We start from the raw sequence: 331,849 nt of genomic DNA on the forward strand, positions 1-331,849 counted from the left end.
CCGCCAACGAGCAGTTGCTGGCCGCCCAGCGCGAGGCCGCGCAACAGCTGCTGGCCGACAGCGGCGAGCGCGCCCAGAACGCGCTGACCGCGCTGACCACCGGCTTCGCCGCGCAGACCAGGGACCTGCTGGACCGCATCGCCGACACGCAGACCCGCCACACGGCGCTGCAGGCCGAGCTGGACAGCCAACGCCGCGCCGAGGCCCGCGCCGACGCCGAGGCCCTGGCCCGGCAACGCACCGCCAACGAACAGCTGCTGGTCGCCCAGCGCGAAGCCGCGCAGCAACTGCTGGCCGCCAGCGGCGAACGTGCCCAGAGCGCCTTGACCGAGCTGACCGCCGGCTTTGCTGCGCAGACACAGGCCGCCGTCACCACGCTGGCCGAGGCACACACGCAGCTGCAATCGGCCCATGCCGCGCACGATGCTGAGCGCCTGACCGCATGGCGCACCGAACTGCAGTCGGCCGGCGCCACGCAGTTGGCCCAGCAGCAGCAACTGGCCGATGGCCTGCTGCGGCACACCCGCGAACTGGTCGCGCAGACCGAAGCCCAGGCCAAGACCACGCTGAGCGAAGCCGGCGCGTTGCTGCAGGCCGCCGGCGAAGCCCCACGCGCAGCCGTCGAAGTGGTGGCCGCCCTGCGCGAGCAATTGGCACAGAGCCAGGCCCAGGACCGCACAGCCCTGGCCGAACGCGCCGAACTGATGCAGACCGTCTCGACGCTGCTGGCCTCGCTGCAGCAGGCCGCTGGTGAACAGCGCGCGGCCATCGACGCCCTGGTAGGCAGCTCCGCCACCCAGCTCGAAGCCCTGGGTCAGCGCTTCACCGCGCAGGCCGACGCCACCGGCGAAAAGCTGGCCGAAGCCGCGACGACCTTGGCCGCGAGCGCCGCCGAGATGGGTAGCCTGGGCGAAGGCTTTGGTGCGGCGGTGGAGCAGTTCCAGGGCGCCAATGCCCAGCTCGTGCAGCACCTGGCCGCGCTGGAAGAGCGCCTGGCCGGCGCGATGACGCGCAGCGACGAGCAGCTGAGCTATTACGTGGCCCAGGCGCGCGAGGTCATCGACCTTTGCCTCGGCTCACAGAAGCAGGTGCTGGACGCGCTGCAGGGAGCCGCCGCGAATGGATGAGCCGCTGGAGATCGAGCAGGAAGGTGTCGGCACGCCCGCCTGGGCAGCTTTCGGCGACCTGATGGCCGGCGTGCTGGGTGCCTTCGTGCTGGTGCTGGCGGCGGCGCTGGTGGGCCAGCTGGACCTGGCCAACCAGCTCAAGGCCGAGGTGGAGCAGCGCCAGGCCGAGCAGGCGCGCCGCGAAGCGCTCGAGCGCGCGCTGGCCGGGCCGCTGGCCGACGGCCGCATCACGCTGGTCGAAGGCCGCATCGGCATCAGCGGCGCGGTGCTGTTCGCCATCGGCTCGGACCAGCTGCACGCCGACGGCCGCGCGCTGATCAAGAGCCTGGCTGTGCCCCTGCGCACCTATCTTGCCCAGCGCGACGAGATCCTGATGGTCAGCGGCTTCACCGATGACCGCGGCATGCTCACCGGCAAGGGCGCGCCGAAGTTCAGTGACAACTGGGAGCTGTCGGCCCAGCGCGCATTGACCGTGACGCGCACGCTGATGGCCGAGGGGCTGCCGCCGGACGCGGTGTTTGCCGCTGCCTTCGGGCCCCAGCAGCCGGTGGCGTCCAACGACGACGCGTCGGGCCGCGCGCTGAACCGCCGCGTCGAGATCGCACCCACGCCGCGGCCCAAGCGCGCGGCGGCATCGGCCCCGTGATGGACGACCCCGTCGCCTGGGTGCAAGCCCGGGCCGAAGCCGATCCGGTGCGCCGGCGCGTGCTGGAAGCGCTGGCGCGGCGAGCCTCTGCGCTGGCGCCGGGCGCGCTGCGCGAACGGCTGGTTGCGCGGCTGGTGCAGCGCGCCGAGGCTGAGCCGGTCGCGCTGCCGACTCGGCGGACTGCGAACGCCGCAAGCCCACTGACCGAACTTGTCGCCCAGTTGCAGGCCGGCCCTGAGCTGCGCAATGTTCAGGCCCACCGCCGCACCTGGAGCGCGCTGCGCCTGACGCGCCGCATGGCCGAGGTCAGCGCACCGGTGCCCGAACACCTGGGGCCGCTGAACAGCCAGGTGCTGGTCTCCCGTGCGCTGCAGCAGTTGCAGGCCCTGTCGCCCGACTACCTGCAGCGCCTGCTGACCCAGATCGATGCACTGGCCGCACTGGCGCCGCTGCAGGTTGCCGCCGAAAGCGATGCCAGGCCGGCCCGCAAGCCCGCCGCTCGGCGGCGTTGACGCGCACAGCAGTTCGCTGCTGACAGGATCTGACAGGGCTCGGGCGCGAAGATGACAACGCTGCCAACCCTCCAGCCTGCCGCATGACGCCCATCCTCTACTTCTCCCGCAACCCCAACCCACGCCTGGCCGTCGCGGCGGCGAAGTATTTGGCCGCGCCGGTCACCTACGAGTTCGCCGCGCCGTTGGCCCCCGGCCAGGCAGACAACTACCGCCATTTCAACCCCTCGCTGCGCCTGCCCATCCTTGTCGAGGCCGACGGCAGCTCGCTGTTCGAGGCGGATGCCATCGCCTGCCGGCTGTCGCAGATGGTGGGCTCGGAGTTCTGGCGCACCGGGCCTGAGCTGCCAGACATGATCCGCTGGGTCAGCTGGAGCCGCGACAACTTCATGCACGCCTGCGACATGGTTCACTTCGAGCGCGGCACCAAGCAGCGCTACAAGCTGGGCGCGCTGGACGAAGACGTGGTGGCGCGCGGCACCGAGCGCTTCCACGCGACCGCGTCCATCCTCAACGCCCACTTGAGCCGGCAGGACTGGCTGCTGGCCAGCGGCCTGTCCTACGCCGACTTCCGCATGGGCGTCTTCCTGCCCTACAACGACGTGGCCCAACTCCCGCTGAGCGACTACCCGGCCGTGGCGGCATGGCATGCGCGGCTGATGGCGCTGCCGGCCTGGGCCGATCCGTTCGAGGGCTTGAGCGCGCCCGAGTTGCCGCCCGTGGCTTAGGCTCGATGCGGTTCAGCCAGGTAGTTGTCGACCGTGAGCCGACATCAAGGAGCCTGTGTTGGACGCCCCGGAGAGTCGTCCGCATGCTTCTTGGTTGATCATCTGCGATTGGCTTGCCGTGGAATGTGGGCATAAGCCCCAACGTCCACCCAGAAGGCTAGCCTCCGGCGAACATCAGCCGGGCGAAGGGGTCACCGAAGTAGGCGTACGACTGTGCCGTTGGATCGTCGGGCCGCTCGGCGCGCAGTTCCTGCAACGCCTCTCCAATCGTGCAGCCCGTCAGTAGCCTGGCGTAGAAGGCGACGCTGAAGGCTGCTGCGTCGGCATCGAACACTGGCCAGTACGGCGCGATTACACCGCTCCAGCCAGCTTCGATGCAGTTACCCGCGAAGCCGCCCGCCCTCGCCAACACGCGACCGGCCCGGCCCACGCTGCAGGCGTTGAGGTACAGCACCGGCTGCGCGCGGTCGCCTAGCCCGGTGGCGGCGAAGGCCATCGCGGGAATCGACTCGCCTCCCTCGATCTGCAGCGAACTCAGGTCAGCATTGGGCCCCGTATCACCGTGGCCAGAGAAGTGCACCAGTTGCACGTCGTCCTGGCTCAGCAGGCGGTCGAGGTTGGCACGCGTGGCTGGCTGCCAGGACGCGGCCTGCGGCAGCAGCCCGCGCAGTTCCTCAAGTTCGGCCAGCGCCCAGGGCAGGCCGGCGGCTTGTGCATCGGGAATAACCAACGCCGCGTGCCGCACGAGCAGCGCCTGCGGCTGCGGCCGCGCGCCGATGCCAGGGCGCCAGCGGCCCATTACGTGGGCCGTGCCCAACGGCGGAAGCCGCGTCCACTGGCCGTCGACGCGGCCGCTGGGCCGCACGATCTCCCACGGGAAGGACAGCTCGTCGGAGAACACGAACAGCGAGCGCGGCGGTACCGGCAGCGCCGCCAGGCGCATGTACTCGGTGCGGAAGGCCTGAGGCAGATGCAGCCAGAGCTGGTCGCCGAGGTCGCCCAGCGTGGTTATGAAGCGCCGGTTCCACGCGGCCAGCTCGCGCTCGAAGGCGGCGTCGTCGAGCGCTTCGCCGGGGAAGTCCGCGAAGCGCCTGTCCACCGCATCCGACAGGTATTGCGACAGCTCGCGTCCGTCGAGGTCGAAGCTGCCAAAGGGGCGCGACTCGTACTCGTCGCCTTCCACCACGGAGCGCACTTCGAGATCGAAGCGGCTGCGGCCGGCCTCGGGCTGGCGCACGCACAGCACAAGGTCGGCCTGTTCGCGCCGACGCGACGCCAACAGCCGCAAGGGGTTGGAGCGCGTCGGCGGCGTGGCCCCGCCGCTCGCATGGCCGCGCGGCACCACCCGCGTGGACTGGCGCACGCCGCCGACGCACTCATTGCCGCGCCAGAACGACACGTCCACCTGGCGCTCTACCGGCGCGGCGCCGGCGTCCAGTGCCGTCAGGGCAAAGGTGGTGAACTCCGTATTCGGGTCCCGCTCGCGTTTGACGATCAGGCGACGGCAGCGCTCGCCGTCGATGCGAAATCCGGGTGCGCTCACTTCCGCCGTCAGCTCGACCTCGGCGCTGCCGGGCTCGAAGCTAAGGCTGAGGCGGCCGGAGGACGCCTGGCGGGCTGGCGGATTGAGTGCGACGTACAGAGCTACGGTCCTGCCAGCCTCGACGCTTTGCGGGAAGCTGATCTCGGGATCACGCTCCACGTGGTTGGAATCGGAGGACGGGGCAGAGGCTGGAGTCTCCAGCCTCTCCTGGCCGGGCGCGCGTGGCCCGCGCAGGCCGCCTCTGCGTGGCTGAACGGAATCTCCCATCGCGACCGGCGCGGATTGGCACGGGAGCAGCCGCAACCGGTCGAAGAAGTCGTCGATGTGGTCCAGCGTGCGCGGCTGGGAGAAGAAGGCCGTGTGCCACACGCCGTCAGCGGCGCCGTACACCAGGGGGTCGGGAATCGGAAACGAAGGGTGCCCGTTGGCGGCGAACACGCCCTGCTGGGGCACCACCAGGTCGTTGGCCACCGGCCGGCCGTTGCGTTCGAACACGCGGTCCATCACCCCGTTGCCCAACCGGTCGATCAACCAGCCGTTGTCGCGCCCAAGCTGGGGCTCGTAGTCAGCCGCGGCGGCGGCGTAGAACGCCGGGGCCTTGTCGGTGGCGCGGTTGAGTGTATCGACGATGTAGGACTGGCGCGTGCCCAGACTCGCGATGCCTGGGAGACCCTTGGCAGCCGAGTGCCCGGCCAGCGCCACCAGTCCCAGCAGCACCTCGATGGAGTACGCCACCGTGCCGTCGGGCAGGCTGGTCAGGCAGTTGGTGAACAGGTCCAGCATATCGATCATGTGATCGGCGTCGCCCAGCGGCGAGCCCGCGTTGGGTGTGCCGGCGAAGTACACGCCGCTGATGTGGCAGACGTCGTGGTCGATGAGAGCACCCGCGCGCTCGGTCAGCGAGCGCGCGACGATGCCGCCGCGGCTATGGCACACGATGTGGAGCTCCAACGGCGCAACCGGCTTGGCATCAAACAGCATGCGCAGGAAATGCGCGGCGTTGTCCTGCGGTGAGACGCTCACCGTCGGGTGGTCGTAGGCGATCACGCGACCCTGGTAGCGCTCGTGCCAGCGCTGCATCGCCTCGCGCGGCAGGCCGTTGAGCATGCCCGAGACGGAGCTGAAGATGCCGTGGATCAGCAGCAGCACCGGTCCGCCGCGCAATGCGTCCCAGTCGGCGAACGGCTCGGCAGACGAGTTGCGGTAGTTGTCGGGCGTCACGCGCCACACGCGTGCAGGCCGGGCGCGGTTCTCGATGTTTTCGGCCAACCAGCGCACGGGGTCCTGCAGCAGAGCCGAGGCGACCGGCAGCACCAGCACTTTGAACAGCTTGCGGCCCAGCTTGGTGATGGGACCGCGCAGGTTGCGCCGGGGCATGCCGGCGCCGAGGGCCTGGCGTGCCGCTGCGGTGCGCAGCGGCACGCGGATGCCGGGGGCCGCGGCGGCCCGTAGGCCGGGGCGTGGCGCCGTGGCGAAGTGCCAGCTCAGGCCGCCCGACTCGTCCTGATAGAGCACGACGCGAGGGGCGAGGTCGCCCGGTGCTCTCGCGGGCGCGATCTCGATCTCGTCGGCGGCGCCGGCCTGCAGGCGCGTCGCCTGCAATTGCAGCGTCTCCTGCACGGCGATGCCGGCCAGACGCAGCGCGCGGTCGAACTCCGGGCTGGTGTCGATATCCGCCGGCAGGCTGCGCAGCCCCGGCGTGCTGCGTTGCTGGCGCAACTCACCGTGGCCGGCCAGCCCATGCACCGTGGTGCCGTTGGCGAAGTGCAGCGCCTGCGGCTGCGCCGGCAGGGCGATGGCTTCCTGCGCCACTTCAGTCCTGCCCCTCGATGCCGAGCACTTCCCGGGCCATCTTCTTGGCCTGGGCAATGCCCTCAGGCGTGACCAACGATGTGCTGCGGATGCCGTGCACGCGGCCCAGCGTGTACTGCGCCATCAGGCAGGCGAGCGCCGTGTCGTTGTCCGGGAACTCGGCGATGGCCATGCCGTCGTAGTCTCCCAGGCAGAAAAAGAAGTGGTGCAGCGTGCCCCCGAAGGCTTCGGTGGCATTGCGGACGTCGTCGGCGCGCTCGGTCTCTTCGGCCAGCATCCGCTTGACCTGATCGTCCTTGTAACGCCATTGGTGCAGGTACATCGGCATGGCCAGCTCTCTGGTGGGGTGTTCGGTTCAGTCCTGCAGGACAGGGCGCAGGCGCGCCGATGTGGGCGCGGCCATCGTTTCGGGTGGGACCACGGGCTGCTCACCGCGAGCCAAGTGGGGCACGACCGCGCCAATGATGGCGCCGAAGCCAAGCGAGAACAGCACGTTGAAGAGCACGTCGATCAGGTCGGGAGTGCCCCGCTGGATGACGCCAGTGAAGATCAGCGCCTGCAGCAGGGCCGAGACGGCCATCCATGCGCAGCCCATGGCCAGTGCGTCGCACAGCCTGCGCCGCAGGGGCGAGAGGCGCCGCCAGCGGTGGTCCTGGATGAGCCAGGCCAGCATGGCCGCCGTCGTGAATGGGGACAGCGTGAAGAAGCGGGCTTCCTTCAGGCGCGCGACAACACCTTCCCAACCATTGGTCAGCGAGCCGGCGACAAGGTTGATCAGCAGCATCGCGACAACGGAGGCCAGCCCCGCCGCAACGACGAATGTCACCGGGGTGCGCCGCGTGAGGCCGGCATTGGCGAATCCGAAGTGCAGCTTGGGCATGATGGCGCTGGCCAGCGCGCCGACCTGGGTGGTCAAGATGACGATGAACAGTTGGGGTTGGCTCAGCACGTTGCTGGGCAGGCGCGGCGCCAGCCAGAAGTACACCCCCAGCCCGAAGAACAGCACAAGGACGCCTTGCAGCAGCCCGCCGTAGACCCGGGGCGTGGGCTCAGGTGTCAACTCGAAACCCATGCACTGCAAGGCCTCGTCGCGTCGGCCCGCGCTGCGGTGGACGGTGAAGGCCGCGCGCGCGCACAGCAGGCTGGCATCGAGCAGGAAGGCGTTGGCGTCTTCGCAGAGGCCGGCCAGCGAGTCGTGCACCATCGCGCGCAGCAGTTTGTCGGTTTCCTCGTCCTGGGCCGCGCTGGGCGACGCCTCGCTGAACTGCAACCGCAGTTCGCCCACCCGCTCGATGGACTTCAGCGCCCGCGCCGAACGCAATGTCAAGCGGTGGAAGCACTGGCGCAGCTCGTCGAACTCGTTGCGGGCCTCCAGCAGGAAGGCGCCGTACCGGCTGTTCTCCTCCCATTCGCGGATCTGCAGGAACAGCTCCGTGGCGCGCATCAGCAGTCGGTATGCCGGCTGAGTGATGGGCAGCGGGTCAGACTGCGGATCAATGCCGCTGCGCAGCAGCATGACCAGCGCCCGCTCCGCCCGCTCGGGTGGACTGCGGAAGTTGGCATCCACCAGCCTCTGCGCTTGGCGGTGCGCCTCGGCGGGCACATTGGCGATGCGCAGCAGCAACAGGTTGCGTATCGGCCGCGACAGCTGCGGGGCGAGGATGGTACAGACGGTCAGGCCCATGGCGCACCAGGTCGATGTGCCCCCGGGCGGTGCGGGCTTGAAAGCACTGAACAGGCGGTGCAGCACGGCGGCAAGCAGCAGGAACAAGAACAGGAAGCCCAGCACGTTCAGCGCCGCGGCCGAATCGCTGCGCCAGCGCGTGGTGTAGCTGCTCACCCAACTCGGCCGGTACCAGGCCGTCAACGCGATCACGACGACGAGCAGGGAACCCCCGATCGCCCGCCTCCATATGTAGAACTCTTCCATGGCGTCCCACCTCTCAGGCGTTCGGAAGCAGCCGCCGCAACGCGGCCTGCGCGTTGCGGCGGCGGGCGTCGTGGTCTTCCTTGGGGGGAGCCGGCTGGGGCGTCACCGCCAGCAGCGGGACGGGCCGCGAAGGCGTGGGCTCCACCGGCACCGGGTGCGGCGGGCGCTTGACGTCGAAGAACAGATCGGCGCCCATGCGCGTGAACAGCACGGGGATGCCCCATTCGACAGGGTTCTCCACCTGCATCGCGACGCGGCCGATGGTGAGCGCCTTCTCCACCGTCTGGCCGGTCACCAGCGCGTTGTAGAAGCGACTGGCGAAAGACACGGCCGCTTCGTTGGACACCGGGAACTGCATCGCCACCGAGGCGGCGATGCCCGAGCGCACCAGGGCTTCGCCGGGGCTTGCGCCACAGCCGCTGTCGCAGCAGTTGAGCACCGCCAGGCGCAGATGACCCGCAGTTCGCAGAATCCTCGCCAGTTGCGTGGGCGTGATCTTCTTCGCGCCGCCCTTGCCGTCGCCGAACACCAAATAGCCCTCGGTGTGACGCGTGCCATCGTCGTCAATGACCGGATCCGTGCCGCCGTGCCCGATAAAGTGGAACACATGCCAGTCGCCTTGCGTCAGCATGTCGAGCAGGTCGTCAACCGTGTGGCCGTTGACCCAACGCAGGTTCACCAGTTGTTTGCTGTTCTCGATCTTGTCGATGGCGGTCTCGATGCCGTGCTTCTCCTTGTCGAAGTCCAGCTTTTCCCACTCACCACCAGGGTCGGCGATCATGCCCAGCACGTTCAGCGGCGCCGTGATTGCCTGGAAAGCGCGCGCCGTCGCTTCATGGAAGCGCACCAGCGGCGAACGGCTGGACAGCGAGATATAAGTGCGGGCCGGGTCGCGGGAGGTCTCGTCAAAGACGTATTCCCACGGCAGTACCGCAAGTTCCGGAGGCTCCACCATCAGCTTCACCCGAAGGCCTTCGAACTGCCCCGGCTGGTTGTCGACGAACTCCAGGCTACCGTTGAAGCGGCGCGCTATGGGCTCGGCGTCCGTGAACACCGACTTGAACATGTCACCGCCGAAGTCGCGTAGCTTTTTCTCGTGCGGCGAGACTGCACCGCGTGAATTGCGCAGACGGCCCCGCAGGATCGCGTTCTCAAGCTCCAGTCGCAGCTCGCGATGGCTTTGTTCGAACGGCCACTTCCACACGGCAGGATCCGACGCGCCGATCGGTGAGCGCATCACCTGCGCCATGTACTGGTCGCCTTCGGCCCAGATGCGCAGGTCGAAGTCTTCAAATGAGGCCATGTCGTCCCCCTGCGCGGCCCGAAGGCCACGTTTCGTCGTGTTACAGATGCATCACTCTGAGCGCATTGGCGACGGTGCGCATCCGCCTTTTTGGGGATGTCTCCATATAGAAAGTCCCAACGCTCGCTGCAGTGAACAAATGAACCTGAAGCAGCTGGTGGCAACTGACGCCTCCTGGCCGACAGCTGCTCTGACTGAACCGTAGTGCGCTAAGCCCAAGGGCCTTCGATCAGCGCTAGCGTCTCTTCGACCGCGATGCGCCACATCTCCAGCACCTCGGCATCGGGCCGCTCGTAGGCGCCACCGAAGTTGCCGTCGCCGGCCAGTGCGCGCGCCGCATCCGGCGGCAACACGGCATAGCGCTGGTAGTCCACCGGCGGCTTGCGGCACTCGGGCTGGATGACGCCGGCCAGGCGCGTCCACGGCAGGTTCTCCATCCACGACGCGTGGGCGGACTGCGGGTCGATGCCTTTCACATAGGCCAGCGTCTTCGGTGAATTCCACCAGTTGTGGAAGCGCACCCGCGTGCGCGGGTGTGCGGCCATCCACTCAGCCACCGCGGCTGCCACGGGCTGGTTGCCCCCGTGGCCGTTGACGATGAGGATACGCCGAAAGCCTTGGTGGTCGAGGCTGTCGAGCAGGTCGTGGACGACGCGCACCATCGTCTCGACCTTCAACGTGACGGTGCCGGGATAGCTCATGAAGCTCGGCGTGATGCCGAAGGGCAGCACCGGGAAGACCGGCACGCCCAGCGGCTCGGCCGCTTCCACGGCGACACGCTCGGCCAGGATGGCGTCGACCGCGAGGCTGAGATAGGCATGCTGCTCGGTGCAGCCGATGGGCAGCAGGCAGCGGTCGTCGGCCTTGAGGTAGGCCTCGACCTGCATCCAGTTCATGTCCGAAATTTTCATTTCACGTCCACAGCCGAATAGTTGTTGAGGCCGAAGGGGCTGACCTTCATATTCACGACGCGTTTGCTCGTCGCAACGGCCGTCGTCGGGTAGGTCAGCGGCACCCAGGGCGCGTCATCGCGGTAGAGGGCTTGCGCGCGCCGATAGAGCGCGTCGCGCTTGCCCTGATCGGCCGTCTCGCGCGCTTCGGCCAGCAGCGCGTCGAAGTCCTTGCGGCACCAGCGCGCCACATTGCTACCGCCGGCCACGGCCGCGCAGGCGAAGTTGGGCGTCAGGAAGTTGTCGGGGTCGCCGTTGTCCGAGGCCCAGGCCAGCAGGGTCGCGTCATGCTCGCCGGCGCGGGTGCGCTTGAGCAGCTCGCCAAACTCCAGCGTGACGATCTCCACCTTGACACCGATGCGCGCCCAGTCGGCCTGCAGCAATTCGGCCGTCGCCCTGGGATTCGGATTCGTCGCACCGGCGCCGGCGCGTATCCACAGCTTCAGCGCAAAGCCGTTGGCCAGGCCGGCGGCCTTCAACAGTTCACGCGCCTTGGCGAGGTCCTGGAGCGCGGGGCCGGCCTTGTCGTCATAGCTCCATTGCGAGGGCGGATAGGGGTTGCCGGCCGGGCTGGCCGCGCCGCCGTAAACGGCTCGAGCGATCGATGCGCGGTCGGTCGCCAGCCCCAGGGCCTGGCGCACGCGGCGGTCGTCCAGTGGCTTGTGCTCCACATTCAGCCCGACAAAGGTCGTGACGAGGCCGGGGCCGGTCAGCAGCCGCAGCTTGCCGTCACTGCGGATCTCGTCCCAGGCCTGCGGCATGGGGTAGAGGCCAATGTCGCATTCGCCGGCCTTCAGGCGCTGCAGCCGGGTGGCGGGGTCGGGCGAGATCGAGAAGATCAGCTTGTCCAGCGCCACCTTGCCGCGGAAGTAGCCGGGGTGGGCGTCGTAGCGCACCACGGCGTCCTTCACATGGCTGCGAAAGACGAAAGGGCCCGTGCCGACCGGCTTGAGGTTCATGTCCTCCATGTGGCCAGCGGCCTGCAGCTGCTGTGCGTACTCGGCCGACAGCACGCTGAGAAAACCCATGGCGACATCGGCCAGAAAGGGCGCCTCGGGCCGCGCCAGCTCGATGCGCACCGTGCGCGCGTCCACGGCGGTGACGCTCTTCACCAACTGGCCGAACTGCATGGCCGCCGCGTAATACCAGCCCTGGCGCGGCTGGCCATGCCAGGGGTGTTTGGCGTCGATCTGGCGCGCGAAGCTGTAGACCACATCGTCGGCCGTCAGCGGCCGCGTCGGCTTGAACCAGGGCGTGGTGTGGAAGGCGACACCGGCACGCAGGTGAAAGGTGTAGGTCTTGCCGTCGGCGCTGAGCTCCCAGCGCTCTGCCAGGGCGGGCACCAGCTTGGTCGTGCCGGGCTCGAACTCGACGAGGCGGTTGTAGAGGGCCTCCGACGACGCATCGGCCGTGGAGTTGGCGTGGAACAGTGAGTAGTCGAAGCCGTCGGGGCTGGCCTCGGTGCAGACGGTGAGGGTCCTGGCAGAGGCCGAAGCGGCCACCAGTGCGAGTGCCGCGAGCAACAGCCTCATGCGGGGCGCCTCCAGGCCATGCCCAGCGTGCGCGGCGCCGTGTGCACAAAGCCGAACTGGGCATAAAGGGCGTCGGCCGGCACGTCGGCCAAGAGGCTGACATAGCCGGTCTCGGGCACGTGCTCGCGCAGCCAGGCGGCGATCTCGGCCATGATGAGCTTGCCCAGGCCCTTGCCCTGGTGCTCGGGCAGCACGGCGATGTCGACGACCTGGAAGGCCGTGCCGCCGTCGCCAATGACGCGGCCCATGCCGACGGGCTCGCCATCGTGCAGGATCTGCACGCCGAACAAGGTGCCGGGCAAGCCACGCGCGGCCGCCTCGGCCGACTTGGGGCTGAGGCCGCAGGCGACGCGCAGATGGCGGTAGGTGTCGGCCGAGGGCGTGGCGTGCAGCGTCGTGTAACTCATGTCACCCATTCAACCATCACCTGCACTCATACCTGCAGCGCCCTCCGACATGGCCCCTGCGGGCTGGCCCCGGGGCCACCGTGTCGGGTGCGCTGCAACAATCCAGGTCTGGCCACGCCCTCCCACGCATGAAGTCCACCTCCCTTGTTGCCGCCGTCCTGGCCCTGCTGCTCAGCGCCTGCGCCAGCGTGCCCTCGCCGGTCCCCACGCCCGCCCCCGTCATGGCCGCAGGCCCTGCCGCCGCAGTGCGCGCGCCCAACATCGACCGCAGCTACACCTCACAGAACCAGGACAGCCGCGCCCTCTACATCGTGCTGCACTACACCGTGCTGGACTGGGAGAAGTCGCTGAAGGTGCTGACGACCGGCGGCCAGGTGTCGGCCCATTACCTGGTGCGCGACAACCCCGTGGCCAGCTACGCGCTGGTGGACGAGAACCGCCGCTCCTGGCATGCGGGCGCGAGCTTCTGGGCCGGCAACACCAACCTGAACTCGGCCTCCATCGGCATCGAGATCGTCAACGCCGGCTATGTGGACGGCCCCGGCGGCCGCGTCTACGCGCCCTTCCCGCAGGCCCAGGTGGACGAAGTCATCGCCCTGGTGCGCGACATCCAGAAGCGCCATAACGTCAAGCCCGAGCGCATCATCGGCCATGCCGACATCGCGCCCGGCCGCAAGCAGGACCCCGGCCCGCAGTTCCCCTGGAAGCAGCTGGCCGACGCCGGGCTGATCCCTTGGCCCGATGGCCCGCTGGTGATGGTGAAGACGCTGGAGCATGAGGTTGCGCCGCGCGACGTGGCCTGGCTGCAGGAGCGGCTGGCGCGCATCGGCTACAACGTGTCGCGCTCGGGCCAGCTGGACGTGATGACCAAGGAGGTCGTCGCCACCTTCCAGATGAAATACCGGCCGCGCGACATTTCCGGCACGCCCGACGCCGAGACGGCCGCGCTGATCGAGGTGGCGTCCACGCCCAGCGCGATGCGCGTGGCCGGCGCGACCGACACTGAGACGCGGCCGTACACGTCGCGTTGGTGATCTCGATGACCAACTCAATACAGCCACAGAGACACAGAGACACGGAGAACAGCCACTTGGAAATCCTCTGTGCCTCTGTGCCTCTGTGGCTGTGTTTGTGCGCGAGGATCTATCCGTGCTGAGCTTCCTGCTCAAACGCCTGGCCACGCTGGTGCCGACGCTGATCGGCATCACGATCGTCGCCTTCGGCCTGATCCGCCTCGTGCCCGGCGACCCCATCGAGGTCATGATGGGCGAGCGCCGCCTGGACCCGGAGACGCACGCGGCCCTGGTCAAGCGCATGGGCCTGGACCAGCCGCTGCCGGTGCAGTACGCGGACTATGTCGGCAAGCTGCTGCACGGCGACCTGGGCCAGAGCCTGGTCAGCCGCGAGCCGGTCAGCAAGGAGTTCGCAGCGCTGTTCCCGGCCACCGTCGAGCTGGCCACGGCGGCGCTGATCTTTGCCGTGGGCTTCGGGCTGCTGCTGGGCGTCAGCGCGGGGCTCAAGCGGGGCTCGCTGCTGGACCAGGGCGTCATGGGCACGGCCACCATCGGCTATTCGATGCCAGTGTTCTGGTGGGGGCTGATCCTCATCATGTTCTTCTCGGTCAACCTCGGCTGGACGCCGGTGTCGGGCCGCATCGGCATCGAGTTCGACCCGGAGCGTGTGACCGGCTTCATGCTGATCGATTCGTGGCTGAGCAGCGAAGAGGGTGCCTTCAAGTCGGCGCTGATGCACCTGATCCTGCCGGCCCTGGTGCTGGGCACCAGCACGCTGGCGGTGGTGGCGCGCATGACGCGCTCGTCGATGCTGGAAGTGCTGCGCGAGGACTATGTGCGCACGGCCCGCGCCAAGGGCCTGTCGCCGACGCGCGTGGTCGTCGTGCATGCGCTGCGCAATGCGCTGATCCCGGTGCTGACGGTCGTCGGCCTGCAGACCGGCAGCCTGCTCGCCGGCGCGGTGCTGACGGAGACCATCTTCTCGTGGCCGGGCATCGGCAAATGGCTGATCGACTCCATCGGCCGGCGCGACTATCCGGTCGTGCAGGCCGGCATCCTGATCTCGGCGCTGACCTTCATAGCCGTGAACCTGATCGTGGATGTGCTGTATGGGGTGGTAAATCCGCGGATTCGGGGAGGCGGTCACTGATGAGCGCTGTCCTCGACAAACCCATCGAGCCGCCCGGCCCCCTGCGCGAGTTCTGGCAAGGCTTTGCCGCCAACCGCGGTGCCCTGGTCGCGCTGATCGTCTTCGCGCTGATCGCCGTTGCCTCCCTGCTCGCGCCGCTGATCGCGCCGCACGACCCCATCGAGCAATACCGCGATTTCATGCTGACGCCGCCCATCTGGGCCGAAGGCGGCAACACGCGCTTCCTGCTCGGCACCGACGAGCTGGGCCGTGACATGCTGAGCCGGCTGCTGCATGGCGGCCGGGTGTCGCTGGGCATCGGTCTGGCAGCCGTCGTCATGTCACTCATGCCGGGCGTGCTGCTGGGGTTGCTGGCGGCCTTCTTCCAGCGCTGGCTGTCTCCCGCCATCATGCGCGTGATGGACATCGTGCTGGCTCTGCCGGCCCTGCTGCTGGCCATCTGCGTCATCACCATCCTCGGCCCGGGCCTGGTCAACACCGTCATCGCCATCGCCATCGGCGCACTGCCCGGCTATGTGCGGCTGACGCGCGCCGCGGCCCTTGGCGAGATCGGGCGCGACTATGTGACGGCCAGCCGCGTGGCGGGCGCCCATGTGTGGCGGCTGATGTTCATCACCGTGCTGCCCAACTGCATGGCGCCGCTGATCGTCAATGCGACGCTGAGCTTCTCGTCGGCCATCCTCGAAACCGCCGGCCTGGGCTTCCTGGGGCTGGGCGTGCAGGCGCCAACGCCGGAGTGGGGCACGATGCTGTCGTCCGCGCGGGACTACATCACCCGCGCGCCTTGGGTCGTCACGCTGCCGGGGCTGACGATTTTGGTGAGCGTGTTGGCGATCAACCTGATGGGCGACGGGTTGCGCGATGCGCTGGATCCGAAGTTGAAGAAGGTGGCGTGATGGGCTGGCGGGGAAACGATGTGTTGATGCCTACGCCCAGCCGGGATTTCGCCCCGGCGGGCGACCTACTTTTTGCGCCGCCAAAAAGTAGGCAAAAAGCTCTCCCCTGCAAAACCGCCCCTGTCGGGGTGCCCTGCGATGCTCGAAGCCCGGGGCCGCGCCCAACTCACTTCGCTACGCTCCGTTCAGACAAAGGGGCGCGAAGTCAGAGCTTGAGGCTCGCTGCGCTCGCGCCCCGGGCTTCTGCGCTTCTCGGCGGTTTAGAAGGGGAGGCTCCAGGAACAGCCGGACAGCCAACAGCCAAGCCCCAAAGCCGTTCGCAACGAGGTATTCCTCTTCCCCCCTCTGAGCCTGCCGAGGAACGGAAGGCCTTGAGGCCGTGCGCGCAGCGCACTTCGTGGACTGACTCCGCGCAACTGTTTGACCGTAGCGTAGCGAAGGGAGTTTTGCGCGGGGCCTCAAGGCCTGAGTACCGCAGGGAACCCGAAGCGCAGCGCAGGGCGGGCGGATCGGGGGCGGTTTCTTTGGTTACTTTCTTGGGCGCCCAAGAAAGTGACTCGCCCGCGGGGGCGAAATCCCCGCTGGGCCTGGCCATCAACCCAAACCACCGATGAGCCTCCTCCAAATCAAGAACCTCCGCGTCCAGTTCGGCAACTTCCCCGCCGTCGACGGCGTGGACCTGACGCTGGACGCGGGCGAACTGCTGGGCATCGTCGGCGAATCGGGCTCGGGCAAGTCGGTCACGATGCTCGCGCTGATGGGGCTCATCGACGCACCGGGCAAAGTCACGGCGGACGCGCTGGAATTCCAGGGCCGCGACCTGCTGAAGCTCAACGCCTCCGAGCGCCGCGCGCTGATCGGCCGCGACGTAGCCATGGTGTTCCAGGACGCGCTGAGCAGCCTCAACCCGAGCTACACGGTCGGCGCGCAGATCGCCGAGGTGCTGAAGGCGCATCTGGGCCTGCGCGGAGCCGCAGCCAAGCAGCGGGTCATCGAGCTGCTGGAGCTGGTCGAGATTCCCGACGCGGCCAGCCGCGCCAGGGCCTACCCGCACCAGCTCTCCGGCGGCATGAACCAGCGCGTGATGATTGCAATGGCGATCGCCTGCGGCCCCAAGCTCTTGATCGCCGACGAGCCGACCACCGCGCTGGACGTGACCATCCAGGCCCAGATCATGGCCCTGCTGCTGAAGCTGCAGCGCGAGCAGGGCATGGGCCTGATCATGATCACGCACGACCTCGCCATCGTGGCCGAGATGGCGCAGCGCATTGCCGTCATGTACGCCGGCCAGATCGTCGAGACCGGGCCGGTGCCAGAACTGTTCGACGCACCGCGCCACCCTTATACGAATGCGCTGCTCGCCGCCATTCCCGAGCACAACAAGGGCGCCACGCGCCTGTCCGCCCTGCCCGGCATCGTGCCCGGCGCGCTGGACAGGCCCAAGGGCTGCCTGCTGTCGCCGCGCTGCCCGCGTGTGCAGCCTCGCTGCGTGGCTGAGCGGCCGGCCCTGGAGAACGGCGTGCGCTGCTTCTTCCCCGTCGAGGAGGCCGCCCATGTCTGAGCTCCTTCTCGAAGCCAACGACCTGGCCAAGCACTACACGGTCAGCCGCGGCCTCTTTAGCCCCAAGGCCACGGTGAAGGCGCTCAACGGCGTCAGCTTCACCCTCGCGCCGAAGAAGACCCTGGCCGTCGTCGGCGAATCGGGCTGCGGCAAGAGCACGCTGGCGCGCCAGCTGACGCTGATCGAGCACCCGACGCGCGGCGCCTTGAAGATCAGCGGCACCGATGCCGCGACGGCCGACAAGGCCACGCTGAAGTCGTTGCGCCGCCAGGTGCAGATGGTGTTCCAGAACCCCTTTGCCTCGCTGAACCCGCGCAAGACCGTCGAGACCACGCTGGCCGAACCGCTGCTGATCAACACGCCGATGACGGCACTGGAGCGGCGCGAGCGCGTGGCGGCGCTGGCGGCCAAGGTGGGCCTGCGGCCCGAGCACCTGCGCCGCTACCCACACATGTTCTCGGGCGGCCAGCGCCAGCGCATCGCGATTGCGCGGGCCATGATCCTGAACCCCGGCATCGTCGTCGCCGACGAGCCGGTCAGCGCGCTGGACGTGTCCATCCAGGCCCAGATCCTGAACCTCTTCATGGACCTGCAGGACGAGTTCGGCACGGGCTATGTGTTCATCTCGCACAACCTCAGCGTCGTCGAGCATGTGGCCGACGAGGTCATGGTGATGTACCTCGGCACAGCCGTGGAGATCGGCGAGAAGAAACGGCTGTTCGCCGCGCCACTGCACCCCTACACGCGGGCGCTGATGAGCGCGACACCGGCGCTGCGCAAGGCCGACCGGCGCGAGCGCATCGTCATCCATGGCGAGCTGCCCAGCCCGTTGAATCCGCCCAGCGGCTGCAGCTTCCACAAGCGTTGCCCGCTGGCCATTGCGCGCTGCAGCGAAGAGGTGCCGCTGCTACGCGAGGTGGCAGGCCGGCGCGTCGCCTGCCACGTCGTTTGACGTGACTCGCAGGTGAGGCGCGGCGGGCATAACCGCCGTACATGCCCCGCCGTCATTCCGTGATGCGCGGAGTGTTGCTCCGGTGCCGACTTCGCGGGCTTGGCCCCTGATGGGGTGTGACTTGCGTCGCAAGAATCTTTGCATTCGGCAACGCAAGGACAACACCATGAGATTCCAGCCCACTCCCATCACCTGTGGCTTCGCCGCCCTGCTGATGAGCCTGCAGGGCGCAGCCCTGGCCCAGCAGGCCAACGCCCCGGACAGCGCCAAGGCCAAGGCCGACGCGCAGGCGCTGGAGAAGGTCGTCATCACCGGCATCCGCGCCTCGCTGGAAAGCTCGCTGGACGCCAAGCGCAACGCCTCGGCCAACGTGGACGTCATCACGGCCGTGGACGTGGGCAAGATGCCCGACAAGAACCTGGCCGACTCGCTGCAGCGCGTCGTCGGCGTGGCGGTGCGCACGGACTACGACGAGGCCGAGAAGGTCGCCATGCGCGGCACCAACCCCGACATGTCGCTGATCCTGTTCAACGGCCACACCGTCTCTGGCGGTGACTGGTACCTGTCCGACCAGGCCTCCAGCAGCCGCTCCACCAGCCTGTCGCTGATGCCCTCGTCGGTGCTGAACTCGGCCACCGTCTACAAGACCTCGCAGGCCAATATCCTGGACGGCGGCTTGGCCGGCACCATCAATGTGACGACCCGCAAACCCCTGGACAATCCGAAGGGCTTCAGCGGCGTGGTCAGCGCCGGCGCCGTGTACGCCGACCTGCCCGGCAAGACCAGCCCGCAGCTCAACGCCAGCCTGAACTGGAAGAACGAAGACAGCACGCTGGGCTTCATCGGCCAGGTCTTCGCCGAGAAGCGCTACATCCGCCGCGACACCGCCTCGCGCTTCGCCTACGGCGCCAACTCCGGCTGGGACCAGATCAACACGGCCACCATGCTGGGCATCACCGACGCCTCGCTGGCAGGCACACCCTACAAGGCAGCGGACTTGAACGGCGTGCGCCTGCCCGGCTCGATGTCCACCGAATTCGTGGAAGGTGTGCGCGACCGCAAGGGCGGCATGTTCTCCGGCCAGCTCAAGCCCGCCAGCAATACCGAAGTCGGCCTGACCGGCTTCTACTCCAAGATGAACGCAGCCAACTTCGGCCGCGCGACCATGGGCGCCATTTACCAGATGCTGGCCGGCCAGTCCGGCCCGCTGGGCGGCACCACGGCCACCAACGTCAACGGCCAGCGTGTCTATGCCTCCATAAAAAACCCGGTAATCGTCGAAGAGGAGACCATCTACGGCCACAAGCTGCGCGTGCTGAAGTCCGCGGAAATCTCTTACGCGAACGGCCTGCCGGCCCAGTACGCCGGCGACTCCGAAGGCTTCTACCGCAGCGGCGCGTACGCCAGCTCCGGCTTCCTGGACCTGGATGGCAAGTGGGTCGTCAATGACAAGCTGACCCTCAAGGGCCTGCTGAGCACAACCAAGGGCGTCGGCCACACCGACATGGACCGCGGCCTGACCTACTCGCGCTACGGCCAGGGCATCAAGTACGACATCACCGACCTGGAGAAGGCGCCGGACTTCAGCTGGATCAACGCCGGCAGCGGCACCACGCCCCTGGCCAGCAGCGCGGCCGCCGGCACGCCCGGCTACCGCCTGACCGGCCGCAGCGGCCTGAACCGCTACCACACCATCGACAGCGAGAAGAGCTTCGCCATCGACGGCGAGTACACGCAGGACAGCGGCATCTTCAGCTCGATGAACTTCGGCTTTCGCAACGCCGATCACCGCCGCCAATACGGCCTGTCGACCGTGGCCTTGAAGTCCGCTTTCGTGGCAGCCAACGCGCCTGACCCGGCCCTGGCCGTGCCCTACCCCGGCGACTTCGGCCAGTACCTCGGCGGCAACTTCGACAACTCCGGCTTCTATTTCTCGCGGGACACGCTGACCAGCCTCTTCGGCGACCTGGCCAAGCAAACCAACTCTCAATGGGAGCGCCGCATCTCCGGCTCCATCGACCTGCGCGAAGTGCAGAGCGCGGCCTACCTGATGCAGAACTTGGAAGGCGAGAAGTGGTCCGGCAATGTCGGCCTGCGCCTGGTGCGCACGACCGTCACCTCCCGCACCCCCGTGCCGATTCCGGCAGGCGCCTGCCTGCGCATCGAGCCGGGCAAGCCCTATGTGCCCTGCGCCGCCTACCCGGACGCCATCCTCGACGTCAGCGAAGGCCAGCCCTACTACGACAACGTGCCCTTCAACGGTGCCACGGGCGTGATCTACCGAAAGGAGAGCACCCGGCGCACATTCGACGACATCCTGCCGAGCCTGAACCTGCGCTATGAGTTCGCCACGGGCCTGGTCGGCCGCCTGGGCCTGTCCAAGACCATCGGCCGCCAGAACTACAACCTCTACGGCGCTACCTATTCAGCCCAAGCCTGCAACTCGCAGGGCTGCACGGTGACCGGCCCGAACCCGAACCTGACGCCGATGAGCTCACGCAACCTGGACATCTCGGTGGCCTGGTATTACGACAAGCGCGCCATGCTGGCGCTCTCCGGCTTCAGTTCGCTGATCGACGGCTACGCCAAGACCGGAGGCACGTCGTCGGGCCAGACCGTCGAGCTGTACGACGGCACGACCAACCAGTACCGCACCTACCTGATCAACAGCTCAACGCAGCAGAAGGCCCGCATCCGCGGCCTCGAGCTGTCATGGGAACAGCCGATCGCCTGGGGCTTCGGCTTTCAGTCCAACGCCAGCTACACCGAGACGCGCGTCGAAGACGGCCGCCCGATGACCGGCGCTTCCAAGATTGCCGGCAATGTGGGCGGGTACTGGGAAAACGACGTGTTCAGCGCTCGCCTGGTCTACAACTACCGCGGCAAGTACGTGTCGAGCACCACGGCACCGTCCCCGACGGCCAACAGCCAGGGCAATTCGACCATCGGTGGTGTGCTGATGCCTTCCGCGCCGACGATCGCGGCACCGGTGTCCAACGTGGCCTTCTCGGCCAACTACAACGTCACACCGGAATTGCAGATCTCGTTCAGCGCCACCAACCTGACCAACCCGGTCCGCGCCACCTATCGCTATAGCGAGGCGGAGCAGCAGAAGGTCGACGCGTCAGGCCGCCAGTACTACCTGGAGGCGCGCTACAAGTTCTGAGACTTGCCTTGGCGCATCCTCGGCGCATCCAGGAAAGGCCGGCCTTGCGCCGGCCTTCTTCATTCCTCAGCGGTTTCTCTTCTTCGACACTTCATTGCCGACGACGCCGCCGGCCGCAGCGCCGATGGCGGCACCGGTGGTTGTGCCGGTCACCGCGCCGCCGACGACAGCGCCAGCCGTGGCGCCGACGATGGTGCTGGTCTCACGGGACGACATGCCCGCACAGGCCGTCAGGGCCAGCGTCGCGGCTGCGGCGAGGGACAGGACCGTCACGCGCCAATAGGCGCCATTCGGGCTGGAAAACGTTGCAAAGCTGTTCATGGTCTGCTCCTTGAGGGAGGTGATCAGGTGAGTCAACTTTCGTCGCCAGCCGCCGGCGCCGGAACCAGCCCAGGGGCCGATGAGGCGTGGGACTTGTCCTAGCGTACAAAGCAAAGAGCCACCCGAAGGTGGCTCTCGTCCTACAGGGCTTGTCAGCCAGTCACTTGGGCGCCGAGGCGGCGTCGGCCATGCACTTCTTGATGTGGCTCTTGGCTGCGGCGCCATGCAGCTTCTTGTCGGCGGCAGACTTGTCGCAGGCGGCGCTGGAAGGAGCAGCTGCGGGCGCAGATGCTGCAGCGGCGCCACCGGACAGGCATTCCTTCATGAAGGCCTTGCGCTCGTCACCCTTCTTGCCGCCGGTCTTGGCCTCGGCATTGCAGGCCTTCATCTTGTCCTGCTGCGGCGTGGCCTGGGCCCCAAAGGCAACGGCGGCACAGGCGAGCAGGATGGCAATTCGTTTCATCGGGAACTCCTTCTTCGGGAGGTGGATAGGCGAGTCAATTCAAGCATGCGCCCATGACACTGCCAAGCCGTGTTTCATCGGCGTCACAGAATTCTTCGCGGATGGTGCAGAGCCTCGTGGGCCGCGTGAAGGCGGCGCACCAGCACGCGGATGAAACCGCGGTCGAAGCGGTGCTGGCATTCGGGGCTCAGCTGGCCGACGGACTCGGGCGTGAAGCAGATCGTCGTGCACTCCTGGCTGACACGGATGTCGGCGCTGTGCCGGCGCAGGTCGGGGTTGGGCGCCAGATAGGCCATCTCGCCCACCGAGGTGCCCTGGCCCAGCGAGGCCACCAGCCGGCCGTCGCGGAAGACCTGGACCTCGCCCTGGGCAATGATGTGAAAGCTGTTGCCCTCCTGGCCGCGCCTGAATAGGGCATGGCCAACGGGGTAGCGCTTCCAGCGCGCGCGCCTCACCACCTCCCACAGCTGCACGTCGCCAAAGTCGGCAAAGAACTCCAGCGAGCGCAACAGGTTGAAACGTTCGGAGTCACGCACCTCGCCGAGGCGGTTCAGCGGCACCTGCTGGCTGGCCACCAGCGCCGACAAGGCCTGCGCAAAGCTCTCCCAGTCGGCGAAGCGCTCATGCGGGTTCTTGGCCAGCGCGCACAGCACGACGGCATCCAGCCCCTCGGTGACGCCCTGGCGCTGGCCCATCAGCGGCAGCGGCGGCTGGTGGTAGATCTGGTGCATCAGCGCCATCTGGTGCGGCGCATCGAAGGGCGGGCGGCCGCTGATCAGGTGGTAGAGCACGGCGCCCAGGGCGTAGATGTCGGCACGGCAGTCGACATCGCCGCCCTCGATCTGCTCGGGCGGCATGTAGGCGAGCGAGCCGACGCGGTGGATCTGGGTGGAATCGGCCAGCAGGTTCAGCGCCGAGCCGAAATCGCTGACCTTGACGTCGACGACCTGGCCGCCTTGGTCCAGCACGGCCAGCAGATTGGCCGGCTTGACGTCGCGGTGGATGACGCCCTGGCGGTAGACATAGCTCAGGGCCATCGCGCACTTGAAACCCAGCTCGACGATCTGGTCCAGCGGCAGCAGGCGGTCGCTGCGGCAGAAGTGCTTCAGCGTGACACCGGGCACGTACTCCATGACGAGATAAGGCGCGGCCTCCTCGGACACGGCGTCGACGATGGCCACGACATTGGGGTGGTGCAGCCGCCCGGCCAGGGCCGCCTCGGCGCTGAAGAAGCGGTTGCTGAAATCGCTGGCCGGTGCATTGGGCGGCGGCGCCCAGGCGCGCATGCGCTTGATGGCCACCTCCTTGTCCTGGAAGGGATCGCGGGCCAGGAAGACATCACTGGTTGCCCCCTCGCCCAGGCGCTTGAGCACCTGGTAGCGGCCGATATGGGCGGGCAGATCGTCAGCAGAGGCGGTCATCGCGAGGCATGATACGGGCCGCTCCTGGAGGTGCCGGCCCTTGTTCTCCCACGTATTTCTCGGTACTCGTGACTTCGAGCGCGCCTTGGCGTTCTACCGTCCGTTGATGGCACTGCTGGGCGTGGCCGAGCGCTTCTGCGAACCCGAAAAACCTTGGGCCGGATGGCAAAGCAGCCCCGGGCCACGGCCATTGTTTCTGCTCGGCAAACCTTTCGACGGCGAGGAGCACGTGCCCGGCAATGGCCAGATGGTGGCGCTGCTGGCTGCCGATCGCGCGCAGGTGGACCAGGCCCATGCGCTGGCCCTGGCCCACGGCGGCCGCTGCGAGGGCGCCCCGGGGCTGAGGCCCCAGTACCACGCGAACTACTACGGCGCCTATTTCCGCGACCCGGACGGCAACAAACTCTGCGTCGCCTGTCACGAGTCGACGGCCGGCTGAGTCGGCGCCGCCGGCGGCTCATGCGTTCAGGGGCTGCCTCCTAGAATCCCGCCCATGATCCAAGCCAAGCAGGCGCTGCTCGCCGCACTCGCCGACTCCCTCCAGGAAATTGCCCCCGGATCGAACGCCGCCGTGGCCTTCGAATCCCCCAAGCAGGCCGCCCATGGCGACTTCGCCTGCACCGCCGCCATGCAGCTGGCCAAGCCGCTCAAGGCCAACCCGCGCGAGCTGGCCACCCGACTGATCGCCGCGCTCGAAGCCAAACCGGCCTTCCAGACCTGGGTGCAGGCGCTGGAGATTGCCGGCCCGGGCTTCATCAACATCCGCCTCAAGCCCGAAGCCAAGCAGGCTGTCGTCGGCGAAGTGCTGGCCGCCGGAGCGAAGTTCGGTCACCGCGCGCCCACGGCCAAGCACGTCATGATCGAGTTCGTGTCGGCCAACCCGACCGGCCCGCTGCACGTGGGCCATGCCCGTCAGGCGGCGCTGGGTGATTCGCTGTGCTCGGTGTTCCAGAGCCAGGGCCACGACGTGACCCGCGAGTTCTATTACAACGACGCCGGCGTGCAGATCGCCACGCTGGCCAACTCCACGCAGATGCGCCTGAAGGGCTTCAAGCCCGGTGACGCCGAATGGCCCGAGGCGGCCTACAACGGCGACTACATCCAGGACATCGCCGACGCCTTCCTCGCCAAGGAAACGGTCAAGGCCGACGACCGCGAGTTCACCGCCTCGGGCGACGTGAACGACCTGGACAGCATCCGCCAGTTCGCCGTCGCCTACCTGCGCCACGAGCAGGACCTGGACCTGCAGGCTTTCGGCCTGAAGTTCGACAGCTATTTCCTGGAGACCAGCGTCTACGCCGGCGGCCAGTTGGAGAAGACGGTCGAGCGCATCGTCGCCAATGGCAAGACGTATGAAGAAGGCGGCGCGCTGTGGTTCCGCTCGACCGACTACGGTGACGACAAGGACCGCGTGATGCGCAAGTCCGAGGGTGGCTTCACCTATTTCGTGCCGGACATCGCGTACCACATCAACAAGTTCGAGCGCGGCTACACGCAGTGCATCAACATCCAGGGCACCGACCACCACGGCACCATCGCCCGCGTGCGCGGCGGCCTGCAGGCGGTCGACATGGGCATCCCGCAGGGCTTCCCGGACTACGTGCTGCACAAGATGGTCACGGTCATGAAGGGCGGCGAGGAGGTCAAGATCTCCAAGCGCGCCGGCAGCTATGTGACGCTGCGCGACCTGATCGACTGGACCAGCCGCGACGCGGTGCGCTTCTTCCTGATCAGCCGCAAGGCCGACACCGAGTTCGTCTTCGACATCGACCTGGCACTGAAGGCCAACGACGAGAACCCGGTGTTCTACGTGCAGTACGCCCATGCGCGCATCTGCTCGGTGATCCGCAAATGGGGCGGCGACGTGTCCACCATCGCCGACGCCGACATGAGCCTGCTGACCGCGCCGACCGAGGAGGCGCTGATGCTCAAGCTCGCCGCCTATCCCGACATGCTCGCGGGTGCCGCCGCCGGCATCGCGCCGCATGACGTGGCCTTCTATGCCCGCGATCTGGCGGGTGCGTACCACTCCTACTACGGCGCCGAACGGGTGCTGGACCAGGCACCCGAGCTGAGCCGCGCCCGCGTCGCGCTGCTGGCCGCGACGCGCCAGGTGCTGGCCAATGCACTGGGCATGCTGGGCGTCAGCGCGCCCGAGCAGATGAACCGCGATATTCCTGAATCTGCCGAATCCCTCACGGAGAACGAATGACTGCTGTCTCGAAACCCGCCGGCCAAAAGAACCAGAAAGGCGGCTTCGTCCTCGGGCTGATCGTCGGCCTGCTGGTGGGCCTGGCCGTTGCGCTGGGCGTGGCCCTGTACATCACCAAGGTGCCCATCCCCTTCGTGAACAAGGTGCCCCAGCGCACGGCCGAGCAGGACGCCGCCGAAACCGAGCGCAACCGCAACTGGGATCCGAACGCGCCGCTGGCCGGCAAGGCCGCCCGCAGCGCCAGCGGTGTCGTCAACGCGCCGGTGGCGACTGCGCCGCCGCCGCCGCCCAGCACGAACGCCAGTGCGGCCGCCGCGACGGCCAGCGCCGCCGCCACGGCAGCCCTGCCCCCGCCTGCCAAGCCAGCCGCCAAGGCCGAAGCACCCGCCTCCGCGCCCACCGCGACAGCTGCCGCCGGTGCCGACGCCTATGTCTACTTCGTGCAAGCCGGCGCTTTCACCCGCCCCGAAGAGGCCGAGTCCCAGAAGGCCAAGCTGGCCATCCAGGGCTTCACCGCCAAGGTCATGGAGCGCGAGCAGAACGGCCGCACCGTCTTCCGCGTGCGCCTAGGCCCCTCGGACACGCGCGAGGCCGCCGAAGACTTGCAGCGCAAGATTGAAGGGGCTGGCTTCGAGGCCAATCTCGTTCGTGTACAACGCTGACCCAACCACAGCCTGAAGGATGACTGCCGCCATGAAGCGCCGCGATTTCTCCGCCCTGCTCGCCTCCGCGCCCCTCGCTGGTGCTGCCGGCAACGCCCTCGCCCAGGGCGGCCCCATTGAAGGCCGCCAGTACCTGGTGCTGAACCCGCCACTGCCCACGACGCCGGGCAAGATCGAGGTGATCGAGTTCTTCTGGTATGGCTGCCCGCACTGCAAAGTCTTCGAGCCGGCCATCGAGGCCTGGGCCAAGCAGTTGCCGGCCGACGTGGCCTTCCGCAAGGTGCACGTGGCCTTCCGCGCCAACGTCAAGATCCACCAGCGCATGTTCTTTGCGCTGGAGTCCATGGGCAAGGAAGCGGCCGCGCGCCCGGCCATCTTCAATGCCATTCACCAGCAGGGCCTGGCCCTGGACGACGCCAAGAGCCAGGCCAAGTTCCTGGCCCCCATGGGCATCGACCCGGCCAAGTACCAGGACGCCTACAACTCCTTCGGCGTCGTCACTAAATGCGCCCAGGCGGAGAAGCTGTCCGAGGCCTATCACATCGACGGCGTGCCCAGCATCGGCGTCGGTGGCCGCTTCCTGACGTCGCCCAGCCAGGCCGCCGCCGGCCAGCGCCTGCCCGAGGAGGAGCTCGGCCAGAAAGCGCTGCAGATCACCGAATTTCTGATCCAGCGCGTGAGGAACAAGGCATGAGCGCCGCGCCGGGCCGCCCCAAGCAAGCTCGCTTCCGCTCAGGCGGTCAGGCCGCAGGCCGAAGGGTGCCAACATGAAGCGCCGGGAAGCCACCGCGATCCTGATCGCAGGCGGCTTCGCGCCAGCCGTGTTCGCCCAGGGCGGCCCGGTCGAGGGCAAGCACTACGCGCGCCTGGGCCAGACCCTGCCGGGCACGCCCGGCAAGATCGAGGTCATCGAGTTCTTCTTCTACAAGTGCCCGCACTGCAATACCTTTGACCCGCTGCTGGAGGCCTGGGTGCACCAGCTGCCGGCCGACGTGAGCTTTCGCCGCGTGCCGGTGGGCGCGCAGCTCGTGCTCAAGCTGCACCAGCGCATGTACTACGCCCTCGAGGCGATGGGCGCGCTGACGCCGGCAGTGCACGGCGGCATCTTCAGCGCCTTCCACCGTGGCGGCGTCGAAGCCAATGACGAGGCTGCCGTCGTCGCCCTGGTCGGCCGGTTGGGCGTGGACACGGCCAAGTTCAAGCAGGCCTTCGGCTCCTTCGGCGTGCAGGCCAAGGTGCAGCAAGGCATGAAGCTGGCCGAACTGAGCGGCGCCGACAGCACGCCGACGCTCGTCATCGGCGGACGCTGGCGCACCGACCCTGGCATGGCGGGTACGCCCGGCCAGAGCGAGGTGGCCCAGGGCCAACAAGCGCTGGCCGTGGCGGACTTCCTCGTCAAGATGGCACGCGCTGGCAAGGTTTCCTGACGGACTTGCCGCCTGGGAAAGGCTGGGGACGGCAACCGGCCCCTAGAATGGCCTGCAACTTCCGTGCCGCCATGCCCCGCCAACTGATCCCGCTCGCCGCTGCGCTCACTCTGGCGCTCGCCTTCTCCGCCGCCCAGGCGGAGAAAGCCGATCGGCTCAAGCCCATGGTTTTCACGGCCGACAAGGAAGGCCGGATCGACAGCGTCAACCAGCGCACCGAGCTGTTCGGCAACGTCATCATCACCAAGGGCACGCTGATGCTGCGCGCCGAGAAGGTGGACGTGCGCGAGACCCGGGACGGCTACCACCAGGCCTATGCCAGCGGTGCAACCGGCCAGCCGGTCAGCTTCCGCCAGGCGCGCGACACGCCCGGCGAAGCCATCGAAGGCCATGCCGATCAGCTCGAATACGACACCAAGTCCGAGACCGTGCGCTTCATCGGCAATGCCAATGTGCGCCGCATGAACGGGGCGACGGTGGCCCAGGAAGTCACGGGCGCCGTCATCATCTATGACAGCCGCACCGAGGTCTTCGCGCTGGAAGGCGGCAGCGCCTCGCCCAACCCGAATGGCCGCGTGCGCATGGTGCTGATGCCGCGCGCCCAGCCCGACACCCCGGCCTCGGCGCCCCCGGCAGGGCTGCCGCTGCAGCCATCCACGACGATCACACCGCCGAAATCTCCATGACCACGGCCGAACCCGTCACCAGCCGCCCCGCGGCGGAATGCGGAAGCCGCCTTGAGGCCGAGGCGCTGGCCAAGACCTATGGCGTGCGCAAGGTCGTCAAGAATGTCCATGTGCGCGTGGACTGCGGCGAGGTCGTCGGCCTGCTCGGCCCCAATGGCGCGGGCAAGACGACCAGCTTCTACATGATCGTCGGGCTGGTGCGTTCGGACGCCGGCGTCATCCGCATCGACGGCGCCGAGGTGCAGCGCCTGCCCATCCATGCCCGCGCCCGTCTGGGCCTGAGCTACTTGCCGCAGGAAGCGTCGATCTTCCGCAAGCTGACCGTCGAGCAGAACATCCGTGCGGTGCTGGAGCTGCAGCAGGACGAACGCGGCAAGGCCCTGTCCAAGGCACGCATCGACGAGCTGCTGAACAGCCTGCTGCACGACCTCTCCATCGAAGGCCTGCGCGACAGCCCGGCGCCGGCGCTGTCGGGCGGTGAGCGCCGTCGCGTCGAGATCGCCCGGGCGCTGGCAACACAGCCGCGCTTCATCCTGCTGGACGAGCCCTTCGCCGGCGTCGACCCCATCGCGGTGCTGGAGATCCAGCGCATCATCGGCTTCCTGAAGGCGCGCGGAATCGGCGTGCTGATCACGGACCACAACGTCCGCGAGACGCTGGGCATCTGCGACCGCGCCTACATCATCAGCGAGGGCGCCGTGCTCGCCGAAGGCACGCCCGACGAGATCGTGGCCAACGCCGACGTGCGCAAGGTCTATCTCGGCGAAAACTTCAGAATGTGATGAGCCCCTCGTCCAGTCTTGCCCTGCTGAACGCGGGCCAGCCTAGCCGGTCTTGCAGACCGCGCTGCGGCTTGCGCCGCATCCCTTCGGCAGGCACATCGCGCCCACTGGGCGCAATGTGTCCGGCCTCAGCCCCCGAGGGGGCGGCGATGCTTGCGGCATCGAGCCGCAAGCACATCGCCATGGCGGGCCGGCTTGGTGAACTGGAGTCGGACACAAGCAGTCCCTGCGGACTGCTTGTGCCTACGACAGGCCATGGGCCTCTGGCCCATGGCAGCCCAGCGCTCGGCCCGAAAGACGTCGCGCCATGAAGCAGACGCTCCAGGTCAGGCTCAGTCAGCATCTCGCGCTGACGCCCCAGCTGCAGCAATCCATCCGGTTGTTGCAACTGTCCACGCTGGAGCTGCACCAGGAAGTCGAGCAGATGCTGGCCAGCAACCCGCTGCTGGAGACCGAAGAGGAATTCACCGTCAGCACGCCCGAGCTGGCCAGCAATGCGCCGGCCGAAACGTCGGCTGCGGAAACCAGCAGTGACACCGGCGCCGAAGCAGAGACCGCCGAGGCGCCCGAGCTGAGCGGCGAGGACTTCGGCGGCACCGAGCGCGAGGACTGGGAGAACGGCACCGAGAAGGACGACTTCGACGGCATCCGCGAGCTGCCCTCCAGCAGCGGCAGTGGCAGCGGCGACGACGACGGCGAGCGCGAGAGCCAGGAATTCGCCGAACTGACGCTGGCCGAGCACCTGGCCGAGCAGCTCGCCGGCCACCACCTGTCGCCGGAGGACCGCGCCGCCCTGCAGGTGCTGATCGAATCGCTGAACGAGGACGGCTACCTCGAAGACCCGCTCGAGGAGATCGCCGCGGCCCTCATCGAGGACGAAGAGACTCGCGAGGACCTGCTGGACCGCCTGCGCATCGCGCTGCGCCTGCTGCAGAGCCTGGAGCCCGCGGGCATCGCCGCACGCGACCTGTCCGAATGCCTGGTGCTGCAGCTGCGCGCCTGCCCGAAGTGCCCTGCCCAGGTCATCGCCATCCTGATCTGCAAGGGTCATCTGGAATTGCTGGCCCGCCGCGACATGCGCCGCCTGATGGCCGAGACTGGTGCCGACGAAACCATGCTGCGCGAAGCCCAGGGGCTGATCACCCAGCTCGAGCCCAAGCCCGGCCGGCGCTTCACTCAGGGCGCCGCGGCGGCCATCGTGCCGGACGTCATCGTGCGCAAGAGCGGCCGCGAATTCCGCGTCATGCTCAACCCCGAGGTGGCGCCCAAGCTGCGCATCAACGACCTCTATGCCAACGCATTGCGCGCCACGCGCGGCGGCATCAGCAACTCGCCGCTCGGCGGCCAATTGCAGGAGGCGCGCTGGTTCATCAAGAACATCCAGCAGCGCTTCGACACCATCCTGCGCGTCAGCCAGGCCATCGTCGAGCGCCAGCGCGGCTTCTTCACGCATGGTGCGCTGGCCATGAAGCCGCTGGTGCTGCGCGAGATTGCCGACGAGCTCGGCCTGCACGAGTCCACCATCTCGCGCGTGACGACGGCCAAGTACATGGCCACCAGCTGGGGCACTTTCGAGCTGAAGTATTTCTTCGGCTCAGGGCTCAGCACCGAGGCCGGCGGCGAGGCGTCCAGCACCGCGGTGCGCGCACTGATCAAGCAGTTCGTCGCCGCCGAGGACATCAAGAAACCGCTGTCCGACAGCGCGCTCGCGGCCATGCTGGAAGAGCAAGGCATCCAGTGCGCGCGGCGCACGGTGGCCAAGTACCGCGAGGCGATGAAGATCGCGCCAGCGAATCTGCGCAAGGCGCTTTAGGCGCCGCTTCGCCTTCAGCCCTGCGGCAACGCGCCCTTGCGCCACTCCCTCGGCGACTGCCCCGTGTGCGCCCGGAAGGCGCGTGACAGCGCCGCCTCGCCGCCGTAGCCCACGTCCGCCGCGATGTGCTTGAGAGCCCGCCCTTCGCGCAGCCCCTTCTGCGCCAGGCCGATGCGCCAGCGCTGCAGGTAGACGCCCGGCGTGCAGCCGACGACGTCGCGGAAGGTGTTGGCGAATACGGTGCGCGACATGCCGGCCTGCGCCGCCAGCTCCTCCAGCGGCCACTCGAGCTGGGGTGAGTCATGCAGGGCCACCAGTGCCCCGCGCAGCCGTGGGTGTGACAGGCCGGCCAGCATGCCCGACTCCACCTGGCCCTGCGACATCAGCTCGCGCAGCACCCAGATCATCAGCACCTCGAACAGCCGGTTCAGCATCAGCTGGCGGCCGCAGTGAGTGGCTTCGGCCTCGGCGAACAGCTGGCCCAGCACCGGCGCGCAGCTCGGCACCGCCGCCAGCGGCAGGCAGACCCAGGGCGGCAGCGCCGCGGCGATGGGGTGGCTGGCGCCGCCTTCGAAGGCCATGTGGGCACAGACGAACTGGGCGCCGCAACTCGGGTCCGTGACGAAGCGATGCGCCAGCGGGCGCGGGTAGAGCAGCAGGCTGGGCTTGTCGATGCGCAGCAGCTCCGGCGCGCCGTGGTGCACCTCGACGCCGCCCTCGCGGATCAGGTGCAGCTGGCCGCGCCCGGCCTGGGGCTCCAGGCTGTTGACGCCGCACAGCGGGCCGGTCTGGAAGGTCTCGGCCCGCACGGCGAAGTGCGTGAAGAGGGCGGCAAGTCGGTCGGCCATGGTCAGTACGAATTGCAAACTAAGACGTACCAAATGGTATTTCAAGTACGAGCTTCATCGGCAAAGTTCGTTCTGTCGCAAGACAAACAAACCCCACCCCAAGACACCGACTTCCAGGAGCCCGCCATGACCCGCCAACCCAGCTTCAACCGCGCCGTTTTCCAGCTGCTGTTTGCCAGCGCCGCCCTTGTCGGCACCGCAGCCGACGCGCAGTCCTATGTGACGGACCCTGAGTCGGGCACCAACGTCAGCGTGGCGTCCACCGTCTCGCGGGCCGAGGTACTGGCCGACCTGAAGGTCTACCAGGAGTCGGGCCTCGCCGCTGCCGAGCGCGCCGCAGCTGAGACCGGCCAGGACACGCCCGCCCTGCTGGCCGCACGCCAACGCTACGCCACCCTGCGCCAGGGCGACCGCTACGCCGCCCTGGTGGCCGAGTACGCCGCGCGCCGCGGCGAAGCCCACCGCCCCGCCTGATCGCCACGCCCCAACCCCATCACTTTCGAAAGCCCCCCATGAACGCCTTCACCCGCCTCGCTCTCGCCGCCACCATCGCCATCGGTGGATTCGCCGTCCAGACCCAGGCCCTGGCCGCCCCGACCAAGGCGGCCATCGCCAGCCCCTACGTGGCCGCCAACGACGGCACGCCCCTCTACGTCAAGGACTGGGGCCCGAAGACCGGCCCGGTCGTCGTCTTCAGCCATGGCTGGCCGCTGAACGCGGACAGCTGGGAGTCGCAGATGCAGTTCCTGGCCGACAAGGGCTACCGCGTCATCGCCCATGACCGCCGCGGCCATGGTCGCTCGGGCCAGCCCTGGGCGGGCAACAACATGGACCAGTACGCCGACGACCTCGACGCCGTGCTGCGCGCGCTGGACGTCAAGCGCGCCACGCTGGTGGGCTTCTCCACCGGCGGCGGCGAAGTGGCCCGCTACATCGGCCGCCATGGCACTGCACGCGTCGCCAAGGCCGTGCTGGTGAGCGCCGTCACGCCCATCATGGGCCAGAGCCCGACCCACCCCGAAGGCGTGCCCACCGCTGTATTCGACAGCCTGCGCAAGGCCTCGCTCGACAACCGCGCCCAGCTCTACAAGGACATCGCCGGCGGCCCCTTCTTCGGCTTCAACCGCCCCGGTGCCAAGCCTTCGGCCGGCCTGGTCGACAGCTTCTACGTGCAGGGCATGCAGGCCGGAGCCAAGGCCACCTACGACAGCATCGAGGCCTTCTTCCATTCCGACTTCCGCGCCGACCTGAAGAAGTTCGACATCCCGACGCTTGTCATCCACGGTGCCGACGACCAGATCGTGCCCATCGAGACCACCGGCCGCGCCACGGCCAAGCTGGTCAAGGGCGCCCGCCTCATCGAGTACGCCGACGGCCCGCACGGCATCACCGACACGCACAAGGACCGCCTCAACCAGGACCTGCTGGACTTCATCCGCCAATAAGCCTCAGGGGAGCCGGGCAGTGCCCGGCTCGTCCTAGTCTTTGGACGGCCCGGTCTCCGGCGCCAGCGGCTCGAACACAAAGCGCATGCCGCGCGTGTAGCTCTCGGCCTTGGTGCCGGCATGACGCTCGCCGTCGATGGTGCGGTTCTGGAACACCAGGCCCGGGTGCTTCAGCTCCGGCAGCAGCGCCTGGTAGCGCTTGATGCCTGCCAGGAAGCCGGGCCACTCGTACTCCGCGCCGGTCACGTAGAGCCGCGCCTTGATGGCCTTGCCCGTCGCGGCATAGGCCTTGGCCTGGCCGATGATCCAGTCGTTGCCCATGACGACGGCCGGGCTGGCGGCGATATAGCCCTTGAAGAGATCGGGCTTGGCATACATCGCGTGCAGCGTGAACAGGCCGCCGAGCGAGCTGCCCGCCAGGTAGCGCTGGGCCGGGTCGGCGCGGTAGTCGCGCTCCATCAGCGGGAAGATGTCCTTTTCCAGTGCCGCGATGAACTTGTCGGCATTGCCGGTGCTGGAAGACAGCGGGTTCATGCGCACGGGCGACAGCTCCCAGCCGCGCAGCTCGCCGTAGTCGAGGTTGTCGCCGGCATAGCCCAGGCCCACCGTGATGAACTCCGGCACGACCTTGTCGTAGTTCAGGTTGTTGTACGAGGCGACGACGGTGGCGAAGTCCCAGTAGCCGTCGGTCACGTAGAGCACCGGATAACGGCGCTTCGGGTCCTTCGCAAACGACCCAGGCAGGTGGATGTGCAGCTGGTAGGTGCGGCCATCCGCGTTCTTGGGCAGGGCGCGCAGTTGCGTGTTGCCGACGGTGTGCGGCGGATAGGCAGGCGCCTGGGCGCTTGCCTGAAACGCGGTGAACAGGAAGGCGAGGGTCAGGACGATTCGCTTCATGGCAGGCGGCACACACGGATGATGGCAACGTTGTCAGTTTAGAGGGCGGCGACAATGCACCCCGTGAGCCTGCCCAACAAACTTTCCCTGTTCGTGTCCTGTGCCGGCGGCGTCGAGCCGCTGCTGGAGGAGGAGCTCAAGCGCTTCCTGCCGCCCGGTGTGCGCAGCAAGGTGGAGCCGCTGCGCGGCGGCTGCGGCCTGGTCGGCAGCCTCGAAGACGCGATGCGCATCAACCTGGAGAGCCGGCTCGCCCAGCGCGTGCTGATCGAGCTGATCGAGGGCCCCTACCGCCACGAGGAAGATCTCTATGCGCTGGCGCGCCGCGTCGACTGGCGCGACTGGATCACGCCGCGCGAAACGATCCGCGTCGACACCATCGCGCAGCGCTCGCCGCTGAAGAGCCTGAATTTCACGACGCTGCGCATCAAGGACGCGATCTGCGACCAGCTGCGCGAGCACACCGGCGAGCGACCCAGCGTGGACACGCACTCGCCCGACCTGCCGGTGCTGCTGCACGTCGGCCCCGAACGCGCGGCGATCTATGTCGACACCTCGGGCGAGCCGCTGTTCAAGCGCGGCTGGCGTGTCGACAAGGGCGATGCACCGCTGAAGGAGACCCTCGCCGCCGCGATGCTGGCCGCTGCCGGCTGGCGCGGTGAGAGCGCCCTGCACGACCCCTGCTGCGGCTCCGGCACCATCCCCATCGAGGCCGCGCTGATCGCCTGTGATTCAGCCCCCGGCCTGCTGCGCCGCTTTGCTTTCGAACGCCAGATCCCGTTCTCCACGCCCGCGCTGAAGGCCGCCTGGGGCGAGATGGCCCAGGCCGCCCGTGCCCGTGTCCATGCCCCCGCCGTGCCCATCTACGCCAGCGACGTGGCCTTCCGCATGGTCGACTTCGCGCGCCGCAATGCCGAGCGCGCCGGTGTGGCCCAGTACATCCAGTTCAACGGCGGCGACGCGCTGGAGCGGCCCGCGCCCCAGCTGCCCGAAGGCATGGCCGGCAGCATCATGATGAACCCGCCCTACGGCGAGCGCATCGAGGTGCGCGGCAAGGCGGCGATGACGCGTGACGCCGGCGGCAGCGAGGAGCGCGATGCCGGCGACGATTTCTTCCCGCGCCTGGCCGCGCATTGGAAGCGCCAGTACACCGAGAACCCCGCCGGCTGGACGGCCTGGATGCTGAGCCCCGACATGAAGCTGCCGAGCAAGATGCGGCTCAAGGAGTCTCGCCGCGTGCCGATGTGGAACGGCCCCATCGAATGCCGGCTGTTCCGCTTCGACCTGGTCAAGGGCTCGGCGCGCAAGGTCACCGAAGGCGATGCGCCCGCGTGAGCTGATCGCTGCCGTGGCGCTGGCGCTGGCTGCGGCCGCCGCCCAGGCCGAGCCCTGCACCCTGGTGTTCGGCCAGGGGCGCAACCCGCCGTTGAAGGACGGGCCGGACTGGGATGATCTGAACCAGCGCTTCAACGCCGCCGTCACCAATACCCTGGACGTCGAGGGTCGGCGCGTCATCCCGATGACGGCGTCCGCCGTGCAGGCCGATCCCGCGGCCGCCGGTGTCGCGCTGCTCGAACAGGCCGACAACCTTCACTGCAACACGCTGATCGAAACCGCCCTCTTTGTGGATCAGAACGACACGCTGGTGCTGCGCTTGCGCGTCTACCCGCTGCTGCCTACGCTGGGCGACGGCGGCGTCATCAACGGCCTGCGCATTGGCGCGCCGCTGTTCGTGACCCAGCGCGACCTCGCCTTGGCAGCGCTGGTGCGCCTCAAGCCCGATCTCGTCGGCCAGCAGATGGCGGCCGAATACCTTCAGCACGACCGCCGCTGACATTGCCCCCTCGCCCAGTCTTGCGGCGCTGAGCGCGCGCAAACCTGGTCGGTCCCCCGAGGGGACGGCGATGCTCGCGGCATTGAGCCGCAAGCACATCGCCAGTCGGGCCGGCTCGGTGAACTGGAGTCGGACACAAGCAGTCCCTGCGGACTGCTTGTGCCTACGGAAGGCCATGGGCCTCTGGCCCATGGCAGGCCCAGCGCAAGGCCGGCAAGCGCCGCGGCGCATAACGCGATCGGCACCAGGCTGGCCCAGTTCATCCACTGCCAGCCGCCCGTCGTGACGAGGGCGCCGGAAGAGAACGAGGTCAGCGTCATCGTCGCGTAGACGCCGGTATCCAGCAGCCCCTGCGCGCGCGTCTTCTCCTCGGGGCGGTAGGCCTGGGTGAACAGTGTCGTGCCGCCGATGTAGAGGAAGTTCCAGCCGATGCCGAGCAGCAGCAATGCGCCGAGGAAGTGGTCGCGGTCCTGGCCCGACAGCGCGAAGGCAACGCAGCCCAGGTTGAGCAGCACGCCCACCGACATGACGGGCAGCACCCCCACGCGCTTGATCAGGGGGCCGGTGAAGAAGCTCGGCACGAACATGCCCAGCACATGCCATTGCAGCACCATGCCGGCGTCAGCGAAGGGCAGGCCGCACTGGCCCATGGCGATGGGCGTGGCGGCCATCAGCAGGTTCATGACGCCGTAACCGAGCGCACTCGCGGCCAGCGCCACCATGAAGACCGGCTGGCGCAGCAACTCGGCGCTGCTGCGGCCGCCGGCACCGGGCGCGGGCTGGACGAGCGCGGGGAATTCGATCAGCGAGATCAGCACCAGCCCCGCCAGCGCAACGCCCATCAACAGCAGGTAGGCGCCGGCAAAGGGCGCCACCAGCAGATCCTTGCTCGCAGTGGCCAGCCAGGGCCCGAGGATGGCGCCCAGGCAGCCACCGCCCAACACCCAGGAGATCGCGGCCTCGCGCTTGGCCGGTGCGACGAGTTCGGTCGCCGCAAAGCGGTAGAGCGCCGCGTTGGCCGTGTAGTAGCCAGCGATCAGCGTCGCAATGACGACGCCCCAGAAGCTCTGGTGCAGCACGCTCCACAGCGACATCGCGCAGCTGGCGAGGGCGACGAGCAGGCCGATCTGGAAACCGCGTCGGCGCCCGAAGCGCAGCTGGTGGCGCCCCACCATGCGCGCCATCAACGCGCCGCCGGTCACATAGGCGCAGATCGGCAGCGTCGCCATCCATGGCCGCGGCGCCAGCGCCAGCCCCACGAGGCCGTTGATGGCCATGAAGCAGATGTTGTTGGTGAGGAAGAGGCCCTGGGCGAGGACCAGCAGCGCCAGTTTCCTGTTCACGTCAAGGCGAGCCAGGACAGCACCGCCAGCGGGGCGGTGTCCGCGCGCAACACGCGCGGGCCCAGCGTGACGGCCGCAAAGCCACGGGCGCGAGCGGCGTCCTCTTCGGCGTCGCTCAAGCCGCCCTCGGGGCCGCTGAGGAAAAGGGCCCGCTTCTGCGGGAAGGCCGCGACCGGCTCGGCTGCGCGCGGGCTCAGCAAGCCTCGCCATTCGTCGTCGCGATCCGGCAGAGCCGCGAGCCAGGTGGCCAGCGTCTGCACGGGCTCGATGCGAGTCGGCACCGTGCGCCCGCTCTGCTCGGCGGCCGCAACGGCCACGCCCTGCCAGTGGGCGCGTTTCTTGTCGGCCCGCTCGCCATTCAGGCGCAGCACCGAACGCTCGCTCATCAGCGGCTGAATGGCCGCGGCGCCGAGCTCGGTGGCTTTCTCGACCAGGAAGTCCATGCGGTCATTGGCCGGCATGACGACGGCCAGCGTCACCGCACGGGCCAGCTCGCGCTGCGGCCGCTCGGCCGTGAGGAGGCGAACCCGTACCTCGCTGCGGCCCATGGCGGTCACTTCGGCCTGCCATTCAGGGCCGCTGCCGTCGAAGAGGGTCAACGCGTCACCGGGTTGCAGGCGCAGCACCTGCACATGGCGGGCGGCACCGGGAGGCAGGGCGATGTCGCCGTCGGTCACGGCAAGCGGGGTATCGACGAAGAAGCGGGGCAAGGCGGATGGCGGGGCGTGACGAGCCCGCCAGTATCAGCGCAGGCCGAGGGCGTCGCGCACGGCCGCCGCAGCGGCCTCGCCCTTGGCTTTCTGCACGCGCTCGACGAGCTGCAGGGCGAGGGCTTGCAGCGCAGACAGGCTGTCGGCACGCTCGACCTCGAGCGCGAAGGCATAGCCCTTGAAGGGGCCGAGCAGCTTGGTCGCCTCACCGCTCAGATAGGTGTACAGGGCCGCGCGGTCGAGCAGCGGCGAGCCGCCGGCCGGCATCGAGGGCGCAGGGGCGGCCGCAGATGCAGCGGGTGCGGGGCTGGCCGCCACTGGCGCCGCTGGTGTCGGGGCGGCAGCGCGTGGCTGGCCGCCTGCACCTTGGGGTGCAATCAAGCCATGCTGGCTCAGCATCTCGAGGTCGGCCTCGCTCGCGCCAGCGACGAGGCGCAGCCAATCACTGGCCGCTTTGCTCGCGTCCAGTACGAGCAGCAGGTTGCGCGCGGTGCGCGACAGCGGCAAAGTCCGCGCGCGGATCTCGGCACGGCCAGCATCGGTTTTGGAATACAACAGGTCGAGCACGTTATCGGGCCTCGCCCACGATCGGCGTCACCGCTCGCAAGCCATGGGAAAGCATCAGCTCTTGTCCCGCAATTCCCTGCGCAGGATCTTGCCCACGGGCGTCTTGGGCAGTTCGGTGCGGAACTCAACAATCTTCGGGCGTTTGTAGCCGGTCAGGTTGGCTTCGCAATACGCACGAACGTCAGCTTCGGTGACATTCGGGTCTTTCTTCACGATGACGACCTTCACCGCCTCGCCGGCCTTGGCGTCCGGCACGCCGACAGCGGCGCATTCAAGCACGCCGGGCATCTGCGTGATGACGTCCTCCACCTCGTTCGGATACACATTGAAGCCGCTGACCAGGATCATGTCCTTCTTGCGGTCCACGATCTTGAAATAACCCCGTTCATCGACGGTGCCGATGTCGCCGGTGCGGAAATAGCCGTCGGCCGTCATGACCTTGGCGGTTTCATCCGGGCGCTGCCAGTAGCCGGCCATGACCTGCGGGCCGCGGATGGCGATCTCGCCGGGCTGGCCCATCGGCACCTCGTTGCCGTCGTCGTCCAGCAGTTGCAGCTCGGTCAGCGGCATTGGCAGGCCGATGGTGCCGCTGTAGGCGGTGCTGTCGGTCGGGTTGCAGGTGGCCGACGGCGAGGTTTCGGACAGGCCATAGCCCTCGACGATGGGGCAGCCGGTCTTGTCCAGCCACAGCTTGGCGGTGGCCTGCTGCACGGCCATGCCGCCGCCCACCGAGATGACGAGACGGCTCCAGTCCACCGTGCTGAACTCGGGGTGGTTGGCCATGGCCATGAAGAGGGTGTTGACGGCCGGGAAGCTGTGGAAGCGGTGTTGGGACAGCTCCTTGAACACGGCCGGCAAGTCACGCGGATTCGGGATCAACACGTTGGCGCCGCCCATGTGCATGGACAGCATCATGTTCGTGTTGAAACCGAAGATGTGATAAATCGGCAACGCGCAGATGGTGACGACCTGCTCGCCCTTGGGCACCTTCTTCAGCGCCGGCTGGTACCAGGCTTCGCTTTGCAGGATGTTGGCGACCAGGTTGCGGTGCAGCAGCACGGCGCCCTTGGACACGCCGGTGGTGCCGCCGGTGTACTGCAGCACGGCGATGTCGTCCGCGCCCAGCTTGGGCGCCTTGTAGGTCAGGCTGCGGCCCTTGGCGACGGCGTCGTTGAAGCGCACGGCACCGGGCAGGTCGAAGGCCGGCACCATCTTCTTCACCTTGCGCACGACGTAGTTGACGATCATGCCCTTGGCAAAGCCCAGCATGTCGCCCATGGCCGCCAGGATGACGTGCTTGGTCGGCACGTTCTTGATGACCTGCTGCAGCACCGAGGCGAAGTTCTCGATGATGACGATGGCCTTGGCGCCCGAGTCCTTGAGCTGGTGCTCCAGCTCGCGCGGCGTGTACAGCGGGTTGACGTTGACGACCACATAACCCGCCCGTAGCACGGCAGCCACGGCCACCGGGTACTGGAACAGGTTGGGCATCATCAGCGCGACGCGGTCGCCTTTCTCCAGGCCCAGGCTCTGCAGATAGGCGGCCAGCGCGCGCGAGGCCTCGTCCACCTGCGCGAAGCTCAGGCTCTTGCCCATCATCAGATAGGCGGGCTGGGCGGCATTCTTCTTGAACGAGGTGTCCAGCAGGTCGACCAGGCTGGGATAGAGCGACACATTGACGTCGCGCGGCACGGCGGCCGGGTATTGCTTCAGCCAGATCGGCTCCATGCCTTGTCTCCTTCTTTTGTTGCGGCGATTCTGACCGATAGCTGACAGCGGACGGCTCAGGGGATTCGATAGCGCCCTCTAGGGGGAAACGCGTTGATGACTGATTGATCAGGCAGACGGTGGCGCCTGGAAAGCGCTACCGGTTACCTGCGGAGCGGCGGCCTCAGCCAGAGAGGCGTCAACAGCTTCGCGGTGGAAGAGGTCCAGATAGGGCTGGTAGCGCCATTGGCGGTTGCGCCCATACCCGGTGACTTCGCGCAGCCAGCCGCGCGACTCGAAGTCGGTAAGCAACTTGAGGGCGGTCGGGAAGCTGCATTGCAGCCACTGCGCGGCGCGCGGTGCCGACACGCTGGGCTGCACGAGCAGGCGGTCCAGCAAGGCCAACGCGCGGGCATTGCGCGCCACGGTGCTGCGATGGGCGTCGCGCATTTGCATGATGTCGCGAGCGGTCTGCGTGGCTGCGCGTGCCGTCTGGCTCACGCCACGCAGGAAGAATGCAACCCAAGGCTCCCAATGCCCCTGGCTGCGGATGGCTGTGAGGCGGTCGTAATACTCCGCGCGGTGGGTTTTCAGGAAGAGGGACAGATAGAGCAGAGGCCGCGCCAGCGCCCCCTCGGCGCACAGCAGCAGCGTGATGAGCAGGCGGCCGACACGGCCGTTGCCGTCCAGAAAAGGGTGGATGGTTTCGAACTGGGCATGCGCCAGGGCGCAACGCACCAGCAGGGGCAAATCGGCGCGGCTCTCGTGCATGAAGCGCTCCAACTGGCCCAGCGCCGGTATCACCTCGTGCGGCGGCGGCGGGATGAAGGCGGCTGTGCGCAGGCTGCTGCCAGAGCCGCCGATCCAGTTCTGGCTGGTGCGGAATTCGCCGGGCGACTTGTCGCCGCCGCGCACGCCTTGCATCAGCTCGGCGTGGATTTCACGCAGCAGTCGCAGAGACAGCGGCAGTTCGGCCAGTCGCCCCAGGCCATGGTTCATGGCGCGGACGTAGTTGACGACCTCTTCGACGTCCTTGGGCGTGTCGGCTTCCATCGCGTCGGTCTCGAAGGCCAGCACGTCTTCGAGCGTGCTCTGGGTGCCCTCGATCTGAGACGAAAGCACCGCCTCATGCCGCACATACATCGCGACGAAGAGGTCAGGATTGGGCAGCAGCGTGGCGAGCGCGTCGAGCCGGCCCAAGTCGCGATCAGCCTGCGACAGCAGGGTCTGCAGCGATCCGTCGATCTGCAGCGGCGGGTCAGGCGGCAAGGGCGCCGGGATAAAGGCCCGATAGCCCGTGGGCTGCTGCATCCAGCGGCCGGCGCGCAGGGGTTGGTCGGCCATGCATCAGCTCCAGAACTTTGAACAAGCGGGCCGGATTGGACATCATGTTTAATATATCGGCCAGATCGTTTAATAAGCAGTCTTCTGCGGCCGCCTTATCAAAGATCCGGCTACTCCACCGCCTTCAGCATGTCCTCGACCACCTTCTTCGCGTCGCCGAAGACCATCATGGTCTTGTCCATGTAGAAGAGCTCGTTGTCCAGGCCCGCATAGCCCGCCGCCATCGAGCGCTTGTTGACGATGATGGTCTTGGCCTTGTAGGCCTCGAGGATGGGCATGCCGTAGATGGCGCTGCCCTTCACATGGGCGGCGGGGTTCACGACGTCGTTGGCGCCCAGGATGATGGCCACGTCGACCTGGCCGAACTCGCCGTTGATGTCTTCCATCTCGAAGACCTGGTCGTAGGGCACCTCGGCCTCGGCCAGCAGCACGTTCATATGGCCCGGCATGCGGCCCGCCACCGGGTGGATGGCGTACTTGACGGTGATGCCCTTCTCGGTGAGCTTGGCGGCCAGTTCCTTCACTGCATGCTGGGCGCGCGCCACGGCCAGGCCGTAGCCCGGCACGATGACGACGCTCTCGGCATTGCCGAGCACGAAGGCCGCGTCGTCGGCGCTGCCGCTCTTGACCGGGCGTGCCTTGCCATCACCCACCGCGGCCGTGCCGGCCTCGCCGCCGAAGCCGCCCAGGATCACGTTGAAGAACGAGCGGTTCATCGCCTTGCACATGATGTAGCTCAGGATCGCGCCCGAACTGCCCACCAGCGAACCGGCAATGATCAGCATCGCGTTGTTCAGGCTGAAGCCGATGCCCGCCGCCGCCCAGCCGGAGTAGCTGTTCAGCATGGACACGACGACCGGCATGTCCGCCCCGCCGATCGGGATGATCAGCAGCACGCCCAGCAGGAAGCCCAGCGCCACGATCAGACCGAAGTCGATGGGCGACTGCGAATGCCAGAAGCCAAACACGAAGAAGACCGACGCCAGGCCCAGCACGGCGTTCAGCGCATGTTGGCCCTTGAACGTGACCGGGGCGCCCTGGAACAGGCGGAACTTTGATCCGCCCGACAGCTTGCCCCAGGCGATGACCGACCCAGTGAAGGTGATGGCGCCGATGAAGGCGCCCAGGGCCAGTTCGATGCGGTTGCCGCCCGGGATGGGCGCCAGCGTGCGCGGGGCCACGCCATCCTCCGGCGGGATGGCGGCCAGGGCCGCATCCATGGCCGGCGTGATGCCGAAGGCCGCGGGCTCTGCGACCGCCGCCACCGCGATGGCCACGGCCGCCAAGCCGATCATGCTGTGAAAGAAGGCGACCAGCTCGGGCATCTTGGTCATTTCGACCGTCTTGGCCCGCCAGGCGCCGTAGCCGCCACCGACGACCAGGCCCAGCAGCACCCACGCCAGGCCCAGGCCCGAGCCGGCCAGCTTGACGATGAGGGCCGCCGTCGTGAGCACGGCGATGGCCATGCCGACCATGCCGAAGAGATTGCCGCGGATGGACGTCGTCGGGTGCGACAGGCCCTTGAGCGCCTGGATGAAGCAGACGCTGGCGATCAGGTAGAGCAACGTGACGAGATTGAGGCTCATTGCTTGGCCTCCACGTTGGTCTTCTTTTCCTTCTTCTTGAACATCTCCAGCATCCGCCGCGTGACGAGGAAGCCGCCAAAGATGTTGACCGCGGCCAGCGCCACGGCCAGCACGCCCATGCCCTTGGCAAACGGCGTCTCGGTCAGCGCCGCGGCCATCATGGCGCCGACGATGACGATGGCCGAGATCGCGTTGGTGACGGCCATCAGCGGCGTATGCAGCGCGGGCGTCACCGTCCAGACGACGTGGTAGCCCACGTAGATGGCCAGCACGAAGATGATCAGGTTGATGATGGTGTGGTCAACGATTTCCATGGTCATGCCCTCGTGACTTGGCCGTCTTGCGTGACGCGGCAGGCCGCGACGATGTCGTCATCCAAAGGCACGTTGAAGGTGCCTTCCTTGGTGATGACGAGCTTCAGGAAGTCCAGCACGTTGCGCGCGTACAGCGCCGACGCGTCGGCCGCCACAAGGGCCGGCAGATTGGTCTCGCCGACGATGACGACGCCGTACTTGGTGACCGTCTTGCCAGCTTCCGTCAGCGGGCAGTTGCCGCCCGCGGGTGCGGCGATGTCAACGATGACCGAGCCGGGCTTCATGGCCTTGACCATGTCCTCGGTGACCAGCACCGGCGCGGCGCGGCCGGGGATCAACGCCGTCGTGACGACGATGTCGGCCGCTGCCACGCGCTTGGCGACCTCGGCTTTCTGCCGGTCCAGCCAGCTCTGCGGCATGGGCCGTGCGTAGCCGCCCACACCCTCGGCCGCTTCCTTCTCCTCGGCCGTCTCGTAGGGCACGTCGATGAACTTGCCACCGAGGGACTCGACCTGCTCCTTCACCGAGGGCCGCACATCGCTGGCCTCGATGACGGCGCCCAGCCGCTTGGCCGTCGCAATCGCCTGCAGGCCCGCGACACCGACGCCGAGGATGACGACGCGCGCCGCCTTCACGGTGCCGGCCGCCGTCATCAGCATCGGGAAGAAGCGCTGGTAGCGGTCCGCCGCGATCATGACGGCCTTGTAGCCGGCGATGTTGGCCTGGGACGAGAGCACGTCCATGCTCTGAGCGCGCGTCGTGCGCGGTGCGGCTTCCAGCGCAAAGCTGGTCAGGCCCGCACCGGCCATGGCCGTGAGGCCGTCGCGGTCGAAGGGGTTGAGCATGCCGACCAGGGCCGTGCCGGGTTTCATCAGCGGCAGTTCGTCGGCGCCGGGAGCGCGCACCTTCAGCACCAGTTCGCTGCCAAGGGCCGCGGCCTGGTCGACGATCTCGCAGCCCAGGGCTTCGTAGGCTGCATCTGTGACGCTGGCCGCGACGCCAGCGCCTGATTCGATGCGCAGTGTGTGGCCGGCGGCCTTCAGCTTCTTGGCCGTCTCTGGCGTCACAGCCACACGGGTCTCTCCGGCCGCGCGTTCGCGCGGTACGCCGATCTGCATGGGTTCTCCTCCGGGGAACGGGGTCGCGGCAGCTTACACAATGCTTGCGCCACCCCAGTGCGGGATTTCGATTGGAGGTTTCATGACTGCCACAGACCGGTTTCGTCCCAGCGTCACTGTCGCCGCGGTGATTGCCCGCGCCGGGCGCTATCTGCTGGTTGAGGAAGAGACGCCCGAGGGTTTGATGCTGAACAACCCGGCAGGCCATCTGGAGCTGGGCGAAAGCGCCATCGAGGCCGTCGTGCGCGAGGCGCTGGAGGAAACGATGCGCGCCTTCGTGCCCGAGTCATTTCTGGGCGTCTACATGGCGCGATTCGTGCGGCCGGCGCGATTAGAGGATGTCACCTATGTGCGGCTGGCCTTCAGCGGCTCGGTCGGCGAGGAGATCGCCGGGCGCGCGCTGGACGAGGGCATACGCCGCACGCTGTGGATGAGCGAGGCCGAGCTGGCCGCCTGCGAGGACCGGCACCGCAGCCCGCTGGTGCTGCAGTGCGTGCGCGACCACGCGGCCGGGCGGCGGCTGCCGCTGGAGACGGTGTTCAATCATGTGTCGCTGCAAGCGCCGCTGCTGAAGGGCTGAGAATCCCGCGCCATGACGACCCCTGACTTCATCGAGCTCTACGACCAGGCGCTCAGTCCCGACGCCTGCCGCGCGCTCGTCGAGCGCTTCAAGGCCAGCACCCGCGTCCAGCGGGGCGAGACCGGCAGCGGCGTCGATGTCAGCATGAAGGACAGCTGGGACATCGCCATCAGCCGCCACCCCGAGTGGGCCGATGCCTGCGCCCAGCTCAACGACGCCGTCATCCAGGGCTTCAAGCACTATCTGCGCCGCTATGCCCATCTGGCGCTGGCACCGTTGAAGCTGCAGATGCAACGGCCCGATGGCAGCCAGGCCCTGCTGGATGCCGACGGCGCCGCTGCGCTGAGCGACGAGCTGCTGATGGGCCTGATCGCCAAGGTCTTCCGCCCCGGCGCCATCAATCTGCAGCGCTACCAGGCCGACCAGGGCGGCTACCCCTACTGGCACTGCGAGCAATACCCCAGGCTTGACCAGGGCGAGGCCCTGCACCGCGCGGTGCTGTGGACGATCTACCTGAACGACGACTTCGCCGAGGGCGAGACGGAATTCCTCTACCAGGGCCGCAAGATCGTGCCGCGCACCGGCAGCCTGCTGATCGCGCCGGGCGGCTTCACGCACACCCATCGTGGCAACCGGCCCAAGGGCGGGGACAAGTACATCGCCACAAGCTGGGTGCTCTACCAGCGCGCTGAAAGCCTGTTTGCCCAAGGCTGAAGGAGCCTTTGGGACAATCGCCCCATGAGTTCCGCAGAAAAGAAACACCGAGCTAAACATCGAGTGGTGGTCGGCCTGTCCGGCGGCGTGGACTCGGCCGTGACCGCCCACCTGCTGAAACAGCAAGGCCATGAGGTCATCGGCATCTTCATGAAGAACTGGGAAGACGATGACGATGACGAGTACTGCTCGACACGCCAGGACTTCCTGGACGCCGCCTCGGTGGCCGATGTGCTGGGCATCGAGATCGAGCACGTCAACTTCGCCGCCGAGTACAAGGACCGCGTTTTCGAGAGCTTTCTGCGCGAGTACCAGGCCGGCCGCACGCCCAACCCCGATGTACTGTGCAATGCCGAGATCAAGTTCAAGGCGTTTCTGGACCACGCGATGCGGCTTGGTGCCGAAAAGATCGCGACCGGGCATTACGCCCGCGTTCGAGAAGTGGATGGCGAGTTCCAGCTCCTCAAGGGCCTGGATCCGCTGAAGGACCAGAGCTACTTCCTGCACCGCCTGTCGCAGGCGCAGCTCAGCAAGACGATGTTCCCGGTCGGCGACTTGCCCAAGACCGAGGTGCGGCGCATTGCCGCCGAGATCGCGCTGCCCAACGCGAAGAAGAAGGACTCGACCGGCATCTGCTTCATCGGCGAGCGGCCCTTCCGCGAGTTCCTGAACAAATACCTGTCGCACCAGCCCGGGCCCATCAAGGACGAGCGCGGCCGCAAGCTGGGCGAGCACGTGGGCTTGAGTTTCTACACGCTGGGCCAGCGCCAGGGCCTGGGCATTGGCGGCGTGAAGGAGAAGGGTTCCCAGCGCGGTGGCGGCGAGCATGAGCCCTGGTTCGTGGCGGCCAAGGACATTCCGAGCAACACGCTTGTCGTCGTGCAAGGCCACGGCCACCCGCTGCTGCAAAGCCCGGCCCTGGTCGCTGATGACCTGAGCTGGGTCGCAGGGCGCGCGCCGTCCACCGGCGAAGCGGCGGCCAAGACGCGTTATCGCCAGGCCGATGCACCCTGCAGCGTGGGCTTCGACGCGAGCGGCCACCTGACGCTGCGCTTCCCCGACCCGCAATGGGCCGTCACGCCCGGGCAGAGCGCCGTGGTTTACGACGGCGACGTGTGCCTGGGCGGCGGCGTCATCTCGGCCGCCCTCCCGGAATGACGAAGTTCGACCGCCTGCTCGCCCGCCTGGCCGAGCCGGGCGTCGTGCTGCGCCTGGCGGCGCTGGTGGTCTGCGCGATGGAGCTGGTCAGCGCCGGCTCGGCGCTGCTGGGCGCGCGCACCGAGCCCTACGACGGCCTGGTCGCCTGGCTCTGGCGCCAGCTCGGTGGTGATGTCAACGACCGCAGCCTCGTCGTCATCTGCGTGCTGCTGCTGGTGGCCTTCGTCGCCCTGATCTTCCGGCTCGCACGCCAGGGCCAGACCGCGCTGCCGGTGAACCAGCGCCTGGCTTGGCTGCTGCTTGTCGACCTGCTGGCCTTCGGCGTGACGCCGGGCCTGCCCTTCCTCGTCACGGCGCTGGGCGCCGTCGTGCTGCCGGCACGGCTGGCCCTGGGTTTTGCGACCGCCCAGGTGTTGCTGAACACCGGCATCTATGTCTACGCGTCGACGACGGCCTGGCTGGACCAGTTCGGCATGCTGTTCGCCATGCTGGCCCTGCACGGCCTGGCCTTTGGTCTCGGGCGCATGGCTGCCGCCGAAGGCGAGAAGCGCCGTTGGTTGCAGGCCGTGCTGGCAGAGCAGATGTCGGGCGAGCACCTGCTGGCCGAACAGATGCGCTACAACGAGCGCATGCAGATCGCCCGCGAGCTGCACGACCTGATGGGCCACCACCTGACGGCACTCAACCTGCAGTTGCAGCTCGGTGGCGCCTTGCTGGCGCGCGAAGACACCTCGGGCGCGGGCCAGGCGATGGGGCGCGCCGAGGGCGTGGCCGCGCAGTTGCTGGCGGACGTGCGCGAGGCCGTGTCGCAGCAGCGCAGCTCGCAGCGCATCGACCTGTCCGCCGCGCTGCAGGCCCTGGCCGAGGGCATTGCCAGCATGCGCATCGAGCTGACGCTGGACGACGCCGCCCGCGATCTCGGTCCGCGGGCAGCCCACGCGCTGCTGCGCTGCGTGCAGGAAGGCGTGACCAACAGCGTGCGCCACGCCGGCGCGCGTCGCGTGCAGGTGGAGCTGCGCGGGCTAGGGGAAGGACGGGATGAGGTCACCGTCAGCATCGACGATGATGGGCGAGGCGCGCCGAACTGGCAGACCGGCCGTGCCGAGGGCTTTGGCAATGGCCTCTCGGGCATGGCCGAGCGCATGACCGAGCTGGGTGGGCAGATGTGCGTGACGCGCACCAGCCCGGGATTTCGAATCGAGTTGAGATGTCCACGATGGGTGTGATCAAGATCCTGCTGGTCGAGGACCAGCAACTGGTGCGTGAAGGCCTCAAGGGGTTGCTCGCGCTGCACGACGAGCTCAAGGTCGTCGGCGAGGCCAGCGATGGCGCCGAAGCGCTGGAGTGGCTGTCCGCGGCCCCCGCCGACGACATGCCCGATGTCATCCTGTCCGACATGCGCATGCCGCGCCTGGACGGCATTGGCCTGATCCGCGCGCTGGCCGCGCGGGCCCTGCGGCTGCCGACCGTGCTGCTGACCACCTTCGACGACACCGCCGCCTTCGACGAGGCCGTGCGCGCCGGCGCCCGCGGCTTCCTGCTCAAGGCCATCAGCCCCGAGACGCTGGCCCAGGCCCTGCGCGACGTGCACGGCGGCGGCACCGCGCTGCGGCCGTCTCTCACCACACGCATGGAAGCCAAGGGTGGCGAGCGCGCCTTCACGGCGGCCGACCATCCGGACCCGTTGAGCCCGAAGGAGCTGCAGGTGCTGCGCCTGGTGGCCAGCGGCCGCAGCAACACCGAGATCGCCGGCCTGCTGGGTAACAGCGAAGGCGTCATCAAGAACCACTGCTCGGCCATCTTCTCCAAGATGGGCGTGAGGGACCGCACACAGGCGGTGCTGCGCGCTATCGATCTGGGCTGGATTTAGGTCGCGTGGCGGGTGCTGCGAGATGCAGCACCCAGTAGCGCTGCAGCCGCCCCGGCCCTGTCACGCAGGCCAGGCCGAACTCCTGGAAGTCAACCGCCATCAGGTTCTCGCAATGCGCCGGGCTGGCCAGCCATTGCGCCATGGCCTCGTCCAGGGTTTCCGGCCCGCCAGCCAGGTTCTCGCCGGCCGAGCGCATCAGATAGCCTGCCTCGCGCAGCCGCGTGCGCAGCGAGGTGCCTGCGGCGCCGACATGGTCGATGCGGTCGCGGGCGGCCAGTTCCTCGGCGTAGCGGCGGGCTGAGTCCGCCAGCACGGTGCTGGCGCGCAGGGCTGCCACGGCGGGCCAGACGCGCTCACCACAGGCCTGGGGCTGGGTGCGCAAGGCATTCAGCATGGCCTGGACTGCAGCGGCGTCGGGCTGGCAGCTCTGCTGGGCCACGGCGGGCGCCAGGGCAGTCAGGCCCAGCAACAGAGGCAACAAGGCTCGCATGGCCGAATCCTAGTTGTTGCCAAGCGCCGACGCGAAGCCCACCATGGGGGCATGAAACCCCACCGACTGCTCGCCCCCCTGCTCGCCTGGGCCGCCCTCGCCAGCTGCGCCCAGACGCCGCCCCCAGCCCCGACCACGCCGGCCGCTTCAGCCGCGGCCGAAACCGAGTCCGTCCGGCTCGGCCGCGAGCTGCGCGCGTTGATCGGCCCTGCGGCCTGCAAGGCAGACGCGCAGTGCCGCACCATCGCCGTCGGCGCCAAGGCCTGCGGAGGTCCGGCCGGCTATCTGGCCTGGTCCAGCGAAAGCACGGACGCTCAACGTCTCGCCGAAATCGCCACTCGTCAGGCCCAGGCCCACAAGCGCGAGATTGAGGCCAGCGGCATGCTCTCCAACTGCGCGATGGTGGCCGACCCCGGTGCGGCCTGCGTGGCCGGGCGCTGCCAGCTGGCCACGCCCGCCAGCGCACGCTGAAAGTCGCACCTGCATAGAAAAAGCCGCAGGCCTTGCGGCCTGCGGCTTCGGGAGTGGCTGTAAAGCCTGCTGCTTACTGAGCGACGCCGTCGGCCAGCTTGGCCGCCACGGTGTTGGGCTCGTTGAGCACCGGCACAACGCCGTCGGTCGACACACGCACCACGGTCGTCGTCTGGGCCACACCACCTGCATCGAGCAGCTGGAAGGCGCCGACATAGCGCTTGCCCGTTGCCAGGCCCGACCAGGTCAGGCCGACGGTGGCCGTGCTGCCGGCATAGACCTGCGAAGGCATGGCCATCCTCAGGCCAGCGCCGTCACCGGCCTTGACGATCCAGCTCGACAGCGTATGGGTCATGGCAGCACTGCCGCCGTAAGCCACCACGCAGACCTTGTAGGTGCCTGCGGCAGGTGCGAGCACCTGCACCGTCTCGTTGGAACCGTCATTGCCCGAGTACGCCGAGGTGGTGTTGTTCGGGTAGAGCAGCATCATGTCGTTGTCGTCGCCGGCGGCACCGACATCAACATCGCGCAGACCGAAGCGCGCCACCAGGGTGTTGGCCGGAACGCTGAAGCTGTAGACCTTGACGTTGGCGGTGTCGGCACCGGCCTGGCAGATGGCCTTGAGCTGGGCGCTGCTGGTGGCCTTCTGAGCCAGGGTGGCCGGCGCGGACAGCGTCACTTCCTTCATACCGCCTGCCGACGAGCCCATGCGGCCAGCGAAGCCGGTGCGGACCGTGAACAGCTTGGTGCCGGAAACCGTGGTGCCGGTGAACTCAGCCGGGGCCGAGATCGCCTTGCCCACCTTGGCCTGGATGGGCGAACGCACGGTGTGCGTGCCGTCGTTCCACACCAGCTGGCCATAGTTCCAAACACCTTCGGTGGCGGTCGTCGTGGTCAGCTTGACCGTGAAGGCGGCCGAAGCGCCCGGGGCCAGGGTCAGCGAGGACGGCGTCACGACGGTCGTGAAGCCCGGCACGCTGGCGGTGGCGTTGTAGGTGGCACTGCTGCTACCCACATTGGTAACCGTGCGCGGGAAGGTGACGGAGCCGATGACGGTACCGGCCGTCATCGTCGCCAGGTTCAGGTCGGACGTCTCGGAGAGCGTGCCGATGTTCGTGCAGTCGCTGGCCGGCACCACCGCAGCCTTGTTCACCTTGCACTGGTACTTGACCCAGTCGTTCTTGCCCGAGTTGTAGACCAGGCCGGGGTCGGTGGCGCTATTTGCCTGCACGTGGCCCGAGCCTTGCGACCAGGGCAGCAGGCCGTTGGACAGGCCGGCCAGACCGTCGTTGAGCGTCGAGTAGGCCGTGGTCATCAGCGCCGACTTGATGGCGCCGGGGCCCCAGGTCGGGTGAGCCTGCTTGAGCAGCAGGGCCAAGCCAGCCACGTGCGGGCTGGACATGGACGTGCCCTGGTAGGACGCCCATGCCGGTCCGGGCACCAGCGTGCCGGCGGCGACGGCGTCACGGTCACCCTGGCTCAGGGCCGGGGTGACCTGGGCGATGACGTCCACGCCCGGTGCCGTCACATCGGGCTTGAGGACGTTGCTGTCACCGGCGTTCGGGCCACGCGACGAGAAGTTGGCCATGATCGGCGCCGGGGCGGTGCCGATGTAGAACTTGCTGATGCTGGCGGTCGCGCCGGCCGTCTGGGCATAGGTCTTGATCGCAGCGCCGTCGGCGGTCGTGACGTGCACGGTCGGCACCGAATGGGCCTCGGCCACCAGGCCAGCGCCGTTGTCCTGCATGATCATGCCGACGCCACCGGCGTTCAGCACGGCCAGGCTCTTGTCGACACGGGCATTGGTGCCGCGCGTGCAGACCACGATCTTGCCGGCCACCTTGGCGGGGTCCAGTTCGAGCGGGTTGCTGAAGCACAGGTTCAGGTTGGCACTGGCACCGGCAACGCCCGCATCCTCGGCGCGGATGATGAGCTGGTTGTTCACTTCTGCCAGGCTGTTCAGCGAGGCGCCGGTGTACTTGGCGGCATTGCCCAGCGTGGCGTCGCCGTTGAAGGCGCGGTCATGCGTGGATGCGGCCACCGTCGTCAGCCACGGGCTGATGTGGGCGACAGCCTGGCCGGGGCCGCTGTTGCCTGCCGAAGCAGCGACGAAGACGCCGGCGATCGAGGCGCGGTAGAAGGCTTGCTCGACGGGGTCGTTGACCGAGGTCTGCGAGCCGCTGATGGAGAAGTTGATGACGTTGACGCCATCCGCCACGGCCTTGTCGATGGCGGCCACCGAGTCGGTGGTGAAGCAGCTGTTGGTGCTGCCGGTGCCGTCGGTGGCGGCCACGTCCACATAGGTGTAGCAGACCTTGTAGGAAGCCACGCGAGCGCGCGGCGCCATGCCCGAGGCCTGACCCAGGGCGATGCCGTTGACGATGGCCGTGACATTGGAGTTGCCCGCCGCCGTGGAGGCGGTGTGGTCACCGTGGCCACCGTGGCCGGTCGCACCGCCCAGGTCATCGCGGCCCGAGGCGAACGACGTCCAGTGCGGGGTCCGGCCGGAGGCGACGAAGCCCGCGTTGAAGTGCTGGAGGCCGATCAGCTTGTTGTTGCAATGCTTGGCGGGGTCGATGCCCTCGCCAGCCACGCAGCCACCGGTATAGGTGGCGGGCTTGGGGCCATAGACCAGGGTGTCGGCCGGGTTGTTGCTCGGCACGCCGTTGGCATCGACACGGTCGAAGAAGGCGGGGTTCTCGGGCCAGATGCCCAGGTCGACGACGCCGATCACCAGGTTCTCGCCCTTGATGGCAGAGCCGCCGGCGGTCTGCGACCACAGGCCGCCCGGGGCGGTCAGGCCCAGGAACTTGCTGGTGGAGATGGTGTCGAGCTTGCGGGCTTCGTCCTGCCACAGGCCGACGACCTGGCTGTTGGTGCTCAGCGAGCGGGCTTCGTCATCCGTCAGGCTGGCGGCAAAACCGTTGAACACGGTCTTGTAGGTCGCCAGGACGGGCGCATTGCCGACCAAGGAGATCACATTGCTTTGCTGCTGGCTCAGATAGCTGATGTAGGCCTGCACGGCAGCGCTGCCGTACTTGAAGGTTTCACCGGCTGCCGGTTGGGTGGCGGCCAGGCCTGACACCGTGCCCTGGTAGGAGGCAGCGGGTTCGTCCTTGAGCTGGACGATGTAGGTCTTGCGATCCTGCGCAAAGGAGCTTGTGGCCAAACCTGAGAGCAGAACCAGCGTCGCCAGTGCGGCGGGCTTGAGTTTCATCTTCATCAAAGAGTCCTTTCGATGCAAACGGCGGATCAGACAGCGCGACGGCGGCTGGCCCGGAAGGCGGCAAGGCCGGCGACGCTCAGCAGAGCGAGGCTGGCGGGCTCGGGCACGTGCTCGATGACGACGTCATCCAGCGCGAACTGAGCTCGGTCGGTGCCAAAGGCCGTGCAGCTGCCGGTGGTGCCCGGCGTGGGGCAGGCGAAGCCGAAGGCGTAGACATAGTCCCACTCGGTGTTGCCGAAGGCGCCGGTGCTGTAGGTTCCGAAGTTCAGGTTGCCCGCCGCGTCCAGGCCGGTCAGCGCGAAGGTGGCGGTGGTCGACACGCCATTGCGCACACCTTGCAGGCGTACGAAGCCGGGGGTCGCGGCGATGGGGTCGCCATTGCCGATGAAGCTTGCCTTGAAGCTCTTGATCGAGAAGCGGAAGCCGTCGTTGGCGCCGAACAGCAGCACGGCGTCATCCAGCAGACCGATGTAGGTGCTGGCGTTGTTCACGGGGCACTGCGCACCAAAGCAATCCGCACCTGCGGCCATCACGCCAACGAGATCTGCCGGCTGCGCAAGGGCGCTGTTGGAGAACGGGTCGAAGAACATCGTGTGGCCGGCGATACCCGGCTGATAGAACTCGTCGCCATTGCCCAGCAGCGGCAAACCCGGGTACGACAGGAAGGGCGAGCCGTCGATCGGCGTCTCGAAATCGATGGTCGAGCGCAGCACGCCCGCCTGGGCGCCCATCGACGCCGTGAATGCGGCCGCGGCCAGCGCGACCAAGGTCAATACCTTCTTCATTTAACTACCCACTTTCTTTGATCAGTTGAATCTACCGAGCAGGCGGGGCAGCGCCGAAGGCACCGCGGCATCGTCGACGGCGTGGGCCGTGTTGATGTCCTGCCAATGGACAAAGCGTCCATTTAGGCGGCCGATTCTGTGCGAGCAGGATTTCACGGCCATCCCCAGTTGCCCGGCATCCAAGCAAGGGGGGAACGGGTATTCACCGAGTCAGCAGACTTGACTAACCCGTATGAAATTTCATAGGACAAATCACCTTGACGCGCCACTGGCCGCTGAGGCAGCCGAAGCGGGGTCGGCGGGCAGTTGCAGGTTGGCCACGGTGCGTGGCGAGAAGAGCAGGTCGCGCGCAATCCGGACCGGCAAGCCGTCCGGGCCAACCTCGCGCAGCAACGCATGCTCAGAGCGGCTGCGCACGGCACTGAACGCGCCGGGCTGGCCGGGTTCGGCCACCAGCTCCCAGTCCGCCTTGCCGGTGAAGGGGTCCTCATAGGCGCGGCGCAGATGGCGCCGCGGCTTCGGTACGCGGTTGTCGATGAGCAGGTCGTCCAGGCTGCGCGGGTATTGCTGCGGCGGGTTGGGCGTGGCCGCCGCATAGGCCACGATGGCGCGCGCGATCTCGCCGCCGCGGAACAGCAACTCCCGCTCGCGCTCGCGCTGGGCCGCCGTGCTCCAGGCCTGGCCCAGGGCTGCCAGGCCCGCCGCGGTCAACGCGACGAGGAAGAGCACCGCGAGGTAGGAATAGCCCCGCGCGCGGCTGCTACCAGTCCGCATAGAGCCTGCCGTCCGCCGAGCGCCCGGCGGCGCCGCTGCGCACATCCCAGACCCGGCCGCTGGCCTGCATCTCAGTCGGTGGCGGCAGCTCGATCCAGGTCTCGCGGCTGGCGGTCAGCGGGTCCTCGGGAATGCCGCGGATATAGCGCGCCGCGGCCAGCTCCTGCAGGGACTCGGGATACCGGCCCTTGTCGGCGGCGTACTGGTCGATGGCATCGCGCATCGTCGTCAACGACTGCAGCAGGGCCGTCTCCTTGCTCTTGTGCAGCGACGTGAAGTAGCGCGGCGCGGCAATGGACGCCAGCAGTGCCACGATGGCCATGACGACGATCAGTTCGATGAGGGTGAAGCCGCGTTGCCTGGCCATTACCAGTCCTTCAGCTTGCTGCCATCGAGCGCCTTGCGCTCCGAGCGCGAGTAGACGTCGAAGACGTCCTTGCCCGCACGCGGGTCGTCGGGCGGGCTGTCGTAAGCGCGCAGGCCCCAGGTCTCGGCCGCGCTCAGCTCTGCAGGCGCGAAGGGGTCGCGCGGCAGGCGGCGCAGGAAATAGATCTTGCGGCCGTTGGGCGACTTGGCATCGGCCACGCCGTCGACCAGCAGCTGCAGCTTCTGTGGGTAGCCGCTGTCCTCGGGGCTTTGCACGATGCTGCCGGTCTCGGTGGCGCGCTTGTAGGCGTCCAGCGCCTCGCGCAGCGTGCGCAGCGACTGGCGCAGCTCGTGCTCGCGGCTGCGCTGCACCGACATCTCGAGCAAGGGCCGCGCGGCAGACGCGAGCACGCCCAGCATGGCCAGCACGACCAGCATCTCGATCAGCGTAAAGCCACGAACAAAACCCGCGTGACGCCCGCGGGCCGAGCGCCGGGCCGCTCCCAAGCCGGCCAGTTCTGGCGATGCTGGCCGGTCAAGCCGGCAAGCATCGCCGTCCCCTCGGGGGACCGACCGGATTCGCCCGCGTTCAGCGGCGCGAAGCAGGGCGAGGGGCAGTTTCACCTTACCGCCTCGACGGTCAGCAGGCCCGAGCCTTCAAGTCGCACCGATGCCGATTCGCCATTCAGTCCGCTGGCCGACAGCGAACTGACACCGATGTTGAGCACCTGGCCTGCCGCCGGCGGCAGGGCGCGGAAAGCGACTACGCGCTCGCCGCGTGGCGCCAGCTCGACGGGATAGCGCCCGGGCGTGACGCCCTGCAGGGGCTGGGCCGGCGTGAGTTTGGCCGCGTCGTATTCCAGCTCGCCCTTGATCTGCAGGCCGCTGTCGTTCTTCAACGCGACGGAGACGGTACCGCCGGCCGGGATCTGCGGCGTCACGTCCAGCTTCAGCAGGGCCTCGGCAGAGGCCGCGCTGGGCTGCGCTTGCGCGGCCGGCGCGGCGGCGCCGCCACTGCTGGGCGCCACGCCGACCCGGGCATCGCGCCGCAGCAGGCTGCTGAAGGCGCCGGGGCTGGCATCGGTGCCGCTGGCCAGGCGCGTGAGGGACGCATCGGGCACGGCCAGGTTGCGCACCACGCGCGGCGTGATCAGCAACACCACCTCGGTCTTGTTGCGCGTGTCGGTCTGGGTGCCGAACAGGCGGCCCAGCACGGGGATGCGCGACAGGCCCGGGATGCCGGTGCCGCTCTTGCGGTCCTCGTCGTTGATGAGGCCGGCCAGCACCTGCGTCTCGCCGTCAGCCAGGCGCAGCACGGTGGAGGTGTTGCGGGTGCCGATTTCGTAGGCCGTCGTGCCGCCGGGGCCGGTGACCTGGCGGATCAGGTTGCTGACCTCCAGGCCGATCTTGATGACGACGTCGTTGTCGAGCTGGATGGTGGGCTCGACGTCGAGCTTCAAGCCGACGTCCAGGTAGCTGACCGAGGCCGCGACGGACGTAGAGCCGGTGAAGTTGGTCGTCGTCGTGAACACCGGCAGCTTCTGGCCGATGTGGACCTTGGCCTTGTCGCGGTTGCGCACGCGGATCTTGGGATTGGCCAGGATGTTGGAGTTGCCGGCCGTGCCACGCAGCGTGGCGATCACGGTCGGGTTGGCAATGCTGGCGCGGAAGTTGATGGGGTTCCTGCCGCCGATGAAGACGCGCGACGGGATCGCGCCGGTGGCATCGCTGATGCCCAGCTGCATCTCCTCCGGCCACTGCAGGCCCAGCGAGTCGACCTGGTCGGTGGCCAGCTCCATGACCTCGACCTCGAGCATGACTTCGGGCTCGGGCAGGTCGACCGAGGCGATGAGCTTTTCCACCAGGCGCAGCACCTCGGGCGTGTCGCGCACGATGAGCAGGTTCAGGCGCTCGTCGATGTGGATGTCACGCACCTTGGCAATCGTGCGCACCATGGCCTGCACCTGCTTCACGTCGGCGTTGGTCAGGTAGAGGGTGCGGGTGATCAGCTCCTGGTGCTCGCGCTGCTTGGCGGCCGTGTTGGGGAAGATCAGCACCGAAGTTTCGTTGAGCAGCTTGCGGTCCAGCTGCTGGGTGCCGAGGATGACGCGCATGGCCTCGTCCATCGTCACGTTGCGCAGGAAGACGGTCACGCGGGCATCGGCGCGCACGTCCTTGTCGAAGACGAAGTTGACGCCGCTGGAGCGGGCCAGCGCCTCGAAGACCTGGCGCAGCGGCGCCTCGCGGAACTCCAGCGTGACCGGCTTCTGGAAGGCCGGGCCCAGCTCGCCGACCGCCGCTTCCAGCGGCCGCGCCTGGGCGACCTGGCTGGCCAGCAGGCGGGCGCCGGGATGCTGGGGCGACTCGGCCAGGATCTCGCGGGCCACGCCTTCAGCGCGCTCAAGGCGGCCCTCCTTCAGCGCCGCGCGGCCGGTGGCCAGCTGGGCATCCTGGCGGCGGCTGCGTTCCACCTCGGTGGTCAAGGCGACCAGGCGCGGGTGCTTGGCGTCGGCCAGTGCCAGCTGGCTCAGCAGGGCTGAGGCCTCGTCCCAGCGGCCGGCGCCGCGCAGGGCCTCGATCTGCAGGATGAGGCGGGCCGTCGCCTGTTCGCGGGCGCGCACCTGGGCGGCGCGCAATTGCGGGTCGTTCGGGTCCTTGGCACGGGCATCGTCCAGCACACGCAGGGCGGCCGGCCACTGGTTGCTGCGGCCGAGGTCTTCGGCCTGGCGCAACGCCGGGTTGGCGCAAGCCACGAGCAGCACAGTCACAAATGCCCCAAGGACGACGTGGAACGTCGTCCGCCCCCCGAGGGGAGCGAGAAAACTTGGGGCGGCCCGGCGTTTTCCCGGGAAGAGAAGGAAGAGCTGCTTCATGGGATGGGCCTGAAGACGATGTTCTGGGGGAGCTGGCCGGGCAGCCAGGTCAGGCGCACGCCGCTGTCGGAGACCTGCTCGACGCGCCACTGGCCGTCGATGACGTCGCCGCGCTTGGCACTCAGCGCCTTGTTTGGGCCGGTCAGCAAGGCAACCTCGACCGCCTTGGCGCCCTCGCCTTCGATGACCCGGCCGATCATCTGGTAGGGCGCTGGCGGCGCGACTGGGGGCGGCGGTGGTGCAGCAGCGACCGGGGCTGGCGCCGGTGGAGGCGGCGGTGGCGGCGGGGGTTGCCAGGCAGCCAGTTGGGACGCGGGGGCCTCGGCCCAGGGTTGGCGGGCGCCGTCCACCGGCGCAGGCGCGGCAGAGGTTGGCGAAGCGGTGGCAACCGGGCGACGGGCTGGCGCTGCGACCGGCGTCACGGCCTCGTCATCGGGGCGCGTCGCCACCCAGGCCGTCGCGGCCAGCGTCGCGACGAGCGCGCCGCCGAGGGCAAGTTGACGGGGCGACGTCGGCTTCATGGCGCAGCCCTTCCGTGCAGCGACCACTGCAGTTCGGCATCGACATCGGCCGCCATCGGGCTGACACGGCGCAGCTTGACCGAGTCCAGGCTCAGCGCCGGATCATGTTCGAGTGCCGCGGCAATGAAGCGCCGCACCTGGCCGTAGCTGCCGGTGACCGGCATGGTCACGCGCAGCCGCTCCAGGCCCTCCGACGTGGACAGCCGGTGCTCGGTGCGCGCGCCAACGAGGTCCAGGCGGATGCTGAGCTCCAGCAGGTCGGCAAGGCGCTGCTGGCGGCTGCTCGATGGTGGCAGCGTGGCCTGCCATTGCTGCACGCTGACCGGCGCGGACGCTGCCGCCACGGCGGGACGGGCCTTGGCACGCAGCTCGCGGGCCTCGGTCTGCAACTTGACGGCCTGAGCGTCCCAACGCTGGCTGAGCACGACGGCGACCACGGCAAGAACCAATGCCGCCAGGCCGGCCAGACCGGGCCAGCCGAGCGCTTTGACCGGAGCCTTGATGAAGGCGGGCCGCTTCACGAACCGCCTCCGGTCGCCACGCGGGCATTGATCTCGAAGCGCTGGCCAACCAGGCCCGTCTCGGCGGCCGAGAAGCGCGACAGCACGACCTGGCGCCAGCCCGGCGTCGTGCCAAGCTGCTCGGCCAGCTGCAGGGCCAATAACTTGTCGGGCGTCAGGCCTTCCAGGCGCAACTCGCCGCGGCCGGCGCTGGCGTCCATGCCCAGCCAAGCGATGGTCTTGGCCTCAGCGCCCGCGGTCTCGACACGGGTCAGCAGTGGCTCCCAGGGCATGGCCAGCAAGGCGCGGGCTTCATTGGCCGAGCGGTTCTCGGCCGGTTCGGCGCGGCCGCGCGCGGCGGGCTTGGGTACCGATGCCGGCCGCAGCGTGGCGACGCGGTCGCGCGCGGCCTGGGCGACGTCGAGGCCTCGATGGCTGTCCACCGCGCTCCATGCGGCCGTGGCCAGCACCAGAGCGCCGGTTGCGGCCAGCGGCCAGGCCAAGGGCGAGCGGCCGCTGCGCGGCAGGAAATCAGGCTGCGGCGTGACGGGGCCGGGCTGGGGAATGAGTTCGTCGGCGGGCGTGCCGACGGCGAGAGGCGCGTCGCCACCGAGATCGGTGATCTGCTGTACGCGGCGCGACTGCAGGCCGGTGACACGGCCGCGGTCGAGCTGGATGACGACCGAAACATCGCCCTCATGCCAGACAGCACGGCCCGAGCCGGCGCGCGTCGCGGCCGGTAGCGAGGCCAGCCAAGCAGCCCAGGCCGGCCGCACGGCGGCGAGGCGCACATTCGCAGTCTCGGCCTGGGTGCGCAGTGCGGCCAGGTCCAGCCCATGCAGAGCGGACGCGCCAGCCGTCTCGCCCAGCTTCCAAGGCGCAATCGCAAAGCGTTGCGCAGCGCTGCCGAAGTAATGGGCGAACTGCTGCTGGGCATAGGCCTGCACGGCGTCCAGATCGGCCAGCGGCAAGCACGGCTCGGTAACCAGCTCGTGCAGGGCCCGCGCGCTGACGACCACCTCCACGGCCGTGCCCGGCAGATCGCGGCACCAGGCCGCGAACTCGTCCCCGCCGGGCGTGACGAAGAGCCGCCGCGGCTTGGCCAGGCGTGCGGCGATTTGCCGGCGCAGGCGCTCACTCATCGAGGGTGACACGTTCCAGCTCCTCGAAAGTGGTGTCGCCGCGGCAGACCGCCGCCAGCGCCATCTCGCGCAGCGACTTCATGCCGCGGGCCTTGGCGGCCGCCTTGATCTCGGACATCGGCGCGCGCGCGGCAATCAGGTCGCGCAGGCCGTCGTCGAGCTTGAGCAACTCAGCCACCGCGCGCCGGCCTTTGTAGCCGGTGCCGCGGCAGTGGCCGCAGCCCTCGCCCTTCAGGAAGTTGCCGTTGATGACGCCATGTCTTGTCAGGGTCGCGGCATCGGGCGTGAACGGCCGGGCGCAGTGCTTGCACGTCAGGCGTACGAGCCGCTGGGCCAGCACGGCGTTCAGCGCCGAGACCACGTTGTAGAGATCCAGCCCCATGTGCATGAAGCGGCCGATGACATCAAACGCGTTGTTCGCATGCACGGTGCTGAACACCAGATGGCCTGTCAGCGCGGCCTGCACGGCGATCTGCGCCGTCTCGGCATCGCGGATCTCGCCGACCATGACGCGATCCGGATCGTGGCGCAGGATGGAGCGCAGGCCGCGCGAGAAGGTCAAGCCCTTCTTCTCGTTGACCGGGATCTGCACCACACCGCTGAGCTGGTACTCGACCGGGTCTTCAATCGTGATGATCTTGTCGGCGCCGGTGTGGATCTCGGCCAGCGTCGCATACAGCGTCGTCGTCTTGCCGGAGCCCGTGGGGCCGGTGACCAGCAGCATGCCGTGGGGCTGGCGGGCCTGGTGGCGGATGGCGGCGCGCTCGTCGTCGCCAAAGCCCAGCGAATCGAGCGTCAACGCGCCGGCGCGGGCGATGGCTGCACGGTCCAGGATGCGGATGACGGCGTCCTCGCCGAACACGCTGGGCATGATGCTCAGGCGGAAGTCGATCTCGCGGCCCTGCACGCGCAGCTTGAAGCGGCCGTCCTGTGGCAGGCGGCGCTCGCCGATGTCGAGCTCGGCCATGACTTTCAGGCGTGACACCAGCTGCTCGGCCACCTGCGGGCTCTCGACCTGCCGCACCACGGCCATGACCCCGTCGACGCGGAAACGGATCATGGCGCCACGGGCCGTGCATTCGATGTGGATGTCCGACGCCGTGTCCTGAAGCGCGTCGTAGATGGTGGCGTTGAGCAGGCGCACGACGGGGCTGGCCTGCTCGCTCAGCGCCAGCGCCGACAGCTCCTCGGTGTGGTCTTCAATGGTGGTCAGCGCATCCTCGACGTCAGACAGCGCGCGGAAGTCGGCCTCGCCGGCGCCCAGGAAATGGGTCACCGCTTCGGTCGACGCACGCTGCCAACCCACCGGCGCGTTGAGACGCGACTCGACGCTCTGCAGCAGCATCGCGTCCTCATCGCGCTCGGCAAGCAGCACGCGCCTGTCGTCGGCGCCCACGGCCAGCACGGCACGCCAGCGCTGGGCCTGGGCTTGCGGCCACTGCTCGAAGTCCAGGTGCCAGGGGCCTTGCTCGGCCGGCAGCCAATCCGCCAGTGAAGTCGTCATTGGACCTGCTCCACCAGCTGGAAGATCGGCAAGTACATCAGCACGATGATCCCGCCGATCAGCACGCCCATGATCAGCATCAGCGCCGGGTTGACGAGGCGGGACAGCAGGTCGGTCAGCCGCGCTGCCTCTTCGTCGTGGAAGGCGGCGGCGCGCTCCAGCATGGCCGCCACCTCGCCGCTGCGCTCACCCACGCGCAGCATGCGTCGGGCCACCGGCGTGGCCAGGTCCTGCGAGTCAAAGGCGGCCGACAGCCGCTCGCCGCGCTCGATCTGCGCCGCTGCAGCCTGCACGGCAGCGCGCCAGGGTGCCGCGACCACGTCGACCACGATGCGCAGCGCCGCCAGCGCCGGCACGCCCGAGGCCAGCAGCATGGCCAGCGACCGATACAGCCGTGCCAGCGCCAGCACGCGCAGCCGCGGGCCCAGGCCGGGCAGCGTCCACAGCGCGGCCTGGGCGCGCTGGCGCACGATGGGCTGGCGCAGCAGCGTGAAGATCGCAAAGCCCACGGCTGCGATCCCGCCGATGACGAGGCCGGGATGCGCGCCGGCCGTCTGGCCGAACTCGATCAACACACGCGAAGCCCACGGCAGGTCGGCGCTGGTCTGCTCCAGGATGCCGGCAAAGCGCGGCAGCACGTAGAGCAGCAGGAAAAGAATGACGAGGGAGCCGACACCGAGCAGCATCAGCGGATAGACCAGGGCCGCGACGAGGCGCGAGCGCAGCGCATCGACCCAGGCCAGGTAGCGTGCATGCTGGGCCAGCGCGGTCGACAGCTGGCCGGTCTTCTCGTTGGCCGCGACGATGGCGCAGATCAGCTCATCAAAGGCCTGCGGCTGCTGGCGCAGCGCGACCGACAGCGGCTGGCCCTGCTCGATCTGGGTGGTGACGGCGTCCAGCGCCGCGCGCACGCCGGGCTGGCCTTCCTTCTCGCGCAGCGTGCTCAGCGCTTCCAGCAGGGCGATGCCGGCGTCCAGCAGCACGGCCAGTTCCTGGCTGAAGAGCTGCAGGGGGAATTTGCTGTTGCGGCGCCAGGGCTTGGCGCTCTCGGTCGCGGCAGCGATCTCGCGCACCTCCAGCACATGCTGGGGCGACACGCCCAGCACGGCAGCGACGGCGGCGCGGTCGGGCGCCTCCACGCGCTCGGTGCTGACGGCACCCGCGCGCAGTACGCGAGTCTGGAAAACTGCCATCACCAGGAGGTGAGGTCGGCGTCCTCACCCTCGCCGCCGGGGCGGCCGTCCTTGCCGAAGCTCAGCAGGTCGTATTCGCCATGCTCGCCGGGGCTGCGGTATTGGTATTCGTTGCCCCAGGGGTCCTTGGGCACGGCCTTGGACAGGTAGGGGCCGGCCCACTTGGGCTCGTCGGCCGGCTTGGTCACCAGCACGGCCAGGCCCTGATCGGTGCTGGGGTAGCGGCCGACATCCAGGCGGTACTGGTCCAGCGATTTGGTCAGCGCGTCGATCTGGGCGCGGGTCGCCTTGACCTCGCTCTTGCCGATCTGGCCGAAGAACTTCGGGCCGACATAACCGGCCAGCAGGCCGATGATGACCATGACAACCAGCAGTTCAAGCAGGGTGAAGCCGCGCGGGCGGGCAGAAAAGGGGCGGGACATGGTCGGGCAGGGTACAGCGGGAGGGCGACTGTTCAACGGCGGGCGCCGCAGGGCAATCGGGATTTGACCGACCCGCATTCTCAGGGGCCGCTCACGAGGACTGGGCCAGCGTACAGGTATTGCCGGCGTTGTCCGTGCAGGGGCCTTGCCAGCGGATGCGTGTCGCCGCGGTCGGCGGCAGCGGTGCGCGGCCGTCCAGGGTCTGGCCCCGTACGCCGGTGAAGCTGGCCAGCGTCGTCCAGGTTGAGCCCTGCAGGTATTGCAGGCTGTAGCGACTGCCCGGCCGCAGGCTTCGTGTCTTGATCTGGTATTCGCCGGCGACGATGGCAAAACTGGGCGTATCGCGGAAGGGCTGGGCCAGCGGCTCGCCGACAAACAGCCCCTGCCCCGGCCACTGCACCGCCTTCCAGTAGGCCTCGACGGCCGTCGCGCCGCGCCAGTACTGGTCGATGAGGACCGAGGCGCGCGAGAACTTCTGCTGCAGGTTGCAGGGCTCCTCCACCGTGCCGTAGCTGGCGGTTGCACCCGCGTCCAGCCAGGCCGTGATGGGCATCTGGCCGCCGCCCGAGGGCAGCACGCCGCCCGTTGAGGTCAGCGTGTCGGCCAGGGCACCGGCGCGGAATTGCAGCGACGACAGATTGGCGACGCTGCTCAACCCCGTCAGGTAGAACAGCATGCCGCTCTTGCCGGACAGCGCATTGGCGCTGGCCGGGCCGGCGCTGTTGTCGACATAGTTCAGCGCCAGGGCGCCGCTCCAGGCCGCCGGCAGGCCGGCGAAATCGTTCCAGCGCGCGCTGCGGTCGTCGTCCGTCGTGCGCACCAGCCAGCCCTCGCCGGCTGGCCGGCTGCCATCGGCCGCAACGCCGCGGTTGATCAGCGCCTGGGCGGCCGCCAGCGTGCGTGCACCCAGCAGCATGGAGGGGCGCATCTGCAATTCGGCTTGCGGCCGGCGCGCCTCGCTGTCGTAGAGCGGCGAGGCGGCCGTGTTCGCGCAGGCCTCGGTCAATGGGCTGGGGTTGCAGTAGCGCGTGTCAAAACCGAAAGCCATCGCGCTGGTGACGCCCATGCTGCAGGCGCCAGTGACCCGGCTGGGGGCAGCCCAGGTCAGCAGCGTGGCCTGGATACCGGCCGGCAATCTGGCATCGATGTCGGATTTCAACAACGCAAAGTCGGCCGCGGAAATCGCGTCCTGGGCTGTATTAACCCTTACGCGGATCAGATTCGCCGCCGGCACGCCACGCGCTGCCAGATAGGCGGCGCCGACGGCCTCGCTGAGGACATCACCCTCGGCCACGATGACGGCCACGTCGGCCGGCGTCAGGCCGTTGGCGGGCAGGGCCAGCGTCAAGGTCTGCCCCATGCCACCACCCCCGCCGCCGTCCCCTCCCGTGCCGCCGCCTCCGCCGCCGCAGGCACTCAGCAAAGTCATCAACAACGGCGGCAGCAAGCGGTTCAAAGGGCTCATGGGGGCCATTCTTGCAGCGCAGGTCGACCGTTAGTTGCGCACAATTTTGGTGCCTGCCCGCACCTTTCGCGGCCAGAGAACCCGGGCTTACCCCAGTGTCGTGCACCGTGGCGGGGCAATACATTTTCAGCACTCGACGCGGTTCCGGGCTCTGGTTCAGGACCGCCGGGCGGGTTGTGAGGAGACAAGACAAGCGCCAAGCGCACATGGTTGCTTCGTAACCCCGAAGACAATCCACCGGCCACCAAGGCACCCCTTGGTGGCCGTTTTCTTTGTGGGGCCGAAGGCCCCTCGCCTGGTCTCGCACGCTGAACGCGGCGTGCCCAGTCGGTCTTGCAGACCGCGCTGCGGCAGTGCCGCAGCTCTTCGGCAGGCACATCACGCCCACTGGGCGTAATGTGTCCGGCCTCAGCCCCCGAGGGGACAGCGATGCTTGCGGCATCGAGCCGCAAGCACATCGCCAGACGGGCCGGCTTGGGAGCGGCCCGGCGCTCAGCCCGAGGAGTACACGACGGCCGCGTCGATGATGAAATTCATACATGCTTGAACTTGCTACCGTTGCACTCGCCTCCCTGCTCGCAGGCTTCATCGACGCGGTGGCCGGCGGCGGCGGCCTGGTGCTGGTGCCGGCGCTGTTCAGCACCTTCCCCAATGCCGCGCCCGCCACGCTGCTGGGCACGAACAAGGGCGCGTCGGTCTGGGGAACGGGCTGGGCGACGCTGCAATACGTGAAGCGGGTCGACCTGCCCTGGAAGCGCCTGATGCCGGCGGCGGTGCTTGCCGGCGTGGGCAGCTTCGCCGGTGCCTGGGTCCTGACCCTCGTCAGCGCCGACGGCCTGCGCAAGGCCCTGCCGCTGGTGCTGGCGGCGGTGCTGATCTACACCCTGGCCAAGAAGGACCTCGGCCGCGAGCACACACCGCGTTTCACGGGCCGTGCCGAGGCGCTGGTGGCCGGCGGCATCGCGCTGGCCGTGGGCTTCTACGACGGTTTCTTCGGGCCCGGCACGGGCAGCTTCTTCGTCTTCCTGTTCGTGCGGCTGCTGGGTTACGACTTCCTGCACGCCTCGGCGACGGCCAAGCTGATGAACCTGCTGACGAATGCGTTCGCGATCGCCCTGTTCGTCAGCAAGGGCCACATCTGGTGGCAGGTCGCGGCGGTGATGGCGGTAACCAACGTGGCGGGCAGCCTGCTCGGCACCCGGCTGGCCCTGAAACATGGCGCCGGCTTCGTGCGCGGCGTCTTTGTCATCGTCGTCGGCGCTCTCATCCTCAAAACAGCCTGGGACGCCTTCTTCCGCTGATCTACCATCAAGCATTCCCTAGCGCCCTTATTCACCATGCCCGTCGATCCTCAACTGCGCAATCTGGACATCGAGATCCCGACCCAGCCCGAGGTCCTGGTCAAGCTCTCGCTGCTGATGGCAGCCGAGGACATCGACCTGCAGGCCATGTCCTCCCTGGTCGAGACCGACATGGCCCTGGCGGCCGCCGTCATGAAGGCGGTCAACTCCTCGCTGTACGGCCTGCGCGGCCGGGTGCAGACCGTGCACCAGGCGCTGACCTACCTGGGTATGCGCGAGGTCGCGGCCATCACCTTCGAGATGGGTCTGCGCGCCGCCTTCCCAGCCGCAGCCGAGCTGGAGCAAGTCTGGTCGCGCGCCTCGCAGCGTGGCCTTCTGATGGGCCGCATGGGCCAGATGCTGGGCGTCGACCCCTGGGCCGCCCACTCGGCCGGCCTGTTCGAGGAATGCGGCAAGGCGGTGCTCTATCGTCATGCGCCGACGCACTACCCGGCCATGCTGCGCGCCGCCCCCCGCGATGCCGAACTGGTGGAGCTGGAGAGGACGGCTTTTGGCGTCAGCCATGACGCCCTGGGTGCGGCCCTTTGCGAGAGCTGGGGCCTGGCCCCGGCGGCTGTGGCCAGCGTGCGCTATCACGTCGAGATCCAGGCCTCGCTGACCATGCCGGAAAGCCTGGCCCGGCGCAGCGTCGCCGCCATCTCGACAGTCGCCTGGGCCCTGCTCGGCCATCCGGACCAGCTCGATGAGATTGCCAGTCAGATCGCACCCCAGGCGCAGCTGGACGAGACCCTCGTGTTGCGCGCGGCCCGCCGCGTCAACGAGCAACTGCTGGCTGCTCAAGAACACGGTCGCTGAAGCGTCCAGGCCGAGCGCCGGGCCGCTCCCAAGCCGGCCCGTTTGGCGATGTGCTTGCGGCTCGAAGCCGCAAGCATCGCCGTCCCCTAGGGGGACCGACCAGGTTCGCGCGCGTTCAGCGCCGCCAGACTGGGCGAGGGGCCAGCGGTTTCAGGCCGCGAGGCTGAGCCGGTCTCGCCCGGCGTGCTTGGCGATATAGAGCGCCTCGTCAGCCGCCTGCAGCAGCGCTTGTGCGCTCAGATACGGATGGGCCGGGCTGGCCGCCGCCAGGCCGACGCTCAGCGTCAAACTGCCCTGGCCATCCGGCAGGCGCAGCGCCCGCAGTTCATCCCGCAATGACTCCAGCACGCCCTGGGCCTCGGCCATGCCGAAGCCGGGCAGCAGGGCGACGAACTCCTCGCCGCCCAGGCGGGCGACGACATCGGTGTCGCGCTTGAAGCGCTCGCTCAGCAGGCTCGCGACGCGCTGCAAGGCCGTATCGCCGACGGCCGTGCCATGGATGAGGTTGAACTGCTTGAACTGGTCCAGGTCCAGCACCGCCAGCGCCAACAGGCCTCGCAGCCGCTGGGCCCGCTTGAATTCACGGCGCAGGGCCTCGTCGAAGGCGCGTTGGTTGGCGATGCCGGTCAGCGCATCGATGCGTGCGAGGCTGGCGAGCTCGCGTTGGTTGGCCTCCAGGGCGCTGTGGGCCTCCTGCAGCAGATGACGCTGCTGGGCCAGCTCGCGCCGGAGCTCGCGGGCGGCCTGGTCCTGCTGCCACAGCGAGCCGCGGGCGCGCAGCATGGCGTGGCCGATACGGTCCAGCTCGGCGGCGAGGCCGGGCGTTGGCACAGCGGCTTCGGGCGTCAGCGGCACCGGGGCAGATTCCATCGCCTCGCAGCCGGCCGCCAACCGGCGCAACGGCCGCAGCAACAGGGCCTCGATGAGGATGAGCTGGGCGGCGCTGAGCAGCAGCACCAGCCAGGCCGTGCGGGCCAGCCCCTCGGCCGGAGACTCGTAATTCCCCAGGCTCCACTCGAAGACAGCGACGATGGCAGCGGTCAGCAGGGGCACCGCGAGCGTCAACCGCAGCCGCAGCGAACCCAGCCGGCGCGTGCTGACGTGGTTCAGGGGTTCGGCAAGGGAATCGGTGCTCATCGGTGAGGCGGACTGCGGAACAAATTGTCACGGCCGCAGCGCGCCCTGTGCGGGCTGTTGTCTCGGGGTTTGTCAGGGGTCGCGACGCCTCGAGAAACCCAGGTGGCTTCGCTCCCTCAGTAGGGCACCTGATCCGACGGGTACTTCCAGAAGTCCTTGAGCAGGTAATTCATCGGCAGGTTCAGCGCCTTGTTCTTGGGCGGAATCGGCTTCATGAACCAGCGCTCGTAGATGGCGTGCGCCTCATGGCTGGTGATGAGGCGCTTCATCTCGTCGTCAACGATGGCCTTGAGCTCCGGGTCGTTCTTGGGCAGCACGATGGCCAGAGGCTCGATGGTCAGGAACTTGCCGACGACGCTGAACTTGGCCGCATCGGGCCGCGCCGAGACGATGCCGTAGAGCAGCACGTCGTCCATGACGAAGCCATCCGCCTGGCCGGCGGCCAGCATCTCCATGGCCTTGGCGTGATCGGGGGCTTCGATGATGTTGATGTGCAGGGCGCGCTCGTTGTTGGCCTGGGTGATGGACTTCAGCGGCGTCGTGCCTTTGGTGGAGACCAGCGTCTTGCCGTCGAACTGGGCCAGCTCGGCAATGCCACTGTCAGCCCTGACGAGGTAGCGCGCACCGGTGATGTAGTGCGGCACCGTGAAGGCGACCTTCTCGCGGCGCTCGGCGTTGTTGGTCGTCGAGCCGCATTCCATGTCGGCCTTGCCCTCGGCCACCATCTGGATGCGGTTGGCTGGCGTCACCAGCAGGAACTGCGGGTTCAGCGTGCTCATCTTCAGCTTCTTGCGCACGCCTTCGGCAAGCTTGAGGCAGAGATCCACCGCATAGCCGACCGGCCGGCCATCGGGCAGCAGGTAGCTGAAAGGCACGGACGACTCGCGATGCGCCAGCACGATGCGGCCGCTGGCCTGGATGCGCTCCAGCGCCGGGCCGGCTTCGGCCGTGGCAGCAGTGCCGAGGCCGGCGGCGAAGGCGAGGAGGAGCGGCGACAGGGTTTTCATGGCCGAGCCATTGTGATCCAGACCCCTGGAGCTGAGTCATGCGAAGTTGGTGTCGGTTGATGCTTGCGGCCCCCGGCCCAACAAGCCGCGGCGGCATCGTTCACGATGCGGCGGCAGTGGCGGCGCCAATATCCTCTGTCACCGTGCGGTTGCGCCCCGCCCGCTTCGCTTCGTAGAGCGCCTTGTCCGCCGCGGCCAGCAGGTCGGTGAAGCTCGTGGCGCTGGCCGGCAGCATGGCCAGGCCGACCGACAGCGTCGCGCTGACGGTGCCACCATCGGGCGTCACGAAAGGCGCCTCCTGCACCATCAGGCGGATGCGCTCCGCCACCTCGCAGGCACCCGTCAGGTCGGTGCGTGGCAGCAACACGATGAACTCCTCGCCGCCGTAGCGCGCCGCCAGATCGCCGGTGCGCAGCGAACGCAGGATCAGCCCGCCAACCTGGCGCAGCACCTCATCGCCGACCGGATGGCCGTGGCCGTCGTTGATGGCCTTGAAGTGGTCGATGTCCAGGAACAGGCAGGCCAGCGGGTATCGATGGCGCACGGCCTGGCTGAACTCGATGAGGCTGCGGTGGTCGAAGTAGCGGCGGTTGTGCACGCCGGTGAGGCCGTCCGTCATGCCGGCGCGGCGCAGGCGCTCGCGGTTGAGCATGCTCTCGATGGCTATTGCCGCGATGGCCGACAGGCGGTCGAGGAACTTGGTGCCCGAGGCGGCGTCGTAGCGTTCGGGGTCGCGCGAGCCCAGGTGCAGGCTGCCGATCAAGAGGCCCTGGCGGATCAGCGGCAGCAGGGCCGCGGAACGCACGCCGGCTTGCATGTCGAAGGCCTTGGCGAGCAGCGCCTCGTCCGGGCCCGGGCCGATGAGGCGGGCCGTGCGCGCGGCGCCGAACAGGTCCTTCAGCGGGCCATGGCTGTCCAGCAGCCGCGGCGCCTTGATCATGGGCAGGGCCGGCAGGGCGCGGCGCAGCTCTTCCTCGGGGTCCAGCAGCCAAAGCTCGGCGGCGTCCAGGCCGAAATCGTCGCGGCAGTCGACCAGCAGCAGGTTGACCAACTCCTCCATCGAACTCACCGCGATGAGGCGGCGCTCCAGCGCGTCGAAGCGATCCAGCTTGCGCTCATTGGCCTTGGCGGCGTCCAGCAGGGACTGCAGCTGGCGGCGCAGTTCCTGGACCTGGGCTTGAGGGTTGGGCGCGTTCATGTCGGCGCGATTGTCGGGGCGGCGCGCTCGAAGCTGCGTTGCAGACCTGTGACGGGGTCTGTGAACGAGATCGCCCGCGCCACGAGTTGCAGCGGTGCGTCCAAGCGCGGCGGATTCTCGTGGGGCTGCAGCACGGGGTAGATGCGATCACCCACCAGCGGCAGCCCGAGGGCATTCATCTGCACGCGCAGCTGGTGACGCAGCCCCGTGTGGGGACGCAGCTCGTAACGCGCCAACCCATCGGGCAAGAGCTCGACGAGATCGACCCAGGTCTCGGCGTTGGGTTCGCCGTTGACGACCTGCATCTGCATGAAGTTGTCGCCCGTCGGCTCCTCCAGGCGGTGCCGCACCACGCGCGGCCAGGGGCCGGCACCCAGCGGCGCGATGGCGTCGTAGACCTTGGTGACGACACGCTCGCGGAACAGGCGGTGGTAGGCGTCGCGCTCGTCACGGCGGAGGTTGAAGACGACGAGGCCGGCCGTCTCGCGGTCCAGCCGGTGCACGGGGTTGAGGTCCGCCAGGCCGGTGGCGTGGCGCAGACGTGCCATCAGCGTCTGCCGAGCGTAGATGCCGCTGGGCGTCACCGGCAGGAAATGCGGCTTGTCGGCGACAAGGAGGTGCTCGTCCTGGAAGACGATGCGCTCGCCGGCCGGGATGTCGGGCTCGACGTCCAGGTGGCGCCAGTAGTAGACGCGCCGATCGCCGCGGTAGGGCGAGTCGACGACCGCGTGGCCGGCGTCGTCCACCACGTCGCCGCGCGCGAGGCGTTCCGGCCAGTCGACCACGCGCGGCAGGCGCTCGGCGAGGAAGGCGGCCATGGAGCCCCAGGGCCCGGCCGGACAGAACACGGCACTTGCCGCGACGCCTTCGCGCAGCGGCAGGACCGGCTTGGGCGGTCTCGCCACGGCCTATTCGATGCGCGGCCCGCCGCGGGCGCGTTCGTCCATGTAGGCGTTCAGCCGCTTCATGTCCTGGGGCTCGGCACGGTTGCCGCGCCATTGACGCACCCAGGCCTCGCGGTTGGGCTCCCGGGCGAGCTTGCGCACCGCGGCGTCGATGGCCTCGATATACCGCCTGCCCTGCGGCGTGCGGCTGCAGGAGACCGTGGCCAGCAACGTGCTCAGGCCCTCGGCCACCGGCAGCGCCACCAGGGCGCCGGGGTCGCCGACGCGGGCCAGGTATTCCTTGACGACGCTGGGGTACTCCAGCGTGTAGTCCATGCGGCCGGCGCGCAGCATGTCCAGCAGCTGGGTGCTGAGCTGGGCGCCGACAGCCAGCCGTGGCACGACCTGGTGTGACAGCAGGCTGTCGATCTGCGCGCCGAAGGCGCGGTCCCGTGCCAGCAGCAGGCGCAGGTCCTGTCGCTTGAGCAGGTCGGCCAGCACGAGGCGGCCGTCCCCGGGCCGGGCCTGGGACAGCTCGGCCAGCCGCTGGCGCGGCACGATGACATGGATCTCGCGCGAGATCAGCGGCGGGTAGAGGTGCGAGAAATAGAGCCACTGCAGGCGCTCGGGCGTGCGCACATGCAGGGTCGAGCACAGGGTCTCGCCGCGGCGGCTCTCGGCCTCATAGCGGGCGGTGCTGGCCTCGACGAACTCATGCCGGAACTCGGGCATGCGCGCCAGCAGCACGCGCATGAAGCCGTCCACCTCGCCGTGGCCCAGCTCGGCCACGCTGCGCGGCGGCTGGCCCTGCACGAAGCTGAAGTGCGGCGGCACATCCTGCGCCACCCAGCGGATGGTGTCGGCGGGCGACGCAACAGAGGACGCTGCCGCGGCCGTGAAAACCAGTGCGGCTACCGCCAACGCCCCACGCACTTCAGCGACCCCGTTTTTCGGGCCGAGCGCTGGGCCGCTCCCGAGCCGGCCCGCCATGGCGATGTGCTTGCGGCTCAATGCCGCAAGCATCGCCGTCCCCCAGGGGGCTGAGGCTGGACACATGGCGCCCAGTGGGCGGCATGTGCCTGCCGAAGGGCTGCGGGCTTGCCCGCTGCGCGGTCGGCAAGACCGACCGGGCGCGCCCGCGTACAGCGCGGCGCGACTGGGCGAGGGGCTCCATTTCAATCTCCCTCGACCCACTCCATGCGCGCCCCGAGTTCGCCGATGTGCTCGACGAAATTGGGGTGGGCGCGGCGGATCGGCGTCGCGTTCTTGATCACGCTCTTGCCGGGAATGCTGGCCGCCACCATCAGCAGCGCGATGGCGACGCGGATGATGTAGGGGCTCTCGACCTCGGCCGGGCTCAGCGGCTTGCCGCCGAAGGTGATCATGCGGTGCGGATCGCTCAGGAAGGCATGGGCGCCGAACTTGGCCAGCTCGCTGGTCCAGCCCATGGCGCCGTCATAGACCTTGTTCCAGAACATCACGCTGCCTTCGGCCTTGACACCCAGGGCCACGAAGATGGGCAGCAGGTCCACCGGCACATAGGGCCAGGGCGCGGCTTCCACCTTCTGCAGGATGTTGCGCGTGAAGGGCTCCTTCACCTTCAGCGGCCCGTTCGTGACGCAGCGGCTCCAGCCGTCCTCGTGGACGATCTGCACGCCGAACTTGGCGAAGGTGCGGTCCAGTAGCGGGAACATCTCCGGCGCGCCGTTTTTGACCTGCACGTTGCCGCCGGTGATGGCGCCCAGGGCCAGGAAGGTGACGATCTCGTGGAAGTCTTCGGTGAAGGTGTAGTCGGCGCCGCCAAGCTCCTGCACGCCGGTGATCTTCAGCTTGGACGTGCCATGGCCCTCGATCTTGGCGCCCAGCAGCGACATGAAGTTGCAGAACTCCTGCACATGCGGCTCGCTGGCGGCGTTGGTCAGCGTGGACACGCCGTCGGCCAGTGCCGCGCACAGCACGAAGTTCTCGGTCGTCGTGACGGAGGCGTAGTCGGTCCAGTGATGGTTGGCCGTCAGCGGGCGGTGCACGCGCAGCACCAGGCCGTCGGGCAGGCGCTGGACCTGGGCGCCGAAGCGCTCGAACACCTCGACGTGCGGGTCGATCTCGCGCGCACCCAGTGTGCAGCCCTTGACGTCGTCCTCGATACGGGCGGCGCCGAAGCGGGCCATCAGGCCGGGCACCAGCATGATCGAGGAGCGCATCTCCTCGGGCAGGCGGTCGGTGGCCGGGTCGAAATGGGTGTCGCGGTGGTGGACGTCGAGGATGCCGGTCTTGAAGTCCAGTTCGACCTGCGAGCCGAGCTTGCGGAAGACCTCGACGATCTTCTTGACGTCGGTGATCTCGGGCACACCGCGCAGGCGCACCGGCTGCTTGGTCAACAGCGTGGCGCAGAGGATGGGCAGGACGGCGTTTTTGTTCGCCGAGGGAATGATGCGGCCCGAGAGGGGCGTGCCGCCGTGGACGATCAGATGAGACATCGAATGAGGGGATTTCGGTGCGCGCAAGCGGCGCGCGGTGGCATTGTCGGCGTTTGCGGCGCGACGCACCCGCCGCCGCCCGGAAGCTTTGTTCCGAACTGGGGGAATCAATCTTCCGCCGCGGGGTCCGGCCGCGGGTCTATCCAGCGGCGCCGGCGACGCCGCATCCAGCGGACAGCGTTGTTATGCTGGCGCGACCAGTCCGGGTCATTTCAGACCTCCGACGACAGGGAGGTGATCCGTGCGCCAGCCAACTGACGAGGACAAGCCTCGCCCCACCCGCCGCCGAGCCGGCGGCAGCGCCGTGCTGCTGGCGCTGCTGGCCTCCCCCGCAACGGCGCAGGACCTGAGCGATCTGTCGCTGGAGCAGCTGTCCAACATCGAAATCAGCTCGGTGTCGCGGCGTATCGAGAAGCTGGCGCAGGTGCCGGCTTCGCTGTACGTGATCAGCGCCGAGGCGATACGCCGCTCAGGCGCGCGCAGCCTGCCCGAGGCGCTGCTGCTGGCGCCCAACCTGCAGGTCGCGCGGCTCAACGCCAACCAGTACGCCATCAGCGCCCGGGGCTTCAACGACTCGGTGGGCAACAAGCTGCTGGTGCTGATCGACGGCCGCACGGTCTACGCGCCCTATTTCTCGGGTGTGCAATGGGACCAGCAGGACGTGCTGCTGGACGACGTCGCCCGCATCGAGGTCATCAGCGGCCCGGGCGGCAGCGTCTGGGGCACGAACGCGGTCAATGGGGTGATCAACATCATCCGCCGGCCGGCCGCGGACACGGGGCTGCTGCTGCGCGCCGACGCCGGCACCGACGAGCGCTCGGCCGCGCTGCGCCTCGGCGGCAAACTGCCGCTGCAAGGCGACTGGCGCGCCTACGCCAAGCTGCTGCAGCGCGATGCCACCGAGACCGAAGCCGGCGTGGCCGTGACGGACAAGTCGCGACGCTGGCAACTGGGCTGGCGCGCCGACTGGCTGAGCGGCGAGGACGGGCTGACCGTGCAGGGCGACGTCTACCGCGGCGATACGGCAGACCGCCTGAGTGGCACACGCAACCTCGGCGGCGTCAGCACGTCGGGGCAGAACCTGCTGGCGCGCTGGACTGGCCGGCTGGACGGCGGCTCGCGGCTGCGCCTGCAGGCCTACTACGACCATGTGCGGCGCGAGGACACGATCCTGTACAGCCCGCGCTTCACGGTGCTGGACCTTGAGGCGCAGCACAGCTTGGCCTGGGGCGCGCACCAGATCGACTGGGGCGGCGGCTGGCGGAGCTCGCGCGACCACATCGCGCCGGGGCTGGTGTTCGGCTTCGTGCCCGAAAGCGCGCGGCAGCAATGGCACAACCTGTTCGTGCAGGACGAGCTGACCCTGGCGGACGGCTGGCGGCTGACGGCGGGCACGAAGTTCGAGCACAACGACTACACCGGCTGGGAGACGCTGCCGTCGCTGCGCCTGGCCTGGTCGCCGTCGCCGCGCTGGCAGTGGTGGGCCTCGCTGTCGCGCGCGGTGCGCGCGCCGGCCCGGCTGGACCGCGACCTGCGCCTGCCGCCCAAGCCGCCCTTCATCATCGCGGGCGGGGCCGACTTCGTGTCGGAGGTCGCGCGCGTGGTCGAGCTGGGCCACCGCGGCCAGCCGAGCAGCACGCTGAGCTATGCGCTGACGCTGTACCAGCATGACTGGCAGAAGCTGCGCAGCGGCCAGCCGCCGCCCAACGCCGTGGTGCAGAACATGATCGCCGGCAACAGCTGGGGCCTGGAAGCCTGGGCGCACTGGCAGCCGCTGCCCTGGCTGCGCTGGAGTGCCGGCTTCAATGCCCTGCAACAAGATCTGGCCGTGCAGCCGGGCAGCCGCGACCCGGTGGGGCCGTCCGCGCTGGGCAACGACCCGCCGCGGCAATGGCAGCTGCGCGCCACGCTGCAGCCGGCGGATCGCCATGAGCTGGACGTGGCGCTGCGCCATGTCGCCGCGCTGCCGAAGCCGGCCGTGCCCGCCTACACGGTGCTGGACTTCAACTACGGCTGGCGCGCCACCCCCACGCTGGCGCTGACGCTGGGCGGCCGCAACCTGCTGCATGGCCGCCATGCCGAGGCCAATGCTGCGCCGGGCCGCAGCGTCTTCGGGCCCGAGGCCTACGCGCAACTGCGGTGGACCCCGTGACACCGGCGCGGCGCAGGCCGCTGCTGGCCTTCGCGCTGGGCTTGCTGACGGCCGGCATGAGCCATGCACAGACCGACGATGCCGGCGGCGAGGTGCGCATCAAGGCCGAGTTCCTCTACAAGTTCACGGCCTATGTGGATTGGCCCGACGGCGCGCTGGGTGCTATCGATGCGCCCTTTGTCATCGGCGTGCAGGGCTCGGAAGCCATGCTCGGCGAGCTGAGCCAGACCCTGCAGGGGCGCACGGTGCAGGCGCGGCCGGTGCAGGTGCGGCGCGTGCGCGCGGCCGATGCCGACCCGGCCGTGCACCTGCTGTTCCTGGCTCAGGGCGAAACGGCCAGCGCACGGCGCGGGCTGCTGCTGGTCAGCGAGGGCGCTTCCGGCGAGGCCTCGCCGCGCGCCGGCGCCATTCAGTTTCTGGTCGTTGGCGGGCGCGTGCGTTTCGATGTGCTGCTTGACGGCGCGGAACGCGCTGGCCTTCGCATGAGCTCACGGTTGCTGTCCGTCGCTCACAAGGTGCATGCGGCGGCGCGCTGAAGCTGCGGACGTCAGTCCTCGGGATCCAGCCGCCGCGCCCGCGCCAGCCGCCAGGCGTCGGCCGGGTCGCTGAAGACTTGCTCGGCCGTCGTGCCCGTCTCGCGGCCGGCGGCATCGATGGCGATGCGCTTGTCGAAGACGTAGCACTCGCCCTGCCAATCGGCTGCGGCGTCGGGAAAGGCTTCGAGGAAGCCCAGGATGCCGCCGTCGAGCTGCGCGACCTTCAGGCCCTGGGCCTGCATCCACGCTGCTGTCTTCTCGCAGCGGATGCCACCGGTGCAGTACATCGCGACCGTCTTGCCCTGCCATTCGTCGCGGTGTGCCTCGACATAGGCCGGGAAGTCGCGGAAGTGGGCCACGCCGGGGTCGATGGCGCCGCGGAAGCGCCCCAGCTTGAACTCGAAGGTGTTGCGGTTGTCGAGGACGACGGTGTCGGGGTCGGCCAGCAGTTCGCGAAAGCGCTGTGGGCTGACATGGGTGCCGGTGTCCTCGCCGCTGACACCGGGAATGCCGAAGGCGACGATCTCGCGCTTGACGGAGACCTTGAGCAGACTGAAGGGCGAGCGCTCGCAGGCGTTGTGCTTGCAATGCAGGCCGGCGAAACCAGGCTGCTGCTGGAGCAGCGCTTCAAAAGCTGCCACCACCTCGGCCGGGCCAGCCACCGCGGCGCTCAGGCCTTCCCCGGCCACCAGGATGACGCCGCCCAGACCGGCGGCGGCCTCGCGCAGCCAGGCGGCGAAGGCGGTGGGGTCGGCGACCGGCGTGAAACGGTAGAAGGAGCTGTGGACCAGGGGCATCGGCGCGGATTGTCGCGCCCGGCTGCCGGGGCCTCAGCTGGAGGACAGCACGAAGACGTTGCCTTCGGAGTCCTTGAACTTGGCGAACGTCCCCCAGGGCTGGGCCGTCGGCGGCGCGACGAACTCGACGCCGCGCTGCTGCAGCTGCCGGCAGGTCGCCTCGACGTCGTCGCAGGCGATGGCGCCGTTGAAGAAGGTGCCGATGCGATCCTCGTGGCCTTCGGGCGTGAACAGCACGACGCGCGTGGCCGAGTGGCCGATGCGCAGCTCGATCCAGCGCTTGCCCGGGCCCATGGGCTGGTCGGTAGCAACGGCGAAGCCGAGCTGGTCGCGGTAGAAGGCCAGCGCGCGGGCCGGGTCGGCGACGGGAACGCCGATGAATTTGACGTGGGTGATCATGGTGGCGGCTCGAAGCTGTTGGACGTGGCGCCCATTCTGGAAGCGCCCGGGCGGATCGCGTCCGATGGCTGCTATAGCATTGATCGCTATGCACAAACCGATCGCCCACCAGATCGACGCCTATGTCGTCGACACGCTGATGGCCGACCTCTGCGGCCATGACCGGCGGCCCTCGGCCTTTCTCGTCTACCTCTGCCTGGCCTGCGAGGCCCAGCGACGCCGCGCGGAAGCCGTGCCGCTGAGCCTGCAGGAGATCGCCACGCGCACCGGCCTGGCCAAGTCGACCGTGCAGACCGCCATCCGCCACCTGAAGCGCCGCGGCCTGCTGGACGCCGATCAGGTCGCGACGACGGCGGCCCCGCTGCGCCGGGTCGTCATGCCGTGGCGCGACTCCTAGAATCCTCGACCGCAATTCGGCCCCTTCCCATGTCCGACCGCCTCAAAGTCCTGCCCCAATACCTGATGCCCAAGCAGGCGATGACACGCCTGGCCGGGCATTACGCGTCCAAGCCGCTGGGTGGCGTGACGACCTCGGTCATCCGCCGCTTTGTCGGGCGCTACGGCGTCAACATGGCCGAGGCGGCCGAGCCCGACATCACGGCCTACAAGACCTTCAACGACTTCTTCACCCGGGCGCTGAAGCCCGGCGCGCGGCCGCCGGCCGATGCTCCGCTGATCTGCCCGGTGGACGGCTCGATCAGCCAGGTGGGCCGCATCCAGGGCGACCAGATCTTCCAGGCCAAGGGACAGGCCTTCACGACGACGGCCCTGGTCGGCGGCGACGCGCAGCTCGCGGCGCGGTTCAAGGACGGCCTGTTCGCCAACCTCTACCTCAGCCCCAAGGACTACCACCGCATCCACATGCCGGCCGCCGGGCGGCTGGTGCGCATGGTGCATGTGCCGGGCGAGCTGTTCTCGGTGAACCCGACGACGGCGCGCGGCGTGCCGGGGCTGTTTGCGCGCAACGAGCGCGTCGTCTGCGTGTTCGATGACGACACCTTGGGTCGCTGGGTGCTGGTGCTGGTCGGCGCCACCATCGTCGGCAGCATGGCCACGGTCTGGCATGGCGTCATCAACCGCGCCGGCCCGGTACGCGAGTGGGACTACACACCTGGACAAGCGACGCTGGCCCAGGGCGACGAGATGGGCCGTTTCCTGCTCGGCTCCACGGTCGTCATGCTGTTCGAGAACAGCGGCCTGCAGTTCAACCCGGCGTGGCAACCGGGAGGCTCGGTCCGGATGGGTGAGCTGATGGCGAGCTGAGAAGCGCCGCAGCTGCAGCGGGCGCCAGGGGCTTGGCCAACAGCCAGCCCTGCAGATGTGTGCAGCCCAAGGCCTCGACCTCGGCGGCCTGCGCCTCGGTCTCGACGCCTTCCGCCACGATGGCCAGGCCCAGCGCCTGGGCCAGCACGCAGGCCGCGCGCACGACGGCGCCGGCGGACGGCTCGGGCAGCGGGTCGATCATGCTGCGATCAAGCTTGAGTGTGGTGATGGGCAGGCGGCGCAGCAGGGTCAGCGAGCTCTGACCGGTGCCGAAGTCGTCGAACGCCACGCCCACGCCGGCGTCGCGCAGCCGGGCAAGCTGGGGCAGCACACGGTCCATGTGCGTCATCGCGGCGGTCTCGGTGATCTCGACCTCGATCAGCGTCGGCGCCAAGCCATGCGCGCGCACCAGGTCCAGCACCCAATCGGCAAAGCCGGTGTCCTCGAACTGCAGCGGCGACACATTCACGGCCACCGGCATCACGGCCAGGCCCTGCTGCTGCCAGGCACGCAGTTGCTGGGCCGCCTGGCGCAGGATCAGCGCGCCGAGCGGCACGATCTGGCCGGTGCGCTCGGCGGCGGGAATGAAGTCCGCCGGGCTGACGCGGCCGCGCCCGGGGCGCTGCCAGCGCACCAGGGCCTCGAAGCCCGCCAGGCGGCGCGTGCCGGCCTCGAACTTCGGCTGGTAGTCGAGCTGGAACTCCTCGCGCTCGATGGCCGCGGCCAGGGCCTGTTCGATCTCCAGCAGGCCGCCCGCCGCTGCCGACATGCCGGGCCGAAAGGCAACGACGGCCGCGCCGGCCTGCTGCTTGGCCTGGTGCATGGCCACATCGGCCGCACGCAGCAGGGCCGCGCCGTCCCGGCCATGGGCGGGGAAAAGCGCGATGCCGACCGACAGGTGCACATACAAGGCCCGGTGGGCAACGGCAAAGGGCGCGTTCATCAGCGCCAGCAGGCGCTGGCCAACCAGCAGGGCGCCCGCGTCGTCATCGACGCCGAGCTGCAGCAGCAGGAACTGGTCTTCGCCCAGTCGTGCCAGCAGGGCCTCGGGCGGCAGGGCCTCGCGCAGGCGTGTCGCGATGGCCTGCAGCAGCGCGTCGCCGGTCTCGTGGCCCAGGCTTTCGTTGACGAGCTGGAAGCGGTCCAGGTCCGCCGACAGCAGCGCGAATCCCGGGCTGCCGGGCACCGTCAGCTCGGCCAGGCGGGCCAGGGCGGCGTGGCGGTTGGGCAGGTCGGTCAGCTCGTCATGCAGGGCCTGGCGGCGCAGCGCCTCGATGGCGCGCTGGCGCGCGGTGTCGTCCAGCATCAGCACCAGCAGGGCCGGCCCACCCTCCCATTCGATATAGCTGGAGCTGCCACGCAGATAGACGGCCTGGCCATCGCTGCGGTAGCGCTCGCCCTCCCAGGCGATCTGGCCGCTGCGCTCCTGCAGCAGGCGTTGGTAGCGGGCGCGCGCGGCCTCGATGTCGGAAGTGGCGATCAGCGGGCCGATGGGGCCGATGTCCTCCACGCGGTCGAAACCGAACATGGCCAGCGCCGCCGGGTTGGCATAGACGGCCCGCGACTCGCGCACGACAAGCAGACCCTGCATGGACTGCTCGTAGAGCTGGCGCAGCTGCGAATTGACTCGCTGCGTCTCGTGATGGGCGCGGCGCACCGACAGCAGGATCAGCGCCATGGCCAGCACGGCCTGCACATAGGTACCGAGGATGTGGGTGATGGGAGAGCGGGCCAGCGGGTCCAGCAGCGGGCCGCTGAGGTGCACCAGGCCGGAGGCCGCAAAGCAGCCGGCGACGAAGCGCTCGCCGGTCGCCCCATCCCGCCACAGCCAGGCGGCGGCCAGCCAGGCGCCGGCGGTCAGGATCAGGGCAGCGGCAACGACGGCATGGCGCTGCTGCACCAGCGCCAGCGCCAGGATGAAGCCGAGCAGGGACGCGAACAGCGGCGCGTTGCGCCGCCAGCGCCAGAGCCGGCCGCGGTAGCGCGCCGCGCCAGCCAGTTGCAGAGCCAGCGAGGCGATGACGGCCGCCGTCGCCACGGTGGCCTGGAGCTTGTAGTGCACGGACTCCGGGTCCGGCGGCACGAGGGCGATGCCCAGCGTGAGGCCCACGGCGAGCAGGACATGGCTCCAGCCCCAGTCGCTGATGTGGGGATGACCAGGCTCCAGCCGCGCCAGCACCAGCAGCGCCACGCCAAGCAGGGCGATCAAGCTGGTGCTGATCAGCAGGGATCCCGTCATCGGCCCATCCTAGCCAGGATGGGCCGCGCCACGTGACATCAGTCACGCGCCGAGTCGTTAGAACTCAGGACGGATGTCACGCGCGGCCAGCGCCCAACGGTCACCAGGTGAAGGTCACGACGCCGCTGGCCGGCAGCTCGTAGCTGAAGCGCTGGCCCGGCGCCTGCACCGTGAAGCGGCGGGGCGCGCCGGCGGAGTTGCTGACGATCAGCGCCGTGCTGCCATCCGGGTTCGTGAACGCGACGTGGTCCAGGCCCGTCTTCCTGCCCTCGCCGCCTTCCGAGTCGATGCGCCGTGCGCCCTGCTGCACGAAACGGCTGGCGTGGCCGAAGGCGTAGTACTCGATGTTGCGCGTGACCTTGCCGCTCTTGGGGTCGATGGTGACGACGCCACGGCAGTCCTTGCAACCGCCCAGGTGCGGGCCGTATTGCGGGTCCAGCGCCAGGTTCCACATCAGCACGCCACGCGCGCCGTGGCGGGTGCTGCCGATGATGAGGTTGCGCGTGATCCAGGGCAGTGTCTCGGCCCACTGCGGCTTCCATTCGCCGCCGGAACACTCGGTGAACCAGACGTCCAGCTCCGGGAAGTGCTGGGCCACCTGCGACTGCGCGGACACGTCCCCCGCATAGCAATGCCAGGCCACGCCCGACACATATTGGCGCGCCGTGGCATCGGACAGCATGGACAGCGGGCTCCACGGCTCGTCCCAGTTGTGATCCCACTCCAGGATCTGCGTCTTCAGGCCTTGGGCTTTGAGCAACGGGCCGAGGTGCTGGCCGACGACGGTCGCGCGCGTGGCCGGCGTCATGCGCATGCCGGGGTAGTCGGGCGGCTCGAAGTGCGGCTCGTTCTGCAGCGTCAGCGCAAAGATGGGCACGCCCTCGGCGCGCATGCTCTCGACGTAGCGCACCATGTAGCGGGCAAAGGCGCCGTAGAACTCGGGCTTGAGCTGCCCCTGCACGAGGCTGTCGGTCGTCTTCATCCAGCCCGGCGCGCTCCATGGCGAGGCCATCACCTGCAGTTTGGGGTTGAGCGCCAGGGCCCGCTTGACGGCGGGGATGACGTCGGCGCGTTCGGTGTTGAGAGAGAAGTTCTTCAGCTCGGGGTCGGTCTGGCCCGGCGGCATGTCGTCGAGGCTGTAGTGGCGGCGCGAGAAGTCCGATGCGCCGATGGTCAGCCGCGTCAGCTCGAAGCCCAGGCCCTTACCGTCATTCCCCTCGCGCGTGAACAGCTCGCGCATCAGCGCGTCGCGCTGGGGCTCGCTCATGCCGTGGCGGATCAGCCAGGCCGAGCCCTCGGTGATGGCCGCTCCGAAGCCAGCGATGCGCTGGTGCTGGCGCTTCGGGTCGATGCGGATCACGGCATCGGCCTTGTTGGCGGACTTGCTCACTTCGCTTGGCGCCAGCAACTGCTGCTGGTCGGCGGTCGTCAGAAAAGCCCGCACAGGTTCGTCGTTAGCAACGCTGGCGAGCGCGGCTGTCAGGGCGAGCAGAAGGATCTTCATGGCGGTTTCAGCTCAGGCGTTGTTCACTGGCGGCGTCGAAAACACTGAGCGCCGACTCGTCGATGTCGAAGGCCAGCTCGTCGCCGGCCAAGATGCGGCGGCCGTCGTGCACCAGGACCGAGAACCCCTGCTCGCCCAGCTTCATCCAGACGACCTGGTGGTTGCCCATGGGCTCGACCAGCTGCACCGTTGCGCGCCAGCGGCCGTCCGACTGCAGGCGCACATGCTCCGGCCGCACGCCGAGCACCAGGCCCTGGCCCGCCTTCACGCGGCCCTCGGCCAGTTGCAGGGGCAGCGCGCCTTCGAGCGAGCGGCCGTCGGCACCGACCTTCGCAGGCACGAAGTTGATGGCCGGCGCGCCGAGGAAGCCGGCGACGAAGAGATTGGCCGGGCGCTCGTAGACCTCGCTGGGCGTACCGATCTGCTGGATGACGCCGCTCTTCATGACGACGATGCGCGAGGCCAGCGTCATGGCCTCGACCTGGTCGTGGGTCACGTAGATCATCGTGTTGCCCAACGTCTGGTGCAGCAGCTTCAATTCGCGGCGCAGCTCGGCGCGCAGCTTGGCGTCGAGGTTGGACAGCGGCTCGTCGAACAGGAAGACGCCGGCCTCGCGCACCAGCGCCCGGCCGATGGCGACGCGCTGGCGCTGGCCACCGGACAGCTGAGCCGGCTTGCGGCTAAGAAGCGGCGTCAGCTGCAGCATGTCGGCCGCGCGCTTCACGCGTCGCTCGATCTCGGCCTTGGGAATGCCGGCCACGCGCGGGCCGAAGGACATGTTGCGCTCCACCGTCATCGTCGGGTACAGCGCATAGCTCTGGAAGACCATGCCGATGCCGCGCTCGGAGGGCTCGGCATCGGTCATGTCCTGGCCGCCGATGTGGATGCTGCCTGCGCTCACGTCGATGAGGCCGGCGATGCTGTGCAGCAGCGTCGACTTGCCGCAACCCGAAGGGCCGAGCAGCACGAGGAATTCGCCCTCGACGACCTGGAGGTCCAGGTTCTTGATGACCTCGTTGTGGCCGAACTTGATGCTCAGACCTTGGATGTTCACGCCACTCATTTGACTGCGCCCGCTGCAATGCCGCGCACGAACCAGCGGCCGGAAATCAGATAGACCAACAGGGGCACGGCGGACGTCAGGATCGTCGCGGCCATGTTGAGGTTGTAGAGACGCTCACCCGTCGTCGTGTTGATGACGTTGTTGAGCTGCACCGTCATCGGCTGGTTCTCGCGGCCGGCGAAGGTCAGGCCGAGGATGTAGTCGTTCCACACGCCGGTGATCTGCATGATGGCCGCGACGATCAGCATCGGCGTGGACATCGGCAGCACCAGCTGCACGAAGATGCGCCAGAAGCCGCCGCCGTCCACGCGCGCCGCCTTGAACAGCTCGGTCGGCAGGCTGGCGTAGTAGTTGCGGAACAGCAGCGTCATGATGGGCATGGCGAACACCAGGTGCACGGCGACGATGCCGGGCAGGCTGCTGTAGATGCCGATGGCCGCCTCCAGCTTGACGAGCGGATAGATCATCACCTGGATGGGAATGAAGGCGCCCATCATCAGGATGCCGAACAGCCACTGGCCGCCCTTGGGCTTCCACCACGACAGCGCATAGCCGTTGATGGCGCCCAGCAGGATGGGCAGGATGACCGACGGCACCGTGATGGCCACCGAGCTCCAGAAGCCGCCGCGAATGCCTTCGCAGCTGACGCCCGTGCAGGCTTCGCTCCAGGCGGCACGCCAGGCGCCCAGAGACGGCGCCGACGGCAGCGCGAAGATCTGGCCGAGGCGGATCTCCTCCATGCTCTTGAACGAGGTCGTCAGCATCATGTACAGCGGCAGCAGGAAGAAGGCCGCGGCGAAGAGCAGGAAGGCGTAGACGCCGATGCGGGCCCACAGCGCCGTTGCTTTGCGCTTGCTCATCAGTGGCCTCCCTTCGCTGCCTGCCGGCTGCGCACGTAGGCGAGCGGGGCGACCAAGGCGAGCACCGTGAGCAGCAGCACCACGGCACCCGCCGAAGCCAGTGCCAGGTTGGCGCGGCCGAACAGGTGGTCCATGATGAACTTGGCCGGCACGTCGCTGGCCGTGCCGGGGCCGCCCTGGGTCATCGCGACGACGGTGTCGAAGACCTTGACGACGCCGGTGGCCAGCAGCGTGAAGACGGTCGCCAGCGTCGGGCCCATCATGGGCAACACGACGGACAGATACACGCGCCAGGTCGGAATGCCGTCCAGCCGCGCCGCCTTCCAGATCTCCTCGTCGATGCCGCGCAGGCCGGCGAGCATCAACGCCATCACCAGCCCCGCACCCTGCCAGGTGCCGGCGATGACGACGGTGTAGATGACCATGTCCTGGTCAACGATCCAGTCGAAGCTGAAATCCTTCCAGCCCATCTGCTGCATCGCGTTCTGCAGGCCGCTGTCGGGGTTGAGCACCCATTGCCAGACCAGGCCGGTCGCGACGAAGGACATCGCATACGGGTACAGGAAGGCGGTGCGCAGCACGCCCTCGCCGCGCACCTTCTGGTCGATGAAGACGGCCAGCAGAAAGCCCAGCAGCATGGCCGCGACGATGTAGAGCACACCGTAGACGGCGAGGTTGTGGATGGCGAGCTGCCAGCGATCGTTGTCGAGCAGGCGTTCGAACTGCTGCAGGCCGACGAAGTCGTCCTTGGGGAAGGTGCGCGAGCTGGACACGGAGGTGCGCAGCGTCCACAGCACCGTGCCGACATAGCCGACGAGAACGATGACGGCCAGGGGCAGCAGCGCGCCCCAGGCCGCGAGGGAACGGCGTTTCATCGTCAGGACTTCAGCGCGTTGACGATGTCCTTCTGGACCTTCTCGACCGGAATGTTGCGGTTCCAGTAGCTCGTCAGCACGTCCTGCAGGGCGCCGTTCTGGTCGGGCGTGATGTAGATCTCGCCGTTGCCGAGCTGGCGCGACTTGTCCTTCATCGCGGCCACGCCCATCTGGGCGCACATGTCCATCTGGCTGACGTCGACGTCGGTGCGGATGGGGATGGAGCCCTTCTTCATGCTGAAGGCGACTTGCGTGGCGGGCTGGGTGATGACGCTGGCCAGCAGCTGCTGGGCCTTGACCTGGTCGGGCTTGTCGGTCTTGGGGAAGACCATCACGTCGCCCTGGATGATGTAGGGCGCCTTGGGGCCGAAGCCCGGGGCGCAGCCGTAGTCCTTGCCGGCCTCCTGCTTGGCCTGGGCGAACTCGCCCTTGGCCCAGTCGCCCATGATCTGCACGCCGCCGCGGCCGCTGATGAGCATGGCGGTGGCGTCGTTCCAGTTGCGGCCGGGCGAGCCCTTGTCGGTGTAGCCCTGCAGCTTCTTGTAGGCCAGCAGCACCTTCTTGAAGTCCTCGCCCAAGATGGCCTTGGGGTCGCGGTCGCGGAAGATCTTGAGATACAGGTCGCGGCCGCCGTAGTGGGCCAGCACGGCCGTGAAGACGATGCCGTCCTGCCAGGGCTGGCCGCCATGGGCCAGCGGCACAAGGCCGGCGGCCTTGAGCTTGTCCAGCGCCCCAAACAGCTCATCGAAGTTCTTGGGCTCTTCCGCGATGCCGGCCTTCTTGAAGGCGGCCTTGGAGAACCAGAACCAGGTCATGTTGTGGATGTTGACCGGCGCGGCGTAGTAGTGGCCGTTGACGCGGATGGCGCTCAGCACGGTCTCGGGCAGGAACTTGTCCCAGCCGTCGCGCTGGGCCACCGCGTCGACGTTGTTCAGCAGGCCCTGGTCGACGATGTCGCGGAACTGCTGGGTGGTGTTGAACTGGGCGGCCGTGGGCGGGTTGCCGCCGGCGATGCGGTTGATGGCGACCGAGCGAGCCTGCTCGCCCAGGGCGACAGCCGTGTCGACCCAGATGCCGCCCTGGGCCTTGTAGGCCTCGGCCAGGGTCTTGGCGGCGGCGGACTCGCCCCCCGAGGTCCACCAGTGGATGACTTCGGCCTTGAGGGGTTCGGCGGCGTTGGAAGCGGTTGCAACGAGCAGCGCAACAGCGGCCAGGGCATGGCGGGGGAACTTCATCTTGTCTCCGGATCTTGTGGGGCAGCGTGCGCAGTTTGCCCTGGCGCGGCTGAACGCGCCTGAGGGAGGACCCTGTAATATTTCATTTAGAAACCGCCTGTACCCTTTAAATAAAGGGCGCCATGCCGTTAATTATTCGTTCAGGAACTGGCCGTACCAGAGGCCGCTGTCCTTCAGCGTGCGCTGCTGGGTGGCGTAGTCGACATAGGCGATGCCGAAGCGGCGCAGATAGCCCTCGGCCCATTCGAAGTTGTCCAGCAGGCTCCAGGCGAAGTAGCCCTTGACCGGCACGCCGGCGTCCAGCGCCTGCTTGACCGCACTCAGATGGCGCTGCAGATAGGACAGGCGTTCGGCATCGTGCACATGGCCGTCGGGCGTCAGCACATCTTCGAAAGTGGACCCGTTCTCGGTCAGCTGGATGACGGCCGGGTTGTAGTCGCGCTGGATGCGGGTCAACAGGTCCACCAGCCCCTGTGGCGAGATCTCCCAGCCGAAGCCGGTGCGTTCGACGCCCTCGCGCTCCACCAGGCTGGCACGCATCGGGCCACCGGCCGGATCGGCCTTGACCATCTCGGGGAAGTAGTAGTTGACGCCGAGGAAGTCGGTCGCGGTGGCTATTGCCGCCAGGTCGCCGGCCTCCACCTTGGGCGCGGCATTTCCGGATGACGCGAGCAGCGCCAGCGTGTCTTCGGGATAGCCGCGGCCGAACAGCGGGTCGAGGAACCAGCGGTTGCGCAGGCCATCGTGGCGTTTCAGCGCGGCGGCGTCCTCGGCGCTATCGGATGCGGCGGTGATGGGGTGCAGGCTGAGCGTGATGCCGACTTGGGCGCCGGCCGAGTTCTTGCGGATCAGCGGGATGGCCTGGCCATGCGACAACAGCACGTGGTGGCAGGCCTGCATCGCATCGGCCAGGCTCTTGCCGCCGGGCGCATGCACGCCCTCCCAGTAGCCCATCATGCAGGAGCACCAGGGTTCGTTGTGCGTGATCCAGTGCTTGACACGGTCGCCCAGGCGGCGCGTGACGATGTCGGTGTATTCGAGGAAGGCGCCGACCGTGTCGCGCGAGAGCCAGCCGCCTTGCTCCTGCAGCGGCTGCGGCAGGTCCCAGTGGTAGAGCGTGGCCCAGGGGTCCAGGCCGCGCTCCAGCATGCCGTCCACCAGCCGGTCGTAGAAGGCCAGGCCCGCTTCGTTCACGGCGCCCCGCCCTGCAGTTCCGTTTGGAAGAATGCGCGGCCAGGCGATGGAGAAGCGGTAGGCGTTGACGCCCAGAGCCTTCGCCATGTCCAGGTCCTGCGGGAACAGGTGGTAATGGTCGCAGGCCACCAGCGCGTTGGAGCCGTCGCGGATGCGGCCGGGCTCGCTGCAGAAGCGGTCCCAGATGGACTCGCCCTTGCCGTCCTCGCGGCCGGCGCCCTCGATCTGGAAGGATGAGGTGGACACGCCCCAGCGGAAGTCGGCGGGGAAGTCTTGGCGTTTCGGGGCGGTGTTGGAGCTCATGCTTCGAATGGGAGGCGCCGGCAGCGCGGCCGGCGCGGGTTCAGGGAACTGGGAAATCGATCAGAACTTGTACGTGCCGCCGATCAGGAACTGGCGGCCATAGGACGTGTATCGCTCAGGCAAGGTAGCGTTGGGATCGACGGAACCGGTGGAGACACCGACGCGGGTGCGATAGGGCTCGTCACGCAGATTGTTGACCTGCAGCGTCAGCGACAGACCCTTGAAGAGGCCCGATTCGAACGCGTAGCCGATCTGCGCGTCGATGATGGTTTCACTGGAGATCATGCTCGGCACGTTCTCGCCAAAGGTGCCGCGCACCGTCGTCACGAAGGGCGAGCGATGGCGGCTGCCGATGCGCGCCGAGATACCGTCGCGTTCGTAATAGACGGTGAAGTTGGTCGCCTTGCCCGACAGACCATCCAAAGGTTTGCTGACGTCATTGCCCTCGTGCAGCGAGCTGCGCGTGTCCGAGTAGCTCAGGCTCACACCGATGCCATCCAGCGCGGGGCTGATCAGGCCGCCGTCCAGCGAGCCACTCAGCTCGGTGCCGGCGATCATCCCGCCGCCGCCGTTGGACTGGGTAGTCAACGTGCCGATGTTGCTGTAGGGCGTGAAGGCCGTCGGGTTGGGAAAGCCGGTGAAGTCGAAGTCGATGGACTGCGAGTAGACGAAGTTCTTGATGTTCTTGTGGAAGACCGCGGCCGCCACATAGCTGCGCTTGCTGAAGTAGTGCTCCACGGACAGGTCCACCGCGTCGGCGCGCCAGGGCTCCAGCTTGGGGTTGCCGCCATTGGCCGACCACAGATGCGGCTCGGTCGTGCTGACGCTGATGCCCGCGAAGCCGGCGCGCATGTCCTCCATGTTCGGCCGCGCCAGCACCTTGGCCAGGCCGAAGCGCACGATGGTGTTGGCAGTCACGTCGGCAGCGATGTTGAGGCTGGGCAGCGTGTCGGTGTAGCTGGTGCCGCCGGTGGCAGGTTCGGTCGCGTTGGTCTTGCCGTTCCAGAACAGGCCGTCGCTCCACTGCTTGGCATGCACGACGCGCAGGCCCAAGCTGCCGTGGATGGGCACGCCCCAGTCGAACTCGAAGCCGAGCTTGGCGTGGGCGGCCGTGACCTTCTCGTGCACCTGCCAGATACGGCCCGGTGCCTGGTCGGCCGAGGTGGGCACCACGTCGTACAAGCTCAGCGCGCTCGGCAGGTCGAAATTGACCATGCGGATATTGCTGCCGGCAAAGCCCAGGTCGGTCGGCGAGCGCAGCAGCGCGGACGGAATCAGCATCGGCGCGCGGCCGTTCTTGAGGTTGTAGTTCACCTCGGTGCGGTTCATGTCCTTGTCGCGCTCGGAGTAGTCCAGCCCGCCCTCGATGTTGCTGAGCCAGCTGTCGAAGTTGCGGCCCGCCGTCAGCTTGAGCGCCTTGATCTGGTCGCGCACCTTGGGAAACTGGCTGCGGCCGTCGCGGCCCCAGTTGGCGGGGTCGGTCAGGTAGACGCTCTTGCCGTCGCCGAAGTCGAAGGTCGGCGCGAAGGTGGAGCGACCGTCGCCGGTGACGATGTTGGCCTGCCCCAGGCTGACACGGCTCAGCGAGCCCGCCTGCACTTCCGCGTTCTGCTCGTCGCGCTTGGCCTTGGACCAGCTCAGGTCCCCCACCAGCTTCCAGTCAGCCAGCTTCAGCTCGTTGTTCCAGCCGATGGCGCGGATGTCGTCCTGGCGCTTGTTGAAGGTCGTCAGCGCCACCGGCGTGGTGTTGTTGACGATGCCACTGGTGACGATCTTGTCGCCGTTGACCACCGTCGTCTGCGCATTGCTCCAGGTCGCACCCGACCAGGTCGACATGTCGGACATCACCGTGCGGCGCGCCTCGGTCTGGTCGAACTTGGAGTAGTAGAGGTCCAGCGTGCTGTGGAAATCGGCATTGGGCTTGTACTCGAGCACGCCCATCAGGCCGTCACGCTTCTGGCGCGACGAGGCGGCACCCAACTCGAAGCCCTGCAGCGCGACGGCGTCCGTGGGCACGCCGGGCAGTGGTGCGCCCCAGTTGTTGGTGTTGGCCCACCACCAGCTCTTGTAGTGCTTTTCCTGGTTGGGCGAGTCCAGGTGCGCAAAGCCGACGGCCGCGCCCCAGGTGCGGTCGGCCGACTGCGTCACATACGAGGCGCTCAGGCGGTTGCCGGTGCCGGAGATCTCGGGGTTCAGCGAGCCGTTGGAGTTGCGTTCCACGCGAGCGCCGACGACACCGCGCGAGGTCGCGAAGTCCAGCGGGCGCAGCGTCTTCATGTTGACCGTGCCCGACAGGCCTTGCGCCGACAGGCTGGCGTCCGGCGTCTTGTAGACCGTGGCGGCGTTGATCAGCTCCGACGGGAACTGGTCGTACTCCACCGAGCGGTTGTCGCCCGTGGAGACGATCTCGCGGCCGTTCAGCAGCGTCACGCCATAGCGCGGCGCCATGCCGCGGATGCTGATGACGGACGAGCGCCCGGCCACGCGCTGAGCCGTCAGGCCGGGCAGGCGCGAGATCGCGTCGGCGATGGACACGTCGGGCAGCTTGCCAATGTCCTCGGCCGAGACGGATTCGACGATGGCATCGGCGTTGCGCTTGGTGCTGATCGAGGATTCCAGGCTGGCGCGAAAGCCGGTGACCGTCACGGTGTCGAGCTTCTGCTCGCCCGCCGGCGCGGTCTGGGCCAGTGCCAGCGCCGATGCGCCCAGCAGGCCGACGCAGACGGCAATGGGCGTGAGGCGATTGCGCCGCTGGGGCGAAGTTGGGGCGATGGTGCGCACTGCCGCACGCTGAGCTTGCTTGAGCATTTCTTTCGTCTCCTGGTTCGTCTTGTTCGCTGCTCGGCCGGCTTTTTGGGTGGCGATGCCTCCGCGCTCCTTGGCGGTGTCGGCATCAAAATTGGAACCGGTTCCAAACACGGCGCAAATCTAATGCGCCACAGTCGGGGCTGTCAATCTCGTCGGCCCGGGGGTTGACGTTTTTTTGCTTCACCCACTACCGTCGCGCTCCCAACGGACACTCCACGATGACTCGCTCAACCGCACTTCTCGCTGCCCTGCTTGCCCTGGCGACCATGGCCGGCGCGGCCGAAACCGATGCCGTCGTGCAGGCCTGGCCGGCCCGCAAGCCCGTGCGGGATGCGGCACTCGAGGCCAAGGTCGAGGCCGCGCTGAAGAACTTGACCCTGCGCCAGAAGATCGGCCAGATGACCCAGCCCGAGATCCGCGCGATCACGCCGGAGCAGGTGCGCGAGTACGCCATCGGCACTATCCTGAACGGCGGTGGGGGCTGGCCGGGCCAGGACCGCGCGGCCACGCCGGCGCAGTGGCGCGAGCTGTCCGAAAAGTTCCAGGCCGCGGCCCTGCAGGCCACGCCGGGCATCCCGCTGATCTGGGGCACCGACGCCGTGCACGGCCACAACAACGTGCGCGGCGCCACTCTCTTCCCGCACAACATCGCGCTGGGTGCGACGCGTGACGCCGACCTGGTGCGCGACATCGGCCGCGCCACGGCGCGCGCCATCCGCGCCTCGGGCCTGCACTGGGCCTTCTCGCCTACGCTGGCTGTCGTGCAGGACGTGCGCTGGGGCCGCACCTACGAGAGCTTCGGCGTCGATCCGGCCCTGGTGAAGCGCCTCGGCCAGGCCTCGGTGGAAGGCTTGCAGGACGGCATGAAGGAGGGCCGCGGCGTGCTGGCGACTGCCAAGCACTACGTCGGCGATGGCGGCACGCGCCGCGGCATCGACCAGGGCGTGACGCAGGCTTCGCCGGCCGATCTCGCCAATGTGCACGGCGCGGGCTACCTGGGTGCGCTGGACGCCGGCGTGCTGACCGTCATGACCTCCTTCAGCAGCTGGACCGACAGCGCTGGCTACGTCGAGCACGGCAAGATGCATGGCAACGCCGTGCTGATGACCGGCGTGCTGAAAGACCGCCTGGCCTTCGACGGCCTCATCGTCAGCGACTGGGACGGCGTCGGCCAGGTGCCCGGCTGCACGCCCGAGGACTGCCCGGCCGCCATCAACGCCGGCATCGACGTCGTCATGGTGCCATTCAAGTGGAAAGACTTCTTCAACAACACCGTGCGCGCGGTCGAGCAGGGCAAGATCCCGATGGCCCGCATCGACGACGCGGTGCGCCGCATCCTGCGCGTCAAGTTCAGCATCGGCATGCAGACGCCAGTCCCCGCCACCGTGGAAGCGATGCAGGCGCCCGAACTCGCCCGGCGCGCGGTGCGCGAGTCTCTCGTGCTGCTGAAGAACAAGCCCGGCCTGCTGCCACTTAAGGGCACGGCCCGCGTGCTGGTCGTCGGCGCCGCCGCCGACAGCCTGGCCCACCAGAGCGGCGGCTGGAGCGTGACCTGGCAGGGCCGCGACACGAGCAATGTCGACTATCCGCAAGGCACGTCGCTGCTGGCGGCATTGCGGCAGCGCCTGGGTGCCGCGCAGGTCACCTTCGACGCTGACGGCAGCAAGAGCGACCCGAAGAACTTCGACGCCGTCGTCGCCGTGCTCGCCGAGACACCCTATGCCGAGGGCGAGGGCGATGCGCGCATCACCGAAAACCTGCGCTTCAGCCGTCGCCATCCCAAGGACGCGGAAGTGCTGCAGCGGGTCGCCGGCCGCGGCAAACCCGTCGTCACGCTGCTGTACTCGGGCCGGCCGCTCTATGTGAATGACCTGGCCAACAAGAGCGATGCCTTCATTGCCGCCTGGCAGCCCGGCACCGAGGGCGCCGGCTTGGTCGACGTGCTGGTGGAACCGACCGCCGGCAAGGCCTGGCCGGGCTTCACCGGCCGCCTGTCCTTCCCCTGGCCTGCAGGCCCCTGCCAATTCAGCAGCCACGAAGCCAGGTCCTGGTGGCCGGTCGGGGGCGGCCTGAGTGGCAAGGAAACCCAGGCAAATACCAAGGCCCTGCCCGAGCCGGCAGACCCCGCCCCGATCTGCCCCCTGTGATTCAATCCGCCCCAACAAAAGCAGAGGGCGAATGGCAACGATCAAGGACGTAGCGCGGCTGGCAGGTGTGGGCGTGGGCACCGCCTCGCGCGTCATCAGCGGAAACGGTTCCGTCGCGCCAGCCACGGCCGAGCGCGTGCGCAAGGTCATTGCCCAGCTGAAGTTCCGGCCCTCGCACACCGCGCGTTCGCTGGGCGCGGGCACGTCCAAGCTGATCGGCGTCTACATCCCCTTCCTGCGCGGCACCTACTACACGCCCATCCTGCGCGCCATCGACCTGGTGTTGCGCGCGCAAGGACTGCACATGGTGGTGGCCTTCGGCGAGGGCATCGAGGACGAACGCGTCGAGACCAACGACGGCATGCGCTTTTTGCTGGACCGCGATTGCGACGGCCTCATCGTGCTGTCCAACGCGCTGCAGGACGAAGACCTCAAGGCCCTGGGCCCGGCGGCGCGCCAGGTCGTCGTGCTGAACCGCCACTTCGACCGCATCAAGGACCAATGCTTCACGGCCGACCACGTGCAGGGCGGCGTTCAGGCGGCCCGCGCGCTGCTGCAGCACAAGCACAAGGACATCGCCGTCGTCTCGGGCCCGACCACCTCGCCCGACAACGTGGCGCGCCTGAATGGCTTCATGGGCGAGCTGGCGCTGCGCGGGCTGGACACGTCCAAGATCCTGACCGTGCCCGGCGACTTTTCCAATCAGGCCGGCTGGGATGCGGCAGAGGTGCTGCTCAAGCAAAAGCGCCTGCCCTCTGCCGTGTTCTGCGCCAATGATGAGATGGCCATCGGCCTGCTGGCGCATTTCCAGGAACGCGGCGTGTCGGTGCCACACGAGGTTTCGGTGCTGGGCTATGACGACTCTCCCAGCGCCGAATTCGCGGCGCCGCGCCTCACATCGGTGCACATCCCGAGCCACGAGGTCACGCTGGCCGGCCTGCACTGGCTGCTGAACCGCTGCTACGGGCAGCAGCTGCCCATCTCGCGGCAGTTCGACATCACCGTCACCTGGCGCGCCTCCGTAGCAGCACCCCCTTCGCGCAAACGAAGCTGAGGCCACAATCCGGTTTGGTTACTTTTCACCAAACCCATGCCTCAACGCGTCCTGACCGGCATCACCACCACCGGCACCCTGCATCTCGGCAATTACGTCGGCGCCATCCGCCCGGCCATCGAGGCCAGCCGCGCGCCCGGCGTGGAGAGCTTCTTCTTCATGGCCGACTTCCACGCGCTGATCAAGTGCGACGAGCCGGACCGCCTGGCCCATTCCAGCCGCGCCATTGCCGCGACCTGGCTGGCCGCCGGCCTCGACCCCGAACGCGTCACCTTCTACCGCCAGAGCGACGTGCCCGAGATCCCCGAGCTGACCTGGCTGCTGACCTGCGTGACGGCCAAGGGCCAGATGAACCGGGCCCATGCCTACAAGGCTGCCGTGGACGCGGCCGTGGCTGCTGGCGAGGAGCCCGATGCCAACGTCAGCATGGGCCTGTTCAGCTACCCGGTGCTGATGGCGGCCGACATCCTGATGTTCAACGCGCACAAAGTGCCGGTCGGCAAGGATCAGGTCCAGCACATCGAGATGGCGCGCGACGTGGCCCAGCGCTTCAATCACCTGTTTGGCCGGGGCAAGGAGCTGTTCACTGCCCCAGAGGCCGTGACTGATGCCGAGATGGAGCTGCTGCCGGGGCTGGACGGCCGCAAGATGAGCAAGAGCTATGACAACGTCATCCCTCTCTTCGAAGGCGGCAGCGCGGCGCTGAAGGAGGCCGTTGCGCGCATCGTCACCGACTCCAAGCTGCCCGGCGAGCCCAAGGACCCGCAGGGCCAGGCCCTGGTCACCATCTACGACGCTTTCGCGACCACCGAGCAGCGCGCCGCCTTCCGCGCGGCCCTGCGCGGCGGCCTGGGCTGGGGCGAGGCCAAGCAGCAGCTCGTGAACCTGATCGAAGGCCAGATCGGCCCGATGCGCGAGCGCTATGCCCACCTGATGGCCCACCCCGAGCAGCTCGAAGCCACGCTGCAGGCCGGCGCCGCCAAGGCCCGCGCCATTGCGGTTCCCTTCCTGAAGCAATTGCGCGAGGCCTGCGGCCTGCGGCCCTACACGTCCACCGCGACGACAGCAGCTGCCAAGATAGAGAAGGCTGCGCTGCCGGTCTTCAAGCAATACCGAGAGGCGGACGGCAAGTTCTACTTCAAGCTGCTGTCGGCGGGTGGCGAGCTGCTGCTGCAGAGCAGTGGCTTCGAGCAGGGCCGCGATGCCGGCCAATGGGTCGCCCGGCTGAAGCGCGAAGGTCTTGTGGCCGATGCGCCGGTGCAGCGCGAAGCCAGCGACGCCGCCATCACGGCCGCCCTCGCCGCCTTCCAGGAAGACTGACGTGGCCGACATCACCGAACTGCTGATCGGCACTTCGCGTGGTGACGCGGCGTCCCTGCAGCAGCTCTACGCCCTGCTCTACCCCGAGATCAAGCGCGTCGCCCGCATCCGCCTGGCGCAGAGTGGCCCGAGCGGCAGGTCGGCCGGCCTGAACACCACCGCCCTGGTGCACGAGGGCTTTCTGCGCATGGCCGACCAGCAGGGCCTGCAGGGCGAGACGCGTGGCCAGTTCTTCGCCTACGTCGGCCGGGTGCTGCGCTCCGTCGTCATCGACCACCTTCGCACCGAAGGCCGCGACAAGCGCGGCGGCGACGCCGTCATGGTCACGCTGTCGGCGGCCGACGACGTGGCCGCCGTGCAGAGCACGGCCGTCGACATGCTGGGCCTGGACCAGGCCCTGGAGCGCATGAAGGCCCTGGACAACGGCCTGTACGAGCTGATCGAGATGGTGGGCTTCGCCGGCCTGTCCATCGCCGAGGTGGCGGCGGTGCGGGGCCTGTCCACGCGCAGCATCAACCGCGAATTGCTGAAGGCGCGCGCCCTGCTGCAGGAGCTGCTCGGCGACCCGCCGAATTCGGTGTACTGATGAACTCGGGCTTGCAGTCCTCGGACTGGCAGCAGCTGTCGGCGCTGTTCGACGAGCTCGCCGAGCTGCCCGCCGCGGCACGGGCCGAGCGTCTGGCTGCGTTGCAGCCGCCCGAACTGGCCGCGCGGCTGTCGCGCATGCTGGCGTCCCTGCCCGAGGACGAAGACACGGACGCCACCGTCCTCGTCGACATGCCGGGCTACAACACCCGCCTGGTCGCCGCGCTGAGCGAGCCGACGCTCTCCACCACCACACCTGCCCGCCCCGGCGACCGCCTGGGCTCCTGGTGCCTGGCCGAACCCCTCGGCGAGGGCGGCATGGGCCAGGTCTGGCGGGCCGAGCGGGCCGATGGCCTCTACCAGGGCGAGGCCGCCATCAAGCTGCTGCGCGGCGACCGCGCCGGCCCTGGCCTGACTGCCCGTTTCGCCCGCGAGCGCGCCCTGCTCGGCCGGCTGACCCACCCGGGCATCGCCCGCATGCTGGACGCCGGCGAGCAGGACGGCCGCGCCTACCTCGTGCTGGAGTACGTGGTGGGCCGCACGCTGTCCGAGCACGTGCGCGCACACAACCTTGGCCTGGTGGCGCGCGTGAAGCTGCTGCTGGAGGTGGCGCGCGCCGTCGAACATGCCCATGCCCAGCTCATCCTGCACCGCGACCTCAAGCCCGGCAACGTCATGGTGGACGAGCAGGGCAATGCCAAGCTGCTGGACTTCGGCATCGCCGGCCTGCTCGACGACTCCGGCCGTCAGTCCGACCATCAGCTGACACAGATCACCGGCCGGCGCCTGACGCCGGCCTACGCGGCGCCCGAGCAGATCACCGGCGAGGCCGTGGGCGTGGCCAGCGACATCTATTCGCTGGGCGTGATGCTCTACGAACTGGCCAGCGGCGACCTGCCTTTCGGCAAGCGCGGCCTGGGCCGCACGGCCCTGGAGCATGCCGTGCTGCACGGCCAGGCCCAGCGCATCACCCGTTCCACGCGCACGACCGGCTCGGCCGACAGCGCCGGCGATGAGGCCGGCCCCGGCCGCCCCCTCGATGCGGACCGGGCGGCGGGCGACCTGGAGGCCGTCGCCGCCAAGGCTTTGCGCAAGAACCCGGCCGAACGCTATACCAGCGTCGGCAACTTCATCGACGACCTCGAGCATTGGCTGGCCCAGCGCCCGGTCAGCGTGCGTGCCGAGGACTGGCAGCATCGCGTGCGCCTCTGGCTGCGCCGCAATGCCGCGCTGGCGGTCGGTGCCACGCTGGTGTTCGCGGCCCTCAGCCTGGGCCTGGCCGTCAGCCTCTGGCAGCGGCACGAGGCCCAGGCCGCAGCGCGCGAGTCCGAGCAGGTCACGGGTTATCTGGCAGAGCTGCTCGGCGCGGCCAGCCCCGACCAGAACGGCGGCCGCCAGCCCACCGTGGTGGAACTGCTGGACCGCAAGCGCCAGGAGCTGGCCACGCGCTTCAACGACCAGCCCGAGGTCAAGGACCGTGTCTTCGACACGCTGGTCAAGACCTATTTCGCGCTGCAGCGCTTCGACGTCGCGGCGCCGTTGGCTGAAGCGCGCCTGGCCCACGCCCGCCAGGCCTTCGGTGAGAACGACCCGCGCACCGAGGACGCCGCCGTCTCTCTGGCCGGCCTGCACACCGCCGTCGCCGGCGGCCAGCCCGTGATCGACTTGCTGGAACCGCTGCTGCCTCGCTGGGACAGCCGCTACGGGCCGCTGAGCGAGAAATCCCACGGCCTGCGCCTGCACCTGCTGACGGCCTACGGCCGCCTGGGCCGCTTCGCCGATGCCGAGCGCGAACTGGCGCTGGCCAAGCGCTCCAACGACGCGATCTATGCCAAGAACCCCTTCGAGCATGCGCGCTTCGCGACCTACGAGAACGTGCTCTATGTCTACGAGGGCCGGCTGCGCGAGGCCGAGCGCTCGCTCGAGGCAGCCAAGCCGTTCTGGAATCCCAAAGAGGCCGAGCGCATCCGCCCGGCCCTGGTGCTGGAGCGCAACCTGGCCTTCGTGCGCTGGCGGATGGCGCGCGAGAGCGCAGCCGAGGCCACGGCGCACAGCGATGACCTGATCCGCCGTTGGGACGCCATCGCACGCCCCGGCAACCATGCCAGCACGCTGATGCGCCAGTTGCTGGCCGTCTACCTCCAGCAACTCGGCGAGTTCGGCGCGGCCCTGGCCCAGCTGGAGAAGGCCCAGGCCGAGACCGAGGCCGCCGGCGCCGACGACGCCGTGACCGGCCTGCTGCGCCGCACCCAGTTGCTGGAGGCCCGCGTGCTGGCCGCCGGCCGCGCCGACGCAGCCAGCCTGCGCGCCGCCGCCCAGGCCCTCGCCGGGCTGGATGCCGCGCCGCTGATCGGTGACGTGCGCCGCGCCGATGGCCTGCTGACGCTCTCGCGCATTGCCATCGCGCCCGGCGCCGGCGAGGCTGGCCAGGCGCTGGCGCGCGATGTCGAGCACCGCCTGAACACGCTGCGTCCGCTGCTCGCCGAGTCCCGCAATCTGGCCAGCCGCATCGATCTCTTCAAGAGCCGCCTGGCCGGCACGCCGGCGGCCTCGCTGGCGGGCACGCGCATCCGCGTGGCCTACTTCGACGGCCTGCCCGAACCTCAGGGCCTGCCCGAGTGGGCTGCCCGCCTGCAGCTGGCCTGCGCGCTGCGCGCGGCCGGCGAGCCCTGGCAGGAGGCGCTGACGCGCGCCGAAGCCTCGCGCCCGACCAATCTCGCCGAGTTGACGCCTGCGCTGCATCCGCTGACCGAGGTGGCCGCACAACTCGCGGCAGGCACGGCCGCCACCGATTGCGACTGGCGTTTCTAGAGCCATGCCTCTAGGCACTGTGGGTAGCGCGTCACGCCGCAGGGTGTTTACCCGGGGGAAGGGCCGCTTTACAGGCGGTTAACTTTGCGGCTCCCGAAAAGAATCCCCCCGAGGAGACACGCCCATGGCCACCATCGCCGCCGACCAGCTCGCCCTGCAACGCCTGTATCACTGGGAGCGCACCGCCGGCAGCACCGTCACGCTGACGCAGCCGATGGGCGGGCCCGAGGTCCTCGACTTCACCTGGGCCCAGGTCAGCGACCAAGTGCGCCGCATGGCCGCTTTCCTCAAGGCCAAGGGCGCCGCCGAGGGCTGGCCAGCCGACGCCAAGGTGGCGATGCTGTCCAAGAACTGCGCCTGGTGGCTGATGACCGACCTCGCCATCTGGATGGCCGGTTATGTCTCCGTGCCGCTGTACCCGACGCTGGCGGCCGACACCATCACGCAGATCCTCACGCACAGCGAGGCGCGCTTCATCTTCATCGGCAAGCTCGACGGCTGGGAAGGCATGAAGCCGGGCGTGCTGCCGAGCCTGCCCGGCGCCAGCTACGCGCTGTCGCCCGACGACGTGAAGAAGAACTATGAGGGCTGGGACGCCATCTGCGCCCGCACCGAGCCGCTCAAGGGTGAAGTCACGCGCGGCGCCGACGAGCTCTGCACCTTGATCTACACCTCGGGCACGACCGGCAACCCCAAGGGCGTCATGCACAACTTCGGCGCCTTCGCCTGGGCCATCGGCGCGGGCCTGGACCGCTTCCCGATGAGCGCCAGCGATCGCATGATGTCCTACCTGCCGCTGGCCCACGTGGCCGAGCGCGTGCTCGTCGAGCACAGCTGGCTGAAGGTCGGGCTCAAGGTGTTCTTCGCCGAATCGCTGGACACCTTCACCGCCGACCTGCAGCGCGCGCGGCCCACCATCTTCTTCAGCGTGCCGCGGCTGTGGGTCAAGTTCCAGCAGGGCGTGCAGGCCAAGATGCCGCCGCAGAAGATGAACAAGCTGCTGCGCCTGCCCATCATCGGCGGCCTGGTGCGCAAGAAGGTGCTCAAGGCCCTGGGCCTGGACCAGTGCCGCATCGCCGTCGGCGGCGCGGCACCCATGCCCGTGGCGCTGCTGGAGTGGTACGAGACCATCGGCCTACACATCAACGAGGGCTATGGCATGACCGAGAACCTGGCGCTGTCGCACATGACGATGCCGGGCAAGAACCAGCGCGGCACCGTCGGCCCGGCCTATGGCGGCGTGCAGACCCGCATCGATCCCGCCAACGGCGAGCTGCAGATGCGCAGCCCGGCGCTGATGATGGGCTACTTCAAGGAGCCGGGCCTGACCGCCGACGCGTTGACCGCCGATGGCTGGCTGCACACCGGCGACAAGGTGACCCAGGACGGCGACGGCTGCGTGCGCATCACCGGCCGCGTGAAGGACCTGTTCAAGACCAGCAAGGGCAAGTACGTCGCCCCGGCGCCCATCGAGGACAGGCTGGGCATGAACCCCAACATCGAGGCCTGCTGCGTCGCGGGGGCCAACATGGGCCAGCCGCTGGGCATCGCCATGCTGTCGCCGCAGGGCCTGCAACGCGCCAGCTCCGAGGCCGAACGCACGGCGCTGATGGCCGAGCTGAGCAAGCACCTGGACGACGTCAACGCCCGTCTGGACCCGCACGAACAGCTCGACACCCTGGTGCTGATCAAGACGCCCTGGACGGTGGACAACGGCTTCATCACGCCGACCTTCAAGGTCAAGCGCAACCGCATCGAGGAGGCCTATGCGGGCAAGTTCGATGCGTGGGTGGGCAAGCGCGCCAAGGTGTCGTTTGGGGACTGAGCGCGCAGGCCCGCCGCTGAGGCAGCTGGCCTGCGCGAGTGCCGCGCCTCAATCCGGCAACGAGAACGCGTACAGCTTGCTGTTCGGCGTGCCGAAGCCGAAGTTGCTGTAGCCCGAGCCCCAGTAGAGCGTGCCGTCGGCGATGGCCGCGCCCGAAAGGCAGGAACCGCCGCTTGGATAGCTCCACAGAATGGCGCCGTTCGCGCCGTTGAGCGCGTACATGCGGCCGCTGGCGTCCAGCGAGCAGGCGTAGACAACGCCATTGGCCGTCGTCACCGGGCCCGAGGGGCCGCCGCCGATACCGCCCGGCGGCAGCGGGTCGAGCGTCTGCCACAGCATCGCACCGGTGGCCGCGTCGAGGCCGAACCAGGCGCCTCGCGTCGTCGGCGCGCTGGCGCCTGTCGGCATCCACGGCACCCCGTTGCTGTTGGCGTTGGCCGTGTAGATGCGCGTGCCGTCCGTCGCCGAACCCCACTGCAGGCCGCCCGCCGTGCCCCCTGGGCCGGCCTGGGTGACCCAGGCCACGGCGCCGGTGTCGGGGTTCAGCGCCCAGTACTGGCCGCTCTTCTGCCCGAGGCCCAGCAGCTCCACCGGCTTGCCCTTGCCGGCCTTGGACTTGAACAGCGCCGGCGCCTGGCCAAAGTCGTAGTCCGGGCCTGCCGGCGACGGGCAGTTGTCGCCGTCGCCGAAGAAGGGGATGCAATCCACCGTCCAGGCGTCATAGGGGATGGCACGGGTCGCCCAGCGCACGGCCCCCGTCTTCATGTCGAGGGCGAGGACGCTGTCGAAATAATCGTTCGCCGGCAGGCAGGCGGCCTTGGCCACCGGATCGGCACCTGCGGCCGCCACGCAGGCCAGCACGGGCGGCGGCACCGAGTAGTTGTTGCCGGTGGCGATGTAGACCGCGCCGCGCGAGGTATCGACGGCAGGCGAGCTGCCCCAGACGGCGTTGCCGGTGTAGCCGGCCGGCGCGAGCGTCGTCCGCCAGCGGATGGCGCCGGTTTTCAGGTCCAGGGCCAGCATGCTGCCGCGAAAGGACAGCTGGTAGCCCGGCACGAAGGCGGCAAGGGCCTCCTCCTGCGACGCGACGCCAACGAAGACCCGGTCGCCATGGATGGTGGCCGACTGCGTGATGATGGCCGCGAAATGCGGATCGGCTTGCGTGCTCCAGGCCAGCGCCCCGGTGTCCTTGTCGAAGGCCAACACCCGGCCGCCAGGGCCGCCGCCCGCCAGGATGGAACCCTGGGTGCCGATGACCACCTTGCCGCCGCCCAGAGCCGGCGTGGCGCGGGCCTTGTCGCGGGGAATGCCCGTTACCGAAGGCAGGTAGACGGCCCAACGCACGCTGCCATTGCTGCGGTTGACCGCATAGAGATAGCCGGCCCAGTCGGGCACATAGACCGTGTCGCCATCCACGGCCGGCGTGGCCGAAACGTCGCCCGCCGTCGTCAGCGCCCATTTGACGGCCAGCTGGTTGACATTGCCGACGCCCAGCTTGTGCTCGGACGCCTGGCTGCGTGTGTTCTCGCGGTCGCCCCCCGCACTGCTCCATTCACTGCCCTGCGCCGCTGCTGCCACCAGCGGCAGGGCCAGCGCCACTGCCGCAAGGAGGGTGCGCGTCGGCGCGGTCGGCTCTCGAAAACAGGTCGTCTTCTTCATGGAAGTTCTCCGTTCCTTGTTTGCGATGCCCGATGAACGGGCCGTGGAACGGGTGGGCATCGCGCAACCCGCCACAGCAGACGCTTGGCGCCACGCGGCGACAAGGCGAAAGGGCATCAGAGGACGCTGCAGCGGGGCAGGCATCGGGGCATACCCGTCGCCGTCCTCTGGGTTGAGGACGATCGCTAGCTGCGCCAGTAATCGGCCCGCCCGTAATGCGTGCGCAGATGCTCCACCCACAGCCTTGTCCTCAGCGGCAGATGGCGTGACTGCGGGAACACGGCGTAGATGCCGTTGGGCGGCGCCGCAAAGGCGTCCAGCACGCTGACGAGGCGCCCTGCAGCCAGGTCGGCCTCGACCTCCCAGGTGCTGCGCCAGGCCAGGCCCATGCCGTCCACGCACCAGTCGTGCAACACCTGGCCATCGCTGCAGTCGAGCCGGCCAACCGGCCGTAGGTGCTGAACGGCGCCGTCGATCTGGAAGGCCCAGCCGCGCACCTGGCTGGCCTCGGAGCTCAACGTCAGGCAGGCATGGCGGCCGAGTTCATCGGGGTGCTTCGGCGTGCCGGCGCGCTTCAGATAGCCGGGGGCGGCCACACACAACCGCCGGTTGTCGGCCAGCCGCGTGCTGACCAGGCTGGAGTCCGGCAGGTCACCCACACGTACGGCACAGTCGAAGCCCTCGTGGACGATGTCGATGACGCGGTCGCTGAGGTTGAGCGACAGGCTGAGGTCGCCATGCTCGGCGAGAAAGCCCGGCACCAGCGGCGCAACATGCCTGCGGCCGAAGCCGGCAGGCGCCGTCACGCGCAGATGGCCACTGGCCTTGAGGCCGCCGGCACTGACGGCAGCTTCCGCATCGGCCAGCGAGGCGATCAGGCGCTGGCAGTCCTCCAGGAAGGCCTGGCCCTCGGACGTCAGCGTCAGCCGCCGCGTCGTACGCAGCATCAGCTTGACGCCCAGGCGCGCCTCCAGCGCGTCCAGCCGCCGGCCCATGACGGCAGGCGCGACGCCCTCGGCCTGGGCCGCCGCCGTCAAGCTGCCCTTGCCCGCGACGAGGACGAAGGACTCCATCTGCTTGAGCTTGTCCATGCCCCGGATTGTGCTGGGCGACAGACGCAAAGGCAGCGGTTTCATGAAGGATCTTTGCGTTTTTGTCACAGATGAATGGCGTGCTCCGCAGCGAATCCCGACACGCGACGCAGCTAGATTGGCGACATTCGTTGTTGCCTTCTCGCAGGAGTCCCGCCATGCCTCGCACCACCCTCCACCGCCTGCAGGTCGATGCCGACCTGGCCCGCTTCATCGACACCGAGGTGCTGCCCGGCACCGGCGTTTCGGCTGACGCCTTCTGGGCCGGCTTCAGCCGGATCGCCCATGAGCTGGCACCGATGAACCGCGCGCTGCTGGCCGAGCGCGACCGCCTGCAGGCCGAGCTGGATGCCTGGCACGAGGCCCATCCCGGCCCCATCACCGACATGCCGGCCTACCGCGCCTTCCTGCAGCGCATCGGCTACCTCGTCGAGCCGCCCGCCCAGGTGCAGGCGACCACCGCCAACGTCGATGCCGAGCTGGCCCTGCAAGCCGGCCCCCAGCTCGTCGTGCCCATCCTGAACGCCCGCTATGCGCTGAACGCGGCCAACGCGCGCTGGGGCTCGCTGTACGACGCGCTCTACGGCACCGACGCCATCTCCGAGGCCGACGGGGCCACGCGCGACGGTGGCTACAACCCGGTGCGCGGCGCCAGGGTCATTGCCTTCGCCCGCCAGGTGCTGGACCAGGCCGCACCGTTGGCCGAAGGCTCGCACAGCCAGGCGGTGGCCTACCGCATCGAGGGCGACCAGCTCTCCGTCACGCTGGCCTCGGGCGACGTGACCGGCCTGGCCAACGCAGCCACCTTCGCCGGCTACCAGGGCGCCCCTGATGCGCCCAGCAGCGTGCTGCTGGTGCACCATGGCCTGCACCTGGATGTGCGCATCGACCGCAGCACGCCCATCGGCAAAACCGACCCGGCCGGCGTCGCCGACGTGGTGCTGGAGTCCGCGCTGTCCACCATCCTCGACCTGGAAGACTCCGTCGCCGCCGTCGACGCCGAGGACAAGCTGCTGGCCTACCGCAACTGGCTGGGCATCCAGCTCGGCACGCTGACCGAGGAAGTGGCCAAGGGCGGCAAGAGCTTCACGCGCCGCCTCAACGCCGACCGCGTCTACACGGCACCCGGTGGCGGCACGCTGACGCTGCATGGCCGCTCGCTGATGTTCGTGCGCAATGTCGGCCACCTGATGACCAACCCGGCCATCCTGCTCGACGACGGCAGCGAGATCCCCGAGGGCATCATGGACGCTGTCGTCACGACGACCATCGCGATGCACGATCTGCGCCGCCGCGGCAACAGCCGCACGGGCAGCGTCTACATCGTCAAGCCCAAGATGCACGGCCCGGCCGAGGTGGCCTTCGCCGCCGAGCTGTTCAGCCGCGTCGAGCAGCTGCTCGGCCTGCCCGACAGCACGGTCAAGCTGGGCATCATGGACGAGGAGCGCCGCACCTCCGTCAACCTGAAGGCCTGCATCGCCGCCGCGGCCAGCCGCGTCGCCTTCATCAACACCGGCTTCCTGGACCGCACGGGCGACGAGATGCACACCGCTATGCGGGCCGGCGCGATGCTGCGCAAGGGCGACATGAAGACGTCCAGCTGGATCCAGGCCTATGAACGCAGCAATGTGTTGACCGGCCTGGCCTGCGGCTTGCGCGGCCGCGCCCAGATCGGCAAGGGCATGTGGGCCATGCCCGACCTGATGGCCGCCATGCTGGAGCAGAAGGTCGGCCACCCCAAGGCCGGCGCCAACACGGCCTGGGTGCCGTCCCCCACCGCCGCGACGCTGCATGCGCTGCACTACCACCAGGTCAGCGTTAGCGCCGTGCAGCAGGAGCTGGAAAAGGTCGACTTGGCCGCCGAACGCGAGGGCATCCTGAACGCGCTGCTGACCATCCCCGTCGCCGCCAAGGCCGACTGGACGCCCGAGCAGCGACAGCAGGAGCTGGACAACAACGTGCAGGGCATCCTCGGCTATGTGGTGCGCTGGGTCGACCAGGGCGTGGGCTGCTCCAAGGTGCCCGACATCAACGGCGTCGGCCTGATGGAAGACCGCGCGACGCTGCGCATCTCCAGCCAGCACATCGCCAACTGGCTGCGCCATGGCGTCGTGTCGGCCGAACAGGTGCGCGAGACCTTCGCCCGCATGGCCAAGGTGGTGGACGGCCAGAACGCCGGCGACCCGGCCTACCGGCCTCTGACCGCCAACTCGCAGGGCGCGGCCATGCAGGCGGCGCAGGATCTGGTCTTCAAGGGCGAGGCCCAGCCCAGCGGCTACACCGAGCCGCTGCTGCATGCCTGGCGGTTGAAGGTGAAGGCGGCGCACTGAGCGCAACGGCAGTTGCCCGGTCCTGTTCGGCACGGGCAACTGCTAGGCTTGCCCCATGCGCACCATCACCTTGATTGCCCTTTCCCTCGCTGCCCTGCCGGCCCTGGCGCAGGACGGCCTGCAGCGCTGCCGCGCGATGACGGATAGCGCTGCCCGGCTGGCTTGCTATGACACGCTGGCCGACGCAGCCCGCGTGCCGGCACCACCGGCCAGGCCCGCCGCGCCGGCCGCGGTGGCGCAGACCGCAGCGCCGGTCACAGCCATGGCTACCACGGCGGCACCGGCCCGCGCGGGCGAGACCACCTTCGGCCTGCCTGAATCCAAGCGCCCCGAGGCGGTGGAGTCGGTCGAGAGTTCGGTCGGCCCGCGCTTCGACGGCTGGGGCCCCAACTCGCGCATCCGCCTCGCCAACGGCCAGGTCTGGCAGGTCGTCGACGGCAGCTCCGTCGCGCTGCCGGAAGGCCCGCGCAAGGTGAGCGTGAAGCGCGGTGCGCTGTCGTCCTTCTACCTCGACATCGAAGGCCTGAAGACTTCGCCGCGCGTTCGTCGCGTCGAATAGCCGCGCCGCGTATTCGGGCCGAGCGCCGGGCCGCTCCCAAGCCGGCCCGCCTGAGGTTGCCCGCGGGTCAATGCCACGGGCAGCCTCGTCCCCACGGGGGACCGGCTGGGCGCGCCCGCGTTCAGCGCGGCGCGACTGGACGAGGGGCTTCATTCAGTCCGGCAGCACGTCGAAGGCTACCGTCAGCCGGTAGGCCTCGTCCTGGAACGGCGTGGTGCCGTGCCACAGATAGGACGGGAACAGCACCAGGCGACCGGGCCGCGGTGCCTCCATGCGCCGTGGCGGCAGGCTTGAGCGCAGCGGCTCGGGCAGGTCGGGCTCGCCAAACTTGATCCAGCCGTCGCGGCTGCCTTCGCGCAGGGCGCTCGGCGGCGTGGCCACGTAGTAGCAACTGCTCAGCCAGCCATGGCTGTGGATGTGGTTGGTGTGGAAGCCGCTGCGGCGCAGCCGCGAACTCCAGCTGTCGGTGAAATGCCAGGCTCCGGGTGAGGTGGGCCGGCGGCCGAGGAAGGGGTGACCGGGCTCGGACGGAAGGTTCGCCAGCCAGGCGCTGATGGCCGTGGTGATCTGGCATTGCAGCGCCTGCACCAGCGGCAGGTCGAGGTCGAAGAGGTCGCCGCGCGTCTGCGTGCCGTGGCGCAGTGTCTGGTCGATGGGCGCCTGGGCATCGGTGTGCAGCCGCGTCAGCTCCTCGGCCAGCGCGGCATTGAAGCTGGCGATGTCGGCCCACCCGGCAGGCGGCTCGATGTCGATGACGGCCGCGCAGCGATCCAGGTCGTTCAGCCAGTCGGCACGCGGGTCGCCCGTCAGCCGCCAGCCCGTGCCGACGAGGGCCAGCGCATGCTGGTTCTCCGGCGCCAGCGCGAAGGCGCGTTCGGCCAGCGCCAGGCCCTCGGCGGATTGACCGGCGGCGTAGAGGCTGCGCGCCGCGTTGCTCAGCACCGTCACGCTGTCCGGTGCCAGCGAAACAGCCTGGCGGTGGGCGATGCAGGACTCCTCGTGGCGGCCGAGCAGGCAGAGGGCCTGGCCGAGGCCGTCGGCGTACGCCGCCGTGGCAGGGGACAGCGCCGCAGCGCGGCGATAGGCGTCGGCCGCAGCTTCGCCACGTTCCGCGCGCAGCTGCAGCAGGCCCAGCAGGCCGGGCGGCACGTCGGACTCCGGCGCGGCGCGTTCGGCAGCGTCGAGCTCGGCGGTGAAATCGGCATGCCCGAGGGCCCAGCGCAGCTTGGCGAGGTCGTAGAGGCTGAGCGCATGCAGCGGCTGCAGCGCCAGCGCACGGCGGTAGGCAGCCAGCGCCGCATCCGCGCGGCCCAGCGCCTGCAGCGTGTTGCCGAAGTTGTAGTGTGCTTCGGCGACGTCCAGGCCCAGCCCCTGCGCGCGTTCGTGCGCGGCGAGCGACTCGGCATGGCGGCCCAGGCGGTGCAGCAGTACGCCGCGGTTGTGGTGCAGCGCGGCGCGGTCGGGCGCGAGCCGCAGCGCGGCGTCCAGCGTCGGCAGCGCGGCGGCCAGCTCGCCGCTTTCCTCCTGAAGCATCGCCAGCAGCTGCAGCGCGTTCGCGTCCTGGGGGCCGAGCCGGGCCGCATCGCGGGCGGCCTGCAATGCGCGCTCGCGTTCGCCGAGATCGCGCCTGAGCCGGGCATGCTCATAGTGGGCGACAGCCAGGTCAGGTTGATGCAGGACGGCCTGGGCAAAGGCTTCGGCCGCCGCCGCGGGACGTTGCAACATCTCCAGCATCTGGCCGCGCGCCAGCCACACGCGCGGCTGCCGCGCCTGCAATTGCAGCGAGCGCGAGAACCAAGCCTCGGCGTCGGCCCATTGCTTGCGCCGGGCGGCGAGCTGGCCCAGCGCGGCGGGTGCCTCGGGAGCGGCAGGCATCTCGCGCAGCGCGCGCTGCAGCAGGGCATCGGCGGCGTCGAGCTGGCCTGCGGCGAGTGCGCGCAGGCCCTGGCCCAGCGAGGAAGCGGGGTGGATGGCTGCCATGGGACGGTGTGTGGATGAGCGCGAATTGTCCGCGCCAATAAAAACAGGCCCCGAAGGGCCCGTTTGCAAAACACCCCGAGGGGCGAAACCAGACTTGCTTAGAAGTTGGCTTGGACGGTCGCGGTATAGCGGCGGCCAATGATGTCGTAGACGCTCGGGAACGTGTTGCCGTAGTTGCTCGAACCCGGGCCGATGCCGGTGCCGATCAGCGGCGGTTGCTTGTCGAACAGGTTGTTGACCGTCATCGACAGCTTGATGTTCTTGCTGACTTGCCACGAACCATTCAGGTCGAAGTATTCGAAGGCCTTGATGGACTCGTTCGAAGGCAGGAACTTGCCCTTGTTGTTGGCCGCCGCACCGGTGGTCTGCACGTTGGCAGCGCCGATATGACGCCAGTTCAGGCCCAGCCCGTAGTCACCCAGCGTCCAGGACGCCCGCGCGTTGAACCGCGTCTTGGAGTAGGGCGTACCCACATCGACGCCGTAGTAGCCAGCTTGCTCCAGTGTCTGCACGTTCGGCAGCGACTTGAAATCAGCACGCTTCAGATAGGCCAGCTGCATGCTCAGATCAAGGCGACCCCAGTTGGCCAAGCCCAGCTTCTTCAACGGCAGACGGTAGTTCGCGCCCAGGTCGATACCCGAGAAGTTGTAGAAGCCGAGGTTGGACGACTGGGTGCTCACGCCCTTGCTGCCGGTACCGTTCAGGCCGCCATTCAGCGGATCACGCTGGATCAGCTGGCAGAAGGAGTTGTACGTGAAGCCCGGATTTCCGACGTAGCAGCCATCGATGACCTGGGAAGCCGTCGCGCTCGACACGGCGCCGTTGATCTTGATCTTCCAGAAGTCCAGGGTGATCGACAGGTTGTCGATGAAGTCCGGCTCCCACACCACGCCCAGGGTGGTCGTGTCGGCCTTCTCAGGGCCGAGGTTGGGGTTGCCGCCGCCGGTGTTGTTGATCTGGTTGGACGAGGGGGACGCGACGTTGCCGATCTGGGCCGCCGGCACACCGGTCTGCTGGCACAGGTTGGTCAGCGTGCCGGCCTTGCCTGCGTCAGCGGTATTGATCAGGGCCTGCTGGCAAGGGTCCACACTCTGCGACGACAGGCCTGTCGTCACTGGTGCGTACAGCTCGTTCACGTTCGGCGCGCGGGTGGCGCGCTGGCTTTCGCCGCGCAGACGCAGGCCCTTCATGGGCGCGTAGTCAAATGACTTCTTCCAGCTGCCGTAGCTCTTGGTGCCGCCGATCGAGTCGAACTCGGTGTCACGATAGCCGTAGCCGACGTTCAGCGAGTAGACGAACGGCTTGTTCTGCACCAGCGGCAGGGTGGCTTCGCCATAGACCTCGCGGAACTTCAGCGTACCGCTGCGGTCAGGCGTCGGGGAGCCCGAACCCAGCAGTTCGCCCTGGGTCTGCACGACCGCGTCGGACGCATTACCGCCGAACACCGTGCGGTCTTCGTAGCCAATGGCAACGCCCAGCGGGTTCTTCGCCCACGGGCTCTTGGCGAAGGCGACTTCACCGTTGGCGGACCCGGCCACGACCTTCTGCTCGACGCGGGTGGTCTGGAAGGTCGGCGTGGCGATGAAGGCCAGCATCTCCGGGGTGATGCTGCCGGCAGCGCCGAACAAGTTGATCGGCACGCAACCACCGCTGGTCACGGTACAGGCCGTCGTGCTGAGGGCCTTCGTGGCCTGCTGCAGCTTGGTGGCCGAGAAGCCGTTGCCCGTGCGCTGGGTCTGGTCCGAGCGGCCGGTCTGGAAGTAGGCGTCATAGCTCCAGCCTTCGAACATCGGGATGTCGCCACGCACACCGGCGGTGTACTGGGTCGTTGCGTTGTCGTAGCTGTAGATGCGCGGACCGGCTTCGACGAAGCGGCGGGCAACGTTGGCGCGGAAGGTGGTGGCGCCGCCAGCCACGCACTTCGGATCGTTGGCACCGAGCGCGAACACGGTCGTGTACGCATTGCAGAGCTGCGACCGAACCGCCGGCGTGATGTAGGGGTTGCCGATTGGAATGTCGAGCCCCGCGCCGAAGGTACCCGACGGAGCCAGATTCAGCGTCACGTTGGACTTCGTGTGGAAGATTTCCGCGTAGACCTCGGCGTTGTCGTTGATCTGGTAGCGGCCCATGGCCGTGACCTGCGTGCGGGTCAGCGGTGTTTCGAAGTAGTTCGGCGGGTTGGTGTTGTAGCCATCCGGCGGGCCGGAGGTCACGGCAGAACGCAGCAGGCCGGTGGTGCCGTCGATGACGCGGTTGCCGGCGATGGGTACGGGCATGCCCGAGAACACGGCGGGCACGGCGGTTCCGGAGAAGCCGCCAGGGTTGCCGCTCGCCGAGGAGATCACGGTGCCGGCGTAGTCCCGCTCACCCAACTTCAGCGGGTTGGTGCGCGTGTTGCCGATGTGCAGCACGACGTTGCCCTTGCCGTCGGCCAGGTTGGCGCCCATCGTCAGGTCGTTCTTGTAGCGGTTCGCGTCACCCTTTTCGGAGGCGCTGTACAGCGTAGTGGCTTCGACGCCGGAGAAACTGCGCTTGGTGATGAAGTTCACCACGCCGGACACAGCGTCGGCACCGTAAACGGCGGAAGCGCCGCCAGTCACGAGGTCAACACGCTCGAGCAGCGAGACGGGGATAGTGTTGGTATCGACCACGCCGCCAAGGGTGGCGGGAACGATACGGCGGCCGTTGATCAGCACCAGCGTGCGGTTGGAGCCGATGCCGCGCAAGTCGATCGACGCGATACCCGTCGAACCGTTGTTCATGTTCGGGCCAATGGCCGGATAGGACGAAGGCAGGCCACGCACCAGCTCTTCAACCGCGACAGGCTGCTTGATGCTGATATCTTCCTTGCCAACCGAGGTGATCGGGCTGCTGGACTCGGCGCCCACGGACTTGATGCGCGAACCGGTGACTTCAATGCGTTCGAGCTTTTCGGTCGAGGCCTCTTGGGCCATTGCCGAGCCGGCGCTCAGCGCGCCGATCATCGCCAGCGCGGCTGCGCTTCGGGCGTTTCGTTTAAACATGACTACTCCTTCGTGAGGACGTTCTCAACGCTGTGTTGCAGGTGATTTGGAAATGCGAGTCCCTCGCGGAGAAACGCCTTTTCGCGGCGCGAGTCTGGCGACTGGCAGCATCCGGGCCGATCCGGGTAGGCCCCAATAGACTCTGCAAGCTGCTGTTCCTCGTGCTTTACACAACAGAAACCTAGGGGTTACACCGCCCCAAGCAGGGGGTGTAGGAGGGCATGGGCGTTGTCACATCGCTACACAAATTCCCTGCTCAGCTCACAGTCAGGACGGGAGTCGCAGTGATATGGAGGTCACGGCCGACTTCTAGAATCGCCGACCCCATCGAATTGCCAATCCAATTGACTGCTATTACGGAAGGCACCGGCCCTGCCGCCAGGCTGGCCTGCGACGTCCTCATCATCGGCGCCGGCCCTGCTGGCAGCGCCTGCGCACGGGTGCTGGCTCGGTCGGGCGTGGATGTCCTGCTGGTCGACCAGCACCCGCCCGGCCGCGACAAGATCTGCGGCGACGGCCTGATCCCGGACGCCCACAAGGCCCTGGCCCGCCTGGGCCTGCTGGACGACGTCATGCGACGCGCCCAGGCCGTGGCCCATGTGGGCTGCATCGGCCCGCGGGGCGGCCGCATTGACGTGCCAGGCTCACTGGCGGTGCTGCCGCGCAAGGAGCTGGACGCGTTGCTGCTGAGCGCCGCCCGGGAGGCGGGCGCACGCTTCGAGCAAGCACGCTTCGAGGCACCGTTGGAGACCGATGGCCGCGTCGTCGGCGCGCGGCTCAAGCGGGGCGATGAGATCGTCGAGGTCGCTGCGCGATGGGTCGTGCTCGCGACCGGCGCCGTGCCCAGGGCGTTGACCGCGGCCGGCATGTGCGAGCGCCACACGCCCAGCGGCGTGGCCCTGCGCGGTTATGTGAAGGCGCCGCAGATGGTCGGCAGGATCAAGGCGCTGGAAGTCGTCTGGGACAAGTCGGTGCGGCCCGGCTATGGCTGGATCTTCCCGGCGCCGGATGGCCACTTCAACATCGGCGTCGGCGTGACGGACAGCCACAAGGATCTCGGTGGCGGCAAGGGCATCAAGAAGGACGTCAATCTGCGCGCCATCTTTGATGCCTTTGTCGCCAAGTACGCGCCGGCGGCCGAGCTGATGCGGGTCGGTGAGCTGGTCGGTGAGCTCAAGGGCGCACCGCTGCGTTGCACGCTGACCGGCGCCACATGGACGCGGCCGGGCCTGCTCGTCACCGGCGAGGCCGCCGGAAGCACCTATTCCTTCACCGGCGAGGGCATTGGCAAGGCCATGGAGACCGGCATGCTGGCGGCCGACGCCATCCTGGCGCACGCCGACGATGCCGCAGCCCGCGCCGCCTACGTGGCCGCGCTGACGGCCCTCAAGCCCAAGTTCGAGCTCTACGAGCGTGCCAACCGCGTCAACGCCCACCCCTGGCTGGCCGACCTGCTGATCTGGCGCGCGAAGAAGAGCCCGCGCCTGCTCAGGCGCATGAGCGGTGTGCTCAACGAGACCAGCAACCCGGGCAATCTGGTCAGCTTCAAGGGCATCAGCCGACTCTTTTTCGAGTAGTCCTGATCAGTTGGGGACAGAGCGTGGCGCTGCGCGCCAAGGTCCGTCCCGCAAGGTCATCAGACGCGCTCGACGATGAGCGCGATGCCCTGCCCGACGCCGATGCACATCGTGCACAGCGCATAGCGGCCGCCCGTCAGCTCGAGCTGGTTGATTGCCGTCGTCACCAGGCGTGCGCCGCTGGCACCGAGCGGATGGCCCAGCGCGATGGCGCCGCCGTTGGGGTTCACGCGGGCATCGTCGTCCGCCAGGCCCAGGTCACGCAGCACGGCCAGGCCTTGGGCGGCAAACGCCTCGTTCAGCTCGATGACGTCCATCTGCGCCAGCGTCAGGCCCGTCAGCGCCATGACCTTGCGCGTCGCCGGTGCCGGGCCTATGCCCATGATGCGCGGCGCGACGCCGGCCGTGGCCATGCCGACGACGCGGGCGCGAGGCTTGAGGCCGTGGCGCGCAGCCTCTGCTTCGCTGGCCAGCAGCAGGGCGCAGGCGCCGTCGTTGACGCCGCTCGCATTCCCAGCCGTCACCGATCCGTCGGGCTTGACCACGCCCTTGAGCTTGGCCAGCGCTTCGATGCTGGTCTCGCGCGGGTGCTCGTCCAGCAGCACGCGCAGCGGGTCGCCCTTCTTCTGCGGCACCTCCACCGGCACGATCTCCCGCTCGAAGAAGCCGCGCTTCTGCGCCGCGATGGCTTTCATCTGCGAGGCCAGGGCCATGCGGTCCTGGGCCTCGCGCTCGATGCCGAAATCGGCGGCCACGTTCTCCGCCGTCTCGGGCATGGCGTCGACGCCGTACTGCGCCTTCATCTGCTTGTTGATGAAGCGCCAGCCGATCGTCGTGTCATAGACGGCGTTGGCGCGGCTGAAGGCGCTCTCGGCCTTGGGGCTAACAAAGGGCGCGCGGCTCATGCTCTCGACGCCGCCGGCGATCATCAGCCCGGCCTCGCCGGCGCGGATGGCGCGCGCGGCGGTGCCGATGGCGTCCAGGCCCGAGCCGCACAGGCGGTTGACCGTGCTGCCAGGCACATCCACCGGCAAGCCGGCCAGCAGCGCGGCCATGCGGGCGACGTTGCGGTTGTCCTCGCCAGCCTGGTTGGCACAGCCGTAGATGACATCGGCCACTTGAGCCCAGTCGACATTCGCATTGCGCGCCATCAGCGCCTTGATCGGCAGCGCCCCGAGGTCATCGGTGCGAATGGAGGACAGCGCGCCGCCATAGCGGCCGAAGGGCGTGCGAATCGCGTCGCAGATGAAGGCTTGATTCATTTGAGATACGGGCTCACGCGATAGCGCTCGCCGCGATAGTGGTGATCGAGTCGGTTCAGCAGCGCGGCGACCGGTGCCGAGCCCCAGAAGGCCAGCCATTCGAAGGGCCCGGCCGGATAGTTGACGCCGAGCTTCATCGCCGCATCCGCGCCGGCCTCGTCGCAGACGCCCTGGGCGACGGCATCCGCCGCCTCGTTGATCAGCATGGCGATGGTGCGCGCGACGACGAGGCCTGGCAGGTCAGCCACGGCGCGCGGCACCAGGCCCAGGCGGGTCAGCCATTCGGCGGTCTGAGCGTCGCCGGCATAAGCGATGTCGCCGGTCGGCGCCAGTGGCAGATCGAAAACGGCCGTGCCCGGGCCGAAGTCGCGGGCGCGCCGGCCGTCGGTCAGGCGCAATTGGCGGCCGTCGACGGCCAGGCCGACCCAGTCGCTGTCCAGTTCACGCACGGCCTCGGGCAGATTGGCCACGAAGCGCTCAGCCAGGGCGCCACGGCCATGCACAACGAGACGGGCCGCCCGCGGCGGCGCAATGCTGACGGCCGGCAGAGCCGGCGCGCCCTCGGGGTAGCGGTAAAAGCCCCGCCCGCTCTTGCGGCCGAAGAAGCCGGCGTCGACCAACTCCTGCTGCACCAGCGACGGCGTGAAGCGGCGATCAAAGAAGTTGGCCGCGAAGACAGAGTGGGTCACGGCGAAGTTGGTGTCATGGCCGATCAGGTCCATCAGCTCGCAGGGCCCCATGCGGAAGCCCGCGGCTCGGAGGACCGCGTCGATGAGCTCGGGCGCCGCAGCGCGATCCTGCAGCAGCATCAATGTCTCGGCGTAATACGGCCGGGCGATGCGGTTGACGATGAAGCCCGGCGTGGAGCGCGTGTGCACCGCCGTCTTGCCCCAGCGGCCGGCGAGGTCGAAGACGGCCTGCGCGACCTCGGGCGACGTGCCCAGGCCTGACACCACCTCGACCAGCTTCATCAACGGCACCGGGTTGAAGAAGTGCATGCCGACGAGGCGCTCGGGCTTTTGCATGCCGCGCGCCAGCGCCGTCACCGAGATGGACGAGGTGTTGGTGGCGATGACGGCCTCGGGCGGCAGCAGCGCTTCCAGTTCAGCAAACAGCGCGCGCTTGACGTCGAGGTTCTCGACGATGGCCTCGATGACGAGATCGGCCGTTGCCAAGGCCTCGACCGGTGTGATGCGCGCCAGCGCCGCCTGCGCGGCATCGGCCGTCAGCCTGCCCTTGGTGACCAGGCCGTCCAGCATGGCCGAGAGCTTGCTCTTGGCGGCCTCGGCGGCACCGGGGCGGGCGTCGAAGAGCGCCACTTCATGGCCGGCCTGGGCGGCCACCTGGGCAATGCCGGCGCCCATCAGGCCAGCGCCGACGACGAGGACGTGGGAGTCGTTCAGATTCATTCGGGGGCAGTCCAGTTGGGCTTGCGCTTGCCGAGGAAGGCCGCGAAGCCTTCACGGGCCTCGGCTGTCGTGCGCACACGGGCAATGGTTTGAGCGGTCAGCTCGCGCACCTCGGCCGTGACCGGGCCGGGCGCCAGGCGTGCATAGAGCTGCTTGATCTCGGCCTGCGCCTGCGGGCCGCAGGCGAGCAGGTCGGCCACGAGGGCATCGACGGCGGTGTCCAGGCCTTCTGCCGGCACGACGCGCTGCACAAGGCCAACGCGCAGCGCCTCGTCGGCGCCGATGCGGCAGGCCATCAGCGCCAGCCGCCGCGCCTCGCGCAGGCCGACGGCATTGACAAGATGCGGGCCGATGACCGCGGGCAGGATGCCCATGCGGGCCTCGCTGACCGCGAAGCTCGCGGCGTCGGACGCGACGGCCATGTCACAGGCACAGACGAGGCCGACGCCGCCGCCGAGTGCCGCACCCTGCACTCGGGCGATGGTCGGCTTCGGGGTCTCGGCAATACGCGCCAGCATGGCGGAGAAGCGGCGGGCATCGGCGAGGTTGTCGTCCTGCGACGCCGCGGCCGCGCGCTGCATCCACTGCAGGTCCGCGCCGGCGCTGAAATGTTTGCCCGAGCCAGCCAGCACGACGACGCGCACGCCGGCGTCGTCGCCGAGCAGCGCAAAAGCCGCGTCGAGCTCGGCGATCAGCGTCTCATCGAAGGCATTGAACACGGCCGGCCGGTTCATCGTCAGCAGGGCCACGCCGTCGTCGCGGCGCTGCAATTCAAGGGAGGTCCAGGAAGGCATGCGGGCATTCTGCACTTTTCCCGACCGATCGGTCGACTGTGCCATTCAAGCGCCCCAGTCCGCCGTTCGCCCGCCCACTGCGGCAGGCGGGGCACGCCGCCTCCTAGACTGCAGCCATGCCTCGCCTCGACGACTACGTCCAATGGTTCTACCCCGGTTCGCGCCGCGTCTTCAAGCCCGAGGAGCTGGCCCGCGCCGGCTCGCAGCCCTGGCCGTCGGGCATTGACCAGTACGTCTTCGTGAACGTGGTGCTGCTGCTGGCCGCGTTCTCGCATCAGATGTCCAAGGGCACACGACCGGTGGCGTGGCTCCTGTCGTTGTTCATCACATCCGTCGCAATGGCTGTGGCGCGCGGGCTCTGGCGCAACCCTAGCCGGCGCCGCCTCAACATGGCCTGCTACGGTTTTGCAGCGGTCGTCGCCGTGGCCTTCGTCGTGCTGATCAAGACGGGCTGGCGCGAGATGGCCGTCGATCACGCCGCGCTGGCCGTGGTGGTGATGACCGCCATCCTGTCGGCCTGGTGGGGGTTGACCGTCTACCGCGTCGACCAGATCGAGGCCCGGCTGCGCGAGCTGGCCGACCAGGACGCCGCGCTGCGCCTGCAGACCCGCCTGGCCGCCGCCCAGATCCAGCCTCATTTCCTGTTCAACACGCTGGCTTCGCTGCAGCATTGGGTGGACACCGGCGACGCCCGCGCCGCGCCCTTGCTGCGTGACTTCACAGCCTATCTGCGTGCCACGCTGCCGATGTTCGAGCGCGAGCTGCAGCCGCTGGCCGACGAGGCCGAGATGGTGCGTCGCTACCTGACCATCATGCAGGCGCGCCTGGGCGCGCGGCTGGCCTTCAGCATCGACGTGCCAGCCCACCTGGACGCTGAACTTCCACCCGGCATCGTGCTGACCCTGGTGGAGAACGCCATCGCCCACGGCATCGAGCCGCAGCTGCGCGGCGGCCACCTGGAGATCGCTGCACGCCAGGAGGCCGGCCGCCTTGTGCTGACCATCAGCGACGACGGCCCCGGCCTCGCGCCCGGCTGGACCGAGAGCATCGGCCTGTCCAACACGCGCCGCCGCCTGGCTGCCGCCTTCCCCACCGCCACATTGACCTTGGCCGATGCCCATCCCGGCTGCGTCGCCACCCTGACCCTATGAACCCCACGACCGCCCTGATCGCCGACGACGAGGAAGCCCCGCGCGAGCAGCTGCGCGCGGCGCTCACCCGCCTCTGGCCCGAGCTGGACATCGTCGCTGCCAGCATGAATGGCGCCGAGGCCTGGGACGACTGCCTGGCCCATGAGCCGGCCATCGCCTTCCTCGACATTCGCATGCCCGGCCTGACCGGTCTGGAGGTGGCGCGCCGCCTGTCGGCGCTGGCCGCACCGCCGCTGATCGTCTTCGTGACCGCCTTCGACGACCAGGCCCTGGCGGCCTTCGATGCCGGCGCGGTGGACTATGTGCTCAAGCCCGTGGACGACATGCGCCTGGCCCAGACCCTCGCCCGCCTGCGTGCCCGCATCGCCCAGCCGGCGCCCGACACGGCGGCCCTGCAGCGCCTGCTGGCTGGTCTCGTGCCGCACAAGCCGGCACCGCGGCCCATCCAGGCCAGCGTCGGCCGCGAGGTGCAGCTGATACCGCCCGACGAGATCGTCTACTTCGAAGCCGATGCCCGCTATACCCGCGTCGTCCACCACGGCGGCGACGCGCTGATCCGCACGCCGCTGCGCGAGCTGCTGACCCAGCTCGACCCCGACCAGTTCTGGCAGATCCACCGCAGCGTGCTGGTCAACAGCCGCTGCATCGCGCGCGCCATCCGCATCGACGAGGGCAGCATGGTCGTCACGCTGCGCGGCCGCGACGAGAAGCTGCCCGTGTCGCGCCAGTTCCAGGCCCTCTTCAAGGGCCAGTAAGCGCTGTCGCCCGGGCAAACCCTGGGGGAACAGGTCATGTCGAGTCAGACAATCCGCGCCACTCCAGATGCCCCTAGTTCTTGGGGTCACCCTCCCAGACCGCTGCCATGCCCCTGCCGCTGCCCAACCCGCGCTTCGACCACTTCTACCGCTACGACGAGCTGACGGCCCTGCTGTTCGCCTACGCCGAAGCCCGCCCCAACCTGGTGTCGGTGCGCTCGATCGGCAAGAGCTACGAGGGCCGCGACATCTGGGTCATCGTCGTCACGAACCTGGCCAGCGGCATGGACATCGACAAGCCGGCGATGTGGATCGACGGCAATATCCACGCGGCCGAGCTGACCGCGTCGACGACCTGCCTCTACTACGTGCACCACCTGCTGAAGGAGCACGGCGGCACGTCGGCCGAGGCCCAGCAGATCAACCGCCTGCTGGACACGCGCACCCTCTACATCGTGCCGCGCCTGAACCCCGATGGCGCCGAGCTGGCCCTGGCCGACCGGCCGCGCCATATTCGCAGCTCGACGCGGCCCTACCCCTACACCGAGGAAGCCGTCGACGGCCTGACCATCGAGGACGTCGATGGCGACGGCCGCATCCTGACCATGCGCGTGCCGGACCCCCATGGCGGCTACAAGAAGCACGCGGGCGACCCGCGGCTGATGGTGGCGCGCGAGCCCGGCGAGCAGGGCGGCGAGTACTACCGCCTCATCCCCGAGGGCTTCATCAAGAACCACGACGGGCTGACGGTCAAGGTCAACGCCGACCGCGAAGGCCTGGACCTGAACCGCAACTTCCCCGGCGAATGGCGCCAGGAGTTCCAACAGCTCGGTGCCGGCCCCTACCCGACCAGCGAGCCCGAGGTGCGGGCCATGGTGGACTTCATCACCCAGCATCCCAACATCGGCGCGGCCATCAGCTATCACACCCACAGCGGCGTCATCCTGCGCCCCTGCGGCACCCGCAGCGACAACGACATGACGCCCGAGGACCTGTGGCTGTTCCAGAACTTCTCGGCCCTGGGCGAGAAGCACACGGGCTACCCCGCCGTCAGCATCTACGAGGATTTCCGCTACCACCCCAAGGACGTCATCACCGGCACCCAGGACTGGGTCTACGAGCACCTGGGCGCGCTGTTCTGGGTCGTCGAGCTGTGGTCGCCAAGCAAGGAGGCCGGCCTCGAGGTCAAGAAGTTCATCGACTGGTACCGACAGCATCCGGTGGAGGACGACGTCAAGCTGCTGAAGTGGAGCGACGAGCAATGCGGCGGCAAGGCCCATGTCGAATGGACGCCCTTCCAGCATCCGCAGCTGGGTTCCGTGGAGATCGGCGGCTGGGACAAGATGAACTACTGGCGCAACCCGCCGCCGGCCCTGCGCGAGCGCGAGGCGGCGCGCTTCCCGGCCTGGATGACGCAGATCGCCATGAGCCTGCCCAAGCTGGAGCTGATCCGCACCGAGGTGCGAGCACTCGGTCCCGACATGTGGCGGGTGCGCATGGCCGTGGCCAACGCCGGCTATCTGCCGGCCTATGTGACGCAGCGGGCGCTGGAGCGCAAGGCGGTGCGCGGCGTCATGTTCGAGATCCACATGCCCAGCGGCGACCCGGCCATCAGCCTCGTCAACGGCAAGGAGCGCATGGAAGGCCCGCAGCTCGAAGGCCACGCGCCCAAGCAGAGCCAGTTGGCCTTCCTGTTCAACAAGCAGCCCACGGGCGACCGCGCAGTGGCGGAGTGGGTGGTGCGCGCGCCGGTGGGGACGCGGCTGGCGCTTTCGGCGAGTGCGGAGCGGGCAGGGGTGGTGAGGACGGAGGTGGTGCTGGATTGACGAGAAGTCGCATCCCTGAGACCTTCGCATCACCGGTACATGCGGCGGCCAGTGCGCTTGCCGAGCGCGGAGAACGTGTCCTCCGCTCAGTTCTGAAATGCCGGCGAGCTCGGCACCGCAACGGCCAATGAAGCAGCAACTTGGGGACGCGCCGAGCTCACTGCCGTTGCCGAATCACCAGCAAGCCCATCAGGCAAGCGCCACAAAAAAGCATTGACGTTGTGCCGGGTTCAGGAACTGGCGCCGCTTGCTGTTCAGCGTTCGCAAACATGGTTGTGTAAATGGTCTCCTCGCGCGACCACCCGTTTACAAACGTCACCGAGAGCGTCCTAGCTTCGGAAAAGGAAAAGGAGCCGCCTTCCTCGTCTATTGACTTTTGCAAGACATCTGCCACAGGAAAATTTATCAGGGTCGAGACGTTGATGTATGCGGTGGCGAGAACCGTGTTGTGAAAGGTCTGGACGCCGGCAACTCCGGAGTTCGCTTGGAGTTTGGCATCCGCCGTAATTTCTAGTTTCGTGTTAGGCGACAGCGTGAATATCGAGTACGCCAACGCGTTCGCACCTGTCTCGTTAGGAGAATATGCACCTCCGCTGGCGCCAAGGGAAGACGACACGTGGCTTTCAAAACTGAGGCTGGCTAGACTGCTTGTATCGATCCGGAATTCCCCAGTTTGACCTTCGCTGATCAAGTTCCTTGAAAAGCTTGCCAAGGGCGCTTGAGTGCTCGCGGTAAGCTGGTCCGTCATGCCAGTGGGCGTAGTTGCCCAAAGCTTTCCGACCAGCTGGCCGCCAGCCAAAGTTATATACGGCGCGATACCGTCGCCAGGATTGAGGTCGACCAGTGTGAAGTGGAAATTGCTCAATGAGGCGCTTACCTGGACGTCTGCTCTGCACGTTAACGCAGCAAACATGACACCGCAGGCCGCGAGTATTTTGTTCATTTGAAGCTCCATTCAGCACCGGTAGTGGTGCTGTCGGACATTAGCGAGCTTTGGCTACCAGACGTACCCCTAGGGCGAGCCGGTCAAGCGAACTGGTGCGGGCACCGGTCGGGACGCGGCTGGCGCTGTCGGCCAGTGCCGAACGCGCCGGCATCATCCGGACCGAGGTCGTGCTGGACTAAGTACTGCGAACGACCAGTTCGGTCGGCATGATCTCGCTGGCGGCGGCCTGGCCGCCGATCAGGTCCAGCACCTTGCGCGCCAGCAGCACGCCGCCGTGATGCCAGTCCTGGCGCACGCTGGTCAGCGGCGGCGCAAAGCTCTGGGCGGCGGGCGAGTCGTCATAGCCGATCACCGAGACCGCATCAGGCACGGCCAGGCCGGCATCGGTGAAGGCGCGCACAGCGCCCATGGCGAGCAGGTCGCTGGCGGCGAACAGACCGTCGGGCGCCTTGCCGCCTCGACCCAGGTTGGCGAGATGGGCCTGCACGGCCGTGAAGCCGGCACCGAAGGTGAAGGCCGCCGGCGTCAACGTCTGGGTCTTGAGCCCGGCCTTCTTCAGCGCCTTGGCGAAGCCCTGCTGGCGGTCGCGGATCTCGGCATGGCGCACGTCACCGAGGAAGAGCAGCTCGCGCCGCTGCAGTGTGATGAGGCGCTCGGCCGCACAAGCGCCGCCATGGGCGTTGTCGCCGCCGACCACGACCGAGTCGCCGCGGCCATGCTCGGCTCCCCACACCACCATCGGCAGGCCCATCGCCGCAGCCGACTTCACCGCCGAGCCGTTGGCGCCCTGGCCCAGCAGGATGAGGCCGTCGGCGGACGCCGCCATGCCCTGGCCGGGGCTTTGCAGGGCCGACAGCAGCACGCTGTAGCCGCGCGAGGTCAGCTCCTGGGTGATGCCGCCGAGCAGCTGCAGCGGGTAGGCGTCGGTCATGGGACGGTCGGTGTCGGGCTGCATCTCCAGCATGACGGCGACCATGTGGCTGCGGCGCAGCCGCAGGTTGCGCGCATGGTGGTTGAAGCGGTAGCCGGCGGCTTCCGCCAGCGTCTTGATGCGCTCGCGCGTGGCCGGCGTGACCGAGGGGCTGTCGCGCAGCGCGCGCGAAACCGTGATCGTGGAGACGCCGGCCAGAGCGGCGATCTGCTCCATCGTGACGGGCTTGGACTCCGTCGTCATTGGTGCACCCTTCGGCCTACGGCCTTGCCTGGCCGACAGCGCGTCCAGGCGTTCGCCAGGCATGGGATGCCCACTGGGCATCCCAAGTCCGGGCTCACTCCCGCCAGGCGGGAGCGAGCTTGCTTGGGGCGGCCCGGCGCGGCGCTCATGCCACTTTCTGTTCCAGCACGTAGTTCGCGCCGTCGTACTGGCCCAGTCGCTCGACGAGCACCGGCAGGCATTCGGCCAGTTCGTCGTGCAGCGTGAACGGCGGGTTGGCGATGAACATGCCGCTGCCCAGCATGCCCAGGCCTTTGCCGTCCGGGCGGTCGGCGGGTTCGGCCACGGTCAGCCGCACATGCAGCCAACCCTTCTTGGCGGCGGCGTCGGCGCTGCCCTTCAGGCGCGCCGCGAGCTGGCTCGATTCGAGCAGCTGCAGCTGCGGGTACCAGATCATGATGACCGTGTCGGCGGCCCGCTCCAGCGCCTCGCGCAACGCCGAAAGCACCTTGCCGTAGTCGCTCTTGATCTCGTAGGACGGGTCCATCAGCAACGCGGCGCGGCGGGTGGGCGAGGGCAGCTCGGCCTTGATGGCGGCAAAGCCGTCGGTGTCGCGCACCTGCGTCTGCGCGCGGCCGTCGAGGTAGCTGGCCAGGATGCGGTGGTCGGTCGAGTGCAGCTCGTAGACGCGCAGCCGGTCGGTCTCGCGCATCAGCATGTTGGCGATGGCCGGCGAGCCCGGGTACTGGCGCAGCTGGCCGCCGGGGTTGAAGGCGCGCACCAGGTCGAGGTAGTCGGCCAGCGGTGCGGGCAGGTCCTTGCGGTCGTAGAGCTTGACGACGCCTTCGGCGTACTCACCCTTCTTCTGCGCATAGCGGCCTTCGACCGAGTAGCCACCGGCGCCTGCATGGGTGTCGATCAGCGTGTAGGGCTTGTCTTTCTCAGCCATGTAGCGCAGCACGCGCGTCAGCACGAGGTGCTTGAGGACGTCGGCATGGTTGCCGGCATGGAAGGCGTGGCGGTAGGCGAGCATGGCGCGATTGTCGCTAACACATCCGCCATCAACCCCACCGGGACGGGGAAAGTCGGCCCCGGCCAGACTTGCAACCATCCTTACCGGCCCTATTTCACCGCCATGCCTACCCTTTTCGACCCCATCCGCTTCGGCGACATCCAGCTGGCCAACCGCGTCGTCATGGCGCCGCTGACGCGCAACCGCGCCACCCGCCAGACCCCGCACGACCTGCATGTCGAGTACTACCGCCAGCGCGCCGGCGCCGGCCTGCTGATCACCGAGGCGACCCAGATCCGCCCCGATGGCCAGGGCTATTTCGACACGCCGGGCATCCACACGCCCGAGCAGATCGCCGCCTGGAAGCAGGTGACGGACGCCGTGCATGCTGCGGGCGGCAAGATCGTCGTGCAGCTCTGGCATGTGGGCCGCATCTCGCTGAAGAGCCTGCAGCCGGGCGGCCAGCAGCCGGTGTCGTCCACCAATCGCGCCGCCAAGACCAAGACCTATGCGGCCTATGGCGAGCTGGTGCCCACCGATGAGCCCCGCGCACTCGCCACGCATGAGATCCCGCAGCTGATCGCTGACTATGTGCAGGCCGCCAAGAACGCCATCGCCGCCGGCTTTGACGGCGTCGAGGTCCACGGCGCCAACGGCTATCTGCTCGACCAGTTCCTGCGTGACAGCGCCAACGACCGCAACGATGAATACGGCGGCTCCATCGAGAACCGCGCCCGCCTGCTGATCGAGGTCATGACGGCGGTGGCCGGCACCATCGGCGCCGGCCGCACGGCGCTGCGCCTGAGCCCGGTCACGCCGAGCAACGACATCGGCCAGGACAGCAATCCGCAGGCTCTCTTCAACTACGTGGCCAACCAGCTCGCGCCGCTGAAGCTGGCCTTCCTGGAGGTGGTGGAAGGCGCCACCGGCGGCGCACGCGACGTCGCACCCTTCGATTACGCCGAGCTGCGCCGCCGCTTCAACGGCCCCTATATCGCCAACAACGGCTACGACCGCACCATGGCCCTGGACGCCGTCGCCAGCGGCAAGGCGGACGCGGTGGCCATTGGCCGGCCCTTCATCGCCAACCCCGACCTCGTCGAGCGCATCCGCGGCGACCTGCCCTGGGCCGCGCCGCAGAAGGAGACTTTCTACGGCGGCGGTGCCGAGGGCTACACGGACTACCCGGTGCTGAAGCGCGCCTGACCCATACGCCGCCGATATGGCGGCGCGCCGGTGCCGAGCTGCGACGACGCCAATGACCTGACGGCCGGCTTCAACGCCCTCAGGACTGGAAAGCGCCGGGGTGGCGCGCCGGCCCGTTGAGGGCCTGGCTGGTGTGAGGGTGGCGGTACTCGCGCGAAGGCGCGAGCTTCATGCCGCCCCCCTCGCCGGCGTCGGCAGCCTTGCCGCGCAGTGACGAATCGGGCTTGAGTCGGTAGTCGTCGCGCGCCGCGCGCACAAACTCATCCCAGTCGGCGTGGAAGTTGGCGCGCCGCGTCCAATGCCCCTCGGCCGCGAGCTGGGGGCCGCCGACGAGCAGGTTGTTGGCCAGCACGACCTCGGCCTGCGGCGGCGTCACGCGCAACCAGATGCCGCCGCTGGGCAGTTGGTCCACCAGCGTGTTGTTGACGAGGTAGAGGGCCTGCTTCTCCCATTTCGCACCCTCGACGCCGAAGGAAATGACGTGCGGGTTCTCCGTCATCGAGCTCTGCATGATGAGGTTGCCCATGACGACGGCAACGCCGCCATTGGGGAACTCCAGCTCATAGCTCGCGCGGCCACCGATCTCGTCGGACAGGCGGTTGTAGAGGATGTGGTTGAGGGCCGCGCGGCTCTTCAGCAGATGGCCGTGCAGGCCGTGGTGGAAGTAGCTGCCGGTCACGGCCAGGCGCTTGATGGCGCCGACGTAGAGGTTGTGCGTCTTGCCCTCGCGCGGCAGGATGGGGCCGAAGTCGCAGTCGGCGATGTCGAGCTCGATGGCCTCATCGTTGGCGGTCAGCACGCCGTTCTCGTTGTCGCTGAAGGTGCAGTCCACCAGCGTCAGTGAACCGGCCTCGACACGGATGCCGGCGCCGTTGCGATCGGGCACCGCGGCGCCGGTGAAATCGAAGCCTTCGATGCGCTGGCGCCGGCCGGTCGTCACGAACAGGCCCTTGCCCTGCGCGTGGGCGCCGGCCGCGACCAGCTTCACGCGGCCGCCGACGGCACGCAGCGTCAGCCCGTGCTGGGGCCAAGTGGCGACATCGGCCACGTACTCGCCCGCATCGACCTCGACGAGCATGCCGTCACGCGCTTGGCGGGCCGCGGCGGCCAGCGACTTGACGGCGCGCCTGGGTCCGACCTGCAGCACCGGGCCGGCATAGGCGGCAACGGGCGCCAACCCTGCCACGGCCAACAGCAGCCGGCGCCGCATTAGCCCTTCTTCTTCATTTTTGCCTTGAAGAGCTCGACGATGCCCACCTCGCGTGGGCCTGCGATCAGCTCGAAGCTCTCGCCGGCCGTGATCGAGCCCTCCCGCTTCACGGCGAGGTAGAAACCGCAGTAGCCGCTCTGCGCCATCAGCTTGGCGGCCTGGTTGAAGCCCATGTGCGCGTTGAACTTGAAGCAGGGGTAGCGCGGCTCGGACACGACGAGCTCGCAGTCCGGGAAGCTCAGCACATCGCCGATCCAGACCCTGCTTTCCAGCAGGCCCGTCAACGTCAGGTTCTCGCCGCAATCCCCCGGCTGCAGCGCGCCTTCCACCTTGGCCTGGCCGCGCACCGTCTGCCAGAAAGCGTAGTGCTCCTGGGGGTAGGCATAGACGGCCTTGCTCAAGCCGCCGTGCACGCTCAGGTCGGCCTGCTCGTCGCCGTCCAGGCCCAGGGGCCGGACATCGACGGGCCCCTGGCAGTGGCGCTTGCGAATGGCCGAATCCAGTACCTGGCCCGAGGTCGCAACAAAGTGTTCGACGCGGGCGGTGTTCACGCTGACGACTTGCATGGCGGCCATTGTCCAGGAGGCTTTCGGCATGTCGGCCTACAAGGGCGCGCCGACCGTGCGTCTAGGCTTCGGCCAAAACTTTTAGGGAGAGCCTATGAATGCACTAGACACCGGCGCGCGGGTCTGGGCCGGCTTGGCCGTTCCTCCGTCCAGCGCGCTGATGTTCGTCGTTGGCGTGCTGCTGGCCGGCGCTCTGGCCGGCGAATTCATCGCCGCGACGACGCGGCTGCCGCGCGTGGTCGGCTACACATTGGCAGGCTGCGTGGCCGCTGCCTTCGGCCACGGCGTTGCGATGCCGCTGGCCGGCGCGGCCCAGACTGTGACCGACCTGGCCCTGGGCCTGCTGTTGTTCGAGATCGGCAGCCGCGTGCACCTGCGCTGGCTGGTCCGCAACCCTGGCCTGGCGCTGACCAGCCTGGCCGAAGCCCTGCTCAGTGCGCTGGCGGTGGCCTTCGTACTGCGCCTGTTCGACCTCAGCTGGCAGACGGCCATCGCCTGCGCCATCCTGGCCATGCCGGCGCCCGCCGCCGTGTCGGGGCGCGTCGCGATGGAATTGGGGGCTGCGGGTCAAGTCACGCAGCGGGCTTCGTTGCTGACGGCCTTGAACACGCTGTACGCCGTTGTCGCGCTGATCCTGATGCGCACCTGGTGGGCGGCCGACGACGGCGGCAGCCTGTCGCAGGCGCTCGCTGGCCTGGCGATCTCGCTGCTGACGACACTGGGGCTGGCCGCGCTGCTGGCGGGCGCCGTCTACCTCGTCGCGCGGCGACTGGACCTGCGCAACGAGAGCGCCGTGCTGCTGCTGTTCGGCCTGGTCGCCTTCGCCATCGTCGCCGCGCGCGCCATCGGCGTGTCGACGCTGCTGATGCCGCTGCTGGCGGGCCTGCTGCTGCGCAACACCAGCGACCGGCCCTGGGTCTGGCCGCGTCACTTCGGCACCTCGGGCGGGGCGCTGGTGCTGATGCTCTTCGTCATCGTCGGCTCGGCCTGGTCGCCCAAGATCCTCGTCGCCGGCGGCTTCGCCGCGCTGGCGCTGCTGGCAGCCCGCTTCATCGCCAAGACCGTGGCCATCGTGGCGCTGGCGCCCATGGCCAAGGCCAGTTGGCGCCAGGGCCTGGCGCTATCGATCACGATGACGCCGCTGTCCGCGACCGCCCTGGTCATGCTCAGCGAGCTGATGCGCGCCGAGCCTGAACTGGCCGCTGGCGCCGTGCCCATCATCCTGGCCAGCATCGCCGTGCTGGAGCTGATCGGCCCCATCGCCGTGCAGTTCGCGCTGCGCCTGGCCGGGGAACTGCCGCCCGCGCCCAAGCGCGTCCCACGCAACAAGGAGGCCGTTGAATGAGCCTGGGTGATTTCTCCAAATCGCAGCCGCTCACCCTCGGTGTCGAGCTCGAACTGCAGATCGTCAACAGCGACGACTACGACCTCGCGCCTGTCTCGGGTGACCTGATGCGGCTGATGGAAAAGCGCAGCATCCCGGGCGACGTGAAGCCCGAGATCACCAGCAGCATGATCGAGCTGGCCACCGGCGTCTGCACGGGCTTCGGCCAGGTGCTGTCGGAGCTGGGCCAGATCCGCGACGCGCTGGTGGACTGTGCCGAAAAGCTGGACGTGAGTCTGTGCGGCGGCGGCACCCACCCCTTCCAGCACTGGAAGCGCCAGCGCATCTTCGAGACGCCGCGCTTTCATGAGCTGTCGTCGCTGTACGGCTACCTGTCCAAGCAGTTCACCATCTTCGGCCAGCATGTCCACATCGGCTGCCCGAGCGCCGACGAAGCCCTGGTGCTGCTGCACGGCATGAGCCGCTTCATCCCCCACCTGATCGCGCTGGCAGCATCGTCTCCGTTTGTGCAGGGCGAGGACACCGGCTTCGATTCGGCACGCCTGAACTCGGTCTTCGCCTTCCCGCTGTCGGGCCGTGCGCCGTTCGTGCAAACCTGGACCGACTTCGAGGCCTACTTCGCCAAGATGACCCGCACCGGCGTTGTCTCGGGCATGAAGGACTTCTACTGGGACATCCGCCCCAAGCCCGAGTTCGGCACCATCGAAGTCCGCGTGCTTGACACGCCGCTGACCATCGAGAAGGCGGCGGCCCTGGCCGGCTTCATCCAGTGCCTGGCGCGCTGGATCACGGTGGAGAAACCGTTCAAGCTCAGCGAAGACGATTACCTGCCCTACACCTTCAACCGCTTCCAGGCCTGCCGCTTCGGCCTGGACGGCACCTTCGTCGATCCCGAGACCGGTGACCACCGCGTGCTGCGCGACGACCTGATCCATGTGCTGACCAAGCTGGACACCCACGCCGGTGACCTGCACGCGGAAGCCGCGCTGCAATACATGCGCCGCGAGATCAACGGCATTGGCAACGATGCATCCTGGCTGCGGCGCGTCGAGGCCGAGAACCACCTGTTGCCCGAAGTGGTGAGGCGGGCGGCCAAACGCTGGCACGGCAGCTGAAGCGGTCACCAGCTGGCCGCGGACCCATAGGCAGCCCACGGCCGCGAAGTGCTCGAAGTGCTCACGGCACCTGCACGACCGCCAGGCTGTCCTCGACCAACAGCTTGCTGCCCCACCCCGGGCCGAAGACGCCGGCGCCGATGCGGTATCGGCCCTTCTCCTTCGGCGCCCAGGTGAAGCGGAACGTCCGGGTTTGCAAGGTGTCCAGCTTCTGGTCGGCGAAGAATTGCTGCCCGACCTTGTTGCCGGCCTCGTCCTTGACCTCGAAATTGACAACGACCGCGTGGGCTGGCCCGCCCCGGTTGGCGACGACGAGGTCAAAGGCCGCTTCGTCGCCCGGCGCCAACGCGGCCTGCACGGGTTGCACCGACAGCGCGAGCAGGGGCGGCGGCGCGGTCTGCGGCGCGGCGGGCCGGCGTGCGGACAGCCACTCCCGGAGCTTGCTCGTGATCAGTTCCGGCTCGGTATCGATGTTGGACAACACGACGACCGTCACGTCTTCGTCGGGAAACATCTCGAACCGATTCGTCGCGCCCGGCGCGCCGCCGCCGTGCCAGACGACGCGGCGGCCGTTGTACCGCTCGACATGGGCCCCGTAGCCGTATTCGACGCCATCAGGCTGCTCGGTCACACCGGTCCAGAACTGCTCGACCAGGTCGCGCCTCAACAGGCGGCCGCGATACAGCGCGTCGGCGAAGCGGGCCATGTCGCCGACCGTGGCGAAAGCCATGTTGGCCGGAGACCCGATCAAGGGCAGGCGCGCGGTGCTCGGCGCCTTGCCGCCGGACGGCGCATCCTCGTGGGCCGTTGCCACGCGATGCCTGCCGTCGGTGGGAGAACAGAAGCAGCTGTCGCGCATGCCGGCCGCATTGAACACATGCCGCTGCACGTAGTCGCGATAGGGCTCGCCCGACACCCGCTCGATGATGGCACCCAGCAGGACATAGCCCGCATTGCTGTAGCTGAATTGCTGGCCTGGGGGAGAGGCCAGCGGGGCGCCGATGAAGGAGGCCGTCATCTCGGCCACGCCACGCGCGGTGCGCGGAGGTTCCAAACCCTTCTCGATGGCTTCCCGTGCGCCGACCATGCCGGACGTGTGCGACAGCAGGTGGTGCACCGTCACCTGCCGTCCCAGCTCGGTGTCGGCCAGCTCGGGCAACAGCTTGCCGACCGGGTCCGACAGCCGGACCTTGCCCGCCTGCACCAGCTGGCCCACGCCGACGGCCGTGAACATCTTGGTGATCGAGGCCAGGTTGAAGCGCGTGCGCAGCACGTTGCGGGCATGGGCATCCCGATCCGCATCACCCACGGCCCGCGCGTAAAGCGTGCGCCCGCCGCCTTGCACGAGCACGGCGCCCGAGAACCGGTCGCTCGCAGCGAGAAAGTCGATGAGCCCATCCAGCCGTGCGCGCCAATGCCGCCCGTCCAGCCCGGCCTCGGCCAGTTCCGGCGGCGCGTTGGCCGAGCCGATTCCCAAGGCGACGATCTTGTGGGGTGGTGCCGGCTCGGAGAATTCCGGCGGCTTGGCGGCGGTAAAGACCGACAGGCGGTACCAGGCAGACGTCGCCAAGCCTTGCGCCAGGGCTTCGATCCCGATGGCGCTCGACCGCTCGACGCGACGCAGCGCCAGGCCGCCTGTCATCGCATGCAGGCGCCGCAGATCCTGGACCTGTCCCGCGGCGAACTGGCGGTCTCGTTCGGCGGCGTCGAAGCTGTCGGCGACCAGCGCCTGCAACGCAATGGCGTCACCGCTATTGAGCACGTTCAGGAGGGTGCCGAGCCGCTCCCCGGGGGCGGTTTGCGGCAGCGGCGGCGAGACGCTTGCCGGCGTTCGGGAGGCATCCGCCGCGTTGGCGACCAGCGGCGCGACCAGCAGCATCAGCAGCGCGAGCGCAGACGGAACAGGCTTCATCGTTTCTCCAGAGCGCGACGGCAGGCGAAGATGCCGCTGAATCAGTGCGTCATGCCTCAGTATTCCCCAGCACAGCTGGCAACATGGCGGCCGCTCCTGCTGCCATTCCCTCATGATCGACACCCCCGCCCGCACCCGCTGGGCCATCGTTCTGCTGCTGTGCGCCTGCGGCGTGCTGGCCGGCGGCCAGTTCGCCAAGATTTCCATCGAGTTCACGCGGCTGCAGGCGGTCTACAACGCCTCGCCCGCCGGCATGGGCTTGCTGCTGTCGACCGTCGGCGTGGTGGGCCTGCTGTGCGGCGTCGTGGCGGGTTGGCTCGCGCCGCGGGTGGGCTATCGCCGCCTGCTGCTGATCGGCCTGAGCGGCGGCGCCTTGCTGTCGGCTCTGCAAGCGTTGCTGCCGCCTTTCGGCCTGTTCTGGGCCAGCCGTGTGCCCGAAGGCGCGGCCCATCTGGCCATCATGGTAGCCACGCCGACGCTGCTGATCCACGCCTGCGCGCCGCCACACCGCACCGCCGTCATGGGCCTGTGGGCCACGGTGGTGGGCCTGGCCTTCGCCGTGCTGGCCGGGCTGGATCGCCTGCTGCCCCAGGGCCTGGCGCCGCGCGAGGCCCTCGCAGGGCATGCAATGTTGCTGGCCCTGGCGGCGCTGGCGGTGCGGCTGTGGGTGGCCGACGTCCGTGCGGCGCCCGTGCCGGTCATGGCGGGCGCGCGAGCCGGTGTGCTGGCCCTGCACCGTGAGGTCTATGCCGACCTGCGCACCGCGCTGCCCGGCCTGGCGTTCTTCTTCTATGCCTTCCCGACGATCGCGCTGATCACCTTCGTGCCCCGCTTCAGCGGCCAGGGTCAGGGCGGTTTTCACACGGTGCTGCCGCTGATGGCCACGGCGGGCACGCTGGCGGCAGGATGGGCCGCGCGGCGCTTCGAGGGCGGCTTGAAGCTGGTGCGCCTGGCGTACCTGGCTTTTGGCGCCGCGGCACTGGCGCTGACCGGAGCGGCGCTCGTGGGCGCACCCACCGAGGCGCTGGCACTGCTGACGTTGACCTGCGCCGGCCTGGGCGGCGGCGCCGCGTCCACATTGATCCCGCAGCTCAACCCCACCCCGGCCCAGCAGGCTCGCGCTTCCGGCGTGCTGGTGCAACTGGGCAACCTGGGCTCGGTCAGTGGCCCGCCGCTGTTCGCGGCGCTGGCGGATCGCTTCGGCCTGGTGGGCCTGGCCGGCCTTGCTGCTTTGACGGCCACCGTGGCGTTGCTGGTGCTGGGGCGGCTGGGTACGCGACTCGAGGGCTGACGACCCAGGAAGTTGCGTCAAGTTTCACGCACTCTTCGCGCAAACCCTAGCCCCACTTCGCCACCGCCGTGAGCTGCGCGGCCGCGCTGGCATGGTGTTATTCCTGTTTTGCATGACCCCCACCGATCCCGGTGGTTACGGCGTGATTACATTGGATTCGACAATCCACCTCCTCAGGTTCGGTGTGCTTGGGCCAGCTCGCCAGCTGCCCCAAACACATTCCCATGATTGGAGCTTTCGCCATGAACCAACCCGCCATGCAGGGGCTGCGGCTGAACCTGCCCGCCTATGTCAAAAACGCCCGGCTGATTGCCTGGGTGGCCGAGATCGCCGCCCTCACGGAGGCCGCCGACGTCTATTGGTGCGACGGCAGCGCCGACGAATACCAGCGGCTGTGCGATCAGCTCGTCGCCGCCGGTACCTTCAAGAAACTCAACCCCGCGCTGCGCCCTGGCAGCTACCTGGCCAACTCCGACCCCAGCGACGTCGCCCGCGTCGAGGACCGCACCTTCATCTGCTCCGCGAAGAAGGAAGACGCCGGCCCGACCAACAACTGGATGGCCCCAGCCGAGATGCGCAGTTTGCTGCAGACCGGTCAAGCTGACGGAACCCCGGCCCTCTTCAAGGGCTGTATGCGCGGCCGCACGCTCTATGTGGTGCCCTTCAGCATGGGGCCGCTGGGCAGCCCGATCGCCCACATCGGCGTGGAACTGAGCGACAGCCCCTACGTCGCAGTCAACATGCGCACCATGACGCGCATGGGCCGCGCCGTCATCGAGCTGCTGGGCACGGATGGCGACTTCGTGCCTTGCGTGCACACCGTGGGCGCACCGCTGGCAGAAGGCCAGGCCGATGTGAGCTGGCCCTGCAACAAGACCAAGTACATCGTCCATTTCCCTGAAACGCGCGAGATCTGGAGCTATGGCTCGGGTTACGGCGGCAACGCGCTGCTGGGCAAGAAGTGCTTCGCGCTGCGTATCGCGTCCACCATGGGCCGCGACCAAGGCTGGCTGGCCGAGCACATGCTGGTGCTGGGCGTGGAGAACCCGCAAGGCAAGAAGTACCACGTCGCAGCCGCCTTCCCGAGCGCCTGCGGCAAGACCAACTTCGCCATGCTGATCCCGCCCGCCGCCTTCGACGGCTGGAAGATCACCACCATCGGCGACGACATCGCCTGGATCAAGCCGGGCGCCGATGGCCGCCTGTACGCGATCAACCCCGAGGCCGGCTATTTCGGTGTCGCCCCGGGCACCAACTCGCATACCAACCCCAACTGCATGGACAGCCTGGAGCGCGACGTGATCTTCACGAACGTGGCGCTGACCGACGACGGCGACGTCTGGTGGGAAGGCATGACGGACACACCGCCCGCCCACGCCATCGACTGGCAGGGCAAGGACTGGACGCCCGCGATCGCCAAGGAAACCGGCGCCAAGGCCGCTCACCCGAACGCCCGCTTCACCGTGGCGGCGACCAACAACCCGGCGCTGGACGCCAACTGGGACAACCCCGCCGGTGTCGCCATCGACGCCTTCATCTTCGGCGGCCGCCGCTCCACCACGGTGCCGCTGGTGACCGAGGCCCGCGACTGGACCGAGGGCGTCTACATGGCCGCGACCATGGGCAGCGAGACCACCGCCGCCGCCGCCGGCCAGCAGGGCATCGTGCGCCGCGACCCTTTCGCCATGCTGCCCTTCATGGGCTACAACATGGCCGACTACTTCCAGCACTGGCTGGACCTGGGCGCCAAGCTTGAAGCCTCGGGCGCCAAGCTGCCCGCCATCTACTGCGTCAACTGGTTCCGCAAGGGTGCCGACGGCAAGTTCGTCTGGCCCGGCTACGGCGAGAACATGCGCGTGCTGAAGTGGATGCTGGACCGCCTGGAAGGCACTGGCGGCGGCCAGGAGCATGTGTTTGGCGTGACGCCCGGCTACACCGACCTGAACTGGGATGGCCTGGACTTCTCGCCGGAGAAGTTCGACACCGTCACCCGCATCGACGCGGCCGAATGGCAGGCCGAGATGAAGCTGCACGACGAACTGTTCGCCCAACTCGCCTTCCACCTGCCCGCCGCGCTGCCGGCCGTCAAGGCGCGCATCGAAGAGCGCCTCGCGAAAGAGGCGGGCTGACCGTTTCTCTTCGGCAGCATCAGCATGGGCGCCTTCGGGCGCCCGTTTTTTATCGCCGGCTGCCGAACACCAGCAGCAAGCCGCCGATGGCGATGGCGCCCACGCCCAGCCATACCGGCACATTGACCGTTTCCTTCTCCTTGGCCGAGACCTCCAGCGAGCCGAGCTTCACGACGGTCTTGTCCTTGGTGTAGCTGAAGCCGCCCATCGCGAGGCTGGCCGCGCCGATGACGAGCAGCAGGATGGCAATGATCTTGGTGGCACCCATGGCGCTCTCCTTGGTTTGAGATGGGCCCAGGCTAAGGTCGGCAGCATGTGACAAACAGTGTCCGACAGCGCGATGCACTGTCGGACGATGCCGACACCTCAGGGATAGTCCTTCAGCGTCGCCGTATTGCTGCCGCCCTTGCAGCGCGCCGGGTCGCCCGCGTCGTTGATGACGCGCTCGATGCTGCCCTTGTCCACCAGGCAGACGGTGATCATGTGGCGCAAGCGCACGCCGGGCGCTTTTGTTGGATTTGGCACCTCGAAGGCGCGGTCCAGCACAACGTCGGGCTTCAGGAAGACGCTGTAGGCGCCCAGGCCCCAGGCCTCGTGGCGTGTCACCGTGTCGACCACCTTGTACGCCGCGTAGCCACGACCGGTCGGGCTCGTCCACTGGCTTTGCGTCGGCGGGTCGTAGGGGATCTCGGACTGGTAGAAGTAGACGCGCCCGCCATTGCCCTGCCAGACGACTTGCTCCTTCTGGAAGTGCTCGACAAAAAGGCCATAGATGGTCACGTCCTTGCCGTTGACCCACAGGCCGTGGGCGGACGGGTTGCTGGTCCAGCCGACACCCTCGCCATGGTCAGCGCGCCAGATCCAGGTGTGGTCGACCAGGGTGTCATGGGCGTTGATGCGCAAGGCCGTGTCCACCTGCCCGGCCGCCGCGCCGCCGATGCGGAAGAACAGGTCGTGCAGCACGATGGGGTCGGCTTTGTGACGCTTCCTTGAGCCGGCCGGCGCCACCTCCATCAGCACGCCAGAGTCCTGCTTGCCGGCGTCGAGGAACAGGCCCGCGATCGTCAGCCCGTCCATGTCCGCCGTCTTCACCAGCGGCTGGCCGTTGTCCGAGCGCAGCGTCGGGAAGCCGATGCCCAGCACCACCGTGCCGGAACGCTTCACCTGCAGCGTCTGCGTCAACAGGTACTCACCCGGCGTGAACAGCAGGTGCTTGCCGGCGGCCAGCTGGGCGTTCAGCGTCGCCGCTGTGTCGCCGGGTTTGGCGATGAAGAACTGGCCGATGGGCAGCGTCTTGCCGGGCGCCACGGCGCCATTCGCCCACGAGATGCCCGCGCTGTCGCGCCGCAAGGCAGGCACTCGCACGGCGTACTGCCCCTTGGCATCGATGAAGAGCCAGGGCTTCTCGCGCACCAGCGGCGTCTTCGCAATCTTGGTGAAGCGCTGGCCCGGCGTCGGAAATTCGCCGTCGGGTGCGCCAGCCACGCCGACGAAAACCATGTTCCAGTTCGAACCCGTCCAGCGGCCCCACTGGCTGTTGCGCGAGATCCATTGCTGCTGCGTGGCCGAGTTGACCTGGCCATCCACCAGCACGTCCGAGAACCAGCCGCCGCTGGCCCAGCCCTTGTTCTGGTTCAGGCGGATGTTGCCGCGCACATGCATGCGCCGGAACGGGATGGCCTGAGACACAGCCCATTGCATGGTGTTGTCGCCGATGCCCAGCGTCGGCGTCACCGAGAAGTTCTCGGCACCGCGCCAGAAGTTCTGCGTCGCGTTGTCGCCATCCAGGAAGGCCGTTGAGCGCAGGTCGCCGATGACGTGGACGTCGTCGGGATGCTCGCCCAGGCCCAGCACATGCGTGTAGAAGCCCACCGGAATGCGCAAGTCCTGGTAGGTGCCCGGCTTGAGCAGGACGGCGTCGCGGCGCGGGCCGAAATGGTTGGGCTGCTGGGCGGCGTAGATGCCGTCGATCAGCGCCTGCAGGCCCGGCGTCGCCGGGTCGACGACATGCACGTTGGGGCCGAAGTCCGGCACCTCAGCCGCCAGAGCCGGAGCCGCCAACCCCACGGCCAGCACGGCCACCATCGCTCGCTTGCACTGCATGTCTCTTCCTCGCCAGGTCTCTGGTTGTTGATGATTGGAATCGGTTCCACTTCCCGTATTGGATCATGTCCAGGCCACCTGGTCTTCCGGGTTGCTGAGGCGGCAGGCGGCGCACAATGGCGGCACTTGAGCAGCCTGCAACCAGGCGAGGAGGCCAGATGAGCCAGGGCTTCGGTCACGAATTGCCGTCACGGCACAACCAGCAGGAGCACCGCCAGGTGTCCCGCTACCTGATCGTCATCGCGTCAAGCGGCGGCCCGGTCGCCAAGCTCTTTCTGGACAGCCGTGAGCAGGTCGGCGAATTCGATGCCAGCACCGAAGAGGTCGCCGTCATGACGCGCAACGCGTCGTCGTCGACGGGCGCTTCGGGCCCCGAATGGAACAAGGCCCTCGCCGGCCACAGCGCCGAGGAGCGCGCGGCCGCGACGGTCTATCTGCTCGACGTCTAGAAGCTCGATCCCGGCTGCTTCAGGAAGGCTTCTTCCTCGGCCGTCGACGCGCGGCCAAGGATGGTGTTGCGGTGCGGGTAGCGCCCGAAACGGTCGATGATGGCCTTGTGCTTGAGCTCGAAGTCGTGCGTGCCTTGCGGCGCGCGTTCCTTCATCAGCGGCTCGCCCGCCGCGTGGATGGCGGCGGATTCGCTGTGCATATAGGGCATGAAGAGGAAGGCGCGCTGCTCGACCGGCAGGGCCAGGTCGGCACCGGCAGCGACGGCCTCCTGCGCCAGCGCGAGGGCCAGCGGATCGGCCGCGAAGGCGCCGGGCGTGCCGCGGTGGATGTTGCGGGCGAACTGGTCCAGCACGATGACCTCGGCGAGCCGACCTTCGGGCACCGCGCGCCAGGCAAAGAGTTCGCAGCGCTTGGCCTGTTCGTGCAGGGCGCCGAAGCGCGTGCGGACCTGCTCGTCGAAAGCGGTGTCCACCGTCCACCACTGCGCAGGCTTGATCTCCTGGAACCAGAAGCGAAGGATGTCGTCAGGCGTGGCCCTCATTTGCGCCCGCCAAACACCAGCAGCAAGCCGCCGACCGCAATCGCGCCCACGCCCAGCCACACCGGCAGATTGACTTCCTCCTTCTGCTTGGCCGACAGCTCCAGCGGCCCGAGCTTCACGACGGTGCTGTCCTTGGTGTAGCTGAAACCGCCAGTGGCCAGGCTGGCGGCGCCGGCGATGAGGAGGAGTACGCCGACGATCTTGGCGAAGTTCATAACAGGGCTTCCATGGGGTGAAGACCCAAGCTTAGAGCCTCACCACGCGTAGCTCGCCCCCAGCAACCCGTAGTTCACGCCTCCCTGGGGCCCGCGGCTGCGGCCGACGCCTGGCGTGACGGTCCAGCCGGCCCCCGCGGCGATGGCTGCCTTCATCTGCACGCTGCGCAGGTTGCCGCCATCGTGCAGCCGGTCCTGCATCACCTCGCCGTTCAGCGCCACGCGCTCGCTGACGCGGTAGGTGGCGCCGAGCTGGTGGCTGCGGTCCAGCGCCGCCTCGTCGCGGTTGATGGCCGTCACGCGATTGCCCAGCAGCGGCACACCGGCCAGCAGGCCGCCGCTGTTCGTCGCTTGCGTCGTGCTCGTCGTGTAGCGGTTGCGCATGACGGCGCCGTAGACGCTCAGGCGCGGCGTGACCGCCACCGCGCCGTGCACGCCCACGCCATGGCCCCGCAGGCGCTGCTCGACCGGCGTGGCCGCGCCGCCGCTTGACGCCACCGTGCCCCGCGCACGGGCGCTGCGCTTCACCGCATCGATACCGACGTTGACGCCCTCCGCCGGCCGCCAGTCCACCGCTGTAGCCAGGTCCGTCTGGCGCAGGCGCTCACCGTCGCGGCGCTGGCTGGCGTTCACACTGGCCTGCCAGGCCTTGCCGGCCACGCCACCACCGACCGCGACCTGCCGGGGCTTGACGCTGTTGCCACTGGCCAGGTCGTGGCTGCGCGACTGGCCGGCGCCCAGTTGCACCCAGGCGCGCTCACCCACGGGCAGGCTGACCGCCGCCGCCGCGCTCTGATTGCGCTGGCCATCGCGCTGCACGGCGAGGTTGACGGCGCGTTTGTCGGCATTCGGTGCCACCTCCTCGGCGTGGACCATGCCGGCCAGCATCAGGGCGGTGGCAATGAGGCAGAGTTTGGACGTGTTCATGAGCGGGCTCCGTTGGATATCGAGTGCTGCGGGACGCTTCGGTCCCTCAACCCGACAACGCCGCCCGCGGCACAAAACTTCCCCGCCCAGATGTAAGCAGGCGCAGCCCACCGCATACTTGCTCCAACTACCCATGAGGCCTGCCGTGCCCGATCCCGCTCCGGACAGCAGCATCGACGCCGTCGCCCAGGCCCTTCAGGCCCAGGCCTATCTGCCCTCGCGCGAGCTGGCGACAGCCGCCTTCCTCGCGCTGCGCCTGTCGCGGCCCTTGCTGCTGGAAGGCGCGCCGGGCACCGGCAAGACGGCCATTGCCGCGGCACTCGCCACGGCCCTCGGCCGGCCGTTGATCCGCCTGCAGTGCTACGAAGGCCTGGACCTGGCCGCGGCCGCCTACGAGTGGAACTACGCGCGGCAGATGCTGGAGATCCGCCTCGCGCAGGCACACGAACGTGAGCGCACGGCCGACGAACTCTTTGCGCGCCGCTTCCTTATCGAACGCCCGCTGCTGCAGGCGCTGACGACAACCCCGGCGCCCGTGCTGCTCATCGACGAGCTGGACCGCGCCGACGCGCCCTTCGAAGCCTTTCTGCTGGAGTTCCTGGCCGACTTCCAGATCACCATCCCCGAACTCGGCACCCTCACGGCCGCCACACCACCGCTGGTCATCCTCACCAGCAATCGCAGCCGCGAGGTCCACGACGCCGTCAAGCGCCGTTGCCTCTATCACTGGGTGGACTTTCCCGATGCCGCGCGCGAGCTCGCCATCGTCAGCGCGCGCCTGCCGCAGATCGAGCGGCGGCTCGCCGCGCAGGTCGTCGCCTTTGTGCAGGGCCTGCGCCAGCTCGACCTCTACAAGCTGCCCGGCCTGGCCGAGACGCTGGACTGGTCGCGTGCCCTGATCGAACTGAACGCCGTCAGCCTGGACCCGGCCACGGTGCAGTCGACCTTGGGCGTGCTGCTGAAATACCAGGACGACATCGCCCGCGTGCAGGGGAGCGAGGCCGCAAGGCTGCTTGCAGAACTGCGGCAGAGCGTCGAGGGCTGAGCCGTGGACCCGCATGCCGAGCGCTGGGCCGCTCCTGAGCCGGCATGCATCCCCTCGGGGGATCGGCTGGTGTACCCGCCGGCCGAGGGGCACCACCTGGCGGAAAACCTTGTGCATTTCGGCCGCGTCTTGCGCACGGCCGGCTTGGCCCTAGGCACCGACCGGCTGCTGCTCGCCGCCCAGGCGCTGGAAGTCGGCGGCCTGGCCTCGCGTGCCGACTTCAAGGCGACGCTGGCCGCCTGCCTGGTCGACCGGCCCGAGCACCGGCCGCTGTTCGAGCAGGCCTTCCACGTCTTCTGGCGCGACCCCGACCTGCTCGGCCGCATCATGGCCCTGCTGCTGCCGCGGGCCCAGGGCCGCGCGGGCGCACCGCCACCACCCGAGAACCGGCGCCTGGCCGATGCGCTGTTTCCTGGCGCGCCTGCCGATTCGCCGCGCGCCGAGCAGGTCGAGATCGAGGCGCGTCTGGACGCCAGCAACCGCGAGCTGCTGCAGCGGCGCGATTTCGACACGATGACGGCCGCCGAATGGGCCGCCGCGCGCCAGGCCCTCGCCGCGTTGCAGCCGCGCCTGGCGCAACAGCTCACGCGCCGCCATGCGCCCGCGCCGCAAGGCCGCATCGCCTGGCGCGCCACGCTGCGCGCCGAGGCCCGGTGCGACTTCGCCCTGCCCACCCGTGAGCGCGCCCGCCGCCGCCCGACACCCCTGGTGCTGCTGGCCGACATCTCGGGCTCCATGGGCCGCTATTCGCGGGTGCTGCTGCATCTGGCCCAGGGCCTGTTGAATCCGGCCGGCGGCGCGGGCGAGGCCCCCGTCGTTGAAGCCTTCGTCTTCGGCACCCGGCTCACGCGCATCACGCGCCAGCTCAAAGCCCGCGACCCCGACGCGGCGCTGGCCGCCGTGTCCGCCGCCGTGCCGGACTGGGCCGGTGGCACCCGCATCAGCCAGAGCCTGCATGCCTTCAATCGCGACTGGGCGCGCCGCGTGCTGGGCGGCGGCTCGGCCACGGTGCTGCTCGTCACCGATGGCCTGGAACGCGACGCCGAGGACGGCGGCTCGCACCTGGCCTTCGAGGCCGAGCGGCTGCGCCTGTGCTGCCGCGAGCTGATCTGGCTGAACCCGCTGCTGCGCTTCAAGGCTTTCCAGCCGCGCGCCGCGGGCGTGAAGGCACTGCTGCCCCAGGTGACTCGCCATCTGCCGGTGCACGACCTCGACAGCATCGACCGCCTGCTCGACGCCCTGAAGCGATAGCCCACGTCCTACAGGCAGGCGGCGCAACGTCCGCCCTGCACGGGCAGTCCCACTGCTTAGATTTCGGTTTCGGCGGTGCGCATCCAGTGCTACCGCTTCCGATTGAAAGGAAGAGTCATGAAGATTTCGCAACTCGCTTCGCTGCTGGTCGCCGCTGCCCTGGTCACGCCGCTGGTCGGCCATGCCGATGACAAGCCGCCCGGCGCGGCCAAGGCCTGGGTCAAGGACTCGGTCGTGACGACCAAGATCAAGACGCAGCTCGCCACCAGCAAGATCTCGTCGCTGGCCATGGTTCACGTCGAGACCGACGCCAACGGCTATGTGCAGCTGACCGGCAAGGTCGCCACGCAGGCCGAGAAGGACCGCGCCGAAGCCATCGCCAAGGCAGTCGACGGCGTGAAGTCGGTCGACAACCAGCTGACCGTCAAGTAAACAGCGCCCCCGGCCTCCCGCGCTGCCCGTCAGGCCCTGTCTGGCGGGCAGCGCTTTTTGTTGGCCGGGCCGACGGTCAGAATCGGTGCATGAATCTGACCGGCCAGCAGCATCTGCCCGTGTCCCAGGCCCAGGCCTGGGCCGCGCTGAACGACACCGCGATGCTGCAGGCCGCCGTGCCCGGCTGTGAGGCCCTCACGTCGACCGGCGACAACGCCTTTGACCTGTTGATGGCCGTGTCCATCGGGCCCGTGAAGGCCAGGTTCAAGGGCAAGCTGCAACTGTCCGAGTTGACGCCGCCGCAGAGCTACCGCATCGGCTTCGAGGGCTCGGGCGGCGCGGCCGGCCATGGCAAGGGCCAAGCCTTCGTCCAGCTGCAGGCCGTGTCGCCCAGCGAAACGGTGCTGAGCTATGACGTGACGGCCAGCGTCGGTGGCAAGGTGGCGCAGATCGGCTCGCGTCTGGTCGATGCGGCGGCACAAAAGCTGGCCCAGGACTTCTTCATCCGCCTGCAGGCCGCGCTGGTTGAGCGCCATCCGCCAGCCGCCGCGCCGGCCCTCGCCGCAAGTGCCGCGCCGGCCGAGCGCCGCCACGCGCTGCAGCGCCTGCGCGCCTGGCTGCGCCGCTGGTTCGGGTGAGGCGGTTTGCAAAGAACAAGCACCTCTTCGTGACCAGCTGAAACACCATGGGGATTTCCCCAGCGCGCCACCGGTACAATTTCACATGTCCGAGACAACGGGCCTGCCTGCGCAGGCCCGTTCTTTTTGTGCAATGAATCCACAGCCCCCGCACCCACTTCGCTCGCCGCCCTCCCGGGGTGTGCGTCAGCGCGTGCCAGCGGCTGGGCCGCATTGATCATGTCCAGCCCCGCCGGCCGACTGCCCCATCTTGACGTCCTGAAGGCGCTCGCGGCACAGATCATCGTGCTGCACCACCTGGTCAGCTACGGGCCGATCGCCCGCGCCGCCCACGCCGCCCTGCCCCTGCTGGCCGGCGCCATGCATCAGTACGGGCGCATGTCGGTGCAGATCTTCCTGGTCGTCGGCGGCTATCTCAGCGCGCGCGGCCTGTCGCCGCGTGGACAGGCCCTGCAGGCCGCCGTGCCCGAGCTGCTGTGGCGGCGTTATCTGCGGCTGGTGCTGCCCTTCCTGGCGGCGCTGGCCCTGACACTGGGCATCTCCGGCCTCATCGCTTCGTCCTGGCCCGAGCTGGTGCCCGCCGACATCAGCGTCGGCCAGCTTCTCGCTCATGCGCTGCTGCTGCATGACGTGCTGGGCTACGAAGCGCTGACCGTGGGCGCCTGGTATGTGGCCATCGACCTGCAGCTGTTTGCCCTGCTCGTGGGCCTGCTGTGGCTGGCACGGCGCGGCTGGCGGCATCCAAGCCGTCTCGTCGGCGGCCCCGTCCTCGTCGCGGCCGCCGCGCTGGCCTCGGCCTGGGTGTTCAACCGCCAGCCGGAGCTCGACGCCTACGCGCCCTACTTCTTCGCGTCCTATGGCCTGGGCGCTCTCGTGCATTGGCTGGGCCTGTCGCGTCACCGCCGCGCCGGCCTGCTGCTGCTGGCAGTGGCCGTGAGCGCCGCGCTGATGGTGGAATGGCGCGACCGCCTCGCCCTGGCGCTGGCCACGGCGTTGTGGCTGTCCTGGGCGCAGGCCCGCCATGCCGAGGGCCGTCAGCTGCTGCCGGCCGCCTTGGCTTCGGCCTTCGCCAGCGCCGCAACGCCCTCCTACGCACTGTTCCTGCTGCATTTCCCGGTGCTGCTGCTGAGCAACGCCCTGCTCGCGCATCTGCCGGGCGCGACACCCGAAGCCGGCCTGGTGCTGCTCGTGGCCACCTGGCTGCTGGCCAACGGCCTGGCCGTGCCCTTCCACCGCTGGGTGGAGGCGCCGGCCGCCCGCTTCGATCCACTGGCATGGCTGCCGCGCCTGCAGTGGGCCCCTCGCCCAGCCTCGCGTCGCTGAACGCGCGCGGTCTGATCGGTCCCGCGAGGACGGGCGATGCTTGCGGACCGGGCGCTCGGCCCGTAGCCGCGAACAACCGCCGACATCCCGCAACTGCGTGCTAATGTCGCGCGCTGCTAGTCCCAGGCCGCGCTTCCATGACGATTCAAACCCCGGCCGCGGCCCCCAGCCGCGAGCAACTGCTGCACAGCCTTTACGAGGCCGCCGAGCTCGAGCACAACCTCATGTGCACCTATCTCTACGCGGCCTTCAGCCTCAAGCAGGGCGAGGCCGAGGGGCTGGGTGCCGTCGAGGCCGAGGCCGTCGAGCGCTGGCGGCGCGAGATCATCGCCGTCGCCGTCGAGGAAATGGGCCACCTGGTGGCGGTCTGGAACATCACGGCGGCGCTGGGCGGCGCGCCGCGCATCGGCCGCGGCAACTTCCCGCTCGACCCCGGCAATCTGCCAGCCCGCGTCGTCGTCAAGCTCGCGCCCTTCAATGACGCGACGCTGCAGCACTTCATCTTCCTGGAGCGCCCCGAGGGCAGCGCTGAAGAGGACGGCGAAGGCTTTGCCGCCGAGCGCCTGTTCACGCGCGGCTCGACGGCACCGCGCGTCACGCCGATGGCGCGCGACTACGACACCGTCGGCCATTTCTACGCCACGCTGAGTGCCGACCTGCGCGCCTTTATCGAGCTGCACGGCGAGGCCGTGGCCTTCTGCGGCAACCGCTGGCTGCAGCTCGGGCCCCAGGAGCTCAACCTCGGCGGCGCCCGCCATGTGCTGTGCTCCAAGACGGCGCTGGCGGCCTTCGACGCCATCGTGCAGCAGGGTGAGGGCGCCCCCAGCGACAGCGCGACCTCTCACTACCACCGCTTCGCCGCCATCCGTGAGGAGCTGGCCCAGCTGCGCGCCACCCACCCGGGCTTCGAGCCCGCCTGGCCGGCCGCCACCAACCCGGTGCTGCGCCGCCCGCCGCGGCCCGAGGGCCGGGTCTGGCTGGAGAACCCGGCCGCGGCGGCGACGGTGGACATCGCCAACGCCAGCTACGGCCTGATGCTGCGCCTGCTGGCCCAGAGCTATCTGCTGCCCGGGCCGTCGGCCGAGAAAAGCCTGATGGTGGATCTGGGCATCTGCCTGATGCGCGCCTTCACACCGTTGGCCGAGCATGCCGCGCGGCTGCCTGCCGGCCCGAGCAATCCGGGCTGCAACGCCGGCGTCAGCTTCACCGCCCTGCGCGACGCGGCAGCGTTGCCACCGGGGCCGGCCGCGCGGCGCTTCGTCGTCGAACGCCTGGGCCAGATCGCCGACGCAGCGGCCAGCCTGCACGCCGAGCTCGGGGCCGAACGCAGCGGCCGCGCGGCACGCCTGCTGCAGTCGCTGCGCGAACGCGCCGAGCGCGGGCTGGACCTGAATGCACCCGTCGCCGCGCCTGCACCCGCCGCAGCACCCGCCGCAGCACCTGCCGCGGCAGCACCGCCCCCGCCACCCACGGAGACCGTCGACGGCATCGAGATCGTGCAGGGCGACAAGCTCGAATTGCGCTTCGAGGCCCAGCGCTGCATCCATGCGCGCTTCTGCGTGACCGGCGCGCCCAAGGTCTTTCTCGCCAATGTGCAAGGCCCCTGGCTGCACCCTGACGCCATGCCCGTCGAGCGCCTCGTCGACATTGCCCATGCCTGCCCGTCGGGCGCCATCCAGTACCGCCGCAAGGACGGTGAAGACGACGAGGCGCCGCCGCCCGTCAACCTGCTGTCGGTGCGCGAGGCCGGCCCCTATGGCATACGCGGCGAGCTGGTGCTGCGCGGCCAGGCCATCGGCACGCGCGCCACGCTGTGCCGCTGCGGCGCGAGCAAGAACAAGCCCTTCTGCGACGGCAGCCATCACGACATCCACTTCGACGCGACTGGCGAGCCCGAGACCGGTCTGCTGGGCCTGCCCACCGACATGCCCGCCACGCGCGACGGCCGCATCGACATCGAGCCCGAGCCCAACGGCCCGCTACAGCTGCGCGGCCAAATCGAGGTGCTGAGCGGCACCGGCCGCATGGTCTGCCGCGTCGCGCAGGCGCGGCTGTGCCGCTGCGGCGGCAGCCAGACCAAACCTTTCTGCGACGGCACGCATGCCCGCAATGGCTTCAGTGCCGACTGACGCCAGCGACACCCGAAGCGCGCTGCAGCAGATGGCGGCGCGCACGCTGATCTGGATCGTCGGCGTCGTGGGTACCGTGGCCGCGCTGATCGGCGCCGGCGAGGCCGCTCTCGGCCTGCGCGCGCTGTGGGGCAGCCAGCGCCTCGTCGTCGGGCTGGCGTTGCTGGCAGTCAGCGGCGCAGGCTGGCTGCTGTGCCGCGCCGGCCGCGCGCGGCTGGCCACAACCCTGATCCTCGGCGGCACGCTGATCGCCCTCGTCGCCCACGCGGCCCATATCGGCCTGGGCGTGCACACCGTCATCCTCGCGGCCGGCGCCCTGGTCATCGCGCTGGGCGGCGGCGTGGCCGGCAATGCGGCGGCAGCCGTGCTGACCGTGCTCTACCTCGCCGCCATCGGCGTGCTGGCCGCGATGGAAGCCCAGGGCCTGCTGCTGGGACTGAGCGCGCCGCGCCAGCCGCAATTGATCGATCGCCTCGTCGCCCACTTCCTGATCGCCACCAGTGGCCTGGCCTCGGCCCTGCTGCTCAACCGCATCCTGGGCACGGCACTGACGCGCGCCATCGGCGAGGAGGCCCGCCTGGCTCGCCTCGTGCAGGCCGCCCACAACTGGGCCTGGGAAGCCGACGCCAAGTTCCGCGTCACCATGCTGTCCGATGAGTTCGAGGCCCTGTCCGGCCACAAGCGCGAAGACTTCCTGCGCATGGGCGAGCCCGGCGGCGCCATGCTCGTGCGCGACGCCGACTACCCCGGCCTGCTGGAGGACATCCGCGCCAAGCGCGCCTACCGCGACCGCATCAACGGCTTTCGCGCGCCCGACGGCCGGCTGCTGTGGACGCTGGGCTCGGGCGAGCCCGTCTTCGATGCGAACGGCAGCCACATTGGCTGGCGCGGCGTCAGCCACAACATCACCGGCGAGCGCCTGGCGCTGCAACAGCACCAGCGCACCGCCAACATGCTGGACCGCGTGCTGCGCGCCAGTCCCGACGCCATTTGCGTGGCCCACATGGAAGACGGCCGCATCCGCTTCGCCAACTCCGGCTTCTGTGCCCTGGTGGGCCTGTCGCGCGACGAGCTGATGGGCCACTCGGGCCGTGAGCTCGGCCTGTGGCCCGACAGCGGCGAGCCCAGGCGCCTGGCCGCCGAGCTGGCCGCGTCAGGCATCGTGCGCGACTTCCGCTCGGCCCTGCTGGTGCACGGCGAGTGGCGCGACGTGCTGGTGTCGGCCGCAACGCTGGACTGGGAGGGCGAGCCGGCCACCATGCTGATCGCCCGCGACATCACCGAGCGCGAGCGCGCGCGCATCGAGGCCGAGGCCATCCTCGACCACGCCAGCGTCGGCATCGCGCTGACGCGCGGCGAGCGCTTCGAGCGCGTCAATCGCCACTGGCAGGAGATCTTCGGCGGCACCGAGCCGCAGCTGGCCGATGGCCACGCCTGCCTGCCTTCGGCCCAGGAGGTCGCCAGCGCCGCACTGGCATTCGAGCGCGACTTCATCCGCCCCGATGGCCGGCGCATCACCGTGCAGTTCAACGCCCGCGGCCTGCCGGCGACGCTGGCCGGCCGCAGCGAAGGCCGCAACGACCAGGACTGCGACCACGCGACGCTGTGGGTGGCCGAGGACGTCACCGAACGCCGCCGCCAGGAGCGCGAGCTGCGGTCTGCCAAGCAGCAGGCCGAAGGCGCCAGCCACGCCAAGAGCGCCTTCCTCGCGACGATGAGCCACGAGATCCGCACGCCGCTCAACGGTGTGCTGGGCCTGGCGCGCCTGCTGCAGCAGGCCGGGCCCGACGAGCGCCGGCCGCAGTACCTGGCCCACCTCGTGGCGGCGGCCGAGTCGCTCAATGAGATCGTCTCCAACGTGCTGGACTTGTCCAAGATCGAGGCGGGTCATCTCGAGCTGGAGACCATCGAGTTCGACCTGCACGCGCTGGCCCAGGCCGGCTTCGAAGGCTGCGCGGCACTGGGCCGCGAGCGCGGCCTGGACATGCAGATCGAACTCGCACCAGGCCTGCCGCGCCTGGTCATCGGCGACCCGCTGCGGGTGCGCCAGATCATGGCCAACTTCCTCGTCAACGCGCTGAAGTTCACCGAGCGCGGCCACATCCGGCTGAAGCTGTCGTCGGCCGGCGAAGGCCGCGTGCGCATCGTCGTCGCGGACAGCGGCATCGGCGTGCCGCTGGAGTTGCAGAGTCGACTGTTCCGCCCCTTCGCCCAGGCCGACGACTCGACGACGCGGCGCTTTGGCGGCACCGGCCTGGGGCTTTCCATCTGCCGCGAGCTGGCCGCACGCATGCAGGGCCGCGTCGGCGTGCAGAGCGACGGCGCGAACGGCTCCAGTTTCTGGGCCGAGCTGGCCCTGCCTACGGCCCTGACCATCGACGACACCGCTGCGCGCAAGCGCATCCCGATGCCGCCGCGCTACCCGCTGGCCGGCCAGCGCCTGCTCGTCGCCGAGGACAACCCGGTCAACCGCCTCATCATCACGGCCCTGCTGCAGCGCCTGGGCGCCGAGGTCGTTGAGGCCGAGGACGGCGAGCAGGCCGTCTGCCTCGCGCGCGAGCAGGCCGGGCGACTGGACGGGGTGCTGATGGACCTGCACATGCCCAAGGTCGATGGCCTGAAGGCGACGCAGCTGCTGCGCGCCGACCCGATCACCGCCCAGCTGCCCATCCACGCCTTCACGGCCGCCGTGCTCGACCAGGAACGTCAGGCCGCGCTGGCCGCCGGCATGAACGGCTTCATCGCCAAGCCGGTGGCCGAAGAAGAAGTGATCCGCGTGTTGGGGCGCCAGCCCTGAAAGGACGACCGCCATGCCCATCCGCATCGTCAGGCTCGGCAGCCCGCGCGCCCAGGACGAGGGCACCCGCATCGGCACCGTGCGCCGCCCGCCGCGTGGCGTGCCCAAGGCCGAGTTCGCATCGCGTGATTTCTACGACGTCTGGTTCCCCAATCTCGCGCCCAGTCTTGAGACCATGAAGCTCGGCCAGGCGGCTGAGACAGACGCCGAGTGGAAGATCTTCAAGAAAAAGTACAGCGCCGAGATGGCCGAGCCCGAAGCCCAGCATGCGCTGAGCCTGCTGGCGACGCTGTCGGCGCAGACGAATTTCTCGGTGGGCTGCTATTGCGAGGATGAGGCGAGATGTCATCGCCCCCCGTTGCGCGCGCTGCTTGAGGACAAGGGCGCGCGCTGTACTTAACTCGCCGGCGGCATGCTGGTGTCGAATTGCGGGCCGAGCGCTGGGCCGCTCCCGAGCCGGCCCGCGTTAGGCGATGTGCTTGCGGCTCGATGCCGCAAGCATCGCCGTCCCCTCGGGGGACCGGTCAGGCACGCCCGCGTTCAGCGGCGCGAGACTGGACGAGGGGCTCCATTTCAAGCTCCGCCGTTGTCCTGCGCCTCGCGCTTGCGGTTCATGTCCGCCAGCGTCTTGCCCGCCTCGTCGCGGAAGGTCTCCTCCAGCACCTCCAGCGTCTCGACGCGATCGACGCGGAAACTGCGGAAGTCATTGCGCAGCTCGCACCAGGCAGCCAGCGTCCAGACCGGGCCCCAGAACAGGCAGGCCAGCGGGCGCACGATGCGCTCGCTTTTCACGCCGCCCAGGTCCAGATAGCCCACCTTCAGCTTGCGCCGGTCCTCGGTGGCCTCGCGCATGGCCGTCAGGTGGGCGCTGGTGGCCGGGTCCAGGGCCGGCAGCGGCGCATACAGCGCCAGGCTCTCGGCCGCGGCGCGAGCGTCCAGCGGCAGCACGGCGAGGATCTTGGACAGCGCGTTCTCGGCCTGGCGGGCCAACGCCGCATCCAGCCGCGATTCGGCCATGCGCACCGTCGCGACCAGGGCCTGGGCCTCCTGCTTGCTGAACATCAGCGGCGGCAGGTCAAAGCCTGCCCGCATGCGGTAACCGACGCCCGCCTCGCCCTCGATGGGCACGCCCTGCTGGCCCAGCGCGGCGATGTCGCGGTAGACGGTGCGCATCGACACCTCGAGGCGACTCGCGAGGTAGTCGGCCGTCGTGAGGCGGCGTCCGCGGATGAGCTGGACGATCTGGAAGAGGCGGTCTGCGCGGCGCATAACCGGTCATTGTGCGGGACCGGGCATGCCCCTTGCAGAAGACACGTGTCACCGACAACGAGGTCGAGCTTCATCATGGCCATCTACGCCTCCTTCCAGGCCCGCGGTACCCGCGGCGCCGAACTGGCCACGCTGGGCGCCATCAGCGCCCCACTGGCTTCCCTGGCTCAAGACCAGCTATTCACGGCGCGCGCCGTGCCGGGGCGAAACCGCCCCGTGAAAGGGAAATCTCAGCCCATGGCCGTGCAGAGTTCCACCAGCGTGCCGTCCGGGCAGCGCACATAGGCCACCGTCTGGCCCCAGGGCTTGGTGACCGGTGCGGCCAGCGCGCGGGCGCCGGCGGCGACGGCCTGGTCATAGGCAGCCTGCACGTCGGTCACCGTGAAGCCGATCTCCATGCCCAGCGGCTGCGGGCTCGCGTCGGCGGCGACGTAGTCGTGCTGCACGCTGTCACGGGCGGTTGCGTGGTCGACAAAGGCCAGCGTCGTGCCGCTGGCGCCGGTGTCAACCTCGCCATAGGCGCCGCTCTCGTGCAGGAAGCGCTTCTTGAGGCCGAAAGCCTGGTCGAAGAAGGCCAGGGACGCGGCCACGTCGGACACGTAGACGAGGGTGTAGGCGAAGTTCACATGGGTCTCCTGAAATGCAATGCCCGCATGCTGCGCCGGGTTGGCTGTCAGCGCGTGTCAGGAGCGGCTGAGAAAATCCGCCGCAATGCAAGCCTTCCTCATCGCCACCGGCCTGGTGGCCCTCGCCGAGATTGGCGACAAGACCCAGCTGCTCGCCTTCATGCTTGCGGCCCGCTTCAGGCGGCCGGTGCCCATCGTGCTGGGCATCTTCGTTGCGACCGTCTTCAACCACGCCGCTGCGGGCGCGTTAGGCAGCTGGCTGACAAGCCTGATCAGCCCGATGGCGCTGCGCTGGATCCTCGGCCTGTCCTTCCTGGCGATGGCGGGCTGGATGCTGATCCCCGACAAGCTCGACGAGGACGACACGCCCAAGCCCGGCCATGGCGTCTTCTTGACGACGGTCATCGCCTTCTTCCTGGCCGAGATGGGCGACAAGACACAGATCGCCACCGTGGCGCTGGCGGCGCGCTTCCCGGCCGACTTCATCGGTGTCGTCGCCGGCACGACGGCCGGCATGATGATCGCCAACGTGCCGGCGGTGCTGGTGGGGGATAAGTTGGCGCAGAAGCTGCCGGTCAAGCTGGTGCACACGGTGGCCGCCGTCATCTTTGCGAGCCTGGGCATCGCAACGCTGGCCGGCCTGGGCGAAAGCCTGGGTTTTTGAGGGGTGGTGAAGCCCGGCTGGTGCCCTAGCATGCCGGCGACTCAACACCACCTCGGGGAGAGGCCATGACCTTCCAGGAATCCGTCCAGACCTGCTTCAGCAAATACGTCGACTTCTCGGGCCGCGCCAGCCGCTCGGAGTACTGGTGGTTCGCACTGTTCGTCTTCGGCGCGAGCTTCGTGCTGGGCATGTTCAGCCAATGGCTCAACATCATCTTCCTGCTGGGCACGCTGCTGCCTCAGCTGGCCGCGGCGACGCGCCGCCTGCACGACACCGGCCGCAGCGGCTGGTGGCAGCTGATCGGCTTGATCCCCCTCATCGGTTTCATCGTGCTGATCGTCTTCCTGGCGCAGGAAAGCGGTGAGGCGGCCGAATCAACCGCCTGAGCGGGCGGCGTCGATGAAGGCGCGCAGCTTGGGCGCCAACGCTGCGCGCCGCGGAAAGTAGAGGAAGAGGCCGGGCTCCTCGAAGGCCGACTCGGGCAGCAGTTGCTGCAGACGGCCGCTGCGCAGTTCCGCGTGCACCAGCGGCTCGAAGATGTAGGCGATGCCGACGCCGGCCAGGGCCAGGTCGCGCGCGAAGCTGGCGTCCGTGATGACGGCACTGCCCGTCGTGCGCACGGCCACCGTCTCACCGGCCTCGCGCAGCTCCCAGTCGTAGAGGCTGCCGGCGGCCAGCAGGCGAAAGCCAATGCAGTTGTGCGCCGCCAGCTCGGCCACGCGGGCCGGCGCGCCGCGCCGGGCGAGATAGTCCGGCGAGGCGACGAGGATGGCCTTGAACGGCGGCGTCAGGCGCACGCTGACCATGTCCTGCTGCACCTGCTCGCCCAGCCGGATGCCGGCGTCGAAGCCGCCGGCGACGACATCCACGAGGGCATCGTTGTCGTGCACCTCCACCGTCAGCTTGGGGTGGGCCACCGCCAGCTTCGCGAGCAGCGGCGGCAGCACCATTTGCGAAGCCACGCGCGAGGAATTCAGCTTCAGCACGCCGCCAACCTCGCCGCGGGCGGCGCCCAGATGTTCGACGGCCGCGCCGATGTCCTCCAACGCCGGCCCCACGCTGGCGAGAAACCGCACGCCCGCCTCGGTCAACGCCACGCTGCGCGTCGTGCGCGCGAACAGCGGCTCGCCGAGGGCGTCCTCCACCACACGCACCGCATGGCTGACGGCCGAGGCGCTCATCCCCAGTGCCTGGGCAGCCGCCGCAAAGCCGCGCTTGTCGGCCACGGCAACGACGATGGGCAGATGGGCCAGCAGTTCGCGGTTCATTCATGAACCATATCGCATGACCCATGCGATTCAAGCACCTTTATCCGATTACATCGTTTCCAGACACTGGACCCCGTCGCAACCCACCACCCCACGGAGCCCATCATGACCGCAACCACCCACACCCGCCCCACCTGGTTCATCACCGGCGCCTCGTCCGGCTTTGGCCTGTCCTTCGCGAAGTACGCCCTGGCCCAGGGCTACAACGTCGTCGCCACGGCCCGCCAGCCGGCCCGCCTGGCCGCCCTGGCCGACAGCGCACCCGACCGCGTCCTCGTGCTGCCGCTGGACGTGACCGCTGCTGGCGACGCCGAGCGCGCCACGGCTGCCGCCCTGGCGCACTTCGGCCGCATCGACGTGCTGATCAACAACGCCGGCTACGGCATCGTCGGCGCCGTCGAGGAGACGCCTGACGCCGAGCTGCGCGCGCAGATGGAAACCAACTTCTTCGGCGCTGTCGCCGTCACTCGCGCCATGCTGCCGGCCATGCGCGAGCAGCGCCGCGGCGCCATCGTCAACCTGTCCAGCATGGGCGGCCAGATGTCCTTTGGCGGCTTCGGCGCCTACTCGGCCTCCAAGTTCGCGCTGGAGGGCCTGTCCGAGGCCCTGGCCCAGGAAGTCGCGCCCTTCGGCATCAAGGTGCTGATCGTCGAACCCGGCGCCTTCCGCACCGGCTTTGCGGGCGCCGACGTGCTGCGCCAGATGCCCGTGCTGGCGGCCTACGACGAGATCGTCGGCGGCACGCGCAGCTTTGCCAAGGGCATGGATGGGACGCAAGCCGGCGACCCGGACAAGGCGGCGGCGGCGATTGATGCGGCGCTGCGCGCGGAGGTCACGCCGTTGCGGCTGCAGTTGGGGGCGGATGCGATTGACGCGGTGCGCGGGCACAGCGAGCAGTTGCTGAAGGATCTGGCGGCGTGGGAGGGTGTTGGGCGGGCGACGGCGGTGGATTCGAAAGGTCAGTGAATTCAGCTACCTAGCACTGCAACGCACCAGCGAGCCGGTGCAGCAACCGCTGGCTGCCGCTAACTGGTTCTTGTGCTGGACAAGGCAGCAGCAATCAACGTAACCAAGTCCGCGAAGACCTGCCAAAAGCGATCGTCTTCGCTCCAGTCGATATGCGTCTCCTGCTCCAGCGCAAAAACCATGGGATGCCTTCGATTGCCGGCCATTTCAAGGAGGAGGCTGACAAGGGCGGCGACTTCCTCTTTTTCTACCAAGTTCGCCAGGCGCTCGGCCGAGTCTCGCGCCCATGTTTGAAACGGGCCCTGCCAAGGAAATTCGTCCGCTATGTAATAGCAGCCGAACTCGAACAGCAAAGCATCCTGTGGTGTTTTTCTAAGCATGAGGCGCTGGACGTTTGGAGTCTAAGAGGTGGGCCTTTTCTTCAATCCGCCAACACCTGCCTTACTGCCTTGTTCCACTCCGCCAGCCGCCCACCCGCCTCGTCCCGCGACATGCGCGGCTCGAAAGCTCGGTCCAGTTGCCAGATGGCACCAATCTGTTCGGTGGACTCGTAAAGGCCGGTCCCCAGCCCGGCCAACAGCGCTGCACCCAGCGCCGTCGTCTCGATGACCTTGGGGCGCAGCACAGGGATGCCCAGCAGATCGGCCTGGAACTGCATCAACAAGTCATTGGCGCTCGCACCGCCGTCCACGCGCAACTCGGTCAGCCGCTCGCTGGCGCCGACATCCGCATTCATCGCGGTCAACACGGCCGCGCTCTGGAAGGCGATGCTCTCCAGCGCTGCACGGGCGATGTGGGCCTGCGTCGTGCCGCGCGTCAAGCCCAGCAGCGCGCCACGCGCATCGGGCCGCCAGTAGGGCGCGCCCAGGCCCGCGAAAGCCGGCACGAACATGACGCCGCCGGCGTCCGGCACGCTGCTGGCCAGCGCCTGCACCTCGCCGCTGCCGCCAATGGCCTTCAGGCCGTCGCGCAGCCATTGCACGACGGCGCCGCCGACGAAGACGCTGCCCTCCAATGCGTATTGCGCGGTGGCGTCCACCTGAGCGGCGCGCGTCGTGATGAGGCCTTGCGTGGAAGTGCGCGCCTGGGTGCCGGTGTGCATCAGCAGGAAGCAGCCGGTGCCATAGGTGTTCTTGGCCTGGCCGGGCTGCAGCGCCGTCTGGCCGAACAGCGCGGCCTGCTGATCACCCGCGATGCCGGCAATGGGGACGCCAAACTCGGCCGCCTGGCCGAACACGCCGGCCGAGGGCCGCACCTCGGGCAGCAGGCTGCGCGGAATGTCGAAGGCCGCCAACAGCTCGTCGCTCCAGTCACCGCGGTGGATGTCGTAGATCAGCGTGCGCGAGGCATTGCTGGCGTCCGTCGCGTGCACCTTGCCGTCGGTCAACTTCCAAAGCAGCCAGCTGTCGATGGTGCCAAAGGCCAGCTCGCCGCGGGCCGCGCGCTCGCGGGCGCCGGGCACGTGGTCCAGCAGCCAGCGCAGCTTGGTGGCCGAGAAATACGGGTCGAGCACCAGGCCGGTCAGCTCGCGCACGCGCGGCTCCAGGCCCTGGGACTTCAACTGTTCGCAGAATGCCGCCGTGCGGCGGTCCTGCCAGACCAGGGCCTTGTGCAGGGGCTTGCCAGTCTTGCGGTCCCACAGCACAACCGTCTCGCGCTGGTTGGTGATGCCGATGGCCGCCACCTTCACGCCGGCCTTGGCCACGGCCTCGCGGGCGCATTCGACCTGATGGGTCCAGATCTCCTCCGCGTCATGCTCCACCCAGCCCGGCTGGGGGAAATGCTGGGGCAGCTCGCGCTGGGCCGAGGCGAGCAAGCGGCCGTCGCGGCCAAAAACTAGAGCGCGCGAACTAGAGGTTCCCTGGTCCAACGCAAGCAAGGCGTCCATCACCATCCCTTAGAGTGAGTGCATGGTGGACGATTTTGACGTGGTGGTGGTGGGAGGCGGCATCAACGGCACGGGACTGGCCCGCGACCTGGCCGGGCGCGGCTGGCGGGTGCTGCTGGCCGAGCGCGATGACCTGGCCTCGCACACGTCTTCGGCGTCCACCAAGCTCGTGCACGGCGGGCTGCGCTATCTGGAGACCTATGAGTTCTCGCTGGTGCGCAAGGCGTTGCAGGAGCGCGAGGTGCTGCTCAGGAGCGCGCCTCATCTGATCCAGCCGTTGCGCTTCGTGCTGCCGCATGCGCCGCATCTGCGCCCGGCCTGGATGATCCGCATCGGCCTCTTCCTCTACGACCACCTGGCCCGCCGCGAGCTGCTGCCGGGCTCGCACGGCCTGCGGCTGGCGGGCAGCGTCTATGGCGCGCCGCTCAAGCCGGAATTCACGCGCGGCTTTGTCTATTCCGACGGCTGGGTGGACGACGCCCGTCTCGTCGTGCTGAACGCCCAGGACGCGCAAGCCCGCGGCGCCGAAGTGCTGACGCGCTGCGCCGTGACCCGGGCCGTGCGCGGCGCAGACGGCTGGCAGGTCACGCTGCAAAACGGCCGCCAGTTCCGATCACGTGCCCTGGTCAATGCAGCCGGCCCCTGGGCCGAGCGCTTCCTGCGCGACCACACCCAGGGCGCCAGCGGCCAGCCGCTGCCGGCGCGCGGCCTGCGCCTCGTCAAGGGCAGCCACATCGTCGTCGACCAGCGCTTCACCCACGACCACGCCTACATCTTCCAGAACGCCGACGGCCGCATCATCTTCGCCATCCCCTACCAGGATCGCTTCACGCTGATCGGCACCACCGACGTCGAGCTGCCCGAGCATGAGGACCCGCCGTCGCGCGCCACCATCGCCGAAGACGAGATCGCCTATCTCTGCGAGCAGGCCAGCCGCTATCTGGCCCAGCCGGTGAAGCCCGCCGATGTGCTGTGGACCTATGCCGGGGTGCGCCCGCTGCTGGACGAAGGCGGCTCGGCTTCGGCCGTCACGCGCGACTATCTGCTGGAGGCCAATGCGGACGGTGGCGCGCCGCTGCTCAATGTCTGGGGCGGCAAGCTGACGACCTATCGCAAGCTGGCCGAGGACGGCGCGGCACAGATCGGCGAATTGCTCGGCGATGCGCGCAAGGCCTGGACCGCCGGCACCACGCTGCCCGGTGGCGACCTCGGCGCACATGGCGTGAACATCGACGCCTTTGCCGCCGAGCTGCAGGCGGCCTACCCAGCTCGACCCGGCGTGCGCCGCATCGCCCGCGCCTACGGCAGTAAAGCTCGCGAGCTGCTGGCCGCCCCGACGGGCACCGAGATCGCGCCGGGCCTGTTCGAGTCCGAGCTGCACCATCTGGTGGAGAGCGAATGGGCCACCAGCGCCGAAGACGTGCTGTGGCGGCGCAGCAAGCTCGGCCTTCACTACACCGCCGAACAGCGCGAGGCCGTGGCGGCCTGGTTCAAAACGCGAACTTGAAGCCGACAGTCTTCAGCCGGGCGCGAGCGCCTGCGAACTGCCGGCCATAGGACGCGTCGACGAAGACGCGATCGGGCAGCAGGGCCACGCGCAACGCCGCATTGGCCCAGGGCCGGCCACGGTCATCACCAAAGACCTCGGCCATGGGCTGCCAGCGCCCGCCTTCGCCGAAGCCGCCATGCTCGACGGCCAGGGCCCAGGTGGTGCTGCGGCGGCCCACCATCTCGTCGCGCTGATGGCCCAGGTTGGCATGCAGGGACAGCTCGCGCGTCAGCGGCACGCTACCAACCAAAATCAGCCCCGCGCTGCTGCGCCGCCACACCGTCTCGACGTGGCGATGCGAGAGGCTCCACGCCAGCGTGAGCTGGGCGTCGCCATCGGCCCAGGCGGCGCTGGCGAGCAGGGTCTTGCCGTTCAGCGCCAGCTCGCGCGGCCGGATGACGTTGAGGGCGACCTCGGTACCCCAGCCGATGCCGCAGCCGAGTTGCAGGCTGGTCTGGCGCTGGCCGTCTTCGCCCAAACGCCAGTCACCATGTGCACCTTCGATCTCGCAGGCCTGCGGGTCCATGACGGCGGCGTCTTCGGCCTGCAGCGGCCGACCGGCCTGGGCCGTGCAGGCGACCAGGGCGAGGCTGAGGACGAAGGCGGGGCGCATGGGGGAAAGAGCCTAGCGCCCCGGTGTGACGAAGGCATGGGTGATGATGCCGGCCATGCTGTTTGGTTTGTTGTTCGCCCTCGCTGCCGGGCTGATGTGGGGGCTGGTGTTCGTCGCGCCCGTGATGTTGCCGGGCTATGCGCCCGCCTTGCTGACGGTGGGCCGTTACCTGGCCTTCGGCCTGATCGCCGTGCCGCTGGCCCTGGCCCTGGACCGGCGCGCGCTGCGCGAGTTGCGGCCGGGTGACTGGTGGGAGGCGGCCAAGCTCAGCCTGATCGGCAACTTCCTGTACTACCTCTGCCTGTCGGCCGCCATCCAGCGCGCCGGCGCGCCGCTGCCAACCATGATCATCGGCACGCTGCCGGTCGTCATCGCCATCTGCGCCAACCATCGCAACCGTGTGCGTGACGGCCATCTGCCGTGGGCGAAGCTGGCGCCGTCGCTGCTGCTGATCGCCGCGGGCCTGGCCTGCGTCAATCGCGACGAGCTGGCGGTGCTGCAAGCCGAGGCCGGCGACCCGCGCCGCTATGCCGAGGGCGCGCTGCTGGCCATCGCCGCGGTGGCCTGCTGGACCTGGTATCCGATCCGCAATGCCGACTGGCTGCGCGCGCACAGTGATCGCAGCCCCAGGGCTTGGGCGACGGCGCAAGGCCTCGTCACCTTGCCGATGGCGCTGGTGGGCCTGCTGCTGCTGGCGCTCGCGTACCTGATGGCGCCGGGCAAGCTGATTCCCGCGGACTACGCTTTTCCGCTCGGCGACAGGCCGCTCGCGTACGTGGGTCTGATGGCGGCCATCGGCCTGTGCTCATCCTGGTTGGGCACGCTGTGCTGGAACGAGGCCAGCCAGCGGCTGCCGACCTCGCTGTCGGGCCAGCTCATCGTCTTCGAGACCTTGGCCGCGCTGGCCTACGCGTTTGCGTGGAAGCAGCGCATGCCGCCGCCAGCGACCCTGGCCGGCGTGGCCTTGCTGATCGCCGGCGTCGTCTGGGCTCTGCGCATCAAGCCGGTGAAGCACGCGGCCTGATCGGGCCGCCACGGCGCAAGTCTCAGGCCGCGAAGACCTCGAACACGCGCTGGCCATCGAAGCCATCGGCCTCGCCGCGCTTCATGTGGCCGCGGGCGTTGCTGACGACGCGCGTGTCGCCGATGCGGTAATCGTGGCGGCAGTGAAGGTGACCATGCACCCAGAGCTGCGCGCCAGGCAGCAACTCCTCATCGTTGTTGCAGAAGCTGGCCGTGCCGGGCTGGCGGCCATAGCGCGGGTCGGCGCTCTTCAGGCTGGGTGCGAAGTGGGTGATGGCCACCGTGGCGTCCCAGTCACCCGTGCGCGCGAGTTCGCCGGCCAGCCAGGCGCGACTCTCCAGCGCCAGTTCGCGCACCGCCTCGACGCCGAAGACCTCGCCATGGCGCGTGGCCTGCATGACGTTCTGGAAGTAGCCACCGGCGCGCATCGCACGATCACGGCCGCCAGGGCCGAAGGCGTCGAAGTCGCACCAGCGCGTGCAGCCAATAAAGCGCACGCGCCGGCCCTGGGCGTCGGTCATGACGATGGATTCGTCGTCCAGCATCTGCAGGCCGACGGCCTTGACGTGAGCGCGCAGGGCCTCACGCGCCTCGTCCACGTCACGGCGGTCGTACTCGTGGTTGCCGGGCACGAACAGCACCGGCACCGGCCAGCCGCGGAACAGCTCGAAGCTGCGCCACGTGGTGTCGATGTCGCCGGCGAGGATCAGCAGCTCGGCGCCCGGCGCGGGGATGGGCTGGTAGGACTCCGTTTCGAGGTGGAGATCCGAGAGGAGCTGCAGTTTCAAGTCAGTTGAGGACAGAGCTTGGCGCAAGCGCCTGCGGTCTGTCCCGCAAAGGCATCAGTTGCTGCCATGACAGACCTTGTATTTCCTACCGGAACCGCAAGGGCAAGGATCGTTTCTGCCAACCTTGGGCGTGTCGCGCTTGATGGTGTCGACACGGTAGCGTTCGGCCTCGGTCAGGTCGGCGAGGTCGGCCACCGTGACAACCAGTTCCTCGATCGCATCGTCCAGATCCTTCAGCGGATGCTCGCGGTTGAGTGTTGCGACGACCTCCTTCTCCTCGGCCGTCTCGGCCGGCAGATGGCGGTACAGACGCGCGAGCGCGGCGGACACCGCGTCGTCGGGCATGTCGGCCAACTCGGGGAAGCACAGCGCCGCATGCTGGAAGCCGGCGACCCAGGGCATCAGCGCGCGCGACAAAGGGCCGAGGGCGTCGTAGCTGGCGCGGGCGGAGCGCTCTTCCTCGCTGGCGTCTTCCGGCAGCGGGTCGGGTTCCTGTTCCTCATCGACCTCCAGGATGACGGGATCGAACCAGCCATCTTCAGCCAGGCCGCGGTTCAGGGCGGCATGGCGACGCTCGACGAGCTGGGTCAGCTTGTCCAGCCAGCCGGCGTCTACCGTCTCGGGCAGCAGGCCGCCGTCGTAGTCAAAGATATTGGGCAGCCACTCGTCGGCCTCGATGAGGCGGGGCTGCACGATGACGCCACACAGATAGCCATCGAGCATGGAGGCGTCCAGCGGCTGCAGCGGCTCGGGCGTGGCGGCGAGGAGTTCGTCGAGTTCGGCGAACTCGGCGTCGGTGAGGTCTTGGGTGCTCATGGGCGCGGATTGTCGGGGTTTGCCCCCTTCGGGCAAGCCGCCACGCCGAAAACGTTCAACTCCCTAGAACCGAAATACATGTCATCGATGTCAACGATCAGCCACATTGGTAAAAACCCAAATGACATCGATATCATTTGCCATCAAAGTCCGGTCCATCGAAAGTGGCGACGGCCGCGCTGGCTTTCGGGATCGGAATCGCTGAATAAGTCACCGCGATGCGGCGCGCCCTGGTTTGGTATGGGCTGCAAGGCGCAAAGCGCAGTCATAGCTTGGCTATGGCGAGCATTTGCAACGCCGCAGACCGCCCAAAGCAGGGATGCGCCGCACGCGAGGGACTTGTTCAGCGATTCCACAACAACAACCATCGGAGACCACCCATGCTGAGCCCCCATGCCGCGCCGCGCGCCGGCGTCCGCCTCGTTCGCACCGCCTTCCGTCCCCAGCTGATCGCGCTGGCTGCTGCCGCCCTGTGTGGCGCCGCGTTCGCGCAAGACGCCGCCAAGCCTGCGGAAAAACCTGCCGCACAGTCCCCCGAATTGAAGGAACTCGACGCCGTCGTCGTCACCGGCACGGCGCGCCGCGAGGGCGTGCGCAAGCTCGAAGCCGGCTTCTCGATCACGACCGCCACCGAAGAGCAGATCAAGCAGGCCGCGCCCACCAGCACGGCCGACATCCTGAAGACTGTGCCAGGCGTCTTCGTCGAAACCTCGGGCGGCCAGGCCGGCGCCAACATCCGCGTGCGCGGCTTCCCGACACCCGGCGACGGCCCCTACTCGACCTTCCAGCTCAACGGCGCGCCGCTCTACCACCTGCCCACGCTGAGCTTCTTCGAGCACTCGCAGCTGTTCCGCCTGGACGACACCATCGACCGCATGGAAGTGCTGCGCGGCGGCCCCAGCCCCATCTTCGGCAGCGGCCAGCCCGGCGTGACGGTCAACTTCATCCAGAAGGACGGCCGCAACCCCGAGGCCAGCCTGCGCGTGACGACCGGCACCGGCAGCTTGAAGCGCGTCGACGGCGTCTATGCCGGCAAGCTGAGCGACCAATGGAATGTCATGGTCGGCGGCTTCTGGCGCCAGAGCCAGGGGGTGCGCGACACGCAGTTCCCGGCCGACGAAGGGGGGCAGGCCAGCGTCGTGCTGAGCCGCAAGCTCGAAGGCGGCAGCCTGCAGCTCTATGCCCGCGCGCTGCGCGACCGCAACGCCTTCTTCACGGCCATTCCGGTCGTCGGCAGCACCGACGGCAAGAGCGCATCAAGCTACCCCGGCTTCGACGCGCTGAAGGACTACTTCTACGGCAACGAGCTGCGCAACATCGTGCTGGAAACCGGCCGCGCGACGGGCCGCACCCTGCCCAACGGCAAGCCCGAGATCCAGCGCAGCACCGTCACCAAGGACCTGGCCGACGGCCGCGGCGCCGACGTGCAGACCTATGGTGCCAACCTCGACACCAAGCTTGGCGACTGGACGCTGACCAACAAGCTCAGCCACACCACCGGCGACACGCCAACCTATGCGTTGTTCTCCGGCGCGAATCCGCAGACGCTGTCGAGCTACATCACGTCCCAGGTCACCGCAGCCAATGGCGATGCGGCCGTCGTCGCAGCGGCCGGCCGCGCGGCGACGACCGGCACCGCCACCTTCACCAACGGCGGCGGCACGGTCGCCGGCAGCACGCCCGTCATCGTCAACGGCATGTGGGCCGTCGACAAGGCGCTGCGCTCGACCAGCAACGAGACCCGCCTGTCGCGCGAGATCGCACCAGGCAACAACCTGACCGTCGGCCTGTATCTGGCCGGCTACAGCTCTCACGACGTGTGGACGCTGGGCCAGGCCCAGCTGATGACGGTGCAGTCGCACGCCCGCCTCGTCGACGTGGCCCTGGACAACGGCGTCAAGGCCTCGCGCAACGGCTACGTGACGCCGCCGTTCTCCTTCAACCTGGACGCGAACTACAGCGGCAACACCCACGCCTTCTTCGTCGCCGACGAGTGGCAGCTGAGCAAGGAACTGCGCATCGACCTCGGCGCGCGCCGCGAGACCCAGCGCATCACCGGCACGATTGCCAACGTCAGCAGCGGCGACCTCGATGCCGACCCGACGACGATCTACAACAACAACCTCTCATACTTCAACGGCACCAACACGCTGATCGACAGCAAGCTCAGCCGTTCGTCGTTCACCGGCGGTGCCAACTACGCCTTCAGCCGCGAGTTCAGCGCCTTCGTGCGCGTCAACAAGGGCCACCGCCTGCCCGACTTCGACGTGCTGCGCGGCCGCGGCGCCAACGAGACCAAGGATTCGGTCGAGGACATCACCCAGTACGAGATCGGCTTGAAGACTGCCACCAAGCTCTACAGCGCCTTCCTGACGGCCTACGCGAACAAGCTGACCAACTCGCAGACCCAGCAGTTCACCAACGCCGGCAACGTCGTGCTGCGCCCCAACAGCAAGGCCACGGGCGTCGAGTTCGAGCTGGCCCTGCGGCCTGGCTATGGTTTCGAGATCGCCGCGACCGGCAATTTCCAGGACGCCAAGTACAAGGACTTCCAGCAGTTCACCGGCAATCGCGTCGAGCGCGCGCCCAAGTTCCAGGCTCGCCTGACGCCGAGCTGGCAGACGCAGACCGGCTTCGGCCAGCTGCGCACGTTTGCCACCTTCAGCCACGTCGGCGAGCGCTTTGCGGACCAGACCAACACGCTCAAGCTGCCGGCCTACCGGACCATCGACGCGGGCGCCGTGTTCTCGATGGACAACGGCCTGGAGGTGCGCCTGACCGGCACCAACCTGACCAACAAGGTCGGCCTGACGGAAGGCAACTTCCGCGTGCCGGGCCAGGGCGCGGGCCAGGATGGGGTGTTCCTGGCGCGGCCGCTGTTCGGCCGGGCCTACGAGCTGAGCGTCGGCTTCCAGTTCTGACGACGCGCCAAGATGGCGACGCCTGAACTCAAAGCAGCCCTCGACATGACACAACCCACGACCCTCCCGGCGGTGCCCCTGTCGAGCGGCGGCCTGCGCATCAGGCTTGCCATCATCCTGACCTACATGCTGTTCGGCGCCCTGCTGAACAGCGTCGGTGCGGTCAACCTGCTGGTCGTGCAGACCCTCGGCGTGCCCCGCGCCGAGGCCGCGCTGCTGGACGCGTGGAAGGATCTGCCGATTGCGCTCACCTCCTTCCTGGTCGCCTCGCTGCTGCCGCGCCTGGGTCTGAAGCGGTCGATGCTGCTGGCCCTCGCGGCCGTCGGCGCGGCCTGCCTGGCGATGCCGGTGCTGTCGGCCTTCTGGGCGATCAAGCTGCTGTTCTGCACGCTCGGCGCGGGCTTCGCCCTCGTCAAGGTCTCGGCCTATTCCATGATCGGCCTGGTCACGCACGACCGCGCCGGCCATGCGCGCTTCACCAACCTGCTCGAAGGCCTGTTCATGGTCGGCGTGCTGGGCGGCTATCTGCTGTTCAGCCAGGCCGCGCATGCCGAGGGGCGAGGTTGGCTGCAGGTCTATCCGCTGCTGGCCGCGTTGGCTGCCGGTGCCTTCGTGCTGCTGCTCACCAGTCCGCTCGACGAAGGTCCGATCCAGTCCCCGAACACCAGCGTGCGCGAAGACCTGCTGGCGATGGCGCCGCTGCTGAAGATGGCCCTGGTTGTCGTCTTCCTGCTGTCGGCCTTCCTCTACGTGCTGATCGAGCAGGGCATCTCGACCTGGCTGCCCAGCTTCAACAACGAGGTGCTGCACCTGCCCACGGCGATGAGCGTGGGCCTTGCGGTCATCATGCCGGCGACGACGGCGCTGGGCCGCCTGACCAGCGCAGCCGTCATCGGGCGGCTGGGCTGGTTTGCCGTCGTCATCGCCTGCCTGGTCGGCATCGCAGCGCTGATCCTCATCACGCTGCCGCTGTCCCTGAACGTCGCACCGCTGGGCGCCGACGCTGGCTGGCTGAACGCCCCGCCCGCGGCCTATCTGCTGCCGCTGACCGGCCTGCTGCTCGCCCCCATCTACCCGGCCATCAACTCGGCCATGCTGAGCGCTCTGCCGCAGCGCCAGCATGCGGCCATGACCGGCCTCATCGTCGTCTTCTCGGCCTTGGGCGGCACGCTGGGCAGCTTCGTCACCGGCCGCCTCTTCGTCGCCTTCGACGGCACCACTGCCTTCGGTCTGCTGCTCGTGCCCGTCACGGCCCTGGCCATCTCGCTCGCCCGGCTGCGCCGGCATCTCGCGTCATGACTTCCTCCTCCCAGCGCCCCGGCGACCTCTTGGCCGCCGCGCCCGTTCACGCCGCCGCGCACAGCAGCGCAGCCACCCCGCACGAGCTCTACGGCGAGCTCTTCGTCGCCGTGCAGATGACGCGCGTCTTCGGCGACGGCAAGAGCTTTGTCGACGCCCGGCCCAAGACCGCGCCCGCCATGATCCGTGCGCGCTTCGAGGTCGAACGTCGCCTGCCGGGCTTCTCGCTCACCGACTTCGTCCACGGCCATTTCGTGCTGCCCGGCCATGACACCGCCGTTGGCCCGCGCCTGGGTGTGCGCGAACACATCCGCGCGCTGTGGCCGCTGCTGGTGCGCGAGCACCGCCAGGCCGAAGACGGCGAAAGCCTGCTCGCGCTGCCCAAGCCCTATGTCGTGCCAGGCGGGCGCTTTCGCGAGCTCTATTACTGGGACAGCTACTTCACGATGCTGGGCCTGGTGGCCGACGGCCGGCGCGACCTGGCCGAGGCCATGCTGGCCAACTTCGCCCACCTGATAGCGACCTACGGCTTCATTCCCAACAGCAGCCGCAGCTACATGCTGAGCCGCTCGCAGCCACCGTTCTTCTTCAGGATGGTCGAGCTGCTGCACGCCGACGACCCGGCCGCCGGCTTCGCGGCCCATCTGGACGCGTTGAAAACAGAACACGGCTTCTGGATGGCCGGCGAGGCCACGGTGGCACCCGGCCAGGCCCATCGCCGCGTAGCCCGCACCGCCGACGGCGCCCTGCTCAACCGCTATTGGGACGACCGCTGCACGCCGCGCGAGGAGAGCTGGCGCGAGGACGTGCTGACGGCCGAGGCCGCGACCGGCCGCACGCCGACAGACGTCTGGCGCGATCTGCGCGCCGGCGCCGAGAGCGGCTGGGACTTCTCCGGCCGCTGGTGCGCCGATCCCGCCGACATCGCGACGATCGAGACGACAGCGCTGGCACCCGTCGATCTGAACGCGCTGCTGGCCGGCCTGGAGAGCGCGATCGCCCTGGGTGCTGCGCGCAGCGGCGACACCGCCACGGCCCAGGCCTTCGAGGCCCGCATGGTCGCCCGCCGCCAGCTGCTGCAGACGCGCTTCTGGCGCGCCGATGTTGGCCCAACGGGTCACTATGCCGACCTGAACTGGCGGCAGGCCACCGACCCGCGCCCGCTGACGGCCGCCGCCCTCGTGCCCCTGTACCTCGGCATGGCCACCCAGCCGCAGGCCGACGCGATGGCCGCCCAGGTGCAGCGCCACCTGCTCGGCGCCAATGGCCTGTTGACGACGGCCCTCACGACTGGCCAGCAGTGGGATGCCCCCAACGGCTGGGCGCCGCTGCAATGGATGGCAGCCCAGGGCCTGCTGCGCTACGGCCATGCGGCGTTGGCCCGCGACATCGCCGAGCGTTGGTGCGCCAGCGTGCAACGCGTCTACCTCGCCACCGGCCGGCTGCTGGAGAAATACGACGTTGCCGAGGACAAGCCCGGCGGCGGCGGCGAGTACGAGACCCAGGATGGCTTCGGCTGGACCAATGGCGTCTTCGTCGCCTTCAAGGATGGCCTGCTGAGCCCCTAGTTCCGGTGCCCACCCCTGAGGCTTGGGGGGCCTAGCGCCCTGAGTTGCCATGACCTCGGGCTAAGCTGGTGGCCGACATGCCCGCCGACACGCCCACGCTCAGCCCCGCCGCCCTCGCCCGTTGCATTCCCTTCTTCGTCTTCATGGCGCTGCTGGCGCTGCGTGGCTACCTGCCCGCCGACGGCGGCCTGGATGGACGTTGGATCTATGGCGCCCAGACACTCATCGTCGGCAGCCTGCTGGCCTGGTACTGGCGCAGCTACGGCGAGCTGGTGCGGCAAAACCTGCCCGACGCGCGCGAGACCGGCTGGGCGGTCGTCGTCGGCATCGCCGTCTTCGCGATCTGGGTGCAGCTGGATGCGCCGTGGATGCAGCTCGGCTCGGCCACGGCCAGCTTTGTGCCGCTGGATGCCAACGGCCAGCTGATCTGGCCACTGATCGTGCTGCGCCTGGCCGGCGCAGCCCTGGTTGTGCCGGTCATGGAGGAGCTGTTCTGGCGCAGCTTCCTGATGCGCTGGGTGCAGCATCCCGGCTTCGAGCGGGTCAACCCGCAGACAGTCGGTGCGCGTGCCGTCGTGCTGTCCACCTTCGTCTTCACGCTGGCCCACACGCTGTGGCTGGCCGCCGTCGTCGCTGGCCTCGCCTACGCCTTGCTCTACCGCAGGAACGGCAAGCTGTGGAGCGCCGTCATCGCGCATGCGGTGACGAATGGGCTGCTGGGCCTCTGGGTCATTTGGACCGGGCGTTGGGAGTTCTGGTGAGGCTTGAGCCCCATCAAACGCTCCAGAGTCGCCGCACGGTAAATGCAGCAGAGCCGTGCGTCAGACGCTGAAGGGGCGTTGCGCTTCGAAGCCTGCGTTGGCCGCACCGACCACGTAGTAGTTAGGCGTCTGGCTGGGCGGCATGAGCCTGATGATGTCCCTGCAGAAAGACTCGTAGTCCCGCCCGTACTGGCCATCTGCCCAAACGCGCTTGAGCGTGCCGGTGAACAGGCCGTTGTCCATGCCGTCCATTGACAACTGGTTGTCCTGGCAGCCCGAGATCAGAATCACGCTGGCGCCGATGTTGGCCTTGTCAGCGGGGCCGCAGAGATACTGCAGCGAGTCATAGAAGTTTTTTCGCTCCTGGTAGACAGGCCATGCCCTTTCGAACGGGATCGCCTTGATTGCACCAGCAGGCGGGCTCAGCCCGGCCTGGCGAGGATTCGTCACCGCCATCATGCCCACTGCCTGCGCGACGAATTCATAGCGCGCCATCCTCGCGACCGTGCCGCTATGGCAGCTGTCGGACAGCACCACGATGCGCACGCCAGGCGCGAAGCGGGCCCACATCGCATACAGCTCGTCATCGATCAGCATGCGATCAAAGAGGCACCATGTTTCATCCAGGGCATCGGCCTCCTCGTCGTTCGCGTCCCCGAGCTGCCCGCCGTGGCCCGAGTAGCTCAGAATGAACAGGTCGCCCGGGCGCAATTGCTGCGCCGCGTCCGCAAGTTCCGCGAGTACACGCGCAGACGTCGCCTCGTGCGTCAGCAGCAAGGTGCCCGTGCAGCCGACGCCGGTCGCGATGGCCGCCATGTCCCGTGCATCAGCCTCGCAGGCAATCAGCGGGCCGGCCCAACCACCGTACTGCGCCGGATCGACGGCATTGAGCCCGATCGCCAGGTACCACCCGCGCGACGCAGGTCTGCCGCCGGGGCCTGCGGGCCTGTGCGATTGCGCCGGTCGTCGTGTGGCGTCCGACGGAGTCTGGGCGCCTTGCCATTGGTCAATGCCTGTCATGAGCTTCTCCCGCAAAGGTGGGCGCAGACTGTCCTTGCCCGGACGACGTTGTACGGTTCGGAGCGTCTGTTGAACTCGTCAAACTTGCGGAGGCCATTGCCGATGGACGCACCGCCGGGGGGCAATGCTTGCGAACATGCGTCGGAAACCCTAGCCAAAACAGGCCAGGCCGCGCGCAAGGCCGGCCTCGCCGAGCCTTATCCGGGAGCCTGATGCGGTCGTTTGCCTATCCAGCACGACCGGTGCGGCGCTGGCCCAGGCCCGGCCGCTCCAAGTCGCGGAACGCCTCGAAGATCCACGACCTCAGCCCGATGACCACGCTGTAGGGCCGCTTCTCAGAGGACGGCAGCTTCTGGTCAAGCAGATGCTGTCGGGCGAAGTCATCGGCCGTGCGCTGCAGCCGTTCGGCCAGCTCGCGCGCATGGCCGGCGCCGAACTCGCCATGCACCAGCGTCAGCAGCTCGCCTTCGCCATCGAAGCCGCCGGCGAAGAAATCGGCCATCACCCGCTCGCGGAAGAACTGCATGACCGGCCCCTGCGGCCGCCAGCGCAGCGTCTTGGCCACCTTGAGCTTGTAGCGGTTGTGCGGGCGCAGTTCGATGACGCCGAGACGGTCGAGCTGGGTCAGGGCCGCAACGGCATCGGACTCGGCAATGCGATAACGCGACAGCACATCCTCGATGGCCCAGTGGCTCAGGCAACAGATGGCAACAAGCAGCAGCACGGGCGAGGCCACGACGGCACCCTCTTGCTCCAGCGTCAGCTCGCGCAAGGCCGGCGCCTGTTGCCCCAGGCGCGCGGCCAGCTCGGCGAACTCCAGCTTCAGCACGCGGCAGATCTCGTCCACACGCGACAGTGGCATCTCGCCGCCCGGCGCGAGCATGCGCTTCACGCTGGACTCCGACAGGTCCAGGGCCAAGGCCAGCTCGGCATAGCTCAGGCCCTGCGTCTTCAGCTCGGCCTTGATGAGGGCCACCAGCGATTGCGTGCTCGACATGAGGCGAGACGGTAGCGCATGACGGCACCGGCGGCTCTGCGCCTGTGCGACACGGCGCCATTTCTATCCGTCGGGCAGTGTCATGAAGCGCTACTTTGCGGCGCTTGCCACGCGCCTTGGAACTATTCCCGAGGCCAGCCACCCCGGCTTCACGCAAGATCGCGGCCATCGCAACATTCGTTCACAAGAAGACACCCGCATGGCTCAAACCCCTTTCATCCGCCGCGACACCAACGCCTGGCGCCTGCAAGTCTGGATCTCCTTCGGCCTCAGCGTCACGCTGTGCGGCTCGGGGCTGGCCTGGCTGCCGGGGCAGGATCTGGACCGCGCCTTCATGGTCATGGGCTATGTGTTCTGCCTTTCCACCGCCTTTGCGCTGGCCAAGTTCATCCGCGACAACCAGGACCGCCAGGTCGACACGCCGATGTGGCGCCTCGTTGTCTGGTGCGGCTTCGCGCTCGCCATGGGCCTCACCGGCTGGGGCCTGTGGCGCATGGAGATCCAGCCCGTCTGGAAGGCCTATCTCGGCGTCTGCTGGCTCTACCTGATCTCCAACGTCTTCACGCTCGCCAAGATGCTGCGCGACGCCCACGATGCCGACATGCTCGAAGCCCGCATGCAGGGCCGCCGTGAAGCGGCTGCGCAGGCTGACGCCGCAGCCCAATAACCCAAGGAGCCTTTGATGAAGCGCCTGCTCGCCCTCTCCAGCCTGTCACTCGCCCTGGCCCTGCCCGCCCAGGCCCACAACAGCCCGTCCGAGGCCAGCGCGGTGCTGTCCCTGGCGCCCGTCGTGCTGTCGGTCGGCGCGGTCAGCGCCGGCGGCGTCGCACTCAGCGCCATCCCCGCCGGCATCCTGTCGGCCGGCGTGACGTTGGTGGTGGTGTCCGTCGAGGTCGTCGGCAGCGCGACGGTCTGGGTCCTGGAGCGCGCCTCCGACGGCGCCCGCATCAGCATCAAGGCCGCCGGCAAACTGGCCGAGGGCGTCGTCGTGTCCACCGGTGCGGCCGTCGTCGTCTCCGTCATCGGCGCGGGCACCCTGCTGTCCGCCGCCGGCGAGGTCATCGCCTTCATCCCCAATGAGATCGGCAAGGCCCTGCTCTACAACGAGCAGGTGAGCCGTTGAGGCAGGCCCTCGCCCTGGCCGGCGCACTGGCTGTCGCAACCGCCGCCCACGCCGGCCGGCCTTGCGAGGAGAAGCAGCCAACGGCGCGCCAGATCGAGCAGGGGCTCAACCTCGCCCAGGCCACGGCCCGCCAGCTCGATGCCAGCGGCGCCCAGGTCGTCGTCCTGGCTCGCGCGGGGCAGGACCTCTCCAAATACGGCCTGCAATGGTCCCACCTGGGCTTTGTGTACAAGGACACGACGCAGCAGCCGGCCGTCTGGCGCGTCATGCACAAGCTCAACAACTGCGGCACCGACCATGCGGCGCTGTATCGCCAGGGTCTCGGTGAGTTCTTCCTCGACAACCCGCACCGCTACCAGGCCGCCTTTGCCGTGCTCAAGCCTGAGTTGCAGCAGGCCTTGCTGCCCGTGCTGACGGACAACAGCCGTGTGGCGCGTTTCAACGAGCGCCGCTACAGCATGGTGGCCTATGCCTTCGGCACCACCTACCAGCAGAGCAACCAGTGGGTGCTGGAGACCCTGGCAGGCAGCGCGGCACCGAGCGTGAACAATCGCCGCGACGCGCAGAGTTGGCTGAAGGCCCAGGGCTACCAGCCTACCGACCTGCACCTGTCCACGCTGACCCGCCTGGGCGGGCGCATGACCCAGGCCAACATCGCTTTCGACGATCATCCGAGCGCGCGTCGTTTCAGCAGCCATATCGACACAGTCACCGTGGATTCGATGTTCACGTGGATGCAGCGCGCCGGCCTGTCCCAATCACCCCAACTCGTCCAGCAATGACGGAATAGCCCACCCCCTACCGGCTTCGCCGGCCCCCTCAAGGGGGCACCGCCAGTGGACCGGCAAAGCCGGATCCACGGCAGTCACTGGGTGGTGCACCATGACTCGGCCCATCCCCCTCTCCGGAACAACGCATGTCTGATCCTCATTCGCATCCGAATCAATTTGCGCTGCTGGGCCAGCGCCGCTTCGCGCCCTTCTTCTGGACGCAGTTCCTCGGCGCCGCGAACGACAACGTCTTCAAGTTCGCGTTCACGCTGATGATCACCTACCAGCTGCAGCTGGACTGGCTGCCGTCCAAGATGGCGGGCCTGGTCATCGGGGCGCTGTTCATCCTGCCCTATGTGCTGTTCTCGGCCACCAGCGGCCAGCTGGCCGACAAGCACGACAAGGCCAGGCTGATGCAGCTCGTCAAGAGCCTGGAGATCGCCATCATGGTGATCGCGGCCTGGGGCTTCTACGCCGCCAATGTGCCGGCGCTGCTGGGCTGCGTCTTCCTGATGGGCCTGCACTCGACGCTGTTCGGCCCGGTCAAGTACGCCTACATGCCGCAGCAGCTCAGCGAGCGCGAGCTGACCGGCGGCAATGGCATGGTGGAGATGGGCACCTTCGTCGCCATCCTGCTGGGGCAGCTGCTTGGCGGCATCCTGGTCGACACGCCGATCGTTGGCCCGCAGCATGTGGCCTGGGCCTGCCTGGCGCTGGCCGTGGCCGGCCGCGTGACCGCGCAGGCCATTCCCACCAGCCCGTCAACCGACCCGAATCTGGTCATCAACTGGAACCCCTTCACCGAGACCTGGCGCAACCTCAAGCTCGCGCATGAAGGCCTGGCGGTGTTTCGCTCGCTGCTGGGCATTTCGTGGATGTGGTTCTTCGGCGCCGTGTTCCTGAGCAACTTTCCGGCCTTCGCCAAGGAGGTGCTGCACGGCAGCCCGCAGGTGGCATCTCTGTTGCTGGCGGTGTTCTCCATCGGCATCGGTATCGGCTCGCTGATGTGCGAGATGCTGTCCAAGCGCCATGTCGAGATCGGCCTCGTACCACTGGGCGCCATCGGCATGAGCGTGTTCGCCATTGACCTCTATTTCGCCGCCTCGGGCCTGCCCGCGGCGGCGCCCTACAGCGTCAGCACCTTCCTGGCCGTGACCGCGCACTGGCGCGTGCTGGCCGACCTGACGCTGCTGGCCCTGTTCGCCGGCCTCTACAGCGTGCCCATGTATGCGCTGATCCAGCTGCGCGCCCAGCCCAGCCACCGCGCCCGCATCATTGCGGCCAACAACATCCTGAACGCGGTCTTCATGATCGCCAGCTCCGTCATCGCCGGCGCCATGCTGGGCGCGGGGCTGACCATCCCGCAGATCTTCCTGGCCGTCGGCATCGCCAACGCGATCGTCGCGTTCTACATCTTCCTCATCGTGCCGGAGTACCTGCTGCGCTTCGCTGCCTTCGTGCTGACGCGCATCGTCTATCGCTTCCGCGTCGTCAACGACGAGCGCATTCCCACCACCGGCCCGGCCGTGCTGGTGTGCAACCACGTCAGCTTCGTCGACGCCGTGCTGCTGATGGCCGCCAGCCCTCGGCCCATCCGCTTCCTGATGGACGCGCAGATCTTCCGCATCCCCGTGCTCGGCTGGATGTTCAAGCTCGCCAAGGCCATTCCGATCGCGCCGCAGAAGACCGACCCGGCCACCTATGAAGCCGCCTTCGCGGCCGCCCGGGCCGTGCTGGCCGATGGCGAGATGGTCTGCATCTTCCCCGAGGGCGGCATCACGCGCGACGGCGAGCTGCAGCCTTTCAAGGGCGGCGTCATGAAGCTCATCGAAGGCATGCCCGAGGTGCCCGTCATCCCGATGGCGCTGGGCAATCTGTGGGGCAGCTATTTCTCGCGCGTCGAGGGCGGCAAGGCGATGGTCAAGCCGATGCGGCGCGGGGTGTGGAGCCCGGTCAGCCTGACAGTGGACCGGCCGATGCCGATGGCCACCGTGTCGCCTGATGGCCTGCGCACGCGGGTGCAGACCTTGCTCGCAGGAGCTGCATCATGAGCGACGCCCAGACCTCCTTCGGCCGCTTCGTCCTCGTCTGCATCCTGGTCGTCGCGACGCTGGGCTTCGGCCTCGCCGGCCTGTGCGGCGGCGTGTTCACCGTGGGCGCTTTGCCCGATCTGTTCTCGAAAGGCCCGGAGAACTACTCCACCGCCATGCTGGTCATCTCCGTGCCCAGCCTGCTGATCGGCGGTGGCCTGGCCTGGCTGTGCGGACGCAAGCTGGCCCGGATGTTCAGCAGCAGAGATTGATCGCCGACGCCACCACCGCCGCCTGGGTGCACAGCGCCTTCGCCTATGCCGGCATGGCCCTTGGCGCGGCAATGTGGCGCGGGACGCTGAAACGTCGGGACCGCGGCGGCGCATTGGCGCCTGGGAATTTCGGTGTCCTCGTCGGCCTGCTGATCGGCGCGGCCCTGGGCAACAAACTCGTCTTCCTCATCGAGCGGCCCGATGTGGCAGCAGCTCTCTGGCAGGGCGGCCAACTCATGCTGCCCGGCCAAAGCATCGTCGGCGGCCTGCTGGGCGGGCTTCTTGGCGTGGAGATCGCCAAGAAGCTGACCGGCCAAACCCGCAGCACCGGCGACGCCATGGTGCTTCCCATCGCCGTCGGCCTCGCCATTGGTCGCATCGGCTGCTTCCTCGCCGGCCTGCATGACGACACCTACGGGCTGCCGACGGCGTTGCTCTGGGGCGTGGACTTCGGCGACGGCATCCCGCGGCACCCAACCCAGCTCTACGAGATCGCCGTCGTGCTGGTCCTCGGCATCACGCTGAGCCGCGCGCGCTTCACCACACCCGGCCTGGCCTTCAAGCTCTTCCTGAGCGCCTACCTGCTGTGGCGCTTCGCAGTCGAATTCCTCAAGCCCGTGCCGGTCCCTTATCCGCTCGGCCTGTCCGGCATCCAATGGACCTGCCTCATCGCGCTCGCCGTCTACACCCCCATCGTGCTGCGCGCCTGGCGCCGGCCGCCCTTGCTCGCCACGCCATGACCCGCAAAGTCCGTCCCTACCTGTTCTACGACACGACGCAGTCCGTCTGCACGACCTGCCTGCGCCCTGTCGAAGCCAAGATCCTCATCAAGGACGATCACGTCTACATGGACAAATGGTGCCCCGCCCACGGCACCGAGCGCGTGCTGGTCAGCGACGACGCGGCCTACTACCGGCAGTGCCGCGAGGTGTTCGTCAAGCCACCGGAGATGCCGCAGAGATTCGCGACGCCGATGAAGTACGGCTGCCCCTATGACTGCGGCCTGTGCCCCGACCACATGCAGCACAGCTGCCTGTCCCTCATCGAGATCAGCGACCACTGCAATCTGCGCTGCCCGACCTGCTATGCGGGCTCAGGCCCCGAGCGGCTCAGCCACCGCACGATGGAGGAAGTCATCGCGATGCTGGATGCCGTTGTTGCCAGCGAGGGCGAGGCCGATGTCGTGCAGATCTCCGGCGGCGAGCCGACGCTGCACCCGCAGTTCTTCGACATCCTGGATGCTGCCAAGGCCCGGCCCATCAAGCACCTGATGGTCAACACCAACGGTCTGCGCATCGCCCAGGACGAAGCCTTTGCCGAGCGGCTGGCAGGCTATGCACCGGGGCTGGAGGTGTACCTGCAGTTCGACTCGCTGCGGCGCGAGGCGCTGATGGACCTGCGTGGCGCCGACCTGCGCGGGCCGCATGACGCTGCGCTGGCCAGGCTGGACGCGCTGGGCATCTCGACAACGCTGGTCATGACGGTCAAGCGCGGCGTCAACGACGACGAGATCGGCGACGTCATCCGCCACGGCCAGAGCTACGCCTGCGTGCGCGGCGTGACGCTGCAGCCCATCCAGAACGCCGGCCGCGTCGAGGCCTACGACGCCGCGAAGCACCGCCTCACCGTCAGCGAGCTGCGCCGCCGCATCGCCGAGCAGAGCGGTGTGTTCACGCTGGCCGACGTGCTGCCGGTGCCCTGCAACCCCGACACGCTGGCGATGGCCTACGCGCTGCGCAGCCAGGACAAAGAGAAGGGCCTGGTGCCCCTGACCCGCTTCCTCGACGCCGCCACGCTGCTGTCCGGCGACCGCAGCACCATCGTCTTCGAGGGCGACCCGGCGCTGAAGGCCTCGGTCTTCAAGCTGTTCTCCACCAACCACTCGCCCGAGAGCCAGTCCAACTGCCTGTCCGAGCTGCTGTGCTGCCTGCCCAAGATCGACGCGCCCCAGCTCAGCTACCGCGACGTCTTCCGCGTGCTGATCGTGCAGTTCATGGACGCCCAATCGCTGGACATCCGCGCGCTGAAGAAGAGCTGCATTCACATCGCCCGGCCGGACGGCCGCATGGTGCCCTTCGAGGCCTACAACCTGTTCTATCGCGACGAGCGCCAGGCCGAGCTGGCTCACATCCGCGCCGAGATCGATGCGCAGCGCGAGCAGCGCCTGCACTTCAAGCCGAAGGCGGTTCCACTCGTGCGCGCCTGAACAACCGCTTCACCCTCAGCTTGATCGCCCGCGCGGTACGCCAGGCCGAGCTGGCCCGCACCCAGGCCAGCAGCTCGGTCTTCCAGGCCGTCCAGCGAGCATAGAAGCGGGCGAACCAGGGCAGCTGCATCAGCGCCGGCTGGATGAGCTGGAACAACCATGCCAGCAACGCCGTGCCCAGCAGTTTGGCCGCAACGACGATGCCCACGCCCAGCATGACGTGGCCCTCGGCCACCAGCCAGACGGCAGCCAGCTTGATCGGCAGGATCAGCAGGCTGGGCAGCACCAGCACGACGAAAGCCCAGCGCGGCGGCAGGCGCTGGAGCAGGGCCTCGAACTGGCGGATGAGCGGCAGCTTGGCCAGCAGCGCGAAGACGCGCCGCAACGGCTCCCAACCCCATTCCTCGAACAGGATGAGCAGGGCCAGGACGACGCGGATGAGCCAGCGCAGCGGAGCGAGCATCGACTTCAACATGGTCGGGGATCATGCCAGGGCGACGACGCAGTGCCAGAATCCCGGCGGCCCGTTGCGCCGGCCCGATTCCAGGCCATGGACGACCCGGTTTTTCCAGCTGCGTGGCACCCCCACCGGGGATCTGTCCGCCGGGCAAGGGTGATGCAGGCGATCGCTAGCCGCTGATGACGCCGGCCGCGCGCAGATGCTCGAATGCCACGGCGGCGGCCTCGTCCGGCGACAGCGTGGCGGTCTGCAGGTGCAGCTCGGGCGACACCGGCGGCTCATAGGGCGAATCGATGCCGGTGAAATCCTTCAGCAGGCCGGCGCGGGCCTTTCGGTACAGCCCCTTGGGATCGCGCGACTCGGCAACGGCCAGCGACACGTCCACGTAGACCTCGAAGAACTCACCCGGTGCGAAGCGTTCGCGCACCGCCTGGCGGTCGCGCCGGAAGGGCGAGATCAAGGCCACGATGACGATCAGGCCCGCATCGGCCATCAGCCTTGCGACCTCGCCCACGCGGCGCACGTTCTCGGCCCGGTCTTCGGCGCTGAAACCGAGGTCGCGGTTCAGGCCGGTGCGCAGAACGTCACCGTCGAGCAAGCAGGTGAGCAGACCATGGGCACGCAGGCGTTGATCAAGCCGACCGGCCAGCGTGGACTTGCCGGCGCCCGACAACCCTGTCAGCCAGACCACTGCGCCGCCAGGACGTTCCACTGCGGCGCTCATGTTCAGATGCCGCGCGCCCGATCGGCGTGGAACTGCACCCGCCAGGCCTCAAAGCGGCCCGCATCCAGCGCGTCGCGCATCTCCTGCATCAGGTTCAGGTAGTAGTGCAAGTTGTGCACGCTGGTCAGCATGGGGCCTAGCATCTCGCCGCAGCGGTCCAGGTGGTGCAGATAGGCGCGGCTGAAGCCCTTGCAGCATTCGCAGCTGCAGGTCTCGTCGACCGGCTTCTCGTCGGCCTTGTAGCGGGCATTGCGCAGGCGCAGGTCGCCAAAGCGCGTGAACAGATGGCCGTTGCGCGCATTGCGGGTGGGCATCACGCAGTCGAACATGTCGATGCCCTGGGACACGCCTTCGACCAGGTCCTCCGGCGTGCCCACGCCCATCAGATAGCGCGGCTTGTTCGCCGGCAGCTTGTGGCCGGTGTGTTCCAGGATGCGCTGCATCTCGGCCTTAGGCTCGCCGACCGACAGGCCGCCGATGGCATAGCCCGGCAGGTCCAGTTCGGCAAGGCCCGCCAGCGACGCGTCGCGCAGGTTGGTGAACATGCCGCCCTGCACGATGCCGAACAAGGCGTTCGCGTTCTCAAGGCGGTCGAACTCGGTGATGCAGCGCCTGGCCCAGCGCAGGCTCAGCTCCATCGAGGTCTTCGCCTCTCGCTCGGTCGTCAGCACGCCCTTGCTCTCGTAGGGCGTGCATTCGTCGAACTGCATGACGATGTCGGAATTGAGGATGGTCTGGATCTGCATGCTGACCTCGGGGGTCAGGAAGAGCTTGTCGCCATTGACGGGCGACGCGAACTTGACGCCTTCCTCGCTGATCTTGCGCATGGCGCCCAGGCTCCAGACCTGGAAGCCGCCGGAATCGGTCAGGATGGGCTTGTTCCAGCTCTCGAAGCGGTGCAGGCCGCCGAATTGCGTGACGACGTCCAGGCCCGGCCGCATCCAAAGGTGGAAGGTGTTGCCCAGGATGATCTGCGCACCCATCTCCTGCAGCGAGCGCGGCGTGACGCCCTTGACCGTGCCGTAGGTGCCCACGGGCATGAAGATGGGCGTCTGCACGACGCCATGGTTGAGCGTGAGCGTGCCGCGGCGGGCGCGGCCTTCGGTCTTGAGGAGGTCGAACTTCAGCATGGGGGCGTGATTGTCGCAGCCGGCCTGGGCTGGACGCGAAGCTGCCGAACCGCCACCATCGGCCCATGATGCGCGCATCGCTCCAGCCGCTGATTGCAGGCCTGCTGCTCGCCCTGATGGGGGAGCAGGCGGCCGCCCAGGCCTGCGGCCCGTACACAGCGGCGCTCTACCCCTATGCCCGCTTCTATTACGAAGACCCGCATACCGGGCCCGCCGGCATCGACAAGGACATGTTCGACGAGCTGGCGCGCCGTTCGGGCTGCCAGTTGCGGCTGGTGGTCGAGTCGCGCGTGCGCATCTGGGACCAGATGCGGCGCGGTGGCGTGCAGCTGACGCTGTCGGCGCTGGTGAGCCCGGAGCGCCGCGAGATCGCCGAACTGGTGCCCTATGCCCAGGGCCGCTACCAGGTGCTGATGCGCCGCGAGCTGGCGGCGCGCACCCCGACCATCGCCGCCTTCGAGGCCAACACCGAGCTGCGGCTGCTGGACGTGCGCGGCTATGCCCATGGCCCGACCATCGACGCCTGGGTGCAGCGCATGCGCAGCCAAGGTCGCCTCGTTGAGGCCGGCGACTTCAAGACCGCCACTCGCATGCTCAAGGCCGGCCGCGCCGACGCCCTGCTGGCCCTGCCCAGCGGCTGGGGCATCGCCATGGCCGCCTTCGACGACCCAGACGAACTTGTCCCCGTGGACGTCACACCCACCGAGCGCAATGCCGTCGCGCTGGCCATGGTGCGCAGCATGCCGGAGGACGACCGCCAGCGGCTGCGCCGCGCGCTGCAGGCCATGCTGGCCGAGGGCAAGGTCCACGAGATCCTGCGTCGCCATCTCGGCGACAAGGGCGCCAAGGCGGCGGCCTATACCGGCGACTGAAGCGGGCCGAGGCCGCGGGACAATCCCGCAACATGCCCCTGACCCTCGCGGCGCCGGCCGAACACGAACTCGTCATCAAGAAGAGCCGCTTCCTCGGCCGCGTCGAGCCGTGCGCCGATCGCGCGGCCGCCCTGGTCCGGGTCGCCGAGCTGCGCGCCGCCCACCCCGGCGCGGCCCATGTCTGCTGGGCCCTGCTCGCCGGCGGGCATTCGGCCGCCAACGACGACGGCGAACCCGGCGGCACCGCGGGCCGGCCCATGCTGGACGTGCTGCGCCATCAGGGCCTGGACGGCGTGCTGGCGACCGCCGTGCGCTACTGGGGCGGCGTCAAGCTCGGCGCCGGCGGGCTGGTGCGGGCTTACACCGACTGCATCGCCCAGGCCTTGCTGACTGCCGACAAGATCGAGCGCGTCGCCCAGGTGGAGCTGGGCTGCGAGCTGCCCTATGAGCTGGAAGGCCGGCTGCGCCGGTTGGCCGAACAGCATGGCGCGCAGCTCGTCGACGTGAAGCACGAGACGCGCGTCAGCATGCGCTTCAGCTTGCCCGTGACGGCACGAGCCGCATTCGCGGCCGCCATCGACGAAGCGGCTCAGGGCCGCGTGGCGTGGACGCGCGAGAGCAGCATCGCATCGCCATAGCTGAAGAAGCGGTAGCGCTGCGCGATGGCGTGGCTGTACAGCGAACGGATGCGCTCGTAGCCCGCAAAGGCGCTGACCAGCATCATCAGCGTGCTCCTGGGCAGGTGGAAATTGGTGACGAGGCGGTCGACGACGCGGAACTGGAAGCCCGGCGTGATGAAGATGTCGGTCTCGCGGGCACCCGCTTCCAGCTGACCGCCGCGCGCGGCCGATTCCAGCGCGCGCAGCGTCGTCGTGCCGACGGCCACGACGCGGCCGCCGCGCGCATGGCAGGCGGCGACGGCGTCCACCGTCGCCTGCGGCACCTCGAACCATTCGCTGTGCATCTTGTGGTCGGCCAGCTGCTCGACGCGCACCGGCTGGAAGGTGCCGGCGCCCACATGCAGGGTCACATGGGCGCTCGCAACGCCACGCTCGGCCAGGCGGGCGAGCAGGGCTTCGTCGAAATGCAGGGCCGCCGTCGGCGCGGCGACGGCACCGGGCTCCTTGGCAAACACCGTCTGGTAGCGGCGCACATCGTCTTCGCCGTCGGCATGGGCGATATAGGGCGGCAGCGGCACATGGCCGTGGGCCTCCAGCAGCGCGAAGGGGTCTCCGGCGAAGCGCAGATGGAAGAGGCCGTTGTCCGGCCCGCAGCGGCCCAGCACTTCGGCATCGAAGGCATCGGCAAACCGCACGCGGCTGCCCGGCTTGGGGCTCTTGCTGGCGCGCAGATGCATCCAGACTTCCTGGGTACCTGGCAAGACTCGTTCGATCAGGGCCTCCACCGAACCGCCCGTCGCCTTCACGCCGAAGAGACGCGCCTTGATGACCTGGGTGTTGTTGAACACCAGCAGGTCGCCAGGGTTCAGCAAGTTGGGCAGTTCGCGGAACACGCGGTCCACCAGGTCGACACCTGTCGCGTCCAGCAAACGCGAGCTGCTGCGCTCGGCGGCCGGGTGCTGGGCGATCAGCTCGGGGGGGAGGTCGAAATCGAAGTCGGCGACCGTGTAGGCGGCGGCTGGGGAGGAGCTCATGAGGCGCGCTGGCGGGCCGGACAGACCCGTGCCAAGGGGAGGACGCATTGTCCCATCGGGCCGACCGCGTCTTATTCCACACCGCCGGCCGCTTGGTCATACGGACGTCAGCGTTGTCACCCTAGACTCGCGGCCCCGTGAAGCGCCGTACCTGTCTCGCCCTGCCCGCTGTCTTCGGCCTGCCCGCCGTGGCGGTCGCGGCGCCGGCCGAGCGCGCGCTGGTGGGCTTCACCGAAAACCTGGCGCCGCTGAATTACCAGGACGGCGCCGACGTTCGAGGCTTCAGCGTCGAGTTGCTGCGCAAGATGGCGGCCGCCGTCGGCCTGCCACTGGAACTGCAGGTGCTGCCTTGGCAGCGCGCCGTGCAGATGGCCGAGACCCAGCCCGCCAGCGTGCTGTTCTCGCTGACGCGCACGCCCGAGCGCGAGTCACAGTTCCAGTGGGTCGGGCCGATCGCGCCGCGGCGCGTGCTGATCTACCGGCTCACCAAGCGCGGCGACCTCAGCCTGCCCCAGCTCAGTGAACTGGGCGAGCGCCGCATCGGTGTCGTGCGCGACTCGGCGGCCGATCGCCTGCTGCAGGCGGCCGGCCTCAGGCCGGGCATTGAGCTCGAGCACGGGCTGGACGATGCCACCAATGTGCGCAAGCTGTTGGCCAGCCGCATGGAGTTCGTCGTGCTGCTGGACTGGGCCGCCGCCTGGGCCATGCGCCAGCACAAGCTGGCCTACGCCACGCTGCAGCCGGTCATGGAGTTGGATGTCGCCCGCGCCTACTGGTACGGCCTGCGACCGGAGGCCGACCCGGCCTTGGTGAAGCGCCTGCAGGCGGCGCTGGACACGATGAAGCGCGACGGCCGCTATGAGCGGTTGAGGCAGCGCTACTTCCGCTGAAGCAGCGCTGCCGGCGGCGTCAGTTGCCGCCGTTGCCGGTGGCCAGCACGAGGCCATTGGCACCCGTGATCCAGGCCGTATTGGCATCAACCACCTGAATGGAGCTCAGCGCCAGGTTGGTGCCGCTGGGCTGTTGCCGCCAGGTCTTGCCGCCGTCCTGCGTGGCCAGGATCAGTCCGCCGTCTCCGACGATCCAGCCCACCTTGGCATTGGCAAACTTGATGTCGCGCAGCAGGCCATTGCTGCTGGGCAGCTTGACCAGGGTCCATTTGGCTCCCGCATCTTCGGACTTGAGCAGCGTGCCTTCGGAACCCACGGCCCATACCGTCTTAGCGTCAGTGAACGCCAGCGAATAGAGGGTGGAGGTGGTGCCGGTGTACGCAGCATTCCAGGTCGCGCCAGAGTCCGTGGAGACATAGACGCCCCCCATGTTGCCCACGGCCACCCAGGACTGCTCGCCAAGGCGCACAGACATCACGCCATTGGGCAGTGTCATTTCGGTCCAGGTCTTGCCGCCATCACGCGTGTAGGCGAACTGGGCCCCCGAATTGCGCTGCGACCAGCCCAGCGTCTCGGTCTGGAAGTAGGCACCGGTCAAGCTCACACCCGACGCCGTCGGCACATTCGTCCAGCTCTGGCCAAGGTCGGTCGACTTGTAGAGTCGACCATCGTTGCCAACCAACCAGCCCGTCTGCTTGTTGACGAACTGAACGGAGCGTGCCCCGTTGAAGCCGACGCTCTTGACTTCCCAGGTGATGCCGCCGTCCTTGGTGGCGTAGGACTTGTTGGTGGCGTCGGTCATGAAGCCGTTCTTGGCATCGCCGAACCCCACCACAGCCATCTGGCCGTAGTAGCCGCCGCTGTCGACAGCCGTGAAGACCTTGGTCCAGTTCTGGCCGTTGTCCTTGCTCAGGTACATCGCGCCCTGGCCGTCCGAGGCGAGCAGGCTGCTGGTGTCGACGCGCCGGAAGCTGTCACTCGAATAGGAAAAGGAGTTCACGCCACCCGGCATGCTGATCTTGGCCCAGGTCTGGCCCGCATCACGGCTCAACCACAGGGTCGAGTAGTTGCTGGCGATGATGTCGCTGCCGCCGATCGGAATGTAGGAGAAGGAGTAGTAATAGGGCTCGGCCGGAGGTCCGGCCAGCGTGGTCCAGGTCATGCCGCCGTCGGTGCTGCGGATCAGGCCGTTGTTGCCGCTCGCCACCAGCGTCTTGGCGTCGACCGAGACCTGATACAGGCGCTGGATGCCCACCGTCGTCCCGCTCGGCAGGTCCACCTTGGACCAGTTGGCGCCACCATCCACCGTCGTGTACACGGTCTCGGCATAGACGTACCGGTACGTCGTGTAGTCGTAGCTGGACGTCCGCGTGTAGGCCGCGAGATGTTGGTCATCCTGCGCCAGCATGGTGGCAGCCTCGAAGTAGTAAGACGTCGGCGGGAGCTTGAGATCGAGTGAGCTGGTGTAGGCCTGGCCACCGTCCGTGGACACGCGGACGCTGTTGTTCTGGATGAGCCAGAACTTGCCGCTTGACGTGATCTGGTAAGGCGTCGAAGTGATGGTCTTCCAGGTGAGACCTCCGTCCGTGCTGGTGAAGAACAGCCCCGTGCCGCCGTTGCTGATACCAGGCCGACCGATATAGACCGTCTTGGCGTCGACGGCGGTGATGACACCCAGGTCAGCGCTGCTCAGGTAGTACGAAGGGTCTCCAAACTTGGACACCGTCCAGGTGTTGCCGCCGTCGGTCGTGCGCAGCAGTGCGCCGAAGGCACCCGTGGCCCAACCCGTCTGGGCATCGAAGAACTTGATGCCGTAGATGGCCGCGTTGACGCCCGAATTCTGGCGAACCCAGGTGCCACCGCCATCGGTCGTCTTGAAGATTTCACCGCTCTCGCCACCACGCCAGCCGGTGGTGGCGTTCAGGAAATAGACGGTGTTGACGTGATTGCCCGTCGGTCGGGGGTTTTGCCAGCACCAGCCGGTGTTCGATGCGCCGGTGCACTCGAGTCCGCGCACGTTGGCGATGTTGGTGATCGCGACCTTGGTGCGCGTCTCGCGGCTGCTGCCGGCCTCGTTGGTGACCTTGAGCACCACATCGAACTCGCCACCGCTGGCAAAGCTGTGGCTGGGTGCGGCATCCGTGCTGGTGCTGCCGTCGCCGAAGTCCCACTGGAACTTGAGGCCGGTGAGCGTACCGGCCGAATTGCCGAACGCCACGGCAGTGGCCGAATCGGACGTGGCCGGGGCGGTGATGGCCAGGTTTTCCGGAATGACGGTGGGTGCCGGCGGCGGGGGAGGCGTGCTGTCGCCACCGCCACCACCGCAGGCCGTGAGCACGGCGGCAGCCAGCATTCCCATTCCCAAAGCGCGCACGCGCAGCGTCAACTTCTGCATTGCAGACCCTCCCTGGCCCCGATCCGGGCTGTTTTTGTCGGGCCGGATTGTGATGCAAAAGGAGGGCATGGCGTTGGCTTCGTCCGCTCGAATGAGGGGTTCGAGGCTCCCGACGCCGGGCGGTCGGCGCGCTGCTTTACGAACGCAAAATGCCGGCATGCCCGAGCCAGCCAAGTCCGCACCGCAGAAAGCGATGGAAAAGCTCGGCCTGCTGCGCGACATCGACCTGGCTCTTCACCTGCCGATGCGCTATGAGGACGAGACCCAGCTGATCCCCATTGCCGCGCTGCGCGAGAACGAGCCGGCGCAGGTGGAGGGCGTCGTCGTCGACTGCCAGGTGGAGCTGCGCAGCCGCCGCCAGCTGCTGGTGCGCGTGAAGGACGACTCCGGCACGCTGCTGCTGCGCTTCCTGCACTTCTACCCCTCGCAGCAAAAGCAGATGTCGGCGGCCACCCGGCTGCGCGTGCGCGGCGAGGCACGCGTCGGCTTCTTCGGCCGCGAAATGGTGCACCCCGTCGTCAAGGTCGTCGACGAGGACACGCCGCTGGCCCAATCATTGACCCCTGTCTATCCGGCTTCGGCGCAACTGCCGCAGGCCTATTTGCGCAAGGCCGTGGCCTCGGGCCTGGCGCGTGCGGACCTGCGCGAGCTGCTGCCGGCCGGCGTGGTGCCGCAGGGGCTGCCGGGCTTGAAGGACGCACTGCACTACCTGCACCACCCGCCACCCAGCGCCTCACTGGCTGCGCTGGAAGACCACAGCCACCCGGCCTGGCAGCGGCTCAAGTTCGAGGAGCTGCTGGCCCAGCAGTTGTCTCAGCTGCAGGCGCAGCGCGAGCGCGCGCTGCTCGCTGCGCCGGCCCTGCGCGCCCACCCTGGTGGCCTGCACGAGAAGCTGCTCGCGGCCCTGCCCTTCCAACTGACCGGCGCTCAGCAGCGCGTGTCCGAGGAGATTGCGCAGGACCTGGCCCGGCCACAGCCGACGCACCGGCTGCTACAAGGCGACGTCGGTTCAGGCAAGACCGTCGTCGCCGCCTTGGCCGCGGCCGTGGCCATCGACGCGGGCTGGCAGTGCGCGCTGATGGCACCCACCGAGATCCTGGCCGAGCAGCATTTCCGCAAGCTGGTGCAGTGGCTGGAGCCGCTGGGCCTGAAGGTCGCGTGGATCACCGGCAGCGTGAAGGGCAAGGCGCGGCAGAAGATGCTCGATGCCGCCGGCTCGGGCGAGGCCCAGCTCGTCATCGGCACGCATGCCGTCATCGAGGACAAGGTGAAGTTCGCCCGGCTGGGCCTGGCCATCATTGACGAGCAGCATCGCTTTGGCGTGGCGCAGCGGCTGGCCTTGCGCAACAAGCTCAAGGCGATGGACCTGGAGCCCCACCTGCTCATGATGAGCGCGACACCGATCCCCCGCACTCTGGCGATGACCTATTTCGCCGACCTCGATGTTTCCACCATCGACGAGCTGCCGCCCGGCCGCAGCCCCATCGTGACCAAGTTGTTCACCGAGTCCAAGCGCCACGACGTGGTCGACAAGATCCGCATGGCGGTGGCGGACGGGGCCCAGGTGTACTGGGTCTGCCCGCTGGTGGAGGAGAGCGAGGCGGTGGACCTGCGCAACGCCACCGAGACCCACGCCGAGCTGAGCGGGGAGCTGCCGGGCTGCAGCGTGGGCCTGCTGCACGGCCGCATGGCCGCGGGCGAGAAGGCGGCCGTCATGGCGCAGTTCTCCGAGGGTGCGATGCGCGTGCTGGTGGCCACCACCGTCATCGAGGTCGGCGTGGACGTGCCCAATGCCAGCCTGATGGTCATCGAGCACGCCGAGCGCTTCGGCCTGGCGCAGCTGCACCAGCTGCGCGGCCGCGTGGGCCGTGGCGCCAAGGCGAGCGTGTGCGTGCTGATCTACAGCCCGCCGCTGTCCGACACGGGCAAGTCACGGCTCAAGGCCATGGCGGAGACGACCGACGGCTTCGAGATCGCGCGGCGCGACCTGGACATCCGCGGCCCGGGCGAGTTCATGGGCTCGCGCCAGAGCGGCGCTGAGCTGTTGCGCTTTGCCGATCTGCAGGAGGACGCACCCCTGCTGGTCGCCGCGCGCGCGTTGGCGCCCAGGCTGCTGGATGAGCATCCCGAGGCGGCGCGACGTCAGGTCGCGCGCTGGCTCGGAACAAAGGCGGAGTTTCTGAAGGCCTGAGAAGGTGGGAGGCCTTACTTACAGACGAAGCTCTTCGCGTTGACTTCCTTCACGTTGCCGGCGCCACAGGCAGCCACGGCGCGTTCGGTGTTCTTGGCCATGGCGTCGGCATCAAACGCATTGGATGAGCCGGCCGGCGGTGCGAAGACGCAGGCACTGAGCAGGGCGGCGCAAGCCAGGGCGAGGAGAGAGCTTGTGAGACGGTTCATTCGAGTTGTGGGGTCAGGTGTTGAGGAAGGCGGATCGTCGCCAATGTCCGCCGCAGGTGACCGCGGCATGCGACGAACTGCGCAACGCCTGGGACAGGCCGTGCGCTGACAGCCGCTACAGCTCCAGCCTCTCGCGCAGCAGCCTGGCCTGCCGCCTCGACACCTCAACCTGATGCCCATCGCGGAGCAGGACGCGATAGCCGTCGTTGCTCCAGGGCTGGATGCCCTGGATCCAGCGCAGGTTGATCAGATGACTGCGGCTGGCGCGGAAGAAGAGCTGAGGGTCGAGTTTTTCCTCCAGGCTGGTGAGAGTGCGGTTGATCAGAGGGCGCTGACCGTCGAACCAGGCCTGGGCGTAGTTGCCGCAGGCCTCGAAGCCGGCCACTTCGCCCAGGCGCACGAACCAGCAGCGCTCGCCATCGCGCAGGAAGACCATGTCGTCGACGCCCTTGAGCGTTGTCGCCGGTGCCGCGACGGGCGCGGGACGCAGGCGATCGCGGGCCTTGGCAAGCGCCGCCTCCAGACGGTCAGCGGCGATGGGCTTGAGCAAATAGTCCAGTGCATTGCGCTCGAAGGCGGCCAGCGCATGCTGGTCATAGGCCGTCGTGAAGACGACGAGCGGCATGTGTTCGAGTTGGTCGAGCAGGTCGAAGCCGGTGGCGCCGGGCAGTTCCACGTCGAGCAGCAGCAGCTCCGGTTGCAGCGTGTCGATGGCCTCGCGCGCCGGCGCCAGCTCGGCGGCCTCGCCGACGATGTCGGCATCGGGGATGGCGGCCAGCAGCGTGCGCAGCTCCTGGCGCGCCAGGCGTGAGTCCTCGACGATGTAGATCCTCATGCGTTCAGTTCCACGGTGACGTTGACGCGGCCGTCGGCCGCCGCGATGCGGCAGCCCGCGCCGTCGCCGCCAGCGCGCGCGAGGCGCTCGCGCAGGTTGGCCAGGCCCAGGCCGGTGCTGTCCGTCGACCCCGGCTTCCATTGGCCTGGGTTGTCGACGGCAATGTTCAGCTTGCCGCCGTCACGCCCGATACGGATGTCCACGACACCACCACCGGCCGTGCGCGCGATGCCATGCTTGATCGCGTTCTCCACCAGCAACTGCAGCAGCATGGGCGGCACGCTGGCGCCCGCCGTGGCCGGGTCGACCTGCCAGTCCACGCGCAGCCTCTCCTCATGGTGCAACTGCTCCAGCGCGATGTAGTCACGCACGACGGCCAGCTCGTCGGCCAGCGGCACGCGTTCCTTGGCGCTGTGCTGCAGCGTGTGGCGCAGCGTGTTGGACAGGCGGCTCAGCATCTCGCGGGCACGAGTCGGGTCCTCGTTGATGAGGGCACGCAGGTTGTTCAGCGCGTTGAACAGAAAGTGGGGATTGATCTGGGCGCGCAGCACCTGCAGCTCCAACTCGCGCGCGGCGGCCTCGGCCTGCCATTTGGCGACCTCGCCGACACGCCAGCGGTGCAGCATCTGCAGGCCCATCCAGACGGCCATCCACAGCCACAGCATGATGGTGGTGTTGACCGTGTAGCTCAGCAGCACCAGCCAGCCTTGCGGCACATTGGGTGGGAAGTGCAGCAGGCCGAGCGAGATCCCGGCCCAGTTGATGGCGAAGAGCACGACCTGCACTGCCAGGGCGAACAGCGGCGGCAACAGGGCCAGGCGCAGCAGCAGGGCGGGTGGTGAACGGTCCAGCCAGGCGCGGCGCAGGGCCAGGGCGCGCAAGCCCTCGCTGGCCGCCCACAAGCCGCCACCGACGCAGCCCATCACAAAGACGAAGGAGGCGTTGAGCGGCTGGAAGCTCGACACCATCGCCAGCGAGACGGCCACATAGCCGCCCCACAGCAGCGCCTGCACCCCCATCCGCTTGCGCGTGTCCATGCCCCTCAGCCCTCTCGATTTACTTGCCGGCGGCCAGGAAGCCCTTGACCTCGCCAACCAGCCAGTCGGCATCGTCCCACATGAGGAAGTGATAGCCGCGCTGGCTCATGGACACCTTGGCGCCGTTCAGGCCGGCGTACTGCGCCTCGAAGATCTTCTTCGTGCTCTCCAGCGTCGAGCCCATGGGCTCGTAGGCCGCCCAGGCGCCGAGCACCAGCGTCGGTGCAGTGATCCTGGGCAGCAGCGGACGCAAGTCCTCGCCCCACAGTTCGGACATGGCCTGAGCCGTTGTCGCACGGTCGCTGGCCAGGCCCCAACCGACGATGCGCTCGGCGTTGGCCGGGTTCCGGCTCATGCCACCGGCGCCCTGGCGGGTGCCGGCCTCCCATTGCTCCTTGGTGCCGGCCAGCATCTGCTGGCGCATGCCAGCCGCCACGCCGCGCGCAGCTTCGGGCGTCATGCCGCGCAGGCCAGCCAGGAAGGGCAGGGAGTCGACGATAACGAGGCGCTCGATGCGGCCGGGCTTCTCGGCCGCCATCTGCAGGGCCAGCACGCCGCCCAGGCTGTGGCCCATCACGACAGGTCGGTCGAGCTTGCGGTCGTCCAGGTAGGCCAACAGGCGGTCGCGCATGCCGGCCAGGAAGTTGTCCGTCACCACCGCAGGCGCGCCGGCAAAGCCGGGCAGCTGCACGATGTGGCATTGCACGCCGGGCTGCAGGGCAGCGCAGGTCTCCGTCCAGGTGCTGGCCGCGCTGTTCAGGCCAGGGATCATGACGACCGGCCGGCCCTGACCGACCAGGTCCACGCGCAAGTCACGGAATTCGGTCGTCGCGGCCTGGGTGTTGCTCACCCAAAGGGCGGTGGCGATGCCCACGGCGGCGCCGAACAGGCCGATCCACGAGGTCTTGCGGGTCATGGCGTCTTCTCCATCAAGGTTGTGATGGAGGCATGTTGGCCATGTCCAGGCCGGGCTGCCCGGGCCCGATGACGAACGGCAAGCCGCGCTGACGAATGGCGAGCCGCCAGGACGGACGGGCCTACTTCAGACCTTACTTCAACCTTTGGGCCCAGTAGACCAGCACCTCGGTGCGCGGCTCGATGTCGGTCGAGCTGTAGGTGTAGGTCGGCACGACGTTGATCGCGTCCAGCGTATTGAGGCCGGAAATGATGCGGCCGAAGACGGCATAGCCCGGGTTGGCAGCGCTCTGGTAATCCAGGCTGGTGTTGTCCTTCACGTTGAAGAAGAACTGGCTGGTCGCCGAGTCCGCATCGCTGCGGCGGGCCATGGCGATGGTGCCGCGCAGGTTGGACAGGTCGTTGTTGCTTTCCAGCTTGATCGGCGCATACAGCGGCGTCTTGGTGACCATGCCGCTTGTGTAGCCACCGCCTTGGACGACGAAGTCGCGGTCGACGCGGTGGATCAGCGTGCTCGTGTAGAAGCCCGCCGAGACGTATTTGTAGAAGTTGGCCACCGTCAGCGGCGCGTAGGTGTCGTAGAGCTCAACGACGATCTCGCCGCTGCTCGTCAGCATGCAGACCGTGCCCCATTGGCTCGCGGCGGACGCGGCCAGGCCTGCGGGGCTGCATGACTGCGTGGGCGGATTCGGGTTGGGATTGGGGCGCGGGTATTGGGTGCCGCCCCCTCCGCCTCCGCCTCCGCCGCCCACTTCGATCTCGACACCGCCGCCGCAGGCGCTGAACAGGGTGGCCGAGCCGGTGACCAGCAACAAGGTGGCGAGACGTTTGAACATGGCAGGACACCCGCGAGGTGAAGGGGCCTGCCTAACGAAGCGGCCCGCCGTCTGGACGACAGCGGACGCAGCTTGTTACGGAATCACCTTGGCATCGGTGATGGTGATGTCGACGAGCGGCACGTCCGAGGCATTGGTGTTGACCGCACGGATCTTGTCCACGATGTCCATGCCCGCCGTCACCTGGCCGAACACGGCATAGCCAGGGTTGGCGGCACTGGCGTAGTTCAGGCTCGTGTTGTCCACGGTGTTGATGTAGAACTGGCTGGTGGCGCTGTCGGGCACCGAGGTGCGGGCCATGGCCAGCGTGCCGCGCAGGTTGGACAGGCCGTTCTGGCTTTCCAGCTTGATGGCCGCGTAGGTCGGCGTCTTGTCCCGCAGGCCGTCCGGCCCGCGCGTGACACCGCCGCCCTGGATGACGAAATCCCTGATGACGCGGTGGAAGACCGTGCCCTTGTAGAAGCCGTCGTTCACATACTTCAGGAAGTTGTCCACGCTGATGGGCGCGTGGTTGTGGTCCAGGCCCAGCTCGATGTCGCCCATGGAGGTCGTGATCTTGACCTTGTGCGTGACGGTCAGGGTGACCGGCGCCGGGGGCGGGGGCGGGGTGACAGGGTCACCACTGCTGCCACCACCACCACCGCAGGCGGCCAAGGTCAGCACAAGGGAAGCGGCGGCCAGGGCCAGCAGCGGGCGGCGGCGCAGTCGAATCTTTGTCATTTCAAGTTTCAAGGTTATCGATCAAACGGGTGCTGCCTAGTTTCGCAGCTCCTAACGCGACCAGCGGCTGACCTTCCACCGCTGCCCCAAGATCGTGCTGCCGGCGCAGCGTCAGATAGTCTGGCGCCCAGCCCGCATCGCGCAGCGACTGCAGCGCCTGGGCTTCCATCCCGTCCAAGTCGCGCTCTCCGGCGTGCCAGCGGGCGATCAGCTCTTTCAGCGTTCGGGACAGCCGCAGCGCCTCGGTCTTCTCGGCCTCGCTCAGGTAGCCGTTGCGCGAAGACAGCGCCAGGCCTTGCTCGCTGCGGCGCGTCTCGCCACCGTGGATCTCGATGGGCAGGGCCATCTGCGCCGTCATGCGGCGCAGCACCATCAGCTGCTGGTAGTCCTTCTTGCCGAACACCGCCAGCGTCGGCTGCACGATGTTGAAGAGCTTGTGCACGACGGTGCAAACCCCCGTGAAGAAGCCGGGGCGGAAATGGCCTTCGAGGATGTCGGCCAGCTCGGTCGGCGGGCTCACCTTGTAGCCCTGCGGCTCGGGATAGAGCTCCTTCTCGCTCGGCGCGAAGACGATGTCGCAGCCGGCACCTTCGAGCAGCTGGCAGTCGCGCTCCAGCGTGCGCGGGTAAGTGTCGAAATCCTCGTGTGGCGCGAACTGCAGCCGGTTGACGAAGATGCTGGCGACGACGGCGCCCGCCGGGCCGACCAGCTCGCGCGCCTGTCTGACGAGCTGCAAGTGGCCGTCGTGCAGGTTGCCCATCGTCGGCACGAAGCCCCGCTGGCGGTGGATGGCGAGGGCGTCGCGCAGTTCGGCGATGGTGCGGATGACTTGCATCGTCAGAACCCGTGAATCTCGTTCACCGGGAAGGTCCTGGCCTTCACCTCGTCCACATAGCCTTTCACGGCGGCCAGCACCGAGTCCTTGCCGGCCATGAAGTCCTTGACGAAGCGCGGCTTCCTGCCCGGCGTGATGTTGAGCATGTCGTGCAGCACCAGCACCTGCCCCGAGGTGCCAACGCCGGCGCCGATGCCGATGACGGGCACCGGGGACTCGGCGGTGATCTCGGCGGCCAGAGCGGCCGGCACCATCTCGTACAGCAGCATGGCCGCGCCCGCGTCCACCAGTTCCCGCGACTCGCGCTTCATGCGCGCCGCGCCGGCCTCGTCGCGGCCCTGGACCTTGAAGCCGCCTAAAGCGTTCACCGTCTGCGGCGTGAAGCCCAGGTGAGCGCAGACCGGGATGCCGCGCTCGCTGATGAAGCGCACGGTCTCGGCCGTCCAGCCGCCGCCCTCGAGCTTGACCATATGGGCACCGGCTTTCACCAAGGCCGCAGCGCTTTTCCAGGCCTCTTCCTTGCTGACGTGATAGCTGTCGAAAGGCAGGTCGGCAATGATCCAGGCCCACTTGTGGCCGCGCGACACGCAGAACGTGTGATAGACCATGTCCTCCAGGCTGACCGGCGCCGTCGAGCCGCGGCCCTGCAGCACGTTGCCCAGGGAATCGCCGATCAGCAGGATGTCGACACCGGCTTCATCGAGCAGGCTGGCGAAGGCCGCGTCGTAGCAGGTCAGCATGGCGATCTTCTCGCCGCTGGCATGCATCTGCGCCAGGCGCGGCAGGGTCATGGGCTTGCGATCAATCATGGCCACCTCTCAGTGAAAACCCTGGGGCCACCCCCGAGGCGGCCGCAGTGTAGCGTTCGGGCCTTGCTCCGGTGGCTGAGCATGGCCGAGGGACTGGCGAGGCGGGCCGCTGGGTAGGCGCGACGACGAATGTGGGCTTGTGCCCACGAGGCGGAGCAACACCCCCAGCGGCTCGAAGCGCCAGACCAGCGGCCATGCAGCGCTTCGGATCGGAGTGGTGAGCGCCGACAAAGACATGAGGTTTTGATGTGACAAGCATTTCGAGCAATGGCGAGCGGTCAGCTGCCGGGGCAAGGCCTGTATGACCCTCACAGAGTTGCGCTACATCGTCGCCGTCGCCCGCGAGCGGCATTTCGGCCGCGCGGCCGAGGCCTGCCACGTGTCGCAGCCGACGCTGTCGGTGGCCATCAAGAAGCTGGAAGAAGAGCTGGACCTGAAGATCTTCGAGCGCGGCGGCAACGAGGTGTCGGTCACGCTGCTGGGCGACGAGATCGTGCGCCAGGCGCAGTCGGTGCTGGACCAGGCCGGCGCCATCAAGGAGATCGCCAAGCGCGGCAAGGACCCGCTGGCCGGTGCACTGCGCCTCGGGATCATCTACACCATCGGCCCCTATCTGCTGCCCGAGCTGGTCAAGCACACCATCGAGCTCTACCCACAGATGCCACTGATGCTGCAGGAGAACTTCACGGTGAAGCTGCTGGAGATGCTGCGCACCGGCGAGCTGGACTGCGCCATCATGGCCGAGCCCTTCCCCGAGGCGGGCCTCGCCACTGCCCAGCTCTACGACGAGCCCTTTGTCGTCGCGCTGCCGGCCGTGCACCCGCTGGCCACGCGCGAGACCATCAGCGCCGAGGAACTCAAGCGCGAGACCATGCTGCTGCTGGGCACCGGCCACTGCTTTCGCGACCATGTGTTGGAAGTCTGCCCGGAGTTCGCGCGCTTCTCCAGCGATGCCGAGGGCATACGGCGAAGCTTCGAGGGCTCGTCGCTGGAGACGATCAAGCACATGGTCGCCTCGGGCATGGGCGTGACCGTCGTGCCCGCACTCAGCGTGCCGCGCGAGCCGAGCCGGCACCTGCGCTTCGTGCCCTTCAGTGAGCCCATTCCGACGCGCCGCGTCGTGCTCGCCTGGCGGCGCAGCTTCACGCGCTACGAGGCCATTGCGGCGCTGCGCAATGCCATCTACGCCTGCCAGCTGGACGGGGTCACCCGGCTGTCGCAGTGACGGCCTGATACAGCCATGCTGCGCCGCACAATGTTCTACTGCGCATCATCTTCACATCCGCCTTCACCATGAGCACCCCTCCCGCTGACACCACGGCTGGCGCCATCCATTTCGTTGGCGGTGAAAAGGGCGGCGTCGGCAAGTCGCTGCTGTCGCGCCTGCTGGCGCAATACATGATCGACCGCGGCATCCCCTTCACCGGCTTCGACACCGACCGCTCCCACGGCGCGCTGCTGCGCTTTTATGCCGACTACGCCTCACCGGCGCTGGTGGACAACTTCGCGGCGCTGGACGCCATCGTCGAGAGCGCCCTGGCCGAGCCGGGCCGGCGCGTGCTGGTGGACCTGGCCGCGCAGACGCACGAGCCGCTGGCGCGCTGGATGGATGAGTCCGGTGTGCTGGAGCTGGCGGCCGAGGCCGGCGTGGCTGTGCACTATTGGCATGTGATGGACGCCGGGCGCGACTCGGTGGACCTGCTGGCCCGTCTGCTCGACCGCTTCGGCGACCGGCTGCGCTATGTGCTGGTGCTCAACCAGCTGCGCGGCGACGACTTCTCGCAGCTGGAGCGCTCCGGCCAGCTCGCCCGCGCTGAAGGGCTGGGCGCCCGCACCATGCCGCTCAAGCATCTGCAGGACGCCGTGCTGCGCAAGATCGACGCGGCGGACGCGAGCTTCTGGTCGGCCCGAACCGCGTCCAGCGGCGAGGGCGCCAAGCTGGGCCTGCTGGAGCGCCAGCGCCTGCGCGTGTGGCTGGCGCTGGTGGAGAGCGAGCTGGCGCGGCTGGGCGTTTAGGGCGAGACGGTGCAACATCGGGCGCCGCCCGCGCGGCGCTTGATGATGATTTTGGCTATTGGTAGATTAGTTCTATTCAAATCCAAAACTCAATAGTCATCATTAAGCTTCGGTCTCCCCCCAGACACCAGGAGCAGACATGAGCGACCCGACCTCCAAGAGCGAAGGCAAGTGCCCCTTCCACCACGCCGCCGGCAGCGGCACGACGAACCGGGACTGGTGGCCCAACCAGCTGCGCGTCAACCTGCTGAACCAGCATTCGAGCAAGTCCGACCCGCTCGGCGACGGGTTCAACTACGCCGAGGCCTTCGCCAAGCTCGACTACCCGGCGCTCAAGGCCGACCTCGTCAAGCTGATGACCGACAGCCAGGACTGGTGGCCGGCCGACTTCGGCCACTACGGCCCGCAGATGATCCGCATGGCCTGGCACGCGGCCGGCACCTACCGCACGACCGACGGCCGCGGCGGCGGCGGGCGCGGCCAGCAGCGCTTCGCGCCGCTGAACTCCTGGCCCGACAACGTCAACATCGACAAGAGCCGCCGCCTGCTCTGGCCCATCAAGCAGAAGTACGGCCAGGCCATCTCCTGGGCCGACCTCTTCATCCTGGCCGGCAATGTGGCGCTGGAGTCCATGGGCTTTCGCACGCTGGGCTTCGCCGGTGGCCGCGAGGACGTCTGGGAACCCGACATGGACGTGGCCTGGGGCGCCGAGACCAAGTGGCTGGCCGATGACAAGCGCTTCGAGGGCGACCGCAACCTCGTCGCCAGCGTCGGCGCGACCCACATGGGCCTGATCTATGTGAACCCCGAGGGGCCCAACGCCAGCGGCGACTACCTGGCCGCGGCCAAGGACATCCGCGCCACCTTCGGCCGCATGGCCATGGACGACGAGGAGACCGTCGCGCTGATCGCCGGCGGCCACACCTTCGGCAAGGCCCATGGCGCGGCACCCGAGCACCACAAGGGCCTTGAGCCCGAGGGTGCCGGCATCGAGTCCCAGGGCCTGGGCTGGACCAGCGGCTTCGGCGGCGGCCATGGCAAGGACACCATCTCCAGCGGCCTGGAAGTCACCTGGACCCAGACCCCCGCGCAGTGGAGCAACCACTTCTTCGACAACCTGTTCAAGTTCGAATGGGAGGCCACCACCTCGCCGGCCGGCGCCAAGCAATGGGTGGCCAAGAACGCGCCCGAGGACATCCCCGACGCTCACGTCCCGGGCAAGTTCCACAAGCCCACCATGCTGACGACCGACCTGACGCTGCGCTTCGACCCCGAGTTCGGCAAGATCTCCCAGCGCTTCCGCGACGACCCGCAGGCCTTTGCCAACGCCTTCGCCCGCGCCTGGTTCAAGCTGACCCACCGCGACATGGGCCCCAAGGCGCGCTACCTCGGCCCCGAGGTGCCCAAGGAAGACCTGATCTGGCAGGACCCGCTGCCCGCGCCCAGCCATCACCCCACCCCCGGCGACATCGCCGACCTGAAGGCCAGGATCGCCGCCTCGGGCCTGTCCGTCGGTGACCTCGTCTCCGTGGCCTGGGCCTCGGCCTCCACCTTCCGCGGCGGCGACAAGCGCGGCGGTGCCAATGGCGCCCGCCTGGCGCTGGCACCGCAGACGGATTGGGCCGTCAACAAGCCGGCCATCCAGGCCCTGCCCAAGCTGATGGAGATCCAGCGGGCCTCCGGCAAGGCGTCCCTCGCCGACGTCATCGTGCTGGCCGGCGTCGTCGGCATCGAGCAGGCCGCCCAGGCCGCCGGTGTGACGGTGGAGGTGCCCTTCACGCCCGGCCGCGTTGATGCCACCCAGGCCCAGACCGATGTCGAATCCTTCGCCGTGCTCGAACCCCTGGCCGACGGCTTCCGCAACTACAGCAAGGGCAATCTGGGTGCGTCCACCGAGGCCCTGCTGATCGACCGCGCCCAGCTGCTGACGCTGACCGCGCCCGAGCTGACCGCGCTGGTTGGGGGCCTGCGCGTGCTCGGTAGCAATGCCGACGGCGGCAGGCATGGTGTGCTGACCGACAAGCCCGGCACGCTGAGCAACGACTTCTTCGTCAACCTGCTCGACATGGGCACGGTCTGGAAGCCGACGGACGCCAGCGCCGAGATCTTCGAAGGCCGCGACCGCAAGAGCGGTGCCGTCAAGTACACCGGCACGCGCGCCGACCTCATCTTCGGCAGCAACTCCGTGCTGCGCGCCTATGCCGAGGTCTATGCCAGCGCCGACGGCAGGGCCAGGTTCGTCAAGGACTTTGTCGCCGCCTGGACCAAGGTCATGGAACTGGACCGCTTTGACATCCAGTGAGCCCCTCGTCCAGCCCCGCATCGCTGAACGCGAGCGTGGCTGACCGGTCCCCCGCGGGGACGGCGATGCTCGCGGCATCGAGCCGCAAGCACATCGCCCAAGGCGGGCCGGCTTGGGAGCGGCCCTGCGCTCGGCCCGCAAGCTGACGTCACGACCCCGTTGACCCCGGGGTGGGCCGAATCCGTTAGGCTCACCCCGTACCGTTTTGGAGCCCCCCCGCATGGCCAAGAAGTCCGCCGCCCCGTCCATCAGCATCGGCATCAGCGAGAAAGACCGCGCCGCGGTTGCCGCCGGCCTGTCCAAGCTGCTGGCCGAGACCTACACGCTCTACCTGACGACGCACAACTTCCACTGGAACGTCACGGGCCCGATGTTCAACAGCCTGCATGCGATGTTCATGGCCCAGTACACCGAGCTGTGGAATGCGGTCGACCCCATCGCCGAGCGCATCCGCTCCCTGGGCTTCCCGGCGCCCGGCAGCTATGCCCAGTTCGCCAAGCTCAGCGGCCTGCCCGACGCGCCCGCCACGCCGCCCAAGGCGATGAAGATGGTCGAGGTGCTGATGCAGGGCCACGAGGCCGTCGCCCGCACGGCGCGCGCGCTGTTCCCGCTGGTCGACAAGGCCAGTGATGAGCCGAGCGCCGACCTGCTGACGCAGCGACTGACAGTGCACGAGCAAACCGCATGGATGCTCCGGAGCCTGCTGGAGGAGTGATGAAAGTCGCCGTCCTCACATTCGACGGCTTCAACGAGCTCGACAGCTTCATCGCGCTGGGCCTGATCAACCGACTCTATGCCCAGGGCTGGTCGGCCGCCATCACCAGCCCGAGCGCGCAGGTGACGTCGATGAACGGCGTGGTCGTCACGGCCCAGCAGCCGCTGGAGTTCGCCAACGAGGCCGACGTCGTGCTGTTCGGCAGCGGCATCCACACCCGCGCCATCGCCAACGACAGCGCGCTGCTGGACCGGCTGCAGCTCGACCCGGTGCGCCAGCTCATCGGCGGCCAGTGCTCGGGCACGCTGCTGATGGCCCGCCTCGGGCTGCTGGCGGACATGCCCGCCTGCACCGACTCGACCACCAAGCCCTGGGTCATCGAGGCCGGCGTGCGCGTCGTCGAGGAGCCCTTTCATGCCCGCGGCCCCATCGCCACGGCCGGCGGCTGCCTGGCCTCGCAATACCTGGCCGCGTGGGTCATGGCCTCGCGCGCCGGGCTGGACGCCGCGCGCAGCGCGTTGCATTACGCAGCGCCGGTCGGCGAGAAGGAAGCCTACGTGGAGCGCCTGATCGGCGTCGTCAAACCTTTCCTGCCGCAGGCCTGACCGCCCGCGTCGCCTGCCGCAGTCGGCCGATGCCCTCGGCGACGGAGCCCACCCTCACCTGGTGGTATTCAGAGTCGGCCGGCAGCTGCTCCATCAGCCGGCGGTTGGCCGTCGGCAGCGCGTGATAGGGCAGGTAGGGCGCCACGTGGTGCAGCGCGTGGAAGCGCAGGCCCACGGGGCAGAGCAGCACCGAGATCGGGCCGTTGGAGTCGACGTTCAGCGAGTCCAGCAACTGGCCGCGCGCATCGCGGCCTTCAAGCTCCTCGACGTAGAGATGCGTGCCGCCCATCGCGCGGATGGTGTTCAGCGTCGCAATCAGCACGACGAGCAGCGCCCAGGCCGCCACCCACACCCAGCCCGCAAAGACGCCGATGGCCACCAGCGCCCAGCCCCAGGCGCAGCACCACCACTCGACCGCCATCGCCTCGGCGCGGGCGCTTTCCTTGATGGCCGGCGCACGAAACGGCATACGCAGGGCCATGTGGACGAACTCCGGGATCATCTTTTCGCGGATGGGCGGCAGCACGGCGGCCAACGGCGTCAGGACGGCGAAGCGCACCCACAGCGCCAGCGGCAGCGCGAAGTTCAGCGCAAACAGCTTGGCGCTGGCCAGGCCGGCGCGACCCTGGAACTGGTCGTACTCGCCGTCCTCACGGGTGCCATAGGTCGCCTTGTTGTGGTGGCCCTGGTGGATGGGCAGATAGAGCATGAAGGGGATGAGCAGCGGCACGCCGGAGACCGCATGCCAGGTCAGGCGAAAAGCCTTCATGCCCTGCTGGTGGAAGATCTCGTGGATGAAGGCCAGCGTGCGGTAGAGCAGCAGCACCGCCGCGACGAAGGCGAGCGTGCGCAGCAGCGGCGCCCCCGGCAGCACGGCGACGACCAAGGCCACCCACCCCACGGCGGCGCAAAGCAGCAGGTCGGCGAAGTAATGCGCCTGGTTGGGCTCGCGCAGGTCGGCCACCAGCTCCTGCACCCGCTTCATGTCAACCTGTTTATCCATCGTGCTCTCGTCTTGCAAAACCCGCCCACGATAATTCAGCGGCAATCCGCGCTCCATGTTTTCCGGACGAGCGGTATCCGTTGATGTCGACTTTTGACGCCTTGCCGCGCGCCCGGCGACCGTTCGCCCCGTTGCCCGGCGAGTCGGGCCTCACCCACCTAGTCTGCGTGCGGACCGATTCGTGTCCGTCACGGGAGATTGATTGATGAAAGCCTCAGCCATCGTCGCCGCCATCGGGGTGGGCGTGCTCGCCACGGCCCTTGCCAAGCCCACAGGCCTGCCTTCGGGTTGGCTGCAGACCGGCAGCGCCAAGACCTGCGAAGGCTCGGTGGTGCCGGCCAACGGCGCGCCTAGCGCCAAGGTCTTCAACATCGAGTGCAAGCCAGACACCGAGGGCTTCTCGACACTGATGCAGCAGATCGGCAGCGCCGACTATGCCGGCAAGCGTGTGCGCCTGACCGCCCAGGTCCACGGCGACCAGATCGCTGCGTGGGCCGGCCTGTGGATGCGCGCCGACAGCGGCCAGCGGCCCGGCACCGCGTTCGACAACATGAACGACCGGCCGCTGCGCGGCAGCTTCGGCTGGCAGACCGCGCAGGTCGTACTGGACATTCCCGCCGACGCAACGACGCTGAGCTTCGGCTTCCTGCTGGAAGGCACCGGCCAGTTGCAGGCCACGCAGTTCCAGCTGGACGTCGTGCCCGCCAGCACGCCGACGACCGGCCAGGGCCCCATCCAGGTGTTGCCGCGCCAGGCCGGCAACCTGACCCCGCCTTGAACCGCACCGCGCGCACGCTGGGCGGCGAGCTGGCCCAGGCCCTGAGAGAGGAAAGGCTGGGCTGGCAACGGCCCGGCCCGCTGCTGGCCGGCGTCGCGCTGTTTGCACTGGCGGCGCCCTGGTTGCGCGATCACGGCGCCTGGGCGCTGTCCCTGGGCTTGTGGCTGGGCCACGCCATCACCGATGGCCTGTGCGGCCTGGTTGCCCGGCGGATGCGGCCCGAGCACCACGGCGCCTTGCCTGGCCTGCTGTTCCTGGCCCTGCTGCTGGGCGCGATGTCCGGTTGGTCCGCCGAGCAGGGCCTGACGCGCGAGCTGCTGAGCGGCAATGACCGCATCACCCGTGCCTGGTTGCACTTCAGCTTCTGCGCCCTGCTGCTGGGCCTGCCGCTGCTGCAAGGCCTGCGCCGCCAACGCGCCGTGCAGCGCGTGGAACAGGAGCGCGCCCGGCTGCGCGCCGAGCTGCAGATGCTGCAGGCGCAGATCGAGCCGCATTTCCTGTTCAACACGCTGGCCACGCTGCGCAGCTTCGTGCGCCAGGGCTCGGAGCGCGCGCTGCCCCTGCTGGACGCCGTCAGCGGCCTGCTGGAGACCACGCTGGAGCGGGTGCGCCAGGCCGAGGACTCGACGCTGGGCCAGGAGTGCCAGATCGTCGAGCACTACCTGGCCATCATGGCACTGCGGCTGGGCGAGCGGCTGAGCTACCGCGTCGAGGTCGACCCCGAGCTGCACGACCTGCCCCTGCCACCGCTGATGCTGCAGCCGCTGGTGGAGAACGCCATCCAGCACGGTATCGAGCCCAGCGAGAGCGGCGGGCAGGTGCTGTTGCAAGCCGAACGGGCCGACGGGCAGTTGCGGCTCAAGGTCATCAACAACGGTTGCGCGCTGACGGCAGACGCGACCGCAGGCCACGGCCTGGCCCTGGTCAACCTGCGCCAGCGCCTGCAAGCCCTGCACGGCGACCGCGCCGGCCTGAGCCTCGCCACCAACGCTGACGGCCTGACCGAGGCCACGCTCATCCTGCCGATGCCATGACGACTGCGCTGATCGCCGACGACGAACCCCAGCTGCTTGAAGAGCTGCAGCAACTGCTGGGAGAGGCCTGGCCCGAGCTGGAGATCGTCGCCCAGGCCCGCAACGGCACCGAGGCGCGCCGGCTGCTGGACGAGCTGCGCCCCGACATCGCCTTCCTCGACATCCGCATGCCCGGCATCGACGGCCTCGGCCTGGCCCAGCTCGCGCCGCCGGCCACCCGCCTGGTCTTCGTCACGGCGCATGCCGAGCACGCGCTGGCTGCCTTCGAGCGCGCGGCGGTGGATTACCTGCACAAGCCTGTCACGCCCGCCCGGCTGGCGGCCACGGTACAGCGACTGCAGGCGGCTCAACCCCAGCGGTCGGATCTGCGCTTCCTGCAGGCCTGGACCGGCAACACGATGAAGCTGCTGGACGTGGACCACCTCGCCGCGCTGCGCTCGGAGCTGCGCCACACGCGGGCGCTGAGCCAGGGCGGTGAACAGCTGCTGCTGCGCACCTCGCTGGGCGAGCTGCAAAAGGAGCTGGACCCGCAACTTTTCTGGCAGATCCACCGCGGTTCGGTGGTCAACGCGCGGGCCATCGAGCGCATCGAGCGGCGCGACGACGGCGAGCTGTGGGTGCACCTGCGCGGGCTGGCCCAGGCGCTGCCTGTGAGCCGTGCGCACCGGGGGCGGTTCAAGGGCATGTAGCTGGGGAGGGTCTCAAGCAAGAGGCCCACGGATAATCCCGGGCTAGCCTGCTTCCAGAACTCCATGTCCGAAACCACCGCCAGCCGCATCGAGACGGAAGTCCGCCGCCGCCGCACCTTCGCCATCATCAGCCACCCCGACGCCGGCAAGACCACGCTGACGGAGAAGCTGCTGCTGTTCTCCGGCGCGATCCAGATCGCCGGCTCGGTGAAGGCGCGCAAGGCCACGCGGCATGCGACGTCGGACTGGATGGAGATCGAAAAGCAGCGCGGCATCTCGGTGGCGTCGTCCGTCATGCAGATGGAGTACCGCGACTGCGTCATCAACCTGCTGGACACCCCCGGCCACCAGGACTTTTCTGAAGACACCTACCGCGTGCTGACCGCCGTGGACGCGGCGCTGATGGTCATCGACGCGGCCAACGGTGTGGAGCCGCAGACCCGCCGCCTGCTGCAGGTCTGCCGCGCCCGCAACACGCCCATCCTGACCTTCGTCAACAAGATGGACCGCGAGGTAAAAGACCCGCTGGCGCTGATGGACGAGATCGAGGCCGAACTGGGCATGACGGTCGTGCCGTTCACCTGGCCGGTCGGCATGGGCAAGCAGTTCCACGGCGTGATGGACCTGCGCCAGCAACGCATGCGCGTGTTCGCTCCCGGCGAGGACCGCGCCGCCGGCACCGAGGAAGTGCTGGAAGGCCTGGACAACCCCGCCTATGCCGAGCGCTTCGGCATGCAGTACGACCAGGCCAAAGGCGAGATCGAACTGGTGCGCGAGGCGGCCCCTGCGTTCAACCGCGAGGAGTTCCTGACCGGCAAGCAGACGCCGATGTTCTTCGGCTCGGCCGTCAACAACTTCGGCGTGCAGGAGGTGCTGGACGCCCTCGTCGAGCTGGCCCCCGCACCGGACTCGCGCGTCGCCATGCAGCGCACGGTGCAGCCCGATGAGCCCAAGTTCACCGGCGTGGTGTTCAAGATCCAGGCCAATATGGACCCGGCCCACCGCGACCGCATCGCCTTCCTGCGCGTGGCCTCGGGTCACTTCGAGCGCGGCATGCGCCTGAAGGTCGTGCGCTCCGGCAAGGAGCTGCGGCCCAACACGGTGGTGAGCTTCCTGTCGCAGCGCCGCGAGCTGCTGGACGAGGCCTTTGCGGGCGACATCATCGGCATCCCCAACCACGGCGTGCTGCAGCTGGGCGACACCATCACCGAAGGCGAGGCGCTGCAGTACACCGGCCTGCCCTTCTTCGCGCCGGAAATGTTCCGCGCCGTCGAAGTGGCTGACCCATTGAAGACCAAGCAGTTGCGCGCCGGCCTGACCCAGCTCGGCGAAGAGGGCGCCATCCAGGTGTTTCGCCCCATTGCCGGCAGCGTGCTGTTGCTCGGCGCCGTCGGCCAGCTGCAGTTCGAAGTCGTCGCGCACCGGCTGGAGCATGAATACGGCTGCAAGGCCCGCATCATGCCAAGCCGCTTCCAGGTGGCACGCTGGGTGACCTGCGACGACCCGGCGGAGCTGAAGCGCTTCATCGACGCCAACGATCACCGCATGGCCTATGACGCGGTCGACGCGCCCACGGTGCTGGTGGAGTACGCGCCCGAGCTGCGCGCCATCGAGAGCAACTGGCCCAAGATCAAGTTCCACGCGCTGCGCGAGCACGCGGGGCTGGTGTTCCAACAAAGGCTGGATGGCTGAGACTCGTCAGCAGGACGAGCCCAGCCAGCGGCCGGTGGACAGCATGCGCTGGTCCACCTCCTCGGTGCCCACCGCATTGCCGTTGCGGCCATCGACCGCATTACCCCGACCCTTGAGTTCGATGCGGTAGCTGCTCGGGCCATAGGTGGCCGCGAAGCTGCCCTGCGTCAGCCCGCCGCCGCCGGTGCGGCAGACGTATTTGCCCGTCGCCTCGCTGGTGTTCATCTTGGTGGCGCTCAGCTCGCATTTCCAGGGACCGCTGCCGCTGAGGGCCGACTCCAGATAGGCGGCCAGGTCGATCTTCGCTTGCTGCGGACTCAGGCAGGCCTGCTTCTCGGCGGCCTGCTGGCGGTCCATCTCCGCCTTCTGCGCATCGGTCAGGCGACCGCGCAGCTTGGCCCGCAGCGCCTGCACCCCGGGCTTGATGGACTGGCCGTTGATCCAGATCTCGCTTTCGGACGTCCACAGGCCGGGATTGACCTCGAGGATGGGCGCAGCGCCGCAGGCGCCCGCGAACAGGGTGAGGGACAACGCGGCCGGCAGGACGCTGAGACGGATCGGACGAAGCTGGGACATGGATGTCGGCCGGGAGGCTAGCAAAAGGCGCGCATTGCAGCAGTTCGAGCGAGACGGCGACATCCCTCGGTTGCAAGTCACGCTGCGGCCGCGTCAGTGACGCCAGCTCAGGCACCAAAATGCGCCAGCGGCAATCCCACTCGCTTCAACGATGCCTACGCCCTCATCCCGCCCCTGCCCCTCCTGCAACGACGCCATGCAGGTGCATGAGCTGCCCGGCCAGTACGACAGCCGGGTGGAGATCGACTTCTGCTTCGGCTGCCAGGGCATCTGGTTCGACAGCATGGAGAACCTCAAGCTGGCGCCCGCCGCGGTGGCCACGATGTTCAAGGAGATGCATCGGCACCGCGACGCGCTGCATGCGCCGCTCGCCGGCCGGCTGCGCTGCCCGCAATGCCGCGGCGGCCTCGCACAAGGCTTCGACGTCGTGCGCAGCGGCCGCTTCATCACCCACCGCTGCGAGAACCGGCACGGGCGCTTCAGCAGCTTCTCGTCCTTCATGATCGAGAAGGGCTTCGTGCGCCAGCTCACCAAGCCCGAGATCGCCGACATCGCCAAAAAGGTTGGCGTCATCAATTGCAGCAACTGCGGCGCGCCGGTGGACCTGCGCAAGGAAGACAGTTGTTCGCACTGCCGCTCGGCGCTGTCGCTGCTGGACCCGGAGGCCGTGGAGAAGGCGTTGCAGAACTACGCCAAGGCGCCATCCGCTCATGCTGCGCCCGCAACCGCTGTGGCAGACGCCCTTGTCGCGATGGCGCGCGAGCGCTCGCGCACGGAACGCCTCGACGTCTGGCCGGCCGACGCCAGGCTCACCGGCGCAGGTCTGGCGGTGGATCTGTTCGCTGTGGGCCTCACCCTCGTCAGCAGCTTGTGGGATGACTGATGCCCAGCGATTTCGACAAAGGCCTGGCCCTGCACCAGCAAGGCCGGCTCACCGAGGCCGAGCTGCTGTACCGCCGCGTGCTGCGCACGGCACCGAGGCATTTCGACGCGCTGCACTTGCTGGGCGTCATTTGCGGCCAGACCGACCGCTTCGACGAGGCGCTGGACCTGCTGCACCGCGCCCTGGCCCAGCGCCCCGGCAGCGCGCCGGCGCTGAACAACCTGGGCAACACCCTGGGCAGCCTGGGCCGCCACCAGGAGGCCGTGCAGGCCTTCGAGCGCGCACTGGCGGTGCGTCCTGAAGACGCCAAGGCGCTGCGCAACCGCGGCACCAGCCTGCGCGCGCTGGAGCGGCCCGTCGACGCGCTGGCCAGCTTCGACGCCGCCCTGGCCCTGCAGCCCAGCTACCCTGAGGCGCTGATCGGCCGCGCCGAATGCCTGTTGACCCTGCACCGCCGCTCGCAAGCCATCGAAGCCTTCCAGCAGGCCCTGCCCCTGGGCAAGGACGTCGACCAGATCCGCTATGCCCTGGCCGCTCTGGGCATCGAACCCGCGCCGCCCACGGCGCCTGCCGGCTACGTCGAGGCTCTGTTCGACATGTATGCCCACAACTTCGACGACCACCTCGTCAAGACGCTGGGCTACCGCACACCCGAGTTGCTGGTCGCGGAACTGCAGCGCGCCGATCCACCCAGCGATGGCGAGGTCATCGACCTCGGCTGCGGCACCGGCCTGTGCGGGCCGCTGCTGCGCCCGGTGAGCCGAAGGCTGACCGGCGTGGACCTGTCCGGCCTGATGCTGGCCAAGGCGCGCGAGCTGGGCCTGTATGACGAACTGGTGCAGGGCGACATCGTCGCGGCGTTGCAGGGGCCGCCGCAGCGCTTCGACATCGCCATTGCCGCCGACGTGTTCGTCTACATCGGCGACCTGGAAGCCGTGTTCGCCGCCACCGCGGCCGCGCTGCGCGCGGGCGGGTTGTTCGCCTTTTCGGTCGAGGCTTGCGAAAGCGGTGACTTCGCCCTCGGCACCAAGCGGCGCTACGCCCATTCGCTGCCCTATCTGCAGCGCCTGGCTGCCGCCCATGGCTTCACCGTCGAATCATCGACACGTTGCGCCATCCGCAAGGAAAGCGACGAAGCCGTCGATGGGCTGCTGGTCGTGATGCGCCGCTGAACCCGGCTCAGCGCAGCTTCTTGGCGTAGTTGTCGCGCACGTGCTGGCTGATGTAGGTCGACAGCCCGCGGCCGGCAAGGGCCAGCCGCTTCATGTCCGACACGACCTCGCGCCCCGGGTGCTCCACGTCGTAGACATAGATCGAGCCGTTAGTGAACTGCACGGCAATGCCCGCCGGGCCAGTGGCAAAGGCCACGACGCCCGAGTCACCCTCGCGGTTGGCATAGCGCTGCATCTTCACGGTGGAGGACTGGCAAGCAGCGTGCCGGCGGGGCATGCCATTCATGGGCTGCGAGGCGCAGCGGGGCGCTGCGATGATGTGCTTTTCCTTCCAGCCCCACAGAGCCGATGAGCAAGCGCCTTGTCCCCCTTGTTGCGGCCCTGAGCTGCACCCTCGCCCAGGCCGCCCCAGAACTCGAAACCGTCGTCGAAGGCCTCAAGACCCCCTGGGCGGTCGCCTTCCTGCCCGGCGGCCAGCTCCTGATCACCGAGCGTGACGGTGCGATGCGAACGGCCCAACCCGGCGGCAAGCCCAGCGCCCCCATCGCGGGCGTGCCGGCTGTGGACGCCATCGGCCAGGGCGGCCTGCTGGACGTGCAGCTGGACAGCGACTTCGCGCGCAACCGCACGATCTACTTCTGCTTCGCCGAACCCGGCGCCGACAAGAAGACAAACAGCACGGCCCTGGCGCGCGCGCGCCTCAGCGAAGACGCCAAGCGCCTCACCGACGTCAAGGTCATCTTCAGCCAGAAGCCCAAGGTCGAGAGCAAGCACCACTTCGGCTGCCGCATCGTCGAGATGCCGGACGGCAAGCTGATGCTGAGCCTGGGCGAGCGCTTCAGCCAGATGCAGAGCGCGCAGACGCTGGACAACCACCTCGGAAAGATCGTGCGCGTCGGCAAGGACGGCAGCGTGCCGGCCGACAACCCCTTCGTGAACACGCCCGGCGCCCTGCCGGAGATCTGGAGCTATGGCCACCGCAACTCGCAGGGTCTGACGCTGGACGCGCAAGGCCGGCTGTGGGAACACGAGCATGGCCCGCAAGGGGGTGACGAGCTCAACCTCATCACGCCCAAGCTCAACTACGGCTGGCCCGTCATCACCTACGGCGAGAACTACGGCGGCGGCAAGATCGGCGACGGCATCGCGGCCAAGGCCGGCATGGAGCAGCCCATCGTGAAGTGGGTGCCCTCCATCGCGCCCGCCGGCCTCGTGCGGCTCAAGAGCGCCAAGTACGGCCCGGCCTGGCAGAACAGCTTCTTCATCGGCTCGCTGAAGTTCGGCCACCTGGAACGCGTGAAGCTCGATGCCGACAACCGCCCCGCCGAGCAGGAACGCCTCTTCCCCGACGCCGGCCGCATGCGCGACGTGCGCGAGGGGCCGGACGGGCTGCTCTATCTCGTACTGGAAGCGCATGGCCGCATCGTGCGCGTGAAGCCCTGAGCCAAGCCCGCAACCAGGCCATGACGCTGCGGCCAAGGCCTCGCACACCCTAGGTCGAACACACCGGTACTTCTGCGAGCATGCGGCCCTGAACCCAGGGAGGGCTCATGCCGCCGAATGCTCCGTTCGCACGTTCGATCCGCGCCGCGCTGCTGGCGCTCGCCGCCATCTCGGCCCAGGCCGCCCCGCTCACCACCGCCGAGCTGCCCGCCACCACGCGCGACTGGCTGCCCTGGGCTCAGCAAGGCCAGCCGCCACTGGGCTGCCCGACACCCATGGATGCCGCCGAGCCGGCCGTCTGCGTCTGGCCGGGCCGGCTGCAGCTCGGTGCCGGGCCGCGTGACGCGACGTTCAGGCTGGAGGTGCGGGTCTTCGGCGCTCCGGCACGCGTGGCCCTGCCCGGCGAGGCCGGCGCGTGGCCGCAAGACGTGAAGGCTGGCGGCACGGCGCTGGCCGTCGTCGAGGCCGACGAGCACCCCGCCGTCTGGCTGGCGCCGGGCGTGCATGTCGTCGAAGGCCGCATCGTCTGGACGGAGATGCCGCAGAACCTCGCCGTGCCGGCCGGCCTGGCGGCCATCGTCGTGACCAGCGATGGCGCCACGCAGGCCCGCGCGCCGGACGGCGAAGGCCGGCTGTGGCTGCGCGCCGTCGCCAGCCCGGCCGAGGCCAGCGACAGCGTCAGCGTGCAGACCACGCGTCTCGTCGACGACGACCTGCCGCTGACGGTGACGACCGTCTTCGAGCTGCGCGTGGCCGGCCGTGCCCGCGCCGTGGAGCTGCCGCTGGCCCTGCTGCCGGGACTGCGCGCCATGCAGCTGGACAGCCCGTTGCCGGCCCGCCTGGCGGATGACGGCCGCCTCGTCGTGCAGGCGCGGCCCGGCAACTGGCATGTCGAGTTGCGCGCGCGGCTGAGCGCGCCGGTGCAGGCGCTGACGCTGCCCGGCACGGCAGCGGACGAAGAGGTCTGGGTCGTCAAGGCCCAACCCGCGCTGCGGCTGATCCGCCCCGAAGGCCCGGCCAGCGTGGACCCGCGCCAGGTCGAGATGCCCGAGGCCTGGCGCGCGCTGCCGGCCTTTCGCTTGAAGCCCGGCGAGACGCTGAAACTGACCGAGCTGCAGCGCGGCAACGCCAAGCCCGCGCCCGACACGCTGACGCTGGCGCGCCGGCTGTGGCTGGACTTCGACGGCCAAGGCCTGACGGCCAGTGACAGGTTCGAGGGCCAGCTGTCGGCCAGCTCGCGCCTGGCCATGCCCGCGCCCGGCCAGCTCGGCCGCGCGGCGCTGGGCGGGCAGGACCAGCCCATCACCCGCCTGGCCGCCGACGGCCCCGCCGGCTTCGAAGTGCGCCAGCGCAACGCCCGCATCGAGGCCGACAGCCGCTGGCCGCGCAACGGCGCCCTGCCCGCCAGCGGCTGGAGCGCGAGCGTGGACAGCCTGAGCGCCACGCTGCAGCTGCCGCCCGGCTGGCGCCTGCTGCACGCGCAAGGCCCCAGTCGCGCCGACGGTGCCTGGGTGTCGATGTGGACGCTGTGGGATTTCTTCTTCGTGCTGCTGGCGGCGCTGGCCGCCTACCGGCTGCTGGGCTGGCGCACGGGCCTGCTGCTGGGCGCGGCGCTTGCGCTGACCTGGCACACGCCCGGCAGCCCGCCGGCGGCGCTGTGGTTCGGCCTGCTGGCGCTGACGGCGCTGGCGCGCGTGCTGCCGGCGGGGCGGGCGCGGGCCGCGTTCGCGCGTGGCCGATTGGCGGTGGCCGCCATGCTGACGCTGGTGTTGCTGGTGTTCGCGGTGGCCGAGCTGCGCCAGGCAATCTATCCGAGCCTGGAGCACAACGGCATGGCCTGGGGCATGGCCAAGGAGGTGGCAGCACCACGCGAGGTGCAGATCATCGAGGAGAAGGTGGTGCCGCCGCCCGAATTCCAGGTGGCCGCCCCTGCGCCGCCTGATCGAAGAATGCCCGCTGCCGAACAGCGGCTGGAGTCCGTCGTCGTCTCGGGCAGCAAGGTCCGCAAGGACGCGTACGCCAGCAGCGACCTCAGCCGCGTCGACCCCGGCGCGCGCGTGCAGACCGGCCCTGGCCTGCCGACCTGGAGCTGGCGCGCCCATCGGCTCAGCTGGAGCGGCCCTGTCACGCCCGAGGAGACGCTGAATCTGTGGCTGCTGCCGCCCTGGGCGACGGCGCTGCTCAAGCTCGCCGGCGTGGCGCTGCTCGCGCTGGCGCTGGCCGGCGTGGCGGGCTGGAAGCTGCCGCGCCTGCCGTCCTTGCAGCGGGCCGGCGGTGTGGCGGCCGCAGCCCTGTTGCTGGCGCTGGCGCTAGCGCCCCAACCGAGCGAAGCCCAGGCTTCTACCTCGGCACCGTGGCCCAGCGACGAGCAGCTGCAGGCGCTGCGCGGCAAGCTCGCCGCGCCGCCCGACTGCCTGCCGCGCTGCGCCGAGCTGGCGCGGTTGCTCATCAGTGCGTCGGGCTCGGCTGTGCAGCTGCGCGCCGAGATCCACGCGCTGGCGCTGGTGGCCGTGCCGCTGCCCGGCCAGGGCACGGGCTGGCAGCCGGGCAGCGTGCTGCTGGACGGCCAGCCCGCCGCAACGCGACGCGACGACGAGGGCCGCCTGCTGATCGCCGTGCCGGCCGGCGTGCACCAGGTCGTGCTCGCCGCCGATGTCGGCAGCGCCAGCGGCCTGGACATCGCGCTGCCGCTGCCGCCGCGCACGCTGCAGACCGAACTCAAGGGCTGGACGCTGGCGGGCCTGGACCCGAATGGCCAGAGCACGGGCGCGATCACGCTGAGCCGCGAGGCCGTGGCCGGCAGCCGGCGTGCCGAGGACACCGGCACCCAGCGCGACGCGCTGCCGCCGCTGGTACGCGTGGACCGTCGCCTGGCGCTGGGCCTGCGCTGGCAGGTGCACACGCGCATCGAGCGCCTGGCCGCGAGCCGGGCACCGCTGCGCGTGCGCTGGGCGCTGCTGCCGGGCGAGGCGGTCAGTGACGCACGCGTGACGGTGGACGGCGGCGTGGCCAGCCTGCAGCTCGGCGGCGAGGACACCGTCGAGGTGGCCAGCAGCCTGCCACCGGGCGAGGCGCTGACGCTGGTGGCAGGCAAGGAACCCCATCAGGTCGAGCGCTGGACGCTGGCCGCATCGGCGCAATGGCACGTGGACGCCAGCGGCCTGCCGGCGACGGCGCTGCAGCAGGGCGGCGACTGGCTGCCCGAATGGCGCCCCTGGCCCGGCGAGACACTGAAACTGGCCATCGCCAAGCCCGCCGGCGTGGGCGGCCAGACGCTGACACTGGACGATGTGCGCACCACCATCAAGCCCGGCGAGCGCAGCAGCGATGTGGAGCTGTCGATGCGCCTGCGCACCAGCCTCGGCGGCACGCACGCGCTGAAGCTGCCGGCCGGCGCCGAACTGCTGGACGTGCAGATCAACGGCCAGAAGCTGGCCCTGCAGCCACGCGACAACGTGCTCAGCCTACCGCTGGCGCCGGGCCCGCAGATTGTCGACATCCATTGGCGCGAGCCCGCCGGCATGGGGGTGCTGTGGCGCCACGAGGGCCTCGCCCTGGGCCTGCCCGGCGTCAACGACGCGCTGACATTGCACGTACCCGAGGACCGCATCGTGCTCGCCGTGGGCGGCCCGCTGATCGGGCCGGCCGTGCTGATCTGGGGCGCCCTCGGCGTCGTCCTCGTGCTGGCCTGGCTGGCGCCGCGCGGCTTGCCGGGGCTGATGGGCCGGCCGGCCTGGATCGTGCTGGCGCTGGGCGTGGCGCCGGTGTCGCTGAGCGCGCTGGCCGTACTGGCCGGCTGGTTCGGCGCGCTGGAGGCCCGCCGCCGCTGGGGCCGGCTCGGCCGGCGCGGCATGCGCATCGCCGTGCAGCTCCTGCTCGTACTGCTGACGCTGGCAGCCGTGGGCGCGCTGCTGGAGGTGCTGCGCACCGGCCTGCTGGGCTACCCGGAGCTACTCGTCGCCGGGCCGGGGTCGAGCAGCACGCTGCTGAACTGGACGAGCGACCGTTTCACCGAGCACACGGCGGGTGCGTGGGTGCTGAGCGCACCGGTGTGGCTGTACCGCGCAGCCATGCTGTCCTGGGCGCTGTGGCTGGCCGTGTCGCTGCTGCGCTGGGTGGGCTGGGCCTGGGCTGCTTTCAGCACGGGCGGGGCGTGGCCGGCGAAGGTGGCCAAGGCGGTGGCGAGCGAGGAGAAGGGAGTGAAGGGGAGCGAGTAAGTGGGAAAGGTCGGCTTGCGGCCAGGGGACTAAACCGCTCGCGCGGTAGCCGCTGCGGCGGCAGTGGGAGTTGATCGATCCAGCGTTCCTGCCACCGTTGAGCAGCGAGGCAATCCGCCTCGCTCTTCAACAGGAGCAGGACCATGACCCCATCGCCTGAAGCCATCTCACCGCTGCGTCAACGCATGACCGAGGACATGCGCATGCGCAAGCTGGAACTCAAGACCCGCGCGGCGTACCTGCGCGCGGTTGCGAAGCTGAGATAACGTGCAAGAGCATCCAGAAAGGGAGCGAAGAGTGGCAAGAACACCCGTAAAAAAGGCTATCCCGACCGCAAAAGCTGCGCCTGCTAAGAAGGCTGCTGCTTCGAAGATGGGAGCAACGGCAACGCCAACGAACGGCGCAGAGCGGACCCGTTCATATATGTCTCAGGAAGACATTCCGGCATACGACCTAGACGAGGCGCTGCTAGTCGCAAAGGCGCTGTTGCAGGAGTACGGCGGGCATCCAGCGACCCCGCTAGATGTTGCGGCGGCAATGGACCTTACCCCGACAAGCGGAAAGTTTCGAATGCTCTGCGGTTCGTCCATTGCATTCGGACTGACCAGCGGGGGATACAACGCCTCACAAATTGCGCCTACGGCCCTTGCGAGGCAAATCATTGAGCCCCAAGAAGAAGGGGCTGACCTCGCAGGGCGGCGCGAAGCGGTTATGAAGCCGCGGATTCTGAGAGAGTTCCTCTCAAAATACTCGGGATCGCCGCTGCCCCGAGAGGACATCGGAACGAATGTACTTAAGGGTATGAACGTGCCCGCGGATCGGACGAAGGCCGCATGGGACATGATTTTGCGCACGGCCGATTCGGTAGGGTTCTTGCAGACCATTAAGGAGCGCAAATACGTCAATCTCGGTGGGGTTAAGCCCGCGGGGACCTCGACGCCGTTTGAAGACGTAGGTTCCTCCACCGAAGCGCCTGCCGAGTCGCAAATCAAAGATCTAGTGCGAAGCGTGCATGAGCCGGAGGCCGCTGCTGTCGCTCAGGAATCGAAGCGGCCGAGCGTTAACAACGACGCACGGCTGCGACGCGTTTTCATCACGCATGGAAAAAACACCGCCTTTATCGATCCCCTTAAGGAGCTACTTGGCTTCGGTGAATTGATCCCCGTGGTTTCGATTCACAAGGAGTCTGTTGCCCAGCCTGTTCCAGACAAGGTTATGAATGATATGCGGAGTTGCGGCGCCGCAATCATTCACGTTGACGGGGAGATGAAGCTGGCCGACTCTGAAGGGAAAGAGCACACGGTAATTAACGCTAACGTACTCATCGAGATCGGCGCCGCGATGGCCCTTTATGGAAGGCGGTTTATTTTGCTGGTTCGCGATGGCGTGAGGCTGCCGTCCAATTTACAGGGCCTATACGAAGTGCGATATCAAGGCGAGGCGCTTGACGGTACGGTAACGATCCGACTTCTGAAGGCGATCAATGAGATGAAGGCGGTATCGCTTCCCAGCGAGTAATAATATCGGGTGCCGCAGCACACTCCAAGGCACTATGGCGACCTAAATCGCCTGGGGCAAACTTAGGAAAGAAGTACGAAATGGATGTGGAAACAATCTACGCGGCCCTATTCATTGCTGTACTCGTGTGGTGGATGTGGCGCGCGAACAATCCCAAGAAGAAGCCCGCACCGCAACCTGAACCTGAGAGCACGGCGTTCACAACGGAACCGGGTAAGCCGGCGCCAGAAACCGACCCGTTTCTGGATGCCATTGCGGCAGCGCGCCTTTCAGCAGAACGCGAATCACGAACCGAAGGGAATGCGTACAAGAAAGCCGTTGCCGCTCAATTCAGCGATGATGAGAAGCTTAAAGCCAGACTAGCTAAATTCGCAAAGGACAATCAGCTGGATTCCGCGCTGGCGCAGTTATGGGATGAAATGCGCAGCTATCCGGCATGGTCCAAGCGCGACGATTGGCAGCAGTGGAACAAACTGGGTATCGACAACCCCAGTGAAGAGTCTCAAGACTTCAAGAACAAGACCATGCATTTCGGCTACCACGGTACAGCGTACAGCATTGTGACGCGCGAGCGGGACGGCATAGAGACAAACACACATATGGATTTCCAGCTACTGGAGAACGGCGAGGAAGTTTTCGCGATCAGCTGTGAAGTCGTGTACGACGACTACATGACGTGGTACAGACCCGTGGACGTAAAAGCATTCAAAAGGCGCGGCAATTGGGCCTCGATGCTGGTGCAACTGTTCGCCAAGAAACAGCTGGAATCTGAGAAGAGCAGCGCAAATTTCCGGGCCCGAATGGCTAGCGACATAAAGCAGCGCTTCGCGGAGTAGCGGGCAGCAGGGCGAACTTCAACCTTCGAAAGGGAGCTATGTTTGCAAAGGAATGGGCCGTTAGGTACAACGATCATTCGATCGTCGTCAGGAATAGTCTTTCACTGACCGGAAGCACAGAGGCCAAGCTCTACATTGATGGCAGCAAGGTGGACTCAACGACCGACCGCTTTGCCATGGCTGGAACGCCCGTCCTGAGGGGGGCGATTAAGCGAGAAGATGGGCCCCCTGAGGAGGTTGAGGTCTACGCGAAGTCCGGACTCTTTAGCGTAAAAATCCGAATCTGCGTCGGCGGCAAGCAGGTATTCAGCGACGGCTTTTAGGCTTTGCCGAGGCGCGGCGGCGCGCTCCTAGATGTTTATCTTTAAGGCGCGAGGCTTACCTCAATCAGGCTCAAAGGGACTCTCTCAGTCGCCGCGCGCCTTGCGGTCATGCCAACACCCCAGCGGATGGCCGCGTCGAAAGCCTGGTGGCTGCCAGCGTGGCCGGCCGCCAATGTAGAGAAGCCCGCGCTTCTTCAAGCTCACTCGACACGCGCTAGGCTGGCGCCCTCCAGGATGCCGCCATGACCACCGCCGCCTCGCCACCCGCCATCGTCTCCATCTCGCCCCTGGGCATGCCCTGGGAGACGCTCGACCCCTTCCTGTTCTGCGTCCACCACGACGACGCCTACCCGCCCGGCAATGGCCGCTACGGGCCGGATGCGGCGCTGCTGAAGGGCCGCCAGATCGGCTCGGACTTCTCAGGGCAGGGCGGCTGGAGCATGTATCACGGCGAGCAGGTGCCCGGCTTCCCGGCCCACCCGCACCGCGGCTTCGAGACGGTGACGATCGTGCGCCAGGGCCGCATCGATCACGCCGACTCGCTGGGCGCCGGCGCGCGATTCGGGGGCGGCGACGTGCAGTGGCTCACCGCTGGCCAGGGCATCGTGCACGCGGAGATGTTCCCGCTGCTGCACACGGACAAGCCCAACCCGCTGGAGCTGTTCCAGATCTGGCTCAACCTGCCGGCCGCCAGCAAGATGGTGGCGCCGCACTTCACGATGTTCTGGTCGCAGGAGATCCCGCGGCACCGCTTCGTCGACGACGCCGGGCACGCGACCGACGTCGTCTGCATCGCCGGTGCCCTGCCAACGCCCGCCGGGGTGACCCAGCCGCTGGCGCCGCCGCCTGATTCCTGGGCCTCGCGCCAGCAGGCAGACGTGGCCATCTGGACCCTGCGCCTGGCGCCGGGTGCGCAGTGGGTGCTGCCGCCGGCGACGGGCGCGGACACGCGCCGCAAGCTCTACTTCTTTGCCGGCGCACGGATCACCGTCGATGGCCATGCCGTGGCCACGCGGCACGCGATCGAGCTGCGAGCCGGCGCCGCGGTCACGCTCGTCAATGGCGGAGAAACAGCAGCCGAGTTGCTGATGCTGCAGGGCCGCCCCATCGGCGAGCCCGTCGCCCAATACGGCCCCTTCGTCATGAACACGCAGCAGGAGCTGCACCAGGCCTTCGAGGACTACCGCCGCACCCAGTTCGGCGGCTGGCCCTGGAGCGACCCGGCGCCGGTGCATGGTGACGAGGCCGGCCGCTTCGCACGGCATGCCGACGGCCGGACGGAACTGTTCCCGTCGCAGGAGGATTGATCGTTCTATCCGCCCGCCCTGAGCCGGTGGATCTCCTCGAGCAGGTCCACCACCAGCGCCGCGAGTTCCTGGTTGGCGTCGAAGTCCTGTTCGATGGCCAGCAGCCGGCCGGCGCGGTGCAGATGCGGGCTGGCGAAGCGCCGGCTTTCGCCTTCGCCACTGTGGCAGCCCAGCAGGCCGGCATCCAGCCGCTGGCTCAGCCAGTCGACGCTGACGCCGCAGGCGCAGGCCAGCTCTTCGAGCGTCAGCGTCTGCTCGTCGATGACCACGCCGACCAGCACATCACCGTCGTTCATGGCTCGCCTTCTGCGCGGGGGTGGAAGTCACGACCGACGGCAGCGGCCATGACCTCGTAGGCGGCACGCGCGCCCGGCAGCGTGGAGGGCGGCAGCACGACCTCGACCTCCAGCACCATGTCGCCTGCCGGCTCACCTGCCAGACCGCGGCCCTTCAAGCGCAGGCGCTTGCCATGCGGTGTGTCCGGTGGCACGGTCACGCTGACCGTGCCGGCAGGCGTGGCGGCGCTCACGTCGCCGCCCAGCGCGGCCTCCCAGGGCGTCAGCGGCAGCTGTTCATGTACGTCACGGCTCTTCTCACGGGCGACGTCCTTGAACTGGATCTCCAGGTACAGGTCGCCGCTCGCGCCGCCGCCACGGCCCGCCGAGCCCTGTGCCGGCAGGCGGATGTGCTGGCCCGCGCGTATGCCCTTGGGGATGCGGACCTGCACGTTGCGCACGACGACGGCACGGTGGCCCTGCTCGTCCGGCGCCAGGCCGCGCACGTTGACCGAGCGTACGGCGCCGTCGATGGCGTCTGAGGCGTCGATGACCAGCTTGACGTGCTCATCGGTCCCGCGTTCGGGCTTGGCGTCTGGCGGCTCGGGCTTGGCATCGCGGCCGAACATGCTGGTGAAGAAGTCGCTGAAGCCCTGGCCAGCGCGCCCCGCGGTCGCTCCGCCTTCATAGGTGAAGCCCTGCTGCCAGTCGCTGGGGAGCTCGGGCTCGGCGGGTTTGCCGGCGCCAGTGGTCGCCTGCTGCAGCGCCTGGTGCCGCCGGCGCACGCCGTCATAGGCGACGCGGCGCTGCGGGTCGGCCAGCACGTCGTAGGCCTCGTTGATGCGGGCCATGGACGCATGCGCATCGGCGGACTGGTTCACGTCGGGGTGAAGCAGCCGCGCCTGACGCCGGTAGGCCTGCTTGATGGCAGCCGCATCGGCATCGGCGGCGACACCCATGACCCGGTAATAGTCTTCAAAACGCATGGTCCGAGTATGGAATTGCGGCGCGCAGGGACTGTCGGACGGGGCCGCCTTCCGCGGCGGACGGGTTCCTACGCCGCGGCGTTGACAGGCCCCAGCTCCCGCAGCCAGGTCCAGGGGTAGATGCCGCGGTCGTGGCCGTCGCTGAAGATGAGGTTCAGGGCGTAGCGGCCCACCGGCACGGCATCGACCAGCTCGGCCGGTGCGGGTGCGGGCTCGCCGCGCTCGGCGCGAGCACGGCAGCCGCCGCAGCGGCAGACGGCGCGCAGCCGGGCGGCTGGCAGCTCGGCCGCGCCGTCGGGCCAGCGCAGGTGCAGCGCGGCGGGTGTCAGCTCGACGGCTTGCGGGAGATCGCTCATCGGTCCACCCCGGCCGGTGCGCCCAGGCGTTGCAGCGACAGGCGCACCGCCTTGCGGACTTCCGGGTCGGGGTCGGCAGCGGCGGCTTGCAGGGCGGGAACGGCAGTCACGTCGCCGATGTCGCCCAGCGCGATGGCCGCTTCCTTGCGCAAGTTGCCGGCGGGGTGGATGAGGGCCTCGCTCAGCTCGGGTACGGCTCGCACGTCGCCGATGCGGCCGAGTGCACGGGCGGCGCGCAGGCGGACCTGCCAGTAGTCGTCGGCCATGGCCTCGCGCAGCGCGGTGGCGGCGGCCGTGGCGCGCAGCTTGCCGAGCGTGGAGGCGGGGCGAGGCGGCATGGGCTAGCAGACGTTCGCCGGAGCGCGGGTCCTTCAGCTCCGTGAGGGACTGGGCGGCGGCAGTGGCGACTTCGGGTGTGTCGCTCAGCGCAGCGGCCAGCGCGTCAACGACGGCGGGTTCGCTCAGCCACCCGCATGCTGCAGCTGATAGTCGCGCAGCGAGCGCAGCAGCGCCTGCTGGCGCGCGCCGGGCTGCAGCTGCCGCGCCACTTGCTCGAAGCGCCCCACGTTGCCGGCGTTCAGGAAGGGCCCGACGTTCTCGGCCACCGACTGCGCGGCCTGCCAGCCACCGGTGTGGACGAGGCCGACGAACATGTCGTCGTAGCCGCTGGACAGGCCGAGCTGCTGCCACTGCTGCAGGACCGGATAGGCCTTGGCAAGCAGCACGGCGTCATAGGTTCGGCCCAGTGCCGCAACGGCAGCCGCCGCGGTCTCGGCCGAAGGTGGCAGCCGAGCGGCGAGCGCCAGCGCCGCGGCCTGCACATGGCCGTCGGGGAAGGCCAGCAGCTCGCGCGCCCACGCGGCCTGGTCGGCGGGGCTGCCATGGGCGGTGAGGCGGTCCAGTTGCTCGAGCAGCAGGCGCACCACCTCGAAGTGCTCGTCCAGACCTTCGCCGCGGGTCAGGCGGCAGCTGTCGGCGGCGTGGCAGCGAATCAAGGTGCGCAGCGCCTGCGCCGGCGGCGCGCTGCCGAGCGATGCAACCGCGGCGGGCTCGACAGCGGCTGTGGCAGCCGGCAGCGGCCCGGCTGGCGACGAGGCGCTGGCGGAAGGGGCTTGCGCCAGCGCCCCAGGCGAAGCGGGCCGGGCGGTGGCGGCGACCGGCACGGCGTCGCCCCGCTGCGTCCACCACAGCCCGGCCACCACGGCCGCGGCGGCGGCCAGCGCAAGCAGTGCCTTCATCGCCACTCAGGGCTGCAGCGCGAGGAAGGCCGCGGCCGGCCAGCGGTTGGTCCGGCAATAGGCGGCGTTGCCGGAACGCACCAGGCAGGCGTTGACGAGGGCCGTGCCGAAGGGGCCGTAGACGTCGGTCTCGGCGGCGCCGTTGCGGGTCACGGTCTCGGTGCAATGGAAGCGGTGCGCCATGGAGCGCGCCGCGCCCCGCGGGCAGTCGCCATTGCCGGCGGCTGCGGCGGCCAGAGCCTTGCTCCAGATCGGCATCGCCAGCGCCACGCCGTCGACGACCGTCGCACGGTTGGCCGTGCAGACCGCGCCGCCTGCGCCATCCACGCAGGCCTGCACCGCTGCGGCCGTGAAGGGGCCGTAGGTGGAGCTGGTGCTCATGCACTGGCGCAGATGGTTGTCGTAGCGCGTGCCATTGGGGCAATGGGCGTGCTTCTGTGCCGACGGCGTGGCGGTCGGTAGCGCCCAACTGGCCAGCGTGGACGCCGGGTAGAGGTTGCCGGCAAAGATCCAGCCCTCGCGCAGCACGCCGTCGTTGTGCGTGTACTCGACGCGGTAGTAGAGGTTGTTGGCCGAGGCGGTGCCGAACACCTCCTTGACCTGCACGGCGGTGTTGGCCGGGATGGCGACGAGCAGGGCGCCGCCCGGTGTGGCGCGCATGTTGAGGTTGGGCACGACCTTGACCCAGTCGCCCGCATAGGCGATGGCGCCGGGGCCGGCTGGCGCGGCACCTACCGCCAGCGTGGCATGCGTGCCGGCATCTCCTGCGTCGACCCAGCCATCGGTCAGCGCGCCATTGATGTCGGCACGGATGCGATACAGGCGCTTCTGCTGCTGCGCGCCGCTGACCATGAAGTCCAGCACCTGGTAGGTGCCCGCCGCCGCCTGGCCCAGCACCATGCCGCCCGGCGCCGAGCGCAGGTCCAGCGGCTGCAGCGTGGCGATCGCGCTGGCCAGCGACTGCAGGCCGGGCACCTGGGCGCGGCAGAGCTGGTGGCGGTTGTGGTCGATGCGGGCGTAGCTGGCCGTCTGCGCGACATACACCTGCGTGATGCTGCCTTCGTCGAAGCTGGCTCGGCCGGCCAGGCAGGCGGCGTCGCGCACGTCGTCCACGCACTCAAGCGTGTTGTTGCCGGCCAGCACGCAGGCGGCGGCGCCGACCTGCAGCAGCTTGCCGGGCTCGACGTTGCCGCCCACCGGCACGGGGCAGCTGGGGCCGTTGTCCATCAGGCAGGCCACGTCGATGCCGGCGGCCTTGCTGAGGTCGGTGATGTCGACCAGCCAGAGCTTCGCGTCGTAGTTATCGCGGTAGCCGTTGTCCTTGGCCACGTTGACATCCGACCCGTTCTGCCAGCGGCAGACCTTGGTGGGGCCGCCGTTGTAGGCCGACCAGGCCGAGCGCGCGCGGCCGCGCCAGTACTCGTCGACCTGTGCCGTCGTGCCCGTCGGCGTCGTCACGCCACCCATGCAGGAAGCCGGTGCGGCCTCCCACGCCGCGTAGTAGATGTCGATCGCGTAGGTGAAGTTCTGCATCATGTTCCAGCCCTTGCCTTCCTGGAGCTGGACGAAGTGATAGCGGTCGTCGACCTGCATCATTCCGTGGCCGTGGCCACTGTCGCCGCGCATCATCTTCAGCGCATAGGGCTGACCGGCAGACAGCTGCGCGTCGCGGTAGTGCGACCAGAAGGTCTCCTGGCGCAGCGTTGCGTAGGTGCCGCGCTGGAAGGCTTCCAGCTCGCGCGCCGACACTGCCGGCTTGCGCGAGCGCAGGTAGCGGTCGCTCGCGTCACGGATGACCGGGTACATCGCCTGCATGTAGCGCTTGCGCTCGTCGACGAGGCTGGCGGACGCGTCGTTGAAGATGGTGCCGGGGTAGTTGCCGCGCACGAAGCTGTCCGGACCGAAGGCGTTGGCGTCGCAGCCCGAAGGGGCGCGGCCATGGGTCCAGGTGCCACCGACCTTGTTGGTGCAGGCCCAGTCGTTGGGCGTGGGCGTGTAGCCGGCATGGGCCGTGGTGGCCAGGCCAAGACACAGGGCGAAGAGAGCAAGTGCTTTCATGGCGGCCTCCTCAGCCCTGACGGCGGCGTGCCGCGATGGCCAGCAGGCCGGCGAGCATCAGCAGCACGCTGCCCGGCTCGGGCACCGGGGCCACGTCGCCGACGCGCACGGCCCAGGCCTGGGCCAGGGTGTCGGTGGCGAGCTGGTCCTGCAGACCCATGCCCATGAAGAAGCTCAAGGCCCAGCCGGGTTCGGAGGCCGTGCCCGTCCAGAACACCGGCCCGACCGGGCTGTTCGGATCGACGAGGCCGCTGAACGAGCCGGTCTGCGTGGGCCCGGCGGCCGTGTTGCCCAGGCTGGCGTAGAAGAGGTGGCCCAGCTCGCTGTTTGCACCGTTGTTGTTGATGCCGATGTCGGTGGAGCCGTCCTCTGAATAGTCCAGCTGCAGCGCGCTGCCATTGACCGGCGCCACCACCGGCAGGCGCCAGTCGTCGAAGCCGCCAAAGCTCAAGGAAGCCGCCCATTGCAGCGCGTCGGCCTGCGTGCGCAGCCCGCCGGTGGTGGCATCGGCCAGCCAGGTCAGGTTGGTCTGCGTGTCGTAGACCATGGCGCCGTTGGCACGCGGCTGCAATTCGGCGCGGGCCGTTGCACCGATCAGCAAACCAGTTATTGCCAGGCCGGCAAGCAGCGTCTTCTTGGTCATGGGCGGGGCGACGGCGTCGCGTGAACTGAGGGCGGGTCGCATGGTCTGCAAAACCACTGTGCAGCGACCAGCGGGTTAGTCCGGCAATGCCCTGCCAATTCAAGCGGGCGGCATAACCGCCTGGAATGCGCCCTGCCATGCACGAAGATGGGCTTTCCTGGCGTCAGCGGGACAATCTCCGGCCCACCGCCGCGCCTCCCTAGTTCTCGGGGGGTCGACGACCTCCGCGTCCCCGCCCGCATGCCCATCGCCGACTGGTTCTCGCCCGCTCAACTCTTCGGCTATGTCGCCTTTGTGCTCGGCGTCGGCTGCTTCTTGCAGACCGATGACCGCCGCTTCAAGTGGTTCATGACGGGCGAGTGCATTGCCTATGTCGCCCACTTCGCGCTGCTGGGCAACCCGACGGCGGTGGTGAGTTCATCTCTGTCCATGCTGCGTTCGCTGTTGTCGCTGCATACGCGTTCGGTGTGGGTGGCCGTCGTCATCGTGGCGGCCAACCTCGGTTTTGGCTTGGGCCTGGCCCACAGGCCCAGCGACTGGCTGCCGCTGACGGCGTCCTGCCTGGGCACGATTGCCCTCTTCACGCTGCAGGGCATTCCGATGCGGCTGCTGATGCTGTGTGGCACCGGGCTGTGGATCGCCAACAACCTGATCGCAGGCTCCATCGGCGGCACGGCGCTGGAGGTGGTTATTGCGGTCATCAACCTGACCACCATCGCAAGGATGATCAGGTCTCGCCCAGCCGCTCGAACTCCGCAATGACCTGGGCTCCATACAGCAGCAGCGTGGCCGCGACCTCCAGGCTCAACAGCACGGCGATGGCCGTGGTCAGGGAGCCGTAGACGGTGCCGATCTGCGACAGCGTGCCGAAGTACCAGACCAGCACATGGCGCGACAGCTCCCACAGCAGGGCGGCGGCCAGTGCACCGATCAGCGCCAACGGCAGCGACGGCCGCCCGCCCGGCATGACCATGTAGACCGAGGCCAGCACGAAAACCTCGCCGGCAAACCCCAGCAGATACAGCATGACGCCGGACACCCCGTCCAGCGACCAGCTGAAGCCCAGGAGCTCCACCTCGCGCTGACCCAGGGCCTGGAAGCGGCCGGCCACCAGCGTCACCAGCAGCAGGCCCACGCTCAGGCAGAGGATATAGACATAGGGGATCAGCGCCGAGATCAGGAAATGCCGCTGGTTGAGCTTGCGCCGGTGATGAAAGATGGCCGACATTGCGCTCTCCAGCACGGAGAAGGCCAGCGAGCTGAAGAACAGCATGCTGACCAGCAGCACCCAGCCCATCACCTCGCGGTGGGCCAGGAAGCGCGCCAGCTCGGCCACCACGGCGGCCGACTGCCCCGGCACCAGCCATTCCAGGTAGCGGCCCACCGTCTGCAGCAGCCGCGCGGGGTCGACCCAGTGCGACAGCGCGATGACGCTGAGGATCATCAGCGGCACGATGGACAGCAGCGCGTAATAGGCCACCGCACCGGCCAGCAGCAGGCCCTGGTTGGCGCGGAAGGATTTGAGCGTCTGCCAGGCGAAGCCCCAGGGGTTGTGCAGCACGCGGGCGGTCTGGCGCGCAAACTGTTGAGTAAAAAGGCGCATGTCACAGGGTCGGCCACCAGCGCCGCAACGCCTTGTCGGCCGCCACAACGCCCCCGTGTCGGACGGCGCCGTGAAGCGTGCAAGAGCGAGCACGGGTGGGTGTAACAGCGCGTACGCTGCTCCGTCATGAGCGCCCTTCCCAACAGCACCGACCCTGCACCGCCCACCAGCGAACCGTTGCGCCTGCACATGCCGGTGGACGTGCGCAGCTTCTCGCTGGCGCTGCTGGCGCTGGTGGCCGTGCTGTTCACCCTGCATGTGGCCGCTGCGGTCTTCGTGCCGTTGCTGCTCGGCCTGATGTTGAGCTATGCACTGGCGCCGGTGGTCGAACAGCTCCAGCGGCTGCGGCTGCCGCGCGCGGTGGCCGCAGCCATGCTGCTGCTGAGCCTGGTGGGCGCTGTTGGTTGGACGGGCTATGCGCTCTCCGACGACGCCGGCAAGCTGCTCGAATCACTGCCCGCAGCCACCGAGAAAGTGCGCGCGGCCGTGGCGGCCCACCGGCCCGGATCGAGCAGTGCCCTGGTCCAGATGCAGAAGGCGGCCACCCAGCTGGAGCAGGCGGCCGAGGCCGGCGCGCCGGGACCGGCAACAGCAAGCTCGCGCGGCATCACACGCGTCGTCGTCGAGCGGCCGCGTTTCAACCTGCATGACTATCTCTGGACCGGCACGCTGGGCCTGCTGGCCTCGGTGGGCGCGGTGATGGTGGTGGTGTTCATCGCCTTCTTCCTGCTGGCATCGGGCGACACCTTCCGGCGCAAGCTGGTGCACCTGGCCGGCCCGACATTCGCCAAACGGCGCCTGACGGTCCAGACCCTGGACGAGATCGGTGCGCAGATCCAGCGCTACCTGCTGGTGCAAGTGTTTACCAGCGCCGTGGTGGGCCTGACCATCTGGCTGGCCTTCCTGCTCGTGGGCCTGGAGCACGCGGCCGTCTGGGGCGTGGTGGCCTTCGTGCTGGACTTCGTGCCCTACCTCGGCGCCGCCGTGCTGACCACCAGCGCGGGCCTGATGAGCTTCGTGCAGTTCGGCAACGTGGACATGGCGCTGCTGGTGTCGGGCATCGCGCTGGGCGTGCACACGCTCTCGGGCAATCTGCTGATGCCGTATTTGAGCAGCCGCAGCAGCCGCATGAACGCGGTCGTCGTGTTCATCGGCGTGCTGGCCTTCGGCTGGCTGTGGGGCGTGTGGGGCCTGCTGCTCGCCGTGCCCATCCTGGCCAGCGTCAAGGCGGTGTGCGACCGGGTGGAGGGGCTGCAGCCCATCGGCGAGCTGCTGGGTACCTGAACGGGTGGCCGCCGGCCGCGCCGCATAACGCTCCGCTGACGCTGCCGCGGCTAGACTGGCTTTCTCCTCACCTGGCTGGAGCCCCTCATGAACCGTGTCGTGCCCTGGGTTGCCGCGCTCACGTTGAGCATCGGACTCGCACCGGCCTGCCTGGCCGCCTACACCGCCACCGCCGAGGTCAACGCCCAAGCGCTGGGCCAGGCCTCGGTCAACGAACTCGCCCCGGTCGTGCTGGGGTCGAGCGACCAGCAGCGCGACACGCGGGCCAGCGGAACGGCCACTGCCAGCGTCGGCGTCAGCAGACATGCCCAGGTGGGTACGGCCGATGCCGGCGGGGGCGCCAGCAGCTGGGCGCAGGTGGTGGCGGGGGGCATTCAACTGCAGGCCACCGGCACCGGCAACGGGCTGTTCCTGTCGCCCGGCGACGCCTGGTTTGCGCGCATCCTCGGCCGCGGCACCGCTTACGCCGGTGCCAGCTTCAGCGACGGCCTGACCTTCTCCGTGCCCGGGCTGGCGGTCGGCGCACCGCTGACTTTGACCTTCGGGATCAATGTCACCGGCAGCATCTCCAGCATGGGCCAGTTCGCCCAGGGCCTGTCGGGCTACGGCACGGTCACCGACATGCGCTGGCATGTCTCGCTGGGCAACCTCTCCGACGGCCGCAGCGAAAGCGAATACAACAGCAACGGCCTGATCGACCGCAGCGCGGTGGCTACCGGCCTCAGGAGCTTCGTGGCGACGGTCGGCAACGGCGTGCCGACGGTGCTGGCCATGGAGGCCTCGGTGGGCGCCTCGGCGCAGGGTGGCGTGAGTTGCCGCGGTTGTGGCTTCGCCGCGCTATATGCCGAGGGAAACTCCTACGCCGACTTCAGTCACACCTTCGCCTGGAACGGTATCCAAGGGGCCCTCGATGCCGCCGGCAACCCGCTCGCGCTGGCCGACCTGCAGGTCATGTCATCGTCGGGCTTCAATTACCTGAGCGCCTGGTCGGCCCCGGTGCCCGAGCTGCCGTCGCCTGCGCTGATGGCGGCCGGCCTGCTGGTGCTGGCGGGCTTCGTTGGGAAGCGCCGCCACCCTCGCTGAGGCCGCAAGCCGTTTCATTTGGGGACCATGCGGCTCATGTCGCGCGCCTGCCCTGATCGAGTCCTGCTGCGTCTGGCCGACGCGGCGCAGCGCGTGGAGTTGGGCAGGTTGCAGCAGCCGCTGGCCGCCAGAGATGCGGCGCGGTTGGCCTGGCTCGCGATCGAGGGGCCGCCGGCTGGCGCGAGAACTACCTGACCCGCGCGCCGGTGCTGGTGCAGGCTCTAACGATTTGCCGAGTAGTTCACCGGCAGCCAGTCATAGCCCTTGCCGTCGGCGCGCAGCTTGCCGATGCCGGGGAATGACACGTGCGTGACCGCCACGTAGTAGCCGTCTTTGGCCGCAGCCGCATAGGCCTTCTCGCGGGCGGGCGCGGCGGCCTTGGGGTCGGAGTCGAAGCTCATGGTCACGGCCGGCTCCGGGAACTGCACGGCGGCGACGTGCATCAGGTCACCCCAGAACATGATCTTCTGGCCCTTGCTCTCGGCGACATAGTTGCTGTGGCCGGGCGTGTGGCCGTAGGCCGGATAGGCCTTCACGCCGGGGACGATCTCGACGCCACCGGCACTGCCGTCGAAGGGCTTGAAGCGGCCCGCGTCGGCATACGCCTTCACGTTGGCCGCGATGGCCTTGGCACCGTCGCCCTTGGCGACCTGTTCGGGCGCCAGCCAGAAGTCGGCGTCGCGCTTGTCCACGCGCAGCGTCGCGTTGGGAAAGTTGGCCTTGCCGTCGACAGCCGTGCCGCCGATGTGGTCGCCGTGCATATGCGTGATGACCACTTCGTCGACCTGCTCAGGCGCATAGCCCGCAGCCTTGAGGTTGGCCAATACCCGGCCCAACGTCGGGCCGTACAGGCCAGCGGCGCCGGTATCGACGAGGACGATCTTGGCCCCGGTGTTGATCAGGTAGGCGTTGAAGGATGTCTCCAGCGGCACGCCGAGGTAGGCGTGCTGCAGGGCCTTGACCGTGTTGGGCACGGGCTGCTGCAGCAGCTTGTCGACGGGCAGGTCCAGCGTGCCGTCGGACAGGGCCGTGACCTCGAAATCGCCAAGCTGCATGCGGTACCAGCCCGGCGCCTGGCCCTTGAGCTGCGGGCCGGCGGCGAAGGCTGTGGTGGCACTGAAACCAATGGCGATGGCGGCGGGAAGCAGGCGTTTGAGCATGGGTCGTCTCCGAGGGATTTGGGGCAAGCGGCGCAGGATAGCTGCGGGTTTCGTCCCTTGCAGCCCCAAGGGTCGTTGTCTGCAAACTGGACACCGTCCGCGCCGGCAAACGACTGGAATCCGGACGGCCTCAGCGCCACGGACGGCAAATTCGCGGGTTAGCTCGCAAGGGTTTGCCTGTAACTCGCCCCGACTTGGCGCGGGCATGGCTTTTGCGCTTTCTCTCCTGGTTCCGAACACAACAACCAGGAGACAAGCCATGACCCGACGCCTGCCGGCGCCCTCGCCGCTGCATTTCGCCATCCTCGCCACGCTGGGCGCCACGATCGCTCTGCCGGCAGCCGCACAAAGCGCAGTCGAGCCGGCGGTGACGACGCTGGAGGTCGTCAAGGTCACGGCGCGCAAGCGGGAGGAGTCGCTGCAGGACGTGCCGGTGGCGGTCACGGCGCTGACCGCCGACCAACTCGACAAGCTGGCCATCAAGGATCTCGGCGACCTGCAGGGCCAGGTGCCCAACCTGACCATCTACGCCGCACGCGGCAGCAACACGACCATCACGACCTTCATCCGCGGCGTCGGCCAGGCCGACCCGCTGTGGGGTGTGGACCCCGGCGTGGGCATCTATTTCGACGACGTCTACATCGCCCGGCCGCAGGGCGCGCTGCTGGATGTGTACGACGTGCAGCGCGTGGAGGTGCTGCGCGGCCCGCAGGGCACGCTGTACGGCAAGAACACGATTGGCGGCGCGGTGAAGTACGTGTCCAAGCCGCTCCCCACGACGACCGAGGGCTCGGTGACGCTGGCGGTCGGCAGCTATGGCCAGGTGACGGCCAAGGGCGGCGTGGGCACGGCCGTCAATGACGGCCAGATCCGTTTCCGTGTCGCCGGCGCCAGCCTGAACCGCGACGGCTACGGCAAGAACCTGACCGATGGCAGCCCGGTCAGCGACCAGAACACGACGAGCGGCCGCATCTCGGCCGGGTGGTTCCCGACCGGCTCGAGCTTCAACGCCCAGGTTTCGGTGGACCGCACACGCGACGACTCGCACATGCGCGGCTTCCAGCGCCTGAACGTCAGCGCCTTCGACCCCGCCAAGACACCGCCCACCCCGGGCCGCTACGACATCGCGACAGGCATGCCCAATGCCAACGGCACCAGCAGCGAGGGCGAATCACTGACGTTGAACTGGGGCGCCAGCGAGGCCTGGAGCCTGAAGTACATCCTGGCGCATCGCGCTTCTGACACCAGCACCTCCATCGACTTCGACGGCCTGCCCAACAGAACAGCCGACGTGCGCGCCGAGTACCACGACAGCTCGCAGAGCCATGAGCTGCAGGCCATCTACGAAGGCCAGAACAGCTCGGGCGTTGTCGGTGTCTACTACTTCGACGGACGCGCCGGCGGCACGGTGCGCAACAATTTCTTCAACCTCTCATTCGGTACGACCAACGGCCTGGTCTACACCGAGGGCAAGGCCGTCTTCGGCGACTGGAGCTGGCGCCTGAGCCCGGCCTTCAGCGTCAGCACGGGACTGCGCTACACCAAGGAGGACAAGCGCGCCGTCGTGCTGAACCAGGCCTTCGCCAACGATCAGTTCAGCGGCACGCCCATCGCCGTGCCGGCCAATTTCGACAAGAGCCTCTCGGTCAGCAACACCTCACCGCGCCTGTCCCTTGAATACAGGGCCAGCAAGGAGATCAAGCTCTACACGACAGCCTCGCGCGGCTTCAAGAGCGGCGGCTACAACATCCGCGCCAACACCGTGGCGTTCCCGTCTTCGGGCAGGCCCTTCGCCGACGAGAAGCTCGACTCGCTGGAACTGGGCGCCAAGATGATCCTGGACGGCGGCCGCCTGGAGCTGAACACGGCCCTGTTCCACAACAAGTACAAGAACGTGCAGCTCTCGGTGTTCACGAGCTACACCCAGGCCAACGGCCAGCCCGGCTTCTTCGGCGACTTCACCAATGCCGGCAAGGCGACCGTGCAGGGCGCCGAGGTCGAGTTCCTGTGGATGCCGACCCCCGCCTGGCGCATCAGCGGCAACCTGGCCACGCTGGACGCCAAGTACGACGAATACATCGACCGCGGCGTCAACGTGGCCGACCAGAAGAAGTTCACCAACACGCCCAAATACCAAGCGGGCCTGAACATCGAGCACAACGCAAAGCTGGCCATGGGCACGCTGCGCTCGCGGCTGGGCGTCACCCACCGCAGCAAGGTCTACCCGACGACCGACCTGTCCGAAGCGCTGGCCCAGGATGCCTACACGCTGGTCAACGCCGGCCTGATCTGGGAGAAGGACGCCAAGCTGAGCTTCTTCCTGCAAGGCAGCAACCTGACCAACAAGGCCTACAAGACCGACGGCTACAACATCGCCGCGCTCAGCGTGCTGAACGCCTACTACGGCCCGCCACGCACGTTCACGATTGGCGGGACGTTCAAGTTCTGATTCAGAAGGGCCCCCGCGGCCCATCTGATGCTGTCGGCCCCCCGCGCATCACCGGGCGCCTGCATGAAAAAACCCGCCTCACGGCGGGTTGATCGTCAGCGCGGGATCGGCTCCTCAGGCGCGACGGCGGCGCGAGCTCGCCAGACCCAGCAGGCTCATCCCCACCAACGCCAGCGTTGCGGGCTCCGGCAGGACGCCGCTGCGGTTGTAGTTGACGCCCGTGGGATCGTCCATCGTGTTGCAGCCAGCGCCGAAGCTCTGGCAGTGCAGGCTCAAGCCACCACCGGTGCGGGTGTAGTTGGCCGCGAAGGAGATGGTCGACTGCAGGGGCGCGCCGGCCCAGAAGAACAGGTCGACCTCGACGGAGTCGGCGATATTGCCCAGGTAGTTTTCGGTCCAGCCCGACAAATTGACGGACGGGCCGCTTGCGATCACGTAGTTCGGATTGACCAGATTCGCCACCCAGCCCGCCGGCAGAGTCGAAAGGCCAGGGCCGGCGAAGGGACCGGCACCCGTATCGCCGACGATGAAGAACTCGACCGTCGTCGTCGGTCCGCAACCTCCGCAACCTTGCGTGATCACCCAGCCCGCGAATGCCGCAGGGGCGGCGAACAGCGAAGAAGCCAGCAGCGAAGCTGCAGCAACGAATTTCATGAACTTGGTCATACCCCCACCCCATCTATTTGTAAAAGCCACATCGGCAATGGGTGCGCTTGCAAGCATCGAGCCAAGACAGAAAACCCTATAAGAATCATTAACTTGCTCAAGTATTTCGGTATGCATCTTCACAGTGTGTCAAATTGTTCGACAACCTCGGATGCGGGGGGCGCAGCATTGGCGACCTGCGGTTGACGGCCGCGTTACATTGCCCGTCGCCATGCCGTTGAGCCCACCCTCAGCCACTCCCCTCGACATCCCCCAGGACGTCGACGGGCTGTTGCGCCTGGCCGCCCAGTCGATGTTCGACGTGCTGGCCCGGTCGACCGAAGGGATGATGGTCGTCGACCGCAACCACCGGGTCGTCTGGATCAGCGACGGCTACAAGCGCTTCCTGCCGGCGCTGGGGTTCACCGACGAGCATGAGTTCGTCGGCAAGCGCGTGGAGGACGTGGTCCCCAACACGCAGATGCTGCAGGTGCTGGAGACCGGAAAACCGGTGCTGGTGGATCTGCTGACCAACAAGGCCGGCACCTTCCTCGTCAGCCGCCTGCCGCTGCGCAACGACGCCGGCGAGGTCATCGGCGCGCTGGGCCTGGTGCTGCTGGATCACCCCGAGACGACCATGCAGCCGCTGATCCAGAAGTTCGCGCGGATGGAGCAGGAACTGGAGGACACGCGCCGCCAGCTCGCCGCGCAGCGCCGGCCCAAGTACACGATTGCCAGCTTCATCGGCACCAGCCCCGCGGCGCTGGAGGTCAAGCGCCAGGCCCGCCGCGTGGCGCAGACCGACTCGACGGTGCTGCTGCTCGGCGAGACCGGCACCGGCAAGGAGCTGATGGCCCACGCCATCCACTCGGCGTCGCGCCGCGCGCACCGGCCGCTGGTGGGCGTCAACATCGCCGCCGTGCCCGAGACGCTGCTGGAGGCCGAGTTCTTCGGCGTCGCGCCCGGTGCCTACACGGGCGCCGACCGCAAGGGCCGCGACGGCAAGTTCAAGCTGGCGGATGGCGGCACGCTGTTCCTCGACGAGATCGGCGACATGCCGCTGGCGTTGCAAAGCAAGCTGCTGCGCGTGCTGCAGGAGCAGGAGGTCGAGCCTCTGGGTAGCAACACGGTGCTGCGCGTCGATGTGAGAGTGATTGCCGCCACCAGCCGCGACCTGGCCGCCATGGTCGCCGCCGGCCAGTTCCGCGCCGACCTGTACTACCGCCTCAACGTGCTGCCCATCCGCGTGCCGGCGCTGCGCGAGCGCCTGGACGACATCGAGGCGCTGGCCGAGGCCCTGGGCGAAGACATCGCCCGGCGTAGCGGCATGCCGCAAAAGCTGCTGAGCCCCGATGCCATCGAGTGGCTGATGCAGCAGTCCTGGCCCGGCAACATCCGCGAGCTGCGCAACACGCTGGAGCAGGTCAGCCTCATGAGCGACGACATGCAGCTGACGGCGGCCACTTTCCAGGGCGGCTCGGCGTTGCCGACCTCCGTGCCCGCGCCGGTACCTCAGCCCGCCGCCCCGGTCATGACCACGGCCCAGGCCGTTGCGCCTCTGCCCGAGCTGATCGAAGCCCTGGAACGCGACGCCATCGCCCGCGCGCTGCAGGCCACTGGCGGCAACCGCATGGCGGCGGCCCGGCTGCTGCAGATCTCGCGGGCGTCGCTGTACGAAAGGCTGGCGAGGTGGCCGGAGCTGGAAGGTAAAGAGGCCTGACACAGGCGCTTCGCGGACCCGGCCATGCACATCCACAAGGATCCGCTTCCGAAGGGCTACAGCTTCGTGCTTCGCTCCAGCCAGCTCGAACGCGCGTTCGAAGCCGCGGGAATTCGCACCGAAACCTCGCTCTGGCACACCAGCTCCAACAGCTTCGTCATTGCACGTTTCGTGCTGCCGAATCCGAATGTGGCTCACGAACGGTTCCACATCTCGGCCGGCATCGTTCCCGCGGCTCGTGCGCGTGAGACCCGCGAGCGCCTCGAAGCCACGGTCATACCGCAGCTGATTGCCTGGGCCAACAGCGTGCTTGGGTTGCCAGCGAATTCCACGCGACGCGACAAGCAGCGATTCGAGGTGGACCTGTCCAGGCTCTGACGCTCGATCTGGAGAGTCTGAATCTCAGGCGACGTCCAAATCCTGGACACTCAACTTGGCGGTTTCGACCCCAAACCTGGTAGCAACCCGAAGAGAAAACCGCCCCGGCGACCCTTCCCCGCCGGGCACGGCCCTTGCACAAAGGGAAGACACCGTCTGCCGACAGAGCAGACCCGAACTTCAGGAGACAAGCCCCATGCGTCACACCACGCGCCGCTTTGCCCTCGCCGCCGCCGCCCTCGCGGTCGCCCTGCCCGGCATCACTCTCGCGGCCGGCAACGAAATCCGCATCGCCCACGTCTACAGCAAGACCGGCCCGCTCGAGGCCTACGGCAAGCAGACGCAGACCGGCTTCATGATGGGCCTGGACTACGCCACCGGCGGCACCATGACCGTCGCAGGCAAGAAGCTCGTCGTCATTGAGAAGGACGACCAGGGCAAGCCCGACGTGGGCAAGAGCCTGCTGGCCGCGGCCTATGGCGACGACAAGGCCGACCTCACCGTCGGGCCCTCGTCCAGCGGCGTGGCGCTGGCCATGCTGCCGGTGGCCGAGGAGTACAAGAAGATCCTGCTGGTGGAGCCCGCCGTGGCCGACTCCATCACCGGCGACAAGTGGAACAAGTACATCTTCCGCACCGGCCGCAACTCGTCGCAGGACGCCATCGGCAACGCAGTCGCCTCCGACATCCAGGGTCTCAACATCGGCATCCTGGCCCAGGACTACGCCTTCGGCCGCGACGCCGTGAAGGCCTACAAGGAAGCGCTGAAGAAGGCCAAGATCGTCCACGAGGAATACCTGCCCACGGCGACGACCGACTTCACCGCCGGCATCCAGCGCCTGGTGGACGCGCTGAAGGACAAGCAAGGCCCCAAGGTCATTGCCGTCGTGTGGGCCGGCGCCACGCCGCCCTTCGGCGCGCTGGCGGCCCTGGACCTGCAAAAGCGCTACGGCATCGGCGTCGGCTCGGGCGGCAATATCCTGCCGGCCATGACCGCCTACAAGCAGTTCCCGGGCATGGAGGGCGCGACGTACTACTACTTCGGCATCCCGAAGAACCCGGTCAACGAGTGGCTGGTGGCCAACCACTACAAACAGTTCAAGAACCCGCCTGACTTCTTCACGGCCGGCGGCATGAGCGCGGCGATTGCGCTGGTGGAAGCGCTGAAGAAGACGGGCGGCGACACGGCGACCAACAAGCTCATCAAGACGATGGAAGGCATGAGCTTCGAGACGCCCAAGGGCAAGATGACCTTCCGCGCCGAAGACCACCAGGCGATGCAGTCGATGTACCACTTCAAGATCAAGGTGGACCCGGCCTTCCCCTGGGGCGTGCCCGAGCTGGTGCGCGAGATCAAGCCGGAAGAGATGCAGGTTCCGATCAGGAACAAGCGCTAAGCCACCCAAAGGCAAGCACGGAGGCACAGGGACGCGGAGAAAACCCTCCGTGCTCAGCTTCTCGTGACCCGGTTGCATTTCCTCTGCCGCCCATGCTCGAAACCAAGAACTTGACGATCCGCTTCGGCGGCCATGTGGCCGTCGACAGCGTGTCGTGCGCCTTCCAGCCCGGCACGCTGACGGCCATCGTCGGGCCGAACGGCGCGGGCAAGACGACCTACTTCAACCTGATCTCGGGCCAGCTGCCCGCGAGCAGTGGCGAGGTCTGGCTGGATGGCGAGGACCTGACCAAGCTGCCGGCGCCGGTGCGCACGCGCCGTGGCCTGGGCCGGGCGTTCCAGCTGACACAGCTGTTCGCGCACTTGACCGTGCTGGAGAACGTGCGCCTGGCTGTGCAGGCGCGACATGGCAAAGGCTTGCACATGCTGTCGGTGTGGCTGTCGCACAAGGAGCTGATAGCCGAGGCGCACGCCATTCTTGACCGCGTGCGGCTCGCCTCACGCGCCGACGATCTGGCCGCCAGCCTGCCGCATGGCGACCAGCGCAAGCTCGAAGTGGCCATGCTGATTGCACTCGACCCCAAGGTCTATCTCTTCGACGAACCGACGGCCGGCATGAGCGTGGACGAGGTGCCTGTGGTGCTGGACCTGATCCGCGCACTGAAGGCGGAGAAGAAGCACACGCTGCTGCTGGTGGAGCACAAGATGGACGTCGTGCGCGAGCTGGCGGACCGCATCATCGTGCTGCACCAGGGCAAGCTGGTGGCCGATGGTGACCCGGCCACGGTGATTGCCTCGCCCATCGTGCAAGAGGCTTATCTGGGGGTGGCGGCATGAACCTTCTGGAGTTGCACGGGGTTCATACCCACGTCGGGGCGTATCACATCCTGCATGGCGTGGATCTTGCCGTGCCGGCTGGTCAAGTCACGATGCTGTTAGGCCGCAATGGCGCCGGCAAGACGAGCACGCTGCGGACCTTGATGGGGCTGTGGACGGCGAGCGCGGGCTCGGTGCACTTCAAGGGCGAGGACATCACCAAGCTGGCGACGCCGGACATTGCGTCGCGCGGCATCGCCTACGTGCCGGAGACCATGGGCATCTTTGGCGAGCTGAGCGTGGCGGAGAACCTGCTGCTGGCGGCCCGCTCGGCCAAGCGGTTGGCGGATTTGGATGCTCAGCGGCTGGACTGGCTGTTTGGCTTGTTCCCGGCGCTGAAGACGTTCTGGCAGCACCCGGCGGGCAAGTTGTCGGGCGGGCAGAAGCAGATGCTGGCGATTGCCCGCGCCATGATCGAGCCGCGCGAGTTGCTCGTCATCGACGAGCCCAGCAAGGGGCTGGCACCGGCCATCGTGCAGAACCTGATCACGGCGTTGCGGGAGCTGAAGAAGAGCTCGCAGACGACGGTGTTGCTGGTGGAGCAGAACTTTCGAGTCGCCGCTGAGTTGGGCGATTCGGTTGCGGTGATGGATGACGGGCGGGTGGTGCATTGCGGTTTGATGCGCGAGTTGATTGAGGATTCGTCGCTGCAGCAGCGGTTGCTCGGGTTGTCGTTGGGGGCGCATCAATGAGTGCGGCTTCGGTTTTGGTTGCTTTGGCGGCGAGTGCGCGTGCCCGCTGCATTGCCGGGAGTCCGTCCCGGCGGCCGGGTAACTTTCTTCTGCGGGGCCAGAAGAAAGTCACCAAAGAAGAGGCCCTGAACCGCACACCAGCACCACATCTGAACCGCACACCAGCACCACATGCACAAGCTGCGCCGTGCAACAGCCACTCGGTGATTGGGCAGACGCGACCCGCTGCGCTCTCGCTGCTGTCCCTGTCACCAGCACCATCCATCACACCACCTGCCCGCTTAACGCCGGCTGCACGCCGAGCTCACCAGGAATGCCAAGACAGCGGCGCTCGGGCGCCGCATCCGGCCGCTTCTACGCACCAGACCCGTCGCCCCAGCGACGTCGCGTTCGTATTCACTGATAAGCCCGGCGTGCAGCCGGCGTTAACCGGCGTGAAGGGGCGAGCCATGGCGCTCGTCATAGGGACAGCAGCGAGAGCGCAGCGGGTCGCGTCTTGCCGCAATGCCAGCGGATGTTTTCGCGCGCTGCTCGTGGCGTCGTCGCGATCGTGTGCGGTTCAGGGCCTCTTCTTTGGTGACTTTCTTCTGGCCCCGCAGAAGAAAGTTACCCGGCCGCCGGGACGGACTCCCGGCAATGCAGCGAGCGGTGACGCTCTCCGCAAGAGCAACCCACAAGCATGAAGCTCGACCCCCGACCCCTCGCGCTCCTCGCAGCCATCATGCTGCTCGCCCTACCACTCACCGGCAGCCCCAGCACCTGGCTCAACCTGACTCTGGCCGGCATCGCCATGGGTCTCATCATCTTCGTCATCGCCTCCGGCCTGACGCTGGTCTTCGGCCTGATGGACGTATTGAACTTCGGCCACGGCGTCTTCATCGCCCTCGGCGCCTTCACGGCCACCACGGTGTTAGCAGCCCTCGCCCCATGGGCCACTTCACCGGATGTGGCAAGCAACCTCGCCGCACTCGCCGCCGCCTGCCTCGCCGGCATGGCCATCGCCGCTGCCGTGGGCGTGGTGTTTGAGCGCGTATTGGTCAGACCCGTTTACGGCCAGCACCTGAAGCAGATCCTCATCACCATGGGCGGCATGATCATTGGCGAGGAGCTGATCAAGGCGACCTGGGGTGCCCAGCTCATCCCGCTGCCCATGCCCGATGCGCTGCGCGGCATCTTCCTGTTCGGTGACGTCGCGGTCGAAAAGTTCCGCGTGCTGTCCATGCTCATCGGTATCGCGGTCCTCATCGCACTGCTGCTGGTGCTGAACCGCACCAAGATCGGCCTGCTGATCCGCGCCGGCGTGCAGGACCGCGAGATGGTCGAGGCGCTGGGCTATCGGGTGCGGCGCCTCTTCGTCGGCGTCTTCGTGGCCGGCGCCGCGCTGGCGGGCCTGGGCGGCGTGCTGTGGGGCCTGGTGCAACAGGGCGTCACGCCGCAGATCGGTGCCCAGGTCAACCTGCTGCTCTTCATCGTCATCATCATCGGCGGCCTCGGCTCGACGGTGGGTTGCCTGGTCGGCGCGCTGCTGGTCGGGCTGGTCGCCAACTACGCCGGCTTCATTGCGCCCAAGGCGGCGCTGTTCTCCAACATCGGGCTGATGGTCGCCATCCTGCTGTGGCGCCCGCAAGGCCTCTACCCGGTGGGCGCCAAATGATCCGCGCGCTCCTCTCCCACGACCTGCCGCGCAGCCGCATCCTCGGCGCGCTGTTGATCGCCTGCTTCGTCGGCCTGCTCGGTGCGCCCTTCATCTTCCCGGGCACGCAGGCGCTCAACGTCGCGGCCAAGATCCTCGTATTCGTGCTGCTTGTCGCCAGCTACGACCTGCTGCTGGGCTACACCGGCATCGTCAGCTTCGCGCACACGATGTTCGTCGGCATCGGCGCCTATGGCATCGCCATCGCATCAGCGCGGCTGGGTGCGGATTGGACGTCGCTAGGCATCGGCTTCCTCGCTGCGCTCGTATTGAGCGCCGTGCTGGCGCTGGCGATGGGACTGGCCAGCCTGCGCGTGAAGGCCATCTTCTTCGCCATGATCACGCTGGCCGTGGCCTCGGCCTTCATGACACTGGCGTCGCAACTGAGCGACTTCACCGGCGGCGAAGACGGCCTGAACTTCCAGTTGCCCGACGTGCTGCGGCCCTCGACCGAGTTCATGGACGACCCTTTCCTCGGCGTCATGCTCGACGGCCGCCTGCTGACCTACTACCTGCTCTTCGTCGCCGTCGCCGCCCTCATCGCGCTGCTGCTGCGCATCGTCAACTCGCCCTTCGGCCGCGTGCTGCAGGCCATCCGCGAGAACGAGTTCCGGGCCGAGGCGATCGGCTACCGCACGGTGGTCTACCGCACCGGCGCCAACGTCATCGCGGCGCTGCTGGCCTGCTGCGGTGGCGCGCTGCTGGCGCTGTGGCTGCGCTACACAGGCCCAGAGACCGCCATGAGCATGGAGATCATGCTGGACCTGCTGCTCATCGTCGTCATCGGCGGCATGGGCACGGTCTACGGTGCCGTCATTGGCAGCGTGCTCTTCATCGTCGCGCAGAACTACCTGCAGGCCCTGCTGAAGATCGCCGGCTCGCTGGTCGACGGCGTGCCGGTCTTGAGCACGCTGATTTCGCCCGACCGCTGGCTGCTGTGGCTGGGCCTGCTCTTCGTACTGGCCGTCTACCACTTCCCCGGCGGCATCGTCGGGCGGCTGCGGCTGGCGGCGTGGACGCATGGGAGGGCCAAAAAATGAGATCGCGCTACGTCAACTGCCTGGGTCGCGAGATGCACGTCACCGAGTGGGGTGACGCAAGCTCGCACACCGTCGTTGCCTGGCACGGCCTCGCGCGCAGCAGTCGCGACTTCGACGACCTCGCCGCCGCCCTGAGCGCCCGCTGGCACGTCGTTTGCCCCGACACCCTGGGTCGTGGTCTTTCGCAATGGGCGGTGGACCCGGCCCGCGAATACTGCCTGGAGTTCTATGTCGAACAAGCCGAAGCGCTGCTGGATCAGTTGGGCTTGCAGAAGGTGCATTGGGTGGGCACGTCCATGGGTGGCGCCATCGGCACGCTCGGCGCAGCCACCCAGCTGCGCGGCCGCATCAAGCGCCTTGTGCTGAACGACAACGGCCCCGAGCTGGCAGCCTCGGCGCTGACACGCATCAAAGCCTACGCCGGGCAGCCGCCCAGCTTTGCAACGGTGACTGAGCTGGAGGTCTATTTCAGAGAGATCTACGCGAGCTTTGGTGATCTGTCCGACACGCAATGGCGCCATCTCACCGAAACCTCGCTGCGCCGCCTGCCCGATGGCCGCGTGACAACGCACTACGACCCAGCCCTGGTGCAGCAGTTCGATCACCATCCCGACGACTACGAGCTGTGGGCTGCTTGGGACCAGCTCGACCTGCCCGTGCTCTGCCTGCGCGGCGAGGACTCGACGCTGTTGACCGCGGAAACGGCGCAGGCCATGCGCGAGCGCGGCCCGCGTGCTGCGGTCGCGCTGATCCCCGGCTGCGGCCATGCACCGGCCTTGAACACACCCGAGCAGATTGGCTTGATCGAGCGTTTCCTCTCCGCGGACCAGACCCCGTGAATGCCCGTAAGCCAGCGTCATGCTTGAAGGCCTAGAGTCGCGCAGCTAACCCGGAAGTCCATGAGCGAATACATCCTCGAGACCCAGGACCTGACCAAGGAGTTCAAAGGCTTCACGGCCGTGGACGCCGTGAACCTGCAGGTGCATCGTGGCCACATTCATGCGCTGCTAGGCCCCAACGGTGCGGGCAAGACGACCTGCTTCAACTTGCTGACCAAGTTCCTGACGCCGACGCGTGGCCGCATCGTCTTCGCCGGCGCCGACATCACTGGCGAGACCTCGGCGCAGATCGCGCGGCGCGGTGTCATCCGGTCGTTCCAGATCTCCGCCGTCTTCCCGCATCTCACGGTGCTGGAGAACGTGCGCATCGGCTTGCAGCGGTTCACCGGCACGAGCTTCCATTTTTGGAAAGGGCTGACGGGCCTGAAGACGCTGGACGCCAAGGTGCTGTCGTTGCTGGAGCTGGTGGACCTGCGCGACATGGCCGCCGTGAAGGCCGCCGACCTGCCTTATGGCCGCAAGCGTGCGTTGGAGATCGCCACGACGATGGCGATGGAGCCGCAGTTGATGCTGCTTGACGAGCCGACGCAGGGTATGGGGCACGAGGACGTGGACCGCGTGACGGCTTTGATCAAGCGCGTGGCTGAAGGGCGCACCGTGCTGATGGTGGAGCACAACATGAAGGTGGTAGCGAGCATTGCGGACCGGATTACGGTGCTGGCTCGTGGCGCTGTTCTGGCCGAAGGTGATTACGCGACGGTGTCGAAGCATCCGGCGGTGCTGGAGGCTTATATGGGTACGGATGCTGCCGAGTTGCAGGGGGCGCATTGATGGTGCTGCTGCGCGCTGTTGTTGGTTGCTTGGCTGAGAGCGTGGTTGCTCGCTGCATTCCACCGAGCACACGCGCTCTTCGCAAGAGCAACCTGCCGCACCGAGCGAGGTGACACCCATGGCAACGCCCGCACTCGAAATCCAAAACCTCCACGCCTGGTACGGCGAAAGCCACATCCTCCACGGCATCAACCTGTCAGTCCAACCCGGCCAGGTCATCACCCTGCTCGGCCGCAACGGCGCCGGCCGCACCACCACGCTGCGCGCCATCATGGGTTTGACGGGAGCAAGAAAAGGCTCCATCAAGATCCACGGCGAAGAGACCATCGGCCTGTCCACGCACCGCATCGCCAACCTCGGCATCGGCTACTGCCCCGAGGAGCGCGGCATCTTCGCCAGCCTGTCGACCGAAGAGAACCTGCGCCTGCCGCCGCCGCTGAAAACCAAGCGCGGCAAGGTCATGAGCGAGACCGAGATCTACGCGATGTTCCCCAACCTCGCCGAGCGCAAGAACAGCCCCGGCACGCGCCTGTCCGGCGGCGAGCAGCAGATGCTGGCCGTCGCCCGCATCCTGCGCACGGGCGCCGACATCCTCTTGTTGGACGAGATCTCGGAAGGCCTGGCCCCCGTCATCGTCCAGGCCCTGGCCCGCATGATCCGCACGCTGAAGAGCCAGGGCTTCACCATCGTCATGGTGGAGCAGAACTTCCGCTTCGCCGCGCCCCTGGCCGACCATTTTCTAGTCATCGAGCACGGCGAAGTCGTGCTGTCCTTCCCCGCAGCCGACCTGCCGGCCCACCAGGCCCAGATGGACGAGCTGCTCAGCGTTTGAATCCAAACAACCCACCGGAGACAACCATGAAAAAGACCCTCATTGCCGCCGCGCTCGCCACCTGCGGCCTTGCCGCCCAGGCCCAGATCTCGGGCGACGTCATCAAGATCGGTTTCCTGACCGACATGTCCAGCGTCTATGCCGACATCGACGGTGCCGGCGGTGTCGAGGCGATCAAGATGGCCATCGCCGACCTCAAGGGTGTGGCCGCGGGCAAGAAGGTCGAGCTGATCTTTGCCGACCACCAGAACAAGGCCGACGTCGCCTCCGCCAAGGCGCGCGAGTGGATGGACACGCAAGGGCTCGACCTGCTGGTGGGCGGCACCAACTCGGGCGTCAACTTGGCCATTGCCACCGTAGCCGCCGAGAAGAAGAAGCCCTTCATCTCCATCGGCGCCGGCAGCTCGGCCCTGACGAATGCCAATTGCACGCCCTACACCATCCACTACGCCTACGACACCGTGGCCCTGGCCAACGGCACGGGCGCCGCGGTGACCAAGGCCGGCGGCAAAACCTGGTTCTTCCTGACCGCCGACTACGCCTTCGGCGCGGCCCTGCAGGCCGACACGGCCGCCGTCGTACAGAAGAGCGGCGGCACGGTCAAGGGCAGCGTCAAGCACCCGCTGAACGCCAACGACTTCTCCAGCTTCCTGCTGCAGGCACAGGGCTCCGGCGCGCAGATCCTCGGCCTGGCCAACGCGGGTGGCGACACCATCAACACGATCAAGGCCGCCAACGAGTTCGGCATCACCAAGGGTATGAAGCTCGCCGGCCTGCTGATGTTCATCAACGACGTGCACTCGCTGGGCCTGAAGACGACCGAGGGCATGTACCTGACCGACTCCTGGTACTGGAATCAGAGCCCCGAGGCCCGCGCCTGGAGCCGCCGCTTCTTCGACAAGATGAAGCGCATGCCCTCGTCGCTGCAGGCCGCGGACTACTCGGCCGTGACCCACTACCTGAAGGCCGTCGACGCCACCAAGACCGACGACGCCGACAAGGTCATGGCCAAGATGAAGGACACGCCGATCAACGACTTCTACACCAAGGGCACCATCCGCAAGGAAGACGGCCGCGGCATCCACGACATGTTCCTGATGCAGGTCAAGTCGGTGAAGGAATCGACCGAGCCCTGGGACTACTACAAGGTCGTGACGCGCATCCCGGGCGACGAGGCGTTCACCAAGCTCGCGGACAGCAAGTGCCCGCTGGTGAAGAAGTGAACGTGAACCCCTCGCCCAGCCCCGCGCTGCTGGACGCGCGCGTTTCTGGTCGGTCCCCCGAGGGGACGCCGATCTATGCCGGCGAGAGCCGGCATCGACATCGGCCCTGGCCGCCCTTGGGAGCGGCCCGGCGGGCGTCCAGGGTCTGAACACGATTGCCATGACAGAAATCTTCGGTATTCCGCTGCCGGCCCTCTTGGGCCAGCTGCTGCTCGGCCTGGTCAACGGCTCGTTCTACGCGATGCTGTCCCTGGGCCTGGCGGTCATCTTCGGCATGCTCAACATCATCAACTTCGCACACGGGGCGCTGTACATGATGGGAGCTTTCTTCGCCTGGATGGGGCTGGAATACCTGGGGCTGAACTACTGGCTCATGCTCGGTCTCGCGCCGCTCGCGGTCGGCCTCATCGGCATCGTCATCGAGCGCACGATGCTGCAGTGGCTCTACAAGCTGGACCACCTCTACGGCCTGCTGCTGACCTTCGGCATCACCCTCGTCATCGAAGGTGTGTTCCGCAGCGTCTACGGTGTGTCGGGCCAGCCTTATCAGGTGCCCGACGCGCTGCAGGGTGCCACCAACCTCGGCTTCATGATCCTGCCCAACTACCGGGCCTGGGTCGTCGTCGCGTCCCTCATCGTGTGTTTCGCTGTGTGGGCGCTGATCGAGAAGACGTCGCTGGGCGCCAAGCTGCGCGCCGGCACCGAGAACCCCAAGCTCGTGCAGGCATTCGGCATCAATGTGCCGCTGATGGTCACGCTGACCTATGCCGGTGGCGTGGCCCTCGCGGCATTCGCGGGCGTGCTGGCTGCGCCCATCCTGCAGGTGTCGGCGCTGATGGGGACCAACCTCATCATCGTGGTGTTCGCGGTGGTGGTGATCGGCGGCATGGGCTCCATCCTTGGCTCCATCCTGACCGGGCTTGGGTTGGGCATCGTTGAAGGGCTGACCAAGGTCTTCTATCCCGAGGCGTCCAACACGGTGGTGTTCGTCGTCATGGCCATCGTGCTGCTCGTTCGCCCGGCCGGCCTGTTCGGCAAAGAAAAATGAACAAGAAAGTCCTCGGCTACGCCGCGCTCTTCGTCGCTATCGCACTGCTGCCAGCGTTCGGCGTCTATCCCGTCTTCGTGATGAAGGTGCTCTGCTACGCGCTGTTCGCCTGCGCCTTCAACCTGCTGGTGGGCTTCACGGGCCTGCTGTCCTTTGGCCATGCGGCCTTCCTGGGCACCGCGGCCTATGTGACCGGCCATGCGCTCAAGGTCTGGGGCCTGCCGACGCCGGTGGGCATCCTCGTCGGCATGGCGGGCGCGGCCGGTGTGGGCCTGCTGTTCGGTCTGCTGGCCATCCGCCGCTCGGGCATCTATTTCTCGATGATCACGCTGGCCCTGGCGCAGATGCTGTACTTCTTCTTCCTGCAGACCCCCTTCACCGGCGGGGAAGACGGCCTGCAGTCGGTGCCGCGCGGCAGCTTCCTGGGCCTGCACCTGGAAAACGACCTGGTGCTGTTCTACGTCGTTCTGGCCATCTTCATCGCCGCCTTCTGGCTGATCTACCGCATCGTCCACTCGCCGTTCGGCCAGGTGCTGACGTCCATCCGCGAGAACGAGGCCCGCGCCACGTCGCTGGGCTACGACACCGGCCACTTCAAACTGCTGGCCTTCGTGCTATCGGCCGCGCTGGCTGGCCTGGCCGGTTCCACCAAGACGCTGGTGCTGGGCTTCGCAACGCTGACCGACGCGATCTGGACCACCTCAGGCCTCGTCATCCTGATGACGCTGGTGGGCGGCATGGGCACGCTGGTCGGCCCCATGGTGGGGGCGCTGGTCATCATCGCGCTGGAGAACAAGATCGGCGACTTCGGCAATTGGCTGGGCGAGCTGACCGGCGTGACCTGGTTCAACAGCCTGGGCGAATCCGTCAGCCTCGTCACCGGGCTGATCTTCATCGTCTGCGTGCTGGCCTTCAGGCGCGGGCTGGTGGGTGAGGCGATGGCGCTGCTGGAGCGCAAGCCGAAGCAACCCGCTTCCTGAACACCAGCACATTGCCCGCCATCACCAGCACCAGCCCGGCGAGCGCCGGCGTCGTCCACTCGTAGCCCTCCACCCAGGCCGACACGTTCAGCGCGACGACCGGGAACAGCACCGTGCTGTAGGCGGCCCGCTCGGGACCGAGGCGGCCCACCAGTGTCAGGTAGGCCGTGAAGCCGATGACCGAACCCGGGATAGCCAGGTACAGCAGCGCGCCGAGGTAGCGGGTGCTCGCGTCGAACGCGAAAGGCACGCCGGCCAACAGCGCATAGCCCGTCAGGATCGCCGTGCCCACCGCCATGCCCCAGGCGTTGGTCTGCACCGGTTTCAGGCCCTGCTGCTGCAGCGCGGCCGACAGCAGGTTGCCGGTCGAGAAGCACAGCGTGCCACCCAGCGCCCAGGCCAGGCCGGCCAGGCTGGCGTGGCCACCACGGATCTCGGGCCAGAACAGCAGCACCAGCCCCGTCAGGCCGAGCGAGCCACCCGCCAGGACCTGGGGCGCGATGGCACGGCCATGAACAAGACGCGCCAGCAGCGCGTTCCACAGCGCCGCGCTGGAAAACACGACCGCCACCAGGCCGCTGGCCAGCGTCTGGCTGGCGTTCAGGAAACAGACGAAGTTCAGGCAGAACAGACACAGTCCCTGGGCGAGCACCCAAGTGAGCGCCCGCCCACGCGGCACGACGAGCTGGCGCCGCCAGGCCAGCCAGGCGAACAGCACCAGGGCCGCGAGGCCGAAGCGGTAGGCGATGGACAGCGCAATCGGCACGGGGCCCAGTTGCCACTTCAGGGCGATCCAGGTCGTACCCCAGATCAGCACGACGAGCAGGTAGAGGAAGGCATTCATGCCCGCCATCGTGGCGCCGCGGGCGGCCGTGCGATTGCATATTCCTGCGCATCGTCGGCCTCAGGCCGGCATGGGGAAGGGCTTAGCACCTAGCATCGCTGCATGCTCGACCTGACCGCCGGCGCCACGGCCCACCAGCCCGTCTTCGACGTGCTGGGCCGCTCCAGCGCGCGCCGGGAACGTGAGCTGACGCTCGCCGACGACCTGCGCCTGGTGCAGTGGTGCAACGACGGCGGGCGCATGGACTACCAGCGGCCCGGCCACCACACCCTGTCGGTCTATCTGCAGGGCGGACACGACACCCACCTCATCGAGACACCCCGCGAGACCGGCTCGCCCGGCTGCCACTGCATCCTGCCAGCCGAGCACGAGTCGCGCTGGAACGTGGCCGGGCCGCTGCGCTTCGTCCACCTCTACCTGTCGGACGACGCCTGGGCCGACCGCATCGTCCGCCTGCTGGACGCCGAGCCCCGCGCCATCACGCTGGAGCAGCGCATCTTTGGCGAGGACGCCACACTTGCCGCCTGGGCCCAGGGCGTTGCCAGGTACGACTGGCAGGACCCCGCCGAGCGCCTGCGCATCGATGCGCTGAGCCAGGCCGCGCTGGATCACCTCGTGCTGCAGGCCGCCCGGCCGCGGCTGCGTGAGCGAGCCGAACGCTCGCCGGGTGGCTTGTCCGGGGCGGCGCGGCGTCGGGTGCTGGACTTCGTTGATGCCCACCTCGACAGCGCCGAGTTGAGCCTGCCCCGGCTGGCCGCCCAGGTCCACCTGTCCGAATTCCATTTCGCCCGCATGTTCCGCGTCTCCATGGGCTGCAGCGTGCACGACTGGGTCGCCGCCCGCCGCCTGGACCGCGCCCGCACGTTGCTGCGCGACACCGCCCTGCCCCTGGCCGACGTCGCCGCCGCCTGCGGCTATGCCGGCGCCAGCCATTTGACCCGCCACGTCAAGGGCGCCCTGGGCGCTACGCCGGGCCAGTACCGGCGCACCATGGGCTTGCGCTGACTGCTGCCAGTACGCCGTCAGCATTCACTGGCGAGTTAGGGGGAGCGTCCGGCGGCGACATGGCTCACTATCCAGGCCATGGCCACGTCAGCCCGCTTCAAGTTCACCGCCACGCTCGTGGTGTCGGTGCTGGCGTGCGTCCTGACGCTTTTCGTGCCCGGCGAGGACGACGCGCCCGGCAGCGCGACCCACACTGCCGGCCTGTTGCCGCCGCCCCAGCGCTGAATTCCAGCCGCCAAGGCGTGACAAACGGCGCCACCTGGGCCTTCCTCGAAAGGCCTGTTCGCGAAGCGGACACTCACTGGCCCGATGATGTGCGACTTTGAAGTAGCGCACGTCCCCCGAAGATGAACGAGCTGTTGACCTGGCCCCTGGCCGCCGTGGCGGTCGCCGTCGTGCTGTTCCTGCTGTGGCTCGGCCGACGCCGGCAACAAAAGTCCCGTGCCGACGCCCGGCGCCGCGAAGCCGAGCGCCTCACGCTGGCACGGGCCGAATATGCGACTCGCGCCCCGCGCGTACCCGCCGAATCCGCCCGCCAGCAGGCCGACGATCAGGCCCTGCGCGAGGTCGAGGCCGCCGTGTCCCAGCGCCTGGGCCAGCAGCGTGCCGAGGAAGAACAGCTGGAGGCCGAGCGGGCACGCGTCGAGCACGAAGAAGCCCTCCGCTTCGAGGCCCAGGCCCGGCGCCTGGCAGAACAACGTGCCGAGACACAACGGCGCGAAGCCGACGAGCAGGCCGCCCGCGAGGCCGCCGAAGCTGCAGAGGCCGAACGGCTGGCGCAGGAACGCGCCGAGGCTGAGCGCCTCGCCCAGGAAGCCGCCGCTCGCGAAGCCGAAGCACGCCGCCTGGCCGACCTGAAAGCCCAACAAGAGGCCGAAGCCGAACGCCAAGCCCGCGAACAGGCCGCCCGCGAGGCTGCCGAGCTGCAACGCCTGGAGGACGAACGCGCCGCCCGAGAAGCCGAGGCCCTCAGGCTGGCCGCCGAGCAGGCCGAGGCCGAGCGCTTGGCTGCCGCCCGGCGCCGGGCGGAGGAACAGGCCGCGCGGGAAGCCGCTGAAGCTGCTGCTGCTGCCGCGGCGGCCCTGGCCACCCGCGAACTGCGGGCCGACGAAACCCTCGTCCTCGTTGCCGACGATTCCAAGATCGTGCGCGTCAAGATCAGCCGCCTGCTGACGGGTCAGACCTATCGCGTCGCGCTGGCCGAGAGCGGCGAGCAGGCACTGGAGTTGATGGCCGCCGAGCTGCCGCACCTCTTGATCACCGACGTCGAGATGCCCGGCATCGACGGCTTCGAGCTGACCCGCCAGGTGCGCGCCGCCGCTGTGACGGCCGACCTGCCCGTCGTCATGATCACGTCCTCCGACGACAAGCAGGCCGAGGCCGCCGCCGCCGGTGTGACCCAGCTGCTGGGCAAGCCCTATTCGGAAGAGGCGCTGATCGCCGCCATCGAGCGAGCCCGCCTCGCCGTCCGGGTGCCGGCCTAAATGGTGTGCCCCTCGCTCAGTCTTGCGCGCTGAACGCGAGCAAGCCTGATCGGTCCCCCGTGGGGACGGCGATGCTTACGGCATCCAGCCGCAAGCACATCGCCAACGCGGGCCGGCTCGGGAGCGGCCCAGCGCTCGGCCCGAACGCCCCGACCGTTCCTGATCATCGCGGCGTCGTGTTTCGCTGCACCTCGCGCGCCCAACGCGGCGCCCATTGCAGCAGCGGCTCGATCGCCAACAGCAGTGAGCGCCCGTGGGGCGCCAACCGATAGCCACTGCCTGCGTCATGCTCGACGAGCAGGGCCTCGCGCAACTCCGCCAGGCGCTGGTTCAGCACCGAGGCCGACAAGTCACCACAGGCGGCCTGCAGCGCTCTGAAGTTCAGGCTGGCGTCCTCGGCGCGCAGCTCCCACAGGATGCGCAGCGTCCAGCGGCGGTGGAAGAGTTCCAGCGCGGCGTTGATCGCATCCTTGCCCGAGGCGGGCGCGTCCGCCATGGCCAGCTTTGCGAGGCGTTTTGTCGTCATGCTTTGATTTTAGAAGCAAGCTCGGCTAGAGTTCGCCTACCGCAACGCTTCTAAATTCGAAGCATGAACACTCACACACCTCGCATTGCCCCGCAAACCCTGCCGCTGCCGCTCGATCTCGCCGAGCGCATGAACCGCCTGCTGCCGGCTGGCATGCCGCCGCCGCAGATCTTTTTGACCGTGGCGCGCCACGGCGAGCTGTTCAAGGAGATGGTGGACACCGGCTTCCTCGGCCCCACCGGCCTGGCCGACCGCAAGCGCCTGGCACCCATGCTGCGCGAGGCCGTCATCCTGCGCACCTGTGCCACGGCACGCTGCGACTACGAGTTCAACCTGCACGAGCAGACGATCTCGCGCCGCATGGGCCTGAGCGATGCGCAGATCGCCGACCTGCGCCAAGCCAAGCCCGATGCAGCGCTGTGGACGCCCGAGCTGGCGGCCGTGTTCCAGCTGGTCGATGGTCTCGTCCAGCACCTGGACGTCGACGACGCGACCTGGGCCAGGCTGCGCCGCCATTTCGACGAGGCCGCGCTGATCGAGATCACGCAGCTGGTTGGCCACTACACCGGCGTGGCGATGCTGGCGGCCCTGGCAAGGCCGGCTCCGGACAGCTATCGATAGCTATCGCTGGGGTCTCGCCCACGCCGCCGAACGCAGCTATCGTCAGGTGCCATGGACAAGCCTATGACACCTGACCCTCTGCTCCAAGGCGCCTGCCACTGCGGCGCCGTTCGCCTTACCTTGCCCTTTGCGCCCGAGAAGGCGACGAAGTGCAACTGCTCGATCTGCCGCCGCCTTGGCGGCCTGTGGGCCTACTACGAGCTCGGCACGGTGAAGGTCGAAGGGCATCCCGAACACACGGCCGAGTACGTCTGGGGTGACAAGACGCTGCGCAATATTCGCTGCGCCCATTGCGGTTGCTCGACGCATTGGGAGCCCCTGCTCCCCGAGGCCGGCGCCCGACACGGCGTGAACCTGAACAACTTCGAGCCACGGCTGCTGCAGGACGTACAGGTGCGGCGGTTTGATGGGGCGGACAGCTGGACGTTCGTGGATTGATGGCTGATGCGAAGGGGCGCCTCGCGGCCACTACCGGGCATCGGTGCGGGACTGCTTCCCGCAAGGCTGACGAAAGTGCTGGGTGTGAATGGCCCAGGTGAATGCCGTCCTTGACGCATTCTTGTCGCCCCAGCTTCGAACCCTTATGAGAACCTAATGCCGGAAGCCCTAGATTGGCATCTCCGTCACAGATGGCACACCGGCACGTGGGCCAGCATCGACCATGCCGAATAGAGCAGATGACTACTGGTTCCCAGCCAAGCGCTATGGCTGGGGCTGGGGTGTCCCGAACACCTGGCAAGGCTGGGTGGTCTTGTCCGCCTTTGCGGCGCTGCTCTCTCTGGGCGCGATCTTCCGTGGGCAGCTAGGGCATCTGTTATTCATCGCGTATACCGTCGCGGTCTGCCTGGGGCTTGTCGCCGTGTGCTGGCTCAAAGGCGAGCCACCACGCTGGCGTTGGGGCGACAGATGAATGACCGATCCTCACCTGCCATGGACTCCATGAACGAAGAAGTTCAGCGGGAGCTCTCGCCCAGTGAAAAGCCCCTCTGGTGGGGGCAGCCCCGGCAAGGCGTGGTCGTCCGCGGGTCGGATGCCTTCACCATCCCCTTTAGCTTGCTGTGGTGCGGGTTCGCGGTCTTCTGGGAAGCCTCTGCACTCAGGGCGCCAAACACGCCAGCATTCTTTGTGCTGTGGGGTATTCCGTTTGTCCTCGTCGGCGTGTACTTCGTGGTCGGCAGGTTCTTTGTCGAGGCGCGCCAGCGCGCAAATACCTACTACGCGGTTACTTCAGAGAGGGTCATCATCGTCTCGGGCGTGTTCGCGCGGAAGGTGAAATCGCTCAGCCTCCGTACGCTCACTGATCTGTCCTTGTCTGAGGCCAGGTCAGGCGAGGGCACCATCACGTTTGGTGCTCAGCATCCCATGGCGGCCATGTTCGGCGGCATGCGTGGTTGGCCTGGGGCGGAACAGAACCTTGGTCCGAGTTTTGACCTCATCCTCAATGCGAAAAGCGTGTACGAAACCATCCGCAGTGCTCAGAGCGCTGTGAGATAGGACTCCTGGCGGACCCGTCGAGCGCAGCTGCTCATGTCAGCGCCGCAGCCCCGACCAGCTCACCTCGTTGAGAAAGCTGACGTCCAGCTTCGCGGGTGACTGCGTGCGGTCGAGCAGGAACACGCTATCGCCGCGCGCCTGCAGAATTTTGCCCATGGCCAGGGTCAACGGCACCTCCACCACCGGCAGCCGCGGATAGCTGGACGTGACCCGCACGAGGTTCTTGCCAATGCGCGTCACCGTCACGGTCACGCCACTCCTGGACGAGCCCTTGGAGTCCGAGATCACGTCGCCCTCGTACGTGCCTTCGGCGGCATCGCCCAGGTCGGGCTTGCGGCGCGGCTCATCAGCAGCAACAGCGCGCAGCGTCCAGGGCGCCAGCAGTGCGGCGGCGGCGAGACGGACGACATCGGATCGACGCAGGATCATGGACGTTCTCCTTCAGGAATCGAGGGCCCGATGCTAGCGACGCTGCTCCCTCTAGACTGTGGGCATGCAGCTCAACATCGTCGTCTATTCCAAGTCCGCCTGCCCTCAATGCGATACCGCCAAGAGCCTGTTGAAGGCCCGCAGCCTCGTCTTCGAGGAGATCAAGATCGACGACGAAGATCAGCGCAAGGCCTTCTACGAGAAGTGCGGCCCGTCCGTTCGCCAGATGCCGCAGATCTTCATCAACAACCAGCGTGTGGGCGGTGTGGATGGGCTGCAGGCGGCGTTTTTCCAGCTGAAGATCTGAACCCTTCTCCAGCGCCTTTCAGCGCTTCACCGCCGCCAGCAGCCGGCCAATGAACTCGTTCAGGGCCGGCCCGTTGTCGATCCAGCGCACGACGGCGACGATGTCGTTCTCCCAGTCGATGTAGATGATGTTCTGGCCATTGCCGCGGAAGGTCACGCTGCTCTCGGGTGCCACCGGCAGGGCCTTGCGGCCGGTGTTGAGGAACCAGTTGCAGTAGCCGTACTCGGCGTTGTCCGGCCCGGGCTGGCGGGCCTTGGCGATCCAGTCGCGCGAAATGAGCTGGCGACCGGCCCACTCACCCTGGCGCAAGTGGAGATAGCCGAAGCGCGCCATGTCCCAGGCGTCGATGAACATGCCGCCGCCCCAGTGGCCGCCGCCGGAAACCGACTGCATGCGTTGGCCGTCCAGTTCCACCCAGCTGTTCTCGTAGCCGTGCCAGCGCCAGCGGCTGGACGCGCCAATCGGGTCCATGACCTGCTCGCGCAGCACCTCGGGCAGCGGCCGGCGCCAGACCTGCAAGGCGGCCAGGGCCAGCACGTTCACGCGCACATCGTTGTACTTGTAGTGCGTGCCCGGCTCATACAGCGGGCGGTTCGGCCAGTCCTCGGGCGTCTTGCCCACGGGGCGATCGGCCCAGTCGGGCTTGCCCCACAGCGTGCCCTGCCAGTCGCTGGTCTGGCGCAGCAGGTGCTCCCAGGTGATGGGCGCGTTATGCGGCGTGGCGAACAGGTCGACACCGGGCGGCATGGCGTCGGCCACGCGCTCGTCGGTGCTCTTGATCAGGCCCTGCTGCCAGGCCAGGCCCACAACCGTCGACAAAAAGGTCTTGGTGATGCTGTGCGACATGTCGACACGCCGCGTGTCGCCCCACTCGGCCACCAGCTTGCCGCGGTAGATGACCAGGCCGTTGGCTGCGGCGCGCTCGCGCGTGGGACCGATCTGGCCCCCGAAATAGGGTTCGTTCTTGCCGAAGCTCTGGGCGAGGTAGAGGGCCTGGTCGCGCGGCGCGGGGTTCTCATGCGCTTGGGCATAGGCGACGGCTTCGGCCAGCCTGGCGGCGTCGACGCCCATCGCGGCCGGCTCGGCGCGCTGCCAGTCGCCACGGGGCGGAAAGTAGGCCGGCTCGGCGGCGGCAAACGTCCAGACGAAGCTAGCGAGAAGGACAAATCGGCGGCGGCTCATCAGGCCATTGTGGCCAGAGCTCGCACCGTTCGGCCGTCTCGCGCGAGGCGAAAAAAAACCGGCTCAGAAGAGCCGGTCATTCACAGGGCGCCGCTGGGTTCAGTAGCGACCACCGCCGAAGCCGCCCGTGCCGTAGCCGACATCGGGACGCTTGGCTGCGGTGTACCCGGCTGCGCTGTAGCCGCTCGAATCCTTGTTCGCTTCGCGGGGGCGGGCCAGGCTCACGACGATGGCGCGGCCATCGACGGACATGCCGTTCAGGGCGGCAATGGCGGCCTGGGCGACGTCGGCCGAAGCCATTTCCACAAACCCGAAGCCCTTGGAACTGCCGGTTTCCCGGTCCATCATGACCTTGGCCGAGGAAACGCTGCCGAACTCGGCAAAGTTGCTTTTCAGGCTGGAATCGGTCACGGAATAGGGCAAGTTACCCACGTAAATTTTGTTGCTCATGGACGAGCCTTTCTGAGGATTGACGCATCGCGAGGATGCGGATGCGGATCTGCGAATCGGGGTCCGCAGCGGGTGGGATGTCGGCGGGAACTGGCGGAGCCAGATCGTCAGCATCCGGGGTGGGTTGGCATGCACGCTTGCAGCCAGCCCTGGGTGACGGCGAACAGCCGGGCAGCTTCGCGTGAGGCAAAGGTCGTGTCGAAGCGGAACACACGACGGCAACTGTCGTTGCCCTGGGCTCGGTGAACCGAGAACGAGGCGCGAAAGCGGCCACAGTCGGTCGGGTGTGTCGCGGGCGAAACGACGTATTTGCCCATGGAGATGGCGTTGTTCGAAATCTTGTTCAGTCAGGGTTGCCCCGCTTGAGTCGCCCGGCGGGAGTGCTTCTTGGCTCGGTTGCCGGCCAAGAAGTGTCGAAGGTCGCGAACCGCGGCCTTTTGTGGCCGTGGACAAGCCGTCAGGAAGGCATTACCACGGCAGCCCACTATTATATCTTTTTTTGAATATTTGGACGAATCGTTATTTCTTTTGGTATTGAATTGGTCGCGTCCGTGCATAGACGCCGTGCCAGCGCGCAGCCGCGTTCGAGCAGGAAGTCGCGCAGCCTCTGCGCATAGCCAGGCGCGACGGCCTCGCGCACCGAGGGCCGCCCTGCCAGGGCCTCGCGCCAAGCCTGCACCCGCGGCAGGCCGTCGAACAGGCCCTCGGGCGGGATGACCGCGAAGTAGCGGAACACCGGGCCGAAGACCGCGTCGACCAGGCCGAAGCGCCGGCCGGCGAACCAGGGGCCGTCGCCAAGAACCGCCTCCACCTGCTCGAAGCGCAGACGCAGAGCGGCGTAGGCCCGTTCCAGCGACGCATCGTCCGCCGCGCTGTAGAGCACGGCGATGCCGCTCAGCACGGCGGAGCCAAACTCCATCCAGGCCCGCTCGCGGGCCCGCGCCAGCGGGTCCTGCGGATGCAGGCGCGGCGGCCGCGTCTCGTCCAGGTATTCGCAGATGACGGCAGACTCGAAAAGCGCCTCGCGGCCAACGCACAGCACCGGCGTTTTGCCCAGCGGCGACAGGTGCAGGAACCAGTCCGGCTTGTTGGCGAGGTCCACGTCCAGGCGTTCGAAGGCCACGCTCTTCTCCTTGAGCACGATGGCGGCGCGTTGCACATAAGGGCAAAGCGCGTGGCTGATCAATGTCAGCGCAGTCATGCCGCACGCCAGGTGAACCGCTGGCTACGCTTGAGGGCGGCAGCGCCATCGCCGGCCAGCCACAGCACGACAGACATCGCGGCCAGGAAGACCGGGTACTCCCAGCCGCCGCCTGCGGCATTGAAGACCCAGCCATTGGACGCATGCACCCAGGCCGCGCCCAGCAGGATGGGTGTGAGGGCCAGCGCGAGCTGGCGCGGGTAGACGCCGAGCAGCAGCAGCGCGCCGCCGATGGCCTCCGCCGCGAACACCACGTAGGCCAGCGCGCCCGGCAGACCCTGGCCGACGAAGAACTGCGCCGTGCCCGGCAAGGTGAAGACAAATAGCTTCAGCCCCGCATGGGCGAGGTACATGAAGCCGAGGGACAGGCGCAGCAACAGCAGGCCGAGTGAGGTCGAGGGTGCCATGGAGATCTCCAGGGATTGTTGAGATGCAACCAATGTAGGTAGGCATCTGGCGCATGAAAATACGCAACCAAGCCAACTCTGATTGCAGCTATGCAATACGAACTCGCCCCCACCGACCTCGCCCTGGTGCTGGCCCTGCACCGCGCGGGCACGCTGGCCGCGGCCGGCGAGCGATTGGGCGTCAACGCGTCGACCGTGTTCCGGATGCTGCAGCGCCTGGAGCGCGGCCTGGGCCAGGCGCTGTTCGAGCGCGGCCGGCGCGGCTACAAGGCCGGCGAGCTGGCACGCACCCTGGCCGCCCAGGCGGAGCAGGTGGAAGCCGCGCTGGAAGCGGCCCGCGCCGCCGCCCAGGCCCAGCCCGGCCAGGCCGCCGGTACCGTGCGCCTGACGACGACCGACACGCTGCTGCACGGCCTGCTCGCGCCGGCATTGGCGGCCCTGCACCAGGCGCAGCCCCGGCTGCAGTTCGAGCTGCACACCGGCAACGAGCTGGCGAGCCTGACGCGGCGTGATGCCGACATCGCACTGCGCGCCACCAGCAAACCGCCGCCCCACCTGATCGGCCGCCGTATCGGCCCCATCCGCGTCGCCCTCTATGCGGCACGCTCAAGCCCCATCAAGCACTGGGACCAGGTCGAGGCCGGCGACGCGGCCTGGGTCGCACCCGACGACGGCCTGCCCGAGCACCCCTCGGTGCGCTGGCGCCAGAAGCACTTCCCGGCGCTGCAGCCGGCGTTTCGCACCGGCAGCGTGCAGAGCGTGGCTGAGCTGGTGGCGCAGGGCCTGGGCGTGGGCGTGCTGCCCCTCTTCCTGGCCGAGCCGAAGCGCGAGCTGCGCCGGCTGACCGAGCCGCTGGACGAGGCCGAGACCGATCTCTGGCTGCTGACCCACCCCGAGACCCGCCATCTGCAGCGTGTGCAGACGGTCTGGAGCCACCTGGCCGAGGCGCTGGTGCTGGATTGAGCCGCGTCAAAGCAGAAAGCGCTTGACCTTGCCATGATGGGAAGCTTGACGATACCGGCATGAACAGCACCACCGCCCCCGCCACCGCACTGAACGACGTGACGCTGCAGGTCAGCGGCATGAGCTGCGCGTCCTGCGTGCGCCGCGTCGAAAAGGCCCTGCAGGCCGTGCCTGGCGTGCTGCGGGCCAGCGTCAACCTGGCGACCGAAAAGGCCAGCATCCAGGCCCTGCCCAATGTGTCCGTCGCTGCGCTGATGGCGGCCCTGGGCAAGGCAGGCTACCCGGCCACCCTCGTCGAGGCCTGCGCGCCGCCCGCGCCCGAAGCCCATGGCGGCCTGCCCGCCTGGTGGCCGGTCGCGTTGGGCGCCTTGCTGAGCCTGCCGCTGATGCTGCCCATGCTGCTGGGCGTGGTGCTGCCCGGCTGGCTGCAACTGCTGCTGGCCACGCCGGTGCAGTTCGTGCTCGGCGCGCGCTTCTACCGCGCGGGCTGGGGCGCGCTGCGGGCCGGCAGCGGCAATATGGACCTGCTGGTGGCCCTCGGCACTTCGGCGGCCTACGGCCTGTCGGTCTATCTGCTGCTGCGCCATCCCGGCCATGCGCATCTCTACTTCGAAGCCTCGGCCGCAGTCATCACGCTGGTGCTGCTCGGCAAGTTCCTCGAGCAACGCGCCAAGCGCCAGACGACGGACGCCATCCGCGCACTGAATGCGCTGCGGCCCGCGACCGCGCGCGTGCTGCGCGGCGATACCGAAACGGAGGTGCCGGTGGCCGAGGTCCGCGTCGGCGACCTCGTTGCCGTGCGCCCCGGCGACCGCATCCCGGTGGACGGCGAGATCGCCACGGGCCACAGCCACGTGGACGAATCGCTGATCACCGGCGAGAGCCTGCCGGTGGCCAAGTCGCCGGGCGAGCGCGTGACCGGCGGGGCCATCAATGCCGAAGGCGCGCTGACCGTGCGCACCACCGCCATCGGCGCCGAGACGACGCTGGCGCGCATCATCCGCATGGTCGAGTCGGCCCAGGCCGCCAAGGCGCCCATCCAGCGCGTCGTCGACCGCGTCAGCGCCGTCTTCGTGCCGGTCGTGCTGGCCCTCGCGGCGCTGACCTTTGCGGGCTGGCTCATGCACTCGGGCAACGCCGAGCAGGCCCTGGTCAACGCGGTGGCCGTCCTCGTCATCGCCTGCCCCTGCGCGCTGGGCCTGGCCACGCCGACGACGCTGATGGCCGGTACCGGCGTCGCGGCGCGCCAGGGCATCCTGATCAAGGACGCCGAAGCGCTGGAGCTGGCGCACGCCGTCACCATCGTCGCCTTCGACAAGACGGGCACGCTGACGGTGGGCCAGCCGACGCTGACCGCCGCCCTGCCTGCCGAAGGCATACACCGCGAGGAACTGCTGCAACTCGCCGCCGCGCTGCAGCGCACCAGCAGCCACCCGCTGGCCCTGGCCGTGCTCGCCGCGGCCCAGGGCCTGGTGGCGCTGCCGGTCGAAGGCGCGATTGCGCTGCCGGGCCGTGGTGTCGAGGGCGTCGTCCAGGGTCGCAGGTTCGCCCTTGGCAGCGCGCGGCTGGCGCAGGAACTGGGTGTCGACGGCGGCGCGCTGGCCGGCGAGGCGCGGCGGCTGGAGGCCGAGGGCCAGACAGTCTCCTGGCTGGTCGAAGGCGGCACCGAGCAGCGCCTGCTCGGCCTACTGGCCTTTGGCGACCGCGTCAAGGACACGGCAGCCGAGGCCGTCGCCCAGTTGCAGGCCCGCGGCATCCGCACCGTCATGCTGACCGGTGACAGCCACGGCGCGGCGGCCGGCGTCGCGCAGGCCCTCGGCGTCACCGAGGTCCACGCCGAAGTGCTGCCCGCCGACAAGGCTGCGGTCGTGCAGCAGCTGCGCGAGGGCGGCGCAGTCGTCGCCTTTGTCGGTGACGGCATCAACGACGCGCCGGCGCTGGCTGCGGCGTCGGTAGGCTTTGCGATGGCCGGCGGCGCCGACGTGGCCACCGAAGCGGCCGGTGTCACGCTGATGCGCGGCGACCCGCGCCTCGTCGCCGACGCACTGGATGTGTCGCGCCGCACCTACGCCAAGATCCGCCAGGGCCTGTTCTGGGCCTTTGCCTACAACGTCGTCGGCATCCCGCTCGCGGCCTTTGGGTTGCTCAGCCCCGTCATCGCCGGCGCGGCCATGGCCTTCAGCAGCGTCAGCGTCGTCGCCAATGCCCTGACGCTCAAGCGCTGGCGCGGCACGGCGATGCAGGAGCGGCGATGAACATCGGCATGAACATTGGTGCTGCCGCCCAGGCCTCGGGCGTGTCGGCCAAGATGATCCGGCACTACGAGAGCATCGGCCTGTTCGCAGCACCGACGCGCAGCGAGTCGGGTTACCGAATCTATGGCGAGCGTGAAGTTCATCTGCTGCGCTTCATCCGCCACTCGCGCGACCTCGGCTTCTCGCTGGCGCAGATCCGCGCCCTGCTCGGCCTTTGGCAGGACCGGGATCGGCCCAGCCGTGAAGTTCGCGCGCTGGCGCAGGAACACCTGGCCGAGGTGGACATCAAGCTTGCCGAGCTGCAGGCCGTGAAGGAGACACTGCAGCAGCTCGTGCAAAGCTGCCACGGCGACGAGCGGCCCGACTGCCCCATCCTCGACACGCTGGAGGCCGGCTCCGAGGCGTTAACAAAGCGCTGACGCATCCGCGCTATCGTTGGCCATTTCCACCAACGCGAGCCCACGATGCGCCTCATCCTTCTCGCCGCCCTGGCCCTGGCCGCACAGGCTGCCCACGCCTCGTCCACCACCGCCTCTTCGGCCGCCGATGCCGGCTCGTCCGCGTCGGGCAGCGTGTCGGACTCCTTCAAGGGATCGTCCAACAGCAGCAGCGGCGAGGAACGCCGCGCCGAAGGCCGCTACCGCGTCACCGAGGTGGCCCGGGCGGACACCGCTGGCAAGCTGCGCCTGAAGCTGGAGCGCGACGGCGCCGCGCCCGTCGAGCTGACGCTGCCCCAGCAGGCGCTGGCGGCGCGGGCCGTCAACGTCGGCGACGAGGTGCAGGCCACGCCCCAGGCCTACGGCGTCGCCTTCGCGCATGCCGACACCGGCACCGCCTTCTTCCTCGTGCTGGAAGACGCCTGGCAACGCGAGCTGGCGACTCGCGTCGTCAAGCCTTGATCCGAACCGCCGTCACGGCCGCGCTGCTGCTGACGGCGGCCACCGCCGAGGCTGGCCTACCGCCCCGCGGCTGCGATTCCAAGCACGACATCACGGCCGCGCAGCAGGACAGGCTGCTGCGCTTCGCGGCCGTCGTCCGCCAGGCGCTGGCCGAGTCGGGCAGCCCGGCCGCGCTGATCTCGCGCTCGGGCACCGATCTGTCGCGCTTCGGCCTGCGCTACTCCCATGCCGGCATCGCGCTGGCCGACGGTCTGGATACGCCCTGGGCCGTGCGCCAGCTCTACTACGCCTGTGCCGAAGGCGCGCCCCGGCTCTTCGATCAAGGCCTGGCCGGCTTCATCTCGGGCAGCGACGATGCCGACGTGGGCTATGTGAGCTTGCTGCTGCTGCCGGCCGAGGCCGCCGCGCCGCTGGCCGCCACGGCACTGGACAAGCCCGTAGCGCTGGGCCTGCTGAACGCCAACTACAGCGCCAATGCCTATCCCTTCAGCACGCAATACCAGAACTGCAACCAGTGGGTGGCCGAGCTGCTCGCCGCCGCCGTGGGTGGCACCCATGCGCGAGCGGACGCCCAGGCCTGGCTGCAACGCGAGGGCTATGCGCCAGAGCCGGTACGGGTTTCCGGCTGGCTGCTGATGGCCGGCCACTTCATGCCCTGGCTGCATTTCGACGACCAGCCCCGCGAGCAGCTGCGCGCCAGCGCCGTGCAGACCAGCCTGCCCGACAGCCTCGAAGCCTTTGCGCTGCGGCGCTGGCCGGCGGCACGGCGCATCGAGTTCTGCCATGGGCTGCAGGGCGTCGTGCAACGCGAGGGCGGCGCCGCGCTGGCGGCGGACTGTGTGCCGCAGGCGGGCGACCGCGTCATGGCCTTGAAATGAATCCGCCAGCAGAACCGACACCCCTTTGCGGGGGGAGCTGACCAGACCCACCAAAAATGAGGATGCGTAGCGCACCTGCGCTGCGCACAGTCCGCCCCCACAACAACGAGTTTCTTTTGGGGGCCGCAATGGACGAACTGATGGAACGGGCCGTGGAGACCACGGCGAGGGAGGACTTCACCGACGGGGCCGAGCTGCGCGGCTCGTCCTTCGACTACCTGACGCAACCCGGCGCCGACCTGGCCGCCAAGGCCCAGGCCTTCCACGCCTGGGCTGAGAACCGCGTGGCGCACGGCGTCTTTCCCTATGCCAAGCGCCTGGGCGGCCGGCCTGGCGCCACCGCCGAGCTGACGCTGCTGGATGGTCAGCGCCATGCGGGGCTGAACTTCTCGTCGCAGGAGTATTTGTCGCTGGCCCGCCACCCCAGGATCTGCGCCGCGGCCCAGGCGGCCATGGAGCGCTATGGCGTGCACAGCGCGGGCTCCACCGCACTGGCCGGCAACGTCGAAGAGGCGACCCTCCTGGAAGCGGAACTTGGCGAGCTGCTGCGCATGCCCGAGGTGCTGCTGTTCCCGACGGGCTGGGCCGCGGGCTTCGGAGCCATCAAGGGCCTGGTGCGCGAGGCCGACCACATCATCATCGACCAGCTCGCCCACAACTGCCTGCACGAGGGCGCGCGGGCGGCGACGCCCAACGTGCACCTGCACCGCCATCTGGACGTCGATCATGTCGAGCGCCTGCTCAAGCGTGTGCGCCAGCGCGACCCGCACAACGGCATCCTCGTCGTCACCGAGGGCTGCTTCTCGATGGACGCCGACTCGCCCGACATCCGCCGGCTGCAGTCGCTGGCGCATGAGCATGGCGCACTGCTGATGGTGGACGTGGCGCACGACCTGGGCTGCATGGGCCCCGGCGGCGGCGGGCAGCTCGAGCTGCAGGGCGTGCTGGGCCAGGTGGACCTGGTGATGGGGTCGTTCTCCAAGACCTTCGCATCCAACGGCGGCTTTGTGGCCACGCATGACCGCGCGATCAAGGAGTACCTGCGCTTCTATGCCGCACCCAACACCTTCTCCAACGCGCTGTCACCGGTGCAGGTGGCCATCATTCGCGCCTGCCTGGCCATCGTGCGCTCCGGCGAGGGGGTGGAGCGGCGTGACCGGCTGATGCGCGCCATCCTGGGCCTGCGCGGCGCGCTGACCGAGCAGGGCATCACCGTGCTGGGCCATCCCTCGCCGATCGTGCCGGTCATGCTTGGGCATGACGCACTGGCCCGCGTGGCCAGCCGCGAGATGAGCCAGGCCGGGCTGCTGGCCAACCTCGTCGAGTACCCGGCCGTGTCGCTGAACAGCGCCCGGCTGCGCATGCAGGTCATGGCCGACCACACGCCCGCCCTGGCGCAAACGGCGGCCCGCATCGTGGCCGACTCGCTGCAGCGCGCCCGTGACCTGACCGGCCACGCGAACTAATCGCGTGCGGGAATCTTGAGCCCGCGCTGCACGGCCGGCCGCGCCAGGAAGGCCTGCAGCACGCGGTCGACCTCGCGGAAGTCGTCGTAACCGACGAGGTCGCGCGCGCCGTAGAAGCCGATCAGGTTGTTTATCCAAGGGAAGGTCGCGATGTCGGCGATGCCGTACTCGTCGCCCATGATCCAGGCCTTGCCCTTGAGGTGGCCGTCGACAACGCTGAGCAGGCGACGCGCTTCGGCCAGGTAGCGGTCGCGCGGGCGCTTGTCCTCGTAGTCCTTGCCGGCGAACTTGTGGAAGAAGCCGACCTGGCCAAACATCGGTCCGATGCCGCCCATCTGGAACATCAGCCACTGGATGGCTTCGTAGCGCTTGGCCGCATCCTTGGGCAGCAGCTGGCCGGTCTTGTCGGCCAGGTAGATCAGGATGGCGCCGCTCTCGAACAGCGGCAGCGGCTGGCCACCCGGACCGTTCGGGTCGATGATGGCGGGGATCTTGTTGTTCGGGTTCAGCGACAGGAACTCGGGCGTGAGCTGGTCGTTGGTGTCGAACTTGACCAGATGCGGCTCATAGGCCAGGCCGATCTCCTCCAGCGCGATGGCCACCTTGACGCCATTGGGCGTGGGCAGCGAATAGAGCTGCAGGCGCTCGGGGTGCGCGGCGGGCCATTTCTTCGTGATGGGGAAGCGGCTGAGGTCGGTCATGGCGAGTGGTGAAATGAGTTCGCAGTGACTTTAGAGGCGCCAGGCATGGCCCTGCGTCAGACGGGGCATCGCACTTGGTGCAGCTTTCAAGTTTCGTCGGGCCAGGGCAGGCGGCGGACCATGGAACTGGCTCGCAGCGTGTTGTGCACCTCGGCCACGGCATCCGTCTCGGCCAGCAGCTGCTCGATCTGCTCGGGCGAAGCCGGCGAGACGAGGCGGGCGCGGTACTGGATGTCGCGCGCGGCGAGGCCAATGCCGTCGAACTCGGCGCTCGCTTCGACCTCCACCTCGGTCAGCTCGATCTGCAGCCGCACGGCTTCGCGGTAGAGGTCGTTGCAATAGCAGCTGGCGAGAGCCAGCATCAGGAACTCACCACCGTTGACGGCTGAGCCACCGCCCGCACGACCCTCTGTGGCCAGGGGCTTGGCCTGACCCGCCGTGTTCACCTGGACCGCATGCGACGTTGTCGTATTCCTGAGCCGAGCCGAGATTTGCATGGTGCCCTAGTACCGTTCCACATGCTTGGACGCCCGCGGCCCCGGTTCATAGGGGTCGGGCCAATAGTCGGTCACGCGCAGGATGAGGCCGTCCTTCAGGTCGAAGAGGGTCAGGCCCATCATCGGCGGCGCGCTGCTGATGAAGCTGATCTGCGTCATCGCGCTGCCGTGGTCGGCAATGCAACGCAGCACCTCGACCCGCCAGGGCTGGGGCCAGGTCGCGAAGAAGTCCACATAGCCCGGCGGGCTGCGGATGCGCTCGCGGCTCTGCGGCGCCTCGTAGGTCATTTCGGGATGCAGCAAACGGCCCAGGCCCGCCCAGTCCTGGGCATTGGCGAGCTGCCAGTGCAGCAGCACGAGGTCGCGGGTGGCAAGGCTCATCGCAGAAACCTCCCAATGCAATCCGACGACTATGCAGCAAACCAGCGCCCCCGCGCGGCGTGAAAATGCCCCCATGTCGACCACCGCCCCCGCCGCCCCAGGTCCCTCGCAGCCGTCGCGGCTCGCGCTCTATCTGCAGCTGATCCGCTGGGACCGCCCCGCCGGCTGGCTGCTGCTGCTGTGGCCGACGCTGTCGGCGCTGTGGATCGCGGCGGATGGCTGGCCGGGCTGGCATCTGCTGGCCGTCTTCACCCTCGGCACGGTGTTGATGCGCTCGGCGGGCTGCTGCGTCAACGACGTGGCCGACCGCGATTTCGACCGCCATGTGCAGCGCACCGCCGCGCGGCCGGTGACGACGGGCGCCGTGTCAGTGAAGGAGGCCTTGATCCTCGGCGCGGTGCTGTCCCTGGTGTCCTTCGGCCTGGTGCTGACGACCAACCCGCCCACGATCCTGCTGAGCTTCGCGGCCCTGGCCGTGGCCATCGCCTACCCGTTCGCCAAGCGTGTGCTGGCCATGCCGCAGGCGGTGCTGGGCGTGGCCTTCTCCTTCGGCATCCCGATGGCCTTTGCCGCGGCCCTGGGCGGCATGGAGTGGAACCTGCGCGCGGTGCCGCTGTCGGCCTGGGCCCTGCTCGTGGCCAACCTGTTCTGGGTGCTGGCCTATGACACCGAATACGCGATGGTGGATCGCGACGACGACCTGAAGATCGGCCTGCGCTCATCGGCCATCGCGCTGGGCCGTTGGGACGTGCCCGGCATCATGATCTTCTACGCCGCCTACCTGGCCATGTGGGCGGGCCTGGGCCTGCGCCTGGGCCTCGGGCGCTGGTTCCTGCTGGGCATCGCAGTGGCCGCAGCCCAGGCGCTGTGGCATTACAAGCTGATCCACCGACGCAGCCGCGCGGGCTGCTTCACAGCCTTCCGGTCCAACCACTGGCTGGGCTTCGCGGTCTTTGCCGGCACCGCGGTGGACCTGACCTTGCGTTGACCTTGGAGGTGAGGCCTTAGGCCGCCTGCGGGAAGCGGGCTCTGATCGCATCCATCCAGCCCAACAGCGCCAGCGTCTCGGCGTGGGGCATGCGCGCGCTCTCAACCAGGCCTTGGCGGATGCAGGCCTGCGCCTCAGCAATCTCACCCTCGAAGCCGTTGAGGACGAAGGGGGCTTCGACGCGCTTAGGCCGCGACCGATGCGCGTAGAGTTCGACGACTTCGGCGGACGAGAAACCCTGCGGAAAGCGCAGCGCCGCCCGGCTGCCCAGCACCTCGAAGGCATTCGCCGAGGCGGCGTCAAAGCCACATCGGAACTGCGACGTGACACCGCCGGGGAAGTGCAGGGTCACGTTGACGGCCGCGTCCACGCCGGTGGGCGCCATCTTGGCCTGCACGTCCATGGCGACAGGCTCGGGGCAGATACCGCCATTCATCTGCTGCAGCACCCAACGCGTCACGGCGAGGTTGTAGATGCCGATGTCCCACAGCGCGCCGCCGGCCAGTGCCGGGTTCCACAGCCGGTGCTGGGGGTCGTAGTCGGCCGCGAAGCAGAAGCTCGATTGCATGGCGCGCAGCTCGCCGATGGCACCCTCGCGCAGCCAGCGGCCGGCAACGTCATAGGCCGGCAGGAAACGCGTACGCAGCGCCTCCATCAGGAAGACGCCCTGCCTGCGCGCGAGCTCCACCAGGGCCTGGCCCTCGGCGCGCGTCGTCACCAGCGGCTTCTCGCACAGCACGGCCTTGCCGGCTTCCAGCGCCGCACGGATGCATTCGCCATGGTGGGAATGGGGTGTGGCGATGTAGACGGCGTCGATGGACGCGTCGGCCAGCAGCTCGGGCAGCGCCGTTGTCACGCGCGCCGGCGCCTCGCCTTCGCGCCGCCATTGCGCGGCATAGGCCTGGCCCTTGGCCGCGTCGCGCGCGAACACGGCGGCGAGGCGAGCGCCGGGTACGGCGGCCAAGGCAGCGGCAAAGTGGTTGGCGATGCCGCCGGGGCCGATCACGGCCCAGCGGAAGATGTCGTTGTCGCCGGCCACCGCTGAGGGCTTCAAGCCTTGTTGACGCCGCCAGGGAAGCGGGCGCGGATGGCATCCATCCAGCCCAGCAAGCCCAGGGTCTCCGCATGCGGCATGCGCGGGCTCTCGACCAGGCCCTGACGGATGCAGGCTTGCGCCTCGGCGATCTCGCCCTCGAAGCCGTTGATGACGAACGGCGTCGCGACACGCTCAGCCGGTGCCTTGCGCGTGACGAGCTCGACCGCCTCGGCCTGCCAGAAATCGACCGGGAAGCGCAGGCCGGCTTTCGACCCCAGGGCCTCGAAGGCGTTGACCGAGGCGGCGTCGAAGCCGCAGCGGAACTGCGAGGTGACGCCGCCGGGAAAGTGCAGCGTCACGTTGACGGCCGCGTCCACCCCGGTCGGCGCGATCTTGGCCTGCACGTCGATGGACTCGGGCTCGGGGCAGATGCCGCCGTTCATCTGCTGCAGCACCCAGCGCGTCACGGCCAGGTTGTAGATGCCGATGTCCCACAGCGAGCCGCCGGCCAGGGCCGGGTTCCACTGGCGGTGCAGCGGGTCGTAGACGGAGGCGAAGCAAAAGCTCGACTGCATCGCGCGAAGCTCGCCAATGGCACCGTCGCGCAGCATGCGGCCGGCGAGGTCGTAGGCGGGCAGGAAGCGGGTCCACAGCGCCTCCATCAGGAAGACGCCCTTGGCGCGCGCCTGGTCGATGAGGGTCTGGCCTTCGGCGCGCGTCGTCACCAGCGGCTTCTCGCACAGCACGGCCTTGCCGGCCTCCAGCGCAGCGCGGACGTATTCGCCGTGGTTGGAGTGAGGCGTGGCGATGTAGACGGCGTCGATGGCGGCGTCTGACAGCAGGTCTGGCAGCGCTGTCGTCACATGCGCCGGCGCTTCGCCTTCGCGTTGCCATTGCCGGGCATAGGCTTCGCCCTTGACGGCGTCGCGTGCGAACACGGTGGCAAGGCGGGCACCGGGCACTGCGGCCAAGGCGCCGGCAAAGCGGTTGGCAATGCCGCCGGGGCCGATGACGCCCCAGCGGAAGATGTCGTTGTCATGGGCCATGGCTGAGCGCTTTCACGAGGTCGGATTGCGTGAGGATGCCGACGAGCCTGGCTTGCTCGCCGACGATGGGAATATGGTGGTGGCCAGTGGCCGAGAACAGCGGCACCAGTTCCGCGATGGGCCGCTCGGCGCTGGCCACGCGAACCTGGCGGCTCATGATCTGGCCGACGACCTCGGGCTTGGCCGAATGCGTCGCCGGAGACGGCTTCAGCAGCGTCTGCAACCGGCCGGCCAGGCCCTCGCGCTGCTGGCCTTCAGCCGCACGCATGAAGTCGGCGCGCGTGACGATGCCGACGATGCGCTGCACCCGGTCGACGACCGGCAGCGCCTTGATGCTGTGCTGCTGCAGAAGCGCCCAGGCCTCGGCCAGCGGCGTGCCGAACTCGACCGTGAAGACGGGCGTGGACATGATGTCGGCGCAGCGCAGGCCACCCAGGCGGTTGCGATAGCTCAGCAACTCGGCCTCGTGCAGCAGGTTGGCGAGGTCGTCGCGCGGCACGTCCAGCACCTGGTTGTAGCGGGCCAGCACGGCATTGAGTTCGGCGTCGCCAAAGCGCGGCGGTGCGACGCTCGCGCCCGCCGGGGCCGGGGCGGCCGGCTGCACATGCTGGGCATGGGGATAGCGGCGGCCGGTGAGACTGTTGTAGGCCATGCCGGCCAGCACCAGCAGCAGGGAGTTCAGTGCTACCGGCACGAAGGCGAAATGCCAGTCGTGCGTGACGGTCAGCACCATCAACAGGCTGGCCGCGCCGCCGGGCGGATGCAGGCAGCGCAGCAGGAACATCGAGCCGATGGCCAGGGCCACCGCAACCGCGGCGATGCCCGCCGCCGGCAGCGGCAGCCACGCCATGCAGGCAATGCCGACCAAGGCCGACACCGTGTTACCGCCGACGACGGCCCAGGGCTGGGCCAGCGGGCTGGCCGGCACCCCGAAGACGAGCACGGCGCTTGCGCCCAGCGGCGCGACCAGCCAGGGCAGGCCAGAGCCCATCGCGGCGCGGCTCAGCAGGCCGGCCAGCAACAGGCCGAGGCCGGCGCCGAGCACGACGCGCAGGCGCTCTCGCGCGTTGACGGCCTGCGGTGCAGGCCGCAGCGCGTTCAACCAGGTGAGGACACGGTCGGACAGGGAGACGGCGGTGGACATGGGCGGCGGCAGGGCTGAGTAGCCGGGCCGCCGATTGTGTCTGCCGCCGGCGCGCGCGCCGGTTCAAACAGGTTTCATGTGCCCCTCGCGCGGTCGTGGGCCGAGCGCCGGGCCGCTCCCAAGCCGGCCCGTCTGGCGATGCCTGCCGGTCAATCCGGCAAGCATCGACGTCCCCGCCGGGGACCGACCGGTCTCGCCCGCGTTCAGCGAGGCGAGAGTGGGCGAGGGGTCAACCTTTCGCGAGCAGGCCGCTCATCTGCGCCTTGAGCGTCAGGGCCTGGGCGCGGCGCTCCTTGGTCGCGGCCCGCTGGTAGGCGGTCTCGGCTTTCTCGCGCAGGGCCACGGCGCGCTCCAGGGCTTCCTGGTAGCGCTCGATCGTGTAGGTGTTCTCGGTGCCGATGTAGACGCTGCGCGCCAGCGGCGTCTCGCCGAAGCGAGGCAGGGTTACCGCGAAGCTGCAATCACGGACACGGCTGCCGGCGCGCTGGCGCACGATCGGGCCGGAGATGCCCGAAGGCAGATCGCTCTGCTTCTTGCGGCTGGGCGTGCGGCGCAGGCGCGATGGCGCTGGCAGCGTCGCGATACGTTTGAGCAGCTCCTTGGTAGCCATGGCCAGCGCACGGCGCGCGCCGCTGCCGTCCTGGCTGTGGTCGGAGAACAGCTTGGTGCCGCCATAACGCAGCTGCCAGCCATGGGTCGACAAATGGTCGATTCTTTGAATGCATTGCGGCACGACAAAATGCTCGCCGCTGAAGATCACTACGTCACGCGTGTTCATCACTGCCCCCGGTCTTTCAGCCCGCCTGTGCGTCATTGCGCGGCGGGTCTACTAACGCCCCTCTGATACGGACTGAGTTTATGGGGGTTTATGGGCTCGGTGCGAATTTATGACTTCATGAAAACAGTTTCATTGCAATCCCGTCAGCTCAGCGACAGCTAAGCGCGCAGTCCGGCGGCTGGTGTCGGCGCCCAGGGCAGGTGGCAAGCTGGCCTGCTTGCTGTTCCGGGGGACGTCAGCGGCCGCGCTGCCCGGGCCGTTGGCCAGCCAAACCCGGGTCGAACAGCTCCATCACCCGCAGTTGGGCGCCGCTGCGGCTGAACACCGAATTGCGTGACCACAACATCTGCGCCGACGGCGGCTGGCCGGTGGCCGTCAGCCATTGCCGCTCGGCATGGCGGCGCGTGTGGCCGTGGCGGGAGAGGCGGCGCGGTTGCAGCTCGCTGCGGTGGATGCGGTAGTCGTCGTAGAGCAGATGCGCCAGCGGCTTGGTGCCCAGGCCCTTGAGCGCCCGCCAGGGGCCCGTGGTGGCGCGCTGGTGCACGGCAGAGCGCGCCCACACCAGGGGCTGGCCATCGACGCGCAGGATGACCTCGCGCACGACGGTCAGGCCACGCGGCGGCAGGCCCAGGGCCGCGCGCTCCAGCGCCCGGAACGGCGCCACGCCCTGGCGCAGCACCTGCACCTCGAAGCGCTCGCCCAGGCGGGCCAGGCGGCGGCTCAACGAGCCCGGCGCCCGCAGCCAGTCGCGCAGGCTGTCTCTGGTCGCAATACCCACTCAGACGCCGAATTCTTTGCCGAGTTCGGCGGCACGCTTTTGTGCGGCAAGCACGGCACGCCGGATGGCAGCGTCGACCGCATCCGCCTGCATCGACGTGATGGCCGCATGCGTCGTACCGCCCTTGCTCGTCACACGCTCCCGCAGCGTGGTCGGCGACTCGTCGGACGCCAGGCCCAGCCCGGCCGCGCCGGCACAGGTGGCGAGCGCCAACCGCCGGCCTTGCTCTGCGGTGAGACCCATGTCGACGGCCGCGGCCATCATGGCCTCGACGAAGAAGAAGAAATAGGCCGGGCCCGAGCCCGACAGGGCCGTCACGGCGTCGAGATCGTCCTCGCGTTCGACCCACAGCGTCTGGCCGGTCGGTTTGAGCAGGCGCTCGACGGTGGCGCGCTCGTCGGCGGACACGGCCGGCCGCGCATACAGGCCGGCGATGCCCTGGCCGATCAGCGCCGGCGTGTTGGGCATGGAACGCACGACACGCTCGCTGCCGGTGGCCGTGACGATGGACTCCGAGCGGATGCCGGCCATGACCGACAGGTGCAGGGCCCCGCCGAGCCAGGCCTTGATCGGCTCGGCGGCGGCACCGAAGAGCTGGGGTTTGACGGCCCAGACGATGGTCTGCGCGTCAGCCAGGCCAGCATCGCCCGCGGCCAGCGCCGCGACGCCGAACTCGCCGACGAGCTTCTCGCGCTGCGGCGCATAGGGCTCGACGATGATGAACTGGGCGGGGCTCATGCCGGCGCGCAGCAGGCCGCCGATGATGGCGCTGGCCATGTTGCCGCCACCGATGAAGGCGATCTTTTCTGCTCTCATGGGCGGAAGTCTAGGGGACCAGCGCGACGAGAAACAAAGCAGCGACGTGACAAGGCTATCGTTGCGGCTCATGAGCCTCCCACGCCCCGCCCGCCGCTTGCTGCTCCTGTGCGCCCTCGCATTCGCCGGTCTCGCCGGCTGCGCCGGCGGGCCACCGCCGCCCAAGCCCTGGGCCGAGACGGCGACGCGCGAACTGAATTTGTCGCTGGGCAGCTTCGAACTGCAGGGCCGTCGCGTGCACATCACGCGCAGCGCAAGCGCTGCGGCGGTCCAGCCCGTCATCGTCTATCTGCCCGGCCTCGGGCAGGGCAGCGACGCCGGCCAGCGCTGGGCGGCGGCCTGGGCCCAGGCCGGCTACACGGTGCTGGGCGTGCAGCCGCTGGAGGCCGATGCAGCCGCATGGCGTTCCGAGCTGGCCCGCACCGGCGAGTTCCGCGAACTCGGCCTGCTGCACTATGGCGAGGCCCTGCGCGCCGACCGGCTCGACGCGCTGCGCCGGCTGCTGCCGGCCCTGCGCGCGGCCCAGCCGGCACTGGACTGGGGCCATGCCAGCCTCGCCGGCTACGAGACCGGCGCGCAGACCGCGCTCGACGCACGCGGCGACGCCGGCTGGCAGGCCGTCATTGCGATCAGCCCGCCGGCCATGCAGGCCCCGGCCGGCGGCGTGGCCACCTTGCTGATCACCAGCGAGATCGACCAGGACCCGCTCGGCCTGCTGCGCCGCCCCGCCGAGCGCAGGCAGGCCTTCGACAGCTTTGCGCCGGGCAGCGGCTGGTTGCTGAACCTCGGCGCCGTCTCGCATGCCGCCCTGGCCGGCACGATGGCGCCCGAAGGATTTCATGTGCAGGACCAGCGCCATGGCCAGGCTCCGCTCGGCGGCGGCATGGGGGGCGGCCGCGGGCGCGGCGGTGCTGGCGGCGAGGGCGGCGGCATGCACGGGCCCCAGGGCGGTGGCTCGCGCGGCCCACGCAGCGGCAGCGCGACCGAGGCGGCCCAGTCCGACATCGGCGACGGCTTCCGGCTCAGCCACGCCTTCCTGGATGCGCAGTTGCGCGGCGGTGCACCGCTGTCGGCCGGTGGGCCGCTGACGTCGCGCTGAGCTCATTAAACTCCGCGGCCACCGACGGAGAGGGCATGGGCGCGAGCGACGAACTGGATGGGCTGCTGCTGCAGGATGAACTGCTGCGCTCGCTGGAGCGACCGGTCTGGGGGCTGTTCGGCCTGACCCTGGCGGCCGTCATCGGCCTGCTCGGACAGACGACGGCCCTGGCCGTGGTCGGCTGGATGGGAACCTGGCTCCTCGGCCCCTGGATCATCAGCCGCGCGGCGCCAGTGCTGGGCACCTCGCCGCTCGTCAAATACCCGCTGTTCCTGAGTTGCGCCATGCCCTTCCTGAGCCTGCTGGCGCCGCTGTATGTGTGGCAGGCCTCCAAGACGCGGCGGGCCGAGCTGGCCACCGCCATCCGCCAGGCCGAATTGCGCGAGCGCCGGCGTGGCCCTGAGGCGGCGGCCACCCCGGCCGCGCCGGCGGCCCAGCGCGCGCCCGTCCAGCAGGCCCTGCCGGTGCTGCGCGGCGTGGCCGACGGTGTCGGGCCCGATGGGCAAGAGCTGGAGATGCGGGTGGCCCCTGGCCAGTTGCCGCCAGACATCCCCAACGAGCCCGGCATGATGCCGCCGACGCGGGCTTGCGCCGGCGTCTTCGCTGTGGGTTATCACGTCGACGCCGGCTCGCATTGGGTGTCGGTGGGCCGCGACGAGATGCGCGCGGCGGGCATGAACCTGGAGGTGTTGCACCGCCAGGCCCTGTCCAACCTGATGAAGCTCGTGAAAGGCCAGCCTGGCCTGCGGCTGGTCGACCATCCGCCCTATTACGGCTTGCTGCTGGACGGCGACCACGAGGCCTGCCTGGTGCTGCTGGACGGCCTGTGGGACCACCTGTTCGCCGACAAGACACCCAACGGCGCTGTCGTTGCCATCCCGTCGCGCGATGTGCTGGCTTTCTGCGACGCGAACTCGGCCGAGGGCATTGCCGCCATTCGCGAAGCCAGCCGGCGCATCGGGCCGGATGCCAAGGGGGCCATCACCCAGCAGTTGCTGCGCCGGCGCGACGGGCGCTGGTCAATCTTCGAGCCCTAGGAACCCGCCGCTCTGGTGCGTCCAGAGCCGCGCGTAGATGCCGCCCTGCGCCAGCAGCTCGGCGTGGCTGCCCTGCTCGACGATGCGGCCGGCATCCATCACCACCAGCCGGTCCAGCGCGGCGATGGTCGACAGCCGGTGGGCGATGGCGACGACCGTCTTGCCTTCCATCAGCGTGTAGAGGCTTTGCTGGATGGCGGCTTCGACCTCGCTGTCGAGGGCGCTGGTGGCTTCGTCCAGCAGCAGGATGGGTGCGTCCTTCAGCATGACGCGGGCAATGGCGATGCGCTGGCGCTGGCCGCCGCTGAGCTTGACGCCGCGCTCGCCGACATGGGCCTCGAAGCCGGTGCGGCCCTTGGGGTCAGACAGCGTGGCGATGAACTCGTCGGCATGCGCACGCTCGGCCGCGCGCTCCAGCTCGGGCTGTGTCGCGCTCGGGCGCCCGTAGAGGATGTTGTCGGCCACCGAGCGGTGCAGCAACGAGGTGTCCTGCGTGACCATGCCGATGTGCTGGCGCAGCGAGTCCTGGGTGACGTGGCGGATGTCCTGGCCGTCGATCAGGATGCGGCCGCCGCCTTCCGGGATGTCGTACAGGCGCAGCAGCAGGTTCACCAACGTGCTCTTGCCCGCGCCGCTGCGGCCGACCAGGCCGATCTTCTCGCCTGGCTTGATGCGCAGGTCAAGGCCATCGACGACGACCTTGCCGTTCGGGTAGGCGAAGCGCAGGTTCTCGAAGTGGACCTCACCCCCGGTTCCGTCGTTCTGCACGGTCAGCGCGACCGCGCCGCTCGCATCGGCGATCAGCTGCGGCTTGGACAGCGTGGCCAGCCCGTCCTGCACGGTGCCGATGTGCTCGAACAGCGAGGCCATCTCCCACATGACCCAGTGCGAGATACCGTTCAGTCGCATGCCCATCGCCGTGGCCGCGGCAACCGCGCCGACGCCGATGGCCGACACGCCCCACAGCCACAACGCCAGCAGCGCCGTGCTGCCAACCAGCAGGGCCGACAGCAGCGTGTTGACGATCTCGAAGCCGGTCACCAGGCGCATCTGGCCGTAGGCCGTGGTCATGAAGTCCTGCATGGCCGACTTGGCATAGCTGGCCTCGCGCCGGCCGTGCGCAAACAGCTTGACGGTGGCGATGTTGGTGTAGGCGTCGGTGATGCGGCCGGTCATCAGGCTGCGCGCGTCGGCCTGGGCCTGGGCGATCTTGCCCAGGCGCGGCACGAAGTAGCGCAGCGCGACGATGTAGAGCGCCAGCCAGACGCCGAAGGGCGCCATCAGACGCGCGTCGAAGCTGGCGACGATGCCCACCAGCGTGCCGAAATAGACGGCCACGTAGACGAGGATGTCGACGACGATGAGCCAGGTGTCGCGCACGGCCAGGGCCGTCTGCATGACCTTGGTGGCGATGCGGCCGGCGAACTCGTCGCCGAAGAAGGCCAGGCTCTGGGCCAGCATGCGGCGATGGAAGATCCAGCGCAGCCGCATCGGGAAGTTGCCGAACACGCCCTGGTACTTCAGCAGCGCCTGCACGCTGGCCAGCACGATGCTGACGCCGAGCACGGCCAGCAGCATCGCGATGACGGGCTGGGGTTTGCTCCACAGCTCGGCGGGCTTGACGGTCGCCAGCCAGTCCACCAGCGAGGCCATCAGGCTGAACAGCAGCGCCTCGGCCGCCGCGATGCCGGCCGTGAACAGCGTGACCGCGAGCAGATGCCGCCGCACGCCGTCCGCGCAGCGCCACAGGAAGGCGAAGAAGCGCGCCGGCGGCGCCGCGCCGCTGGTTTCCGGATAGGGGTCGACGAGGCGCTCGAAGCGCGATGTCACCGATTGAAGAAGCGGTTGGAACAGCGAGGACATCCCGCTAGTTTCGCCGGACAACGCTGTCCAGTCATGTCATCAGTGCCGGCCACGGGGCTTGGCGTCAGCGGCGGCGACATGGCCGACGCGCTCGTCGAGAGGCGCTTACTGGCTGGCCGCCGATGCGGGTGCGTTCGGGGCGACTGGCACGACAACGCCCGGCGACAGCGAGATTTCATCAACCAGCGTCACGCCGGTGACGAAGTAGCGCGTCTCGCCGAAGCAGGAGCCCGGCAGGCCGACCTTCTCCTCGTAGTGCAGGTTGACGCGCCGGCCCATGAGCTTGTTGATGGCCTGGGCTGCGGCCTCATCGTGCACCGTGAAGTAGAACTTCTCGACGCTGGCCGTGCCCGGCAGCGACACCAGCGCCTGCTCGCCCTCCCAGGTCTTGCAGACCCAGCCCTTGCGTGAGAGCTTCTGCACCCAGCCGGCACGCTCGCCGTCCGAATAGCTCCAGCGCCAGGCGAAGGCGAACCAGGCCGCAACGAGCAGCAGCAGGGCGACGAAGGACAGGGCGATCTTCAGGCGCATGGCGATGTCTGGGGAGCCGGGGCGCGGCGATTGTGCGTCAGGGAGCGCCGGATAAGCCCGTGCGATGCAGCGCGCCCTGGTTTGGGATGGATTGCCAGGCGCAAAGCACAGTCATAGCTCAGGCTATGGCGAGCATTTGCAACGCCGCAAGCCGCCCAAAGCGGGGATGCGCTGCGCGCGAGGGCTTGTTCGGCGCTCCCTTAGACCATGCCGCTCAACATCATGCCCAGCCCCACGATGCTGACCGTCCATACCGCCGTGCGCAGGTAGGGAATGCCGGCCAGGTACACGGCCAGAAAGGCTACACGGGCCCACAGGAACACCTGGGCGCCGAGCAGCACGCGTTCGCCCGTCGCGCCGGACGCCTGCGCAGCCAGGGCCAGCGCTGCGAAGAACAGCAGGTTCTCCAGCGTGTTGGCCGCTGCGCGCTGGGCACGGCCGGCCAGCGGCGTGGCCTCGGGCATGTGGTCGCGGTTGCCCATGGCCAGCATCAGGCCCTTGGGCGTCCAGGCCCGCGCCCGGATGAGACTGGCCATGAGGGCGCTGAGCCAGGTGAGCACGGTCATGCAGACGACGAGCGACATCAGCTTGGGCATGGAGTTCCTCGGGGAGTTGCTGCGCCGGACCGACGCGCGCGGATCATCCCCCCGGGCCGCCGAAGCGGGCCTGAGAACGAACCCGCGCCTTTTCGGCCTCGATCTCGCGGTTCTTGGGCTCGGCGGTCGTCACGAGCGAAGCGATCAGCGCACGCGCCTCGTCGGCAATCGCCGCCACTGCATGGTCGAAGGCCGCCGCATTGGCCTGGGACGGCACGTTGAAGCCGCTGAGCTTGCGCACGAACTGCAGCGCAGCGTCGCGGATCTCGAGTTCGGTGGCCGGTGGCTCGAAATTGAACAGGGTGCGGATGTTGCGGCACATGGGGCTGTCCTTGATTCAACTGGCCTGCGGATGGCGCTCGCGCCAGGCCCTCAGGGCTTGGCGGTACTCGTCCTTGGCCAGGTCGTAGAGATCGAAGATGCAGGGGTCGCAGCCATTGCCGCAGCAGGCGTCCAGGTCAGGCTCTGGCGGCGGCAGGGGCATCGGATCGGGGTCGGGTGGCGGCGGCGTCGTCATCGCGCTCGATTGTCCGGCGTGGCGAAAATCCGCCCATTCCACTGCGAGATGGCTATGCCGCGGACCGATGCCCGGCTTCACTTATGCCTTGCTAACGCCCATGCGCCCAAGATCACACCACCCCAACATCACAAGGAGAGTCGCGTGATCATCGTCACCACCGAGAACCTCGCCGGCCACCGCGTCGTCGAGGTCAAGGGCCAGGTTTTTGGCGTCGTCGTGCGCAGCCGCGGCCTGGCCGGCAACATCATGGCGGGGCTGCGTTCCCTCGTCGGCGGTGAGATCACCGAGTACACGCAGTTGCTGGAGGAGGCGCGACGCCACGCCATCGACCGCATGGTCAAGAACGCGCAGCTGATGGGCGGCAATGCCGTGGTCATGATGCGCTTCGATTCGTCGGAGATGGGCCAGACCATGAGCGAGATCGTCGCCTACGGCACGGCCGTGGTGGTCGAGCGGCTGCCGGCCTGACGCCATGCTGCGCAACCTGTTGCTCATCGTGGCACTGGCGGCCGGCATGATCGGCTTGGGCGCAAGCCTGGCCGGCCATCGCGACGCGGCGCCCTTCGCGATCTGGGGCTGCATCATTGCCGCCGCCGTGCTGGTGGAGCGTTGGCGCTACCGGTCCCGCGACGCGACGCCGGGTGGCGACTGGCAGCGGACCGAGGAGCGCTTCGTCGATCCGGAATCCGGGCAGACCATGCTGGTGTTCTACAACCCGCAAACCGGCGAGCGCCGTTACGAACAAGATTCGCGTGCCTGAACGTCTGAACTACGCTATCAAGGCCGAGATCGCCGACACGCAGGCCGGCACCTGGACCTTTGCGGCGCACAAGACGATGTACGGCGGCAAGCGCATCGCCACCGGCGATGTGATCTACCTCTTCGCCAGCGAGAACGAGGGCGGCGTGGGGTTGGTTGCACGCGGCGTGGTCACGTCCGCCGAGGCCATGCCTAGAAAGCCGGGCATCGAGCGGCAGACGCCGCGCGTCAGCATCACTGTCAAGCGGACTGCACTCGTGAAACGCCGCCTCGGCCGGGCCGAACTCAAGCCCTTTGCCGACTGGGACGACGGCCGGCCCGAGACCGAGCTGACCTTCAAGTTCTACCGCCAGGCGACGAACAAGATCGTCGGGCTCAGCGGCACGGCCGCCAGCTTCCTCGATACCTTCTTCTGACGCCCGCGCGCCTCACGTTTGGTGAGCAGCGCCGTTACACAAATCCAGCCCGGATTCGGTTATGCTGCGCCGCAACATTGCAACGTCGCAATACCGCTTGTCTCCTCCACCGCCCCTGGGTGGATTTGGCCCTCTCGGTGGCTTGCCACCCGCAGAGGGCCTTTTCTTGTCCGGCTGCCTTTGGCGCGGCCAGCCGAAAGCACTCCTTCAAGAGCCAAGCTGGCGTTCAAGCTCGGCGCGCCGCTGCGTCAGCTGCCTGTGCTTGCCGCGCGCGCGCACCAGCGTGATGACAGCAATCACCAGCATCACGGCGAACACGGCCGCCGCTGGCCATGCCGCCGCGATGCCTTCGCCCATTCCCAGGGCCAAGGCGCCAGCCAGCGCTACCGCGCTGAACCCGACTGCCATGCGAGCCGCAACGACTTGCTGAAACGCCAGCAGCACACGGCGCGACGCCAGCACCCACACGGCATAGACAACCCAGCACAGGCCGATGCCGGTCATGGCGGCGAAGGCGATCACGGTCCGTGGCGGCAATGCGGGTTCGGTCAGCCACAGCGAGCCGACGACGACCGACATCGCCAATGCAGCCAGCAACAGCGCAACATGGCCGAAGCGCGCCTTGGCTGACAGCTCGCGGTTGGCCAAGGCGGAGATGGAAGCGGGATTCACGACTGCACTCCTTGGATGCCAAGCTGATGCCGGAGTATTTTTCGGGCCCGGTGCAACCGGGATTTGATGGTGCCGATGGGGATGTCCAGCACCTGGGCAACCTCGTCGAGCGACAGCTCCTGCAAATAGAACAACGTCAGCACCTCCTTCTCAACCGGCGGCAGGCGCGCCAGCGCCTCCAGCATGGCGGCCAGTTCGAATTCGAGGGCGAGCGCGCCGTCGTCGCCGGGCTGCTCTTCGAGCTCGATATCGGTGTCGACACAAATCGGCTGTTTGTATTGTTCACGCAGCCGGTCCATCAGCACCCGGTGTGCAATGCCGAACAGCCAGGACCGCAGCTTGGCGCCTTCGCGCAGACGGGAGATCCCGCGCAACACGCGCAGCCAGACTTCCTGCGCAGCGTCATCGGCGGCGGCGTCATTGCCTGAAAGCTGACGTGCATAACGCCACAACGGCTGATGCCAACGCGCGATCAGTTCATCAAAGGCCGGCCGTTCGCCGAGCTGACAGCGGATCACCAGCAATTCGTCAGCGAGCGGGTTGTGCATGGATGACTCACGGTGTGGGCTTGTCATCTTTCAGTGCGGATCGAGCCGACCTTTTCGAAGCGTGGCAGGGGCAAGGCGATGCGCGGGTCCAGGCCGGTTTCGCCGCGGACAAAGCGGCCCAACAGCGCTCTCATGGCTGCGTTCCCGAACACGTCGAACTGGTGCGCCGCGTTTTCCACGACGACCAAATGCGCCTGCGGCAGCGTGGCAGCGATTTCCTGTGCGTTTTCCACCGGCGTGCGTGCATCCAGGTCGCCCACCAGCATCAGCGTGGGGACCGGAACCGCGACCGGCTCACGGAACGCGTCCCCGATCTGCCGCGCGTTCCATGCAGCGTACAGATAGCGCCCCGGGAAATTCATCGTGTCGCCGAGCAGGGCGTTGCCGGCCTCGCCCTCGATCCGTGCGCTGCGCGCCGCACTCGCTCCGGAGCTCAGGTCCGTCATGTGCTTCATGGCTGAATCGATGCCGAATTGGCGCCGCAGCAAGAGGGTCAGCTGCGCCACGCGCCGGAAGTTGCCGGCACTCATCTCCTGCACGGTGGCGGGGAGTGTCGCGACCGCGCGCGGATCGCCGAGGGTTTGCGCGATCGCCCACTGCACGTCCATCGCCCCGATCACCACCTTGGCTTCCTGCCCGGTGGCCGGATCAGTCACAGCCACCTCCACCGGCGACTGCGCCAGCCCGGCGATGACGGCGTGCAGTTGCCCGGTCATCCCAGGCGCGCCCGCACGTTCGCCGATGCGCAGCAGCACCCGATCCACCTGCGACGGCAGCTTCCATGTGTGATCCGGCCCTTCCGGGCTGATCAAAACCATGCGCTCGACCGCGCCCGGGTGGCGCCGCGCAGTGGCCAGCGCCAGGTGGGTGCCATAGCTGCGGCCCCACAAGGTCACCTTGCCATAGCCGAAGGACTGGCGCACCGCATCGACGTCGTCGGCGCTTTCCTCGGTGTTGTAGGCCTCCAGGCGGATGCCGCGCCCACGCATCTCTGCGGCGACGGCACGCGCTGCTTGCTCCATCAAGGGCAGCCAGGCGGCGACCGAGGCTGGCCTGTCGAGTGGCAAGCCATAGCGCATCGTGGCGCGCAGATTCGGGGTGGAGGCGCCCACGCCACGCTGGTCGATGCCAACCACGTCGCCATCGATGAATTCCGCCAGCGCCGCGCCACCATGCCTGGCCAGATCGATCACCTGCCTGACGCCGGAATCGCCGGGGCCGCCCGCCAGGATCACATGGGCCTTCTCGGCGTCGGCACCGGCACGCCGTACACGCACCACCGCCAATTCAATGGCAGGACCTTCCGGCTCTGAACGCAACTCCGGAACCCGCACGCGCCCGCGAGTAACCACGAACGCGGTGCCATCCGTGGCGATCAGTGGTGCATCCTGGGGATCGATGAGCGTAGTTGGCGCGGCTGCGCCCACCAGCGGCAGCCATAGCGCGAACACGGCGAAGCGGGGCGCCAGACGGGCCATGGAAATACCGGCATTGAGTTCCTTCATGAATCCTCCTCGTTGCAACCTGTAGTCGGAGGATCCACAAAAAGGTTCATCGCGCCGCGCGCCCAGGCCTGGCCTGGGCGCGCGGGCTCAGCCCGCAGGCCGACGACGGCTTTCGAGGAGGCGGATGCGCGCCTGCAGCTCGGCCAGCTCGCGATCACACTCCTGCGCCTTGATCGCCTCGATCTCGCCGTGGATGCGGCGCAGCTCCTGCAGTGGCGCGGACGCGGCCTGGGCCTCGGCCGGCTGCCGCTCGGCCATCTCGATCAACAGCTGGGTGATCACGCCCAGCTGGTCGCCGTAGCTCGCCACGTCGAAGGCCCGCGCCTCGATGCGCGCGTTGCCGGCCTGGGGTTTGATGCCGGCAAAGAACCAGTCCAGGCGCGGCTCGATGTCCTGCGCCACGTCGCCGCTGAAGGGCAGGCGCAACTGCGGCGCCCAGAGCCAAAACCATGGGAACATTCTTTTTCTCCCTTGCACGCCGAACGGCTGGCGTGTGGGGGGATGGTGGCGTACGGTCGCGCGCATGGCAAGCTCGCCTCCCGTCATGGCCCGCCGGCCACCATGCTGCTCACCGCGATTCCTAATTGGCTCTCTGAAAAATGCGTGATTGCAGGCAGTCGGTGATCCACATCGCAAGCCGGGCGTTAGCCCTGGCCAGCGTGGCACTGCTAGGGTTTGGCGGGTTCGGCGCGTCGGCCGAACCTTCGCCTGGCGCACCGCAGGTCGTGACCTACCCCTCGTCCGGCGCCGCCGGCGACAAGCGCGGCGACTACTACGCCAGCCTGCTCAAGCTGGCCTTGGGCAAGGCTGACGGCCACTTCGCCGTGCAACCTTCCGCGAAACCGAGCGTGGCCGTGCGAGCCTTCGTGAGCATGGCCGCCGGGCAGGATATCGACGTCGTCTGGGCACCGACCACGGTCCAGCTCGAGCGCGACTATCTGCCCGTGCGGATCCCGGTCGACAAGGGCATCCTCGGCTGGCGCATCTTCCTGATCGGCGAGGACGACCGAGGCCAGTTCGAGAGCATCCGTTCGCTGGAGCAGCTCAAGGCGCTGCCAGCCGGGCTGGTCAGGGAATGGGTCGACACGGGCGTCCTGCAGAGCAACGGCCTGCCGGTCGTCGCCGCCGCGCGCTACGAGAACCTGTTCACGATGCTGGCGGCGCAGCGCTTTCGCTACCTGCCGCGCGGCGTCGGCGAGATCTACGGCGAGTTGAGCAACTACGGCCACCTGGGCCTGGCCGTCGAATCCCACCTCGCGCTGCACTACCCGATGTGCAGCTACTTCTTTGTCGCCCGGCAGAACACCGAGCTGGCCGAGCACATCGAGCAGGGCCTTCGGCGCGCGCAAAAGGACGGGTCGTTCGAGCAGCTCTTCCAGCAGTTCTTCGGCAAGGCGGTGCAGGCCGCAAAGCTCGACAAGCGCCTGGTCTTCGAGCTGGACCACCCCACCGCGCCGGCGACCTGCCTGCGAGCCCCAATCCCACAATGACGCCGCATTGATGCCGCAGGCCGCTGCGTCAAGCGCCCTCAGCGCACCCCTGCCAGCAGGGCCGCATTGCCCCCAGCTGCCGCCGTGTTGACCGTCAGCGTCTGCTCGGCCGCGAAGCGGTAGAGCTGGCGCACATGGCCGGCGCCAGTGACCAGCGGCAAGATGGCCCCAGCCCGCGTGGCCAGGGCTTGCGCGAGCACATGGGCGGCCGCGGAGTCGGACGATGCCAGCGCGACGCCAGCGAGCTGCGGCGCGGCGAGCAGCCCCGGCAGCGTCGCGTCGGGCAGTAGCGTCAGCGCGTTGACCGGCAGGCCGGCGCGCAGAAGGGCCTGGCGGGCGCGTTCGTCGCCGCCCAGCCAGATGGCGCTGTTGCCGGCCAGCAGGGCGCTGACGACCGCGGCCAGGCCCGCTTCGTCACGGCCGAGCACGGCGAAGACGCCCCGGGCGTGGTGGCGCAGCGTGTTGCTCTCGCCGGTCGGGCCGGGCAGCACGAGGTCGGCGAACTGCGCCTGCGCCGCGACGAACAGGCCACGCAAGGCGAGAGCGGTCGGCGCGTCCAACGTGTCGGCAGCGCGACGCAGCGTGGCGATGCGCTCAAGCAGCGGCGTGTCGCGCCAACCGGCGTCGGCGGCAACGGCCAAGGCCTCGCTGCGGCCGTCCATCGCCAGCGTCGGCAGCGGCGCGTCGAGTTGCGGCTCGGCGCAGAAGCGGCGCAGGTAGTCGGGGCCGCCAGCCTTGGGGCCGGTGCCGGACAGGCCTTCGCCGCCAAAAGGCTGCACGCCCACCACCGCGCCGATGATGTTGCGGTTGACATAGACGTTGCCGATGCGCGCCTCGTCGGCCAGGCGCTGGGCGCGGCTGTCGATGCGCGTCTGGATGCCCAGCGTCAGGCCATAGCCCAGCGCGTTGATCTCCTTGATGACGTCGTCGACCGAGTCGTCGAAGCGCACCACGTGCAGCACCGGGCCGAAGATCTCTTCGCCGAGGTGCGACACGCGCGGCAGCTCGAAGGCGACGGGGCGGATCTGGCGCGGCATGGCCTCGGCCACCGGCGCCTCGGCCAGCAGCTTGGCGTCGCGCTTGAGGCGCTCGACATGCTTGCTGATGTTGGCATGGGCCTCGTCGTCGATGACGGGACCGACGTCGGTGGCCAGGTGCGCAGGCTGGCCGACATGCAGCTGCGACAACGCACCCTTGAGCATCTCGATGACACCCTCGGCAATGCTGGACTGCACGCACAGCAGGCGCAGCGCCGAGCAGCGCTGGCCGGCGGAGCGGAAGGCCGATTGCACGACGGCGTCGATGACCTGTTCGGGCAGTGCCGTCGAGTCGACGACCATGGCATTGAGACCGCCGGTCTCGGCGATCAGCGGGATCGGCGAGTTGGGCTTGGCGGCGAGCGCCTTGTTGATGATCTGCGCGACGACGGTGGAGCCGGTGAAGCAGACGCCGGCCGTGTGCGCATGGGCGACCAGACCGGCGCCGACGGTCTCGCCGGGGCCATGCAGCAGCGCCAGCGCACCGGCCGGCACGCCGGCGGCGTGCAGCAACTCAACCATCTTCAGCGCGACATAAGGCGTCTGCTCGGCGGGCTTGGCGGCCACCGCATTGCCGGCAACCAACGCGGCGACGACCTGGCCGGCAAAGATGGCAAGCGGGAAGTTCCACGGGCTGATGCAGACGAAGACGCCGCGGCCCTGCATCAATGCCGGCTCGGCTTCGGCCTGGTCGGCGTAATAACGCAGGAAGTCCACGGCCTCGCGCACCTCGGCGACGCAGTCGGCCTGGGTCTTGAAGGCTTCCTTGACAAGCAGGGCGCAGAACTCGGCCAGGCGGGCGTCGAGGTCGTCGGCGGCGCGGCGCAGGATGGTGGCGCGCTGGGCGACGGGCGTGGCGTTCCAGGCGGGGAAGCCGGCGTGCAGGCGGTTCATTGCGGAATCGACCTCGGCGGCGGAAGCCTCGGGAACGGCACGCACAGGCGTCGTCTCCAGCGCGACCTGCAGGGCCACGCGCTGGGCCGGCGCGGTCAGGTCGGCGCCTGTGGAGTTGGCGCGGCCGCGGCCTTCGCTGTCCAGGTAGAGGGCCGGCGGCAACGGCAGCGCGCTCGTCGCACGCACCTCGGCCAGCGGCGAGCCGAGCAGCTCGGGCACCTGCACGCTGGGGTCGGCCAACTGGTGCACGAAGGACGAGTTGGCGCCGTTTTCCAGCAGGCGGCGCACGAGATAGGCCAGCAGGTCGCGATGCTCGCCGACCGGCGCATAGACGCGGCAGGGGATGCTGCCGTCCTTCAGCACCTCGCGGTAGACGCCCTCGCCCATGCCGTGCAGGCGCTGCATCTCGAACGGCGCGCCGGTGGCGCGGGCCATCTGCACGATGGCCGCGATGGTGCCGGCGTTGTGGCTGGCGAACTGCGGGTAGATGACGTCGGCATGCTGGATCAGCGCGCGGGCGCAGGCCAGGTAGCTGACGTCGGTGTGCTGCTTGTGCGTGAACACCGGGTAGTGGGTCAGGCCCAGCTCCTGGGCGCGCTTGATCTCGCCATCCCAGTAGGCACCCTTGACCAGGCGCACCATGAAGCGCAGGCCATGCTTGCGCGCGATGGCCGCCACTTCATCGACGACCGCCAGCGCCCGCGACTGATAGGCCTGCACCGCCAGGCCGAAGCCGCGCCAGTGCGGGTAGTGGGTGGCGATACGCGCGGCCAGCGTGTCCAGCACATCCAGCGACAGCTCCAGGCGGTCGACCTCCTCGGCGTCGATGGTCAGGTTGATGTTGGCCTCGGCGGCCAGCTCGATGAGCGCCCACACACGCGGCAGCAGCTCGGCGAAGACGCGCTCGCGCTGCAGCACCTCGTAGCGGCTGAACAGGGCGCTGAGCTTGATGGAGATGCCGTCCGACGCCTCCGGCGACGCCGCGCGCTGGCCGGCGGCGATGGCCTTGATGGCGCCGACATAGGCCGCCTGATAGCGCAATGCATCGGCCTCGGTGCGGGCGCCTTCGCCGAGCATGTCGTAGCTGAAGCGCAGCTGCTTTTGCTGCTTGCGCGCCGAATCCGCCTCGCCCATCGCCTCATTGATGTTGCGGCCGAGCACGAACTGCCGGCCCAAGAGCTGGATGGCCCGTACGGTGGCGGCCACCACGGTCTGCGCGCCCAGGCGCTTGAACAGGCCGCCGTCGTCATCCGCGCCCGGCAGGAAGCGCTTGGACATCGAGATGGCCGAGGCCGACAGCGCGGCCAGCATCTTGTGCGGGCTGCCTTCACTGGCGCCGTCGAAGTCGGCGCGGCCGAGCTGGTCGGCCGTCAGCGCAATGGCCGTGGGCGCGTCGGGCACCCGCAGCAGCGCCTCGGCCAGGCGCATCAGGGCCAGGCCTTCGGCGCTGGTGATGGGGTATTCGCGCAGCAGCGATTCCATGGCCCAGAAAGGCGCCGGGTTCTTGCGCACCTGCTCCACCCAGGGCGCGGCCATGGCGATGACGCCAGGCCAGTCCAGCGCACCGCCAACACGCTCGGCCAGGGCCTGCACGACGCCGTGCTCGGCCCGGTAGGGATCGGGCAGGCGGGGCTGTTCGGTCGGGGCGACGAAGGGCGTGGGCATGGCAGAGCTCCTGGTGAGGTTTCGCACTCTATCGACGCTTCACTTGGATTAAATTCCAAGGATTACAGGAACGGCCGACAAAAATCCAGATGGACGACGAAACCAAACTCGACAAGATCGACGCCCGCATCTTGCGCGTGCTGCAGGCCGATGGGCGTATTTCCAACCTCAAGCTGGCTGAAGCCGTACACCTGTCGCCCACCGCCGTGCTGGAGCGCGTCAAGCGCCTGACCCGCGACGGCTACATCCTCGGCTACGAGGCGCGGCTGAACCCGGCCAAGCTCGGCGCGGCCATGCTGGTCTTCATCGAGGTGCACCTGGACCGCACGGTGATGGACGTGATGGACAACTTCAAGGCCGCCGTCCAGGCCCGCGCCGAGATCCTGGAATGCCACCTGGTGGCCGGCGGCTTCGACTATCTGCTCAAGACGCGGGTGCGGGATATGGGCGCGTATCGGGAGTTCATTGGCAGCGTGATCTGGACGCTGCCGGGGGTAAGGGAGACGCGGACGTATGCGGTGATGGAGGAGGTGAAGGCGACGAATGCGCTGGCGTTCTGAAGTGCTTGCCTTTGCAGGTGGCCATCCGGCGCCTTCTCGGGCCTCCAACCGGAAAGTCCTGTCAAAAGGTCAGATGCCGACGTAGGTGCCCAAGCCAGGGATGACTTTGGAAAGCACAGGGCTAAACGCTATGGCGCCCAGGAGCACGTAGCCGATAAGGAAGATTGGATACGTGGTAACTGCCGTCTTCACACTGAGAAACTCACTCTCCAGGCCTTTCAACAACACCCTGGCTTTCTCATCGACCTTGGCGAGTTTGCGCAGCCGAAGAATCTCGGCTGGGAAAAGGTGACTCCCCTTGTATCGAACGAAAGACAGCACCGCGATGCTGAACCAGGCGTTGACAACTGGCGTCTTGGTTCCGAGGCAGGCCAGCGCGAAGGTGAACGCGACGAGGCCGAAACCCATGTTCAGGAAATCGGCCCATTTTTCGAAGCGCTCGCGAAGCTCGGTGAGGTACTCGTCAGTGATCGTGATCGCTTCCATCGTCATGTGGCCTTGTGAAGATCTCGAATTTGGTGTCGAACGCATAGGTTGCCACTCGTGACGCGCGCCCAGCAGTCGCACCGTCGAAGAGACAGTTGCCGGACCAGTTGCGCGAACGCGTTCCCATGATGCACTGCACCAGCCGGCAGACGATGTCCTCGAGTCGACGACCGCGCTGCCGTTCGAAGGCCGGGTAAATCGGGCGCGGGAGACGCCGACGCAGCTTGGACAATGAAAACCATGCCGCCAACGTTCCACCGCACACTGACGCTGGCGCTTTGCCTGCTGACCGCGTTGACCGGAGGAGTGGCCACAGCCCAGCCTCCATTGAGCGCGCTGGAGCCCCAGTTTGCCAACGTCCCGGTGCCGCGCGACGTGGTCGGCAGCCTGGCGCAAGACAAACAAGGCCTGATCTGGATCGGCACCAGCGACGGTCTGGCGCGCTACGACGGCTACCGCCTGCGCCCCATCGAACGCGAAGGCGCCACGCCGGTGCAGCGCAACCTGGGCTGGGTGCGCTCGCTGGCCCCCGCCGCAGACGGCGGCATGTGGATAGGCACCGAGGTCAACGGCCTGGCGCGCTACGAACCTGCGTTCGACCGCGTGCGCATGCTGGGCAGCGGCAGCGAGCGCGCCACGCCCATCCGCGCGCTGGCGGAGGACGACGCCGGCCGGGTCTGGGTCGGCACACTGGGTCAGGGCCTGCTGCGCTTTGAGCCGAAAACCGCGCGCTTCGAGATCGAGCCGCTGCGCGTCGACGGCGCAACCGAGCGCCGCGTGCTGGCGCTGGCCGTGGGCCGCGACGGCGCGCTGTGGGCCGGCCACTGGCGGGGCCTAGCCCGGCGCGACCTGCAGGGCGGCTGGGCGGCGCTGGCCTTGCCCGACAACGCCATCATCGGCATCAGCACCTTGCTGGAGGACCGCGCGGGCCGGCTCTGGTTCGGCAGCGTGGACGGCCGCGTCGGCCGCATCGAGGCGAACGGCCAGCCGCGCTGGCTGGCGGCGCGCTTCAAGGGGGGCGTGCAGGCGCTGGCGCAGAGCGCCGACGGCACGGTCTGGGCCGGCCTGAACGACGGCATCGCCTGGCTGGACGGCGACAGCGGCGCGCTGCTGCGCCAGTTGCGCCACAACCCCCATCTGCCCGGCGGCCTGGCCGGCAATGACGTCAACGTGCTGCTGCGCGACCAGACCGGCACCATGTGGGTGGGCGGCTACGGCGTGGGCTTGCAGCGCCACCAGCAGCACCCGGCACTGGCCGTGCGCGGCCCCGACGCCGACCCCCGCAGCCCCCTGGCCAGCAGCGACCTGCGCGGCCTGCTGCCCCGCCGTGACGGCCTGCTGATGGTGGCCACGCACAGCGGCCCGGTGGCCCTGCTGGACGCGCAGCTGCGCACCGTCGGCGGCTGGCCGCGTGAGGCCGACACGCCGGTGGACAACCTCGCCGAGGGGCCGGATGGCAGCGTCTGGCTGGTGGCCAACGGCCGCCTGGAGCGCCGCGAACCGCGCAGCGCCCGACTGCTCGCCAGCTGGGCGCTGGAGGGCGGCCGCGCGCATCGCGTGCTGGTATTACCGAGTGGTGAAGTCTGGGTGGGCATGCAGGACGGGCTCTACCGCCTGCCTTCGCCCCAGGCCCGCATCGAGCGCGTGCGCCGCGCAGATGGCGAGCCGCTGCGCGGCGGCGTGCATGCGCTGCGCGTGGAGGCCCGCAACGGCCAACTCTGGGTCGGCGCGCTGGCCGGCCTGTTCCGCTGGGACGGCCAGCGCCTGGCCGAGGTGCAGGGCGCGCCCGGCGAGGCGCTGGGCTTTCCTGCCGTGCTCGGTCTGCTGCACACCCGCGACGGCAGCCTTTACGTGGACACCGCCGTCAGCGGCCTGCACCGGCTCAAGGGCTACGACGAACAGGGCCGCGCGCGCTTCGAACGCATCAGCGAGCGCATGGGGGCGCCGGGCCGGCCCTTCGGCGTCAACCTGCACGAGGACGCCAAGGGCCGGGTATGGAGCCAGCAATCCGTCTACGACCCGAACGCCAACCGCCTGGACGAACTCTCCGGCGCCGAGGGCCCGCCGATGGGCACGCCGCGCTTCTTCGCCGACGCCGCCCTGCCCGACGGCCGCCTGCTCTTCTGCGGCAGCCGCGGCCTGCTCGTCATCGAGCCGCTGGCCTTCATGCCTTCGCGCTATGCGCCGCCGGTGGTCGTCAGCAGCCTGCGCCGCGACGGCCAGCTCTTCCAGCCGGACCAGGACCTGAAGCAAGGCTTGAAGCTGCCGGCCGGTACCCGCAGTGTGGCCGTCGAGTTCGCCGCACTGGACTACATCGACCCGGCCAAGCTGCGCTACATGATGCGCCTGGCGGGCTGGGACGCCGAATGGACGTTCACCGACGCCAGTGCCCGCTTCGCGAGCTATGGCGGCCTGCCGCCGGGCCGCTATCGGCTGGAGGTGTACGCCACCAACCATCACGGCGTGTGGGGCGACCGCCCGCTGCTGCTCGACATCGAGCTGCTGCCGGCCTGGTGGCAGACGCGCTGGGCCCAGGCGGCCGCCGCGCTTTCTTTACTGGGCTTGGCCTGGCTGCTGTTGCGCTGGGGTGTGGCGAGGCGCACCGCACAGCTGCGCCGACGCGAAACGGCGCTGCAAGCCCTGGTGGAGCAGCGCACCACGGAGTTGCGCGAGGCCAGCACCACCGACCCGCTGACCGGCCTGCGCAACCGCCGCTACCTGGACTCGCGGGTCACCTCGGACCTGCAGCTCTGCCTGCGCCACTACACCGAGCCGCGCCACAGCAACCCCGACCGCCACCGCGACGACGAAGCCGACCTGCTCGTCATGCTGATGGACCTCGATCACTTCAAGCGCATCAACGACCGCCACGGCCACACCGCGGGCGACCAGGTGCTGGTTGAGTTCGCCCGCCGGCTGCGCATGGTCTTCCGCGAGAGCGACGTGCTGGTGCGTTGGGGCGGCGAGGAATTCCTGGCCCTGGCCCGCGGCGGCGCACGCAGCGGCGCCACCGAGCTGGCGGCACGCTTCAACGCCGTCGTGCGCGAGCAGGCCTTCACGCTGGCCGACGGCCGCACGCTGCCGGTCACCGTGTCCATCGGCTTCGCCGTCTTCCCTCTCGACCCCGAAGCGCCTCGGGCCTGGGATTGGGACGCCACGCTGAGCCTGGCCGATGCCGCCCTCTATGCCGCCAAGGCGCAAGGCCGCGACGGCTACCTGGGCGTGCTGCGCGCCGATGGCCTGCGGCCCGATGAACTGGCCCTGGACGCCGACACCTGGCCGGACGAGCCGCGGCTGCAGGTGCGGCGCAGCGACTGAGCGCCAAGGCGGGCGGCGAGCGTGGCCAGCGCCGCAAAATGCGCGTTTTCAAGTCGACCCACCCCATGATGCATCGCACCCTCACGCTGACGGCCTGCCTGCTGGCCAGCTTCGCCGCCGAGGCCGTGTCAACGACCGCGCAGATCACCGCCCAGTCGGCGCTGCTGGGCGTGCAACTGGCCGCCAAGCAGCGTGAGGCCAAGGGCGGCCTGCCCGCCGCGCAGAACGCCTGCATCCAGGCCCTGCAGCCCAGCGAGTTCTACGAGACGACCGAACGGGTGGTCACGATGTCGCTGAGTGCCAGCGAAGTTGCGGCGGCCGACCGGTTTTTCAGTTCGGTCCCGGGACACAAATACGCCAGGCACGGCTTGCTGGGCATCTACACCGCCCTGGGCGAAAAGGCCCCCGAGCCGCTGCCCGCCATTTCGGCAGCCGAAGTCAAGGCCATCGAAGCCTTTGCCGCCTCGCCGGCCGGGCAAGCCCTGTTCACCCGCCAGGTCCTGCAATCCCCGGCGGCCCGCGAAGCCTATGACGGCCGCGCCCGTGAGCTGGTCACGCGCTGCCAGGCCGTCAAGCCGGATCGCGCGGACTGACGTGGGTCTCGCGAGCTGGGCGCGCGACGCTCAGCCCAGGTGCTTGCCAAAGAACCGCATCGCCCGGTCCCACGCCTGCTGCGCCCACACCGCGTCGTACTGCGTCTTGGCAATGCGCCCTGGCCCCTGCGCCGTCTCGTTGGCAAAGGCATGGTGGGCCAGATAGCGGTGGCCTTCGTAGCGCACACCGACCTCGGCGAACTTCGCTTCCAGGCTGTCCACGCCGGCAATCGGGAAGGATTCATCCTGCGTGGCCCAGTGGGCCTGCAGCGGCATCTTGATCTTGCTGGCGTCTACATATTCCAGCGGCGGCATGCCGTACCAGATCACGGCGGCGTCGGCCTCGGGCACCATCGTCGCGGCCAGCACGGTCAGCGCGCCGCCCATGCAATAGCCGGTCACGCCGACCTTGCCGCTGCCCAGCTTCAGGTCCTTGAGGTAGTGCACCGCGCCGCGCACGTCCTGCGAGGCGGCGTCGCCAAAGTTCAGGTCCGTCATCAGATGGCCGGCTTCCTCGGCCTCGACGGTGCTCTTGCCGCGGTAGAGGTCGGGCACCAGCGCCGTGAAGCCGGCCAGCGCAAAGCGATCGGCCACGCCACGGATCTGGTCGTTCAGGCCCCACCATTCCTGGATGACCACCACGGCGCCCAAGGGCTGGGCGGCCTCGGCGAGATAGCCGGACACAGGGGCGCCATCGGGGCGCTTGAACTGGACGGTCTGGGCCATGCGTGTCTCCTGAAAAGCGGCAGCCTAACCTGCGCGACACGGGGTTTTCCCCGGGGCGGCGAGAATGCCCCCTTGAAGCCCCACACCATGAAGATCGAACGCATCGTCTCCACCCGCCTGCCAACGCCCTATGGCGAGTTCGTCATTCACGGCTTCCGTGAGGACGACAGCGGCCAGGAGCATGTCGTGCTGAGCCTGGGTGAGCTGACCGGTGACGAGCCGCCGCTGGTGCGCGTGCACTCCGAATGCATGACCGGCGAAGTCTTCGGCTCGCTGCGCTGCGACTGCCGGCCACAACTGCAAAGCGCCATGAAGCGCATCGCCGACCTGGGGCGCGGTGCCATCGTCTACATGCGCGGCCACGAGGGGCGCGGCATCGGCCTGGTGCAGAAGCTGCGCGCCTACGCCGAGCAGGATGCCGGCGCCGACACCATCCAGGCCAATGCCCAACTGGGCCTGCCCATCGACTCGCGCCGCTACGACGCCGCCGCCTGCATGCTGCGGTCGCTGGGCGTGCAGCGCATCCGGCTGCTGACCAACAACCCGCTGAAGATGGCCGCCCTGGCCGAGTTCGGCATCGACGTCGTCGAACGCGAAGCCTCGTTGACGGAGCCGGGCCCCGACAACGAGAAATACCTGCGCACCAAGGCCGAGTCCATGGGCCACCATGACCTCGGCCACCTCTTCGAATAAGGCAGGCCCCCTGCGCGGCAGAGGGCCTGGTCGGTCGACGGGCTAAGGCGCCGGTGGCACCTCACGGCGCCGCGCCCTCAGCCCCTTGCGCAGTCAGCGGTTCTTGGAACCCTGCTGGTTGCTGGGCTTGCTTTGCTGGTCGCGACCGGCAGAGCCACCCCCTTGCTGGGGCGTCTGGCTGCCGCCACCGGCCTGGCTTTGCTGGCCAGGGCTCTGGTCACGGCTCTGACCACCCTGCTGGATGTTCTGACCGCTTTCGGGCTGCTGCTTACCGGATTGGCGTTGCTGGTTGGACATGGCTGTTCCTTCACTGTGAGCCTGGGCGGCACCCCATTGCGCCGCCGCGTCAACAACCTTAGGCCGCAGGCAAAAGATCCCTGTAGGAGAAGGCGCCGGATACATCGTCAAGTCGCAAGCCGGGGAGACGAGTTGTGCCGTTAGGCGACAAGGCTGATTCAAGCCGCCAGAGCTGCAACCAGTCGTAGTTCTTCGGCGCAGCGCTGCAAGCTGGGCGCAAGCTCCGGGGCGGCGCGCTTCACACCCGCCTTACGTGCCCGGACTAGGCTGCGCGGTCCTGTTCGCCCGCCACCATGTCCGACCGTCGCTTCTTCCCCCGCCCCGCCGTCGAGGCCGCGTTCAATCGCTGGGATTGGGCGCTGCTGCCCCTCGTCCTGGCGGTGCTGGTGCTGCTCGCGATGGCCGCGGCGGCGATGGCCCGATCCTTCCACCTCGGCGTGCCCCTGCCGCTGAGCCTGGACGTCGCCTACCTGCCCTATTACCTGCTGCGCACGACGCTGCGCATGTTCCTGGCGCTGGCCGCCTCGGTGGTGTTCGCCTGCGTGTTCGCGGTGCTGGCGGCCAAGGTGCGTGCGGCAGAGAAGGTGCTGGTGCCGCTGCTGGACATCCTGCAGTCCATCCCCATCCTGGGCTTCCAGGCGATTGCCGTCGCGCCCTTCATCGCGCTGTTCCCGGGCAACCTGCTGGGCGTGGAGCTGGCGGCCCTGTTCGCCATCTTCACGAGCCAGGCCTGGAACATGGCCTTCAGCCTCTACCAGTCGCTGCGCACGGTGCCGGGCGAGCTGCAGGAGGCGGCGCGCATCTTCCAGCTGTCGGGCTGGCAGCGCTTCTGGCGGCTGGAGCTGCCCTTTGCCATGCCCAACCTGCTGTGGAACATGATGATGAGCATGAGCGGCGGCTGGTTCTTCGTCGTCGCGTCGGAAGCCATCTCGGTGGCCGGCCAGGATATCAAGCTGCCCGGCGTGGGCTCCTACATCGCCGTGGCCATCGAGGCGCGCGACCTCGGCGCCATCGGCTGGGCCATCGTCGGCATGCTGGTCGGCATCCTGCTGTACGACCAGCTGTTCTTCCGCCCGCTCTTGGCCTGGGCCGACCGCTTCCGCTTCGAGGAAGGCAGCAGCGAGCAGGCGCCCCAGTCCTGGCTGCTGACCTGGCTGCGCCGCACCCAGCTGCTGCAGCGCCTGGGGCAATGGCCGGGGCGCTGGATCACGGCCAGTTTCGCGCCGCTGAAGAAGAGCTACGACGGCCGCTCCATCCGCGCGCGGCCTGAAGATCCCAACCCGCTGTGGGCCCGCGCCTGGGATGCGCTGCTGGCCGCCCTGGTGCTGTTCGCCGTCTGGCGTCTGGTCAGCTTCATCCACACCGAGGTGGGCTGGGGCGAGGCGGCGCATGTGTTCAAGCTGGGCCTGTACACGCTGGCGCGCGTGCTCGCGCTGATCGCCGTGGCGTCGCTGATCTGGGTGCCCATTGGCGTGTGGATAGGCCTGAACCCGCGCATCGCCGGCCGCGTGCAGGCGGTGGCGCAGTTCCTCGCGGCCTTCCCGTCCAATCTGGTCTTCCCGGTCGCCGTCCTCGTCATCGTCAAGTACAGGCTCGACCCCGACCTCTGGCTGTCGCCCCTCATCATCCTGGGCACGCAGTGGTATCTGCTTTTCAACGTCGTGGCCGGCGCGTCGACCATCCCGACCGAGTTGCGCCTGGCCGCCAAGAACCTGGGGCTCAAGGGCTGGCTGGCCTGGCGGCGCTATCTGCTGCCGGCCATCTTCCCGAGCTTCGTCACCGGCGCCATCACGGCCAGCGGCGGCTCCTGGAACGCCAGCATCGTGGCCGAGTACGTGAGCTGGGGCGACACCCACCTGCAGGCCCAAGGCCTGGGCAGCTACATCCAGCAGATGACGACGGCGGGCGACTTCCCGCGCATCGCTTTAGGCATCGGCGTCATGTGCGTCTTCGTCATGGCGATGAACCACTGGGTCTGGCGGCGTCTCTACCGTATCGCCGAGGAAAGGATGCATTTCTGATGACGACGTTGATCGAACTGAAGGGCGTCGCCAAGGGCTTCAAGTCCAACGACGGCAGCCTGCGCTCGGTGCTGGAGGGCGTGGACTTTCGCCTCGACAAGGGCGAGATCGTCGCGCTACTGGGCCAGAGCGGCTCGGGCAAGAGCACGCTGCTGCGCATCATGGCCGGGCTGATCCCCGCGGACGCTGGCGACGTGCGCTACGGCGGCCAGCCACTGTTCGGGCCGGCGGCCGGCATCGCGATGGTGTTCCAGAGCTTTGCGCTGTTCCCTTGGCTCACCGTTCGGCAGAACGTCGAGCTCGGGCTGGAGGCGGCCGGCGTGCCAGCGGCGGAACGTGAGCGCCGCGCGAACGAAGCCATCGAGCTGATCGGCCTGGCCGGCTTTGAGGGCGCCCTGCCGCGCGAGCTGTCAGGCGGCATGCGCCAGCGCGTGGGCATGGCGCGGGCCCTGGTCATGCAGCCGGCCGTGCTGCTGATGGACGAGGCCTTCTCGGCCCTAGACGTGCTGACCGGCGAGCGCCTGCGCAACGAGATCCTCGACCTCTGGGACGGCGGCCAGATGCCCACGCAGGCCATGCTCGTCGTGTCGCACAACATCGAGGAGGCCGTCATGATGGCCGACCGCGTGCTGATCTTCGCCAGCAACCCGGGCCGCGTGCGCGCCGAGCTGCCTATCACGCTGCCGCGCCCGCGCCGCGCCGACAGCCCCGAAGTGCGCCTGCTCATCGACGAGGTCTACCGGCTGATGACGAGCGCCACTCACGTGGCCGGCACCGTCGAGGAGGCGCCCAAGCCGCATCTCAGCGACCGCCTGCCCGAAGCCGACGTCGGCCGCATGGAGAGCCTGCTGGAGCTGCTGGCCGACGAACGCTTCAATGGCCGCGCCGACCTGCCCCAGCTGGCCGAGGAGAGCGAACTCACCGACGAGGCCATGCTGCCGCTGGCCGACGCGCTGCACCGCCTGGGCCTGGCCCAGCTCAGTGGCGGCGACCTCATCGTCACGCCGCTGGGCCAGCGCTATGTCGAAGGCGGCCACGAGTTCCGCCGCGAGATCTTCGGCCAGCAGCTGCTGGCGCATGTGCCACTGGCCACCTTCATCCGCGCCAGCCTGGAGCAGGAAGCCCACGGCGAGCTGAAGGAGGAGCCCTTCCTGAAGCTGCTGATGGACAGCATGGACGCCGCCGAGGCCGAGCGCGTGCTGCGCGTGGCCATCGAGTGGGCGCGCTATGGCGAGGTCTTCGAGTACGACTTCCACACCGGCCTGATTCACCTGCCCGAGTCGGGCGAGGACTGACTCAGGCCGCGGCGCACTTGGCCACGGTGTCCCAGGTGCGTGTCGTGATGGTCTTGCCGAAGGTCTTCTCCAGCAGGTGCATGAAGACCGGCCCCTTGGCCTCGGGCACATAGCTGCAGAACACCTCGCCGCCGTCCAGGCCCAGGATGCAGGCTTCGCCGTGCGTCACCGGCAGCTCGACGGGGCTCTCGGCAAGCGGCTCGCGCAGGAAGGTGACGACGCGCTTGGACCCGGGCTTGAGCTTGAAGGCGGCGAAGGGATCGGCCTTGATCAGCTGCTGCAGATGGGCCGTCGACCGCACGGTGGTGGCGAAGCTGTAGCCCTGGCCGTCCAGCATGGCCTTCTCGGCGCGTTTCTGCAGCGTCGCGATGGCGGCGGAGCGGGGCGTTGAGAACACGACGTTGCCGCTGCTCAGCAGCGTCTTCACGTCGGTGAAACCCGCCTCCTCGAAGCAGCGCTTGAGGTCGGGCATCTTGGCGTTCATCGGGCTGACGCCGCGAAGCAGGGCGACATAACGGGGCATGGGTGCGAAGTATGACCCCGCGCTTGCGGCCAACCCTAGCTGCGGCTGCCCCGAATTGCGGGCGGCCGCAGCTAGCGGGCCTGGCCGAGTCCGAATGCAATGGCAACGCGACTGAGACACACCCCTGAGGAGAACGCGCCATGACCACCATCCAGACGGCCAGCAGCACCTCGCTGACCGCCACATCCTCCGTCCCGAACACCAACCCGACCCACGCCAGCACCCAGATGAAGGGTGGCCAGGCCGTGTTCGAGAACGACAACTACCGCATCACCGCCGGTGACAACAACACCGTCAACATCTTCAACAAGAAGACCGGCGAGACCTACAACATCTGGGGCGACCCGCACGTCAACATCGACGGCAAGCATGCCTTCGACTTCTACGGCACCACGACCTTCAAGCTCGAGGACGGCACCAAGGTCACCATCGAGACCACGCCCTGGAATGCCGGCAACGGCATGACCCTCGCGAGCAAGGTCGCCATCACGAACGGCGACTACGGCGTCGAGATCAGCGGCGTGGACACCAACAAGGTCGGCGATCTCAAGATCGACGAGGCCGCCGGCTGGGGCGCCGTGCTTGACTGGACCCACAAGGACGGCAATGTGCTTCAGGAAAACCCGGCCGGCGCCGGCTTCCTGGGCGTGGACGCCAACGGTGACATCCACAAGGTCGACCAGGCCTACATGAACAAGACCGACCTGCAGCTGAACCCGGGCCTGGACCCAGCCACGCAACAGCGCGGCAGCGATTTCCTGCGCAACGCCCTCAGCCTGTTCAGTGGCCTGCTGTCGGCGTCGCTGAGTGGCGCCTTCCTGGGCTCGCTGTCGGATGCCGGCGAAAGCCGTTCGCACTCGACGCGCGACGCCCACCGGTTCTCGCTGACCGTGATGCGCCTGGACTTCTGAGCGGAGGCCGCCATGCTTGCAGTTGATGCAGTTTCGAGCGGCCGGCAGACGCCGGTCGCCCGCGATCCCGCAGCGGAGGTCGTCAGCCGGGCGACCGACCCACGTACTGGCGTTGTCGACACCCAGCGCCTGGCGACCTGGGTGGTCGACGCGCGCAAGAGCGACCCGCAGGCCGCCGAGTCGGCGCATGCCGCCATCGAGCAGCACCTGCTGGCCTCGGGGCACCCCGGTGACGTGGCCCACTACAACCAGGATGTGTTGCAGGCCGCGCGCCAGAGCCTGCTGCCCGACCATGCACCCGGCGGCCTCTGGGCGGCCGGCCAGGGCATGCTGCAGCAGGGCAGCAAGCTGCTGATCGACAACCCCATCCTGATCAAGCGATGGGAAGCGACGACCAGCGCCTGGACGGGCAAGGGCGGTTTCACGCGCGGCCTGACCGAGCTGCTGACCAGCAACGGCATCCAGGTCGGCCAGACCGTGCATGCACCGCCGCCCGGTTCGCTGGGCCGCACCTCGGGCATCGCTTCGCCGGTGGCCAACAACACCAACGGCGCGCTGGCTCGCGACGCGATTGCCGACCGCTGGCGCGCCGCGGGCGCCCAGGTGCGCACCGAGGTGCCGGTGCAGAACGGCGCGCGCGTGGTGGACGTGGTGGCCGAGCCCCCGGCGACGGACCCGCGCATGCGCCAGCGCATCGACGTCGAGTCCAAGGTGGGCCGCACGGCGCTGGACAGCGACATCCGTGGCCAGGTGGCCCGCGATGTCGAGGCCCTGAAGGTCAACCGTGGCCTGCGCGGCGCCGGCCAACTGCTGGAAGGCGTGGGCAAGGTCGCCCGGCCCGTCGGCGTCGTGCTGGATGCCATTTCGCTCGGCCAGGCCTACCAGGCCGACGGCAACCGCATCGGCGAGAACACCGGGCGCACCGCCTCAGGCGTGGCCGGCGGCGCCCTGGGTGGCTGGGGTGGCGCGGCCCTGGGCGCGACCATCGGCACGGCCATCTTCCCCGGCGTGGGCACGGTGGTTGGCGGCATCATCGGCGGCATTGGCGGCGCCATCGCTGGCGATGCTGGCGGCCGTGGCATCTTCGATACGGTAAAAGGCTGGTTCTGAACCGGGCTTGTTCCGAATGGACGGCCTCTCGAGGCCGTCCATTTTTCTTTCGCGCTTGCTGACCATGCCGAATCTGATCCAGCGCTGGCTTGCCGGCACTAAAGCGTCCACCTGGGACCTGAGCGACTACCCCGCCTATGAGCTGCCTCACCCCGGCTCCGGCCGTGCGCTGAGCGAGAGCCAGGCCCAGGCCAACTGGGCCTACTTCCAGGCCACGCTGAACGAGCGCCAACGCCTGCTGTGCGACTGGCTGCTGGCGCATGAAGGGCCCGATCCGCAGGCACTGCAAGGCGTGGTCTATGCCAAGGCCTTGAACGCCTGGGCCAAGGCGCATTGGCCGCAGCTGCCCGCCTTCGCCAGCCTGCCTCAGCACAAGCCCTGGCCGGACTGCCAGCGCAGCGGCCCCTTCATCGTCAACAGCCTGCTGGGCGACCTGGGCGTGAGCCTGGGCGAGGCGATCCGCCACGCCAACGGCGACTGGCACTGGGGCCTGAACATGGATGCCATCGACCTGGCCGACAACATGGCCACGGCGCGCCGCGTCGTGCTGCTGGCCGACCTGAAGCACCCGACGCCGCAGGCCCGTGAGGCCGTGCTGGACCTGGAGGCCCTGCTCTTCGCGGCCCACCGTTTCCCGGATTCGCCGGATTTCGTCTACCTGGACTCCTGGACCCGGACCGTGGCCGACGCGATCGCCGGCGGCTATCACGACACCTGAGGCCGGCCGCCGTGGCGGCATGCCTGCTGAGCCGCCCTTCCTCAGCGCGCCACCAGCCCTTGCGGCCCGATCTGGATGCGCTCCACCCCCAGCCCCAACGCCGCCTCGAGGTTGGCCTTGGCCGCATTGCGGAAATTGACCTCCTCGTTGGGGTTGGGCTTGCTGTTGAGGTGCTCGCGGTAGACCACCATGAAGGTGCCCACCATGGCCAGCTGCTCGAACATCGCGCGCTTGGCGGCCGGGCTGCTTTGGGTGAAGGCGGCGTTCTGGCCCAGCATGCGTTGCATCTGCAGCACCAGGGACTTGAAGTGCTCGTCGGGCACGGGCTGCTGCATGAAGGCGGTGTAATTGCCGGCGATGAAGGCCGCCACGCCGGCTGCGGCGTCATTGGGCGTCAGGCCGAGCTGGGTCTCGAGCTTCTGCCAGAAGACGAAGGACTCCTCATACGCCTTGGTCATGGCGCCGCGATGCGCCGCGGGGAAGCGCTGCGCCAGCTCGGTGGCCGACTGGCGCACCTGCGCCGGCCCGTTGGTGACGAGGGGCGCGTTGAGGGCGGCCAGCGCACTGGCCGAGGTGACTGCGGGCGCCGCGCTGAACACCGGAGCGGCGGGTGCCGCGCCGCCACCCGCACCGGGCTTGGCGAGCATGGTGCGCATCTGCTCGGCCAGGCTGATCGAGGGGGCGACCTGAGCCGTGGCCGCGCCGGCAGCGCCGACCAGGGCCGCCAGGGCCAGACGAAGAGCAAGGGATCGCAGTCGGGGCATTTGAAACTCCAGTGGAAAGGTCGGGGTCATTTGTCGAGGACGAGGCTGCCGCTGCCCATGTAGACGGTCTTGTTGTCGTCGTGCACGGGAAAGCTGAGCAGGCGCTCCTGGTGGCCGTCGTCGTAGTCGAGGGTGAGGACGAAGCCGCTGAGCTGGTAGCGGCCGCGGCGGCCTGCGCCGTCGTCCTGCTTGCGCGAGCTCACCGCGCCCGCCGTGCCAAAGGGCGTGCCCACCGTGCCGCCGCCGGTGCTGCTGCTGCCCTTGCCATCGCCATGGGCCGAGCCGGCAATGACCGTGTTGTTGAGCGTCGCGGCCAACGTGCCGGTGCTGGACAGCGCGCTGTAGCTGCGCTCGAAGCGGCCGTCGCGCATGAAGCGCAACGTGGTGCTGGACGATCTGCCGCCAAGGACCAGGCTGCCGGTGAACGTGCCGCGGGTGAAGGATCCCTCCAGCCGCGTGTCCTTGGGCCAGGGCCGCACGGCGTGATGCTTCTCGGCCTGCCAGGCGCCCGCGGGGCGGCCGTCATCGTCCTGCGGCTGCATTTCGCAAGGGCACGTAGGGCCGCCCCAAGTGCCCTTGACCCCCTCGGGGGGCGGGCCGGGCACGGCTCGGCCCTGGGGGCTGACATCAACCTTGCCGCTGGCGCGCCAGCGGCCCCAGCGCTGCGGCTCCAGCTGGCGCGACGCGGCGACATTGAGCTGGTCGGGCGGCATCTCGGTGCGGTGGTAGACCGTGCCGTCACGCAGCAGGAAGCGCACATCCTCTTCCCAGCGCGTGCCGCCATTGAAGTTGCTTTCGCCGTGGATGACCACGGCCGCCAGGTCCTTCTCCGCCAGGCCGCGGCCCGGCAGCGTCGTCACGCGCTGCAGCACCGCCCGTCTGCGCAGCATCGGCGCCTGCGGCAGCGGCGACGACGTCAGCCCCGCCGGGTTGGCGACCAGGGCCGCGTCGGCCAGGTCCAGGGAGTTGTCGTTCAGCGACGTGACGACGCCGCGCAGCACCACCTCGCGGCCCACCCAGGGCTCGGCGTCGAACTTCAGGTGGATGCGCTGCTCCACATGCCGGTCGCCCTGCTGCTGCACCAGGAAGAAATGCGTCGGGCGGTCGATCTCGCGCGCCACGCGGCCCTTGACATAGATAACGCCGAGCTTGCGTTGCGCCTCCTCCTCGGAGATCACCAGCCAGTGGCCTCGCTGCGCCGTGAGCGCGGGGATCTGGCTGGGCAGCAGGAACTGGCCCCGGGCCGCCTCGGGCGCGATCGCCAGCGGGCTGGGAGGAGCCACCAGGTTGGCTTTCACCAGCGCCAGGGCCACGGCGCGTGCCTGGGGGTAGAGCGTGCTGACATCCATGGCCGGCGATTGCCAGTCGCGCGCCAACGCTGCGCAGGCCTGCTCGGGCGATGGATCGTCCAGCACCCGCTGGCGCATGGGCTCGGTCAGGCGCGTGAACGACGGGATGCTGCTGCTGCGCTGCTGCATGCGGGCCACGACCATGCGCAGCGGGGCCAGCTGGTGCCGCTCGCGCCAGGCCACCCAGGCGTCGCGCATCGGCGCAGCCGACGCCACGCCCATGTCCTCACAGGCGCCCAGCGTGGCTTCGGACATCACGTCCAGGCTGACGGCTTCGACGAGTTGCTGCACCGCCGCGGGATCGCTGGCCAGCGAGCGTGCGTCGGGCACCGACTGCGCGGCGCCGGCCATCAGCAACACGGCGGCGGCGGCCAGCGCCGGCCGAGCAGCGATCAAGGGCATGCCTTCAGCGCGTCCAGGCCGCGAGCGGGCAGCCGACGGTCGTTGTCGAGCCATCGGGCCGTTTCAACGGGAACTGCCGGGCGTCGCCCGAGGGCGGCACGGCCACCACGTTGGACGCAGTAGCCTCGGCGTACCAGACCGTGCAGCTGCCGCGGCAGGTGGCGGCGGTGCAGGACACGCCGGTGTCCTTGGCAAACGCCACATAGCGGCTGTCCGGCGACCAGACCGCGCCGGCGATCAGGTCGTTCCTGGTGAATCGGCGCAGGTTGGAGCCGTCGACGTTCATCATCCACAGATCGACGCCGGCGATCGAACCCGTGTCGCGCATCGCCGCCAGCTGCACGAGAGCCTTGCTGCCATCGGGGCTGACATACACCGCCTCGGGCACGCGCGCCTCGGGCCAGCGCACGGTGGCGACACGCTGCTCGCCGCGGCCCGGCAAGACCCGGCTGATGTCGCCCGAGGGCTGCACGCGCAGCAGCGAGCCATCGGGCATCCACGACAGCGCGTCGGGTGTCTTGCTCGGTTGCGTGGCGTACAGCAGCCGGCGCGAGTCGAGGTCGTAGACGATGGCAGCACGCGGTGCAAAGACCGTCTTGCCCCACGACGCCAGGATCTGGTTGCTGCCCAGCGGCGAGGGGCGAACGCCGTCCGCTACATAGCCGTCGACGACCTGGTCCATCAGCACACTGCGGTCGCTGGTCCTGCGCACCGTCAGGTGGGTTTCGTCGCCGCCGGCGCCCTGCGAGCTGTGGTCCCGCTGGATGAAGCGGCTGCCGTCAGGCCAGGGCGAGCGCCACTTCGCGTTGTCCACCATGGTGGCAGCGCCGGAGTTGGGATTCAGCGCGAACGTGCCCTGCGGGTTGCTGAGGTCGCTGAATGAATGCCAGACCGTGCCTGGCAGCGCAGCGGCAGCCTGCGCGGCCATGACGACACCCAGGCAGGCCAGCGCGGCGGCGAAACGACGACGGTTCTCAGGCATCGGGGGCGAGGGCTCCAAATGGAACAGGCGACTCCAAGAATCGCCTGTCGTTACGGGTGCAATGGCATTGGAGCTCGCCGCGCACCAGCCACAAATCCCTAACGCGTCCAGGCCATGACCGGGCAGCGCAGATCGGTCATCGAACCGTCGGGCCGCTTCGCCGGGAATTTCTTGGCATCGCCGGATGCATCCACGGCCACCACGTCCGTCGCCGAGGCGGGGGCATACCAGACCGTGCAGCTGCCCTGGCAGGTGGCGTCGGTGCAGGTCACGCCGGTGTCCTTGGTGAAGGCCACGAACTTGCTGTCGGGCGACCAGTAGGCCTCGGCGATCAAGCCGTTGTTCGTGAAGCGCTTCAGGTTGGCGCCGTTGGCATCCATCATCCACAGGTCCACGCCGCTGACCGTGCCGGTGCTGCGCAGCGCCGCGAGCTGCACCAGGGCCTTGCTGCCGTCGGGGCTGACATAGACCGCCTGCGGCAGCCGCGATTCTGGCCAGCTGACGGTGGCGACCTGCTGCTCGCTGCCACCCGGCGTGACCTTGCTGACGCCGCCCGAGGGCTGCACGCGCAGCAGGGTGCCGTCAGGCATCCAGGCGACGGCGTCCGGCGTCTTGCTCAGCGGCGTGGCGAAAAGCACCTTCTGCGCGCTGAAGTCCCAGACCACGGCGGCCCTGGGCGCGGCGGTTGTCTCGCCCCAGTAGGCCAGGACCTGGTTGGTGGCCAGCGGCGACGGCGCAAGGCGGGCGATGTAGCCGTCAACGACCTGGTCCACGACCAGGCTCTTGTCGTCGGTCTTGCGCACCGTGAGGCGGGTCTCGCCGCTGGAGCCCTGTGAGGTGTAGTCGTTGCTGATGAAGCGACTGCCATCGGGCGAAGGCACGCCCCACTTCTCGGATTGGACGGCTGTCGAGACCCCGGTGTTGGGATTCATGACGAAAGTTCCCGCCGGATTGCCGAGGTCGCTGAAGGAATGCCAGATATTGCCCGTCAGCGTGGTCGGCGGATCGGGCGTCGGAACGACGGGCGGGGTCGTCGGCGTGGCTTCGTCCCCGCCACCGCCGCCGCCGCCACATCCACTGAGCGCACCGAGGCACGCCAGAACCGTCAAAGCAAGGCGACTGAAGTTTTTCATCTTGGGCAGGAACTGAAAGTTGAAATGCAAAAGGGAGGGGCGATGCCCCTCCTCTTGTTTTCTCAGGTTGCGGCTTATTGCTTGCGAGCCATCGTGCCCAGCGCTTCGCCCAGACCCTTCAGCGCCGTCGTGAAGACGCTGTTCAGGTAGTTGTATTCCTGGCTGGTGGCCTGGAATTGGGTCATCAGCTTGTTGAACTCGTCGGCCTGCTTGCTCTGCTCTTCGGAGCCGGACTTGGCGGCGGACTTGGCGGCAGAGGCGTCGTTGATCTGTTGCGACAGATTGACCATCTCCTTGGCCTTGGCGCCCAGAGCCGAGCCCATCACGGAGGCGATGGCCTGCAGCCAGCCGCCACCGCTGGGCTTGCTGCCCTTGGAGCTGCCGGTGCCTTGCGAGCGCAGCTGGTCGAGCACGCCTTGCACGATCTGGTTGGAGAAGTCGGACTCCCACTGCTTGACGGCGCCGCCGAAGTTTTGCTGGGCCGCACCTTGCGCTTCGTGCGAAACGCCTTGCTGGCTTTGCGAGGTCAGTTGGTTGATGACCTGGCCGATGGTCGACTTGACTTCTTCGCCCAGGAACTTGGGCATGCCGTGTTCCTTGACCAGGGTGTCGACGGCACTGTTGGCGCCGCTGCCGATGGCTTGCTGCAGCATGCCGCCGATAGCCTGGCCGATCATGGCGCCGATGGGGCCGCCGAAGATGCCGCCGACGATGCCGCCCACGGCGCCCAGGATGCCACCCGAGCCACCGCCGCCGAAGATGCTGCTAACTGCTGATCCCATGTTGATCTCCAAAAAAGATTTAGGTTTCGCGGCAGAAGCTGCCGCAGTGATTGATTGACATTCGAGGCATCTGAATTCGGTGGCGACTGAGAAAACACCGGACTCGCTGCGTGTCTTGTCGGCAAGGTTTTCTGATCAAACTCTGCGGCGTTGACGGGTTTCATTAAACGGGGTCGGGCCCCTGCTGCCTATATGCGGCTGCTCCTATTTCTGCGCCAACCGCGCTAGGGTTGGCCGCAGTCCGGGCCTGCCAACACGGCGGCAGCGGGTCGCGTTGCGGCCAGAAAGCCCGCGAGCAAGGCGCAAAGCGGAGCCGGGTTGGGCACCCGGCGAGCATTTGCAACGCCGCGCGCGGGCTTTATGGCCGCAACCCGAAGGGAAGGCCAGCCGCCAGGGACCACTCGGCGTTGCACCACTTGCCCGCATATCAATGCGGGCCGCGCGTTGCGCCTTGATTGGCCCCTGGCGGCTGGCCTTCGCGACCCACTGCCGCCGTGTTGGCAGGCCCACCGTCCAGGTTGCGCAGCACGGCGCACAGCGCGGGCAGGTCCAGGCCGAGCTGGCCTTGCAAGCTGTTGCGGGCCATCCAGGTGGCCGACGCCTGGTGGGCGCCGCCCTGGCGGCTGGCCTGTACCGTCCATTCGCCTAACGCCACGGTCAGCACGGCCAGACGCTCGAAGGCGTCCTGCCGCTGCAGCAGCGGTGCGTCGTCCCACGGCAATTCATCGATGACCCAGGCCTTGACCCATTGGGTGATGGCTTGCCAGCGCTGCGGGCTCAGTGCCTCGTGATCGAAGGCCTGTCGGCATGCGCCCAGATAGGCGGCCAGGGCCACGCCCAGGTCGTCCTCGGCGCGGCCCGGTGCGAGCTGGTTGCGGTAGTGCTGCAGGCAGTGCGTCACCAGGCCGGCCTGGGCACCGGTGCCGAGCATTTCGCTGAGCGCCGCAGCTGCGCCCGTGGGCTCGGCGACGCGGGAGGGCAGGCGCCAGCGCGTGGCGCCGAGCTCGGAAGCCGCATCGGCCTGCGGCGCGTGCGCAAACCGGGACTGCTCCAGGGCCTGGGCCAGACGATGGCCGAGGGCGGATTGCCAGGGGTTGGGTGAAGCGGAAGTGGTCATGGCAGTGCGAGGGCAGTAGGCCGGTGGGAACGCGCAAGGGCGCGCCGGGTCTGGCGCAGGCGTTCGCGGCGGCTGAGGGTCTGGACGGCCGACCAGGTCGTTGCGTCCAGGGCGTGGTAATCGGAAGGCTGGCCTTCGTAGAGCGCGCGGCTGCGAGGCGTGAAGCCCAATGCCTCCAGGCAGACGCGGGCACCGCGGTTTTCAGGGTGGCAGATGCCCCAGACCGTGTGCAGTGCCAGCGTCTCGAAGGCATGGCGCAGCAGCACTTCGCCGCCGCTGAGGCTCAGGCCGCTGCCCCAGTGTTCGGGCCTGAGGCGGCTGCCGAGTTCAGCGTCGCCAGGCCGGATACCCAGCTGCACGGTGTCAGGGCTTGCCTGCAGGGGCATGAGGCTGAACCAGCCGGCGAACTGTTCCTCGGCAGCGCTCAGCGGCACGGCGCAACGCCAGATGCCCAGGCCAGGATGGCGGCGATAGAAGCCTGCCAGGCAGGCCGCGAATTCCGCGGCCCAACGTGCCTCGTGCAGGGGCTGTTCATCGGGCAGCAGCTCGCGCACCCGCGCGTCGGCATGCAGGCCCTGGATGTCGGCCGCATCGCTCGCGACGAACTCGCGCAGCAGCAGCCTGTCGCAGCGATGGGAGAAGGCCATCATGCTTCGCGATCCAGCTTGGCGTCGGCTTGCGGCCAGCGCGCCAGCAGATTGATGCCGCCCGCCGTGACGCCCAGCATCCAGCGCTCGCCGGCATGGTCGAGCAGCACCACACGCTCACGCGCACCAACGGGCAGGGCGCGCACGAAGCGCAGCGCCTCGCCGTCCTCCGCCGGGTTGCGCCCACCCAGGCCCTGCAGGCGCCGCCAGCCGCGGATCAGCAACCAGGCCAGCAGCAGCACGAAGGCCAGGGCGGCCACGGTGCTGGCGAGGTTGAGCATCAGGTTCTGCATGGCATCAGTCGTCTTGGGCGGAAACGACGCGCGGGTCCACGTCGGGGTGGCGCGTCAGGTCTTCGCCGGGCGCGGGTCGCGCGCGCGGCGGCTCGGCAGGCACCTCGTCGCGCCGATGTGGGTCGGCGCGGGCAGCCTCCCACTTGAGCTGCTCGCGCACGCCCTCGGCCCAGACGATGACCTCGGCCAGCACGTCGAACAGGTCGGGCGGGATGACTTCGCCCTCCTCGCAGCGCGCCAGCAGCTCGCGCGCCAGCGGCACATTGCGCACGATGGGCACGCCGGCGTCCTCGGCAGCCTCGCGCATGGCGCGGGCGACGTGGTCCTCGCCCTTGGCGCTGACGGTGGGCACGGGGCAGCGGCCGGGCTCGAAGTCGATGGCGATGGCCACATGCGTCGGGTTGACGACCAGGGCGTTGGCGCCGCGCGCCGCCGCCTGCTGGTTGCGCTGGCTCCACTCGGCATGGGCCTGCTTGCGCTGCTGCTTGAGATGCGGGTCGCCTTCGCTCTCCTTCATCTCCTGCTTGATGTCGCGCATGCTCATGCGCAGCTTCTTGGTGAAGCGATGCCGGGTCCACATCGTGTCGAGGAAGGCCACGCCGGCAAACACGCCCACCGTCCAGGCCAGGGTCTTGACCGTGCCCTCCCAGACCAGGCCGCCGAGATGCTGGGGTGGCCTGTCGGTGCCCGAGGCCAGCCGCATCGCGTCGGGCAGCAGCAGCCGCGCCACCGCCCAGCCTATGCCCAGCAGCAGCGCCGTCTTCAGGATGCCCTTGATCAGCTCGACCAGGTTGTCCATCGAGAACATGCGCTTCAACCCTTCGGCCGGGTTCAGGTGTTCGAGCTTGGGCGCCACCTTCTCGAAGGCCAGCACCGGCCCGGCCTGCAGGAACTCGATCAGCGTGCCCAGGACCGCCACGGGGATGACGAGCAGGGCCACCAGCAACAGCGACAGTTCGACGCTCTGCCAGCCCAGCAGGGCGGCGACATGGCCGAAGCCTTCCTCGCGCCAGCCGGCCGACACGCGCGCGAACAAGGCCTCGCACAGGGCTGCAATCCGCTCGCAGGCCATGCGCATGCATAACGCGCCCATCACCAGCCAGACGAGCAGCGTCGCCGTGCTCGTCAGCTCCTTGCCCTTGGCGATATCGCCCTTCTTGCGGGCGTCTAGCAGGCGCTTCGCTGTGGGCTGTTCAGTCTTGTCGCCGCTGTCGTCGGCCATGGGTCCCTAACACCTATTTCTAGGGGGTGCAAACGGGGTTTGTGAAAACTTGTTTTCAGCACCGTGACCAGACCTACTTCTAGGGGGCCTTTCACCCCGCTGCGCACAGGGTGGTTGGCACGGCGCGACCGAACGATGCCCGGTCTCAGATTGCGACGGTGCAGCAGTTGTTTCCACGCGTAAACGTGGGGGGCAGCCTCTTGCATACAAAGGAGCAATGTCTACGGGTCAGTCAGTTACTTCTGCTTGCAATGGTCAACAAGCCGGCAAGGCTTGCCCCCATAGTCCGCCCGGTCCAAAAAGCAGGGAAGACAAGTGTTCGGACTTCAACGGATCTGCCAGGTCATGGCGACCGGTGCGTTATGTGCGGCCCCGCTGATGGGGGCATTCGCCGCCGCGCCGAACTGCCCGTCCCCTTCCGCCGAGGCGTTGCTGGATGCCGCGCCGGCCGCAGGCGCCAGCGGCTTCGCGCTGACCGAAAGGCTGTGCCTGGCCACCCTCGTCAGGAGCCGCTCGGCGCCGGTCGAAGTGCCCGAGCCGGAAGTGCCGGCTGCCGAGGTGCCGCCCCTTGCTCCCGTGGCGCTGCCGCCGGCCCCGGCCGTGATCCGCCCTGCACCGGTCCGTGACGCCGCCGCGCAGGCCCGCATCCGCGCCCTGGCGCCGCTGATGGCCGAAGTGGCCCAGCGCCATGACATCGACCCCCTGCTGCTGCATGCCCTGGCCCACATCGAGTCACGCCACCAGAGCCAGGCCATCTCGGCGGCCGGTGCGCGTGGGTTGATGCAGGTCATGCCCGCCACCGGCCGTGGCCTGGGTGTGGCCGAGGCGGAGCGCGCGCTGCTGAGCCCCGAGACCAACCTCGAAGCCTCGGCCAGGTACCTGAAGCAGCTGCAGGCCCGCTTCGGCAACGACCTGCGCCTGGTGCTGGCCGCCTACAACGCCGGCGAGGGTGCCGTCGAGCGCCACGGCCGGCGCGTGCCGCCTTTTGCCGAGACCCAGGCCTATGTGCGCAATGTGATGGCCGTCTACACCGAGTTGCGCCGTCGCTTCGGAGTTCAGGCATGAGTGCCGTGAAACGGCCCGACGGCCTCTCGGGCTACTTCGCCGCGGCCGACCAGCCGCGCGAGGGCCTGATCGCCCGCTTCAGCGACCTCTTCCTGGTCGCCGGCATCGTCGCCATCGTCGCCCTGATGGTGCTGCCCCTGCCGCTGTGGCTGATCGACCTGCTGGTGGCCGTCAACATAGCCTCGGGGCTGGTGCTGATCCTGATCGCCGTCTACGTGGCCGGGCCGCTGGAGTTCTCGGTCTTTCCCAGCGTGCTGCTGATGACCACGCTGTTCCGGCTGGCCCTGTCCATCGCCACCACGCGGCTGATCCTGCTGCATGCCGACGGCGGCCACATCATCGCCACCTTCGGCAAGCTGGTGGCGGGCGGCAACCTGGTGGTGGGCCTGGTGGTCTTCCTCATCATCACGGTGGTGCAGTTCATCGTCATCGCCAAGGGCGCCGAGCGCGTGGCCGAGGTGGCGGCGCGCTTCTCGCTGGACGCCATGCCGGGCAAGCAGCTGTCCATCGATTCCGATCTGCGCTCCGGCCTCATCGACAAGGACGAAGCCAAGCGCCGCCGCCGCACGCTGGAGCTGGAAAGCAAGCTGCACGGCAGCCTCGACGGCGCGATGAAGTTCGTCAAGGGCGACGCCATCGCCGGCATCATCATCATCCTCATCAACCTGCTCGGCGGCCTGGCCATCGGCGTGCTGCAGCAGGACCTCAGCATGGGGGACGCGGTGCACCGCTACTCCATCCTGTCCATCGGCGAGGGCATGGTGGCGCAGATCCCGGCCCTGCTCGGTGCGATGGCCGCGGGCCTGCTGGTGACGCGCACCAACGACGACGAGAACGACCGCCACCTCGGCGACGCCATCCGCAAGCAGCTCGGTGCCAAGCCACGCGTGCACCTGATGGCCGCCGGCATCTGCCTGCTGCTGGCCACCGTGCCGGGCTTTCCGCCGCTGGTGTTCGGCCTGCTGGCCGTCGTGTTCGGCGCGGCTGGCATGCTGCTGATGCCCAAGGGCCGCGACTGGCTGACCCGGCGCATGCCCCAGCTCAGCCCGCGGCGCGGCAAACCCGAGGCCGGCGCTTTCAAGACGGCGCAGCTTCGCGTGCGACCCTCCGTGCCGCTGCTGCTGGAGCTGCCGCAGTCCATGCTCGGTGACGGTGGCCTGGCGGTGACGCGGGCCATCGAGGCGATGCTGGACGAGCTGCAGCTCGACCAGGGCCTGCCGCTGCCGCGCGTGGCCCTGCACGGCCGCCTCGGCCGCGAGGGCTGGCGCCTGCTCGCGCATGAGGTGCCACTGTCCGAAGGCGGCCAGGCCGGTGACGCCGCGGCCCTGGCCGAGCTGGTGCGCCAGGCTCTGCGCCGCAACGCCTCGCTGTTCATCGGCATCCAGGAAACCAGCGAGCTGCTGACCCGCGCCCAGGCCGAACTCGCCGATGTGGTCAAGGAAGTGCTGCGCGCGCTGCCGGTGCAGAAGGTCACCGAGGTGCTGCGCCGCCTCGTGTCAGAGGAAGTCTCGATCCGCAACCTGCGCGACATCCTGGAAGCGCTGGCCGATGCCAGCCAGCGCGAGAAGGATGTGCAGGCCCTGACGGAGATGACGCGCATCGCACTGCGTCGCCAGACCCACCACCGCATCTGCCCCAGCGGCGAGCTGCAGGCGCTGATGCTGTCGCCCGAGCTGGAGGCGCTGCTGCGCCAGAACCTGCATGTCAGCGGCGGCGCTACCCAGCTCGCCATCTCACCCGACGTGGCGCGCCAGCTCGCCGCCGATGTGCAGGCCCAGGTCGAGGCGCTGCGACCGCAGGCCCTGGTCTGCGCCGTCGACCTGCGCTGGCATCTGCGCAAGCTCATCGAGACCGAGTGCTTCGACACCCCCGTGCTGTCCTTCCACGAACTGCTGCCGACGCTGCGGCTCACGCCGCTGCACCACCTGCCCCCGCCGGGGTCCAGTCCCAACGCTTCAATTCAGGCGCCTTCCCCACAGGCAGCACTGCTCGCCGCATGACCTCAAACCTCAAGATCGCCGCAGCCACCATGCTGCTGCTGGCCCAGACCCTGCCGCTGTCCGCGGCGCCGCTGCCGGAAGGGCTGCGCGCCGTCAAGCTGGAGGCGCGCGACCAGCCCATCGAGCAGTTCCTGCAGGGCCTGTTCTCGGGCAGCGACATCCCCGTCGTCGCCAGCGGTGTGCAGGGCCAGGTCAATGGCCGCTTCGAGGGCACGCCCGCCAAGCTGCTGCGCGACCTGAGCCGCGCCTACAACCTGCTGAGCTACTACGACGGCGGCGTGCTCTACATCGCACCGGCCAGCGACACCCAGACGCGCAGCTACCTGCTCACGCCCGCTGCCGCCTCGCAGGTGCAGCGCGCCGCACAGGCCCTGCAGCTGCCCGATACGCGCAACACGCTGAAGTTCAGCGACGACGGCGCCCTGCTCGCCGTGGGCGCCAAGCGCTTCGTGCAGCAGGTCGACGAGCTGGTGCGCCAGGTGCGCCCCGGCACGACGGCTGTGGCCATGAAGTCCTGGGCGCCGCAGCAACAGCAACCGCTGCCCGACTACCGCATCTTCTACCTGCGCTATGCCTGGGCCCAGGACGTGCCGATGAGCTTCGGCGGCCAGCAGACCACCTTGCCCGGCGTGGCCAGCATCCTGCGCTCGCTGGTCGGCCAGCCCAGCAAGGCCCGCGTCATCCCGGCCGCCGACCCCACCCGCGCCCAGGGCAGCCAGCGCGCGCGGGGCGGCGCGATGCGCGGTGCGGGCAACACCACGACGCTCGGCCTCGTCGACGACGCCGCGCCCGGCATGCGCGGCACCGACACCCTCGTCGCGGCCCTCACCCAGGTCGGCTACGGCCAGCCCGGTCAGGACACCGCCGAGCCGGCGGCGCCACCCGACTTCGCGCCGCGCATCGAGGCCGACCCGCGCCTGAACGCCGTCATCGTTCGTGACCTGCCCGAGCGGCTGGAGCGTTATGCCGCCCTCATCAAGTCGCTGGACGTCGAGCCCCAGTCGCTGGAGATCGAGGCCACCATCATCGACATCAACACCGACCGCATGCGCGAGCTCGGCATCAACTGGCGCTACAACCACGGCCTGTCCAGCCTGATGTTCGGCAACGGCACGGCCAGCGACAACCGCCTCAACGGCCAGGTCGATCCGACGCCCACCAACAAGGGCGGCGTCATCTCCGCCGTCATCGGCGACCGCTTCCCCTTCGTGGCCCGCATCACGGCCCTGCAGAGCGACGGTGCGGCCAAGGTCGTCAGCAGCCCGCAGGTCGTCACGCTGTCCAACGTCGAGGCGGTGTTCGACAACAGCTCGACGTACTACGTGCGTGTCGCCGGCCGCGAGGACGTCGACCTCTTCAACGTCACCGCCGGCACGCGGCTGCGCGTCACGCCCCATGTGTTCAAGGAAGGCGACGAGCCGGCCCGCATCAAGCTGCTGGTGCAGATCGAGGACGGCGGCCTGACCGGCCAGAGCGTGGACAACCTGCCCATCGTCGAGCGCTCGGGCATCAACACCCAGGCCCTGATCTCCGAAGGCGAGAGCCTGCTGATCGGCGGCATGGTGCGCGACAGCTCGACGGCCGGCGTCGACAAGGTGCCGGTGCTGGGCGACATCCCGCTGCTGGGCAACCTCTTCAAGACCCAGCGCAAGGGCGGCCAACGCATCGAGCGCATGTTCCTCATCACGCCACGCCTGGCCAGCAGCAAGGCCGCGGCCGACGTGATGGAAAGAGCCCGCCAACCGCTCGCCAATCCGGCCAGCCCGGCCAGCTCGGCCGCGCCCACCGGGCCGACCGGCAGCGAAGGTGCTGCGCAGCAGGAGTGATGCCATGAAGTCCCATCTCCCCGCCTCGATGCTCGAACTCCGCGTGCTGGCCGGCCGCCAGCTCGGCGCGCGTGCCCGGCTGGACGCGCAGCACGACCTGCTCGTCTGCGGCCTGAACTCGGCCAACCAGGCCGACACCCAGTTCGCCGACATCCTGCTCGCCAGCGAGATCGACTTCCAGCTGCGCGTGATCCCGTCCGGTGCCGGCCGCGTCAGCCTGCAGCTCGTCTCCGGGCATGCCGTGCTGGCCGAGAGGGCCCTGATGCCGGGAACCGCCATCCACGCCTGGGCGCCGGGCCAGCCGCTGCAGCTGGGTGATGCAATCGTGGCCTACGGCCCGGCCGACCAGGACTACTGGCCCGAGCCGGTGCTGCATGACGGCCCCGAGCTGCCCGCCAGCGAGCGCGCTCAAGGCATGCGCGCACCCACTGCCGCGCCGCGCGCCCGCCCCGTGCTCGAAGGTGTGCTGACGGCGCTGGGCCTGGTCATGGTCATCGGTGGCGCGTCGTTGGCCTGGCGTGGCGGCACGCTACGCGAAGCCGGCCAGGTCGTGGCCAAGGTCGTACCGCCTGCCCAGGCGGCCACCGCTGCAACTGCGCCCGACCTGCTGGCCAGTGCAGTCGAGGTCTTCCGCCTGTACGGCATCGCCGCGCAGGCGGCCTGGTCGCCCGAAGGCGAGCTGGTGCTGCGCACGCAGGAGCGCGACGCCACCCGGGTGCAGGCCGCCGCCGCCGCGGCCAAGCGCGACATCGCCCACCTGCCGGCGCTGCGTATCGACAACCGGCCGCCGGTGGCCGCGGCCGCTGCGCCCGCTCCGGCGCCCGACGATCCGGCCAAGCGCCTCGTGGCCGTCGTTGACAACGCCGACAGCCCCTACTTCATCACCGCCGACGGCAGCCGCTACTTCAGCGGCGCCCTGCTGCCCAGCGGGCACCGCGTCGTGCAGATCGCCGAGCGCGCCGTCATCGTCGAGCGCGATGGCCAGCAAACGCGGCTGACCCTCTGACCCCTGTTTCGCCCACTTTCCCCAACCCTCCCACAAGGAGACTCCCATGTCCAACGCACTTCTCAACACCCTCGCCGCCGCACCCGTAAACGGTTCCACGGGTGGCAAGACCAACGGCGGCGGCTCCTGGTTCGAAGCCATGGCCGATGCCTGGGGCAAAGCCCTGGACAAGCAGGCCGGCGACATCGAGACGGCCTCCAACGCGATGAACAACGGTGGCGACACGCCCTCCGCCGTGACCGAGTTGACCGCCATGTCGCTGAAGATGAGCTTCCTGGCCAGCAGCTCGCACACCGCCGTCTCGACGGTCGGTTCCGCCCTCGAAACGATGGCGCGCAAGCAGTGACACCCGGCCTCGCCATCGCCCCCCCGGTGGCCGACGTCCAGCTCGGCGCAGGGGCTTCGCTGTCCAGCCTTGGCCAGGTCGCGCCGACGGCCGACGTGGCGGGCTTCGAGCGCGCCATGGCGAGCGCGGTGCAGCGCCTGGGCCCGGCCGAGTCGCCCGCCCAGGCCATGCAGCGTCTCGTCCAGCCGCTGGACCACATCAACGCCGAAGCGTCGTCGCTGGGGCGCGACGCCCGCCTGGCGGCGGCTTCGGGCCAGGAACTGACGCCGGGCGAACTCGTCAACCTGACGGTGCGCTGCCAGGAGTTCATGTTCCATTGCCAGCTGACTTCGAACATCGCCAATCGGACGTCAGAGGGTCTGCAACAGCTGTTCAGGCAGCAGTCTTGAAATGAACTCCAAACAAAGCCACAGAGACACAGAGGCACCGAGAAATGCAATTTCCCTGCTGTCTTCTCTGTGCCTCTGTGTCTCTGTGGCTGTGCCTGAGTTCCAGCCGCGAATGCTCAATGGATCACTGACATGAAGCGTCTGTCCAGCCTTTTGCTGCTCACGCTGCTCGCCGCCTGCGGCGAGCAGGCCCTCTACGCGAAGCTCGACGAGCGCCAGGCCAATGACATGGTCTCGGCGCTGCGACTGGCCGGCGTGCCGGCGCAGAAGAACGCACGCGAGGACGGCTTCGAGGTGCTCACCGGCGAGGCCGACTTCGCCCGCGCCGTGCAGATCCTCAAGGCGCAAGGCCTCCCTCGCGAGGACTACGACAGCCTGGGCAAGGTCTTCAAGCGCGAGGGCTTCGTGTCGACGCCGGTCGAGGAGCGCGCCCGGCTGATGCACGCACTGTCGCAGGAGCTGTCGCACACGCTGACCAGCATCGACGGCGTGCTGCAGGCCCGCGTGACGCTGGTGGTGCCCGAGCGCCACCCGCTGTCCGACAAGGTCCAGCCCTCGTCGGCCTCCGTGATGATCAAGCACCGCCCCGGCCTGAACATTGAGACTTTGTTGCCCAAGGTGCGCGCCCTGGTCGTCAACAGCGTCGAGGGCCTGCCGTATGAAAGCGTCTCGGTCGTCGCCTTCGCGGCCGAGCCCACGCCCGTCGCCCCGCCGATACCCGAGACCCAGGCGACGGTGCCCTTGGTGCTGGCCGTCACGCTGGGCTCGGCCAGCCTGGGTGCTGCGGGCTGGCTGGGTTGGCGCCGCCGTCGGGCTCAGAACCAGCTCGCGCTGGAAGGAGGCGGCCATGACTGAACGCCAGCTGCGCGCGCACGTCGCACGCCGCCTGCTCGAAGACGCGCCGGTGGAGGCCCGCACGCTGAGCTGGGCGCAGCTCGACGCAGCGCCCGCGTGGCTGGCGCTGGAGCGCGATGAGCTGCTGGCGCTGGCCCGGCGCTGCGGCTCCGTGCTCGCCGCGCCCGCGCTGCGGCTGTGGATCGCCGGGCCGCTGCGGGAGCTGGCGCGCACCGCCCTTGGCGCGCCCTGGTGGCGAGCCCTGCGCAGTGCGCAGGACTGGCCGGCCCTGCCCGCGGGCCTGCCGGCCAGCCTCAGCGACTGGCCCGACGTCACGACGCCGGAGGCCTTGAGCCAGCGCTTCACCGAGGCCGGCGCCGCGGTGCTGCTGGCCGGCCTGCCGCATGGCTCGCTGCGCCACGCCGCCAGCCGCCGGCTCGGACCGGTCGCGGCCTGGGTGATGCCGCAGGCCACGGCCCTGGCGGTGTTGCGTGAAACGCTGGCCTTGCAGGCAAGGGTCATTCAATGAACAACTTCATGCTCTGGCATCGTGACCCCCAGGCCAGGTTGGGCATCGCCTCGGATCGGCGCGTGCTGCGTGCCGCCGAGGTGCCGGCCTTGCAGGATGCGCAGCAGCTGCTCGATGCCTTGCGCGGCCTGCTGGAGCAGGAGCAGTCGCGCATCGACGCCGCCCGCGAGTGCGCGCACGCCGAGGGATTGAAGCAAGGCCTGGCCCAGGCCGAGGCCGAGTCGCGCGCGCACCGAGCCGACACGCTGGCTCGACTCACCTGCGCTCACGAGGACGAACGCCTGCGACTGCAGCGCGAAGTGGCCGGCCTGGCGCTGGACATCTTTCAGAAGCTGCTCGGCCAGGTGCCCGCCGAAGAGCGCCTCGCCCGCCTGGCCGCACAGGCCGCGCGCGAACTGCTGCCGGCGCGTACCTGGCGGCTGCAGGTGCACCCCAGCCAGCTGCCCAACCTGCACGACGCGCTGCAGGCTGCCGACCCCGAGAACAAGACCGGCCTGGCGCAAGCCGAGATCGTGGCCGACGCCGAACTCGTCGAAACCGACTGCCGCCTGGTCACGGAGTTCGGCAGCGCCGATGCGGGCGTGGCGACGCAAGTGCGAAGGCTGGCCCGCGCCTGGGGGCTCAAGCCATGACGCTGAGCCTGGACGTCGAGGTCGGGACCGACACGCTGCGCCGCAGCCTGCAGCGCACCCGCACGGTCGCCACGCTGGGCCGTGTCGTGCAGGCGGGCGGCACGCTGATGCGCGCCACCGGCGTGCAGGCCCGCGTCGGCCAGAGCTGCCGCGTCTTCGATCCCTCACGCCCGCAGGACGAGGGCCTGCTGGCCGAGGTCATCGGCTTCCAGGGCCACGAGGCCATGCTCGCGCCACTGGGCTCGCTGCAGGGGCTGCCGGTCGGCGCCGCCGTGGAGGTGCTGCACGAAGCCGCGCAGCTGCCCAGCGGCCCGGGGCTGCTGGGTCGCGTCATCGACGCCTTTGGCCAGCCATTGGACGGCGGGCCCCCTCTGGACCTGCTGCCACGTGTGCCCCTGTACCGCGACGCACCCTCGCCGCTGCAGCGCCGCCCGGTGCATGAGCCGCTGGTGTGCGGCGTGCGCGCCATCGATGCGCTGCTGACGGTTGGCGAAGGCCAGCGCGTGGGCATCTTCGCGATGGCCGGCGGCGGCAAATCGACGCTGCTGGGCATGCTGGCGCGCAGCACACGGGCCGAGGTCAACGTCATCGGCATGATCGGCGAACGCGGCCGCGAGGTGCGCGAGTTCCTGGAGGACAGCCTCGGCCCCGAGGGCCTGGCGCGCTCGGTCGTCGTCGTCTCCACCTCGGACCGACCGGCACTCGAACGTGTGCGCGCCGCCTATGCGGCCACGGCGATTGCCGAAGGCTTTCGCGCCCAGGGCTCACGCGTCGTGCTGATGATGGACTCGGTGACCCGCTTCGCGCGCGGCCTGCGCGAGATCGGGCTGGCCGCCAACGAGCCGGCCGTGCGGCGCGGCTATCCGCCCTCGGTGTTTGCCGAGCTGCCGCGGCTGTTCGAGCGCGCCGGCAACGACTCCCACGGCACCATCACCGCGTTCTACACGGTGCTGGCCGAAGACGAGGACGGCAACGACCCGGTCGCTGAAGAGGTGCGCTCCATCCTCGACGGCCATCTGGTGCTGTCGCGTGCGCTGGCCCAGGCTCAGCATTACCCGGCCATCGACGTGCTGGCCAGCGCCAGCCGCGTCTTCACCCGCGTGACCCAGCCCGAGCAGCAGCGCGACGCCGCCCATCTGCGTGCGCTGATGGCGCGGCACAAGGAGGTCGAGTTCCTGCTGCGGGTGGGCGAATACCAGGCCGGCAGCGACCCGCTGGCCGACCAGGCCATCGAGCGCATGCCGCAGATCAAGGCCCTGCTGCAGCAGGCCACGCACGAACCCAGCGACTGGGACGGCTGCCTGCAGCATCTGCGGGAGATCGTGTCGTGAACCAGCTTTCCGACATCGAGGCACGCCAATGGCTGCGCCTGCGCCAGCTGCGCGTGCAGCGGGCACGCCTGGCGCTGGCGCAGGCACAGGCCGAAGAGCGCCAGGCCGTCGCCGCGGTCGAGGACCGCGAGGCCCGCATCGAGCAGGGCCGCAGGCTGATCGTCGAGCTGGCGTTTCACTGGGGCGGCGCCGGCAGTGCCGACATGCCGCGCTGGGTGCACCAGGTGCAGGCCCACGGCGAGGCGTTGGCCGAGCGGCTGGAGCGCGATGAATACGCCTTGCTCGACGAGCGCGAGACGCTGGGACAAGCCCAGGCGGAAGTGCAACGACGCCGTGCCGAGCTCGCCCGTGCCCAGGCCCGCGAGGACGCCGTGGACGCGACGCTGAAGGACCAGCGCCGCCAGGCCAGCCAAGCCCGCGAGCAGCAGGCCGAGCTGGAAACCGAAGACGCCTGCCGGACGCTGCATTGACATGAAGCTGCTGCCCATCCTGCTGCCCCTGGTCGCGATGCCGCTGCGCGCGCGATCCGCCATGGCGACGCCGGAGGCCCTGCCACCTCAGGACTCCCACCGCGACGCCGGCGATGAGCCCGACTGGCGCAACGCCTACCTGCGCCTGCGTGAGCAGGACCCGTCCGAGCCCGAGCCCGTGCTGCCCATCGCGCCGGCGATGGCGCGAACCCCACGCGATCAGGCACCCGAGATGACGGAGATCCGCAGCGTGTCGGCCACGCCCACCACGGAACGTCTCGAAGCGATGCGGCAACTCGGCGAAGCCGCCCCGTCGGCGAATCCGCAGGCGCGTGCCTGGCAAGTCGAGTTGCCCGCGGTGGCCGGCCCGGCCTGGCAGCTGCGCGTCGAGCAAGCCCAGCCGCTGGCGCCATTGAACCTGGAGCTGCGCGTGCCGCAAGTCGCCCAGGCCCAGGCCCGGCAGCAATTGAGCGACCTGGACAAGCGACTGCGCGATGCCGGGCATGATGTGCTGAGGTCGCGCCTGCGCGACGGCGCACGAACGGACAAGCGGCGCCGGCCTGCCGACGAGGTGGAATCATGAGCGCAGTGCCGGGCCGCCCCAAGCAAGCTCGCTCCCGCTTGGCGGGACAGGCCGAAGGCCGAAGGGTGCACCAATGACCAGCATCACCGCCATCCAGGCCCTGTCACCGGCCGAGACCTGGGAGGCGTGGCAGGCCCTCATGCAGGCCGCGCTGGCTGAGGGCGAAGGGGGGAGCGGGATGGAAACCGGTCAGCCCCATCTGCAGCCGCAGCCGACGGAGGCAGCCCAGCCGCTGAGCGCGCTGAACCTGCCGGGCGAGGCCAGCCCGCTGCTGCAGGCCCCTCATGCGCATCACGCGCATCAGGTCCAGCGCGCCCATGAACCCCAACCCGCGACGGCCTCGGTGGCGCAGGCCTTGGCCGCTCCCGACGTACCGACGGTGGCTGTGATGCCCACGGCGCAGGCATCGCTCGACAAACCGGCCGCGTCGTCGCCGCCGCAGGCGCCTTCGCCCGGGTTGCTCGGCGATACACCGATGGCCGCCACACGGCTTGCCGATGCCGGGGCGACCGTGCTGCCGATGGCGCCGGTGCTGATGACGCCACTGGCGCTGCAGAACGGCCCCGAGCTGCGCTGGCGCGCGCAGGATGCCGCCAGCTGGCGGCAGCTGTTCGACGACGCGGGCCGCGATGCACCGGACGAGGAGGAAGCACCGCCCCTGCCGCTGCCTGAAACTGCCGAGCCCGAGGCCATGCCGCCGTGGGCGCTGCTGCTGTTGGCCCGGCTGCGCGAGGCGACGCTCGCGCCCGCCGCCGCGGCGGCTTTGCGCCCGGCCCTGCAGGCCTGGCGTCTGGGCCTGCCGGTGCTGCTGGCCAGCCCAGCCGGGCTGGCCAGCCTGCAAGCCAGCCGCGATGCCACCACCTGGCAATGGCGGCGCTGGCCGGCGCGTTGGCGCGCGGCCCGTCCGGCCACGGCCGAGCGTTGGTGGACCGTTCGCCTGGCGCTGGGCCCCCAGGGCCGCCCGCGCACGCTGCGCGACCTGGCTGGAGGTGCGGTGCCCGCGCCGGGCCAGGTCAGCTGCGAGCTGCGCCTGGACGACGTCGCGCCCGGCATCGCCCAATGGACCGAGGTGCTGGTGCAGGCCCCCGCCAGCGCCAGCCTGCGAGCGCTGCTTGCCGCGCGGCCTTCGATCCCCTGGCTGTTGTGCAACCAGGCCCTGTGGCCTCGGGAAACGCCATGAGCGCCGCCCGGCCGTCCGAAGGCGCGCAGCTCCCGCTTGGCGGGACCGCGCGCAGCGCGAAGGGTGCCTCAGTGCGCCGCGTCGACGCCGATCTGCTGCACGCCCTGGGCGAACTGGGCGAGGCCCTGGCCATCCTCGATGGCGACTTCCTCGTCGCGCTCAACGCGCCCATGCAGGCTCTGCTGCCGGGCGAGATCGGCGGCCTGGCCGAGGACTGGGCCCAGCCGCTGCATGGCCTGGCCAGCGCACTCATGGCGCCGCTGGGCGCGCGCACACGCTGCGGCGTCAGCGGCGAATACGTGGCCCAGCGCGTGGCCCTGGACGCCCGCCATGTGCTGCTGCGCCTGGACGACGAACGCGAACGCCTGCACCACCTGCAGCGCCAGCTCGACGACCGCGAGGGCCTGCTGTTCACATCGCGCTCGCTGACGGTCAGCGAGATGGGCAGCGTGCTGGCGCATGAGCTGAACCAGCCCATCGGCGCCACCGCCAACCTGTTGCGCGGCCTGAAGCTGCGCCTGGCCCGCCGCCATCCGGATGACACTGACGAGCTGGCCGCGCTGGACAAGGCGGTGCAGCAGGTTACTTATGCCAGCCAGATCATCGGCCGAGTGCGCGAGTACACGCAGTCGCGCCAACCCAAGACCGAGAGGCTGGACCTCGTCGAGCTCGTGCACCAAAGCCTGGGCCTGCTCGACTGGGACCTGCAGCGCGAGGCCGTGCGCCTGGTGCTGCGTCTGCCGATGCAGCCCGTGCCGGTGCAAGGCGACGCCGTCATGTTGCAGCAGGTGCTGATCAACCTGCTGCGCAATGCGCTGGACGCGCTGCGCCTGGACCGGCCAGCCGAGCCGCTGATCGACATCGAGCTGGTCGTCGACGGTGCCCGCGCCGAGCTGCGCGTGGCCGACAACGGCCCCGGCATCACGCCGCAGACTGAAGCCCGGCTGTTCGTGCCCTTCAGCTCCACCAAGCCCAACGGCATGGGCCTGGGGCTGTCCATCTGCCGCTCGCTGATCGAGATGCACCAGGGCCGGCTCTGGTTCACGCGCCGCGACGCCGGCGGCTGCTGCTTTCACTTCGCTCTGCCGGTGACGGCGGCGGCGACCCCACCCACTCAGGAGAGGACGACATGACCCCTCGGCAAATCTACGTGGTGGATGACAACCACGAGTTCCGCGACTCGCTGCGTTTCTGGCTCGAAGGCTTCGGCTGCCAGGTGCGCGACTGGGGCGACCCGCGCGATGCGCTGCAGTCCCTGGCCCGCGTGGCCGTGGGCACGACCTGGCCCGAGTCCACTTGCCTGATGCTGGACGTGCGCATGCCCGAGCTGTCGGGGCTGGACCTGCACGACGCATTGCGCGAGCGCGGCATCCACCTGCCCGTCATCTACATGAGCGGCCATGCCGACGTGCCGCTGGCCGTGGCCGCGATGCAAAAGCGCGGTGCCGTCTCGCTGCTGGAGAAGCCGCTGGACGACGTGGCGCTGAGTGCGGCCCTGGACCGCGCCTTTGCGCCGACGGATGTGGACAGCGGCATCGACACCGAAGTGGAAGGCTCGCGCGAGGAGTTCGGGCGCCGCTCTCAGACGCTGTCGCCGCGCGAGCGCCAGGTGCTGTCCCTCGTCGTCAAGGGCCTGATGAACAAGAACATCGCCGACGAGATCAAGCTGTCGCTGAAGAGCGTGGAGCTGTACCGCTCGCGCGGCATGCGCAAGATGAAGGCGCGTTCGGTCACCGAGCTGACCCGCATCATGGTGAGTCGCCGGGCATGAGCTTCATTCCCCAAGCACTGACGCAGGCGTCGAGCTGGCACTACCTGTGCGGCCAGGCGCGGCTGTGCATCGGCGCCGATGATTTCGAGACGGGCGATCTGGTGTCCTGCGCCGCAGAGGCTGCCGTCGTGCTGGATCTGGCGGGCGAACTGCTGGACGCCCTGGCGGCCGCGGGCCTCGTGTCTGCCGCGGATTGGCAATGGGTGGCGCAGTCGGGCGCCATCAGCGTGAGCGGCGCCCAGGCCAGCTGGCGGGGCGCCGAGGTGCAGGCGCAGCTGTCGCTGCCCTGGACGACGTTGCGCGCGCTGGGCGAAGCACCCGAAGTGCCGGGCCTGCAATGGCATGCGACTGCGGCCGAATGCGTGCTGGCGCAGTGGCGGCTGGGCGACGAGGAACTGGCCGCGCTGGAGCTGGGCGGACTGCTGTTGCTGGAAGCGCCGGCCTCTCGCCAGCTGCGCGCACGGGCTGAGCCCACAGGTGAAGCGCCGTGGCAGCTGGTGGCGCGCTGGGAACAGCCACTGCCGCTGGAGGTCGTGATGGGCTGGAACGGGCCGCCGCCTGCGGCACCGATTCAATGCCAGCTCATCGATGCCACCCGCCCAGACGTGCCGCGTGCCCGTGGACGCCTCGTGCCGTGGGGCACGGGCCAGGCCTTGCGCATCGAGACGGTCTAGCCGATGGACCTGAGCACTTTCACGCCGGCCTCGGCCCTCATCACCGTCATCCTGCTGGCGCTCGCGCCCTTCGTGGCGGTGATGATCACGTCCTTCACCAAGCTCGTCGTCGTGCTGAGCCTGCTACGCAATGCCATGGGCCTGCAGCAGGTGCCGCCCAATGTCGTCATGAACGGCCTGGCCCTGGTGCTGAGCATCTACGTCATGTACCCGGTGGGCTTGGAGATGCAGGAAAGCCTGAGCGCCATGCCGGCCACCAAGGCCGGCTCGGCGTCGACCAGCCAGATGGTGGCCGCGGCCAACGTTGCCAAGGAGCCGCTGCGCGAGTTCCTGATCAAGCACAGCCGGCCGCTGGAGCGTGCCTTCTTCCTGAAGACCGCGCAGCGCAGCCTCAAGCCCGAGCAGGCCCAGGCCTTGAGCGAGCGCGACTTCCTCGTCATCGTGCCGGCCTTCACGGTCAGCGAGCTGACGGTGGCCTTCGAGATCGGCTTCCTGATCTTCCTGCCCTTCCTCGTCATCGACCTCGTCATCTCCAACATCCTGATGGCCATGGGCATGCAGATGCTGTCGCCCACCACGGTGTCGCTGCCCTTCAAGCTGCTGCTGTTCGTGTTGATCGACGGCTGGGTCAAGTTGACGCACGGCCTCGTCTTGACGTACCAGACATGAACAGCGAAGTCATCCAACTCACCCAGCAGGCGCTGTGGCTGGTGCTGCTGTTGTCGGCGCCGCCCATCCTGGTGGCGGCCATCGTCGGGCTGCTGATCGCCTTCATCCAGGCGGCCACGCAGCTGCAGGAGCAGACGGTGCAGTACGTGGCCAAGTTCTTCGCCATCGTCGTCACCATCTTCATCACCGCCTCGCTACTGGGCGGCAGCCTCTACCGGCTCGGCGACAAGGTGTTCAGCGAGTTCCCTGGCCTGGTCAAGATCAACCGCTGATGCTGGAGTTCTGGATCGGGCATCCCACCGATGCCGTCCTGCTACTGGGCCTGTCCACCATGCGGGTGGCGGTGGCCTTCCTGCTGGTGCCGCTGTTCACCCAGGACCTGATCCCGGCGCTGATCCGCAACTCGCTCTTCGTCGCCCTGGGTCTGCTGGGCCTGCTGGTGCAGGAGATCAAGCCGCTGCAACTGAGCGGCTGGCAATGGACTCTGCTCTACGGCCGCGAGGCCATGCTGGGGGCCGCGCTGGGCTTTTTGTTTGCCGGGCTGATGTGGTCCTTCGAGATGGCCGGCCAGCTCATCGACACCAAGGTGGGTTCGTCGCAGGCCCAGGTGCTGGACCCGTTGTCCGGCCACCAGACCTCGCTGACCGGTGCCTTCCTGGCGCGCCTGGCAAGCTGGGTCTTCATGGCCTCGGGTGGCTTCATGCTGTTCGCCGCGCTGCTGCTGGACAGCTTCGCGCTGTGGCCCGTCCATGGCAGCTGGCAGCTGCTGCCAGCGGGCATGCTGGCCTTCGAGGCGGAGTTCGGCCGCATGCTGCGCCTGGCCCTGATGGTCGCTGCACCGTCGCTCGTGCTGCTCTACATGGTGGACGGCGTGCTGGGCCTGATCAACCGCTATGCCCAGCAGCTCAATGTGTTCAGCCTGTCCATGTCCATCAAGGCCGTGGTGGGGCACCTGGTGCTGCTGCTGCAGCTGGGCAGCCTGGTGGCGCTGATGAACGACGAGCTGCTGGCCCGGCCCAGCGTGGTGACGGACCTGCTGAAGCGCCTGTTCGCCTGAGGATTGCGGCCAACCCTAGAGCGCGCCCGGCCGTACGTTCTGAAACAGCAGCGCCCGCAATTGCCCGGTCCGCGGCGCTGGTCTGAAATGGGCTGACCGACGCGATGCGCGATGCGCTCATCGCCCCATCAGGACAACGCCAAGGGCACCCCATGAGCATCGTTACCCGAACCACGTCGGCCTCCCCGGCCGTGAACGACACGCCGCCGCCCGCCGGCCGCAGCTACGAGGTGCAGCACGGCGACAGCCTGAGCCGCATCGCCAAATCCAACGGCGTGTCGGTGCAGGCGCTGCTGGACGCCAACCCACAGGTGCGCAACCCGGACGTCATCTACCCGGGCAGCCACCTGACGATCCCGGCGACGCGCTACACCGTCCAGCGCGGTGACACGATGCAGCACATCGCGGCCGACCACGGCCTGACGCTGCAGGCGCTGGTGGGCGCGAACCCGCAGGTGCGCAACGCCGACCTGATCCACGTCGGCGACACGCTGAATCTGCCGTCGGTGGGCCATCTGGTGGACGGCCTGCCTGTCGTCGGCTCCGTCGGTCTGGTGCACGACACGCTGCTGCCGGTCTACATGACGGACCCTCGCTACCGCAGCGACATCGGCAAGGCCGCCATCGCCAGCGGCTCGGCACAGTCCACCGTGGAACTGGGCATGACCCGGGCGCTCAACGCCGACCCCACCGGGAAGCGCGATGTGACGCAGCGCCAGATCGCCGAGCCCGCGCTGGCGCGCACCGACGGCACGCGCAACCAGCCGACGCTGAACCTGCAGCGCTTCACCGACCCGTCGCTGGGCTCGAACGCGCTGGCCGCCATCGTCATCGGCAATGCCGAAGGCACGCGCCGCCCGGACGGCGGCTTCACCGCGGCCTATGGCGGCCACACCGACCCGGGCAACGCGGTGCACAACCGCGGCTCTTTCTCCTACCAGCATGCGGCCTCCAGCCCCGCCGATGCCGACCGCCGCCAGCTGACGACGCTGCAGGGCCAGCTGCCGGCCTACGAGGCGGCCGCGCGCCGCGCCGGGCTGGACCCGAACAACGCGCGCCTGGCCTCGGCCTACCTGGACCTGTACAACCAGTCGCCCAGCGCCGCCGGCCGCTTCCTGAACCAGCTCGGCACGCTGCGCGGCCAGCCCATCGACGCGGCGCATATCACCAACCTGCGCGTCAACAGCTATGTCGACGCCTCCACCGGACAGCGCTTCCGGCTCAGCGGCGGGGGCCAGGCAGGCAGCGGCTTCGTCAACATCGCCAACCGGCAGGTGCACGGCACGGCGACCGAAGCCCAGGTGCAGGCCGTCATCCGCGCCGACCAGAAGCGCCGCACCGACGCGGTCGACAGCGCGCTGAACCGTCAGGGCTTGCTCAACGGCACGGCCACCGCGCCGACCCCGGCCGCCACGGTGCCGGCCTCAGCTTCGGGGACCGGCAAGGCCGCGCGCATCCTGGATGTTGCCCGCGGCGAGATCGGCACCAAGGAGGTCAGCGGCGGGCGCGACAACCCGCGCGTGCTGGAGTACCACCAGGCCACGTCCTTGAAGGCCAGGAACGACGAGACCTCGTGGTGCTCTTCCTTCGTCAACTGGACGATGAAGCAGGCCGGCGTGCCAGGCACCAACAGCGCCGCCGCGCGCAGCTGGCTGAACTGGGGCACGTCCGTGCCCAAGGACGCGGCGCATGTGAAGCCGGGCGACGTCATCGTCTTCCCGCGCGGCAACAGCCCGGCGCAGGGCCACGTCGCCATCGTCGAGGCCGTGCTGGCCGACGGCTGCGTGAAGGTGGTCGGCGGCAACCAGGGCAACGGGCCCGGCAACCCCGACGGCGTCAACGAGAAGGTACGCTTGCTGTCCGAAGCCATTGGCGTGCGCAGGGCGCCTTGAGCGCGGCCGTCCATCCCACGGTTGGGTTGCACGCACGGCGGTGCGGGCCGGGATACTGGCCCGCCATCCCTTTTGCATTGGACCGATGGCCCGCTCCCTGCTGCCCTTGATCGCCTCGCTGCTTGCCGTGTTCAACGCGCAGGCCCAGGTCACCAAAGACCCGCTGCCCACGCGGCTGGTCTGCCACCCCAGCGACAACCTCACCGCCAACATCAGCTACGAAGCCAGCGGCGCGTTGCTGGGGGCGGGCGTGTATGCCACCTCCGGCACGCATGAATGCAGCGTGCAGTCGCAGGGCGCCGGCGTCGCGCAGCCCGACGGATCGGTGCGATTTGCCTGGACCGACGAGGTCGAAGGCAACAAGCGCTACCAGGCGATCGTGAAGCGCGTGGGCAACGAGGGCTACACGCTGGCCCTGCAGCCCGCCGGCTGCGGCACGATCGCGCTGCCGGCGGCCATCGCGCTGTCCATCCAAGGCAAGGCCTGCAAGGCCGGCGTGGACCGTGACGCGGCCTTCGTGCTGTTCTGGCGCCAGCTGCGCGAGGCCATTGCCAGGCGTGACGGCGAGCTGCTGCAACGCCTGTCGTTGCCCCAGCTGGAGTTCTCCCCGGACTCCGGCACCGTCAAGGCACCCGCGTCCGTCATCCGCAATGCCGCGACCTGCATCCCCGGCATCGTCACGACGGAGTCCGGCACCGACATCGGCAAGATGCTGAAAGCCATCGACACGCCGCAACTGGACAAGCCACCGCTGTCCAGGGTGGCCGACAACCGCGTGAGCACCGGCGCCTTCGAGGCGCGCTGGACTGCCCAGGGGTGGCGCCTGTCGTGGTTCAACACCTCGCCGGCGGTGTTTTCAACCTGCAAGCCGGGCTGAGCGCTCGTCGTCAAAATACCCAGACCCACGAATTAGGGGCAGCCGCAGTCGCCTTGGCGGATGAGCTTCGCTAAGCTGACCCTCAACTGCCACCCACCTCCGCCACAGCCATGATCGGCGCCCCGCTTTCCTCCTCCGCCTCGCTGTTTTCCACCGCGTCCCTCCGCCCGCTGAATGCCCCTGCGGCGGCGCCGCGTGCCGGTGAACCGGCCTGGCTGGACGGGCTGGGCGCCGGCGGCGCCGCCACGCTGCGTGCCGACGTGGCGGTCGACCAGCGCGGGCTTTCGGTCCAGCAGCACGCGGAGCGCGTGCTCGCCGCCCTCGTTGCCTGAACTGCTGGCCCAGCCGCGCTGGGCCGAGGCCGCCCAGGCGCTCATCGGTGGCTGCCTCGACCTCGGCCCCCGCCAGGAAGGGGCTATCGCGCTGATGGAGACCATCTGCACAGGCCTGGGCGACCAGCTCTATCCGGCCTTTTTGCGCGTGCTGGCCGAAGTCAATCTGCGCGGCGAATATGCCGCCCGTGCCGCCGTGGCCCAGACCCTGGCCCAGTCCCTCTGCCAGGGCCGCCTGCCCAGCGGTTCGCGCGCGGCTTGGGGTGCGCATCAGGCGGGCGTGCAGCGGCGCAGCCTGGGCCCCATCGAATACCTGTGCCTGGCCGCCTGGCCCCGCGCATGCGAGTCGAGAGGGACTTCCGAGTTGTCGCCCGAGCAGTTCCAGACCCTGGCCAGCGCGGTGATGGAATTGCTCGACTGCGACGCCGAGGCGCGCTCGCTCTATGCCGGCCACCTGTGCGCCGTCGCCGACGACCCGCTGGACGGCACCATGCCGCGCGAGGTGCGCGCGGCCCTGCGCGCTTTCGCGCAAAGCTGGCGCAGCCACCCCGATGCGAGCCGGGCCTGCGCGGCCTTTGTCGACAGCCTGGGGCGGGCCGGGCGCTAAAGCTTGCCGACCGCCTCGTAGCGGGCCACGCCCACGACGCCAAAGACGGCGCGCGTGGACTGTCCCCCGAGGCTTGTCACGGTGATCGCCTGTTGCAGGGGCATCTGGCTGATCAGGGGCTGCGAGCCCAGGGCGACCCTGCGGGAGGCCTGGACCTGGGCCAGTTCAATGGACCGGACGACAGCGTCCGTCGCCACGACGGTGGGAAGTTTCATCAAAGAAAAGCGTCTGCATCGCGCGGCACCGTGCCGCGGCAGGGTCAGCGAGGCTTGCGTGGCAGCAGCCCGGACGACCCTGCCGTGCATCCTAGGCAACGGATGGGTCCGCGCCGGGCGCGCCGTTGCACGGCCTGTGGCAGATTGCCGCCTGGCGGGCAACTCGCAGCCCAAAGTCCCCCGGGGACGGTGCCGCGCCCAGCCGGCTCAAGCACGCTGGCATCATGCGCCGCCACGCACATGCAGGCCCTATCGCCACCCATCTCGACGCCCATGCCCAACAACAAACCCAAGAAGTGGATTGCAGCGGTTCTCGGTCTCCTGTCGCCGCCGGTCGGCCTGCTCTATGCCGCACACGCCAGGGCGGCCCTGGCCTATTTCGCTCTCAGCATCGTGGTGGGAGTTCTCGGCTTCCTGTCGCAGGCATGGAAGCTGCCAGTCAATGCCGCGGCACTGGTGCTCATGATCGCGGGTGCGTCGCATGCGTACCGGCGCGCCAAGCACTACCCCGACGCGAAGCCACGCCCCGGCTACAGCCGCTGGTACGGCATCCTGGGCGTCGTCGCTTGCGTCATCACGGCGGTGCTGGTCTTCAGGGCCTTCTTCTTCGAGCCCTTTCGCGCCCCTTCGTCGTCCATGCTGCCGACCATCCCGGCCGGCACCAGCCTCATCGTCCAGAAATGGGGCTATGGCAACTACGGGACTTTCGGCAAGACCTTCCTTCGCACGACCATCTCTTCGCCTCTGTCCCGAGGCGACTTGATCGTCTTCGAGTTTCCCGAGGACCGATCCGTCGTCTTCGTCAAGCGCCTGGTCGGCCTGCCTGGCGACCGCATCGCCTACCGCGGCAAACGGCTGTTCATCAACGGCGAGGCCGTGCCGTTGCGACCCGCTGGGGAATACTTCGATCCAGAATCCAAACGGACCATTCCCCAATTTGTCGAGACCCTGCCCGACAGCGAGCACGCCGTGCTGATCGGCGAGCAGCCCTTCTTCCTGCGGCCCGACTCGAAGTTCCCCTTCGCCGAGAAATGCACCTACACCGTTGACGAGATGGCCTGCGAAGTGCCGCCCGGTCACTTCTTCACCCTTGGCGACCACCGCGACAACAGCCGCGACAGCCGGATGTGGGGCTTCCTGCCGGCCGATCACATCGTCGGCAAGGTCGTGTTCGTGGGGTCGTAGCCACGCGGCACGGTTGGCTGCCTCAAGGCGGATTGAAATGCGCGCCCTGGGTTTTGCAAGCTTCCTGCCGCGGGAGCGGCCATGGCTCAAGGCCGCCTTCGGGCCTCAGGGCGCCTTCACCAAGGCCTGCAATACGGAATCCGCCGCACCCGGCAGCAGCGGCATCAACAGCGCGATCGCCTTGGGCCAATGCGCCAGCAGGAGCCCCTGGGGGCTGGCATCCTCGCCGGCTGGGCCCTCCGGCGTGTTGCCCCGGGGCTCACGCTCATGGCATCGCTGCAGCCACGCGGCGGCGGACAGGAAGGCCGCTGCCAGTACCAGGCTGAGCATCAGCCCACCCATCAGGCTGACCGTGGGCGCCAGCGCCAGTGCGGGCTCGCGCGCTTCCTTGATCATCAGCGCCGCGCACAGCCGGTACATGGCCGTGAGGCAGGAGATCCAGATCAGCATGAGCGCCGCACCGCAATACAGCAGCCGGGTGATCGCGCGCATCTGCAGCATCCGGTGGTTGCCATGCGCGCCGGGGATCAGCAGCAGCGAGAACGCACACAGCAAGGCCGAACTGGCGACGAAGGCCATCGCGGCGTTGCAACTGCCCAGGAACCGGAAGCGGGGCGAGATCGCCGCGAGGTTATCCACCATGGGGCCGAAGGCCAGCAGCGAAACACCGAGATCGACCGTGTAGTGGTAGAGCGCGCTGCCTATCAGCGTCAATACGCCCAGGAACGCCACCCAGGCCGCGTGCCCAAGCCGCCGCCTGTGGCGCACCGCGCGGTCCAGTTCCAGGCCGCACACGCCGATCACCACCAACGCGGCCAGCCATTGCAGGAAGCTCAGGCACAGCCACCACAATGCCGCGTTGACCACCAGCGCCGCTTCGGCCAGCGGTGTCTTGGCGGGGTAGCCCGGCAGCAGCAGGGCCTTGAAATCAGGCTTGGGCACCGCGACGCGATTCAGCTCGACCAGCGCGTCCATCGCGCCCAGCAGCGCGACGATGGCGAGCACGGCCAGCAGCGGCATCACGGCACCGTTGCAGCAGGCAAGATAACCAACGAAGCTCCGCCAGGTGCCCGCCGCAGCCTGCGCAGGCTTGGCGGCTCCGCTCACGATGCGCGCCCGTTCTCGCACGACGGTACGCCCTCCTCGGGCAGGACCGTCGGCGCAGGCACCGGCGTTGGCATGAGCGTTATCGTCACTTCGTCCAACGTCACGCGCGCCGGCCGCCAAGATTCACCCGGCAGCAGCCGCAGCGCGATCAGGCCCTTGCTCTTTCGGCTCGCAATACCGTACTGAAGCGGGCTGGCGTCCGTCGCGGCCACCGGCCCTTCGAACGTGGCCTCGTGCTCCTTCAATACCCCGCGCTCAATCACCCGGAAACGGTCACGGTCGCCCGGCTGATGCCTGGAAGCCAGCGCAATCAGCGCCACCTGGTAGGACATCGGGTCCCAGGTCGACCCATCCAGCGACACTGCCTGGGGGCCCGGCTTGCCGCCCAGCGTCGTCTTCGCCAAGCCGGCCACCCAGTCGAAACGCGTGTGGACGTTGTACTCCGGGCTGGACTCATCGCGGTGCACGTATTCCATCGGCAGCAGCCGTTCGCCCTCGATGCGAATCACGCTGCATTCCTGGAAGCGGCGTTCGACGAAAGCGACGCTCACCGTGGTGCGCATCGTGTAGACGATGAAGCGCGACGAACGCCGCAACTCGATGCTGGCCAGAGCAGTGGCCGTCAGGAAGGCCACCTTCTGCCGCCCTTCGTAGCGCCCGCTGAAGGGTTGCACGGCGCTGGCGGGCTGAGCGCTGGCGCTCTCAGGCGCCAGTACCCCCGCGAGCGTCATCGCAAGCAACGCGGTGGCCGTGGTGCGCCAGGCTCGGAATGGGCGCGAGCTTCGGGTACGGCGCATGCAGTGTCGATGGGTGGGGTTTCTCAGGCAGAAAGGATGCAGCGGCCGCATCGCAGCCGCATCCTCACAACTGGTGACGGGCGCGGCGCTGGTCGCTCTGCGGCGCCAGACTTGCTCGGCCCTCTTTGTCAGAGCGTTGTGCTGTTCAGGTCAGAGTTCCCAAGACCCGAGATCGACAGGCCTGGCTGGCTTTTGCAAACCATCCTCAGGCGCAAGCTGGAAATCGAATTGGAGTGAACTAGGGATGCGTGCCATCCCATCCGTCTCCTTGTGGATTCATCCCTAACGCCCCGGAGCGTAGATTGGCCTCATCGCAACACCGGGGGTGAATCATGATGCTCTTCTGGCAAGGCACGCCCCGGTCCCGCACGCAGGCGCTGCTGGCCGGTTTCAGCCGGGCCCTCGCCCTGGCCGGTGCCCTGGCCCTCGCGGCCCCGGTGTTCGCCACGCCGCCGCGGCCACCTGCCTTCCTGACCGATGGCGACAAGCTGACGGCCGAGCGTGAATGGGTGCTGGATCGGGCGGCGCTGCCGCTGCAAGTCGTCATGCGCGAGCAGGGCATCGCGTCACTGACGCTGAGCGCTTCGGTGGTGGCCATGGAGCCGGGCAAGCCCGAGCTCGCGGCGCCGCGGGTGCTGTGGCGCACGGAGGTCAAGCCTGCCGCACGCGACCAGAGCGCGACGGTGGAGGTACCGCTCAAGGGACTCAAGCCCGGCGAATGGCGGCTGGAGGTCAGGCTCACGGGCAAGAAGGGGGCGAACGAAGGCTTCTCGCATCTGCTGGTGCGCTACCTGGTGGTCGACGCGGATGGCCGCATCCACGTGCTCTCGCCGCAGCAGCGCAGCCTGCGCGGTGCGGCCGAACGGCAGCGGCAGTTCGACGTCGCACGCCGCAGCGACGAGCGCCAGCATCCGATCCGGCTGCTGTTCGGTGACACGTTCAAGCTGCCGGCGGATGCGAAGGTGGCCGACGTCGCCGCATTCGTGCCGCGCGACCGGCGCATCGAGGTGCGGCCGGCCGAACTCACCCCCTTCCTGCGCGAGCACAGCGCCGACAGCACCGCCACCAGCTACACCTCGCGCGACCCCATCACCGTTCGCGGCCGCGTGGTGTTCCGCGATCTGAGCGGCAACTTCGTGCCGCTGGTCAACGTGGCCATCCACCTGTGGGACTCTGACACCTTCGGCGACGAGCACCTGGGCAGCGTGGCCTCCGACTGGGACGGGCGTTGGGCGTTCACCGTCAACAACGACGATGGCTGGTTCCAGGACGGCCGGGACCTCTACTACACGATCAAGCTGGACACGAGCCGCCTGTCGCTGGGCACGTGCAACTTCCTGGCCGGCGCCTATGAATGGAAGTCGGCCGTGCACGATGACATGTCCGACGGCACGGTGCTCGACTTCGGCACCGAGACGGTGGGCTCCGACATGGATGCGGCCCGCGTGTGGTCGACGCTGAACCTGGCCTGGAACCATGCCGCGACGGCTGGCGGCTTCGACCCCGGCAAGATCGACGGCTGCTTCCCCGGCAGCGGCACCTTCTACAACGGCAAGATCAACATCGAGGGCGGCGACTTCGACGGCCCCGATTCCATCACCCACGAATACGGCCATGGCGTGATGGCCCACGCCTACTCCGGCGGCGACCCCTCGCCGGGCGGCGACCACGGCTTTGGCGACTGCGGGCAGAACAAGGCGCTGTCATGGTCGGAAGGCTGGGCCACGGCCTTCATGCTGACGCTGCGCCAGGATGGGCGCTACAACTGGCACGAGGGCGACGGCGGCCAGGAGATCGAGGGTTTCTCGTCGTCCTGCCAGACGGGCGACAGCAGCGAAGGCCGCGTGGCCGCGGCGCTGCTGGACATGTTCGACACCCACAACGACAGCAACGGCGGCGATACCAACCTCGGCCGCAACGGCGCCTCCGACAGCAACACCGGCAGTACCGTGGCGCTGGCCACGATGCTGCGCGACACCATGGTGGGTACGCAGCACTCGACGGTGATCGAGTTCTGGAATGACCTGGCGGGTGAGCTGACCAGCACGCAGCGCCCGGCCGCCCAGACCGTCATGAACTACAACTGGATGCCGGTGATCCTGCCTTCGTCCTGCGTCGCGACCAAGGTGGCGGCCACCAGCCTGCCCGACAAGGAGGGCGACGGCGTGCTCGCTGGCCTGCGCAGGTTCCGCGACCACGCGCTGCTGCCCTGGCCCGGCGGCCGCGAGCTGGCCAACCTGTACTACCGCAACAGCCCCGAGATCGCGCTCGTGCTGCTGCGCCGCCCGGCGCTGCTGCCCGACGCCCTCGCCGTGATGCGCCATTTCTCGCAGATGGGCGACACGCTGACGACGAACCGCCGCCTCGTCGAATTCGAGAAAGCCAACGGCCCGCTCATCACACCCGAAGTGCATGCCGCGGCCCAGCGCATCGTGGCCGCACTCGCCGAAGACGGCAGCGAAGGCCTGCGACGTGACGCGCAGCGCCTGAAGACCGAGTTCGAACGGCTGCTCAAGACGCGCCTGTCCGACGTGCAGGACCGTGCGGCGAAGGAGAAGGCGGCCTTGGTCGACCGTGGCCAGGGGCTGCCGCCGATCAAGCGACAGGAGTACCAGCCGGGCAGCAAGGACGCGCTGCAGGACAAGCGGATGAAGGACCTGCTGGAGCGCAGCGTGGCGCCGAGGAAGTGAGGTTGCAGGCCGACACTCGGGTCGGCCTGCTGCCCTACCTAGCCAGCCAGCGCGAACCGCGTCGCCTCGTCGGCCGGGAAAAGGTGCTCCACCTTCAGAGACGCCAGCGTGATGTCCAGCGGCGTGCCGAAGCTGGTGAAGGCGGAGAAGAAGCTCAGTGTCTGGCCGTCCACAGCGCGCAGCCGCAGGGCCAGCACGGGCAGGCCGCTGGTCTCGACGGTGCCCCAGGGGCGCAGCGACGGCCTCAGCTCGTCGAGCAGGGCGCGCAGGCGCGGCAGGTGCTCGGCCTCGCGGCTGGCACGGGCCCACATCTCGCCGCACAACTCGGCCTCGTTGACGCACAGCGCTCGCAAGCCATCGGGGCGGAAGACCGCTCGCAGCAGGTTGAAGGGTCCCGCCAGCAAGTGATCGGCCGGCAGGCCAAGTAGCTCCAGCAGCCGCGCCAGGCCGGCATTGGCCATGACGAGGTTGTATTCGCCGTCCAGCACCAGGGCCGGCGTCGGATCGTGGGCGTACAGCAGTTGCTCCAGCGCGGCGCGCACGGGCGCCATCTCGGGCGCGTCCAGCGCGCGCTCGGTGTGAGCGGGTGCATAGCCGGCGGCGAGCAGGGCCTGGTTGCGTTCCTGCAGCGTGGCGCCGAGGGCGTCGAGCAGGGCGATCAGCGTCTCGCGGCCGGCGCGGGAGCGGCCGGTCTCGATGCAGCTGAGGTGGCGTTGCGAAACACCGGTGCGCAGCGACAGCTCCAGCTGGCTGACGCGGCGCGATTTGCGCAGGGCGGCGAGGGTGGCGGTCATGGGGATGGCATGGGTAGCAGGTGAACGATAGCGGCTGCCAGCAGCAACAGCAGGGCGGCAATGTCCAGCTTGACAACGGTGGCCAGGGCAGGCGGCAGTGGACCCGCCGGCAACGCGAGCACCAGGAACGATGCAACGCTGACCAGGCCGGCGATGAGGCCCAGGCCGCGCAGCGCCGGCTGCCAGGCGGCGCTGCCGAGAAAGGCCGCGAGCAGGCCAAAGAGCACGGCGCGGTGGCGCAGCAGCAGTTCCAGCGTGGGGTCGCGGGCATCGACGCCGTAGAGCGCTGACAGCTTGGTGGCGCCCAGCACACCGGCCAGCGGCAGCGCATGCAGCAGGGCGACGAGGGCCAGCGTGAGGGGAACGAGCAGCTTCATGGAACCGGACCATAGGCCACGCGCGGCGGCATCGCGATGACCTCGGAGGTCATTGCGGCGCTGCGCACGACTGGCGAGCATGGCGCCATCTACCACCCGTCAACCGTCCCTCAAGGAGATTGCCATGCGAACCGTTCTGATCCTCGCCCTCGCCGCCTTCGGTGCCTTCTCGACCTATGTGATGTGGCAGGTCGGCTACCTCGGCATCTGGCAGGCCGGCATGAGCAGCCTCGGTGCCTGGCAGGTGCTGGCGGACCTGGTCATCATGTCGTGGATCGCGCTGGGCTTCATCTGGCGCGACGCGCGGCAGACGGGGCGCACGGTCTGGCCGTTCGCGCTGATCACGCTGGCCGCCGGGTCCTTTGGGCCGCTGCTCTATCTGCTGCTCAAGCCTTCGGGCCGCAGCGAGTTCAAGGCGGGGCCGGCTGTGCCAAGCCGCTGAGCGCGGCTTGCAGATTGGTACGTGCCCGCGCCTCGAAACGCTCGCGCAGGGCGCGTGCCGTAGAGCGCGGGCCGCGCCAGAAAGCCGGCCGGGATGGCACCGCGCTTTTCATTGAAGACGGCCGCCGGCACATGGGCGTATTCGCGGCGGATCTGCGCCTCGTACTCGGCAAAGCGCTCTGGCGCCGCGCCCAGGATGGCGAGATCGATGTCGACGAGCAGCTGCTCGTCCGGTGTCTGCGGCGCAGCGCTGTGGCGCGTAGCCAGCACCAGGGCCGCGACGCTGTCGGCCACGTCGGCCGCCGCGCCCGCGTCAAGCAGCGCGGCCCGTGCCCAGTCGGCGCTCTGAGCCTCGTTGTCATGGCGATGCACGTCGTAGATCGCGTCGTGGAACCACAGCGCGATCTCGATTTCGGCGGGCCGCTCGGCGAGATGCGCAAACTCGTCGAACAGCGCCAGGCACTCGTCCAGATGCTGCTGCGTGTGATAGCCGCGATGCGGCTCCGCATAACGGGCCAGCAGCTCGGTCTGCAGAGCCTCGCCACCGCGAGCCCCCAACGCGGCCCAGGCCTGCTTCATACCGCCGCCGAGCGCGCGCGATCTGGCACGGCGAGAACGTAGCGGGGTCGGGTCAGCATGTAGCCATGTTAGGTCGGCCTGGCTACGCAATCCGGTTGGCGCTCAACGCGGCGCTCGCTCTCGAAGCGGGGCCGTCGGTTTCAAGCTGATTGCGGCCTTCCGCGTCGAGGTCTGCTGAAAAGCGACTTTCGACTTGGGGCCGAGGTCGGGCCTGGCTGGCAGGCTTCCGGGAAGCGGCCTCTCAACGTCGGCGCTCAGCGGACGGCGAAGGCGGTCCGCTCCAATGGCAGGTTATGGATCACTGCGGAAGTAGCTGGCCGGCTCAGGATATTCAGGTGGCTAGGCATTTAGCTTGATGAGGCCAATCGCTGCAGCCAAGAGTGCGAGCCCCAGAGCGACAACCGCAAGTCCCGCGATGAAAGCCTCCTTCCCGCGAAGCCAACCATATGTTTCGCGATCGTCTTCGCTGACGATTGGAATCTTCCTCGCCACGACAAGCCGGCAACCGATGTAGATCGCGAGGAATCCACACAAGGTCAAGAAGGCGTTCTCAAATGTCATCTGAGCCATAACTTTGAAGCTGAGACGCGGACGGAGTCGGCTCCAGCGACCGGCTAGGCGTCACTGACCGCGGCCGGCGGGGAGCGTTGCCAACACGACTTGATGAACAGTCTGTACGGAGGGGTGTGACCTCAGCACGAGGGTTTGAAGATAGGCGAGCCTCATATGACCCTCGATCAGTTGCAGTGGCTCTTGCATCTGACGGCCATGTTCTCGGGGATGGTGCCAGCACCCAGCATTCTTGGCGATGATCATGGGGCTTGGGGTCGTGCCGTTCTCGAGCATGAACTTTCCGAGCCACGTTGATTTTCTCGTGGAGCCATCAAGTAGATCATTGCCCCAGTACGAAAGCGTCTTCATCCAATCGCCGACGTGGCTAACGTTCAGCACCTCCTCGGACGTGAACTCTTTGAGTTCATAGCCCCATTCGAGGGGGAGAAGTGGCAACCATGCTTGGAACTCACGCCAGTGGCGATAGATCCAGGTCTCGATCACTGCATCGGGGACGTTTCCGTACTTCTTCGGCCAGCGAGTGCGGTACTCGGCATAGGACTCGACGTTGAATGTGCCCCAGTTTTTCGGGGCGGGAATGCGGGGCATTTGGTGACGCCTAACGTGCGAACTCTGCGGACGGCGAAGGGTTAGCGGAGTAATCGGCCCGCCTCGCCCGCAAATCGTCCGGAAGAAACACCTGGCGCAGTGCGCTGCATCGTGGCACGGTGGAACGTGGCGCCGGGG

The 331,849-nt window shown here is 68.6% G+C and carries 322 protein-coding genes (1 of these 322 only partly in view); 171 read left to right on the top strand and 151 right to left on the bottom strand.

Annotated elements, in window-relative coordinates:
- The 4 genes from ASC91_RS19235 to ASC91_RS19250 form a co-directional block, all read left to right on the top strand.
- Nucleotides 1–1,127, top strand: partial view of a hypothetical protein gene (locus tag ASC91_RS19235; RefSeq protein WP_056200406.1) — the 3' end only. Its footprint begins 1,387 nt before the window's first position; the window shows 1,127 of its 2,514 coding nt (coding positions 1,388–2,514); its start codon lies off the left edge, out of view; it ends in the stop codon at nucleotides 1,125–1,127.
- On the top strand, nucleotides 1,120–1,773 hold the full coding sequence (locus tag ASC91_RS19240; protein WP_056200408.1) for an OmpA family protein: 654 nt from the start codon (nucleotides 1,120–1,122) through the stop codon (nucleotides 1,771–1,773). Before ASC91_RS19235 ends, ASC91_RS19240 begins: the two co-directional genes overlap by 8 nt.
- A complete protein-coding gene (locus ASC91_RS19245; RefSeq protein WP_056200411.1) occupies nucleotides 1,773–2,285 on the top strand; it encodes a DUF2894 domain-containing protein in 513 nt (170 codons plus the stop codon). Before ASC91_RS19240 ends, ASC91_RS19245 begins: the two co-directional genes overlap by 1 nt.
- Nucleotides 2,286–2,368: 83 nt before the next feature.
- Nucleotides 2,369–3,013 carry a glutathione S-transferase family protein gene (locus ASC91_RS19250; protein WP_056200414.1) on the top strand — a complete coding sequence of 215 codons (645 nt, stop codon included), beginning with the start codon at nucleotides 2,369–2,371 and terminating at the stop codon, nucleotides 3,011–3,013.
- A 157-nt stretch (nucleotides 3,014–3,170) separates the two neighbouring features.
- Here ASC91_RS19250 and ASC91_RS19255 read toward each other — a convergent pair whose 3' ends face one another.
- From ASC91_RS19255 to ASC91_RS19285, 7 genes are all read right to left on the bottom strand, one after another.
- The gene (locus ASC91_RS19255; RefSeq protein ID WP_056200417.1) at nucleotides 3,171–6,368 is read right to left on the bottom strand and encodes a CHAT domain-containing protein; all 3,198 of its coding nucleotides are present in this window, start codon (nucleotides 6,366–6,368) and stop codon (nucleotides 3,171–3,173) included.
- 1 nt (nucleotide 6,369) lies between these two features.
- Nucleotides 6,370–6,696, bottom strand: a complete 327-nt coding sequence (locus tag ASC91_RS19260) for a GYD domain-containing protein (RefSeq protein ID WP_082532823.1) — start codon at nucleotides 6,694–6,696, stop codon at nucleotides 6,370–6,372.
- A 27-nt stretch (nucleotides 6,697–6,723) separates the two neighbouring features.
- Complete coding sequence (locus ASC91_RS19265; protein ID WP_056200424.1) at nucleotides 6,724–8,298, bottom strand: hypothetical protein; 1,575 nt, start codon at nucleotides 8,296–8,298, stop codon at nucleotides 6,724–6,726.
- A gap of 13 nt (nucleotides 8,299–8,311) precedes the next feature.
- Entirely contained in the window at nucleotides 8,312–9,547 is a 1,236-nt protein-coding gene (locus ASC91_RS19270; RefSeq protein ID WP_162247821.1) for a CHAT domain-containing protein, read from the bottom strand.
- 263 nt (nucleotides 9,548–9,810) lie between these two features.
- Nucleotides 9,811–10,512, bottom strand: a complete 702-nt coding sequence (locus ASC91_RS19275) for a creatininase family protein (protein WP_056200430.1) — start codon at nucleotides 10,510–10,512, stop codon at nucleotides 9,811–9,813.
- Entirely contained in the window at nucleotides 10,509–12,083 is a 1,575-nt protein-coding gene (locus ASC91_RS19280; protein WP_056200433.1) for an ABC transporter substrate-binding protein, read from the bottom strand. The genes ASC91_RS19275 and ASC91_RS19280 overlap by 4 nt, the downstream gene beginning before the upstream one ends.
- Entirely contained in the window at nucleotides 12,080–12,490 is a 411-nt protein-coding gene (locus ASC91_RS19285; protein ID WP_056200436.1) for a GNAT family N-acetyltransferase, read from the bottom strand. The genes ASC91_RS19280 and ASC91_RS19285 overlap by 4 nt, the downstream gene beginning before the upstream one ends.
- A 128-nt stretch (nucleotides 12,491–12,618) precedes the next feature.
- Here ASC91_RS19285 and ASC91_RS19290 point away from each other — a divergent pair, with 128 nt between their 5' ends.
- From ASC91_RS19290 to ASC91_RS19315, 6 genes are all read left to right on the top strand, one after another.
- Nucleotides 12,619–13,524 carry an N-acetylmuramoyl-L-alanine amidase gene (locus ASC91_RS19290; protein ID WP_082532824.1) on the top strand — a complete coding sequence of 302 codons (906 nt, stop codon included), beginning with the start codon at nucleotides 12,619–12,621 and terminating at the stop codon, nucleotides 13,522–13,524.
- Nucleotides 13,525–13,639: 115 nt separating this feature from the next.
- Nucleotides 13,640–14,653 (top strand): ABC transporter permease, encoded by a 1,014-nt coding sequence (locus ASC91_RS19295; protein ID WP_056201289.1) that lies wholly within the window; start codon nucleotides 13,640–13,642, stop codon nucleotides 14,651–14,653.
- The gene (locus ASC91_RS19300) at nucleotides 14,653–15,549 is read left to right on the top strand and encodes an ABC transporter permease subunit (RefSeq protein ID WP_056200439.1); all 897 of its coding nucleotides are present in this window, start codon (nucleotides 14,653–14,655) and stop codon (nucleotides 15,547–15,549) included. Before ASC91_RS19295 ends, ASC91_RS19300 begins: the two co-directional genes overlap by 1 nt.
- Nucleotides 15,550–16,159: 610 nt before the next feature.
- On the top strand, nucleotides 16,160–17,110 hold the full coding sequence (locus tag ASC91_RS19305) for an ABC transporter ATP-binding protein (protein WP_056200442.1): 951 nt from the start codon (nucleotides 16,160–16,162) through the stop codon (nucleotides 17,108–17,110).
- Nucleotides 17,103–18,062 (top strand): peptide ABC transporter ATP-binding protein, encoded by a 960-nt coding sequence (locus ASC91_RS19310; protein ID WP_056200443.1) that lies wholly within the window; start codon nucleotides 17,103–17,105, stop codon nucleotides 18,060–18,062. The genes ASC91_RS19305 and ASC91_RS19310 overlap by 8 nt, the downstream gene beginning before the upstream one ends.
- 166 nt (nucleotides 18,063–18,228) lie before the next feature.
- The gene (locus ASC91_RS19315) at nucleotides 18,229–21,228 is read left to right on the top strand and encodes a TonB-dependent receptor (RefSeq protein WP_056200447.1); all 3,000 of its coding nucleotides are present in this window, start codon (nucleotides 18,229–18,231) and stop codon (nucleotides 21,226–21,228) included.
- A gap of 66 nt (nucleotides 21,229–21,294) precedes the next feature.
- Here ASC91_RS19315 and ASC91_RS19320 read toward each other — a convergent pair whose 3' ends face one another.
- From ASC91_RS19320 to ASC91_RS19330, 3 genes are all read right to left on the bottom strand, one after another.
- Nucleotides 21,295–21,549, bottom strand: a complete 255-nt coding sequence (locus ASC91_RS19320; protein ID WP_056201292.1) for a YMGG-like glycine zipper-containing protein — start codon at nucleotides 21,547–21,549, stop codon at nucleotides 21,295–21,297.
- A gap of 160 nt (nucleotides 21,550–21,709) precedes the next feature.
- Entirely contained in the window at nucleotides 21,710–22,012 is a 303-nt protein-coding gene (locus tag ASC91_RS19325; RefSeq protein WP_056200449.1) for a PsiF family protein, read from the bottom strand.
- An 83-nt stretch (nucleotides 22,013–22,095) separates the two neighbouring features.
- Nucleotides 22,096–23,433 carry a serine/threonine-protein kinase gene (locus ASC91_RS19330; RefSeq protein ID WP_056200452.1) on the bottom strand — a complete coding sequence of 446 codons (1,338 nt, stop codon included), beginning with the start codon at nucleotides 23,431–23,433 and terminating at the stop codon, nucleotides 22,096–22,098.
- 40 nt (nucleotides 23,434–23,473) lie between these two features.
- On the opposite strand from ASC91_RS19330, the gene ASC91_RS19335 reads away from it, so the two are divergent.
- The 8 genes from ASC91_RS19335 (at nucleotide 23,474) to ASC91_RS19370 (ending at nucleotide 31,015) form a co-directional block, all read left to right on the top strand.
- On the top strand, nucleotides 23,474–23,872 hold the full coding sequence (locus tag ASC91_RS19335) for a VOC family protein (protein WP_056200455.1): 399 nt from the start codon (nucleotides 23,474–23,476) through the stop codon (nucleotides 23,870–23,872).
- A 54-nt stretch (nucleotides 23,873–23,926) separates the two neighbouring features.
- A complete protein-coding gene (gene argS, locus ASC91_RS19340; RefSeq protein WP_056200458.1) occupies nucleotides 23,927–25,645 on the top strand; it encodes an arginine--tRNA ligase in 1,719 nt (572 codons plus the stop codon).
- A complete protein-coding gene (locus ASC91_RS19345) occupies nucleotides 25,642–26,307 on the top strand; it encodes an SPOR domain-containing protein (RefSeq protein WP_056200461.1) in 666 nt (221 codons plus the stop codon). Before argS ends, ASC91_RS19345 begins: the two co-directional genes overlap by 4 nt.
- 31 nt (nucleotides 26,308–26,338) lie before the next feature.
- Nucleotides 26,339–27,001 carry a thiol:disulfide interchange protein DsbA/DsbL gene (locus ASC91_RS19350; RefSeq protein ID WP_082532876.1) on the top strand — a complete coding sequence of 221 codons (663 nt, stop codon included), beginning with the start codon at nucleotides 26,339–26,341 and terminating at the stop codon, nucleotides 26,999–27,001.
- Between the two features lie 73 nt (nucleotides 27,002–27,074).
- Nucleotides 27,075–27,734, top strand: a complete 660-nt coding sequence (locus tag ASC91_RS19355) for a thiol:disulfide interchange protein DsbA/DsbL (RefSeq protein ID WP_056200468.1) — start codon at nucleotides 27,075–27,077, stop codon at nucleotides 27,732–27,734.
- A gap of 71 nt (nucleotides 27,735–27,805) precedes the next feature.
- A complete protein-coding gene (gene lptA, locus ASC91_RS19360; protein WP_162247822.1) occupies nucleotides 27,806–28,420 on the top strand; it encodes a lipopolysaccharide transport periplasmic protein LptA in 615 nt (204 codons plus the stop codon).
- Nucleotides 28,417–29,202 (top strand): LPS export ABC transporter ATP-binding protein, encoded by a 786-nt coding sequence (gene lptB / locus ASC91_RS19365; protein ID WP_056200473.1) that lies wholly within the window; start codon nucleotides 28,417–28,419, stop codon nucleotides 29,200–29,202. The genes lptA and lptB overlap by 4 nt, the downstream gene beginning before the upstream one ends.
- A gap of 307 nt (nucleotides 29,203–29,509) precedes the next feature.
- A complete protein-coding gene (locus ASC91_RS19370) occupies nucleotides 29,510–31,015 on the top strand; it encodes an RNA polymerase factor sigma-54 (RefSeq protein ID WP_056200476.1) in 1,506 nt (501 codons plus the stop codon).
- A 14-nt stretch (nucleotides 31,016–31,029) separates the two neighbouring features.
- Here ASC91_RS19370 and ASC91_RS19375 read toward each other — a convergent pair whose 3' ends face one another.
- Nucleotides 31,030–31,863, bottom strand: coding sequence for an AraC family transcriptional regulator (locus tag ASC91_RS19375; protein ID WP_056201295.1), 834 nt, complete (start codon nucleotides 31,861–31,863; stop codon nucleotides 31,030–31,032).
- A gap of 126 nt (nucleotides 31,864–31,989) precedes the next feature.
- Between ASC91_RS19375 and ASC91_RS19380 the strand changes: the two genes are divergently transcribed.
- Both ASC91_RS19380 and ASC91_RS19385 read left to right on the top strand, forming a co-directional pair.
- A complete protein-coding gene (locus tag ASC91_RS19380) occupies nucleotides 31,990–32,337 on the top strand; it encodes a hypothetical protein (protein ID WP_056200478.1) in 348 nt (115 codons plus the stop codon).
- Between the two features lie 38 nt (nucleotides 32,338–32,375).
- Nucleotides 32,376–33,308 carry an alpha/beta fold hydrolase gene (locus ASC91_RS19385; RefSeq protein ID WP_056200481.1) on the top strand — a complete coding sequence of 311 codons (933 nt, stop codon included), beginning with the start codon at nucleotides 32,376–32,378 and terminating at the stop codon, nucleotides 33,306–33,308.
- Between the two features lie 33 nt (nucleotides 33,309–33,341).
- Here ASC91_RS19385 and ASC91_RS19390 read toward each other — a convergent pair whose 3' ends face one another.
- Nucleotides 33,342–34,205 (bottom strand): alpha/beta hydrolase, encoded by an 864-nt coding sequence (locus ASC91_RS19390; protein ID WP_056200486.1) that lies wholly within the window; start codon nucleotides 34,203–34,205, stop codon nucleotides 33,342–33,344.
- Nucleotides 34,206–34,259: 54 nt separating this feature from the next.
- Here ASC91_RS19390 and ASC91_RS19395 point away from each other — a divergent pair, with 54 nt between their 5' ends.
- Together ASC91_RS19395 and ASC91_RS19400 are read left to right on the top strand one after the other, a co-directional pair.
- A complete protein-coding gene (locus ASC91_RS19395; RefSeq protein ID WP_056200489.1) occupies nucleotides 34,260–35,537 on the top strand; it encodes a class I SAM-dependent RNA methyltransferase in 1,278 nt (425 codons plus the stop codon).
- Complete coding sequence (locus ASC91_RS19400) at nucleotides 35,524–36,036, top strand: hypothetical protein (RefSeq protein ID WP_056200492.1); 513 nt, start codon at nucleotides 35,524–35,526, stop codon at nucleotides 36,034–36,036. Before ASC91_RS19395 ends, ASC91_RS19400 begins: the two co-directional genes overlap by 14 nt.
- Here ASC91_RS19400 and ASC91_RS19405 read toward each other — a convergent pair.
- The 8 genes from ASC91_RS19405 to ASC91_RS19440 form a co-directional block, all read right to left on the bottom strand.
- Nucleotides 36,018–37,379 carry an MFS transporter gene (locus ASC91_RS19405; protein ID WP_082532826.1) on the bottom strand — a complete coding sequence of 454 codons (1,362 nt, stop codon included), beginning with the start codon at nucleotides 37,377–37,379 and terminating at the stop codon, nucleotides 36,018–36,020. The genes ASC91_RS19400 and ASC91_RS19405 overlap by 19 nt on opposite strands.
- The gene (locus ASC91_RS19410) at nucleotides 37,376–38,089 is read right to left on the bottom strand and encodes a 16S rRNA (uracil(1498)-N(3))-methyltransferase (RefSeq protein ID WP_056200496.1); all 714 of its coding nucleotides are present in this window, start codon (nucleotides 38,087–38,089) and stop codon (nucleotides 37,376–37,378) included. Before ASC91_RS19410 ends, ASC91_RS19405 begins: the two co-directional genes overlap by 4 nt.
- Before the next feature lie 33 nt (nucleotides 38,090–38,122).
- Nucleotides 38,123–38,656: a hypothetical protein gene (locus ASC91_RS19415; RefSeq protein ID WP_056200499.1), complete on the bottom strand. Its 534-nt coding sequence runs from the start codon at nucleotides 38,654–38,656 to the stop codon at nucleotides 38,123–38,125.
- Nucleotides 38,657–38,710: 54 nt separating this feature from the next.
- Entirely contained in the window at nucleotides 38,711–40,384 is a 1,674-nt protein-coding gene (locus tag ASC91_RS19420) for a long-chain-fatty-acid--CoA ligase (protein WP_056200502.1), read from the bottom strand.
- Nucleotides 40,385–40,492: 108 nt separating this feature from the next.
- Nucleotides 40,493–41,707: a Fic family protein gene (locus tag ASC91_RS19425; RefSeq protein ID WP_200955310.1), complete on the bottom strand. Its 1,215-nt coding sequence runs from the start codon at nucleotides 41,705–41,707 to the stop codon at nucleotides 40,493–40,495.
- A 110-nt stretch (nucleotides 41,708–41,817) separates the two neighbouring features.
- On the bottom strand, nucleotides 41,818–43,293 hold the full coding sequence (locus tag ASC91_RS19430) for an NAD(P)(+) transhydrogenase (Re/Si-specific) subunit beta (RefSeq protein ID WP_056200505.1): 1,476 nt from the start codon (nucleotides 43,291–43,293) through the stop codon (nucleotides 41,818–41,820).
- Complete coding sequence (locus tag ASC91_RS19435; RefSeq protein WP_056200508.1) at nucleotides 43,290–43,607, bottom strand: NAD(P) transhydrogenase subunit alpha; 318 nt, start codon at nucleotides 43,605–43,607, stop codon at nucleotides 43,290–43,292. The genes ASC91_RS19430 and ASC91_RS19435 overlap by 4 nt, the downstream gene beginning before the upstream one ends.
- Nucleotides 43,608–43,609: 2 nt before the next feature.
- A complete protein-coding gene (locus ASC91_RS19440) occupies nucleotides 43,610–44,725 on the bottom strand; it encodes a Re/Si-specific NAD(P)(+) transhydrogenase subunit alpha (RefSeq protein ID WP_056200511.1) in 1,116 nt (371 codons plus the stop codon).
- 82 nt (nucleotides 44,726–44,807) lie between these two features.
- Between ASC91_RS19440 and ASC91_RS19445 the strand changes: the two genes are divergently transcribed.
- From ASC91_RS19445 to ASC91_RS19465, 5 genes are read left to right on the top strand one after another with little or no spacing between them, the layout of a single operon-like run.
- Nucleotides 44,808–45,305, top strand: a complete 498-nt coding sequence (locus ASC91_RS19445; protein ID WP_056200515.1) for an NUDIX domain-containing protein — start codon at nucleotides 44,808–44,810, stop codon at nucleotides 45,303–45,305.
- A 12-nt stretch (nucleotides 45,306–45,317) separates the two neighbouring features.
- A complete protein-coding gene (locus ASC91_RS19450; protein ID WP_056200520.1) occupies nucleotides 45,318–46,019 on the top strand; it encodes a 2OG-Fe(II) oxygenase in 702 nt (233 codons plus the stop codon).
- A gap of 24 nt (nucleotides 46,020–46,043) precedes the next feature.
- Nucleotides 46,044–47,177, top strand: coding sequence for a tRNA 2-thiouridine(34) synthase MnmA (gene mnmA, locus ASC91_RS19455; RefSeq protein ID WP_056200522.1), 1,134 nt, complete (start codon nucleotides 46,044–46,046; stop codon nucleotides 47,175–47,177).
- Complete coding sequence (locus ASC91_RS19460; RefSeq protein WP_056200524.1) at nucleotides 47,174–48,403, top strand: sensor histidine kinase; 1,230 nt, start codon at nucleotides 47,174–47,176, stop codon at nucleotides 48,401–48,403. Before mnmA ends, ASC91_RS19460 begins: the two co-directional genes overlap by 4 nt.
- Nucleotides 48,385–49,047: a response regulator transcription factor gene (locus ASC91_RS19465; RefSeq protein ID WP_200955311.1), complete on the top strand. Its 663-nt coding sequence runs from the start codon at nucleotides 48,385–48,387 to the stop codon at nucleotides 49,045–49,047. Before ASC91_RS19460 ends, ASC91_RS19465 begins: the two co-directional genes overlap by 19 nt.
- Here the strand turns inward: ASC91_RS19465 and ASC91_RS19470 are convergent.
- The gene (locus ASC91_RS19470; protein ID WP_056200527.1) at nucleotides 49,025–49,537 is read right to left on the bottom strand and encodes a CAP domain-containing protein; all 513 of its coding nucleotides are present in this window, start codon (nucleotides 49,535–49,537) and stop codon (nucleotides 49,025–49,027) included. The two genes, ASC91_RS19465 and ASC91_RS19470, sit on opposite strands and share 23 nt — an antisense overlap.
- 51 nt (nucleotides 49,538–49,588) lie before the next feature.
- Here ASC91_RS19470 and ASC91_RS19475 point away from each other — a divergent pair, with 51 nt between their 5' ends.
- Nucleotides 49,589–50,008, top strand: a complete 420-nt coding sequence (locus ASC91_RS19475) for a hypothetical protein (protein ID WP_056200530.1) — start codon at nucleotides 49,589–49,591, stop codon at nucleotides 50,006–50,008.
- Nucleotides 50,009–50,081: 73 nt separating this feature from the next.
- On the opposite strand, the gene ASC91_RS19480 is transcribed toward ASC91_RS19475, so the two are convergent.
- The 13 genes from ASC91_RS19480 to ASC91_RS19540 form a co-directional block, all read right to left on the bottom strand.
- Complete coding sequence (locus ASC91_RS19480; protein WP_327082890.1) at nucleotides 50,082–53,231, bottom strand: S8 family serine peptidase; 3,150 nt, start codon at nucleotides 53,229–53,231, stop codon at nucleotides 50,082–50,084.
- Nucleotides 53,232–53,260: 29 nt separating this feature from the next.
- Nucleotides 53,261–54,019 (bottom strand): NF038120 family PEP-CTERM protein, encoded by a 759-nt coding sequence (locus ASC91_RS19485; protein WP_056200540.1) that lies wholly within the window; start codon nucleotides 54,017–54,019, stop codon nucleotides 53,261–53,263.
- A 252-nt stretch (nucleotides 54,020–54,271) separates the two neighbouring features.
- Nucleotides 54,272–54,793 (bottom strand): type II secretion system protein, encoded by a 522-nt coding sequence (locus ASC91_RS19490; RefSeq protein WP_157281845.1) that lies wholly within the window; start codon nucleotides 54,791–54,793, stop codon nucleotides 54,272–54,274.
- On the bottom strand, nucleotides 54,780–55,160 hold the full coding sequence (locus ASC91_RS19495; protein ID WP_056200547.1) for a type II secretion system protein: 381 nt from the start codon (nucleotides 55,158–55,160) through the stop codon (nucleotides 54,780–54,782). The genes ASC91_RS19490 and ASC91_RS19495 overlap by 14 nt, the downstream gene beginning before the upstream one ends.
- Nucleotides 55,160–55,666: a type II secretion system protein gene (locus ASC91_RS19500; protein WP_268795278.1), complete on the bottom strand. Its 507-nt coding sequence runs from the start codon at nucleotides 55,664–55,666 to the stop codon at nucleotides 55,160–55,162. The genes ASC91_RS19495 and ASC91_RS19500 overlap by 1 nt, the downstream gene beginning before the upstream one ends.
- Before the next feature lie 113 nt (nucleotides 55,667–55,779).
- Nucleotides 55,780–57,927: a secretin N-terminal domain-containing protein gene (locus ASC91_RS19505; protein WP_162247823.1), complete on the bottom strand. Its 2,148-nt coding sequence runs from the start codon at nucleotides 57,925–57,927 to the stop codon at nucleotides 55,780–55,782.
- A gap of 101 nt (nucleotides 57,928–58,028) precedes the next feature.
- Nucleotides 58,029–58,553, bottom strand: coding sequence for a hypothetical protein (locus ASC91_RS19510; protein ID WP_056200554.1), 525 nt, complete (start codon nucleotides 58,551–58,553; stop codon nucleotides 58,029–58,031).
- Nucleotides 58,550–59,074, bottom strand: a complete 525-nt coding sequence (locus ASC91_RS19515) for a hypothetical protein (RefSeq protein ID WP_056200556.1) — start codon at nucleotides 59,072–59,074, stop codon at nucleotides 58,550–58,552. Before ASC91_RS19515 ends, ASC91_RS19510 begins: the two co-directional genes overlap by 4 nt.
- Complete coding sequence (locus tag ASC91_RS19520; protein WP_157281849.1) at nucleotides 59,071–60,207, bottom strand: hypothetical protein; 1,137 nt, start codon at nucleotides 60,205–60,207, stop codon at nucleotides 59,071–59,073. Before ASC91_RS19520 ends, ASC91_RS19515 begins: the two co-directional genes overlap by 4 nt.
- The gene (locus ASC91_RS19525; protein WP_056200563.1) at nucleotides 60,188–61,699 is read right to left on the bottom strand and encodes a GspE/PulE family protein; all 1,512 of its coding nucleotides are present in this window, start codon (nucleotides 61,697–61,699) and stop codon (nucleotides 60,188–60,190) included. Before ASC91_RS19525 ends, ASC91_RS19520 begins: the two co-directional genes overlap by 20 nt.
- Entirely contained in the window at nucleotides 61,696–62,892 is a 1,197-nt protein-coding gene (locus tag ASC91_RS19530; RefSeq protein ID WP_056200566.1) for a type II secretion system F family protein, read from the bottom strand. Before ASC91_RS19530 ends, ASC91_RS19525 begins: the two co-directional genes overlap by 4 nt.
- Entirely contained in the window at nucleotides 62,892–63,314 is a 423-nt protein-coding gene (gene gspG / locus ASC91_RS19535) for a type II secretion system major pseudopilin GspG (protein WP_056200568.1), read from the bottom strand. Before gspG ends, ASC91_RS19530 begins: the two co-directional genes overlap by 1 nt.
- Before the next feature lie 91 nt (nucleotides 63,315–63,405).
- The gene (locus ASC91_RS19540; RefSeq protein WP_162247824.1) at nucleotides 63,406–64,779 is read right to left on the bottom strand and encodes a TIGR03790 family protein; all 1,374 of its coding nucleotides are present in this window, start codon (nucleotides 64,777–64,779) and stop codon (nucleotides 63,406–63,408) included.
- Nucleotides 64,780–65,318: 539 nt separating this feature from the next.
- On the opposite strand from ASC91_RS19540, the gene ASC91_RS19545 reads away from it, so the two are divergent.
- Complete coding sequence (locus ASC91_RS19545) at nucleotides 65,319–66,080, top strand: TSUP family transporter (protein WP_056200575.1); 762 nt, start codon at nucleotides 65,319–65,321, stop codon at nucleotides 66,078–66,080.
- Between the two features lie 36 nt (nucleotides 66,081–66,116).
- Nucleotides 66,117–66,935, top strand: coding sequence for an HDOD domain-containing protein (locus ASC91_RS19550; protein WP_056200578.1), 819 nt, complete (start codon nucleotides 66,117–66,119; stop codon nucleotides 66,933–66,935).
- 150 nt (nucleotides 66,936–67,085) lie between these two features.
- On the opposite strand, the gene ASC91_RS19555 is transcribed toward ASC91_RS19550, so the two are convergent.
- The 6 genes from ASC91_RS19555 to ASC91_RS19580 all read right to left on the bottom strand — a co-directional run bounded on the left by ASC91_RS19555 (nucleotide 67,086) and on the right by ASC91_RS19580 (nucleotide 73,638).
- Complete coding sequence (locus tag ASC91_RS19555; RefSeq protein ID WP_056200581.1) at nucleotides 67,086–68,072, bottom strand: GGDEF domain-containing protein; 987 nt, start codon at nucleotides 68,070–68,072, stop codon at nucleotides 67,086–67,088.
- Between the two features lie 116 nt (nucleotides 68,073–68,188).
- Entirely contained in the window at nucleotides 68,189–69,079 is an 891-nt protein-coding gene (locus ASC91_RS19560) for an amino acid ABC transporter substrate-binding protein (protein WP_056200585.1), read from the bottom strand.
- Between the two features lie 100 nt (nucleotides 69,080–69,179).
- Nucleotides 69,180–70,277 carry a diguanylate cyclase gene (locus ASC91_RS19565; RefSeq protein WP_056200589.1) on the bottom strand — a complete coding sequence of 366 codons (1,098 nt, stop codon included), beginning with the start codon at nucleotides 70,275–70,277 and terminating at the stop codon, nucleotides 69,180–69,182.
- Nucleotides 70,274–71,182: a pseudouridine synthase gene (locus ASC91_RS19570; RefSeq protein WP_235532032.1), complete on the bottom strand. Its 909-nt coding sequence runs from the start codon at nucleotides 71,180–71,182 to the stop codon at nucleotides 70,274–70,276. Before ASC91_RS19570 ends, ASC91_RS19565 begins: the two co-directional genes overlap by 4 nt.
- 3 nt (nucleotides 71,183–71,185) lie before the next feature.
- Entirely contained in the window at nucleotides 71,186–72,184 is a 999-nt protein-coding gene (locus ASC91_RS19575) for a TIGR02285 family protein (RefSeq protein ID WP_235532033.1), read from the bottom strand.
- 152 nt (nucleotides 72,185–72,336) lie between these two features.
- Entirely contained in the window at nucleotides 72,337–73,638 is a 1,302-nt protein-coding gene (locus ASC91_RS19580) for a UDP-N-acetylglucosamine 1-carboxyvinyltransferase (RefSeq protein ID WP_056200595.1), read from the bottom strand.
- A 241-nt stretch (nucleotides 73,639–73,879) separates the two neighbouring features.
- Between ASC91_RS19580 and ASC91_RS19585 the strand changes: the two genes are divergently transcribed.
- Nucleotides 73,880–75,790 (top strand): TonB-dependent siderophore receptor, encoded by a 1,911-nt coding sequence (locus ASC91_RS19585; protein ID WP_056200598.1) that lies wholly within the window; start codon nucleotides 73,880–73,882, stop codon nucleotides 75,788–75,790.
- The gene (locus tag ASC91_RS19590; protein WP_056200601.1) at nucleotides 75,778–76,326 is read left to right on the top strand and encodes a YfiR family protein; all 549 of its coding nucleotides are present in this window, start codon (nucleotides 75,778–75,780) and stop codon (nucleotides 76,324–76,326) included. The genes ASC91_RS19585 and ASC91_RS19590 overlap by 13 nt, the downstream gene beginning before the upstream one ends.
- Before the next feature lie 11 nt (nucleotides 76,327–76,337).
- Here the strand turns inward: ASC91_RS19590 and ASC91_RS19595 are convergent, their stop codons facing one another.
- Both ASC91_RS19595 and ASC91_RS19600 read right to left on the bottom strand, forming a co-directional pair.
- Nucleotides 76,338–77,123: a rhodanese domain-containing protein gene (locus ASC91_RS19595; protein ID WP_056200604.1), complete on the bottom strand. Its 786-nt coding sequence runs from the start codon at nucleotides 77,121–77,123 to the stop codon at nucleotides 76,338–76,340.
- A 33-nt stretch (nucleotides 77,124–77,156) separates the two neighbouring features.
- Nucleotides 77,157–77,522, bottom strand: a complete 366-nt coding sequence (locus ASC91_RS19600) for a VOC family protein (protein WP_056200607.1) — start codon at nucleotides 77,520–77,522, stop codon at nucleotides 77,157–77,159.
- A gap of 88 nt (nucleotides 77,523–77,610) precedes the next feature.
- Here ASC91_RS19600 and ASC91_RS19605 point away from each other — a divergent pair, with 88 nt between their 5' ends.
- Together ASC91_RS19605 and asd are read left to right on the top strand one after the other, a co-directional pair.
- Entirely contained in the window at nucleotides 77,611–77,919 is a 309-nt protein-coding gene (locus tag ASC91_RS19605) for a helix-turn-helix domain-containing protein (RefSeq protein WP_056200609.1), read from the top strand.
- A 29-nt stretch (nucleotides 77,920–77,948) separates the two neighbouring features.
- A complete protein-coding gene (asd, locus tag ASC91_RS19610) occupies nucleotides 77,949–78,785 on the top strand; it encodes an archaetidylserine decarboxylase (protein WP_056200611.1) in 837 nt (278 codons plus the stop codon).
- Here asd and ASC91_RS19615 read toward each other — a convergent pair.
- The 8 genes from ASC91_RS19615 to ASC91_RS19650 form a co-directional block, all read right to left on the bottom strand.
- Complete coding sequence (locus tag ASC91_RS19615; protein WP_056200614.1) at nucleotides 78,727–81,024, bottom strand: bifunctional diguanylate cyclase/phosphodiesterase; 2,298 nt, start codon at nucleotides 81,022–81,024, stop codon at nucleotides 78,727–78,729. The two genes, asd and ASC91_RS19615, sit on opposite strands and share 59 nt — an antisense overlap.
- A 100-nt stretch (nucleotides 81,025–81,124) precedes the next feature.
- Nucleotides 81,125–82,528 (bottom strand): glycoside hydrolase family 30 beta sandwich domain-containing protein, encoded by a 1,404-nt coding sequence (locus ASC91_RS19620; RefSeq protein WP_056200617.1) that lies wholly within the window; start codon nucleotides 82,526–82,528, stop codon nucleotides 81,125–81,127.
- A 7-nt stretch (nucleotides 82,529–82,535) separates the two neighbouring features.
- The gene (locus ASC91_RS19625) at nucleotides 82,536–83,591 is read right to left on the bottom strand and encodes an ABC transporter ATP-binding protein (RefSeq protein ID WP_056200620.1); all 1,056 of its coding nucleotides are present in this window, start codon (nucleotides 83,589–83,591) and stop codon (nucleotides 82,536–82,538) included.
- The gene (locus ASC91_RS19630) at nucleotides 83,588–84,451 is read right to left on the bottom strand and encodes a carbohydrate ABC transporter permease (protein WP_056200623.1); all 864 of its coding nucleotides are present in this window, start codon (nucleotides 84,449–84,451) and stop codon (nucleotides 83,588–83,590) included. Before ASC91_RS19630 ends, ASC91_RS19625 begins: the two co-directional genes overlap by 4 nt.
- Nucleotides 84,451–85,326, bottom strand: coding sequence for a carbohydrate ABC transporter permease (locus ASC91_RS19635; protein WP_056200624.1), 876 nt, complete (start codon nucleotides 85,324–85,326; stop codon nucleotides 84,451–84,453). Before ASC91_RS19635 ends, ASC91_RS19630 begins: the two co-directional genes overlap by 1 nt.
- A gap of 2 nt (nucleotides 85,327–85,328) precedes the next feature.
- Entirely contained in the window at nucleotides 85,329–86,561 is a 1,233-nt protein-coding gene (locus ASC91_RS19640; protein WP_056200626.1) for an ABC transporter substrate-binding protein, read from the bottom strand.
- A gap of 132 nt (nucleotides 86,562–86,693) precedes the next feature.
- Nucleotides 86,694–88,058, bottom strand: coding sequence for a GH1 family beta-glucosidase (locus ASC91_RS19645; RefSeq protein WP_056200628.1), 1,365 nt, complete (start codon nucleotides 88,056–88,058; stop codon nucleotides 86,694–86,696).
- A gap of 60 nt (nucleotides 88,059–88,118) precedes the next feature.
- Nucleotides 88,119–90,866 carry a TonB-dependent receptor gene (locus ASC91_RS19650; RefSeq protein ID WP_157281853.1) on the bottom strand — a complete coding sequence of 916 codons (2,748 nt, stop codon included), beginning with the start codon at nucleotides 90,864–90,866 and terminating at the stop codon, nucleotides 88,119–88,121.
- A gap of 218 nt (nucleotides 90,867–91,084) precedes the next feature.
- Here ASC91_RS19650 and ASC91_RS19655 point away from each other — a divergent pair, with 218 nt between their 5' ends.
- The 6 genes from ASC91_RS19655 (at nucleotide 91,085) to ASC91_RS19680 (ending at nucleotide 100,608) form a co-directional block, all read left to right on the top strand.
- A complete protein-coding gene (locus ASC91_RS19655) occupies nucleotides 91,085–93,013 on the top strand; it encodes a glycoside hydrolase family 3 protein (protein WP_082532828.1) in 1,929 nt (642 codons plus the stop codon).
- Nucleotides 93,014–93,044: 31 nt separating this feature from the next.
- Nucleotides 93,045–94,067, top strand: a complete 1,023-nt coding sequence (locus tag ASC91_RS19660; protein WP_056200633.1) for a LacI family DNA-binding transcriptional regulator — start codon at nucleotides 93,045–93,047, stop codon at nucleotides 94,065–94,067.
- A gap of 36 nt (nucleotides 94,068–94,103) precedes the next feature.
- Nucleotides 94,104–95,387 carry a tryptophan--tRNA ligase gene (locus ASC91_RS19665; RefSeq protein WP_056200635.1) on the top strand — a complete coding sequence of 428 codons (1,284 nt, stop codon included), beginning with the start codon at nucleotides 94,104–94,106 and terminating at the stop codon, nucleotides 95,385–95,387.
- A 1-nt stretch (nucleotide 95,388) separates the two neighbouring features.
- Entirely contained in the window at nucleotides 95,389–95,973 is a 585-nt protein-coding gene (locus ASC91_RS19670; protein WP_056200637.1) for an ECF-type sigma factor, read from the top strand.
- Nucleotides 95,973–98,783 carry a serine/threonine-protein kinase gene (locus ASC91_RS19675; RefSeq protein WP_056200639.1) on the top strand — a complete coding sequence of 937 codons (2,811 nt, stop codon included), beginning with the start codon at nucleotides 95,973–95,975 and terminating at the stop codon, nucleotides 98,781–98,783. The genes ASC91_RS19670 and ASC91_RS19675 overlap by 1 nt, the downstream gene beginning before the upstream one ends.
- Before the next feature lie 124 nt (nucleotides 98,784–98,907).
- Nucleotides 98,908–100,608 (top strand): AMP-binding protein, encoded by a 1,701-nt coding sequence (locus ASC91_RS19680; protein ID WP_056200646.1) that lies wholly within the window; start codon nucleotides 98,908–98,910, stop codon nucleotides 100,606–100,608.
- A 48-nt stretch (nucleotides 100,609–100,656) separates the two neighbouring features.
- Here ASC91_RS19680 and ASC91_RS19685 read toward each other — a convergent pair whose 3' ends face one another.
- Together ASC91_RS19685 and ASC91_RS19690 are read right to left on the bottom strand one after the other, a co-directional pair.
- The gene (locus ASC91_RS19685) at nucleotides 100,657–102,267 is read right to left on the bottom strand and encodes a PQQ-binding-like beta-propeller repeat protein (protein WP_056200648.1); all 1,611 of its coding nucleotides are present in this window, start codon (nucleotides 102,265–102,267) and stop codon (nucleotides 100,657–100,659) included.
- 185 nt (nucleotides 102,268–102,452) lie between these two features.
- Nucleotides 102,453–103,358, bottom strand: coding sequence for a LysR family transcriptional regulator (locus tag ASC91_RS19690; RefSeq protein ID WP_056201308.1), 906 nt, complete (start codon nucleotides 103,356–103,358; stop codon nucleotides 102,453–102,455).
- A gap of 158 nt (nucleotides 103,359–103,516) precedes the next feature.
- Here ASC91_RS19690 and ASC91_RS19695 point away from each other — a divergent pair, with 158 nt between their 5' ends.
- Both ASC91_RS19695 and ASC91_RS19700 read left to right on the top strand, forming a co-directional pair.
- Nucleotides 103,517–105,688: a malate synthase G gene (locus ASC91_RS19695; RefSeq protein WP_056200651.1), complete on the top strand. Its 2,172-nt coding sequence runs from the start codon at nucleotides 103,517–103,519 to the stop codon at nucleotides 105,686–105,688.
- A 55-nt stretch (nucleotides 105,689–105,743) separates the two neighbouring features.
- Nucleotides 105,744–106,247 carry a hypothetical protein gene (locus ASC91_RS19700; RefSeq protein ID WP_056200654.1) on the top strand — a complete coding sequence of 168 codons (504 nt, stop codon included), beginning with the start codon at nucleotides 105,744–105,746 and terminating at the stop codon, nucleotides 106,245–106,247.
- 153 nt (nucleotides 106,248–106,400) lie between these two features.
- On the opposite strand, the gene ASC91_RS19705 is transcribed toward ASC91_RS19700, so the two are convergent.
- Nucleotides 106,401–108,227 (bottom strand): putative 2OG-Fe(II) oxygenase, encoded by a 1,827-nt coding sequence (locus ASC91_RS19705; RefSeq protein ID WP_056200657.1) that lies wholly within the window; start codon nucleotides 108,225–108,227, stop codon nucleotides 106,401–106,403.
- A 98-nt stretch (nucleotides 108,228–108,325) separates the two neighbouring features.
- On the bottom strand, nucleotides 108,326–111,250 hold the full coding sequence (locus ASC91_RS19710; protein ID WP_082532830.1) for a TonB-dependent receptor domain-containing protein: 2,925 nt from the start codon (nucleotides 111,248–111,250) through the stop codon (nucleotides 108,326–108,328).
- 344 nt (nucleotides 111,251–111,594) lie between these two features.
- Here ASC91_RS19710 and ASC91_RS19715 point away from each other — a divergent pair, with 344 nt between their 5' ends.
- Nucleotides 111,595–112,827: an NAD(P)/FAD-dependent oxidoreductase gene (locus ASC91_RS19715; protein WP_235532034.1), complete on the top strand. Its 1,233-nt coding sequence runs from the start codon at nucleotides 111,595–111,597 to the stop codon at nucleotides 112,825–112,827.
- Between the two features lie 59 nt (nucleotides 112,828–112,886).
- Here the strand turns inward: ASC91_RS19715 and pcaF are convergent, their stop codons facing one another.
- The 3 genes from pcaF to ASC91_RS19730 are packed head-to-tail and all read right to left on the bottom strand — an operon-like array spanning nucleotide 112,887 to nucleotide 116,292.
- Nucleotides 112,887–114,089: a 3-oxoadipyl-CoA thiolase gene (gene pcaF / locus ASC91_RS19720; protein WP_056200662.1), complete on the bottom strand. Its 1,203-nt coding sequence runs from the start codon at nucleotides 114,087–114,089 to the stop codon at nucleotides 112,887–112,889.
- On the bottom strand, nucleotides 114,086–115,498 hold the full coding sequence (locus tag ASC91_RS19725; RefSeq protein ID WP_056200665.1) for an FAD-dependent oxidoreductase: 1,413 nt from the start codon (nucleotides 115,496–115,498) through the stop codon (nucleotides 114,086–114,088). Before ASC91_RS19725 ends, pcaF begins: the two co-directional genes overlap by 4 nt.
- Nucleotides 115,495–116,292: an enoyl-CoA hydratase-related protein gene (locus ASC91_RS19730; protein WP_056201315.1), complete on the bottom strand. Its 798-nt coding sequence runs from the start codon at nucleotides 116,290–116,292 to the stop codon at nucleotides 115,495–115,497. Before ASC91_RS19730 ends, ASC91_RS19725 begins: the two co-directional genes overlap by 4 nt.
- A 116-nt stretch (nucleotides 116,293–116,408) precedes the next feature.
- On the opposite strand from ASC91_RS19730, the gene ASC91_RS19735 reads away from it, so the two are divergent.
- The 3 genes from ASC91_RS19735 (at nucleotide 116,409) to ASC91_RS19745 (ending at nucleotide 120,024) form a co-directional block, all read left to right on the top strand.
- Nucleotides 116,409–117,443 (top strand): sensor histidine kinase, encoded by a 1,035-nt coding sequence (locus tag ASC91_RS19735; RefSeq protein ID WP_056200668.1) that lies wholly within the window; start codon nucleotides 116,409–116,411, stop codon nucleotides 117,441–117,443.
- Nucleotides 117,440–118,198, top strand: a complete 759-nt coding sequence (locus tag ASC91_RS19740) for a LytTR family DNA-binding domain-containing protein (RefSeq protein WP_056200671.1) — start codon at nucleotides 117,440–117,442, stop codon at nucleotides 118,196–118,198. The genes ASC91_RS19735 and ASC91_RS19740 overlap by 4 nt, the downstream gene beginning before the upstream one ends.
- A 107-nt stretch (nucleotides 118,199–118,305) precedes the next feature.
- On the top strand, nucleotides 118,306–120,024 hold the full coding sequence (locus tag ASC91_RS19745) for a M14 family metallopeptidase (RefSeq protein WP_056200673.1): 1,719 nt from the start codon (nucleotides 118,306–118,308) through the stop codon (nucleotides 120,022–120,024).
- A 157-nt stretch (nucleotides 120,025–120,181) separates the two neighbouring features.
- Here ASC91_RS19745 and ASC91_RS29610 read toward each other — a convergent pair whose 3' ends face one another.
- The 3 genes from ASC91_RS29610 to ASC91_RS19755 all read right to left on the bottom strand — a co-directional run bounded on the left by ASC91_RS29610 (nucleotide 120,182) and on the right by ASC91_RS19755 (nucleotide 123,156).
- Nucleotides 120,182–120,967, bottom strand: coding sequence for a PEP-CTERM sorting domain-containing protein (locus tag ASC91_RS29610; RefSeq protein WP_162247825.1), 786 nt, complete (start codon nucleotides 120,965–120,967; stop codon nucleotides 120,182–120,184).
- A gap of 178 nt (nucleotides 120,968–121,145) precedes the next feature.
- Nucleotides 121,146–122,144, bottom strand: a complete 999-nt coding sequence (locus ASC91_RS19750) for a substrate-binding domain-containing protein (RefSeq protein ID WP_056200675.1) — start codon at nucleotides 122,142–122,144, stop codon at nucleotides 121,146–121,148.
- Nucleotides 122,145–122,289: 145 nt separating this feature from the next.
- The gene (locus ASC91_RS19755) at nucleotides 122,290–123,156 is read right to left on the bottom strand and encodes a 23S rRNA (adenine(2030)-N(6))-methyltransferase RlmJ (RefSeq protein ID WP_056200679.1); all 867 of its coding nucleotides are present in this window, start codon (nucleotides 123,154–123,156) and stop codon (nucleotides 122,290–122,292) included.
- Nucleotides 123,157–123,258: 102 nt separating this feature from the next.
- On the opposite strand from ASC91_RS19755, the gene ASC91_RS19760 reads away from it, so the two are divergent.
- Nucleotides 123,259–124,341 carry an alkene reductase gene (locus ASC91_RS19760; protein WP_056200682.1) on the top strand — a complete coding sequence of 361 codons (1,083 nt, stop codon included), beginning with the start codon at nucleotides 123,259–123,261 and terminating at the stop codon, nucleotides 124,339–124,341.
- A 79-nt stretch (nucleotides 124,342–124,420) separates the two neighbouring features.
- Here the strand turns inward: ASC91_RS19760 and ASC91_RS19765 are convergent, their stop codons facing one another.
- Nucleotides 124,421–125,551 carry a hypothetical protein gene (locus tag ASC91_RS19765; protein WP_056200684.1) on the bottom strand — a complete coding sequence of 377 codons (1,131 nt, stop codon included), beginning with the start codon at nucleotides 125,549–125,551 and terminating at the stop codon, nucleotides 124,421–124,423.
- Nucleotides 125,551–126,117, bottom strand: coding sequence for an MOSC domain-containing protein (locus tag ASC91_RS19770; protein ID WP_056201318.1), 567 nt, complete (start codon nucleotides 126,115–126,117; stop codon nucleotides 125,551–125,553). The genes ASC91_RS19765 and ASC91_RS19770 overlap by 1 nt, the downstream gene beginning before the upstream one ends.
- Before the next feature lie 94 nt (nucleotides 126,118–126,211).
- Here ASC91_RS19770 and ASC91_RS19775 point away from each other — a divergent pair, with 94 nt between their 5' ends.
- On the top strand, nucleotides 126,212–127,462 hold the full coding sequence (locus ASC91_RS19775) for a cation:proton antiporter (protein ID WP_082532833.1): 1,251 nt from the start codon (nucleotides 126,212–126,214) through the stop codon (nucleotides 127,460–127,462).
- The gene (locus ASC91_RS19780; protein WP_056200690.1) at nucleotides 127,459–128,577 is read left to right on the top strand and encodes a YbdK family carboxylate-amine ligase; all 1,119 of its coding nucleotides are present in this window, start codon (nucleotides 127,459–127,461) and stop codon (nucleotides 128,575–128,577) included. Before ASC91_RS19775 ends, ASC91_RS19780 begins: the two co-directional genes overlap by 4 nt.
- Before the next feature lie 61 nt (nucleotides 128,578–128,638).
- On the opposite strand, the gene ASC91_RS19785 is transcribed toward ASC91_RS19780, so the two are convergent.
- Nucleotides 128,639–130,489, bottom strand: coding sequence for a serine hydrolase (locus ASC91_RS19785; RefSeq protein ID WP_056200693.1), 1,851 nt, complete (start codon nucleotides 130,487–130,489; stop codon nucleotides 128,639–128,641).
- Nucleotides 130,490–130,601: 112 nt separating this feature from the next.
- On the opposite strand from ASC91_RS19785, the gene ASC91_RS19790 reads away from it, so the two are divergent.
- Both ASC91_RS19790 and ASC91_RS19795 read left to right on the top strand, forming a co-directional pair.
- The gene (locus tag ASC91_RS19790; protein WP_056200696.1) at nucleotides 130,602–131,780 is read left to right on the top strand and encodes an MFS transporter; all 1,179 of its coding nucleotides are present in this window, start codon (nucleotides 130,602–130,604) and stop codon (nucleotides 131,778–131,780) included.
- A gap of 242 nt (nucleotides 131,781–132,022) precedes the next feature.
- Nucleotides 132,023–133,909 (top strand): phosphoenolpyruvate carboxykinase (GTP), encoded by a 1,887-nt coding sequence (locus ASC91_RS19795; RefSeq protein ID WP_056200699.1) that lies wholly within the window; start codon nucleotides 132,023–132,025, stop codon nucleotides 133,907–133,909.
- Nucleotides 133,910–133,958: 49 nt separating this feature from the next.
- On the opposite strand, the gene ASC91_RS19800 is transcribed toward ASC91_RS19795, so the two are convergent.
- A complete protein-coding gene (locus ASC91_RS19800) occupies nucleotides 133,959–134,177 on the bottom strand; it encodes a hypothetical protein (protein ID WP_056200702.1) in 219 nt (72 codons plus the stop codon).
- Nucleotides 134,178–134,275: 98 nt separating this feature from the next.
- The gene (locus ASC91_RS19805; RefSeq protein WP_200955312.1) at nucleotides 134,276–136,012 is read right to left on the bottom strand and encodes a hypothetical protein; all 1,737 of its coding nucleotides are present in this window, start codon (nucleotides 136,010–136,012) and stop codon (nucleotides 134,276–134,278) included.
- A gap of 158 nt (nucleotides 136,013–136,170) precedes the next feature.
- Between ASC91_RS19805 and ASC91_RS19810 the strand changes: the two genes are divergently transcribed.
- Entirely contained in the window at nucleotides 136,171–136,461 is a 291-nt protein-coding gene (locus ASC91_RS19810) for a hypothetical protein (RefSeq protein ID WP_235532035.1), read from the top strand.
- On the opposite strand, the gene ASC91_RS19815 is transcribed toward ASC91_RS19810, so the two are convergent.
- From ASC91_RS19815 to ASC91_RS19825, 3 genes are read right to left on the bottom strand one after another with little or no spacing between them, the layout of a single operon-like run.
- Nucleotides 136,458–137,003 carry a DUF924 family protein gene (locus ASC91_RS19815; RefSeq protein ID WP_056200704.1) on the bottom strand — a complete coding sequence of 182 codons (546 nt, stop codon included), beginning with the start codon at nucleotides 137,001–137,003 and terminating at the stop codon, nucleotides 136,458–136,460. The genes ASC91_RS19810 and ASC91_RS19815 overlap by 4 nt on opposite strands.
- Entirely contained in the window at nucleotides 137,000–137,218 is a 219-nt protein-coding gene (locus ASC91_RS19820) for a hypothetical protein (RefSeq protein WP_056200707.1), read from the bottom strand. The genes ASC91_RS19815 and ASC91_RS19820 overlap by 4 nt, the downstream gene beginning before the upstream one ends.
- A gap of 39 nt (nucleotides 137,219–137,257) precedes the next feature.
- A complete protein-coding gene (locus ASC91_RS19825; RefSeq protein WP_056200709.1) occupies nucleotides 137,258–138,145 on the bottom strand; it encodes a hypothetical protein in 888 nt (295 codons plus the stop codon).
- Between the two features lie 145 nt (nucleotides 138,146–138,290).
- On the opposite strand from ASC91_RS19825, the gene ASC91_RS19830 reads away from it, so the two are divergent.
- The 8 genes from ASC91_RS19830 (at nucleotide 138,291) to ASC91_RS19865 (ending at nucleotide 148,160) form a co-directional block, all read left to right on the top strand.
- A complete protein-coding gene (locus ASC91_RS19830) occupies nucleotides 138,291–139,190 on the top strand; it encodes a MoxR family ATPase (protein WP_235532036.1) in 900 nt (299 codons plus the stop codon).
- 3 nt (nucleotides 139,191–139,193) lie between these two features.
- Nucleotides 139,194–140,441 carry a VWA domain-containing protein gene (locus tag ASC91_RS19835; protein WP_235532037.1) on the top strand — a complete coding sequence of 416 codons (1,248 nt, stop codon included), beginning with the start codon at nucleotides 139,194–139,196 and terminating at the stop codon, nucleotides 140,439–140,441.
- Between the two features lie 117 nt (nucleotides 140,442–140,558).
- Nucleotides 140,559–140,873, top strand: a complete 315-nt coding sequence (locus ASC91_RS19840) for a BON domain-containing protein (RefSeq protein ID WP_056200713.1) — start codon at nucleotides 140,559–140,561, stop codon at nucleotides 140,871–140,873.
- A gap of 89 nt (nucleotides 140,874–140,962) precedes the next feature.
- Nucleotides 140,963–141,511 carry a CoxG family protein gene (locus ASC91_RS19845; RefSeq protein ID WP_056200716.1) on the top strand — a complete coding sequence of 183 codons (549 nt, stop codon included), beginning with the start codon at nucleotides 140,963–140,965 and terminating at the stop codon, nucleotides 141,509–141,511.
- Nucleotides 141,512–141,730: 219 nt separating this feature from the next.
- Nucleotides 141,731–142,834, top strand: a complete 1,104-nt coding sequence (locus ASC91_RS19850) for an acyltransferase (protein WP_056200724.1) — start codon at nucleotides 141,731–141,733, stop codon at nucleotides 142,832–142,834.
- Between the two features lie 137 nt (nucleotides 142,835–142,971).
- Nucleotides 142,972–144,963: a ferritin-like domain-containing protein gene (locus tag ASC91_RS28955; RefSeq protein WP_082532835.1), complete on the top strand. Its 1,992-nt coding sequence runs from the start codon at nucleotides 142,972–142,974 to the stop codon at nucleotides 144,961–144,963.
- Nucleotides 144,944–147,760 (top strand): ATP-binding protein, encoded by a 2,817-nt coding sequence (locus ASC91_RS19860; protein ID WP_157281857.1) that lies wholly within the window; start codon nucleotides 144,944–144,946, stop codon nucleotides 147,758–147,760. Before ASC91_RS28955 ends, ASC91_RS19860 begins: the two co-directional genes overlap by 20 nt.
- Nucleotides 147,761–147,773: 13 nt before the next feature.
- Entirely contained in the window at nucleotides 147,774–148,160 is a 387-nt protein-coding gene (locus tag ASC91_RS19865; RefSeq protein ID WP_056200733.1) for a DUF488 domain-containing protein, read from the top strand.
- Between the two features lie 173 nt (nucleotides 148,161–148,333).
- Here ASC91_RS19865 and ASC91_RS19870 read toward each other — a convergent pair whose 3' ends face one another.
- Together ASC91_RS19870 and ASC91_RS19875 are read right to left on the bottom strand one after the other, a co-directional pair.
- Nucleotides 148,334–149,029 (bottom strand): YafY family protein, encoded by a 696-nt coding sequence (locus tag ASC91_RS19870; RefSeq protein WP_056200736.1) that lies wholly within the window; start codon nucleotides 149,027–149,029, stop codon nucleotides 148,334–148,336.
- A gap of 230 nt (nucleotides 149,030–149,259) precedes the next feature.
- Nucleotides 149,260–149,655: a VOC family protein gene (locus ASC91_RS19875; protein ID WP_056200738.1), complete on the bottom strand. Its 396-nt coding sequence runs from the start codon at nucleotides 149,653–149,655 to the stop codon at nucleotides 149,260–149,262.
- Between the two features lie 85 nt (nucleotides 149,656–149,740).
- On the opposite strand from ASC91_RS19875, the gene ASC91_RS19880 reads away from it, so the two are divergent.
- Together ASC91_RS19880 and ASC91_RS19885 are read left to right on the top strand one after the other, a co-directional pair.
- Complete coding sequence (locus tag ASC91_RS19880; RefSeq protein ID WP_056200741.1) at nucleotides 149,741–150,319, top strand: TMEM165/GDT1 family protein; 579 nt, start codon at nucleotides 149,741–149,743, stop codon at nucleotides 150,317–150,319.
- Between the two features lie 65 nt (nucleotides 150,320–150,384).
- Complete coding sequence (locus tag ASC91_RS19885; RefSeq protein WP_056200742.1) at nucleotides 150,385–150,705, top strand: DUF805 domain-containing protein; 321 nt, start codon at nucleotides 150,385–150,387, stop codon at nucleotides 150,703–150,705.
- Here ASC91_RS19885 and ASC91_RS19890 read toward each other — a convergent pair.
- Nucleotides 150,694–151,587: a LysR family transcriptional regulator gene (locus ASC91_RS19890; protein WP_056200745.1), complete on the bottom strand. Its 894-nt coding sequence runs from the start codon at nucleotides 151,585–151,587 to the stop codon at nucleotides 150,694–150,696. The genes ASC91_RS19885 and ASC91_RS19890 overlap by 12 nt on opposite strands.
- A 105-nt stretch (nucleotides 151,588–151,692) precedes the next feature.
- Between ASC91_RS19890 and ASC91_RS19895 the strand changes: the two genes are divergently transcribed.
- Nucleotides 151,693–152,553 carry an oxidoreductase gene (locus ASC91_RS19895; RefSeq protein WP_056200747.1) on the top strand — a complete coding sequence of 287 codons (861 nt, stop codon included), beginning with the start codon at nucleotides 151,693–151,695 and terminating at the stop codon, nucleotides 152,551–152,553.
- A gap of 59 nt (nucleotides 152,554–152,612) precedes the next feature.
- Here the strand turns inward: ASC91_RS19895 and ASC91_RS19900 are convergent, their stop codons facing one another.
- On the bottom strand, nucleotides 152,613–152,933 hold the full coding sequence (locus ASC91_RS19900; RefSeq protein WP_157281859.1) for a hypothetical protein: 321 nt from the start codon (nucleotides 152,931–152,933) through the stop codon (nucleotides 152,613–152,615).
- Between the two features lie 41 nt (nucleotides 152,934–152,974).
- Nucleotides 152,975–154,441 carry a glycerol kinase GlpK gene (gene glpK, locus ASC91_RS19905; RefSeq protein WP_157281861.1) on the bottom strand — a complete coding sequence of 489 codons (1,467 nt, stop codon included), beginning with the start codon at nucleotides 154,439–154,441 and terminating at the stop codon, nucleotides 152,975–152,977.
- A gap of 22 nt (nucleotides 154,442–154,463) precedes the next feature.
- Between glpK and glpD the strand changes: the two genes are divergently transcribed.
- Nucleotides 154,464–155,948, top strand: coding sequence for a glycerol-3-phosphate dehydrogenase (gene glpD / locus ASC91_RS19910; protein WP_056200757.1), 1,485 nt, complete (start codon nucleotides 154,464–154,466; stop codon nucleotides 155,946–155,948).
- Here the strand turns inward: glpD and ASC91_RS19915 are convergent.
- Complete coding sequence (locus ASC91_RS19915; protein WP_056200759.1) at nucleotides 155,932–156,603, bottom strand: hypothetical protein; 672 nt, start codon at nucleotides 156,601–156,603, stop codon at nucleotides 155,932–155,934. The genes glpD and ASC91_RS19915 overlap by 17 nt on opposite strands.
- A gap of 55 nt (nucleotides 156,604–156,658) precedes the next feature.
- Between ASC91_RS19915 and ASC91_RS19920 the strand changes: the two genes are divergently transcribed.
- Nucleotides 156,659–157,627, top strand: a complete 969-nt coding sequence (locus ASC91_RS19920; RefSeq protein ID WP_056201328.1) for a DMT family transporter — start codon at nucleotides 156,659–156,661, stop codon at nucleotides 157,625–157,627.
- A 22-nt stretch (nucleotides 157,628–157,649) separates the two neighbouring features.
- Here the strand turns inward: ASC91_RS19920 and ASC91_RS19925 are convergent, their stop codons facing one another.
- Both ASC91_RS19925 and ASC91_RS19930 read right to left on the bottom strand, forming a co-directional pair.
- Nucleotides 157,650–158,414 (bottom strand): metallophosphoesterase, encoded by a 765-nt coding sequence (locus tag ASC91_RS19925; protein ID WP_056200761.1) that lies wholly within the window; start codon nucleotides 158,412–158,414, stop codon nucleotides 157,650–157,652.
- A 54-nt stretch (nucleotides 158,415–158,468) separates the two neighbouring features.
- Nucleotides 158,469–159,230 carry a YecA family protein gene (locus ASC91_RS19930; RefSeq protein WP_056200764.1) on the bottom strand — a complete coding sequence of 254 codons (762 nt, stop codon included), beginning with the start codon at nucleotides 159,228–159,230 and terminating at the stop codon, nucleotides 158,469–158,471.
- A gap of 380 nt (nucleotides 159,231–159,610) precedes the next feature.
- Between ASC91_RS19930 and ASC91_RS19935 the strand changes: the two genes are divergently transcribed.
- The 4 genes from ASC91_RS19935 (at nucleotide 159,611) to ASC91_RS19950 (ending at nucleotide 165,779) form a co-directional block, all read left to right on the top strand.
- Entirely contained in the window at nucleotides 159,611–162,151 is a 2,541-nt protein-coding gene (locus ASC91_RS19935) for a TonB-dependent receptor (protein WP_056200766.1), read from the top strand.
- A gap of 45 nt (nucleotides 162,152–162,196) precedes the next feature.
- Nucleotides 162,197–163,450 carry a sugar MFS transporter gene (locus ASC91_RS19940; protein ID WP_082532879.1) on the top strand — a complete coding sequence of 418 codons (1,254 nt, stop codon included), beginning with the start codon at nucleotides 162,197–162,199 and terminating at the stop codon, nucleotides 163,448–163,450.
- On the top strand, nucleotides 163,447–165,018 hold the full coding sequence (gene treF / locus ASC91_RS19945) for an alpha,alpha-trehalase TreF (RefSeq protein WP_056200769.1): 1,572 nt from the start codon (nucleotides 163,447–163,449) through the stop codon (nucleotides 165,016–165,018). Before ASC91_RS19940 ends, treF begins: the two co-directional genes overlap by 4 nt.
- A 77-nt stretch (nucleotides 165,019–165,095) precedes the next feature.
- Nucleotides 165,096–165,779 (top strand): CAAX prenyl protease-related protein, encoded by a 684-nt coding sequence (locus tag ASC91_RS19950; protein WP_056201334.1) that lies wholly within the window; start codon nucleotides 165,096–165,098, stop codon nucleotides 165,777–165,779.
- 60 nt (nucleotides 165,780–165,839) lie between these two features.
- On the opposite strand, the gene ASC91_RS19955 is transcribed toward ASC91_RS19950, so the two are convergent.
- Nucleotides 165,840–166,799 carry a caspase family protein gene (locus ASC91_RS19955; protein WP_082532837.1) on the bottom strand — a complete coding sequence of 320 codons (960 nt, stop codon included), beginning with the start codon at nucleotides 166,797–166,799 and terminating at the stop codon, nucleotides 165,840–165,842.
- A gap of 226 nt (nucleotides 166,800–167,025) precedes the next feature.
- Nucleotides 167,026–167,796: a helix-turn-helix transcriptional regulator gene (locus ASC91_RS19960; RefSeq protein WP_056200771.1), complete on the bottom strand. Its 771-nt coding sequence runs from the start codon at nucleotides 167,794–167,796 to the stop codon at nucleotides 167,026–167,028.
- 199 nt (nucleotides 167,797–167,995) lie between these two features.
- Between ASC91_RS19960 and ASC91_RS19965 the strand changes: the two genes are divergently transcribed.
- From ASC91_RS19965 to ASC91_RS19995, 7 genes are all read left to right on the top strand, one after another.
- The gene (locus ASC91_RS19965; RefSeq protein WP_056201340.1) at nucleotides 167,996–168,463 is read left to right on the top strand and encodes a YiaA/YiaB family inner membrane protein; all 468 of its coding nucleotides are present in this window, start codon (nucleotides 167,996–167,998) and stop codon (nucleotides 168,461–168,463) included.
- Nucleotides 168,464–168,478: 15 nt separating this feature from the next.
- Nucleotides 168,479–168,919, top strand: coding sequence for a hypothetical protein (locus ASC91_RS19970; protein WP_056200774.1), 441 nt, complete (start codon nucleotides 168,479–168,481; stop codon nucleotides 168,917–168,919).
- The gene (locus ASC91_RS19975) at nucleotides 168,916–169,701 is read left to right on the top strand and encodes a DUF2145 domain-containing protein (protein WP_056200777.1); all 786 of its coding nucleotides are present in this window, start codon (nucleotides 168,916–168,918) and stop codon (nucleotides 169,699–169,701) included. Before ASC91_RS19970 ends, ASC91_RS19975 begins: the two co-directional genes overlap by 4 nt.
- 134 nt (nucleotides 169,702–169,835) lie before the next feature.
- Nucleotides 169,836–171,740, top strand: coding sequence for an MFS transporter (locus tag ASC91_RS19980; protein WP_056200780.1), 1,905 nt, complete (start codon nucleotides 169,836–169,838; stop codon nucleotides 171,738–171,740).
- Nucleotides 171,737–171,991 carry a hypothetical protein gene (locus ASC91_RS19985; protein WP_056200783.1) on the top strand — a complete coding sequence of 85 codons (255 nt, stop codon included), beginning with the start codon at nucleotides 171,737–171,739 and terminating at the stop codon, nucleotides 171,989–171,991. The genes ASC91_RS19980 and ASC91_RS19985 overlap by 4 nt, the downstream gene beginning before the upstream one ends.
- Nucleotides 171,988–172,731, top strand: a complete 744-nt coding sequence (locus tag ASC91_RS19990; protein WP_056200790.1) for a prolipoprotein diacylglyceryl transferase — start codon at nucleotides 171,988–171,990, stop codon at nucleotides 172,729–172,731. Before ASC91_RS19985 ends, ASC91_RS19990 begins: the two co-directional genes overlap by 4 nt.
- Entirely contained in the window at nucleotides 172,728–174,197 is a 1,470-nt protein-coding gene (locus tag ASC91_RS19995; protein WP_056200794.1) for a radical SAM protein, read from the top strand. The genes ASC91_RS19990 and ASC91_RS19995 overlap by 4 nt, the downstream gene beginning before the upstream one ends.
- On the opposite strand, the gene ASC91_RS20000 is transcribed toward ASC91_RS19995, so the two are convergent.
- The 3 genes from ASC91_RS20000 to tgt all read right to left on the bottom strand — a co-directional run bounded on the left by ASC91_RS20000 (nucleotide 174,163) and on the right by tgt (nucleotide 176,511).
- The gene (locus tag ASC91_RS20000; RefSeq protein WP_056200797.1) at nucleotides 174,163–174,672 is read right to left on the bottom strand and encodes a hypothetical protein; all 510 of its coding nucleotides are present in this window, start codon (nucleotides 174,670–174,672) and stop codon (nucleotides 174,163–174,165) included. The genes ASC91_RS19995 and ASC91_RS20000 overlap by 35 nt on opposite strands.
- A 154-nt stretch (nucleotides 174,673–174,826) precedes the next feature.
- Nucleotides 174,827–175,381: an adenylyl-sulfate kinase gene (gene cysC, locus ASC91_RS20005; RefSeq protein WP_056200800.1), complete on the bottom strand. Its 555-nt coding sequence runs from the start codon at nucleotides 175,379–175,381 to the stop codon at nucleotides 174,827–174,829.
- Nucleotides 175,382–175,383: 2 nt separating this feature from the next.
- A complete protein-coding gene (gene tgt / locus ASC91_RS20010) occupies nucleotides 175,384–176,511 on the bottom strand; it encodes a tRNA guanosine(34) transglycosylase Tgt (protein ID WP_056200803.1) in 1,128 nt (375 codons plus the stop codon).
- Nucleotides 176,512–176,579: 68 nt separating this feature from the next.
- Here tgt and ASC91_RS20015 point away from each other — a divergent pair, with 68 nt between their 5' ends.
- Together ASC91_RS20015 and ASC91_RS20020 are read left to right on the top strand one after the other, a co-directional pair.
- Nucleotides 176,580–177,383 (top strand): ABC transporter substrate-binding protein, encoded by an 804-nt coding sequence (locus tag ASC91_RS20015; RefSeq protein WP_235532038.1) that lies wholly within the window; start codon nucleotides 176,580–176,582, stop codon nucleotides 177,381–177,383.
- Nucleotides 177,384–177,415: 32 nt separating this feature from the next.
- Nucleotides 177,416–178,021, top strand: coding sequence for a YigZ family protein (locus ASC91_RS20020; protein ID WP_056200808.1), 606 nt, complete (start codon nucleotides 177,416–177,418; stop codon nucleotides 178,019–178,021).
- Here ASC91_RS20020 and queA read toward each other — a convergent pair.
- Nucleotides 177,973–179,037: a tRNA preQ1(34) S-adenosylmethionine ribosyltransferase-isomerase QueA gene (gene queA / locus ASC91_RS20025; RefSeq protein ID WP_056200811.1), complete on the bottom strand. Its 1,065-nt coding sequence runs from the start codon at nucleotides 179,035–179,037 to the stop codon at nucleotides 177,973–177,975. The two genes, ASC91_RS20020 and queA, sit on opposite strands and share 49 nt — an antisense overlap.
- 137 nt (nucleotides 179,038–179,174) lie before the next feature.
- Between queA and ASC91_RS20030 the strand changes: the two genes are divergently transcribed.
- Nucleotides 179,175–179,927: an ABC transporter substrate-binding protein gene (locus ASC91_RS20030; protein WP_056200814.1), complete on the top strand. Its 753-nt coding sequence runs from the start codon at nucleotides 179,175–179,177 to the stop codon at nucleotides 179,925–179,927.
- Nucleotides 179,928–179,946: 19 nt separating this feature from the next.
- On the opposite strand, the gene ASC91_RS20035 is transcribed toward ASC91_RS20030, so the two are convergent.
- The gene (locus ASC91_RS20035) at nucleotides 179,947–182,322 is read right to left on the bottom strand and encodes a YCF48-related protein (RefSeq protein WP_162247826.1); all 2,376 of its coding nucleotides are present in this window, start codon (nucleotides 182,320–182,322) and stop codon (nucleotides 179,947–179,949) included.
- A gap of 157 nt (nucleotides 182,323–182,479) precedes the next feature.
- Between ASC91_RS20035 and recG the strand changes: the two genes are divergently transcribed.
- Nucleotides 182,480–184,513: an ATP-dependent DNA helicase RecG gene (gene recG / locus ASC91_RS20040; RefSeq protein ID WP_056200820.1), complete on the top strand. Its 2,034-nt coding sequence runs from the start codon at nucleotides 182,480–182,482 to the stop codon at nucleotides 184,511–184,513.
- A gap of 14 nt (nucleotides 184,514–184,527) precedes the next feature.
- Here recG and ASC91_RS20045 read toward each other — a convergent pair whose 3' ends face one another.
- From ASC91_RS20045 to panB, 8 genes are all read right to left on the bottom strand, one after another.
- Nucleotides 184,528–184,722, bottom strand: coding sequence for a hypothetical protein (locus ASC91_RS20045; protein ID WP_056200823.1), 195 nt, complete (start codon nucleotides 184,720–184,722; stop codon nucleotides 184,528–184,530).
- 115 nt (nucleotides 184,723–184,837) lie between these two features.
- Complete coding sequence (locus ASC91_RS20050) at nucleotides 184,838–185,557, bottom strand: LytTR family DNA-binding domain-containing protein (protein WP_056200826.1); 720 nt, start codon at nucleotides 185,555–185,557, stop codon at nucleotides 184,838–184,840.
- Nucleotides 185,554–186,594, bottom strand: coding sequence for a sensor histidine kinase (locus ASC91_RS20055; RefSeq protein ID WP_056200829.1), 1,041 nt, complete (start codon nucleotides 186,592–186,594; stop codon nucleotides 185,554–185,556). Before ASC91_RS20055 ends, ASC91_RS20050 begins: the two co-directional genes overlap by 4 nt.
- A 19-nt stretch (nucleotides 186,595–186,613) precedes the next feature.
- Entirely contained in the window at nucleotides 186,614–187,510 is an 897-nt protein-coding gene (locus tag ASC91_RS20060; protein WP_056200832.1) for an alpha/beta fold hydrolase, read from the bottom strand.
- Between the two features lie 133 nt (nucleotides 187,511–187,643).
- Nucleotides 187,644–188,345 (bottom strand): peptidylprolyl isomerase, encoded by a 702-nt coding sequence (locus tag ASC91_RS20065; RefSeq protein WP_056200835.1) that lies wholly within the window; start codon nucleotides 188,343–188,345, stop codon nucleotides 187,644–187,646.
- Between the two features lie 75 nt (nucleotides 188,346–188,420).
- Complete coding sequence (locus ASC91_RS20070) at nucleotides 188,421–189,065, bottom strand: peptidylprolyl isomerase (RefSeq protein ID WP_082532840.1); 645 nt, start codon at nucleotides 189,063–189,065, stop codon at nucleotides 188,421–188,423.
- A gap of 1 nt (nucleotide 189,066) precedes the next feature.
- Nucleotides 189,067–189,900 (bottom strand): pantoate--beta-alanine ligase, encoded by an 834-nt coding sequence (gene panC, locus ASC91_RS20075; RefSeq protein WP_056200839.1) that lies wholly within the window; start codon nucleotides 189,898–189,900, stop codon nucleotides 189,067–189,069.
- A 2-nt stretch (nucleotides 189,901–189,902) separates the two neighbouring features.
- Nucleotides 189,903–190,709, bottom strand: coding sequence for a 3-methyl-2-oxobutanoate hydroxymethyltransferase (gene panB, locus ASC91_RS20080; RefSeq protein ID WP_056200842.1), 807 nt, complete (start codon nucleotides 190,707–190,709; stop codon nucleotides 189,903–189,905).
- A 301-nt stretch (nucleotides 190,710–191,010) separates the two neighbouring features.
- Between panB and ASC91_RS20085 the strand changes: the two genes are divergently transcribed.
- The 5 genes from ASC91_RS20085 to ASC91_RS20105 all read left to right on the top strand — a co-directional run bounded on the left by ASC91_RS20085 (nucleotide 191,011) and on the right by ASC91_RS20105 (nucleotide 196,347).
- Nucleotides 191,011–191,934: a hydrogen peroxide-inducible genes activator gene (locus ASC91_RS20085; RefSeq protein ID WP_056200845.1), complete on the top strand. Its 924-nt coding sequence runs from the start codon at nucleotides 191,011–191,013 to the stop codon at nucleotides 191,932–191,934.
- Between the two features lie 68 nt (nucleotides 191,935–192,002).
- Entirely contained in the window at nucleotides 192,003–192,725 is a 723-nt protein-coding gene (locus ASC91_RS20090) for a hypothetical protein (protein ID WP_056200848.1), read from the top strand.
- Nucleotides 192,726–192,864: 139 nt separating this feature from the next.
- On the top strand, nucleotides 192,865–195,027 hold the full coding sequence (gene katG / locus ASC91_RS20095) for a catalase/peroxidase HPI (protein WP_056200851.1): 2,163 nt from the start codon (nucleotides 192,865–192,867) through the stop codon (nucleotides 195,025–195,027).
- 220 nt (nucleotides 195,028–195,247) lie between these two features.
- Nucleotides 195,248–195,742 carry a Dps family protein gene (locus ASC91_RS20100; protein WP_056200854.1) on the top strand — a complete coding sequence of 165 codons (495 nt, stop codon included), beginning with the start codon at nucleotides 195,248–195,250 and terminating at the stop codon, nucleotides 195,740–195,742.
- On the top strand, nucleotides 195,742–196,347 hold the full coding sequence (locus ASC91_RS20105; protein WP_056200856.1) for a DJ-1/PfpI family protein: 606 nt from the start codon (nucleotides 195,742–195,744) through the stop codon (nucleotides 196,345–196,347). Before ASC91_RS20100 ends, ASC91_RS20105 begins: the two co-directional genes overlap by 1 nt.
- On the opposite strand, the gene ASC91_RS20110 is transcribed toward ASC91_RS20105, so the two are convergent.
- Nucleotides 196,322–197,350 (bottom strand): fatty acid desaturase, encoded by a 1,029-nt coding sequence (locus ASC91_RS20110; RefSeq protein WP_162247827.1) that lies wholly within the window; start codon nucleotides 197,348–197,350, stop codon nucleotides 196,322–196,324. The two genes, ASC91_RS20105 and ASC91_RS20110, sit on opposite strands and share 26 nt — an antisense overlap.
- Before the next feature lie 205 nt (nucleotides 197,351–197,555).
- On the opposite strand from ASC91_RS20110, the gene ASC91_RS20115 reads away from it, so the two are divergent.
- The 4 genes from ASC91_RS20115 to ASC91_RS20130 all read left to right on the top strand — a co-directional run bounded on the left by ASC91_RS20115 (nucleotide 197,556) and on the right by ASC91_RS20130 (nucleotide 201,543).
- Nucleotides 197,556–198,128 (top strand): hypothetical protein, encoded by a 573-nt coding sequence (locus ASC91_RS20115; protein ID WP_056200862.1) that lies wholly within the window; start codon nucleotides 197,556–197,558, stop codon nucleotides 198,126–198,128.
- Complete coding sequence (locus ASC91_RS20120; protein WP_056200865.1) at nucleotides 198,125–199,162, top strand: sensor histidine kinase; 1,038 nt, start codon at nucleotides 198,125–198,127, stop codon at nucleotides 199,160–199,162. Before ASC91_RS20115 ends, ASC91_RS20120 begins: the two co-directional genes overlap by 4 nt.
- A complete protein-coding gene (locus tag ASC91_RS20125) occupies nucleotides 199,159–199,851 on the top strand; it encodes a LytTR family DNA-binding domain-containing protein (RefSeq protein ID WP_056200869.1) in 693 nt (230 codons plus the stop codon). Before ASC91_RS20120 ends, ASC91_RS20125 begins: the two co-directional genes overlap by 4 nt.
- 63 nt (nucleotides 199,852–199,914) lie before the next feature.
- A complete protein-coding gene (locus tag ASC91_RS20130) occupies nucleotides 199,915–201,543 on the top strand; it encodes a peptide chain release factor 3 (protein WP_056200871.1) in 1,629 nt (542 codons plus the stop codon).
- A 6-nt stretch (nucleotides 201,544–201,549) separates the two neighbouring features.
- Here the strand turns inward: ASC91_RS20130 and ASC91_RS20135 are convergent, their stop codons facing one another.
- Nucleotides 201,550–202,119 carry a DUF3617 family protein gene (locus ASC91_RS20135; protein WP_056200874.1) on the bottom strand — a complete coding sequence of 190 codons (570 nt, stop codon included), beginning with the start codon at nucleotides 202,117–202,119 and terminating at the stop codon, nucleotides 201,550–201,552.
- A gap of 151 nt (nucleotides 202,120–202,270) precedes the next feature.
- On the opposite strand from ASC91_RS20135, the gene ASC91_RS20140 reads away from it, so the two are divergent.
- Together ASC91_RS20140 and ASC91_RS20145 are read left to right on the top strand one after the other, a co-directional pair.
- Nucleotides 202,271–203,002 carry a zf-TFIIB domain-containing protein gene (locus tag ASC91_RS20140; protein WP_082532843.1) on the top strand — a complete coding sequence of 244 codons (732 nt, stop codon included), beginning with the start codon at nucleotides 202,271–202,273 and terminating at the stop codon, nucleotides 203,000–203,002.
- Nucleotides 203,002–204,174: a tetratricopeptide repeat protein gene (locus tag ASC91_RS20145; protein ID WP_056200879.1), complete on the top strand. Its 1,173-nt coding sequence runs from the start codon at nucleotides 203,002–203,004 to the stop codon at nucleotides 204,172–204,174. The genes ASC91_RS20140 and ASC91_RS20145 overlap by 1 nt, the downstream gene beginning before the upstream one ends.
- A 7-nt stretch (nucleotides 204,175–204,181) precedes the next feature.
- Here the strand turns inward: ASC91_RS20145 and ASC91_RS20150 are convergent, their stop codons facing one another.
- Nucleotides 204,182–204,409, bottom strand: a complete 228-nt coding sequence (locus tag ASC91_RS20150; protein WP_056201345.1) for a hypothetical protein — start codon at nucleotides 204,407–204,409, stop codon at nucleotides 204,182–204,184.
- A gap of 113 nt (nucleotides 204,410–204,522) precedes the next feature.
- Here ASC91_RS20150 and ASC91_RS20155 point away from each other — a divergent pair, with 113 nt between their 5' ends.
- From ASC91_RS20155 to ASC91_RS20180, 7 genes are all read left to right on the top strand, one after another.
- Complete coding sequence (locus ASC91_RS20155; RefSeq protein ID WP_056200882.1) at nucleotides 204,523–205,617, top strand: PQQ-dependent sugar dehydrogenase; 1,095 nt, start codon at nucleotides 204,523–204,525, stop codon at nucleotides 205,615–205,617.
- Nucleotides 205,618–205,724: 107 nt separating this feature from the next.
- Complete coding sequence (locus tag ASC91_RS29615; RefSeq protein ID WP_056200886.1) at nucleotides 205,725–209,834, top strand: hypothetical protein; 4,110 nt, start codon at nucleotides 205,725–205,727, stop codon at nucleotides 209,832–209,834.
- A gap of 143 nt (nucleotides 209,835–209,977) precedes the next feature.
- A complete protein-coding gene (locus tag ASC91_RS30375; RefSeq protein WP_327082891.1) occupies nucleotides 209,978–210,100 on the top strand; it encodes a hypothetical protein in 123 nt (40 codons plus the stop codon).
- 157 nt (nucleotides 210,101–210,257) lie between these two features.
- On the top strand, nucleotides 210,258–211,352 hold the full coding sequence (locus ASC91_RS20165) for a TIR domain-containing protein (RefSeq protein WP_056200889.1): 1,095 nt from the start codon (nucleotides 210,258–210,260) through the stop codon (nucleotides 211,350–211,352).
- 80 nt (nucleotides 211,353–211,432) lie between these two features.
- Entirely contained in the window at nucleotides 211,433–212,188 is a 756-nt protein-coding gene (locus ASC91_RS29620; protein ID WP_157281868.1) for a hypothetical protein, read from the top strand.
- A gap of 38 nt (nucleotides 212,189–212,226) precedes the next feature.
- A complete protein-coding gene (locus ASC91_RS20175) occupies nucleotides 212,227–212,511 on the top strand; it encodes a hypothetical protein (RefSeq protein ID WP_056200894.1) in 285 nt (94 codons plus the stop codon).
- 242 nt (nucleotides 212,512–212,753) lie between these two features.
- Entirely contained in the window at nucleotides 212,754–213,818 is a 1,065-nt protein-coding gene (locus ASC91_RS20180; RefSeq protein WP_056200897.1) for a pirin family protein, read from the top strand.
- A gap of 5 nt (nucleotides 213,819–213,823) precedes the next feature.
- Here the strand turns inward: ASC91_RS20180 and ASC91_RS20185 are convergent, their stop codons facing one another.
- The 7 genes from ASC91_RS20185 to ASC91_RS20215 form a co-directional block, all read right to left on the bottom strand.
- Nucleotides 213,824–214,114 (bottom strand): chaperone modulator CbpM, encoded by a 291-nt coding sequence (locus ASC91_RS20185; RefSeq protein WP_056200899.1) that lies wholly within the window; start codon nucleotides 214,112–214,114, stop codon nucleotides 213,824–213,826.
- Nucleotides 214,111–215,079, bottom strand: a complete 969-nt coding sequence (locus ASC91_RS20190; RefSeq protein WP_056200901.1) for a DnaJ C-terminal domain-containing protein — start codon at nucleotides 215,077–215,079, stop codon at nucleotides 214,111–214,113. The genes ASC91_RS20185 and ASC91_RS20190 overlap by 4 nt, the downstream gene beginning before the upstream one ends.
- Nucleotides 215,080–215,147: 68 nt before the next feature.
- Nucleotides 215,148–215,435, bottom strand: coding sequence for a DUF971 domain-containing protein (locus tag ASC91_RS20195; protein ID WP_056200904.1), 288 nt, complete (start codon nucleotides 215,433–215,435; stop codon nucleotides 215,148–215,150).
- Nucleotides 215,432–215,773: a HEAT repeat domain-containing protein gene (locus ASC91_RS20200; RefSeq protein ID WP_056200906.1), complete on the bottom strand. Its 342-nt coding sequence runs from the start codon at nucleotides 215,771–215,773 to the stop codon at nucleotides 215,432–215,434. The genes ASC91_RS20195 and ASC91_RS20200 overlap by 4 nt, the downstream gene beginning before the upstream one ends.
- Nucleotides 215,774–215,896: 123 nt before the next feature.
- Nucleotides 215,897–216,673 carry a hypothetical protein gene (locus ASC91_RS20205; RefSeq protein WP_056200909.1) on the bottom strand — a complete coding sequence of 259 codons (777 nt, stop codon included), beginning with the start codon at nucleotides 216,671–216,673 and terminating at the stop codon, nucleotides 215,897–215,899.
- A gap of 6 nt (nucleotides 216,674–216,679) precedes the next feature.
- A complete protein-coding gene (locus ASC91_RS20210) occupies nucleotides 216,680–218,731 on the bottom strand; it encodes a hypothetical protein (protein ID WP_056200912.1) in 2,052 nt (683 codons plus the stop codon).
- Between the two features lie 10 nt (nucleotides 218,732–218,741).
- Nucleotides 218,742–219,374, bottom strand: coding sequence for a PEP-CTERM sorting domain-containing protein (locus ASC91_RS20215; RefSeq protein ID WP_235532039.1), 633 nt, complete (start codon nucleotides 219,372–219,374; stop codon nucleotides 218,742–218,744).
- Between the two features lie 240 nt (nucleotides 219,375–219,614).
- Between ASC91_RS20215 and ASC91_RS20220 the strand changes: the two genes are divergently transcribed.
- A complete protein-coding gene (locus ASC91_RS20220) occupies nucleotides 219,615–220,136 on the top strand; it encodes a YgjV family protein (RefSeq protein WP_056200917.1) in 522 nt (173 codons plus the stop codon).
- On the opposite strand, the gene ASC91_RS20225 is transcribed toward ASC91_RS20220, so the two are convergent.
- Nucleotides 220,102–220,977, bottom strand: a complete 876-nt coding sequence (locus tag ASC91_RS20225; protein ID WP_056200922.1) for a YihY/virulence factor BrkB family protein — start codon at nucleotides 220,975–220,977, stop codon at nucleotides 220,102–220,104. The genes ASC91_RS20220 and ASC91_RS20225 overlap by 35 nt on opposite strands.
- A 126-nt stretch (nucleotides 220,978–221,103) precedes the next feature.
- On the opposite strand from ASC91_RS20225, the gene ASC91_RS20230 reads away from it, so the two are divergent.
- Together ASC91_RS20230 and ASC91_RS20235 are read left to right on the top strand one after the other, a co-directional pair.
- Nucleotides 221,104–222,261, top strand: a complete 1,158-nt coding sequence (locus tag ASC91_RS20230) for an AI-2E family transporter (RefSeq protein WP_056200924.1) — start codon at nucleotides 221,104–221,106, stop codon at nucleotides 222,259–222,261.
- Nucleotides 222,262–222,348: 87 nt separating this feature from the next.
- A complete protein-coding gene (locus tag ASC91_RS20235; protein ID WP_056200926.1) occupies nucleotides 222,349–223,344 on the top strand; it encodes a hypothetical protein in 996 nt (331 codons plus the stop codon).
- A gap of 221 nt (nucleotides 223,345–223,565) precedes the next feature.
- Here the strand turns inward: ASC91_RS20235 and ASC91_RS20240 are convergent, their stop codons facing one another.
- Nucleotides 223,566–224,504: an MBL fold metallo-hydrolase gene (locus tag ASC91_RS20240; RefSeq protein ID WP_056200928.1), complete on the bottom strand. Its 939-nt coding sequence runs from the start codon at nucleotides 224,502–224,504 to the stop codon at nucleotides 223,566–223,568.
- Between the two features lie 259 nt (nucleotides 224,505–224,763).
- Between ASC91_RS20240 and ASC91_RS20245 the strand changes: the two genes are divergently transcribed.
- Nucleotides 224,764–226,953 (top strand): TonB-dependent receptor, encoded by a 2,190-nt coding sequence (locus ASC91_RS20245; RefSeq protein WP_056200930.1) that lies wholly within the window; start codon nucleotides 224,764–224,766, stop codon nucleotides 226,951–226,953.
- Nucleotides 226,954–227,067: 114 nt separating this feature from the next.
- Here ASC91_RS20245 and ASC91_RS30380 read toward each other — a convergent pair whose 3' ends face one another.
- Nucleotides 227,068–227,736 carry a PEP-CTERM sorting domain-containing protein gene (locus ASC91_RS30380; RefSeq protein WP_082532845.1) on the bottom strand — a complete coding sequence of 223 codons (669 nt, stop codon included), beginning with the start codon at nucleotides 227,734–227,736 and terminating at the stop codon, nucleotides 227,068–227,070.
- Nucleotides 227,737–227,830: 94 nt separating this feature from the next.
- Here ASC91_RS30380 and ASC91_RS20255 point away from each other — a divergent pair, with 94 nt between their 5' ends.
- The 13 genes from ASC91_RS20255 (at nucleotide 227,831) to ASC91_RS20315 (ending at nucleotide 241,145) form a co-directional block, all read left to right on the top strand.
- Entirely contained in the window at nucleotides 227,831–229,318 is a 1,488-nt protein-coding gene (locus ASC91_RS20255; protein WP_056200946.1) for a sigma-54-dependent Fis family transcriptional regulator, read from the top strand.
- A gap of 24 nt (nucleotides 229,319–229,342) precedes the next feature.
- On the top strand, nucleotides 229,343–229,696 hold the full coding sequence (locus tag ASC91_RS20260; RefSeq protein ID WP_056200949.1) for a hypothetical protein: 354 nt from the start codon (nucleotides 229,343–229,345) through the stop codon (nucleotides 229,694–229,696).
- 196 nt (nucleotides 229,697–229,892) lie between these two features.
- A complete protein-coding gene (locus ASC91_RS20265) occupies nucleotides 229,893–231,092 on the top strand; it encodes a substrate-binding domain-containing protein (RefSeq protein ID WP_056200954.1) in 1,200 nt (399 codons plus the stop codon).
- Nucleotides 231,093–231,184: 92 nt separating this feature from the next.
- Nucleotides 231,185–231,928, top strand: a complete 744-nt coding sequence (locus ASC91_RS20270) for an ABC transporter ATP-binding protein (protein WP_056200957.1) — start codon at nucleotides 231,185–231,187, stop codon at nucleotides 231,926–231,928.
- Nucleotides 231,925–232,659: an ABC transporter ATP-binding protein gene (locus ASC91_RS20275; RefSeq protein WP_056200961.1), complete on the top strand. Its 735-nt coding sequence runs from the start codon at nucleotides 231,925–231,927 to the stop codon at nucleotides 232,657–232,659. The genes ASC91_RS20270 and ASC91_RS20275 overlap by 4 nt, the downstream gene beginning before the upstream one ends.
- Nucleotides 232,660–233,338: 679 nt before the next feature.
- The gene (locus tag ASC91_RS20280; RefSeq protein WP_056200963.1) at nucleotides 233,339–234,313 is read left to right on the top strand and encodes a branched-chain amino acid ABC transporter permease; all 975 of its coding nucleotides are present in this window, start codon (nucleotides 233,339–233,341) and stop codon (nucleotides 234,311–234,313) included.
- Nucleotides 234,310–235,392, top strand: coding sequence for a branched-chain amino acid ABC transporter permease (locus tag ASC91_RS20285; protein WP_056200967.1), 1,083 nt, complete (start codon nucleotides 234,310–234,312; stop codon nucleotides 235,390–235,392). Before ASC91_RS20280 ends, ASC91_RS20285 begins: the two co-directional genes overlap by 4 nt.
- Complete coding sequence (locus ASC91_RS20290) at nucleotides 235,389–236,231, top strand: alpha/beta fold hydrolase (protein ID WP_056200971.1); 843 nt, start codon at nucleotides 235,389–235,391, stop codon at nucleotides 236,229–236,231. Before ASC91_RS20285 ends, ASC91_RS20290 begins: the two co-directional genes overlap by 4 nt.
- Nucleotides 236,232–236,291: 60 nt before the next feature.
- A complete protein-coding gene (locus ASC91_RS20295) occupies nucleotides 236,292–237,062 on the top strand; it encodes an ABC transporter ATP-binding protein (protein WP_056200974.1) in 771 nt (256 codons plus the stop codon).
- Between the two features lie 118 nt (nucleotides 237,063–237,180).
- Nucleotides 237,181–237,894 (top strand): ABC transporter ATP-binding protein, encoded by a 714-nt coding sequence (locus ASC91_RS20300; protein WP_056200976.1) that lies wholly within the window; start codon nucleotides 237,181–237,183, stop codon nucleotides 237,892–237,894.
- Nucleotides 237,895–237,920: 26 nt separating this feature from the next.
- A complete protein-coding gene (locus ASC91_RS20305) occupies nucleotides 237,921–239,117 on the top strand; it encodes an ABC transporter substrate-binding protein (RefSeq protein ID WP_056200978.1) in 1,197 nt (398 codons plus the stop codon).
- 160 nt (nucleotides 239,118–239,277) lie between these two features.
- Nucleotides 239,278–240,165 (top strand): branched-chain amino acid ABC transporter permease, encoded by an 888-nt coding sequence (locus tag ASC91_RS20310; protein ID WP_056200980.1) that lies wholly within the window; start codon nucleotides 239,278–239,280, stop codon nucleotides 240,163–240,165.
- Nucleotides 240,162–241,145: a branched-chain amino acid ABC transporter permease gene (locus tag ASC91_RS20315; protein ID WP_056200982.1), complete on the top strand. Its 984-nt coding sequence runs from the start codon at nucleotides 240,162–240,164 to the stop codon at nucleotides 241,143–241,145. Before ASC91_RS20310 ends, ASC91_RS20315 begins: the two co-directional genes overlap by 4 nt.
- On the opposite strand, the gene ASC91_RS20320 is transcribed toward ASC91_RS20315, so the two are convergent.
- The gene (locus tag ASC91_RS20320) at nucleotides 241,078–241,989 is read right to left on the bottom strand and encodes a DMT family transporter (protein WP_056201347.1); all 912 of its coding nucleotides are present in this window, start codon (nucleotides 241,987–241,989) and stop codon (nucleotides 241,078–241,080) included. The two genes, ASC91_RS20315 and ASC91_RS20320, sit on opposite strands and share 68 nt — an antisense overlap.
- Nucleotides 241,990–242,091: 102 nt before the next feature.
- On the opposite strand from ASC91_RS20320, the gene ASC91_RS20325 reads away from it, so the two are divergent.
- From ASC91_RS20325 to ASC91_RS20330, 3 genes are all read left to right on the top strand, one after another.
- Entirely contained in the window at nucleotides 242,092–242,994 is a 903-nt protein-coding gene (locus ASC91_RS20325; RefSeq protein ID WP_157281870.1) for a helix-turn-helix domain-containing protein, read from the top strand.
- A 78-nt stretch (nucleotides 242,995–243,072) separates the two neighbouring features.
- Complete coding sequence (locus tag ASC91_RS29630; protein WP_157281872.1) at nucleotides 243,073–243,219, top strand: hypothetical protein; 147 nt, start codon at nucleotides 243,073–243,075, stop codon at nucleotides 243,217–243,219.
- A gap of 122 nt (nucleotides 243,220–243,341) precedes the next feature.
- The gene (locus tag ASC91_RS20330) at nucleotides 243,342–244,478 is read left to right on the top strand and encodes a response regulator (RefSeq protein WP_056200986.1); all 1,137 of its coding nucleotides are present in this window, start codon (nucleotides 243,342–243,344) and stop codon (nucleotides 244,476–244,478) included.
- A gap of 163 nt (nucleotides 244,479–244,641) precedes the next feature.
- Here ASC91_RS20330 and ASC91_RS20335 read toward each other — a convergent pair whose 3' ends face one another.
- Nucleotides 244,642–245,004: a helix-turn-helix domain-containing protein gene (locus ASC91_RS20335; RefSeq protein ID WP_082532846.1), complete on the bottom strand. Its 363-nt coding sequence runs from the start codon at nucleotides 245,002–245,004 to the stop codon at nucleotides 244,642–244,644.
- A gap of 63 nt (nucleotides 245,005–245,067) precedes the next feature.
- Between ASC91_RS20335 and ASC91_RS20340 the strand changes: the two genes are divergently transcribed.
- The 4 genes from ASC91_RS20340 (at nucleotide 245,068) to ASC91_RS20350 (ending at nucleotide 247,119) form a co-directional block, all read left to right on the top strand.
- Nucleotides 245,068–245,625 (top strand): carboxymuconolactone decarboxylase family protein, encoded by a 558-nt coding sequence (locus ASC91_RS20340; RefSeq protein ID WP_056200988.1) that lies wholly within the window; start codon nucleotides 245,068–245,070, stop codon nucleotides 245,623–245,625.
- Nucleotides 245,626–245,688: 63 nt separating this feature from the next.
- Nucleotides 245,689–246,063 carry a GFA family protein gene (locus ASC91_RS20345; RefSeq protein ID WP_200955313.1) on the top strand — a complete coding sequence of 125 codons (375 nt, stop codon included), beginning with the start codon at nucleotides 245,689–245,691 and terminating at the stop codon, nucleotides 246,061–246,063.
- Between the two features lie 223 nt (nucleotides 246,064–246,286).
- Nucleotides 246,287–246,535 carry a hypothetical protein gene (locus ASC91_RS30960; RefSeq protein ID WP_082532847.1) on the top strand — a complete coding sequence of 83 codons (249 nt, stop codon included), beginning with the start codon at nucleotides 246,287–246,289 and terminating at the stop codon, nucleotides 246,533–246,535.
- 20 nt (nucleotides 246,536–246,555) lie between these two features.
- The gene (locus tag ASC91_RS20350) at nucleotides 246,556–247,119 is read left to right on the top strand and encodes a PH domain-containing protein (RefSeq protein ID WP_235532040.1); all 564 of its coding nucleotides are present in this window, start codon (nucleotides 246,556–246,558) and stop codon (nucleotides 247,117–247,119) included.
- A 36-nt stretch (nucleotides 247,120–247,155) separates the two neighbouring features.
- On the opposite strand, the gene ASC91_RS20355 is transcribed toward ASC91_RS20350, so the two are convergent.
- Nucleotides 247,156–247,548: a hypothetical protein gene (locus ASC91_RS20355; protein ID WP_056200994.1), complete on the bottom strand. Its 393-nt coding sequence runs from the start codon at nucleotides 247,546–247,548 to the stop codon at nucleotides 247,156–247,158.
- A gap of 64 nt (nucleotides 247,549–247,612) precedes the next feature.
- Between ASC91_RS20355 and ASC91_RS20360 the strand changes: the two genes are divergently transcribed.
- Nucleotides 247,613–247,855 carry a glutaredoxin domain-containing protein gene (locus tag ASC91_RS20360; RefSeq protein ID WP_056200996.1) on the top strand — a complete coding sequence of 81 codons (243 nt, stop codon included), beginning with the start codon at nucleotides 247,613–247,615 and terminating at the stop codon, nucleotides 247,853–247,855.
- Nucleotides 247,856–247,873: 18 nt separating this feature from the next.
- On the opposite strand, the gene ASC91_RS20365 is transcribed toward ASC91_RS20360, so the two are convergent.
- The 5 genes from ASC91_RS20365 to ASC91_RS20380 all read right to left on the bottom strand — a co-directional run bounded on the left by ASC91_RS20365 (nucleotide 247,874) and on the right by ASC91_RS20380 (nucleotide 251,095).
- Nucleotides 247,874–249,037: a serine hydrolase gene (locus tag ASC91_RS20365; protein ID WP_056200999.1), complete on the bottom strand. Its 1,164-nt coding sequence runs from the start codon at nucleotides 249,035–249,037 to the stop codon at nucleotides 247,874–247,876.
- 99 nt (nucleotides 249,038–249,136) lie between these two features.
- On the bottom strand, nucleotides 249,137–249,487 hold the full coding sequence (locus ASC91_RS20370; protein ID WP_056201001.1) for an RNA-binding protein: 351 nt from the start codon (nucleotides 249,485–249,487) through the stop codon (nucleotides 249,137–249,139).
- A 107-nt stretch (nucleotides 249,488–249,594) separates the two neighbouring features.
- A complete protein-coding gene (locus ASC91_RS30390; protein ID WP_082532848.1) occupies nucleotides 249,595–249,804 on the bottom strand; it encodes a hypothetical protein in 210 nt (69 codons plus the stop codon).
- 170 nt (nucleotides 249,805–249,974) lie between these two features.
- Complete coding sequence (locus ASC91_RS20375; RefSeq protein ID WP_056201003.1) at nucleotides 249,975–250,688, bottom strand: glutathione S-transferase family protein; 714 nt, start codon at nucleotides 250,686–250,688, stop codon at nucleotides 249,975–249,977.
- Nucleotides 250,685–251,095, bottom strand: a complete 411-nt coding sequence (locus ASC91_RS20380; protein WP_056201006.1) for a DoxX family protein — start codon at nucleotides 251,093–251,095, stop codon at nucleotides 250,685–250,687. The genes ASC91_RS20375 and ASC91_RS20380 overlap by 4 nt, the downstream gene beginning before the upstream one ends.
- Nucleotides 251,096–251,173: 78 nt before the next feature.
- Between ASC91_RS20380 and ASC91_RS20385 the strand changes: the two genes are divergently transcribed.
- From ASC91_RS20385 to ASC91_RS20410, 6 genes are all read left to right on the top strand, one after another.
- Entirely contained in the window at nucleotides 251,174–252,058 is an 885-nt protein-coding gene (locus ASC91_RS20385) for a LysR family transcriptional regulator (RefSeq protein ID WP_056201009.1), read from the top strand.
- A gap of 59 nt (nucleotides 252,059–252,117) precedes the next feature.
- A complete protein-coding gene (locus ASC91_RS20390) occupies nucleotides 252,118–254,313 on the top strand; it encodes a cation-translocating P-type ATPase (protein ID WP_056201012.1) in 2,196 nt (731 codons plus the stop codon).
- Nucleotides 254,314–254,321: 8 nt separating this feature from the next.
- Nucleotides 254,322–254,732 (top strand): Cu(I)-responsive transcriptional regulator, encoded by a 411-nt coding sequence (gene cueR, locus ASC91_RS20395; protein ID WP_056201355.1) that lies wholly within the window; start codon nucleotides 254,322–254,324, stop codon nucleotides 254,730–254,732.
- A gap of 45 nt (nucleotides 254,733–254,777) precedes the next feature.
- Nucleotides 254,778–255,212 carry a hypothetical protein gene (locus ASC91_RS20400; protein ID WP_056201014.1) on the top strand — a complete coding sequence of 145 codons (435 nt, stop codon included), beginning with the start codon at nucleotides 254,778–254,780 and terminating at the stop codon, nucleotides 255,210–255,212.
- Nucleotides 255,209–256,090: a DUF2145 domain-containing protein gene (locus tag ASC91_RS20405; RefSeq protein ID WP_235532041.1), complete on the top strand. Its 882-nt coding sequence runs from the start codon at nucleotides 255,209–255,211 to the stop codon at nucleotides 256,088–256,090. Before ASC91_RS20400 ends, ASC91_RS20405 begins: the two co-directional genes overlap by 4 nt.
- Nucleotides 256,091–256,218: 128 nt before the next feature.
- Nucleotides 256,219–257,556, top strand: coding sequence for an aminotransferase class I/II-fold pyridoxal phosphate-dependent enzyme (locus ASC91_RS20410; RefSeq protein ID WP_056201017.1), 1,338 nt, complete (start codon nucleotides 256,219–256,221; stop codon nucleotides 257,554–257,556).
- Here ASC91_RS20410 and ASC91_RS20415 read toward each other — a convergent pair.
- The 3 genes from ASC91_RS20415 to ASC91_RS20425 form a co-directional block, all read right to left on the bottom strand.
- Complete coding sequence (locus ASC91_RS20415; protein WP_056201019.1) at nucleotides 257,553–258,257, bottom strand: glutathione binding-like protein; 705 nt, start codon at nucleotides 258,255–258,257, stop codon at nucleotides 257,553–257,555. The genes ASC91_RS20410 and ASC91_RS20415 overlap by 4 nt on opposite strands.
- Before the next feature lie 86 nt (nucleotides 258,258–258,343).
- A complete protein-coding gene (locus tag ASC91_RS20420; RefSeq protein ID WP_056201021.1) occupies nucleotides 258,344–258,754 on the bottom strand; it encodes an OsmC family protein in 411 nt (136 codons plus the stop codon).
- Nucleotides 258,755–258,760: 6 nt separating this feature from the next.
- Nucleotides 258,761–259,135, bottom strand: coding sequence for a nuclear transport factor 2 family protein (locus tag ASC91_RS20425; protein ID WP_056201024.1), 375 nt, complete (start codon nucleotides 259,133–259,135; stop codon nucleotides 258,761–258,763).
- A 73-nt stretch (nucleotides 259,136–259,208) separates the two neighbouring features.
- Here ASC91_RS20425 and ubiA point away from each other — a divergent pair, with 73 nt between their 5' ends.
- Nucleotides 259,209–260,123 carry a 4-hydroxybenzoate octaprenyltransferase gene (ubiA, locus tag ASC91_RS20430; protein ID WP_056201027.1) on the top strand — a complete coding sequence of 305 codons (915 nt, stop codon included), beginning with the start codon at nucleotides 259,209–259,211 and terminating at the stop codon, nucleotides 260,121–260,123.
- 16 nt (nucleotides 260,124–260,139) lie between these two features.
- Here ubiA and ASC91_RS20435 read toward each other — a convergent pair whose 3' ends face one another.
- From ASC91_RS20435 to proC, 6 genes are all read right to left on the bottom strand, one after another.
- Complete coding sequence (locus tag ASC91_RS20435; protein WP_162247829.1) at nucleotides 260,140–261,177, bottom strand: Gfo/Idh/MocA family protein; 1,038 nt, start codon at nucleotides 261,175–261,177, stop codon at nucleotides 260,140–260,142.
- Nucleotides 261,174–262,205: a Gfo/Idh/MocA family protein gene (locus ASC91_RS20440; protein WP_056201034.1), complete on the bottom strand. Its 1,032-nt coding sequence runs from the start codon at nucleotides 262,203–262,205 to the stop codon at nucleotides 261,174–261,176. Before ASC91_RS20440 ends, ASC91_RS20435 begins: the two co-directional genes overlap by 4 nt.
- A complete protein-coding gene (locus tag ASC91_RS20445; protein WP_056201035.1) occupies nucleotides 262,195–263,349 on the bottom strand; it encodes an HPP family protein in 1,155 nt (384 codons plus the stop codon). Before ASC91_RS20445 ends, ASC91_RS20440 begins: the two co-directional genes overlap by 11 nt.
- A 229-nt stretch (nucleotides 263,350–263,578) precedes the next feature.
- Nucleotides 263,579–264,127 (bottom strand): hypothetical protein, encoded by a 549-nt coding sequence (locus ASC91_RS20450; RefSeq protein WP_056201038.1) that lies wholly within the window; start codon nucleotides 264,125–264,127, stop codon nucleotides 263,579–263,581.
- 235 nt (nucleotides 264,128–264,362) lie between these two features.
- Nucleotides 264,363–264,905, bottom strand: a complete 543-nt coding sequence (locus ASC91_RS20455; RefSeq protein ID WP_056201042.1) for a chorismate lyase — start codon at nucleotides 264,903–264,905, stop codon at nucleotides 264,363–264,365.
- Complete coding sequence (gene proC / locus ASC91_RS20460; protein WP_056201043.1) at nucleotides 264,906–265,721, bottom strand: pyrroline-5-carboxylate reductase; 816 nt, start codon at nucleotides 265,719–265,721, stop codon at nucleotides 264,906–264,908.
- Between the two features lie 70 nt (nucleotides 265,722–265,791).
- On the opposite strand from proC, the gene ASC91_RS20465 reads away from it, so the two are divergent.
- Together ASC91_RS20465 and ASC91_RS29635 are read left to right on the top strand one after the other, a co-directional pair.
- On the top strand, nucleotides 265,792–266,820 hold the full coding sequence (locus tag ASC91_RS20465) for a hypothetical protein (RefSeq protein ID WP_157281876.1): 1,029 nt from the start codon (nucleotides 265,792–265,794) through the stop codon (nucleotides 266,818–266,820).
- Nucleotides 266,821–266,855: 35 nt separating this feature from the next.
- Nucleotides 266,856–267,857 carry a hypothetical protein gene (locus tag ASC91_RS29635; RefSeq protein WP_056201049.1) on the top strand — a complete coding sequence of 334 codons (1,002 nt, stop codon included), beginning with the start codon at nucleotides 266,856–266,858 and terminating at the stop codon, nucleotides 267,855–267,857.
- Here ASC91_RS29635 and ASC91_RS20475 read toward each other — a convergent pair.
- The 5 genes from ASC91_RS20475 to ASC91_RS20495 all read right to left on the bottom strand — a co-directional run bounded on the left by ASC91_RS20475 (nucleotide 267,840) and on the right by ASC91_RS20495 (nucleotide 271,364).
- Nucleotides 267,840–269,687, bottom strand: coding sequence for an ABC transporter ATP-binding protein (locus tag ASC91_RS20475; RefSeq protein ID WP_056201359.1), 1,848 nt, complete (start codon nucleotides 269,685–269,687; stop codon nucleotides 267,840–267,842). The two genes, ASC91_RS29635 and ASC91_RS20475, sit on opposite strands and share 18 nt — an antisense overlap.
- A 138-nt stretch (nucleotides 269,688–269,825) precedes the next feature.
- Nucleotides 269,826–270,251 (bottom strand): hypothetical protein, encoded by a 426-nt coding sequence (locus ASC91_RS20480; protein WP_056201050.1) that lies wholly within the window; start codon nucleotides 270,249–270,251, stop codon nucleotides 269,826–269,828.
- Nucleotides 270,252–270,451: 200 nt separating this feature from the next.
- Nucleotides 270,452–270,847 carry an MAPEG family protein gene (locus tag ASC91_RS20485; RefSeq protein WP_056201053.1) on the bottom strand — a complete coding sequence of 132 codons (396 nt, stop codon included), beginning with the start codon at nucleotides 270,845–270,847 and terminating at the stop codon, nucleotides 270,452–270,454.
- Between the two features lie 43 nt (nucleotides 270,848–270,890).
- The gene (locus tag ASC91_RS20490) at nucleotides 270,891–271,169 is read right to left on the bottom strand and encodes a DUF2277 domain-containing protein (protein ID WP_056201055.1); all 279 of its coding nucleotides are present in this window, start codon (nucleotides 271,167–271,169) and stop codon (nucleotides 270,891–270,893) included.
- 15 nt (nucleotides 271,170–271,184) lie between these two features.
- On the bottom strand, nucleotides 271,185–271,364 hold the full coding sequence (locus tag ASC91_RS20495) for an oxidoreductase-like domain-containing protein (RefSeq protein ID WP_056201058.1): 180 nt from the start codon (nucleotides 271,362–271,364) through the stop codon (nucleotides 271,185–271,187).
- Between the two features lie 144 nt (nucleotides 271,365–271,508).
- On the opposite strand from ASC91_RS20495, the gene ASC91_RS20500 reads away from it, so the two are divergent.
- From ASC91_RS20500 to ASC91_RS20510, 3 genes are read left to right on the top strand one after another with little or no spacing between them, the layout of a single operon-like run.
- Nucleotides 271,509–271,835 carry a YbjQ family protein gene (locus ASC91_RS20500; RefSeq protein ID WP_056201061.1) on the top strand — a complete coding sequence of 109 codons (327 nt, stop codon included), beginning with the start codon at nucleotides 271,509–271,511 and terminating at the stop codon, nucleotides 271,833–271,835.
- 4 nt (nucleotides 271,836–271,839) lie between these two features.
- Nucleotides 271,840–272,127 (top strand): hypothetical protein, encoded by a 288-nt coding sequence (locus tag ASC91_RS20505; protein WP_056201062.1) that lies wholly within the window; start codon nucleotides 271,840–271,842, stop codon nucleotides 272,125–272,127.
- Nucleotides 272,128–272,131: 4 nt separating this feature from the next.
- A complete protein-coding gene (locus tag ASC91_RS20510) occupies nucleotides 272,132–272,542 on the top strand; it encodes a hypothetical protein (RefSeq protein ID WP_056201362.1) in 411 nt (136 codons plus the stop codon).
- A 207-nt stretch (nucleotides 272,543–272,749) separates the two neighbouring features.
- On the opposite strand, the gene ASC91_RS20515 is transcribed toward ASC91_RS20510, so the two are convergent.
- From ASC91_RS20515 to ASC91_RS30050, 4 genes are all read right to left on the bottom strand, one after another.
- Complete coding sequence (locus tag ASC91_RS20515) at nucleotides 272,750–273,214, bottom strand: hypothetical protein (protein ID WP_157281880.1); 465 nt, start codon at nucleotides 273,212–273,214, stop codon at nucleotides 272,750–272,752.
- Nucleotides 273,211–273,762, bottom strand: a complete 552-nt coding sequence (locus tag ASC91_RS20520; RefSeq protein ID WP_056201067.1) for an RNA polymerase sigma factor — start codon at nucleotides 273,760–273,762, stop codon at nucleotides 273,211–273,213. The genes ASC91_RS20515 and ASC91_RS20520 overlap by 4 nt, the downstream gene beginning before the upstream one ends.
- 23 nt (nucleotides 273,763–273,785) lie before the next feature.
- Nucleotides 273,786–275,267 carry an alpha/beta hydrolase gene (locus ASC91_RS20525; protein ID WP_056201069.1) on the bottom strand — a complete coding sequence of 494 codons (1,482 nt, stop codon included), beginning with the start codon at nucleotides 275,265–275,267 and terminating at the stop codon, nucleotides 273,786–273,788.
- An 87-nt stretch (nucleotides 275,268–275,354) separates the two neighbouring features.
- Nucleotides 275,355–275,726, bottom strand: a complete 372-nt coding sequence (locus tag ASC91_RS30050; protein WP_056201071.1) for a hypothetical protein — start codon at nucleotides 275,724–275,726, stop codon at nucleotides 275,355–275,357.
- Nucleotides 275,727–275,887: 161 nt separating this feature from the next.
- Between ASC91_RS30050 and ASC91_RS20535 the strand changes: the two genes are divergently transcribed.
- On the top strand, nucleotides 275,888–276,757 hold the full coding sequence (locus ASC91_RS20535; RefSeq protein ID WP_056201072.1) for a transporter substrate-binding domain-containing protein: 870 nt from the start codon (nucleotides 275,888–275,890) through the stop codon (nucleotides 276,755–276,757).
- Between the two features lie 38 nt (nucleotides 276,758–276,795).
- Here the strand turns inward: ASC91_RS20535 and ASC91_RS20540 are convergent, their stop codons facing one another.
- Nucleotides 276,796–280,353, bottom strand: coding sequence for an L-glutamate gamma-semialdehyde dehydrogenase (locus ASC91_RS20540; RefSeq protein WP_082532854.1), 3,558 nt, complete (start codon nucleotides 280,351–280,353; stop codon nucleotides 276,796–276,798).
- A gap of 89 nt (nucleotides 280,354–280,442) precedes the next feature.
- Between ASC91_RS20540 and ASC91_RS20545 the strand changes: the two genes are divergently transcribed.
- The gene (locus tag ASC91_RS20545; protein ID WP_056201075.1) at nucleotides 280,443–280,913 is read left to right on the top strand and encodes an Lrp/AsnC ligand binding domain-containing protein; all 471 of its coding nucleotides are present in this window, start codon (nucleotides 280,443–280,445) and stop codon (nucleotides 280,911–280,913) included.
- Nucleotides 280,914–280,982: 69 nt separating this feature from the next.
- On the opposite strand, the gene ASC91_RS20550 is transcribed toward ASC91_RS20545, so the two are convergent.
- The gene (locus ASC91_RS20550; RefSeq protein WP_157281882.1) at nucleotides 280,983–281,399 is read right to left on the bottom strand and encodes a hypothetical protein; all 417 of its coding nucleotides are present in this window, start codon (nucleotides 281,397–281,399) and stop codon (nucleotides 280,983–280,985) included.
- Nucleotides 281,400–281,639: 240 nt separating this feature from the next.
- Between ASC91_RS20550 and ASC91_RS20555 the strand changes: the two genes are divergently transcribed.
- Together ASC91_RS20555 and ASC91_RS20560 are read left to right on the top strand one after the other, a co-directional pair.
- Nucleotides 281,640–284,717, top strand: a complete 3,078-nt coding sequence (locus tag ASC91_RS20555; RefSeq protein WP_162247830.1) for a ligand-binding sensor domain-containing diguanylate cyclase — start codon at nucleotides 281,640–281,642, stop codon at nucleotides 284,715–284,717.
- 65 nt (nucleotides 284,718–284,782) lie between these two features.
- Nucleotides 284,783–285,310: a hypothetical protein gene (locus ASC91_RS20560; protein WP_056201083.1), complete on the top strand. Its 528-nt coding sequence runs from the start codon at nucleotides 284,783–284,785 to the stop codon at nucleotides 285,308–285,310.
- Nucleotides 285,311–285,340: 30 nt separating this feature from the next.
- Here the strand turns inward: ASC91_RS20560 and ASC91_RS20565 are convergent, their stop codons facing one another.
- Nucleotides 285,341–286,036, bottom strand: coding sequence for a dienelactone hydrolase family protein (locus ASC91_RS20565; protein ID WP_056201086.1), 696 nt, complete (start codon nucleotides 286,034–286,036; stop codon nucleotides 285,341–285,343).
- An 87-nt stretch (nucleotides 286,037–286,123) separates the two neighbouring features.
- On the opposite strand from ASC91_RS20565, the gene ribA reads away from it, so the two are divergent.
- Nucleotides 286,124–286,729: a GTP cyclohydrolase II gene (gene ribA / locus ASC91_RS20570; RefSeq protein WP_056201090.1), complete on the top strand. Its 606-nt coding sequence runs from the start codon at nucleotides 286,124–286,126 to the stop codon at nucleotides 286,727–286,729.
- A gap of 93 nt (nucleotides 286,730–286,822) precedes the next feature.
- Here ribA and ASC91_RS20575 read toward each other — a convergent pair whose 3' ends face one another.
- The gene (locus ASC91_RS20575) at nucleotides 286,823–287,026 is read right to left on the bottom strand and encodes a hypothetical protein (protein ID WP_056201093.1); all 204 of its coding nucleotides are present in this window, start codon (nucleotides 287,024–287,026) and stop codon (nucleotides 286,823–286,825) included.
- A 293-nt stretch (nucleotides 287,027–287,319) separates the two neighbouring features.
- Here ASC91_RS20575 and ASC91_RS20580 point away from each other — a divergent pair, with 293 nt between their 5' ends.
- Both ASC91_RS20580 and ASC91_RS20585 read left to right on the top strand, forming a co-directional pair.
- On the top strand, nucleotides 287,320–289,047 hold the full coding sequence (locus tag ASC91_RS20580; RefSeq protein ID WP_056201095.1) for an ABC transporter permease subunit: 1,728 nt from the start codon (nucleotides 287,320–287,322) through the stop codon (nucleotides 289,045–289,047).
- A complete protein-coding gene (locus ASC91_RS20585; RefSeq protein WP_056201365.1) occupies nucleotides 289,044–290,342 on the top strand; it encodes a nitrate/sulfonate/bicarbonate ABC transporter ATP-binding protein in 1,299 nt (432 codons plus the stop codon). The genes ASC91_RS20580 and ASC91_RS20585 overlap by 4 nt, the downstream gene beginning before the upstream one ends.
- Before the next feature lies 1 nt (nucleotide 290,343).
- Here ASC91_RS20585 and ASC91_RS20590 read toward each other — a convergent pair whose 3' ends face one another.
- Nucleotides 290,344–290,865, bottom strand: coding sequence for a DUF1697 domain-containing protein (locus ASC91_RS20590; protein WP_056201097.1), 522 nt, complete (start codon nucleotides 290,863–290,865; stop codon nucleotides 290,344–290,346).
- Between the two features lie 140 nt (nucleotides 290,866–291,005).
- Here ASC91_RS20590 and ASC91_RS20595 point away from each other — a divergent pair, with 140 nt between their 5' ends.
- From ASC91_RS20595 to ASC91_RS20605, 3 genes are all read left to right on the top strand, one after another.
- A complete protein-coding gene (locus ASC91_RS20595; RefSeq protein WP_082532857.1) occupies nucleotides 291,006–291,776 on the top strand; it encodes a DUF1521 domain-containing protein in 771 nt (256 codons plus the stop codon).
- A gap of 12 nt (nucleotides 291,777–291,788) precedes the next feature.
- Nucleotides 291,789–292,886, top strand: coding sequence for a hypothetical protein (locus ASC91_RS20600; protein ID WP_056201100.1), 1,098 nt, complete (start codon nucleotides 291,789–291,791; stop codon nucleotides 292,884–292,886).
- A 64-nt stretch (nucleotides 292,887–292,950) separates the two neighbouring features.
- On the top strand, nucleotides 292,951–293,604 hold the full coding sequence (locus ASC91_RS20605; protein ID WP_157281884.1) for a hypothetical protein: 654 nt from the start codon (nucleotides 292,951–292,953) through the stop codon (nucleotides 293,602–293,604).
- A 41-nt stretch (nucleotides 293,605–293,645) separates the two neighbouring features.
- Here ASC91_RS20605 and ASC91_RS20610 read toward each other — a convergent pair whose 3' ends face one another.
- The 9 genes from ASC91_RS20610 to ASC91_RS20650 all read right to left on the bottom strand — a co-directional run bounded on the left by ASC91_RS20610 (nucleotide 293,646) and on the right by ASC91_RS20650 (nucleotide 302,295).
- Entirely contained in the window at nucleotides 293,646–294,368 is a 723-nt protein-coding gene (locus ASC91_RS20610; protein ID WP_056201114.1) for a DUF6683 family protein, read from the bottom strand.
- A 26-nt stretch (nucleotides 294,369–294,394) separates the two neighbouring features.
- Nucleotides 294,395–296,119 carry a hypothetical protein gene (locus tag ASC91_RS20615; protein ID WP_056201117.1) on the bottom strand — a complete coding sequence of 575 codons (1,725 nt, stop codon included), beginning with the start codon at nucleotides 296,117–296,119 and terminating at the stop codon, nucleotides 294,395–294,397.
- Between the two features lie 4 nt (nucleotides 296,120–296,123).
- Nucleotides 296,124–297,101 (bottom strand): hypothetical protein, encoded by a 978-nt coding sequence (locus ASC91_RS20620; protein WP_056201120.1) that lies wholly within the window; start codon nucleotides 297,099–297,101, stop codon nucleotides 296,124–296,126.
- Between the two features lie 98 nt (nucleotides 297,102–297,199).
- Nucleotides 297,200–298,210, bottom strand: a complete 1,011-nt coding sequence (locus ASC91_RS20625; protein ID WP_162247831.1) for a hypothetical protein — start codon at nucleotides 298,208–298,210, stop codon at nucleotides 297,200–297,202.
- Nucleotides 298,211–298,308: 98 nt separating this feature from the next.
- Nucleotides 298,309–299,016 (bottom strand): hypothetical protein, encoded by a 708-nt coding sequence (locus ASC91_RS20630; protein ID WP_157281888.1) that lies wholly within the window; start codon nucleotides 299,014–299,016, stop codon nucleotides 298,309–298,311.
- Nucleotides 299,017–299,443: 427 nt separating this feature from the next.
- Nucleotides 299,444–300,133 (bottom strand): DUF6683 family protein, encoded by a 690-nt coding sequence (locus tag ASC91_RS20635; RefSeq protein WP_056201130.1) that lies wholly within the window; start codon nucleotides 300,131–300,133, stop codon nucleotides 299,444–299,446.
- On the bottom strand, nucleotides 300,130–300,783 hold the full coding sequence (locus ASC91_RS20640) for a GNAT family N-acetyltransferase (RefSeq protein ID WP_056201132.1): 654 nt from the start codon (nucleotides 300,781–300,783) through the stop codon (nucleotides 300,130–300,132). The genes ASC91_RS20635 and ASC91_RS20640 overlap by 4 nt, the downstream gene beginning before the upstream one ends.
- Nucleotides 300,780–301,073, bottom strand: a complete 294-nt coding sequence (locus ASC91_RS20645) for a flagellar biosynthetic protein FliO (protein ID WP_056201134.1) — start codon at nucleotides 301,071–301,073, stop codon at nucleotides 300,780–300,782. Before ASC91_RS20645 ends, ASC91_RS20640 begins: the two co-directional genes overlap by 4 nt.
- Before the next feature lie 4 nt (nucleotides 301,074–301,077).
- Complete coding sequence (locus tag ASC91_RS20650) at nucleotides 301,078–302,295, bottom strand: flagellar biosynthesis protein FlhB (protein WP_056201137.1); 1,218 nt, start codon at nucleotides 302,293–302,295, stop codon at nucleotides 301,078–301,080.
- Nucleotides 302,296–302,673: 378 nt separating this feature from the next.
- Here ASC91_RS20650 and ASC91_RS20655 point away from each other — a divergent pair, with 378 nt between their 5' ends.
- The 23 genes from ASC91_RS20655 (at nucleotide 302,674) to ASC91_RS29850 (ending at nucleotide 322,365) form a co-directional block, all read left to right on the top strand.
- Nucleotides 302,674–303,360: a lytic transglycosylase domain-containing protein gene (locus ASC91_RS20655; protein ID WP_162247832.1), complete on the top strand. Its 687-nt coding sequence runs from the start codon at nucleotides 302,674–302,676 to the stop codon at nucleotides 303,358–303,360.
- Nucleotides 303,357–305,360 (top strand): FHIPEP family type III secretion protein, encoded by a 2,004-nt coding sequence (locus ASC91_RS20660; RefSeq protein WP_082532860.1) that lies wholly within the window; start codon nucleotides 303,357–303,359, stop codon nucleotides 305,358–305,360. Before ASC91_RS20655 ends, ASC91_RS20660 begins: the two co-directional genes overlap by 4 nt.
- Nucleotides 305,357–307,186 carry a type III secretion system outer membrane ring subunit SctC gene (sctC, locus tag ASC91_RS20665; protein WP_056201142.1) on the top strand — a complete coding sequence of 610 codons (1,830 nt, stop codon included), beginning with the start codon at nucleotides 305,357–305,359 and terminating at the stop codon, nucleotides 307,184–307,186. The genes ASC91_RS20660 and sctC overlap by 4 nt, the downstream gene beginning before the upstream one ends.
- Nucleotides 307,187–307,190: 4 nt before the next feature.
- Nucleotides 307,191–308,192 (top strand): hypothetical protein, encoded by a 1,002-nt coding sequence (locus ASC91_RS20670; protein ID WP_157281892.1) that lies wholly within the window; start codon nucleotides 307,191–307,193, stop codon nucleotides 308,190–308,192.
- Between the two features lie 46 nt (nucleotides 308,193–308,238).
- Nucleotides 308,239–308,538: a hypothetical protein gene (locus ASC91_RS20675; protein ID WP_056201148.1), complete on the top strand. Its 300-nt coding sequence runs from the start codon at nucleotides 308,239–308,241 to the stop codon at nucleotides 308,536–308,538.
- Nucleotides 308,535–308,927 carry a hypothetical protein gene (locus ASC91_RS30055; RefSeq protein WP_056201151.1) on the top strand — a complete coding sequence of 131 codons (393 nt, stop codon included), beginning with the start codon at nucleotides 308,535–308,537 and terminating at the stop codon, nucleotides 308,925–308,927. Before ASC91_RS20675 ends, ASC91_RS30055 begins: the two co-directional genes overlap by 4 nt.
- A 132-nt stretch (nucleotides 308,928–309,059) precedes the next feature.
- Nucleotides 309,060–309,782, top strand: a complete 723-nt coding sequence (sctJ, locus tag ASC91_RS20685) for a type III secretion system inner membrane ring lipoprotein SctJ (RefSeq protein ID WP_056201153.1) — start codon at nucleotides 309,060–309,062, stop codon at nucleotides 309,780–309,782.
- Nucleotides 309,775–310,290 carry a hypothetical protein gene (locus ASC91_RS20690; RefSeq protein WP_056201161.1) on the top strand — a complete coding sequence of 172 codons (516 nt, stop codon included), beginning with the start codon at nucleotides 309,775–309,777 and terminating at the stop codon, nucleotides 310,288–310,290. Before sctJ ends, ASC91_RS20690 begins: the two co-directional genes overlap by 8 nt.
- Nucleotides 310,287–310,922 (top strand): FliH/SctL family protein, encoded by a 636-nt coding sequence (locus tag ASC91_RS20695; protein WP_056201165.1) that lies wholly within the window; start codon nucleotides 310,287–310,289, stop codon nucleotides 310,920–310,922. Before ASC91_RS20690 ends, ASC91_RS20695 begins: the two co-directional genes overlap by 4 nt.
- On the top strand, nucleotides 310,919–312,253 hold the full coding sequence (locus ASC91_RS20700; protein WP_056201167.1) for a FliI/YscN family ATPase: 1,335 nt from the start codon (nucleotides 310,919–310,921) through the stop codon (nucleotides 312,251–312,253). Before ASC91_RS20695 ends, ASC91_RS20700 begins: the two co-directional genes overlap by 4 nt.
- The gene (locus ASC91_RS20705; protein WP_056201170.1) at nucleotides 312,250–312,723 is read left to right on the top strand and encodes a hypothetical protein; all 474 of its coding nucleotides are present in this window, start codon (nucleotides 312,250–312,252) and stop codon (nucleotides 312,721–312,723) included. Before ASC91_RS20700 ends, ASC91_RS20705 begins: the two co-directional genes overlap by 4 nt.
- Before the next feature lies 1 nt (nucleotide 312,724).
- A complete protein-coding gene (locus ASC91_RS20710) occupies nucleotides 312,725–313,306 on the top strand; it encodes a hypothetical protein (protein WP_056201173.1) in 582 nt (193 codons plus the stop codon).
- Between the two features lie 73 nt (nucleotides 313,307–313,379).
- Nucleotides 313,380–314,486: a hypothetical protein gene (locus tag ASC91_RS29645; RefSeq protein WP_056201174.1), complete on the top strand. Its 1,107-nt coding sequence runs from the start codon at nucleotides 313,380–313,382 to the stop codon at nucleotides 314,484–314,486.
- Between the two features lie 71 nt (nucleotides 314,487–314,557).
- On the top strand, nucleotides 314,558–315,619 hold the full coding sequence (locus ASC91_RS20720; protein WP_157281894.1) for a sensor histidine kinase: 1,062 nt from the start codon (nucleotides 314,558–314,560) through the stop codon (nucleotides 315,617–315,619).
- Nucleotides 315,616–316,257 carry a response regulator transcription factor gene (locus ASC91_RS20725; protein WP_082532862.1) on the top strand — a complete coding sequence of 214 codons (642 nt, stop codon included), beginning with the start codon at nucleotides 315,616–315,618 and terminating at the stop codon, nucleotides 316,255–316,257. Before ASC91_RS20720 ends, ASC91_RS20725 begins: the two co-directional genes overlap by 4 nt.
- A complete protein-coding gene (locus ASC91_RS20730; protein WP_056201183.1) occupies nucleotides 316,254–316,931 on the top strand; it encodes a hypothetical protein in 678 nt (225 codons plus the stop codon). The genes ASC91_RS20725 and ASC91_RS20730 overlap by 4 nt, the downstream gene beginning before the upstream one ends.
- A gap of 3 nt (nucleotides 316,932–316,934) precedes the next feature.
- Nucleotides 316,935–317,600: a type III secretion system export apparatus subunit SctR gene (sctR, locus tag ASC91_RS20735; RefSeq protein WP_056201191.1), complete on the top strand. Its 666-nt coding sequence runs from the start codon at nucleotides 316,935–316,937 to the stop codon at nucleotides 317,598–317,600.
- Nucleotides 317,597–317,872, top strand: a complete 276-nt coding sequence (sctS, locus tag ASC91_RS20740) for a type III secretion system export apparatus subunit SctS (RefSeq protein WP_056201193.1) — start codon at nucleotides 317,597–317,599, stop codon at nucleotides 317,870–317,872. Before sctR ends, sctS begins: the two co-directional genes overlap by 4 nt.
- Nucleotides 317,872–318,657 (top strand): type III secretion system export apparatus subunit SctT, encoded by a 786-nt coding sequence (gene sctT / locus ASC91_RS20745; RefSeq protein ID WP_056201200.1) that lies wholly within the window; start codon nucleotides 317,872–317,874, stop codon nucleotides 318,655–318,657. Before sctS ends, sctT begins: the two co-directional genes overlap by 1 nt.
- A gap of 152 nt (nucleotides 318,658–318,809) precedes the next feature.
- Complete coding sequence (locus ASC91_RS30685) at nucleotides 318,810–320,549, top strand: TIGR02594 family protein (protein WP_162247833.1); 1,740 nt, start codon at nucleotides 318,810–318,812, stop codon at nucleotides 320,547–320,549.
- An 85-nt stretch (nucleotides 320,550–320,634) separates the two neighbouring features.
- Nucleotides 320,635–321,426 carry a hypothetical protein gene (locus tag ASC91_RS20755; RefSeq protein ID WP_056201205.1) on the top strand — a complete coding sequence of 264 codons (792 nt, stop codon included), beginning with the start codon at nucleotides 320,635–320,637 and terminating at the stop codon, nucleotides 321,424–321,426.
- Between the two features lie 110 nt (nucleotides 321,427–321,536).
- The gene (locus tag ASC91_RS20760) at nucleotides 321,537–321,758 is read left to right on the top strand and encodes a hypothetical protein (RefSeq protein WP_056201207.1); all 222 of its coding nucleotides are present in this window, start codon (nucleotides 321,537–321,539) and stop codon (nucleotides 321,756–321,758) included.
- Entirely contained in the window at nucleotides 321,751–322,365 is a 615-nt protein-coding gene (locus ASC91_RS29850) for a hypothetical protein (protein ID WP_056201211.1), read from the top strand. Before ASC91_RS20760 ends, ASC91_RS29850 begins: the two co-directional genes overlap by 8 nt.
- On the opposite strand, the gene ASC91_RS29855 is transcribed toward ASC91_RS29850, so the two are convergent.
- A complete protein-coding gene (locus ASC91_RS29855) occupies nucleotides 322,362–322,580 on the bottom strand; it encodes a hypothetical protein (RefSeq protein WP_056201214.1) in 219 nt (72 codons plus the stop codon). The genes ASC91_RS29850 and ASC91_RS29855 overlap by 4 nt on opposite strands.
- 273 nt (nucleotides 322,581–322,853) lie before the next feature.
- Between ASC91_RS29855 and lepB the strand changes: the two genes are divergently transcribed.
- On the top strand, nucleotides 322,854–323,765 hold the full coding sequence (gene lepB, locus ASC91_RS29860; RefSeq protein ID WP_056201216.1) for a signal peptidase I: 912 nt from the start codon (nucleotides 322,854–322,856) through the stop codon (nucleotides 323,763–323,765).
- Between the two features lie 105 nt (nucleotides 323,766–323,870).
- On the opposite strand, the gene ASC91_RS20780 is transcribed toward lepB, so the two are convergent.
- Together ASC91_RS20780 and ASC91_RS20785 are read right to left on the bottom strand one after the other, a co-directional pair.
- On the bottom strand, nucleotides 323,871–324,785 hold the full coding sequence (locus ASC91_RS20780; RefSeq protein WP_056201219.1) for a hypothetical protein: 915 nt from the start codon (nucleotides 324,783–324,785) through the stop codon (nucleotides 323,871–323,873).
- 83 nt (nucleotides 324,786–324,868) lie between these two features.
- Entirely contained in the window at nucleotides 324,869–325,669 is an 801-nt protein-coding gene (locus ASC91_RS20785) for a DUF3108 domain-containing protein (RefSeq protein WP_162247834.1), read from the bottom strand.
- A 332-nt stretch (nucleotides 325,670–326,001) separates the two neighbouring features.
- On the opposite strand from ASC91_RS20785, the gene ASC91_RS20790 reads away from it, so the two are divergent.
- The gene (locus ASC91_RS20790; protein ID WP_056201224.1) at nucleotides 326,002–328,359 is read left to right on the top strand and encodes a hypothetical protein; all 2,358 of its coding nucleotides are present in this window, start codon (nucleotides 326,002–326,004) and stop codon (nucleotides 328,357–328,359) included.
- A gap of 38 nt (nucleotides 328,360–328,397) precedes the next feature.
- Here the strand turns inward: ASC91_RS20790 and ASC91_RS20795 are convergent, their stop codons facing one another.
- Entirely contained in the window at nucleotides 328,398–329,153 is a 756-nt protein-coding gene (locus ASC91_RS20795; protein WP_056201227.1) for a helix-turn-helix domain-containing protein, read from the bottom strand.
- On the bottom strand, nucleotides 329,150–329,530 hold the full coding sequence (locus ASC91_RS20800; RefSeq protein WP_056201229.1) for a hypothetical protein: 381 nt from the start codon (nucleotides 329,528–329,530) through the stop codon (nucleotides 329,150–329,152). Before ASC91_RS20800 ends, ASC91_RS20795 begins: the two co-directional genes overlap by 4 nt.
- Nucleotides 329,531–329,654: 124 nt before the next feature.
- On the opposite strand from ASC91_RS20800, the gene ASC91_RS20805 reads away from it, so the two are divergent.
- Nucleotides 329,655–329,972 carry a hypothetical protein gene (locus tag ASC91_RS20805; RefSeq protein WP_056201233.1) on the top strand — a complete coding sequence of 106 codons (318 nt, stop codon included), beginning with the start codon at nucleotides 329,655–329,657 and terminating at the stop codon, nucleotides 329,970–329,972.
- On the opposite strand, the gene ASC91_RS20810 is transcribed toward ASC91_RS20805, so the two are convergent.
- Together ASC91_RS20810 and ASC91_RS20820 are read right to left on the bottom strand one after the other, a co-directional pair.
- Nucleotides 329,906–330,550, bottom strand: coding sequence for an N-methyl-D-aspartate receptor NMDAR2C subunit (locus ASC91_RS20810; RefSeq protein WP_235532043.1), 645 nt, complete (start codon nucleotides 330,548–330,550; stop codon nucleotides 329,906–329,908). The two genes, ASC91_RS20805 and ASC91_RS20810, sit on opposite strands and share 67 nt — an antisense overlap.
- Nucleotides 330,551–331,171: 621 nt before the next feature.
- Nucleotides 331,172–331,711 (bottom strand): hypothetical protein, encoded by a 540-nt coding sequence (locus ASC91_RS20820; RefSeq protein WP_056201239.1) that lies wholly within the window; start codon nucleotides 331,709–331,711, stop codon nucleotides 331,172–331,174.
- Nucleotides 331,712–331,849 lie beyond the last annotated feature (138 nt).

The sequence above is a fragment of the Pelomonas sp. Root1237 genome, assembly GCF_001425055.1.
Taxonomy (GTDB): Bacteria; Pseudomonadota; Gammaproteobacteria; order Burkholderiales; family Burkholderiaceae_C; genus Pelomonas.

Excerpts from the sequence above, each read along its gene's own strand:
- treF (WP_056200769.1), top strand. The coding sequence starts at position 163,447 with ATGACTTCCTCCTCCCAGCGCCCCGGCGACCTCTTGGCCGCCGCGCCC.
- ASC91_RS19790 (WP_056200696.1), top strand. The coding sequence starts at position 130,602 with ATGATCGACACCCCCGCCCGCACCCGCTGGGCCATCGTTCTGCTGCTG.
- ribA (WP_056201090.1), top strand. The coding sequence starts at position 286,124 with ATGAAGATCGAACGCATCGTCTCCACCCGCCTGCCAACGCCCTATGGC.
- ASC91_RS20050 (WP_056200826.1), bottom strand. The coding sequence starts at position 185,557 with ATGAGGATCTACATCGTCGAGGACTCACGCCTGGCGCGCCAGGAGCTG.
- ASC91_RS19825 (WP_056200709.1), bottom strand. The coding sequence starts at position 138,145 with ATGAACACGTCCAAACTCTGCCTCATTGCCACCGCCCTGATGCTGGCC.
- ASC91_RS19565 (WP_056200589.1), bottom strand. The coding sequence starts at position 70,277 with ATGAACGCGCCCAACCCTCAAGCCCAGGTCCAGGAACTGCGCCGCCAG.
- ASC91_RS20340 (WP_056200988.1), top strand. The coding sequence starts at position 245,068 with ATGAACACTCACACACCTCGCATTGCCCCGCAAACCCTGCCGCTGCCG.
- cysC (WP_056200800.1), bottom strand. The coding sequence starts at position 175,381 with ATGAGCGCCGCAGTGGAACGTCCTGGCGGCGCAGTGGTCTGGCTGACA.
- ASC91_RS20330 (WP_056200986.1), top strand. The coding sequence starts at position 243,342 with ATGAACGAGCTGTTGACCTGGCCCCTGGCCGCCGTGGCGGTCGCCGTC.
- ASC91_RS20215 (WP_235532039.1), bottom strand. The coding sequence starts at position 219,374 with ATGACCAAGAAGACGCTGCTTGCCGGCCTGGCAATAACTGGTTTGCTG.
- ASC91_RS20545 (WP_056201075.1), top strand. The coding sequence starts at position 280,443 with ATGGACGACGAAACCAAACTCGACAAGATCGACGCCCGCATCTTGCGC.
- ASC91_RS20305 (WP_056200978.1), top strand. The coding sequence starts at position 237,921 with ATGAAAAAGACCCTCATTGCCGCCGCGCTCGCCACCTGCGGCCTTGCC.
- ASC91_RS19350 (WP_082532876.1), top strand. The coding sequence starts at position 26,339 with ATGAAGCGCCGCGATTTCTCCGCCCTGCTCGCCTCCGCGCCCCTCGCT.
- ASC91_RS20465 (WP_157281876.1), top strand. The coding sequence starts at position 265,792 with ATGAGCCTCCCACGCCCCGCCCGCCGCTTGCTGCTCCTGTGCGCCCTC.
- ASC91_RS20145 (WP_056200879.1), top strand. The coding sequence starts at position 203,002 with ATGCCCAGCGATTTCGACAAAGGCCTGGCCCTGCACCAGCAAGGCCGG.
- ASC91_RS19290 (WP_082532824.1), top strand. The coding sequence starts at position 12,619 with ATGAAGTCCACCTCCCTTGTTGCCGCCGTCCTGGCCCTGCTGCTCAGC.
- ASC91_RS20115 (WP_056200862.1), top strand. The coding sequence starts at position 197,556 with ATGAAAGCCTCAGCCATCGTCGCCGCCATCGGGGTGGGCGTGCTCGCC.
- ASC91_RS19700 (WP_056200654.1), top strand. The coding sequence starts at position 105,744 with ATGCGCACCATCACCTTGATTGCCCTTTCCCTCGCTGCCCTGCCGGCC.
- ASC91_RS20355 (WP_056200994.1), bottom strand. The coding sequence starts at position 247,548 with ATGATCCTGCGTCGATCCGATGTCGTCCGTCTCGCCGCCGCCGCACTG.
- ASC91_RS20550 (WP_157281882.1), bottom strand. The coding sequence starts at position 281,399 with ATGGAAGCGATCACGATCACTGACGAGTACCTCACCGAGCTTCGCGAG.
- ASC91_RS20190 (WP_056200901.1), bottom strand. The coding sequence starts at position 215,079 with ATGCGTTTTGAAGACTATTACCGGGTCATGGGTGTCGCCGCCGATGCC.
- ASC91_RS20135 (WP_056200874.1), bottom strand. The coding sequence starts at position 202,119 with ATGTCCCAGCTTCGTCCGATCCGTCTCAGCGTCCTGCCGGCCGCGTTG.
- ASC91_RS19785 (WP_056200693.1), bottom strand. The coding sequence starts at position 130,489 with ATGAAGCCTGTTCCGTCTGCGCTCGCGCTGCTGATGCTGCTGGTCGCG.
- ASC91_RS20225 (WP_056200922.1), bottom strand. The coding sequence starts at position 220,977 with ATGCGCCTTTTTACTCAACAGTTTGCGCGCCAGACCGCCCGCGTGCTG.
- ASC91_RS20480 (WP_056201050.1), bottom strand. The coding sequence starts at position 270,251 with ATGCGCCTGAAGATCGCCCTGTCCTTCGTCGCCCTGCTGCTGCTCGTT.
- ASC91_RS20020 (WP_056200808.1), top strand. The coding sequence starts at position 177,416 with ATGCCCCTGACCCTCGCGGCGCCGGCCGAACACGAACTCGTCATCAAG.
- ASC91_RS19655 (WP_082532828.1), top strand. The coding sequence starts at position 91,085 with ATGACTCGCTCAACCGCACTTCTCGCTGCCCTGCTTGCCCTGGCGACC.
- ASC91_RS20725 (WP_082532862.1), top strand. The coding sequence starts at position 315,616 with ATGACCCCTCGGCAAATCTACGTGGTGGATGACAACCACGAGTTCCGC.
- ASC91_RS30375 (WP_327082891.1), top strand. The coding sequence starts at position 209,978 with ATGACCCCATCGCCTGAAGCCATCTCACCGCTGCGTCAACGCATGACC.
- ASC91_RS19980 (WP_056200780.1), top strand. The coding sequence starts at position 169,836 with ATGTCTGATCCTCATTCGCATCCGAATCAATTTGCGCTGCTGGGCCAG.
- ASC91_RS19330 (WP_056200452.1), bottom strand. The coding sequence starts at position 23,433 with ATGACCGCCTCTGCTGACGATCTGCCCGCCCATATCGGCCGCTACCAG.
- ASC91_RS19675 (WP_056200639.1), top strand. The coding sequence starts at position 95,973 with ATGAACTCGGGCTTGCAGTCCTCGGACTGGCAGCAGCTGTCGGCGCTG.
- ASC91_RS19880 (WP_056200741.1), top strand. The coding sequence starts at position 149,741 with ATGCAAGCCTTCCTCATCGCCACCGGCCTGGTGGCCCTCGCCGAGATT.
- ASC91_RS19425 (WP_200955310.1), bottom strand. The coding sequence starts at position 41,707 with ATGGCCGACCAACCCCTGCGCGCCGGCCGCTGGATGCAGCAGCCCACG.
- gspG (WP_056200568.1), bottom strand. The coding sequence starts at position 63,314 with ATGTCCCGCCCCTTTTCTGCCCGCCCGCGCGGCTTCACCCTGCTTGAA.
- ASC91_RS19380 (WP_056200478.1), top strand. The coding sequence starts at position 31,990 with ATGACCCGCCAACCCAGCTTCAACCGCGCCGTTTTCCAGCTGCTGTTT.
- ASC91_RS19475 (WP_056200530.1), top strand. The coding sequence starts at position 49,589 with ATGAAACCCCACCGACTGCTCGCCCCCCTGCTCGCCTGGGCCGCCCTC.
- ASC91_RS19440 (WP_056200511.1), bottom strand. The coding sequence starts at position 44,725 with ATGCAGATCGGCGTACCGCGCGAACGCGCGGCCGGAGAGACCCGTGTG.
- ASC91_RS19450 (WP_056200520.1), top strand. The coding sequence starts at position 45,318 with ATGACGACCCCTGACTTCATCGAGCTCTACGACCAGGCGCTCAGTCCC.
- ASC91_RS20645 (WP_056201134.1), bottom strand. The coding sequence starts at position 301,073 with ATGCAGAACCTGATGCTCAACCTCGCCAGCACCGTGGCCGCCCTGGCC.
- ASC91_RS20240 (WP_056200928.1), bottom strand. The coding sequence starts at position 224,504 with ATGCTCAAACGCCTGCTTCCCGCCGCCATCGCCATTGGTTTCAGTGCC.
- ASC91_RS19695 (WP_056200651.1), top strand. The coding sequence starts at position 103,517 with ATGCCTCGCACCACCCTCCACCGCCTGCAGGTCGATGCCGACCTGGCC.
- ASC91_RS20805 (WP_056201233.1), top strand. The coding sequence starts at position 329,655 with ATGCGAACCGTTCTGATCCTCGCCCTCGCCGCCTTCGGTGCCTTCTCG.
- ASC91_RS19285 (WP_056200436.1), bottom strand. The coding sequence starts at position 12,490 with ATGAGTTACACGACGCTGCACGCCACGCCCTCGGCCGACACCTACCGC.
- ASC91_RS19630 (WP_056200623.1), bottom strand. The coding sequence starts at position 84,451 with ATGAGCAAGCGCAAAGCAACGGCGCTGTGGGCCCGCATCGGCGTCTAC.
- ASC91_RS20780 (WP_056201219.1), bottom strand. The coding sequence starts at position 324,785 with ATGCCGCTGCTGGCCGTGCTCGCCATCGTCGCGCTGCTGGGCGCGATG.
- ASC91_RS19265 (WP_056200424.1), bottom strand. The coding sequence starts at position 8,298 with ATGGAAGAGTTCTACATATGGAGGCGGGCGATCGGGGGTTCCCTGCTC.
- ASC91_RS19635 (WP_056200624.1), bottom strand. The coding sequence starts at position 85,326 with ATGAAACGCCGTTCCCTCGCGGCCTGGGGCGCGCTGCTGCCCCTGGCC.
- ASC91_RS20370 (WP_056201001.1), bottom strand. The coding sequence starts at position 249,487 with ATGAGCAACAAAATTTACGTGGGTAACTTGCCCTATTCCGTGACCGAT.
- ASC91_RS20580 (WP_056201095.1), top strand. The coding sequence starts at position 287,320 with ATGTCCGACCGTCGCTTCTTCCCCCGCCCCGCCGTCGAGGCCGCGTTC.
- ASC91_RS20620 (WP_056201120.1), bottom strand. The coding sequence starts at position 297,101 with ATGCCTGAGAACCGTCGTCGTTTCGCCGCCGCGCTGGCCTGCCTGGGT.
- ASC91_RS20105 (WP_056200856.1), top strand. The coding sequence starts at position 195,742 with ATGAAAGTCGCCGTCCTCACATTCGACGGCTTCAACGAGCTCGACAGC.
- ASC91_RS19890 (WP_056200745.1), bottom strand. The coding sequence starts at position 151,587 with ATGAACCGCGAACTGCTGGCCCATCTGCCCATCGTCGTTGCCGTGGCC.
- ASC91_RS19660 (WP_056200633.1), top strand. The coding sequence starts at position 93,045 with ATGGCAACGATCAAGGACGTAGCGCGGCTGGCAGGTGTGGGCGTGGGC.
- ASC91_RS20390 (WP_056201012.1), top strand. The coding sequence starts at position 252,118 with ATGAACAGCACCACCGCCCCCGCCACCGCACTGAACGACGTGACGCTG.
- panC (WP_056200839.1), bottom strand. The coding sequence starts at position 189,900 with ATGCAAGTCATCCGCACCATCGCCGAACTGCGCGACGCCCTCGCCATC.
- ASC91_RS20375 (WP_056201003.1), bottom strand. The coding sequence starts at position 250,688 with ATGACTGCGCTGACATTGATCAGCCACGCGCTTTGCCCTTATGTGCAA.
- ASC91_RS20520 (WP_056201067.1), bottom strand. The coding sequence starts at position 273,762 with ATGCACAACCCGCTCGCTGACGAATTGCTGGTGATCCGCTGTCAGCTC.
- ASC91_RS19280 (WP_056200433.1), bottom strand. The coding sequence starts at position 12,083 with ATGAGGCTGTTGCTCGCGGCACTCGCACTGGTGGCCGCTTCGGCCTCT.
- ASC91_RS20265 (WP_056200954.1), top strand. The coding sequence starts at position 229,893 with ATGCGTCACACCACGCGCCGCTTTGCCCTCGCCGCCGCCGCCCTCGCG.
- ASC91_RS19575 (WP_235532033.1), bottom strand. The coding sequence starts at position 72,184 with ATGCTTGCGGCATTGAGCCGCAAGCACATCGCCATGGCGGGCCGGCTC.
- ASC91_RS19495 (WP_056200547.1), bottom strand. The coding sequence starts at position 55,160 with ATGGCCAGGCAACGCGGCTTCACCCTCATCGAACTGATCGTCGTCATG.
- ASC91_RS20205 (WP_056200909.1), bottom strand. The coding sequence starts at position 216,673 with ATGAAGGCACTGCTTGCGCTGGCCGCCGCCGCGGCCGTGGTGGCCGGG.
- ASC91_RS20320 (WP_056201347.1), bottom strand. The coding sequence starts at position 241,989 with ATGAATGCCTTCCTCTACCTGCTCGTCGTGCTGATCTGGGGTACGACC.
- ASC91_RS20600 (WP_056201100.1), top strand. The coding sequence starts at position 291,789 with ATGCTTGCAGTTGATGCAGTTTCGAGCGGCCGGCAGACGCCGGTCGCC.
- ASC91_RS19935 (WP_056200766.1), top strand. The coding sequence starts at position 159,611 with ATGCTGAGCCCCCATGCCGCGCCGCGCGCCGGCGTCCGCCTCGTTCGC.
- ASC91_RS30390 (WP_082532848.1), bottom strand. The coding sequence starts at position 249,804 with ATGGGCAAATACGTCGTTTCGCCCGCGACACACCCGACCGACTGTGGC.
- tgt (WP_056200803.1), bottom strand. The coding sequence starts at position 176,511 with ATGCTGAAGTTCGACCTCCTCAAGACCGAAGGCCGCGCCCGCCGCGGC.
- ASC91_RS20045 (WP_056200823.1), bottom strand. The coding sequence starts at position 184,722 with ATGAACCGTCTCACAAGCTCTCTCCTCGCCCTGGCTTGCGCCGCCCTG.
- ASC91_RS20150 (WP_056201345.1), bottom strand. The coding sequence starts at position 204,409 with ATGCAGCGCTATGCCAACCGCGAGGGTGACTCGGGCGTCGTGGCCTTT.
- ASC91_RS19240 (WP_056200408.1), top strand. The coding sequence starts at position 1,120 with ATGGATGAGCCGCTGGAGATCGAGCAGGAAGGTGTCGGCACGCCCGCC.
- ASC91_RS20810 (WP_235532043.1), bottom strand. The coding sequence starts at position 330,550 with ATGAAGCAGGCCTGGGCCGCGTTGGGGGCTCGCGGTGGCGAGGCTCTG.
- ASC91_RS20630 (WP_157281888.1), bottom strand. The coding sequence starts at position 299,016 with ATGGGATCAGCAGTTAGCAGCATCTTCGGCGGCGGTGGCTCGGGTGGC.
- ASC91_RS20015 (WP_235532038.1), top strand. The coding sequence starts at position 176,580 with ATGCGCGCATCGCTCCAGCCGCTGATTGCAGGCCTGCTGCTCGCCCTG.
- ASC91_RS20695 (WP_056201165.1), top strand. The coding sequence starts at position 310,287 with ATGAACAACTTCATGCTCTGGCATCGTGACCCCCAGGCCAGGTTGGGC.
- ASC91_RS20605 (WP_157281884.1), top strand. The coding sequence starts at position 292,951 with ATGCCGAATCTGATCCAGCGCTGGCTTGCCGGCACTAAAGCGTCCACC.
- ASC91_RS19435 (WP_056200508.1), bottom strand. The coding sequence starts at position 43,607 with ATGGAAATCGTTGACCACACCATCATCAACCTGATCATCTTCGTGCTG.
- ASC91_RS20595 (WP_082532857.1), top strand. The coding sequence starts at position 291,006 with ATGACCACCATCCAGACGGCCAGCAGCACCTCGCTGACCGCCACATCC.
- ASC91_RS19665 (WP_056200635.1), top strand. The coding sequence starts at position 94,104 with ATGCCTCAACGCGTCCTGACCGGCATCACCACCACCGGCACCCTGCAT.
- ASC91_RS20410 (WP_056201017.1), top strand. The coding sequence starts at position 256,219 with ATGGACGAACTGATGGAACGGGCCGTGGAGACCACGGCGAGGGAGGAC.
- ASC91_RS20670 (WP_157281892.1), top strand. The coding sequence starts at position 307,191 with ATGAAGTCCCATCTCCCCGCCTCGATGCTCGAACTCCGCGTGCTGGCC.
- ASC91_RS19605 (WP_056200609.1), top strand. The coding sequence starts at position 77,611 with ATGCACAAACCGATCGCCCACCAGATCGACGCCTATGTCGTCGACACG.
- ASC91_RS19710 (WP_082532830.1), bottom strand. The coding sequence starts at position 111,250 with ATGTTTAAACGAAACGCCCGAAGCGCAGCCGCGCTGGCGATGATCGGC.
- ASC91_RS19915 (WP_056200759.1), bottom strand. The coding sequence starts at position 156,603 with ATGCGCCCCGCCTTCGTCCTCAGCCTCGCCCTGGTCGCCTGCACGGCC.
- ASC91_RS19795 (WP_056200699.1), top strand. The coding sequence starts at position 132,023 with ATGAACCAACCCGCCATGCAGGGGCTGCGGCTGAACCTGCCCGCCTAT.
- ASC91_RS19485 (WP_056200540.1), bottom strand. The coding sequence starts at position 54,019 with ATGAAGAAGGTATTGACCTTGGTCGCGCTGGCCGCGGCCGCATTCACG.
- ASC91_RS20300 (WP_056200976.1), top strand. The coding sequence starts at position 237,181 with ATGGCAACGCCCGCACTCGAAATCCAAAACCTCCACGCCTGGTACGGC.
- ASC91_RS19250 (WP_056200414.1), top strand. The coding sequence starts at position 2,369 with ATGACGCCCATCCTCTACTTCTCCCGCAACCCCAACCCACGCCTGGCC.
- ASC91_RS20425 (WP_056201024.1), bottom strand. The coding sequence starts at position 259,135 with ATGAGCCTTGCCACCCGCGACCTCGTGCTGCTGCACTGGCAGCTCGCC.
- ASC91_RS20820 (WP_056201239.1), bottom strand. The coding sequence starts at position 331,711 with ATGCCCCGCATTCCCGCCCCGAAAAACTGGGGCACATTCAACGTCGAG.
- argS (WP_056200458.1), top strand. The coding sequence starts at position 23,927 with ATGATCCAAGCCAAGCAGGCGCTGCTCGCCGCACTCGCCGACTCCCTC.
- ASC91_RS20165 (WP_056200889.1), top strand. The coding sequence starts at position 210,258 with ATGTCTCAGGAAGACATTCCGGCATACGACCTAGACGAGGCGCTGCTA.
- ASC91_RS20110 (WP_162247827.1), bottom strand. The coding sequence starts at position 197,350 with ATGGATAAACAGGTTGACATGAAGCGGGTGCAGGAGCTGGTGGCCGAC.
- ASC91_RS19490 (WP_157281845.1), bottom strand. The coding sequence starts at position 54,793 with ATGCGGACTGGTAGCAGCCGCGCGCGGGGCTATTCCTACCTCGCGGTG.
- ASC91_RS20200 (WP_056200906.1), bottom strand. The coding sequence starts at position 215,773 with ATGCCGCCTCGCCCCGCCTCCACGCTCGGCAAGCTGCGCGCCACGGCC.
- ASC91_RS20220 (WP_056200917.1), top strand. The coding sequence starts at position 219,615 with ATGCCCATCGCCGACTGGTTCTCGCCCGCTCAACTCTTCGGCTATGTC.
- ASC91_RS20090 (WP_056200848.1), top strand. The coding sequence starts at position 192,003 with ATGAGCACCCCTCCCGCTGACACCACGGCTGGCGCCATCCATTTCGTT.
- ASC91_RS20400 (WP_056201014.1), top strand. The coding sequence starts at position 254,778 with ATGCGCCTCATCCTTCTCGCCGCCCTGGCCCTGGCCGCACAGGCTGCC.
- lptB (WP_056200473.1), top strand. The coding sequence starts at position 28,417 with ATGACCACGGCCGAACCCGTCACCAGCCGCCCCGCGGCGGAATGCGGA.
- ASC91_RS19780 (WP_056200690.1), top strand. The coding sequence starts at position 127,459 with ATGAGCCTGGGTGATTTCTCCAAATCGCAGCCGCTCACCCTCGGTGTC.
- ASC91_RS20590 (WP_056201097.1), bottom strand. The coding sequence starts at position 290,865 with ATGCCCCGTTATGTCGCCCTGCTTCGCGGCGTCAGCCCGATGAACGCC.
- ASC91_RS19765 (WP_056200684.1), bottom strand. The coding sequence starts at position 125,551 with ATGCGGCGCCGGCTGCTGTTGGCCGTGGCAGGGTTGGCGCCCGTTGCC.
- ASC91_RS19650 (WP_157281853.1), bottom strand. The coding sequence starts at position 90,866 with ATGCTCAAGCAAGCTCAGCGTGCGGCAGTGCGCACCATCGCCCCAACT.
- cueR (WP_056201355.1), top strand. The coding sequence starts at position 254,322 with ATGAACATTGGTGCTGCCGCCCAGGCCTCGGGCGTGTCGGCCAAGATG.
- ASC91_RS19370 (WP_056200476.1), top strand. The coding sequence starts at position 29,510 with ATGAAGCAGACGCTCCAGGTCAGGCTCAGTCAGCATCTCGCGCTGACG.
- ASC91_RS19545 (WP_056200575.1), top strand. The coding sequence starts at position 65,319 with ATGCTTGAACTTGCTACCGTTGCACTCGCCTCCCTGCTCGCAGGCTTC.
- ASC91_RS19690 (WP_056201308.1), bottom strand. The coding sequence starts at position 103,358 with ATGGACAAGCTCAAGCAGATGGAGTCCTTCGTCCTCGTCGCGGGCAAG.
- ASC91_RS19775 (WP_082532833.1), top strand. The coding sequence starts at position 126,212 with ATGAATGCACTAGACACCGGCGCGCGGGTCTGGGCCGGCTTGGCCGTT.
- ASC91_RS19955 (WP_082532837.1), bottom strand. The coding sequence starts at position 166,799 with ATGACAGGCATTGACCAATGGCAAGGCGCCCAGACTCCGTCGGACGCC.
- ASC91_RS19725 (WP_056200665.1), bottom strand. The coding sequence starts at position 115,498 with ATGAATCTGAACGACTCCCACGTCCTCGTCGTCGGCGCTGGCCTGATG.
- ASC91_RS20795 (WP_056201227.1), bottom strand. The coding sequence starts at position 329,153 with ATGACCGCCACCCTCGCCGCCCTGCGCAAATCGCGCCGCGTCAGCCAG.
- ASC91_RS19615 (WP_056200614.1), bottom strand. The coding sequence starts at position 81,024 with ATGACGGGATCCCTGCTGATCAGCACCAGCTTGATCGCCCTGCTTGGC.
- ASC91_RS19580 (WP_056200595.1), bottom strand. The coding sequence starts at position 73,638 with ATGTCTCATCTGATCGTCCACGGCGGCACGCCCCTCTCGGGCCGCATC.
- ASC91_RS20505 (WP_056201062.1), top strand. The coding sequence starts at position 271,840 with ATGCTGCGCAACCTGTTGCTCATCGTGGCACTGGCGGCCGGCATGATC.
- ASC91_RS20415 (WP_056201019.1), bottom strand. The coding sequence starts at position 258,257 with ATGACCGACCTCAGCCGCTTCCCCATCACGAAGAAATGGCCCGCCGCG.
- ASC91_RS30380 (WP_082532845.1), bottom strand. The coding sequence starts at position 227,736 with ATGCATACCGAAATACTTGAGCAAGTTAATGATTCTTATAGGGTTTTC.
- ASC91_RS20000 (WP_056200797.1), bottom strand. The coding sequence starts at position 174,672 with ATGTTGAAGTCGATGCTCGCTCCGCTGCGCTGGCTCATCCGCGTCGTC.
- ASC91_RS20440 (WP_056201034.1), bottom strand. The coding sequence starts at position 262,205 with ATGGCCCATGACAACGACATCTTCCGCTGGGGCGTCATCGGCCCCGGC.
- ASC91_RS19750 (WP_056200675.1), bottom strand. The coding sequence starts at position 122,144 with ATGACGACGGAGTCCAAGCCCGTCACGATGGAGCAGATCGCCGCTCTG.
- ASC91_RS19275 (WP_056200430.1), bottom strand. The coding sequence starts at position 10,512 with ATGAAAATTTCGGACATGAACTGGATGCAGGTCGAGGCCTACCTCAAG.
- ASC91_RS19460 (WP_056200524.1), top strand. The coding sequence starts at position 47,174 with ATGACGAAGTTCGACCGCCTGCTCGCCCGCCTGGCCGAGCCGGGCGTC.
- mnmA (WP_056200522.1), top strand. The coding sequence starts at position 46,044 with ATGAGTTCCGCAGAAAAGAAACACCGAGCTAAACATCGAGTGGTGGTC.
- ASC91_RS19865 (WP_056200733.1), top strand. The coding sequence starts at position 147,774 with ATGCCCATCCGCATCGTCAGGCTCGGCAGCCCGCGCGCCCAGGACGAG.
- queA (WP_056200811.1), bottom strand. The coding sequence starts at position 179,037 with ATGAGCTCCTCCCCAGCCGCCGCCTACACGGTCGCCGACTTCGATTTC.
- ASC91_RS20185 (WP_056200899.1), bottom strand. The coding sequence starts at position 214,114 with ATGAACGACGGTGATGTGCTGGTCGGCGTGGTCATCGACGAGCAGACG.
- ASC91_RS20270 (WP_056200957.1), top strand. The coding sequence starts at position 231,185 with ATGCTCGAAACCAAGAACTTGACGATCCGCTTCGGCGGCCATGTGGCC.
- ASC91_RS20785 (WP_162247834.1), bottom strand. The coding sequence starts at position 325,669 with ATGCGCCGTACCCGAAGCTCGCGCCCATTCCGAGCCTGGCGCACCACG.
- ASC91_RS29855 (WP_056201214.1), bottom strand. The coding sequence starts at position 322,580 with ATGAAACTTCCCACCGTCGTGGCGACGGACGCTGTCGTCCGGTCCATT.
- ASC91_RS19510 (WP_056200554.1), bottom strand. The coding sequence starts at position 58,553 with ATGAAGCCGACGTCGCCCCGTCAACTTGCCCTCGGCGGCGCGCTCGTC.
- ASC91_RS29630 (WP_157281872.1), top strand. The coding sequence starts at position 243,073 with ATGGCCACGTCAGCCCGCTTCAAGTTCACCGCCACGCTCGTGGTGTCG.
- ASC91_RS20710 (WP_056201173.1), top strand. The coding sequence starts at position 312,725 with ATGAAGCTGCTGCCCATCCTGCTGCCCCTGGTCGCGATGCCGCTGCGC.
- ASC91_RS19640 (WP_056200626.1), bottom strand. The coding sequence starts at position 86,561 with ATGAAGTTCCCCCGCCATGCCCTGGCCGCTGTTGCGCTGCTCGTTGCA.
- ASC91_RS19860 (WP_157281857.1), top strand. The coding sequence starts at position 144,944 with ATGGCTTCAGTGCCGACTGACGCCAGCGACACCCGAAGCGCGCTGCAG.
- ASC91_RS20230 (WP_056200924.1), top strand. The coding sequence starts at position 221,104 with ATGAGCGCCCTTCCCAACAGCACCGACCCTGCACCGCCCACCAGCGAA.
- ASC91_RS19740 (WP_056200671.1), top strand. The coding sequence starts at position 117,440 with ATGAACCCCACGACCGCCCTGATCGCCGACGACGAGGAAGCCCCGCGC.
- ASC91_RS20495 (WP_056201058.1), bottom strand. The coding sequence starts at position 271,364 with ATGACGACGCCGCCGCCACCCGACCCCGATCCGATGCCCCTGCCGCCG.
- ASC91_RS29620 (WP_157281868.1), top strand. The coding sequence starts at position 211,433 with ATGGATGTGGAAACAATCTACGCGGCCCTATTCATTGCTGTACTCGTG.
- ASC91_RS19965 (WP_056201340.1), top strand. The coding sequence starts at position 167,996 with ATGGCTCAAACCCCTTTCATCCGCCGCGACACCAACGCCTGGCGCCTG.
- ASC91_RS20195 (WP_056200904.1), bottom strand. The coding sequence starts at position 215,435 with ATGAGCGATCTCCCGCAAGCCGTCGAGCTGACACCCGCCGCGCTGCAC.
- ASC91_RS19305 (WP_056200442.1), top strand. The coding sequence starts at position 16,160 with ATGAGCCTCCTCCAAATCAAGAACCTCCGCGTCCAGTTCGGCAACTTC.
- ASC91_RS20255 (WP_056200946.1), top strand. The coding sequence starts at position 227,831 with ATGCCGTTGAGCCCACCCTCAGCCACTCCCCTCGACATCCCCCAGGAC.
- ASC91_RS19845 (WP_056200716.1), top strand. The coding sequence starts at position 140,963 with ATGAATCTGACCGGCCAGCAGCATCTGCCCGTGTCCCAGGCCCAGGCC.
- ASC91_RS29610 (WP_162247825.1), bottom strand. The coding sequence starts at position 120,967 with ATGAACAAAATACTCGCGGCCTGCGGTGTCATGTTTGCTGCGTTAACG.
- asd (WP_056200611.1), top strand. The coding sequence starts at position 77,949 with ATGTCCGACCGCCTCAAAGTCCTGCCCCAATACCTGATGCCCAAGCAG.
- ASC91_RS19550 (WP_056200578.1), top strand. The coding sequence starts at position 66,117 with ATGCCCGTCGATCCTCAACTGCGCAATCTGGACATCGAGATCCCGACC.
- ASC91_RS20335 (WP_082532846.1), bottom strand. The coding sequence starts at position 245,004 with ATGACGACAAAACGCCTCGCAAAGCTGGCCATGGCGGACGCGCCCGCC.
- ASC91_RS19465 (WP_200955311.1), top strand. The coding sequence starts at position 48,385 with ATGTCCACGATGGGTGTGATCAAGATCCTGCTGGTCGAGGACCAGCAA.
- ASC91_RS19400 (WP_056200492.1), top strand. The coding sequence starts at position 35,524 with ATGCGCCCGCGTGAGCTGATCGCTGCCGTGGCGCTGGCGCTGGCTGCG.
- ASC91_RS20445 (WP_056201035.1), bottom strand. The coding sequence starts at position 263,349 with ATGTCCACCGCCGTCTCCCTGTCCGACCGTGTCCTCACCTGGTTGAAC.
- ASC91_RS20085 (WP_056200845.1), top strand. The coding sequence starts at position 191,011 with ATGACCCTCACAGAGTTGCGCTACATCGTCGCCGTCGCCCGCGAGCGG.
- ASC91_RS19620 (WP_056200617.1), bottom strand. The coding sequence starts at position 82,528 with ATGAAGATCCTTCTGCTCGCCCTGACAGCCGCGCTCGCCAGCGTTGCT.
- katG (WP_056200851.1), top strand. The coding sequence starts at position 192,865 with ATGAGCGACCCGACCTCCAAGAGCGAAGGCAAGTGCCCCTTCCACCAC.
- ASC91_RS20800 (WP_056201229.1), bottom strand. The coding sequence starts at position 329,530 with ATGAAGCTGCTCGTTCCCCTCACGCTGGCCCTCGTCGCCCTGCTGCAT.
- ASC91_RS19685 (WP_056200648.1), bottom strand. The coding sequence starts at position 102,267 with ATGAAGAAGACGACCTGTTTTCGAGAGCCGACCGCGCCGACGCGCACC.
- ASC91_RS20525 (WP_056201069.1), bottom strand. The coding sequence starts at position 275,267 with ATGAAGGAACTCAATGCCGGTATTTCCATGGCCCGTCTGGCGCCCCGC.
- ASC91_RS19810 (WP_235532035.1), top strand. The coding sequence starts at position 136,171 with ATGAGCCAGGGCTTCGGTCACGAATTGCCGTCACGGCACAACCAGCAG.
- ASC91_RS19995 (WP_056200794.1), top strand. The coding sequence starts at position 172,728 with ATGACCCGCAAAGTCCGTCCCTACCTGTTCTACGACACGACGCAGTCC.
- ASC91_RS20615 (WP_056201117.1), bottom strand. The coding sequence starts at position 296,119 with ATGCCCTTGATCGCTGCTCGGCCGGCGCTGGCCGCCGCCGCCGTGTTG.
- ASC91_RS20420 (WP_056201021.1), bottom strand. The coding sequence starts at position 258,754 with ATGCAAATCTCGGCTCGGCTCAGGAATACGACAACGTCGCATGCGGTC.
- ASC91_RS19560 (WP_056200585.1), bottom strand. The coding sequence starts at position 69,079 with ATGAAAACCCTGTCGCCGCTCCTCCTCGCCTTCGCCGCCGGCCTCGGC.
- ASC91_RS19645 (WP_056200628.1), bottom strand. The coding sequence starts at position 88,058 with ATGAGCTCCAACACCGCCCCGAAACGCCAAGACTTCCCCGCCGACTTC.
- ASC91_RS19920 (WP_056201328.1), top strand. The coding sequence starts at position 156,659 with ATGCTGTTTGGTTTGTTGTTCGCCCTCGCTGCCGGGCTGATGTGGGGG.
- lepB (WP_056201216.1), top strand. The coding sequence starts at position 322,854 with ATGCCCAACAACAAACCCAAGAAGTGGATTGCAGCGGTTCTCGGTCTC.
- ASC91_RS20655 (WP_162247832.1), top strand. The coding sequence starts at position 302,674 with ATGGGGGCATTCGCCGCCGCGCCGAACTGCCCGTCCCCTTCCGCCGAG.
- ASC91_RS19600 (WP_056200607.1), bottom strand. The coding sequence starts at position 77,522 with ATGATCACCCACGTCAAATTCATCGGCGTTCCCGTCGCCGACCCGGCC.
- ASC91_RS19900 (WP_157281859.1), bottom strand. The coding sequence starts at position 152,933 with ATGCTTAGAAAAACACCACAGGATGCTTTGCTGTTCGAGTTCGGCTGC.
- ASC91_RS20755 (WP_056201205.1), top strand. The coding sequence starts at position 320,635 with ATGGCCCGCTCCCTGCTGCCCTTGATCGCCTCGCTGCTTGCCGTGTTC.
- sctR (WP_056201191.1), top strand. The coding sequence starts at position 316,935 with ATGGACCTGAGCACTTTCACGCCGGCCTCGGCCCTCATCACCGTCATC.
- ASC91_RS19815 (WP_056200704.1), bottom strand. The coding sequence starts at position 137,003 with ATGAGGGCCACGCCTGACGACATCCTTCGCTTCTGGTTCCAGGAGATC.
- ASC91_RS19300 (WP_056200439.1), top strand. The coding sequence starts at position 14,653 with ATGAGCGCTGTCCTCGACAAACCCATCGAGCCGCCCGGCCCCCTGCGC.
- ASC91_RS19595 (WP_056200604.1), bottom strand. The coding sequence starts at position 77,123 with ATGCCCCTGGTCCACAGCTCCTTCTACCGTTTCACGCCGGTCGCCGAC.
- recG (WP_056200820.1), top strand. The coding sequence starts at position 182,480 with ATGCCCGAGCCAGCCAAGTCCGCACCGCAGAAAGCGATGGAAAAGCTC.
- ASC91_RS19885 (WP_056200742.1), top strand. The coding sequence starts at position 150,385 with ATGACCTTCCAGGAATCCGTCCAGACCTGCTTCAGCAAATACGTCGAC.
- ASC91_RS19245 (WP_056200411.1), top strand. The coding sequence starts at position 1,773 with ATGGACGACCCCGTCGCCTGGGTGCAAGCCCGGGCCGAAGCCGATCCG.
- ASC91_RS19320 (WP_056201292.1), bottom strand. The coding sequence starts at position 21,549 with ATGAACAGCTTTGCAACGTTTTCCAGCCCGAATGGCGCCTATTGGCGC.
- ASC91_RS19760 (WP_056200682.1), top strand. The coding sequence starts at position 123,259 with ATGCCTACCCTTTTCGACCCCATCCGCTTCGGCGACATCCAGCTGGCC.
- ASC91_RS20700 (WP_056201167.1), top strand. The coding sequence starts at position 310,919 with ATGACGCTGAGCCTGGACGTCGAGGTCGGGACCGACACGCTGCGCCGC.
- ASC91_RS19950 (WP_056201334.1), top strand. The coding sequence starts at position 165,096 with ATGCCCGCCGACACGCCCACGCTCAGCCCCGCCGCCCTCGCCCGTTGC.
- panB (WP_056200842.1), bottom strand. The coding sequence starts at position 190,709 with ATGATTGATCGCAAGCCCATGACCCTGCCGCGCCTGGCGCAGATGCAT.
- ASC91_RS19680 (WP_056200646.1), top strand. The coding sequence starts at position 98,908 with ATGGCCACCATCGCCGCCGACCAGCTCGCCCTGCAACGCCTGTATCAC.
- ASC91_RS20485 (WP_056201053.1), bottom strand. The coding sequence starts at position 270,847 with ATGCCCAAGCTGATGTCGCTCGTCGTCTGCATGACCGTGCTCACCTGG.
- ASC91_RS20180 (WP_056200897.1), top strand. The coding sequence starts at position 212,754 with ATGACCACCGCCGCCTCGCCACCCGCCATCGTCTCCATCTCGCCCCTG.
- ASC91_RS20365 (WP_056200999.1), bottom strand. The coding sequence starts at position 249,037 with ATGAGCCGCCGCCGATTTGTCCTTCTCGCTAGCTTCGTCTGGACGTTT.
- glpD (WP_056200757.1), top strand. The coding sequence starts at position 154,464 with ATGGTGGACGATTTTGACGTGGTGGTGGTGGGAGGCGGCATCAACGGC.
- ASC91_RS20130 (WP_056200871.1), top strand. The coding sequence starts at position 199,915 with ATGTCCGAAACCACCGCCAGCCGCATCGAGACGGAAGTCCGCCGCCGC.
- ubiA (WP_056201027.1), top strand. The coding sequence starts at position 259,209 with ATGTCGACCACCGCCCCCGCCGCCCCAGGTCCCTCGCAGCCGTCGCGG.
- ASC91_RS19430 (WP_056200505.1), bottom strand. The coding sequence starts at position 43,293 with ATGAGCCTCAATCTCGTCACGTTGCTCTACCTGATCGCCAGCGTCTGC.
- ASC91_RS30050 (WP_056201071.1), bottom strand. The coding sequence starts at position 275,726 with ATGTTCCCATGGTTTTGGCTCTGGGCGCCGCAGTTGCGCCTGCCCTTC.
- ASC91_RS20690 (WP_056201161.1), top strand. The coding sequence starts at position 309,775 with ATGACTGAACGCCAGCTGCGCGCGCACGTCGCACGCCGCCTGCTCGAA.
- ASC91_RS19800 (WP_056200702.1), bottom strand. The coding sequence starts at position 134,177 with ATGGGTGCCACCAAGATCATTGCCATCCTGCTGCTCGTCATCGGCGCG.
- ASC91_RS20235 (WP_056200926.1), top strand. The coding sequence starts at position 222,349 with ATGAACCGTGTCGTGCCCTGGGTTGCCGCGCTCACGTTGAGCATCGGA.
- ASC91_RS19345 (WP_056200461.1), top strand. The coding sequence starts at position 25,642 with ATGACTGCTGTCTCGAAACCCGCCGGCCAAAAGAACCAGAAAGGCGGC.
- ASC91_RS19540 (WP_162247824.1), bottom strand. The coding sequence starts at position 64,779 with ATGAGCCCTTTGAACCGCTTGCTGCCGCCGTTGTTGATGACTTTGCTG.
- ASC91_RS19420 (WP_056200502.1), bottom strand. The coding sequence starts at position 40,384 with ATGGAGCCGATCTGGCTGAAGCAATACCCGGCCGCCGTGCCGCGCGAC.
- ASC91_RS20280 (WP_056200963.1), top strand. The coding sequence starts at position 233,339 with ATGAAGCTCGACCCCCGACCCCTCGCGCTCCTCGCAGCCATCATGCTG.
- ASC91_RS20635 (WP_056201130.1), bottom strand. The coding sequence starts at position 300,133 with ATGACCACTTCCGCTTCACCCAACCCCTGGCAATCCGCCCTCGGCCAT.
- ASC91_RS20285 (WP_056200967.1), top strand. The coding sequence starts at position 234,310 with ATGATCCGCGCGCTCCTCTCCCACGACCTGCCGCGCAGCCGCATCCTC.
- ASC91_RS19970 (WP_056200774.1), top strand. The coding sequence starts at position 168,479 with ATGAAGCGCCTGCTCGCCCTCTCCAGCCTGTCACTCGCCCTGGCCCTG.
- ASC91_RS20295 (WP_056200974.1), top strand. The coding sequence starts at position 236,292 with ATGAGCGAATACATCCTCGAGACCCAGGACCTGACCAAGGAGTTCAAA.
- ASC91_RS20035 (WP_162247826.1), bottom strand. The coding sequence starts at position 182,322 with ATGCAGAAGTTGACGCTGCGCGTGCGCGCTTTGGGAATGGGAATGCTG.
- ASC91_RS19385 (WP_056200481.1), top strand. The coding sequence starts at position 32,376 with ATGAACGCCTTCACCCGCCTCGCTCTCGCCGCCACCATCGCCATCGGT.
- ASC91_RS19895 (WP_056200747.1), top strand. The coding sequence starts at position 151,693 with ATGACCGCAACCACCCACACCCGCCCCACCTGGTTCATCACCGGCGCC.
- ASC91_RS20675 (WP_056201148.1), top strand. The coding sequence starts at position 308,239 with ATGTCCAACGCACTTCTCAACACCCTCGCCGCCGCACCCGTAAACGGT.
- ASC91_RS20790 (WP_056201224.1), top strand. The coding sequence starts at position 326,002 with ATGATGCTCTTCTGGCAAGGCACGCCCCGGTCCCGCACGCAGGCGCTG.
- ASC91_RS20450 (WP_056201038.1), bottom strand. The coding sequence starts at position 264,127 with ATGAACACGCGTGACGTAGTGATCTTCAGCGGCGAGCATTTTGTCGTG.
- ASC91_RS19755 (WP_056200679.1), bottom strand. The coding sequence starts at position 123,156 with ATGCTCGCCTACCGCCACGCCTTCCATGCCGGCAACCATGCCGACGTC.
- ASC91_RS20325 (WP_157281870.1), top strand. The coding sequence starts at position 242,092 with ATGCTCGACCTGACCGCCGGCGCCACGGCCCACCAGCCCGTCTTCGAC.
- ASC91_RS19625 (WP_056200620.1), bottom strand. The coding sequence starts at position 83,591 with ATGAGTGGCGTGAACATCCAAGGTCTGAGCATCAAGTTCGGCCACAAC.
- ASC91_RS20315 (WP_056200982.1), top strand. The coding sequence starts at position 240,162 with ATGAACAAGAAAGTCCTCGGCTACGCCGCGCTCTTCGTCGCTATCGCA.
- ASC91_RS19375 (WP_056201295.1), bottom strand. The coding sequence starts at position 31,863 with ATGGCCGACCGACTTGCCGCCCTCTTCACGCACTTCGCCGTGCGGGCC.
- ASC91_RS19930 (WP_056200764.1), bottom strand. The coding sequence starts at position 159,230 with ATGAGCACCCAAGACCTCACCGACGCCGAGTTCGCCGAACTCGACGAA.
- ASC91_RS20540 (WP_082532854.1), bottom strand. The coding sequence starts at position 280,353 with ATGCCCACGCCCTTCGTCGCCCCGACCGAACAGCCCCGCCTGCCCGAT.
- pcaF (WP_056200662.1), bottom strand. The coding sequence starts at position 114,089 with ATGAATCAAGCCTTCATCTGCGACGCGATTCGCACGCCCTTCGGCCGC.
- ASC91_RS19315 (WP_056200447.1), top strand. The coding sequence starts at position 18,229 with ATGAGATTCCAGCCCACTCCCATCACCTGTGGCTTCGCCGCCCTGCTG.
- ASC91_RS20640 (WP_056201132.1), bottom strand. The coding sequence starts at position 300,783 with ATGATGGCCTTCTCCCATCGCTGCGACAGGCTGCTGCTGCGCGAGTTC.
- ASC91_RS19530 (WP_056200566.1), bottom strand. The coding sequence starts at position 62,892 with ATGGCAGTTTTCCAGACTCGCGTACTGCGCGCGGGTGCCGTCAGCACC.
- ASC91_RS19310 (WP_056200443.1), top strand. The coding sequence starts at position 17,103 with ATGTCTGAGCTCCTTCTCGAAGCCAACGACCTGGCCAAGCACTACACG.
- ASC91_RS20070 (WP_082532840.1), bottom strand. The coding sequence starts at position 189,065 with ATGACAAAGATTCGACTGCGCCGCCGCCCGCTGCTGGCCCTGGCCGCC.
- ASC91_RS20260 (WP_056200949.1), top strand. The coding sequence starts at position 229,343 with ATGCACATCCACAAGGATCCGCTTCCGAAGGGCTACAGCTTCGTGCTT.
- ASC91_RS20055 (WP_056200829.1), bottom strand. The coding sequence starts at position 186,594 with ATGGACACGCGCAAGCGGATGGGGGTGCAGGCGCTGCTGTGGGGCGGC.
- ASC91_RS19355 (WP_056200468.1), top strand. The coding sequence starts at position 27,075 with ATGAAGCGCCGGGAAGCCACCGCGATCCTGATCGCAGGCGGCTTCGCG.
- ASC91_RS29645 (WP_056201174.1), top strand. The coding sequence starts at position 313,380 with ATGACCAGCATCACCGCCATCCAGGCCCTGTCACCGGCCGAGACCTGG.
- ASC91_RS20575 (WP_056201093.1), bottom strand. The coding sequence starts at position 287,026 with ATGTCCAACCAGCAACGCCAATCCGGTAAGCAGCAGCCCGAAAGCGGT.
- ASC91_RS20360 (WP_056200996.1), top strand. The coding sequence starts at position 247,613 with ATGCAGCTCAACATCGTCGTCTATTCCAAGTCCGCCTGCCCTCAATGC.
- ASC91_RS20310 (WP_056200980.1), top strand. The coding sequence starts at position 239,278 with ATGACAGAAATCTTCGGTATTCCGCTGCCGGCCCTCTTGGGCCAGCTG.
- ASC91_RS20555 (WP_162247830.1), top strand. The coding sequence starts at position 281,640 with ATGCCGCCAACGTTCCACCGCACACTGACGCTGGCGCTTTGCCTGCTG.
- ASC91_RS19735 (WP_056200668.1), top strand. The coding sequence starts at position 116,409 with ATGCCTCGCCTCGACGACTACGTCCAATGGTTCTACCCCGGTTCGCGC.
- ASC91_RS20610 (WP_056201114.1), bottom strand. The coding sequence starts at position 294,368 with ATGCCCCGACTGCGATCCCTTGCTCTTCGTCTGGCCCTGGCGGCCCTG.
- ASC91_RS20065 (WP_056200835.1), bottom strand. The coding sequence starts at position 188,345 with ATGTTCAAACGTCTCGCCACCTTGTTGCTGGTCACCGGCTCGGCCACC.
- ASC91_RS19390 (WP_056200486.1), bottom strand. The coding sequence starts at position 34,205 with ATGAAGCGAATCGTCCTGACCCTCGCCTTCCTGTTCACCGCGTTTCAG.
- sctJ (WP_056201153.1), top strand. The coding sequence starts at position 309,060 with ATGAAGCGTCTGTCCAGCCTTTTGCTGCTCACGCTGCTCGCCGCCTGC.
- ASC91_RS19745 (WP_056200673.1), top strand. The coding sequence starts at position 118,306 with ATGCCCCTGCCGCTGCCCAACCCGCGCTTCGACCACTTCTACCGCTAC.
- ASC91_RS20350 (WP_235532040.1), top strand. The coding sequence starts at position 246,556 with ATGGACTCCATGAACGAAGAAGTTCAGCGGGAGCTCTCGCCCAGTGAA.
- ASC91_RS19985 (WP_056200783.1), top strand. The coding sequence starts at position 171,737 with ATGAGCGACGCCCAGACCTCCTTCGGCCGCTTCGTCCTCGTCTGCATC.
- ASC91_RS19705 (WP_056200657.1), bottom strand. The coding sequence starts at position 108,227 with ATGGCAGCCATCCACCCCGCTTCCTCGCTGGGCCAGGGCCTGCGCGCA.
- ASC91_RS19730 (WP_056201315.1), bottom strand. The coding sequence starts at position 116,292 with ATGCCTTCCTGGACCTCCCTTGAATTGCAGCGCCGCGACGACGGCGTG.
- ASC91_RS19805 (WP_200955312.1), bottom strand. The coding sequence starts at position 136,012 with ATGCAGTGCAAGCGAGCGATGGTGGCCGTGCTGGCCGTGGGGTTGGCG.
- ASC91_RS19555 (WP_056200581.1), bottom strand. The coding sequence starts at position 68,072 with ATGAGCACCGATTCCCTTGCCGAACCCCTGAACCACGTCAGCACGCGC.
- ASC91_RS28955 (WP_082532835.1), top strand. The coding sequence starts at position 142,972 with ATGACGATTCAAACCCCGGCCGCGGCCCCCAGCCGCGAGCAACTGCTG.
- ASC91_RS19940 (WP_082532879.1), top strand. The coding sequence starts at position 162,197 with ATGACACAACCCACGACCCTCCCGGCGGTGCCCCTGTCGAGCGGCGGC.
- ASC91_RS20380 (WP_056201006.1), bottom strand. The coding sequence starts at position 251,095 with ATGGCACCCTCGACCTCACTCGGCCTGCTGTTGCTGCGCCTGTCCCTC.
- ASC91_RS20125 (WP_056200869.1), top strand. The coding sequence starts at position 199,159 with ATGACGACTGCGCTGATCGCCGACGACGAACCCCAGCTGCTTGAAGAG.
- ASC91_RS20155 (WP_056200882.1), top strand. The coding sequence starts at position 204,523 with ATGAGCAAGCGCCTTGTCCCCCTTGTTGCGGCCCTGAGCTGCACCCTC.
- sctT (WP_056201200.1), top strand. The coding sequence starts at position 317,872 with ATGCTGGAGTTCTGGATCGGGCATCCCACCGATGCCGTCCTGCTACTG.
- ASC91_RS20245 (WP_056200930.1), top strand. The coding sequence starts at position 224,764 with ATGACCCGACGCCTGCCGGCGCCCTCGCCGCTGCATTTCGCCATCCTC.
- ASC91_RS20140 (WP_082532843.1), top strand. The coding sequence starts at position 202,271 with ATGCCTACGCCCTCATCCCGCCCCTGCCCCTCCTGCAACGACGCCATG.
- ASC91_RS20275 (WP_056200961.1), top strand. The coding sequence starts at position 231,925 with ATGAACCTTCTGGAGTTGCACGGGGTTCATACCCACGTCGGGGCGTAT.
- ASC91_RS20210 (WP_056200912.1), bottom strand. The coding sequence starts at position 218,731 with ATGAAAGCACTTGCTCTCTTCGCCCTGTGTCTTGGCCTGGCCACCACG.
- ASC91_RS20345 (WP_200955313.1), top strand. The coding sequence starts at position 245,689 with ATGACACCTGACCCTCTGCTCCAAGGCGCCTGCCACTGCGGCGCCGTT.
- ASC91_RS20290 (WP_056200971.1), top strand. The coding sequence starts at position 235,389 with ATGAGATCGCGCTACGTCAACTGCCTGGGTCGCGAGATGCACGTCACC.
- ASC91_RS19325 (WP_056200449.1), bottom strand. The coding sequence starts at position 22,012 with ATGAAACGAATTGCCATCCTGCTCGCCTGTGCCGCCGTTGCCTTTGGG.
- proC (WP_056201043.1), bottom strand. The coding sequence starts at position 265,721 with ATGAGAGCAGAAAAGATCGCCTTCATCGGTGGCGGCAACATGGCCAGC.
- ASC91_RS20660 (WP_082532860.1), top strand. The coding sequence starts at position 303,357 with ATGAGTGCCGTGAAACGGCCCGACGGCCTCTCGGGCTACTTCGCCGCG.
- ASC91_RS19260 (WP_082532823.1), bottom strand. The coding sequence starts at position 6,696 with ATGCCGATGTACCTGCACCAATGGCGTTACAAGGACGATCAGGTCAAG.
- sctS (WP_056201193.1), top strand. The coding sequence starts at position 317,597 with ATGAACAGCGAAGTCATCCAACTCACCCAGCAGGCGCTGTGGCTGGTG.
- ASC91_RS19960 (WP_056200771.1), bottom strand. The coding sequence starts at position 167,796 with ATGTCGAGCACGCAATCGCTGGTGGCCCTCATCAAGGCCGAGCTGAAG.
- ASC91_RS19820 (WP_056200707.1), bottom strand. The coding sequence starts at position 137,218 with ATGAACTTCGCCAAGATCGTCGGCGTACTCCTCCTCATCGCCGGCGCC.
- ASC91_RS19870 (WP_056200736.1), bottom strand. The coding sequence starts at position 149,029 with ATGCGCCGCGCAGACCGCCTCTTCCAGATCGTCCAGCTCATCCGCGGA.
- ASC91_RS19850 (WP_056200724.1), top strand. The coding sequence starts at position 141,731 with ATGTCCAGCCCCGCCGGCCGACTGCCCCATCTTGACGTCCTGAAGGCG.
- ASC91_RS19480 (WP_327082890.1), bottom strand. The coding sequence starts at position 53,231 with ATGAAGATGAAACTCAAGCCCGCCGCACTGGCGACGCTGGTTCTGCTC.
- ASC91_RS20490 (WP_056201055.1), bottom strand. The coding sequence starts at position 271,169 with ATGTGCCGCAACATCCGCACCCTGTTCAATTTCGAGCCACCGGCCACC.
- sctC (WP_056201142.1), top strand. The coding sequence starts at position 305,357 with ATGACCTCAAACCTCAAGATCGCCGCAGCCACCATGCTGCTGCTGGCC.
- ASC91_RS20175 (WP_056200894.1), top strand. The coding sequence starts at position 212,227 with ATGTTTGCAAAGGAATGGGCCGTTAGGTACAACGATCATTCGATCGTC.
- ASC91_RS19395 (WP_056200489.1), top strand. The coding sequence starts at position 34,260 with ATGCACCCCGTGAGCCTGCCCAACAAACTTTCCCTGTTCGTGTCCTGT.
- ASC91_RS19770 (WP_056201318.1), bottom strand. The coding sequence starts at position 126,117 with ATGCAAGTCGTCAGCGTGAACACCGCCCGCGTCGAACACTTTGTTGCG.
- ASC91_RS19270 (WP_162247821.1), bottom strand. The coding sequence starts at position 9,547 with ATGGCGCAGGTGATGCGCTCACCGATCGGCGCGTCGGATCCTGCCGTG.
- ASC91_RS19840 (WP_056200713.1), top strand. The coding sequence starts at position 140,559 with ATGAAGATTTCGCAACTCGCTTCGCTGCTGGTCGCCGCTGCCCTGGTC.
- ASC91_RS20560 (WP_056201083.1), top strand. The coding sequence starts at position 284,783 with ATGATGCATCGCACCCTCACGCTGACGGCCTGCCTGCTGGCCAGCTTC.
- ASC91_RS20730 (WP_056201183.1), top strand. The coding sequence starts at position 316,254 with ATGAGCTTCATTCCCCAAGCACTGACGCAGGCGTCGAGCTGGCACTAC.
- ASC91_RS19470 (WP_056200527.1), bottom strand. The coding sequence starts at position 49,537 with ATGCGAGCCTTGTTGCCTCTGTTGCTGGGCCTGACTGCCCTGGCGCCC.
- glpK (WP_157281861.1), bottom strand. The coding sequence starts at position 154,441 with ATGGACGCCTTGCTTGCGTTGGACCAGGGAACCTCTAGTTCGCGCGCT.
- ASC91_RS29635 (WP_056201049.1), top strand. The coding sequence starts at position 266,856 with ATGGGCGCGAGCGACGAACTGGATGGGCTGCTGCTGCAGGATGAACTG.
- ASC91_RS30685 (WP_162247833.1), top strand. The coding sequence starts at position 318,810 with ATGAGCATCGTTACCCGAACCACGTCGGCCTCCCCGGCCGTGAACGAC.
- ASC91_RS20100 (WP_056200854.1), top strand. The coding sequence starts at position 195,248 with ATGGCCAAGAAGTCCGCCGCCCCGTCCATCAGCATCGGCATCAGCGAG.
- ASC91_RS20760 (WP_056201207.1), top strand. The coding sequence starts at position 321,537 with ATGATCGGCGCCCCGCTTTCCTCCTCCGCCTCGCTGTTTTCCACCGCG.
- ASC91_RS19445 (WP_056200515.1), top strand. The coding sequence starts at position 44,808 with ATGACTGCCACAGACCGGTTTCGTCCCAGCGTCACTGTCGCCGCGGTG.
- ASC91_RS20565 (WP_056201086.1), bottom strand. The coding sequence starts at position 286,036 with ATGGCCCAGACCGTCCAGTTCAAGCGCCCCGATGGCGCCCCTGTGTCC.
- ASC91_RS20650 (WP_056201137.1), bottom strand. The coding sequence starts at position 302,295 with ATGGCCGACGACAGCGGCGACAAGACTGAACAGCCCACAGCGAAGCGC.
- lptA (WP_162247822.1), top strand. The coding sequence starts at position 27,806 with ATGCCCCGCCAACTGATCCCGCTCGCCGCTGCGCTCACTCTGGCGCTC.
- ASC91_RS19525 (WP_056200563.1), bottom strand. The coding sequence starts at position 61,699 with ATGACGACTTCACTGGCGGATTGGCTGCCGGCCGAGCAAGGCCCCTGG.
- ASC91_RS29615 (WP_056200886.1), top strand. The coding sequence starts at position 205,725 with ATGCCGCCGAATGCTCCGTTCGCACGTTCGATCCGCGCCGCGCTGCTG.
- ASC91_RS20060 (WP_056200832.1), bottom strand. The coding sequence starts at position 187,510 with ATGACCCGCAAGACCTCGTGGATCGGCCTGTTCGGCGCCGCCGTGGGC.
- ASC91_RS30960 (WP_082532847.1), top strand. The coding sequence starts at position 246,287 with ATGCCGAATAGAGCAGATGACTACTGGTTCCCAGCCAAGCGCTATGGC.